The 451991-nt window shown below is 60.5% G+C and carries 437 protein-coding genes, 7 tRNA genes, 2 other RNA genes, 4 pseudogenes and 1 riboswitch (2 of these 451 cut by a window edge); of the genes and pseudogenes, 171 read left to right on the forward strand and 279 right to left on the reverse strand.

Features of this window, described 5'->3' with window-relative positions; genetic code table 11:
• The 10 genes from menD to WFM45_RS12830 all read right to left on the reverse strand — a co-directional run.
• Positions 1–1138 carry the 5' portion of a 2-succinyl-5-enolpyruvyl-6-hydroxy-3-cyclohexene-1-carboxylic-acid synthase gene (gene menD, locus WFM45_RS12785; protein ID WP_336955929.1) on the reverse strand. Its footprint begins 539 nt before the window's first position, so 1138 of the gene's 1677 nt are visible here — the first part of the coding sequence; it begins with the start codon at positions 1136–1138; the stop codon falls past the left edge of the window.
• 380 nt (positions 1139–1518) lie between these two features.
• Positions 1519–1830 carry a stress response protein ElaB gene (gene elaB / locus WFM45_RS12790; RefSeq protein ID WP_004935964.1) on the reverse strand — a complete coding sequence of 104 codons (312 nt, stop codon included), beginning with the start codon at positions 1828–1830 and terminating at the stop codon, positions 1519–1521.
• A gap of 81 nt (positions 1831–1911) precedes the next feature.
• Entirely contained in the window at positions 1912–2943 is a 1032-nt protein-coding gene (gene idnD / locus WFM45_RS12795) for an L-idonate 5-dehydrogenase (protein WP_033632516.1), read from the reverse strand.
• A gap of 22 nt (positions 2944–2965) precedes the next feature.
• Positions 2966–3730: a gluconate 5-dehydrogenase gene (gene idnO, locus WFM45_RS12800; RefSeq protein WP_033632515.1), complete on the reverse strand. Its 765-nt coding sequence runs from the start codon at positions 3728–3730 to the stop codon at positions 2966–2968.
• A gap of 363 nt (positions 3731–4093) precedes the next feature.
• On the reverse strand, positions 4094–4603 hold the full coding sequence (locus tag WFM45_RS12805; protein WP_004935976.1) for a DUF1097 domain-containing protein: 510 nt from the start codon (positions 4601–4603) through the stop codon (positions 4094–4096).
• Between the two features lie 234 nt (positions 4604–4837).
• Positions 4838–6082, reverse strand: a complete 1245-nt coding sequence (locus WFM45_RS12810) for an MFS transporter (RefSeq protein WP_033632513.1) — start codon at positions 6080–6082, stop codon at positions 4838–4840.
• A gap of 137 nt (positions 6083–6219) precedes the next feature.
• On the reverse strand, positions 6220–6756 hold the full coding sequence (locus tag WFM45_RS12815) for a DUF2938 family protein (RefSeq protein WP_336955932.1): 537 nt from the start codon (positions 6754–6756) through the stop codon (positions 6220–6222).
• A 19-nt stretch (positions 6757–6775) separates the two neighbouring features.
• The gene (locus WFM45_RS12820) at positions 6776–7639 is read right to left on the reverse strand and encodes a DMT family transporter (RefSeq protein ID WP_049241827.1); all 864 of its coding nucleotides are present in this window, start codon (positions 7637–7639) and stop codon (positions 6776–6778) included.
• Between the two features lie 43 nt (positions 7640–7682).
• The gene (locus WFM45_RS12825; protein WP_004935988.1) at positions 7683–8108 is read right to left on the reverse strand and encodes a cupin domain-containing protein; all 426 of its coding nucleotides are present in this window, start codon (positions 8106–8108) and stop codon (positions 7683–7685) included.
• 82 nt (positions 8109–8190) lie between these two features.
• Positions 8191–10020 carry a thiamine pyrophosphate-binding protein gene (locus WFM45_RS12830; protein ID WP_033632509.1) on the reverse strand — a complete coding sequence of 610 codons (1830 nt, stop codon included), beginning with the start codon at positions 10018–10020 and terminating at the stop codon, positions 8191–8193.
• A 347-nt stretch (positions 10021–10367) separates the two neighbouring features.
• Here WFM45_RS12830 and WFM45_RS12835 point away from each other — a divergent pair, with 347 nt between their 5' ends.
• From WFM45_RS12835 to WFM45_RS12845, 3 genes are all read left to right on the forward strand, one after another.
• Positions 10368–11240, forward strand: a complete 873-nt coding sequence (locus WFM45_RS12835) for a LysR family transcriptional regulator (protein WP_336955936.1) — start codon at positions 10368–10370, stop codon at positions 11238–11240.
• Between the two features lie 123 nt (positions 11241–11363).
• On the forward strand, positions 11364–11624 hold the full coding sequence (locus tag WFM45_RS12840; RefSeq protein WP_085337386.1) for a type II toxin-antitoxin system RelE family toxin: 261 nt from the start codon (positions 11364–11366) through the stop codon (positions 11622–11624).
• An 18-nt stretch (positions 11625–11642) separates the two neighbouring features.
• Positions 11643–12008, forward strand: a complete 366-nt coding sequence (locus WFM45_RS12845; protein WP_103085514.1) for a helix-turn-helix domain-containing protein — start codon at positions 11643–11645, stop codon at positions 12006–12008.
• 61 nt (positions 12009–12069) lie between these two features.
• Here the strand turns inward: WFM45_RS12845 and nuoN are convergent, their stop codons facing one another.
• The 14 genes from nuoN to lrhA all read right to left on the reverse strand — a co-directional run bounded on the left by nuoN (position 12070) and on the right by lrhA (position 28790).
• A complete protein-coding gene (nuoN, locus tag WFM45_RS12850) occupies positions 12070–13527 on the reverse strand; it encodes an NADH-quinone oxidoreductase subunit NuoN (protein WP_004936000.1) in 1458 nt (485 codons plus the stop codon).
• A gap of 6 nt (positions 13528–13533) precedes the next feature.
• Entirely contained in the window at positions 13534–15063 is a 1530-nt protein-coding gene (nuoM, locus tag WFM45_RS12855) for an NADH-quinone oxidoreductase subunit M (protein ID WP_004936002.1), read from the reverse strand.
• Between the two features lie 95 nt (positions 15064–15158).
• Complete coding sequence (nuoL, locus tag WFM45_RS12860) at positions 15159–17006, reverse strand: NADH-quinone oxidoreductase subunit L (protein WP_015378577.1); 1848 nt, start codon at positions 17004–17006, stop codon at positions 15159–15161.
• Positions 17003–17305, reverse strand: a complete 303-nt coding sequence (gene nuoK, locus WFM45_RS12865) for an NADH-quinone oxidoreductase subunit NuoK (protein ID WP_004936014.1) — start codon at positions 17303–17305, stop codon at positions 17003–17005. The genes nuoL and nuoK overlap by 4 nt, the downstream gene beginning before the upstream one ends.
• Positions 17302–17859, reverse strand: coding sequence for an NADH-quinone oxidoreductase subunit J (gene nuoJ, locus WFM45_RS12870; protein ID WP_336955940.1), 558 nt, complete (start codon positions 17857–17859; stop codon positions 17302–17304). Before nuoJ ends, nuoK begins: the two co-directional genes overlap by 4 nt.
• 13 nt (positions 17860–17872) lie before the next feature.
• The gene (gene nuoI, locus WFM45_RS12875) at positions 17873–18415 is read right to left on the reverse strand and encodes an NADH-quinone oxidoreductase subunit NuoI (protein ID WP_004936019.1); all 543 of its coding nucleotides are present in this window, start codon (positions 18413–18415) and stop codon (positions 17873–17875) included.
• 14 nt (positions 18416–18429) lie between these two features.
• The gene (nuoH, locus tag WFM45_RS12880) at positions 18430–19407 is read right to left on the reverse strand and encodes an NADH-quinone oxidoreductase subunit NuoH (RefSeq protein WP_004936022.1); all 978 of its coding nucleotides are present in this window, start codon (positions 19405–19407) and stop codon (positions 18430–18432) included.
• Positions 19404–22142, reverse strand: coding sequence for an NADH-quinone oxidoreductase subunit NuoG (gene nuoG / locus WFM45_RS12885; protein ID WP_336955943.1), 2739 nt, complete (start codon positions 22140–22142; stop codon positions 19404–19406). Before nuoG ends, nuoH begins: the two co-directional genes overlap by 4 nt.
• A gap of 77 nt (positions 22143–22219) precedes the next feature.
• Positions 22220–23566: an NADH-quinone oxidoreductase subunit NuoF gene (nuoF, locus tag WFM45_RS12890; protein WP_004936030.1), complete on the reverse strand. Its 1347-nt coding sequence runs from the start codon at positions 23564–23566 to the stop codon at positions 22220–22222.
• Positions 23563–24114 carry an NADH-quinone oxidoreductase subunit NuoE gene (gene nuoE, locus WFM45_RS12895; protein ID WP_004936034.1) on the reverse strand — a complete coding sequence of 184 codons (552 nt, stop codon included), beginning with the start codon at positions 24112–24114 and terminating at the stop codon, positions 23563–23565. Before nuoE ends, nuoF begins: the two co-directional genes overlap by 4 nt.
• A gap of 2 nt (positions 24115–24116) precedes the next feature.
• Entirely contained in the window at positions 24117–25913 is a 1797-nt protein-coding gene (gene nuoC, locus WFM45_RS12900) for an NADH-quinone oxidoreductase subunit C/D (protein ID WP_004936036.1), read from the reverse strand.
• Positions 25914–26009: 96 nt separating this feature from the next.
• Complete coding sequence (locus WFM45_RS12905) at positions 26010–26684, reverse strand: NuoB/complex I 20 kDa subunit family protein (RefSeq protein WP_004936039.1); 675 nt, start codon at positions 26682–26684, stop codon at positions 26010–26012.
• A 15-nt stretch (positions 26685–26699) separates the two neighbouring features.
• Entirely contained in the window at positions 26700–27137 is a 438-nt protein-coding gene (nuoA, locus tag WFM45_RS12910) for an NADH-quinone oxidoreductase subunit NuoA (protein WP_004936040.1), read from the reverse strand.
• Positions 27138–27845: 708 nt separating this feature from the next.
• A complete protein-coding gene (gene lrhA, locus WFM45_RS12915) occupies positions 27846–28790 on the reverse strand; it encodes a transcriptional regulator LrhA (protein ID WP_004936045.1) in 945 nt (314 codons plus the stop codon).
• A gap of 855 nt (positions 28791–29645) precedes the next feature.
• Between lrhA and WFM45_RS12920 the strand changes: the two genes are divergently transcribed.
• Positions 29646–30860 (forward strand): pyridoxal phosphate-dependent aminotransferase, encoded by a 1215-nt coding sequence (locus tag WFM45_RS12920; RefSeq protein ID WP_004936047.1) that lies wholly within the window; start codon positions 29646–29648, stop codon positions 30858–30860.
• Positions 30861–30967: 107 nt separating this feature from the next.
• Entirely contained in the window at positions 30968–31567 is a 600-nt protein-coding gene (gene yfbR / locus WFM45_RS12925) for a 5'-deoxynucleotidase (RefSeq protein WP_015378582.1), read from the forward strand.
• A 27-nt stretch (positions 31568–31594) separates the two neighbouring features.
• On the opposite strand, the gene WFM45_RS12930 is transcribed toward yfbR, so the two are convergent.
• The 4 genes from WFM45_RS12930 to yfbV all read right to left on the reverse strand — a co-directional run bounded on the left by WFM45_RS12930 (position 31595) and on the right by yfbV (position 35291).
• Positions 31595–33445: an SLC13 family permease gene (locus tag WFM45_RS12930; RefSeq protein ID WP_071796811.1), complete on the reverse strand. Its 1851-nt coding sequence runs from the start codon at positions 33443–33445 to the stop codon at positions 31595–31597.
• A gap of 79 nt (positions 33446–33524) precedes the next feature.
• Positions 33525–34181, reverse strand: a complete 657-nt coding sequence (locus tag WFM45_RS12935; RefSeq protein WP_033632505.1) for a sugar phosphatase — start codon at positions 34179–34181, stop codon at positions 33525–33527.
• A 17-nt stretch (positions 34182–34198) separates the two neighbouring features.
• Positions 34199–34693 carry a YfbU family protein gene (locus WFM45_RS12940; protein ID WP_004936059.1) on the reverse strand — a complete coding sequence of 165 codons (495 nt, stop codon included), beginning with the start codon at positions 34691–34693 and terminating at the stop codon, positions 34199–34201.
• Between the two features lie 142 nt (positions 34694–34835).
• Positions 34836–35291 carry a terminus macrodomain insulation protein YfbV gene (gene yfbV, locus WFM45_RS12945; protein WP_004936061.1) on the reverse strand — a complete coding sequence of 152 codons (456 nt, stop codon included), beginning with the start codon at positions 35289–35291 and terminating at the stop codon, positions 34836–34838.
• 358 nt (positions 35292–35649) lie between these two features.
• Here yfbV and ackA point away from each other — a divergent pair, with 358 nt between their 5' ends.
• Positions 35650–36852, forward strand: coding sequence for an acetate kinase (gene ackA / locus WFM45_RS12950; RefSeq protein WP_004936063.1), 1203 nt, complete (start codon positions 35650–35652; stop codon positions 36850–36852).
• Positions 36853–36926: 74 nt separating this feature from the next.
• On the forward strand, positions 36927–39086 hold the full coding sequence (gene pta / locus WFM45_RS12955; RefSeq protein ID WP_048324485.1) for a phosphate acetyltransferase: 2160 nt from the start codon (positions 36927–36929) through the stop codon (positions 39084–39086).
• A gap of 63 nt (positions 39087–39149) precedes the next feature.
• On the opposite strand, the gene WFM45_RS12960 is transcribed toward pta, so the two are convergent.
• From WFM45_RS12960 to WFM45_RS12980, 5 genes are all read right to left on the reverse strand, one after another.
• Positions 39150–40109, reverse strand: a complete 960-nt coding sequence (locus WFM45_RS12960; protein ID WP_033632504.1) for a transketolase family protein — start codon at positions 40107–40109, stop codon at positions 39150–39152.
• On the reverse strand, positions 40102–40953 hold the full coding sequence (locus WFM45_RS12965) for a transketolase (RefSeq protein WP_004936071.1): 852 nt from the start codon (positions 40951–40953) through the stop codon (positions 40102–40104). The genes WFM45_RS12960 and WFM45_RS12965 overlap by 8 nt, the downstream gene beginning before the upstream one ends.
• Before the next feature lie 13 nt (positions 40954–40966).
• Entirely contained in the window at positions 40967–42346 is a 1380-nt protein-coding gene (locus WFM45_RS12970) for a PTS ascorbate transporter subunit IIC (protein WP_004936074.1), read from the reverse strand.
• A gap of 23 nt (positions 42347–42369) precedes the next feature.
• Positions 42370–42651: a PTS sugar transporter subunit IIB gene (locus WFM45_RS12975; protein ID WP_015378585.1), complete on the reverse strand. Its 282-nt coding sequence runs from the start codon at positions 42649–42651 to the stop codon at positions 42370–42372.
• Between the two features lie 92 nt (positions 42652–42743).
• Positions 42744–43187 carry a PTS sugar transporter subunit IIA gene (locus WFM45_RS12980; protein ID WP_004936080.1) on the reverse strand — a complete coding sequence of 148 codons (444 nt, stop codon included), beginning with the start codon at positions 43185–43187 and terminating at the stop codon, positions 42744–42746.
• Between the two features lie 310 nt (positions 43188–43497).
• On the opposite strand from WFM45_RS12980, the gene WFM45_RS12985 reads away from it, so the two are divergent.
• Positions 43498–44517, forward strand: a complete 1020-nt coding sequence (locus WFM45_RS12985) for a LacI family DNA-binding transcriptional regulator (RefSeq protein ID WP_004936083.1) — start codon at positions 43498–43500, stop codon at positions 44515–44517.
• A gap of 54 nt (positions 44518–44571) precedes the next feature.
• Here WFM45_RS12985 and yfcD read toward each other — a convergent pair whose 3' ends face one another.
• Together yfcD and yfcE are read right to left on the reverse strand one after the other, a co-directional pair.
• Positions 44572–45117 carry an NUDIX hydrolase YfcD gene (yfcD, locus tag WFM45_RS12990; RefSeq protein WP_004936086.1) on the reverse strand — a complete coding sequence of 182 codons (546 nt, stop codon included), beginning with the start codon at positions 45115–45117 and terminating at the stop codon, positions 44572–44574.
• Positions 45118–45216: 99 nt separating this feature from the next.
• On the reverse strand, positions 45217–45768 hold the full coding sequence (yfcE, locus tag WFM45_RS12995; protein WP_021505564.1) for a phosphodiesterase: 552 nt from the start codon (positions 45766–45768) through the stop codon (positions 45217–45219).
• 233 nt (positions 45769–46001) lie between these two features.
• Between yfcE and yfcG the strand changes: the two genes are divergently transcribed.
• From yfcG to WFM45_RS13010, 3 genes are all read left to right on the forward strand, one after another.
• On the forward strand, positions 46002–46631 hold the full coding sequence (gene yfcG / locus WFM45_RS13000) for a GSH-dependent disulfide bond oxidoreductase (protein ID WP_004936091.1): 630 nt from the start codon (positions 46002–46004) through the stop codon (positions 46629–46631).
• A gap of 111 nt (positions 46632–46742) precedes the next feature.
• Positions 46743–47114, forward strand: coding sequence for a dihydroneopterin triphosphate 2'-epimerase (gene folX / locus WFM45_RS13005; protein ID WP_004936094.1), 372 nt, complete (start codon positions 46743–46745; stop codon positions 47112–47114).
• 16 nt (positions 47115–47130) lie between these two features.
• The gene (locus tag WFM45_RS13010; RefSeq protein ID WP_048324496.1) at positions 47131–48045 is read left to right on the forward strand and encodes a TIGR01777 family oxidoreductase; all 915 of its coding nucleotides are present in this window, start codon (positions 47131–47133) and stop codon (positions 48043–48045) included.
• Between the two features lie 7 nt (positions 48046–48052).
• Here the strand turns inward: WFM45_RS13010 and hisP are convergent, their stop codons facing one another.
• The 15 genes from hisP to WFM45_RS13085 form a co-directional block, all read right to left on the reverse strand.
• On the reverse strand, positions 48053–48826 hold the full coding sequence (gene hisP / locus WFM45_RS13015; protein WP_004936098.1) for a histidine ABC transporter ATP-binding protein HisP: 774 nt from the start codon (positions 48824–48826) through the stop codon (positions 48053–48055).
• Positions 48827–48846: 20 nt separating this feature from the next.
• Entirely contained in the window at positions 48847–49551 is a 705-nt protein-coding gene (locus WFM45_RS13020) for an ABC transporter permease (RefSeq protein WP_048324499.1), read from the reverse strand.
• The gene (locus WFM45_RS13025) at positions 49548–50234 is read right to left on the reverse strand and encodes a histidine ABC transporter permease HisQ (RefSeq protein ID WP_015378590.1); all 687 of its coding nucleotides are present in this window, start codon (positions 50232–50234) and stop codon (positions 49548–49550) included. Before WFM45_RS13025 ends, WFM45_RS13020 begins: the two co-directional genes overlap by 4 nt.
• Positions 50235–50316: 82 nt before the next feature.
• Positions 50317–51099, reverse strand: a complete 783-nt coding sequence (gene hisJ, locus WFM45_RS13030; protein ID WP_004936109.1) for a histidine ABC transporter substrate-binding protein HisJ — start codon at positions 51097–51099, stop codon at positions 50317–50319.
• 305 nt (positions 51100–51404) lie between these two features.
• Positions 51405–51977, reverse strand: a complete 573-nt coding sequence (locus WFM45_RS13035) for a UbiX family flavin prenyltransferase (RefSeq protein WP_004936112.1) — start codon at positions 51975–51977, stop codon at positions 51405–51407.
• Positions 51978–52109: 132 nt separating this feature from the next.
• On the reverse strand, positions 52110–53627 hold the full coding sequence (purF, locus tag WFM45_RS13040) for an amidophosphoribosyltransferase (protein ID WP_004936117.1): 1518 nt from the start codon (positions 53625–53627) through the stop codon (positions 52110–52112).
• Positions 53628–53648: 21 nt separating this feature from the next.
• The gene (gene cvpA / locus WFM45_RS13045; protein WP_004936119.1) at positions 53649–54149 is read right to left on the reverse strand and encodes a colicin V production protein; all 501 of its coding nucleotides are present in this window, start codon (positions 54147–54149) and stop codon (positions 53649–53651) included.
• 234 nt (positions 54150–54383) lie between these two features.
• Complete coding sequence (gene dedD, locus WFM45_RS13050; RefSeq protein ID WP_015378591.1) at positions 54384–55121, reverse strand: cell division protein DedD; 738 nt, start codon at positions 55119–55121, stop codon at positions 54384–54386.
• Positions 55122–56387 (reverse strand): bifunctional tetrahydrofolate synthase/dihydrofolate synthase, encoded by a 1266-nt coding sequence (gene folC / locus WFM45_RS13055; protein ID WP_033632498.1) that lies wholly within the window; start codon positions 56385–56387, stop codon positions 55122–55124.
• Positions 56388–56577: 190 nt separating this feature from the next.
• Positions 56578–57486 carry an acetyl-CoA carboxylase, carboxyltransferase subunit beta gene (gene accD / locus WFM45_RS13060; RefSeq protein ID WP_004936126.1) on the reverse strand — a complete coding sequence of 303 codons (909 nt, stop codon included), beginning with the start codon at positions 57484–57486 and terminating at the stop codon, positions 56578–56580.
• A 232-nt stretch (positions 57487–57718) separates the two neighbouring features.
• The gene (locus tag WFM45_RS13065) at positions 57719–58381 is read right to left on the reverse strand and encodes a DedA family protein (RefSeq protein WP_336955962.1); all 663 of its coding nucleotides are present in this window, start codon (positions 58379–58381) and stop codon (positions 57719–57721) included.
• Positions 58382–58458: 77 nt separating this feature from the next.
• The gene (gene truA, locus WFM45_RS13070; protein ID WP_004936132.1) at positions 58459–59280 is read right to left on the reverse strand and encodes a tRNA pseudouridine(38-40) synthase TruA; all 822 of its coding nucleotides are present in this window, start codon (positions 59278–59280) and stop codon (positions 58459–58461) included.
• Entirely contained in the window at positions 59280–60290 is a 1011-nt protein-coding gene (locus tag WFM45_RS13075; protein ID WP_015378594.1) for an aspartate-semialdehyde dehydrogenase, read from the reverse strand. The genes truA and WFM45_RS13075 overlap by 1 nt, the downstream gene beginning before the upstream one ends.
• Positions 60291–60400: 110 nt before the next feature.
• Positions 60401–61522: a 4-phosphoerythronate dehydrogenase PdxB gene (gene pdxB / locus WFM45_RS13080; RefSeq protein WP_166730209.1), complete on the reverse strand. Its 1122-nt coding sequence runs from the start codon at positions 61520–61522 to the stop codon at positions 60401–60403.
• Positions 61523–61575: 53 nt separating this feature from the next.
• Positions 61576–62349: an AraC family transcriptional regulator gene (locus tag WFM45_RS13085; protein WP_049189233.1), complete on the reverse strand. Its 774-nt coding sequence runs from the start codon at positions 62347–62349 to the stop codon at positions 61576–61578.
• A 117-nt stretch (positions 62350–62466) separates the two neighbouring features.
• Between WFM45_RS13085 and WFM45_RS13090 the strand changes: the two genes are divergently transcribed.
• Complete coding sequence (locus WFM45_RS13090; protein WP_004936141.1) at positions 62467–63387, forward strand: DMT family transporter; 921 nt, start codon at positions 62467–62469, stop codon at positions 63385–63387.
• Here the strand turns inward: WFM45_RS13090 and WFM45_RS13095 are convergent.
• From WFM45_RS13095 to WFM45_RS13105, 3 genes are all read right to left on the reverse strand, one after another.
• On the reverse strand, positions 63384–64802 hold the full coding sequence (locus WFM45_RS13095) for a sensor histidine kinase (RefSeq protein ID WP_004936144.1): 1419 nt from the start codon (positions 64800–64802) through the stop codon (positions 63384–63386). The genes WFM45_RS13090 and WFM45_RS13095 overlap by 4 nt on opposite strands.
• Complete coding sequence (gene tctD / locus WFM45_RS13100) at positions 64789–65463, reverse strand: transcriptional regulator TctD (RefSeq protein WP_004936146.1); 675 nt, start codon at positions 65461–65463, stop codon at positions 64789–64791. Before tctD ends, WFM45_RS13095 begins: the two co-directional genes overlap by 14 nt.
• Positions 65464–65630: 167 nt before the next feature.
• Positions 65631–65876, reverse strand: coding sequence for a hypothetical protein (locus tag WFM45_RS13105; RefSeq protein ID WP_229705507.1), 246 nt, complete (start codon positions 65874–65876; stop codon positions 65631–65633).
• 360 nt (positions 65877–66236) lie between these two features.
• On the opposite strand from WFM45_RS13105, the gene WFM45_RS13110 reads away from it, so the two are divergent.
• From WFM45_RS13110 to WFM45_RS13120, 3 genes are read left to right on the forward strand one after another with little or no spacing between them, the layout of a single operon-like run.
• Positions 66237–67217 (forward strand): Bug family tripartite tricarboxylate transporter substrate binding protein, encoded by a 981-nt coding sequence (locus WFM45_RS13110; protein ID WP_015378599.1) that lies wholly within the window; start codon positions 66237–66239, stop codon positions 67215–67217.
• A gap of 15 nt (positions 67218–67232) precedes the next feature.
• Positions 67233–67664, forward strand: a complete 432-nt coding sequence (locus WFM45_RS13115; RefSeq protein WP_048324522.1) for a tripartite tricarboxylate transporter TctB family protein — start codon at positions 67233–67235, stop codon at positions 67662–67664.
• A gap of 11 nt (positions 67665–67675) precedes the next feature.
• Positions 67676–69193, forward strand: coding sequence for a tripartite tricarboxylate transporter permease (locus tag WFM45_RS13120; protein ID WP_082996552.1), 1518 nt, complete (start codon positions 67676–67678; stop codon positions 69191–69193).
• Between the two features lie 34 nt (positions 69194–69227).
• Here WFM45_RS13120 and WFM45_RS13125 read toward each other — a convergent pair whose 3' ends face one another.
• Both WFM45_RS13125 and WFM45_RS13130 read right to left on the reverse strand, forming a co-directional pair.
• The gene (locus tag WFM45_RS13125) at positions 69228–69857 is read right to left on the reverse strand and encodes a CatB-related O-acetyltransferase (RefSeq protein ID WP_082996551.1); all 630 of its coding nucleotides are present in this window, start codon (positions 69855–69857) and stop codon (positions 69228–69230) included.
• 156 nt (positions 69858–70013) lie between these two features.
• On the reverse strand, positions 70014–71009 hold the full coding sequence (locus WFM45_RS13130) for a DMT family transporter (protein WP_336955973.1): 996 nt from the start codon (positions 71007–71009) through the stop codon (positions 70014–70016).
• A gap of 172 nt (positions 71010–71181) precedes the next feature.
• Here WFM45_RS13130 and pdxR (WFM45_RS13135) point away from each other — a divergent pair, with 172 nt between their 5' ends.
• The gene (pdxR, locus tag WFM45_RS13135; protein WP_004936165.1) at positions 71182–72648 is read left to right on the forward strand and encodes a MocR-like pyridoxine biosynthesis transcription factor PdxR; all 1467 of its coding nucleotides are present in this window, start codon (positions 71182–71184) and stop codon (positions 72646–72648) included.
• Here pdxR (WFM45_RS13135) and WFM45_RS13140 read toward each other — a convergent pair.
• Genes WFM45_RS13140 through WFM45_RS13155 form a run of 4 tightly spaced genes read right to left on the reverse strand, consistent with a single transcriptional unit; the run spans position 72645 to position 76299 of the window.
• A complete protein-coding gene (locus tag WFM45_RS13140) occupies positions 72645–73145 on the reverse strand; it encodes a protein disulfide oxidoreductase (protein WP_004936168.1) in 501 nt (166 codons plus the stop codon). The genes pdxR (WFM45_RS13135) and WFM45_RS13140 overlap by 4 nt on opposite strands.
• Positions 73138–73854 (reverse strand): DsbA family protein, encoded by a 717-nt coding sequence (locus WFM45_RS13145; RefSeq protein WP_004936169.1) that lies wholly within the window; start codon positions 73852–73854, stop codon positions 73138–73140. Before WFM45_RS13145 ends, WFM45_RS13140 begins: the two co-directional genes overlap by 8 nt.
• Entirely contained in the window at positions 73851–75887 is a 2037-nt protein-coding gene (locus WFM45_RS13150) for a protein-disulfide reductase DsbD family protein (protein WP_336955977.1), read from the reverse strand. The genes WFM45_RS13145 and WFM45_RS13150 overlap by 4 nt, the downstream gene beginning before the upstream one ends.
• Before the next feature lie 49 nt (positions 75888–75936).
• Positions 75937–76299 carry a hypothetical protein gene (locus WFM45_RS13155; protein WP_048324536.1) on the reverse strand — a complete coding sequence of 121 codons (363 nt, stop codon included), beginning with the start codon at positions 76297–76299 and terminating at the stop codon, positions 75937–75939.
• Positions 76300–76504: 205 nt separating this feature from the next.
• On the opposite strand from WFM45_RS13155, the gene flk reads away from it, so the two are divergent.
• The gene (gene flk, locus WFM45_RS13160) at positions 76505–77533 is read left to right on the forward strand and encodes a flagella biosynthesis regulator Flk (RefSeq protein ID WP_261239178.1); all 1029 of its coding nucleotides are present in this window, start codon (positions 76505–76507) and stop codon (positions 77531–77533) included.
• 4 nt (positions 77534–77537) lie between these two features.
• Here flk and WFM45_RS13165 read toward each other — a convergent pair whose 3' ends face one another.
• A complete protein-coding gene (locus WFM45_RS13165) occupies positions 77538–77993 on the reverse strand; it encodes a rhodanese-like domain-containing protein (RefSeq protein ID WP_099981927.1) in 456 nt (151 codons plus the stop codon).
• Between the two features lie 93 nt (positions 77994–78086).
• Here WFM45_RS13165 and pdxR (WFM45_RS13170) point away from each other — a divergent pair, with 93 nt between their 5' ends.
• Positions 78087–79520: a MocR-like pyridoxine biosynthesis transcription factor PdxR gene (gene pdxR, locus WFM45_RS13170; protein WP_336955982.1), complete on the forward strand. Its 1434-nt coding sequence runs from the start codon at positions 78087–78089 to the stop codon at positions 79518–79520.
• A 27-nt stretch (positions 79521–79547) separates the two neighbouring features.
• On the opposite strand, the gene WFM45_RS13175 is transcribed toward pdxR (WFM45_RS13170), so the two are convergent.
• Positions 79548–80444, reverse strand: coding sequence for an endonuclease/exonuclease/phosphatase family protein (locus WFM45_RS13175; RefSeq protein WP_336955984.1), 897 nt, complete (start codon positions 80442–80444; stop codon positions 79548–79550).
• A gap of 217 nt (positions 80445–80661) precedes the next feature.
• On the opposite strand from WFM45_RS13175, the gene pepT reads away from it, so the two are divergent.
• Positions 80662–81909, forward strand: coding sequence for a peptidase T (pepT, locus tag WFM45_RS13180; RefSeq protein WP_004936192.1), 1248 nt, complete (start codon positions 80662–80664; stop codon positions 81907–81909).
• On the opposite strand, the gene WFM45_RS13185 is transcribed toward pepT, so the two are convergent.
• Entirely contained in the window at positions 81906–83018 is a 1113-nt protein-coding gene (locus WFM45_RS13185; protein WP_336955986.1) for an SLC13 family permease, read from the reverse strand. The two genes, pepT and WFM45_RS13185, sit on opposite strands and share 4 nt — an antisense overlap.
• A gap of 152 nt (positions 83019–83170) precedes the next feature.
• Between WFM45_RS13185 and apbE the strand changes: the two genes are divergently transcribed.
• Positions 83171–84202, forward strand: coding sequence for an FAD:protein FMN transferase ApbE (gene apbE / locus WFM45_RS13190; RefSeq protein ID WP_085337373.1), 1032 nt, complete (start codon positions 83171–83173; stop codon positions 84200–84202).
• A 52-nt stretch (positions 84203–84254) separates the two neighbouring features.
• On the opposite strand, the gene WFM45_RS13195 is transcribed toward apbE, so the two are convergent.
• Together WFM45_RS13195 and fabB are read right to left on the reverse strand one after the other, a co-directional pair.
• Complete coding sequence (locus tag WFM45_RS13195) at positions 84255–84476, reverse strand: hypothetical protein (protein WP_004936201.1); 222 nt, start codon at positions 84474–84476, stop codon at positions 84255–84257.
• A gap of 212 nt (positions 84477–84688) precedes the next feature.
• On the reverse strand, positions 84689–85909 hold the full coding sequence (gene fabB / locus WFM45_RS13200; protein WP_004936203.1) for a beta-ketoacyl-ACP synthase I: 1221 nt from the start codon (positions 85907–85909) through the stop codon (positions 84689–84691).
• A gap of 170 nt (positions 85910–86079) precedes the next feature.
• Here fabB and mnmC point away from each other — a divergent pair, with 170 nt between their 5' ends.
• The gene (gene mnmC / locus WFM45_RS13205) at positions 86080–88101 is read left to right on the forward strand and encodes a bifunctional tRNA (5-methylaminomethyl-2-thiouridine)(34)-methyltransferase MnmD/FAD-dependent 5-carboxymethylaminomethyl-2-thiouridine(34) oxidoreductase MnmC (protein WP_336955991.1); all 2022 of its coding nucleotides are present in this window, start codon (positions 86080–86082) and stop codon (positions 88099–88101) included.
• Between the two features lie 40 nt (positions 88102–88141).
• Here the strand turns inward: mnmC and WFM45_RS13210 are convergent, their stop codons facing one another.
• From WFM45_RS13210 to prmB, 6 genes are all read right to left on the reverse strand, one after another.
• A complete protein-coding gene (locus WFM45_RS13210) occupies positions 88142–88423 on the reverse strand; it encodes a YfcL family protein (protein ID WP_004936209.1) in 282 nt (93 codons plus the stop codon).
• Positions 88424–88455: 32 nt separating this feature from the next.
• Positions 88456–89013 carry an elongation factor P hydroxylase gene (locus WFM45_RS13215; RefSeq protein WP_033632477.1) on the reverse strand — a complete coding sequence of 186 codons (558 nt, stop codon included), beginning with the start codon at positions 89011–89013 and terminating at the stop codon, positions 88456–88458.
• 80 nt (positions 89014–89093) lie between these two features.
• The gene (locus WFM45_RS13220; protein WP_048324550.1) at positions 89094–89900 is read right to left on the reverse strand and encodes a sulfite exporter TauE/SafE family protein; all 807 of its coding nucleotides are present in this window, start codon (positions 89898–89900) and stop codon (positions 89094–89096) included.
• A 3-nt stretch (positions 89901–89903) separates the two neighbouring features.
• Positions 89904–90731 (reverse strand): penicillin-insensitive murein endopeptidase, encoded by an 828-nt coding sequence (gene mepA, locus WFM45_RS13225; RefSeq protein WP_172574860.1) that lies wholly within the window; start codon positions 90729–90731, stop codon positions 89904–89906.
• Positions 90732–90736: 5 nt separating this feature from the next.
• Positions 90737–91822, reverse strand: a complete 1086-nt coding sequence (gene aroC / locus WFM45_RS13230; RefSeq protein ID WP_004936219.1) for a chorismate synthase — start codon at positions 91820–91822, stop codon at positions 90737–90739.
• Positions 91823–91887: 65 nt separating this feature from the next.
• A complete protein-coding gene (gene prmB, locus WFM45_RS13235; RefSeq protein WP_028127753.1) occupies positions 91888–92820 on the reverse strand; it encodes a 50S ribosomal protein L3 N(5)-glutamine methyltransferase in 933 nt (310 codons plus the stop codon).
• Between the two features lie 170 nt (positions 92821–92990).
• Between prmB and smrB the strand changes: the two genes are divergently transcribed.
• Entirely contained in the window at positions 92991–93521 is a 531-nt protein-coding gene (smrB, locus tag WFM45_RS13240) for an endonuclease SmrB (protein ID WP_004936226.1), read from the forward strand.
• Between the two features lie 68 nt (positions 93522–93589).
• Here smrB and sixA read toward each other — a convergent pair whose 3' ends face one another.
• The 4 genes from sixA to WFM45_RS13260 form a co-directional block, all read right to left on the reverse strand.
• The gene (gene sixA, locus WFM45_RS13245; RefSeq protein WP_004936230.1) at positions 93590–94072 is read right to left on the reverse strand and encodes a phosphohistidine phosphatase SixA; all 483 of its coding nucleotides are present in this window, start codon (positions 94070–94072) and stop codon (positions 93590–93592) included.
• 388 nt (positions 94073–94460) lie between these two features.
• On the reverse strand, positions 94461–96626 hold the full coding sequence (fadJ, locus tag WFM45_RS13250) for a fatty acid oxidation complex subunit alpha FadJ (RefSeq protein WP_336955996.1): 2166 nt from the start codon (positions 96624–96626) through the stop codon (positions 94461–94463).
• A complete protein-coding gene (fadI, locus tag WFM45_RS13255) occupies positions 96626–97936 on the reverse strand; it encodes an acetyl-CoA C-acyltransferase FadI (RefSeq protein WP_004936237.1) in 1311 nt (436 codons plus the stop codon). The genes fadJ and fadI overlap by 1 nt, the downstream gene beginning before the upstream one ends.
• A 197-nt stretch (positions 97937–98133) precedes the next feature.
• Positions 98134–98430: a YfcZ/YiiS family protein gene (locus tag WFM45_RS13260; RefSeq protein ID WP_004936240.1), complete on the reverse strand. Its 297-nt coding sequence runs from the start codon at positions 98428–98430 to the stop codon at positions 98134–98136.
• Between the two features lie 405 nt (positions 98431–98835).
• On the opposite strand from WFM45_RS13260, the gene fadL reads away from it, so the two are divergent.
• The gene (gene fadL, locus WFM45_RS13265; protein WP_075685896.1) at positions 98836–100158 is read left to right on the forward strand and encodes a long-chain fatty acid transporter FadL; all 1323 of its coding nucleotides are present in this window, start codon (positions 98836–98838) and stop codon (positions 100156–100158) included.
• 117 nt (positions 100159–100275) lie between these two features.
• Here the strand turns inward: fadL and mlaA are convergent, their stop codons facing one another.
• The 10 genes from mlaA to ccmA form a co-directional block, all read right to left on the reverse strand.
• Positions 100276–101034 carry a phospholipid-binding lipoprotein MlaA gene (gene mlaA / locus WFM45_RS13270; protein ID WP_044030769.1) on the reverse strand — a complete coding sequence of 253 codons (759 nt, stop codon included), beginning with the start codon at positions 101032–101034 and terminating at the stop codon, positions 100276–100278.
• A 28-nt stretch (positions 101035–101062) separates the two neighbouring features.
• Complete coding sequence (gene ccmI / locus WFM45_RS13275; protein ID WP_049189245.1) at positions 101063–102277, reverse strand: c-type cytochrome biogenesis protein CcmI; 1215 nt, start codon at positions 102275–102277, stop codon at positions 101063–101065.
• Positions 102277–102744, reverse strand: coding sequence for a cytochrome c-type biogenesis protein (locus tag WFM45_RS13280; protein WP_060559997.1), 468 nt, complete (start codon positions 102742–102744; stop codon positions 102277–102279). The genes ccmI and WFM45_RS13280 overlap by 1 nt, the downstream gene beginning before the upstream one ends.
• Positions 102741–103292 (reverse strand): DsbE family thiol:disulfide interchange protein, encoded by a 552-nt coding sequence (locus tag WFM45_RS13285; RefSeq protein ID WP_015378623.1) that lies wholly within the window; start codon positions 103290–103292, stop codon positions 102741–102743. The genes WFM45_RS13280 and WFM45_RS13285 overlap by 4 nt, the downstream gene beginning before the upstream one ends.
• A complete protein-coding gene (locus tag WFM45_RS13290; protein ID WP_033632468.1) occupies positions 103289–105259 on the reverse strand; it encodes a heme lyase CcmF/NrfE family subunit in 1971 nt (656 codons plus the stop codon). The genes WFM45_RS13285 and WFM45_RS13290 overlap by 4 nt, the downstream gene beginning before the upstream one ends.
• A complete protein-coding gene (ccmE, locus tag WFM45_RS13295) occupies positions 105256–105750 on the reverse strand; it encodes a cytochrome c maturation protein CcmE (protein WP_033632467.1) in 495 nt (164 codons plus the stop codon). The genes WFM45_RS13290 and ccmE overlap by 4 nt, the downstream gene beginning before the upstream one ends.
• Complete coding sequence (gene ccmD, locus WFM45_RS13300; RefSeq protein WP_004936267.1) at positions 105747–105983, reverse strand: heme exporter protein CcmD; 237 nt, start codon at positions 105981–105983, stop codon at positions 105747–105749. Before ccmD ends, ccmE begins: the two co-directional genes overlap by 4 nt.
• Complete coding sequence (locus tag WFM45_RS13305; protein WP_004936270.1) at positions 105980–106717, reverse strand: heme ABC transporter permease; 738 nt, start codon at positions 106715–106717, stop codon at positions 105980–105982. The genes ccmD and WFM45_RS13305 overlap by 4 nt, the downstream gene beginning before the upstream one ends.
• Before the next feature lie 120 nt (positions 106718–106837).
• The gene (gene ccmB / locus WFM45_RS13310; RefSeq protein WP_049277719.1) at positions 106838–107497 is read right to left on the reverse strand and encodes a heme exporter protein CcmB; all 660 of its coding nucleotides are present in this window, start codon (positions 107495–107497) and stop codon (positions 106838–106840) included.
• Positions 107497–108129 carry a cytochrome c biogenesis heme-transporting ATPase CcmA gene (gene ccmA, locus WFM45_RS13315; RefSeq protein WP_004936275.1) on the reverse strand — a complete coding sequence of 211 codons (633 nt, stop codon included), beginning with the start codon at positions 108127–108129 and terminating at the stop codon, positions 107497–107499. The genes ccmB and ccmA overlap by 1 nt, the downstream gene beginning before the upstream one ends.
• Before the next feature lie 228 nt (positions 108130–108357).
• On the opposite strand from ccmA, the gene WFM45_RS13320 reads away from it, so the two are divergent.
• From WFM45_RS13320 to WFM45_RS13335, 4 genes are all read left to right on the forward strand, one after another.
• Entirely contained in the window at positions 108358–109284 is a 927-nt protein-coding gene (locus tag WFM45_RS13320; RefSeq protein WP_076740573.1) for a formate/nitrite transporter family protein, read from the forward strand.
• 129 nt (positions 109285–109413) lie between these two features.
• Positions 109414–109488, forward strand: a tRNA-Arg gene (locus WFM45_RS13325).
• A 418-nt stretch (positions 109489–109906) separates the two neighbouring features.
• Positions 109907–110512, forward strand: a complete 606-nt coding sequence (locus tag WFM45_RS13330; protein WP_103085531.1) for a hypothetical protein — start codon at positions 109907–109909, stop codon at positions 110510–110512.
• A gap of 25 nt (positions 110513–110537) precedes the next feature.
• On the forward strand, positions 110538–111425 hold the full coding sequence (locus WFM45_RS13335; RefSeq protein WP_166730221.1) for an MBL fold metallo-hydrolase: 888 nt from the start codon (positions 110538–110540) through the stop codon (positions 111423–111425).
• A 214-nt stretch (positions 111426–111639) separates the two neighbouring features.
• Here WFM45_RS13335 and WFM45_RS13340 read toward each other — a convergent pair whose 3' ends face one another.
• The 5 genes from WFM45_RS13340 to WFM45_RS13360 form a co-directional block, all read right to left on the reverse strand.
• Positions 111640–112914, reverse strand: a complete 1275-nt coding sequence (locus WFM45_RS13340) for a lactonase family protein (RefSeq protein WP_336956010.1) — start codon at positions 112912–112914, stop codon at positions 111640–111642.
• Positions 112915–112934: 20 nt separating this feature from the next.
• On the reverse strand, positions 112935–113735 hold the full coding sequence (locus WFM45_RS13345) for a helix-turn-helix domain-containing protein (protein WP_021505596.1): 801 nt from the start codon (positions 113733–113735) through the stop codon (positions 112935–112937).
• A gap of 195 nt (positions 113736–113930) precedes the next feature.
• Complete coding sequence (locus tag WFM45_RS13350) at positions 113931–114407, reverse strand: hypothetical protein (protein ID WP_336956012.1); 477 nt, start codon at positions 114405–114407, stop codon at positions 113931–113933.
• Positions 114408–114437: 30 nt separating this feature from the next.
• A complete protein-coding gene (locus tag WFM45_RS13355) occupies positions 114438–114659 on the reverse strand; it encodes a hypothetical protein (protein WP_004936288.1) in 222 nt (73 codons plus the stop codon).
• A gap of 1 nt (position 114660) precedes the next feature.
• On the reverse strand, positions 114661–115632 hold the full coding sequence (locus WFM45_RS13360) for a hypothetical protein (protein WP_336956015.1): 972 nt from the start codon (positions 115630–115632) through the stop codon (positions 114661–114663).
• A gap of 227 nt (positions 115633–115859) precedes the next feature.
• Here WFM45_RS13360 and WFM45_RS13365 point away from each other — a divergent pair, with 227 nt between their 5' ends.
• The 3 genes from WFM45_RS13365 (at position 115860) to dsdC (ending at position 119138) form a co-directional block, all read left to right on the forward strand.
• Positions 115860–117356, forward strand: a complete 1497-nt coding sequence (locus tag WFM45_RS13365) for a helix-turn-helix transcriptional regulator (protein WP_336956016.1) — start codon at positions 115860–115862, stop codon at positions 117354–117356.
• A 134-nt stretch (positions 117357–117490) separates the two neighbouring features.
• Entirely contained in the window at positions 117491–117742 is a 252-nt protein-coding gene (locus WFM45_RS13370) for a CsbD family protein (RefSeq protein ID WP_004936297.1), read from the forward strand.
• Between the two features lie 466 nt (positions 117743–118208).
• A complete protein-coding gene (gene dsdC, locus WFM45_RS13375; RefSeq protein ID WP_004936301.1) occupies positions 118209–119138 on the forward strand; it encodes a DNA-binding transcriptional regulator DsdC in 930 nt (309 codons plus the stop codon).
• Positions 119139–119149: 11 nt separating this feature from the next.
• On the opposite strand, the gene WFM45_RS13380 is transcribed toward dsdC, so the two are convergent.
• From WFM45_RS13380 to WFM45_RS13390, 3 genes are read right to left on the reverse strand one after another with little or no spacing between them, the layout of a single operon-like run.
• Entirely contained in the window at positions 119150–119452 is a 303-nt protein-coding gene (locus WFM45_RS13380; RefSeq protein ID WP_015378633.1) for a hypothetical protein, read from the reverse strand.
• 3 nt (positions 119453–119455) lie between these two features.
• Positions 119456–120379 carry a DMT family transporter gene (locus WFM45_RS13385; protein ID WP_049277723.1) on the reverse strand — a complete coding sequence of 308 codons (924 nt, stop codon included), beginning with the start codon at positions 120377–120379 and terminating at the stop codon, positions 119456–119458.
• A gap of 46 nt (positions 120380–120425) precedes the next feature.
• Entirely contained in the window at positions 120426–120716 is a 291-nt protein-coding gene (locus tag WFM45_RS13390) for a hypothetical protein (RefSeq protein ID WP_135638435.1), read from the reverse strand.
• Positions 120717–121114: 398 nt separating this feature from the next.
• On the opposite strand from WFM45_RS13390, the gene WFM45_RS13395 reads away from it, so the two are divergent.
• Positions 121115–122266, forward strand: a complete 1152-nt coding sequence (locus WFM45_RS13395) for a porin (protein WP_015378636.1) — start codon at positions 121115–121117, stop codon at positions 122264–122266.
• Between the two features lie 56 nt (positions 122267–122322).
• On the opposite strand, the gene mltB is transcribed toward WFM45_RS13395, so the two are convergent.
• Entirely contained in the window at positions 122323–123411 is a 1089-nt protein-coding gene (mltB, locus tag WFM45_RS13400) for a lytic murein transglycosylase B (RefSeq protein WP_015378637.1), read from the reverse strand.
• Positions 123412–123696: 285 nt separating this feature from the next.
• Between mltB and WFM45_RS13405 the strand changes: the two genes are divergently transcribed.
• Positions 123697–124152 carry a DUF805 domain-containing protein gene (locus WFM45_RS13405; RefSeq protein ID WP_015378638.1) on the forward strand — a complete coding sequence of 152 codons (456 nt, stop codon included), beginning with the start codon at positions 123697–123699 and terminating at the stop codon, positions 124150–124152.
• Here WFM45_RS13405 and pgaD read toward each other — a convergent pair.
• The 4 genes from pgaD to pgaA are packed head-to-tail and all read right to left on the reverse strand — an operon-like array spanning position 124149 to position 130390.
• On the reverse strand, positions 124149–124589 hold the full coding sequence (pgaD, locus tag WFM45_RS13410) for a poly-beta-1,6-N-acetyl-D-glucosamine biosynthesis protein PgaD (protein WP_015378639.1): 441 nt from the start codon (positions 124587–124589) through the stop codon (positions 124149–124151). The genes WFM45_RS13405 and pgaD overlap by 4 nt on opposite strands.
• Entirely contained in the window at positions 124586–125920 is a 1335-nt protein-coding gene (pgaC, locus tag WFM45_RS13415; protein ID WP_015378640.1) for a poly-beta-1,6-N-acetyl-D-glucosamine synthase, read from the reverse strand. Before pgaC ends, pgaD begins: the two co-directional genes overlap by 4 nt.
• Positions 125917–127923: a poly-beta-1,6-N-acetyl-D-glucosamine N-deacetylase PgaB gene (gene pgaB / locus WFM45_RS13420; protein WP_166730227.1), complete on the reverse strand. Its 2007-nt coding sequence runs from the start codon at positions 127921–127923 to the stop codon at positions 125917–125919. The genes pgaC and pgaB overlap by 4 nt, the downstream gene beginning before the upstream one ends.
• A 10-nt stretch (positions 127924–127933) precedes the next feature.
• On the reverse strand, positions 127934–130390 hold the full coding sequence (gene pgaA, locus WFM45_RS13425) for a poly-beta-1,6 N-acetyl-D-glucosamine export porin PgaA (RefSeq protein ID WP_103687137.1): 2457 nt from the start codon (positions 130388–130390) through the stop codon (positions 127934–127936).
• 581 nt (positions 130391–130971) lie between these two features.
• Between pgaA and WFM45_RS13430 the strand changes: the two genes are divergently transcribed.
• Both WFM45_RS13430 and ypdK read left to right on the forward strand, forming a co-directional pair.
• The gene (locus WFM45_RS13430) at positions 130972–131409 is read left to right on the forward strand and encodes a hypothetical protein (RefSeq protein ID WP_004936322.1); all 438 of its coding nucleotides are present in this window, start codon (positions 130972–130974) and stop codon (positions 131407–131409) included.
• A gap of 558 nt (positions 131410–131967) precedes the next feature.
• Positions 131968–132042 carry a membrane protein YpdK gene (ypdK, locus tag WFM45_RS13435; protein WP_099782600.1) on the forward strand — a complete coding sequence of 25 codons (75 nt, stop codon included), beginning with the start codon at positions 131968–131970 and terminating at the stop codon, positions 132040–132042.
• A gap of 66 nt (positions 132043–132108) precedes the next feature.
• Here ypdK and WFM45_RS13440 read toward each other — a convergent pair whose 3' ends face one another.
• The 3 genes from WFM45_RS13440 to WFM45_RS13450 form a co-directional block, all read right to left on the reverse strand.
• Entirely contained in the window at positions 132109–132633 is a 525-nt protein-coding gene (locus tag WFM45_RS13440) for a cytochrome b (RefSeq protein WP_033632454.1), read from the reverse strand.
• Between the two features lie 110 nt (positions 132634–132743).
• A complete protein-coding gene (gene alaC, locus WFM45_RS13445; RefSeq protein WP_004936329.1) occupies positions 132744–133973 on the reverse strand; it encodes an alanine transaminase in 1230 nt (409 codons plus the stop codon).
• Positions 133974–134092: 119 nt separating this feature from the next.
• On the reverse strand, positions 134093–134632 hold the full coding sequence (locus WFM45_RS13450; protein ID WP_085337362.1) for a GNAT family N-acetyltransferase: 540 nt from the start codon (positions 134630–134632) through the stop codon (positions 134093–134095).
• 168 nt (positions 134633–134800) lie between these two features.
• Between WFM45_RS13450 and WFM45_RS13455 the strand changes: the two genes are divergently transcribed.
• The 3 genes from WFM45_RS13455 (at position 134801) to WFM45_RS13465 (ending at position 138560) form a co-directional block, all read left to right on the forward strand.
• The gene (locus WFM45_RS13455) at positions 134801–136045 is read left to right on the forward strand and encodes a DUF1479 domain-containing protein (protein ID WP_085337361.1); all 1245 of its coding nucleotides are present in this window, start codon (positions 134801–134803) and stop codon (positions 136043–136045) included.
• A 92-nt stretch (positions 136046–136137) separates the two neighbouring features.
• Positions 136138–137829, forward strand: coding sequence for a sensor histidine kinase (locus WFM45_RS13460; protein ID WP_033632451.1), 1692 nt, complete (start codon positions 136138–136140; stop codon positions 137827–137829).
• Positions 137826–138560 (forward strand): LytR/AlgR family response regulator transcription factor, encoded by a 735-nt coding sequence (locus WFM45_RS13465; protein WP_004936341.1) that lies wholly within the window; start codon positions 137826–137828, stop codon positions 138558–138560. The genes WFM45_RS13460 and WFM45_RS13465 overlap by 4 nt, the downstream gene beginning before the upstream one ends.
• A gap of 4 nt (positions 138561–138564) precedes the next feature.
• Here WFM45_RS13465 and WFM45_RS13470 read toward each other — a convergent pair whose 3' ends face one another.
• Positions 138565–138897, reverse strand: a complete 333-nt coding sequence (locus tag WFM45_RS13470) for a DUF2502 domain-containing protein (protein WP_033632450.1) — start codon at positions 138895–138897, stop codon at positions 138565–138567.
• Between the two features lie 397 nt (positions 138898–139294).
• Between WFM45_RS13470 and WFM45_RS13475 the strand changes: the two genes are divergently transcribed.
• Entirely contained in the window at positions 139295–140524 is a 1230-nt protein-coding gene (locus WFM45_RS13475; RefSeq protein ID WP_004936347.1) for an L-lactate MFS transporter, read from the forward strand.
• Positions 140525–140593: 69 nt separating this feature from the next.
• Here WFM45_RS13475 and glk read toward each other — a convergent pair whose 3' ends face one another.
• Positions 140594–141556, reverse strand: coding sequence for a glucokinase (gene glk, locus WFM45_RS13480; RefSeq protein WP_082996531.1), 963 nt, complete (start codon positions 141554–141556; stop codon positions 140594–140596).
• 310 nt (positions 141557–141866) lie between these two features.
• Between glk and WFM45_RS13485 the strand changes: the two genes are divergently transcribed.
• Positions 141867–143114: an ion channel protein gene (locus WFM45_RS13485; protein ID WP_021505606.1), complete on the forward strand. Its 1248-nt coding sequence runs from the start codon at positions 141867–141869 to the stop codon at positions 143112–143114.
• Here the strand turns inward: WFM45_RS13485 and WFM45_RS13490 are convergent.
• Together WFM45_RS13490 and WFM45_RS13495 are read right to left on the reverse strand one after the other, a co-directional pair.
• A complete protein-coding gene (locus WFM45_RS13490; protein ID WP_044030750.1) occupies positions 143111–143803 on the reverse strand; it encodes an aspartate/glutamate racemase family protein in 693 nt (230 codons plus the stop codon). The two genes, WFM45_RS13485 and WFM45_RS13490, sit on opposite strands and share 4 nt — an antisense overlap.
• A 66-nt stretch (positions 143804–143869) precedes the next feature.
• Positions 143870–144322, reverse strand: a complete 453-nt coding sequence (locus WFM45_RS13495; protein ID WP_004936357.1) for a multidrug/biocide efflux PACE transporter — start codon at positions 144320–144322, stop codon at positions 143870–143872.
• A gap of 99 nt (positions 144323–144421) precedes the next feature.
• Here WFM45_RS13495 and WFM45_RS13500 point away from each other — a divergent pair, with 99 nt between their 5' ends.
• Positions 144422–145291, forward strand: a complete 870-nt coding sequence (locus WFM45_RS13500; RefSeq protein ID WP_031300563.1) for a LysR family transcriptional regulator — start codon at positions 144422–144424, stop codon at positions 145289–145291.
• Here the strand turns inward: WFM45_RS13500 and WFM45_RS13505 are convergent.
• Positions 145288–146949: an alpha-keto acid decarboxylase family protein gene (locus WFM45_RS13505; RefSeq protein ID WP_031300565.1), complete on the reverse strand. Its 1662-nt coding sequence runs from the start codon at positions 146947–146949 to the stop codon at positions 145288–145290. The genes WFM45_RS13500 and WFM45_RS13505 overlap by 4 nt on opposite strands.
• Before the next feature lie 188 nt (positions 146950–147137).
• Here WFM45_RS13505 and mgrA point away from each other — a divergent pair, with 188 nt between their 5' ends.
• Together mgrA and WFM45_RS13515 are read left to right on the forward strand one after the other, a co-directional pair.
• Complete coding sequence (mgrA, locus tag WFM45_RS13510; RefSeq protein ID WP_021505609.1) at positions 147138–148127, forward strand: L-glyceraldehyde 3-phosphate reductase; 990 nt, start codon at positions 147138–147140, stop codon at positions 148125–148127.
• A 222-nt stretch (positions 148128–148349) separates the two neighbouring features.
• Entirely contained in the window at positions 148350–148760 is a 411-nt protein-coding gene (locus tag WFM45_RS13515) for a DUF2502 domain-containing protein (RefSeq protein WP_004936369.1), read from the forward strand.
• A 41-nt stretch (positions 148761–148801) separates the two neighbouring features.
• Here the strand turns inward: WFM45_RS13515 and WFM45_RS13520 are convergent, their stop codons facing one another.
• Entirely contained in the window at positions 148802–150037 is a 1236-nt protein-coding gene (locus WFM45_RS13520) for an Nramp family divalent metal transporter (RefSeq protein ID WP_336956037.1), read from the reverse strand.
• A gap of 377 nt (positions 150038–150414) precedes the next feature.
• Between WFM45_RS13520 and WFM45_RS13525 the strand changes: the two genes are divergently transcribed.
• Positions 150415–151602 carry a NupC/NupG family nucleoside CNT transporter gene (locus tag WFM45_RS13525; RefSeq protein WP_004936373.1) on the forward strand — a complete coding sequence of 396 codons (1188 nt, stop codon included), beginning with the start codon at positions 150415–150417 and terminating at the stop codon, positions 151600–151602.
• A 118-nt stretch (positions 151603–151720) separates the two neighbouring features.
• Here the strand turns inward: WFM45_RS13525 and WFM45_RS13530 are convergent.
• Positions 151721–151796 (reverse strand) — tRNA-Ala (locus WFM45_RS13530).
• A gap of 59 nt (positions 151797–151855) precedes the next feature.
• Positions 151856–151931: transfer RNA gene (locus WFM45_RS13535), tRNA-Ala, on the reverse strand.
• Positions 151932–152239: 308 nt separating this feature from the next.
• On the opposite strand from WFM45_RS13535, the gene WFM45_RS13540 reads away from it, so the two are divergent.
• Positions 152240–153025, forward strand: a complete 786-nt coding sequence (locus tag WFM45_RS13540; RefSeq protein WP_336956040.1) for a formate/nitrite transporter family protein — start codon at positions 152240–152242, stop codon at positions 153023–153025.
• 65 nt (positions 153026–153090) lie between these two features.
• Here the strand turns inward: WFM45_RS13540 and gltX are convergent, their stop codons facing one another.
• The gene (gene gltX, locus WFM45_RS13545) at positions 153091–154506 is read right to left on the reverse strand and encodes a glutamate--tRNA ligase (RefSeq protein WP_004936379.1); all 1416 of its coding nucleotides are present in this window, start codon (positions 154504–154506) and stop codon (positions 153091–153093) included.
• Between the two features lie 294 nt (positions 154507–154800).
• Here gltX and WFM45_RS13550 point away from each other — a divergent pair.
• The 9 genes from WFM45_RS13550 (at position 154801) to WFM45_RS13590 (ending at position 159709) form a co-directional block, all read left to right on the forward strand.
• Positions 154801–154876: transfer RNA gene (locus WFM45_RS13550), tRNA-Val, on the forward strand.
• Between the two features lie 29 nt (positions 154877–154905).
• Positions 154906–154981 (forward strand) — tRNA-Val (locus tag WFM45_RS13555).
• A 39-nt stretch (positions 154982–155020) separates the two neighbouring features.
• A tRNA-Val gene (locus WFM45_RS13560) sits at positions 155021–155096 on the forward strand.
• A gap of 7 nt (positions 155097–155103) precedes the next feature.
• Positions 155104–155179 (forward strand) — tRNA-Lys (locus tag WFM45_RS13565).
• 75 nt (positions 155180–155254) lie between these two features.
• Positions 155255–155378, forward strand: a non-coding RNA gene (locus WFM45_RS13570) — RtT sRNA.
• 193 nt (positions 155379–155571) lie between these two features.
• On the forward strand, positions 155572–156579 hold the full coding sequence (fepB, locus tag WFM45_RS13575) for a Fe2+-enterobactin ABC transporter substrate-binding protein (protein WP_049278047.1): 1008 nt from the start codon (positions 155572–155574) through the stop codon (positions 156577–156579).
• A 213-nt stretch (positions 156580–156792) separates the two neighbouring features.
• Positions 156793–157848 (forward strand): Fe(3+)-siderophore ABC transporter permease, encoded by a 1056-nt coding sequence (gene fepD, locus WFM45_RS13580; protein ID WP_015378660.1) that lies wholly within the window; start codon positions 156793–156795, stop codon positions 157846–157848.
• Positions 157848–158885: an iron-enterobactin ABC transporter permease gene (gene fepG, locus WFM45_RS13585; RefSeq protein WP_336956043.1), complete on the forward strand. Its 1038-nt coding sequence runs from the start codon at positions 157848–157850 to the stop codon at positions 158883–158885. The genes fepD and fepG overlap by 1 nt, the downstream gene beginning before the upstream one ends.
• A gap of 17 nt (positions 158886–158902) precedes the next feature.
• Positions 158903–159709, forward strand: a complete 807-nt coding sequence (locus WFM45_RS13590) for an ABC transporter ATP-binding protein (protein WP_336956288.1) — start codon at positions 158903–158905, stop codon at positions 159707–159709.
• A 28-nt stretch (positions 159710–159737) separates the two neighbouring features.
• Here WFM45_RS13590 and WFM45_RS13595 read toward each other — a convergent pair whose 3' ends face one another.
• From WFM45_RS13595 to budA, 3 genes are all read right to left on the reverse strand, one after another.
• Positions 159738–161324: an ABC transporter substrate-binding protein gene (locus tag WFM45_RS13595; RefSeq protein ID WP_336956044.1), complete on the reverse strand. Its 1587-nt coding sequence runs from the start codon at positions 161322–161324 to the stop codon at positions 159738–159740.
• A gap of 140 nt (positions 161325–161464) precedes the next feature.
• Complete coding sequence (gene alsS, locus WFM45_RS13600; protein ID WP_336956045.1) at positions 161465–163150, reverse strand: acetolactate synthase AlsS; 1686 nt, start codon at positions 163148–163150, stop codon at positions 161465–161467.
• Between the two features lie 32 nt (positions 163151–163182).
• Positions 163183–163962, reverse strand: coding sequence for an acetolactate decarboxylase (gene budA, locus WFM45_RS13605; RefSeq protein WP_004936416.1), 780 nt, complete (start codon positions 163960–163962; stop codon positions 163183–163185).
• 450 nt (positions 163963–164412) lie between these two features.
• Here budA and WFM45_RS13610 point away from each other — a divergent pair, with 450 nt between their 5' ends.
• Positions 164413–165315 (forward strand): LysR family transcriptional regulator, encoded by a 903-nt coding sequence (locus WFM45_RS13610; RefSeq protein WP_336956048.1) that lies wholly within the window; start codon positions 164413–164415, stop codon positions 165313–165315.
• On the opposite strand, the gene eutC is transcribed toward WFM45_RS13610, so the two are convergent.
• Both eutC and WFM45_RS13620 read right to left on the reverse strand, forming a co-directional pair.
• The gene (eutC, locus tag WFM45_RS13615) at positions 165294–166085 is read right to left on the reverse strand and encodes an ethanolamine ammonia-lyase subunit EutC (protein WP_336956049.1); all 792 of its coding nucleotides are present in this window, start codon (positions 166083–166085) and stop codon (positions 165294–165296) included. The genes WFM45_RS13610 and eutC overlap by 22 nt on opposite strands.
• Positions 166082–167467 carry an ethanolamine ammonia-lyase subunit EutB gene (locus WFM45_RS13620; protein WP_164095973.1) on the reverse strand — a complete coding sequence of 462 codons (1386 nt, stop codon included), beginning with the start codon at positions 167465–167467 and terminating at the stop codon, positions 166082–166084. The genes eutC and WFM45_RS13620 overlap by 4 nt, the downstream gene beginning before the upstream one ends.
• Positions 167468–167626: 159 nt before the next feature.
• Here WFM45_RS13620 and WFM45_RS13625 point away from each other — a divergent pair, with 159 nt between their 5' ends.
• Positions 167627–168175, forward strand: coding sequence for a nucleotidyltransferase family protein (locus WFM45_RS13625; RefSeq protein WP_242142057.1), 549 nt, complete (start codon positions 167627–167629; stop codon positions 168173–168175).
• A 52-nt stretch (positions 168176–168227) separates the two neighbouring features.
• Positions 168228–168695 carry a FlxA-like family protein gene (locus WFM45_RS13630; RefSeq protein WP_004936433.1) on the forward strand — a complete coding sequence of 156 codons (468 nt, stop codon included), beginning with the start codon at positions 168228–168230 and terminating at the stop codon, positions 168693–168695.
• 1 nt (position 168696) lies between these two features.
• On the opposite strand, the gene WFM45_RS13635 is transcribed toward WFM45_RS13630, so the two are convergent.
• Positions 168697–169617, reverse strand: a complete 921-nt coding sequence (locus WFM45_RS13635; RefSeq protein ID WP_336956053.1) for a LysR family transcriptional regulator — start codon at positions 169615–169617, stop codon at positions 168697–168699.
• Between the two features lie 97 nt (positions 169618–169714).
• Here WFM45_RS13635 and WFM45_RS13640 point away from each other — a divergent pair, with 97 nt between their 5' ends.
• Entirely contained in the window at positions 169715–170707 is a 993-nt protein-coding gene (locus WFM45_RS13640; RefSeq protein WP_336956054.1) for a bile acid:sodium symporter family protein, read from the forward strand.
• 28 nt (positions 170708–170735) lie between these two features.
• On the opposite strand, the gene WFM45_RS13645 is transcribed toward WFM45_RS13640, so the two are convergent.
• The 3 genes from WFM45_RS13645 to zipA form a co-directional block, all read right to left on the reverse strand.
• Positions 170736–170951, reverse strand: a complete 216-nt coding sequence (locus WFM45_RS13645; protein WP_004936441.1) for a DUF3820 family protein — start codon at positions 170949–170951, stop codon at positions 170736–170738.
• Positions 170951–172972 carry an NAD-dependent DNA ligase LigA gene (ligA, locus tag WFM45_RS13650; protein WP_280631333.1) on the reverse strand — a complete coding sequence of 674 codons (2022 nt, stop codon included), beginning with the start codon at positions 172970–172972 and terminating at the stop codon, positions 170951–170953. The genes WFM45_RS13645 and ligA overlap by 1 nt, the downstream gene beginning before the upstream one ends.
• A gap of 79 nt (positions 172973–173051) precedes the next feature.
• Positions 173052–174077 (reverse strand): cell division protein ZipA, encoded by a 1026-nt coding sequence (gene zipA / locus WFM45_RS13655; protein ID WP_336956058.1) that lies wholly within the window; start codon positions 174075–174077, stop codon positions 173052–173054.
• 221 nt (positions 174078–174298) lie between these two features.
• Here zipA and cysZ point away from each other — a divergent pair, with 221 nt between their 5' ends.
• The 5 genes from cysZ (at position 174299) to crr (ending at position 179201) form a co-directional block, all read left to right on the forward strand.
• Positions 174299–175057 (forward strand): sulfate transporter CysZ, encoded by a 759-nt coding sequence (gene cysZ / locus WFM45_RS13660; RefSeq protein WP_033632432.1) that lies wholly within the window; start codon positions 174299–174301, stop codon positions 175055–175057.
• A 185-nt stretch (positions 175058–175242) separates the two neighbouring features.
• Positions 175243–176211, forward strand: coding sequence for a cysteine synthase A (gene cysK, locus WFM45_RS13665; protein ID WP_004936453.1), 969 nt, complete (start codon positions 175243–175245; stop codon positions 176209–176211).
• A gap of 399 nt (positions 176212–176610) precedes the next feature.
• Positions 176611–176868: a phosphocarrier protein Hpr gene (gene ptsH, locus WFM45_RS13670; protein WP_004936458.1), complete on the forward strand. Its 258-nt coding sequence runs from the start codon at positions 176611–176613 to the stop codon at positions 176866–176868.
• 46 nt (positions 176869–176914) lie between these two features.
• Entirely contained in the window at positions 176915–178642 is a 1728-nt protein-coding gene (gene ptsI / locus WFM45_RS13675; RefSeq protein WP_004936461.1) for a phosphoenolpyruvate-protein phosphotransferase PtsI, read from the forward strand.
• A 49-nt stretch (positions 178643–178691) separates the two neighbouring features.
• Positions 178692–179201: a PTS glucose transporter subunit IIA gene (crr, locus tag WFM45_RS13680; protein ID WP_004936467.1), complete on the forward strand. Its 510-nt coding sequence runs from the start codon at positions 178692–178694 to the stop codon at positions 179199–179201.
• A 77-nt stretch (positions 179202–179278) separates the two neighbouring features.
• Here crr and WFM45_RS13685 read toward each other — a convergent pair whose 3' ends face one another.
• The 10 genes from WFM45_RS13685 to WFM45_RS13730 all read right to left on the reverse strand — a co-directional run bounded on the left by WFM45_RS13685 (position 179279) and on the right by WFM45_RS13730 (position 188806).
• Complete coding sequence (locus WFM45_RS13685; protein WP_242142053.1) at positions 179279–180601, reverse strand: ATP-binding protein; 1323 nt, start codon at positions 180599–180601, stop codon at positions 179279–179281.
• A gap of 6 nt (positions 180602–180607) precedes the next feature.
• Entirely contained in the window at positions 180608–181288 is a 681-nt protein-coding gene (locus WFM45_RS13690) for a response regulator transcription factor (RefSeq protein WP_025303784.1), read from the reverse strand.
• Positions 181289–181540: 252 nt separating this feature from the next.
• Positions 181541–182422, reverse strand: coding sequence for a cysteine synthase CysM (gene cysM, locus WFM45_RS13695; protein WP_004936477.1), 882 nt, complete (start codon positions 182420–182422; stop codon positions 181541–181543).
• 82 nt (positions 182423–182504) lie between these two features.
• Positions 182505–183593, reverse strand: coding sequence for a sulfate/thiosulfate ABC transporter ATP-binding protein CysA (gene cysA / locus WFM45_RS13700; RefSeq protein WP_033632430.1), 1089 nt, complete (start codon positions 183591–183593; stop codon positions 182505–182507).
• Positions 183583–184458: a sulfate/thiosulfate ABC transporter permease CysW gene (gene cysW / locus WFM45_RS13705; RefSeq protein WP_156865804.1), complete on the reverse strand. Its 876-nt coding sequence runs from the start codon at positions 184456–184458 to the stop codon at positions 183583–183585. Before cysW ends, cysA begins: the two co-directional genes overlap by 11 nt.
• Positions 184458–185297, reverse strand: coding sequence for a sulfate/thiosulfate ABC transporter permease CysT (gene cysT / locus WFM45_RS13710; protein WP_004936486.1), 840 nt, complete (start codon positions 185295–185297; stop codon positions 184458–184460). Before cysT ends, cysW begins: the two co-directional genes overlap by 1 nt.
• Complete coding sequence (locus WFM45_RS13715) at positions 185298–186320, reverse strand: sulfate ABC transporter substrate-binding protein (protein ID WP_274851446.1); 1023 nt, start codon at positions 186318–186320, stop codon at positions 185298–185300.
• Positions 186321–186520: 200 nt separating this feature from the next.
• Entirely contained in the window at positions 186521–187420 is a 900-nt protein-coding gene (locus tag WFM45_RS13720) for a Dyp-type peroxidase (protein ID WP_004936493.1), read from the reverse strand.
• Positions 187421–187597: 177 nt separating this feature from the next.
• The gene (locus tag WFM45_RS13725; RefSeq protein ID WP_004936494.1) at positions 187598–188185 is read right to left on the reverse strand and encodes an RpoE-regulated lipoprotein; all 588 of its coding nucleotides are present in this window, start codon (positions 188183–188185) and stop codon (positions 187598–187600) included.
• Between the two features lie 156 nt (positions 188186–188341).
• A complete protein-coding gene (locus tag WFM45_RS13730) occupies positions 188342–188806 on the reverse strand; it encodes a DUF2919 domain-containing protein (protein ID WP_048324662.1) in 465 nt (154 codons plus the stop codon).
• Positions 188807–188980: 174 nt separating this feature from the next.
• On the opposite strand from WFM45_RS13730, the gene WFM45_RS13735 reads away from it, so the two are divergent.
• Positions 188981–189379: a YgiW/YdeI family stress tolerance OB fold protein gene (locus WFM45_RS13735; RefSeq protein WP_004936500.1), complete on the forward strand. Its 399-nt coding sequence runs from the start codon at positions 188981–188983 to the stop codon at positions 189377–189379.
• Between the two features lie 41 nt (positions 189380–189420).
• Here WFM45_RS13735 and WFM45_RS13740 read toward each other — a convergent pair whose 3' ends face one another.
• Positions 189421–189846, reverse strand: coding sequence for a GNAT family acetyltransferase (locus WFM45_RS13740; protein ID WP_004936504.1), 426 nt, complete (start codon positions 189844–189846; stop codon positions 189421–189423).
• A gap of 204 nt (positions 189847–190050) precedes the next feature.
• Here WFM45_RS13740 and amiA point away from each other — a divergent pair, with 204 nt between their 5' ends.
• The 3 genes from amiA (at position 190051) to WFM45_RS13755 (ending at position 192373) form a co-directional block, all read left to right on the forward strand.
• Positions 190051–190932, forward strand: coding sequence for an N-acetylmuramoyl-L-alanine amidase AmiA (gene amiA / locus WFM45_RS13745; RefSeq protein WP_033632425.1), 882 nt, complete (start codon positions 190051–190053; stop codon positions 190930–190932).
• Between the two features lie 65 nt (positions 190933–190997).
• Positions 190998–191918 carry an oxygen-dependent coproporphyrinogen oxidase gene (gene hemF, locus WFM45_RS13750; protein WP_336956069.1) on the forward strand — a complete coding sequence of 307 codons (921 nt, stop codon included), beginning with the start codon at positions 190998–191000 and terminating at the stop codon, positions 191916–191918.
• Positions 191918–192373: a YaiI/YqxD family protein gene (locus WFM45_RS13755; protein ID WP_336956290.1), complete on the forward strand. Its 456-nt coding sequence runs from the start codon at positions 191918–191920 to the stop codon at positions 192371–192373. Before hemF ends, WFM45_RS13755 begins: the two co-directional genes overlap by 1 nt.
• 22 nt (positions 192374–192395) lie before the next feature.
• Here the strand turns inward: WFM45_RS13755 and WFM45_RS13760 are convergent, their stop codons facing one another.
• The 4 genes from WFM45_RS13760 to WFM45_RS13775 form a co-directional block, all read right to left on the reverse strand.
• A complete protein-coding gene (locus WFM45_RS13760) occupies positions 192396–194657 on the reverse strand; it encodes a TonB-dependent receptor domain-containing protein (protein ID WP_336956070.1) in 2262 nt (753 codons plus the stop codon).
• Positions 194658–194779: 122 nt separating this feature from the next.
• Positions 194780–196906 carry a S9 family peptidase gene (locus WFM45_RS13765; RefSeq protein ID WP_336956072.1) on the reverse strand — a complete coding sequence of 709 codons (2127 nt, stop codon included), beginning with the start codon at positions 196904–196906 and terminating at the stop codon, positions 194780–194782.
• 54 nt (positions 196907–196960) lie between these two features.
• Positions 196961–197758 carry an energy transducer TonB family protein gene (locus WFM45_RS13770; RefSeq protein ID WP_060560020.1) on the reverse strand — a complete coding sequence of 266 codons (798 nt, stop codon included), beginning with the start codon at positions 197756–197758 and terminating at the stop codon, positions 196961–196963.
• 102 nt (positions 197759–197860) lie between these two features.
• Complete coding sequence (locus tag WFM45_RS13775) at positions 197861–198700, reverse strand: ChaN family lipoprotein (protein WP_088382070.1); 840 nt, start codon at positions 198698–198700, stop codon at positions 197861–197863.
• Positions 198701–198877: 177 nt separating this feature from the next.
• On the opposite strand from WFM45_RS13775, the gene mmuP reads away from it, so the two are divergent.
• Positions 198878–200287 (forward strand): S-methylmethionine permease, encoded by a 1410-nt coding sequence (gene mmuP, locus WFM45_RS13780; RefSeq protein ID WP_336956074.1) that lies wholly within the window; start codon positions 198878–198880, stop codon positions 200285–200287.
• Complete coding sequence (mmuM, locus tag WFM45_RS13785; protein ID WP_048324670.1) at positions 200277–201215, forward strand: homocysteine S-methyltransferase; 939 nt, start codon at positions 200277–200279, stop codon at positions 201213–201215. Before mmuP ends, mmuM begins: the two co-directional genes overlap by 11 nt.
• A 9-nt stretch (positions 201216–201224) precedes the next feature.
• Here the strand turns inward: mmuM and WFM45_RS13790 are convergent, their stop codons facing one another.
• The 7 genes from WFM45_RS13790 to WFM45_RS13820 all read right to left on the reverse strand — a co-directional run bounded on the left by WFM45_RS13790 (position 201225) and on the right by WFM45_RS13820 (position 205627).
• Positions 201225–201569 carry a type II toxin-antitoxin system death-on-curing family toxin gene (locus tag WFM45_RS13790; protein WP_048324671.1) on the reverse strand — a complete coding sequence of 115 codons (345 nt, stop codon included), beginning with the start codon at positions 201567–201569 and terminating at the stop codon, positions 201225–201227.
• On the reverse strand, positions 201566–201775 hold the full coding sequence (locus WFM45_RS13795) for a type II toxin-antitoxin system Phd/YefM family antitoxin (protein WP_336956077.1): 210 nt from the start codon (positions 201773–201775) through the stop codon (positions 201566–201568). The genes WFM45_RS13790 and WFM45_RS13795 overlap by 4 nt, the downstream gene beginning before the upstream one ends.
• A gap of 109 nt (positions 201776–201884) precedes the next feature.
• A complete protein-coding gene (gene maeB / locus WFM45_RS13800) occupies positions 201885–204164 on the reverse strand; it encodes an NADP-dependent oxaloacetate-decarboxylating malate dehydrogenase (protein WP_004936542.1) in 2280 nt (759 codons plus the stop codon).
• 214 nt (positions 204165–204378) lie between these two features.
• Positions 204379–204552, reverse strand: a complete 174-nt coding sequence (gene lysC / locus WFM45_RS13805; protein ID WP_176222036.1) for an Rz1-like lysis system protein LysC — start codon at positions 204550–204552, stop codon at positions 204379–204381.
• Positions 204533–204913, reverse strand: a complete 381-nt coding sequence (locus WFM45_RS13810; protein WP_033632420.1) for a DUF2570 family protein — start codon at positions 204911–204913, stop codon at positions 204533–204535. The genes lysC and WFM45_RS13810 overlap by 20 nt, the downstream gene beginning before the upstream one ends.
• Positions 204910–205311, reverse strand: coding sequence for a M15 family metallopeptidase (locus WFM45_RS13815; protein WP_060560024.1), 402 nt, complete (start codon positions 205309–205311; stop codon positions 204910–204912). The genes WFM45_RS13810 and WFM45_RS13815 overlap by 4 nt, the downstream gene beginning before the upstream one ends.
• Positions 205301–205627 (reverse strand): phage holin, lambda family, encoded by a 327-nt coding sequence (locus tag WFM45_RS13820; protein WP_004936551.1) that lies wholly within the window; start codon positions 205625–205627, stop codon positions 205301–205303. The genes WFM45_RS13815 and WFM45_RS13820 overlap by 11 nt, the downstream gene beginning before the upstream one ends.
• Positions 205628–205920: 293 nt before the next feature.
• Between WFM45_RS13820 and WFM45_RS13825 the strand changes: the two genes are divergently transcribed.
• Entirely contained in the window at positions 205921–207420 is a 1500-nt protein-coding gene (locus WFM45_RS13825; RefSeq protein WP_060560025.1) for a glycosyl hydrolase family 18 protein, read from the forward strand.
• An 85-nt stretch (positions 207421–207505) separates the two neighbouring features.
• Here the strand turns inward: WFM45_RS13825 and WFM45_RS13830 are convergent, their stop codons facing one another.
• On the reverse strand, positions 207506–208447 hold the full coding sequence (locus WFM45_RS13830; RefSeq protein WP_031300578.1) for a LysR family transcriptional regulator: 942 nt from the start codon (positions 208445–208447) through the stop codon (positions 207506–207508).
• Positions 208448–208850: 403 nt separating this feature from the next.
• Here WFM45_RS13830 and WFM45_RS13835 point away from each other — a divergent pair, with 403 nt between their 5' ends.
• Positions 208851–209444: a lytic polysaccharide monooxygenase gene (locus WFM45_RS13835; RefSeq protein ID WP_004936574.1), complete on the forward strand. Its 594-nt coding sequence runs from the start codon at positions 208851–208853 to the stop codon at positions 209442–209444.
• Positions 209445–209507: 63 nt separating this feature from the next.
• On the opposite strand, the gene WFM45_RS13840 is transcribed toward WFM45_RS13835, so the two are convergent.
• The 6 genes from WFM45_RS13840 to WFM45_RS13865 all read right to left on the reverse strand — a co-directional run bounded on the left by WFM45_RS13840 (position 209508) and on the right by WFM45_RS13865 (position 215510).
• Positions 209508–210470: a sugar-binding transcriptional regulator gene (locus WFM45_RS13840; RefSeq protein WP_004936575.1), complete on the reverse strand. Its 963-nt coding sequence runs from the start codon at positions 210468–210470 to the stop codon at positions 209508–209510.
• Between the two features lie 95 nt (positions 210471–210565).
• On the reverse strand, positions 210566–211222 hold the full coding sequence (gene dhaL, locus WFM45_RS13845; RefSeq protein ID WP_004936578.1) for a dihydroxyacetone kinase subunit DhaL: 657 nt from the start codon (positions 211220–211222) through the stop codon (positions 210566–210568).
• A 3-nt stretch (positions 211223–211225) separates the two neighbouring features.
• Positions 211226–212227: a dihydroxyacetone kinase subunit DhaK gene (locus tag WFM45_RS13850; protein WP_004936581.1), complete on the reverse strand. Its 1002-nt coding sequence runs from the start codon at positions 212225–212227 to the stop codon at positions 211226–211228.
• A 29-nt stretch (positions 212228–212256) separates the two neighbouring features.
• The gene (locus WFM45_RS13855; protein ID WP_336956084.1) at positions 212257–213027 is read right to left on the reverse strand and encodes an SDR family oxidoreductase; all 771 of its coding nucleotides are present in this window, start codon (positions 213025–213027) and stop codon (positions 212257–212259) included.
• Between the two features lie 35 nt (positions 213028–213062).
• A complete protein-coding gene (locus WFM45_RS13860; protein WP_004936588.1) occupies positions 213063–214331 on the reverse strand; it encodes an MFS transporter in 1269 nt (422 codons plus the stop codon).
• Between the two features lie 66 nt (positions 214332–214397).
• Positions 214398–215510: an erythritol/L-threitol dehydrogenase gene (locus WFM45_RS13865; protein ID WP_004936590.1), complete on the reverse strand. Its 1113-nt coding sequence runs from the start codon at positions 215508–215510 to the stop codon at positions 214398–214400.
• A gap of 317 nt (positions 215511–215827) precedes the next feature.
• Here WFM45_RS13865 and rpiB point away from each other — a divergent pair, with 317 nt between their 5' ends.
• The 3 genes from rpiB (at position 215828) to tkt (ending at position 219443) form a co-directional block, all read left to right on the forward strand.
• Complete coding sequence (gene rpiB / locus WFM45_RS13870; protein WP_004936593.1) at positions 215828–216286, forward strand: ribose 5-phosphate isomerase B; 459 nt, start codon at positions 215828–215830, stop codon at positions 216284–216286.
• 193 nt (positions 216287–216479) lie between these two features.
• Entirely contained in the window at positions 216480–217430 is a 951-nt protein-coding gene (gene tal / locus WFM45_RS13875) for a transaldolase (RefSeq protein ID WP_033632416.1), read from the forward strand.
• 18 nt (positions 217431–217448) lie between these two features.
• Positions 217449–219443: a transketolase gene (gene tkt, locus WFM45_RS13880; RefSeq protein ID WP_033632127.1), complete on the forward strand. Its 1995-nt coding sequence runs from the start codon at positions 217449–217451 to the stop codon at positions 219441–219443.
• A gap of 50 nt (positions 219444–219493) precedes the next feature.
• Here tkt and nudK read toward each other — a convergent pair whose 3' ends face one another.
• Entirely contained in the window at positions 219494–220069 is a 576-nt protein-coding gene (gene nudK, locus WFM45_RS13885) for a GDP-mannose pyrophosphatase NudK (RefSeq protein ID WP_060560031.1), read from the reverse strand.
• 358 nt (positions 220070–220427) lie between these two features.
• Between nudK and narQ the strand changes: the two genes are divergently transcribed.
• Both narQ and WFM45_RS13895 read left to right on the forward strand, forming a co-directional pair.
• Positions 220428–222104, forward strand: a complete 1677-nt coding sequence (gene narQ / locus WFM45_RS13890; RefSeq protein WP_306403633.1) for a nitrate/nitrite two-component system sensor histidine kinase NarQ — start codon at positions 220428–220430, stop codon at positions 222102–222104.
• A gap of 161 nt (positions 222105–222265) precedes the next feature.
• Complete coding sequence (locus tag WFM45_RS13895) at positions 222266–222898, forward strand: response regulator (RefSeq protein ID WP_004941753.1); 633 nt, start codon at positions 222266–222268, stop codon at positions 222896–222898.
• A gap of 32 nt (positions 222899–222930) precedes the next feature.
• On the opposite strand, the gene WFM45_RS13900 is transcribed toward WFM45_RS13895, so the two are convergent.
• Positions 222931–223209, reverse strand: a complete 279-nt coding sequence (locus WFM45_RS13900; protein WP_004941750.1) for a winged helix-turn-helix domain-containing protein — start codon at positions 223207–223209, stop codon at positions 222931–222933.
• A gap of 293 nt (positions 223210–223502) precedes the next feature.
• Here WFM45_RS13900 and acrD point away from each other — a divergent pair, with 293 nt between their 5' ends.
• A complete protein-coding gene (gene acrD / locus WFM45_RS13905; protein WP_004941747.1) occupies positions 223503–226640 on the forward strand; it encodes a multidrug efflux RND transporter permease AcrD in 3138 nt (1045 codons plus the stop codon).
• 125 nt (positions 226641–226765) lie between these two features.
• On the opposite strand, the gene ypfM is transcribed toward acrD, so the two are convergent.
• The gene (gene ypfM, locus WFM45_RS13910) at positions 226766–226825 is read right to left on the reverse strand and encodes a protein YpfM (RefSeq protein ID WP_100396732.1); all 60 of its coding nucleotides are present in this window, start codon (positions 226823–226825) and stop codon (positions 226766–226768) included.
• A 216-nt stretch (positions 226826–227041) separates the two neighbouring features.
• On the opposite strand from ypfM, the gene WFM45_RS13915 reads away from it, so the two are divergent.
• From WFM45_RS13915 to WFM45_RS13945, 7 genes are all read left to right on the forward strand, one after another.
• Complete coding sequence (locus WFM45_RS13915) at positions 227042–227521, forward strand: tetratricopeptide repeat protein (protein WP_085337342.1); 480 nt, start codon at positions 227042–227044, stop codon at positions 227519–227521.
• A gap of 9 nt (positions 227522–227530) precedes the next feature.
• A complete protein-coding gene (locus WFM45_RS13920; protein WP_033632412.1) occupies positions 227531–227962 on the forward strand; it encodes a GNAT family N-acetyltransferase in 432 nt (143 codons plus the stop codon).
• A 537-nt stretch (positions 227963–228499) separates the two neighbouring features.
• The gene (locus tag WFM45_RS13925; protein WP_033632411.1) at positions 228500–229051 is read left to right on the forward strand and encodes a LuxR C-terminal-related transcriptional regulator; all 552 of its coding nucleotides are present in this window, start codon (positions 228500–228502) and stop codon (positions 229049–229051) included.
• A 253-nt stretch (positions 229052–229304) separates the two neighbouring features.
• A complete protein-coding gene (locus WFM45_RS13930; RefSeq protein WP_004941730.1) occupies positions 229305–229691 on the forward strand; it encodes an ArsC family reductase in 387 nt (128 codons plus the stop codon).
• Positions 229688–230815: a succinyl-diaminopimelate desuccinylase gene (gene dapE, locus WFM45_RS13935; protein ID WP_004941726.1), complete on the forward strand. Its 1128-nt coding sequence runs from the start codon at positions 229688–229690 to the stop codon at positions 230813–230815. Before WFM45_RS13930 ends, dapE begins: the two co-directional genes overlap by 4 nt.
• Positions 230812–231486 (forward strand): M15 family metallopeptidase, encoded by a 675-nt coding sequence (locus WFM45_RS13940; RefSeq protein ID WP_004941723.1) that lies wholly within the window; start codon positions 230812–230814, stop codon positions 231484–231486. Before dapE ends, WFM45_RS13940 begins: the two co-directional genes overlap by 4 nt.
• Before the next feature lie 2 nt (positions 231487–231488).
• Positions 231489–231674, forward strand: a complete 186-nt coding sequence (locus tag WFM45_RS13945) for a YpfN family protein (RefSeq protein ID WP_004941720.1) — start codon at positions 231489–231491, stop codon at positions 231672–231674.
• A gap of 30 nt (positions 231675–231704) precedes the next feature.
• Here the strand turns inward: WFM45_RS13945 and ypfH are convergent, their stop codons facing one another.
• The 6 genes from ypfH to dapA form a co-directional block, all read right to left on the reverse strand.
• A complete protein-coding gene (gene ypfH, locus WFM45_RS13950) occupies positions 231705–232394 on the reverse strand; it encodes an esterase (protein ID WP_033632409.1) in 690 nt (229 codons plus the stop codon).
• A 120-nt stretch (positions 232395–232514) separates the two neighbouring features.
• The gene (locus WFM45_RS13955; RefSeq protein WP_033632408.1) at positions 232515–234527 is read right to left on the reverse strand and encodes a tRNA(Met) cytidine acetyltransferase TmcA; all 2013 of its coding nucleotides are present in this window, start codon (positions 234525–234527) and stop codon (positions 232515–232517) included.
• Between the two features lie 56 nt (positions 234528–234583).
• The gene (gene ypfJ, locus WFM45_RS13960; RefSeq protein ID WP_031299899.1) at positions 234584–235453 is read right to left on the reverse strand and encodes a KPN_02809 family neutral zinc metallopeptidase; all 870 of its coding nucleotides are present in this window, start codon (positions 235451–235453) and stop codon (positions 234584–234586) included.
• Positions 235454–235662: 209 nt separating this feature from the next.
• Positions 235663–236376, reverse strand: a complete 714-nt coding sequence (gene purC, locus WFM45_RS13965) for a phosphoribosylaminoimidazolesuccinocarboxamide synthase (protein WP_004941708.1) — start codon at positions 236374–236376, stop codon at positions 235663–235665.
• A gap of 170 nt (positions 236377–236546) precedes the next feature.
• Positions 236547–237599: an outer membrane protein assembly factor BamC gene (gene bamC, locus WFM45_RS13970; protein WP_015378707.1), complete on the reverse strand. Its 1053-nt coding sequence runs from the start codon at positions 237597–237599 to the stop codon at positions 236547–236549.
• Between the two features lie 16 nt (positions 237600–237615).
• Entirely contained in the window at positions 237616–238497 is an 882-nt protein-coding gene (gene dapA / locus WFM45_RS13975) for a 4-hydroxy-tetrahydrodipicolinate synthase (protein WP_029988781.1), read from the reverse strand.
• A gap of 110 nt (positions 238498–238607) precedes the next feature.
• On the opposite strand from dapA, the gene WFM45_RS13980 reads away from it, so the two are divergent.
• The gene (locus WFM45_RS13980; protein WP_369783268.1) at positions 238608–239213 is read left to right on the forward strand and encodes a glycine cleavage system transcriptional repressor; all 606 of its coding nucleotides are present in this window, start codon (positions 238608–238610) and stop codon (positions 239211–239213) included.
• Between the two features lie 2 nt (positions 239214–239215).
• A complete protein-coding gene (gene bcp / locus WFM45_RS13985) occupies positions 239216–239680 on the forward strand; it encodes a thioredoxin-dependent thiol peroxidase (RefSeq protein WP_015378709.1) in 465 nt (154 codons plus the stop codon).
• 44 nt (positions 239681–239724) lie between these two features.
• Here the strand turns inward: bcp and WFM45_RS13990 are convergent, their stop codons facing one another.
• A complete protein-coding gene (locus tag WFM45_RS13990) occupies positions 239725–240801 on the reverse strand; it encodes an AI-2E family transporter (protein ID WP_015378710.1) in 1077 nt (358 codons plus the stop codon).
• Between the two features lie 852 nt (positions 240802–241653).
• Here WFM45_RS13990 and WFM45_RS13995 point away from each other — a divergent pair.
• Positions 241654–241869 carry a hypothetical protein gene (locus WFM45_RS13995; protein WP_004941687.1) on the forward strand — a complete coding sequence of 72 codons (216 nt, stop codon included), beginning with the start codon at positions 241654–241656 and terminating at the stop codon, positions 241867–241869.
• Positions 241870–241875: 6 nt separating this feature from the next.
• Here WFM45_RS13995 and WFM45_RS14000 read toward each other — a convergent pair.
• Positions 241876–242064, reverse strand: a pseudogene (locus WFM45_RS14000) (hypothetical protein); the annotation flags it as partial.
• Between WFM45_RS14000 and WFM45_RS14005 the strand changes: the two are divergent.
• Both WFM45_RS14005 and WFM45_RS14010 read left to right on the forward strand, forming a co-directional pair.
• A pseudogene (locus WFM45_RS14005) lies at positions 242055–242483 on the forward strand (cupin domain-containing protein); the annotation flags it as partial. The pseudogenes WFM45_RS14000 and WFM45_RS14005 sit on opposite strands and share 10 nt — an antisense overlap.
• 43 nt (positions 242484–242526) lie before the next feature.
• Positions 242527–242979, forward strand: a complete 453-nt coding sequence (locus tag WFM45_RS14010; RefSeq protein ID WP_156865793.1) for a GNAT family N-acetyltransferase — start codon at positions 242527–242529, stop codon at positions 242977–242979.
• A gap of 2 nt (positions 242980–242981) precedes the next feature.
• Here the strand turns inward: WFM45_RS14010 and WFM45_RS14015 are convergent, their stop codons facing one another.
• Complete coding sequence (locus tag WFM45_RS14015) at positions 242982–243599, reverse strand: LysE family translocator (protein WP_123892325.1); 618 nt, start codon at positions 243597–243599, stop codon at positions 242982–242984.
• 194 nt (positions 243600–243793) lie between these two features.
• On the opposite strand from WFM45_RS14015, the gene WFM45_RS14020 reads away from it, so the two are divergent.
• Complete coding sequence (locus WFM45_RS14020) at positions 243794–244255, forward strand: Lrp/AsnC family transcriptional regulator (protein WP_004941672.1); 462 nt, start codon at positions 243794–243796, stop codon at positions 244253–244255.
• Positions 244256–244289: 34 nt separating this feature from the next.
• Here the strand turns inward: WFM45_RS14020 and WFM45_RS14025 are convergent, their stop codons facing one another.
• Both WFM45_RS14025 and WFM45_RS14030 read right to left on the reverse strand, forming a co-directional pair.
• On the reverse strand, positions 244290–245498 hold the full coding sequence (locus WFM45_RS14025) for an NAD(P)/FAD-dependent oxidoreductase (protein WP_033632404.1): 1209 nt from the start codon (positions 245496–245498) through the stop codon (positions 244290–244292).
• A gap of 164 nt (positions 245499–245662) precedes the next feature.
• On the reverse strand, positions 245663–246202 hold the full coding sequence (locus tag WFM45_RS14030) for an RrF2 family transcriptional regulator (protein ID WP_004941666.1): 540 nt from the start codon (positions 246200–246202) through the stop codon (positions 245663–245665).
• Between the two features lie 339 nt (positions 246203–246541).
• On the opposite strand from WFM45_RS14030, the gene WFM45_RS14035 reads away from it, so the two are divergent.
• Both WFM45_RS14035 and arsC read left to right on the forward strand, forming a co-directional pair.
• The gene (locus WFM45_RS14035) at positions 246542–248011 is read left to right on the forward strand and encodes a beta-barrel assembly-enhancing protease (protein ID WP_033632402.1); all 1470 of its coding nucleotides are present in this window, start codon (positions 246542–246544) and stop codon (positions 248009–248011) included.
• Between the two features lie 20 nt (positions 248012–248031).
• A complete protein-coding gene (gene arsC / locus WFM45_RS14040; RefSeq protein ID WP_015378717.1) occupies positions 248032–248385 on the forward strand; it encodes an arsenate reductase (glutaredoxin) in 354 nt (117 codons plus the stop codon).
• A gap of 48 nt (positions 248386–248433) precedes the next feature.
• Here arsC and hda read toward each other — a convergent pair whose 3' ends face one another.
• Positions 248434–249135, reverse strand: a complete 702-nt coding sequence (gene hda, locus WFM45_RS14045; protein WP_025159568.1) for a DnaA inactivator Hda — start codon at positions 249133–249135, stop codon at positions 248434–248436.
• 272 nt (positions 249136–249407) lie between these two features.
• Between hda and WFM45_RS14050 the strand changes: the two genes are divergently transcribed.
• Together WFM45_RS14050 and WFM45_RS14055 are read left to right on the forward strand one after the other, a co-directional pair.
• Positions 249408–249923, forward strand: coding sequence for an E3 ubiquitin--protein ligase (locus WFM45_RS14050; RefSeq protein ID WP_336956108.1), 516 nt, complete (start codon positions 249408–249410; stop codon positions 249921–249923).
• A gap of 32 nt (positions 249924–249955) precedes the next feature.
• On the forward strand, positions 249956–250204 hold the full coding sequence (locus WFM45_RS14055) for a GlsB/YeaQ/YmgE family stress response membrane protein (protein WP_004941647.1): 249 nt from the start codon (positions 249956–249958) through the stop codon (positions 250202–250204).
• 47 nt (positions 250205–250251) lie between these two features.
• Here WFM45_RS14055 and uraA read toward each other — a convergent pair whose 3' ends face one another.
• Both uraA and upp read right to left on the reverse strand, forming a co-directional pair.
• Positions 250252–251541 (reverse strand): uracil permease, encoded by a 1290-nt coding sequence (uraA, locus tag WFM45_RS14060; RefSeq protein ID WP_021504398.1) that lies wholly within the window; start codon positions 251539–251541, stop codon positions 250252–250254.
• A gap of 76 nt (positions 251542–251617) precedes the next feature.
• Complete coding sequence (upp, locus tag WFM45_RS14065; RefSeq protein WP_004941642.1) at positions 251618–252244, reverse strand: uracil phosphoribosyltransferase; 627 nt, start codon at positions 252242–252244, stop codon at positions 251618–251620.
• A gap of 255 nt (positions 252245–252499) precedes the next feature.
• On the opposite strand from upp, the gene purM reads away from it, so the two are divergent.
• The 4 genes from purM to WFM45_RS14085 all read left to right on the forward strand — a co-directional run bounded on the left by purM (position 252500) and on the right by WFM45_RS14085 (position 255258).
• Entirely contained in the window at positions 252500–253537 is a 1038-nt protein-coding gene (gene purM, locus WFM45_RS14070; RefSeq protein WP_033632401.1) for a phosphoribosylformylglycinamidine cyclo-ligase, read from the forward strand.
• Complete coding sequence (gene purN / locus WFM45_RS14075) at positions 253537–254175, forward strand: phosphoribosylglycinamide formyltransferase (protein WP_021504400.1); 639 nt, start codon at positions 253537–253539, stop codon at positions 254173–254175. The genes purM and purN overlap by 1 nt, the downstream gene beginning before the upstream one ends.
• A 113-nt stretch (positions 254176–254288) precedes the next feature.
• On the forward strand, positions 254289–254840 hold the full coding sequence (speG, locus tag WFM45_RS14080; RefSeq protein WP_004941631.1) for a spermidine N1-acetyltransferase: 552 nt from the start codon (positions 254289–254291) through the stop codon (positions 254838–254840).
• Between the two features lie 202 nt (positions 254841–255042).
• Entirely contained in the window at positions 255043–255258 is a 216-nt protein-coding gene (locus WFM45_RS14085; RefSeq protein WP_242141731.1) for a hypothetical protein, read from the forward strand.
• A gap of 29 nt (positions 255259–255287) precedes the next feature.
• On the opposite strand, the gene WFM45_RS14090 is transcribed toward WFM45_RS14085, so the two are convergent.
• The 4 genes from WFM45_RS14090 to WFM45_RS14105 all read right to left on the reverse strand — a co-directional run bounded on the left by WFM45_RS14090 (position 255288) and on the right by WFM45_RS14105 (position 260993).
• Complete coding sequence (locus WFM45_RS14090) at positions 255288–256100, reverse strand: hypothetical protein (RefSeq protein ID WP_336956112.1); 813 nt, start codon at positions 256098–256100, stop codon at positions 255288–255290.
• A 234-nt stretch (positions 256101–256334) separates the two neighbouring features.
• Complete coding sequence (gene pstB / locus WFM45_RS14095; RefSeq protein ID WP_004941613.1) at positions 256335–257147, reverse strand: phosphate ABC transporter ATP-binding protein PstB; 813 nt, start codon at positions 257145–257147, stop codon at positions 256335–256337.
• Positions 257148–257175: 28 nt separating this feature from the next.
• The gene (gene pstA, locus WFM45_RS14100) at positions 257176–258825 is read right to left on the reverse strand and encodes a phosphate ABC transporter permease PstA (RefSeq protein ID WP_085337336.1); all 1650 of its coding nucleotides are present in this window, start codon (positions 258823–258825) and stop codon (positions 257176–257178) included.
• Positions 258822–260993: an ABC transporter permease subunit gene (locus WFM45_RS14105; RefSeq protein ID WP_085337335.1), complete on the reverse strand. Its 2172-nt coding sequence runs from the start codon at positions 260991–260993 to the stop codon at positions 258822–258824. The genes pstA and WFM45_RS14105 overlap by 4 nt, the downstream gene beginning before the upstream one ends.
• Before the next feature lie 396 nt (positions 260994–261389).
• Here WFM45_RS14105 and ppk1 point away from each other — a divergent pair, with 396 nt between their 5' ends.
• The 6 genes and pseudogenes from ppk1 to WFM45_RS14140 all read left to right on the forward strand — a co-directional run bounded on the left by ppk1 (position 261390) and on the right by WFM45_RS14140 (position 270978).
• Positions 261390–263453 (forward strand): polyphosphate kinase 1, encoded by a 2064-nt coding sequence (gene ppk1 / locus WFM45_RS14110; RefSeq protein WP_004941606.1) that lies wholly within the window; start codon positions 261390–261392, stop codon positions 263451–263453.
• 10 nt (positions 263454–263463) lie between these two features.
• Positions 263464–265014: an exopolyphosphatase gene (gene ppx, locus WFM45_RS14115; protein ID WP_033632396.1), complete on the forward strand. Its 1551-nt coding sequence runs from the start codon at positions 263464–263466 to the stop codon at positions 265012–265014.
• Positions 265015–265195: 181 nt separating this feature from the next.
• Positions 265196–265378 carry a YfgG family protein gene (locus WFM45_RS14120; RefSeq protein ID WP_004941600.1) on the forward strand — a complete coding sequence of 61 codons (183 nt, stop codon included), beginning with the start codon at positions 265196–265198 and terminating at the stop codon, positions 265376–265378.
• A gap of 103 nt (positions 265379–265481) precedes the next feature.
• Positions 265482–266915, forward strand: a complete 1434-nt coding sequence (gene mgtE, locus WFM45_RS14125) for a magnesium transporter (protein WP_004941597.1) — start codon at positions 265482–265484, stop codon at positions 266913–266915.
• Positions 266916–267100: 185 nt separating this feature from the next.
• Positions 267101–270430, forward strand: a pseudogene (locus WFM45_RS24665) (diguanylate cyclase).
• A 194-nt stretch (positions 270431–270624) separates the two neighbouring features.
• A complete protein-coding gene (locus tag WFM45_RS14140; RefSeq protein ID WP_004941591.1) occupies positions 270625–270978 on the forward strand; it encodes a DNA-binding protein in 354 nt (117 codons plus the stop codon).
• 8 nt (positions 270979–270986) lie between these two features.
• On the opposite strand, the gene alkA is transcribed toward WFM45_RS14140, so the two are convergent.
• The 3 genes from alkA to WFM45_RS14155 form a co-directional block, all read right to left on the reverse strand.
• Entirely contained in the window at positions 270987–272477 is a 1491-nt protein-coding gene (gene alkA, locus WFM45_RS14145; RefSeq protein WP_033632393.1) for a DNA-3-methyladenine glycosylase 2, read from the reverse strand.
• 161 nt (positions 272478–272638) lie between these two features.
• Positions 272639–273478, reverse strand: coding sequence for an oxidoreductase (locus WFM45_RS14150; protein ID WP_085337333.1), 840 nt, complete (start codon positions 273476–273478; stop codon positions 272639–272641).
• A gap of 147 nt (positions 273479–273625) precedes the next feature.
• The gene (locus WFM45_RS14155; RefSeq protein ID WP_336956121.1) at positions 273626–274636 is read right to left on the reverse strand and encodes an AraC family transcriptional regulator; all 1011 of its coding nucleotides are present in this window, start codon (positions 274634–274636) and stop codon (positions 273626–273628) included.
• A 271-nt stretch (positions 274637–274907) separates the two neighbouring features.
• Between WFM45_RS14155 and yegD the strand changes: the two genes are divergently transcribed.
• Positions 274908–276260: a molecular chaperone gene (gene yegD / locus WFM45_RS14160; RefSeq protein WP_082997728.1), complete on the forward strand. Its 1353-nt coding sequence runs from the start codon at positions 274908–274910 to the stop codon at positions 276258–276260.
• Between the two features lie 49 nt (positions 276261–276309).
• Positions 276310–276876, forward strand: a complete 567-nt coding sequence (locus WFM45_RS14165) for a GNAT family N-acetyltransferase (protein WP_336956124.1) — start codon at positions 276310–276312, stop codon at positions 276874–276876.
• Here WFM45_RS14165 and WFM45_RS14170 read toward each other — a convergent pair.
• Both WFM45_RS14170 and WFM45_RS14175 read right to left on the reverse strand, forming a co-directional pair.
• Entirely contained in the window at positions 276873–277490 is a 618-nt protein-coding gene (locus tag WFM45_RS14170) for a pyridoxamine 5'-phosphate oxidase family protein (protein WP_336956125.1), read from the reverse strand. The genes WFM45_RS14165 and WFM45_RS14170 overlap by 4 nt on opposite strands.
• 61 nt (positions 277491–277551) lie before the next feature.
• Positions 277552–278505, reverse strand: a complete 954-nt coding sequence (locus WFM45_RS14175; RefSeq protein WP_033632388.1) for an aldo/keto reductase — start codon at positions 278503–278505, stop codon at positions 277552–277554.
• Positions 278506–278777: 272 nt separating this feature from the next.
• Here WFM45_RS14175 and WFM45_RS14180 point away from each other — a divergent pair, with 272 nt between their 5' ends.
• Genes WFM45_RS14180 through baeR form a run of 6 tightly spaced genes read left to right on the forward strand, consistent with a single transcriptional unit; the run spans position 278778 to position 289763 of the window.
• Complete coding sequence (locus WFM45_RS14180) at positions 278778–280031, forward strand: MdtA/MuxA family multidrug efflux RND transporter periplasmic adaptor subunit (protein ID WP_033632387.1); 1254 nt, start codon at positions 278778–278780, stop codon at positions 280029–280031.
• Positions 280031–283150: an MdtB/MuxB family multidrug efflux RND transporter permease subunit gene (locus tag WFM45_RS14185; RefSeq protein WP_033632386.1), complete on the forward strand. Its 3120-nt coding sequence runs from the start codon at positions 280031–280033 to the stop codon at positions 283148–283150. The genes WFM45_RS14180 and WFM45_RS14185 overlap by 1 nt, the downstream gene beginning before the upstream one ends.
• A complete protein-coding gene (mdtC, locus tag WFM45_RS14190; RefSeq protein ID WP_033632385.1) occupies positions 283147–286227 on the forward strand; it encodes a multidrug efflux RND transporter permease subunit MdtC in 3081 nt (1026 codons plus the stop codon). The genes WFM45_RS14185 and mdtC overlap by 4 nt, the downstream gene beginning before the upstream one ends.
• Positions 286228–286237: 10 nt before the next feature.
• The gene (gene mdtD, locus WFM45_RS14195) at positions 286238–287668 is read left to right on the forward strand and encodes a multidrug transporter subunit MdtD (protein ID WP_250602073.1); all 1431 of its coding nucleotides are present in this window, start codon (positions 286238–286240) and stop codon (positions 287666–287668) included.
• On the forward strand, positions 287665–289047 hold the full coding sequence (gene baeS / locus WFM45_RS14200; protein ID WP_033632383.1) for a two-component system sensor histidine kinase BaeS: 1383 nt from the start codon (positions 287665–287667) through the stop codon (positions 289045–289047). The genes mdtD and baeS overlap by 4 nt, the downstream gene beginning before the upstream one ends.
• Positions 289047–289763, forward strand: a complete 717-nt coding sequence (gene baeR, locus WFM45_RS14205) for a two-component system response regulator BaeR (RefSeq protein WP_004941568.1) — start codon at positions 289047–289049, stop codon at positions 289761–289763. The genes baeS and baeR overlap by 1 nt, the downstream gene beginning before the upstream one ends.
• A 7-nt stretch (positions 289764–289770) precedes the next feature.
• Here baeR and WFM45_RS14210 read toward each other — a convergent pair whose 3' ends face one another.
• Positions 289771–290160 carry a type II toxin-antitoxin system VapC family toxin gene (locus WFM45_RS14210; protein WP_085337327.1) on the reverse strand — a complete coding sequence of 130 codons (390 nt, stop codon included), beginning with the start codon at positions 290158–290160 and terminating at the stop codon, positions 289771–289773.
• 3 nt (positions 290161–290163) lie between these two features.
• Positions 290164–290427: an antitoxin gene (locus WFM45_RS14215; protein ID WP_004941563.1), complete on the reverse strand. Its 264-nt coding sequence runs from the start codon at positions 290425–290427 to the stop codon at positions 290164–290166.
• Positions 290428–290764: 337 nt separating this feature from the next.
• Here WFM45_RS14215 and WFM45_RS14220 point away from each other — a divergent pair, with 337 nt between their 5' ends.
• Positions 290765–291103, forward strand: a complete 339-nt coding sequence (locus WFM45_RS14220) for a YegP family protein (protein ID WP_004941561.1) — start codon at positions 290765–290767, stop codon at positions 291101–291103.
• A 178-nt stretch (positions 291104–291281) separates the two neighbouring features.
• Entirely contained in the window at positions 291282–292634 is a 1353-nt protein-coding gene (gene trhP, locus WFM45_RS14225) for a prephenate-dependent tRNA uridine(34) hydroxylase TrhP (RefSeq protein WP_004941558.1), read from the forward strand.
• A 56-nt stretch (positions 292635–292690) separates the two neighbouring features.
• On the opposite strand, the gene WFM45_RS14230 is transcribed toward trhP, so the two are convergent.
• Positions 292691–292852 carry a hypothetical protein gene (locus WFM45_RS14230; RefSeq protein WP_021504435.1) on the reverse strand — a complete coding sequence of 54 codons (162 nt, stop codon included), beginning with the start codon at positions 292850–292852 and terminating at the stop codon, positions 292691–292693.
• A 249-nt stretch (positions 292853–293101) separates the two neighbouring features.
• Here WFM45_RS14230 and yegS point away from each other — a divergent pair, with 249 nt between their 5' ends.
• The 15 genes from yegS to gutQ all read left to right on the forward strand — a co-directional run bounded on the left by yegS (position 293102) and on the right by gutQ (position 307884).
• Positions 293102–294007: a lipid kinase YegS gene (gene yegS, locus WFM45_RS14235; protein WP_015378742.1), complete on the forward strand. Its 906-nt coding sequence runs from the start codon at positions 293102–293104 to the stop codon at positions 294005–294007.
• A gap of 168 nt (positions 294008–294175) precedes the next feature.
• Complete coding sequence (gene manD / locus WFM45_RS14240) at positions 294176–295390, forward strand: D-mannonate dehydratase ManD (protein ID WP_085337325.1); 1215 nt, start codon at positions 294176–294178, stop codon at positions 295388–295390.
• Positions 295391–295395: 5 nt separating this feature from the next.
• Positions 295396–296412 carry a Zn-dependent oxidoreductase gene (locus tag WFM45_RS14245; protein WP_161800768.1) on the forward strand — a complete coding sequence of 339 codons (1017 nt, stop codon included), beginning with the start codon at positions 295396–295398 and terminating at the stop codon, positions 296410–296412.
• A 91-nt stretch (positions 296413–296503) separates the two neighbouring features.
• Positions 296504–297793 (forward strand): MFS transporter, encoded by a 1290-nt coding sequence (locus tag WFM45_RS14250; protein WP_015378745.1) that lies wholly within the window; start codon positions 296504–296506, stop codon positions 297791–297793.
• A gap of 52 nt (positions 297794–297845) precedes the next feature.
• Positions 297846–299351, forward strand: a complete 1506-nt coding sequence (locus WFM45_RS14255; protein ID WP_103086181.1) for a mannitol dehydrogenase family protein — start codon at positions 297846–297848, stop codon at positions 299349–299351.
• Complete coding sequence (locus tag WFM45_RS14260) at positions 299332–300663, forward strand: MFS transporter (RefSeq protein WP_004941539.1); 1332 nt, start codon at positions 299332–299334, stop codon at positions 300661–300663. Before WFM45_RS14255 ends, WFM45_RS14260 begins: the two co-directional genes overlap by 20 nt.
• A 98-nt stretch (positions 300664–300761) precedes the next feature.
• Entirely contained in the window at positions 300762–301448 is a 687-nt protein-coding gene (locus WFM45_RS14265; RefSeq protein WP_004941533.1) for a GntR family transcriptional regulator, read from the forward strand.
• A gap of 205 nt (positions 301449–301653) precedes the next feature.
• On the forward strand, positions 301654–302703 hold the full coding sequence (gene fbaB, locus WFM45_RS14270) for a class I fructose-bisphosphate aldolase (protein ID WP_033632372.1): 1050 nt from the start codon (positions 301654–301656) through the stop codon (positions 302701–302703).
• A 236-nt stretch (positions 302704–302939) separates the two neighbouring features.
• Positions 302940–303488 (forward strand): PTS glucitol/sorbitol transporter subunit IIC, encoded by a 549-nt coding sequence (srlA, locus tag WFM45_RS14275; protein ID WP_033632371.1) that lies wholly within the window; start codon positions 302940–302942, stop codon positions 303486–303488.
• Between the two features lie 15 nt (positions 303489–303503).
• Positions 303504–304484, forward strand: a complete 981-nt coding sequence (gene srlE, locus WFM45_RS14280; RefSeq protein WP_033632370.1) for a PTS glucitol/sorbitol transporter subunit IIB — start codon at positions 303504–303506, stop codon at positions 304482–304484.
• 22 nt (positions 304485–304506) lie between these two features.
• Complete coding sequence (gene srlB, locus WFM45_RS14285; protein ID WP_004941520.1) at positions 304507–304869, forward strand: PTS glucitol/sorbitol transporter subunit IIA; 363 nt, start codon at positions 304507–304509, stop codon at positions 304867–304869.
• 10 nt (positions 304870–304879) lie between these two features.
• Positions 304880–305659 carry a sorbitol-6-phosphate dehydrogenase gene (srlD, locus tag WFM45_RS14290; RefSeq protein WP_015378751.1) on the forward strand — a complete coding sequence of 260 codons (780 nt, stop codon included), beginning with the start codon at positions 304880–304882 and terminating at the stop codon, positions 305657–305659.
• A gap of 47 nt (positions 305660–305706) precedes the next feature.
• Complete coding sequence (gene gutM / locus WFM45_RS14295; RefSeq protein ID WP_033632369.1) at positions 305707–306063, forward strand: transcriptional regulator GutM; 357 nt, start codon at positions 305707–305709, stop codon at positions 306061–306063.
• 83 nt (positions 306064–306146) lie between these two features.
• A complete protein-coding gene (gene srlR / locus WFM45_RS14300; protein ID WP_048325242.1) occupies positions 306147–306920 on the forward strand; it encodes a glucitol operon DNA-binding transcriptional repressor SrlR in 774 nt (257 codons plus the stop codon).
• The gene (gene gutQ, locus WFM45_RS14305; RefSeq protein ID WP_049278613.1) at positions 306913–307884 is read left to right on the forward strand and encodes an arabinose-5-phosphate isomerase GutQ; all 972 of its coding nucleotides are present in this window, start codon (positions 306913–306915) and stop codon (positions 307882–307884) included. The genes srlR and gutQ overlap by 8 nt, the downstream gene beginning before the upstream one ends.
• Before the next feature lie 39 nt (positions 307885–307923).
• Here gutQ and WFM45_RS14310 read toward each other — a convergent pair whose 3' ends face one another.
• From WFM45_RS14310 to thiM, 3 genes are all read right to left on the reverse strand, one after another.
• Positions 307924–308382 carry an Ivy family c-type lysozyme inhibitor gene (locus tag WFM45_RS14310; protein WP_197763910.1) on the reverse strand — a complete coding sequence of 153 codons (459 nt, stop codon included), beginning with the start codon at positions 308380–308382 and terminating at the stop codon, positions 307924–307926.
• Between the two features lie 84 nt (positions 308383–308466).
• Positions 308467–309267, reverse strand: a complete 801-nt coding sequence (gene thiD / locus WFM45_RS14315) for a bifunctional hydroxymethylpyrimidine kinase/phosphomethylpyrimidine kinase (RefSeq protein ID WP_033648851.1) — start codon at positions 309265–309267, stop codon at positions 308467–308469.
• Positions 309267–310058, reverse strand: a complete 792-nt coding sequence (thiM, locus tag WFM45_RS14320) for a hydroxyethylthiazole kinase (protein ID WP_048325237.1) — start codon at positions 310056–310058, stop codon at positions 309267–309269. Before thiM ends, thiD begins: the two co-directional genes overlap by 1 nt.
• A gap of 35 nt (positions 310059–310093) precedes the next feature.
• Positions 310094–310190: riboswitch (TPP riboswitch) on the reverse strand.
• A gap of 142 nt (positions 310191–310332) precedes the next feature.
• Between thiM and WFM45_RS14325 the strand changes: the two genes are divergently transcribed.
• A complete protein-coding gene (locus WFM45_RS14325; protein WP_336956146.1) occupies positions 310333–310758 on the forward strand; it encodes a GNAT family N-acetyltransferase in 426 nt (141 codons plus the stop codon).
• Here WFM45_RS14325 and WFM45_RS14330 read toward each other — a convergent pair.
• Complete coding sequence (locus WFM45_RS14330; RefSeq protein ID WP_336956148.1) at positions 310755–311978, reverse strand: MFS transporter; 1224 nt, start codon at positions 311976–311978, stop codon at positions 310755–310757. The two genes, WFM45_RS14325 and WFM45_RS14330, sit on opposite strands and share 4 nt — an antisense overlap.
• A gap of 95 nt (positions 311979–312073) precedes the next feature.
• Between WFM45_RS14330 and WFM45_RS14335 the strand changes: the two are divergent.
• The 3 genes and pseudogenes from WFM45_RS14335 to rluF all read left to right on the forward strand — a co-directional run.
• Positions 312074–312511 (forward strand): annotated as a pseudogene (locus tag WFM45_RS14335) (winged helix-turn-helix transcriptional regulator); the annotation flags it as partial.
• 42 nt (positions 312512–312553) lie between these two features.
• The gene (locus WFM45_RS14340; protein ID WP_060560462.1) at positions 312554–313357 is read left to right on the forward strand and encodes an aminoglycoside adenylyltransferase family protein; all 804 of its coding nucleotides are present in this window, start codon (positions 312554–312556) and stop codon (positions 313355–313357) included.
• 138 nt (positions 313358–313495) lie between these two features.
• Entirely contained in the window at positions 313496–314365 is an 870-nt protein-coding gene (gene rluF, locus WFM45_RS14345) for a 23S rRNA pseudouridine(2604) synthase RluF (RefSeq protein ID WP_336956150.1), read from the forward strand.
• 121 nt (positions 314366–314486) lie between these two features.
• On the opposite strand, the gene WFM45_RS14350 is transcribed toward rluF, so the two are convergent.
• Complete coding sequence (locus tag WFM45_RS14350; RefSeq protein ID WP_336956151.1) at positions 314487–317564, reverse strand: autotransporter outer membrane beta-barrel domain-containing protein; 3078 nt, start codon at positions 317562–317564, stop codon at positions 314487–314489.
• A 194-nt stretch (positions 317565–317758) separates the two neighbouring features.
• Positions 317759–318073: a hypothetical protein gene (locus WFM45_RS14355; RefSeq protein WP_015378764.1), complete on the reverse strand. Its 315-nt coding sequence runs from the start codon at positions 318071–318073 to the stop codon at positions 317759–317761.
• Between the two features lie 175 nt (positions 318074–318248).
• On the opposite strand from WFM45_RS14355, the gene WFM45_RS14360 reads away from it, so the two are divergent.
• Both WFM45_RS14360 and WFM45_RS14365 read left to right on the forward strand, forming a co-directional pair.
• Entirely contained in the window at positions 318249–318881 is a 633-nt protein-coding gene (locus WFM45_RS14360; protein ID WP_336956153.1) for a response regulator transcription factor, read from the forward strand.
• On the forward strand, positions 318878–320656 hold the full coding sequence (locus WFM45_RS14365; protein ID WP_336956155.1) for a hybrid sensor histidine kinase/response regulator: 1779 nt from the start codon (positions 318878–318880) through the stop codon (positions 320654–320656). Before WFM45_RS14360 ends, WFM45_RS14365 begins: the two co-directional genes overlap by 4 nt.
• A gap of 14 nt (positions 320657–320670) precedes the next feature.
• Here the strand turns inward: WFM45_RS14365 and WFM45_RS14370 are convergent, their stop codons facing one another.
• The gene (locus WFM45_RS14370; protein WP_031299942.1) at positions 320671–321504 is read right to left on the reverse strand and encodes an enoyl-CoA hydratase/isomerase family protein; all 834 of its coding nucleotides are present in this window, start codon (positions 321502–321504) and stop codon (positions 320671–320673) included.
• Positions 321505–321626: 122 nt separating this feature from the next.
• On the opposite strand from WFM45_RS14370, the gene WFM45_RS14375 reads away from it, so the two are divergent.
• A complete protein-coding gene (locus WFM45_RS14375; RefSeq protein ID WP_197759134.1) occupies positions 321627–322001 on the forward strand; it encodes a winged helix-turn-helix transcriptional regulator in 375 nt (124 codons plus the stop codon).
• Positions 322002–322337: 336 nt separating this feature from the next.
• Here the strand turns inward: WFM45_RS14375 and WFM45_RS14380 are convergent, their stop codons facing one another.
• The 4 genes from WFM45_RS14380 to guaB form a co-directional block, all read right to left on the reverse strand.
• A complete protein-coding gene (locus tag WFM45_RS14380; RefSeq protein WP_033632352.1) occupies positions 322338–323261 on the reverse strand; it encodes a hypothetical protein in 924 nt (307 codons plus the stop codon).
• A gap of 2 nt (positions 323262–323263) precedes the next feature.
• Positions 323264–324331 carry a hypothetical protein gene (locus tag WFM45_RS14385; protein ID WP_050501240.1) on the reverse strand — a complete coding sequence of 356 codons (1068 nt, stop codon included), beginning with the start codon at positions 324329–324331 and terminating at the stop codon, positions 323264–323266.
• Positions 324332–325043: 712 nt separating this feature from the next.
• On the reverse strand, positions 325044–326621 hold the full coding sequence (guaA, locus tag WFM45_RS14390) for a glutamine-hydrolyzing GMP synthase (protein WP_015378768.1): 1578 nt from the start codon (positions 326619–326621) through the stop codon (positions 325044–325046).
• 103 nt (positions 326622–326724) lie between these two features.
• A complete protein-coding gene (gene guaB / locus WFM45_RS14395; protein ID WP_004941460.1) occupies positions 326725–328188 on the reverse strand; it encodes an IMP dehydrogenase in 1464 nt (487 codons plus the stop codon).
• Positions 328189–328358: 170 nt separating this feature from the next.
• On the opposite strand from guaB, the gene xseA reads away from it, so the two are divergent.
• Positions 328359–329735 carry an exodeoxyribonuclease VII large subunit gene (gene xseA / locus WFM45_RS14400; protein ID WP_166445319.1) on the forward strand — a complete coding sequence of 459 codons (1377 nt, stop codon included), beginning with the start codon at positions 328359–328361 and terminating at the stop codon, positions 329733–329735.
• A 3-nt stretch (positions 329736–329738) separates the two neighbouring features.
• Here xseA and WFM45_RS14405 read toward each other — a convergent pair whose 3' ends face one another.
• Entirely contained in the window at positions 329739–332105 is a 2367-nt protein-coding gene (locus WFM45_RS14405) for a glycoside hydrolase family 31 protein (protein ID WP_336956164.1), read from the reverse strand.
• A gap of 11 nt (positions 332106–332116) precedes the next feature.
• Complete coding sequence (locus tag WFM45_RS14410) at positions 332117–333427, reverse strand: MFS transporter (protein WP_048325200.1); 1311 nt, start codon at positions 333425–333427, stop codon at positions 332117–332119.
• A 359-nt stretch (positions 333428–333786) separates the two neighbouring features.
• Here WFM45_RS14410 and WFM45_RS14415 point away from each other — a divergent pair, with 359 nt between their 5' ends.
• The 3 genes from WFM45_RS14415 to WFM45_RS14425 all read left to right on the forward strand — a co-directional run bounded on the left by WFM45_RS14415 (position 333787) and on the right by WFM45_RS14425 (position 336299).
• The gene (locus tag WFM45_RS14415) at positions 333787–334869 is read left to right on the forward strand and encodes a LacI family DNA-binding transcriptional regulator (protein ID WP_004941451.1); all 1083 of its coding nucleotides are present in this window, start codon (positions 333787–333789) and stop codon (positions 334867–334869) included.
• Positions 334870–334932: 63 nt separating this feature from the next.
• On the forward strand, positions 334933–335958 hold the full coding sequence (locus WFM45_RS14420) for a M4 family metallopeptidase (protein ID WP_049186741.1): 1026 nt from the start codon (positions 334933–334935) through the stop codon (positions 335956–335958).
• Positions 335958–336299, forward strand: a complete 342-nt coding sequence (locus tag WFM45_RS14425; protein ID WP_004941448.1) for a protealysin inhibitor emfourin — start codon at positions 335958–335960, stop codon at positions 336297–336299. Before WFM45_RS14420 ends, WFM45_RS14425 begins: the two co-directional genes overlap by 1 nt.
• Before the next feature lie 4 nt (positions 336300–336303).
• Here WFM45_RS14425 and WFM45_RS14430 read toward each other — a convergent pair whose 3' ends face one another.
• The 22 genes from WFM45_RS14430 to trmJ form a co-directional block, all read right to left on the reverse strand.
• On the reverse strand, positions 336304–336525 hold the full coding sequence (locus tag WFM45_RS14430; RefSeq protein WP_049186743.1) for a zinc ribbon domain-containing protein: 222 nt from the start codon (positions 336523–336525) through the stop codon (positions 336304–336306).
• Between the two features lie 13 nt (positions 336526–336538).
• A complete protein-coding gene (locus WFM45_RS14435; protein WP_044030671.1) occupies positions 336539–337495 on the reverse strand; it encodes an AEC family transporter in 957 nt (318 codons plus the stop codon).
• Positions 337496–337593: 98 nt separating this feature from the next.
• Entirely contained in the window at positions 337594–339084 is a 1491-nt protein-coding gene (der, locus tag WFM45_RS14440) for a ribosome biogenesis GTPase Der (protein ID WP_004941442.1), read from the reverse strand.
• Positions 339085–339215: 131 nt separating this feature from the next.
• Positions 339216–340397: an outer membrane protein assembly factor BamB gene (bamB, locus tag WFM45_RS14445; protein ID WP_004941440.1), complete on the reverse strand. Its 1182-nt coding sequence runs from the start codon at positions 340395–340397 to the stop codon at positions 339216–339218.
• 11 nt (positions 340398–340408) lie between these two features.
• Positions 340409–341029, reverse strand: a complete 621-nt coding sequence (locus tag WFM45_RS14450) for a YfgM family protein (RefSeq protein WP_015378775.1) — start codon at positions 341027–341029, stop codon at positions 340409–340411.
• 13 nt (positions 341030–341042) lie between these two features.
• Positions 341043–342317 carry a histidine--tRNA ligase gene (hisS, locus tag WFM45_RS14455; RefSeq protein ID WP_004941437.1) on the reverse strand — a complete coding sequence of 425 codons (1275 nt, stop codon included), beginning with the start codon at positions 342315–342317 and terminating at the stop codon, positions 341043–341045.
• 139 nt (positions 342318–342456) lie between these two features.
• Entirely contained in the window at positions 342457–343578 is a 1122-nt protein-coding gene (gene ispG, locus WFM45_RS14460; protein ID WP_004941434.1) for a flavodoxin-dependent (E)-4-hydroxy-3-methylbut-2-enyl-diphosphate synthase, read from the reverse strand.
• A gap of 47 nt (positions 343579–343625) precedes the next feature.
• The gene (gene rodZ / locus WFM45_RS14465) at positions 343626–344600 is read right to left on the reverse strand and encodes a cytoskeleton protein RodZ (protein ID WP_033632328.1); all 975 of its coding nucleotides are present in this window, start codon (positions 344598–344600) and stop codon (positions 343626–343628) included.
• Positions 344590–345339 (reverse strand): type IV pilus biogenesis/stability protein PilW, encoded by a 750-nt coding sequence (gene pilW, locus WFM45_RS14470; RefSeq protein WP_015378776.1) that lies wholly within the window; start codon positions 345337–345339, stop codon positions 344590–344592. Before pilW ends, rodZ begins: the two co-directional genes overlap by 11 nt.
• A 98-nt stretch (positions 345340–345437) precedes the next feature.
• Complete coding sequence (locus tag WFM45_RS14475; protein WP_004941426.1) at positions 345438–346634, reverse strand: bifunctional tRNA (adenosine(37)-C2)-methyltransferase TrmG/ribosomal RNA large subunit methyltransferase RlmN; 1197 nt, start codon at positions 346632–346634, stop codon at positions 345438–345440.
• A gap of 232 nt (positions 346635–346866) precedes the next feature.
• Positions 346867–347292: a nucleoside-diphosphate kinase gene (ndk, locus tag WFM45_RS14480; RefSeq protein ID WP_004941424.1), complete on the reverse strand. Its 426-nt coding sequence runs from the start codon at positions 347290–347292 to the stop codon at positions 346867–346869.
• A 162-nt stretch (positions 347293–347454) separates the two neighbouring features.
• Positions 347455–348285, reverse strand: a complete 831-nt coding sequence (gene sseB / locus WFM45_RS14485; RefSeq protein WP_004941422.1) for an enhanced serine sensitivity protein SseB — start codon at positions 348283–348285, stop codon at positions 347455–347457.
• Positions 348286–348374: 89 nt separating this feature from the next.
• The gene (gene pepB, locus WFM45_RS14490) at positions 348375–349670 is read right to left on the reverse strand and encodes an aminopeptidase PepB (RefSeq protein ID WP_033632327.1); all 1296 of its coding nucleotides are present in this window, start codon (positions 349668–349670) and stop codon (positions 348375–348377) included.
• An 83-nt stretch (positions 349671–349753) separates the two neighbouring features.
• Entirely contained in the window at positions 349754–349954 is a 201-nt protein-coding gene (gene iscX / locus WFM45_RS14495) for a Fe-S cluster assembly protein IscX (protein WP_006327336.1), read from the reverse strand.
• Between the two features lie 32 nt (positions 349955–349986).
• Positions 349987–350322 (reverse strand): ISC system 2Fe-2S type ferredoxin, encoded by a 336-nt coding sequence (gene fdx, locus WFM45_RS14500; RefSeq protein ID WP_004941417.1) that lies wholly within the window; start codon positions 350320–350322, stop codon positions 349987–349989.
• Between the two features lie 2 nt (positions 350323–350324).
• Positions 350325–352175 (reverse strand): Fe-S protein assembly chaperone HscA, encoded by a 1851-nt coding sequence (gene hscA, locus WFM45_RS14505; RefSeq protein ID WP_131165063.1) that lies wholly within the window; start codon positions 352173–352175, stop codon positions 350325–350327.
• Positions 352176–352207: 32 nt separating this feature from the next.
• Entirely contained in the window at positions 352208–352729 is a 522-nt protein-coding gene (gene hscB / locus WFM45_RS14510) for a co-chaperone HscB (protein ID WP_336956176.1), read from the reverse strand.
• A gap of 62 nt (positions 352730–352791) precedes the next feature.
• The gene (gene iscA, locus WFM45_RS14515) at positions 352792–353115 is read right to left on the reverse strand and encodes an iron-sulfur cluster assembly protein IscA (RefSeq protein ID WP_004941410.1); all 324 of its coding nucleotides are present in this window, start codon (positions 353113–353115) and stop codon (positions 352792–352794) included.
• A gap of 54 nt (positions 353116–353169) precedes the next feature.
• On the reverse strand, positions 353170–353556 hold the full coding sequence (iscU, locus tag WFM45_RS14520) for a Fe-S cluster assembly scaffold IscU (RefSeq protein WP_004941408.1): 387 nt from the start codon (positions 353554–353556) through the stop codon (positions 353170–353172).
• A 24-nt stretch (positions 353557–353580) separates the two neighbouring features.
• Positions 353581–354795, reverse strand: coding sequence for a cysteine desulfurase (iscS, locus tag WFM45_RS14525; protein ID WP_016929764.1), 1215 nt, complete (start codon positions 354793–354795; stop codon positions 353581–353583).
• A gap of 54 nt (positions 354796–354849) precedes the next feature.
• The gene (iscR, locus tag WFM45_RS14530; protein WP_004941404.1) at positions 354850–355344 is read right to left on the reverse strand and encodes a Fe-S cluster assembly transcriptional regulator IscR; all 495 of its coding nucleotides are present in this window, start codon (positions 355342–355344) and stop codon (positions 354850–354852) included.
• 193 nt (positions 355345–355537) lie between these two features.
• Positions 355538–356272 carry a tRNA (cytosine(32)/uridine(32)-2'-O)-methyltransferase TrmJ gene (gene trmJ / locus WFM45_RS14535; protein ID WP_015378781.1) on the reverse strand — a complete coding sequence of 245 codons (735 nt, stop codon included), beginning with the start codon at positions 356270–356272 and terminating at the stop codon, positions 355538–355540.
• A gap of 119 nt (positions 356273–356391) precedes the next feature.
• Here trmJ and suhB point away from each other — a divergent pair, with 119 nt between their 5' ends.
• Positions 356392–357195: an inositol-1-monophosphatase gene (gene suhB, locus WFM45_RS14540; RefSeq protein ID WP_004941400.1), complete on the forward strand. Its 804-nt coding sequence runs from the start codon at positions 356392–356394 to the stop codon at positions 357193–357195.
• A 56-nt stretch (positions 357196–357251) separates the two neighbouring features.
• Here suhB and WFM45_RS14545 read toward each other — a convergent pair whose 3' ends face one another.
• Positions 357252–358274, reverse strand: a complete 1023-nt coding sequence (locus WFM45_RS14545) for a nickel/cobalt transporter (protein ID WP_336956179.1) — start codon at positions 358272–358274, stop codon at positions 357252–357254.
• A complete protein-coding gene (locus WFM45_RS14550) occupies positions 358265–358900 on the reverse strand; it encodes a DUF1007 family protein (protein WP_048325183.1) in 636 nt (211 codons plus the stop codon). The genes WFM45_RS14545 and WFM45_RS14550 overlap by 10 nt, the downstream gene beginning before the upstream one ends.
• A 182-nt stretch (positions 358901–359082) precedes the next feature.
• Between WFM45_RS14550 and csiE the strand changes: the two genes are divergently transcribed.
• Entirely contained in the window at positions 359083–360348 is a 1266-nt protein-coding gene (gene csiE, locus WFM45_RS14555; RefSeq protein WP_336956182.1) for a stationary phase inducible protein CsiE, read from the forward strand.
• Here the strand turns inward: csiE and WFM45_RS14560 are convergent, their stop codons facing one another.
• Both WFM45_RS14560 and glyA read right to left on the reverse strand, forming a co-directional pair.
• Positions 360349–361494, reverse strand: a complete 1146-nt coding sequence (locus WFM45_RS14560) for a 3-phenylpropionate MFS transporter (protein ID WP_076741093.1) — start codon at positions 361492–361494, stop codon at positions 360349–360351.
• 156 nt (positions 361495–361650) lie between these two features.
• Positions 361651–362904 carry a serine hydroxymethyltransferase gene (glyA, locus tag WFM45_RS14565; protein WP_004941389.1) on the reverse strand — a complete coding sequence of 418 codons (1254 nt, stop codon included), beginning with the start codon at positions 362902–362904 and terminating at the stop codon, positions 361651–361653.
• A 357-nt stretch (positions 362905–363261) separates the two neighbouring features.
• Here glyA and hmpA point away from each other — a divergent pair, with 357 nt between their 5' ends.
• Entirely contained in the window at positions 363262–364452 is a 1191-nt protein-coding gene (hmpA, locus tag WFM45_RS14570; protein WP_033632321.1) for an NO-inducible flavohemoprotein, read from the forward strand.
• Between the two features lie 37 nt (positions 364453–364489).
• On the opposite strand, the gene WFM45_RS14575 is transcribed toward hmpA, so the two are convergent.
• From WFM45_RS14575 to purL, 15 genes are all read right to left on the reverse strand, one after another.
• Complete coding sequence (locus WFM45_RS14575; protein WP_336956188.1) at positions 364490–365674, reverse strand: c-type cytochrome; 1185 nt, start codon at positions 365672–365674, stop codon at positions 364490–364492.
• Positions 365671–367581, reverse strand: coding sequence for an NAD(P)-binding protein (locus tag WFM45_RS14580; protein WP_082997536.1), 1911 nt, complete (start codon positions 367579–367581; stop codon positions 365671–365673). The genes WFM45_RS14575 and WFM45_RS14580 overlap by 4 nt, the downstream gene beginning before the upstream one ends.
• 85 nt (positions 367582–367666) lie before the next feature.
• Complete coding sequence (gene patD / locus WFM45_RS14585; protein ID WP_049186757.1) at positions 367667–369091, reverse strand: aminobutyraldehyde dehydrogenase; 1425 nt, start codon at positions 369089–369091, stop codon at positions 367667–367669.
• A 35-nt stretch (positions 369092–369126) separates the two neighbouring features.
• Positions 369127–369933, reverse strand: coding sequence for an ABC transporter permease (locus WFM45_RS14590; protein ID WP_004941378.1), 807 nt, complete (start codon positions 369931–369933; stop codon positions 369127–369129).
• Positions 369923–370867, reverse strand: coding sequence for an ABC transporter permease (locus tag WFM45_RS14595; RefSeq protein WP_033632317.1), 945 nt, complete (start codon positions 370865–370867; stop codon positions 369923–369925). The genes WFM45_RS14590 and WFM45_RS14595 overlap by 11 nt, the downstream gene beginning before the upstream one ends.
• Position 370868: 1 nt before the next feature.
• Positions 370869–371897: an ABC transporter ATP-binding protein gene (locus tag WFM45_RS14600; protein WP_033632316.1), complete on the reverse strand. Its 1029-nt coding sequence runs from the start codon at positions 371895–371897 to the stop codon at positions 370869–370871.
• Positions 371898–371950: 53 nt separating this feature from the next.
• Positions 371951–373105, reverse strand: coding sequence for a putative ABC transporter substrate-binding protein YdcS (ydcS, locus tag WFM45_RS14605; RefSeq protein ID WP_019452335.1), 1155 nt, complete (start codon positions 373103–373105; stop codon positions 371951–371953).
• 73 nt (positions 373106–373178) lie between these two features.
• Entirely contained in the window at positions 373179–374642 is a 1464-nt protein-coding gene (locus WFM45_RS14610) for a gamma-aminobutyraldehyde dehydrogenase (protein ID WP_033632315.1), read from the reverse strand.
• A gap of 115 nt (positions 374643–374757) precedes the next feature.
• Entirely contained in the window at positions 374758–375681 is a 924-nt protein-coding gene (locus WFM45_RS14615; protein ID WP_015378793.1) for a LysR substrate-binding domain-containing protein, read from the reverse strand.
• Positions 375682–375898: 217 nt separating this feature from the next.
• Positions 375899–376237, reverse strand: a complete 339-nt coding sequence (gene glnB, locus WFM45_RS14620) for a nitrogen regulatory protein P-II (protein ID WP_004847623.1) — start codon at positions 376235–376237, stop codon at positions 375899–375901.
• Positions 376238–376248: 11 nt separating this feature from the next.
• Positions 376249–377871 (reverse strand): NAD+ synthase, encoded by a 1623-nt coding sequence (locus WFM45_RS14625; RefSeq protein ID WP_033632314.1) that lies wholly within the window; start codon positions 377869–377871, stop codon positions 376249–376251.
• 130 nt (positions 377872–378001) lie between these two features.
• Positions 378002–379342, reverse strand: a complete 1341-nt coding sequence (glrR, locus tag WFM45_RS14630; protein WP_004941361.1) for a two-component system response regulator GlrR — start codon at positions 379340–379342, stop codon at positions 378002–378004.
• Positions 379339–380211 (reverse strand): two-component system QseEF-associated lipoprotein QseG, encoded by an 873-nt coding sequence (gene qseG, locus WFM45_RS14635; RefSeq protein ID WP_277496970.1) that lies wholly within the window; start codon positions 380209–380211, stop codon positions 379339–379341. The genes glrR and qseG overlap by 4 nt, the downstream gene beginning before the upstream one ends.
• Positions 380212–380214: 3 nt before the next feature.
• A complete protein-coding gene (locus tag WFM45_RS14640; protein ID WP_085337304.1) occupies positions 380215–381651 on the reverse strand; it encodes a sensor histidine kinase in 1437 nt (478 codons plus the stop codon).
• Between the two features lie 887 nt (positions 381652–382538).
• Complete coding sequence (purL, locus tag WFM45_RS14645; protein ID WP_336956198.1) at positions 382539–386429, reverse strand: phosphoribosylformylglycinamidine synthase; 3891 nt, start codon at positions 386427–386429, stop codon at positions 382539–382541.
• A gap of 278 nt (positions 386430–386707) precedes the next feature.
• Here purL and mltF point away from each other — a divergent pair, with 278 nt between their 5' ends.
• Entirely contained in the window at positions 386708–388168 is a 1461-nt protein-coding gene (gene mltF, locus WFM45_RS14650; RefSeq protein WP_085337302.1) for a membrane-bound lytic murein transglycosylase MltF, read from the forward strand.
• Here the strand turns inward: mltF and tadA are convergent, their stop codons facing one another.
• Positions 388169–388675 (reverse strand): tRNA adenosine(34) deaminase TadA, encoded by a 507-nt coding sequence (gene tadA, locus WFM45_RS14655; protein ID WP_015378796.1) that lies wholly within the window; start codon positions 388673–388675, stop codon positions 388169–388171.
• 117 nt (positions 388676–388792) lie between these two features.
• On the opposite strand from tadA, the gene WFM45_RS14660 reads away from it, so the two are divergent.
• Positions 388793–389845 carry a DUF2157 domain-containing protein gene (locus WFM45_RS14660; RefSeq protein WP_135638523.1) on the forward strand — a complete coding sequence of 351 codons (1053 nt, stop codon included), beginning with the start codon at positions 388793–388795 and terminating at the stop codon, positions 389843–389845.
• A 48-nt stretch (positions 389846–389893) separates the two neighbouring features.
• Here the strand turns inward: WFM45_RS14660 and yfhb are convergent, their stop codons facing one another.
• The 3 genes from yfhb to murQ are packed head-to-tail and all read right to left on the reverse strand — an operon-like array spanning position 389894 to position 392833.
• A complete protein-coding gene (gene yfhb, locus WFM45_RS14665; RefSeq protein ID WP_274864891.1) occupies positions 389894–390550 on the reverse strand; it encodes a phosphatidylglycerophosphatase C in 657 nt (218 codons plus the stop codon).
• A gap of 3 nt (positions 390551–390553) precedes the next feature.
• The gene (locus WFM45_RS14670) at positions 390554–391921 is read right to left on the reverse strand and encodes a PTS transporter subunit EIIC (protein ID WP_049242195.1); all 1368 of its coding nucleotides are present in this window, start codon (positions 391919–391921) and stop codon (positions 390554–390556) included.
• An 18-nt stretch (positions 391922–391939) separates the two neighbouring features.
• A complete protein-coding gene (gene murQ, locus WFM45_RS14675) occupies positions 391940–392833 on the reverse strand; it encodes an N-acetylmuramic acid 6-phosphate etherase (protein ID WP_336956205.1) in 894 nt (297 codons plus the stop codon).
• A gap of 167 nt (positions 392834–393000) precedes the next feature.
• On the opposite strand from murQ, the gene WFM45_RS14680 reads away from it, so the two are divergent.
• Both WFM45_RS14680 and WFM45_RS14685 read left to right on the forward strand, forming a co-directional pair.
• Entirely contained in the window at positions 393001–393849 is an 849-nt protein-coding gene (locus WFM45_RS14680) for a MurR/RpiR family transcriptional regulator (RefSeq protein WP_060560071.1), read from the forward strand.
• 52 nt (positions 393850–393901) lie between these two features.
• Positions 393902–394162: a YfhL family 4Fe-4S dicluster ferredoxin gene (locus tag WFM45_RS14685; protein ID WP_033632309.1), complete on the forward strand. Its 261-nt coding sequence runs from the start codon at positions 393902–393904 to the stop codon at positions 394160–394162.
• Positions 394163–394208: 46 nt separating this feature from the next.
• Here WFM45_RS14685 and acpS read toward each other — a convergent pair whose 3' ends face one another.
• The 7 genes from acpS to lepA form a co-directional block, all read right to left on the reverse strand.
• Positions 394209–394589, reverse strand: coding sequence for a holo-ACP synthase (acpS, locus tag WFM45_RS14690; protein ID WP_004929169.1), 381 nt, complete (start codon positions 394587–394589; stop codon positions 394209–394211).
• Positions 394589–395320, reverse strand: coding sequence for a pyridoxine 5'-phosphate synthase (pdxJ, locus tag WFM45_RS14695; RefSeq protein WP_016929790.1), 732 nt, complete (start codon positions 395318–395320; stop codon positions 394589–394591). Before pdxJ ends, acpS begins: the two co-directional genes overlap by 1 nt.
• A 71-nt stretch (positions 395321–395391) precedes the next feature.
• Positions 395392–396123, reverse strand: a complete 732-nt coding sequence (gene recO, locus WFM45_RS14700; RefSeq protein WP_004929165.1) for a DNA repair protein RecO — start codon at positions 396121–396123, stop codon at positions 395392–395394.
• A gap of 6 nt (positions 396124–396129) precedes the next feature.
• Positions 396130–397038, reverse strand: coding sequence for a GTPase Era (gene era / locus WFM45_RS14705; RefSeq protein WP_004929162.1), 909 nt, complete (start codon positions 397036–397038; stop codon positions 396130–396132).
• Positions 397035–397715, reverse strand: a complete 681-nt coding sequence (rnc, locus tag WFM45_RS14710) for a ribonuclease III (RefSeq protein ID WP_004929158.1) — start codon at positions 397713–397715, stop codon at positions 397035–397037. The genes era and rnc overlap by 4 nt, the downstream gene beginning before the upstream one ends.
• A gap of 234 nt (positions 397716–397949) precedes the next feature.
• Positions 397950–398927, reverse strand: a complete 978-nt coding sequence (lepB, locus tag WFM45_RS14715; RefSeq protein WP_160125873.1) for a signal peptidase I — start codon at positions 398925–398927, stop codon at positions 397950–397952.
• Between the two features lie 32 nt (positions 398928–398959).
• On the reverse strand, positions 398960–400759 hold the full coding sequence (gene lepA / locus WFM45_RS14720; RefSeq protein WP_004929150.1) for a translation elongation factor 4: 1800 nt from the start codon (positions 400757–400759) through the stop codon (positions 398960–398962).
• 519 nt (positions 400760–401278) lie between these two features.
• Between lepA and WFM45_RS14725 the strand changes: the two genes are divergently transcribed.
• Entirely contained in the window at positions 401279–402115 is an 837-nt protein-coding gene (locus WFM45_RS14725; RefSeq protein ID WP_015378807.1) for a hypothetical protein, read from the forward strand.
• On the opposite strand, the gene rseC is transcribed toward WFM45_RS14725, so the two are convergent.
• Genes rseC through rpoE form a run of 4 tightly spaced genes read right to left on the reverse strand, consistent with a single transcriptional unit; the run spans position 402112 to position 404803 of the window.
• On the reverse strand, positions 402112–402588 hold the full coding sequence (rseC, locus tag WFM45_RS14730) for a SoxR-reducing system protein RseC (RefSeq protein WP_033632307.1): 477 nt from the start codon (positions 402586–402588) through the stop codon (positions 402112–402114). The two genes, WFM45_RS14725 and rseC, sit on opposite strands and share 4 nt — an antisense overlap.
• On the reverse strand, positions 402588–403544 hold the full coding sequence (rseB, locus tag WFM45_RS14735; RefSeq protein ID WP_004929141.1) for a sigma-E factor regulatory protein RseB: 957 nt from the start codon (positions 403542–403544) through the stop codon (positions 402588–402590). The genes rseC and rseB overlap by 1 nt, the downstream gene beginning before the upstream one ends.
• A complete protein-coding gene (rseA, locus tag WFM45_RS14740) occupies positions 403544–404197 on the reverse strand; it encodes an anti-sigma-E factor RseA (protein WP_015378809.1) in 654 nt (217 codons plus the stop codon). Before rseA ends, rseB begins: the two co-directional genes overlap by 1 nt.
• A gap of 30 nt (positions 404198–404227) precedes the next feature.
• Positions 404228–404803 carry an RNA polymerase sigma factor RpoE gene (gene rpoE / locus WFM45_RS14745; protein ID WP_004929136.1) on the reverse strand — a complete coding sequence of 192 codons (576 nt, stop codon included), beginning with the start codon at positions 404801–404803 and terminating at the stop codon, positions 404228–404230.
• A 214-nt stretch (positions 404804–405017) separates the two neighbouring features.
• On the opposite strand from rpoE, the gene nadB reads away from it, so the two are divergent.
• Positions 405018–406619: an L-aspartate oxidase gene (gene nadB / locus WFM45_RS14750; RefSeq protein ID WP_172402678.1), complete on the forward strand. Its 1602-nt coding sequence runs from the start codon at positions 405018–405020 to the stop codon at positions 406617–406619.
• 38 nt (positions 406620–406657) lie between these two features.
• On the opposite strand, the gene trmN is transcribed toward nadB, so the two are convergent.
• Entirely contained in the window at positions 406658–407404 is a 747-nt protein-coding gene (trmN, locus tag WFM45_RS14755) for a tRNA(1)(Val) (adenine(37)-N(6))-methyltransferase TrmN (RefSeq protein WP_176222029.1), read from the reverse strand.
• Between the two features lie 132 nt (positions 407405–407536).
• Between trmN and srmB the strand changes: the two genes are divergently transcribed.
• Positions 407537–408862 (forward strand): ATP-dependent RNA helicase SrmB, encoded by a 1326-nt coding sequence (gene srmB, locus WFM45_RS14760; protein ID WP_265261417.1) that lies wholly within the window; start codon positions 407537–407539, stop codon positions 408860–408862.
• Positions 408863–408914: 52 nt separating this feature from the next.
• Here srmB and WFM45_RS14765 read toward each other — a convergent pair whose 3' ends face one another.
• The 3 genes from WFM45_RS14765 to grcA all read right to left on the reverse strand — a co-directional run bounded on the left by WFM45_RS14765 (position 408915) and on the right by grcA (position 411196).
• Positions 408915–409670 carry an ankyrin repeat domain-containing protein gene (locus WFM45_RS14765; RefSeq protein ID WP_336956217.1) on the reverse strand — a complete coding sequence of 252 codons (756 nt, stop codon included), beginning with the start codon at positions 409668–409670 and terminating at the stop codon, positions 408915–408917.
• Positions 409663–410625, reverse strand: a complete 963-nt coding sequence (locus tag WFM45_RS14770; RefSeq protein WP_336956219.1) for a phospholipase — start codon at positions 410623–410625, stop codon at positions 409663–409665. Before WFM45_RS14770 ends, WFM45_RS14765 begins: the two co-directional genes overlap by 8 nt.
• Positions 410626–410812: 187 nt before the next feature.
• Positions 410813–411196 (reverse strand): autonomous glycyl radical cofactor GrcA, encoded by a 384-nt coding sequence (grcA, locus tag WFM45_RS14775; protein WP_004929114.1) that lies wholly within the window; start codon positions 411194–411196, stop codon positions 410813–410815.
• A gap of 346 nt (positions 411197–411542) precedes the next feature.
• Between grcA and ung the strand changes: the two genes are divergently transcribed.
• The gene (gene ung, locus WFM45_RS14780; protein ID WP_004929112.1) at positions 411543–412226 is read left to right on the forward strand and encodes a uracil-DNA glycosylase; all 684 of its coding nucleotides are present in this window, start codon (positions 411543–411545) and stop codon (positions 412224–412226) included.
• A 56-nt stretch (positions 412227–412282) separates the two neighbouring features.
• Here ung and grpE read toward each other — a convergent pair whose 3' ends face one another.
• On the reverse strand, positions 412283–412867 hold the full coding sequence (grpE, locus tag WFM45_RS14785) for a nucleotide exchange factor GrpE (RefSeq protein ID WP_016929801.1): 585 nt from the start codon (positions 412865–412867) through the stop codon (positions 412283–412285).
• Positions 412868–412992: 125 nt separating this feature from the next.
• On the opposite strand from grpE, the gene nadK reads away from it, so the two are divergent.
• The 3 genes from nadK to bamE all read left to right on the forward strand — a co-directional run bounded on the left by nadK (position 412993) and on the right by bamE (position 416198).
• Entirely contained in the window at positions 412993–413871 is an 879-nt protein-coding gene (gene nadK / locus WFM45_RS14790) for an NAD(+) kinase (RefSeq protein WP_004929107.1), read from the forward strand.
• Positions 413872–413957: 86 nt separating this feature from the next.
• Positions 413958–415619, forward strand: coding sequence for a DNA repair protein RecN (gene recN, locus WFM45_RS14795; protein ID WP_004929104.1), 1662 nt, complete (start codon positions 413958–413960; stop codon positions 415617–415619).
• Positions 415620–415859: 240 nt separating this feature from the next.
• Complete coding sequence (bamE, locus tag WFM45_RS14800; RefSeq protein WP_004929101.1) at positions 415860–416198, forward strand: outer membrane protein assembly factor BamE; 339 nt, start codon at positions 415860–415862, stop codon at positions 416196–416198.
• A gap of 118 nt (positions 416199–416316) precedes the next feature.
• Here the strand turns inward: bamE and WFM45_RS14805 are convergent, their stop codons facing one another.
• Positions 416317–416601, reverse strand: coding sequence for an RnfH family protein (locus WFM45_RS14805; protein WP_004929098.1), 285 nt, complete (start codon positions 416599–416601; stop codon positions 416317–416319).
• The gene (locus WFM45_RS14810) at positions 416594–417028 is read right to left on the reverse strand and encodes a type II toxin-antitoxin system RatA family toxin (protein WP_004929096.1); all 435 of its coding nucleotides are present in this window, start codon (positions 417026–417028) and stop codon (positions 416594–416596) included. The genes WFM45_RS14805 and WFM45_RS14810 overlap by 8 nt, the downstream gene beginning before the upstream one ends.
• A gap of 161 nt (positions 417029–417189) precedes the next feature.
• Between WFM45_RS14810 and smpB the strand changes: the two genes are divergently transcribed.
• Both smpB and ssrA read left to right on the forward strand, forming a co-directional pair.
• The gene (gene smpB / locus WFM45_RS14815) at positions 417190–417672 is read left to right on the forward strand and encodes an SsrA-binding protein SmpB (RefSeq protein WP_004929094.1); all 483 of its coding nucleotides are present in this window, start codon (positions 417190–417192) and stop codon (positions 417670–417672) included.
• A 49-nt stretch (positions 417673–417721) separates the two neighbouring features.
• Positions 417722–418085: a transfer-messenger RNA gene (gene ssrA, locus WFM45_RS14820) on the forward strand.
• Between the two features lie 133 nt (positions 418086–418218).
• On the opposite strand, the gene WFM45_RS14825 is transcribed toward ssrA, so the two are convergent.
• The 3 genes from WFM45_RS14825 to WFM45_RS14835 are packed head-to-tail and all read right to left on the reverse strand — an operon-like array spanning position 418219 to position 420401.
• Positions 418219–419355 (reverse strand): HlyD family secretion protein, encoded by a 1137-nt coding sequence (locus tag WFM45_RS14825; protein ID WP_336956225.1) that lies wholly within the window; start codon positions 419353–419355, stop codon positions 418219–418221.
• A 9-nt stretch (positions 419356–419364) separates the two neighbouring features.
• Positions 419365–419709 carry a DUF3302 domain-containing protein gene (locus tag WFM45_RS14830; protein ID WP_015378821.1) on the reverse strand — a complete coding sequence of 115 codons (345 nt, stop codon included), beginning with the start codon at positions 419707–419709 and terminating at the stop codon, positions 419365–419367.
• Positions 419710–419747: 38 nt separating this feature from the next.
• The gene (locus WFM45_RS14835; RefSeq protein WP_004929005.1) at positions 419748–420401 is read right to left on the reverse strand and encodes a DUF3313 domain-containing protein; all 654 of its coding nucleotides are present in this window, start codon (positions 420399–420401) and stop codon (positions 419748–419750) included.
• 135 nt (positions 420402–420536) lie between these two features.
• On the opposite strand from WFM45_RS14835, the gene WFM45_RS14840 reads away from it, so the two are divergent.
• Positions 420537–421472: a LysR family transcriptional regulator gene (locus WFM45_RS14840; RefSeq protein WP_336956228.1), complete on the forward strand. Its 936-nt coding sequence runs from the start codon at positions 420537–420539 to the stop codon at positions 421470–421472.
• A gap of 55 nt (positions 421473–421527) precedes the next feature.
• Here the strand turns inward: WFM45_RS14840 and WFM45_RS14845 are convergent, their stop codons facing one another.
• From WFM45_RS14845 to WFM45_RS14880, 8 genes are all read right to left on the reverse strand, one after another.
• Positions 421528–423141, reverse strand: a complete 1614-nt coding sequence (locus WFM45_RS14845; RefSeq protein ID WP_336956229.1) for a DUF2534 family protein — start codon at positions 423139–423141, stop codon at positions 421528–421530.
• Between the two features lie 119 nt (positions 423142–423260).
• A complete protein-coding gene (locus WFM45_RS14850; protein WP_166730284.1) occupies positions 423261–423671 on the reverse strand; it encodes a DUF2946 domain-containing protein in 411 nt (136 codons plus the stop codon).
• 159 nt (positions 423672–423830) lie between these two features.
• Positions 423831–424514, reverse strand: a complete 684-nt coding sequence (locus WFM45_RS14855; protein ID WP_021504963.1) for a fimbria/pilus chaperone family protein — start codon at positions 424512–424514, stop codon at positions 423831–423833.
• A 16-nt stretch (positions 424515–424530) separates the two neighbouring features.
• Complete coding sequence (locus WFM45_RS14860; RefSeq protein WP_336956231.1) at positions 424531–426849, reverse strand: fimbria/pilus outer membrane usher protein; 2319 nt, start codon at positions 426847–426849, stop codon at positions 424531–424533.
• Positions 426850–426981: 132 nt separating this feature from the next.
• A complete protein-coding gene (locus WFM45_RS14865; protein ID WP_021504965.1) occupies positions 426982–427620 on the reverse strand; it encodes a DUF1120 domain-containing protein in 639 nt (212 codons plus the stop codon).
• Between the two features lie 48 nt (positions 427621–427668).
• Positions 427669–428310, reverse strand: a complete 642-nt coding sequence (locus WFM45_RS14870) for a DUF1120 domain-containing protein (protein WP_021504966.1) — start codon at positions 428308–428310, stop codon at positions 427669–427671.
• Positions 428311–428467: 157 nt separating this feature from the next.
• Positions 428468–429097 (reverse strand): DUF1120 domain-containing protein, encoded by a 630-nt coding sequence (locus tag WFM45_RS14875; protein WP_021504967.1) that lies wholly within the window; start codon positions 429095–429097, stop codon positions 428468–428470.
• A 559-nt stretch (positions 429098–429656) separates the two neighbouring features.
• Positions 429657–430109, reverse strand: coding sequence for a GNAT family N-acetyltransferase (locus WFM45_RS14880; protein ID WP_079007667.1), 453 nt, complete (start codon positions 430107–430109; stop codon positions 429657–429659).
• A gap of 100 nt (positions 430110–430209) precedes the next feature.
• Between WFM45_RS14880 and WFM45_RS14885 the strand changes: the two genes are divergently transcribed.
• The gene (locus WFM45_RS14885) at positions 430210–430944 is read left to right on the forward strand and encodes a class I SAM-dependent methyltransferase (protein ID WP_336956235.1); all 735 of its coding nucleotides are present in this window, start codon (positions 430210–430212) and stop codon (positions 430942–430944) included.
• A gap of 70 nt (positions 430945–431014) precedes the next feature.
• Here WFM45_RS14885 and WFM45_RS14890 read toward each other — a convergent pair whose 3' ends face one another.
• The gene (locus WFM45_RS14890) at positions 431015–431515 is read right to left on the reverse strand and encodes a GNAT family N-acetyltransferase (protein WP_336956237.1); all 501 of its coding nucleotides are present in this window, start codon (positions 431513–431515) and stop codon (positions 431015–431017) included.
• Positions 431516–431600: 85 nt separating this feature from the next.
• Between WFM45_RS14890 and WFM45_RS14895 the strand changes: the two genes are divergently transcribed.
• On the forward strand, positions 431601–432527 hold the full coding sequence (locus WFM45_RS14895; protein ID WP_033632290.1) for a LysR substrate-binding domain-containing protein: 927 nt from the start codon (positions 431601–431603) through the stop codon (positions 432525–432527).
• On the opposite strand, the gene WFM45_RS14900 is transcribed toward WFM45_RS14895, so the two are convergent.
• Positions 432522–433037, reverse strand: a complete 516-nt coding sequence (locus WFM45_RS14900) for a DUF1543 domain-containing protein (protein ID WP_033632288.1) — start codon at positions 433035–433037, stop codon at positions 432522–432524. The two genes, WFM45_RS14895 and WFM45_RS14900, sit on opposite strands and share 6 nt — an antisense overlap.
• Before the next feature lie 120 nt (positions 433038–433157).
• On the opposite strand from WFM45_RS14900, the gene WFM45_RS14905 reads away from it, so the two are divergent.
• Positions 433158–433340, forward strand: a complete 183-nt coding sequence (locus WFM45_RS14905) for a YodC family protein (protein WP_015378856.1) — start codon at positions 433158–433160, stop codon at positions 433338–433340.
• A gap of 34 nt (positions 433341–433374) precedes the next feature.
• Here WFM45_RS14905 and WFM45_RS14910 read toward each other — a convergent pair whose 3' ends face one another.
• Together WFM45_RS14910 and WFM45_RS14915 are read right to left on the reverse strand one after the other, a co-directional pair.
• Positions 433375–433653, reverse strand: coding sequence for a GNAT family N-acetyltransferase (locus tag WFM45_RS14910; protein ID WP_004928983.1), 279 nt, complete (start codon positions 433651–433653; stop codon positions 433375–433377).
• The gene (locus WFM45_RS14915; RefSeq protein ID WP_004928981.1) at positions 433643–433885 is read right to left on the reverse strand and encodes a (4Fe-4S)-binding protein; all 243 of its coding nucleotides are present in this window, start codon (positions 433883–433885) and stop codon (positions 433643–433645) included. Before WFM45_RS14915 ends, WFM45_RS14910 begins: the two co-directional genes overlap by 11 nt.
• A gap of 192 nt (positions 433886–434077) precedes the next feature.
• On the opposite strand from WFM45_RS14915, the gene WFM45_RS14920 reads away from it, so the two are divergent.
• Complete coding sequence (locus tag WFM45_RS14920) at positions 434078–434491, forward strand: DoxX family protein (RefSeq protein ID WP_004928980.1); 414 nt, start codon at positions 434078–434080, stop codon at positions 434489–434491.
• A 50-nt stretch (positions 434492–434541) separates the two neighbouring features.
• Here the strand turns inward: WFM45_RS14920 and smrA are convergent, their stop codons facing one another.
• The gene (smrA, locus tag WFM45_RS14925) at positions 434542–435114 is read right to left on the reverse strand and encodes a DNA endonuclease SmrA (protein ID WP_015378857.1); all 573 of its coding nucleotides are present in this window, start codon (positions 435112–435114) and stop codon (positions 434542–434544) included.
• 184 nt (positions 435115–435298) lie between these two features.
• On the opposite strand from smrA, the gene WFM45_RS14930 reads away from it, so the two are divergent.
• Both WFM45_RS14930 and WFM45_RS14935 read left to right on the forward strand, forming a co-directional pair.
• A complete protein-coding gene (locus WFM45_RS14930; RefSeq protein WP_004928976.1) occupies positions 435299–435634 on the forward strand; it encodes an MbeD/MobD family mobilization/exclusion protein in 336 nt (111 codons plus the stop codon).
• 64 nt (positions 435635–435698) lie between these two features.
• On the forward strand, positions 435699–436145 hold the full coding sequence (locus tag WFM45_RS14935) for a DUF1198 family protein (RefSeq protein WP_025303978.1): 447 nt from the start codon (positions 435699–435701) through the stop codon (positions 436143–436145).
• 25 nt (positions 436146–436170) lie between these two features.
• On the opposite strand, the gene WFM45_RS14940 is transcribed toward WFM45_RS14935, so the two are convergent.
• From WFM45_RS14940 to WFM45_RS14950, 3 genes are all read right to left on the reverse strand, one after another.
• Complete coding sequence (locus tag WFM45_RS14940) at positions 436171–436509, reverse strand: DUF2002 family protein (RefSeq protein WP_004928971.1); 339 nt, start codon at positions 436507–436509, stop codon at positions 436171–436173.
• 102 nt (positions 436510–436611) lie between these two features.
• Positions 436612–437784 carry an MFS transporter gene (locus tag WFM45_RS14945; protein ID WP_336956245.1) on the reverse strand — a complete coding sequence of 391 codons (1173 nt, stop codon included), beginning with the start codon at positions 437782–437784 and terminating at the stop codon, positions 436612–436614.
• Between the two features lie 98 nt (positions 437785–437882).
• A complete protein-coding gene (locus tag WFM45_RS14950; protein ID WP_049242294.1) occupies positions 437883–438779 on the reverse strand; it encodes a LysR family transcriptional regulator in 897 nt (298 codons plus the stop codon).
• A 105-nt stretch (positions 438780–438884) separates the two neighbouring features.
• Here WFM45_RS14950 and WFM45_RS14955 point away from each other — a divergent pair, with 105 nt between their 5' ends.
• Positions 438885–440267 (forward strand): MFS transporter, encoded by a 1383-nt coding sequence (locus WFM45_RS14955; protein ID WP_336956249.1) that lies wholly within the window; start codon positions 438885–438887, stop codon positions 440265–440267.
• Positions 440264–440644, forward strand: coding sequence for a DUF4440 domain-containing protein (locus WFM45_RS14960; protein WP_336956251.1), 381 nt, complete (start codon positions 440264–440266; stop codon positions 440642–440644). The genes WFM45_RS14955 and WFM45_RS14960 overlap by 4 nt, the downstream gene beginning before the upstream one ends.
• Before the next feature lie 195 nt (positions 440645–440839).
• Here the strand turns inward: WFM45_RS14960 and asr are convergent, their stop codons facing one another.
• On the reverse strand, positions 440840–441196 hold the full coding sequence (gene asr / locus WFM45_RS14965) for an acid resistance repetitive basic protein Asr (RefSeq protein ID WP_033632280.1): 357 nt from the start codon (positions 441194–441196) through the stop codon (positions 440840–440842).
• A gap of 228 nt (positions 441197–441424) precedes the next feature.
• Here asr and WFM45_RS14970 point away from each other — a divergent pair, with 228 nt between their 5' ends.
• A complete protein-coding gene (locus WFM45_RS14970; RefSeq protein WP_004928950.1) occupies positions 441425–441733 on the forward strand; it encodes a DUF883 family protein in 309 nt (102 codons plus the stop codon).
• Positions 441734–441794: 61 nt separating this feature from the next.
• On the opposite strand, the gene pdxR (WFM45_RS14975) is transcribed toward WFM45_RS14970, so the two are convergent.
• A complete protein-coding gene (pdxR, locus tag WFM45_RS14975) occupies positions 441795–443225 on the reverse strand; it encodes a MocR-like pyridoxine biosynthesis transcription factor PdxR (protein WP_336956255.1) in 1431 nt (476 codons plus the stop codon).
• A 95-nt stretch (positions 443226–443320) separates the two neighbouring features.
• Here pdxR (WFM45_RS14975) and WFM45_RS14980 point away from each other — a divergent pair, with 95 nt between their 5' ends.
• The 5 genes from WFM45_RS14980 (at position 443321) to nrdF (ending at position 447776) form a co-directional block, all read left to right on the forward strand.
• Positions 443321–443752, forward strand: a complete 432-nt coding sequence (locus tag WFM45_RS14980) for a carboxymuconolactone decarboxylase family protein (protein WP_042785242.1) — start codon at positions 443321–443323, stop codon at positions 443750–443752.
• A 273-nt stretch (positions 443753–444025) separates the two neighbouring features.
• Positions 444026–444256 (forward strand): glutaredoxin-like protein NrdH, encoded by a 231-nt coding sequence (gene nrdH / locus WFM45_RS14985; protein ID WP_004928934.1) that lies wholly within the window; start codon positions 444026–444028, stop codon positions 444254–444256.
• 9 nt (positions 444257–444265) lie between these two features.
• Positions 444266–444670 carry a class Ib ribonucleoside-diphosphate reductase assembly flavoprotein NrdI gene (gene nrdI / locus WFM45_RS14990; RefSeq protein ID WP_015378865.1) on the forward strand — a complete coding sequence of 135 codons (405 nt, stop codon included), beginning with the start codon at positions 444266–444268 and terminating at the stop codon, positions 444668–444670.
• Positions 444652–446796 (forward strand): class 1b ribonucleoside-diphosphate reductase subunit alpha, encoded by a 2145-nt coding sequence (gene nrdE, locus WFM45_RS14995; protein WP_336956260.1) that lies wholly within the window; start codon positions 444652–444654, stop codon positions 446794–446796. Before nrdI ends, nrdE begins: the two co-directional genes overlap by 19 nt.
• Positions 446797–446804: 8 nt before the next feature.
• Positions 446805–447776, forward strand: a complete 972-nt coding sequence (nrdF, locus tag WFM45_RS15000; protein WP_004928917.1) for a class 1b ribonucleoside-diphosphate reductase subunit beta — start codon at positions 446805–446807, stop codon at positions 447774–447776.
• 43 nt (positions 447777–447819) lie between these two features.
• On the opposite strand, the gene WFM45_RS15005 is transcribed toward nrdF, so the two are convergent.
• The 5 genes from WFM45_RS15005 to WFM45_RS15025 form a co-directional block, all read right to left on the reverse strand.
• Positions 447820–448107: a type II toxin-antitoxin system RelE/ParE family toxin gene (locus WFM45_RS15005; protein ID WP_082997517.1), complete on the reverse strand. Its 288-nt coding sequence runs from the start codon at positions 448105–448107 to the stop codon at positions 447820–447822.
• The gene (locus WFM45_RS15010) at positions 448107–448394 is read right to left on the reverse strand and encodes a CopG family ribbon-helix-helix protein (RefSeq protein WP_033632276.1); all 288 of its coding nucleotides are present in this window, start codon (positions 448392–448394) and stop codon (positions 448107–448109) included. Before WFM45_RS15010 ends, WFM45_RS15005 begins: the two co-directional genes overlap by 1 nt.
• Before the next feature lie 77 nt (positions 448395–448471).
• On the reverse strand, positions 448472–448666 hold the full coding sequence (locus WFM45_RS15015; protein WP_072010089.1) for a DUF1289 domain-containing protein: 195 nt from the start codon (positions 448664–448666) through the stop codon (positions 448472–448474).
• A gap of 64 nt (positions 448667–448730) precedes the next feature.
• Positions 448731–449471, reverse strand: coding sequence for an SDR family oxidoreductase (locus WFM45_RS15020; protein WP_336956263.1), 741 nt, complete (start codon positions 449469–449471; stop codon positions 448731–448733).
• 153 nt (positions 449472–449624) lie between these two features.
• Positions 449625–450569: an MBL fold metallo-hydrolase gene (locus tag WFM45_RS15025; RefSeq protein ID WP_336956265.1), complete on the reverse strand. Its 945-nt coding sequence runs from the start codon at positions 450567–450569 to the stop codon at positions 449625–449627.
• Between the two features lie 206 nt (positions 450570–450775).
• Between WFM45_RS15025 and WFM45_RS15030 the strand changes: the two genes are divergently transcribed.
• On the forward strand, positions 450776–451747 hold the full coding sequence (locus tag WFM45_RS15030) for a patatin-like phospholipase family protein (RefSeq protein ID WP_021504982.1): 972 nt from the start codon (positions 450776–450778) through the stop codon (positions 451745–451747).
• A 97-nt stretch (positions 451748–451844) separates the two neighbouring features.
• Here WFM45_RS15030 and WFM45_RS15035 read toward each other — a convergent pair whose 3' ends face one another.
• Positions 451845–451991: the end of a 2-hydroxycarboxylate transporter family protein gene (locus tag WFM45_RS15035; RefSeq protein ID WP_004928909.1), read on the reverse strand. 1209 nt of this gene lie beyond the right edge of the window; 147 of the gene's 1356 nt are visible here — the last part of the coding sequence; the start codon falls outside the window, past its right edge; the stop codon is at positions 451845–451847.

The raw sequence follows: 451991 nt of genomic DNA on the forward strand, positions 1-451991 counted from the left end.
CCGGCAGGCGGTGCGCCAGCTGCGCTTCGCCAAAGTTATCGTGCAGATGCGTGGACGCCGCCGTCAGCGCTTTATCCGCCAGCGCCGCCAGCCCGGCGGCCCACGGCGCGCGCGGTTGCGCGGGATGCTGCGCCAACCACTGCGCCACGCCGGCGCGCAGGCGCCGCCCCCGGTGTTGGGCCGGATCGAGCCGCCCCGGCAGCTCGTCGATAATCCAATATTCTTCCGGCTGACACTGCGCCTGCCATTGCAGCAGGCGTTTGCCGGTCAGGCTGCCGCCGAACTGCACCACCAGCTGCGCATCTTGCAGTACGCGCTGCGCCTGCGGATGCGCGAGCCACAAATCGGCGCAGGGCAGCGGTTGCCCGGTCTGCGACAGCACATCGCCGATCAGCGGCCAGCCCAGCGTTTCGGCCCAGTCGGCCACCTGCGCGCCCTCTTCCGCGCTCATGCGCCCGGCCAGCACCACGCCGCGCTTTTGCCGCCAGGAGAACCAGTCCGGCTGCGGCGACGGCGCCGCACGCGTCTCGCTTTCCTGCAGCCACGGACGATCGCTCTGCCACCAGTCGCCCAGCGCGGCGGACCAATCGTCATAGTGACGCTCATCGCCGCCGTACAGCGGTTCGGCGAACGGGCAGTTGATATGCAAAGCGCCATGCTGCAGGCGCGCCATCGCGCTGTCGACGCTGGAGGCCAGCCACGCGGCCGGAATATCCGGCGTCGGACGCGGCAGATCGATCGCCAACGTCGGGTGGCTGCTGTAGAGACCGTTTTGACGGATCGCCTGATTGGCGCCGCAGTCGATCAGTTCCGGCGGCCGATCGGCGGTGAGAAACACCAGCCGTTCACCGGTCAGGCCGGCTTCGATCAACGCGGGATAAAGGTTCGCCGCCGCGGTGCCGGACGTAACGATCACCGCCACCGGCTCACGCGCCGCCTTCGCCAGCCCGAGCGCCAAATGGCCGAGCCCGCGCTCATCAAAATGGGTATGGCAGATAAACGATCGGTTGGCCGCGGCGGCCAGCGTCAGCGGCGTGGAGCGCGATCCCGGAGCGATACAAACATGCCGCACCCCATGGCGGACCAGCGCCTCGAGCAGCACAGCCGCCCACCGGCGATTAAAAACACTTGTCGACATAGTTCGCTCACAAGTCAGTTAGCAGAGATCGTCCCCGGCGCAGCCGACGGACGCCGCGCCTGTAGTTACGTTCTGTATTATATGAGGTGTTATTTTCACGGCTTTTGCGCCAGCGCAAGAACGCCGTATATCCCTGGGTGTTTACACCAGATAATTGTTTGATTTAGAACAAAAAACAAACAATTAAAACACAAACACTTTACACTTGCGGCGACGCCGGCTCAATCCGTCCATACAAAAACAAGGGAGATAAAGGCGCTCCAACGGCGGCCAGCGGGAAGTATAGGCGGGATAAGGGAAAGCGATCGGGGAAACGGCGGGATGAACGACACAGTCTGCAGAAAAGCACGAGGCGGCCTGCGCCGCCCCGATGACATGATTTATTTGCGGGCCAGCAGCAGCCCCAGCACCAGCCCGACGGTGGCACCGATGCCTACGCTGTGCCAGGGTTTATCCCGCACGTAGTCGTCGGTGCGGTGCACCGCTTCTTTGGCGCGCGCATAGTAGGATTCGCCGGTGTTCGCCCAGCGCGCCTTGACCTCACTCAGCGCCTGCTCGGCGTGCGACTTGATGTCAATGTAGGCCTGATCCGCACGATCGCCGGTGTATTGCAACACTTCTTCCAGCGTCTCGGTCAGCATTCTCAGATCGTCATCCAGCGTAGTTTGCTCAGCATCCGAATGTCTTGCCATAGTGAGGTCTCCGTGGTTGAAAAATTAAGCGTTCCTACACTATAGACAAGGATCGTCGCCTGCGGCCATCGGACTTTTACCCTAAAACACCAATTGCACCTTGGCGGCCTGGCGCTTGTCGCCGGCAAACTCCAGCGCCTGCGCCAGTTGGTCCCCGGCGAATTCCGCCGACAACAGCGGCAACGGATCGACCACATCGCCGGCCAGCCAGGCCACCGCCAGCGCAAATTCCGCCACGAAGCGAAACGATCCGAGCAGGTTCAACTCTTTGGCGATCAACAACATCAGCGGGAAATCAGGGAAGCTGCCGCCCATGCCTACCTGCACCACGGTGCCTTTGGCGCGGGTGATCTCCAGACAGCGCTGCAGCGACAGCGGATGTCCCGCCACTTCGAAGGCGACATCGAAATAGCCCTTGTCCTGCTGATAGTCGCTAAAATCGTCGTCCGCGGCATGCAGGCACCGATTGGCCCCCATTTGGCTGGCGATCGCCAGGCAGCGCGGACTGAGATCGGCGCAGACAATCTCGGCGGCGCCCAGCGCTTTCAGCGCCGCCACCAGCAGACAGCCGATCGGGCCGACGCCGGACACGAAGATCTTTTTCCCCGCCACATCGCCGGGCTGCTTCGCCGCGTGGACAGCCACCGCCAGCGGTTCGGCGAACACCATCACCCTGTCGTCACGATCGGCGGCGTAAGGAATGCACTGCGCGCTATCCACCACTTTGTATTGGGTAAAAGCGCCGTCGACGTGCGGAAAATACATCGCGCTGCCGAAAAAGCGCATCTCGACGCATTGATTGCTTTGCTGCTCCAGACAGTATTTGCACTGCCCGCAGGGTTTGCTGGGATTGAGCGCCACCTTCTGCCCGGCCGGCAACTGCGGCGAATCGCTGGCGACCACCTCACCGATCACCTCATGGCCCAGCACCATCGGCTGACGCACCTGAAAATTGCCGACCTTGCCTTCCTGGAAGTAATGCAAATCCGAGCCGCAGATGCCGCCGCGGCTGATTTTCACCAGCGTTCCCTGCCCTCGATAATCCACTTCTTGCGCGATCACCGCCACGTCTCGCTTGCCGTTGACCACGCAGGACTGAGTTTGAATTTTCATCGCAAGACTCCACGGAAAAAGATTACACCGCCGCCGACATGCCGCCATCGACAAACAGCAGTTGCCCGTTGACGAAGGCGGAGGCGTCGGCAGCCAGGAACACCGCCGCGCCGATCAGCTCCTGCGGATCGCCCCAGCGCGCGGCGGGCGTGCGTTGGGTCAGCCAGGCGGTGAAGGCCGGATCGTCGGCCAGCGCCTGCGTCATCTCGGTTTTGAAGTAGCCGGGGGCAATGCCGTTGACCTGAATGTTGTAGCGCGCCAGCTCCACGCACATGCCGCGCGTGAGCATTTTCACCGCCCCTTTGGACGCCGCATAAGGGGTGATGGTGTCGCGGCCCAGCTCACTTTGCATCGAGCCGATGTTGACTATCTTGCCGCGCCGGCGCGGCACCATGTAACGCGCCACGGTCTGCGACACGATGAAGACCGCCTTCTGGTTGACGGCAATGATGTCGTCCCAGTCTTGCTCCGGAAACTCGGTGAACGGGTGGCGGCGCTGGATGCCGGCGTTGTTGATCAAAACGTCTATCGCGCCGATGTCCGCTTCGATACGGTCGATGGCGGCATGCACCGCCTGGGAATCGGTGACATCGAACGCCGCCGCCTCGGCGCGCAGCCCCTCTTCGCGCAAACGTTCGGCGGCGTGCCGGGCATGTTCTTCGGTGGTGGCGTTGACCAGAATATGCGCGCCTTGCTGCGCCAGGCCGCGTGCCAGCAGAAAACCGATGCCGCGCGAGGCGCCGGTGATCAAGACGGTCTTGTTATCCAGTGAAAACAGATTGTTCATAGTGATTCCCGGCCATCAGGCCTCCAATCGGACAGGCTTCTATCTCAGCCGATTGTTACCGGTAAAAACGTGATGGAAATCACTGAAAATCATGTTACGAAACCCTGTTACCCTTAACGTGATCTCACGCAGGCAGCCAGCGGGTAAAACTTATCTATCCGATTGAAAAACGGCTATTTTCAATAGAATTACATTCATTGTTATCGCCAAATCGATGGGTTAACATGCCGCTATCCCCCTTGCCGCGCCGCCCGTGAAGGCCACCGAATGAAACACCTCCGCGTTACGCGACAGGACATCGCACAATGGGCCGGCGTAACCCAAACGCCGGGTAACCAAACGCTGGTGGTGAACTGCCGTCTCTCACTCGGCGGCACCGTTTGAGCCGGCATTCGGGCCAATCGGCGGCGTAGCGCGGGCTTTTTCGCTGCGAGCCGCCCACCACAGACCGCTGTTTTTCATCGCATAGCCGAATAGCAGGCCCACCAGCAGGGAAAGCGTCACCAGCGGCCAATCGCCACCGCCGGCGAAGGTCGCACAGGCGCCGATAAAGGTGCCGGGCACGAACCCCAGCCACTGCTGTTTGGCCTGAATGCACATCAGGAACGCCACGACGCCGGTCAGCAGATACCCCAGCAGATTCCACTGCGGCGCCAGTTCGCTGCCGTGGATGATCGCCATTGCCCAGAAGACGCCGCTGCAGCAGGTCAACGCGCCGATCAACAGCCCTTTCAGCCCGCCCTGCGGGCAGGCGAAATACGCCGTGCAGCCGAGAAAACCGGCCCAACCGATCAGCCCCAGACTGACGGCAACCCAGCCCCAAACGCCGGAGAGGATCCCGGTAGTAACGGCAATGGCGAAAAGAACGTTCATAAAGTGACCCGCGGCAAAAATAAAGCGCGCAGTTTACCCGAAGCGAGTGATTTTTTCGTGATTAAAATCACGAAAAAAATGCAAATAAGGAAATGTAAATATCAAAAAAGCAATGTGTATCACAAAAAAAGCCAGCGTGACGAGCACGCTGGAATAACACAACACCAGGGAAATCACGATCTCAAATGAAATGCCTACATGCGACGCCTGTCGCCCCCCTCCCGAACGCCGGTTTCAGCGTGGGAAGCCCGCACGCGTTACCATGACGCTCAACATCAAACAAATCACGGCGCTGCTCAGGAATAACAAGTGGGTCGCCAAATGCAAATCGGCGTGGTCGATCACAACGCCCAACAGGATCGGCACCCAGTTAGCGATATATGCGATCACGTAGAACAGGGAGATCAAACGCGCATGGCTGGCTTTCGGTGAAATCAGATTCACCAGCGTGGCGCTGCCGACGAAGATCGCGCCATAGGCGTAACCGGCGATCACCATGCCTGCGGCGGCCAGCGCCAGCGAATGGATCTGAATCGCCACGGCGAACACCCCGACCGACAAAGCCTGAGCCAGACAGCCGAACATCAGCGAATGGCGGGCGTTGATGCGACGACTCAAAATCTGGCTGATGCCGGCAATCACCAGATAGACGGCGACCACATAGCCAAAGACGCCACGGCTCTGCATATCCAACAGTTTTTCGGCGACGCTCGGCCCTATCGCCAGAATGCTGGCGGCAACCGCCCAACAAATGAACAACGCCCCGGCGCACAGGAAGAATTTACCGCCGGTCGCGCGCAGGCCATCCGCCAGAGAGCTTTTCGCCACCGGCGCGTTATCCGCCGCTGCGCTATCGGCCTGCGCCGCCACCGTCTCTCGCGGCCAGCGCAGCATCACGCCCAGTGCGGCGACGGCGGCAATGGCCATGATGATGATGAACGGCAATGACGTGGTATGAAAACCGGTTTGCAGTGCGACGCCGCTAAAGATCGGGCCCAGGGCCAATCCGGTGGTAAAGGACAGCGTCGCGATCAACGCCGCATTTTTTCCGCCGTCCTGCGGCCCGAAACGCACCAACGCGATATTCGCCGCACCGGTCAGGGCGCCGGTGCCGACGCCGGCCAGCAGCCGTGCCATAAACATCATGAAGAACGACGACGCCACCGAAAACAGCAGCGCGCCAAGCAACACCACCAACAGCGCCGGCACGATCATGCTGCGCAGGTCTTTTACTTTCCCCGCCATATTGCCTACGCCGAACAGCGAAATCAGCACGCCCGCGGCATAAGCGCCGTAAATGATCGTCAGGCTGACCGAGCTCAACGCCAGCTCATGTTGATAAAGCGGATAAAGCGGCGTCGGCGCGCTGCTGTTCAACAGCGCTGACATCAATGCCAACGCCAGAAACAGCAAGATAGCGAAATGCGATGTACCCGCCTTCGCTTTAGCCGTTTCTTCAACGGCGATACTTTCTGACATGTTCAACTCCCGAATCGATCAGGCATTCGCCCTAAATAAATGCGTCTTCCCGCATGCCACGCGGCTTCAGGAAGCGCGCTTATCATAGCGTTGGGCTATCACGCCCAAAATAGCCAAGAATGCATCATCGTGATTCATTAATGCAGCATCGCAGCGTCAGGCATGCATTTCTGCAGCATGCGACGCCGCCAAGCGATGGCGCAGCCGCCCAATGCCACGCCATACACTGCATGGTTGGCCAGGCTGGCGATCAGCAAAGCCGGATTTTTGCCGGCCATTCCCCAAAGCCCCAACCCCACCGAGGGATAAATGAAGCACAGCGAAATCAGCGAACAGGCCAGGCCATACGTCAGCGCCCCGACGAACAGGCCGCCCCCCGACTTAACGCGCGGGCAGATCAGGCAATAGAACGGGATCGCCAGGCTAATGCCGGCAAAATAGTGCGCGCCGTAGCCCATCATCAGAGCCTCTGGCACATCGGGAATGTCGCCAGGCCGCAAAAACCAAAATTGCCCCTGCAGCCATTGATTCATCAGTTTGCCGATGAAGGCCAGGTTGAGCTTGCCGATGAGACCGACGCTGGAGGCGACACTGTTCACCCCATCCATCGTCAGCGTCGCCACTATGCCAAACAAGACCGCCATCGCCATGGCGCCAACCGGACGCATGTTCATTGTTTCGTTCCTTATCACGTTATGCCACCGCCGCCTGCTCGGACTTGGCCGAAGCACGCTTGCGCACCGCCAACGCGCCGGACAACACGATCAGCGCCATACCGGCGGCGGCGATATAAGACAGCCGCTCGCCAAATATCAGATAGCCAAGCAGCGTAGAGAAAATAATGGTGCTGTAAGAGAGAATGCTGACAATCACCGCATTGCCACCCCCGTAGGCGCGAGTCATGGCGATCTGCCCCAGACTGCCGAAGACGCCAATGGCGCAGACGCACAGCAGCATTGCGCCGTCCAGCAAGGAAAAGCCCAGCAACGCAGTCATCAGGCCGCCAACCAGCGTTCCCACCAGCGAGAAATAGAACACCACGCGCAGTTCCGGCTCACCGCGTCGCACCAGCTTGCCGACGTTAAAGTAAGCCAGCGCGGTTAACAAACCGGCCGCCAGCCCGACCAGCGTGGCAACGTACTCCCCGTTGGGGGCGTCGGGGCGCAGCAAGACCAAAATGCCGGCAAAGCCCAACAGCACGGAAAACAACAGCCGACCGGTCAGCTGCCCTCGGGTCGTGATGAACGCGATCGCCGACTGAAAGAGGGGGTTGGTATAACCCAACGTGGTGGCGGTGGCGATCGGCAGATGTATCAGCGAATAAAAACCGCAGTACATCGCCGCATTGCCTATCGCCGCCCGCTTCATATGCAATCCGAGATGACGGGTGCGAAAACCGAGGCGCTGGATCTTGATCAGCGCCGCGACGATCAGCACATTGATGAGAGAACGATAAAAAATGATGTCGAAAAATCCGACCGTCGTCGACGCCAACTTGATGCAAGCACCCATCAGCGCAAAGAATCCGCTGGCGACGACCATCCACAAAGCTACCATGATCTTCTCTTATTAACGGCCTTTGGACAGGGCCGTATCAACACTACCCGGCGGCTTTCACCGTCAACGGTTTATCGTCCGCGCAAGCGAAGAACACCAGCATTTCGGCACCTTGCTCGCCGGAAACGCCCTGATGCACGATATCCACGGTATCGGTAAACGAATCCCCCTGCCGGAACGTGCGGCGTTCACCGGTTTTCCTCACGGTGAGCGAAACGCTGCCGCCGCTCATGTACACTGCGCTGATGCAAGGATGCGTATGCCAGGCCAGTACCTTGTTCGGCTCTACCGTCACCTTCAGCATGGTGATCTGCGGCGCGCCTGCGGGATACTGACGATATGCCGAGCCCTCCCATGCGCTGTCGGTCTTGAGCAACGTCGTTTTGACGATGCCTTCGCCATGCCCCTCGGCAGCCTGAACCGGCCCCTGAAATACTGCCAACAATGCCAAAATGCCCCACTTAACCATCTTATCGCTCCCTGACTGCCGCGAGTAAAAATGCCAGGCGCCGCGCGCGGTGAACCTGGCGAGTTGAAAAAACAGCGTTGTGCTACAGTCCTTTGATGCGCTGCTCGTATTCTGCGATGCTCTCGGCGTAGTAGCGGTTAGGCGCCGCAAAGTTGCCCACCATCACTTCGATGAGGTACGGCCCCGGATGTTTCGCTGCGGCGCCGAGGGCCTCGTCCAGATCCTCCAGCGTCTCCGCCTTCGCGGAGGCGACCCCCAGACTGTTGGCAAACGCTTTCCAGTCATGGTTGGGCAAGGCGGTATAGTCGGCGGAAATGCCGCGATTTTGCAGCGTGTCGATGTGCATGGCGCCGTGCGCGCTGTTGTTCATCACCACGAACACCACCTTCACGCCATAACGCGCGGCGGTCTGAATTTCGATGCCGTGCATCAGCATGCAACCGTCGCCGGTCACCACGAGGCAATCCCGCTGCGGTGCCGCCAGCTTGATGCCGATGCCCGCGCAAATGGCCCACCCCATCGGCGCCAGGGCGCTGGAGGTGTGATAATCCCCCCGCCCGGCCGCCAGCCAGTGATGCGCCATGAAAATGCGGTGTGCGCCCGAATCGACCACGACGTTGGTATCCGGATTCATGCGGCTGCGAATGTGTTTAATCGCATCGCCGGGATACAGCCGGCTTTCGCCCTGGGCGATGCGCGCCTGCAACGTCGGCTGTGGCTGTTCCAGCGGCAGTGCGCGAACCCCTTCCAACCAGGCGTCACGCAGGTGAGCCGCGTCGCCAAGCCGCGCGTCCTCATCGCCAACCGCGGCCAACAAACAGTGCAACGTACCGCTCAGGCTGGAAAATATCTGCAGATCCGGCTGGTAATGCGAGCTCACTTTGTCGAAGTCTTCGTCGATCGCCACCAGCGTTTTATTGCCGTGCAGTCTCGGGTTCCAGTTCAGACTGTCGCGCTGGCTGAGATCGCAGCCCAGCACCAGCAGCACGTCGACGCCTTCACCGTTGAGGGTTTCTACCGCGCGGGCATGGCCGGCAAAACCGTAGACCCCTAATGCCAGGGCGTGCCCTTCGGGAAACGCGCCCTTGCCGGACAACGTCGTGGCGACAGGCAAGCGGTATTTTTCCGCTACCCGCAACAACAGCGCGGCATCCTGCGGATTGTTCATCCGGTTGCCCACCAGGCAGGCGACGTTGAGACCGCGCAGCAGATAATCATGCAGCAGCTGTTCCACCGCTTGCACATCCACGGCCGCTTCACGGTGCTGCGGCACTCGCTCAGGCTGGTCGCGACGATCGCCGAACGCGGTTTTCTTCTGCATGTCGACCGGCACGCTCAGATAGGCGCGCCCTTTCCGCTGTGGGTTCAGGCTGGAGAGGCTGCGGCGCAGCTCATGCTGCAAGGTCAGGTTGTTTTTCGTTTCTATCGCGGCGCAAAGCAACGGTTTGACGATGGTCAGCTCATCGATGCCGCTGTTGCTGCCGTCCTGAAAAGCGCCCTGCGCCTCATGATAGGTGGCGATGCTGCCGGCCAGGTACAGCACGGGGATCTTATCGGCTTGCGCGGCGGCCATCGCCGGCAGGAAATTCATGGTGCCGGGGCCTGAAATGCCCAAACAGACGCCAAACTTTCGGCTGGCGCGGGCATAGCCATCGGCCATAAATCCGCATGCGGTTTCATGGGCACCGACGATGCCGACAATCTCGGAACGGTCAATAGAAGTGATTAACGGATAAACCAGTTTGCCAGGGACCAAAAAGATATGTTGAATGCCGCGCGCTGCAAGGCCTTGAATAATGACATCGGCGTTGTTGCGTTCCATCTTCTCGGCGCCTGGCGCCACGGTAACTCTGACTCCGTCCTCCGTCGCCAACGCAACGGGGGGGCACAGCATCTCTGCGTGAGACTCCATTTTTTTATATCCAGTCATATCATCGTGAGCTAACTTGATTCAGAGTCGATCCCACTTGGCGGTCGCCCAGAAATAACGGGAACCGGCTCTTATTCGTATTGCTTATGCATTAGGGTGGCCTTGGTGTAAAATGTGCGTCGGGTCGCAGCATAAGCGCCGATAAGAATAAGCATTACCAGACAAAAATAAAGGTGCAAAACCGCTTCACGGTGATGCATTTATACATATCCTGAAACATTATAAATAATGATGATACGAAGCATTTTTTTCGGTCTCCACACCAGAATAAACACCGCATCACACCGCTTCCTTCCCCCTCCCGCCAGTCTGTACAGAGGAGGTGCGCAATGAACTGGGACGACGCCCGATTTTTTCTCGCCGTTGCGCGCTGCGGCACGCTACGCAAAGCCGCCAGCCAGCTGAATGTCGATCAGGCGACCGTCGGCCGACGGCTCTCCGCTTTCGAAGATGCGCTCGGCTCCAAGCTGTTTATCCGCACGCCGAAATCCTTCGGCCTCAGCCCGCTGGGGGAGGAAATGCTGGCGGACGTGATGAAGATGGAAAATGCGGTGCAGGCGATCAACCGTAAAGCCGCCAGCGGTGACGAAAGCCTGTGCGGCAACGTGCGCATCGCCACCACCGATACCCTGGCCGAAGCCTTCGTGATGCCTGCGCTGCAAGATCTGCGGGAACGCTATCCGGCCATCACCGTCACGCTGCTGACGGCGGTCAACATCGCCGATATTTCTTACCACGGCGCAGATCTGGCGATCCGCGGCGCCCGTCCCGATGACGATGAGCTGATCATCAAACGGTTAGCCACCATCGAAATGGGCCTGTATGCCACTCAGCACTACTTGGCGCGGCGCGGCATGCCGGTCAAGGGCGAGCAGTTGCGCGGCCACGATCTGCTGATGTTCCCGCGCGAGCTGGTGCCGCGCCACTGGAACAATTTCTGCGGCGAGGCCCTGCACGAGCCCAACGTCGTGCTGCAATGCAATTCGCAGCTGCTGCTGCGTTCCGCCACCCGCAGCGGGCTGGGCATCGGCCTGCTCTCCGCTTTTTTGGCGGACAAAGACCCGGAACTGGTGCGTCTGTTCCCGGAGAACAAAGACTGGGTGGATATCTGGCTGGTGCTGCATCCCGATTTGCAACGCGCCGCCCGCGTGCGCGCGGTGGTGCAGGCGCTGGAAACGTCATTTAGCGCCCATTACGGCTGAGTGCCGGCGCATGAAAAGGTAGCGCTAAGCATCACGCCTCTTTCTTCGGCAAGGTTGAGATAATAAGATATAAAGCTTATTATCTAATCATCGCACAGGACGTGCGTTCGGCCCGAGGGAACCATGGCAAAGATTAGCTGGTCACGCAAAGCACTTAAACAATTGATGACGCTGCCTGCTCAGAACCGGTTGGCCATTGCGGCAAAGGTTGAAGAATTAGGCGCTTTCCCTGCGGTCCGACTGGACATTAAAAAACTGCACGATGCTGATAACCAGTACCGCCTGCGCGTAGGAAACTACCGCATCATTTTTGAGATCGTCGATGAAGAACCTATTGTGTGTCTGATTCAGCAGGTAAAACGCAGAACATCGACAACTTATTGAAAGTCAGAGGTATGCCGAATGGCGAAGCTGCAGTATATCCATGATGACTCAGGCAAACCGCTCTATGTGGTTTTACCGCTTGATGAATACAAAAAGCTGGTGAGCCAGCGAAATGACGACGAGTCTATTCCCTATCGCGCCGATGAGCATGATGATGAAACCGTACCTCATGAAGTCGTTTCCATCATGCTGAATCAAGACGTCAGCTTGATTGCCGCCTGGCGGATTTTCCGTGGCCTCTCACAATACGATGTGGCGGAGAAATTGGGCACAACACAATCTGCCGTTTCCCAATGGGAAGCGCCGCACTCAAAACCACAAAAGAAAACCCGGGAAAAGCTGGCTGCACTCTATCGCTGCCAACCCGCACAAATGATCTTGTAAGCCCTTTTCCCGCCGATAAAAAAAGGCCGCCGAAGCGACCTTTTTACTGTCTGAAGCGTTATCAGAACGTCGGCTGCGCCATCTGCACCAGCGAAATCAGCGGCTGCGGATAAACACCCAACAGCAGCACCAGCGCGGCGGAGATCAGCACCACGACGCCACCGGCGGTCAACGCCCAGTTGTTCGGGGTGTCGCGCTGCAGCGATTCCGGTGCGCTGAGGAACAGGCTGACGGTCACGCGCAGGTAGTAGTACAGACCGATGGCGCTGCCTACCACGACTGCGCCGGTCAGCCACCACAGGTGTGCGCTGACGCCCATCGCGATCACGAAGAACTTACCGATAAAGCCCAGCGTCATCGGAATACCGGCCAGCGACAGCATCATCACCGTCATCACCGCGGACAAGATTGGCTTATGCCAGAACAGACCGCGGTAAGAGAACAGCGAATCCGCATCCGGGCCGCGGTACGGGCTGGACATCAGGCTGACCACGCCGAAGGCGCCCAGGCTGCTGAACAGGTAACCGGCCAGGTAAACGCCGGCGGTTTCCAGCGACAGCTGATGCGTTTGCACCGCAATCAGCGCCACCAGCAGGTAGCCCAGGTGAGCGATCGACGAGTAGCCCAGCAGACGCTTGATGTTGGTCTGGCTGATGGCCATCAGGTTGCCGAACAAGATAGAGCAGAACGCGATGATCGACAGCACCATGCGCAGCGCTTCGTTGTCGGCGGCCGGGGCATACAGGAACAGACGCATCACGACCGCGAAGATTGCGATCTTGCTGGCGGTCGCCAGGAAGGTCGAGACCGGCGCAGGCGCGCCCTGATACACGTCCGGCGTCCACAGTTGGAACGGCACCAGCGACAGCTTGAAGCCCAGACCGACGATCATCATGCCCATACCGGCCAGGATCAGCGGCTGGTGCATCATGTTTTCCTGCAGGCTCTTGCCGAGGCCGGCCAGCGACAGATCGCCGGACTCGGCATACAGCAGCGCCATGCCGAACAGCAGGAACGACGACGCGGCGGCGGACAGCAGCATGTACTTGATGGCGGCTTCCAGCGGGCGCTTCTGGCGGTAGGCGTAGCCCACCAGGCCGAACAGCGGCAGCGAGATCAGCTCGATACCGATGAACAGCGAAGCCAGATGGTTGGCGCTCGCCAGCAGGATGCCGCCCAGGGCGGCGATCAGCACCAGCAGGTAGAACTCTTCGCGGTTATCCGGATAGCCGACCAGCCACGGATAGGCGAAGGTGCAGGTCGCCAGACTCGCCAGCAGCACCAGCCCGGTGTAGAACATCGAGTAGCCGTCAACCCGCAGCAGCGGGGTGACGTCCATTGGGCCTGCCTGGCCGACAAAGTACAGCGAAAGCAGCGCCAGGTTGAGACCGATCACGGTCAGGGTGGCGTTGATAAAGTGGTCGCGTCGCCACGCAATGCCTAGCATCACAACCACCACCGTCAATCCGACGATCAACAGCGGCAGCAGTGCGATCAGTTGTTGAGGAGTTATTGTCATGGCGAATTACGGCCTTGTTGTTGAAATTGCTGAAACTGACGAACCAAACCAGTGTTGCACGTTGCTCATCGCCGCGTTGGAAGTATCCAGAATCGGCTGCGGGTAAACCCCCAGCAGAACCAGCAACACCACCAGCAGCAGAATGATGAACAGTTCGCGCGCGGTCATGCCCTGCAGCGGCTGGTCTGACTTAGGCGCACCGTAGTAAGCGCGCTGCATCATGATCAGCGAGTAAACCGAAGCGAACACCAGACCGAAGGTGGAGATCACGGTGATCACCGGCACCACCTGGTAGCTGCCGAACAGAATCATGAATTCGCCGACGAAGTTACCGGTGCCCGGCATCCCCAGCGTAGCCACGGCGAAGAACAGCGACAGCGCGGGGATGAACTTGATACGCCCCCACAGGCCGCCCATCTGACGCATGTCGCGGGTGTGCAGACGTTCATACAGCTGGCCGCAGATGATAAACATACCGGCGGCGGACAGACCGTGCGCGATCATCTGGATCACGGCGCCCTGGTAAGCCAGCTGGCTGCCGGTGTAGATGGCGATCAGCACGAAGCCCATGTGCGAGACCGAGGTGTAAGCGATAAGACGCTTGATGTCGGTCTGCGCGAACGCCATCCAGGCGCCGTAGAAGATACCGACCACGCCCAGCCACATGGCGATTGGCGCGAACTCGTGTGAAGCCTCAGGGAACAGCGGCAGGCTGAAACGCAGCAGGCCGTAGGCCGCGGTTTTCAGCAAGATGCCCGCCAGGTCGACGGAACCTGCAGTCGGCGCCTGGCTGTGCGCGTCCGGCAACCAGCCGTGCAGCGGCACCACCGGCATTTTCACCGCGAAGGCGATGAAGAAGCCCAGCATCAGCAGATATTGCACGTTGTGGGACATCGGCGTTTGCAGCAGGTCTTCGTAATCGAAGGTCCACACGCCGGTGGCGTTGTAGTGCACGAACACCAGGCCCAGGATCGCAATCAGCATCACCAGACCGCTGGCCTGGGTGTAGATGAAGAACTTGGTCGCTGCGGTGATGCGGGTTTTACCGTCCGACGCCTTGTGGCCCCACAGCGCGATCAGGAAGTACATCGGCACCAACATCATTTCCCAGAAGAAGAAGAACAGGAACATGTCGATGGCGAGGAACACGCCGATAACGCCGCCCAGGATCCACAGCAGGTTAAGGTGGAAGAAGCCCTGATACTTCTGGATTTCACGCCAGGAACAGAGGATCGCCAGCACGCCCAGCAGACCGGTCAACACCACCATCAGCAGTGACAGACCGTCCAGCGCCAGGTGGATGGAGATGCCGAAGCGCGGGATCCACGGCAGCAGGAATTCGCTCTGCCACTGCGGAATGCCTTTCGGCGTGGTCAATGTATAGCCGCCCTGCATCCACAGCTGCAGAGAGAGCGCCAACGTCAGCCCCATTGCGATCAGCGCTATCCAGCGCGGCACCTTAGTACCGAAGCGCTCAAGCTGCCAACACAGCAGACCGCCGATAAAGGGGATAAGAATTAGCCAAGGTAATAGCATGGCGTTTTGTGTCCCTTATACGAATAATTTCAAACTTTGTACGTAGCGCCTGCCCGGCGCTACGCCCGAAAAATGCGTCTGTTTAAATTATTCAATTAAACCAGAATCAACAGAGCCAATACGACCACTGCACCCACACCCATAGACGCTATATACCAACGCACCTGGCCGTTCTCGCTCACCGTCAGACCGCGGTTCCCCCAGCGGGAGAAGACGGCCGGCAGGTTCATCAGCGAGTTCAGCGGATCGCGTTGCAGCAGCTTCGCAATGCCCAGGTACGGCTTGACGAACACTTTGTCATACAGCCAGTCGAAGCCCCAGGCATGGAACCACCAGGTCGAGAAGAAACGCCCCGGCGCGCTGTTGGCAATGCTGTTGACCAGGCTGCGTTTGCCCAGCCACAGCGCGGCCGCCAGCAGAATGCCGACGATAGCCACCACGCCGGAGGTGATTTCAAGCGTCAGCACGCTGCCGTGCGCCAGTTCGGTCGTCTCCGGCAGCACACCCTGCAACGGCGGCACGATCATCGCGCCGACGAAGGTGGACAGCACCAGCAGAACCAGCAGCGGCAGGTGGTGAGTGATGCCTTTACCGGCATGCGCTTTGATTTTCTCTTCGCCATGGAACACGATGAAAATCATACGGAAGGTGTACAGCGAGGTCATGAACGCACCGACCAGGCCGGCAACCATCAGGTTGATGTGGCCGTTGGCCATCGCGCCCGCCAGGATCTCGTCCTTACTGAAGAAGCCCGCCGTGACCAGCGGCAACGCAGACAGCGCCGCGCCACCTACCAGGAAGCAGACGTACACCAGCGGGATGCTCTTGCGCAGGCCGCCCATCTTGAAGATGTTTTGCTCGTGGTGGCAAGCCAGGATCACCGAACCGGACGACAGGAACAGCAGCGCCTTGAAGAACGCGTGAGTCATCAGGTGGAAGATCGCCGCGTCCCATGCCTGCACGCCCAGCGCCAGGAACATGTAACCGATCTGGCTCATGGTGGAGTAAGCGAGCACGCGCTTGATGTCGGTCTGCACCAGCGCGGCGAAGCCGGCCAGCAGCAGAGTGACCGCACCGACGATGCCCACCAGATGCAGCACTTCCGGCGCCATCAGGAACAGGCCGTGCGTGCGGGCGATCAGGTAGACGCCTGCGGTCACCATGGTCGCCGCGTGGATAAGTGCGGAAACCGGGGTTGGGCCCGCCATCGCGTCCGCCAGCCAGGTTTGCAACGGCAGCTGCGCCGATTTACCGACCGCGCCGCCCAGCAGCATCAGCGTCGCCCAGGTGATGGCCGTATCGCCCACCGCCAGTTTCTGCGGCGCCAGGATCATCAGCTCGCGGATGTTCAGCGTGCCCAGCTCGTTGTAGAGGATGAACAGCGCGAACGCCAGGAACACGTCGCCCACGCGGGTGACGATAAAGGCTTTCATCGCCGCCGCGCCGTTGGCCGGATCTTTGTAGTAGAAGCCGATCAACAGGTAGCTGCACAGGCCCACGCCTTCCCAACCCAGATACATCAGCAGCAGGTTGTCCGCCAGCACCAAGACCACCATGCTGGCGATAAACAGGTTGGTGTAGGCGAAGAAGCGCGAATAGCCCTCTTCACCGCGCATGTACCAGGAAGCGAACATGTGGATGAAGAAGCCGACGCCGGTGACCACCGACAGCATGGTCAGCGACAGGCCGTCCAGCACCAGTGTCACGCCGATATTGAAGTTGCCGACGGCCATCCAGGTCCACAGGCTTTGCTCGAACAGCTGCACGCCGGCGGCTTTCTGGGCGAAGAAATCCATCGCCACATACACCGTGACCAGCGCAGCCAGGCCGATAGAGCCCACGCCGACGGTGGCCGCCGTGTTCTCAGACCAGCGACCGCGGGAAAATGCCAACAGCAGGAACCCGATCAGCGGTAGCAGAATTGTTAAATATAATAGGTTCATCCGCGCATCTCACTGACAGTATCAATATTCAGGGTATGACGACGACGGTAGAGCTGCAGCAGCAGCGCCAGGCCGATACTGGCCTCGGCTGCCGCCAGGCTGATCGCCAGGATGTACATCACCTGCCCGTCCGCCTGGCCCCAGTAGCTTCCCGCCACGATAAACGCCAACGCCGCAGCGTTGATCATCACTTCCAGGCTGATCAGCATAAACAGCAGGTTGCGGCGCACCAGCAGCCCGGTCAACCCGAGCACAAACAGGATAGCCGCCAGGATCAGGCCGTGTTGAAGAGGGATCATGCTTGCTCCTCCGATTTTCTTCTCGCCATTTCGCCACCCACCGGCACGTTGCTCAGCACCTCGCCAGGCTTGTGCTCGCGGCCGATATGGAAGGCGACAACCAGACCCGCCAACAGCAGCATTGAAGCCAGCTCAACCGCCAATACGTAAGGCCCGAACAGGCTGATGCCCACCGCCTTCGCGTCAACCATCTCACCGCTGATGCCCTGATCGGATACGCTGCGGATCGCAACGATCAATACCACCAGCAGCGCCAGTGACAGCAGGCCAGGCCCGATCCACACCGTCGGCTTCATCCAGTCGCGCTCTTGCTGCTGCACGTTGCCGAGGTTCAGCATCATCACCACGAACACGAACAGCACCATGATGGCGCCCGCATAAACGATGATTTCCAATGCGGCGGCAAAGTAGGCGCCGAGAGAGAAGAAGACTGCCGAGATCGCCAATAACGAGACGATCAGATACAGCAGCGCATGCACAGGGTTGGTATGGGTGATCACGCGAATCGTCGCGGCCACCGCAATCAAACCTGCCAGATAAAATGCAATTTCCATGCTTGCTGGCTCCTTAGGGCAACAGACCTTTGACGTCGATCGGTTTGGCTTCGTTTTCGGCTTCGCCTTTGGCTTTGCCGTCAATCGCCATACCGGCCATCCGGTAGAAGTTATATTCCGGATATTTACCCGGCCCCGAGATCAACAGATCTTCTTTTTCGTACACCAGATCCTGACGCTTGTACTCGCCCAGTTCGAAATCCGGCGTCAGCTGGATAGCGGTAGTCGGGCAAGCCTCTTCGCACAGGCCGCAGAAGATGCAGCGCGAGAAGTTGATGCGGAAGAACTCCGGATACCAACGGCCGTCTTTCTGTTCTGCCTTTTGCAGCGAGATACAGCCGACCGGGCAGGCAACCGCACACAGGTTACAGGCGACGCAGCGCTCTTCGCCGTCCGGATCGCGCGTCAGCACGATGCGGCCGCGGTAGCGTGGCGGCAGGTACACCGGTTCTTCCGGATACATCTGGGTTTCGCGCTTGGCGAAGGCATGCATGCCAATCATCCAAATGCTGCGCATCTGGGTGCCGAAACCAACCACTAACTCTTTCAATGTCATGGTTTATTCACCCCTTATTGAGCGTTGTACAAAATGACCGCGGCGGTTGCCAGCAGGTTCAGCAGCGTCAGCGGCAGGCACACTTTCCAGCCGAAGGACATCACCTGGTCATAACGCGGACGCGGCAGCGCGGCGCGGATCAGGATGAACATCATCATGAAGAAGGCCGTTTTCAACGCGAACCAGATGAATGGCGGCAGGAACGGACCCTGCCAGCCGCCGAAGAACAACGTCACAATCAGGGCGGACACGGTGACGATACCGATGTATTCCCCCACGAAGAACAGACCGAACTTCATGCCGGAATATTCGATGTGGTAACCGTCGGCCAGTTCCTGCTCGGCTTCCGGCTGGTCAAATGGGTGACGGTGACACACCGCCACACCGGCGATCGCGAAGGTCACGAAGCCGAAGAACTGCGGAATGACGTTCCAGACGTGCGCCTGAGATTCAACGATAGCCTGCATGTTGAACGAATCCGCCTGCATCACCACGCCCATCAGCGACAGGCCGATGAACACTTCGTAGCTCAGGGTTTGCGCGGAGGCGCGCATCGCGCCCAACAGCGAGTATTTGTTGTTGCTCGACCATCCGGCGAACAGCACGGCGTACACCGCCAGGCCGGCCATCATCAGGAAGAACAGAATACCGATGTTGAGATCGGACACCGCCCAGGTCGGGCTGACCGGCACGATGGCAAATGCCAGCAACAGGGAAGTAAAGGCGATCATCGGCGCCAGGGTGAAGATCACCCGGTCGGAGAATCTCGGCACCCAGTCTTCCTTGAAGAACATTTTGATCATGTCGGCGACCAGCTGCAGCGAGCCGCCCCAGCCTACGCGGTTCGGTCCGTAGCGGTTCTGGAACAGGCCGAGCAGGCGGCGTTCGCCGAAGCTCATGAATGCCCCGCACGCCACGACCACCAACAGGATCACGACCGCTTTAAGAATGGCGATCAAGATGTCGATCACCTCAGGGGTAAACCAGCTCATCGTGCCGCCTCCTGCAGATTGTCTACCTTAGCACCCACCAAGATCGGCGGGATCCCTGGCAAGCCGAGCGGCAAACCAACCTGGCCCTGGGTCAGGGTTTCACTCAGACGCACCGGCAGACGCAGAGTCTGGCCCGCGCAGCTGAACTCCACCAGGCTGCCCGCATTAACGCCAAGCGTCGCCGCATCGGCCGGGTTGACCATCACGTAGGCTTCCGGCATACGCTGCTGGATCACGTGAGAGCGCTGCGACATTTCATCGCTGCCGAACAGGTGGTAGTAAGGCGCGACACGCCAGCCGTCGTTCGGATTGAACGCGGCAGGCACGCGGTCGAAGTAACCGAGGCTGCCCTCCCCCGCTTCGATCAGGCGCACGCCCGGATCGCCATGGCGCAGTTTGCCGCCCACTTCGGCCTGGAACTTGTTCCATGCCTGCGGTGAGTTCCAGCCTGGCGCCCAGGCGAACGGGATCTGCTGACGATCGGCCAGCGGGCTGTTGTTCCCTTCCATCGAGAAGGCGAACATGGTGTCTTTATCCTGCGGCTGACGCGGCTCGTGCACGCTGATGTTGGCGCGCATGGCGGTACGGCCGCTGGAACGGTGCGGCGAACGCGCCAGCTTCTGACCGCGAATGCGGAACGTCGCGTCCGGCGCGGCATCGACGATGCCCTGCAGCTGCGGCAACGCGGCGACGCAAGCGGCGATCACGTCATCGAGCTGGGTCCAGTCCACGTGGCGGCTGGTGTAGGTGGAGTGCAGCGAGTGCATCCAGCGCCAGCTTTCCAGCATCACGGTGAACTGATTCTTCTTGGCGTCGTCGTAGTAAGCCGGATCGTATACCTGGAAGAAGCGCTGCGCGCGGCCTTCCTGGTTGATCAGCGTACCGTCGCTCTCGGCGAAGCTGGCCGAGGAGAGGATCAGATTGGCTTTGTCCATGATCGCGGTGCGCTGGTGGTCGGCGACGATCAGGTTATTGACCTTGGCCAACGCCGCGTCCACCTGCGCCGCCGGCGCATGGCGATAGAGATCGTTTTCCATCACGATGGCGGTGTCGGCTGCGCCGCTCGCCAGCTGTTCCAGCGCCTGATCGAGCGAACCGCCGCCGATCATCGCCAGGCCCATGCTGTTGGCTGCGCCCGCCACGAAGGTGATGCCGACGTCGGAACCGCGGCCCTTCAACGCTTTGGCGATGTTGGCCGCCGCTTCGATGATGGCTTCGCTGCCGGCGTTGCTGCCGGTCACGATCAGCGGTTTGCGTGCGCCGGTCAGCGCCTGCACGATGATGTCGACTTTCTTGTTCAGGCCTTCAGCCAGATCGTTCACCGCCGGCGCTGCGCTATCCAGCGCGTGAGCGATGGCGAAGCCGAAGCGCGCCTGCTCGTCTACCGGCGCGCGGTAGTTCCAGGCGGCGATGTCATCCAGACGAGTGTTGTCGACGTTGGTGGTGAACAACGGATACTTGGCGTGTTGGCCGATATTCTGCACCGCCGCGATCTGCCAGTCGGCCACGCGTTGCGCCGCCGCCATCGCGCGGGCTTTGCCCTTGACGGCCTGACGCACGGACAGCGCGATGCGCGCGCCGGTTTGCGTCAGGTCTTCGCCCAGCACCAGCACCGCGTCGTAATCTTCGATCTCACGCAGCGCCGGCGTATGGACGCCGCCGTTTTTCAGCACGTTCAGCATCAGCGCCAGGCGTGATTGCTCCGCCTGAGCGATACCGGTGTAGTAGTTCTCGGCGCCGACCAGCTCGCGCAGTGCGAAGTTGCTTTCCAGGCTGGCGCGCGGGGAGCCGATGCCGATGGTTTTCTTCGCCTGACGCAGGATGTCCGCCGCGCCCTGCATCGCCTGCTCGGCGTTCAGGGTGATCCAGTCGTCGCCGCGCAGCTGCTGCGGTTGACGCGGACGATCTTTCTGGTTGACGTAGCCGTAACCGAAACGGCCGCGGTCGCACAGGAAGTAGTGGTTCACGCTGCCGTTGTAACGGTTTTCGATACGGCGCAGCTCACCATAGCGCTCGCCCGGGCTGGTGTTACAGCCGATGCTGCACTGCTGGCAAATGCTCGGCGCGAACTGCATGTCCCATTTACGGTTGTAACGCTCGGAGTGCGTTTTGTCGGTGAAGACGCCGGTCGGGCACACTTCCACCAGGTTGCCGGAGAACTCGCTTTCCAGCGTGCCGCTTTCCGGGCGACCGAAGTAGACGTTGTCGTGCGCGCCGTACACGCCGAAGTCGGTGCCGTCCGCATAGTCTTTGTAGTAACGCACGCAGCGATAGCAGGCGATGCAGCGGTTCATCTCGTGCGAAATAAACGGCCCCAGTTCCTGATTGTTGTGGGTGCGCTTGGTGAAGCGGTAGCGACGGAAGCTGTGGCCGGTCATTACCGTCATATCCTGCAGGTGACAGTTACCGCCTTCCTCACACACCGGGCAATCGTGCGGGTGGTTGGTCATCAACCACTCAACCACGCTTTCACGGAACTGCTTCGCTTCGCCGTCATCGATAGAGATAAAGGTGCCATCGGATGCCGGGGTCATACAGGACATCACCAAACGGCCGCGCGTATCTTCCGCGTTTTGGTATTGCTTTACCGCACATTGGCGGCAAGCGCCGACGCTTCCCAGCGCCGGATGCCAGCAAAAGTAAGGAATATCAAGGCCGAGGGAGAGACAAGCCTGCAGCAGGTTGTCCGCCCCGTCTACCTCATACTCTTTGCCGTCTACATGAATCGTAGCCATAGTCAGCATGCTTCCAAGTGGCCTGCCTTGCGGCAGGCGTTAATCAAAAATTCTGGCCGTGTTCGGGCGAATTCGGCTTACCAGCGCTGCTTCAGCAGATTGTTCGGCTGAATGCCGCCAATCGCATGGGCGTTGCCGAAGTGCTGCACGGCGATACCCGCCTCGAACTCTTCACGGAAATATTTAATCGCGCTTTGCAGTGGCTCTACGGCACCTGGCGCGTGGGCGCAGAAGGTTTTGCCCGGGCCGAGGGAACGGCACAGCTGTTCGAGGGTTTCAATATCCCCCGGCTGCCCTTCGCCGTTTTCCAACGCACGCAGGATCTTCACGCTCCACGGCAGGCCGTCGCGGCATGGCGTACACCAGCCGCAGGACTCGCGGGCGAAGAACTCTTCCAGGTTGCGCACCAGCGGCACCATGCCGATTTCGTGGTCTACCGCCATCGCCAGCGCGGTGCCGAGACGGCTGCCGGCTTTACCGATCGCGCCGTATTCCATCGGCAGGTCGAGGTGATCGGCGGTCAGGAAGTCGGTGCCCGCGCCGCCCGGCTGCCAGGCTTTGAAGCGCAGACCGTCGCGCATGCCGCCGGCGTAGTCTTCCAGGATTTCACGCGCGGTGGTGCCGAACGGCAGCTCCCAGACGCCCGGGTTTTTCACCCGGCCGGAGAAGCCCATCAGCTTGGTGCCTTTGTCTTCACTGCCGGAGATGCCGGTGTACCACTCCACGCCGTTCGCCAGAATGGCCGGCACGTTGCACAACGTTTCGACGTTGTTGACGCAGGTCGGCTTGCCCCACACGCCGGCGCTGGCCGGGAATGGCGGCTTGGAGCGCGGGTTGGCGCGGCGGCCTTCCAGCGAGTTGATCAGCGCGGTTTCTTCGCCGCAGATGTAACGGCCGGCGCCGGTGTGCACGATCAGCTCGAAATCAAACCCGGTGCCGAGAATGTTCTTGCCCAGATAGCCGGCTTCGGTGGCTTCCGCGATGGCGCGACGCAGATGCGCCGCCGCTTCGATGTACTCACCGCGCAGGAAGATGTAGCCACGGTAGGCTTTCAGCGCGAACGCGGAGATCAGCATGCCTTCCACCAACAGGTGCGGCAGCTGTTCCATCAGCAGGCGGTCTTTATAGGTGCCCGGTTCCATCTCATCGGCGTTACACAGCAGGTAACGGATGTTCATGGATTCGTCCTTCGGCATCAGGCTCCACTTCAAACCGGTGGAGAAGCCCGCGCCGCCGCGGCCCTTCAGCCCGGAATCTTTCACCAGGCTGACGATCTCGTCGGGCGCCAGGCCCTTCAGGGCCTTTTCCGCACCGGCATAGCCGTTTTTGCTGCGATATTCGTCCAGCCACAGCGGCTGCTTGTCATCGCGCAGACGCCAGGTCAGCGGATGCGTTTCGGGAGTGCGTACAATGTGCTTGGTCATTGATACTGCTCCAGTAGCGTCTCGATATCTTCAGGCTTCAGCTGACTGTGAGTGTCCTCATCAATCATCATGGTCGGCCCTTTATCGCAGTTACCCAGACAGCAGGTCGGCAACAGCGTGAAGCGGCCATCAAAGGTGGTTTGACCCGGCTTGATGTTCAGCTTCTTCTCGATAGCGGCCTGAATGCCCTGGTAACCGGTGATGTGACAAACAACGCTGTCACAATAACGGATCACGTGACGTCCTACTGGCTGACGGAAAATCTGGCTGTAGAACGTGGCCACGCCTTCTACGTCGCTGGCGGGGATGCCCAGCACTTCCGCGATGGCGTAAATCGCACCGTCCGGAACCCAACCGCGCTGCTTCTGCACAATTTTCAGTGCTTCGATGGAAGCGGCGCGCGGATCCTCGTAATGGTGCTTTTCGTGCTCGATCGCATCACGTTCTTCCGCGCTCAGTACAAATGCATCAACGCCGCTCTGAGGAGCGGCTGCGTTGATGGGCTCGAGCGCATCATTGACTGCGTGATTGTCTTTTTGATCATGCATAGTTAGCGGTCCACATCTGACATTACAAAATCGATACTACCCAGATAGACGATCAGGTCGGAAACCAGGCTGCCACGGATGACCGATGGGATCTGCTGCAGGTGCGCAAAGCTCGGCGTACGTACCCGGGTGCGGTAGCTCATGGTGCTGCCGTCGCTGGTCAGGTAGTAGCTGTTGATCCCTTTGGTGGCTTCAATCATCTGGAATGATTCGTTGGCTGGCATCACCGGGCCCCAGGAAACCTGCAGGAAGTGGGTGATCAGCGTTTCAATGTGCTGCAGCGTGCGCTCTTTCGGCGGCGGCGTAGTCAGCGGGTGATCGGCCTTGAACGGGCCTTCCGGCATGTTGTTCAGGCACTGTTCGAGGATGCGCAGGCTCTGGCGCAGCTCTTCCACCTTTAGCATCACGCGGGTGTAGCAGTCGCTGGTGCCGTCGCCGACCGGCACTTCGAAGTCGAAGTTCTCGTAGCCGGAGTACGGGCGCCATTTACGCACGTCGAACTCAACGCCGGTCGCGCGCAGGCCGGCGCCGGTCACGCCCCACTCCAGCGCTTCTTTGGCGTTATAAGACGCGACGCCGATGGAGCGGCCTTTCAGGATGCTGTTCTTCAGCGCCGCTTTCACGTAGGAGTCCAGACGCTTCGGCATCCAGTCGAGGAATTCACGCAGCAGGCGATCCCAACCGCGCGGCAGATCGTGCGCGACGCCGCCGATGCGGAACCAGGCCGGGTGCATACGGAAGCCGGTGATCGCTTCCACCAGATCGTAGATCTTCTGACGGTCGGTAAAGGCGAAGAACACCGGGGTCATCGCGCCGACGTCCTGAATGAAGGTGGAGATGTACAGCAGGTGGCTGTTGATGCGGAACAGTTCGGACAGCATCACGCGGATGGTGTCGACGCGCTCAGGCACCTTGATGCCGGCCAGCTTTTCAACCGCCAACACGTAAGGCATTTCGTTCACGCAGCCGCCGAGGTACTCGATGCGGTCGGTGTACGGGATGTAGCTGTGCCAGGATTGACGCTCGCCCATCTTCTCGGCGCCGCGGTGGTGATAGCCGATATCCGGCACGCAGTCGACGATCTCTTCGCCGTCCAGCTGCAGAATGATGCGGAACGCACCGTGCGCGGACGGGTGGTTCGGGCCGAGGTTGAGGAACATGAAGTCTTCGTTCTCGGTGCCGCGCTTCATGCCCCAGTCTTCCGGCTTGAAGGTCAGCGCTTCCATCTCCAGATCTTCTTTCTGCTTGGTCAGCACGAAAGGATCGAATTCGGTGGCGCGCGCCGGGTAGTCCTTACGCAGCGGGTGCCCTTCCCAGGTCTGCGGCATCATGATGCGCGACAGGTGCGGGTGGCCGTCGAAGGTGATGCCGAACATTTCCCAGGTTTCGCGCTCGTACCAGTTGGCGTTCGGGAACACCTTGGTCGCCGTCGGCACGTGCAGGTCTTTTTCAGACAGCGCCACCTTCAGCATGATGTCGCGGTTGCGCTCGATGGAGATCAGATGGTAGAAAACGGAGAAATCCGCAGCGGGCAGGCCGTCGCGGTGGGTGCGAAGACGTTCGTCCACGCCATGCAGATCGAACAGCATGACATACGGCTTCGGCTGTTTTCTCAGGAACGTCATTACTTCCAGTAACTGGTCAGGTTTAACCCATACCACGGGCATGCCGGTGCGGGTGGCCTGAACAGTAAAGGCTTCCGGCCCAAAACGGTTGCGCAGTTCGCCGATCACCGGGTCGTCAAGGTGATCTCGGGTCTGCCAGGCAGGCAAGGCGTCGTGCGTCGTCAAATCTGTCATAATTTTTTTTCACCACACTAAAGGGTTATTCGCCGCAAGTTTCACTTTTCGCTGTGTTAACCAATAGCGCACTAAGATGGACGTTAAATGAACGTCTTAAATCTCGTCAGGCGTCCGGAGGTTGGTCACCGCGATGCGCTCGCCGTGTTTACGCTCTCTTTCAGACTGCATATTGGCGCGGTAAACGCCCTGATCGCCGACAACCCACGACAGCGGGCGACGTTCTTTGCCGATGGATTCCTGCAACAGCATCAGCGCTTGCATGTAGGCTTCCGGACGCGGTGGGCAGCCGGGAATGTACACGTCGACCGGCAGGAACTTGTCCACGCCCTGCACCACGGAATAGATGTCGTACATGCCGCCGGAGTTGGCGCAGGCGCCCATCGAAATCACCCATTTCGGTTCCAGCATCTGCTCGTACAGGCGCTGGATGACCGGAGCCATCTTGGTGAAGCAGGTGCCGGCCACCACCATCAGGTCAGCCTGACGCGGGGAGGCGCGCAACACTTCCGCACCGAAACGCGCCACGTCGTGAACGGCGGTAAACGACGTCACCATCTCCACGTAACAGCACGAAAGGCCGAAGTTATACGGCCAAATAGAGTTTTTACGCCCCCAGTTCACCATGTCATGCAGCGCATGTTCGAGTTTACCCATGTAAACCGTGCGGTGAACCTGTTGTTCCAGGGGATCGGCGACGATCTCCTGTTTTTGCAGGGGATAACGGTCGTTCTCACCGTTCGGGTCTATGCGGGTGAGCGTATAGTCCATCTTAATGCCTCGCTGTTACTGCGGATGACTGTTGGTGTTAGTGATCGTGCTCGGTTTGCTGCGGCGTTGGGAACGCGCCGGAGTCCAATCCAACGCGCCGATGCGCACCAGATAAACCAGACCGGCCAATAGCACCAAAATGAAAATGGCGGCTTCGATAAAGCCCACCCAGCCGCTCTCGCGAATCGAGACCGACCAGGCATACAGGTATAAGGCTTCAACGTCGAAAATAACGAAGAACATGGCCACCAGGTAGAACTTGGCGGACAAGCGCATGCGCGCCGTGCCGACCGAGTCGATGCCTGATTCAAACGGGGTGTGTTTGGCGCGCGCCCGGGCTCTCCCGCCCAAGAAGAACGCACCCAGCAGCATTAAGCCGCAAAGCCCGATAGCCACGACGAGAAATACGGCGAGCGCCCAGTGATGAGCGATAACTTCAGTGGTTGTTGACATACTCTATGCTTACTCATCAAAAGTGGCGTCGATCGCACTGCTCTTGTCACCGGCAGTTAGTGCGCCACATCGATTTAAGGGAAGGATAAATAACCACACAAACAAACTGCTTTTACAGCGAGTTAGGCAGCGTTTTTCTGTGGGCTTTTTACTCCTTTCTATAACCTTTTGTCAACTTTGACAAAAGTATCTACACACTAGTTTACATACGTATCATTTGATTAACATTTGATGCGCCAGGGACAGGCTAAATCGTGTCAGTTAATTTTTGTGTAGAAACAGATAGATATAAACCAACATGCACATTTCAGTTTTACTATACCATTGTCTCAGGAATTCCCTGTTCTTCCACTCACTACCTAGGGGTATTTTTTTGATCCAGGACACGTTTTCAGCATAAATCCTCAAAAAAAGTGTGGCCCTTTAACAATTTTCCTCAAATTAAGCCGCAAAAACGGCCGCCATAAGCTAACAAAATAACCCTGCTATTACCATGCCTTTAACTCATTCAATCTTATTGTTCAAAAAATAAACCCAGCATCTTAAACCCGGTCAAATTCTCTTTTCAGCAACGCTTAAAAGTTAATAAAACAGGAAACTCATAACAAAATCACACTTAAACCTCTATAACAGTAGAAATCATTAAAAAACGGCCAAAAAAAACCTCCGCCGAAGCAGAGGTTTTTCATCAGATATCACGCCGCGGCGTTATTCTTCTTCGTCCACCAGGCTGGCATCATCCTGATCGCCCTGGAGACCGGCTTCCGCGCCGTTGAAGCCATAGCCGTCATTGCCGCCCTGCATCGCGCTGAAGATGGCCATTGCCAGTTCGTTGCTGCACTGCGCGTTTTTGCACAGCGCATACTGGGTATCCGGCAGCGGCGGCAAACCTTCCACCGCGCCCAGCACCCGCAGATCGGGGCTCATCATCTCGATCGGCCGCGCGGTCACGCCCAGGCCGGCCTTACAGGCCGCCCGCACCGCAGACAGCGTGGAGGCGACGTAGGCGATACGCCACGGGATACCGGCTTCGTCCAACTGTTTGATCGCCAGCGCGCGGAACGGGCTTGGTTCATCCATCACCACCAGCGGGATAGGTTCGCCGGCCTGATAGTGGTAATCGGCAGCGCAGTACCACAGCGTCGGCGACGTGCGCAGCACGATGTGCGGGTGCCCGGCCGGATCGGCCGTGGTCACCGCCAGATCGATCTCACCCTCTTCCAGCAGATCGACCATCGTCGTGCTGCGCTTTACGCGCACGTCAATGGCCAGCTTCGGATAGATGGCGGTCACACGGTTCAACAGGAAAGGCAGAATGGTATCGGCGGTGTCGTCGGAAGCGCCGATGGTCAGAACACCTTTAATATTGTTGTACATCAGCGAGGTACAGGCTTCGTCGTTAAAGCGCAGGATCTTCCTGGCATAACCGAGAAGCTGAATACCATGCTCAGTCAGGAGTTTGTTGCGCCCATGGCGGGCAAACAGTTCTTTGCCGACCAGTTGCTCTAATCGCTGCATTTGTTGGCTGACGGCTGATTGCGTACGGCAAACGGCAACAGCCGCCGCCGCGAAGGTATTCAAATCAGCAACCGCAACAAAGGTTCTTAGCAGATCGAGGTCGAGATTAAGTATCGGACGATTTGCAGTTGTCATAGTGTATTCTTCACTTTTTTAAATTCTAATTTACGAACTACTACCCTGGTGTGTTTCTCAGACGCCGTTGAAAAGGACGGAGCCTGTTATGACAGTACCCCACTCATAAGTGGAGGGCAAAAAAATTACTTATGATTCGTTACCTCTATCGCCTTTTAAAATGCGATCTATCGATGGTGCTTATAGAACGCGGGAGACTGAATACCGGTGGAAAGGGAAAACCCCCACCGAACCTGAGATTTTACTCATTGATACCGCCTAATTTCCACTCCATTCGTGCTACTGAGAATCCTTATCAACCGGCGTTCAGACTGCATTACAGAGTAAGAAAAATAAATAATTAACGGCACCAACTTCGTGTTATCACTCAATGAATTTAATAAATTCAATCAGTAAGATTTTTACTTTAAATAATAATCCTATAACCACATAAACAATGCTTAAGCTGAAATATAAAGTAAAGCTAATGTAAATATGCCATTTTCTTAGTGTGGTGCGCTAACCGGCAACCCGCTATCAGACAACTCCGGTATTATCGTTCCTTTACAGTTTATTGAAGCCCATTCTCACTTTCGGCTTATCATTTCACTGCTACCGGCCGCGATCGCCGGCACGTCTCGTTTATCGACACGCAATTTCACAGAACAAAACCCTAGTAAAATTATAGTTCATGAAATTATGAACCACAAAATAACTTTACCTTTGCTTATCATAACTAAAATCCCCCGTTACGACATGCATTTGCACCAAAGGCGTGCAAAACCCTTCAAAAGCAACTACGCCAGGAGTACATTGGGCGGGTTGCGGCGTCCCACGGTAGGAGCGCCCCTATCCCAGCAAAAGGCTCAACTTTTTATGTCCCCCATTGAGAAATCCAGCAAACTGGACAACGTCTGCTATGACATTCGCGGCCCGGTGCTTAAAGAAGCTAAACGTCTTGAAGAAGAAGGCAACAAAGTCCTGAAACTGAACATCGGCAACCCTGCCCCGTTCGGCTTCGACGCCCCGGACGAAATCCTGGTCGACGTGATCCGCAATCTGCCCACGGCGCAAGGTTACTCCGACTCCAAGGGCCTCTTCTCGGCGCGTAAAGCGATCATGCAGCACTATCAGGCGCGCAACATGCGTGACGTGACCGTTGAGGATATCTACATTGGCAACGGCGTCTCCGAGCTGATCGTTCAATCCATGCAGGCGCTGCTCAACAGCGGCGACGAAATGCTGGTGCCGGCGCCGGACTATCCGCTGTGGACCGCCGCGGTCTCGCTGTCCGGCGGCAAGGCCGTACATTACCTGTGCGATGAGCAGGCCGGCTGGTTCCCGGATCTGGACGACATCATCAGCAAGATCACCCCGCGCACCCGCGGCATCGTGATCATCAACCCGAACAACCCGACCGGCGCGGTGTACAGCAAAGCGCTGCTGGAGCAGATCGTCGAGATCGCCCGCCAACACAACCTGATCATCTTCGCCGACGAAATCTACGACAAGATCCTGTATGACGAAGCGGAGCATCATTCAATCGCTGCGCTGGCGCCGGATCTGTTGACCGTGACCTTCAACGGCCTGTCGAAAACCTACCGCGTGGCGGGCTTCCGTCAAGGCTGGATGGTGCTGAACGGGCCGAAGAAGCACGCCAAAGGCTATATCGAAGGGCTGGAGATGCTGGCTTCGATGCGCCTGTGCGCCAACGTGCCGATGCAGCACGCCATTCAGACCGCGCTGGGCGGTTATCAAAGTATCAGCGAATTCATTCAGCCCGGCGGCCGTCTGTACGAACAGCGCAACCGCACCTGGGAACTGCTCAACGACATTCCGGGCGTCTCATGCGTGAAGCCGCAGGGCGCGCTGTATATGTTCCCGCGCATCGATGCCAAACGCTTCAATATCCATGACGACCAGAAACTGGTGCTGGATCTGCTGCTGCAGGAAAAAGTGCTGCTGGTGCAGGGGACCGCATTCAACTGGCCCTACCCGGATCACGTGCGTATCGTCACCCTGCCGCGCGTAGACGAGCTGGAAATGGCGGTCGGCAAGCTGGGCCGTTTCCTTGAAGGCTACCATCAGTAATCGCCTGGGGCGCAGCGCCTTGCTGCGCCCTTCTCTCATTGCCCGGTTGCAAAATTCGCCGTCACTGCTTCACAATGGGGCCCTCACTTGCCGTTAAAGAGAGCACCATGAGCCAGAGCCATTTCTTCGCCCATCTGTCCCGCCTGAAACTGATCAACCGCTGGCCACTGATGCGCAACGTGCGTACCGAGAACGTCTCCGAACACAGTCTGCAGGTGGCCTTTGTCGCCCACGCGTTGGCGGTGATCAAGAACCGCAAATTCAACGGCAATCTCAACGCCGACCGCGTTGCCCTGCTGGCGATGTACCACGACGCCAGCGAAGTGATCACCGGCGACATGCCGACGCCGATCAAGTACTACAATCCGCAGATCGCCCACGAGTACAAGAAGATCGAGAAGATCGCCCAGCAAAAGCTGCTGGACATGATCCCCGCTGAGCTGCGCAACGATTTCCGCACCATTCTCGATGAGCACTACTACAGCGAAGATGAAAAGCAGGTGGTGAAGCAGGCGGACGCACTGTGCGCCTATCTGAAATGCCTGGAGGAGCTGTCCGCCGGCAACAACGAATTCACCCTGGCCAAGGCGCGGCTGGATAAAACCCTGGAGCAGCGCCGCAGCCCGGAAATGGACTACTTCATGGAGGTGTTCATTCCCAGCTTCAGCCTGTCGCTGGACGAAATCAGCCTCGACAGCTCGCTGTAACCCCGCCGGCGCAGCCTCGCTGCGCCGTTAAAAACCGTAGAGCCACGGCACCACAATCACGCTGACCGCCATCACCAACAGGGTGAACGGCACGCCGAGCCGCACGAAATCGCCGAACTTGTAATTGCCCGGCCCCAGCACCAGCGTATTGACCGGTGAAGAGACCGGCGTCATAAAGGCGGCGGACGCGGCGACGGCGATAATCATCGCGAACGGGTATGGCGATACCCCCATTTCGCGCGCGGCGGCAATGGCGATCGGCGCCATCAGCACCGCCGTCGCGGTGTTGGAAATAAACAGGCCGATGGTGGCGCACAAGACGAACAGGCACAGCAGCATCACGCGCGGCCCCGCGCCGCCGGCGACGTCCATCAGCCCGCTGACAATCAGATCCACCCCGCCGGTCTTTTGCAGCGCCTGCGCGAACGGCATCATGCCGACAATCAAAATAATGCTCGGCCAATGGATCGATTTATAGGCGCTCTCCATATCGATGCAGCGGAACTTGCCCATCAGCAAGCAGGCGATCAGCGCCGCGATTGGGTTGGGGATTTCGTCGGTCAGCATCATCGCCACCATCAGCGCCAGACAAAACAGCGCGTGCGGCGCCTGCGTGATGGCCGGCGCCACTTCGTCCACCTCGGCCGGCAGATTGAGCACGATAAAGTCGTGGGTTTTGGCCTGCAGCTGACGAATCGCCTTCCAGTCGCCGATCACCAGCAAGATGTCGCCCAGTTCCAGCGGCTCGTCCACCAACTTGCCGCCCAGCGTCTCGCCGTGGCGGCGGATGCCCACCACGTTCAGATCGTAGCGGCTGCGGAACGCCGCTTCGCGCAGGCTTTTGCCCAGCAGCGCCGAGTCCGGGATCAGCGAGACCTCCGCCATGCCGACGTTGCGCGACTGTTCAGAGAAGTAATCACCGCGCAGCACCATCGGCTCCAGCCGCTGTTCGCCGCAGAATTCGCGCAGATCGACCTGGCTGTCCGACATGTCGATCAAGAGGACGTCGCCCTCGCGCAGCTCGGTGCTGCCGGAGGCGCTGACCATCACCCGCCGGAAGCGTTTCCAGCGCTCGATGCCCACCACGTTGGCGCCATAGCGCGCGCGCAGGTGCAGCTCGTCCAGCGAACGCCCGATCAGCGGCGAAGCGCTGCGGACAGCCAACCGCCGCGCACGGCCGGTCAGCTTATAATCGCGGATCAGGTCACGGAAGGTGCGGCGCTGCCAGTCGTCGCCGGCTTTGCCCGTGTCACTGCTGCCCAGCCAACGGCGGGCGATCAGCATGTAGCCGACGCCCAGCGCCAGCACCGCCAGGCCGATCGGCGTCACGCTGAAGAAACCGAAACCATGGATGCCTTCGCGCACCAGTTCGCTGTTGACCACCATGTTGGGCGGCGTGGCCACCAGCGTCATCATGCCGCTGATAAGCCCGGCGAAACTGAGCGGCATCATCAGCCGCCCCGGCGCGATCTTCATTCTCGCCGTCACGCTGAGCACCACCGGGATAAAGATCGCCACCACGCCGGTCGAGCTCATAAATGCCCCCAGCCCGGCGACCGTCACCATCAGCAGCATCAACATTTTGGTTTCGCTGCTGCCGGCGACTTTGACCAGCCAATCGCCCACCTGATAAGCCACGCCGGTGCGCACCAGCCCTTCGCCGATCACGAACAGCGCGGCGATCAAAATCACGTTGGGATCGCTGAAACCGACCGTCGCCTCCTGCAGGCTGAGCGTGCCGCTCAGCACGAAAGCGATGATCACCAACAGCGCCACCACGTCCATACGCAGCTTGTTGGTGGTAAACAGCACGATGGCAATCAGCAGTAAACTCAGCACCCACAGTAATTCGCTGTTCAAAACGGCCTCATCCGGCAAATGTCCAAGGGCCTAAAAAATAGCATAAAAAAACCCCGCCGAGGCGGGGTCTAATCAATTAGGGTGAAGATAATGCCGCTCAGGCCAGCCGGCGAACGATCGCGCCCTGCGCCGTTTTATCGACGGCGATCTGCGCCAGCGAATCCAGCCGCAGGTCGACCTGCTCCAGCTTCGGCGCATCGGCCGGGGCGTTGACCGCAATCACCTGGCAACCCGCCGCCAGGCCGGAGAGAATGCCGGCCGGTGCGTCTTCGACCACCACGCACTCGTGCGGCGCCAACCCCAGGCGCTCGGCGCCCAGCAGATAGGCGTCGGGCTGCGGCTTGCCATGTTTAACCTGCTCAGCGGTGATGAACACCGCCGGCTGCGGCAAACCGCCGGCCCGGCGGCGAGCGCCGGCCACCGGCACCGAACCGGAGGTGACGATCGCCCAAGGGATGCCGAGCGAGTTCAGGCGCTCCAGCAACGCAATGGCGCCAGGCAGCGCGCGAACGCCGTCGGTATCCTGCGCTTCCACCTGCTCCAGCAATTGGAATTCACGCTGAATTTCCGCTTCGCTTTCACCCGGCATAAAGTGGCGCAGAGAAGTAATGGCCTGTTTACCGTGAATGAAGTCCAGCACCGCTTGCGGGTCGACGCCGCGGCGCTCGGCCCAGTGCGTCCAGGCGCGCTCTACCGCCGGCAGCGAATCCACCAGGGTGCCATCAAGATCGAACAGAAAACCCTTACACTCCACAGAAAACCTCTTCTTAATCAAGCATTGATGATTTGCGCTATCTCAACGGCGCTCAAATGATACTGGCGCGGGCAGGCCTGCCAAATCGCCAGCATACGCTGATATTTTTCCCACATTTTGGTCTGGGCGTTAAAACCGTGGCTGCCGGAATCAAAGTGAGTATAGCGCCCCTCGGTGCTAACCAGGAAACGCACGTAACTCAGGTAGCGCGCCTCGGTCGCGGCATCGAAACCGAGAAACGCCAGGCGGCGCTCGTCCAGATCCTGCTTCTCTTTCAGGTTGCCCCAGGAAACCTGCAGCGCATGATGCATCTCCATCACGTTGATGATGGTGCGGCACACCTCTTCGCTCAGTTCGCCGAAGTCGCGATCCAGCTCGCGCATTTGCAAACCGAAGCCGCGTTCGACGATGGTTTGCAACCGGCGATAACGATCGCCGTTGTCCGGATCGAGCAGGGTCATCATCTTGTACTGATTCGACAGGATCAGCCGCTGGGCGTTGGTCATTTCCATCAGGATTTCCTCATTTCTGTGTGATGGCGGGAGCATCGCACAGCGCAAGAACGCAGGAAATCACAACTCGACCGTTCTTTGATTTAAACCGGGGTTATTGGCGCTTAGACGAAAAAGGCCGCACAGCGCGGCCTTTTTTCATTTACAGATCGTCAAGGAAGGTTTTGTCCAGCTGCTTGAAGGCGCGCTTGAGCAAATCAGCCAACGTCTGATAGGTCGGCGTGCCTTCGAGCGGCGCCACCGCCTGTCCGGCTTCCGTCAGCTTGTTACGCACCTCATGGAACCATTGCAACAGCGTCGGCGGCAGCGGCGTGACCGAACGGCGCCCCAGCCACCACAAGCCCTGCATCGGCAGGCTGCAAGCGAACAGCGCGGTGGCGATCGCCGGGCCGAGCTGGCCGCCGAGCGCGATCTGCCAGGTCAGCGTGAAAATCGCCAACGGCGGCATGAAACGAATAGCGAAACGGGTGGCACGCGCAACGCGGTTCTCCGGAAAGACCGGTGCCAGACGTTTGTCTGACGGCCAGGTTTTCATATAATGCTGCCCGCGCTGGAAGACCTGAAACCAGCTTACGGAACCGGACGGTTTGCTCGTCATTGCGTACCTCAACGTCACGTAAAGAAACTAAAAGCGTGCTGCCAGAGACCATACTAAAAAATTTGAAGCTTTAAATTTATTTTGTGTTTGCACCGGGCTATCGGTATCCTAAGCCGGCCTTGTGGCCGGTAGAAGATGACGTAAATTTTGTCAACTTTTAGCCCTATAAAAATCAAGATTATTTAAACCGCAGAGAAATCATCGGTTTTTCCATCATCCTGTGATTTGTGCACTTCACATGATGTTAATCATAAATGTCATCGGCACTATGCGCTACGCTTGTTGTCTGATTGACGATTAATTCACCACGTGTGTTCGATTTTCTTTTAACAACACGACTATTTAAGTAGGTACTTCCATGTCGAGTAAGCTAGTACTGGTTCTTAACTGCGGCAGTTCTTCTCTGAAATTCGCCATCATCGATGCCGTTAACGGCGACGAATTCCTCTCCGGTTTGGCCGAGTGTTTCCACCTGCCTGAAGCTCGCATCAAGTGGAAAATGGACGGCGCCAAACACGAAGCTGCCCTGGGGGCCGGCGCTGCACACAGCGAAGCGCTGAACTTCATTGTTAATACTATTCTGGCACAAAAACCAGAGCTTTCCGCGCAGCTGACCGCTATCGGCCACCGCATCGTGCACGGCGGCGAGAAGTTCACCGCCTCCGCCGTGATCAACGACGAAGTTCTGCAGGGTATCAAAGATTCCGTGCCGTTTGCACCACTGCACAACCCAGCTCACCTGATCGGCATCGCGGAAGCGCTGAAATCCTTCCCTCACCTGGCTGACAAGAACGTTGCCGTGTTCGACACCGCGTTCCACCAAACCATGCCGGAAGAATCTTACCTGTACGCCCTGCCGTACAGCCTGTACCGCGACCACGGCGTTCGCCGCTACGGCGCACACGGCACCAGCCACTTCTACGTGACTCAGGAAGCCGCGAAGATGCTGAACAAGCCGGTGGAAGAAGTGAACGTGATCACTTGCCACCTGGGCAACGGCGGTTCCGTCACCGCAGTGCGCAACGGCCAGTGCGTTGACACCTCCATGGGTCTGACCCCTCTGGAAGGCCTGGTCATGGGCACCCGCAGCGGTGACATCGATCCGGCTATCATCTTCCACCTGCACGATTCTCTGGGCATGAGCGTTGACCAGATCAACAAGATGCTGACCAAAGAATCCGGCCTGCTGGGCCTGACCGAAGTCACCAGCGACTGCCGTTACGTTGAAGACAACTACGACAGCAAAGCCGACGCCAAACGCGCCATGGACGTGTTCTGCCACCGTCTGGCCAAATACGTCGGCGCCTACAGCGCGCTGATGGAAGGCCGTCTGGACGCGGTGATCTTCACCGGCGGCATCGGCGAGAACGCCGGTATGGTGCGTGAGCTGACCCTGAACAAACTGGGCCTGCTGGGCTTCGAAATCGACCACGACCGCAACATGGCCGCTCGCTTCGGCAAATCCGGCGCCATCACCAAAGACGGCAGCCGCCTGGCGCTGGTGATCCCGACCAACGAAGAGTTGGTCATCGCGCAGGACGCATCCCGCCTGACCGCGTAATGCTCTCAAAACACCGTCAGCCCAGGCTGACGGTGTTGTTTTAGCCTCATGTTAATCGTGAAGAGGACTATTCTGTGTCACGTACTATTATGTTGATCCCCACCGGCACCAGCGTCGGCTTGACCAGCGTCAGCCTGGGTGTCATCCGCTCCATGGAGCAAAAAGGCGTTCGTCTGAGCGTGTTCAAACCTATCGCTCAACCGCGCACCGGCGACAACGCGCTCGACCAGACCACCACCATCATCCGCAGCAACTCCACTATCCCGGCGGCCGAACCGCTGCGCATGGATTACGTTGAAGGCCTGCTGAGCTCCAACCAGCAAGACGTGCTGATGGAAGAGATCGTGGCGCGCTACCACGAGAACACCAAAGACGCGGAAGTGGTGCTGATCGAAGGCCTGGTGCCGACCCGCAAACACCAGTTCGCCAACGCGCTGAACTACGAGATCGCCAAAACCCTGAACGCCGAGATCGTCTTCGTGCTGGCGCTGGGCAACGACTCCCCGGCGCAGCTGAAAGAGCGCATCGAACTGGCGCGTACCAGCTTCGGCGGCAGCAAGAACAAAAACATCACCGGCGTGATCATCAACAAGCTGAACGCACCGGTCGACGATCAGGGCCGCACCCGTCCTGACCTGTCCGAAATCTTCGACGACTCCACCAAGGCCAGCATCGCCCACGTCGATCCTGCGCAGCTGTTCGCCAACAGCCCGCTGCCGGTTCTGGGCTGCGTGCCGTGGAGCTTCGATCTGATCGCCACCCGCGCCATCGACATGGCTCGCCACCTGAAGGCCCGCGTGGTCAACGAAGGTGACATCATGACCCGCCGCGTGAAGTCCGTGACCTTCTGTGCGCGCAGCATTCCGCACATGCTGGAACACTTCCGCCCAGGCTCCCTGCTGGTGACCTCCGCAGACCGCCCTGACGTGCTGGTCTCCGCCTGCCTGGCGGCGATGAACGGCGTGGAAATCGGCGCCATCCTGCTGACCGGCGGCTACGCCATCGACGAGCCGATCAAGAAGCTGTGCGAACGCGCCTTCCAGACCGGCCTGCCGGTGTTCATGGTCGACACCAACACCTGGCAGACCTCGCTGAGCCTGCAGAGCTTCAACCTCGAAGTGCCGGCGGACGACCACCAGCGCATCGAGAAAGTGCAGAACTACGTGGCCAGCCACATCAGCACCGAGTGGATCGATTCGCTGACCGCCACCTCCGAGCGTTCACGCCGCCTGTCTCCACCGGCGTTCCGTTACGAGCTGACCGAGCTGGCGCGTAAAGCCGGCAAGCGCATCGTGCTGCCGGAAGGCGACGAACCGCGCACCGTGAAAGCGGCGGCCATCTGTGCCGAACGCGGCATCGCGGAATGCGTGCTGCTCGGCGACCCGGACGAGATCCAGCGCGTCGCGGCGGCGCAAGGCGTTGAGCTGGGCAAAGGCATCGAAATCGTCGATCCGGTCGCCGTGCGTGAAAACTACGTGCCGCGTCTGGTTGAGCTGCGTAAGAGCAAGGGCATGACCGAAGTGGTCGCGCGCGAGCAGCTGGAAGACAACGTGGTGCTCGGCACCCTGATGCTGGAACAAGGCGAAGTCGACGGTCTGGTCTCCGGCGCGGTTCACACCACCGCCAACACCATCCGTCCGCCGTTGCAGCTGATCAAAACCGCGCCGGGCAGCTCGCTGGTGTCCTCCGTGTTCTTCATGCTGCTGCCTGACCAGGTACTGGTCTACGGCGACTGCGCGATCAACCCGGATCCGACCGCCGAGCAGCTGTCTGAAATCGCCATCCAGTCTGCGGATTCCGCCGCCGCCTTCGGCATCGAGCCGCGCGTGGCGATGATCTCCTACTCCACCGGCAACTCCGGTGCGGGCAGCGACGTAGAGAAAGTGCGCGAAGCGACCCGTCTGGCGCAGGAAAAACGCCCGGACCTGATCATCGACGGCCCGCTGCAGTACGACGCCGCCATCATGGCCGACGTTGCCAAGTCCAAGGCGCCGAACTCACCGGTGGCCGGCCAGGCGACCGTGTTCATCTTCCCGGATCTGAACACCGGCAACACCACCTACAAAGCGGTACAGCGTTCCGCTGACCTGGTCTCCATCGGGCCGATGCTGCAAGGCATGCGCAAGCCGGTGAACGACCTGTCGCGCGGCGCACTGGTTGACGATATCGTCTACACCGTTGCGCTGACGGCGATCCAGTCTTCCCAGGCTGACGCTGCCGCCGCCAAGGCCTGATATTCTTCAGGTTGAGCGATAAAAAAGCGCCGGTCACTGACCGGCGCTTTTCTTTTGCGTTCCCTAACGCGCCAGCAGCTGCCCGGCGGCCTCCAGAATATGTTCGGCGGTCAGACCATACTCCTGCTGTAAAAACGCCTGGGTGCCCACCTGGCCATAACGCTCCTTCACCCCCACGCGCCGCATCGGCGTCGGGCACTCCTCCGCTAGCACTTCCGCCACCGCCGATCCCAGCCCGTTATGAATGCTGTGGTTTTCACAGGTGACGATGCGTCCGGTCTTGGCCGCGTAGGTTTTGATCAGTTCACGGTCGATAGGCTTGAGGGTGAACATATCGATCACCGCCGCGCTGACACCCTGCCGCGCCAGCATCTCCGCCGCCTTCAGCGCCTCCGCCACCATGATGCCGTTGGCGATCAGCGTGATATCGTCACCGTCGCGCAGCAGGTTGCCCTTGCCGATGGTAAAGCGCGAGCCTTCCTGGTAGATGCGCGTCGCCTGCTTGCGGATGGTGCGCACCCAGTAGAAGCCGCGCAGATCCATCAGCTGGCGCAGAACGTCGGCGAACATGGTGGCGTCGGTCACCTCCAGCACCACCGAATGCGCCAGCCCGCGCACGATGCCCATGTCTTCGAACGACATGTGGGTGCCGCCGTTGTGGCAGGCGCTCACCCCGGCGTCGGAAGCGATCACCTTGACGTTGTTGCGCTGGTAATCCAGCGACATGAACAGCTGATCGAAACAGCGGCGGCTGGCGAAGGCGGTGAAAGTGTGCACGAACGGCACCCGGCCGGTGAGCGACAGTCCGGCGGCGACGCCGATCACGTTGGCCTCCATGATGCCGCAGTTGATCACGTGCTGCGGGTGATCCTGGTGCACGCCGTCCATCGCCATCGAGCTCATCAAATCCGCCTCCAGCGCGATGATCGGCGCGCCCGCCTCAATCTGCCGCCGCACCGCGCCGGCGTAGACTTTGCGCATTTCGACGGTGTCGTTTTCCAACTGCGTCACTACGTTAAACATGGGCGGCCTCCAGTTCGGCGATGGCTTTTTCGATCTCCAGCTGCACGTCCGGCGTCAGGCGCAGGTGGTGTGAGTTCGACAGGTTTTCCAGATAGGTCACGCCCTGTCCCTTGATGCTGTCGAGCACGATCGCCAGCGGCCGCTGTTCACCGCCGCGCGCCGGCGCTACCGCCGCCAGCAGCGCCGCGATGTCGTCGCCCTTGACAGTCTGCACCTCAAAGCCGAAGGCGCGGAACTTGGCGGCCAGATCGAACGGTTGGATCACCTCGTCCAGCGCGCCGTCCAGCTGTTGCTTGTTGTAATCGATGAACAGCGTCAGGTTGTTCAGGTTGTGGTGGGCGATAAACTGGAACGCCTCCCAGCACTGTCCTTCATTCAGCTCCCCGTCGCCGAGAATGCTGAACACCCGATTGCGCCGCCCCGCCAGCCGATGGGATAACGCCATGCCGGCGGCGATCGACACGCCCTGCCCCAGTGAGCCGGTGGTGGCGTCCACGCCGCGCGTGCGCAGCCGGTCCGGGTGGCTCGGCAGACGCGTGCCGTTCTGGTTGAGGGTCTTCAGTTCCGCCAGCGGGAAGTAGCCCTTGATCGCCAGCGTGCTGTACAGCGCCGGGCCGGCGTGCCCTTTCGACAGCACAAAGTCATCGCGCTCCGGCCAGTCCGGATCCGCCGGATCGATGCGCATCACGCCGCCGTACAGCACCGCCAGCGTCTCCACCACCGACATGCAGCCGCCATAGTGGCCGAAGCCCAGCCCGGTCAGCGCTTTCAGCGTTTCCAGGCGGATCGCGCGCGCCAGGGCACGCAGCTCTTCAATTTCCGTTTCGCTCGTTGTGTCGTTCATCAGTCTGCCCTCATTATTTCTCGACGCGGTCAGCGGCCGGCGCGCCTTTGCGTTTTCCCAGGAAGTTATGCGCCACCAGCAGCGCGAACACGGCGACAATCGCCAACATGATCATCTCCTTCGACATAAAGCGCGCCATATTGCCCAGCAGGATGCCGATCGCGCCGAAGTCGGCGTCGGAGAAGGTGGTGTTGGCAAAACCCAGCGCCCCCAACACCGGCAGCAGCAGCACCGGCAGGAAGGTGATCAGCAGCCCGTTGGCAAAGGCGCCCAGCATCGCGCCGCGCCGCCCGCCGGTCGCGTTGCCGAACACCCCGGCGGTAGCGCCGGTGAAGAAATGCGGCACCACGCCGGGCAGGATCAGCACCATCTTCAGTTGCCCCAGCAGGAACAGCCCGGCCAACCCGCCAAGGAAGCTGAACAGGAAGCCGATCAGCACCGCGTTGGGGGCATAGGGATAAACCACCGGACAATCCAACGCCGGCCGCGCGTTAGGCACCAGTTTTTCCGAGAAGCCGGTGAACGCCGGCACGATCTCCGCCAGAATCAAGCGCACGCCCTGCAGAATGATGAACACCCCGGCGGCGAAGGTGATGGCCTGGATAATCGAATACACCAGGTAGTTCTGGCCGCCGCTGAGCTCGCTTTCCACATAGGCCCGCCCGGCGCAGATCGCCAGGATCAGGTAGATGACGATCATGGTCATCGAGATCGAAATGGAACTGTCGCGCAGGAAGCTGAGGTTTTTCGGCAGGTTCATCTCCTCGGTTGAGCGCGAATTTTTGCCCACCTTCGAGCCGATCCAGCCGGACAACACATAGCCCAGGGTGCCGAAGTGGCCGAAAGCGATATCGTCGTTGCCGGTGATGCGGCGCATATAGCGCTGGGCAATCGCCGGGAAGAACGCCATCACCAACCCCAGGGTCAACGCGCCGGTAAACACCAGCTGCACACCCTCGAAGCCTGCCACCGTCAGGATGATGCCGATCATGCAGGCCATGTAGAAGGTGTGGTGGCCGGTGAGGAAGATGTATTTCAGCCGGGTGAAGCGCGCCACCACGATGTTCGCCACCATGCCAAACGCCATGATCAAGGCGGTGGAAGCGCCGTATTTCTCCAGCGCGATAGAGACGATCGCTTCGTTGTTCGGAATGATGCCCTGAATATTAAACGCGTGTTCGAACATGCCGCCCAACGGATTGAGCGACCCGACCAATACCGTGGCGCCGCCGCCCAAAACGATAAAGCCGAGAATGGTTTTTACCGTGCCTTTCACCACGTCGGAAAAGGATTTCTTTTGCGCCAGCAAACCGATCAGCGCAATAAGCCCGACCAGCACCGAAGGCACCTTTAATATATCCACCACAAACTTGAGCGTTTCCTGGATAAACATATCCACCTCGCCAATCGTTTTTTTCAGAGGATTGAGTGGGCTTCGAAGTAAGCGCGCAGCTTGGCTTCCAGCTCATTGATGTCGATGATGTTGCTGATCACCACCAGCTGCTCGGCCGGCACGCTGGCGCTGTCGGCAATGTCTTTCGCCATCACGAACACGTCGGCCGCGCCGGGAGTGGCGGACGACAGATCGGAGTGTTCAACCTCGGCCTCCACCCCCATCTTTTTCAGCACCTTTTTAATGTTCATTTCCACCATAAAGCTGCTGCCGAGACCTGAACCGCAAATCGCCATGATTTTCATGATATCCACCTGTTGAATTTAGCGTGTAGGGTAGCGCCGCCGGTCATATTCCCGGCGTTGTTAGCATTAATAATGTTCCTGGTGATTAAACGTTAATAGCGGGCGATAATATCCTCGATTTGCCGTTTATCTTTGGCGTGAAATAACGCCTCCATGGCCTGGTTATCGGAAAATAATTCCGCCAGTTGCGAAATCAATTCGATGTGGCTGTTGCCGTCGGGTGCGGAAAGCATCACCACCACCTGAACCGGATCGTTATCCGCGGAATGAAAGTTCACCCCCTGATGGATCTTCAACAGCGATAACCCCAGCGCGTTGGCGCCCTGCTCCGGTCGGGCGTGTGGCATGGCGATGCCCGGCGCCAGGACGAAGTAAGGGCCGAGCTTCTCCTGCTGATGAAAGATGGCCGTCAGGTAATTCGGCGTAATCACACCGTCTTGCAGCAGCGGCTGCGCGCTCAGCGTTACCGCCTGGCGCCAGTCCTCCACCCGTTCGCACAGCTGTATATGATCGGCGGTCAGCCACTCTTTCAGCACGTTATCCTCCCGAGAGTCGATGATTGCGGCCGGTGATTAATTCACCGGCGACGGTAAAACTTTAATCAACCCCTCCCGGGCACACAGTGATGGATATCACAAAGATAGCGCTACCAAAGCGCTATCATGCAGATCTGTGATAGCGCTATCAAAACGCCGTGCCGCGGTATGACGTTAACCACAATTTTTTCTCGCTCTTTCGGCTAACGGGGTAGAATGTGCCACATACGGGGATCGTCGAAGCCGCGCCGTCGGCTTCCCACCCTCACCATTTTTATGCGCCGCGCGCGCATTTCAGTCGGGATTTGGCATGTCGATCGGTAAAAAACGACGCAGCACGGGCAGGGTGACGTTGGCTGATGTAGCGCAGCTGGCGGGCGTCGGCACCATGACGGTGTCGCGCGCGCTGCGCACGCCGGAGCAGGTTTCAGACAAACTGCGCGAGAAGATTGAAGCCGCGGTGAGCGAGTTGGGGTATCTGCCCAACCTGGCCGCCAGTTCGCTGGCGTCGGCCTCCTCCTACACCATCGCCATGGTGGTGCCCAGCCTGTCCGAATCCGGCTGCGCCGAGATGTTCGCCGGCCTGCAGAAAGTGCTGCAGCCCGCTGGCTATCACATCATGCTGGCGGAGTCGCAGCACCACCTGGAACGCGAGGAGAAACTGCTGGAGACCCTGCTCTCTTACAACCTGGCGGCGGCGGTGCTGCTCAGCGTCGAGCATTCGCAAAATGCCCGCAACGCGTTGATCGCCGCCAACATTCCGGTGGTGGAGATCGGCGCCGTGCGCGCCGATCCGATCGACATGAGCATCGGCATCGATTACGTGGCGGCCATGTATCAGCTGACGCAAACGGTGATCGCCAGCGGTTACCAGAATATCGGGCTGCTGTGCGCCAATCAGGAACAGTGGATTTTCCAGCAGCACCTGCAGGGCTGGCACAAGGCGCTGCTGCGCAACCATATGTCGCCGCATCGGGTGATCAACGCCGCGCAGCCCGCCAGCTTCAGCACCGGCGCGCAGCAGCTGCCGGAATTCTTGCTGGCCTGGCCGGAGCTGGACGCGCTGGTGTGCGCCTCGGACGAACTGGCCGGCGGCGCGCTGTATGAATGCCAGCGGCGGCGCATCAAGGTGCCGGACAATCTGGCGGTGGTGGGATTCGGCAACAGCGAGTTCAGCCGGGTGTGCCAGCCGCCGCTGACCACCATGACCATTCCGCATCGCGATATCGGCATTCAGGCCGGCCAGGCGCTGCTGGCGAGGCTGAACGAGCAACCCTGGCAGCCGGCAGGTTCCCTGCCCGCCACGCTGTGCCGCCGCGACAGCTGCTGAATCCACAGCATAAAAAAAGCCGGTCGATGACCGGCTTTCTCACGCGTTGGCGTCTCAGTGGTTGTCGAGCGGTTTACCGTAATCCTGCTCGTTGTTGCGCGTCAGCCACAGCGACAGCGCCTTCAGCGAATCCGGGGTAAATTCGTCGCAGCGGGCGGTGATCTCTTCCGGCGTCAGCCAGCACACTTCAGCCACTTCTTCTTCCTGCAGCGCGAACGGGCCGTGCGATACGCAGCTGAACAGCGCGCCCCACACCCGGCACTGCTCTTCTTCGAAGTAGAACAGACCGTGTTCGGCGAAAGGCACGCCGGCGATGCCCAGCTCCTCTTCCGCCTCGCGGCGCGCCGAATCCAGCACGTTTTCACCGCTTTGCACTACGCCACCCGCCGTCGCGTCCAGCCAGCCCGGGTAGAAGTCCTTGATCTCGGTGCGACGCTGCACCAGAATTTTTCCCATCCCATCATGCACCACAATATAGGTAGCACGATGACGCAGCCGCTCCGCCCGCATCTGTTGACGACTGGATTGCGCAATCACCTCGTTTTGCTCGTCGACGATATCAACCCATTCGGTATCTGCAGCCTGACCCTGTTCCGCCATCCTCTAAAACCTTCTATTTTGGCGCGATGCATCCCGCGCGCTGGTTAATCAATGAGTGTTTTTCAAAGATTTTTATTGTGTGTGTATAAATTAGTGCGTTTAGCGTGTTAACGCCACCTCCGCGACGACCTTGCCGTCGTCGAGCGCCAGCACGCGCAAAGTGCCCCGATCCAACATGCCGTAGCTGGCCGGAAAACCCCCTTTCGGGATGCTGACCGAGCCCGGATTGAAGCAGTAGATCTCACCCTGCCGCTCCGCCTGCGGCAGATGCGTATGGCCGTAGGCCAGGACGTCACCGCGGGATAACGGCGGCAGTGCCGAGGGATGATAAAGGTGACCGTGGGTCAAAAACAATCGTCTTTTTTGCAGTAAAACCTGTTGCCAGGGCGCCTCGATGGGAAACGTCAGCAGCATCTGATCGACCTCGCTGTCGCAATTGCCGCGAACGGCGATGATCTTGTCGCTATAGCGATTCAATCGTTCGGCAACCTGAGCGGGCTGATACCCGGCCGGCAGCGCGTTGCGAGGGCCGTGATTCAGCAAATCGCCCAGAAGAATCAGCCAGTCAGCTCCCTGTTGTGCGAACAATTCCAGCACGCGTTCGGTAGCCGGCAGCGATCCGTGGATATCCGAGGCGAACATCAGCTTCATAACCTTGTCCTATAGAGGGAAATAAGCGCCATTTTACCGCGCCGGCGCCGTGCGGCAAACCGCCGCCCGCCCCGGTGTAGAATTGTGATCCAACTGCGCAGATAGCATCGGACGAATCCCACATAGCCTGCTATCCTTAGCTGCTATTGTTGGATCTCTGATATACCTTTGTGCGCGGCGAAGACCGCAGCAACGTGTAATGAATTACAGATCACCTTACCGCAGGAGGCAACATGATTGACCTGTATTACGCGCCTACTCCCAATGGTCACAAGATCACCTTGTTTCTGGAAGAGGTCGGCTTGCCCTACCGTATCCATCGCGTAAACATCAGCGCCGGCGAGCAGTTCAAACCGGACTTTCTGAGCATTTCTCCCAACAACAAAATCCCGGCGATTGTCGATCAGCAACCGGTGGACGGCGGCGCGCCAATCAGCCTGTTCGAGTCCGGGGAAATCCTGCTGTATCTGGCGGAGAAGACCGGCAAGCTGCTGAGCAAGGGCCTGCGCGAACGCGCCGCCACCCTGCAGTGGCTGTTCTGGCAGGTGGCCGGGTTCGGGCCGATGCTCGGGCAGAATCACCACTTTAACCACTACGCGCCGCAGCCGGTGCCTTACGCCATCGAGCGTTACCATCTGGAAACCAAACGGCTGTACGGCGTGCTGGACGCTGAACTGCAAAAACACCCGTACCTGGGCGGCGATAACTACAGCATCGCCGATATCGCCACCTACCCGTGGGTGGTGTCGCATCCGCGCCAGCGCATCGATCTGGCAGATTACCCGGCGGTGCGCAACTGGTTCGAGCGCATCAGCAACCGCCCGGCGACCGAGCGCGCCTACAAACTGGCCGAACAAGCCTAATCGCCTCCTCCGACTCCCCGTCGGCCGGGGAGTCACATCGTCCTCACGTTATCATTTCCTTACTTTCCGTGTATTCTGAACGCTAATAATCAGACCTATGGAGAATCTCTGATGTCTTTCAGTCAACCCGACGCCGTTATTCGCATTAAAAATCTGCGGCTGCGCACGTTCATCGGTATCAAGGAAGAGGAAATCAACAACCGGCAGGACGTTCTGATCAACGTGGTGATCCACTACCCGGCGGACAAGGCGCGCAACAGCGAAGACATCGCCGACGCGCTCAACTACCGCACCATCACCAAAGCGATCATCCGCCATGTGGAAGATAACCGTTTCGCGTTGCTGGAAAAATTAACGCAGGATGTGCTCGACATCGTAAAAGAACACGCCTGGGTAACCTATGCTGAAGTGGAGATAGATAAACTTCTGGCTCTGCGCTACGCCGATTCGGTCTCCATGACCATGAGCTACCGCCGGGGCTAACTCAGGGAGGTAGACCATGCGGATCCTGATCACCGGCGCAACGGGATTGATAGGCAGCAGCCTGACGGCAAGACTGCTGGCGCTTTCTCACCACATTACGGTACTGACCCGCGACGAGCGGCGCGCCCGAGCCAAACTGGGCGATCGGCCGAGCTATTGGCAAACGCTGGACGACCGGCAGTCGCTGGATGACTTCGACGCGGTGATCAACCTGGCCGGCGAACCTATCGCCGACAAGCGCTGGAGCGCGCAGCAGAAAGAGCGACTGTGCCGCAGCCGCTGGGATCTGACCGAACGCCTGGCGCAGCTGATCAAGGCCGGCAGCACGCCGCCCGGCGTGCTGATTTCCGGTTCCGCCGTCGGCTACTACGGCGATCAGGGGCAGGCGGTGGTCACCGAAGAGGAGCCGCCGCACGACGAATTCACCCACCAGCTGTGCCAGCACTGGGAAACGCTGGCGCTGCAGGCGCAGAGCGACGCCACCCGCGTCTGCCTGCTGCGCACCGGCGTGGTGCTGGCGCCACAGGGCGGCGCGCTGGCCAAAATGCTGCCGCCGTTCCGCTTCGGGCTCGGCGGCCCGATCGGCGACGGCCGCCAATACCTGCCGTGGATCCACCTCGAAGACATGGTCAACGGCATTATTTATCTGCTGGATCACGCCACTCTGAGCGGCCCGTTCAACATGGTCGCTCCCTACCCGGTGCACAACGAGCAATTCGCCGCCCAATTGGCCAACGTGCTCGATCGCCCGGCGTTTCTGCGGGTGCCGGCGTTCGTCATGCGTTTGTTGATGGGGGAAGCGGCGGTGCTGGTGCTCGGCGGCCAGCGGGCGGTGCCGAAACGGCTGGAAGAAGCCGGCTTCCACTTCCGCTATCTGGAGTTGGAACAGGCGTTGGATGACGTTGTCAATCAGCGGGCCGAAGCCCGCTGATCTGAGGTTACTTCAACGCGCCGGACAGGAACTGCTGCAGGCGCGGGCTTTTGGGGTTGCCGAACAGCTCGGCCGGCGGCCCCTGTTCTTCAATCAACCCTTTGTGCAGGAAGATCACGTGGTTGGAAACGTGGCGCGCAAACTCCATTTCGTGCGTCACCACCACCATGGTCTTCCCCTCCTCCGCCAGCTTCTGCATGATGCGCAGCACCTCGCCCACCAGTTCGGGATCCAGCGCCGACGTCGGTTCGTCAAACAGCAGCACCTCCGGCTCCATCGCCAATGCGCGGGCGATAGAGACGCGCTGCTGCTGGCCGCCCGACAGGTGCACCGGGTATTTGCCGCGCGCCCGCTCGTCGATGCCCACTTTGTCCAGGTAGCGCACCGCGCGCTCGTGCGCGTCAGCCTTGCTCAGCCCCAGCACCTGCACCGGCGCCTCCATCACGTTCTCCAGCACCGTCATATGGCTCCACAGGTTAAAGTGCTGGAATACCATGGTCAGGCGGGTGCGCAACAGCTGCAGCTGCTTCTTGTCGAATACCTTCAGCTGGCCGTCCTTGTCGCGCACCATGCGAATATCTTCGTTGTTCAGACTGATCGAACCTTCGCTCGGCTTCTCAAGGAAGTTGATGCAGCGCAGAAAGGTGCTTTTGCCGGAGCCGGAGGAGCCGATGATGCTGATCACATCCCCGGCGTTGGCCGCCAGCGAGACGCCCTTCAGCACTTCGTGGTCGCCATAGCGTTTGTGCAGTTCCGTGACGGCTAATTTATTCTCAGACATGGTTTTCTTCCCGTCATTTATCAGTGACTAACGTGTGCCATCCAGCGTCTTTCAGCCTTGCGGAACAGGCTGATTAACACGTAGGAGATGATCAGGTACAGCACCGCCGCGATGCCGAAGGCGTAGAACGGCTGATAGGTCGCGGCGTTGATGTCGCGCGCGATCTTCAGCAGATCCGGCACGGTGGCGGTAAACGCCAGCGCGGTGGAATGCAGCATCAGGATCACCTCGTTGCTGTAAGCCGGCAGCGCGGTGCGCAGCGCCGAAGGCAAAATGATGCAGCGATACATCTTGAAGCGCGAGAAACCGTAGGCGTTGGCGGCCTCGATTTCACCGTGCGGCACCGAGCGGATCGCCCCGGCGAAGATCTCGGTGGTATAAGCGCAGGTGTTGAGCGTCAGCGCCAGGATGGTGCAGTTGAGCCCGCTGCGGAAAAACGCATTGAGAAACTCGCTGCCGCGCACGATCTCAAGGCTGTACATGCCGGAGTAGAACACCAGCAGCTGCACGTACAGCGGCGTACCGCGAAACACATAGGTGTAGAGCCACACCGGGAAACGCACCCAGCGAAGGGAAGACACGCGCGCCACCGCCATCGGGATCGCCAGCAGCCCGCCCATCACCACTGAAGCGATCAGCAGCCACAGCGTGATCGCCACGCCGGTAAAGCGGTAGCCGTCGCTCCACAGCAGCGACTGCCAGTACTGTTGCAGGATCTCAATCATAGCTCGGCCCTCTTGACGCCCAGTGAGTAACGCCGTTCAAGCCACAGCAGCACGCCGTTGGAAACGGTAGTGAAAACCAGGTACACCACGCCGGCCACGATGGCGAAGAAGAACGGCTGATAGGTGCCTTTCCCCGCCAGCTGCGTGGCTTTCACCACGTCGTTCAGGCCAAGGATCGACACCAGCGCCGTCGCCTTCAGGATCACCTGCCAGTTGTTGCCGATGCCCGGCAGGGCGAAACGCATCATCGCCGGGAACAGAATGCGCCGGAAGATCTGCGCGCCGCTGAAGCCATAGGCCGTCGCCGCTTCGATCTGCCCTTTCGGCACCGCCAGATAAGCGCCGCGGAAGGTCTCGGTAAAATAAGCGCCGTAGATAAAGCCGAGGGTAATGATGCCAGCGCCGAGCGGATCGATATCGATCTGCGCGAAGCCCAGCAGCGTGGTGATATTGTTCAGCGCGATTTGCAGACCGTAAAAGATCAGCAGCATCAGCACCAGATCGGGCACGCCGCGGATCAGCGTGGTATAGGCGCCGAACAGGCCGGAGATAAAGGGGTTATGAGACAGTTTGCCACCGGCGCCGATCAGGCCGATCACCACCGCCAGCAGCACGGAACTGAGGGCCAGCTCCAGCGTCACCAGAGCCCCCTCGAAAATCAGTTGGGAATAGCCTTGCAGCATCTACTTCACCCTGTGGTCTAGGATCCGAACCATCGGGGCCGGCACGCCGGCCCCGCAGTCACAGCATGGAACGGTAAGCGGATTACCCGCCGTAGACGTCAAAGTCGAAGTACTTTTTCGCGTATTTGTCGTAGGTGCCGTCTTTGCGCATCTCGGCGAAGGCTTTGTCCAGCGCCGCTTTCAGCTCGGTATCGGTCTTGCGCAGCCCCATGCCGGTGCCGACGCCGAAGAACTTGTCATCCTTCACCGATTCGCCGGCGAACGCATAGTCTTTGCCCGGCGGCTGTTTCAGGAAGCCGTCGCTGCCCGCCACTTCATCCTGGAAGGCGGCGTCGATACGCCCGGAAGCCAAATCGGCGTAAACCAGATCCTGGTTCTGGTAAGGCACGACGGTGATGCCCTTCGGCTGCCACATGGCGTTGGCGTAGGCTTCCTGGGTCGTGCCCTGCAACACGCCCACGCTCTTGCCTTTCAGGGCGTCCACGGTAGGCAACAGCTTGGATCCTTTCGGCGCGATCAGACGCGCGTTGGCGGCATACAGCTTGTCGGTAAAGGCGATTTCCTGCTGGCGTTTTTCGGTGATGGACAGCGAAGAGATGATGGCGTCGATTTTCTTCGCCTTGAGGGATGGGATCAGCGCGTCGAAGTCGCTCTCCACGAAGGTGCATTGGGTATTGATGCGTTTGCACAGCTCTTTGGCCAAATCGATGTCAAAGCCAACCAATTCGCCTTTGGCGTTTTTGGATTCAAACGGTGCGTAAGTCGGATCGGTGCCAATCTTCAGCGTGGAAGGAATGGCGGCAAAGGCGCTGCTGGCGGCGCTCAAAGCCAGAACTAACGGCAAAATCAAAACCCGCTTTTTCATAAATTACCCTCAAATTGATTTTTTTTGATGCCACTACGGGCATTACTTTTCCCCACCAAATCAATTTGCAGTAATCGTGCCACATTAGGTGCTACGGGCGGAGGGAACGGCTCCGGCCTTCACAATACTGTTTCCTGGGACGATAACCGCAAAATTAAATCGGCCGCTCGGGGCCGCGCCACTGGCAGCCGCGATAAGGCGGCGCCATGAAACAGTGAACGTGATGAAGTGGGATCATTATGGTGCATGCGCCGCCCTAATTCAGTGCGGTGTTGCACAAATGTACCAATTTGGGGATGAAAATGTTAATCAGCACCCTGCCAGCGGGTGAACAGATCGGCCGGCAGTTCGATATCAAACTGATCGATCACCCGATTGACGGTCTGATCGATGATGTCTTCCACGCTTTTCGGCTGGTGGTAAAACGCCGGCACCGGCGGCATGATCACCGCGCCCATCTCCGCTGCCTGCGTCATCAGCCGCAGGTGCCCAAGGTGCAGCGGCGTTTCCCGCACGCACAGCACCAAACGGCGGCGCTCTTTGAGCACCACGTCGGCGGCGCGGGTCAGCAGCCCGTCGCTGTAGCTGTTGACGATGCCGGACAGGGTTTTGATCGAGCATGGCAGGATCGCCATACCCAGGGTTTTGAAAGAGCCGGAGGAGATGGCGGCGGCGATATCGCGCGCATCGTGCACCACGTCGGCCAGCGCCTGCACTTCACGCAGGCTGTACGGCGTTTCCAGCGCCAGCGTCTGTCGTGCAGCGTTGCTCATCACCAGATGGGTTTCCACCTCTGCGACGTCGCGCAAAACCTGTAACAGGCGCACGCCGTAGATCGCGCCGCTGGCGCCGGAAATGCCGATGATGAGTCGTTTCATGGAAAATGGCCTCTGCCGTAAAAAGTAAGATCAGGCAGACTTTGCCGCAATGGCGAGGGATAAGCAAGTTCACAGGAGCAAGGCGCACCGCCGCAGACGCGGCGATGCCCCCCGAGTAATCAACGCGGCCGGTTAGCCTTCGTTGTGCAGTTCCAGATTTTCCGCTTCGGTTTGCCCTCGCAGCGCCTTGGCGTCGTCGCTGCGCAGCGACTCCAGATATTCCAGATAGCTTTGATCGACGTCTTTGGTCACGTAGATGCCGTTGAACACCGAGCATTCGAACTGGGTGATGTCCGGGTTCTCTTCGCGCACCGCTTCAATCAGATCGTCCAGGTCCTGGAAGATCAGCCCGTCAGCGCCGATGATCTGGCGGATTTCATCCACTTCACGCCCGTGGGCGATCAGTTCGTTGGCGCTCGGCATGTCGATGCCGTAGACGTTAGGGAAACGCACTTCCGGCGCGGCGGAAGCCAGATAGACGCGCTTGGCGCCCGCTTCGCGCGCCATTTCGACGATCTGCTCCGAGGTGGTGCCGCGCACGATGGAGTCATCCACCAGCAGCACGTTCTTGTCGCGGAATTCGGCGCGGTTCGCGTTCAGCTTGCGGCGCACCGACTGACGACGCGCCTGCTGGCCCGGCATGATAAAGGTGCGGCCGACGTAGCGGTTCTTCACAAAGCCCTGGCGGTAGGGCTTCTCGAGAATACGCGCGATCTCCAGCGCGATGTCGCAGGAGGTTTCCGGGATCGGGATCACCACGTCGATGTCCAGATCTTCCCATTCGCGGGCGATCTTCTCACCCAGCTTCTGGCCCATGCGCACGCGGGCGCTGTAGACCGAGATCTTGTCCATAAAGGAGTCTGGGCGAGCGAAATAGACGTATTCGAACAGGCACGGGTTGGTTTTCGGGTTCTCTGCGCACTGGCGGGTGAACAGCTGGCCCTTGGTGGTGATGTACACCGCTTCGCCCGGCGCCACGTCGCGCAGGAACTCAAAGCCCAGGGTATCCAGCGCCACGCTCTCGGAAGCCACCATGTACTCGCTGCGGCCATCCTCCAGCGTGCGCTTGCCGATCACCAGCGGGCGAATGCCGTTCGGATCGCGGAACGCCAGCAGGCCATGGCCGATGATCATCGCCACGCAGGCGTAAGCGCCGCGCAGTTGCTGATGCATCGCGGCGACCGCGGTAAAAATGTTGTCGGCCTCCAGCGGGTAGTGCGGGAAGCGATCCAGCTCGCTGGCCAGCACGTTCAGCAGGATTTCCGAGTCGGAGGTGGTGTTGACATGGCGGCGGCCGCTTTCGAACAGCTTTTGGCGCAGCTCATGGGCGTTGGTCAGGTTGCCGTTGTGGGCCAGCGTAATGCCGAACGGCGAGTTGACGTAGAAAGGCTGGGCCTCAGAGGCGCTCGAGCTGCCGGCCGTCGGGTAACGCACATGGCCAATGCCCATGTTGCCCTGCAAGCGTTGCATATGGCGCGCCTCAAATACATCCTTCACCAGGCCGTTGGCTTTGCGCAAACGGAACCCATTGTGGGCGTCAATGGTGACGATGCCTGCGGCATCCTGGCCACGGTGCTGAAGCACCGTCAGCGCATCATAAATCGACTGGTTTACCGGCATGAAACCGGCGATACCGACAATACCGCACATGTTGTCTTTTCCTCATCAGCGCTACCGCCCCGGCAATTGGGTCGGCAAGAAACTCGACGTGCTCTGCAGGTAGTCAAAGAACCACCTGATGACGTAACTGAACTGGGGAATGAGCTGCGACTGTTTCCAGTCGGCACTCTGTGAAAAGCCGGTAAAGGTATCCAGGAAGAACAGGATCGCCGCGACGATCAATACTCCGCGCAGCGCGCCGAAGCAGATGCCCAACACCCGGTCGGTGCCCGACAACCCGGTTTTCTCTACCAGTGAGCTAATCACATAGTTAACAATAGCCCCTACGATCAAGGTCGCGATGAACAAAATCGCGATCGCGATGCCGTTTCGCACCAGTTCATCTTCAAAACGAGTGAAATAGACCGCAAGGTAAGAGTAGAAATGGCTGGCAACAAAAAACGCACATCCCCATGTCACAAGTGACAATGCTTCGCGAACAAACCCTCGGATCAGGCTCACCAGAGCCGAAAATCCAATCACCGCTATAATGACGTAATCAATCCAGACCATGAACTATTCCAATGATGAATCGCCCCTGCATCCAATTCGCGGCGAATTCTAACAGAAAAAGAAAACGTTTGCGTAGGGGATTTCCTACCACGTTACAAATAAAAAGCGGCGATCAAAAAATTCCCAATCGCCGCGCCTACATAGGTGATTTCGCCTATAAAAGGCGCGGTTTTTCTAGCGATCTCTCCACCACTCCTTAATTCAGGGGCGCATCGTGCTGCGCCCCTGCGGGGTTTAACGGCCGTATGGCTTCACCTGCCCGCTCAGCCCGCTGATCGAGTTCAGCGACGGCAGCGCCGCCTGCAGCTTCTGCTTGGAGGCATCCGGGCCGACGTAGATACGGGTGATCTGCCCCTGCACCGGCGTTGACGGCACGGTAAAGGCGCGATAGCCCGAGAGGCGCAACGAGGCGACAATCTCGTTCGCCTTGGCGGCATTTTTCAACGCCCCGAGCTGCACGACGTAGGCTTGCCCGGCCGGCGCTTTTTCTTCCGCCGGTTTCGGCTGCGGCGTCGGTTCAGGTTTCGGCGTCGGCTCCGGCTTCGGTACCGGCTTCACTTCCACCGGTTTCGGTTGCGGCGCCGGTTTCGGTTTCACTTCCACCGGTTTGGTTTCTACCGGTTTCGGCTTGGGCTGCGGCACCGGCTGAGGACGCGTTTCGACCGGCGGCGGCGCCACCTGCGCCGGCTGCTGAGCACCTTGCCGCACCGCCTGTTGCGCCGCCGCTTCATTGGCCGCCTGCTGTTCGACCAGCGCGCCCGCCCCTTCCGGCGGCTGCGCCGGCAACGGTTGCGTCACCGGTGGCAGCACGTCGTTCTCTTCGACGTCGCCCGCCTTCGGCACCAAAGGAATGGCCGCGAATTCATCCTCGTAATGCTTCTTTTTACCGTCCAGCAACCCTGGCAGGATGATCACCCCCAGCGCCACCAGAATCACGGTTCCGACCAGTCGGTTCTGAAATTTACTCGCCACTCACACTCCCCGCATCTCGTCTGACGCCGCCATCACCTGCGCCACGGTGTGGAACGATCCACAGACGATCACAATATCCTGTTTATCAGCATCCTGCATAGCCTGCCGCCAGGCAGTTTCGACATCATTAAAGCGGCGCGGTTCCGTCAGATGTTGCGCCAGCTGTTCGACGCTGGCGCCGCGCGGCCCGTCGAGCGGTGCGCAATACCATTCATCCACCTGCTCGCTGAGGCAGGCCAGCGTGCCGGCGATATCCTTGTCCGACAGCATGCCCACCACCGCGCGCACCTTGCCGCCGTTGCGCGGCAGTTTGGCCAGACGCCCGGCCAGATAGCCGGCGGCGTGCGGATTGTGCGCCACATCGAGGATCAGCGTCGGCTCACGCCGCACGATCTGGAAGCGCCCCGGCAGCGTCGCCTGCTGCAGCCCGGTGAAAATCGCGCGTTCGTCGATTTCCAGTGGAGAACAGTTGAGCGCCGCCAGCGCGGTAGCGGCGTTGGCCAGCGGTACGTTCGGCGTCGGCAGATCGGTCAGCAGCGTGTCGCCGCCCTGCCACTGCCAGCGATCGCCCTGCTCGCTGAAGCGCCAGGCTTCGCCGCGGCGAGACAGCGGTGCGCCCAGCGTTTCGGCAACCTGACGAATGCTGTCCGGCATGTCGGGTTCACCGACCACCGCCGGTTTGCCGCTGCGGAAAATGCCGGCCTTTTCACGGCCGATGCTTTCGCGATCGTTACCCAGCCAGTCGGTGTGATCGAGCGCAATGCTGGTGATCACCGCCACGCTCGGATCGACGATGTTGGTGGCGTCGAGGCGCCCGCCCAGGCCCACTTCCAGGATCACCACGTCGAGCCGCGCCTGTTTGAACAGCTGCAGCGCCGACAGGGTGCCGAATTCGAAATAGGTCAGCGACGTTTCGCCGCGGCCGGCTTCAATGGCGGCGAACGAGCGGCTGTGCTCCGCTTCGCTCAGCTCTTCCCCCTGAATGCGCACGCGTTCGGTATAGCGTACCAGATGCGGCGAACTGTAGACGCCGACGCGCAGGCCGGCGGCCAGCAGAATCGCTTCAAGGGTGCGACAGGTGGTGCCTTTGCCGTTGGTGCCGGCAACGGTGAACACCGTGGGTGCGGGGGTCAGTAAATCCAGATGCGCCGCGACGCGCTGTACGCGCTCAAGGCCGAGTTCGATCGCCTGGCTGTGCAGACGTTCCAGATAATAAAGCCACGAGCTCAATGGCGACGTGGCTTGGGGAATTTGGTGGTTTTGCATGAGTCCCATCACTGAACTTGGGTTCATTAATCCATCAGGGCACCACCCTCACCGCGGTAAAGGCGATGCGCTTCGTGACTGCCGCCAGCCTGCCAACCGCAGCGGATAGGCTACGGCCGGCGGAGAGCGGGCATCAGCCGTCACTTAGCCACAAAGTGGCGGCTGAACCCGGGCGGGATCTGTCTTTGCCTCAGGCGTCGGCCTGCTGCTCCGGCTCAATGACCGGCGCGGCCTCATCGAAATGCGGCTGCGGCTGGTTGGTCAGCTTGGACAGAATGCTCGCCAACGTTTGGCGCATTTCCGGACGGCGAACGATCATGTCGATCGCGCCTTTTTCGATCAGGAACTCGCTGCGCTGGAAGCCCGGTGGCAGTTTCTCGCGCACGGTTTGCTCGATAACGCGCGGGCCGGCAAAACCGATCAGCGCTTTCGGCTCGGCGATGTTGATATCGCCCAGCATCGCCAGGCTGGCGGAGACACCGCCCATGGTCGGGTCGGTCAGCACGGAGATATACGGCAAGCCGCGCTCCTGCATTTTGGCCAACGCCGCGCTGGTTTTCGCCATCTGCATCAGCGACATCAGCGCTTCCTGCATACGCGCGCCGCCGCTGGCGGAGAAGCACACCAGCGGACAGTTGTCCTCCAGCGCCTGCTCAACCGCACGCACGAAACGCGCGCCGACCACGGAAGACATCGAGCCGCCGATGAAGGCGAATTCGAAGGACGCGGCGACGATCGGCATACCGTACAGCGTGCCCTTCATCACCACCAGCGCGTCTTTCTCGCCGGTCGCTTTCTGTGCGGCGACCAGACGATCTTTATAGCGCTTGGAATCCTTGAATTTCAGAACGTCCTTCGGCTCCAGATCGCTGCCCAGCTCCACTTCGCTGCCTTCGTCCAGCAGGGTATGCAGACGCGCGCGCGCGCCCATACGCATGTGGTGGTCGCACTTCGGGCACACTTCCAGATTGCGCTCCAGCTCGGCGCGGTAGAGAACCTGGCCGCAGCTGTCGCATTTAGTCCAGACCCCTTCAGGAATGCTCGCCTTACGGGTTTGTGTGATATTGCTCTTGTTAAGAATTCGTTCAATCCAGCTCATCGATGACCTTTCTGTTTGAACCTGGCACACGCCAGTCCGCTGTTCATGCTTTAACAATCCCCCCGAAAACACCCCAATGAAAAAATGCCCGTTCGCGGCGCGGCAAGCGCGGCGACTGAGGCATCGGCTTCAGGGTTGTTCGCAGGAACAGACCATAATGTCGCTCATTAAACCATATCGGCCCGACGCTGTGGACAAAAAACTGGTCGAACCGACAGGTTAAGCGATGTTTTTACTGTTTTTGCTGGCGGGCGGCCGCGCGCTTGTGGCGCCAAATTTCAATCACGCCCGGCAGAATCGAAACGATGATGATCCCGACGATCAACAGTTTCAGGTTCTCCTGCACCACCGGCAGATCGCCGAACAGGTAGCCAGCATAAGTGAAGAGCAGCACCCAAACCAGTGCGCCAATCACGTTGTAGGCGGCGAAGTGGCGATAGGACATATGCCCCATGCCGGCGACGAACGGCGCAAAAGTACGCACGATCGGCACGAATCGCGCCAGAATAATCGTTTTCCCGCCGTGCTTCTCATAAAACTGATGTGTTTTATCCAGGTAGCTGCGGCGGAAAATTTTCGAATTCGGGTTGCTGAACAGCTTCTCGCCGAACAACCGCCCGATAGTGTAGTTCACCGCATCGCCGATGATCGCCGCCACGACCATCAACGCCACCATGGTGTGCACGTTCAGATCGTTGGTCGGCAACGCCGCCAGCGCGCCGGCGACGAACAGCAAAGAATCCCCCGGCAGGAACGGCGTCACCACCAGACCGGTTTCACAAAACAGGATCAGGAACAGAATAGCGTAGACCCACATGCCGTATTGTGCGACCAGTTCGGCCAAGTGCACATCAATATGCAGAATGAAATCAATAATAAACTTGATGATGTCCATAAATTCTCTCATTGATGCCGGGCGTTTCAATCACCCGGCAGAAGCACAGGGAGCGACGCTTTCAGGCGTGCCGGCGTTTAATCGTCGGGCAAAAACAGCGGCCCCATCGGCGGCCGCGGCAGACCAAAGTGGTCAGGGTAATCCACGGCAACCAGATACAACCCCTCGGCTCGCGCCGTCGCCGCCGCCAGATTGCGATCCTTCAGCGCCAGCAACTCGGCCATCCAGTTCTCACCCTGATTGCCACAGCCGATCTCCATCAGGCTGCCGACGATGTTGCGAACCATATGATGCACAAAGGCATTCGCCTTGATATCTACCACAATATATTCGCCGTAGCGCGTAACCTTAACGTGTTTTACGCAGCGCCACGGGGTGCGCGACTGGCATTGCACCGCGCGGAACGACGTGAAATCGTTCTCGCCCAGCAGCGCCTGCGCCGCCCGATGCATGCGATCGGCGTCCAGCGGGTGATAAAAATGCGTTACCCCCTGCTGCAGCACCGCCGGCCGGTAGCGATGGTTGAAAATGATATAGCGGTAGCGGCGCGCGGTGGCGCTGAAACGCGCGTGAAAATCGTCGGCAACGGGGCTCACCCAACGCACCGCAATATCCGGCGGCAAATGGGTATTCACCCCCATCGTCCAGGCGGCGTCCTTGCGGCGCGCAGTGGTTTCGAAGTGCACCACCTGCCCGGTGGCGTGCACCCCGGCGTCGGTACGCCCGGCGCACAGCACGGTAATCGGTGCATCCGCCACCTTGCTCAACGCCTGCTCCAGGCGTTCCTGCACGCTGGCCACTTCTTGCTGCCGCTGCCAGCCGTAATAACGGCTGCCGTCATATTCGATGCCCAGCGCTACCTTCAGCGTCGGCTGAGCGGGCGAGACCACCTCAGACATCAGTACATCTGCTCCTGCACCAGACGCTCGGCGGTTTCGACAGCCATCAACGCGCCGCCGAAGCGCACGTTGTCCGCCACCGTCCAGAACTGCAGCAGCTCGGGGATGCCGTAATCGTTACGCAGGCAGCCGATGCTGAGCGCATCGCTGCCGGAAGCGTCGGTGACCTGGGTCGGGTAATCGTCCTCTTCGCTCAGCTGAATATCTTCGACCTCTTCGAGCTCGCTGCGCGCCTCTTCGGCGGACAGCGGGCGCAGCGCTTCCAGGTGCACCACCTGCGCGTGGCCATAAAACACCGGCGACTGAACGCAGCTCACCGAAATCGGCAGCCCTTCATCCTGCAGCACCTTGCGCACCTGATCGACGATCAGGCGCTCTTCGCGCACGCTGCCCTGCTCGTCGGCGACAAGCGGCAGCAGGTTGAACGCCAGCTGTTTACCGAAGACGCCTTCCTCGGCCGGAATGCCGTTCAGCAGGCGCGCGCTCTGGCCGGCCAGGTCGTCCACCGCCACCTTGCCGCGCGACGATACCGACATCAGCGTGGTGACGTGCAGACGCGACAGCCCCGCCTGTTCGGTCAGCGGTTTGATCGCCGTCAGCAGTTGGCTGACCATGCTGTCGGCCACCGCCACGATATTGCGGTTACGGTAATCCGCCAGCACCTGCGGGTTCACGCCCGGCACCACCAGCGGCACATCCGGCTCCATGGCGAACAGGCCGCTGGTGTCGATCACCAGGCAGCCCATGTTGCCGGCTTCTTCGGCATAGCGCGCGGAAGCGTCGCTGCCGGCGACGAAGAAGGCCAGCTGCGCCTGCGACCAGTCGAACTCTTCGGCGTTTTGCACCAGAAGAGACTTGCCGTTGAAGCGCACATTGGCGCCCGCGCTGCGTTCGCTTGCCAGAGGATAGAGCTCACCCACCGGGAACTGGCGTTCCTGCAACAATTCCAGCAACGCTTCACCTACCGCGCCAGTGGCGCCGAGCAGCGCGATATTCCAGCCGTCAGACATCGGGTTTTCTCCAGAGTATTTCATTCATAAAAGCACACGGGCAGTGCAATCACCGCCCGATAATCTTTACCGCTCACTGTAGCGGCGTTGGCTTAAGACAACCTTACGCCCTACGCCACGCTGAAGCCCAGCTTGCCGAGCAGCTCGGCGCTGGCGCTGTCATCGCATTGCACGGCCAGCGAAGACCACTCGCGGCGCTCCTGGTAGTGCTTGCGCAGGCGATCGAATTCGCCCGGTTGCCCGGCGACTTTGCGCAATGGCGCATCATCGCGGCGCACATCATACACCAAGTGCATCAATCGTTTTAACCGCGCTTCATCCAGCGGCCCGTTGAGGCGGATCTGGCTGAACTCCGGCACCGGCAGCAGCGAGGCCAGCGCCACCTGCTGCGGCTGCCCCAGATGGCGGCTGAACGCTTCGAACACCTGGGTGGTGCCGCGCGCCTTGCCTTCCAGCGTATACCCGGCGATGTGCGCGGTGCCGATATCCACCCGCGCCAGCAGCGGCAAGGCGAGATCCGGCTCCGGTTCCCACACGTCCAGCACCGTGCTCAGCTTTTTGCCCTTTTCCAGCGCCTGCAGCAGCGCGGCGTTATCCACCACCGGCCCGCGACAGGCGTTGATCAGAATGCGGTTGTCCGGCAGCGCCGCCAACAGATCCGCATCCGCCAGATGCAGCGAATGGTAAGGGCCGGATTTATTCAGCGGCGTATGGAAGGTCAGCACATCGGCCTCGGCCACCAGCTTCTCCAACGGCCAGAACTCCCCGGCGTCGCCGCGATCGGCGCGCGGCGGATCGCACAGCAGCGTGCGCACGCCCAACGCTTTGAGGCGCGCGTCCAAGCGGGAACCGACGTTGCCCACGCCGACGATGCCGACGGTTTTATCCCGCAGGTGGAAGCCGTCGCGTTCGGCCAGCAGCATCAAGGCGGAGAACACATACTCGACCACCGCGATGGCGTTGCAGCCCGGCGCGGCGGAAAACCCGATGCCCTGCCGTTGCAGCCAGGCGTCATCGACGTGATCGGTGCCGGCGGTGGCGGTGCCGACAAAGCCAATGCGGCTGCCGGCCAACAGGGCTTCATTGACCTTGGTGACCGAACGCACCATCAGCGCATCGGCATCCGCCAGCGCGTCAAGCGGGATCGGACGCCCCGGCACCGCCTGCACGTCGCCCAAGCGGCTGAACAGCTCGGCCGCGTACGGCATATTTTCATCAACCAGAATTTTCACTGCGTTCTCCGACGGTTTACGGCTATTGGTCTGCGAAATAGTGTGCCACTGAATCAGGCACGGCGAAAGCGCTCAGGGGTGGTGCCGGCGATCTGCTGGAACATGACGATAAAGGCCGACGCGGAGCTGTAGCCGACGTCCAACGCCACGTCCTGCACGGTTTTGCCCTGCTCGAGCAACGACACGGCATGCAGAAAACGCAGGCGCTGGCGCCACTCGCTGAACGACATGCCCAGATCCTGCTGGCAGCGGCGCGACAGCGTGCGCTCGGTGGTGTAGACCCGCGCCGCCCACGTCGCCAGCGAGGTGTTGTCCGCCGGGCAATGCTCCAGCGCTTCCAGCACCGGCGCCAAAAATTTGTCGTCCGACGACGGCAGATAGGTTTGCTGACGCGGCGACAGGCGCAACTGGTCGATCAGCACCTGACAGAGGCGCAAATCCTCCTCCGCCTGTGGGATGTACTGCTTGCGCGCATAGAAATCCTCGGCGATGGCGCGGAAGATGGGCGTTACGCTCACCAGACAGGGGTCGGCCGGCATGCCGGCGCACAGCGCCGGCATGATGTCCACCATGCGGCACTGCGCCAGTCGCTGGTTGTAGCAGGAGTGTTCGATGCCCGCCGGCGCCCACAACACGAACTCCGGCGGCGCCAGAAAGCGCTGCCCGCCGATGCGCAGCACCATCACCCCGGCTTTGACCCACATCAACTGGCCCCAGGTGTGGCTGTGCGGCTGGAATTCGGTGCGCGCGTTGAACTCTTCACAGCGGAACTGCACCGGGTTGGGCGCCGGGATCAGCGACTCAGGGAAATGGCGGATTTCTGGCATGGTTTCGTCCCGTGATTTGTCTTGTTTACACCGATTTTTGTCTGGATATCGCTATATATGATAAACCGGACACGCGTAGACTAGCCAGCATGTTGGACGTTATTGAGAATAATTATCATGAATATGCTCTTCCCACTGTTGGCCGTGCTGATATGGTCGATTAACGCCGTCGTCAGCAAACTCTCCGCCACCGCCATCGATCCGGCGGCCATTTCACTTTACCGCTGGCTGCTGGCGCTGATCGCCCTGACGCCGTTCGTGCTGCCGGGCGTGCTGCGCAATTGGGCGCAGGTGCGCGCCAACTGGTGGAAACTGATGATCCTCGGCTTGCTGGGCATGGTGCTGTACCAAAGCCTGGCCTATTACGCGGCGCACAGCGTCAGCGCGCTGTTTATGGGCATCATCGTGTCGCTGATCCCGCTGCTGACCATCCTGATCAGCATCGTCCTGCTGCGCATTGCGCCGACCGTCGGCGTGCTGCTCGGCAGTATTCTCTCCTTCGGCGGTTTGATCTGGCTGGTCAGCGGCGGCCAGCCCGGCGTGCTGCTGCAGCACGGTATCGGCAAGGGGGAATTGATGATGCTGCTCGCCACCGCCTCTTACGCGCTGTATGGCGTGTTGACCAAACGCTGGGCCATCGCGCTGCCGAACTGGCAATCGCTGTACGTGCAAATCCTGTTCGGCGTGCTGCTGCTGCTGCCTAATTTCCTGATGGCGCAGGATGTCGGCTTGAACGGCCATAACCTGCCGCTGGTGCTGTTCGCCGGCATTCCGGCTTCGATCATCGCCCCGTTCCTGTGGATCCAGGGCGTGATGCGCCTGGGCGCCAACACCGCCTCGATCTTCATGAACCTGGCGCCGGTGTTTACCGCCGCTATCGCCGTGCTGTTCCTGCATGAGCAGTTGCACGGTTATCACCTGATCGGCGGCGGCATTACCCTGCTGGGCGTTATCCTGTCGCAGCGGCTGCGCACGCCGCTGACGCGTAAAGCCAAAGCCCCGGCGGCCGACGTCGAGTCCTGCAAAGAACAGGCTTAAGGCAACAGCCTGAAACGCACCCGCACCAACAGGCCGCCCAGCGCGGCGGAGCTCAACAGCTCCGGGCGGGTGCCGTGATACGCGGTGATATCCTTCACCAGCGCCAGCCCCAGGCCGGCGCCCGGCTGATCGCCCACGTTGTCCAGCCGGTGAAACGGCTGCAGCGCCAGCGCCTTGTCCTGCAAGGCGATGCCGGGGCCGCTGTCTTCAATCTCCAGCACGCCTTCCCCCGTCGCCTTCTCCTGCGTGAGGCGAGCGGTGACCACGCCCTGACGCGGTGTGTATTTCAACGCGTTGTCCAACAGGTTGGCGCACAGCTCGGCCAACAGCAGCGGTTCCCCCGCCACCTGACACGCCGCTTCACCTTCGAAGCCGAGATCGATCTGTTTGCTGCGCGCCTGCGGCAAGCGGGAAAAACAGGCGTCGCGCAGCACCTGCGCCAGGTTGACCGGCTGCAGCTTGCGCTCGGCCTGGTGCTCGCTGGCCTTCAGGCGTGAGAGATACAGCAGGCGGTCGGTCAGTGCCACGGTATTGTCCAGCGTCGCGCTCATCGCCTGCAGGCTTTCGCGCCACTGCTGCGGCCGATCGCTGGCCAGCGCCACCCCGACCTGAGTCTTCAACACCGCCAGCGGCGTGCGCAGCTGGTGGGAAGCGTCGGCGCTGAAACGTTCCTGACGCGCCACCATGAGCCGCAGCCGTTCGATATAGCGATTGAACGCCACCAGCAGCGGCTGCATCTCCGACCACGGCAATACCCGCGGCAAGGGCGTCAGTTCGCCCGGATCGCGCCGCAGCATGATGCCGGAGAGTTTACGCATCGGCTTCAACACCCGCTTGAGCAGCGCGAACGCCAGGATCAGGGTCAACACCACCACCGTGCCCTGGCTCAGCAGCGCCGCGATCATCATCTGCCGCGCCAGGTAACGGCGCGACTCCAGGGTTTCCGCCACCAAAATGGTCGCCATGCCGCTCACCCCCGACTCGTTGACCGGCTGAAACAGCGCCGCCACGCGGATCGGCCGGCCGAGGTATTCCGCATCGTAAAAATGCACCAGCGCCGGGTAGAGCGTGGAGCGCGGGATATGGGGCGGCAGCGACGGCAAATCGTCATAGCCCGAGATGCTTTTTCCCTGCGGCGAAATCACCTCGTAATACAGCTGATCGTTCATGTTGCGCTCGAAGCTGTCGAGCACCACATAGGGCACATCGACCGCCAGCTTGCCTTCGCGCACCACCAGTCGCTCCGCCACGGTGCGCGCCGACGCCAGCAGCGTGCGATCGTAAGCCAATGTGGCGGCGCTCATGGCGCTGAAATAGTGGGTGTAGATGGAGATACCGCCCAACGCCAGCAGCGGCAGGCCAAAAAACAGCAGCAGTTGATAGAACAGCGAACGCGGGGCGTTAAACCACCGCATTGCAGAGCTCCAGGCTGTAGCCCAGACCGCGCAGCGTGACGATCGCCACGTCGCTGCCCTGCAGCTTTTTCCGCAGGCGGTGTACGTAAAGCTCGATGCTCTCCGGATTGGCCTCGTCCGACAGCGTAAACACCTGCTCGAACAGCTGTTGTTTGGCCACCGGGCGGCCGCGCCGATGCATCAGCGCGGTCAACACCGCCAGTTCGCGCGGCGTCAGCGCCAGCGGCTTGCTCTCCAGCAGAAAATAACCTTCGTCATGGTAGGTCAACGCGCCGTACTGCAACGCCGGCTGCGGGGCGCCGACGCTGCGGCGCAGCAGCGCCCGAATGCGCGCTTCCAGCTCGTCCAATTCGAACGGCTTGGTGAGGTAATCGTCCGCCCCCAGATTCAGGCCCCTTACCCGATCGGCCACGTCGGTGCGCGCCGTCAGCAACAGCACCGGCAGATCCTGCCCGCGCTTGCGCAGGCGCGCCAGCAAATCCAGGCCGTTCAAACGCGGCAACGCCACATCCAACACCGCCAGCGCATAACGCTCGTTGAGCAACAGATGATCGGCCGCCACGCCGTCCGGGGCGACGTCGACGGCAAACCCGGCGCCGGTCAGCGCCTTTTGCAACCAGTGAGACAGCTCGGGGTGATCTTCAACCAATAACAGTCGCATGTTCCCATTCCATTGATTTACCTGAACAACCTGGCGCCGACACGGCGTCCGTTAACAGGCTGATAACAAAGGATGGCATGGAAAATAAGGGGATAAAAGAGCGCCGCGCCGCCAGTTTTGGGAGCTGGCACACAATTATGCGTATGGAGCGCGATCGCAGGGCGGCGTCAGATCAGCGGAATGGGGCTATCGGCAACGGCAATGTCCAGCACCGGGCGCAGCTTGTCGGCGGTAAACGGCGAAGAAACCAGCACGGAGCGGTTGTTGGCGGCAAACACCAGATCGATGCCGGTCACGCAGGCGGTCATCTGACAGGCATACTTTTCACCGTCAGCGTTGACGAAATGCAGCTCAAACACGCCAACCTCGGCGCGCAGGCGCTTCAAACGACACTGCCCGCTTTCTCCCGCCATCTCGGCGTAGACCTCAGGCAACCGTTTAATTGCGCATACTTTGGCGCTGTCCCTGCCACCAAACAATTTCCCTAACGAAAACATATTACTGCGTCTCTATTCATTTCACTGATCATGATTTTATCGCAAAAGCAGAACGGCAAACCTGATATTACGCAGGATTTTGGCCGGTTTAGCGCCCTGTTCTTGCCCTCGTTTCTATGGTAGCGCACCCGCCATTCGCTGGCGACAAGAGACCCTAATCACAGACTGGAAACTTTTCCGGCCACTGAAAGGTAAATGAAAGGTTGTTGTTTTAACAATCCCGCAACCGCACCCGGCGGGATTTCACAACCAGAACAATACCGAGGGCAAGTCACAATGAAAAAAATAATGACCCGAACCTTTACCGCCGCCGCCCTGTTGCTGGCGGCCTCTCAGTCCTTTGCCGCAGAAGCGCCCAAACGCACCGAATGCATTGCGCCGGCCAAACCCGGCGGCGGCTTCGATCTGACCTGCAAACTGATTCAGGTGTCGCTGCAGGATACCAAGGCCATCGATAAACCGATGCGCGTCACCTATATGCCCGGCGGCGTCGGCGCGGTGGCCTACAACGCCATCGTCGCGCAGCGCCCGGCGGAGTTCGGCACCGTGGTGGCCTTCTCCGGCGGCTCGCTGCTCAATCTGGCCCAGGGCAAGTTCGGCCGCTACAACGTGGACGACGTGAGATGGCTGGCGGCGGTCGGCACCGACTACGGCATGATCGCAGTGCGCGCCGACTCGCCTTACAAAACCCTGAAAGACCTGATGGACGCTTTCCAAAAAGATCCCAACAGCGTGGTGTTCGGCGCCGGCGCCTCCATCGGCAGCCAGGACTGGATGAAAACCGCGCTGCTGGCGCGTGAAGTCGGCGTGGATCCGCGCAAGATGCGCTACGTGGCGTTCGAAGGCGGCGGCGAGCCGGTCACCGCGCTGCTGGGCAACCATATTCAGGCGGTTTCCGGTGACCTGAGCGAGATGGTGCCTTACCTGCAGGGCGACAAGATCCGCGTGCTGGCGGTGTATGCCGAGCAACGTCTGCCGGGCCAGCTGGCCGACATTCCGACCGCCAAAGAGCAGGGATACAGCCTGGTGTGGCCGATCATTCGCGGCTTCTACGTCGGGCCGAAAGTCAGCGATGAAGAGTATCAGTGGTGGATCGACACCTTCCAGAAAATGATGGCGACCGACGAATTCAAACAGCAGCGCGATCTGCGCGGCCTGTTCGAATTCAACCTGACCGGCAAAGAGCTGGACGCCTACGTGAAGAACCAGGTTGCCCAATACCGTGAGCAGGCGAAAGTGTTCGGCCTGGCCAAATAACCGCAGGGGAAAACCATGAGCGATCGTATTTTTGCCGGTTTTTGGCTGCTGCTGTGTATCGGCGGGCTGTTCATCGGCTGGGGCATCCAGAGCGAATACAGCTATGAACCGCTGGGGCCGCGCCCGTTCCCACTGGCGATCCTCAGCCTGATGGCGCTGTGCGCGGCCCTGCTGTTGCTGCGCCGCCCGCAGGCGGTGGAGTGGCCGCACAGCAAGGTGTTGCAGCGGCTGCTGGTGCTGGTGATCACCCTGGTGCTGTATGCCTGGGGCTTTGAATGGCTCGGCTTCCCGCTGGCGACCGCGCTGCTGACGTTCAGCATCGGCCTGTTGTTTCAGGCCAGCCTGCCGGCGGCGGCCATCTCCGGCGTCATCATGGGCGCAGCGTTGTACTACGCCTTTGACCAACTTCTCGATGTCACACTGCCGCTCGGCGCCTGGCTGAGCTAACGGGAGCGATGATGGATACCTGGATGTATTTGACCCAAGGGTTTGAAGTGGCGCTGGTGCCGCAGAACCTGATTATCGCCCTGATCGGCTGCTTCGTCGGCACCATCGTCGGCCTGTTGCCGGGGCTGGGGCCGATCAACGGCGTGGCGATCCTGCTGCCGCTGGCGTTCGCCCTCAAACTGCCGGCCGAATCGGCGCTGATCCTGCTGGCGACGGTGTATATCGGCTGCGAATACGGCGGGCGCATCTCGTCGATTCTGCTCAACGTGCCGGGCGACGCGGCGGCGATCATGACCGCGCTGGACGGCTACCCGATGGCGCAGCAGGGGCGCGCCGGCGTGGCGCTGTCCATCTCGGCGGTCAGCTCGTTCGTCGGCTCGATGATCGCCATCGGCGGCATCATCCTGTTCGCGCCGCTGCTGGCACGCTGGTCGCTGGCCTTCGGCCCGGCGGAATATTTCGCCCTGATGGTGTTCGCCATCGCCTGCCTCGGCAGCATGATGAGCCAGAACCCGCTGAAATCGCTGCTGGCGGCGCTGATCGGCCTGGGGCTGGCGACGGTGGGCGTCGACGCCAACACCGGCGTTTACCGCTTTACCTTCGACAGCGTGCACCTCTCCGACGGCGTGCAGTTTATCGTGGTGGTGATCGGCCTGTTCTCGGTCAGCGAAATCCTGTTGATGCTGGAAAGCACCAGCGCCGGGCAAAAGCTGGTGCGTAAAACCGGCCGGTTGCTGTTCAACCGCAAAGAGGCGGCGCAGTGCGCGGGTCCGACCCTGCGTTCGTCGGTGATCGGTTTCTTCGTCGGCATTCTGCCGGGCGCCGGCGCCACTATCGCCAGCGCGCTGACCTACATGACCGAGAAGAAAATCAGCGGCAACAGCGATACCTTCGGCAAGGGCGATATCCGCGGCGTAGCAGCGCCGGAAGCGGCCAACAACGCCTCGGCCTGCGGTTCGTTCATTCCGATGCTGACGCTGGGGGTGCCGGGTTCCGGCACCACGGCGGTGATGATGGGCGCGCTGACGCTGTACAACATCACCCCCGGCCCGGCGATGTTCACCGAACAGCCGGATATCGTCTGGGGGCTGATCGCCGCGCTGCTGATCGCCAACGTCATTTTGTTGATCATGAACCTGCCGCTGGTCGGTCTGTTCACCCGCATGCTGACCATCCCGCTGTGGTTCCTGGTGCCGGCGATCGCCGCGGTTTCGGCGGTGGGGGTTTATGCGGTGCACAGCACCACCTTCGACCTGCTGTTGATGGTCGGGTTGGGCGTGTTCGGCTACATTCTGCGGAAAATGCATTTCCCGATGTCGCCGCTGATTCTGGGCTTTGTGCTGGGTGAGATGCTGGAACAAAACCTGCGCCGCGCGCTGTCGATCAGCAACGGCGAGTTCGGCATTCTGTGGAGCAGCAGCATCGCGCAAACGCTGCTGGTGCTGGCGGTGGCCGTGCTGGCGCTGCCGCCGCTGCTGCGCCTGATGCGCAAACGCCGCCAACCGGCGACCGAGGCCAAGGCCGAGTAACGCGAAACGGGCGGGGATCCCCCGCCCGTTATGTTTAACGGCCTAAGGCCGCCATTCTTCTTTCCAACGCCCCGATATCGTTATCGGCAAGCAACGGCTGGATCGCCGCAAACTCCGCCTCGGACAAGTCATAGAGGCGCAAGGCAAGCAACCGTGCAATGACTTCCGGCGCGAACCGCCAACGGATAAACCTCGCCGGGTTACCGCCGACGATGGCATAAGGCGCAACATCGCCGGCCACCACGCTGCCGGCGGCGACGATCGCCCCCTCGCCTATCGAGATCCCCGGCATCAGCATCGCCCGCATGCCGATCCAGCAGCCGTCACCCAGCCGGGTATCGCCTTTGGGACGGTATGCCTGCTTGATGGTTGCCATAAACGGGTATAGGCTCAGCCAGTCGATGCGATGGGTGTGATTACCGCCCATCAGGATCACCGCTTCGGCCGCGATGCACACATAATCGCCGATCAGCAGGCGATCTATTTCGCCCAGCGGCTGCCATTGGCGGCTGACCGCGTCGCCGTGCAGATAGCGCACCACCGAGCGTTCGAAGCCGCTATCCCAGCAGTCGCTGTAGTAGCTGTGGGTGCCTTTGACAATGATATTCGGGTTGGTCACCGTCTGATGCAACAGTTCGGTTTGGGACCAGTGTTTTTCGGACATGGCGTATTCTCTTGTTACCGGAATAAAAGCCACGGAACGGAGTGTCTGTGGCCGTGTTGTCGTTCACTCAACACGGCCATTCAAGCGATAAGCGCTCGTTTCAATCTCGGGTTATTCATCATTAGTGCCTCCCTTGCGAGGCACAAGGGTAACCGATCACGCCTCGGCGGTCTTGCTTTTCAACAGCAGCACCCCGCCCATCACCAATGCGCTGCCCAGCAGCTGCAGCTGATTCATGCTTTCCCCCAGCAGGAAATAGGCGATCACCGCGGTGAACACCAGCTCCAGCGACAGGATCAGGTTGGCCACCGCCAGCGGCAGCGTTTTCAGGCTGATGTTATACAACCCGAAGCCCAACAGCGTCGGCCCGGCGGCCAATGCCAGCAGCAACAACCAGCCGCTCCACTGGATGCCTTGCGCGCCGTGCGACAGGAACCACAAATCGCCGGCCATGCCGTGGAACGCCGCCAACGGGAACGCCGTCAGCGCCGCATTGAACGCCAGCTGATACAACGCCGAAAAACCGAACACGTACAGAATGGTGTTCCACACCGGATAGCCGCGTTCGCTGGCCACCCGCCCGCCGAGGGTATACAGGGTATAGCCGATGCCCGACAGCATCCCTACCAGCAGCCCCAGCAAATCGAAGTGGCTGTTCCCCATGCTGTCGCCGTTGCTGACCAGGAAGCAACCGCCCAGGCTGATGGCGATCACCAGCAGTTGGCGCAGCGTCAGACGCTCGCTGTACATCACCCAGCCGAGGAACACGGTAAAGCCCACCGAACAGTAGGTCAGTATGGTCGCCACCGACGCGCCATTCAGCGCTACCGACAGCGTCCACAGGCTGTTGAACAGCGCCAGCAGCAGCCCGTAAAGCGCGTAGAATACCACCTGCTCACGGCGCAGACGCGCCCACTGCGGTTTCACCAGCAACAGCAGCGGCAACAGCACCAGCGCCACCAGCGCCGCGCGCCAGAACGCCAGCACGAAGGTCGGCAGCTGATAGTACTCGGTCAGCGCGCGGATGATGATGGCGGTAAAGGCCAGCAGCATGGCGCTGATAATGGCGATGATGTAACCCTGGTGGCTGCCCTGCAAGAGGCGCGCGCCGGGCAACGCCGGCCGGGCGGAAACGCCTGACGGTAATGACATGAGATCCTCGGGAAAATGGCGACATAAATGCTCAGGCGCACAGTGTAACGCGGCCATTTTTTCCCACTATAGCCACTTTTCGGCGTTGTCATACAGGCCACTTTTCTGCGCTTGAAGCCCTGTTGACATGGGGTATAGTAAAAAACCATCTCCTTAACCGGGCCAATTTCGCATGCACATCCCGTTAGATCGCGAACAGGACGTTCCGCTGTATTTGCAGATCGAAGAAGCGCTGCGGCGCGCCATCCTCACCGGCGTGTTCGTGGATGGCGACAAGCTGCCCTCGACACGCACGCTGGCTGCCGAATTGGCGGTCAGCCGTTTGACGGTGGATAACGCCTATGCCGAACTGGCGGCCAAGGGCTTTTTGCACCAGCGGCGCGGCAGCGGCGCCTATGTCGCGCACCCGCAGGCGCAAACGCGCCCGGCCCGGCCGACCAGCAACGCCCCTTTCCCGCTGGAGAGCTTCACCACCCTCACCTCGCGGCTGGACGGCTACGCCGACGCCCCGCTGCCGGAGGGGCTGATCAACTTCGCCGCCGGCGTCGGCAGCCCCAAGATATTTCCGCTGGAGGCGTTTCGCAAAGTGCTGCTGTCGGTGCTCAGCCGCCACGCGGAAGAAGCCTTCAGCTACGGCGAATACTGCGGCTACTACCCGCTGCGCGATACGCTGAGCCGCATTCTCAGCGCCCAGGGCATCCCCACGCAGGCCGAACAGGTGCTGATCACCAACGGTTCACAGCATGCCATCAGTCTGGTGGTGCAAAGCCTGCTGGCGCCGGGTGATACGGTGATCGTCGAAGAGCCGACCTACGCCGAAGCGCTGGGCCTGCTGCGCCAGCACCGCATCAATATCGTCTCCGTGCCCGGCGATCGCCACGGCATGCTGGTCGATCGACTGCCCGAACTGCTGGAACGCCACCGCCCTAAACTGATCTACACCATCCCCAACTTCCACAACCCGACCGGCCGCTGCCTGAGCGAGGCCCGCCGGCGGCGCCTGCTGGCGATCGCCCAACAGGCCGGCGTGGTGATCCTGGAGGACGACTTCGTCGGCGATCTGCGTTATCAGGGCAAACAGCTGCCGTCGCTGCGAGCGCTGGCGCAGCCGGGCGCGGTGATCTACGTCAGCACCTTCTCCAAGATGCTGCTGCCCAGCATGCGCATCGGCTATCTGGTGGCGGACAGCGAACACTATCAGCGTTTCGCCAGGCTGAAACACGTCGACAGCTTCACCAGTTCCAGCCTGATCCAGCGGGCGCTGGACGCGTTCGTCACCGTCGGCCGTTACGACAAGCAGCTGCGGCGCGCCGGACGCGTCTACCGCCTGCATCTGGAAGTCATGATCGACGCGTTGCAACATCGGCTGCCGCCGGGGTGCCGCTTCGAAACGCCGCTGGGGGGATTGTTTATCTGGCTGACGCTGCCGGAGGCGGTGACCACCGCCGAGCTGATGCCGGTGGCCTGGCGGTACGGCGTCACCTTCGCGCGCGGTGAATGCTTCTATGCGCAGGAACAGCTGGGCGCACACGGCCTGCGGCTGAACTTTGCCGCCAACTCGCCGCCGCAGATTGAAGAAGGTATCGCCCGGCTGTGCCGGGCGATTGAGGAGGTAATAACGGAGAAAAACGCCGGTTAGACGGCGGCCCACCACAGCCGCAGCTTCATCCCCCAGTAGCTGGTCCAGCCGGTGGTGCTTTGCACCACCTTGCCCTGCGAGATCACCACGAAGGTCGGCGTGACGCCAATCCGCCACTGCGCCGACAGCACGCCGGCCGGATCGTTGACCACCGGCAGCGCCAGCCGTTTGCGCGCCAGCCACTGCTTCACCTGGGCATCGTCGCCCGAGCGCAGCGCGACGGTCAGCACGTTGCCGCCCGCCGCCTGCAAGCGGGCGACGTCCGGCGTGGTGAAGCGGCAAACGCCGCACCAGCTGGCCCAGAAATAAACCAGCAGCGGCCGATCGTGGCTGAGCTGCGCCAACGACACCTTCTCGCCGTCCAGCGTGGTCAGCGTCTGAGCATCGAAGGCTGGCGGCGCCTGCGGCGCGTTCAGCCAATCCATCACCGTCACCACCGCCAGCGCGATCAGCGCCAGCAGCAACAACTCGCGCCCCCAGCGCCTGAGCTTAGCCATTTTTGGCCTTCGCCAGCTGCTGTTTCACCATCGCTTCCAGCTCTTCATACGACACCGCCCCCGGCAACATCCGATCGCCGATCAGCGTCGCCGGCGTCCCCTGCACGCCCAATTGCTCCGCCAACGCCATATTGGTGCGCAGCGTGGTCATGCTCTGTTCGCTGGGCGCCACCGCCTTGACGCCGGTTTTCTCTTGCGCGGCGGCGATGCTGGCATTGTCGTGGAAGCCCTTTTTCGCCATCAGCCGCTGGTGCAGGGCCCAGAATTGATCCGGGTGCTGCTGCCAGGTGGTGAGCGCCACGCGCGCCGAACTGACCGAGCTTTCGCCCTTGAACGGCAGCAGCTTCACCACCAGCGCCACATCCGGGTATTGCTTGACGATCTTCTCCAGCATCGGATCAAAACGCTTGCAGTACGGGCAGTTATAGTCGGTAAAGGTCACCAGCGTCAGTTTGGGGTTAGCGGCGCCCAGACGTGGGCTGGCCGGATCCTGGTACAGCGTTTTGGCATTCTGCTTGATAGCCTGGCTGATTTGCTCGCCGGCGGTTTGCTGCTGCCAGGCGTCCACCGCCTGCGCCAGAATGTCCGGGTTGGACACCAGCGTTTCGCGGATCATCTCTTTGATACGCGCCTCTTGCGCCGGGGTGAAAGGCTCGGCGGCCCACGCCGGGGCGGCGATGATCATCAGTAAAATCAGTAGTTTTTTCATTGTTCGGTTCCTTTGGCATGGGAAAGCGTTTGCAGCACGGCGTCACGGGTCAACAGCGGGGATAACACCTCGCCGTCCGGGCTGCCGGGGCCATAGACTTGGTTGAAAGGCACGGCGACGCTGCCGCGCTTTTGCAGGAAGGCGCTGATGTCGGCCGACGGGCGGCTCCAGTCGCCGCGCAGCGCGACCACATCGCCGGCGCTCAGCGCGCGCTGTACGTCATCACGCAGCAGCACATTGAATTTGTTGGCTTTACAGGTCACGCACCAGTCGGCTGTCACGTCGACGAACACCCGCTTATGCTGCGCCAGCGCCTCGGCGATCGCTTGCTCGCTCAGCGGTTGCCACTGCACCCGATCCTGCAACGGTTGGCGCCACAGGCCGGCGGTCAGCGATCCGGCCAGCAGAACCACGCCCGCCAGCACCACAGTGCCTGCCGCCAGCTTGGCCGCCAAGCGTGCCCCCTGTTGGCGCCACACCGCCAGCAGCAACGCCAGCAGCGCCAACGCCCCCAGCCACAGCGTGGCCTGCGCGCCGATATGGTTGCTCAGCAGGCTCAGCAGCCACAGCGACGACGCCAGCATCAGCAGCCCCATCGCCAGCTTGACGGTATTCATCCAGCGGCCGGGGCGCGGCAATCGCAGCGCCAACGACGGCCAGGCGGCGATCAGCAGCCACGGCAGGCTCATGCCGATGCCAAGCGCGATGAACATGCCCCACAGCACCGGCAGCGACGCCGCCAGCGCGAAGGCCACCGCCGTGCCGAGAAACGGCGCCGAGCACGGCGTCGCCAGCAGCGTGGCGAACGCGCCCTGCCAGAAATGGCCGCTCAGACCGCGCCCGTTATGGGTCGCCAGCGAGGTATTCAGATCGGACGAGAGACGCAAATGGAACAGGCCGAACAGGTTGGCGCTGAACAGCAGCGTCACCAGCACCATAAAGCCGATAAACCACGGATTCTGGAACTGAATGCCCCAGCCGAGCGCGTGGTTGCCGAGCCGCAGCAGCGTCATCAGCAGAGCCAGCGCCATAAACGAGGCGACGATGCCCAGCGATGACGCCAGAAACTGCAAACGCACGCTGCGCCGATCGCGCCGCTCCACCTGCAGGATGGAGCCGAGCTTGATGCCCAGCACCGGCAGCACGCACGGCATCAGGTTGAGGATCACCCCACCCGCCAGCGCCATCAATACCGCCTGCCACAACGGGAACGCCGCACCGGCGGGCGCGGCCAACGGATCGCCAATCGGCAGCGTAATCTGCTGCGCCATGCCGCCGTCGTCGATCACCAGCGTCAGCGTTTTTCCGCGCAGGTCCGGCGCCGCATCGCCCCAGCCATCGCTGACCGGGACTCGCGCCAACAGCTGATCGCCGTCGGTTTCAACCTGCGGCTTGCCGAGATCGGCATCCGCCAGCGTATCGAAGAACAGCGCAGGCTGTTGCCAGCCGGCGGCGCGTTCGGCGGAAATCTGCAGCTCGCCGCTGCGATACCCGGCCTTGACGCTTTCCGCCAACCCGGCGGCGATCGGCACCTGCCCCATCGCCTGCGCGAAATCGTGATTAAACTGCGGATCGTTCGGCGCCGTCAGATCCAGACTGAACGGGTAGTCGGTCAGAATGCAAACGTTGCTGCAGGTAGACAGCGTCAGCGTACCCGCCAGCGGGCCGGATACCTGGCCTGACATAACGATCGGCAACGTGACCCGATCGTGATAGCCCTGGGTGGAAATGCCGGCCACCTCGAAACGCTGCGGCGTCGGCCAGTGCCAGGTCGCCGGCGGTGGGTTGCCTTGCCAGACGATAGCCGGCGCGATGCCGCCTTCGCCCGGAGAGCGCCAATAGGTTTTCCAGCCTTTTTGCAGCTCGACCGACAGCAGCAGGCGGGTCTCCCCCGGCTGTGACGTGTCGGCGCGCAGCCGCACCTTGGCATGATCGTTGGCCGGATTTTGCAGCCAGCCGCTGTCCGCCGCCTGCAAGGCAGGCAGCCACAGCATAAACAGGCAAGCGCAGGCCAGCCTGATGATTTTCAACATGTTAATTCTCCATAAATGATTAATTCACCACGAAAAACGGGCGATTAACTCATTCACGGAAGACGCATAATCGAAGGTGCACCCTGAGGGTGGGCGGAGAAATGGCGCGAGGAGGAGGAATGCGCAGACGCGCGGCAATGGTCGGCGCCAACAGCGCCAGCAGCAGACCCAGCCCGAACAGCATGGCTTCGAACATCACCGGCGGCGCGGCCAGCAATGACTTGGCGCTCAGCTCACAGGGCGTCGGCTGCGCTTCGGCGGCTTCATCGCCGGATTGAACGGCGGTGGCGGCCGGGATCCCCAGCGTTTGCTGCAGCGCATGCAGGCCCGCCATGCGCTGGGTCATGCACGTCAGCACCACCAGGCAAGCCAGGCATAAAAACCATTTTGCAATCCGCTGCCGTTTAACCATGCCATCCTCATGTTCAGATCTGGGGTTATCTTAGCGGCGCAGACGCGATTAGCAACGTTTTGTCGGTAAAGAAATGTCTGAGCGGCGGTATTGATGGCGGCGATTTACAGGTATCATAGTGGGTAAGCCTGCGCTTTTCGCCGGGTATGATGACGATTCTCTCCTCCAGGCATTCTGCGGGGATACACAGCGAAGGACTGGTGATATGCAACCTTTGAGTGGGCCGGGCACCCCAATCGCCGGCGAACGCCCCCCCTCCCCGGGCAAAACGGCGGCCACTGACGATCAACCCCTCTCTCCGGCGCAGCGCACGACGCTGGAAAAACTGATCGTGAAAATCATGACGCTCAGCCCGGTCAAATCGGCGGAGATCTGGGCGTCTCTGCGTCACGATCTCGGCGCCGACAAAGGCGGCGAACTGCTGGCGCGCCATTTTCAACCGGCGGAACAGCTGCTGCAAACGCGCCTGACGCAGGCGCAACAAAACCATGCCGGGCGCCAACTGCTGCAACAGCTGGCCGAATTGCTGCCGCAGGGCAATAACCGCCAGGCGGTCAGCGACTTTATTCGCCAGCAGTTCGGCCATACGGTGTTGAGCCAACTGAGCCCACCGCAATTGCAACAGGTACTTAATCTGTTGCAGACCGGCGGCCTGACCATTCCCCAGCCGCAGCAAACCGCCACCAGCGATCGCCCGCTGCTGCCCGCAGAGCATCAAAGCCTGCAGCAGCAGATCACCAAACTCAGCGCCGCCACCGGCGAAGCGCCGGCTAAAATCTGGCAAACGCTGTTCGATCTGGCGGGCGTGAAAACCAACGATCCGCTGCCGGCGCGCCACTTCCAGCTGCTGAACCAGTTTTTACAGGTGAAGGTGGCGCTCAGCCCGCAGAACGCGCCGACGCTGAACAACCTGCTGGCGGCGCTCAAGCAGCCGGCGGACGAGCGAGAACTGCAGCAGATGAACGACTATTGCCAGGCGCGCTTCAACTGCGGCGCCAATGCGCCGCTGACGCATCCGCAAATGAGCGACGCCATTCATCAGCTGTTTGCCCGCCGTCTGGATAAAGCCGGCCAGGCGCAGCCGATCGCCAGCCACCCTGTCGAACCGCAGCCGCTGCTCAACCCGCTGATCGCCGCCTTGCCTCTGCCGCTGCAAAAAGCGCTGAGCAAGCCGGCCGTAGCGCTGATCCTGCTGCTGTTGGCGTTGGCGGTCGTGCTGGCGCTGGTGTTTTAACGCCTCAGGCGCAGCCGCAGTCCTCAGCAGCCACCCGATCGCGCAGCGATCCCGGCTGTTCTCCGATGGCCAATGGATGGCCATCACGCAGCCAGAAGTCCAGCCCGCCGATCAGCTCCTTCACCCTGAATCCCAGTTTCGCCAGCTTGTAAGCACCTTTGGTGGATCCGTTGCAGCCAATGCCGTCGCAGTAGGTCACATACACTTTCCGGCGATCCAGCTGCGCCGTGCCGGCTTCATCCATCAGGCGATGCGGCAAACTGAGCGCACCGGGGATATGCCCGGCGGCGTACAGCGCCTCCGCGCGGGTGTCGATCACCACCATCCCGTCCACGCCATTGCGCAGATCTTCCGCCACATCCCAGGCATCCGCATAGCGGCTCAGTTTAGCCGCCAGATAGGCCAGGCTTTCTTCCGGCGCCGCCGGCGGAAAAACCAGCACCAATGATTCTTTCGACATATCACTTACTCCCGTGCATCAAGACAGATGACAATAGTGCCCCATTTTGGTCTTATGATTGATACCCATTATCCACAGATGATAAGACCCATTATGCGGCACACGCTGATCACGCTGTTTCAGCAATCGCCCCTGGCCGTCGGCACGCTGCGCGAACGTCTTTGTGCGGCATTGCGGCAGGCCATCCACCACGGCGCATTGAACATTGGGCAACGCCTGCCCTCCAGCCGAGTGCTGGCTGGGGATCTGAAACTCTCAAGGGTGACCGTCGAAGCAGCGTACGGCCAGTTGGAGGCAGAGGGGTATTTGCAGCGCCGCGTCGGCCAGGGCACATTTGTGGCTATCCGCATCGCCAAATCGCCGCCGCCGCCGCCCCGCACCGCCATGCCGCGCCTTTCGCAACGCGGCCAACAGATCGTGCAAACCGGCGGCTGCCGCGATCCGCAGCAGCCACAGGCGTTTGCCGCCGGCTCGCCGGATCTGCGCGCGTTTCCGCTAGCCTTGTGGAAGCAACTGACCGCACAGCGCCTGCGGCTACAGGGAGAAAGCCTGCTGCGCTACGGCGACCCGCAGGGCTATTTGCCGCTGCGTGAAGCGATTGCTGCCCACGTCAACCAAACGCGCGGCGTAATCTGCGATGCAAACCAGGTTATCGTGCTGACCAGTTCACAGCAGGCGCTGCAGCTGATCGCCACGTTGCTGCTGGACAGCGGCGACAGCGTCTGGATGGAAGAACCGGGTTACGCCGGGGCGAGAAACGCCTTTATCAGCGCCGGCGCCGCCCTGACGCCGGTGGCGGTAGACGGCGACGGCCTGCGTGCTGAGCCCTCCTTGCCCGAGCCGCGTTTGATTTATCTGACGCCCTCGCACCAATACCCGACCGGCGCAGCGCTCAGCCTGGCGCGCCGCTTGGCACTGCTGACGCTGGCGGAAAAGCAGCAGGCCTGGATCATTGAGGACGATTACGACAGCGAGTTTCATTACGACGGCCTGCCGATACCGGCGATGCAGGGTCTGGATCGCCGTGGCCGGGTGCTGTACCTCGGCACCTTCTCCAAATCGCTGTTCCCTTCGCTGCGGTTGGCGTACCTGATCGTACCGCCCACGCTGGTTGAAGCGTTCGTCACCGCACGCACGGTGTATGACGGCCACAGCGCGCAGCTGATGCAGGCGGTCACCGCCGAATTCATCCACCAGGGGCACTTCGCCGCGCATATCCGCTACATGCGCCAACTCTACCATAGCCGGCGCGATGTGTTGCTGGCGGCAGTACGCGAAAAACTCGACCACTTCGCCACCCCCGCTCCCGCCACCGGCGGCCTGCAGCTCAGCGTCTGGCTGCCGCCCGGCCAGGAGGCGGCCCTCAGCCGGCAGGCGCGGCGGCTCGGCATCCTTACGCCCGGGTTAACAACGCAATACCAAACGGTTCAGGCGCAGCGCGACGGGTGGCTGCTGGGCTTTTCGGCCCTGACGCCGGGCGAGATCCGCTGCGCCGTCGAGCGGCTGGCGCGGATCACCGTGGCTTAGCCTGGCTCCAATGGGACGCCGATCGGCTTATTGTTCGGTCAGGCGCATCTCCGCCACCAGCGGCAGGTGATCGCTCACCGCCGGCCAGTGAATACCATTCCAGTCGCCGCTGGCGTTCGGCACCGTCAGGCTGTCCAGATGCCAGCGCTGCGCGTTGCCGGTAAAGATGTAATCCACCTTGATCTCGGCGTTTTCCGCCGGCCAGCTGCGGCCGTCCTGCCCGTTGGGCATGATATCGTTCCAATAGCGGCTCAGCTCCAGCCAGGTGACGCTGCCCGGCACATCGTTCATATCGCCGAACAGCAGCTTGATGCCACGCACTTCGATGGTGCGATCGTTCAGCTCCCGCACCTGATCCAGACGCATCGTCGGATCTTCCTTGGTATCGAGGTGGGTGTTGAACAGGGTGATCGGCGTCGGGAACTCCGGCACATCGACCTTGGCGCTGAAGGCGATGCGCTGCTCGCGCTGGCCGGACGGCAGCGAATAGATCACGGCGTCGTGCAGCGGATACTTCGAGAGAAACGCCAGGCCGTATTCACCGCCGTCGAAATCGATCGCCCGGCCGAACACCGCCTGCATGCCGGTCAGTTTCGCCAGTTCCGCCGCCTGATCGACCCGCCCGCTGCGGGCGGTGAGTTTATCCACCTCCTGCAGCGCCACCACATCGACATTCATCGCGCGAATCGCCTTGGCGATGGCGGTCATGTCGCTGACCTTGCCGGCGGCGATATTGAAGCTGGCGACGCGGATCTTCGGCGCCTGCTCCAGTTCGTAGGTTTTGTTCTTCAGGCCGCCCAACGCGCTGGCCACTTCGCGGCTGTTGGCGTTGCTGTTGGCGTGCCCGGTATCGGCAGACGACCAGGCGCTGTGAGAGATGCCCAGGGACAGTAAGGTGATAAGCAGAGCGTGACCGGTGTGCATGAATTCTCCTTGGGGGACAGATAAGTGTTATGTGGGCGCTTCCTGGCCCACAGCTAACACCGATTTTGCCGCAGAAACCTGCGACTATTTCCTAGTTGCACCGCTATTTTTCGTTTCTGCGCGATGCTTCGCATTCTGGCGGTTTACGCATTGCACCGTTGGACAAACGGCTGATTTCGTTTTAAAACCGGTAGATTGCCAACCGCGAGGAGTTCCGATGACCAGCCCGATTGCCGAACAGCTTACCGAACGTTTCTTCCGCTATCTGGCGGTGACCAGCCAGAGCAACGCCGCCGCCGCCACCCTGCCCAGCACGCCGGGGCAGCATGAGATGGCGCAACTGTTGGCCGACGAGCTGCGCCGGCTCGGCCTGGCCGACGTGCAGATCGACGAGCACGCCACCGTCACCGCCCGCAAGCCCGGCACCCAACCCGGCGCGCCGCGCATCGGCTTCATCACGCATATCGACACCGTGGACGTCGGCCTGTCGCCCGAGATTCGTCCGCAGCGCCTGCGCTTCACCGGCGAAGATTTATGCCTGAACGCCGAGCAAGGCATCTGGCTGCGTACCGCCGAGCATCCGGAGATCCTGCCCTACCGAAACGAAGAGATCCTGTTCAGCGACGGCACCAGCGTGCTGGGCGCCGACAATAAGGCGGCGGTCACCGTGGTGATGACGCTGCTGGCCAACCTGACCGCGGCCGATCGCCACGGCGATATCGTGGTGGCGTTCGTGCCGGACGAAGAGATCGGCCTGCGCGGCGCCAAAGCGCTGGATCTGCAGCGTTTCCCCGTCGATTTCGCCTACACCATCGACTGCTGCGAACTGGGTGAAGTGGTGTACGAGAATTTCAACGCGGCGGCGGCGGAGATCCGCATCGAGGGGGTGACCGCCCACCCGATGTCGGCGAAAAACGTATTAATCAACCCGATACGCATCGCCAACGACATCATCAATCGATTCGACGTGCAGGATACCCCGGAGCACACCGAGGGGCGCGAGGGTTATTTCTGGTTCACCGATCTGGCCGCCAACGCCAATCAGGCAACGCTGAAGGTGTCGATTCGCGACTTCGATCGCGCGGCGTTCGAGGCGCGCAAGGCCCGCCTTGAGGAGACGGTGCGCCAGGTGGCGGCCAACTATCCGCGCGCCAACGTCAGCTGCAGCGTCAGCGACATCTACAGCAACATCAGCAACGCCATCGGCGAGGACCGGCGCGCTATCGATCTGATCTTCGGCGCCCTCGCCGCCCACGGCATCCCGCCGAAGGTGATCCCGATGCGCGGCGGCACCGACGGTGCGGCGCTTTCCAGCCGCGGCATCCTGACGCCCAATTACTTCACCGGCGCGCATAACTTCCACTCGCGCTTCGAGTTTTTACCCGTCAGCGCCTTCGTGAAATCCTATCAGGTGACCCGCAGCATTTGCCTGCTGGCCGCGCGGCAAAGCGGCCAACCGGCTTAGCTCATCACCCAGCCGAGCAACGCGGCCCATGCCAACAGCGGCAGCGAATAATAGTGGAAGCGCAACCAGATCTTGCGCTCCCCCGCCATGCGCAACGCAATCAGGTTGGCGAGCGATCCGATCGCCAACCCAAAGCCGCCGGCGTTGACCGCATAGGCCAGCTGAGCGCTGGAAGGCACATAGTTGAGCAACAGTATGGTGGCCGGCACGTTGCTGACGATCTGCGACAGCCCGACGCCCAACGCATACACGCTCCCCTCGCTCAGCCCGGCGATGGCGGCGAACGCCGGCTGAAGCGGCGGCAAACGGGTAAACAGACCGACATCGATGAACATGGCGGCGAACACGAAAATCAGGCTCCAGTCGATCTGCAACAGCACTCGGCGCGCCAGCAGCAAGAAACCGGCGAACACCGCCAGCAGCCCATACAACGGCAGATCGAAATCGAGACACAGCAGGAAAACCGCATACAGCCCTACACAGCTCAGCAACAGCGGCCGCTGGTAGGGATAGCCCTCGGTATTCGGCGTTTTCACGATGTCGCGCGCCGGGAAGCTGAGCCAGGTCAGCGCCAGCAGGCTCAACATCATTGCGGCGCCAAACGGCGCCATCTGGCCGACGAAACCGAGGAAAGAGAGGCCGGAGCGGCTCCACAGCAGAATATTTTGCGGGTTGCCGATCGGCGTCAGCAGCGAACCGGCATTCACCGCCAGCGCCTGGAAGATGATCAGGCGGCCGACCGGCAGCGCCGACAGCTTTTTCAGCGTGATGGTGAGCGGTATGACGATAAACAGCGCTACGTCGTTAGTCAGAAACGACGACAGCAGCGCGGCGGAGAACACCAGGAACAGCGCCAGCCGCCGTTCGCTGTGCAAACGGTTGATAATCTTGCGGCCGACAAAATCGAAGTAGCCGCTGACCTCCACCCCTTTGGTCAGCAGCATCAGCCCCAACAGGGTGATGAGGGTACGGCCGTCGATGAAACCACCCAGCGCTGCCAGCGGCTGCGGATGAAAGGCGAACATCGCCACGCCGGCCAGCAGCAATGCATGCAAGAAACGGTCTTTGGCAAAGGGATGGATGAGCCGGGAAATGGCGGTTGAACTCATAGCGGCAGTGTGAACCTCACCGAAAAGAATGGGCAGACGTTAGCTCAGACGCGGCTTCAGCGCCAGCAAAATGCTATTTTACCTTTATCCGCTTTCCATTTGCCGCACTTTACTTTATTTGTAGCGGCTTTCACGGTTTCAAAGGACATGTTATGGCTTCCCTGTTCGCCAAAGGAGCGCTGTTGAGCGCCTTATGCGCCCTGCTCGCCGCCTGCGACGACGCCTCCTCCCGCCCGCAAATCGATATTGACGGCAAGACCATGGGCACTTTCTACAGCGTAAAAGTCAGCGGTGACGTCGCGATCGGCAAACAAGAATTGCAGCGGCAGATCGACACGGTGCTCGAACGGGCCAACGACGACATTTCGACCTACCGCGCCGATTCGGTGCTGTCGAGGTTTAACCGCAATGTCAGCCTCGAACCGCAGCCTATCCCGCGCGGCATGGCGGACATCGTGCTGATGGCCCAACGCATCGGTCGCGATACCGGCGGCGCCATGGATATCACCGTCGGCCCGCTGGTGAACCTGTGGGGGTTCGGCCCAGACAAGCATCCGGTCAAGGTGCCGGAACAGGCGCAGATCGACGCGGCAAAGCTGCGCACCGGCCTGCAGCACCTGAAGCTGATCAGCGACAACCGCGGGGAGTGGCTGCAAAAAGATCTGCCGGGCATGTATGTCGATCTCTCGACGCTGGGCGAAGGCTATGGCGCCGATGAGTTGGTGCGCCTGATGAACCGTCACGGCATTACCAACTACCTGGTATCGGTCGGTGGTGCGGTCTCTTCGCGCGGCGTCAACGGCCAGGGCAAGCCCTGGCGGGTGGCGATCCAAAAGCCGACCGACCGTGAAAATGCGGTACAGGCGCTGGTGGATCTGCACGGTTACGGCATCAGCACCGCCGGCAGCTACCGCAACTACTTTGAACAAAACGGCCAGCGCTACTCCCATGTCATCGATCCGACCACCGGCAGGCCGATCAACCACCGGCTGGTTTCCGCCACGGTGATCGCCCCGACCGCGCTCGAGGCCGACGGCTGGGATACCGGTTTGATGGTGCTGGGCCCGGAGAAAGCGTTGCAGCTCGCGGAAGAGAAAGGGCTGGCGGTCTACCTGATCAGTAAAACCGACGACGGTTTCAGCGCCGTGATGACGCCGCAGTTCAAAGCGTTTTTGGTGCAGTGAGATAAAAAAAGCCCGGCACGCAATGGCCGGGCTTGGTCCTGTTCCGCGCCGATCACTTGGTCAGCGCGATGATGCCGAGGGTCAGACCGGCAACCGCCGCCGCGCCGCCGGCGATCGCGCCCGCGGTTTCCCAGTTATCCTGAGTGGTGCCCTTCATGCAGGTGTTGGTGTGCACCAGACGCCCCTGGTCATCATAGACCGGCACGCAGGGAGAATCGGTGGCGCATCCGGCCAACACGGCCGACAGTAACCCAACCGCAATTAACTTTTTCATACTTCTTGCCTCAATGTTCGATCACTTTAGAAAGCTACGCCGAGCGATAGTCATGCTACCAGGCTATTGTATGCCCAACGCATGTAATGGCGAGGTAATGATGTGTCAGGGGATGTGATTTGGGAAAACTCCGAGCGCCCGTCAAGTGGGCTTAGGGCAGTAAAAAGCCCGCGAAAACGCGGGCTTGATGGCGAGGTGAAGCTCAGGCGGAATTATTTCGCCAGTTTGCGCATCACCAGGGTGGCGTTGGTGCCGCCGAAGCCGAAGCTGTTGGACATCACGGTGGTCAGCTCGCGCTGAGTCGGCTGAGTCACGATGTTCATGCCAACCGCCTGTTCATCCAGGGTTTCGATGTTGATGCTCGGTGCGATAAAGCCGTGCTCCAGCATCAACAGGCTGTAGATCGCTTCCTGCACGCCCGCGGCGCCCAGCGAGTGACCGGTCATCGCCTTGGTGGAGGAGATGGCCGGGGTATTGTCGCCGAACACTTCGCGAATGGCGCCCAGCTCTTTCACGTCGCCCACCGGTGTGGAGGTGCCGTGCACGTTGATGTAATCGATCGGCGCGTCCAGATCCTGCATCGCCATCTTCATGCAGCGCACTGCGCCTTCGCCCGAAGGTGCAACCATGTCGGCGCCGTCAGACGTTGCGCCGTAACCGACGATTTCTGCGTAGATATGTGCGCCGCGCGCCAGCGCGTGCTCCAGTTCTTCAACCACCACCATGCCGCCGCCGCCGGCGATGACGAAACCGTCACGATCGGCGTCGTAGGTGCGGGAGGCTTTTTCCGGCGTGTCGTTGTACTTGGTGGACAGCGCGCCCATCGCATCGAACTCGCAGGCCATTTCCCAGCACAGCTCTTCGCCGCCGCCGGCGAACACGATGTCCTGTTTGCCCAGCTGGATTTGCTCAACCGCGTTGCCGATGCAGTGCGCGGAGGTCGCGCAAGCGGAGCTGATGGAGTAGTTCACGCCGTGGATTTTGAATGGCGTCGCCAGGCAGGCGGAAACGCCGGAAGCCATGGCTTTGGTGACCACATACGGGCCAACCGCTTTCAAGCCACGCGGGCTGCGCATCGCATCGGCGCCGAACACCTGGAAGCGCGGAGAACCGCCGCCGGAACCGGCGATCAGGCCCACGCGTGGGTTGTTTTGATACTCTTCTTCCTTCAAACCGGAAGACGCGATCGCTTCTTGCATCGCCAGGAAGGCATAAATGGAAGCATCGCTCATGAAACGCACCGCCTTGCGGTCGATCAGGCCGGTAGTGTCGAGCTTAACTTGCCCCCATACGTGACTACGCATGCCGGAATCTTTCAGCTCCTGGGAGAAAGTGATCCCAGAACGTCCTTCCTGCAGGCTTGCCAGGACCTCCTGCTGGTTATTACCAATGCTGGAGACAACTCCCAGGCCAGTAATCACTGCACGTTTCATTCAATACCTCTTCCACTATTTACCTACGGGATTTTGCATCGCACTTTAGCGTACAGATGTAAGCCGAACAAGTCCGATCAGCGTTTTTCAGCTTTATTGTCGTCCAGTTTGCGCCGGGGCGCCAGCGCCGTTAGAATTCGCGGCATCCCTTGAATTTCGAGCCATTGACCGTGAACCACGCCCCCATCCAAACCGCAACGCTAACCTGGAACGAACAGGGTACACCTGTTTCGAAACAGTTTGATGACGTCTATTTTTCCAATCAGGATGGGCTGGAAGAAACCCGCTACGTCTTCCTGCACGGCAATCGGCTGCCGCAGCGTTTCGCCGCCCACCCGCGCTCGCTGTTTGTCGTGGCGGAAACCGGGTTCGGCACCGGGCTCAATTTCCTCACGCTGTGGCAGGCCTTCGCCGGCTTCCGCCAGGCCGAGCCGGACGCGACGCTGCAGCGCCTGCACTTTATCAGCTTCGAAAAATTTCCCCTGCAGCAGGCTGACCTGGCGGCGGCGCATGCGCGCTGGCCGGAGCTGGCGCCTTACGCCGACGAACTGCGCGCCCAATGGCCGCTGCCGTTGCCGGGGTGCCATCGCCTGCTGTTGGCCGAAGGCCGCATTACGCTCGATCTGTGGTTCGGCGACGTCAACGATCTGCTGCCGCAGTTTGACGCCAGCATGAATAACCAGGTGGATGCCTGGTTCCTCGACGGTTTCGCGCCGGCAAAAAATCCCGACATGTGGACCGATCAACTGTTCGCCGCCATGGCGCGTTTCGCCCGGCCGGGAGGCAGCTTCGCCACCTTTACCGCCGCCGGCTTCGTGCGCCGCGGCTTGCAACAGGCCGGTTTTCAGGTCAACCGCTGCAAAGGCTTCGGCCAAAAGCGTGAGATGCTCGCCGGCGAGCTCCCGGCCGATACGCAGCCCGCCGCACATCCGGCGCCCTGGTATCGACGCCCGGCGGCGGACAACACCGCCGACATCGCCCTGATCGGCGGCGGTGTCGCCAGCGCGCTCACCGCGCTGGCCTTGCTGCGCCGCGGCGCCACCGTCACGCTGTACTGCGCCGATGAGCAGGCGGCCGAGGGCGCATCCGGCAACCGCCAGGGCGCGATTTATCCTTTGCTGAACGGCAGCGGCGACGCGCTGGAGAGCTTTTTCAGCGCCGCGTTTCCCTTCGCCCGCCGCCAGTACGATGCCCTGTTGCAACAAGGCGTCGCCTTTGATCACCAGTGGTGCGGCGTCAGCCAGTTGGCCTATGACGAAAAGAGCGGCGCCAAGATCGCCAATATGCTGAAAACCGACTGGCCGCAGGCCTTGGCGATGGCGGCCGACCGCGAGACGCTCAGCGAACGGTGCGGTGTTGATACCGGCTTTGGCGGCATCACCTACCCGCTAGGCGGCTGGCTCTGCCCGGCCGAGCTGACGCGCGGCGCTATCGCGCTGGCGCAGCGTCAGGGCTTGGTCTGCCACTACCGGCACGATGCACAGAGGCTGACGCAGGAAGAAAACGGCTGGCGCATCGATTTCGCCAACGTCGACAGCCGACGCCATGCGACAGTGATCCTGGCCAACGGCCATCGGTTGGCCGAACTGGCGCCGACGGAAGCCCTGCCGCTGTATTCGGTACGCGGGCAGGTGTCGCATATTCCGACCTCGCCGGCCCTCGGTCAATTGAAACAGGTATTGTGTTACGACGGCTACCTGACGCCGGTTAATGCCAACAACGGCCAGCACTGCATCGGCGCCAGCTATCAGCGCGGCGACACCGCCACCGACTACCGCGAGCAGGAACAGCAAGAGAACCGCGAGCGTCTGCTGCGCTGTCTGCCGGAGCAAGCCTGGGCGCAGCAGGTGGACGTCAGCGCTCATCAGGCGCGCTGCGGCGTGCGCAGCGCCACCCGCGATCATCTGCCGATGGTCGGCGCGCTGCCGGACTATCAGGCCACGCTGGCGCAGTATCAGGATTTGCAGCGCCAGAACCAGCACGGCGAAACCGTCGCCGATGCGCCGGTCTATCCCGGTCTGTTCGCTATCGGCGGGTTAGGCTCGCGCGGCTTGTGCTCGGCGCCCCTGGCGGCGGAAATTTTGGCGGCGCAGCTGTTCGGCGAGCCGTTGCCGGGCGATGCGCGCCTGCTGGCGGCGTTGAATCCGAATCGGATGTGGGTGCGGAAATTGCTGAAAGGACGTGCGGTTTAATCAACCTTGAGGGGCGCGGCGACGCGCCCCGGCATGACGATCAGGCGGCAGGGGTTGCAGCCTGATAGAGGTTTTCCCACATGCCGCGCACCAGGATCTGATCCGGCGGTGAGAGTTCCCCGGCGGCGATCGCTTTGTGCAGGCTCTCCTCCACCCGCGCTTTCAGCGCTGCGGCGGTGTGTTCGCCCTGCTCTTCCGCTTCGGCCACCGCCAGCGTCAGATGACCGCGCAGGTAGCCACCGGCAAACAGTTCATCATCGCTGGCGTGCTCTACCATGTCATCAATCAGCGCCAAAATGCGCGCTTCAAATTCTGCGATCATCAAATTTCCTCATTAAATAACGGGCTGTGGCGTCAGTTGAGATCTTCCGGATACGGAAAATGCTCGGCCGCCAACGGTGGCGTATTGTAGAACGATTGCAGCGCCTGAATAAAGCGCGCAGGCCTTGTGGGTATTCCCTGCTCCAGCAGCGCCAATACCCGGGCGCGCACCTTGCGTTGGAACGCGATGCGATCCGGCTCGCAGTCGCCGTTCAGGTTGTCGCAGCTGACGTTGAACGGGAAACCGGCCGCCACGCAGAACATCCATTCCAGTGCCTGCGGTTTGATCTCCACGGCTTCGAATTCGCTCTGGGTCTGCGCGTCGCGCCCGTCCGGGCAATACCAATAACCGAAGTCCACCAATTGACGACGCGCGTCACCGGCGATGCACCAGTGCGAGATTTCGTGCAGGCCGCTGGCGTAGAAACCGTGGGCGAACACGATGCGGTGATACGGCAGTTCATCATCGGCCGGCAGGTAAATGGGTTCGTCGTCGCCCTTCACCAGGCGGGTGTTGTAGTCATCGCTGAAGCACCGATTGAAGATCGCGATCAACTGCTCATAGTGATGACGGGTCTGCGTGTCTGACATAAAAACTCTATAACCACAAAAATAAAGAGGCCATTATACCCGATAAGACAGGGCGCGTAAGCAGCGCACCCTCTTCATCTTTAACCGTGCACGAAGGCGGCCAACCACTGCTGAATCTCTGCGCCGTGATTGTCGTACAGCAGCTTGAGGCTCATCACCAGTGAGACGATCACGATCATCGGCCGAATCAGTTTCTGCCCGCGGGTCAGCACCATGTGCGCGCCCAAACGTGCCCCCAGCACCTGCCCCACCAGCATCACCAGACCGATGCTCCACACCACCTTGCCGCCGATGATGAACAGCGCCAACCCGCCGACGTTGGAGGTAAAGTTCAGCACTTTGGCGTGCGCCGTAGACTTGGCGAGGTTGAAACCGCACAGCGTCACATAGGCCAGCGCGTAGAATGAGCCGGCGCCGGGGCCGAAGAAACCGTCGTAAAACCCGACGCAGCCGCCGGCCACCAGCCCGAACGGCAAGGCGCCGAGGCGGCGTTGACGATCTTCCTCACCCAGTCGCGGCATCAGCAGGAAGTAGAGACCGATGCCGATCACCAGCAGCGGCAACATCTGCCGCAGCACATCGGCGCGCATATGCTGCACCAGAATGGCGCCGGCGATCGAGCCGATCAGCGTCAGAAAAATCGTCAGCTTCTGGTCATTGAGGTTCACCGCTCGCCGACGAATGAAGTACAGACTGGCGGAGAAGGAGCCGCCGACCGACTGCAGCTTATTGGTCGCCAGCGCCTGCGCCGGAGGAACCCCCACTGCCAGCAAGGCCGGCACCGTCAGTAATCCGCCGCCGCCGGCGATGGAGTCGATAAACCCCGCCAGCAGCGCTACCGCAAACAACACCCCGAGCATCTCGGGGCCAATGACGAACCAGTCCATGAGTTATTCCGCTGAGAAATGGTGATCCAGCAATGCCTGACAGGTCGGCGGTAACGGCGGCGGCACGGATTTGCCCGGCTTCGCGTTAGGCTGATGCGGCACGAACCAGCTCGCCAGTTCGGCGCCGCAGCCGTCGCCCGGCGGCGGCGTATCCTGCTCCTGGCACTCCAGGCTGCCGGCCGGGCAACGCAGGCGCACGTGCATGTGCGCACGGTGACCGAACCACGGCCGCACCTTGTGCAACCAGGCGCGATCGGCGCCGGCGTCCAGACACAGACGCTGCTTGATCGCCGGGTTGACGAAGATGCGCGTCACCTCCGCATCCTGCGCCGCCAGCTTGATCAGCGACTCAATTTGCGGTTGCCATTGGCGCGCCACCACCTGCTTGCCGTCGCCCGACACCAGGTCGATCGGCTGCGGCTTGAGCAATTGCTGCGCGCTCCAGCGCTGGCGCGGCAGCTGCAGCCAGATGTCGACGTCGAGCCCCGACTGGTGGCTGGCGTGGCCGCTGCTGAAGCGCCCGCCGGCCGGCATCGCCATGTCGCCGATCAGCACCGTGCCCAGCGCTTTCTGGTTCGCTTTACTGCTGAGGCGCTGAATGAACGCCAGCAGATCCGGGTGGCCGAAATAGCGGCGCTGGTCGGTACGCATCACCTGGTAGTTCGGTGAATTCAGCGGCAACGGCTGCGCGCCGATGACGCAGCCGTTGGCGAAACCGCCCACCGCCTGCGGCGCGCCGGCCACCGGATGATCGATTTTCTGCCACGGCGTCAGCGCCATGGCGGAGGCGGAGGCCGTCAGGGCCACCAGGCCCAACATCCAGTTTTTCATGGCGATTACCAGCGCGGTACGTCGGAAACCACATCACCGTTTTGCGCGCGCTGGCGCAGCAGGTGATCCATCAACACGATCGCCATCATCGCTTCGGCGATCGGCACGGCGCGGATGCCCACGCACGGATCGTGGCGACCGCGGGTGACCATTTCCACCGCTTCGCCCTGGCGATTGATGGTGCGCCCCGGCACCATAATGCTGGAGGTCGGCTTCAGCGCCAGATGCGCGATCACCGGTTGGCCGCTGCTGATGCCGCCGAGAATGCCGCCGGCATGGTTGCTCTGGAAGCCTTCCGGGGTGATTTCATCGCGGTTTTCGCTGCCGCGTTTGGTCACCACGGCGAACCCGTCGCCGATCTCCACGCCTTTCACCGCGTTGATGCTCATCAGCGCGTGCGCCAGATCGGCATCGAGGCGGTCAAACACCGGCTCACCCAGGCCAACCGGCACGTTTTCAGCAATCACGCTGACCTTGGCGCCGATGGAGTCACCCTCTTTTTTCAGCGCGCGCATCAGTTCGTCCAGCGCTTCCAGCTTGTCCGGATCCGGGCAGAAGAACGGGTTCTGTTCGACCTGATCCCAATCTTTCAGCTCGCAGGTCACGTCGCCGATCTGCGCCAGATAGCCGCGCACCTGCACGCCGAACTTCTGCTGCAGGTATTTCTTGGCGATAGCGCCCGCCGCGACGCGCATGGCGGTTTCACGCGCCGAAGAGCGGCCGCCGCCGCGATAGTCGCGCAGACCGTATTTCTGTTCGTAGGTGTAGTCGGCATGCCCTGGACGGAACACGTCTTTGATGGCGCTGTAGTCTTGCGAGCGCTGATCGGTGTTTTCAATGATCAGACCGATGCTGGTGCCGGTGGTCACGCCTTCGAATACGCCGGAGAGAATGCGCACCTGATCCGGTTCACGGCGCTGGGTGGTGTAACGCGAGGTGCCCGGACGACGACGGTCCAGATCGTGTTGCAAATCGGCTTCGGTGAGCGGGATGCCGGGCGGCACGCCGTCGACGATACAACCCAGCGCCACCCCGTGAGATTCACCGAAGGTGGTGACGCGGAAAATCTGCCCAATACTGTTTCCTGCCATCACGGCTCCTTACCGTTAGTCTTTTATCGTTATGCGGCCCGCCATGCGGGCCTTGGAAATGCGGCTTAGCTGCGATAGAGGCTGAAGTGTTCCTTGCAATCCACCAGCTGCTGCTTGGTCAGCATGAACACGCCGTCGCCGCCGTTTTCGAATTCCAGCCAGGTGAACGGGATGTCCGGATATTGTTCCATCAGATGTACCATGCTGTTGCCCACTTCACAAATCAGCACGCCGTCGTCGGTCAGGTAGTCCGGCGCGCAGGCCAGAATGCGGCGCACCAGCTTCAGGCCATCGCTACCCGCCGCCAGGCCCAGTTCCGGCTCGAAGCGGAACTCCTGCGGCAGATCCGACATGTCTTCCGCATCGACGTACGGCGGGTTGGTGACGATCAGATCGTACTGGATCGCGGGAACGTCGCGGAACAGATCGGAACGGATCGGGATCACCTGATGTTCGACGCCGTGCGCCTGAATATTGCGCTCGGTTACCGCCAGCACTTCGCTGGAGATGTCCACCGCGTCCACTTCCGCTTCCGGGAAAGCGTAGCCGCAGGCGATGGCGATGCAGCCGCTGCCGGTGCACATGTCGAGGATATGGCGCGGCGGGTGCGGGATCAGCGCGCTGAAACGATCGTTGATCAGCTCGCCGATCGGTGAACGCGGCACCAGCACGCGCTCGTCGACGTAAAATTCCATGCCGCAGAACCAGGCCTTGTTGGTCAGATAGGCGACCGGGATGCGTTCGTTGACGCGGCGGATCACGCGCTCAACGATGCGATGGCGCTCGCTGGAAGTCAGACGGGCGGTGTGCATGTCCTCCGGAATGTCCAACGGCAGGAACAGGCTTGGCAGCACCAATTGCACCGCTTCGTCCCACGGATTATCGGTTCCGTGACCATAATAGATATTGGCGGCGTTGAAGCGGCTTACCGTCCAGCGCAGCATATCTTGAATGGTGTGCAGTTCGTTCACTGCTTCGTCGACGAAAATTTTGTCCAATTTGCCCTCCGGCAGGCGCTGTGTTTCATGATTTAGCCGCATAGTTTGCCATGAAGCCCGCGACAAATCACGCTTGCCCCTCGCGCTTTTCACTCTGGCCCGAGTTTTGCGTCGACAGCGCTCATTCACAAGGTAAACTAGCGAAATAAACGATTTCCGGTGAATGAAGCATGAAGAACAAGCCCCCTCTGAGCAAAGACGAACAACAGCTCTTCAGAGAGTCGGTGGCGGGCGCGAAAAAGCTGCGCCAGGACACCATCGTCCACCGCCCGCCGAAGCCCAAGGTCAAACAGATTGCGCCACAGAGGCTGCTGCAGGAGCAGGTCGATGCCAGCTATTATTTTTCAGATGAATACCAGCCGCAGCTGGAAGAGGAAGGCCCGACGCGCTACGTGCGCCCCGGCAGCAGCCCGTATGAGCTGAAGAAGCTGCGGCGCGGCGATTATTCGCCGGAGCTGTTTCTGGATTTGCACGGCCTGACCCAGCTGCAGGCCAAGCAGGAACTGGGGGCGCTGATCGCCGCCTGCAAACGCGAGCACGTGCACTGCGCCTGTGTGATGCACGGGCACGGCAAACACATCCTCAAACAGCAAACGCCGCTGTGGCTGGCGCAGCACCCCGACGTGCTGGCGTTCCACCAGGCGCCGAAGGAATGGGGTGGCAACGCCGCCATCCTGCTGTTGGTGGAGCTGGCCGAGTAGCCCCCACAGAAACGACTCAGGGCGATGTCAGACATCGCCCTGAGTTTATTCCGCACCGCATCCGCGGTTCACACTTTGGCCATCACCTGCGATGGGCTGACCTGCCATTCAAACTTGCCGTAGCTGCCGTCCGCCGGCAGATCGACGTTGGCAATCGCCGAGGTCGCGAACATCGGCGGGCACTCGCCCGGGCACAGTTCGGCCACCAGATACCCCACCAGCGGCAGGTGCGACACGATCAGCACCGAGCTCACCCCTTGCATCGCCAGCGCCTGCAGATAGCTGCCGACCTGTTCGGCGTTGCCGCCCGGCGTCAGCTCGGGCAACACTTCTTCGCCCTCCGGCAGCGTCAAGGCTTCACGCACCGTCGCCAGCGTCTGTTCGGCCCGCAGATAGGGGCTGACCAGCACGCGTTCAATATCCACAGACTTGGTGTTCAACCAGGCCGCCATCTGACGGGACTCGTCGCGGCCGCACAGGGTAAGGGGCCTTACCGCATCGCTGGCTGCCTCGAGCGCCGCCTCTCCGTGACGCATAATCAAAACTTGCATATTGCACCGCTGTTGTTGACAAAGTAACGCTATACAGAAACGCCGTGCGTGCTGTACCGCCGAGTTTTCCAACCCAAAGCCAAAGCTTTAAAACGATAACGCGCCGTCTCTTTATGGCGGCCGGGCATTTTGCCTGAAAGTTTGCCTAAAGAAAACGCTGTTTTTTACAGCAACCCTCCCCGGGCAAACCTCGATTGCTCACAGAACAATCAATTCAACGGGTTAAATTTTAACCTTGCCGCCATGAAATTTATTGATGGCGGTCAAGCTAACTTACCGCTGCCTCAGCCTTGCTGTACAGCCTCACCGGCTGACGCTGTCGCAAGGAGTGATGGCGATCACAACGCGGCCCTGTTGCAACTATAGTGCAAATCGGGCCGCCCTGCGTTCAGCTCCCCAACGGGTAAAAGCGCTCGCCCTGCTGCGCCATGCGCTGCAAGCGCTCGCACGGCGCGAAGTGCTCGCCGTGCTGCTGGCGCAGGTAGTCCAGCGTCTTCACCACTTTCTCGGCGCCGAGCTCGTCCATATAGCGGAACGGGCCGCCGAGGAACGGCGGGAAACCGATGCCGAACACCGCACCGATATCGCCGTCGCGCGCGCTGCGGATCACGCCTTCATCCAGGCAGCGCGCCGCTTCGTTCAGCATCATCATCACGCAGCGCTGGGCGACGGTCGCCGGCAGCATGTGCGCCTTCGGCGTGACGCCGAGCAACGTATACAATGAGGTATCCGCGCGCTTACGCCGCTGACGCTGCTGCCCCTCGCTCGGGTAAAGATAGAAGCCGCGGCCGTTCTTGCGCCCTTTGCGCCCGTCCTTCAGCACCGCATCGAACGCGGCAGGCGCGGCGAAGCGCGGCCCCAGCGCCTCAACCAGCACCGGAATGATCTTGGTGCCGACGTCGATGCCCACTTCGTCCAACAGGGTGATAGGGCCGACCGGGAAGCCGAAGTCCACCAGCGCTTTGTCCAGCGATTCAATGGGCTCGCCTTCCAGCAGGCAGCGCGCCGCTTCGTTGATGTACGGCGCCAGGATGCGGTTGACATAAAAACCGGCGCTGTCGCCCACCACGATGGCGATCTTGCCCTGCTTGTGCGCCAGCGCAACGGTGGTGGCGATGGTTTGTTCGCTGGTGCCGGCGTGCGGGATCACTTCCACCAGCGGCATTTTATCCACCGGGCTGAAGTAGTGCAGACCGATCACCTGCTGCGGCCGCTGGGCCTGTTCGGCGATGTGGCCGATAGGCAGCGAAGAGGTGTTGGAGGCGAACACGGTATGCGGCGCGCAGTTCGCTTCGACCTCGGCCACCATTTTCTGCTTCAGCGCCAGATCCTCAAACACCGCCTCGACCACGATATCCACCTGCTCGAAGCCGGTGTAATCGGTGGAGCCGGAGATCAGCATCATCTGCTTTTGCCGCTCCGCCGGGCGCATGCGCTTGCTGCGTACCCGTTTGCCGAGCACGTCCCAGCTGTATTTCAGCGCATGATTGATGCCGGTTTCATTGATGTCTTTGATGCGCACCGGCAAACCGCCGCGCGTGGCGGTGACACAGGCGATGCCGCCGCCCATCAGGCCGCCGCCGAGAATGCCGACGCGATGCAGGGCATGCGGCTGAGCATTGCCGCCCCGCTCTTTTTTCAGCGCGGTGGAGGCGAAGAACAAGCTGCGCAACGCCGCCGACTGCGGCGTCATCGCCAGCTCGCCAAAGGCGCGCGCTTCGGCCTCATAGCCGCTGGCGCTGCCGTGATCCAGCCCGGTGCGCACCACCTGAATAATGCGCTCCGCCGCCGGGTAGTTACCGTGGGTTTTCGCCAACGTTTTCTTGCGCACGATGCTGAACAGCAGATTTCTGCCCAACGGGCCATTGAGCAGGCGATCCTGCCACGGCAGCTCGCGCTGATGTTTCCAGCCCTGTTTCACCCGCTCGATGGCGGTCTGCAACAGGATCGATTGCGGCACGGCGTCGTCCACCAGCCCCATGCGCAGCGCCTGGCGGGCGCGAATGTGCTTGCCGGTCAGGATCATGTCCAGCGCCTTGGCGGCGCCTATCAGGCGCGGCAGGCGCTGAGTGCCGCCAGAGCCCGGCAGCAGGCCCAGCTGCACTTCCGGCAGACCGAGCGCGGTTTTGTCATCCAGCGAACAGACGCGGCCGTGGCAGGCCAGCGCCAATTCCAGCCCGCCGCCCAGGCAGGCGCCGTGGATGGCCGCGACCACCGGCACCGGGAAAGCGGCGATCTGCGCCAGCGTGCTCTGCCCTTTCTTGGCCAGCGTTTCCGCCTCTTTGGCGCTGGTGCAGGCGGCGATCATGGTGATGTCGGCGCCGGCGATAAACGAGTCCGGCTTGCCGGAAACGATCACCAGCCCTTCCAGTGCAGTGTGCTGCTGCGCCCGGATCAGCACGTCGTTCACCTGTTCGACGAACTCGGCCTTGAGCGTATTGACCTTGTCGCCCGGCACGTCGATGGTGATCACCCCGATGTTGTCGGGGCGGATCGTCAGTTGAAAGGCCGACGGTTTGGCGCGCTGTTCATGCAATGCGTTTTCGAAACTCATTATTCCACCTCCACGATCATCGCGGCCCCTAACCCGCCGGCGGCGCAGGCGGTGGTCAGGCCCAGCCCGCCGCCGCGGCGTTTCAGCTCACGCAGCGTCTGGGTGATCATGCGCGCGCCGGTGGCGGCGAACGGGTGGCCATAGGCGATGGAACCGCCCAGGACGTTGAATTTGTCCATGTCCACTTCGCCGATCGCCTGGCTGCGGCCAAGCTTCTCGCGGGCGAACGCTTCGCTGGCGAACATCTTCAGGTTAGCCAGCGTTTGCGCGGCGAAAGCTTCATGCATATCGATGAGCGTCAGATCGGCCAGACCGATGCCGGCGCGATCCAGCGCCAGCGGCGTGGCGTAGGAAGGCCCCAGCAGCATGTCTTCCCACACGTCGATGGCGGCGAAGGCGAAGCTGCGCAAATAGCCCAGCGGCTGCAGGCCCAGCTCTTTGGCGCGCGATTCGCTCATCATCAGTACCGCCGCCGCGCCGTCGGTCAGCGGCGTGCTGTTGGCCGCGGTGACGCTGCCATGCTTGCGATCGAACGCCGGTTTCAGCTTGGCGTAGGACGCCAGGCTGGAGTCTTTACGGATGTTGTTGTCTTCGGAAAGCTGCGCGCGGTATGGCGGCACGTAGGCGGTCATCACCTCATCGCGCAGCCACCCCTCCCGCCAGGCCTTGGCCGCCAGCTCGTGGGAACGGTGCGCCAGCGCATCCTGCGCCTCGCGGGTGATGCCGTGGCTTTTCGCCATCTGTTCGGCGGTATCGCCCATGCGCAGGCCGGTGGAATACTCCGCCACCGCCGGCGGCACCGGCATCAGATCGCGGAATTTCAGCCGGCTGAACAATTTGAGGCGCTGCGACAGCGTGCGCGCCTTGTTGACGTCCACCAACGTGCGCGCCAACGCCTTGCTGACGCCGATCGGCAAGACGGAAGAAGAGTCCGCCCCGCCGGCGATGCCGACGCTGATGCTGCCGGCCATGATGCTCTCCGCCACGTTGGCGATCGCCTGGAAGCTGGTGGCGCAGGCGCGCGACACGCTGTAGGCGTCGGTATGGACGCTCATGCCGGTGCCCAGCACGATTTCACGCGCGATGTTCGGCGCCTCGGGCATTTGCACCACCTGGCCGAACACCAGCTGCTCGATAAGCTGCGGATCGATACCGCTGCGCGCCAACAGCTCGCTCACCGCCGTTTTCCCTAAATCCACCGCCGGAATGCCGTGATAGGCGGTCGCCTGTTTGGCAAAGGGGGTACGCAGTCCATTCACAATCGCAATGCGGTCACCATGACGGGTCACCAACGGCAGTGCCTTACTCATAAATGCTCCTGAAGAAAATAACGTCAGCGCAATGGGCAGAAAGAGGTCTGACCTGATGAGGTCATTGTTAACCAAACGGTTACATTTGGCAAACCGGCAGAGATCAAAACTGCGAGCAGGCGCACTTTCTATCGGGAGGGGGTACGGGAAAGGAAATCCCCGGCGCACAACAGGCGGCACCGGGGGTAAAGCCGGGATTAACGCAGGCCGAGCTGGAAGATCAGAGTTTCCGCCTGGCAGGCGAAGGTGAAATCGGCCTCCAATTGCACGCCGCCGTCAACCGGTTTAATGCTACTGCTGATGTCACAAGGGTCGGATTCGACCGCGCGCGCCTTTTCGCTCAGGGCCGCCAACATCGCCTCCGCATCGTGTTGATTACTGAACACCTGGCTGTAGGATGCGGTGCAATCGGTGTTATCCATTACGGTGCCGACATCCACGCAGCAACACGCGGCGGTTTCCTGGGCGCTGCATTTATTAATTGCATCTGACATGATTGGTTCTCCTCAAGGGCCTCGGTTATCAGCCCAAATTGCCGTTTCACTCACCGGCACAAAGCCACAAAATTCTGCAGATATTTTACGCTTCCGCGCCGGCAATCACTAGCACTTACTTTTATTAGGTGTTTTAAGTGATGGAAATCACAAATAAAAATGAGCGACTGCTAAGGGATGGTAAGAATTTTGTTATTTACCGCTGGCTTTTTGTTAAGCAGATCTCTTTTTTGATATCAGGTTGGAAATATTTCAAAAACAAACTTGCAACATTTTCACAGGTCAGACCTATACTTCAGCCACTGGTCTGATTTGTCTGAACGATAACGGACCCTACAATCCCGCGCTCCTTGTTACTTCGTGTAACAATAGTTTAAATAATAAACACATAATGAGGTTTTGGTCATGAGCCAGAAAAACCTATTGACTAAATCAGCTCTCGCAGCTGCAGTGGCAATTATTTCTTCAAACGTGTCTGCCGCAGGATTCCAGCTGAATGAGTTCTCATCAGCTGGTTTAGGACGTTCGTATTCTGGCGAAGGCGCCATGGCGGATACGGCGGCCTCCGCAAGCCGCAACCCGGCGTTGCTGATGATGTATACCCGCCCGGAACTCTCTTTCGGCGCAGTCTTCATCGATCCGGACGTCGATATCAGTGGCCAATCCCCTTCCGGCGCCAGTCTGGATGCGAAAAACATCGCGCCGACCGCCTGGGTGCCGAACCTGCATTATGTTCACCCGATTAACGATCAATTCGCCGTAGGCGGCTCGGTCACCAGCAACTTCGGTTTGGCGACCGAATACAACGACGGTTACGCGGCGGGTTCCATGGGCGGCAAAACCGACCTGGAAACCTTGAACCTTAACCTGAGCGGCGCTTATCGCCTGAACAAGAACTTCAGCTTCGGTCTGGGCTTTGACGCCGTTTATGCCAAGGCCAAACTCGAGCGCTATGCCGGCGATCTGCCAAAACTGATCGCCGGATCGGGCAAGTTACCGCCACAGTTGGCCGGCCCTGTTTCGCAGATCCCGGCAGATACCCAGATTTCGCACCTGAAAGGCGACGAATGGGGCTTCGGTTGGAACGCCGGTATTCTGTACGAAGTGGATGAAAACAACCGTTACGGCTTCACCTATCGCTCAGAAGTGAAAATCGACTTTGACGGCGATTACAAAAGCAGCCTGCCTTCAGCCTTCAACCCGTTGCTGGCCTCTCAAGGTCTGCCGTGGGGCACCAACGGCACCACCATTCCGGGTTCTCTGAGCCTGCACCTGCCGGAAATGTGGGAACTGTCCGGCTACAACAAAGTGGCGCCGCAGTGGGCTATCCACTACAGCCTGGCCTACACCAGCTGGAGCCAGTTCCAGGAGCTGAAAGCCACCGGCAACAACGGCCAGACGCTGTTCCAGAAGCATGAAGGCTTCAAAGACGCTTACCGCATCGCGCTGGGCACCACCTACTTCTACGACGATAACTGGACCTTCCGTACCGGTATCGCCTTCGATGACAGCCCGGTGCCTGCCCAAAACCGTTCGATCTCCATTCCGGATCAGGACCGTTTCTGGCTGAGTGCCGGTACCACCTATGCGTTCAACAAAGACGCCTCGGTTGACGTCGGCGTGTCCTACATGCACGGCCAGAAAGTCACCATCAATGAAGGTCCTTACACCTTCACCTCCGAAGGCAAGGCCTGGCTGTACGGCGCCAACTTCAACTACCGCTTCTAATCTCGCCTGAGATGGATGCCAAAGCGCCCCGCGGGGCGCTTTTTCTTTGCCTGTCGCTCGCCGCGGGCGTAAAAAAACCCGCCAGACGGCGGGTTTTCATGGGCATAAGGCCGGTGGTTACTGCGAGTCGATCTCGTCCAGATCGCCCTGAATCGCCTTGGCGTTCGGGTTCTCTTCCGGCTTGAGCGAACCGCCGTTGGCGATGAAGTCGTGGCGCTGGAAGTAAGCTTCGCGCACCATGACATAAGGATCGGAGGAGTTGCGCAGCAGGCCGTCGGAATCCAGCAGTTGAGCGCGGGTTTCGATCCCCTCGACCACCCATTTGCCCGCCGACATCCAGAAGGTCAGGTAACTCAGCATCGGATACAGCGTATCCGCAAAGTCGCCGCCTTCGTCACGCAGCGTGAAGCTGCCGTAGCCCGGCAGCATCACGTACGGGCCGTAACCCACATCGTAATGGCCCAGCGTGCTGCCGAAGCGGTTCGGTTCTTCGCGCGCCAGTTTCGGGTTGGCCATGCCGGCCACGTCGATCAGGCCGCCCATCCCGAGCAGGGTGTTCAGGAAGAAACGGTTGAAGTGGATCATCCCGCGGTAGGGATCGCCCTTGAGGAAGGCGTTGACCATGCTGGCCGGCTCTTCCAGGTTGGAGGTGAAGTTGCTGATGCCGTTACGCGCCGGCATCGGCACGTAGTCGCGCCAGGCCACCGCGACCGGACGCAGGATATAAGGATCCAGGACGTTGTAGTTGAAGTCGAACATCGTCCGGTTAAATCCTTCCAGCGGATCGGAACGCCCTTGCGGATCGTTGTCTGGCGCGCTGGCACAGCCCACCAGTAATACCGTTGCGAATGCCACCCCAGTCAGGCGAAAGTTCATATTTTTCTCCATAAAAACACGTTCGGTCTTATTTTTCAGGGACCTGCTTGTTTATCTGAACGCTAACCTGCTCTTTACCGCTGAATGTCTGCAGCGAGCTTTCGCCGAACCAGTCCCCCGGCTGCGGCGTGGCCAATCCGTCCTGTGAGAGGCGCACACGCACCTGCACCTGATGCTGCGCCGAGAGCAGACGCTCGGGCATCATGGCGTTGCTGTCATCCAGTGAGAAAGACAGCGGAAAACGGCTCAGCGGCAATTGTTTTACCGCGACCGGCACCGGGCTGACGCCGTCGGTGACCGAAATGACCAGCGTCCCCTGCGGCGGCATGGCTTTCGCCGCCTGCGGTGACAGCGCAACGGTCACATTCAGTTTAACATTTTCTCCGCCTGCCTGGGCTTTTGCTTGTGCAATACTGCGCTTTATCACTTCCGCGCGCGGATCGTTGGCCGGCAGCAGTTGCAGCATCACCTGCCAGGCGCCGATCGCCTGCTTGAAATCGCCCTGTTCGAAGGCATTGAACGCCAGCAGGCTCAGCACCCGCGGATCGCCGTGGTTTTCCGCGATCATGCGCCGCAACAGCTGCGCCGCCTGCTTGTTATCCTCCGGATCGTTGGAGCGCGTCAAGACCTCGGCATAGCCGAGCCGCACTTCCAGACTATTCGGATCCAATTGATAAGCATGAGCAAACGCCTGCGTAGCGGTGGTGGCATTATTCAGCGCCATGCCGACGCGCCCCAGCATCATCCAGTCATTGATGTTGCGATCGTCCTGTTGCAGCGCGGTGCGCAGCCCCAGCCCGAGGCGAGCAATCTCTTCCATGCTCAGCGGTTTGGCGCGCTCATTGGCAACGCGCTCGCGCAATTCCGGCATTTGCGCCTGCACCAGACGCCAGTCCAGCACCTGCGCCAGCCCGCCGGTTTTCAGATAAAAGCCAACGGTCACCGCCAGCAGTAACAGCACGCCCGGCACCAGCGCCCAGCGGTTGATCGGCTTCGCCTGCGCCATCTGCTCGGCCGGGATGTCGTTCAACAGGTTCTGTTGCAGCTCTTTGACCAGTTCCGGGCGCTCGGCTACCACGCCCTGCTGCTCATCCTGCTCCAACTCGCTGAGGCGATCCTGATAAAACGCCTTGTTCAGCGCATCGCGCGTGGCAGCGCTCTGCTTGCCGCGGCGCATCGCCGGCACCACCAGCAACGCGGCAGCGCCGGCCAGCAACACGCAAATAATCAGCCAAAAAGCCATTAGGGTTTCTTCCTGTCAGTCTCTTGCAACAGCGCCGCCAGGCGCTGCCGTTCCCGTTCGGAGAATGCATCGTCCACCGCCGTGTCGGGCTTGCGACGGGTGCGCAGGATCACCACTGCCCCGCCGATCAATACGAACAGCAGCGGGCCGATCCACAAGATCAGCGTCGCCGGCGTTACCGGCGGCTCGTAGGTGACGAAGTTGCCATAACGCGCCACCATGTAATCGATGATCTGCTGCTTGCTTTGCCCTTGCATCATCAGCTCGTACACCTTGGTGCGCATGTCGGCGGCGATAATGGCGTTGGAATCGGCAATGCTGTTGTTTTGGCATTTCGGGCAGCGCAGCTGTTCGGTCAACTCGCGATACTGCTGCTCCTGCTCGACGGAGTTGAAGCGATAGGTATCGATCGCCGCTGCGGCGCTCCAGCTCAGCAGCGCGGCGCACAGCAGAACAATCAGCCTCATGCCTCACCCCCGTACTTTTTATACAGCGGCAGCACTTCCTGCTGCCAGACGCGCTCATTCATGTCGCCGGCGTGGCGATAGCGAATAATCCCCTGGCCGTCGATAAGGAAGGTCTCAGGCGCGCCGTACACCCCGAGATCCAACCCCAGCATGCCGTCGCCGTCGTACAGACTGAGGGCGTAGGGATTGCCGAGAGAGTTCAGCCAGGTCACCGCCTTGGCGCGATCGTCTTTATAGTTCAGGCCGACCACCCGCACGCCGCGCGCCGCCAGCGTATTGAGATACTGGTGCTCCGCGCGGCAGGTCGGGCACCAGGTCGCCCAGACGTTGAGCAATATCGGCTTGCCGTCACGCAGCACCGCCTGATCGTAGGTTTTGCCCGGCTGATCCAGTGATTCCAGCCTGAAGGTCGGCACCGGTTTGCCGATCAGCGCCGACTCCAGCATGGTCGGATCTTCGCCGCCGGCGTTGCGCGTGAGCTGCACCATCAGGGCCGCCACCAGCAGCAGGAAGAGCACCAACGGGATAAACAGCAGTTTACGCTTCATGATTGCGCCTCCAGTTTGCCTTCACGCTTGAGCTTTTTGCTCATGCGATAACGCGGGTCGAGAATGCACAGCAGGCCGCCGATCGCCATAAAGACACCGCCGAACCAGATCCAGCGCACGAAGGGTTTGTAATACAGGCGCACCGCCCAGGAACCGTCTTCCAGCTCCTCGCCCAGCGCCGCGTACAGATCGCGGCTGAACCCGCCGTCGATTGCCGCCTCGGTCATCATGCTGCGCGCCACGCTGTAGTAGCGTTTCTCCGCATGCAGCGTCGCCTCCGGCTTGCCGTTGCGCGTGACGTCGATGATGCCGACGCCGCCGCTGTAGTTCGGGCCGCGAATGTCGTGCACGTCGCGGAACACGAAGTGATAATTGTGGATGTCCACGCTGTCGCCGGCCTTCATCCGCACGTCGCGCTCCACGCTGTAGTTCTGGCTGAAGGCAATGCCGATCACCGTCACCGCCACGCCGAGGTGGCCGAGCACCATGCCCCAATGGCTGCGAGACAGCTGCCGCAGACCGCGCCAGAAACCGTGGCGGTGGGTGGCGCGCTCATGCAGCTCCATCAGCGTCAGGATGATCACCCACAGCGCCATGATCAGGCCCACCACCGTCATGCCGGCGATGCTGTCCTGCAGCAGCCACGGCAGCAGAATCGACAGCACCAGCGTCACCAGCAGCGCCACGCCGAGGCGGCGCCACAGCTTGCCCGGCTCATCGCGGCGCCAGCGCACCAGCGGCCCGATGCCCAACAGCAGCGCCAGCGGCGCCATCAGCCAGGTGAACATGGTGTTGAAGAACGGCTCGCCGATCGAGATGCTGCCCAGCCCCAACTGTTTGTGCACCAGCGGCAGCAGCGTGCCCAACAGCACCACCAGCATGGCGGCGATCAGCAACACGTTGTTGCCCAGCAGGAAGGTCTCGCGCGAGAAGGTCTCGTGCTGCACTCGGCTGCGCACCTGGCCGCCCTTGACCGCGTACAGCAGCAGCGAGCCGCCGATCACGATCACCAGATAGGCGAGAATAAACATGCCGCGCGCCGGATCGGAGGCGAAGGAGTGCACCGAGACCAGCACACCGGAGCGCACCAGGAAGGTGCCCAGCAGGCACAGCGAGAAGGCGGTGATCGCCAGCAACACCGTCCAGGCTTTGAACGTGCCGCGTTTCTCGGTCACCGCCAGCGAATGCATCAGCGCGGTGCCGGCCAGCCACGGCATAAAGGAGGCGTTCTCCACCGGATCCCAGAACCACCAACCGCCCCAGCCCAGCTCATAGTAGGCCCAGGCCGATCCGAGCACGATGCCGAGCGTGAGGAACACCCAGGCGGCGGTGGTCCACGGGCGTGACCAGCGCGCCCAGGCGGTGTCGAGCCGGCCGGCCATCAGCGAAGCGATGGCGAACGCGAAGGCGACCGAGAAGCCGACATAGCCCATGTACAGCAGCGGCGGGTGGAAAATAAGGCCGATATCCTGCAGCAGCGGGTTGAGATCGCTGCCGTCGATCGGGAAGTTCGGCAGCGTGCGGGTGAACGGATTGGAGGTCATGATGATGAACAGCAGGAAACCGGCGGTGATCATGCCCATCACCGACAGCACCCGCGCCACCGCATCCTGCGGCATCGCCCGGCTGCACAACGCCACCGCCAGCGACCAGCAGCTCAGCAGCAGCACCCACAGCAGCAGCGAACCTTCGTGCGCCCCCCAGGTGGCGGCGATGCGGTAATACACCGGCAGTTGGGTATTGGAGTTGGTGGCCACGTAAGCGACGGTAAAGTCATTGACCACGAAGGCGTGCACCAGGCACAGGAACGCCAGCGCAATCGCCGCGAACATGCCATAGGTCAGCGGCCGGGCCACCGCCATCATGCGGCTGTCCTGGCGCGCCGCGCCCCACTGCGGGTAAATGCTCAGCAACAGCGCGATCGCCAGCGCCAGGCACAGCAGAAAACTGCCCAGTTCCGGCATCATGACTTGGCGCCCTCCGCCTGCGGCGCGTTATACGCTTCCGCCGGCCCTTTGTGATTCTCTTTCATCGCGTCGGCCACTTCCGGCGGCGTGTATTTCTCGTCGTGTTTGGCCAGCACTTCGCGCGCGTTGACCACGTAGCCCTCGCCCAGCACCCCTTGCGCCACCACGCCCTGCCCTTCACGGAACAGATCCGGCAGAATGCCGGTGTAGGTTACGCCGATCGCACCGCGCGCGTCGTAAATCTTGAAGCTGACCTGCAGCGTATTGGGATCGCGTTTCACCGAGCCGGGCATCACCATGCCGCCGATGCGCAACCGTTGGCCGACCTCGGGCTTCTCGTGGTTTTCGCCTTTACCCTGCAGGATTTCACCCGGGGTATAGAACAGATCGATGTTGGAGCGCAGCGCGTACAGCATCAGGGTTGCGGTCAGCGCGATGCCGATCAGCACAACGATCGCCAGATAAAGGCGGCTTTTACGACGTGGATTCACAATGATTTCTCCCGCGGTGCGGCGGATTTTTGTTTTGACTGTTGCGCATGGCGAATGCGCCGTTCGCGCGCCTGACGGCGGCCGATCTCGGCGAGCAACTGCCGCCGCTGCCAGACGGTGTGCGCCACCAGCCCCAACAGCGAAATCAGCGTGGCGGCGACCGCCAGCCAGACATAAAAGGCATAACCGCCCATGGCGAAAAACGCCGACCAGGAATCAAACGCGGCATTCATGACTGACGCTCCTTATTCACCAGCCCGGCGACCCACGGGCGCTGGCGCTCCTGGAACAGGATCAGATTGCGCAGGCGCATCAGCGTCAGCGTGACGAACAACAGCAGGTAGCCGAGGATTGCCCAGCGCAGCGGGGTGCGCATGCTTGGCGCGATGGATTGCTGCATATTGGTCGAACCCTGATGCAACGTATTCCACCATTCGACGGAGAAATGGATGATCGGGATATTCACTACGCCCACCAGCACCAGAATGCCGGCGGCGCGGCCCGCCAGGCGGCGGTCTTCGAAGGCGTTATACAGCGCGATGACGCCCATATAGAGGAACAGCAGCACCAGCTCGGAGGTCAGCCGCGCGTCCCATACCCACCAGGTGCCCCACATCGGCTTGCCCCAGGCGGAGCCGGTCACCAGCGCGATAAAGGTGAACACCGCGCCGATCGGCGCCATCGCCGCCACCACGGTATCGGACATTTTCATCTGCCACACCAGGCCGATAAACGCCGCCACCGCCATCGAGGCGTAGATGCCCATCGACCACATGGCCGCCGGTACGTGAATATAAATGATGCGGAAGCTGTCGCCCTGCTGATAATCCTTCGGCGCGAAGCCAAAGCCCCATGCCCAGCCAAGCAGCAGGCAGGCCGCCGCCGCCAGCCCCAGCCAGGGGATAAAGCGGCCGCAGACGTGATACAGCCGTTCAGGCCGCGCCAGTTGATGTAACCATTTCCACATTGTCGTCAGTGCTCACGGTAATTTTTATGCGTCGGCCGCTCCGAGCGTTCGAAACGGCGAAAATCTTCTGCGGGGTACGCTCTTGTCGGCCTTGCCCCGTCTGTTCATTCAATTTGTTAGCTAGTGCACGCTCACTCGCAGCGCCGCTGCGGCGGCAAACGGCGCCAATGTCACGCTGCCCGCCAGCATCGCGCCGAGTATCGCCAGGTAACCATCAATCGGCATGCCCATCGCGGCGGCGTCGATCGCGCCGGTGGCGAAGATCAGCACCGGGATATACAGCGGCAGCACCAGCAGGCTGAGCAGCACGCCCCCTTTGCGCAGGCCGACGGTCAGACCCACGCCGATAGCGCCGATCAGGCTCAGCGTCGGCGTGCCGAGCAGCAGCGTCCCCGCCACCGCCAGCCAGGTTTGCATATTAAGCGACAGCAGCAGCGCCACCAGCGGCGACAGGATCAGCAGCGGCAATCCCGTCACAACCCAGTGAGCACACACTTTGCCCAGCACCGTCATCGGCAGCGGCGTCGGCAGCAGCAACAGCTGCTCCAGCGAACCGTCGAGAAAGTCGTCGCGAAACAGTCGCTCCAGCGACAGCAGCGAGGCCAGCAGCGCCGCCACCCATACGATGCCCGGCGCAATGCGCGCCAGCAGCTGCGGTTCAGGGCCAATCCCCAGCGGGAACAGCGTGATCACAATCAGGAAAAACCACAGCGGGTTGACGATCTCCGACCCTTTACGGCAGGCGATCTTCAATTCGCGACGCACCAGAGTCAAAAACATCACAAACTCCCCGCATCGTGTTCCGCCAAACGAATTTTGCCCACCGTTTGGCTGACGCCGGCCAAATCCTGATGCGTGGTCAACAATACCATGCCGCCCCGCTGCGCATGTTGTTCAAAAAGGCTAATCAACTCGGCCACGCCCTGTTTATCGATTGCCGTCAACGGTTCATCGAGGATCCACAGCGGCGCCGCGCTGAGCCACAATCGCGCCAGCGCCACCCGTCGCTGCTGCCCGGCGGAAAGCTGCGCCACCGGCAGATCTTCGTAGCCCACCAACCCCACCTGCTCCAGCGCGCGCCAGATGGCCTGCTGCTCGGCCGCGCCGCGCACCGCCTGATAAAACTGCAGATTTTCGAAGGGTGTCAATACGGCTTTGATGCCCGGTTGATGGCCGATAAACAGCAAATCTTGCTGATACGCCGCGCGATCGCGCAGCGTGTTGCGCCCGCGCCAGCACACCTCACCGCCGTCCGGCCGCGCCAGACCGGCGAGGATGCGCAGCAAACTGGTCTTGCCCGCGCCGTTCGGCCCTTCTACCTGAATGATATCGCCCGGCTGAACTGAAAAGCTTAGTTCGCTAAACAGGATGCGCTCATCGCGCACGCAACTCAGACTTTTGGCTTCCAGCATCGGGGAACTCATATTTTTCTTTGGGATAGCGAATCATAGCATAAGCCTTTCCCCACACGCAGCCTGCGGCGGGCGCGCCGGGGGCCAATATGGCGAGCAGGATCAAGAATGCGCGGAAAAAAGCGGCGGATTTTAACTCTTGTTACCTTTTTCTGTATTTCGCCGCATTTAGGCCGGGCAACTACGCTTAATGACGTGACCTCACCCTTATTGAGCAGGAGCGACAGCATGAACGAACAGCAACGCCAGGAGCACGAGCAGGATGAAACGATGCGGGTAGAGAGCGAAGAGCAGGAACAGGGCAAGCGCGAAATCGAAGTCAGGGAAGAGAATCTGCCGTCGCGCGCGGCGGCGGTGCATGAACAGATCCGGATGGAAGGCGAAAAAGAGCTGGAGCGCGACGGGCTGGCGCTGCTGTGGTCGGCGATCGCCGCCGGGCTGTCGATGGGCGCCTCGCTGGCGGCAAAAGGCATTTTCCACGCCCGCTTGCCGGACGATCCCAGCCGCTTTTTCATTGAGAACCTCGGCTACACCTTCGGTTTTATCATTGTCATTATGGCGCGCCAGCAGCTGTTTACCGAAAACACCGTCACGGCGGTGTTGCCAATCATGCATAAGCCCACGCCGCGCAACCTGCTGATCCTGCTGCGTCTGTGGGGCGTGGTGCTGCTCGGCAATCTGATCGGCACCGCGCTGGCGGCGCTGGCGTTTACCCATATGCCGCTGTTCGATGCCGAAACGCGCCGCGCCTTCATCAGCCTGGGTGAAGAGGTGATGCGCCATACGCCGGGAGAAATGTTCGCCAACGGCATCCTGGCCGGCTGGATCATCGCCACCATGGTATGGATGTTCCCGGCCGCCGGCGCGGCGAAAATCTGGGTGATCGTGTTGATGACCTACCTGGTGGCGATTTGCGATTTGACGCATATCGTGGTCGGCTCGGTGGAGATCCTCTATCTGGTGTTCAACGGCGCGATTGGGTGGCAGGAATTCGTCTATCCGTTCGCCCTGCCGACGCTGGCGGGCAACATCATCGGCGGCACCTTTATCTTTGCGCTGATAAGCCACGCGCAAATCCGCAACGATTTGAGCGCCAAAAATAAGGCGGCGCGCGTGCAAGAGGAAAAACGGCGCCACGGCGGGGAAAAACCGTGATCGCCGTCGGTTAGCCGAGGAAATTTCGGCGCGAACTGGCGAGGTATTGAGCAAACGCGCCGCTAAGCGCTTATTCTGCGGGTAAAAAAAGGTATAATGCCCCGGCAGCTTCGGTTGCCGGCCCGCAGCGTCCCCGTAGTTAAACGGATATAACAAGCCCCTCCTAAGGGCTAGTTACTGGTTCGATTCCAGTCGGGGACGCCATTTTTCCTTACCTCTTGCCGGGCTATCACCACTCTGCCACTCATCGTGCACCGTCCCCTAAAGCACTCCATAGGAAACTCATCGACCAAGACTAACGAAAGAACCATTAAAACCACATATAAACTCACGGTAAAAATCACTCCAAAGAATAAATTTAGCTAAAACATTAAAATTTTAAATTAATTAACTAATTAACCATAAAAAATATAAATTAAATAAAAGTTAAGTTTCATCCTCACGATAAAAACAGTCAAAAACACAAGAAAACATATAAAAAACAAATTAAATAGCAAGTAGAAATGCTCGCGATAAAATTAAAGACTTAATTTAGAAAAACCGAATTGTTTAATTGAAAAAAAACGCCCTGCTGATATATTCCCGATATACACATCTCCCATTAAAAATCATTGGTATTTAAATGTCGATAAAGAAAGGACTCATTGGCTGGCTTGGCGCATTCCTGGCCTTTGATATCAGCATATTGGTTTCAGTCATGATACAGCAAGTCTCGTTATCGGAAAGTATCGAAATAGCCAAAATAGCCAGTACATTCTTAGCTCCTCCCTTATTACTTCTGCTATCTACGGTTATCCCGCCGGACGCCAAGGCGTCACTCGCCTTCTGGCGGTTTAAGTATGCCTTGCCGGGTCACAGGGCATTCAGTAAATATATGTATAGTGACAATCGTATTGATGAGCGATGGCTACAAGAAAATATAATCCCCTTGCCTTCCACAGCCAGAGAACAAAACGTTGAGTGGTATAGAATTTATAGAAAACATCATAAAGAAGAAGCCATTCAGGATATCAATAAACGCTTTCTGCTTTTTCGCGATCTGGCGACAATATCGTTTTTATTTCTCATCATTCTCCCGTTAATCTTGCGCGCTACCCATGTGGATGTGACTATCTGGCCGATCATCATCGTCTTTCTGATTCAATACCTCATGAGCGCAATCGCCGCTCAGCAGATGGGCATCCGTTTAGTCTGCACGACACTGGCCATTGAGGCTTCGAAGAAATAATCACTCTCAGGAATAAGGAAAGTCCATGTCATTAATCAAGAGTTTCTCAGTCAATAATGGCGACATGTTCTACATTAGGCATAACACCGATAATTTTACGATCATTGATTGCCATATCAACCGCGATAATGCAGAGAACATCATCGCAGATATAAAGAAGCAGGCTGCCGACAAGGGAATAAGCCGTTTTATCAGCACGCATCCGGATGAAGACCACTTCGGCGGAATTGAGCTTCTTGATGCCGCATTCAAGATATACAACTTTTATGTAGTCAAGAATAAGACCATCAAAACAGATGAAACCGTTTCCTTTAAAAAATATTGTGAATTGCGAGATGGAGATAAAGCATTTTACATTTCAAAAAACTGTAAACGTAAGTGGATGAACCTCAGCGACGAAGCAAGAAAAAGCGCAGGGATATCGATCCTATGGCCAAACCTCGGCAATACGCATTTTATCTCAGCCTTGGCGTCTGCCGAAAATAACGGAACAGAAACCAATAACATATCAGCAATCATTAGATATGAAACCAGAGATGGCGCAAGCGTGATGTGGCTCGGCGACCTGGAAACGAAATTTATGGAAAACATCATCAATGATGTTGAGTTACAGGAAACCACCGTTGTTTTCGCCTCTCACCATGGCAGAGCATCAGGAAAAATACCCAACTCCTGGTTAGAAAAAATAAAACCTAAAGTGATCATTATCGGAGAGGCCCCCTCTCGTCACTTGAATTATTATACTGGTTACAAGACAATTACGCAGAATTGTGCCGGTGATGTCACTATGGAGTGTGTTGGCCGTAAAGTTCATTTCTACGTCTCCAGTGAAAATTATCAAAATGATAAGTTTGATAACGAAGATGCTGACAACGTAGAACGAGGACGCTATATCGGTTCAGTTAGCATATAATATTAATCATAGTCTCTCTTAAACCTTACATGGAGGGGGCTATCCCCCCCATACATTTCCGGCCATTAATGTACCGTCTTTCAAGGAGCCCTTGCGCCTAAATTATCAGGCAATGGCGCATAGTACGTTGGCGGCTTTAATCCAACGCGATGCAAATAACGCATTCCCTCTCTCTAATAAACACGCCGCCAGAGACTTAACCCCCCGATTGACACTAATTAAAAAACTTAATATCCGTCGGCGTAGCAATCGTCGCCGCCTCACCTCTGGCCTTCAACTCACCCGTCTCATCATCGAAATCGAACAGCGTAACGGTATTGGTGAACACATTCGTGACATAAAGATGGTTGCCGGTGGCATCGAAAGCGAGCGCACGCGGTTCAATGCCGCCAGCGTCATAGCGCGTCGTCTCCCCTGGCAGCCCATCCCCATCAATTTTTAATACCAGCAAATGGTTATCGGCACCGCGATTGGTGGCAATAAGATATCTGCCGCTCGGGCTGAGGATAATGGCTCCGCCGCTTTTCGCCTCCGCTGAATCCTGCCCGCCGTTCAGTTTCACTTTCCCTTGTTGCGTCAATCGATGGTCGCTGACGGTAAACACCTCGATTTCACCTGCCATTTCGGTGATGACATAGGCATACTCGCCTTTCGGCGAGAACACCATGTGCCTTGGGCCGGCGCCTGGCGCAAAGCTGACATCGCGCGATGCGTCCGCCTGCAGCGGCAGTGCGCTATCCGAGCGATAGCGATAGGCGTGCAGCTTGTCCCCACCGAGATCCGCCGCATACAGATATTTACCATCGCGGCTGAAGGTGGTTGAGTGCGCATGGCCCCCTTCCTGACGCCCCTGCACGGCGCCAGAACCTGATATAAACGGATAATGCTGCACCTGTTCACCCAGTTTGCCGTCACTGCCAATTGGCAATACCGTCATCCCCGCGCCGCCTTTGGCGACGGAGTAGTTGGCGACAAACAGAAACTTGCCATCCGGACTGAGGGTGGCATGCGTCGGCTGCTGGCCCGCACTGCTCACCGTATTCAGCACCCGCACGCTGCCAGCTTCGTCTATTGCCAAGGCGGTCACCGTTCCCGCGTTCTCCTCATTGGTGGCATAGGCGAAACGGCCATCGCGAGATTTTACGATCCACGATGGGCTGTTCATTTTAACCACGTCGAGCAGCGTTAACGTGCCGTCGCCATTAACCGCCAGGCGATAGAGCCCTTCACTGGGTCTTGCCGGTTTCTGCACCGCGGGCGCATTCGGAATATGGGTCCAGGTACCGACTAACGCTATTTGCTGATGTTCCCGATTATTGGCCATCGCATTTCCTGAAAACATGAGAGAAATTAACACCGCAGTTAATTGAATGGCTTGCCGGCCTGAGCCGGCAACGATTGTTCGACCAAGTTCAGACAATATAGAAGGTAGCATAAAGCGAGCTGGATGGCGCTTATTAATCGAGTCGAGAGTTTTTTCTCTATTCATGATGTCTTCTTGCCTCATCACTATGTCACAGGAATAAGTATATCGACATTGACAACCTTGCCATTTAGATCCTCTTGCCTATATAACTCTATAAAAAAGCTCTCCCTCATTTTGACATTGATGGCAGGCAGATAAGCGTCATACATTACATCGAAAAAGTCAATATATTCTGAAAACTCCCCCGTAAAGGGGATGACAATATATTTACCCATAGGGATATAGAAGTTAAAGATGGAATGAAAAACCTCTTGCCCTTTGCTGTTGGAATGCCATTTATTACTCCTGTTCTTTTCCACATTACATCCCCCCCGCTGCTTGCTTAACCATTTTTCATTGGTCCGTGCAATGTCGCCGGTATCTCTGAATTTTCTTATAGAATGAAAAATCAGTGATTTGTAATGCTTTAACATCTCAATGTCATCCGGCATGACCGTGTGGTAGAAGTAGGGTTTCTTATCGTTGCCATACGGCGGGATCTGCGTGGAAAAATCCCATCCCCGGCTGTTTCTAAAGCTGTTGGGCGTTTCGCCAAAGAAACGTTTGAATGCCCGCGTGTAACATTGCTGAGAGGCAAACCCGGATGCCAGGGCGACATCCAATATGTTCCCTTGGTGCTGTTTGAGCAAAATAGCAGAGCGACTCAGTTTTCTATTCCTTATATAAGTCCCTAGCGTTATACCAAAATAATGCTTAAACAGCCGTTGCAAATGCCATTTAGAGTAACCTGAGATAATGGAAACCTTTTCAACTGTCAGCCCCTCGACAATATTCTTTTCCATATACTCCAACACCTGCAAAAGAATATCTTTTCTGTAATCCATATGTGCTCCTTGCTTTTATAAGATTTGCGTCCTTTTTATTAAAATCGTTAACCAACCAAACCAAGTCATTAAGATTAATCCTAAAAAAAACCAGCCTGTCAATTCATTTTTTTCGGCATAGGAAAAACTATCGCATAAATAACTGAAAATGATCATGTTATATAAATATCTCCGCAAGAAACCCATAAAACAAAATCAACTCGCGTAAAGTGCACTCATCAAAGATGCACTTGACACACCAGGCAGAATCACACTTTTTGCTAATTGTTTTACCTTAAAGTGTTTTTTTACAGCCAGATTGCATGGCCGAATAGGAATTTCATCATCACAAATGAAAACGCATTTTATATGCTTGGCCCGCCGATAAAATGTACTGCGAAAGAGATATAAAGTATGACCGACAGTAAAGAAGACGGGAGGGATAAGCTCAAGGCTGAACATCGGTCTCAATAATCTCGCGTCGCAATAGTGCGTTTCTTTTTTATCGTTCCTGCGCAGAGAAAACGGATATTTTAACCAACCTTGCTCGATGCCCTGTTTTACAAACCACGCCCATTGGGAACCCTGCCTACTCCCATGAATCGCCCATCTCTCCCCCGGTAAAATGCCGAGCCGACTCGCCCGCGCCTTGTTGTCAGAACGGCCTGCGGCCGCAAACAAAAAGCCCAGCACGCGAGGCTGGGCTTTTCATTAACGGCCTGATTAATCAGCCAGGTTGTCGATCTCTGCGGACCTGTGCTTGCGCAACAGGTACAGCAGCAAAGATACCCGCCGCTCGGTGCGTTCCGGGGTATCCGGCGGCAGGTTGTAGCGCAGGGTATAACGCTCGTTGTTCTCGTTGCAGAAATCGATGACGAGCACGGGAGCAGAGGCCCCCGCTACTTTTCGATAATTCAGCGAGATGCACGACAGGTTTTTTTTCATCTCAACTTACCGCGACAGTGCGGCGGGTTGATTCGGCAATCCGCCCCACGCCGGCGCTCAACGCAGCGCCCAACAGCAGCACCAACAGTGAACCCCACGCGGCGCGAGACAGCTGTTTGGCCGCTTCATCGGCCGCTTCACGCGCTTTCTGCTCGGCCTCGGCCTTGAGTTTTTCCACCTTCTGCACCGCCTGCTGGTAAGCCTGGGCGTAGTTATCGACGATTTGGCTCGCTTCATCGCGGCTCTTGCCGGTGCGTGCCGCAACGATACTCACCAGCGCGTCCTTATCGGCGGCGCTCAACGCCGGCTCACCGGACTGCTTGACGCGCTCGAACCACTGCTTAAGCTCGGTGGCGGTCTGCGTCGGATCGGCCGCGGCATCCACGGCCGACTGTTTGCCGTCGGCGGCCGCCCGATTGGCGTTCTGCTCCAACCGAGCAGGATCCAGCTCCGGCTTACCGGTCTGCTTAAGCGTGGCGTTCAACTGATTTTCCAGGCTTCCCCAGTCAAGGCTGATGCCCTTTTTATCCAGCTGTTGCTTGAGGCCTTCGCCTACGTTTGGCGCTGCCGCCGCCAGGCCGCTGCCTGCCAGCGAAAGCCCTTTACCCACCGCGCTTCCCGCCAGCCCCACTACGCCGCTCGCCAATGAAACCATCAGCCAGGTGGTCAACAAGGTGGTGATCGCCCAGCTCAGCAAGCCATGCAAGCCGCCGCGATTCGGTGCGGAGCGGCCGGCGACGAACGCGCCTGCGGCCAGCGATGCCAACGTTGAAACCAGCAGCCAGATCCCGGTGCCGGTGCCAAAGCCGCTCAGCGGGTTGCCCTTTTGCATCATATCCACGGCCTGGGCACCAATAGCCGTGCCCAGCACGCTGAAGGTCAGATAAGTCACCAGCGCCACGGCACTCCCGGCCAATATCGAGCCCCATGACACCTGAAACGCTAAGCGATTTGATTCATAGACAGTGGTCATCGTTGTTCCTTATATTTTCTGGACAAGTGATTGCACGCACGGCGGGTAACCGCGCAGACAAATTCAGTCTGCCGCGCGGCATCGTCGGCCGTCCCGGTTCATTTGCATCAGAATGCCTGGTGCATTTACACCCTGCGAATACGCACGTTATGCACTAAGCTGCTCAGCGAGTAGCGTAACCCGCGGTCCCTTAAGAGGCCGCCCCCCTTCTGTCTAGCGGAGAACACATGAGCCAATCCGTTTTGGCCAGCGAAACCCACCGCGGCCACCTGCAGCAAATCATCTCCGGCTTGTCCGACGGCGTGATCCTGACGGATACCGATCAAACCTTGCTATGGGCCAACGAAGCCGCGTTGACCATGCATGGCGTGAGTCATCAGAAAGCTCTGGGGGCCAATGCCGGCGAGTACGCGGCGCGTTTTGCCCTGCGCTATCGCAACAATCATCCGCTGGTTTTGGAACAGTACCCGCTGAACCGGGTTGCCGAAGGCGAAACCTTCACCGATGTGGTGGTGGAGGTTCGGCAGGTCGACGATCCGGACAGCTTCTGGGTGCACCGCCTGCGGAGCCTGATTATCACCGATGCGCAGGGGCAACCGGAGCTGCTGGCACTGATCCTGAGCGACGCGACGGAGTGGGCCAGCGCCGAACAGCGCTTTGAAAAAACCTTCAACGCCAATCCGGCACCGGCAGTCATTTGTCGGCTAAGCGACCTGCGTTACGTCAAGGTCAACCAGGGGTTCCTTGATATGACCGGTTACCAACGTGAACAGGTCATGGGGCGTTCGGTTTATGAACTCGACGTTTTGGAACAGGCGGAGCACAAAGAACTGGCCGTTCAGCGCCTGGGGGAAGGCGCTACCATTCCGCAGATGGAGGCCGAGCTGAAGCTGCCCGGCGGCGGAAGCAAGCTGGTGGTGGTTGCCGGCCAACCCTTGGATATCAATGAAGACGACTGCATGCTATTCACGTTTACCGATCTCGAACCCCGGCGCCAGGCAGAATCGGCGCTGCGAGAAAGTGAAGAACGGTTTGCCAAGGCATTTCGCCTGAGCCCGGTGCCGACGTTGTTATGTACCGCGCACGAGCGGCGCGTGCTGGATGTCAACGAAGCCTTCACCCGCACCACCGAGTACGACGCCGAAGACTTGATCGGCAAGACGGTCGGAGAGATCCCGTTTATTGACGATCCGGAGGCGAACCGCCGTTTGTTTGCCGCCCTGGAAAAAAGCGGCAACGTCGAAGGGCTGGACATCCGGGTGCGCAAGAAAGGGAGCGAGTCGATTGACTGTGTGGCCTCGGCGGATGCCGTCAGCATCCACAATGCGCCCTGTTATCTGCTGGTGCTCATGGACATTACCGAACGCAAACGCTCGGAGCTGGAGCTGGTAAGCGCCATCGAAGAAGTGATGCAGGACGCCTCCTGGTTCAGCCAAACCCTGATCGAAAAACTGGCCAACGTGAAAAGCATCAACCGGCCCGACCAGGCTGGATTTACCGCCAGCGACCTCACGCCGCGCGAGCGCGATGTGCTGGAATTGATTTGCGAGGGGCTGCCGGACAAGAAAATCGCGGCGCGTCTCAATCTGGCGCTCAACACCATCCGCAACCATGTCGCGACGGTCTATTCCAAACTCGGCGTGCATAGCCGCAGCGAAGCCATCGTCTGGGCCAGAGAACGCGGGCTGTTTACCGGCGGGCTGGCCTTGAGGAATGGCAAGTAACCTGCAAATGCACTACCCAAACCGATACAAACGCCCCTTATAGGCCACAAGTGAAGTGCATAACATGGCGGTGCAAATGCAGGCTTCCGTCCTGTGCGGAAGCCAAACGGATCGAACCTTAGGAGCGCATCACAATGAACAGCGAAAAAGCCAATGGCATGATGGAAAAAGTGGCGGGCAAGGCGCAGGAAATCGCGGGCGACGTCACCGGCAACGAACGTTTGCAGGCCGAAGGCGCCGCGCGCCAGGCAGCGGGCGTGCTGCAAGAAAAATACGGCGATGCCCTGAGCTGCGCCGGCAACATGATGAAGAAAAACCCCCTCGCCGCATTGGCCCTCATTGCCGGCGCAGGCCTGTTGACCGGCCTGCTGCTGCGCCGCCGTTGATACGCGCCGACAAACAAACCGCTTTTCCCTGAATGCCGCGCCCGGTGGGTAACCACCGGGCGCGGTTCTATCGGCCTGAGGGACGCAGTATTATCGATTGATGCCTCCGCTCGTTTGCCGCTGGGATTAACGCGTATTCTGTGTCGCCATGCGACGAATTGTTGCGGCGAAACCGCTATATCCCGCAGGGAACATGAGCCTTTATCGTTCAGGCTGCCGCACACCGTCTTTACTCGCTGCTTATACGGCACATCTTTTTATTATATTCGCCCTATTGCAGATTATCATCACCCTCTCACTCAACGCGCCCACCGCCTGTTATTTCCGGTTGTTATGCAAGCCAGTTAATTCCCCTGCAACATAACGATATTTCTCAGCGTAAAAACTGAATATATCAATCAGCCTGGGTTTATCCTCCGCGCCATTAAATGTTAATATTGCCGGATTATGCGCATGGAGAAATAGCATGTTCCCCAGTAAAAAACATTCGCAGCGGGCGACCCCGCTGACCAGCTATCAATTTTCCCGGCTGCATACTTTCGAATGCGTCGCCCGTCATTTATCTTTTGCGCTGGCGGCGCAAGAATTGTCGATCACCCCCAGCGCCGTGAGCCACCGCATTAATTTGCTCGAAAAGGAATTGGGTTTTCTGCTATTCCAACGCTTTCATCGCCGGATTACGCTGACGCCGGAGGGCGAACGCATGCAATGGGCGCTGGACAGTTCCTTCAACACCTTGAATCAAGAAATTCTGGACATCAAAAATCGCGAGTTGACGGGGACCTTGACCCTCTACTCGCACCCGTCCCTGGTGCAATGTCTGCTGCTGCCGCGCATCGGCGACTTTATCGCCCAGCACCCCACCATTCACCTCAATATTCTGACCGGGCAGGAAATCATCAACCTGGCCAACCGCGGCGTGGATCTGGCGATGTACTTCGGCAAACTGCCCTCGGGGCGGCATCTGGACGAAGCCTTTATGCAGGAATCAATGGTGCCGATCTGCACGCCGCAGTACGCCGCCACGCATAACCTGTACGATGCGCCGGAAAACCTGGCCCACTGCACGCTGCTGCACGATCGCTACAACTCAGGCGAAGATGAGTGGCAAACCTGGTCGCAACACTTTGCGCTGGGGCTGGATACCGACAGTAAAAGCATGGAGTTCGACCGTTCCGATCTTGCCGTGCTGGCCGCGACGCGGCACCTTGGCGTCGCCATGGGGCGGCTCAATCTGGTGCAGGACTGGATCAAAAGCGGCGAACTGATCATTCCGTTCACCGACATGACCGTGCCCTGCGAGCACTGCTATTTTACCTCGACCATCTCCGAGCGGCAGTGGCCGAAGATCCTCGCGTTTAAGCAGTGGATCATGAAAATCTCCCCTCTGGTCTGATGGCCAGAGGATTATCGCCATACTTTGGGGGAATAAGAAAAATGCAGCGCGCAGGCGTAGAGCCGGCCAGCCTTTGAATAAGAGATATTTTTGCGGTTTTTATCCCAGGTCAGCAGAGAATTATTGGCAAAATAATAAACCTCCAATTGCATCCCATTAGCCAACCTCGACCAGCCTCGGCTTCTTATCACGGTAAAATCACCGTTATCGCTGAGCGTAATCAGCGGCACGCCCCAGGCATAGCGGGATATTTGCAGCTGAATAATGAATTGGCTTTCGCAGCTTATTTGGTAGTTCTGTACATCAACATCCATAATTTATATTTTTGGTGCCACCCTTCGGTCAACATAAATAAGATATGAACAACTCACTACGATTAACCCCAGTACGATCAACACAGCCCCCAATACAAATTCAATTTGCAACGGTTCGCCGAGAATGACGGCCCCCGCCAGGATGCCGAATACCGGCGTCATAAAGGTGAGAATGCCCAACGAGGAAGCCTGATAACGGCGCAACAGTGAAAACCAGATCAGGTAGCTGAAAAACGACACGATCACCGTTTGGAACAACAGGCTGCTCCAGGCCACGGGGCTCAGGACGACGTGCAAATTGTCCGTCGCCAGCGCCAGCAGCGACAGCAGCACACAGGCGCCCGTCAACTGGAACAGCAGCGTCTGTTTGGCCGGGCACTCCGCCAGGCGCGTGGTACGGATCACCAGGGTAGAACCGCCCCAGGCGATCCCCGCCAGCAGGCCATAGAAATCGCCTTTCAGCCGATCGGCCCCGCCGCTGCCCTCGGCCATGCCCGATATGGCCAGCACCACACCGCCAAAGGCGATGAGCATGCCCAGCCACTGCACCGGCGACAGACGCTCCTGACGATTCAGGAAATGCAGGCCAAGGGCAGAAAACAGCGGCGCGGTGTACAAAAACACCGCCATATGCGAGGCGCTGGTATAGCGCAGCCCTTCGGAGACAAAAAAGAACTCCAGCGCGAACAATGCTCCTACGCTCAGACCGGCGCCCAGCGTGGCGCGATCCCAGGTGAAACACTCGCCGCGGCAACGCGCCAACAGGTATACCCCCAGCGCGGCGAGCCCCGAACGAATGGCAATTTGCAGCACCGCCGACACATCCGCCTCGGCAGCCTTGATCGCCACCTGCTGCATTCCCCAGATGGCGCAAAGCATCACCATGGCGGCGGCAGCTCTGCCGTCAATACCGATTCTTGCATTCATAATAGGGTTCTCGTCGCCGTTGAAATAATAACAGGCTGCCGTCGCGTTATTCTTTATACACCACGATTTCCTGATAAAGTTTAATAACCTCGCCGTCGCTGTCGACAGAGTCGGTATATTCAGTTTGCTGCGCCAAATGAATCACCTTCCATCCTTTGCGCGCCAGTTCCGGGATCGTCAGGCGCCCCACGCCGCGGCAGGAAAACAGGGTGTCGTCAGACAACCTGAGCTTACTAACTTCTTCATAATCATAAGCTTGAGAATGACAAACGTGCGATTCCGCCGCCATCGCCGGTAATGAAAACAGCCCCACCAACAACATTAAAAGATTCCTCATGGCGACCTCCCAATCGCTTATTCCTGCCGACCGATTACGCAGAAAGCGGCTAACGTTAATACGGCGGTGACAGGCTTTAATTAATTATCTCTTGCACGGATAAAATTACAGGCTGACGCCGATGACTGACAAATGAAAAATATAAACCTTGGCGTTAGATGAATTCATCCGAATCGAAAGGCATGAAAAGCGGCCCTTTTCACCGCACGAAATGGTCAAAAACCGGCCAGTAATTAGCAAGAAAAGTAATTATTTATTTTACCGTTTATGTTACAACTGCCGCCCGCCGCTAAAACACCAAAAAAAACCGTCAAAATGCGTGAAAACGCAGCGTTCTGCGCAAAACATCGGCATGGCGGCGCTGATGGGGGCGGTCATACATAAAACAGGGATAACACATGGCAATGAAATTGCGCGTATTGACTCAAGCGGTGGCGCTGGGTCTGGCGATCGGCAGCGCGTCGTTCGCCGCTCAGGCGGAAATCACCCTGCTGAAGCAGGATCCGCAGGCCGGCGATCCGCTCAGCCGCCTGAACTTCACCGTTGGCGGCAGTATCCGTCCGCAGTTCAACAACATGACGGGCGACGGTGACAAGGGCTCCTACAAGCGTAACGGCTTCGACGGCGGCACCCGCTTCCGCTTCGCGGCGGACTACTACCTGTTCGACGATATCAGCTGGATCAGCTACTACGAGCTGGGCGTGAACATTCCGGCGCTGTTCGACTGGGATCACCACTATGCCGACGGCGCGAGAAACACCAGCCGCCGCATGCTGTACACCGGCCTGAAAAGCAACACCTGGGGCCAGATGACCTTCGGTCAACAGAACAGCGTTTATTATGACGTAGTGGGCGCCAAAACCGATATCTGGGACTACGACATGCTGGCCCAGGCACCGGGCAACGGCATCAACGGTGACTACGACGGCTCTTACCGCTCACGCAAAATGCTGAAGTACAAGAACCGCTTCGGCGATGCGGACGTTTACGCTTCGTACCTGTTCAGCGACAGCGACTATCTGCCGGGCAACGGCCTGCGCTACAAGCGCAAAGGCGGCGGCTCACTGGGCGTGGATTACCACATTACGCCGGATCTGACCTGGGGCACCGCCTGGAACTACACCCGCGCCGAAATGCGCAATCCGTCCACCAGCGGCAGCAAGAGCTATGACCAGAACATTTTCGGTACCGCCATCAGTTGGAAACCGGACAACTGGACCCTCACCTTCGGCGGCGGTTACTACAACGACTTCCTGACCACCAAGAAAGCCGACATCAATAATTACTTCGCCGGCGACGCATGGGGTATCGAATACCTGGCCGGTTATACCGTGCCGGTTGGCCAGTACGCGGTGAAATCGGTGATGCCGTACTTCATGGGCGACCGCCTGGAATACATCACCGGCCGCAACTACCAGCGCATCGACAACGGCCTCGGGGTTACCGTGCAGTTTGACTACGGTTTCCGCGTTGACGTGGAGCACGTGCTGACATCGAGCACCGACAACCTCGGCGATATGACCGTGGTGCGCCTGCGCTACGATTTCTGATTGCTCAGAACGCAAAAAAGGCCGCTCAAGCGGCCTTTTTCGTTATTGACGCAGCGTCAGAAGCCGCCGCGCGCCGAGCGCCCGACCGCCTCGCCCAGCTGCCATACCGCCATGGCGTAATGGGTGCTGTGGTTATAGCGGGTGATGACGTAGAAGTTCGGCAGGCCATACCAATACTGGTAGCCGGTGCCGATGTCCAGCCGCAGCAGGCTGGCTTCCTGATTATCGCCGAGCGAGCCCTGCGGGCTTAGGCCGGCTTCCGCCAGCGCGGCAACCGAGTAGCGCGTCTTGAAGCCGTTTTCCAGCCCCGGCGCCTGGCCGTTGGCCTGAATGGCGACCGGCTCGCCTTTGGACCAGCCGTGCGCCTTGAAGTAATTGGCCACGCTGCCGATGGCATCGACCGGATCCCACAGGTTGATATGCCCATCACCGTTGAAGTCGACCGCATAGCTTTTGAAGGAAGAAGGCATGAACTGCCCATAGCCCATCGCGCCGGCAAAGGAGCCGCGCAGTTCGAGCGGATCGTCGCCTTCGGTGCGCGACATCAGCAGGAAGGTTTCCAGCTCACCGGCGAAGTAATCGGCGCGGCGCGGGTAGTTGAAGGCCAGCGTCGCCAGCGCGTCGATAATGCGGGTTTTACCCATTACGCGGCCCCAGCGGGTCTCCACGCCGATAATCCCCACGATGATCTCCGGCGGCACGCCGTACACCTGCCAGGCGCGCTGCAGCGCATCCTGATATTGATTCCAGAACACCACGCCGTTTTGCACGTTATCCGGCGTGATGAACTTGTTGCGGTAGCGCAGCCAGGAACCGTTCGGCCCGGTTGGGCCCTGGGTAGACGGCGTCGGCGCCTGCCTGTCCATCAGCCGCAGCACCGAATCCAGGCGCCGTGCCTGCGCCAGCACGTCGTGCAGCTGCTGCCGATCAAAGCCGTGTTCCTGCACCATCTTATCGATAAAGCGCGCGGTATTCGGGTTATTGGCGAAATCCCCCCCCAGCGGCGCGCCGCTGTGCGCCGGGCTCAGCAAAAAGCCGCCCTTTACCGGGGTGCTCTGCGGCGTAGCGGTGGTACTGGGTTTCGGCGTGCTGCTACAGGCAGCAAGCAAGGTAATCAGCGGTAAAAGCGCAACCAGGTGACGCATCGGATATCCATATAGCCATGCAAGAGATAAGTGGGAGTTATGTTAATGCATTGTTCAACGCGAACAAACAGGATTATGCCGCCAATTACCGCGTCAGGTAGCCAAACGTGCCAAATTGTGACGTTTTGCACGGTGAAGGGACGCCCGATGCGGCCGCGTGGAATCTCAACCGCAACTAAATGAGAAAAATTATCACCTTGACGCCCGCATTTACCCCGATAAAATGCCCGGCTGCTTGCCATCCGGCCACCGCCGGGCGGTCAATGATTACGACAACGGATTGTGATGGACTCTCTCGGACAACTCGCCAAAGACCTTTATCGTGGGCGCATCTCGCGCAAACCCTTTGTTTTTTCGCTGGCGATCTTCGCCGTTGGCATCGTGCTACTGTCGTTTCTGTCGACCTATCTGGATAAAAACCATTTTCGCGCCCATGCGCACGGCGATACCGAGGAATTCGTCTCGGTGCTGCTGTATCTGCTGTGCATCATGGTGTGGGCTCTGTTCTGTTTTGGCCTGGTGGCGTGGTTTATGGCCAAAACCGCGTTTCGGCTCAACGATATCGGCCTGCCCGGTTGGGCGCTGGCCGTGGCGTGCTATGTGTGTTCGGTGCTGAACAATTACTCTCCCGGCCCGGTGGCGCGCTGGCTGCCGCTGTTCAGTCTGGCGGGGATGATCTGCGCCCTGCTGTTGCCGCCCGACGGGCTGCGCCGCAAGCCGGACGGCAACGCTGACGATTAACGCAGCTGCACCACCTTGTTCGCTGCCGGTTCGGCCGCCGTCAGCCTGCCGCTAACCTGGCTGATACCGCCGCCGCTGTTGTGGGACACCACGGCGATCGGCAAACGCCGCAACTGCCGGGTCAGCTCCGGCGTGATATAGCCGATGTGGGTGTTCTGTTGCTGTTTCCGCCAGCGGTCGGCCGCCCTGCGACGGGAGAAATACTGGTTGTATTTGGCCCAGGCGATCAGAGTGACGGCATTGAACAACGCCACAATGATATACAGCGAGATCACTTCCAGCAGCGACAGGGCGGAGCCCACCCCGTGCTGATCCATCACCGACATCAGGCCGCGGCTGAACAGATAAAGAAAGCCGCACCAGGCAAAAAGCGTCAGCAGGCTGTCTACCACGCGCGGCAGCAGGCCGCGTTCGGAATAAATCAGGACGTCCGTCATTCTTTGATCCTCCCAATGCCCCGGTCGGGGCTTATCCAGCGCGCACGCCCGCGCCGAGCTTTCAACATCACTTTGGAAAACGCCACCAGCGTGGTCAGCAAGCTGAGCAGCCAATACACCAGCGGATACCAGATGATCCAGAACAACGAGCGGCCAAAGCCCTTCTCATAGCGCTTCTCCAGCAGCAGACTGACGGTGAACTGCAGCAAGCACACCACGCCCAGCACCAGGCCGGTAAACGCCGGCGTCAGCAGCGAGTGAATGCGGATGCCCTCCGGCAGCGGTATCGCCAGTCCAACCAGAAAAATCAGCACGCTGACCAGGTAAGTGAACGCCCACAGCGTGGAGAGGCAATACTCGGCGAACAGCAGCCACATATGCCGGTGCTCCCAGGCCCACAGGTTGCGCAGATTCTTTAAAAACACCTCGGCGCCGCCCTGCGCCCAGCGCAGGCGCTGCTTCCATAGCCCGCGCAAGGTCTCCGGCATCAGGATCCAGCACAGCGCTCGCGGTTCGAAGAAGATAGCCCAGTGCTTCAGCTGCAGCTTCCAGCTGATGTCGATGTCTTCGGTGATCATGTCCTGACTCCAGTAACCGACATCGGTAAGCGCTTGCTTACGAAACGCCGCGACCACGCCGGAGATGGTGAACAGGCGGCCATAAACGCGCTGCGTGCGCTTGATAAGGCCGATGATCGACGAAAACTCACCGACCTGGATGCGGCCGATCAGCGTGGAGCGCGTGCGGATGCGCGGATTGCCGGTCACCGCGCCGACATGCGGATTGGCCAACAGCGGCGCCACCAAATAGGCTGCCGCATCGCGATCCAGCAGCGCATCGCCGTCGATGCACACCAGATACTCGCTGCGCGCCGCCGCGGCGCCCGCCTGCAGCGCGATCGCCTTGCCCTGATTTTGCGCCAGATGGATCACTCGCAGCCGGGGGAACTCCAGCGTCAACTGGTCCAACACCTCGGCGGTGTCATCGCTGGAGCCGTCGTTGATGGCGATCACTTCGATATTGTCATAGCGCTGCGCCATCGCCGCCGAAATGGTTTCACGCGCGTTCAACCCTTCGTTGAAACAGGGGATCAGCACGCTGATCGACGGGTTGCCCGGCAGCGCCGGCGCGGGCATGTCCGGGCTCCAGCGCCAATGCCGCTCGCGATGCAGCCAGAAATAGATGCCGCCGGCGATCCAGATGCCGGACATGAACAACGGCCAGAAGAACACGAAGTTGAGCAGCATTTCGCCGGTAAACAGCAGGACGATGCCGAAAGGCACGCTCAACACCAGACACAGGATAAATAAGGCAATTAAACGATCTGTCATGGCAGTGGGAACCAGGCTGAGGACAACACCGGGCGAACGGCATCCAGCTTAGGCCGATCGTCGAGGAAGTTGTCGGGGTAATAACCAAAGCTCTGAGCGCCATTGCGCTGCAGGCGACGCATCCATTCGGCCAGCAGTTGACCGTCATCCAGGCTGATCCGGCGCTCCTTGCGCCAGTCGACAGCCTGCAACTCAAACACCGTTTTATCGAGCGCGCCGGGGTAAGCGGCCACTTTGCCCACCAGTTGATCCAGCCAGCGGCCGCTGTCGGCGCGCGGCACGTTTTCCATCAGCGGCATCGCCATCGGCGCTACCCAGTCGTAGGCCTGCAGGAAATCCGCTAAATTCTGGCCGAACCAGGCTTCACTGGCGGGATCGAGCACCGGCATCGCATAAATATTGCGTGCGGTTTGCACCTGCGGACCGCGGATCGCCCGCACCCGTTCGGCCAGCGACTGGGTAAAGTCGATCAGCGCCCGACTCTTGAAGCGCGTCCAGCGCGCCATCGCCTGCGGATCCTGACGAATCGCCGCCACCGAATCGGCGAAGCCGGCCTGGCGATAGGCCGCAACGGCGTCGGGGCCGGCGTCTTCGAAGTCCGACAGCAGCGCATCGTCGTGGAACAGGATCCCTTTAAAAGTGGCGTGGGCCGCCAGATCCTCGTAGATCTCACCGATGCGCTGGCGCGCCACCGGACTGAACGGCGACAGGCGACGATACTGCTTGTCGTCTACCGACAGCTGCCCGCTTTGCGGATCGAGGCGCTGCACGCGCGGCACGTCAGACCCCAGCTCGAACGCCAGCACCGGCATCCAGGCATACACGGCCACGCCGGTGCGCGAAGAGAGCTGCCAGGAGACCCGGTTGAACAGGTCGGCCTTCATCGGCAGCCAGCGGTTGGGGAAATAGAGCTCGCGCACGTTGCCGTCGCCTTTTGGATCGGCGAACGCCTGCAGGAAAACGGTATTGATGCGCAGGTCATAGATGCGCTGGATCAGCTTGTCGAGGTTTTTGGCCTGCTGCTGCGGATCGGGATCGTAGAGGTAGTCGAGATCGACGTGCGCCACCCGCATGATCTGTCGGTTCTGTATCTGCGTCAGCTGCTGGGCGAAGCTCGTCAGCGACGGATTGCCGGCCACCAGCATGCGCGGCACGTTCTCAGGCGCGTTGACGTCTCCCAGCCCGTTCTCCAGCGTCAGCGCCATGCGGTAACCGTGCTTGCGCGCGATATCCAGCGCCACGCCGCCGGCCGCACCGTACGGCCAGACCCACACGCGCGGCGCCTTACCGGTGGCGGCGGTGATGCGCCGGGTGATCAACGCCACGTCCTTCTCGATGCGTTGGCGGTATTCCGTCTCGCTTTCGTAGCGGCCCTGCTTGGCGTCGTACAGCCGATTGGCGACCGCCGGTTCGGTATTGCCCTGCGGGTTGGCGATGCCGCCATAATGCGAGGCGTAGGTATGCGCGCCGATCTCCACCAGCCCGGAGTCCGACACTTCCCGCACCTGCTGCCAGGTGAGGAAGCGATCGCGCGGCGTCATCAGGCCGCCGAAATCGACCGGCTTGTCGGCCGGCGCATCCAGCCAAACGCCGACCGGCGCCAGCACCGCCGGCCAGTTGTAGGCCTTCAGCAACGGGAATACCCGGCTGTAGAAGCTGCGGTAGCCGTCGTCGAAAGTCAGCAGAACCGCCTTGTTCGGCAACGCCGGGCCGCCGTTCTGCGCCTGCAGGATCTGCTCGACCGACACCGGCTGATAGCCGTTTTGCTTCAGCCAGGCGAACTGTTCGTTAAGCGCGCTGGTGCGTACCGACATGTAGCGCTGGTCCGCCGCGCCGTCTTCCACGTCGTGATACGCCAGCACCGCGTAGCGGTTGGCCGGCCACGGGTGTTCCATTGGCCCCACGGTTCGCTCCGCCGGCGGCGTGAAGCGCGGTACGTCCGCCTGACTGCAGGCGGTGGTCAGCAACGCGGCCAGCACTAAAAGCGAGGATCGAATAAGCATGATGATTCCTTTAAAAACGATAATTCAGATCAAACGTCACGCCGATGTTCCGCTCGCGTTTGCCGTCGTAAGGATGCTTCTCAAACTGCAGCATCACGCCGGCGTCCAGCACTCCGTTCCAGCTGACGCGCTGGCCGTAACCCAGTTGGGTGATCGGCTTGCGCGCATAGTCCCGCTGCCAATAGCTGCCGGCGCCGGCCTGGAACTGCTGGCTCCACTCGGTCTGATAATGGCGATACAGGGTGTGATCGAGCGTTAACGACGGCAGCAGCGTGAAGTCGCGCTTCGGGTTGTAATACGGCACGTTCTCCTGGCTGTTGCGGCTGCCGGACAGCGTCAGGTTCATGTCCAGCCGATAACGGGCGCCGGCGAGCAGCCGTTGCCGCCCTTCCAGGCCGTATTCCAGCCGGTTGTTGCCGTCCGAGAAGTGCGAAGGCGCCACGCTGGCGCGCAGCTCGCGGCTTTCGCTCTGCTGCCAACGCAGCCACAGGTTGCCGCCGTTGGCGCTGATGCCGTTGGTCAACGCGCGCAGCGGCGTCTCGGCCGACAAGCGCGCCACCGAACCGCCTAGGCGCCATTGATCATTCAGGTCATACCAGGATGAGAGGCGCAGGCCGAGCTCATTACCGTGGCCGTAGTTGCGGTTGGCCACCTCGGCTTCCAGCCACAGATCGCGCGAGCGCCACTCGGCACCGGCACTGAGATCGCGGTTGATGCCCTTGCCCTCGTCGAACTGGCCGGTGTTGAATCCCCAGCCGGTGAACAGCCGCCAGTTGTCGTCGATCGGCGGTGAATAGAGCGCGGCGTGTATGCCGAAATCGTGGCTGCCGCTGACCGGCCCGTCGGAATCGATGCCCTGATTGCCGCTGATGCGCAGTTCAGACATATGGTGAATGCGGCGCGAACGTTCAAACTGCTGAGCGGCGACGCTTTCCGGCGCGCGCTGGATGACGTCGTCGGCCAGCAAATCCAGTTGGCGCCACTCCTGCAACCCCTGCGCGACATAGCCCTGCTGGATCTCCAACGGCAGGCTGCGCGGCTCCAGCCCTTCCACCTGTTTCAACTCCTCCTCGGCGCGACGCGGCCAGCCGCGCGCCAAATAAACGCTGGCCAAGGAGATGCGCAGACCCTGATTGCCCGGCGCCGTTCGCGCCAGATGGGTCAGCTGCCGTTCGGCCTCGGCCAGATCGCGTTGATAAACCCGCGACTGCGCCAGCAGCGATTGGCCGACCAGCCAATCATCGTTGTAGGCCAGCGTCGGCAGCTGGTACAGGTGGGTCGCGTAGGGATAGCGCTGGCTGACGCGCTGCGCCAGCAGCGCCGCCTGATCGATGCGTTCGTTCTCCGCCTGCGCGTAAAACAGATCGGTCTCATCTTCGGCGGTCACCGCCTGCGGCGCGGCGGCGTTCAGCCGGCCGAAAATGGCCTGCGCCTTGTCCGGCTGCTGCAGATAGAGGTAGGCGGACGCCGCCCAGCGCTGCGCATAATCCGGCACCGTGCGCCCTTCCGCCTGCAAGGTTTGATACTCGCTCACCACGTCGGCCATTCGATAGCGCGCCAGCAGCGCGCCCAGGCGATCGACACGCGCCTGTTGGTAGCTGTCCTGCGCCTCCGGCAGCGGCCGCCACTGCGTCAGCAATTGGTCATAGCGCGCCAGCGCGCGATCGGCGATGACGAAACGTTCTTGTTCGCCGCGAGCATCGATAAACGACAGCCGCACCAGTTCGGCGGCTTCATCCGCCTGCAGGCGCCGCTGCTGCGCGGGCGGCAATGCCAGCCCCTGGCTTTCACGCAGCGCCGGATCCGCGACCCGATTCGCCGCCAGCAGCGTCACGTAATAAGCCTGAATACCGGTGTCGGACGGCGCCAGCGCACGGGCATGAGTGACGTTTTCCAGCGCCGCCCAACTGCGGCCGGCGGCCTGGTCCACATAGGCGCGCGTCAGATACCACGTCGCCGGCTCCAGCAGCTTCTCCGCTTTGGCCGCCTCCGTTTGCGCCTGCGCATCCTGCCCGGCATCCGCCAGCGTCATCACATAGCCACGTTGCAGGCCGCCGTCGGCGGGAGCGAGCTGCAACGCCGCACGCCACAGGCGCAGCGATGGTTGCCACTGCTTCAGGTTGCGATAGGCGCGGGCCGCCGTCGCCAGACTGGCGCTATCCCGCTGCAGCGCGGCGCCGTCGGCACGCCAAAGCGCGACCACCTCTTCATCGTGGCCGGCCCACCCGGCCACCTGGATATAATCGGCTCGCTGCTGCAGGCTCAACCCCTCCTGAGCGCGCCGCTGCGATAAATACGCCAGCACCGGCGCGGTATCGCCCGATCTGGCCTGACGGATCAGCGCGTCATAGCGTTCATCCGCCAGCGCGGTGGCCGGCAGGGATAAACCGATAAACAGCAATGACGCCGCATATTTGGTGGCGTGGCGTTCGGTAAAGCGTAATGAACGCGAGTTAACTTTAGGCACGAGGTATTCCTTTAATCCGTGAGCTGCTGTCCTGGCAAAGTAGAAATGCGAGCAGGCACCCGAAAAGTCGGCTAGAGCCGCCGGGTAATAAGCATGGAGTAATGAATATTTCTGTCTGGCGCACGCTTAAATAGAATCGAATGCGCCTTTGCCTAAAAAGAGTATTTTATAAATCTGTCAATGAATACCGCAGCCAGGTGATATCTGCCTGAAACTGGAATTTCACAATTATCAATAAGTGAAATAACAAAAATTAAAATAATATAAATCAATAAGATAAAACACATTGATGGCCAATATTCTTAATTTCACTCTTTCGTGTGAAATTGTATAAAAAACGGTGTGATATTTGATTTTAATTCTCATTATCACCGGTCGACAGGAATATTAATCCAAACATCCAATTAAATAACCTGCCTTGTTGGAGAAAATAACAAGATTATTGTTAACACGAACATTAAATTTGCCTGCTAATAATTATTCAATTCAATTTAAATTCTCCCACGGATACATTCATGCTGGCTATCTCCCGAGCATGCCGTCACAATAGCGCCTCATTCTGGTTTCAATCAGGGATTGCCATGTACAGCCACTACCCCGCCCATTACACCTTCGATAGCGACAGCGACGCCTGGCAGATCGGTTTCCACGACTTCCCCGAGTGGCAATCTGCCTGCTATAAACGCGAAGATATCGAGCTGGAAGCGCAGGAAAGCCTGCTGGCCGCCATCGCCGCCGCGATGGATGAAGGGCTGCCCCTGCCCGCCCCTTCTCCTTCGCAAACCGATGATTTGAGGGTACATCTGCCGGCGCTGGTGGCGCTGAAGATCGAACTGCACAACGCGATGCTGCGCAAAAACACCGGTAAAGCGGCGCTGGCGCGCAAGCTGGGTTTCAACGGCGGGCAAATGGAGCGGTTACTGGATATCGGCTACGCCTCGAAGGTGGAAGCGCTGGAGCAGGCGTTGTATCTGCTGGGCTACGAAGTGCGCGTGACGATAAGCGAAGTTTGCCAATAAGTTAGCGGCAGGTAAGCGAAATATTATCCAAGGGGGCTAAATTTCCCCCGTTTTGCGCCGATATGATGGCTACCTAATCACTTGTCGCAACAACGAAGGCTAAAAATGGAGTGGAGTCGCCGTCATATTTGGGCCGTTATTCTGCTGTCTTGTCTCGTTTTTTGGGTCATTTTGGCGACCGGCATCAACGCCGTCGCCTGAGCGCCTGCCACCGTATTGCAATACCCGATTTTAAAGCCCGCCACACGGCGGGCTACTTCCTGTCGCTTGCTTATAAAAAGCGTTATAAAACAGCGCGCCCTGTTCAAAAAACAGCCTAAAATTGTGATCAAAAACACAGTATTGAAATCAGACCAGTATTGAGAGTACATTAGCGCCGATCCTGTCGCGGTTCGGATTTTACCTCACGGAGCATGAGGCGCGACAACCGGACAACCCGCGCTCGAGGACGTTGTTCTTTCGCTTGGAAGAATCCGCCCGACAAGCAGGTTGCCCATAAAATACTCAGCACAACAATCGGGATCATTGCTGGCGAGGACTCCAGACAGGAGTTGTTCAGTGAAATATTTTTTGATGGGCGTGTCATTCATGCTGGTTGCCTGGGTTGGCACCTTCATGTTGATGGTTGCCTGACAGCAGCCACACCAGGAACACAGACAAAGGGACGCGCAAGCGTCCCTTTGTCGTTTCGGCTAGCGCTCATTTTCCCGGCATCATGCGGCGCAGGGTGTCGTCCTTGCGCAGGTAGTGGTGATACAGCGCCGCCAGCGCATGCGCGCCAATGATAAAGTAGCCAACGTTTGCCAGCGTCTCATGCACCGTTTTGACCAGCCTGCGCATCACCGGATCCGGCGTCACCCACTGCGGCATCGGCCAGCCCAGCAAAGACCACGATTTCCCGCCGTAGGCCAGGGTTAACATGCCCAGCAGCGGCAACATCAGGAAGACCACGTACAGCAGCCAATGGAAAATCTTCGCGCCTACCTCCTGCCACTCCTCCAGCGGAGGCGTGGTTGGCGGCGCAGCGTGGAAAGAGCGCACCGCCAACCGAATCAGCATCAGGGCAAAGACCGATACCCCAAAGTTGAAATGCAGATTTTTGACCATCGGCGCCCACGCCTCCGGCACCGAATCCTTCAGCAACATCGCCGCATAGGTGAGGATCACCATCAGCAACGTCAGCCAATGTAAAACGATTTGCGATCGCGCGTAGCGGTTGCTCATACACTCTGTCCAAAAAATAAAATTCAGCGTAGTTGAGCATAATGGGGAAATAATGAAGAAAACCTTGGGACGGAAAAAATAAGGCCGGGCGAACGCCCGGCCTGACAGGGTTATTTGGCGCTGCCGGCTTTGCCCGGCTTCAGCAGCCCGTCCGCGCGGAACATCGCCTTGATGCCGCGCACCGCCTGGCGGATACGATCCTGATTCTCGATCAGCGCGAAGCGCACGTGAGTATCGCCGTAGTCGCCGAAGCCGATGCCCGGCGAGACGCAGACCTTGGCTTCCGCCAGCAGGCGCTTGGCGAACTCCAGCGAACCGAGGTGGGCATAAGGCTCGGGAATTTTCGCCCACACGTACATCGACGCCTTCGGGTTTTCCACCATCCAGCCGGCCTCGTGCAGCCCCTTCACCAGCACGTTGCGGCGCTGCCGATACTGCTCGGCGATATCACGCACGCACTGCTGATCGCCTTCCAGCGCGGCGATGGCCGCCACCTGCAGCGGCGTGAAGGTGCCGTAGTCGTGATAACTTTTGATGCGCGCCAGCGCGCTGACCAGCTCAGGGTTGCCGACCATGAAACCGATGCGCCAGCCGGCCATGTTGTAGCTTTTCGACAGGGTGAAGAACTCCACCGCAATGTCTTTCGCCCCCGGCACCTGCATGATCGACGGCGCTTTCCAGCCGTCATAAACAATATCGGCATAGGCCAGGTCGTGGATCACCAGCACGTTGTACTGTTTGGCCAGCGCCACCACCCGCTCGAAGAAATCCAGCTCCACGCACTGCGCGGTCGGGTTGGACGGGAAGCCGAGGATCATCATTTTCGGGCGCGGAATGGTTTCCCGAATGGCGCGCTCCAGTTCACTGAAGAAATCCACGCCGTCCACCAGCGGCACCGAACGCACCTGGGCGCCGGCGATCACCGCGCCGTAAATGTGGATCGGGTAACTGGGGTTCGGCACCAGCACGGTATCGCCGTGATCGAGGGTCGCCAGCATCAGGTGCGCCAGTCCCTCTTTCGAACCGATGGTGACGATGGCTTCGCTTTCCGGATCGATATCCACCTGATAACGATCGGCATACCAGCGCGAAATGGCGCGGCGCAGGCGCGGAATGCCGCGCGAGGTGGAATAACCGTGGGTGTCGTCGCGCTGGGCGACGGCGCACAGTTTTTCCACGATGTGCGGCGGCGTCGGGCCGTCGGGGTTACCCATGCTGAAGTCGATAATATCCTCACCGCGACGGCGTGCGGCCATTTTCAGTTCGGCGGTGATGTTGAATACGTAAGGGGGAAGACGTTCAATGCGCGTAAAACGGCGCTGTGGACTGTTATCAGCCATAGGGGGTTCCTCGATAGACGTTAGCGCCCGGACCGTCCGAGCGACGCTGGCCAGCGAACTGACCGAATATCGAACATAGCGCAGCGCCGACGAGCTTGTCGATACCCGGCGCGATATTTTTATTTAGCGCTCTGAAACTCCGCCGCCAGCAGCCCGAACAGCCAGTCGTCGCACCACTGCTCCGCCAGACGGTAGTTGTCGCGCAACGTGCCCTCCAGCTGAAAACCGCACGACTCCAGCAGGCCGCGCGAGGCGAGGTTGCCCGCGGTCACGGTAGCGGTCAGCTTGTGAAAACCGCAGGCGTTCACCGCAAAATCCAGCACTGCCCGCAGCGACTCCTTGCCATACCCCTTGCCCTGGCCGGCAGGCAAACTGCCGTATCCCACTTCCGCCTGCCGATACGGCGCCCAATGCGGGCGAAAACCGGTAATGCCCACCGCCTCTCCGCTGTGCTTCTCACGCATCACCAGGCACAGCCACTGTTCGCCGTGTTTGTCCCAGGCCGGCAGGCGCTCTTCGAACCGTGCGCGGATCTCCGCTTCGCTGCGCGGATCGGAGATGTAACGGATCACCTCGGGATCTTGGTACAGGCGCAGAAACAGCGGCCAATCCTCGGCGGTTATCGACTGTAAGTACAAGCGTTCAGTGACCAGCTTCATAAAATCTCCGAAAAACGAAAAAGAGGAACTTACGAATGAAAGATATCTCTTTATTTTCCCCGATTGGTTGCCGATAATCATTCACGTTAAAACCACAAAACCATAACGTCTTGCCCGATTCCCTACAACCGTCCGCCGCAGTGACTCACGCGGCACCAGGAGAACACCATGGCCTCTTTAGTCATCGATGATATTCCGCAGACGATCGTTAACGTCAAGCGCCAGCTGCGCCAGGCCTTGCCGAACTACCGCGAAGTTTTTCTGGCGCTGGAGGAGAACATCCGCGGCCAGGTCGACCAGATCCGCCGCGAACTGGCCGCCGGCCATAATCCGGTGCCGCAGATCGACGCGGAAGATATCCTGCAGCAGCGCGTCAGCGATCAACAGATAGCGCTGATCAAACAGCGCGGCGCCTGCGCCATTCGCGGCGTGTTTCCCCGCGCCAAGGCCGAAGGCTGGAACCGGGAAATCGGCGACTATCTCGAGCGCAACAACTTCGTCGAGCGGTTGAAAAACGCTGCCGAAGACAACTATTTCGGCAAGCTGGCCGCCAGCAAGCCACAGATTTATGGCATCTATTGGTCAAAGCCGCAGGTCGAAGCGCGGCAGGATGCGCGCATGCATGCGGTGCAGGTGTTCCTCAACAGCCTGTGGGCCACCGAAAGCAACGGCAAGCAGCATTTCGATCCGACCCGCGTCGCCACCTACGCCGATCGCACCCGCCGCCGCCCGCCGAACTCCTCGTCGCTGGGCCTGTCGCCGCACGTCGACAGCGGCACTATCGAGCGCTGGCTGGACGAGAACTTCCGCTATGTGTATCGCCACGTCTTCTCCGGCGACTGGCAACAGTACGACCCCTTCGCCGCCGACGGCCGCACCGAAGTGCGCGAAATAGCCTCCCCGGCGGTCTGCTCGATGTTCCGCACCTTCCAGGGCTGGACGGCGCTGACGCCGCAACGCACCAACGCCGGCACGTTGAACCTGGTGCCGATCGCCAACGCCATGGCCTATGTGTTGCTGCGCGCGCTGCAGGACGACGTCGCCGACGACGATCTGTGCGATGCGGCGCCGGGCCGCGCGCTGTCGATCTCGGAAAAATGGCATCCCCTTTTATTAAGTGGGATTTCCCCTATTCCCGATCTGGAGCCGGGCGACACGGTATTTTGGCATTGCGACGTGATCCACGCGGTGGAGAACGAGCATAACGGCGAGTTCGACAGCAACGTGATGTACATCGCCGCCGCGCCGGGCTGCGCAAAAAACGACGCCTACCTGCAGCGCCAGCTGCCGAGCTTTATCGATGGCAGAACACCGCCGGACTTCGCCCCCGACGATTTCGAAGTGGATTTCGCAGGCCGCGCCACCGTCGAGTTGCTGACGCCGCTGGGCAAAACGCAGCTCGGCATGCGCTGACCGCCAGCCTGAGCCACGGGCCTTTCTCGCTGTGGTATACTGCCGCCATCCGTAGGCCGCAGCGAGAACCCGTCGTGCACCCTTTTTTTGAAATGCTGTTGGCGGTGTTTGATCGCGCCGCGCTGATGTTGATCTGTCTGTTTTTTCTGACCCGCACCCGGCTGTTCCGCCAACTGCTGCAAAAAGAAGACCATACGCCGCTCGAGCTCGGCATCGTCACGGCGATCTTCTCGCTGTTCGCGCTGTTCAGCACCTACTCCGGCATCAACGTTGAGGGCTCGCTGGTCAACGTGCGCGTCATCGCCATCATGGCCGGCGGCATCCTGTTCGGCCCCTGGGTGGGGATCGTCACCGGCATCATCGCCGGGGTGCACCGCTATCTGATCGACATCGGCGGCATCACCTCGGTGCCCTGCCTCATCACCAGCATCATCGCCGGCATCAGCGCCGGCTACATCAACCTCAAGGTGAGAAAAGAGCAGCGCTGGCGCGCCGGCATCGTCGGCGGCATGCTGTGCGAATCCCTCACCATGCTGCTGATCGTGCTGTGGGCCAAGCCGACCGAGCTTGGGCTGGATATCGTGTCGCAGATCGCGCTGCCGATGATCCTCGGCACGGTGTGCATCGGCCTGATCGTGCTGCTGGTGCAGAGCGTCGAAGATGAAAAAGAGGTGATCGCCGCACGCCAGGCCAAGCTGGCGCTGGATATCGCCCACAAGACGCTGCCCTATTTCCGCAACATCAACAGCGAATCGCTGGCCACCATCTGCGATATCATCCGCCAGGACATCCGCGCCGACGCGGTGGCGATCACCGATACCCATCAGGTGCTGGCTTACGTCGGCGTGGGGCGCGAAGCCTACCCGATCGGCCGCGAAGGGCTGAGCCGCGTTACCCGCGAAAGCATTCGCCACGGCAAAATCATCATCAAAAACAACCTGGAAAACCCGGCCGCGCCGCAGATCCATTCGCAGCTGGTGGTGCCGCTGTGGGAAAAGGGCGAAGTGACCGGCGCGCTGAAAATTTACTACTGCCACGCTCACCAGATCACCAACACGCTGAAGGTGATGGCGGTCGGGCTGTCGCAGATCATCTCCACCCAGATGGAGGTTTCGCGCATCGAGCATCTGCGCCAGATGGCGGATAAAGCCGAAATGCGCGCGCTGCAGAGCAAGATTAACCCGCACTTCCTGTTCAACGCGCTGAACGCCATCTCTTCCTCTATCCGCCTGAATCCGGACACCGCGCGCCAGCTGATCATCAACCTGTCGCGCTACCTGCGCTACAACCTGGAGCTGAACGACGAACTGATCGATATCCGTAAGGAACTGCATCAGATTCAGGACTATATCGCCATCGAACAGGCGCGCTTCGGCGCCAAGCTGACGGTGATTTACGACATCGACGACGACGTCTCGGTGCGCATTCCGAGCCTGCTGATCCAGCCGCTGGTGGAGAACGCCATCGTGCACGGCATCCAGCCCTGCAAGGGTAAAGGGGTGGTGGTGATCGCGGTGAAAGATCAGGGCGATCGGGTGAAGATTTCGGTGAAGGATACCGGCCACGGCATCAACCAGGAAACCATCGACCGGGTGGCGCGCAACGAGATGCCGGGCCACAATATCGGCCTGCTCAACGTGCATCACCGCGTGTCGCTGCTGTACGGTGAAGGGTTGCATATCCGCCGCCTGGAGCCGGGCACCGAAATCGCGTTCTACATCAGCAAAAACGGCGGCAAGCTGCATCAGGAACCGAGCGCGCCGCCGGTCGGGGAGGCCTCATGAAAGCTATCATCGTGGAAGACGAATTCCTCGCGCAGGAAGAACTCAGCTACCTGATCAAGAAACACAGCAATATCGATATCGTCGCTACCTTCGAGGACGGCCTCGACGTTCTGAAATACCTGCAAACCCACCAGGTCGACGCCATTTTTCTCGACATCAACATCCCGTCGCTGGACGGCGTGCTGCTGGCGCAAAACATCAGCAAGTTCGCCCATCGGCCGTCTATCGTGTTCATCACCGCCTATAAAGAACACGCGGTGGAAGCCTTCGAGATCGAGGCGTTCGACTATATCCTCAAGCCCTATCACGAAGCGCGCATCGTCACCATGTTGCAAAAACTGGAGGCGCTGCATCATCGCCCCGCCGGCGCGGCGGAACCGACCAGCGCGCCGAGCCGCGGCAGCCACAGCATCAACCTGATCAAAGACGAGCGGATCATCGTTACCGACATCAACGACATCTATTACGCCGCCGCCGATGAAAAGGTGACGCGGGTCTATACTCGCCGGGAAGAATTCGTGATGCCGATGAATCTCACCGAGTTTTACGGCCGGCTGCCGGAAGAGCATTTCTTCCGCTGCCACCGCTCTTACTGCGTTAACCTGGCCAAGATCCGCGAGATCGTGCCCTGGTTCAACAATACCTACATTCTGCGGCTGAGCGATCTTGAGTTTGAAGTGCCGGTCAGCCGCAGCAAGGTGAAAGAATTTCGCAAGCTGATGCGCCTGTAAGCGCTTACCAGCGCGGGCCCGGACGGTAGTAATAGCCGGGCGGCGGCGGTGGCGGCATGCGGTAATGCGGCCGATCTCGCCAGTCGCGCCGCGGCGGCCCGTAGTAAATCACCCGTGGCGGCGGGCCGTAATAGTACCCGCGCGAACGTTCATACCGGTGATGATCGGCCCACCAGCGCGGATCGCGCCAGCGATAGCCGTCCCAGTAGTGGCCGCGATGATCGCGATCGCCGATATGCAACGACAGGCCCGGCACGTTCACGCCGATGGACACGTCGGCCTGGCTCGCCAGCGGCAGCGCCAGCAGCGCAGCCAGTAACAACAGCGTTTTTTTCATTTCATGGACTCCTGCAGAGCGGACCTTGTCCGATCGCAGATAACATAGTCCCGCGCTCGCCGCCGCTCTATAGGCGCAATGCCGATTTACGCCTTGCAGACGCATCCTTCACAATTTCACCACAATCATTCACCGGCGATTAACAATAAATCGTTGATATCTTTGATGTAGATCACGTGTTACTCCCGGAATTTCACGCGCTTTTCGGCGTAAAAACGGCAACTCACGCCGTATAAAATGCATTTCATTCCTTCCATCGTGCAACTCATTCCGGATCCGCCGCCCCCCGGGGGCGCCGGCCATATAATAAGCCCATACCGCGGGAACGCTGATTCACCCCGCAAATTTCAGCCAGCGGCTCACGCCCGGCAACGCACACACAGGAAGGAGACCGGCCATGAACACCAAACCGGCAAATCGCAGCTTAATCGTTCTCGGCACCATCATCTGTCAGATGGGTCTGGGCACCATCTACACCTGGAGCCTGTTCAACCAGCCGCTGGTCGACAAGTTCCACTGGGGGCTGGCGGACGTCGCCACCACCTTCTCCATCACCAGCTTCTTCCTGGCTTTCGCCACGCTGTTCGCCGGCAAGCTGCAAGAACGCTTCGGCATCCGCAACCTGACGCTGTGTTCCGGCATCCTGGTCGGCCTGGGCCTGATCGCCAGCGCCCATGTCAGCTCGCTCGACATGATCTACCTGCTGGCCGGCGTGGTGGTGGGCTTTGCGGTCGGTATCGCCTACATCTCCACCCTGTCCAACCTGATTAAATGGTTCCCGGCCAACAAAGGCCTGATTTCCGGCATCTCCGTCGGCGCCTTCGGCAGCGGCAGCCTGCTGTTCAAATACGTCAACGCCGCCCTGATCGCCGACGTCGGCGTTTCCGGCGCCTTCTTCTACTGGGGTGCCATCGTGATGGGCCTGATCGTCGTCGGCTCCCTGTTGCTGAAAGAGCCGGTGCTGGCAACCAGCGCCGCACAGCCAGGCGCCAACGGTCTGGGCAACGACTTCAGCGTGCGCCAGATGCTGGCCACCAAAGAAGCTTACCTGCTGTTCACCATCTTCTTCGCCGCCTGCATGAGCGGTCTGTACCTGATTGGCATCGTGAAAGACATGGGCGTTCAGCTGGCCGGGATGGATTTGGCCACCGCCGCCAACACCGTGTCCGCCGTCGCCATCTTCAACACCGCCGGCCGCATCATTCTGGGTACGCTGTCTGATAAAGTAGGCCGTATGCGCGTCATCAGCTTCACCATGCTGGTTACCGTGCTGGCGATTGTCGCGCTGAGTTTCATGACCCTGAACCACACGCTGTTCTTCATCTGCGTTGGCGCGGTGGCCTTCTGCTTCGGCGGCAATATCACCGTGTTCCCGGCGATTGTCGGCGACTTCTTCGGCCTGAAGAACCACAGCAAGAACTACGGCATCATCTATCAGGGCTTCGGCCTGGGCGCGCTGGCCGGTTCGTTCGTCGCCAAATACTTCGGCGGCTTCCACGCCACCTTCATGGTGATTGGCGTCCTGTCTGCCGCTTCTTTGCTGATTACACTGTTCATCAAAGCGCCGAAAGCGGTGGAAATGGAAAGCGAAGAAACCGCACAGGCGGCGGAGCTGGCCAAAGCCTGATACCCCGCGAAAACGACAAGGGGCGCAACCTGCGGGTTGCGCCCCTTTTTTATTGCCCCGCCGCGCGGCTTACAGCCGCATGCCCAGCGTCTGGCGCAGATGCGCGCCGGCCCCCAACAGGCCCGGCTGGCCATGGGTTATCATGAACACCGGAATGTCTCGCACATAGTCACGGAAACGCCCTTTGTCTTCGAAGGCGGCGCGGAAGCCCGAAGCCTTGAAGAATTCCATAAAGCGCGGCACGATGCCGCCGGCGATGTACACGCCGCCAAAGGTGCCCAGATTCAGCGCCAGGTTGCCGCCGAAGCGCCCCATGATCACGCAAAACAGCGACAGCGCACGGCGGCAGTCGATACAGCTGTCGGCCAGCGCCCGCTCGGTGATGTCCTTCGGCTCCAGTTTCTCCGGCAGGCGGTTGTCCGCCTTGACGATGGCGCGATACAGATTGACCAGGCCCGGCCCGGACAGCACGCGCTCGGCGGAAACGTGCCCCACTTCACCGCGCAGCACCTCCAGAATAATGTCTTCTTCTTCGCTGTTCGGCGCGAAATCAACATGGCCGCCCTCGCCCGGCAGGCTGACCCAGCGGCGATCGACGTGCACCAGGTGGGCGACGCCCAGCCCGGTGCCGGCGCCGTACACCGCGATCGGTTTGCCCGGCTGCGCATCGCCGCCGCCAAACTGCAGCACGTCGTCCGGCGAGAGCATCGGGATCGCCATCGAGACGGCGGTGAAATCGTTGATCACTTCCAGGTGACTCAGCCCCAGACTGGCCTTCATTTCTTTGATCGAGAACGCCCAGCTGTGATTGGTCATCGCGACCCAGTCTTCCGTCACCGGGCAGGCGATCGCGATGCAGGCGTCCTGCACCTCGATCTCGCACTCTTTCAGGTATTGGCGGATCACCGCCTCCAGGCTGTCGAACTCCAGGCCGGAATAGGTTTTCGCCTGGGTAATCTCACCCGTCGCAACAGTGCACAACGCCAGGCGGGCATTGGTGCCGCCAACATCACCCACGAGGGCATAGGTCATTGATTTCGTCTCCGCAAAATGAAAAATAAAACGCTGCCCACACTGTAAAATCCTGCTGCGAAAACAACAATCACCCGCCTCGGATCTGCACCTCAATAGCGATCCGGATCACAAAAAACGTTTCAGCTTGTCCGCTATGCCGCGATTTGAAACAAATTGCGGCAAAAAACGCCCCCCGGCGTCTGTTAACCGTCATCGCCGCCGGGCAATATCAATGCGTGCCTGCGCGCCGATAGTCTGGCAAGCTGTGGCCACTGCCCAACCACCCGCTCTCCCTGCCCTGCAGAGAGGCATCGACAAGGGATTATTCATGCTGCATCCGCGCGCCAATGCCATGTTGGCCTTTGCTTTGCCTGCGCTGATTATCGGTTCCGTTTCCAGTCTGGTGCTGCTGTTGGTGATGAAAATTGCCGCCGCATTGCAGCAATTACTGTGGGTGACGCTGCCCGATGCGCTGAGCCTGGACGCCCAGTCGCCCTGGTGGCCGGTTGCGATGCTGACGCTGACCGGCGTGGCAGTCGGCCTGATCGTGCGTTATATGCCGGGTCACGCCGGGCCGGATCCGGCGACGGAATCGCTGATCGGCATGCCGCTGCCGCTCTCCGCCTTGCCGGGGTTGGGGTTGGCGCTGATTGTCGGCCTGGCCGGCGGCGTCAGTCTGGGGCCGGAGAACCCGATCACCGCCATCAACATCGCACTGGTGGCGGCGGCCGGCGCGCGCCTGCTGCCGAAGGTGCCGCGCATGGACTGGATCATCCTGGCGGCGGCAGGCACCATCGGCGCAATGTTCGGCACACCGGTCGCCGCCGCGCTGATCTTTTCGCAAACCCTGGCCGGCAATAACGAAACGCCGCTGTGGGATCGGCTGTTCGCCCCTCTGGTGGCTGCCGCCGCCGGCGCGGTCACCACGCAGATGTTCTTCGTGCCCAATTTCGCCCTGCAGCTCGATGCCTACGACGTGACGCGGCTGCCGGACATTTTCAGCGGCGCCATCGTGGCGCTGATCGCCATCGCGCTCGGCATGGTGGCGCTGTGGTGTTTCCCGCACGTTCACCGCCTGTTCCATTCAATGAAGAATCCGGTGTTGATGTTAGGGCTGGGCGGCTTTGTGCTGGGCCTGCTGGCGCTGTTGGGCGGAGAGATTACCCTGTTCAAGGGGCTGGATGAGATGAAACGCCTGGCGGTGGACGACAGCTATTCGGTGCCGGCGCTGTTGACCATTACCCTGACCAAGCTGGCGGCGCTGGTGATCGCCGCCGCCTGCGGTTTTCGCGGCGGGCGCATCTTCCCGGCGGTGTTCGTCGGCGCGGCGCTGGGCCTGATGCTGCATCAGCATGTTCCGGCGGTGCCGGCGGCGATCACCGTCTCCTGCGCCATCATGGGGCTGGTGCTGGTGGTGACGCGCGACGGCTGGCTGAGCCTGTTTATGGCGGTGGCGGTGGTGCCGGATCTGCACCTGCTGCCGGTGTTGTGCATCGTGATGCTGCCCGCCTGGCTGGCGCTGGCGGGCAAACCGCTGATGCTGGTAAACCGCCGGCAACCGCCGCGCGACGATTAGGCCAGCGCGAACGCCGCGGCGGCGCGGGCGTGGATTGCAGTGGTGTCGAACACCGGCACCGACGCATCCCGCTCGCTCACCAGCAAGCCTATTTCGGTGCAGCCGAAAATAATCCCCTGCGCCCCCTGCTGTTCCAGATCGCTGATAATCCGGCGATACTCGTCGCGCGAGGCGTCGCGAATTTTACCGAGGCACAGCTCGTCATAGATGATGCGGTGTACGATGTCGCGATCGGCACTGACCGGCGTCACCACGTCGATGCCGTGCAATTCCTGCAGGCGGCCGCGGTAAAAGGTTTGCTCCATGGTAAAGCGCGTGCCCAGCAGCCCAACGCGGCGAATGTTTTTTTCCCGCACCTGCAGCGCCGTGGCGTCGGCGATGTGAATCAGCGGCAGACCGCTGGCCTGCTCGACCGCCTCCGCCACCTTATGCATGGTGTTAGTGCAGATCACAATAGCTTCGGCGCCGGCGGCGCGCAAAGCCACCGCGGCGGCGGCCAACAGCCGACCGGCGCCGTCCCAATCGCCCTGGTGCTGCAAGCGCTCAATCTCCTGGAAATCGACGCTGTAGAGCACGATTTTGGCCGAATGCAGCCCGCCGAGGCGCGCCTTTACCTGTTCGTTGATGGTGCGGTAATACGGAATGGTGGATTCCCAGCTCATGCCGCCCAGCAGACCCAACACTTTCATCCTTCGTTCCTCAGCATTTCCGACGATCCTCTGACCTTACCTGAGAATCGTCGGTCTGACGACGCCTTATTTGGCGCCGGAATTGATCGGCTGGCGCGCCTCGAACCAGCGCTGACGCAGCATGTCGTACAGCCAGTTATAGGCCATGGTGTACGGCAGGAAGAACAGGAAGAAACCGATTTCCAGCATAAACGCCTGCGTCCAGGAGATGCTCAGCATCCAGGCGGCGATCGGCACGCCGATCAGGATAAAACCGGCTTCAAAGCCGACGGCGTGCAGCGCACGCACCTTCAGGTTACGCACCACCCGGCTGACCGGCCACAGGCGGTCGAACACCGTGTTGTAAACCATGTTCCACAGCATCGCGACGGTGGAGAGCATTACCGCCAACGCACCGACCTGCACCATTGAACGGTTCAGCAGCCACGCGCCCAGCGGGGCGCAAACCATCACGGCGATGGCCTCGAAACCGACGGCGTGGACGATACGTTCAATGAGAGACTTGTTTTGCAGTTGCATACATCACCTTTTTTTCAACAGTTGTTGCGAAAGCCAAGTGATTATCATCGCTTTTTTGGGTAGATTAAAAATAGGTTCCATCGATAAAGTAGATAGATTATGCACTATTCCCCGGAAGCGCTGCACGCGTTTGTCGAAGCCGCCGCCCTCGGCTCGTTTTCCGCCGCCGCGCGCAAATTGCGCAAAAGCCAATCCACCATCAGCACCGCCATCGCCAATCTGGAGGCGGACCTGGCGCTGACCCTGTTCGATCGCGGCGCGCGCCAGCCGGTGCTCACCGCTGCCGGCCGCAAAGTGCTGGGACATGTGCAGGCGATCCTCGCCGCCAGCGAACGCCTCGACGCCCTGAGCATTCAGTTGGCGGGCGAGGTTGAACCGCGCCTGAGCATGGTGTTTTCCGATACCTACCAGCCCAAGCATCACGATCGGTTGATGCAACTGTTCGAACAGCGCTACCCGGAGATTGAGCTGGAATGGATGATCGCTGAGGAAGGCGACGTTATCGATCTGCTGCAAAGCGGCCGCGCGCATTTGGGCATGGTGGAAGTGCAAAAAAGTTATCCGCCGGATATCGCCTTCTCCCGGCTGCCTGAGCAGACCGAAATGGGGCTGTTCGTCGCCCATCAGCATCCGCTGGCGCAGGTCGCTGCGCCGACGCCGGAGCAATTGTCCAGCACCCGCCAGTTGATCCTGAACACCTACACCGGCGCCGAGGCGGCCAGACAGGGTGGCCTGGTCTGGTCGGCGCCCAGCTATCTGCTGCTGCTGGAGATGGCGGAACAGGGATTCGGTTGGGCGGTGTTGCCGCACTGGCTGGTGCAGCAATACGGCCACGACAGACTCACCCAACTGCGACCGCGCGGCTGGCCCAAACTGATTTCGGTGGATGCGGTCTGGTCCAAACTGACCCCGCCGGGCCCGGCGGGGTTCTGGATGCTGGAGCGCCTGCTGGGCGACACCCTGCCTTAAGCGGCGGCGTTGCGCGCCTGAATGGCGCGAGAGACGGTATCGAGGAGTTCCGGAATGTCCATCTTCGGCAGCATCACTTCGATGAAGGCCAGCCGCTCGTCGTCCGCTACCTCGCGCAGCGCCTGACGCAATCCGTCCGGATCGCTGACCCGCAACGCCTTCACCGGCCGATCACCGGCCAACGCCATCGGCAACTGCGTCCAGTTCCAACGCGCGATGTCGTTATAACGTTGCTCAGGCCCGTGGATCGCGCGCTCAACGGTATACCCCTGATTGTTCAACACGAAGATCACCGGTTTAAGCCCGTCGCGCAGCATCGATCCCAGTTCCTGCACGGTTAACTGCGCGGCGCCGTCGCCGATCAGCAATACTGCCCGGCGCTGCGGTTCGGCGGTCTGCACGCCGAACGTCGCCGGCAGGGTATAGCCGATCGATCCCCAGAGCGACTGCACGATCAGGCGGCAGCCACGCGGCAACGTCAGCGCCGCCGCGCCGAAACAGGCGGTGCCCTGATCGGCCAGCACGATATCCCCCGGCCGCAGGAAATCCTGTACTTGCCGCCAGAAGGCGTGCTGATCCAGCCCTTCCCCATCGCCTTCCGGCAGCGCCGGGCGGACGATCGGCGGCAACGGCCAACGCGACGCCAGCGACAGGCTCAGGCGGTGCAATGCCTGCACCGCCTCGCGCATCGGAATGCGGCTAAAGCGCTGCCGCCCGACCCAGGCTTCGAACGGTTGAATATCGATGCATTTTTCCACCGGCAGATGATGCGTGAATCCCGCGGTAATGGTGTCGGTCAAGCGTACGCCGACGTTGATCACCACATCAGCGTTTTCGATCAATTGTTTCACCGCCGGATCGCTGGCGCCGCCGCAGTAGGTACCAACGAAACCGGCGCGGTTCTCGTCCAGCAGCCCCTTGCCGAGCAACAGCGTCGCGTGCGGCATATCGACCTCCTGCAGCCACTCGTCCAGCGCCGCTTCGGCGCCGAAGCGATCGGCCAGGAAGTCCGCCAGCAACGACACCCGCCGTGCCGACAGCAGCTTTTCACGCGCTGCGGCGATAAACGCCTGCAATGCGCTCTGCGACAGTTTGGCCTGGCGCAGCATCAGCGGCGCCGGTTTACTCGGCAGCGGCGCCTGCGCGACGTCGCTGGGCAACATCAGGTAAACCGGGCGATGCTCCAGCAAGGCGGCGCCGATCAGGCGGTCTATCTCCAGCGCGGCGTTGTCGGCGGTCAGGTCGGCCTGCGCGACGGTCACCTCTTTGGCGATCCGGGCGAAATGAGTGAAGTCGCCATCCCCCAGCGAATGGTGTAGCAAATCACCGGCGCGCTGGGCGCGCTGCGCCGGCGTGCCAACCACGTGGATCACCGGCAGGTATTCGGCGTAGCTGCCGGCCACCCCGTTCAACGCGCTCAGCTCCCCCACGCCGAAGGTGGTGAGCAGCGCGGCCGCCGGTTTGCAGCGCGCATAGCCGTCAGCCGCATAGGCGGCGTTCAACTCGTTGGCGCAGCCTACCCAGGTGATTTGCGGATGCGCGAGGACGTGATCGAGAAATTGCAGGTTGTAATCCCCCGGCACGCCGAAGAAATGACGGATGCCGATTTGGGCCAGACGATCGAGCAGATAATCGGCCACCGTATAGGTCTGAGTCATGATCATCACCTGTCTGCAGCTGAAGCGATTATCTTAATTATCGAAGATGCCGTTCAAATTTCGAACAAACGCTCCCGCATCGAACGGCAACCTGGCGTTACATGCCGGCGCCGTGATCGCTCCCGCGGCAACGCGGTGTGGAAACGTATACACTCAAAGCACTTCACCTCTCGCCGACAAGGATAACTATGTCTTACCCAGCCTCCCCCTCGCGTTATCAAGATATGGAATACCGGCGCTGCGGCCGCAGCGGGCTGAAGCTGCCCGCCGTCTCACTCGGCCTGTGGCACAACTTCGGCGACGCCACTTTGTACGATAACGCCCGCGGCCTGATCCGCTGCGCCTTCGATCGCGGCATTACCCATTTCGATCTGGCCAACAACTACGGCCCGCCGCCCGGCGCCGCCGAGGAGAACTTTGGCCGCATTCTCAACGCCGATCTGCGGGCCTGGCGCGATGAGCTGATCGTCTCATCCAAAGCCGGTTACACCATGTGGCCCGGCCCCTACGGTGATTGGGGCTCGAAAAAGTACCTGGTCGCCAGCCTCGATCAGAGCCTGAAGCGCATGGGGTTGGAGTATGTGGATATCTTTTATCATCATCGGCCGGATCCGGACACGCCGCTGGAAGAAACCATGGCGGCGCTGGATCTGCTGGTGCGCCAGGGCAAAGCGCTGTATGTCGGCCTGTCCAACTACCCGGCCGAGCGCGCGCGACAGGCCTTCGCCATTCTGCAGCGGCTCGGCACGCCGTGCGTGATCCACCAGCCGAAGTATTCGATGTTGGAACGCGGGCCGGAGACGGCGTTGCTGGATACGCTGGAAGAACATGGCGTCGGATCTATCGCCTTCTCGCCGCTGGCGGGCGGCCTGCTGACCGATCGCTACCTGCACGGCATCCCGCAAGATTCCCGCGCCGCCAGCGGCAGCCGCTTCCTGCAGCCGGAGCAGTTGACCGCCGAGCGACTGGACAAGGTGCGCCGCCTCGATGCGCTGGCGCGGCAACGCGGGCAGAAGCTGTCGCAGATGGCGCTGGCCTGGGTGCTGCGCGGCGATCGCGTGACCTCAGTGCTGATCGGCGCCAGCAAGAATGCGCAGATAGAAGACGCGGTGGGCATGCTGGCCAATCGTCACTTCAGTGAAGAAGAGCTCGCGCAGATCGAGAACATCTTATTGTAATCGCTTACAAATTCCGCCGTTCAATCGAGCGGCGATACTCCAGAAAAATCTCAAATCTTAACTTCCTGCATCATTTTCAGAGTGGCTCTCAGATTCAACCCTATACGCCGGCGCTATGATGCCGATATTGCAGCAAAAATAACGATAAGGCCGCTTTTAAACTGATGAACGCGCTTCATAAAGTGACAAACGGCCAGGCCGCGCAAGCGGGAAGGAGAAGCCATGTTTAAACCTCTGCTCTTGGCCGCCATTTTGGCGGCGACGGTACTGCCCGCCGCACAGCAGGCGCATGCCGAAGGGATCAGCATCGATCTGATGCCGGGCGTTTCATTGCGCATCGGCGATCAGGATAACCGCGGCCGCTATTGGGATGGTTACGATTGGCGGGATCGCGACTGGTGGCAAGGCCATCAGGGCCGTTATCTCGGCGACCGCAGCCGTCGCGGTTACTACTGGGACGGTTATCGCTGGCGCGATGGCGACTACTGGCGTAAACACTATTACTATCATGAAGGACGCTATCGTAAATACGACAAACACTACGATAAGCACCACTGGAAGAAAGAGAAAAAGCACCATCACGATCATGACCGCGATCGCTGGCGCCGCCACGGCGATGACGACCGCGATTAACGACGACGGGCCGGCGTTGCGCCGGCCCGCACTGTTTTCGCTTACAGCACGCTGCCGATCAACAGGTAGCCGTTCAATCCCACCACCACCAGTACGATCAGCTTGCCCAGATTTTGCACCAGCGGGCCGTTGACCATTTCCCCCATCAGCGCCCGATTGCCGGTGAAAGCCAGCAGCGGCACCAGCGCCAGCGCAATGCCGAAGCTGAGCAGCACCTGGCTCAACACCAGAATGCGCGTCGCATCCATCCCCAACATGATGACGATAAACGACGGCAGCATGGTCACCGCGCGCCGCAGCCACAGCGGAATATGGAAACGCACGAACCCCTGCATCACCACCTGCCCCGCCAGCGTGCCCACCACGGTAGAAGAGAGGCCGGCGGCCACCAGGCTCAGGCCGAACACGGTGGCGGCGGCGTGCCCGAGCAGCGGTTGCAGCGTCAGGTAAGCCACGTCGAGATCGGCGATGCCGCTGTGGCCGCTGAAATGAAACGCGGCGGCGGCGGTGGCCATCATCGCCAGATTAACGAAACCGGCGATGGTCATAGCCACGGCGACGTCGACTTTGGTGGCGGCATAGCGTTCCACCTTGTCGTGCTCGCCGCCGATTTGGGTGAGCGACGAATGCAGATAGATCACGTGCGGCATGATGGTGGCGCCCAATACCCCGGCAGCCAGGAATACCGCATCGCCGTTAGGCAAATCGGGCAGCGCCATCCCCTTCAGCAGCGGCGCCAACTGCGGCTGGGAGAACGCCAGCTCGACGATGTAAGCGGCGGCGACGAACAACAACAGCCCACCGATCACCAGCTCCAGCGGCTTTTGCCCGCGTTTTTGCAGCATCAGAATTAAAAAGGTGGCGATGCCGGTCAGCACTGCGCCCTGCAACAGAGAGACACCGAGCAGCAGCTTGAAGCCGATCGCCGCGCCGATAAACTCAGCCAGATCGGTCGCCATGGCGATGATCTCCGCCTGTACCCAATAGGCCCACACCGCCGGCCGCGGAAAGCGATCGCGAATATGCTCGGCCAGATTTTTCCCGGTGGCGATGCCCAGCTTGGCGGACAACAGCTGGATCAGCATCGCCATCACGTTGGCCCAAACCACCACCCACAGCAGGCTGTAGCCGAATGAGGCGCCAGCCTGGATGTTGGTGGCGAAGTTGCCGGGATCGATATAGCCGATAGCGGCGATAAAGGCGGGCCCCATGAGCGAGAGTTTGATTTTTCTGGCGGAGCGACCGGAGGTGGTTTCAACCACGCGACTGTTCAGCATATGTTGAACCCTTACTGAAATTACGTTTATCTCCACTCTATATAAATGATAATAATTATCAAGCGCATTTAGAGCGGTAAAACTTATCTCTGTAATAGCCAACATTAACGGTTTTATCGAAGGGTTCAGCGCGGAGCTTGCCGATTTCCGTGCTTTTCTGATGGGATTTTGGCTGCAATCCCCCTGAAAGACAGGTTAGCACAAGAATACGAATTTCCTATTGCTGCTTTAACATCTTGATTTTTTATGCTTTTGCGCAACACTTTAGGAGAACTCCCACTATGATTTTCCATATTTGCAATAGAAGTCTCGTTTTTAAACGTAGCGTTACATAAAATGACAGCCGAAATTCAGCCTGCCTCAAATTTGGAGCAAACATGTCCCATATTGCGCACTTTGCGTTGGCGATAGTGGTGGTAGCGATCCTGGCCCTGTTGGTGTGCCGCGATCGTAAAAGCATCCGCATTCGCTATGTTATTCAACTACTGGTTATCGAAGTACTGCTGGCCTACTTTTTCCTGCATTCGGAAGCGGGTTTGGGCTTCGTAAAAGGATTCGCCGCGCTGTTTGACAAACTGCTCGGGTTTGCGGGACAAGGGACTGATTTCGTGTTCGGCGGCATGGGCGACAAAGGCCTGGCGTTCTTCTTCCTGAAGGTGCTGTGCCCGATCGTCTTCATTTCGGCGCTGATCGGTATTCTGCAGTACATCAAGGTGCTGCCGTTCATCATCCGCATTATCGGCACCGTGCTGTCGAAAGTGAACGGCATGGGCAAGCTGGAGTCGTTTAACGCCGTCAGCTCGCTGATCCTGGGCCAATCCGAAAACTTCATCGCCTACAAGGATATCCTGGGCAAGATGTCGGAAAAGCGCATGTACACCATGGCGGCGACCGCGATGTCTACGGTTTCCATGTCCATCGTCGGCGCCTATATGACCATGCTGGACGCCAAATTCGTGGTGGCGGCGCTGGTATTGAACATGTTCAGCACCTTTATCGTGCTGTCGCTGGTCAACCCGTACGACACCAATAAAGAAGAAGAGCTGCACCTCGGCAACCTGCACGAAGGCCAGAGCTTCTTTGAAATGCTGGGTGAATACATCCTGGCGGGCTTCAAAGTAGCGATTATCGTCGCCGCGATGCTGATTGGCTTCATCGCCCTGATCGCCGCGCTCAACGGTGTGTTCAGCGCCATTTTCGGCCTGAGCTTCCAGGAAATCCTCGGTTACTTCTTCTATCCGTTCGCCTGGATCATGGGCATTCCTAAGCACGAAGCCCTGCAGGTTGGCAGCATCATGGCCACCAAGCTGGTTTCCAACGAATTCGTGGCCATGATGGAACTGCAGAAAGTCTCTGCCGAGCTGTCGCCGCGCAGCCTGGGGATCCTGTCGGTGTTCCTGGTGTCCTTCGCCAACTTCTCTTCCATCGGCATCGTGGCCGGTGCGATCAAGGGCCTGAACGAACACCAGGGCAACGTGGTGTCACGCTTTGGCCTGAAGCTGGTGTACGGCTCTACGCTGGTCAGCATCCTGTCCGCTTCCATCGCGGGTCTGGTGCTGGGCTAAGCCTCGAACCGACTGCGATAACAAGGCGCCTGCGGGCGCCTTTTTTATTGGCCGGCATTCGGCGAAGGTTAAATGACGCAAAGCAAAAAGCCGACCCTAAGGTCGGCTTTTTAAATGGTGGTGGAGCTAGACGGGATCGAACCGTCGACCTCTTGCATGCCATGCAAGCGCTCTCCCAGCTGAGCTATAGCCCCACAAAAGTGGTACGCTTTGACCGGCGTTACGGTATCCTCAACCTTTCTGAGAAGAAGGTTGGTGGAGCTAGACGGGATCGAACCGTCGACCTCTTGCATGCCATGCAAGCGCTCTCCCAGCTGAGCTATAGCCCCGTTCCACAATCACTTTGTGCTGTGAACGGGGCGCATAATATGAAACCCGCTCAAAGCTGTCAACGGCTAAATTGAATTACTGAATCAAGCGTTGAAAAAGCCGCCAAATCAGCATCTTTGGCGCCAAAAAATCATCACTTTGCGCAGAGTTCATCCATTTTGCGCGCTACATCTCAAAATGGCGAAAGACCCTGCATATCACGTTGATTTTTAATTAACAGAATGTTAGCGAAATGCGCTTGAGTCGGACTCCCGAGCGGCATAGACTGCCCGCGCCATAAACTTCATTACTATAAACCGAGTCCGTCATGTCTTTGCATTCACCAAAAGAAATCGCCGCCCTCGCCGTTCAGGCCGGGGTAAACAAAAGCCGCGCCCCGCTCGCTAATCTGTTGATTCTGGGCTTTCTCGCCGGCGCCTTTATCGCCACCGGCTTTCTGCTGGATATTCACGTCATCGGCACCCTGCCGGCCGAATGGGGCTCTTTCGGCGCGCTGTTGGGCGCCGCGGTGTTCCCGATCGGCCTGATCCTGACCATTCTGGCCGGCGGCGAACTGCTGACCGGCAACATGATGACCTTGCCAATGGCCTGGTTCGCTCGTGAAATCCCCGCCATCGCCGTGCTGCGCAACTGGTTTTGGGTCACCCTGGCCAACCTGGCCGGCAGCGTGGCCGTCGCCTACTTTTTCGGCCACCTGCTGGGCCTGACCGAAGGCGCGTTTTTGCATAAGACGCTGGTGATCGCGCAGGCCAAAGTGGATGCGGACTTCCTGCACGCCTTCATCTCCGGCGTCGGCTGCAACTGGCTGGTGTGCCTGGCGGTGTGGTTAGCCTTCGCCAGCAAGGATGTGCCGGGCAAAGTGATCGGCATGTGGTTCCCGGTCATGGCTTTTGTCGCCATCGGTTTCCAGCACGTGGTGGCGAACATGTTCATCATCCCGGCGGCCATCTTCGCCGGCGGCATGGGCTGGGAGCAGTACCTGCCTAATTTCGTCGCGGTATTTCTCGGCAATGCGCTGGGCGGCGCCGGCTTTGTCGGGCTGATGTATTTCCTCGCCTATCGCCCCGGTTTGCCGGCCAGCGAACACGCCTGACAACCGCCATGAAAAAAGCCCCGGGATTGCTCCTCGGGGCTTTTGCTTTATGGCGTAGCTGCGAATCAGGCTTGCGCTTCACGCTCGGCGATATAAGCCAGCGCCATGTCGATGCGCTGCAGCGAACGCTTCTGGCCGATCGCATGCACGGTCACGTCCATGCCCGGCGACTGGCCGGCGCCGGTCACCGCGACGCGCAGCGGCATGCCGACTTTGCCCATGCCAACACCCAGCTCATCCGCCGTGCCCTGAATGGCGTCATGCACGTTTTCCGGCGTCCAGACGGTGATGGCGGCCAGCTTGGCGCGCACCGCTTCCAGCGGCTGACGCGCCACCGGGCGCAGGTGCTTCTTGGCCGCGTCGGCGTCGAACTCGCTGAAGTCTTCGTAGAAGTAACGGCAAGACTCCGCCATCTCTTTCAGCGTCTTGCAGCGCTCGCCCAGCAGCTTGACGATATCCTTCAGTTCCGGCCCGTTGCGGGTTTCAATGCCCAGTTGCTCAACGTGCCATGCCAGATGCACCGCCACTTCTTCCGCCGGCATATGGTTGATGTAGTGATGGTTCAGCCACTGCAGCTTCTCGGTGTTGAAGGCGCTGGCGGATTTGTTGATCGCTTCCAGCGTGAAGAACTCTTTCATCTCGTCGATGGAGAAGATCTCCTGATCGCCGTGGGACCAGCCCAGACGCACCAGGTAGTTCAGCAGCGCCTGCGGCAGATAGCCGTCGTCGCGGTACTGCATCACGCCCACGGCGCCGTGACGTTTGGACAGCTTTTTACCGTCGTCGCCGAGGATCATCGACACGTGCGCGTATTCCGGCACCGGCGCGCCCAGCGCTTTGAGAATGTTGATCTGGCGCGGGGTGTTGTTGATGTGGTCTTCACCGCGGATCACATGGGTGATTTCCATGTCCCAGTCATCGACGACGACGCAGAAGTTATAGGTTGGCGAACCGTCGGTGCGGCGGATGATCAGATCGTCCAGCTCCTGGTTGCTGAATTCGATCGGGCCGCGAATTTTATCGTCGAAGATCACCGACCCTTCCTGCGGGTTGCGGAAGCGCACCACGTGCGGTTCGTCGTCGGTGTGGCTGCACTGGCTGTCGCGGCAGTGGCCGTCGTAACGCGGCTTTTCGCCATTTTCCATCTGCTTCTCGCGCAGCGCTTCCAGACGTTCCCTGGAGCAATAGCATTTATAGGCCGTGCCCTGCTCCAGCATCTCATCGATGACCGCGTTGTAGCGATCGAAACGCTTGGTCTGGAAATACGGGCCTTCATCCCAATCCAGGTTCAACCAGTTCATGCCATCCATAATTGCGTCGATCGCGTCCTGGGTAGAACGTTCCAGATCGGTATCTTCGATACGCAGAACGAACTCACCGCCCGCATGGCGGCTGAACAACCAGGAATAAAGTGCGGTACGCGCGCCGCCGACGTGAAGATAGCCGGTCGGGCTCGGTGCAAAACGGGTTTTGATTTTCATTGGGTTCACTGCCTTATTACGCAACGCGTGTCGGCGGTTGCCGACGATTGCTCGGAATTGAAAAAAGAGTGGACGACATTGTATCACCACGCGCTAATTCCTCAACGCCGACACGATATTGCACCAGTCGATTTCGCGCGTTTTGCGGCGAGTTTCGCATAGCATCGCGCAAAGAATCGGCGCTGCTGGCGATTATTATCGCGCCCTGCCTAAATTTGCGGCGAACGATTGAAATCATTTTAAAAACCGTTGACTCACTTTGAACTATCCCTATAATGCGACTCCAACAAGACGGGGCGATTAGCTCAGTTGGTAGAGCATCTCCTTTACACGGAGGGGGTCGGCGGTTCGAGCCCGTCATCGCCCACCATCTTGTTGAGAAAAAATGAGAACGAATGAGGGTGATTAGCTCAGTTGGTAGAGCATCTCCTTTACACGGAGGGGGTCGGCGGTTCGAGCCCGTCATCACCCACCATCATTCTCTCGTTTAGCAGTAACCTGGAAGTCCTGAAGTGGGTGATTAGCTCAGTTGGTAGAGCATCTCCTTTACACGGAGGGGGTCGGCGGTTCGAGCCCGTCATCACCCACCACTTCTACGGGTCGTTAGCTCAGTTGGTAGAGCAGTTGACTTTTAATCAATTGGTCGCAGGTTCGAATCCTGCACGACCCACCAATTCAGAAAAAAGCGCCTTTTGGCGTTTTTTTCGTTTCTGCGCCACCTGCTCCCGACTTCATCTTCTCGCAGGCATAGTTTAGCGAGTCGTGCAGGATGAAGAACCGTAGAGGTTCGAGCATCGCGCAGCGATACGACAACGCGCAGCGTTGCCCGCAGGGTAAGGCCACAGGCCGAATCAATCCTGCACGACCCACCAATTCAGAAAAAAGCGCCTTTTGGCGCTTTTTTCGTTTCTGCCGTTCTCCTCCCTTTCTTCTTATTCACCACGCGCTGAGATACGAATGGTTATCATTTTGGCGGCTTGAATGGTAAATTAGCCGGCATCCACCACGCAGCCAATCCTCAGCCGGATTGATACGCCTTAGTTCAAGGAAAGAAAGAGCCCGCTCATGACCCTATCCTTACGCCAGCTGTTCATTGCATTTATCGCCACTTCCAGCCTGTTGCTCAGCGGCTGCGGCCCGGACGACAAAAGCGACGGACAGCAACCGTCCGCCCCCGCTGCCGACGGCAGTTGGCCACGCACCATCGACAGCGTCAAAGGGAAATTCACGCTGGAAAAACCGCCGCAGCGCATCGTGTCCACCAGCGTCACCATCACCGGCACGCTGTTGGCTATCGACGCCCCGGTGGTCGCCAGCGCTGCCACCAGCCCAAATCCCCTGGTGGCCGATAAACAAGGTTTCTTTACCCAGTGGAGCGAGGTGGCCAAACAGCGCCACGTCGAGCGGCTGTACCAGGTGGAGCCCAATGCCGAAGCCGTCGCCGCCGCCGCGCCGGATTTGATCGTCGTCGCCGCGACCGGCGGTGATTCGGCGTTGAAACTGTATGACCAGCTGTCCGCCATTGCGCCGACGCTGGTGCTCGACTATGGCGACAAAAGCTGGCAACAGCTGGCCAGCGAGCTCGGCGAGATCACCGGTCATGAAGCCGGCGCCAAACAGGCGGAAGATCGTTTCGAGCAGCGCGTGGAGCAAGTGAAACAGGCGATCGCGCTGCCGCCGCAGCCCACCACTCCGCTGGTGTATGCCGACAACGGCCGCGAGGCCATGCTGTGGACGCCGGGTTCCGCCCAGGGCAAACTGCTGACCCAGCTCGGCTTCCAACTGGCCACCCCGCCGGAAAGCGCCAAAGGCAACACCAGCATGGGTAAACGCCATGACATCATCCAGATCTCCGGCGAAAAAATGGCCGAAGGCCTGAATGGCAAAACCCTGATCCTGTTCGCCACCAATGAGCGCAAAGTGCAAGAGGTGCTGACCAACCCGTTCCTCAAACATCTGGAGCCGGTGGAACAGCGGCACGTCTACGCCGTCGGCAACGACACCTTCCGCCTCGATTACTACAGCGCCACCAACATGCTGAATCAAATCGAACGGTTGTTCAAAAAGCCCTGAATCACGCCGTCGGCAGGTCAGCCCCCTGCCGACACTTGCAGCAAGCGGGGCGAACGTTCACATTCAATCAATTGAAATATCAATAGTTATTAACATCGTCAACGCACCTTTGCCACCAACCGGCGGGTGCATGCGGGCGTAAACTCGTGCTACTATTGCCCCCGCATGAACGCAAATAACAATGAGAATAAAAATCATACAGGAGTTACCGGTGTGAACGTACCCACTCCGACTGAGCGGACGCTTTCGTCCGCACCGCACGCAGCTTACGCCAGTGGCTTCAAACGCATCGCCGGGTTCGGTATCGGTTTGGCGCTGTTGCTGCTGTGCATCATGGCCAGCCTGATGCTGGGTTCCAAAGCCATCCCCTTCCATACCGTCTGGCTCAGCCTGCAGGGCGCCGCGAGCGGTTCCGACAGCACCATCATTCTCAATGCCCGGGTGCCCCGTACGCTGGCGGGCATCCTGGCCGGCATGGCGCTCGGCGCCGCCGGCGCGCTGATTCAGGCGCTGACGCGCAACCCGCTGGCCGATCCCGGCGTGCTCGGCATCAACGCCGGCGCCAGCTTCGCCGTGGTCATCGGCATCATGTTTTTCGGCGCCGCCACCACCGAAAGCTACATGGCCTACGCCTTTGCCGGCGCAGCCCTCACCACCCTGCTGGTCTACCTGATCGGCACGCTGGCGGGCGGGCGCATCAACCCGGTGCGGCTGACGCTGGCCGGCGTGGCTATCGGCGCGGTGCTGCTCGGCATCACCACCGGGCTGTCGCTGATCGATCCGCAAACCTTCGACCAACTGCGCTTCTGGCAGGCCGGCACGCTGGATATCCGCACGCTGTCCACGCTGCCGGTGACCGCCCCCGCCATTTTGCTCGGCTGCCTGCTGACGCTGCTCATCGCCCGGCCGCTGAATACCATCGGTATGGGGGAAGATCTGGCTATCGCACTCGGCGCGCGCGTGGTGCTGACTCAGGTGATCGCGGTGATCGCCATCACGCTGCTGTGCGGCGCGGCAACCGCCACCGTCGGCCCAATCAGTTTCATCGGCCTGATGGTGCCGCATATCGCCCGTTGGTGGGTCGGCCCCGACCAGCGCTGGATCCTGCCCTACTCCATGCTGCTGGCGCCGATTTTACTGCTGTGCGCCGACGTGGTCGGCCGCTTGCTGGCGGCCGGTGAGCTGCGGGTTTCCATCGTGGCGGCCTTCATCGGCGCGCCGGTGCTGATCTGGCTGGTGCGCCGCAAGAAAACGCTGGGGGGTCTGTGATGAGTCTGCCGCATACGCTGCATATCGGCCGCCCGGACGGCGTCATCAACGGGCGCCTGCCGCTGCGCCTGCTGCTGGTCAACCTTTCACTGTTGGCGCTGTGTCTGGCGATGGCCGTCGCCGCCCTGTGCTACGGCACGCTGCAACTTTCGCTGGAGCAGGTTTTTGCCGCGCTGACCGGCGAGGCGCCGAAAAACCTGGTGACCGTAGTCACCCAATGGCGCTTGCCCCGCATCGCCATGGCGCTGTTGTTAGGCGCCGCGCTCGGCATGAGCGGCGCCATTTTCCAGTCAATTATCCGCAACCCGCTCGGCAGCCCGGACGTGATCGGCTTTAACATGGGGGCTTATACCGGCGCGCTGATCGCCATCACCCTGTTCAACGGCGGCTACTATTACATCGCCGGCGGCGCGCTGGCCGGCGGCATTCTCGCCGCGCTGGCCATCTATCTGCTGGCCTGGCGGCAAGGCATCGCCGGCTTCCGGTTGATCATCGTCGGCATCGCCATCAGCGCGGTGCTGGTCTCCACCAATACCTGGCTGATCATCACCGCCTCGCTCGAGCGCGCCATGGACGCCGCCATGTGGCAGGCCGGTTCGCTCAACGGCATGACCTGGCAAAAAACCCAGCCCGCCACGGCGTTCATCGTGCTGGCGGCCGCGGCCGCGCTGCTGATGGGCAAACGGCTGCAGCTGCTGGAAATGGGCGATGACACGGCGCGCGCGCTGGGCGTTAACGCCGAAGGCAGCCGGCTGTGGCTGATGCTGTTCGGCGTCACCCTCACCGCCGCCGTCACCGCCACCGCCGGGCCGATTTCCTTTATCGCGCTGGCGGCGCCGCAGATCGCCCGTCGCCTCGCCGGCCAATCCTCGGTCACCCTGACCTCCTCGGCGCTGATGGGCGCGGCGTTGCTGCTCGGCGCCGACGTGGTGTCCCAACATCTTTTCGCGCCGATCCAACTGCCGGTCGGGGTTGTGACCGTCTGCATCGGCGGCCTGTACCTGATTTGGCTGCTCATCCGAGAGGCCCGCAGATAATGAAGAGTGATAATGCCATGAGCCACCGCCTGCACGCCTCGCACCTGAAGCTGGGCTACGACAATAAAATCATCGCTGACGATCTGAGCGTGGCGATCCCCGACGGCGCTTTCACGGTGATTGTCGGGCCGAACGCCTGCGGCAAATCGACGCTGTTGCGCGCCCTGTGCCGCCTGCTGAAACCCAGCGCCGGCGAGGTGATGCTGGACGGCAAGAACATCAGCAGCTTCGCCACCAAGGCGCTGGCGCGCGAGCTTGGGCTGCTGCCGCAAACTTCGATCGCGCCGGACAGCATCACCGTGGCGGATCTGGTGTCGCGCGGCCGCTATCCGCACCAAAGCCTGCTGAAACAGTGGACGCAGGCCGACAAACAGGCGGTGGAAGCCGCCATGGCGGCCACCAACGTCAGCCAGCTGGCGGATCGCAGCGTCGACGAGCTGTCCGGCGGGCAGCGTCAGCGCGTCTGGGTGGCGATGGCGCTGGCGCAGAAAACCCCGCTGCTACTGCTGGATGAGCCGACCACCTATCTGGACATCGCGCACCAGATCGAACTGCTGGATCTGTTCCGCCAGCTCAACCGCGAGCGCGGTCAAACCCTGATCGCGGTGCTGCACGATCTCAACCACGCCTGCCGCTATGCCGATCACATCATCGCCATGCGCGACGGCAAGATCGTGGCGGAAGGGAAACCGGCGGAGATCATCACCGCCGAACTGGTGGAGCGGGTGTTCGGCATGCCGTGCATGATCATCGACGATCCGCTGTCCCACACGCCGCTGGTGATCCCGCGCGGCCGCTACCACTGCGACGCGCCGCAGGCATGAAAAAGGCCGGGTTAACCCGGCCTCTTGGTTATTTCTCCAGCGACACCTGTTTGAAGATGTGTTTGCCGAACGGGTCTATCTCGTAGCCTTTCACTTCCTTGCGCACCGGTTCGAAGATGGTCGAGTGCGCGATCATCAGCGCCGGCATCTGATCGTGCATCACCACCTGTGCCTGCTGATACATCGCCACCCGTTTGGCGTGATCGTTCTCCTCGCGCGCCTGCAGGATCAGCTGGTCGAACGGTTTGTAGCACCATTTCGCCGAGTTGGAGCCGCCGAGCGAAGCGCAGGTGAACAGCGGGCCGAAGAAGTTGTCCGGATCGCCGTTGGCGGTGGTCCAGCCCATCAGCGCGGTCTGGTGCTCGCCGTTTTTAATCCGCTGCAAATACTCGCCCCACTCGAAGGTGACGATTTTGGCGCGCACGCCGATCTTGGCCCAGTCGGCCTGGATCATCTCCGCCATGCGCTTGGCGTTGGGGTTATAGGGCCGCTGCACCGGCATCGCCCACAGATCGATATCGAACCCCTGCCCCAGCCCGGCCTCCTGCAGCAGCTGCTTCGCCCGCTCCGGCGAATACGGATAATCTTCAAGCTGCGCGTTGCTGCCCCATTGGGTCGGCGGCAGCAGATTCTTGGCCGGCTGGCCGGCACCGTGGAACACCGCGTCGATGATCGCCGGCTTGTTGACAGCCAGCGCCAACGCCTGGCGCACCTTGACGTTATCCAACGGCTTCTTCTGGGTGTTGAACGCCAGGAAGCCGATATTCAGGCCGGATTTTTCCATCACCTGCAGGTTGCCGTCCTGCCGCATGCGCGCCAGATCCGCCGGGTTGGGGAACGGCATCACCTGGCACTCGTTCTTTTGCAGTTTAGCGTAACGCACCGTCGCATCCGGCGTGATCGAGAACACCAGCCGATCGATCTTCGGTTTGCCTTCCCAGTAGCGGTCGAACGCCTTGTAGAGGATTTTTGCGTCCTTCTGGTACTGCACCAGTTGGAACGGCCCGGTGCCGATCGGATCGTTGTCCACCCGCTGCGGCGTGCCGGCCTTCAGCATCGCGTCGGCATATTCCGCCGATAAAATGGTGGCGAAGTACATGCCCAGATCGGCAACGAACGGCGCCTCGGCGCGGGAGAGCTCAAAGCGCACGGTGTGGTCATCCACCTTGACGATCCGGTCAATCAGCGTGCCGAACTCCATCGACTCGAAGTTGGTGTAGGCACCGTTGGAGACCTTGTGATACGGGTTGTTGGCGTCCTTCTGGCGCATAAACGAGAAGATGACGTCATCCGCGTTGAAATCGCGGGTGGGGGTAAAATATTTATTGCTCTGGAATGCCACGCCCTTGCGCAGGTGGAAGGTATAGCGCTTGCCGTCTTCGCTGACCTCCCAGCTTTCCGCCAGGCTGGGTTGCAGCTCGACGGTGCCGGGTTTGAAATCCACCAGCCGGTTGTAGATCGCCGCCGAGCTGGCATCCACCGTGGTGCCGGAGGTGAACAGCTGCGGGTTGAAGCCTTCCGGCGAGCCTTCAGAACAGTAGACCAGCGTATTGGCCCGCGCGCCGCCGGCAATCACCAACGCCAGCAGCCCGATCGTTATTGCTTTTCTTTTCATTGCGCTATCCCCAGTGGTGAAAAAACAACCCAACGGATAGCAGTAAATCATACAGTTAGCGATGTAAAGGACAAATTCCGCGCATAAAAACGGGCAGGCGCGCAAGCGGCCTGCCCCGGTGAAACCACGCGATGATGAAATTAAATCATCTGGCTGAAGTTCATCTGCGCCATCAGCTTATAGTTGTCGGCGTAGTCGACCGGAATGGCCACCACCACCGGCCCCTGGATCGCCATCGCCTTGCGCAGCATCGGCCGCAGATCGTCCACCGACTGCACGGCGAAACCGACCGCGCCGCAGGATTCCGCATAGGCCTTGAAGTCAATCGGCCCAAACTCCACGCCGGATTTGCGCTGGTATTTGTTCACTTCCTGCATCTCCACCATGTTGTAGGCGTTGTCGACCCAGATCACGTGCACGATGTTGTTTTTCAGCCGCACCGCGGTCTCCAGCTCCATGCTCGACTGCATGAATCCGCCGTCGCCGGAGATCGACACCACCTTGTCGCCGGGGCGCACCAATGCCGCGCCGATGGCCCACGGCAGCGCCACCCCCATGGTTTGCTGGCCGTTGGAGATCAACAGCTGGCGGGCGCGGAAGCTGTAAAGATAGCGGGCGATCCAGATGTGGAAACTGCCCATGTCCACGCACAGCGTCACGTCGTCGCTGACGATGTCCTGCAGCTCCTTGACGATGCGCAGCGGGTGGATCGGCATGCCGCCGCGGCGCGCGGCGCGCTCCGCCAGTTCTGTGCGCTGGCGGCCGAGATCGGTGAGGATCAGCTCCACCTCCGGCGGCACGCAGACCGCCTCATTGAACGTTTCGGTCATCATGTTCAGCGTGGCGCTGATGTTGCCCACCAGTTCGACGTCCGGCCGATAGCAGGTGTCGATATCCGCCGGCAGCACGTCGATGTGCACCAGTTTCAGCCGCCCATGACTGTTCCACATGCAGGGATCGTATTCGATCGGATCATAGCCGACGCTCACCACCAGATCGGCCTTCTGCAACAGCTGATCGGCCGGCTGGTTGTTGAACAGGCCGACGCGGCCGGCGAAGCGGGCGAAGTGGTTGACGTCAATCACCCCCGCCGCCTGATAGGTGCCGACCACCGGCATGTGGGTGCGGTACAGCAGATGGCGCACCGCCTCGCTGTTCTCCGGCCGGCTGGCCTGCAAACCGAGCAGCAATACCGGGCATTTGGCCTGGCGGATCAGCTTCACCGCCGCCTGGATGTCGTCCGCCGCCGCGGCCCCCATGCGCGGCAAGCGGCAGCCGGCCAACGCCGGCGCGCTGACCGGTTCATTGACGATATCCATCGGCAGGCTGATGAACGAGGCTCCTGGGCGGCCGAACTCGGCGCGGCGGAAGGCGTTGGCGATCACCTCGGAAATCGCCGAGCCGGCGTGCACTTCGGCGCAATACTTGGTCACCGGCCGGAACATGCTGACGGTATCCATGCTCTGGTGCGTCTGCTTCAGGCTGTCGGCGCGCTTCACCGCCCCGCCGAAGGCCACTACCGCGTCCCCCTCCGAGGTGGCGGTGGCCAGCCCGGTGATCAGGTTGGAGCTGCCCGGCCCGGAGGTGACCAGCGCCACCCCGGCCTTGCCGGTCAGGCGGCCGACCGCCGCCGCCATAAAGGCCGCGTTGGCCTCATGCCGCACCACCACCGTTTCAATCGATGGCGCGTCCTCCAGCGAGTCGAACACCCGGTCGATCTTGGCGCCCGGAATGCCGAAAACGTGTTTGACGCCCTGCGCTTCCAGGTTTTTCACCACCAAGTCGGCGCCGCATTGCCAGTCATTGCCTGTTTTTTCCTGTGCCATGGTTCCACCTCCTAAGAAAACGATCGCCGGGGTTAGCCCTCGGCGGAACGAATCGCACGATCCAAATCCTCTGGGCAGAGGTTGGCGCGCAAGAAATCCGCATCATGCGGCAACTGAAGATTGAGACGGGTGATGACGCCGAACTGCAGGCGGCCATGATCGAGCTGGTAATCCAGCACGTGGCCGCCGCCGCTGCGGTCGTCGGTAACGAAGTGTTCGTGATAGCCGGCCACGCCGATGCCCTGCATGTAATCCGGCGAGCGGAAGCCGACCAGCGTGCCGCGCCGTTGATGAAACGAGAAGGTCGGCTGCTCTTCTATCGCTTCCAGCATCGGGCGATAGGGCCGTTCCTGACGCGGCACGGTGCGGGTTTCCACGTGGCTGAACTCACCGTCGACCCGCACCGCGCAAAACAGGTTCGGCGAGGCGACCTGTTCATCGATGCATTGGTGCAGCTGCGCCTTGGTGATCGGCCGGTCGAACTGCTGGCTGATACTGGGCTGGAAAAAGGTGACGACGGCGAAAGGGGTTTTCTGTTGCAAACCGGCTGGGCGGGCGCTGCCGTCGGCGCGCAGCTGGTGTATTTCCTGGTCGAAAGCGATCAGTTCGCCATCCAGGTGATTGAAGGTGCCGAGGCCGAAATCACCGTGTTTGAGCAACTCGGCAATGGTGGTTTCACCCTCGTAGACCCCGTCGATGAGCGCGCTCATCAGCGAGATTTGATAGATTTCGCCCTCCCCGGCGTTGATCGACTGCCTGGCAAAACCCTGCGCCAAATGGCGCGCACAGGAACACCCGTGTTTTTCGTTCATGACTCACTCCTCCACCAGCGCGGGATCGCGATCCTGCGCGTTCAAAAGACCCACCGACGGTGGGCCAAGATGCCCCCCAAGGCGCGTTCATCAGTTGGAACGATTCAGCCTGAGGCGACAAAAAACCGGCACGGCTGGCCGGCCGATATCCAGAACCCACGGCATGACGTGTGAAAGTAAAGGCTCACTAATCATTAATGCCGAGTCGGATATCAAATTGAACGGTTAATCTGGTGTTGGAGCGACAATCAACTCCGCAGGCGGCTCATGCAACCTGGGAAAAACATCTGTTATTTAGTGCTAAGCGCCGCGAGGTTTATGCGTTTTCTCTCTATACGGCCGGGATGCAGCGGCGTTAAAGCCCGCCGTCAACCCGCAGCCAGAGTAGCCGCAGCGCCGCCGACAGAGAAGCGGGTATTCATAAGAAACGCTTTTGCATATAATGCAAAAATGAATGACGCCCGTTATGTTGAACATCTGCCGATCTTTCTCGACGTGGCCCGCCTGGGCAGCTTTTCCGCCGCCGCTCGCCGGCTGGGCATGGTGCCCTCCTCGCTGGTGCGCCATATCGACGCCTTGGAAAGCGCGCTCGGCGCCACGCTGTTCGTCCGCTCCACCCGTGGGCTGCTGCTGACCGACGCCGGCGAGCTGCTGCTGACGCGCGCCGCCGCGCTGATGACGGACATTACCGGCATTCACGCCGAGCTGAGCGCGTTAAACGAAACGCCGCAAGGCACGCTGCGCATCAGTTGCCTGCCAACCTTCGGCAAAACCTATGTGCTGCTGCTGCTGCCGACGCTGGCGGAACGCTATCCGCAGCTGTCTATCGATCTCGATCTGACCGAACGCCAGACCGATCCGACGCAGGAACGGCTGGATGCCGCCCTCCGCATCGGCGAGCAGAAGGACAGCGCGCTGTACGCCAGCCGTATCGCCACGCAACGCTGGGTGATGTGCGCCAGCCCCGCCTACGTCGCCCGCTATGGCCTGCCGAGCGATCTGGAAGCGTTGCCGCAGCATCGGCTGATCGCCCGCTACCACAAACAGCAGCCGGCCTGCTGGGCGCAGATCCTCGACGCGGCGCTGATGAGCCGCTGCACCATGGCGCTGCGCTGCGACGACTTCACCGCGCAGCGCCAGGCGGCGCTGCTCGGCCTCGGCATTGCCTTCCTGCCCAACTGGGTGGTGGGGCCGGACGTGCAGAATGGGCGGCTGGTGCAGATGCTCGAAGATCCGCGCCATGAGCAGCAAGGCATCTATCTGCTGCGCCCGATGGCGAAGGTATCCGCCCGGCTGGCGGCCTTCACCGCCCTGCTGCAGCAAACCCTCGGTCAGCCGCCCAGCTGGGGGTAAAGCGGTGTCACCCGGTTGTGCAGCGCCGGATTGTCGCTCTCGTCCTTCAGCTCGATGCCGCTCAGCCGCCGCCGGCACGCCTGCTCCAGCAGCCAGGCCAGACGGAACGCTGCCTGCGGGTAATCCAGCCCCTCCGGCCGCACGTTGGAGATGCAGTTACGCTCGGCGTCCGTTCTGCGCGCATTCGGCTCCCAGGTCAAATAAATGCCCAGGCTGTCCGGCGACGACAGCCCCGGTCGTTCGCCGATCAGCACCGCCACCGCCCGGGCCTGCAGGCATTCGCCAATCTCATCCCCCAGCGCCACCCGCGCCTGATGCGCCAACACCACCGGTGAGACGCTCAGCCCCAGCGTATCGAGATAGGGCCGAAGCGCCTGCAGCAACGGCAGCGCCTGGCGGTGCACCGCTTTGGAAGAGAGGCCGTCCGCCACCGCCAGCAGCAGATCGACACGGCGCGATGGTGAGCCGAGCAGCAGGCTGCGGCTGTCCGACGCCAATCGCCGCCCCAGATCCGGACGGCGCAGATAGGCGGCGCGGTCGGCGGCCTGGCTGTGCACCGCCAGCGAGGGCCAACCGGCCTGGTGCAAATCCGCCGCCAGCCGCTCGCTGTCGAAAGGCTGATGCACCGCGTCGCGCGCCTGGGCATGGGCCAGGCCGAAGCGCAGCAGCTCGTCGGTCGGCAGGCTGGCGCCGGTGCGCCCCAACGCGATGCGCGCGTCGGTAAAGGCGCGCAGCGAGTCCCAACTGTTGACGTGAACCGGTTTGCTCATGTCCGTTCTCCCTGCAGCGCCAACAACAGCGGGTGATTGGCGGCGGCGTCGCGCAGCCGCCCGCGCTCGTCGGTGATGTTCATCGCCGCCAGCCAGGCGGCGAACTCCGGCGCGTGCTTCAGCCCCAGCAGTTCGCGGATATAGAGCGCGTCGTGGAACGAGGTGCTTTGGTAGTTGAGCATGATGTCGTCCGCGCCCGGCACGCCGATCAGGAACGTCAACCCGGCGGCGGCCAACAGCGTCAGCAGCGTGTCCATGTCGTCCTGATCGGCTTCGGCATGGTTGGTGTAGCAGACGTCGCAGCCCAGCGGCAGGCCGAGCAGCTTGCCGCAGAAATGATCCTCCAGCCCGGCGCGGATAATTTGTTTGCCGTCATACAGGTATTCGGGGCCGATAAACCCCACCACGGTATTGATCAGCAGCGGCGAGAAATGGCGCGCCACCGCATAGGCGCGCGCCTCACAGGTCTGCTGATCGACGCCGTGATGCGCGTTGGCCGACAGGCAACTGCCCTGCCCGGTTTCGAAATACATCACGTTATCGCCCAGCGTGCCGCGCCTGAGGCTCAGTGCCGCCTGCTGCGCCTCCGCCAGCAGCGCCAGGCTGATGCCGAAACCGCGGTTGGCCGCCTCGGTGCCGGCGATCGACTGAAACACCAGATCCACCGGCGCGCCGCGCTCCATCAGCCGCAGCGTGTTGGTCACGTGGGTCAGCACGCAGGATTGGGTGGGTATGGCGAAGCGCTGGATCACGTCGTCCAGCATGTAGTTGAGCTTTTCCAGCAGCGGCAGGCTGTCGCTGGCCGGGTTGATGCCGACCACCGCGTCGCCGCTGCCGTACAGCAGACCATCCAGCATGCTGGCGGCGATGCCCTGCAGGCTGTCGGTCGGGTGATTGGGCTGCAGCCGCACGCTGAGGTGGCCCGGCAGGCCGATGGTATTGCGAAAGCGCGTCACCACCCGGCATTTCTTCGCCACCAGGATCAGATCCTGATTGCGCATGATCTTGCTTACCGCCGCCGCCATCTCCGGCGTAATGCCGGCGGCCACCTGCGCCAGCATGGCGCTGTCCGCCTGCTCGCTCAGCAGCCAGTCGCGAAAATCGCCGACCGTGAGGTGCGAGATGGGCGCAAAGGCGGCGGCGTCGTGGCTGTCGATAATCAGGCGCGTCACCTCGTCCTGTTCGTACGGCACCAGCACCTGCTGCAGGAACGCCTTGAGCGGCACATCCGCCAGCGCGATGCGCGCCGCCATGCGCTCTTCGGCGCTCTCCGCCGCCACCTCCGCCAGATAATCGCCGGAACGCGCCGGCGAAGCTTTCGCCATCAGCTGGCGCAGATCGCCAAAGCGATAGCCGCGTTGGCCCACCGTTGCCTGAAACATAGCCCCCTCCCTTGCCCTGCGTGACGAGATAACAGCCCTGCACCAAGTGTAGTCAGTGGGAAAAGAAAATTATTTTGCACGCGATCGCCGCCATCACGCTTTCCCCCATTTCACCCGTTGTCGCTTCGGGTTACAGTAGCCGCGAAAACAGGAGGGGTGATGGATCCGCAACGGCAAATTATCGACTGGCTGCAACAAGATAACGCGCGCATGGCCGCCCTGCGCACCGTGCGCCGGCTCGGCCTGAATGACTGGTGCCTCGGCGCCGGCTTTGTGCGCAATCTGGTGTGGGATCGGCGCCATGGCTATACGGAGCCCACGCCGCTCAACGATATCGACGTGATCCACTTCGATGCGGAGCGTGCGGACGCTGAGCGCGATCGTATGCTGGAGGTGCGTTTGCAACAGTGGCTGCCGCGGCCTTGGTCGGTCAAGAACCAGGCGCGCATGCACCTGCGCGGCGGCCGGGCGCCTTACCGCGGCAGCGAAGAGGCCATCAGCTTCTGGACCGAAGTGGAAACGGCGATCGGCGCGCGCCTGAACGCCGACGACAGCATTACGCTGGTGGCCCCCTTCGGGCTCGCGGCGCTATTCGACGACACCATTACCTTCAACGCGAAAAACGGCGATCGCGCGGCCTATGCCCAGCGCGTGCTCGACAAAGGCTGGCTGCAGCGTTGGCCGCGCCTGCGGCAGGTAAAGATTTAGCCGCCGCTGCCGATACCCTGAACAGCGAGATCCAGACTCAGGGAGAGCATTCATGTCGACCACCATCACCATGATCGTACCGATCAAAAATACCGTTCCCGGCGTCAGCAACGTGTTCAGCGCGCCGGGCCATCAGGGCGAACTGCTGATGGCCAAACCGGTCAACAACCAGCCGCAAGGCGGCAAGATGGAGAAAAACGAACGCGCCAACGGCAATGACGAACCGGTCAACCTCAACGAAAGCCGCGCCTCGGCCCGCATCAAGGCGCTGAACCGGCAGATTCAGTCGCTGCAGCAAAAGTTGGTGGAGCTAAAGGACTCCGACGCCGATCCTAAGGAAATAGAAAAACAGAAGCAGCTGATCGAAGCGCAGATCAAGATGTTGCAGGCCGAGATCGCGCGCATCCAGAAAGAAGAAATGGAAAAGCAACAGCAGGAGCAAATGGCAAAAGCCGCGGCGCAAGCCGGCGACGGCGTAAACCGCCCAACGCCGCTCAACGCGGTGGACGTCTATATCTGAGTCAATATGCCGCGGTTTCCTGCCGGCGCTGGTGCAGCAGCGCCGCCTGCTTGCGCGCCACCTGCCAGATGGCCTCCGCCGCCGGCGTCAGCGAGCGGTTCTTGCGCCGCACCAGCATCAACGCGCGGTTGATCTCCGGCACCAGCCGCCGCACCCGGAGCCGCCCCCCTTCCGGCAACGGCAACGCCAACGCCGGGAAGATGCTGATGCCAATCCCCTCCGCCACCATCGGGAACAGCGTGGCCGGATGGCCGATTTCCTGCACTACCTGCGCCTCCACGCCCTGCTGCCTCAGCGCGCCGTCGATCAACGGCCGGCTGCCCGACGCATAGTCCTGCAACACCAGGCGGCAGCCGTTCAATGCCGACCAACGCACCGCCTGCTGCGCCGCGAACGGATGATCGTCGCGGCACAGCAACAGGAACGGTTCATGCAGCACCGCTTCGCACTCCAGATCCACCGCCTGCACCGGATCAACCACGATGCCGAAATCCACCTCCGCGTTGCGCACACTGTTCAGCACCTGCTGCTGCGCCTGATCGCGCAGCATGATGCGGATCTCCGGGTATTGGCGCTCGCCGGCGGCGATGCACTGCGGCATCAGATGGGCGGAAATGGTCTGGCTCGTCGCCACCCGCACCGTACCGCTGCGCTGTACGCCAAAGCTGCGCACATCCAGCAGAGTGGTCTGCAGCTCGTCCAGCAGCCGTTCGACCCGGTTGGCCAGCCGCAGGCCGGCATCGGTCAACACCACTTCACGCGTGGTGCGATCCAGCAGGCGAACCCCGACTTCCGCCTCCAGTTCTTTCACGCTGTGGCTGACCGCCGATTGCGTCAGGCCAATCGCCTCACCGGCGCGGCTGAAACTGCCGTGGCGAGCGATGGCGACAAACACCCGCAGCTGTTTGAGTGAGTAATTCATGTGTTTTATTCATAGATGAATTAAATAAATCAATTTAATTATTATATGCCCACGCGGGAGAATAGCCCCATCGATTTTCTACCCTGAGCGCACCGCCATGAGATTTCTGCCCGATCGTTTTACCCTGACGCTGATCGCCACCGTACTGCTGGCGTCGTTCCTGCCGGCGCGCGGCGAGTTCGTCGGCTGGCTCAACGCCCTGACCATCGCCGCCATCGCCCTGCTGTTCTTCATGCACGGCGCCAAGCTGTCGCGCGAGGCCATCCTGGCCGGCAGCAATAACTGGCGGCTGCACCTGTGGGTGATGTTCAGCACCTTCATCATTTTTCCGGCTCTGGGCATGCTGTTCGCCTGGTGGGCGCCGATCGACGTCAGCCCCGAGCTGTATGCCGGTTTCATCTACCTGTGCATCCTGCCCGCCACCGTGCAGTCGGCCATCGCCTTCACCTCGCTGGCGGGCGGCAACGTGGCGGCGGCGGTGTGCAGCGCCTCCGCCTCCAGCCTGCTGGGGATCTTCGTGTCGCCGCTGTTGGTCGGCCTGCTGATGAATGTGCACGGCGATACCGGCAGCCTGCGGCAGGTGGGCTCGATCGTGCTGCAGCTGCTGGTGCCGTTCGTCGCCGGCCACCTGCTACGGCCGCTGATCGGCGGCTGGATCGAGCGCCATCGCCCGCTGATCGGCAAAACCGACCAGACCTCGATTTTGCTGGTGGTGTACGCCGCCTTCAGCGAAGCGGTCACGCACGGTATCTGGCATCAGGTAGGGCTTGGTTCGCTGGCGTTTATCGTCGGCGGCAGCATCGTGCTGCTGGCGATCGTGCTGGTGGTGAACACTTACATGGCACGTTGGCTGGGGTTCAGCAAGGCGGACGAGATCACCATCGTGTTCTGCGGCTCGAAGAAAAGCCTGGCGAACGGCATTCCGATGGCCAATATCCTGTTCCCGGCGGCGACGGTGGGGATCATGGTGCTGCCGCTGATGGTGTTTCATCAGGTGCAGTTGATGACCTGCGCAGTGCTGGCGAAAAGATACCAGCGCAAGCAGCGGGCGCAACAGGCGGTGCCCAACGCGCAGGCGTCTCGCGGGTAAAAAAAAAGACGGGCCGAGGCCCGTCAGATCAGCTTTTCTTCAGCGGCTTGACCAGGTGATCAAGCCCTTCGATTTTAATCGCCAGCGTCATCTCCATCAGCATACCGAGCTTGCCTTTGGGGAATTCTCCCTTACGGGCGAACCACAGCAGGTACTCTTCGGGCAGGTCGATCAGCACCCGCCCCTGGTACTTGCCGAACGGCATCACGGTATTGGCGATCTCCAGCAGGTTTTCTTTTTCCATCAGTCACCCAGCAGGCGGATCATCTCCGCTTCGTCGATCACGGCGATACCCAGTTCCTGCGCCTTCGCCAGCTTGGAGCCGGCCGCCTCGCCGGCGATCACCAGGTCAGTTTTCTTCGACACGCTGCCGCTGACCTTGGCGCCCAGCGCCGTCAGGCGATCTTTGGCCTCGTCGCGCGACAGCTGGCTCAGCGAGCCGGTCAGCACCACGGTTTTGCCGGCGAACGGGCTGTCTATCTCTTCCGCCACCACCACCACCGGCGCCGGCCAGCGGATGCCGATCTCGGCGCCCACCAGCTCGTTGATCACCTGCTGATTGAGCGCTTCATCGAGGAAATTGCGGGTGTGTTTGGCCACCACTTCGCCGACATCCGGCACTTCTTTCAACGCCTCGATATCGGCGGCGAACAGCTTCTCCAGCGAACCGAAATGCGCGGCCAGGTTGGCGGCGGTCGCTTCACCGACCTCGCGAATGCCGAGCGCATACAGGAAGCGAGCGAAGGTGGTCTGCTTGGATTTCTCCAGCGCGTTGACCAGATTCTGCGCCGATTTCGGCCCCATGCGATCCAGGCCGGTCAGAATGCCGGCGGACAGGCGGAACAGATCGGCCGGGTTCTTCACGTACTCCTTGTCCACCAGCTGCTCGATGATCTTGTCGCCCATACCTTCAACGTCCAGCGCGCGGCGGGAAACGAAATGCTTCAACGCCTCTTTGCGCTGCGCGCCGCAGATAAGACCGCCGGTGCAACGCGCCACGGCCTCGCCTTCCACGCGCTCAACGTCGGAGCCGCACACCGGACAGTGCAGCGGGAACACCACTTCGCGCGCATCCTGCGGCCGACGGTCTTCCAGCACCCCCACCACCTGCGGGATCACGTCGCCGGCGCGGCGCACGATCACCGTATCGCCGATGCGCAGCCCCAGGCGTTCAATTTCATCGGCGTTGTGCAAGGTAGCGTTGCTGACGGTCACCCCGGCCACCAGCACCGGCTCAAGGCGCGCCACCGGCGTAATCGCACCGGTGCGGCCAACCTGAAACTCTACTTCGCGCACCACGGTGATCTGCTCCTGCGCCGGGAATTTGAACGCCGTCGCCCAACGCGGCGCACGCGCCACAAAGCCCAGCGTTTCCTGCAGATCGATATCGTCAATCTTGATCACCACGCCGTCGATGTCGAACCCGAGCTGCGCGCGGTCCTGCTCAACCTGGCGATAAAACGCCAGCACTTCCTCGCTGCCGGTGCGGCGCTGGGCGCGATCGCTAACCGGCAGTCCCCAAGCCTTGAACTGCATCAGGCGCTCAAAGTGGCTGCGCGGCAGCTCGCCGCCTTCCAGCAGGCCAACGCCATAGCAGAAGAAGGTCAGCGGGCGTTTAGCGGTAATGCGCGGATCGAGCTGGCGCAGCGAGCCGGCGGCGGCGTTACGCGGGTTGGCGAATACCTTGCCGTCTTTGCGCCGGGCTTCTTCGTTCATCTGTTCGAAACCGGCCTGCGGCATGAACACTTCGCCGCGCACTTCCAGCCGGCGCGGGATGTTGTCGCCGGTCAGGCGCAGCGGGATGGCGCGAATGGTGCGCACGTTGGTAGTGATGTTCTCGCCGGTGGTGCCGTCGCCGCGCGTCGCCGCGCGCACCAGTTCGCCGTCTTCGTACAGCAGGCTGACCGCCAGGCCATCCAGCTTCAGCTCGCAGCAGAAGGTCAGCGGATCGCTGCTCTTGAGCCTGTCCTGCACGCGCTTGTAAAACGCCAGGAAGCTCTCTTCGTCAAACACGTTGTCCAGCGACAGCATCGGCACTTCGTGGCGCACCTGGTCGAACGCCGCCAGCGGCGCCGCGCCCACGCGCTGGGTCGGCGAATCGGCGGTGATCAGCTCCGGATGCTCGCTCTCCAGCTCGCGCAGCTCGCGCATCAGGCGGTCATATTCCGCATCCGGCACTTCCGGCGCATCCAGCACATGATACTGGTATTCATGATGGCGCAGTGTGGCTCGTAGTTGATTGATTTGTTGGATTATCGATTCCATGGCTCACCATCAAAGATAAAAAACCCCCGGCTAGCGGGGGCTTTGTTGTTACGGATGTTCAGTGCGCGCGGCAATCCGGTCAGGCGTTGTTTTCCAACACTTCACGGATACGCGCTTTGTAGGTTTCCAGCTTCTGCGGCGTCATCATGCGGCGCTCGTCGTCCAGCACCACGCCGCCCACGTCGTCGGCGATGCGCTGTGCCGACTGCAGCATCAGCTTGAAGTTCTGATTGGCGTCGCCGTAAGACGGCACCATCATGAACATCGACACGCCCGGCGTGGAGAAGTCGGACATCATGTCAGGATCGAACGACCCCGGCTTGACCATGTTCGCCAGGCTGAACAGCACCGGGCCACTGCCGGCCGGGCTGATATGGCGGTGGAAGATGCCCATCTCGCCAAACTGGAAGCCCGCCTGCAACACGCTCTGCAGCAGCACTTCGCCGCCGATTACGCCGCCCTGATGGGCCGCGACGTGCAGCACCAGCACGGTCTCTTTCAGCTTAGCCTGAATTGGCGCAGCCGCCGGCTGTTGTGGCTGTGGCGCAGGCTCCTGCGCCGGCTTCACTTCCGGCGCTGGCTGCACAGGGGCCGGCTCGGCGTGGAATGCCGGTTCAGCCCTCTGCGGCACCTCATGTTCATGCGGCAGATCGTCGACGCGCGGCTCACGGCGCGCGGCCGGTTGCGGTTGCTGCGGTTCGGCCGGTTCTTCGTCCGGCGCGTAGTTGTTCAGCAGGATGTCATCGTACTCCGGCCGCTGAGACAGCGGAGGCGGCGTCTGATGAGCGGCCGGCTGAACGGCGCGGGGCGCAGGCGCAGCCGCCGGAGCGGGCTTCGGCGCGGCCACGGGTTCTTCGCGTGCGGCATCGAAATGGCCGAATGACGGCTCGTCTTGCGGGTGAGCGGCGCGTACGCGCACCTCACCGACGCCTTCTTCGAGATCGTCGATCGGAGTTTGTTCACGTTCCTTTTGGGAACGTTTGGCTGGGCGATCGCGGAAGAGCGCTGACCGTTCTTTGCGACTGGTCCACAGACCGTGCAATAACAGCGCTATTATGGCGATCGCGCCAACAACGATTAATATCAGACGCAAATCCTGCATCATTGCTATCTCTGTTGTTCCAATACATTGCCACCGCGGCAAACATTCACTCTTTAACTCTATTTGCCCGCGCACACAAGTGCAAGTCCGTGCTGAACTTTATGCCAATAAAGATGATTATACTGCCTTTTTCTGCTGGTTTTTCAGCCAACCCTACCCTAGCCAGTGGAAAATCATCCCTATATGATAATGATGCCTGTTCAGACAACGAGATAACTTAAGATATGTCCTATACGCAGCCCTCTCCCCGATCGACCAGCGGCATTCACTATTTCGCCGAAGGCTGGCGTCTGATTTCGCGCCCGGGGATTAAACGCTATGTGGTTCTGCCGTTGCTGGTCAACGTGCTGCTGATGGGTTCCGCTTTCTGGTGGCTGTTCAGCCGCCTCGGCGACTGGATCCCGGCGATGATGAGCCACGTTCCCGACTGGCTGCAATGGTTGAGCTACCTGCTGTGGCCGCTGGCGGTCATTTCGGTGCTGCTGGTGTTCAGCTATCTGTTCAGCACCATCACCAATCTTATTGCCGCGCCGTTCTGCGGCCTGCTGGCCGAACAGCTCGAAGGCAGCCTGACCGGCAAACCGCTGCCGGACACCGGCCTGCTCGGCATCGCCAAAGATCTGCCGCGCATCATGGCGCGCGAATGGCGCAAGCTGATGTATTACCTGCCGCGCGCGCTGCTGTTGCTGGCGCTGTACTTCGTGCCCGGCATCGGTCAAACGGTGGCGCCGGTGCTGTGGTTCCTGTTCAGCGCCTGGATGCTGGCGATCCAGTATTGCGACTATCCGTTCGACAACCACAAGGTGAGCTTTGCCGATATGCGCCGCGCACTGCGCCAGCACAAAACCGACAACCTGCAGTTCGGCGCGCTGGTCAGCCTGTTCACCATGATCCCGATCCTCAATCTGGTGATCCTGCCGGTCGCCGTCTGCGGCGCCACCGCGATGTGGGTCGATCGCTACCGCTCGCAATTCGTCCGATAACCGCCGTTTTTTGCCGCCGATAGCGCGGAAATTTTCGACAGGGCGCGCATTTCGCGCCCTTATCATTGTGCTTAAAACTTATTTCCTAATAACATATAGATATACCAATTCTTTACTTCCCTGCCGGTACTGTTAGCGTATGCTTTCGATGTTCCCCACATTTTCATAGAGTTAAAGGACGGGCTATGAGCAAGATATATGAAGACAACTCATTAACAATCGGCCATACGCCGCTGGTTCGTCTGAACCGTATCGGCAACGGACGCATTCTGGCCAAGGTTGAATCACGCAACCCGAGCTTCAGCGTCAAATGCCGCATCGGTGCCAATATGATTTGGGATGCGGAACAACGCGGCGTGCTGACCGCCGGTAAAGAACTGGTGGAGCCGACCAGCGGCAACACCGGCATCGCGCTGGCCTTCGTGGCCGCCGCGCGCGGTTACAAGCTGACGCTGACCATGCCGGAAACCATGAGCATCGAGCGCCGCAAGCTGCTCAAGGCGCTGGGCGCCAACCTGGTGTTGACCGAAGGGGCGAAAGGCATGAAGGGCGCCATCGCCAAGGCGGAAGAGATCGTCGCCACCGATCCGAACCGTTACCTGATCCTGCAACAGTTCAGCAACCCGGCCAACCCGGCGATCCATGAAAAAACCACCGGCCCGGAAATCTGGGAAGACACCGACGGGGAAGTCGACGTGTTCATCTCCGGCGTCGGCACCGGCGGCACGCTGACCGGTGTTAGCCGCTACATCAAAAACACCAAAGGCAAAGCCATCACCACCGTGGCGGTAGAGCCGACCGACTCGCCGGTCATCAGCCAGGCGCTGGCCGGTGAAGAGCTGAAGCCGGGCCCGCACAAGATCCAGGGCATCGGCGCCGGCTTCATTCCGGGCAACCTCGATCTGGATCTGGTGGATCGCGTCGAGAAAGTCTCCAACGACGAAGCCATCAGCATGGCGCGCCGCCTGATGGACGAAGAAGGCATCCTGGCGGGCATCTCCTCCGGCGCAGCGGTCGCGGCGGCGGTGAAACTGGCCGAAGAACCGGCGTTCGCCGACAAGACTATCGTGGTCATCCTGCCCTCTTCCGGCGAACGTTATCTCAGCACCGCGCTGTTCGCCGATCTGTTCACCGAGCAGGAATTGCAGCAGTAATTCCGCCACTGCACAAATCGCTAAAAAAGCACCCTGTGGGGTGCTTTTTTGTGGACTGGATCAAACTTTATAGCAGTCCGAGATTGCTTTTGCCCGTCGCCTTTAGTATTTAACGGTGCATTATTTCGATGCGCAAAATTAATCACTCTCCGAGCCCGGTCGAGGCTGAATCGATTTACTCATCTGTCGCCGACGCGGCGAATCGGGCATAATGGGGAGCGGATTGGAACGACGTCTAAAGCCGAGTTTTTTGATCTGAAGTGCCTAACGCGTCGTTTTCTGTTGCATCAACGTTCGCCCCTGTCCATAGTCAGGCGCTATAACCAGACAAGTTAAAGTCAGCCCCCTGGGCTAAACTTTAACTCCACAACATTAATCCAATAAGTTGGGGAAACATCAATGTTCCAGCAAGAAGTTACTATTACCGCTCCGAATGGTCTGCATACTCGCCCTGCCGCTCAGTTCGTTAAAGAAGCCAAAGGCTTCACGTCTGACATCACCGTGACCTCCAACGGCAAAAGCGCCAGCGCTAAAAGCCTGTTCAAACTGCAAACTCTGGGGCTGACTCAAGGGACCGTAGTGACCATCTCCGCTGAAGGTGAAGACGAGCAGAAAGCCGTTGAGCACTTGGTAAAACTGATGGCAGAGCTTGAGTAATCGGCCCGTCTTTTTAGTTAACACCAGTCAAGAGTAAGGTAGGGTTATGATTTCAGGCATTTTAGTATCACCGGGCATCGCTTTTGGTAAGGCTCTCTTGCTGAAAGAAGACGACATCGTCATCAACCGGAAGAAAATCTCTGCTGATCAAGTAGAGCAGGAAGTCTCGCGTTTTCTGGCCGGCCGCGCGAAAGCGTCCGAACAGCTGGAAGCGATCAAGACCAAAGCTGGCGAAACCTTCGGCGAAGAGAAGGAAGCTATCTTCGAAGGCCACATCATGTTGCTGGAAGACGAAGAGCTTGAGCAGGAAATCATAGCCCTAATCAAAGACGATCTGGCCTCCGCAGACGCCGCCGCCTACACCGTGATCGAAGGTCAGGCGAAAGCGCTGGAAGAGCTGGACGACGAATACCTGAAAGAACGCGCCGCCGACGTGCGCGACATCGGCAAGCGCCTGCTGCAGAACATCTTGGGCATGCCGATCGTCGATCTGGGCTCCATTCAGGACGAAGTGATCCTGGTGGCCACCGATCTGACCCCGTCCGAGACCGCGCAGCTGAACCTGGACAAAGTGCTGGGCTTCATCACCGACCTCGGCGGCCGTACCTCCCACACCTCCATCATGGCGCGCTCCCTGGAGCTGCCGGCGATCGTCGGCACCAGCGACGTGACCAAGCAGGTGAAAAACGACGACTACCTGATTCTGGACGCGGTTAACAACCAGATTTACGTTAACCCGACCGCTGACGTTATCGATCAGCTGAAAGCCGCCCAGAACCAATACATCACCGAGAAAAACGATCTGGCCAAGCTGAAGGACCTGCCGGCGATTACGCTGGACGGCCATCAGGTTGAAGTCTGCGCCAACATCGGCACCGTGCGCGACGTCGCAGGTGCAGAGCGCAACGGCGCGGAAGGCGTCGGCCTGTATCGTACCGAATTCCTGTTCATGGACCGCGACTCGCTGCCGACCGAAGACGAGCAGTTCCAGGCTTATAAAGCCGTGGCGGAAGCCATGGGCTCGCAGGCGGTGATCGTCCGCACCATGGACATCGGCGGCGACAAAGACCTGCCGTACATGAACCTGCCGAAGGAAGAGAACCCGTTCCTCGGCTGGCGCGCCATCCGCATCGCGATGGACCGCCGTGAAATCCTGCACGCCCAGCTGCGCGCCATCCTGCGCGCCTCGGCGTTCGGCAAACTGCGCATCATGTTCCCGATGATCATCTCCGTGGAAGAAGTGCGCGATCTGAAAGGCGAAATCGAGACACTGAAGGCGCAGCTGCGCGAAGAAGGCAAGGCGTTTGACGAGAGCATCGAAGTGGGCGTGATGGTGGAAACACCGGCTGCGGCGGTCATTGCTCACCACCTGGCGAAAGAAGTCGACTTCTTTAGTATTGGGACAAACGATCTAACCCAGTATACTCTGGCGGTAGATCGCGGCAACGAGCTGATTTCTCATCTCTATAACCCGATGTCCCCATCAGTGCTTGGCCTGATTAAACAGGTTATTGATGCATCTCACGCGGAAGGCAAGTGGACCGGCATGTGCGGTGAACTGGCTGGCGATGAGCGTGCTACACTGTTGTTATTGGGCATGGGGCTGGATGAGTTCAGCATGAGTGCGATTTCAATCCCGCGCATCAAGAAAATTATTCGTAACACGAATTTCGAAGATGTGAAGGCGTTGGCAGCGCAGGCCTTGGCACAGCCAACGGCACAAGACCTGATGAATTGCGTCAATAAATTCATCGAAGAAAAAACGCTCTGCTAAACTTCCACGACACTGGAACGCCGCCCAATTTAATGCTTAGGAGAAGATCATGGGTTTGTTCGATAAACTGAAATCTCTGGTTTCTGATGACAAGAAAGACACGGGCACTATCGAGATCGTCGCTCCCCTTTCTGGCGAAATCGTCAATATCGAAGATGTGCCGGACGTAGTGTTCGCTGAAAAAATCGTTGGCGACGGTATCGCTATCAAACCGGCCGGCAACAAAATGGTTGCTCCGGTTGACGGCACCATCGGCAAGATTTTCGAAACCAACCATGCATTCTCTATCGAATCCGACAGCGGCATTGAGCTGTTCGTCCACTTCGGCATCGATACCGTAGAACTGAAAGGCGAAGGCTTCAAACGCATCGCCGAAGAAGGCCAGCGCGTCAAGAAAGGCGACGTCGTTATCGAGTTCAACCTGCCACTGCTGGAAGAAAAAGCCAAGTCTACCCTGACGCCGGTCGTTATCTCCAACATGGACGAAATCAAAGAGCTGATCAAACTGTCCGGCAGCGTGACCGTTGGCGAAACCCCGATCATCCGCATCAAGAAGTAATCGCGAATCAGCAAGATAAACGGCGCCCTCGGCGCCGTTTTTTTTTATCTCCTTCGTCGTATCCCCATCTCGCTGCGTCATGACGACCAGCGCGGCACGCGCAGAGTGATGATCAGCCCCTCTTTGTCGCCGTTACGCGCCTCAACCTGGCCGCCGTGCGCCAATACCACCTTGCGGGTAATCGCCAGCCCCAGGCCGTAGCCCTTGCCCGACAGCGCCGATTTCACGCGTACGAAAGGATCGAAGATGCTCGACAGCTTCGACTCCTCGACGCCCGGCCCCTGATCGCTGACGGCGATCTGAAACTGATTGTCGACGCGCGACAGCGCCACCGTCACCCGCTGCCCGTGGCTGGAAAAGCGCAGCGCATTGCGCACGACGTTATCCACCGCACGCCGCATCAGCTCTGCATTGCCCTTGACGGTATACTCCACATCCGACTCGGCCTGCAGCACGATATCCACGCCGGGCACCTGCGCCTCGTAGCGCGCATCGCTCACCACCGCGTCAACCAGGCCGTACAGATCGAAATACTCTTCGTCCGGCAGGCTGCTGTGTTCGGTACGCGACAGCGCCAGCAGTTCGCCGATCATTTTGTCCAACCGCCCCGACTCGTGTTCGATGCGCTTGAGCGAGGTTTCGACGTTGCCGGCATTCTGTCGCGCCAGGCCGATCGCCAGCTGCAGGCGCGCCAGCGGTGAACGCAGCTCGTGCGAGACGTCGTGCAACAGCTGCTCGCGGGCGCTGACCAGCAGTTCCAGCCGCTCGGCCATGGTGTCGAAATCGCGCGCCACGTCGGACAGCTCGTCATGGCGGCGCCGCATCGTCGGGTACAGCCGCACCGAGAGATCGCCCTGCGCCACCCGATCCAGGCCGCCGCGCAGCTGACGCATCGGCCGGGTCAGGTTCCAGGCCAGCACGGCGCTGAACAGCAAACCGCCCAGCCCGCCGACCCACAACATCGGTGCTGGAATGTTGAAGACGTGGGAACGCCGCTCCGGCCGATACTCTTCCCGCAGCCCGCGCACGTTATAACTCAGCCAGTAACCCTGCCCTTCTCCGGTCTGCACCCAGGCGGAAATCGCTTTCGGCATCCGTCGCCCTTCAAACAGCGGTTCTTCCGGCTCAGGCGGCGGTTGGATCATCGGCGTAACGGACAGCAGACGCCGATCGTCCTCCGGCCAGTCGCGCATCAGGGCTTCCAGCGCCGGCATGCCGCCGCTGCGCAACTGGGTGGCGGCGGAGGTCAGCTGCAGGCCGATCGCCCGCCGCGCCATGGCGTTCTCCGGCGGCACATAGCGATCGCCATAAAGAGAAAACGCCACCCACAAGGCCTGCGTCATAATGAGGAAGGTCAGCCAAAAGCCGAGCAAAATTTTCCAGAACAGTCTTCCGCGCATGTCTGGTTACCGTATGCGATAGCCGATGCTGCGCACCGTCTCGATGCTGAGCTTACTGCCGGCCAACGCGCTCAGCTTCTGGCGGATATTGCTGATATGCACGTCCACGCTGCGATCATAGGCCTCGCGCGGGCGCCCCAACCCCTTCTCGGACAGTTCGTCCTTCGATACCACGCGATCCGGCGCGCGCAGCAACAGCTCCAACAGATTGAATTCCGAAGCGGTCAGATCAAACGCCTTACCGCGCCATTCGCTGCTGCGGGTTGAAGGGTTCAGCGTCAGCTCGCCGAAGCTGATGGCGGCTTCGTCGTCCGCCTCTTGCGGCCGCTCTTCGAAACGGCGCAGCACCGCGCGCAGACGCGCCACCAATTCGCGCGGGTAGCACGGTTTGGGCATGTAATCGTCGGCGCCCATCTCCAGGCCAATCACCCGATCGATGTTGTCGCCTTTGGCGGTCAGCATAATGATCGGCAGCCGGCTCTTTTTACGCACGTCGCGCAGCACGTCGATGCCGCTCATGTCCGGCAGCATGATGTCGAGGATCATCGCGGTATAATCGCCCGACAGCGCGCCCTCTACCCCCGCCTTGCCGGTCAGCACCAGCGTGGCGTCGAAACCTTCGCCCGTCAGGTACTCGCTCAGCATGGTGCCAAGCTCCAGGTCATCGTCGACCAGTAAAATTTTCATGCCTTGCTCCTTCACCGATTTTCGTTATTTTCCCGCCAATTCCGCCGGCCCGCAGCCGGTTTTACTCAATCCTTACACATCGCTCTTGGCGTCTCGCCACCGTTAGTGTGGCCGCTGTCGCGCGATTTCTCTACTTCAGTCAGGGGATTGGCGCACGAGCAAGCGGCAGCTACCACGCAAGCGAGGCTGCCGTCTGTCGGAAGGAAAGGGGGAAAGATTCTCCCGACGGAACATACCGCCGGGAAGGAACGGTCAGTCGAACACGCCGGTGGAGAGGTAACGGTCGCCGCGATCGCAGACGATCGCCACCACCACGCTGCCGGGATTAGCCGCCGCGACGCGCAGGGCGCCGGCCACCGCACCGCCGGAGCTGACGCCGCAGAAAATGCCTTCACGCTGCGCCAGCTGGCGCATGGTCTGCTCGGCATCGCGCTGCTCGATATCCAACACCTGATCCACCAGCTCCGGGCGGAAAATACCCGGCAGGTAAGCGGGCGCCCAACGGCGAATGCCGGGGATGCTGCTGCCTTCCGCCGGCTGCAGGCCAATGATCTGCACCTGCGGATTCTGGCTCTTCAGGTAACCGCCCACGCCGGTAATGGTGCCGGTGGTGCCCATGCTGGAAACGAAGTGCGTGATGCGCCCTTCGGTCTGGCGCCAGATCTCCGGGCCGGTGGTGGTGAAGTGGGCATAGGGATTGTCGAAATTGTTAAACTGATCCAGCACTTTGCCCTGCCCCTGGCGCTGCATCTCCAGCGCCAGATCGCGCGCCCCTTCCATCCCCTGCTCACGGCTGACCAGGATCAGTTCCGCACCGTAGGCGCGCATCGCCGCCTGCCGCTCCAGGCTCATGTTCTCCGGCATCAGCAGCTTCAGCGCATAACCTTTCAATGCAGCGATCATCGCCAGTGCAATGCCGGTGTTGCCGCTGGTAGCCTCGATCAGCACGTCGCCGGGCTTGATCTCACCGCGCAGCTCCGCCTGCTGGATCATCGCCAACGCGGCGCGATCCTTCACCGATCCCGCCGGATTGTTGCCTTCCAGTTTGACCCATACCTCGCTGCCCGCCTGGGCGGCCAGCCGTTGCAGTTGTACCAGCGGGGTATTCCCGATGCATTGTTCGAGCGTTGTCACGATCTTTGCCTGTGTGTTGGTGTGCGTAAAGTAAAAAGGCAACCCCGGGGTTGCCTTAAAGAAAAGGACTGGCTAAAACCTATCAGGCGCTTTTGGCTAACGCAACAGGTTGCAGCAGTTGATCGCCGGCATACAGCCGCGCATTGAGGCTGCCGACGTAATAACGGCCGCCGCGCACCGGCGTAGCGTTGCCTTCCGGCAGCACCACGCCGATCGGTTCCTGGTGCCAGCCGATCGGCTGCACCGTCAGCTGCCAGAAATGGCCGCGCGGGCTGACTTCCAACACCTGAACCGGCAGTGGGCAGCGCTCGCTGCTCTCGGTCGCCACTTCCATTTCCCACGGGCGCAGGAACAGATCGACGCTGCCCTGGTGCATCGGCTGGAACGACAGCGGCCACTGGTGCGCGCCGACGAACAGCTGGGAGCCACGAATTTCGCCGTTCAGACGGTTCACTTCCCCCATAAACTCCAGCACGAAGCGGCTGGCCGGCTCGCGCATAATCTCCTCCGGCGAGCCAACCTGTTCGATATTGCCCTGGCTCATCACCACGATGCGGTCAGCCACTTCCATCGCCTCTTCCTGATCGTGGGTGACGAAAACGCTGGTGAATTTCAGCTCTTCATGCAGCTGACGCAGCCAGCGGCGCAGCTCTTTGCGCACCTGCGCATCCAGCGCGCCGAACGGTTCATCCAGCAGCAGAATCTGCGGTTCCACCGCCAGGGCGCGCGCCAGCGCCACGCGCTGTTTCTGACCGCCGGACAGCTGCGACGGGTAGCGGGTAGCCAGGTGGCCCAGCTGCACCATGTCCAGCAGCTGAGTGACTTTCTGTTTGATCGCCGCGGCGTTCGGCCGCTCGCGGCGCGGCAGCACGGTCAGGCCGAAGGCGATATTGTCGAACACCGTCATATGGCGGAACAGCGCATAGTGCTGAAATACGAAGCCCACACGCCTGTCGCGCGCGTGCATGTGGCTGACATCGGTGCCGTGGAAGCCCAGCTTGCCGCCGCTCTGGCTTTCCAGCCCGGCGATGATGCGCAGCAGCGTGGTCTTGCCGGAGCCGGATGGCCCGAGCAGCGCCACCATCTCGCCGGAAGCAATATCGAGCGAGATATCGTTCAATACCTTGGTGCGACCGAAGTACTTGTTGATGCCGTTAATCTCAATGCTCATGATTTTCCTCCCGCTCGAGACGCGCGTTTTGACGTTCCAGACGCCACTGCAGCGCGCTCTTCAAAAATAGGGTAACGATCGCCATCAGGGTCAACAGGGCGGCGGCGGTAAAGGCCCCGACGGTGTTGTAATCCTGCTGCAACAGCTCAACCTGCAGCGGCAGGCTGTAGGTTTCGCCGCGAATCGAACCGGACACCACCGACACCGCGCCGAACTCGCCGATGGCGCGCGCGTTGGTCAGCACCACGCCGTACAGCAGCGCCCAGCGAATGTTGGGCAGCGTCACGCGGCGGAACATCTGCCAACCGGACGCCCCCAGCAGAATGGCGGCCTCGTCTTCCTGGCTGCCCTGGCTGAGCATCATCGGCACCAGCTCGCGCACCACGAAAGGACAGGTGACGAAGATGGTCACCAGCACCATGCCCGGCCAGGAGAACATGATCTGGATGTTATGCGCATCCAGCCAGCCGCCCAGCAGACCGTTGCTGCCGTAAAACAGCAGATAAATCAGCCCCGCCACCACCGGTGAGACGGCGAACGGGATATCGATCAGCGTCAGCAGCAACTGGCGGCCGGGGAAGGTGAAACGCGTCACCAGCCACGCCAGCAACGTGCCGAACACCAGGTTGAACGGCACGGTGAGCAGCGCGATCAAGACCGTCAGCCAGATGGCGTGCAGCATGTCCGGATCGAGCAAGTTGCTCCACATCGCGCCAACCCCTTTGGAGAAGGCCTCGGCGAAAATCGACATCATCGGCACCACCAGCAGCAGCACCGAAAACAGCGCGCCGATGGCGATCAACGTCCACTTGCCCCAGTTGACGCGCGGGCGCTCGGCGCCGTTGAAGGCGGAAACATCAGCCATCAGTGCCCTCCTCCCAAACGTCTGCCGAAGCGGCTTTGCAAGACGTTAATGCTGAACAGCAGCAGCAGCGACGCAGCCAGGATCACCGAGGCGATGGCGCTGGCCGCCGGGTAATCGAACTCCTGCAAACGCACAAAAATCATCAGCGAGGTCACTTCCGTCTTCCAGGCGATATTGCCGGCGATGAAAATCACCGCGCCAAACTCGCCCAGGCTGCGGGTAAAGGAAATGGCGGTGCCGGCCAGCAGCGCCGGCGCCACCTCAGGCAACACCACGCGGCGAAAGCTCTGCCAACGCGTGGCGCCCAGCGTCTCGGCCGCCTCTTCGTATTCCGGCCCCAGCTCTTCCAAAACCGGCTGCACGGTGCGCACCACAAACGGCAGGCTGGTGAACGCCATCGCCACCGCAATCCCAAGCCAGGTGAAGGTGACCTTAATGTCAAAGTGCGCCAGCCACTGACCGTACCAGCCCGTGGTGGAAAACAGACCGGCCAGCGTCAGGCCGGCCACCGCCGTCGGCAGCGCGAACGGCAGATCGATCAGGCCGTCCAGCAGCGAACGGCCGGGAAAACGGTAGCGCGTCAGGATCCAGGCCATCAGCATGCCGAACACCGCGTTGAACAGGCTGGCGACGCCGGCGGCCAGCAGCGTCACTTTGTACGCCGCCACCACCTGCGGGTTGGAAATCACTTCCCAATATTGCGCCAGGCTCATCTGCGCCAGCTGCATCACCAGCGCACTGAGCGGCAGCAGCAGGATCAAACAGGTATAAAACAGGCTGCTGCCGAGGCTGAGGCCAAATCCGGGCAGCACCCGTTTACTGGACGACAACGCCAACATTTACTTGCGCCCTGCCGCTAGCAGCTGATCCAACTCGCCGCCGGTGGCGAAGTGAGTTTTCATCACCTGCGGCCAACCGCCGAACTGGTCTTCCACCCGGAACAGTTGGGTGTCCGGGAATTGCCCCTTCGCCGCCACCATCGCTTTCTGGTCATAGACGCGGTAGTAGAAGCTGGTGATCACCTGCTGCGCCGCCGGGCTGTAGAGGTAGTTCAGATAGGCTTTGGCCGCCTGCTCGGTGCCGTTGCGCTCTACGTTTTTGTCGACCCAGGCCACCGGGAACTCCGCCAGAATATCGACCGGCGGCACGATCACTTCGTACTTGTCTTCACCGTATTGCTTGCGGATGTTGTTCACTTCGGACTCGAAGCTGATCAGCACGTCGCCCAAACCGCGCTCGACGAAGGTGGTGGTCGCGCCGCGGCCACCGGTATCGAACACCAGCACGTTTTTCAGGAAGCGGGTCATGAAGGCGCGGGTCTTGGCCGCATCGTTGCCGTCAGCCTGGCTGGCGGCGCCCCAGGCGGCCAGATAGGTATAACGGCCGTTGCCGGAGGTTTTCGGGTTCGGGAACACCAGCTTCACGTCGTCACGCACCAAATCGTTCCAGGTGTGGATGCCCTTCGGGTTGTCCTTGCGCACCAAAAACGCCATGGTGGAATAGAACGGCGAGCTGTTGTTCGGCAGGCGCGCCTGCCAGTCTGCCGGGATCAGCTGCCCGCGATCGTGCAGGATCTGCACGTCTGTGACCTGGTTGTAGGTCACCACGTCGGCGCGCAGGCCCTGCAGGATCGCCAGCGCCTGCTTCGACGAGCCGGCGTGCGATTGTTTGATGGTCAGCTTGTCGTTCGGATGCTGTTGATTCCACTGCTGTTCAAAGCCGGGATTCAGCGCGACGAACAATTCACGGGAAACGTCATAAGAGCTGTTCAGCAATTCCGCCGCCGACGCGGCGCCGCTCGCCAACAGCGCAGCCGCCAGCCAACCTTTCAGCACGAGATTTTTAACCCGGTTTTGTTTCATTCTGCACCTTATCACTGAGTCATTCCTTCAGGCTTTCGCCTTATTGACGACCAGTGTATTTATAACTCGGTGCGGAGCTGTAACGCTTTTATATACCGTTTAGTGATTTACAAGCATCAAACGCTATAAGGCAGGGAATGCGAGGCGTTTTGGGAAGGGAAAACAGACCGAAGCCGGACGCGCCGGCTTCGGCGACGGCGTCAAAGTGACAGCAGGCGCGTCAGCGATGGCGCAAAGTAGTAGCTGCCGGTCACCGCACGGCTGAAGCGCAACATCGCGTCGCGTTTGCCGTCCAGATCGCCGAACATGCTCAGCAGCTGCTGCTCGATATTGTGCAGGCGCGCACAATAGGCGATGAAGAACAGGCCGTGCTTGCCGCTGGCGGTGCCGTAAGGCAGGCTCTGGCGCAAAATTTTCAGGCCCTTGCCGTTCTCTTTCAGATCGACGCGGCTGACGTGCGAGGTATCCGGGCGCTGATCGGCCGGCAGCTCTTCGCTGTCGTGCTTGGTGCGGCCGATGATCTGCTCCTGCTGTTCGGTGGTAAAGCGCTGCCACTGGCGCAGGTTGTGCTCGTAGCGTTGCACCAGCACATAGCTGCCGCCAGCGTCCTCTTCGCCTTCGGCGATCGTCGCCACTGCCGGGCGCTGGTCGCCCTGCGGGTTTTCGGTGCCGTCGATGAAGCCGCTCAGATCGCGCTCTTCCACCCAGCGGAAGCCGTGGGTTTCTTCTTCAATCTTGATGACATTGCCGAACGCCGCCAGCGCCGCCTGCGCCAGCGTGAAGTTGACGTCGTGGCGCAGCGACTGGATGTGGATCAGCATATCGCGCTGGGTGGCCGGCGCCAGCCCTTTGCCGAGCGGCGTGAACGGCTTCAACTCTTTCGCACCCTGGCCGCTGGAGAGATCGTGCCAAACGTCGTAACCGAAAGCGATCACCGCGCCGAGGCGCGCATCGGGGAACTGCTGCTGCAGCTCGCTCAGGGTCTGACAAAACTGCTTGCAGCCCTGGCGCAAGTCGGCGAATTCGCCCTGTACGCTGGCTTCCATAAAAATGGCGAAACGGCAGTGCTCCAGCAGAATGCCGCTCTGAACCTGTGTCATGTTGTTATCCTCAATACCAAAACCAGGCAACAGGTATGGCGGTTGACGCGCGGGTTCCCTGTCACAAACGCGCGCTATCATACCGCAAGCGCGGACGATTGCCTTGCAGCAGCGCAAAGAAAATAGGGGTAATGGCTTGAAAAGGCAGGCGCCGCGAACCGGCGCCCGTTGAACACGTTACTGCTGCGGCTTGGCGTGCCAGATGATTTTGCTGACCGTCCAGCTTTTCAGGGTGTCGTCCGGCGGAATGATATCCTGCGCCCCGGCCCACTTGCCGCTGAAGATGTAGGTGACGTACTTGCTCTGCTCCGCCACGCATTCCACTTTACCGGCGTCTTCGCCGCTGCCCGGCTTACAGGAGCCGAACGCCTTGCTGTACATATCGCCGAACGGCGTGCCGAGCTTGTTGCCCCACTCCGTCGCCACTTTCGGATCCAGCACGTCCACGCGCTGCAGGCGCCCTTTCGGTTCGCCGGTGATCACCAGTTTCACTTCGTCGCCGGACAACGCCTGGTAATAAGAGACGATCTGGCCGTTGTTGGTCGCCATGCCGCCGCGCAGGCGGTAGTTGCCGTCCAGCCCGTCATTGATGGCGCTTTCCGACATCGGCGTGCCGGCGTTGAGCTTGCCGACGCCCTTGGCGCCGACCTCCAGGCTGCTGCCGAACCAGTTGAACGGCGACAGGCTGGACCAGGAGAAATTGGACATGCTCGAACAGCCGGTCAGTAACAACGGAAGCCCTAACAACAGGGGGCGAATATTCATCTCTAGCTCCTTAGACATCAATGGCACGGCGCGGTAGCCCGCGCCTGCCGCACTCGGCGTTTTGCTGCATGCCAGCCTCTCACAACGGCCCGCACTACGCCAACGGTTGCCAGCTTGGAGTGCGGAAAATGCGAAAAGTGCCGCACTTCTCGGCAATTAGTCGGCCTGCTCCGCCGGCGCGAAACAGGCTTTCAAGCGCGCATTCAGCAGCAGATAGCTCAGCGCCAGCGCGTCGAGCAACACCAACGCCAGCTCCAGCCCCGGCGCATCGCCGTCCTGGCGCCACAGGCTGAACAGCGAGCCGCCGAGCGACGCCAGCAGCGAGACAGCCAGCCCCCAGCGCCAGCCGCGCCACAGCCGCGGCCATTGGTGGCGACGGCCGCTCAGCAAAAACGCCAGCGCCGCCGGCAGACCGAGCAGCATGCCGTACCAAAAACGTTGGGTATCCGGATAAAACAGCGCCAACAGGCTTTCGCCCTGCTCGCGCGAAGCGCCGGCCATCACGAACAACAGCCAGGTGCGCGCCTGCAAAATCAGCACGGCCCAAAATCCCAGCGGCAGCCGCAGCGCGCCGTGCTGATCGTAATCGTCCGGGGAAAACCGGGGGGAGAATGGCTTCAACGTTCGTTCCTTGCCAACAGAATAAAGACTATGGCTACAGATGGGCGCCGGCGATGGGAATTTCAATGCGTCGGCTTAAGAAGCTCTTAAGATCGGCGTGTTTTAATCCTTATCACTTAGCAAGCACCCGATATCAGCGGGATGTGATTTTCAATAACGATAAGGAAGCGCAACATGAAAAAACTGACTCTGGCCGCTCTGATCGCGCTGTGCAGCGCACCGGTACTGGCGCAACAAGGCGGGTTCCTCGATCCGGCCGCGCCGCAGGCGCAAACGCAACCCGCTCCGCAGGGCGGTTTCTCCGGCCCCAGCGCGGCGCTGACCACCGTGGACAAGGTGAAATCGCTGAGCGACGACACCTGGGTGATGTTGCAGGGCAACATCGAGCAGCGCATCGGCGACGATACCTACACCTTCCGCGACGCCACCGGCACCCTGACGGTCGAGATCGATCGCAAGCGCTGGAACGGCCAAACCGTCACGCCGAAAGACAAGGTGCAGTTGGAAGGGAAAGTGGATAAAGACTGGAGCAGCGTGGAAGTGGACGTAAAAACCGTCAAAAAGCTGCCGTAATGCGATGCGGCGGGCGGGCTATACCGCCGTCCGCCGCTCGATCAATATTCCTGATCTTCGATCAGCCGCTTGCCCAGGCTGGTGATGCCCTGGATTTCGTAGCCGAGCTTCTCGTACATCTCAACCACCGTGTCGTTGTCTTCGCGCACCATGATCTGGATTTTCGGGCAGCCGCGGGCGATCAGCTTCTTCTCCAGACGGTTGATCAACGCATTGGCGATGCCGCGCCCGCGATAGTCGGGATGCACCCCGAGGTAATACGCCGAGCCGCGGTGCCCATCATAGCCGCCCATCACCGAGCCGACCACTTCGCCGCCGACTTCCGCCACCAGAAACAGCTCCGGATCGTGGTTCAGCTTGCGCTCGATGTCCATCTCCGGATCGTTCCAGGGCCGCAGCAGATCGCAGCGCTCCCACAGGGTAATGACTTCTTCAAAGTCGTCTTGTCGAAATACGCGAATTTCCATCGATGTTGGCCGCTGTTAATTAAGGTGTTTATCTGATTATCGCGTGATTATTCACTTACGCAATATCAAACTGCGATTTAGCGCGCTATTTGCCCGGGAATCGCCGGTAACAAGCGTAATAAATGGAAATAGTTATCGGGTCGATTAATGATTATCAATACGATATAACGTCGCAAAATAGAAACGTCGACGGAGCGTTGCGTCATGAAAAAGCAGGGTAAACCCTTCCTCAATTTTAAACCGCTTACCGTTTCCCCGACGCGACGCCAACTTTTGCTTTCCGGCCTGGCGGTAGCGCTGTTCGGCGTGAAAAGCCAAAACGCCAAGGCGGAAGGCCTGCTGCGCAATCAGCACAGCAAACCGGCGGCGAAACCGGCCGGCGGCAAGAAGCGGGTGATGATCGATCCCGGCCACGGCGGCATCGACTCCGGCGCGGTCGGCCACGAAGGCTCGCAGGAAAAACACATCGTGCTGGAAATCGCCAACCATGTGCGCCGTTTCCTGCATGAGCACGATCACGTCGAGGCGCGCCTGACGCGCGAAGAAGACGAATTCATTCCGCTGTTCCAGCGGGTGGAGATCGCCCACCAGCACCAGGCCGATCTGTTCATTTCGATTCACGCCGACGGTTTCACCAGCCCGTCGGCCTCCGGCGCTTCGGTGTTCGCCCTCTCCAACCGCGGCGCCAGCAGCGCCATGGCGCGCTACCTGTCAAACCGTGAAAACGCCGCCGACGACGTGGCGGGCGGCAAGTACAAGGATCAGGACAACTACCTGCAGCAGGTGCTGTTCGATCTGGTGCAAACCGACACCATCAACAACAGCCTGACGCTCGGCCGCCACGTGCTCGGTCAAATTCGCCCAGTGCACCATCTGCACAGCGACAGCACCGAACAGGCGGCGTTCGCGGTGCTGAAATCCCCGTCCATCCCCTCGGTGCTGGTGGAAACCTCGTTCATCACCAACCCGAACGAAGAACGGCTGCTGGGCACCACCGCGTTTCGCGAGAAAATCGCCCGCGCCATCGCGGACGGCATCATCAACTTCTTCGACTATTTCGACGCACACCAACGCAAACCCCGCTGATGCCGCGGGCGGCGAATAAGAGTATACTCAGCGCCTTGTTCAGCCAGACGCTATAAAGACCCCGCATGAGTTTACCTAACATCGCTGAAGTAAAATCCTTCCTGCTGGCGCTGCAGGATCACATCTGCGCGCAGCTCGCCCAGGCCGACGGCGGCGCCGTGTTCACCGAAGACCAATGGACGCGTGAAGAAGGCGGCGGCGGCCGCAGCCGCGTGCTGACCAACGGCGCGGTGTTCGAACAGGCGGGGGTCAACTTCTCGCACGTCTCCGGCGCCACCCTGCCGGCCTCGGCCACTGCGCACCGTCCGGAACTGGCCGGGCGCAGCTTCCAGGCGATGGGCGTCTCGTTGGTTATCCACCCGCTCAGCCCCTATGTCCCCACCAGCCACGCCAACGTGCGCTTCTTCATCGCCGAAAAACCGGGCGAGGCGCCGGTGTGGTGGTTCGGCGGCGGTTTTGACCTGACGCCGTTCTACGGTTTCGCAGAGGATGCCGTGCACTGGCACCGCACCGCGGCCGAGCTGTGCGCGCCGTTCGGCGACGAGGTTTACCCGAAATACAAGCAATGGTGCGACGATTACTTCTTCATCAAGCACCGCAACGAAGCGCGCGGCATCGGCGGCCTGTTCTACGACGATCTGAACACCCCGGACTTCGACCACTGCTTCGCCTTCACCCGCGCGGTGGGCCAGGGCTTCCTCGACGCCTATCTGCCGATCGTCGAAAAACGCAAGGCCTTGACCTGGGGCGAGCGCGAGCGCCAGTTCCAGCTGTATCGCCGCGGCCGCTATGTGGAGTTCAACCTGGTGTGGGATCGCGGCACGCTGTTCGGGCTGCAAACAGGCGGGCGCACCGAGTCCATCCTGATGTCGATGCCGCCGTTGGTGCGTTGGGAATATAACTACCAGCCGGAGGCCGACAGCCAGGAAGCGGCGCTGACGCGCGATTTCCTGCCGGTGCGCGACTGGCTGCAGGAGCCGAAATGATGCAGATTTGGGTCGATGCGGACGCCTGTCCGAACGTGATCAAAGAGGTGCTGTTCCGCGCCGCCGATCGCACCGCCATCACCGTCACGCTGGTGGCGAACCAGCCATTACGCACGCCGCCGTCGAAGTACATCCGTTCGCTGCAGGTGGCGGCCGGTTTCGACGTGGCCGATAACGAGATCGTGCGCCGCTGCGAAGCGGGCGATCTGGTGATCACCGCCGATATCCCGCTGGCGGCGGAGGTGATAGAGAAAGGGGCGGTGGCGCTGAACCCGCGCGGCGAGCGCTATACGCCGGACACCATCCGCGAGCGCCTCAACATGCGCGATTTTATGAATACCCTGCGCGCCAGCGGCATTCAGACCGGCGGCCCGAACGCCCTGAACCAGCGCGACCGCCAGCAGTTCGCCAACGAGCTGGACAAATGGCTGCTGCAGGCGAAACGGGCGCAGTGACTGCGCCCTGCTCTGCTGCGGTTTAGAAGCGCACCTCCCCGCCGAAGATATAAGTCCGCCCACGGGCGGTGTTGGCGGCCGTCGCGTCATCCCCTTGGATCGGCAACATATTCAGTTTGTTCAACGCCTCGGAATAGCTCTTGTTCATCACGTTTTGCACGCTAAATTTCAGCATGACGTTGCGGTTGATCTGATAAGTGCTGTACAGGTCAATAATGGTAGGAATGTTCGGCATCTCTTGCTTCAGGATTTCACCGGTCACTTCGCTCTGTTCATAATCCGGCGACAAGCGACGCGTTTTGCCCGTGTATTTCACGATGCTGCCGACGGTTAGCGATTCATCAAGGAAACGCACCCCGGTATCCAACGTAAAATACATGTCCGGCAATTCATTGATATCCCCGGCGCCGAAATAGGTGCTGGCGATGGAGGTCGGCTGCTCGGTGTGTTGCTTGCTGAAAGAGACGCGGGCGAATGCTCGACCGGCGTCATAGTTGGCTTCAACCTCAACACCATGCATGCGCACTGGCGTCAGAGAGTTGACGTAGATATACATGTTGTCCGAGTAATCTTCGCTCGCATCGGCCCAATCGTTTTCCAGATTTTCGCGATAACTGCATTTCCGCCCATTGCGGCATACCATGTAGGACTCGCTGAAGATGTAATTACGTACCTTACTGGTATAGCCCACGACCTTAAGGCGCAATGAATCTTCCTTCACCAACAGATCGTGTCCGTTGGCATTGAAGCCGGCCTGCCAGGTTTCCGCCCGTTCCCCCTTGAGGAACGGGTTCATCGATGCGCCACCCGAGTTGGAATAGAACACTTCTTGAATGTTCGGCGCACGCATCGATTTGCTGTAGCTGACGAATGGCTGCAACCACGGCGTCACCTGCGCCGATAGCATTACCGAAGGATTGAACCCTTGCTCTTTCAAATTGATGTTCGCGGCCCCTTGCGGGAAGCATTCCACGCGATAATCGCATTCAGGCTTGTAGCCGGTCAGCTTGTTGCTGGTGTAGTTCAGGTTGAGATCGAGCTGATAAATATCCCGGTTAAGCTGCAGGCCGGTATATAAACTGCCGATTCGCTGCTCGCCGGATGGCGCGAAGGTGTTATTTTCTATCGCCTCCTGCGCCGTCTGCGCATTCTCTATCGCCGATTCAACATGTTTGCGGTATTGGTTGCGCATCAGCTTGCCGCCATAACTGAAGGCTACATCAGTATCCAGCAGGCTGAATCGGCTGGTGTTGTTGATATCCAGCGCATCGGAGCGGTTTTTTGCATTGGTGTTAAAGAAGGTGAATAGCGAACCGCCGTCGTATTTCTGATTGCCTTTACTGGTGCTGACGGTGAAGTTTAAATCCACCAGCTCCGAAAACGGCGCATAGTGATATTTGAGGTAGAGGTCATGACTATCGATATCGCGCCGAGAAAAGCGGTTTTGGTAGTTCCTGGCGGAAAACTCAATGCTATTGAACTCGTTAGGCTTGATATCCAGTTTGAACAGCTGTGACTTGGGATTTTGCTTCATAAATTCATCGTACCCAAAATCTTCGCTGCTGATACCGTCGCCATTGTTGAAGTTCGAATAAATAGAGCTCCCACTGACCGCGGCCATCGCGCCAATGCTGCCGGTATCGGTAAACGCCTGTCCCTTACCGGCGACGGCGATCATGCCGCTGCGGCCAATGCCGTTGCTGCCGACCGAGAATTTGGTTCTCACGCCGAAAGGATTACCGGAAAAGATCACATCATCGACACCAATAGTGCGGAAGTTGGCGCTGCCCGCCAACGCGTTTACGCCGCTGCCGCCGCTGTTCTCACCTCGCGCCACATCCACACCGACGATGAAGTTGGGGTCAATCAAAACGCCCGCCTGGTTATTGGTCGAACCGTGTGACATCACGCCAGACGTAGAAGTGCCGTAATAGTTCTGGGTAATGCCGTCGATCATGGTGTTGACCCGGCCGAAGCCGCTCAGGCCGCGAATATTGACGCTGACCGCCCCCTGACTAGGATCGATCTGAGTATAGGTGCCCGGCATGCTGCGCAGAATGCTGTCCACCGACTCCAGATTTTTGTTTTCGTCACGCGAGCTGAATGCGCCAGGCCTCGCCAACGCCTCTTTTTCACTGCTCTTGCCGCCGTCGGCGGCCGAGACGTTAAGCGGGCTGAACGCCACGCTGCCTTTATTATTTTCCGCCTGTTCCTGCGCGGCCGCAGCCGGCCCGTACAGCGCCAGTCCCGCGCCGATCAGGCTCGCTATCATATTGATTTTCATATATCCCCAGAAATAGCCAATAAGGTTTGATGGCCGACAATGCCCAGCAAAAAGCCCGCCGAAACGCGCGGTAAAAGATTGTTATTGTTTTATTGCGCCGCAGCGTGCCGCGGCGCTGAAGGTTATTCCTGCGTCTGCCGATCCGCCGCCAAAATAAAGGCGTACTCCAGCGCGCCGTTTTCCAGCCGCGCCAGGCGGCCCGATTTGCCGCCGTGGCCGGCGGTCATGTCGGTGGAGAGCAGCAGCAGCGAATCGCCCTGTTTGAAACGCCGCAGCTTCGCCACCCATTTGGCCGGCTCCCAATACTGCACCTGCGAGTCGTACAAACCGCTGGTGACCAGCAGGTTCGGATAATGCTGCTTGCGCACGTTGTCGTACGGGCTGTAGGACTTCATCAGCGCATAGGCGGCCGGCTGGTGCGGGTTGCCCCACTCCTCGTATTCCCCGGTGGTCAGCGGAATGCTGTCATCCAGCATGGTGGTCACCACGTCGACGAACGGCACCTGCGCCACCACCGCGTTGTACAGCTGCGGCGCCTGATTGATCACCGCCCCCATCAGCAATCCGCCGGCGCTGCCGCCCATGGCGTAAATGCGCCCCGGCTGGCCGTAGCCGCCGTTGACCAATGCCTGGGTGGCGTCGATGAAATCGTTGAAACTGTTCGGTTTGTGCGTCAGCTTGCCCTGTTTGTACCAGCTCTGCCCCAACTCGCCGCCGCCACGCACGTGGATCAGCGCATAGACGAAGCCGCGATCCAGCAGGCTGATACGGTTGGCGCTGAACGCCGGATCCATGCTCATGCCGTAAGCGCCATAGCCGTAGACCAGCAGCGGGTTATGCCCGTTTTTGAACAGCGATTTGCGATATACCAGCGAGACCGGCACCTTCACGCCGTCGCGCGCCGTGATCCAAATGCGTTCGCTGTGATACAGGCTGGGATCGACGCCTTTCACTTCCTGTTGCTTGAGCAGGGTGCGATCGCCCTTGTTCAGATCCCACTCATAGGTGCGGGTCGGCGTGGTCATCGCCGAATAGCCGTAGCGCAACCGATCGCTGTCCGGCTCCGGGTTATAGCCCAACCAGGCCATGTAGCTGGCGTCGTCGAACGGGATGGCGCGCTCGGTTTTACCGTCCCAGCTGATTTGCCGCAGCTGCACCAGCCCGTTGGCGCGTCCCTGCACCACCAGCCAGTCGCGGAACAGGCTGAAGCTCTCCACCTCGTGCTGCGCCTGCGGCGCAATCAGCGTCTGCCAGGGGTTGCCCGCCGCCGCCGTGCGGTACAGGCCGAAGTTCGGATCCTGATGGTTGGAACGCAGATAGAACTCGCCGCGGTAGTGATCGAGATAATACTCGCGGCCGTTTTGCCGGGCGGCGAACAGCTGAGGCTCGCGCTGCGGCTGGTTGGCGTCGATCAGGCGCACTTCGGAGGTGGTGTTGCCGCTGATGGTGAGTATCAGGTAATCGCGCGAAGAAGAACGGCCGAGGCTGAGGTAGAACGCCGGATCGTTCTCCTGGTACACCAGCTTATCTTCCGCCGTCGGCGTGCCGTACTGATGACGGTAGACCTGATACGGCAGCAGCGTTTGCGGGTGGTTGCGCACGTAGAACAGGGTTTGGTTGTCGTTGGCCCACACCATGTTGCCGGAGGTGTTTTCCAGCGTTTCCGGCGACCAGCGTTCGCTGCCTATCTCGCGCAGGGAGATGCGGTATTGGCGGCGGCCCTGCAGATCTTCGGCCACCGCCAGACGGCGGTTGTCCCGGCTGACGTCCATCGCCCCCAGGCGATAATAGGCATGGCCGGCCGCGCGCTGGTTGGCGTCCAGCAGGGTTTGCCACGTCGCGTCGGCGGTGAGCGCCTGGCGTTGATACAGCGCGAAATCTTTACCGGCGGCGTAGCTTTCCTGATAGCGATAGCCGTTGAGTTGATACGGCACCGAACGATCGTCTGGGTTCATGCGGCCCAGCATCTCCTGATACAGCGTGGCGCGCAGCTTTTGGTACGGCGCCATCATCTGCTCGGTGTAGCGGTTCTCCGCCTTCAGGTAGTCCAGCACCTTCGGCTCTTTTCGGCTGTCGTCGCGCAGCCAGTAGTAATCGTCGGTGCGCGTCTCGCCGTGCGCCGTCAGCACTTTCGGCGCCCGTTCCGCCAACGGCGGCTGCGGTTGCGCCAGCGCGGCGCCGGCGACGCCTAAAGAAAGCCAGAGCGCGGCCGCGATGCGACGGCGCGGGGTAAATAACAGCGGATTCATAATCCCTCACGAAGTTTGAAGAGCCGGACGGCGGCGCTGCCGCGTCTGCGGGCATTAACGGCGGGCGTTCAGCTCCGCCAGATTGAAATCGATCGGCATCCTTACCCTGACGGCCCCCTGCTGCAGCATCTCCGGCGGCGGCGGCGGCAACGGCTGCGCGCGCGACACCACCGCTACCGCTTCCCGATCCAGCGACGCGGTGCCGGAACGGATCTGCAGAGTCACGTTCGACACCCGCCCGTGCGCGTCGACGCTAAAACTGACCAGCGGCATGCCGCTACGCCGGCGGTTGCGGGCATCCGGGGGATACTCTTTGATGCGGTTCAGTTTGCCCTTCACCAGACTCTCCCACGACAGCTTGGCCTGCGCGCTGCTGTTGGCGTCGCTGTTGATCGGGGCGGCGGTTTGGTGAGAGAGCGTCTGCGCCTGCGGTGCGGCGGCGTTGGACGCGGCGGCGTTGCGCGTCTCTTTGGCCTGTTCCTGCGGCTTCGGCTGCGTTTTTTGCGGCGGACGGCGTTCGGCCCGCTTCTGCTGCGCCGTCACGATTTTCGCTTTATCGGCGCGCGCCAGCTTGGGCAGATCCGGCTGTTGCTGCTGCTCAGCGGGCTGCGCCGCGGCGGACTCCGCCTGCTGCATGCCCAGCGGCAGCGGTTTGCTTTCCGGCGCTTCAATCTGCGCCGCCCAGCTCATCATCACCGCCGGCGGCGGCAGCGCCACCGGCTCCAGCGCCGTCTGCGGCCAATAAAACAGCAGCACCAACGCCGCGTGCGCCGCCAGGGCGAGCAGCAGGCCGCGCGCCCAGCGCGGCTGCGGCAGCTCAAAGGCCGGAAGGGAATAAGACTGACTTAACATAGGGGCATTAGCTTGCTTAATTGCGAATGATTTCAGATCACATTTACTAATGATAATCATTTGCAACTATAATTAACACCCCTTTTCACTGCCTTAACGTATTCATTTCACTGATGGTGTGATCCACAGGTAGTCCGCCGTGTTCGCATCGACCTGTACGCCCGGCTCCGCCAGCATCAGCACCGTCGGCGCCGCCGCCGGTTGCAGATCCCGCACGTGCAGCGGCACGCCCACCGATTTGGCGGCGTGATAGCCGCCGGCGATCAACAGCGCGGGCGTGGGCGCCGCCAGCAAACGTTCCGCCATGCGCCGATCGCGCTGCTGCTGGATCGCCAACATCGCGTGCAGTTGGTCGGCCTCAATCTTGCCGCCGTGCGAAGTGCGGATGGTCTCTTCCAACGCCTTGCGCACCGCCGGCTGCGCCGATAGCTGCCCCGCCGGGAACTGCGGCTGCTGATAGAACGCCGTAATCTCGCTGCGATCCAGGTTGGCTGACCACAGCGGGAATGGCGCGCGCATCGCCGCCATCGTCACCCCGCCATACAGTTCCCACTTCCAGCCCGGCTGCCAGGCGATCAGCTCCGCCACGCGGCCGTCACGCACTGTGGGGTCGCTCTGCAGCCACTGCTTGACTTTGTCCACCTGCGCCTGCTGGTTCGGGTTGATCATCTCCATCAGCACGCTGCCCTGCGGCCGCCGCTGCGGCAGTTGCTGCACCAGCCATTGCTCAACCTGATGGTGGTAAGGATTGTCATGTTTTTCCCCGACGATCACCCGCGGCTGCTGCGCCAATCGCGTCAACAGCTGCTCCGGCGTCAGGCTCGCGCCGCTGTGCAGATCGGTGATGCTCCCCAAACTCGCGACGTCATTGGCCGGCGCCTTCACCGGCGTTTGGCTGCAGGCGCCGAGCGCCAAGGCCGCCAATAAAATCAGATATCTCATCATGTTGCCCCATTAGCGAAAATGGCGATATTATAGATAATAATTATCATTTGCATATAGATCCGACTTAACGATTTTTTTACGCGGCGATCGCCGGTGGCGCATTGCGTTAAAAAGGCATTACGGGTATAACCAATAGCCATTCAGATATTTAGACGTCTATACGGATAGATTATTATGCACGCATCGGCGCCCGCCGCAGGGCAGTTCAAACGCAGCATGAAGGCCCGGCACCTGGTGATGTTGTCGCTGGGCGGCGTGATCGGCACCGGGCTGTTTTTCAACACCGGTTATATCATCTCTACCACCGGGGCGCTCGGCACCCTGCTGGCCTACCTGATCGGCGCGCTGGTGGTGTACCTGGTGATGCTGTGCCTGGGTGAGCTGTCGGTGGCGATGCCGGAAACCGGCGCCTTTCACGTCTACGCTTCGCGCTATCTGGGGCCGGCCACCGGCTATGCCGTCGCCTGGCTGTATTGGCTCACCTGGACGGTGGCGCTGGGCTCCAGCCTGACCGCCGCCGGATTCTGCATGCAGTACTGGTTCCCGCAGTCGCCGGTGTGGCTGTGGTGCCTGATCTTCTGCGCGGCGATTTTCCTGCTCAACGTCGTGACCACCCGTTTTTTTGCCGAAAGCGAATTCTGGTTTTCGCTGATCAAAGTGGTGACCATTCTGGCGTTCATCATTCTGGGCGGCGCCGCCATGTTCGGCCTGCTGCCGATGAAAGACGGCACGCCGGCGCCGTTCCTGCATAACCTGACCGCTTCCGGCTGGCTGCCGCACGGCACGCTGCCGATCCTGATGACCATGGTGGCGGTGAACTTTGCCTTCTCCGGCACGGAGCTGATCGGCATCGCCGCCGGTGAAACCGAGAACCCGGAGAAAGTCGTGCCGCTGGCGATCCGCACCACGGTGATCCGCCTGATGCTGTTCTTTATCGGCACGGTCTTCGTGCTGGCGGCGTTGATCCCGATGGATCAGGCGGGGATCGTCAAAAGCCCGTTCGTGCTGGTGTTTGAACGCATCGGCGTGCCTTACGCCGCCGATATCTTCAACTTCGTGATCCTGACCGCCATCCTCTCGGCGGCCAACTCCGGCCTGTACGCTTCGGGGCGCATGCTGTGGTCGCTGGCCCACCAGCGCACCCTGCCGGCCTACTTTGCGCGCGTCAATACACGCGGCATTCCGATCAACGCCCTGACCTTCAGCATGCTCGGCGGCGTGCTGGCGCTGCTGACCAGCGTGATCGCACCGGACACGGTGTTCGTCGCCCTGTCGGCGATCTCAGGCTTTGCGGTGGTGGCGGTGTGGCTGAGCATCTGCACCGCCCACTATGCTTTCCGCCGCGCCTATCTGCGCAGCGGCCAGCCGATAAGCGGCCTGAAATACCGCGCCCCCGGCTATCCATTGACGCCGATCCTCGGCTTTGCGTTGTGCCTGCTGGCCTGTATCGGGCTGGCGTTCGATCCGGAGCAGCGCATTGCGCTCTACTGCGGGCTGCCGTTCGTCGCCCTGTGCTACCTCACCTATTTCCTGACCCGGCGCGCCGGGCAAAAAAATGCTTTGGGAGAACAACATGTCGGTTAACAACCCCGTCGCCCGCCTGCTGGCCGAACAGCCGACGCTGATCCTGGACGGCGCGCTGGCCACCGAACTGGAAGCGCGCGGCTGCGATCTGACCGATCCGCTGTGGTCGGCCAAGGTGCTGATTGAAAATCCCGAGCTTATCTATCAGGTGCATCTCGATTATTTCAACGCCGGCGCTCAATGCGCCATCACCGCCAGCTATCAGGCCACGCCGCAGGGCTTTTTGCGTCGCGGCCTGGATCAGGATCGGTCGCTGGCGCTGATCGCCAAAAGCGTGCAGCTGGCGCAACGCGCGCGCCGCGATTATCTGGCCGAACACCCGCAGGCCGCGCCGCTGCTGATCGCCGGTTCGGTAGGCCCGTACGGCGCCTATCTGGCCGACGGCTCGGAATACCGCGGCGACTATCGGCTGGCGCAGGATGACTTCATTGCCTTCCACCGCCCGCGCCTCGCCGCGCTGGCCGCCGCCGGCGTCGATCTGCTGGCCTGCGAAACGCTGCCGTCGTTCGCTGAACTGCAGGCGCTGCTGACGCTGCTGCAGGAGTTCCCGACGCTCGGCGCCTGGTTCGCCTTCACCCTGCGCGACAGCCAACACCTCAGTGACGGCACGCCGCTGACGGAGGTCATGTCCGCACTGCGCGGCAACCCGCAGGTGCTGGCGATCGGCATCAACTGCATCGCGTTGGACAAGGTCGCCCCGGCGCTGCGTCAGCTGAGCGCGCTGGCCGACAAACCGCTGCTGGTCTACCCGAACTCCGGCGAGCATTACGATGCGGTGAGCAAAACCTGGCACGCCTGCGGCGGCGAACACGGCAGCCTGGCCGATCGGGCGACAGAGTGGCGCGCGCTCGGCGCGCAATTGATCGGCGGCTGTTGCCGCACCACCCCGCAGGATATCCGCGCCATCGCCGCGCGCTACAAGAAATGAGAAAGGAGGTTATTCGGTTAGCCGGCGTAAATGTTCAACGTTGAGGCGGCCTTGGGCTGCTTCAACCGTAATTTCGACCAGTTCTGCGTCTTCCCGCAGTGCAATGCCATTAATACCGAGAAATAGCGCCATGCTTTGGAAGGCCGTGCGCTTATTGCCATCAAGAAAAATGTGACCGTGGCTGATGGCGATGAGATAGAACGCGGCCAAACGGTAAACGTCGGTGACGTTCTCATAGTGGTAAGCATTGAGCACGCGGTTGGCTACAGCCTCAACCTTGCTGCCTTCCTGGCGGCCGTGAGGCACAATTTCAGCATTGAATTCCGCAATATCCTCTGCGGTCAAAAAGATCAACTATTGGCCAGCGCCTTAATCGTATCCGCGTGTTTAGCCTGAATGCGCGCTTTCACTTTGGCTTTGACCAAAACCTCATAGTCGGCCTTACTGATGATGTAAACCTCATCGTGTCCGCGGCGCGTCACTTCCACCGGCTGTTTTTGCGCTTCCAAAAGCACCTCGGCCAAATTGTTTCTCGCCGCCGTGTAGCTAATCGTAGTCATTTTCTTTACCTGTACATGTACATATTTGACGATTATTTGTACCGCGTCCGCTGGAAATAAAAAAGCCCCCGGCGCCTACGGCGCAGGGGGCCAGTCATTCATCCCGGCCTTACAGCGGTTCGGTCTGGGCTTCCACCACCGCCAGCGCCACCATGTTGACGATGCGGCGCACCGAGGCGATCGGCGTCAGGATGTGCACCGGCTTGGCGACCCCCATCAGCACCGGCCCGACGGTCACCCCTTCCGAGCAGGAGACGCGCAGCAGGTTGTAACTGATGCGCGCCGCTTCCATGTTCGGCATGATCAGCAGGTTGGCCGAGCCTTTCAGCGGGCTGTCCGGCATCAGATCGTGACGGATGCTTTCCACCAGCGCGGCGTCGCCGTGCATTTCGCCGTCGATCTCCAGCTCCGGCGCCAGCTCGTTCACCAGCTCCAGCGTTTTGCGCATCTTGCGCGCCGCCGGGCAGTCAGACGAGCCGAAGCTGGAGTGAGACAGCAGCGCCACCTTCGGCTCAATGCCGAAGCGGCGCACGGTTTCCGCCGCCATCAGGGTGATCTCCGCCAGCTGTTCCGGCGTCGGATCGTCGTTGACGTAGGTGTCGGCGATGAAGGTGTTGCCGCTCGGCAGCAGCAGCGCGTTCATCGCGCCGGCGACGTGCGCGCCTTCACGGAAGCCGAACACGTTCTTCACCACGTCGTAATGCTCGTGGTAGCTGCCGATGGTGCCGCAGATCATCGCATCCGCTTCGCCGCGGTGCAGCATGATGGCGGCGATCAGCGTCGGGTTGCCGATCACCGCGCGGCGCGCCTGCTCTTGCGAAACACCGCGGCGTTTCATGATCTGGTAGTACTCGCCCCAGTATTCGTTGAAGCGCGGATCCGACTCGTTGTTCACCACTTCGAAATCTTTGCCCGGCGTCAGCTGCAGGCCCAGCTTTTTCAGGCGCATCTCGATCACGCTCGGCCGGCCGACCAGGATCGGGAAAGCCAGCCCCTGCGACACCAGCTCCTGCGTGGCGTGCAGCACGCGCTCTTCCTCGCCTTCCGCCAGCACCACCCGCTTCATCTCTTTGCGCGCCTGCGAGAAGATCGGTTTCATGAACAGGTTGGTTTTGTAGACGAACTCCGCCAGCTTCTCCACATAGGCGTCGAAGTCTTCGATCGGGCGCGTCGCCACGCCGGAATCCATCGCCGCCTTGGCCACCGCCGGCGCGATCTTGACGATCAGACGCGGATCGAACGGTTTCGGAATGATGTATTCCGGCCCGAAGGAGAGATCCTGATCGTCATACGCGGAAGCCACCACGTCGCTCTGCTCCGCCAGCGCCAGATCGGCGATGGCGTGCACGCAGGCCAGCTTCATCTCTTCGTTGATGGTGGTGGCGCCCACGTCCAGCGCGCCGCGGAAAATGAACGGGAAGCACAGGACGTTGTTCACCTGGTTCGGGTAGTCGGAACGGCCGGTACAGATGATGGCGTCCGGGCGCACCGCTTTGGCCAGCGGCGGCAGAATTTCCGGTTCCGGGTTGGCCAGCGCCATGATCAGCGGATCGCGCGCCATGGTTTTCACCATATCCTGCGTCAGGACGCCCGGGCCGGAGCAGCCGAGGAAGATGTCGGCGTTCGGGATGGCGTCGCCCAACGTGCGCTGGCCGTTATCCTCGATGGCGTAGGCGGCCTTGGTCTGCTCCATGTTGGCGTCGCGGCCTTTATAAATGACGCCCTTCGAGTCGCAGACGGTGATGTTCTGCTGACGCAGCCCCAGCGCCACCAGCAGGTTCAGGCAGGCGATGGACGCCGCGCCGGCGCCGGACACCACCAAACGCACGTCGGAGATGTTCTTCTTCACCACGCGCAGGCCGTTGAGCACCGCGGCGGTGGTAATGATCGCCGTGCCGTGCTGGTCGTCGTGGAACACCGGGATCTTCATGCGCTCACGCAGTTTCTGTTCGATGTAGAAACACTCCGGCGCCTTGATGTCTTCCAGGTTGATGCCGCCGAAGGTCGGTTCCAGCGCGGCGATAATGTCGATTAACTTGTCAGGGTTATGCTCATCCACTTCGATATCAAATACATCGATACCGGAAAACTTCTTGAACAAAACGCCCTTGCCTTCCATCACCGGCTTACCGGCCAACGCGCCGATATTGCCCAGACCCAGTACCGCCGTGCCGTTGGAAATCACCGCCACCAGGTTGCCGCGCGCGGTGTATTTGTAGGCCGCCAGCGGATCTTCGGCGATCTCGAGGCAAGGCGCGGCGACGCCCGGCGAATAGGCCAGCGCCAGATCGCGCTGAGTCGCCAACGGTTTGGTAGGGGAAACCTGGATCTTCCCTGGGACAGGAAACTGATGGAAATCAAGGGCACTCTGTTTGAGCTGTTCGTCCATTATGGATTCCTTTGTTTTTTGCTTTTATGTTGAGGTAAGGCTTTGAGGCTGCGCCCTGCCGTGGGCCATGGCGCCCAATTACAATGACAGGGCACAGCCTTGAAGTATAGTGAGAGAAACATCACAAACTTTGAAGCGCGCCATAACCTTGGTCGAAAGAGCGTTTTAAAAGTAAAAAAAGAAGGCCTGCGGGACGAGCAGAGAAACGCCGCCGTCAGCGCGGCGGCAGCGTGACGCGCCAGGCGTTGAGCGTCTCCACCTGGCCGGCGCAAATGTGTAACGAGGTTTGTAATGCCAGGGCATAGCTCACCGCATCGCCCCAGGTCTCCCCCTGCAACTGCGGCTGCTCACAGGGAGCGAACACCGACTCAGGGGGCAACAGCGGCATGGCCTGCGGCGCCGGTGGCCGGGCGCAGGAGCTCAAGCACAGTGCCAGGCAGAGGCCGAGCGGCGCAGGGATCGTTTTTAATCGCTTCACGGTATTTCCTCTGATAAGCCTCGTGTTGCTGGCGCAGCTGCTGTTCCTGCCGCTGCTGCGCCGCCATCAGCGCGCGGTTTTGCGCGTCCTGTGTCTGCAAGGTGGCGATAAGCCCCGCCTGCTGCGCCAGGCTTTTTTGCAATTCCGCCGCCTGTTGCCGCGCGGACGCCAACTGGTGCGACAACAGCGAGCTGTAGCCGCCGAGGCAGATGGCCGCCAGCAACAGCAGCAGCAACCCGCCCTGCATCAGTTTCTGCAGCCAGCCGCTCATGCCGGGTAGTCCCGAAACGCCAGCTGGAAGTGCGGGCCGTCCTTGAGAGTTTTCCATTCGCCGCCCCATTCGACGTTGATGCCGCATTCACGCGCCGCGCGCCGCACCGCCACCGCAATTTGCGCGTAGTAATCCCACTCCCAGGAGACCACGCCCGCCGGCATCGCCACCACGTCCACCGCGTGCCCGGTCAGGTGGCGACTGCGCAGCGTTTGGCTGCTGCCGGCGCGCACCATTTCCCGCTGGCGCGCCATGCTGCGCAGCCCCTCGCTGACGGAAAACGGCACCAGCGAATAACGCAGCGCCAGGCGAATAACGCGCACCAGATCCGGGTGCACGCCGCGCAGGTTCTCTTCGCTGCGGGCGGTAAAACGAATATCTTCAATGTCATTTAACATTTTTAAACCCCGTCTTTTTGCCGATGAATTTTTTAATTAAGGCGTTGATGTAATCCGCCCCCATAAAACCAATCAGTACGCTGGCCAAATTCGCCCACTTTAATTCCAGGCCCATCAACGCCAGCGCATCGCGCACCGTCCAGGCCAATAACGCGCACATCGCCGCATTCAATAAGCGTCGCCGAATGCCCACGTTGCGGTAGGCGCCATGTAATAGCGCCATCACGCCGGCCAGAATGGCGTTCAATACCGGCTGAAGATATTCACATACTCGCTGGACTATTAAGCCAACAGCGTCAGGCTCTATGCTGGACATAGCTCATCTCCTTTTTATTTTTAATTAAATGCCAATCACGGCCGGTGGGACATCGGATAATCAGAATCTAGTTAAGGATGCTATTACAAAGCAAATGAATAAATACAGGCCCTATGGTCGAATTCATTCACGCTGAACGTTGGCACAACACATAAACGCCAAGACAGGCGGCAGTGAATAAAAAATTCATTCTTATGGTGATTTATTTCGACTTTTGTTTTTACGAAAAATAAACATTAATGTCGGTGGGAAATACTTCCCCATCATAAAAACATCCACTCTGGAGAAATGCCATGTCCACACGCAAAGCCGTTATTGGGTATTATTTTATTCCAACCAACCAAATCAATAATTACACCGAGTCCGATACCTCTATCGTGCCGTTCCCGGTTTCCAACATCACGCCGGCCAAAGCCAAACAGCTGACGCACATTAACTTCTCGTTCCTGGATATCAACAGCAACCTGGAATGCGCCTGGGATCCGGCCACCAACGACGCCAAGGCGCGCGATGTGGTCAACCGTTTGACCGCGCTCAAAGCGCATAACCCCAGCCTGCGCATCATGTTCTCCATCGGCGGCTGGTACTACTCCAACGATCTGGGCGTGTCGCACGCCAACTACGTCAACGCGGTGAAAACCCCGGCGTCGCGCGCCAAGTTCGCCCAATCCTGCGTGCGCATCATGAAGGATTACGGCTTCGACGGCGTGGACATCGACTGGGAATACCCGCAAGCGGCGGAAGTGGACGGTTTCATCGCCGCGCTGCAGGAGATCCGCACCTTGCTGAACCAGCAAACCATCACGGACGGCCGCCAGGCGTTGCCGTATCAGTTGACCATCGCCGGCGCCGGCGGCGCCTTCTTCCTGTCGCGCTATTACAGCAAGCTGGCGCAGATCGTCGCGCCGCTCGATTACATCAACCTGATGACCTACGATCTGGCCGGCCCCTGGGAGAAGGTAACCAACCACCAGGCGGCGCTGTTCGGCGATGCGGCCGGGCCGACCTTCTACAACGCGCTGCGCGAAGCCAATCTGGGCTGGAGCTGGGAAGAGCTGACCCGCGCCTTCCCCAGCCCGTTCAGCCTGACGGTCGACGCCGCGGTGCAGCAGCACCTGATGATGGAAGGCGTGCCGAGCGCCAAAATCGTCATGGGCGTGCCCTTCTACGGCCGCGCCTTCAAGGGCGTCAGCGGCGGCAACGGCGGGCAATACAGCAGCCACAGCACGCCGGGCGAAGATCCGTATCCGAGCACCGACTACTGGCTGGTGGGCTGCGAAGAGTGCGTGCGCGACAAGGATCCGCGCATCGCCTCCTATCGCCAGCTGGAGCAGATGCTGCAGGGCAACTACGGCTATCAGCGGTTGTGGAACGACAAGACCAAAACCCCTTATCTGTATCATGCGCAGAACGGGCTGTTCGTCACCTATGACGATGCCGAGAGCTTCAAATACAAAGCGAAGTACATCAAGCAGCAGCAGCTGGGCGGCGTGATGTTCTGGCATCTGGGGCAAGACAACCGCAACGGCGATCTGCTGGCCGCGCTGGATCGCTATTTCAACGCCGCGGACTACGACGACAGCCAGCTGGATATGGGCACCGGGCTGCGCTACACCGGCGTCGGCCCCGGCAACCTGCCTATCATGACCGCGCCGGCCTATGTGCCGGGCACCACTTACGCGCAGGGCGCGCTGGTGTCCTACCAGGGCTACGTCTGGCAGACCAAGTGGGGTTACATCACCTCTGCGCCGGGTTCAGACAGCGCCTGGCTGAAGGTGGGCCGCGTAGCGTAAACCATAAAAAAACCCCGTAGCCGAATGCTGCGGGGTTTTCATTGAGTTAACCGTTTGATTTTCGCGTCCCTTCGTCTCTATTCCTTCAGTTGTGGCACCATGGATAACCGCCATCCCGCACCACTTCGCGGCCCATCAGGCTGTAGACATCGCTTTTGCGCGTCAGCCGCTCATGCCACCAGTTAAACCCGGCGCCCTTGCTAGCCGGGTGCCACGCCAGCCAAATCATTTCGTCGCCCTTTTGCATCTCCACCGGCACCGTCACCAGTTCGCCGCTGGCCAGTTCCTTTTCGATCAGCGCAGGCGGCAGAAAAGCATGGCCGATGCCGCGCTTGAGCAGCGCCAGGTTGCTTTCCACATCGCACACCACCAGTTGACGCTGCAAGGGCAGCGTACCGTGATTGCGTTTGGGCAGCTCATGGCTGCTGTCGGCGATCGCGACCACGATGTCGTTCAACCGCTGCTTCTTGCATACCGGCTTTCTCTGCGCCGCGAATGGGTGGGAAGGCGATACGCACAGCACGAAATTGAGCTTGCCGAGCATCAGGGTTTTGGCCTGCACGCTGTCGGGGATTTGGCCGATGGCGATGATCAGATCCGCCCGGTTGTTCTTCAGCGCATCCCAGGTGCCGTTCAACGCTTCCCGCTGCACCGAGATATTGGCGTTCGGGCAATGTTGAATATAGTCGCGGATATCCTGCGTCAGCGTTTCCAGCGGGAAGAAGGTATCTACCGCCAGGCGGATATTATTGTCCAGCTTGGGGATGTTGCGCACCCGGCTTTCCAGATCCTGCACCGCATTTAAAATCCAACTGCCTTCCTGCAGGAGAAATTCCCCTTCATCCGTCAGGGTAATCATGGGGCCATTGCGATGAAAAAGTTTCACGCAGAGTTTGCTTTCAATATTGGAAACCCGATAAGAGATCGCCGAAGGCGTTTTATGCAGCGCCTCCGCCGCCATAGAGAAAGATCCGGTGTTCTTGATGGTGCTGATTATTTTAATCGCGTCCAGGGATAATCTAGTCATACAAATTCCTCTTTAAAATAAAATAAGAAAATGACACTAAATTCCCAAGGTGGTGGCGCACAAAAATCGATCAAATCAAACAAGGGTACTCAACGCAACAAGCAATATACTTCATAAATGAGAGCGCTATCTTAAATACTATTCATCACTACTTGATATAAATTTCATCATAGCGCCGTGCTTTTACACTGTGACAGTTAAATAAATTCGGCCTAACGATCAAAGATTGTCATCATAATATTTTTCGTTAATAGCCGGTAAAACATTCCGATCTACGGCCAAACCAGAATGGTAAAAATAAAACAAGCCGACAGAAATGGTTATTTCCAATTGCGTTATTAGTCTCTCATTTTGTCGGTGAAATACGCTCAACTTACAACATAATTTCAGTCAGGAGTGACTTATGAACAAAACTTCCCGTACCCTGCTCTCTCTGGGCCTGCTGAGCGCGGCCATGTTCGGCGTTTCGCAACAGGCGAATGCTCACGGTTATGTCGAATCGCCGGCCAGCCGCGCCTATCAGTGCAAACTGCAGCTCAACACGCAGTGCGGCAGCGTGCAGTATGAACCGCAGAGCGTCGAAGGCCTGAAAGGCTTCCCGCAGGCCGGCCCGGCTGACGGCCATATCGCCAGCGCCGACAAGTCCACCTTCTTCGAACTGGATCAGCAAACGCCGACGCGCTGGAACAAGCTCAACCTGAAAACCGGCCCGAACTCCTTTACCTGGAAGCTGACCGCCCGTCACAGCACCACCAGCTGGCGCTATTTCATCACCAAGCCGAACTGGGACGCTTCGCAGCCGCTGACCCGCGCTTCCTTTGACCTGACGCCGTTCTGCCAGTTCAACGACGGCGGCGCCATCCCTGCCGCACAGGTCACCCACCAGTGCAACATACCGGCAGATCGCAGCGGTTCGCACGTGATCCTTGCCGTGTGGGACATAGCCGACACCGCTAACGCCTTCTATCAGGCGATCGACGTCAACCTGAGCAAATAATCGGTCAAATGAGGAGATCGTTGAGGGTTCAGCCTGGCGCTGAACCCTTTTTTGCGGGTGCCGCTATTGCGACATGTTGAGGATAGTGCGCACATTGAGCGCGCTGGTGGCGATAATGTCGATGGCGCCGGTGCGCAAAGCGCCCAAAATCGCCAGCGCCTTGGTATTCTCGGAAGCAATGGCGATCACGCAAGGGATTTTGCGCAGCTCATCAATGCTCAGCCCGATCACTCTGTCATTCATCACCGTGTCGACATGCTGCCCCTGAGCATTGAAAAAATCATAGCCGGCGATGTCGCCGATCACGCCCTGATTAAGGCTGGCGTCGATAATCTCGTGCGGCGTAAACCACCCCAATTTCACCATATAACTGTTTTCATTCATGTCGCCAATGCCGACTAACGCCACATCGGCCTTACGCGCACGATCCAGCGTTTCCTTGATCGTGCCGTTCTGCATGAAGGCGTCTTTCAGCGCGCGATTTTCGACGTAGGCCGGCGCATAGAGCGTCTCGCTGCTGCCGCCGAACTTCTTCGCCAGACGCCGGCTGATATGGTCGGCGTTGATCGCGTCGCCCGGACGGTGGGTGCCGCCGATGCCGCAGATGAACTTGCAGTTGCGTTCCGTCACGCTGCCGACATGATCGGCGATCGCCGCCACGTTGCGTCCCTGGCCGACCGCCAACACCATATCGTCTTTCAGCGACATCGCCAGATAATTGGACACCAGCGCCGCCACCTGCCGACGCTGTTCCTCTTCGTCCTGATGGTCGAGCGCGATCAACGCGCGGCTGATGGGAAAACGTTCCATCATCTGCTGTTCCAGCCGGGTGCTGAATACCGGGTGATAACGCACGTTGATCTCGACGATGCCTTCTTCCTTGGCGCGCTTGAGCAAACGACCGACTTTGATCCGTGAGATACCGAACTTTTTGGCGATCTCTTCCTGCGTGATCTCATCCTGATAATAAGCAACGGCGATTTCGGTCAGCAGTTCGTTATCCTGGGACACAGTTTGTTTTTCCATCCGTTAGACGTTTCCCCACGGCAGGCCGGTTGATGATGGCGGAGGGACGATACACGCCCCTCCGACAAGGCTGAATGCCCGCTAGTATAACGCGTTCAGGCGGCAACGGTATTCAGTCGTTGCTCCACCTCGTCCGCCAATCGGGTCAAGAGCAGGCAGCAAGATACCGCGCCGGCGTCCAGTACGCCGCGCGAACGCTCGCCCAGACGGCTGGCGCGGCCGATTTTCGCCACCAGCTCGCGGGTGGAGTCCCGCCCGCGCTCTGCGGCGATTTTCATTTGTTCCAGCGCAGCGGCGAAGTCGTCACCGCGCCCCACCGCCTGCTCAAATGCCGCCACCGCCGGTATCAGCGTATCCATCAGACACTTGTCGCCCACGCCCGCGCTGCTGATGTCCTGCAGTTCGCGCAACCCGCCGTGCAACATCGCCAAAAATGCCTGCTTGTCCAGCACGCTGCGCTCACGGACGCTCTCCGCCATGCCCATGAACAGGCTGCCGTACAGCGGCCCCATCGAACCGCCGATGCCCTCCATCAGCGCATCCGATACCGCATCGAACGCCTGCGCCAGCGTGAGCTCGCGGCCGCGAATGGCATCGCCGCACATCGCGAATCCCTTCGACATATTAATGCCGTGGTCACCGTCGCCGATGGCGCCGTCGATTTCGCTCAGATACTCGCGGTTGCTGACAATGGTTTCTATCAGCCCCGTAACGATCTCACTGCCGTACCGGGTTGAAATTTGTTCCGTCATGATTCACTCCACCTGGGTTAAGCCTAAAGATTGCGCCGGCATGTCCAGCAGCGTTTTCAGTTCGTCATCCAGCGTCATCAGCGTCAGCGTCACGCCCATCATTTCCAGCGAAGTGAAGTAATTGCCGACGTAGCGCCGATGCACCCGCACGCCTTTCGCCGTCAACCGACGCTCTATTTCGGCATAATAGATATACAGCTCCATCACCGGCGTGGCGCCAAGCCCGGAGATCAGCAACGCCACCTCCTGCCCCTGTTCCAGCGGCATGTCGTTGAGCACGAAATCGAGCATGGTGCCGGCCATCGCCGACGCCGATTGGATCGGCGATACCTCAATGCCCGGTTCGCCGTGATGGCCGATGCCGATCTCCATCTTGCCGTCTTCGATATGAAAATTGGGTTTGCCGACCGCGGGAATGGTGCAGGAACTGAGGCCGACGCCGATCGAACGACACCGGTCGATGGCCTTTTGCGCCGCGCCGATCACGCCGTCCAGATCGTATCCCTTGGCCGCCGCCGCCGCGCCGACCTTCCACATCAGAATTTCGCCGGCCACGCCGCGCCGTTTATCGATCTCACTGGCCGGCGCCGAGGCGACATCATCGTTGGCCACCACGGTTTTCACCCGTATGCCGGCCGCCGTGGCCTTCTTGATCGCCATCTTGACGTTCATGTTGTCGCCGGCGTAGTTGCCGTACAGGCAAGCGACGCCCGCACCGCTGTCCGCCGCCTTGAAAGCGTCGAGAAAAGCCCCCGCCGTAGGCGATGAAAAAATCTCGCCAATCGCGACGGCATCCAACATGTTTTTGCCGACATACCCCAGGAACGCCGGCTCGTGGCCGGAACCGCCGCCGGTGACGATGCCCACTTTGCCGGCGATCGGCGCAGGCGGATATTTCAACACCCGCGCATTGTCGGTGGCGGCATAATAGTTCGGGTGGGCCAGCCTGTAGCCCTGAATGGCGTCTTCCACTACGTGATCGGGATCGTTAATGATTCTGTTCATCGCGGCCTCTCTGTCGCCTGAATAAGAAATTATTGAATGGTGTAACCGCCGTCGACCACCAGGTTGGCGCCGGTGATCATCGCCGCCGCGTCGCCGGCCAAAAACAGGGCGCTGGCGGCGATATCTTGCGGCTCGGCGAAACGCCGCAGCGGGATTTTCTGCTTCATTTGTTCCGCCACCTCGCCTGACCAGGCCTTACGGCCCAGCTCCGTCAAAACCACGGTGGGCGAAATGGCGTTGACCCGCACGTTGTGCGGCCCCCACTCCAGCGCCAACACCTGGGTCAGACCGATTACGCCCGCCTTGCTGGCGCAATAGGCCAGGTGATTAGGCAAAGCCACCACCCCGGCCTGCGAGGCGAGATTGATGATGCTGCCGCCGCGCTGGCGAATGAAACGGCGCCCCACCGCCTGGCAGGTAAGAAACACGCCTTTCAGATTGACCGCCAGGGTTGCATCCCACGCCGTTTCCGGCAACTCCTCGGCCGGATGCAGCGCGACGATGCCGGCGCTGTTGACCAGCACGTCCAGCCGCCCGAAATGCGCCTCAATCTGCGCTATCGCCCGCTCCACCGACGCGGCATCGGTGACGTCGGCCACGACGCCCACCGCCGCCTCGGCGCCCAGCTGTCGCGCCACTTCCGCAACCTGCGGCGCCCGATCGAGCAGCGCCACGCGCGCGCCGTTTTGCAGATAGCGTTCGGCAATAGCGAGACCGATCCCCGCAGCGCCACCGGTAATCAACGCCACCTTGCCCTGCAGCGAGAGCTCGCGCGGCGCCGTAGTTTGATGATTAATCATAAATTTCCCCTTAAAACTGTGAACTTCACCCTCGGTCAGGATATTTTCGCCAAACTCGCGCCGCGTTCTTCCTGCGCCGTCGCGCTTTCTTTCGGCAGCGTGACAAATTTCATCAGCACGCCGCTGAACAGGTACAAACCGGTAAAGATCCAGATCACGCCAACGGTGCCGAGACTGCCGATAAACAGCCCCACCACCGCCGGGCCGACAAAGGTGCTCAGGCCGGCCCCCAGATTGAGAATCGACATCGCCGCACCCTTATTGTCCGGCGCCAGCGACGGCATGATGGCCGACAGCGGCACGAACGCCGCCAGGCAGGCGCCGAACAACCCGGCGGCGCAAACGGTCAGCAGGTAGTTGGCGCCGAAGAATTGCGGCACGTAGTAGAACATCAGCGTGGTCAAGGCACAGCCGACGCAGCCAAACCACATCACCACATTGCGCCAGCCGAGCCCGTCGCTGATCACGCCGAAAATCAGGTTGAAAATGATGTTGACCGTCCACAGCGCGGCGTACATCTGCAGCCAATGCGTGCGGGTGAACCCCATATCCATCATGTACATGGGCATGAATACGACGAAGCCGTAAGCCGCAGAGGTATTAATGGTGCGCACGATGCCGCCCAGGCCAATCTTCGGGTTTTCAAACGCGATGGTGATGCCCTTCAAGACATAACCCAGCGACGCTTTTTCCCGGTTGCCGCTCTGTGCCGCGCCGTCGTCGCGATTGAGCATCAGCGCAATCACCGCGCCCAGCACGACGAAAATCAGCGCGCTCCACAGCGTGTGGATCTCGCCGAGATAAGGCAGCATGATGCTGGAATACAGCACGCCCAGCACGCTGAGCCCGCCGCTGTAGACGAACCAGAAAATCCCCACCGCCGACCCCAGCCTTTCCGGCGGCGCCTCATACGCCACCCACACCAGAAAACCGTAGGCGAACAACGGATAACCCAAGCCGCGCAGCGCATAGGTCGGCACCATGATCGCCAGGTTGTTGCTCGGCAGGCCGAACGTCAAAAAACACACCGAACCGAACAGAAACAGCAGCAGGCCGGCCAACATCACCCGCCGGGCGGTAAAGATTTCCGCCAACACGCCGGAAAACCAGGCGGCGATGGCGGCCGCAAAGCCATAAACGCTGAACAGCAGCGCCGATTCCTGAATGCTCAGCCCTTTGCCAATCAAATACGGCGACAGCCAGCCCTGTTCCAGCCCTTCGCCCATCATGAACACCAACACGCCGGCATAGCCCAGCAGCAGTTTCGGTGACAGACCAATGCGATGAATCAGTCCATGCAACATAGAACACCCCAGCACATGTGATTATGGAGGCGCAGGCTCGCCCGCACCCGAGGAACGACGCAGGTTTCAGAGGTTTGGATTAAGCACCACTTTGATTGAACCGATACCGCGCTTCATCAGCTCGAAACCTTCGGCGAACTGTTCCAGCGGCAACGTATGCGTCACCACGCCTTCGGTCGGCAGATCGCCATTGGCGATGCCTTCGATCACCAGCGGATAGCAGTAAGGGCCGAGGTGCGAACCGAGCACGTCCAGTTCCTTGCGGTCGCTGATGATGCTCCAGTCGACGGTCACCGGATCCTTAAACACGGAAAATTCGACGAAGGTGCCGAGCTTGCGGATCAGCGTCAGGCCCTGTTCCACGGACTTCTGTGCGCCGGTCGCCTCGATGTAGATGTCGCAGCCGTAGCCCTCGGTCATCGCTTTAACCGCGGCGGGCACGTCGTCACGGGTGGGATTGAGCGTCACATCCGCGCCGAAGCGCTTCGCCAAGGCCAGACGTTCGTCGGACAGATCCAGCACCACCAGCTTCGAGGGCCCGGATTTCTTGATGGCCCCGATCATGCCCAGCCCCAGGGTGCCGGCGCCGGCCAATACCACCACATCGCCCAGTTTGATATTGGCGCGTTGCACCGCATGGAAGGAGCAAGCATAGGGTTCGATCAGAATGGCTTTTTCGATCGGCAGGTCGGCCGGCACATGATAGTTAATCGCCTCTTTGGTGAACTTCATGTACTCGGCCATGCCGCCGTTAACGTTTTTCTGGAAACCGTACAGGTCATGCTTTTCGCACATCCAATACTGACCGCGGTTGCAGAAGCGACATTGCCAGCAGGGAACGATTTGTTCTGATATCACGCGATCGCCGAGATTGAAGCCCTCGACGCCTTCACCGTACCCCACGACATGGCCGATAAATTCATGGCCGGGGATCATCGGCGCCTTGATGTACGCCGGTTGTTTTTCATCGCCCCAGAAGCTGGGCGCCCCTTCGAACGCTTTAACATCACCGGCGCAGATGCCGCAGGCCTCGATCTTCACCAGGATCTCTTTCGGGCCGATCTTCGGTACCGGCACCTGTTCCAGGCGGTAATCTTTCGGGGCGTACGCCACAACCGCCTTCATGATCTCGGGGATACCGGCCGCCATTTTCGCCTCTGTTATGCAGGTCTGACACATAGCACTCTCCTCTGGTAGGGAAACTTTTTTGATCATTAACACAAACAAAGAACAAATGAACACTAACGCCATGCATTCAATTTGCCCACAGTGAACTTATCAAAGTGTGATATCGCTCAAAAACCCGTCTTCACTAGAGTGATTAACGATTAAAAGCCCTTTTTTAGTGACTAAAATCACCTTTTACAGTGGCAAACTGAAAATCCAGGCAAAAAACAAAAGAACATAGATTGAACATTTGATTAAACAGGGATACGGTAATGAACGTGGCGCCACCGAGGATCGCCACCCTTTTCGTTACCAATCAGGAGACCGCTATGCTGCCTATCGCCATCGGCGCCGATGATGCCGCCATTGAACTGAAAGATCTGATCGTTGCCCACCTGCAACAACGGGACATCCCCGTCATTGACTACACGACGGATCGCGCCGCAGAAACGGGGATCTATCCCGATATCGCCTATCGCGTCGCGCAGGCGATACGGGAGGAAAAACATCGGCGGGGCATCCTGCTGTGCGGCACCGGCATCGGTATGAGCATCGTGGCCAATAAAGTGCCCGGCATTCGTGCGGCGCAATGTCACGATACCTACTCCGCCCAGCGGGCGCGCAAAAGCAATGATGCTCAGATCATCACGCTGGGCGCGCGGGTCATCGGTGCCGAACTGGCGAAAACCATCGTCGATGCCTGGCTGGAATCGGAGTTTGAAGGGGGAGGATCGGCGCCGAAAGTCGAGCGGATCGGCTATTACGAAAACGCGGCCGGACGGCGTTAAACCGCCTGCCGTCTCGATGGCGGTCGCGCGCAAGCCGCGTTCCGCCTGGGTTTATTCGGCATTCATTGTTATTATCCATCGCAACAATCAGAAAAAGCGCATTTTCATTCTCGATCCGATGATGCAGTGTGTTCCCCCTATGATGAAAAAGGTTCTCATTTCCCTACATTGAGCTTGGTCAAGGAGCTTATCAATGAATCAATTAGACGCACTCAAGCAGCTGACCACGGTGGTCGCCGACAGCGGCGATATCGAATCCATCCGCCAGTTCGAACCCCAGGACGCCACCACCAACCCTTCGCTGATCCTGAAAGCCGCCGCGCTGCCGCAGTACAAGGCGCTGATCACCGAAGCGTTGGAGTATGCCCGCCGCCAGGGCGGCAGCAAGGAAACCCAACTGATCAACGCCAGCGATAAGCTGGCGGTCAATATCGGCGTCGAGATCCTCAAAAGCGTGCCGGGCCGCATTTCCACCGAAGTGGACGCCCGCCTGTCGTTCGACCGCGGCATGTGCGTCGCCAAAGCGCGCAAGCTGATCGCCATGTACCAAGAACAAGGCATCGACAAATCGCGCATCCTGATCAAACTGGCTTCCACCTGGGAAGGCATCAAAGCCGCCGAAGAGCTGGAAAAAGAAGGCATCAACACCAACCTGACGCTGCTGTTCTCCTTCGCCCAGGCCCGCGCCTGCGCCGAAGCCGGCGTGTATCTGATCTCGCCGTTCGTCGGCCGCATCTATGACTGGTACCAGGCCAAACAGCCTGCCGCCGACTACGACGCCGATCGGGATCCGGGCGTGAAATCGGTGCGCACCATCTATGAATACTACAAGCGTCATCGTTACCAGACGGTGATCATGGGCGCCAGCTTCCGCAAGGTTGAGCAGATCCTGGCGCTGGCCGGCTGCGATCGCCTGACCATCGCGCCAAACCTGCTGGAACAGCTGAAAAACAGCGAGCAGCCGGTCGAACGCAAGCTGACCCCGTCTACCGAGGGCTTCCACCAACCGGCTCCGCTGGCCGAAGCGGAGTTCCGCTGGCTGCACAACCAGGACGCCATGGCGGTGGAAAAACTCGCCGAAGGCATTCGCCTGTTCGCCGTCGACCAGCAGAAGCTGGAAGACATGTTGGCCGCTCAACTGTAATCGCACTGGAGTTTCGTTATGTCTTCTCGTAAAGAGCTTGCCAACGCTATCCGCGCACTCAGCATGGACGCCGTACAAAAAGCAAATTCCGGCCACCCGGGGGCCCCTATGGGCATGGCGGACATCGCCGAAGTCCTGTGGCGTGACTACCTCAACCACAACCCGACTAACCCGCACTGGGCTGACCGCGACCGTTTCGTGCTCTCCAACGGCCACGGCTCCATGTTGATTTACAGCCTCCTGCACCTCACCGGCTATGACCTGCCGATGCGCGAGCTGGAAAACTTCCGTCAGCTGCATTCCAAAACCCCGGGCCACCCGGAGTACGGTTACACCCCGGGCGTTGAAACCACCACCGGCCCGCTGGGCCAGGGCATCGCCAACGCCGTCGGTTTCGCCATCGCCGAACGCACCCTGGCGGCGCAGTTCAACCGCCCCGGCCACGACATCGTCGACCACCACACCTACGCCTTCATGGGCGACGGCTGCATGATGGAAGGCATCTCGCACGAAGTCTGCTCCCTGGCCGGCACCCTCAAGCTCGGCAAGCTGACCGCCTTCTACGATGACAACGGCATCTCCATCGACGGCCACGTCGACGGCTGGTTCACCGACGACACCGCCCTGCGTTTCGAAGCCTACGGCTGGCACGTGGTGCGCAACGTCGACGGCCACAACCCGGACGCCATCAAGGCCGCGATTGAAGAAGCCCGCAAGGTGACCGACAAGCCGTCGTTGCTGATGTGCAAGACCGTTATCGGTTTCGGTTCGCCGAACAAGGCCGGCACCCATGACGTGCACGGCGCCGCGCTGGGCGCCGCCGAAGTGGCCGCCACCCGCGAAGCGCTGGGCTGGAAATACGCCGCCTTTGAAATCCCGCAGGACATCTACGCCCAGTGGGACGCCAAAGAAGCCGGTCAGGCCAAAGAAGCGGCCTGGAACGACAAGTTCGCCGCCTACGCCAGGGCCTTCCCGGAACTGGCCGCCGAGTTCAAGCGCCGCATGAACGGCGAGCTGCCGGCCGACTGGAAAGCCGACGCCAAAGCGTTCGTGGAAAAACTGCAGGCCAACCCGGCCAACATCGCCAGCCGCAAGGCGTCGCAGAACGCGCTGGAAGCGTTCGGCAAGGTGCTGCCGGAGTTCCTGGGCGGCTCCGCCGACCTGGCGCCGAGCAACCTGACCATGTGGTCCGGCTCGAAAGCGCTGAACGTTGACCCGGCGGGCAACTACATTCATTACGGCGTGCGCGAGTTCGGCATGACCGCCATCACCAACGGCATCGCGCTGCACGGCGGCTTCCTGCCGTACTCGGCGACCTTCCTGATGTTCGTGGAATACGCCCGCAACGCGGTGCGCATGGCGGCGCTGATGAAGCTGCGCAATGTGTTCGTCTACACCCACGACTCCATCGGTCTGGGCGAAGACGGCCCGACTCACCAGCCGGTGGAGCAGTTGGCGAGCCTGCGCGTGACCCCGAACATGAGCACCTGGCGCCCGTGCGACCAGGTGGAATCGGCGGTGGCGTGGCAGTACGGCATCGAGCGTAACGACGGCCCGACCACCCTGGTGTTCTCGCGCCAGAACCTGACCCAGCAGCCGCGCACCGCAGAGCAGCTGGCGAACGTGTACCGCGGCGGCTACGTGCTGAAAGACTGCGCGGGCACGCCGGACGTTATCCTGATCGCCACCGGCTCCGAAGTGGGCATCACGGTGGAAGCGGCGGACAAACTGACCGCGGCGGGCCGCAAGGTGCGCGTGGTGTCGATGCCGTCGACCGACGCGTTCGACAAGCAGGATGCGGCGTACCGCGAGTCGGTGCTGCCGGCGGCGGTGACGGCGCGTGTGGCGGTGGAAGCGGGTATCGCGGACTACTGGTACAAGTACGTGGGGCTGAACGGCGCCATCGTGGGCATGACCACCTTCGGTGAGTCGGCGCCGGCGGAGCAGCTGTTCGCCGAGTTCGGCTTCACCGTGGACAACGTGGTGGCGAAGGCGCAGGCGCTGCTGAAGTAAGCGGCCTGGCGCCAGCCGATAAAAAAGCCGGTCATCATGACCGGCTTTTTTTATTCCATCACCCGATGAATCTGCAAATACTGCAGCAGCATGATGGTCTTGCCGTCTTTAATGCGGCCATCGGCGATCATCGCCACCGCTTCGCTGAACGGCAGTTCGATCACTTCGATATCTTCATCTTCAATGCCGCCGCCGGCCGCGCGCCGCTCATCGTCATGGTATTCGGCGATAAAGAAGTGCACGATCTCGGTCACGCCGCCCGGCGACATGTAGGCTTCGAAGATTTTCTTGATCTCGCCCACCTGAAAACCTGTCTCTTCCACCGCTTCGCGGCGCGCGCACTGCTCCGGCGAATCGGCGTCCAGCAGGCCGGCGCAGGCCTCGAGCAGCATGCCGCTTTCGTTGCCGTTGACATAGGTCGGCATGCGAAACTGGTTGGTCAGCACCACCGTGCCCTTGGCGCGGTTGTACAGCAAAATGGTGGCGCCGTTGCCGCGATCGTAAACCTCGCGCATCTGTTGCACCGAACCGCCGTTTTTGCGTTTCAGATCGAACGTGTACTTGTGCAGCACATACCAGTTGTCCGACAACAGCTCTTTCTTCACATTCTCAATTTTCGACGACATGACCCTTTTTCCTTGAGTTGCAACGTGAAAATCATACCGCGATTACGCTGCGCCGCAGCAGACGATTTGCAACAAAAATCACAACGCCTCTCCGGGCAAACCAGGATTTAAAATACATCGTGGGCAGACGCATAATCTGACAGACGAATCGCATCCGCAAAGACAAATCCTCAGTGGAAACCGAGCTGCAGCTGAACATCGGCGGGCATTTCGCTATTCATTTGATTACACGACGACAATTGTTCCCGTTTTGTTGACAACTTGATACAAATCGCGGTGCAATTTAGTTGCAAAAGTTATAGTTTTGCTTTCGAATGAAACTGGCGCAGCCCTCACCTGAGAGAAAAGGATTCCGTGATTGCTTGTTAAACGTTCCGTGACCGGCAGCCTGGCCAGGGCGCTGTTCGGCATCGTAATACTGTCGGTGCTCGCCACCGGGTTGGCGTTGACGACCGTCGCCGGCAGCCAGAGCGATGCCGAGGCGATCAACATTGCCGGTTCGCTGCGCATGCAAAGCTACCGCCTGGCCTTTGATCTCGATCGACAGAGCCCGGAGCTGGAGCTGCACCTGCAGCAGTACCGACAATCTTTGCAGGCGCCGGCGCTGCAAAAGCTGGCGCGCTTTTACGTCCCGGCCGAGGTGCGCAACCACTATCTGGCGCTGCAACGAACATGGCAAGCGATGGAGCGGCAGATCCGTGACGGGCAAGCGGCCGCCTACCGGGCGGAGGTCGCCGGCTACGTCAACCGCGTCGATCATTTTGTTTCCGCTCTGCAGCGTTATTCCGAGTTGAAACTCACCCTGGTGGCCGCCGTCAGCGTGCTGGGCTACGCCGCCATCATCGGTCTGGTGCTGTTTTGCATTCGCTTTATGCGCCGCCAGGTGGTCATGCCGCTGCAGCATCTGGTCGACGCCAGCCAGCGCGTGCAACAGCGCGACTTTCGCCACCCGCAGCTGGACGTGGCGCTGCCGAACGAGCTCGGCGTGCTGTCGCAAACCTTCAGCGCCATGTCTGACGAGCTGGCCCGGCTCTATCAGTCGCTGGAACTGAAAGTGCAGGAAAAAACCCGGCGCCTGCAGCAGGCCAACGAAACGCTGGAGGTGCTGTATCGCTGTTCACAGGCGCTGAGCGTGCGCCAGATCGATCAGCAGGCATTCGAGAATGTGCTGCGCATCGTGCGCCAAAGCGAACGACTGCGCTGCATCCGGTTGAACGTGGCGGACGATCATGGCCAGTGGCAACTGAACGAAGGAGAGCCGGCGCCGGCGCAAACCTGGAGCGCGCTGCCGATCACCCAAGGCGATAAACTGCTGGGTGAATTGCGATGGCAGCCCGAAGCGCAGCCGCCGCATCCTCACCTGATGCAGAGCCTGGCCAACATGCTGGGGCGCGGCGTCTACTTCAACCGGGCGCAAAAGCAGCACCAATATCTGCTGTTGATGGAAGAACGTGGGACCATCGCCCGCGAGCTGCACGATTCGCTGGCGCAGACGCTGTCGTTCCTGCGCATCCAGCTGACGCTGCTCCGGCGCGCCGCCGACAATCCGGCGGCGCAAACGATTATCGACGATTTCGATCGCACGCTGGCCGATGCCTATCGCCAGCTGAGAGAATTACTGGCCACCTTCCGCCTCAACATTCAGGAGGCGGATCTGAATGCCGCGCTGGAGCAACTGCTGCAGCCATTAAAGGCGCTAACCACCGCCCGGATTCAGTTACACTGTCGGCTGCCCTCGCAGGCGCTCAACGCCCAGCAGCAGGTGCACGCGCTGCAGATCGTGCGCGAGGCGGTGCTCAATGCCGTCAAGCACGCAGGAGCGAGCGAGATCGCGGTGTGTTGCGAGGTCAACGCCGCAGGCGACAACGTATTCAGCATTACCGACGACGGTTGCGGCATCGCCAGTCTGGAAGAACCTGAAGGGCATTACGGCTTGACCATCATGAGCGAACGCGCGGCGCGACTGGGAGGAACGCTGCGCATCCGGCGCAGAAGCCGCGGCGGCACGGCGGTCTGCCTGACATTCTCGCCCTGACCTTGCGGCTGTTCACTCTGCGTTACGGTTGCCGCCGGGCAGAAGGCCGCCCGGAGAGGTTTGCGGTGCAGAATGCCGCTATTTTTGAAGAGACAGTCCCACTGTGAAGCACGCCTCCGGGCGCGTTTGAGTGGCTTTACTTGCTACAGGGAGCATATTTCATGGTGATGAAGCAATACCGAGTCATGATCGTTGACGATCATCCGTTGATGCGGCGCGGCATCAAACAACTGCTGGGACTGGATGCGCGATTTGGCGTGGTGGCAGAGGCCGGCAACGGCAGCGAGGCGGTTGCGCTGGCGCTGCAGCACGCGCCGGATGTGATCTTGTTGGATCTGAACATGAAGGGCATGTCCGGGCTGGATACGCTGCGGGCTCTGCGCGACGAAGGCGTGGACGCACGCATCATCGTGCTGACGGTCTCCGACGCGCGCAGCGATCTGTATGCGCTGATCGACGCCGGCGCCGACGGCTATCTGCTGAAAGACAGTGAACCGGAGCAGCTGCTGGAACACATCAGCGCCGCCGCCGAGGGGCAAAACGTGATCAGCGACGCCATGGCCGACTATTTGCTGGCGCGCAGCGAGCAGCGCGATCCCTTCACCGCCTTGACCGAACGCGAACTGGACGTCTTGCAAGAGGTGGCGCGCGGCCTGTCCAACAAACAGGTGGCGGCGCAATTGCATATCTCTGAAGAAACCGTGAAGGTGCACATCCGCAACATACTGCGCAAGCTGGACGTGCGTTCTCGCGTGGCGGCGACGGTGATGTACCTGGAGTACAAAAGCCACTGATCGCCCCGCCCCGGCCAATACGCCGGGGCCGCTTACTCGATGGCGCTGAGCAGCGCCTGATGGTGCTGATGCACCCAACTCTTGTTGAACGGCCCCCAGCTTTCCAACTGATAAAAACCGTCGTTGTTGCGCACGCCCTGCTGCACGAACTGCAGCTCGACGCCCATGCCGGGCAGCGCCTTCAGCACATCCTGCAACGTGCGGCGCGGCCAGCCGGTCAGCGCCATCAACCGCGGCACATTGGGCCGCTCACTGTGGCTGATCAGCCAGCATAAATAAAGCCGACGGGCAAATACCGGGTTAATTCCCATGCCAAGCTCCTGCTGTAAGGTGGATCCAGTTTTTATTTTTCGGCTCCCTGCGGCGAAGAAATGCGCAAGGCCTTTGATAGTAATAAAAATGTCTTAATAGCGTACAATTATCGACACCGGGGCACCCACGCCGTTTCCCGCTACCGTTATTTACACTATCTCCTTTTTTTCTCCACGCTTTCCTCGACTATCCCGAGTAAAGTGCAATAGCGCCGGAATCCTTCCCTGCCGCTGAAATGCATATTTCCGATGCGTTTTAAAGATAGAACAAGTCATAACGAGGTTCGCGCTGCATGGCCAATTTTTTTATTGATCGCCCGATTTTCGCCTGGGTGCTGGCAATTATTCTTTGCCTGACCGGGGCATTGGCGATTTTTTCTTTACCGGTAGAACAATACCCGAATTTGGCGCCGCCGAACGTGCGCATCAGCGCAACTTACCCAGGCGCCTCGGCGCAAACGCTGGAAAACACCGTCACCCAAATCATTGAGCAAAATATGACCGGCCTCGACAACATGATGTATATGTCGTCGCAGAGCACCAATACCGGCCAGGCGACCGTCACGCTGACGTTCGAAGCCGGCACCGATCCCAACGAAGCGATGCAGCAGGTGCAAAACCAGCTGCAGGCGGCGATCAAACGTTTGCCGCAGGCGGTGCAGAATCAGGGGGTCACGGTCTCGAAATCCGGCGACACCACGCTGATGATGGTGGCGTTCGTCTCCACCGACAACAGCATGGACAAGCAGGACATCGCCGATTACATCGTCTCCAACCTGCAGGATCCGCTCAGCCGCATCAACGGCGTCGGCAGCATGGACGTGTATGGCTCACAATACGCCATGCGCATCTGGCTCGATCCCAACAAGCTCAACAGCTATCAGCTCACGACCCAGGACGTGGTCAAGGCCATTCAGTCGCAGAACGCCCAGGTGGCGGTCGGCCAGTTGGGCGGCACGCCGTCGGTCGATAAACAGGCGCTGAACGCCACCATCAACGCCCAGTCGCAGCTCCAGACGCCAGAACAGTTCCGCCAGATCACCCTGCGGGTCAATCAGGACGGCTCGCTGGTGACGCTGGGCAACGTCGCCACCGTCGAACTGGGCGGCGAGAACTACAACTACCTCAGCCGCTACAACGGCATGCAGGCCGCCGGCATGAACATCAAGCTGGCCTCCGGCGCCAACGAACTGCAGACCGACCAGTTGGTGAAGGACAAGATCGCCGAGCTGTCGCAATACTTCCCGCACGGGCTGGAGGCCAAAGTGGCCTATGAAACCACCCCGTTCGTCAAAGCGTCGATCAAGGACGTGGTGAAAACGCTGCTGGAGGCCATCCTGCTGGTGTTCCTGGTGATGTATCTGTTCCTGCAGAACTTCCGCGCCACGCTGATCCCCACCATCGCCGTGCCGGTGGTGCTGATGGGCACCTTCGCCATCCTCTCCGCCTGCGGCTTCAGCATCAATACCCTCACCATGTTCGCCATGGTGCTGGCGATCGGCCTGCTGGTGGACGACGCCATCGTGGTGGTGGAGAACGTCGAGCGCGTGATGAGCGAGGAAGGCTTGCCGCCGCGAGAGGCCACGCGCAAATCCATGGGGCAGATCCAGAGCGCGCTGGTCGGCATCGCCCTGGTGCTGTCGGCGGTGTTCGTGCCGATGGCGTTCTTCGGCGGCACCACCGGCGCCATCTATCGCCAGTTCTCCATCACCATCGTCTCCGCCATGGTGCTGTCGGTGCTGGTGGCGATGATCCTGACCCCGGCCCTGTGCGCGACGCTGCTTAAACCGATCGCCAAAGGGCACCATCACGGCAAGCGCGGCTTCTTCGGCTGGTTCAACCGCATGTTCAACCGCAATGCCGATCGCTATGAGCGCGGCGTGGGGCGCATTCTGCACGCCAGCGGCCGCTACATGGTGATTTATCTGCTGTTGCTCGGCGGCATGGCGCTGCTGTTCATCAAGCTGCCGACCTCGTTCCTGCCGCAGGAAGACCGCGGCATCTTCACCGTGCAGGTGCAGTTGCCGGCGGGCTCGACCCTGCAGCAGACCTCCAAAGTGGTGGAAAAGGTCGAGCGCTACTTCCTCACCGAAGAGAAACAGGACGTTTTGTCGGTGTTCGCCATCATCGGCTCCGGGCCCGGCGGCAACGGCCAAAACGTAGCGCGCCTGTTCGTGCGGCTGAAAGACTGGGATCTGCGCACCTCGGGCGCCAACAGCTCGTTCGACATCATCGATCGCGCCACGCTGGCATTCAACAAGATTAACGAAGCCCGGGTGATCGCCAGCAGCCCGCCGGCGATCACCGGTCTCGGCAACTCCTCCGGCTTCGACATGGAGTTGGAAGACCACGCCGGGCTCGGCCATGCCAAACTGATGGCGGCGCGCGATCAGCTGCTGCAGCTGGCGGCGCAAAACCCGCTGCTGTCACGCGTGCGCCACAACGGCCTGGACGACAGCCCGCAGCTGCAAATCGATATCGATCAGCGCAAGGCTCAGGCGCTGGGCGTATCGATCGACGACATCAACAATACCCTCTCCACCGCCTGGGGCTCGACCTACGTCAACGACTTCGTCGACCGCGGCCGAGTGAAAAAAGTCTACGTGCAGGCCGCGGCGCCGTTCCGCATGCTGCCGGATGACATCAACAAATGGTATGTGCGCAACAGCGCGGGCGGCATGGTGCCGTTCTCGGCCTTCGCCAGCTCGCACTGGGAGTACGGTTCGCCACGGCTGGAGCGCTATAACGGCAGTTCGGCGCTGGAGATCGTCGGCGAGGCGGCCAACGGCGTCAGCACCGGCACCGCCATGGCGGAAATGGAAAAACTGGTCAGCCAACTGCCGACCGGTTTCGGGCTGGAATGGACGGCGATGTCCTATCAGGAACGGCTGTCCGGCTCGCAGGCGCCGGCGCTGTATGCCATCTCGCTGCTGGTGGTGTTCCTGTGCCTGGCGGCGCTGTACGAGAGCTGGTCGATACCGTTCTCGGTGATGCTGGTGGTGCCGCTGGGGGTGATCGGCGCGGTCGCCGCCACCTGGCTGCGCGGCCTGGAGAACGACGTCTATTTCCAGGTTGGCCTGTTGACCATCATTGGGCTGTCGGCGAAAAACGCCATTCTGATCGTCGAGTTCGCCAATGAGCTGAACCATAAAGGGCAGGATCTGATGTCGGCGACGCTCGACGCGTCCCGCATGCGCCTGCGGCCGATCCTGATGACCTCGCTGGCGTTCATCTTCGGCGTGCTGCCGATGGCTACCAGCAGCGGCGCCGGTTCCGGCAGCCAGCATGCGGTCGGCACCGGGGTAATGGGCGGCATGATTTCCGCCACCCTGCTGGCGATTTTCTTCGTGCCATTGTTCTTTGTGCTGGTTCGCCGCCGTTTCCCGGGTAAAGCGCATCCGGCAGGCAATACGCCGGCCACCGGGGACTGATCCGCGAGATATAAAAAAGCAGCGTCGGGTTACCGATGCTGCTTTATTTCGAACGAAAATCTCGTTCCCAAGGTGTTTCAGTGACTTTCCAATGACTCAACCTTGCCATCTGCTTCAACGCTGTGTCAGTTGCCCAACATCTCATCAATGAAGTCTTTCCAGTTTCCTAATTCACGATCAACCATAATGCTTTACAACCTCAATTATTTGACGAAGCGGATTCTACGCCTGTTTTTTGACCATGTGAAGGGAAACGGGAACGATGCCGGGCTCGGAAACCGGGCTTAGCGCACATTTTCGTATTTATCTGATCAATGTTCAGTGCAGCTATTCCCTTGTGATATCAATTTCTCCACGATAGCGTGTAAAAGGTATAAAAATACGCCAACGGAGTGTCGATCATGTCCAGCTCTTTGTCTCTCTCGCAGTTAAAAACGCAGGGCCGCTATCAGGAAGCCACTGCGCTGGCGTTACGGCAGCTGGCGGCGGAGCCGGAAGCGGCAACGCTGCACTTTCAGCTGGCCTGCCTGTATGACGTACAGGGCCTGGAGCAACAGGCCATTCCCTGTTACCTCGCGGCGTTGGCTCGCGATTTGCCGCCCGCCCAACGCCGCGAGGCCTGGCTGGGTCTCGGCAGCACCTACCGCGCCCTGGGAGAATATCCGGCGTCGCTACGGGCTTTCGACGACGGCCTGGCCGAGTTCCCGCAGGCCAACGAGCTGATGCTGTTTCGCGCCATGGCGCTGTACAACCTGGGTGAAAATAAACGGGCCGTGGCCGATCTGTTGCTGCTGCTGGCGGAAACCTCGTCAGACCCCGACATCCGCGGTTATCAACGCGCCATTCGGCACTATGCCGCCGATCTCAGTCTTATCGGTTAGAGGAAAACGATGGAAATTATCACCGACCCGAGCCGCCGCGCCATCGACTGGCAGCGGCTGTGTGAATTGCTGGAGGCCGCCGGGCTGGGCAAGCGCGATCCGCACACCTTGCGGCGCGTTTACCAACACAGCCAGTTTTGCTATTGGGGGTTTATCGGCGACGAGTTGATCGCCACTGCACATGCCATCAGCGATCTGACATCGGTCGCTTATCTGGCGGACGTGGCGATCGATCCGCGCTTTCAGGGACAAGGGCTGGGGCGCAGGTTGATGGATCGGGTGATGCAAGATCTGGCGCCGCTCGGCAAGATTTTCATCTATTCCGTGCCGGAAAAGCTCGCCTTCTATAAAAAGTACGGCTTTCACGATTTGACCACCGGCATGGTGTATGCGGACGGCGCTGCGCTGCAGCGATTGCAAAACGGTGGTTACATACGTTGATCGTTCTTCGAAAAATAATTTTTCATAAAGTCATAATTTATGTCGAAACCAATCAGAGGATTTCGCAAAGCATCAAGCTATGTCTTATCCCCTAACTTTCTTGTTTCGCCTATTATTCATGCATACCTTCATGAATAAGACTATTCTTGGGATTTTTGATGAGATATTTCCTAGGCTGTTTAATGAGATATTTCTTGGCAGTTAGACTTTTCACATAAAAAAATCGAAATAAAGATCGAAAAAAACGATCGATGATTAATTTACGATAGGGATAATCTATGTTAATTCCTTTTAATTACCTCCCATCAATAGATGAACTCTATTCAAAAACCTCGTCTTAACCTATAAGATATTTAATGATTTTAAAATACCCCTTACATATCAACAAAATAATTGGCCACAAAAAATTAAAAACCGCATAGACGAATTTTAAGAATTATCACGAAAAAAAATTCAACATTGAATTATTTCAATTGTTTTTATTTTTATACTTTAAGATATCCACCGACACCAGGAATAAAAAAGGATCATAATAAAATGGAAATTGATATTTTCAGCGACTGCGCTTATACCTCCGTCGGCATCCGGCAACTCATTAACCAAACCTGGGCGGAAAAACACGCACCGGCCGGCTTTAGCCGCAGAAGGGTCTGCTTTATCGATGTCACCATCGCCAACTTTGAAGCGCGTTACCGCGATGAATATGCCAACCCCAATACCTACAAAATAGTCATTATTACCGACTGCCTGCATGAGATGGTGATTGTCGACAATAAGACCATTATATTATCAAACCTTATATCATTGAGCCGCTTCAGCCACCTGATCGGCGACTTATATAAGCGTTACAGTCACTATACCGAGCCGCCGCAACTCTCTCAGCGCGAATCGCATTTTCTCTCGGAGTGGTCGACGGGAAAATCGCTGGCCGACATCAGCAATGCCATGAATATCAGAAATAAAACCGCCAATCATTACAAATCACGAATCATGAAAAAACTCGGCGCCAGCAGGATAAAACCGCTGTTGCATATTACCCGCGTACGGTGTTTGACCGAGCGTTTAAACATAAGAATCAATAAAGAGTAGTTCTCTCTCCCCCGCGCCGCATTGGCGGCAGAACGCGTTCGCCGGCGTCTTTTAACAGCCCCGCCGGCGAAGATAGCCGTTTCATCAATTTGCCAACCTCTCTCCCTGGCGCCCAATCGTCTCTCGCGCGCATCGTTGTCTGGATCTCGCCGCCGCTTTACTGGCATTATCTCTGCTATCGCCGGGCGGCGAGAAGGCCTAAGACCGCGCCCGCCGCTCAGTATCGACTCGACGAGACAGGTAGCTTTACGCCATGGCAAATAAACCGCAACAGACAACGCTGACGATGTACGGCATCAAAAACTGCGACACCATCAAAAAAGCCCGCCGCTGGCTGGAAGATCAAGGCATAGCCTATCATTTTCACGACTACCGCGCCGACGGCCTGACCGAACAGCAACTGCGCGGTTTCGTCGCGCAACTGGGTTGGGAGCCGCTGCTCAATACCCGCGGCACCACCTGGCGCAAGCTGGATGAAGCGCAGCGCAACGCCTGTGATAACGCCGACGCCGCCATCGCGCTGATGCTGGCGCAGCCGGCAATCATTAAACGTCCGCTGCTGGACGACGGCAACGGCCACGCTCTGCTCGGTTTCAACGCCGACGCTTACCAACAATTTATCGCCGAGGTTGCCGTATGACTTGCCCGGTTATCGAACTGGCCCAGCAGTTGATCAAACGCCCTTCCCTCAGCCCGAATGACGAAGGCTGCCAGCAACTGATGATCGAACGCCTGCAGGCGATCGGCTTCACCGTCGAAGCCATGGACTTCGAAGACACCCAAAACTTCTGGGCCTGGCGCGGCGAAGGGCAAACTCTGGCGTTTGCCGGGCACACCGACGTAGTGCCGACCGGCGATGAAAAACGCTGGGACAACCCGCCGTTTGAACCGGCAATCCGCGACGGCATGCTGTATGGCCGCGGCGCGGCGGACATGAAAGGCTCGTTGGCCGCGATGGTGGTGGCCGCGGAACGCTTTGTCGCCGCCAACCCGAATCACCGGGGCCGCCTGGCATTTCTGATCACTTCGGATGAAGAAGCCAGCGCCACCCACGGCACGGTTAAAGTGGTCGAAGCGCTGATGGCGCGCAACGAGCGGCTGGATTACTGCCTGGTCGGCGAGCCGTCCAGCACCGAACGCGTCGGCGACGTGGTGAAAAACGGCCGTCGCGGCTCCATCACCGCCAACCTGCATATCCACGGCGTACAGGGGCACGTCGCCTATCCGCATCTGGCGGACAACCCGGTGCACCGCGCCATGCCGGCGCTGAATGAACTGGTGGCGATCGAATGGGATCGCGGCAACGAGTTCTTCCCACCGACCAGCATGCAGATCGCCAACGTGCAGGCCGGCACCGGCAGCAACAACGTGATCCCGGGCGATCTCTACGTGCAGTTCAACTTCCGGTTCAGCACCGAACTCACCGACGCGATGATCAAGCAGCGCGTGGAAGAGCTGCTGGAACGCCACCAGTTGAATTACAGCATCGAATGGCGGCTGTCCGGTCAACCGTTCCTCACCTCGCGCGGCGCGCTGGTGGATGCGGTGGTCAACGCCGTCGAGCACTATTCTGAATTGACGCCGCAGCTGCTGACCACCGGCGGCACCTCCGACGGCCGCTTCATCGCGCAGATGGGCGCGCAGGTGGTGGAACTGGGGCCGGTCAACGCCACCATCCACAAGGTCAACGAATGTGTCAACGCCGCGGATCTGCAGCTGCTGAGCCGCATGTATCAACGCATCATGGAGCAATTGGTCGCATGATCACCGCAGAAATGCTCACCGGCCGTTCGACCGAACACCTGGCGCCGCTGAGCGGCAACCATCGGCTGCAGCCGCAGGCGGTCAATGCCTTCCTGGCGATGCAGCAGGCCGCGCGTGAAGCCGGATTCGATCTCCAGCCCGCCAGCACCTTCCGCGACTTCGACCGCCAGTTGGCGATTTGGAATGGCAAATTCTGCGGCCAGCGGCCAGTATTAGATAAGGACAGTCAACCGATCGACGTCGCGCCGCTGTCCGCCGCCGAGCGCTGTGAGGCGATCCTGCGCTGGTCAGCCCTGCCTGGCGCCAGCCGCCATCACTGGGGCAGCGATTTGGACGTGTACGATCCGTCGCTGTTGCCGGAAGGGCAAAAGCTGCAGCTGGAGCCGTGGGAATATGAAGAAGGCGGTTACTTTGCGCCGCTCAACCAGTGGCTGACGGCGCATATGGCCGAGTTCGGTTTCTATCGCCCCTTTACCGAAGACAGCGGCGGCGTGGCGGTGGAGCCGTGGCATCTGAGCTACCGGCCGCTGGCGCAAGAGGCTGAACATTTGCTGACCCCGGCGCTGTTGCTGGCGGCCTGGCAAGACAAGGAGGTCGCCGGTGTCGAATGGCTCGAACGCCATCTGCCCTCGATTTTTTCGCGTTTTATACGCAGTGAAGGAAAGGAGTAGCTATGCAATGGTTAGCTGATTACTGGTGGATTATTCTGCTGGTTCTGGTGGGGATGGTCGTCAGCGGCATCAAGGAACTGCGCCGCGTCGACGTGAAAAGCTATCTGGCCAACAAGCCGGAGATACCGCCGCACCGCGACAACAACGCCCAGTGGGATGACGAAGACGACTGGCCGAAAAAGAAATGACATCAGGGCGCTCATCGGCGCCCTGAGTTTTTAGCGAAAGGCGATCAGCTCGCCGCGCTTGCCGGACAATGCCTCGTCCCAGTAGCGCTGCGGCACGTAATAATGCAGCCTTTCCAGCGCGGCGTTCATCATGCCCTGGTTGATCGCATGCCCGACGTTCTCTTCCACGTCGAGCGTGAAATCCACGCCGCTGGCCCGTAACGCTTCTGCCGCTGCATGAGCATGTTGCACCGCGATCACCGCGTCCTCTTCACCGTGGATCAAATGCACCACGCTGTCGCCGAAAGCCTGCTCAGGCAGCTCGGCGAAACGCCCGCTGAACGCCACCACACGCCCGGCCAGCCGGGTTTCCGCTTTTAACGCCTCAAGCGCCATGATCGCCCCCTGCGAGAACCCCACCAGAGCAGTGCCGGCATAGCCCACGCCGCTCAGCTGCTGCCAATGACGCACCACGGCCACAAACTGCGGCATCACGTCTGAGATGCGGGCCGCGCGGTTCTCTTCGGTCACGTCCTGTACCGAAAACCACTGGCGCCCGGCGCCGTTGCCAAACGCTTCGGGGCCACCAATGCTCACCACCTGTGCCTGAGGAAAGTCTTTGGCGAAGTAACTGCCGATCTCCCCCATCGCCACCGGGTTGTCGCCGACACCGTGAAACAGCAAGATCAGCTGAGCCGCCGGGGTCGCCGGGCTTTGGACAACGAAATGCTCATGTTTCATCGATGACTCCTTAATAGTAACCAAACCTGGTGCGGCGACAGTCGCCGCCGCACCGCTGACAGTGACTATACGCCGTTGAGAAATCGGGAAAATCGGGTTTTATTGAGCGAGTTATTCAATTTATTGCAACGACTGCGCCCAGTCGCGCCAGTAGCGGCAGTGTTGCGCATTCAACTGTTCCAGCGCCTGCGCCGTTTCGTGCCGCCAGTGGCGCAGCAAGGCTTTCTGGCCGCTTACGCCCGCCTGCTCCACGCAGGCCGCCGGGGATTGCCGCCGTTGCAGATGGCCGCGCAGCGCGGGCAGCGGCAGACTGCTGGCCAACAGCAAACGCTGCAATGCCCCCAGGCTGGCCTCCAGTGGCCGATGGGCGAAAGCGAACCCGGCCAGTTCGCGCCAGTCCTCTTCGCCGAGCGACGTGTCGCCGTCATCGCCCGGGATCGCCAGCGTAAGCTCGATACGCTGCCGCAGCCAGGGCCAGTCGCGCGCCAGGTGCTTGTGCGCCGCGTGCCGCAGCGCCTCCCCTTGCTCGCTCAGGGGCAAGATAGCCATCGCGGTATAACAGCCGCTGCTGGCCTCCGGCTTGCTGCCGATGCGCACCAGCTCGAAACCGCAGGATTGCCAAAAGCGCCACAGCGGCTCGGTATAGCCGAAGCTGACCGACAGGAAATCCAGCCCCTGCGCCTGACGACGTTGCCGCTCGACCAGCTGACGCGCGATACCCCGCCGCCGCAACGTCGGCAGCGTCGCGATGCGGGTAATGCGCCGTGACCGCAGCGTCGGCGCCCACCACTGGCCGCCATGCGCCGCCAGCGACTGCGCCACCAGGTTGCCGCGCGGCCGGCGGCGGCCGGCCCACACGTCGTGCGCCAACTCGGCGCTCAACCCGCCTTCTTCCGCCAGCCACACGGCGCCGACCACCTCCTGTCCGGCCTGCGCCAGCCCGAAATGCATGCCGGGCGCGTCCATCAGCCGGCGTAAGTCCAGCGGCGAGGTGCGGTAATGCGCGCTGCTCAGCAGAGCATAGAAACGCGCCAGCCGCTGCGGATCGGCGCACAGTTCACGCTGCTCCGCCTGGCTGTAATCGATCGCCTGGCCATCCGCCGGCCAGGCGGGCAGCTCGTTGAACAACAGCGCATTGTCCGTGACCCGCTCCAACGCATCGCCCTGCGCCCAACGCATCGGCTGTTGCAGACTCAACGCCTGATAGGACGGCAGCCCGGCGCAAAACTTCAGCAGAAAACCGCGGCCGGTGCCTTCATAGCCCTGCACCGTGGTGGTCAGCAACACGCGCGGGAAATAGCCGATCAGCTGTTGCAACAGCGGCGCGGGGATCGCCGCCGCTTCATCCACCAGCAGCCAGCCCACGTCACTGACGTCCCCCTCCCGGCACTGCGCCAGCAAGGCATCGGGTGCCCAAAACTGTGCGCGCCCCTGCGCCCATTCCCCGGCCACCTCTGTGGCGGCGCGGCTCGGCCCGGTGATCCAGCAGGTCAGCGGCGACTGCGCCATCAGCATGCCGGCCAGCGTCGATTTGCCGCGGCCGCGGGCGGCGGTCAGCACCCACACGCCGGACTCGGCCTGCAACAACGCCGTCAAGATCGCCTGTTGTTCCTCGGTCGGCCCGCCATCCGGCGGCTGCCACCCCTCACGCGCCGGCAGCGCGGCCAACGTCAGGGGCTCATCCTGCCGCCAGACAGTCACTTCGCTGTCGTCGGCCAAATGATGCTGCAGATGATGAATGAAATGCGGCGTGGTGATCGGCTGCGGACAATCACTCCAGCGCAGGCTGTCGCCGTCCGGCAACTGAGGCCATTGCCGCCAGGGCGGCGTCAACAGCAGCAGCCAGCTGCCGGCGCGCAATGCGCCGCACAGCGCCGCCAACGCCTCCACGTCCAGCGAGTGACCGGCATCGAACACCGCGTGCAGCCGCTCCTGCCCCAGCAATTGGCGCACCGCGCGGCTCGGCAAAGCCGTCAGGCCGGGCGGCGGGTTTTCCCCCACCCACGGCCAGTCGCCCGGCAGCGCCGCCGCCAGCCGCTGCGCCTGTTCGCGGCACCACTCGGGTTCACCGCTGAGCACCAGCAGGCGCCGGATGCCCTGCCGCCGCATGAGTTGTTGCGCTGCCTGTAGCATAAGGCTGTATCTCAATCCGAAAAAAATGCCGGAGTCAGGCTCCGGCACTTGAGGCGTTAACGGGATGCAAAGGTGTTGCAGGTATTGGGATCGCCGCTGTCGAAGCCCTGTTTAAACCAGGTGTAGCGCTGCTGCGAAGTGCCGTGGGTGAAGCTGTCCGGCACAACGCGGCCTTGGCTCTGCTGCTGCAACCGATCGTCGCCAATCGCCTGCGCGGCATTCAGCGCCGCCTGCAGGTCGCCCTCTTCCAACATCTGCTGCTTCTCGGCGTATTTACCCCACACGCCGGCGAAGCAGTCCGCCTGCAGCTCCATTTTCACCGACAGGCGGTTCACTTCCGCCTGGCTGGCGCCTTGCTGCATCTGGCGCACCTTCGGCTCGATGCCCAGCAGGTTCTGCACGTGGTGGCCGACTTCGTGCGCCACCACATAGGCCTGAGCGAAATCACCGCCGGCGCCCAGCTTGGTCTTCATGTCCTGATAGAAAGACAGATCGATATACACCGTTCTGTCGCCCGGGCAGTAGAACGGCCCCATCGCCGACTGACCGGTGCCGCAGCTGGTGCGCGTTACGCCGCGATACATCACCAGCTTCGGCGGTTGGTAGGTTTTGCCCATGCGCTGGAAAATCTCTTTCCAGTTATCTTCGGTCGAGGCCAGCACCACCGAAGTGAATTTGGCCAGCTCATCGTCTTTCGGACTGATGTTGGCGCTCTGTTGTTGACCCTGCGGTGCGACGTTACCGCCATTCAACAGCGGCGACAGATCGATGCCGTAATAACCGGCCACCAGCACCACCACCAGAATGACGATGCCGCCCTTGCCACCCACCGGCACGCGGAAACCGCCGCCACCGCCGCCCAAACCTGAAGACTGCCCGCGACGATCCTCAACATTGTCACTTTCCCGACGCCCTTGCCAACGCATAAATACACTCCAGATATTTCCCCTGCTCGTTGAAGTTGCGCCGCGATCGTAAGCGCAAAGGCAGCTTCAAGCCTGAGTGGGATAGGTTTTAGTCATCTCACATCCATCATTATAAATGGTCTGCCGCGGAGGAAATGTAGAAATTTTCTGGAAAAACGCAGAATAGCGGGACGATCCGGCCGGATCGTCCCGAATGGCGGTGCCGACGCTTAGTCGAGTTTCACGCCGATACGGCGCGCCACTTCTTCGTAGGCTTCGATCAGGCCGCCCAGGCTTTGACGGAAACGGTCTTTGTCCATCTTGTCCAGGGTGTTTTTGTCCCACAGGCGGCTGCCGTCCGGCGAGAACTCATCGCCCAGCACCACTTCACCGTTGAACAGACCGAACTCCAGTTTGAAGTCGACCAGGATCAGGCCGGCGTCGTCGAACAGCTGGGTCAACACGTCGTTGGCGCGGTAGCTCAGCTCGCGCATGCGCGCCAGATGCTCTTTGCTCACCCAGCCAAAGGTTTCGCAGTAGGATTCGTTCACCATCGGATCGTGCATGGCGTCGTTTTTCAGGAACAGATCGAACAGCGGCGGGTTCAGCACCAGACCTTCTTCAATGCCCAGACGCTTCACCAACGAACCGGCGGCGCGGTTGCGGATCACGCACTCCACCGGCACCATGTCCAATTTCTTCACCAGCACTTCGTTGTCGGACAGCAGACGCTCCATCTGGGTCGGGATGCCGGCTTCTTCCAGTTTGCTCATGATGAAATGGTTAAACTTGTTGTTCACCATGCCTTTGCGATCGAACTGCTCAATGCGCTGACCATCCAGTGCTGACGTATCGTTGCGGAACTCCAACACCAACAGATCGGGATTCTCGGTGGTGTAAACGGTTTTTGCCTTTCCGCGATACAGCTCAGCTAGCTTTTGCATCTTACTTACTCCAGTGATGTATCCCCGTTGTCTCCCGAGCGCAGCCCGAAATTAGGGGGTATAGAATTGACCTAATGAATTCTTTGGCGTGCCGGACACTATTGTGCCAAACCTGCGACGCAAACGATACCGTATAGACAAAACAAAAAGGGGCCGAAGCCCCTTTTTGATTAGTTAACGCTGGTTTTGCTGAAGGCAGACTGGAATGCCGCCACCAGTGCGTCGTTTTTCGACTGGGTGAGCGGTTTGCCTTTCGGATCGATGAATTGCAGGCTGGTGCGGTTGTTGAGATCGCCGACCTGCAGTTTGTAATCGCCTTCCGTCAGTTCAGGATCCTTGACGCCCAACGCATCCCAATCGCTGCTGCTCAGGGACTTGTAGGTCACGGCGACGGTGCCCTGCGGACGGCTGCGGTCACCCACTTTCATCCCCAGTTTTTCGAGCGCCGGCGGCAGGCGATCCCACACCACGGTGTACGGGCCGCGCACCACCAGCATCGGCAGGCCGGTATCATCGGCGCCGCTCTGCACGTCCAGCGCGCCGAAGCGGCTGGCGGTCTGGCTGCTCGCCAGATTGTCCTGCTTGTCCAGACCTTCGATCAGGGTGTTGATCATCATGCCGTTGTAGCGCTGGATCTCAGACTGATCGGTCACCTGTTCGGTCTTGCCCTGCTGCTGCAGGCCAACGCTTTTCACCACCAGCGCCTGCTGATAGCCCTGCTGCTGCACGCTGATCTGATAACGGCCTTCGTACTGGTTGTCTTCGTCCAGACGGTTCCACTTCACCCAGTCGGTGGTCAGGGTCTGACCGGCGTCCTGACGGGAAGCGATCGCGATGTTCTTCGCCTGCAGCAGGCTGACCACGCGCGACCACAGGTTCTGGTTCTGCGGGCTGTTTTCCAGCAGCAGCGTGCCGCTGTCGCCGGCGTATTGCGCGCGTGAACCGCTCAGCAGCGCCAACGGCTGCACCGGCGGACGAATGTCCAGCTGCTTGCCGACGTTGCCTTGCACCGTTGTGGCCGGCACGTCATAGTTGCCGCTCTGCACCGGCAGGATCATGCCGGACGGCGCGTTCAGCGCCTTGAGCGGAGCCGCGTCGAGGTAGGCCTCGTCGCCGCTGACCTGGCGCTTGTAGCGCTGATCGCTGCTGCAGGCTGCCAGCATCATCACCAATGAGATGCCCACTACTTTTGCTACCGTCGACTTTTGCAATGAATAAGCCATCAAATTTCCCTTAGAGTTACAGCAAACCGACGCTTTTCAGCGCGCGCTCCACCACCGGGCGGGCGGCTTCGCTCAACGGCGTCATCGGCAGACGCAGCGTATCGGTTGCCATCAATCCCAACGCCTTACAGGCCCACTTCACCGGAATTGGGTTTGCTTCTACAAATAGATCCTGATGCAACGGCATCAAGCGCTGATTTAAGCGGCGCGCTTCGGCAAATTTGCCCTGCGCCGCCAGCGCGCAAAGTTGCGCCATCTCGCGCGCGGCCACGTTGGCCGTCACGGAGATCACCCCTTTGCCGCCCAGTTGCATGAAGTCCAGCCCGCTGGCGTCGTCGCCGCTCAGCAAAATGAAATCTTCATCGTCAACCAGCACTTGGATCTGACTAACGCGACTTAAGTTCCCCGTCGCTTCTTTTACAGCAACAATATTCTTGATTTTCGCCAGCCGAGCGATGGTCGGCGGCAGCATGTCGCAGCCGGTGCGCGAAGGCACGTTATACAGGATCTGCGGCAGTTCGGTGCTCTCGGCGATCGCCTTGAAGTGCTGATACAGCCCTTCCTGCGTCGGCTTATTGTAGTACGGCGTTACCGTCAGGCAGCCCACCACGCCGGTGTTGGCGAAGCGGGTGGTGAGCGCGATGGCTTCGGCGGTGGCGTTGGCGCCGGTGCCGGCGATCACCGGAATGCGGCCGTCGGCCAACTCCAGCGTCTGCAGCACCACGTCAACGTGCTCGTCATGGGCAAGCGTTGCGGACTCGCCGGTGGTCCCTACGGAAACGATCGCCGCGGTGCCACTGGCTACATGATAATCGATCAATTTTTTCAGGCTCGCGCGATCGACAGCACCTTTGTCGTCCATCGGCGTAACCAGTGCAACAATACTTCCCGTAAACATTGGCCGTCCCCTCCACAAACAAGTCACTCATGGTACTTTTGCTGCCTATCCAAAAGCAAGCGCACAACCGCGTTGTAAGCGCTTGGCAGGCGGTTTTTTTTATGTTTACCATGGTAACCCCATTAAGCACGACAGGAAGCGCTATTTTGCCTCAGTCAGACGAACACTATCTCGTGATTACCGCGCTCGGCGCCGACCGCCCCGGAATCGTCAATACCATCACCCGCCACGTCAGCAGTTGCGGATGCAATATCGAAGATAGCCGTCTGGCCATGCTGGGAGAGGAGTTCACGTTCATCATGCTGCTGTCCGGCAGTTGGAACGCCATCACCCTGATCGAATCCACCCTGCCGCAAAAAGGCGCGGAGCTGGATCTGCTGATCGTGATGAAGCGCACAAACTCGCACGAAAGGCCGCCGATGCCGGCCACGGTGTGGGTGCAGGTGGAAGTGAAGGACTCGCCGCACATCATCGAACGCTTTACCGATCTGTTCGACTCCAGCCAGATGAATATCGCCGAACTGGTCTCGCGCACGCAGCCGGCGGACGGCGACCTGCCGCCGCAGCTGTATATCCAAATTACCGCCCACAGCTCCGGCGATCGGGACGCCTCAAATATTGAGCAAGCCTTCCATCGCCTATGTACAGAATTGAACGCGCAAGGCAGTATTAGCGTGGTGAACTATCCACAGCATGACGAGAAAGATGGAGAGTAGTGATGAGCCCATTGAAAGCCGGTGACACAGCGCCGAAATTTAGTTTGCCTGACCAGGACGGTGAGGAAATTAATTTGGCCGACTTCCAGGGACAGCGAGTATTGGTCTATTTCTATCCGAAGGCGATGACGCCGGGCTGCACCGTGCAAGCCTGCGGCCTGCGGGACAACATGGACGAATTAAAAAAGGTCGGCGTCGAAGTGCTGGGCATCAGCACCGACAAACCGGAAAAACTGTCGCGCTTCGCCGAAAAGGAGCTGCTCAACTTCACGCTGTTGTCTGATGAAGATCATCAGGTGTCACAACAGTTTGGCGTGTGGGGCGAGAAAACCTTCATGGGCAAGACCTACGACGGCATTCACCGCATCAGCTTCCTGATCGATGCCAACGGCAAGATTGAAAAAGTGTTTGATGATTTCAAAACCACCAATCACCACGACATCGTTCTGAACTACCTGCAGCAGTAATTCTCACGAAGCGCAGCGGCCTGCTGCGCTTCGTTTCTTCCCTGTCAGTCGGCCTTGTCTTCCACCTCGACCCGCAGTTCATCCGGCCAGGCATGGATCACCGCCTTCACCAGCGTCGCCAGCGGTATGGCAAAAAACACGCCCCAAAAGCCCCACATCCCGCCGAACACGATCACCGACAGGATAATCACCAGCGGATGCAGGTTGACCGCTTCGGAGAACAAAATGGGCACCAACAGGTTGCCGTCCAGCCCCTGCACCACCAGGTAGGCGACGATCAGCGTCCAGAAATCGGCGCCGACGCCCCACTGGAACAGCGCCACCACCACCACCGGTATGGTGACCAGCACCGCGCCGATGTAGGGGATCAGCACCGAGAACCCCACCAGCACCGCCAGCAGCAGCGAGTAGCGCATATCCAGCACGGCGAACACCAGGTAAGTCGCCACGCCGACAATCACCATCTCCAGCACTTTGCCGCGAATGTAGTTGGTGATCTGCTGATTCATCTCGTTCCAGACTTGCCCCGCCAGGCCGCGATTGCGCGGCAGCACGCGGCGCACCGCGTTCAGCAGCTGTTCTTTGTCCTTCAGCAGGAAGAACATCATCATCGGCACCAGGATCAGGTAGATAGCCAACGTCAGCAGGCCGACCAGCGACGCCAGCGAGAATTTCACCACCGATTCGCCCATGCCGGACAACCGGCTGCGCAGGTTTTCCGCCATCATGTCGATGATGCCGGCATCCACCAGCGCCGGATAACGCTTCGGCAGCGTCGCGGCGAAGTTATAGAACTGATTGAGCATGCCCGGCAGATCGCTCATCAGATTGATGCCCTGCTGCCAGGCGGTCGGCGCGACGACGAACACCAGCAGCATGGCGACGCCCGAGAACACCAGCAGCATGATGCTCGCCGCCCAGGTGCGCGAACAGCCGATGCGCTGCAGGCGCGCGGTCGGCCACTCGAGCAGATACGCCAGCACGATGGCAACCAGCAACGGGGTCAGAATGCCGTGCAAAAAATAGAGAATAAGGAACCCGGCAACCAGGATCACCAACAGCGCGATGGCCTGAGGATCGGTGAAGCGGCGGCGGTACCACTGTAATAACATCTCCAGCATCAGAGCGGGCTCCTTGAGATTTGGCGGGCGGGCATGGCGATTCCTGTGATGGGCCTGATTAAAGCATAGATAGAACGGGCGCACGCGGGATGTGCAAAGCACTCAGAGTACTCAAAGTTCGCCATACATCAACAGCGATCTGGCTGATTTTATCGCCCGGGCAGGCGATCGACGCAAAAATCCGCAGACGCGGCGACTGGCTCGATGAGCGGCCCCGAACGGGGCCGCGGAAGATTACAGCGAAGTAGCGACAGATAGGGGCGAACCGACCGCCAATGCGAACAACAACACACAGCCAATCGCGATCGCCGCCGCCAGATCATTTTTCATTGTCCCGTCCCCTGATGCTTAAACTGGTTATCGTCACGAACTCTGTCGGTTCTACGTTCACGGCCTTTTCCGATGCACGTCATTAAAAACCCCCGCCTAAGCGGGGGAGAAAACGTTCTGGTGCATCAAGTGTTACAAGGAGGTCATGAGGGATTGCTAACCCTAAATGACTATTTCAAGCTAGGATTATTCCCAGAACATGGCAAGCGATCGCGTCGAGGTTATCCGCACTTTGAGATAAACCTCATAAAAAAATCCCGCACGGCAGCGGGATGAAGGGATGATAACGTCATGAATTTTTTATGCGGACAATGAGGCGGTATTGTCGTCATTTGGCGACAATACCGCGCCGGCACGGTGGTCACAAGGGAAATTTGGCCACGGTGAGGAAATCAGAATTTCGCCAATGCCCGCGATCGTGCGCCCGTCAGCATCAACGAAAAAATGGGATTTTCGTCAGACAGCCACCGGGAAAAAACCGGTAGCATGGCCGATATAATCCCAAATGCCGTAGGGGGAAAAATGAACAGCAAACCGTGTGAATTTGATGAAGCCATCTGTCTGGCGATCGGGCGTGGCGTTTGTGAAGTCGTCAAGATAGGAGATGAAATCAGCATCTTCTCCCTGCTGGAAGCCATCGAGAGCTTTATCGAACGGCAGGCGCTCAGCGAAAGCGAAATCGCGGCGGCGGACGACGCGCTGGATTTGATCACCGGTTTGGTACGCCGCCAGTGCTGACGCCTGTTACGAGGCGCAGCCGATGAGCCGTTGCTCTAGCGTGACGCCGGGCATCATTTGCCGTAAACCGGCAATCAATTCGTCGCCCGCCTCGTGCAGCGCCGCCAACGGCATCGCCGGCAGGCTCTCCAGGATGAACCACATCCGCTCGGCCTCGGCGCTCAACCGGGTTCTGCCCCCCTGGCGCCAATCCCTGCATCGCCATCCTGTGCAAGCTCGCGGCGGCGCTGGGCCTGTCGGTGGCGGACATCGTCAACGTCACCCGCGCGCCCGCCGCCTACCTGATTGAAAGCCAAGATATTCCCACGCTGTGGCATGGCGATCGCGGCGGCTCGGCACGTTTGCTCGCGGGCACCCAAGGCCCGAACATGATAGAACTGTGGCGGTGGGAAATGGCGCCGGGAGAAGCCTATGCATCGGGCGGCCACCCGACGGGCACCTTCGAGCTGCTGCACGTTGAGCGAGGCGTCTTGAGCCTTGCCGTCGAACAGACCGAGCTCAGGATTGCGCCGGGCTGTTCGGCGGTCGCCAAAACGGACGGCCCGCATCGGAACGCCAACGAAGGCGAAGACACGCTGATTTTCACCATGACGGTCGCCGAACTGCACGCCTGAACGGCGGCCCTGACCTGAACGCTTGCACAGGAGAAGAGCCATCATGACAACCCCTGCCCCACTGGAGTGGCGGCGTGCGGACTATCTCGTCAGCACCGATCCCGTTCTGCTGGATCTCGATGCTATTCATGCGTTTCTGACCCGTTCGTCATGGGCAGAGGGCATTGACAAGGAGACCGTCCGCCAGTCGCTCGCCCACAGTCTGTGCTTCGGTTTGTATCACGGCGCCAGGCAAATCGGTTTCGCCCGGCTGGTCACCGATTACGCCACTTTCGGCTATCTGTGCGACGTGTACGTGTTGGAGACGCATCAAAAAAGCGGGCTGGGCCTGTGGCTGGCGGAATGTTGCCAGGCCCATCCGCTGATGGCGACGCTGAGGCGAGTCATGCTGGTCACCAGCACCGCCCCCTGGCTCTATGAGAAAGTGGGCTATTCGGCCATCAACCGCCCCGACTTTGTCTGGCAGATCGCCCGGCCGGACATCTACCGACGGTAATGCTATTTCAGCGCCTGCTCGGCCAGCAGCCCGAGGGCGATGACGATCATCGCCGCGCCGGAGATGCGCCCCACCACCTTCGCGGCCTGCGGACGCGTGCGCAGCACCGACTGCGAACCAAACCCTACCAGCAGATACACCAGGCCGCAGCTGATCAAATGCACGACGCCCAACGCCAGCATCTGCACCGGCACCGACCATTCGGCTCGGGCGTCGGTAAATTGTGGCAGCAGCGCCAGAAACAGCAGAAACACCTTGGGGTTTAGCCCGCTGACGCACACGCCTTTGCCGGCCCAGCGCAGCCAGGAATCGGAACGCTGATCTTCACCGGCGCCGGGCACCGGCGGGTGCAACAGCATGTTGAAACCGATCCACAAGAGGTAAGCCGCCCCCAACAGGGTGAGCGCCGTCAGCGCCAGCGGGTTGCCGACCAGCAGCGCGCCGACACCCGCCACCACGATCGCAATCATCAACAAATGGCCAAACAGCAAACCGGCGACGGCGGGTACCACCACGCGGCCGCGAATACCCGCCGAGATCACATAGGCCCAATCCATACCCGGCGTGATCACCAACAAAATCGACACCGCCCAAAACGCGGCGAACAGAGCGAGCGTCATGCCGGCGCCCTCTCAAACGCACCGCGCCATACCGAACAGAGAACCATTGCGCTTTCCTCGTGGAAGAAGAACGGCCTCCGCCTGCCGCGGCGGCCGTCAAAACCGTTCAACAGATGGCAAGAATATCCTCATGACGTTAAAATGTGCTTTCAATTACTTGCCTGAAATCGGCATAAATGGGGAATTTTTTCCAAATGGATAAGATTGATCGCAAGATTCTTGCTGAACTGCAGGCCGACGGGCGGTTGTCGGTGACCGAGCTGGCCGAGCGGATCGGTTTGAGCGTGTCCCCCTGTCACCGCCGGGTGCGGGCATTAGAGGAGTCCGGGGTGATCAGGGGTTACCGCGCCCAACTCGATCCCGGCAGCCTGGGCTATAACTTTTCCGCCCTGGTGTTCGTCACCATGCGCGAAGGCGATCGCCGCGCCGTTGAAACCTTCGAAAACGCCATGGTGGACATTCCGCAGGTGGTGCAGGCACAGCGGTTGTTTGGCGATCCCGACTATCTGCTGCACGTTATCGCCCGCGATCTGCCCGCCTTCCAGCAGCTTTACGACGAGAAGCTCTCCGCCCTGCCGGGCGTGCAGCGCCTGAGCTCCACGCTGGTGATGAAAACCGTGGTGCCGGAGCGTTCGTTCCTGCCGTTGGGAAAATGACGACGGGAACGTTGCCGCTCCCGTTTTGACGACCTTAAGGCACAATCACGAAATCCGGATTGGCGATGGCGAACAGCGCCTCGCGATCCGCCGCCGGTGGATAAATCCACTGCGTGTTGATCTCCTGCTTAATCTTTTTGCCTTCCTGGCGGGTAAAGCGCACCTGGCGCTGCCAGCCTTCGGTATAGAGCGCGCCCCAGGGCCCCAGATCCAGGCAGGTCACATACTTCGGCTGGCTGTACGGATGCGTCGGCAACCCCGCCAGCTCCGCCGCCGCATTGTGGCCGGCCACGCGGCCAAGGCTCATCGCATGCTGGCAGGTCATCAGGTTGTGATTACCGAGATCGTCGGTCGCCGCCTTCACCGTATCGCCGGTCACGAAAATGCCCGCCGCCGCCGGCGCGCGCAGGAAGGCATCGCCGATCACCCGGCCGCTACCGTCGCGCTCGCCAGGGATCTGCTCGGTCAGCGGATGCGCCCGCACGCCCGCCGCCAGGATCACCGTGTTGGCAGCGATACGCTCACCGTTCGACAGCATCACTCCCTCAGCGTCGATGGCCGAGACGCGCAGGCCGGCCCGCGCTTCCACGCCGCACTCCGCCAACGCCTGGCGTATCACCGCCCCCGGCTCTGCCCCCATCCCCGCGCCTACTTCCGGCGCGGTATCGACGATCACCACGCGCACGTTCTCGTCTTTGCCCAGCGCATCCCGCAGTCGCTGCGGCATCTCCGCCGCGCTCTCCAGCCCGGTCAGCCCCGCGCCCACCACCACGGCGGTGTTGCGCGCAGGCGTCGAAGTTTTGGCCGCCAGCGCATTGATATGGGCGCCCAAACGCTGAGCGCTTTCCAGCGTATCGACGTTGAAACCGTATTCGGCAAAGCCCGGCACCGCAGGCACGGACAGCCGGCTGCCGGTGGCCCACACCAAACGATCGTAGGCCAACTCAAGGGGTTCCCCCGCCGTCGGCGCCACCGTGAGCGTTTTAGCAGCGGCATCGATACGCTCAACAACCCCGGCCAGGTGCCGCACGCCGACGGCGGCGAGCTGCGCGGAAATGTCCGGGTTCATGTTTTCCAACACCGCTTCATAAAGGCGCGGGCGGATGGTGACCGTTGGGGTCGGCGAGACCATGAGCACCTCGATATCGTCATGCTTACCGGCGAGGGTAATGGCGCGCATGGCGGACACGGCGGCCCAAAAACCGGCAAAACCGGAACCGGCGATCACTATTTTTTGCGTCATGAGATGACTCCTTCATACAGGGTTAACCGGGCGATAAGGCGTGCCCGCAGTGTTTTCGGATGAACGATGCCGTTCCGCTCCCGTAGCAGGGTGCAGAAGGCCCGCCCGCCCCTTCCGAGGAGGCGGGAATAAGTGTGTTTGCTTTCTTTAAGGAAAGGCGGAGCTTAGGTCTTGGCGCGCGCCGTTTTGCCGCTGCGCGCGGTGCGTTCCGTCATGCGTTCGTCGAGCCAGAGATTGACCTCACCGAAGAAGCCTTGCGGCGCTTTGCGGCCAAAGCGGGCCGCGACGGCGCCGAGGGTCTGCGCCGCCAGTGCGTCGCGCATCGCCTTCTCCGCCTGCAGCATCACCGCATGGATAGCGCATTTGCCGGAGACCGCCCAATCCGGCGGGGAATCATCGAACACCGCACAACGCCCGCGCACCTCCTGGCAATCGAACAGCGGCTTGTGCCCCTCGATGGCGTCGATAATTTCCAGAAAACTGATCTCGTCCGCCGGACGGGCCAACCGGTAACCGCCGCGCACCCCTTCACTGGCGGCGACGATCCCCGCCTTTTCCAGCTTGGGAAAAATCTTGGCCAGAAAGCTGGGGGAGATGCCCTGCAGCTCGGCGAGTTCGCGGCTGCTGAGTGCGCGCTGGTTATCGCCGACCAGCCACAGCAGGCAGTGGATGCCATATTCAACGCTGGTTGTGATGTACGCCATATGTCCGTTTTCGACCGTCAGTGAATCTTCAATAACGCAGACTATATGAGTCTGCGTTTATCCTGTCAATAAAACACAGATCAACTTTGTCTGCGTTTAATTCAAAATGCATGTCGCCAGCGACGAAAAAGCGCCCTTCAAAATGAAAAATAAAACTTTTTTGCTCGATTCGCGCTCGGCTAACGTTTCCTTGTCGCCTGCGGCTGACTATGATGTGATGGGTGCCGCCGCCGCGGTTTGTGAGCCGCCGCACTTTCGCGCGGATTGCGCCGCGGGAATAAAGAACTCTTGTCTGCTGCTGACGTCTTAGAAATGATTATTTAAGGGAAACGCCTGACTATGACCAACCGGTTGACCAAAACCGCGTTAGCGGTGCTGCTGCTCAGCACGCTGAACGCCACCGCCCTGGCGCCAGCACAGGCGGAAAGCCAGGACCAGTTGCCGGATATGGGCACCTCCGCCGGCGGCACCCTGAGCATCGGACAAGAGCTGGCGATGGGCGATTTCTATGTGCGCCAACTGCGCGCCAGCGCCCCGCTGATCAACGATCCGCTGCTGAGCCAGTACATCAATCAGTTGGGCAACCGGCTGGTGGCCAGCGCCTATTCGGTGCGCACGCCGTTCCATTTCTATCTGGTGCGCAACGACGAGATCAACGCCTTCGCCTTCTTCGGCGGCAACGTGGTGCTGCACTCCGCGCTGTTTCGCGTCAGCGACAACGAAAGCCAGCTGGCTTCGGTGCTGGCGCACGAAATCTCGCACGTTACCCAGCGCCACCTGGCGCGCGCCATGGAAGATCAGCAGCGCAACGCCCCGCTGACCTGGGTGGGCGCACTCGGTTCCATTTTGCTGGCGATGGCCAACCCGACCATGGGCATGGCGGCGCTGAGCGGCACCATGGCCGGCACCCAGCAAGGCATGATCAGCTTTACCCAATCGAACGAACAGGAAGCCGACCGCATCGGCATTCAGGTGCTGCAGCGCGCCGGTTTCGATCCGGAAGCGATGCCCGACTTCCTGCAGAAACTCTCGGATCAGTCTCGCTACGCCTCCAAGCCGCCGGAAATGCTGCTGACGCACCCGCTGCCGGACAGCCGCCTCTCCGACGCGCGCAACCGCGCCAACCAGATGCCGAAACACATCGTGCAGTCTTCGCAGGATTACCTGATGGCCAAGGTGCGCGCACTGGGCATGTACAGCTCGGAAGGCTACGGCCTGAACGAAGAGTTGCTCGGCTCACTCAGCAAGGGCAACGTGCGCGAACAGGCGGCCGCCAAATACGGCCGCGCCATTCTGTTCTATGAAGCGAAAAAATACGACGACGCGCGCAACATCATTCAGCCGATGCTGGCGCAGGATGCGAAAAACGTCTGGCTGATCGACCTGATGACCGACATCGATCTCGGTCAGAAACGCGCGCCGCAGGCCATCGCACGGCTGCAGGCGGCCAACGCCGCCCAGAGCAACAACCCGGTGCTGCAGCTCAATCTGGCCAACGCCTATGTCGAAGGCAACCAGCCGGCGCAGGCGTCGAAGATCCTGAACCGCTACACCTTTGCCCATCCGGACGATCCGAACGGCTGGGATCTGCTGGCGCAGGCCAGCGCCGCTCAGGGGCTGCGCGATGAAGAGCTGTCGGCCCGCGCCGAAAGCCTGGCGCTGACCGGCCGGCTCGATCAGGCCATCGGCCTGCTCAGCAATGCCAGCTCGCTGCAGAAACTCGGCAGCCTGAAACAGGCGCGCTACGATGCGCGCATCGACCAGCTGCGCCAACTGCAACAGCGCTTCCGCCAATACCAGCGCAGCTGATTCAACAAGGAATGAACGCCATGAAAAACGTCACGATTTACCATAACCCGCGCTGCTCCAAGAGCCGTGAAACCCTGGCGCTGCTGGAGCAGCACGGTGTCGATCCCAAGGTAGTGCTGTACCTCGATACGCCCCCTACGGTCGATGAGCTGAAAAAACTATTGAAAGAACTGGGCTTCACATCGGCGCGCGATCTGATGCGCAAAAAAGAAGATCTGTACAAGGAATTGAAGCTGGCGGACGACAGCCTGAGCGAAGAGCAACTGCTGGCGGCGATGACGGCGAACCCGAAACTGATCGAACGCCCGATCGTGGTGAAAGGCAGCAAGGCGCGCATCGGCCGGCCACCGGAGCAGGTGCTGGAGATTTTGTAAATTCGAATTCGGGCGCGGACTATTGCGCCCTTTCTTTTACGGTAGCGGCTACAGCCCCAGAATTTCTTTAACGAACGGAATGGTGAGCTTGCGTTGGGCAGTGATCGAGGCGCGATCGAGCTGATCGAGGGTCATAAACAGCGTGCGCATCTCGCGATCCAGCCGCTTCAGCAGGAAGCGGCCCACGTCTTCCGGCAGCTCGAAGCCGCGCAGTTTGCCGCGCAGCTGCAGCGCCAGCAGCTTCTCTTCGTCCGACAGCGGCTGCAGCTTGTAGATCTGCCCCCAGTCCAGACGTGAAGCCAAATCAGGTAAACGCAGGTTCAGCTGACGCGGCGGGCGATCCCCGGTGATGAACAAACGGGTGCGGCCGGTTTCCAGGATGCGGTTGTAAAGGTTGAAGATCGCCATCTCCCACTCTTCGTCGCCGGCGATGCATTCGATATTGTCGATGCAGACCAGCGCCAGCTGTTCCATGCCGTCCAATACTTCAGGCACGAAGTAAGCGCGCTTGTCGAGCGGCACATAGCCCACCGCTTCCCCCTTCTGCGAAAGCTCGGCGCAGGCCGCATGCAGCAAATGGCTGCGCCCGCCGCCTTCACGCGACCAGAAATAGATATAGCTGCCATGTTCCTGACGGACGGCGGATTGGATCGCGGCTAATAGGGATGGGTTCTCGCCCGGATAAAAACTGGCGAAAGTTTCATCATCGGGAAGATAAAGTGGCAGTGAAAGCTGTGCCGGCGTATTCAGAGAAGCACCTCAACCAAAACTGGCAGAAAAACGTGGGCAGTTTAACACAGAAAACGGGCGCTGTTGAACCGGCAGGATCTTATGCCGCAATAGTGAACAATGCCTAAGCGCCGCTTGATTGGCTGCGGCCCCCGCCAAGGCAAGAATTATCCGATATCATTCCCTAACCCCATGCCTGCGCAGGTTAAATTTGTCATTTAAGCCAAATCTGGCCTAGTATAGGTAGGCTAAACGCAATCACCATCAACAAGGTTTCTGCAAGGATATAGACGATGAAAGTATGGAATAAAGTGCTGTTGGCCTCCTTTATCGGGTTGTTGGTTGCCGGCTGTGATGACTCGTCCAAGGTTGACGCCAACCTGGATAAAGCCAAAGACAGCGCCGAGCAGATGAAAGACGCCGCCCAGAAAAAAGCGGACGATCTGACGGACAAGGCGAAAGCGACGGCGGATGAAATCAAAAAAGAGGCCGACACGCAGGCTGACCAGCTGAAGGACAAAGCTTCGGCGATTAAAGATGAAGCCGCCAAGCAGGCGGACGCCATCACCAACGACGCCAAGGCCAAGGCCGCCGCGATCAAAGATGACGCCGGCAAGCAGAGCCAGCAGTTGGTGGATCAGGCCAAGGCCATCAAGAACGACGCCATCAACGGCGCCAACGATCTGACCGAGCAGGCCAAGGCCAAGACCGAAGCCATCAAGAACAGCGCCGAAAACAAAGCGCAAGAGTTGAAACAAGAAACAGATGCGGCGGTGAACGGCAATACGCAACCGGCCGCCCAGCAATAAGCCATACTCAGCAATAAAGTAAGGAGCAGTAAATGGGGATTATTTCCTGGATTATCTTCGGCCTGATCGCCGGTATTTTAGCTAAGTGGATCATGCCCGGCAAAGACGGCGGCGGCTTTATCCTGACCGTTGTGCTGGGGATCGTCGGCGCCGTGGTCGGCGGCTATATCAGCACCTTCTTCGGCTACGGCAAGGTTGACGGCTTCAACTTCGGCAGCTTCGTGGTGGCGGTTATCGGCGCCATCGTGGTGCTGTTCGTGTACCGCAAAATTCGCAGCTGAGGCGAATGCCATCAGTCAAAAGGGCAGCCCCTGGGCTGCCCTTTTCGTTACTTCTGCTCTGCCGGTTCGTCCGGCGCGTCGAGCACCTCTTCTTCCTTGCGGAACAGGCTGATGACCTTGAACAGCAGGCTCAAGCCAATGCCGACGATGGTCGCCAGCGCCATGCCTTTCAGCTCCGCCGCGCCGATGTGCACCTTGGCGCCGCTCACGCCGATAATCAGGATCACCGAGGTTAAAATCAGGTTTTGCGCTTTGTTGTAGTCCACTTTGGACTCGATCAGCACGCGAATGCCCGAGGCGCCGATCACACCGTACAGCAGCAGCGAAACGCCACCCATCACCGGCACCGGCACCGCCTGGATCGCCGCCGCCAGCTTACCGATGCAGGACAACAGGATCGCCAGCACCGCCGCGCCGCCGATCACCCAGGTGCTGTAGACCTTGGTGATGGCCATCACGCCGATGTTCTCACCGTAAGTGGTGTTCGGCGTGGAGCCGAAGAAGCCGGAGAATACCGTCGAGATGCCGTTGGCGAACATCGAGCGGTGCAGGCCCGGATCGCGGATCAGGTCTTTTTTCACAATGTTGGCGGTCACCACCAGGTGGCCAACGTGCTCGGCGATCACCACCAGCGCCGCCGGCAGAATGGTGAAGATAGCGAACCACTCAAAGCGCGGAGTGTAGAAGGTCGGCAGCGCGAACCAGTGCGCCTCGCGGATCGGAGTCAAATCCACCACGCCCATGAAGAACGACAGCGCATAGCCCACCAGCACGCCGATCAGGATCGGGATAATCGCCAGGAAGCCACGGAACAGCACTGAACCGAGCACCGTGACCGCCAGCGTCACCAGCGAAATGGTGATGGTGGTCGAGTCGGCGCTGGTGCCTTCCGCCGGCAGCAGCCCCGCCATGTTGGCCGCCACGCCCGCCAGCTCCAGGCCGATGACGGCGACGATCGCCCCCATCGCCGCCGGCGGGAACATCACGTCCAGCCAGCCGGTGCCGGCCTTTTTCACGATCAGCGCCACCAGGCAGAACAGCACGCCACACATGATGAAACCGCCCAACGCCACTTCGTAACCGAGCGGCAACAGCAGCAGCACCGGCGAGATAAACGCGAAGCTGGAACCGAGGTAGGCCGGGATCTTGCCTTTACAGATGAACAGATACAGCAGCGTGCCGATGCCGTTGAACAGCAGCACGGTCGCCGGGTTGATCTTGAACAGGATAGGCACCAGCACGGTGGCGCCGAACATGGCGAACAGGTGCTGGAAGCTGAGCGGAATGGTCTGGAGCAGCGGCGGGCGCTCGCTGACGCCGATGGCGCGACGGGTCATGTGTGTTTTTCCTCGGTTTATTGGTTTTATAGGTTTTAGTCAAAAAAAAGCCGACTCGTTAAGTCGGCTCAAATGTTTACTTGGTACCAAATATCTTGTCGCCCGCATCGCCCAGGCCAGGCACGATGTAGCCCTTATCGTTCAGACACTGATCGATGGAGGCGGTGTACAGTTCAACGTCCGGGTGCGCTTTCTCCAGCGCGGCGATGCCTTCCGGCGCCGCCACCAGGACCAGCACCTTGATGCTGTGGCAGCCGGCTTTCTTCAGCAGATCGATAGTGGCGATCATCGAACCGCCGGTGGCCAGCATCGGGTCGACGACCAGCGCCATACGCTCTTCGATGTTGGAAACCAGCTTCTGGAAGTACGGCACCGGCTCCAGGGTTTCTTCATCGCGGTAAACGCCCACCACGCTGATGCGCGCGCTCGGCACGTGCTCCAGCACCCCTTCCATCATGCCCAGACCGGCGCGCAGGATTGGCACTACGGTAATCTTTTTCCCTTTGATCTGGTCCACTTCAACTGGCCCGCACCAGCCTTCGATGGTGACTTTTTCCGTCTCCAGATCGGCGGTCGCTTCATAGGTCAGTAAACTACCCACTTCTGAGGCCAGCTCACGGAAGCGTTTGGTGCTGATGTCATTTTCGCGCATCAGGCCAAGCTTGTGTTTTACCAGCGGGTGTTTCACCTCAACGATCTTCATCATTTTTCTCCTATTAAGGTGGTTGCGGCCAAAAAAATCGCGGGATTATACCTCCTTTTTTTCGCTGCGCCACCCACAATAGCCCGATCGGGATCAACAAAAGTTTGAATATCAGTATAGATGACGAAAAAGCGGAGCCGGTTCACAAGCCGCTCGCAAACGTTTGCCTGCGCTGTTAGAATTGCCGCGCCTTATTCCGGAATCAACATCGGAAGCACAGTTTTCAAACCGCAAACCGTCGTGGGGAATCGCGCAGTGACCGACAAAACCTCTCTCAGCTATAAAGACGCAGGTGTCGATATCGATGCAGGCAACGCATTGGTAGATCGCATCAAAGGTGTAGTTAAACAGACCCGTCGCCCGGAAGTGATGGGCGGTCTGGGCGGGTTTGGCGCCCTGTGTGCGTTGCCGCAGAAATACCGCGAGCCGGTGCTGGTTTCCGGTACCGACGGCGTGGGCACCAAGCTGCGTCTGGCGATGGATCTGAAACGCCACGACACCATCGGCATCGATCTGGTGGCGATGTGCGTCAACGATCTGGTGGTGCAGGGCGCCGAGCCGCTGTTCTTCCTCGACTACTACGCCACCGGCAAGCTGGATGTGGACACTGCGGCCAGCGTGATCACCGGCATCGCCGAAGGCTGCAAGCAGTCCGGCTGTGCGCTGGTGGGCGGCGAAACCGCTGAAATGCCGGGCATGTACCACGGCGAAGATTACGACGTGGCCGGTTTCTGCGTCGGCGTGGTCGAAAAATCCGAGATCATCGACGGCAGCAAAGTGCAGTCCGGCGATGCGCTGATCGCCCTGGGCGCTTCCGGCCCGCACTCCAACGGTTACTCGCTGGTGCGCAAGATCCTGGAAGTGAGCAACACCGATCCGACCGCCACCCAGCTGGAAGGCAAACCGCTGGCCGACCACCTGCTGGCGCCGACCAAGATTTACGTGAAGTCCGTGCTGGAACTGATCGAGAAGGCGGACGTCCACGCCATCGCTCACCTCACCGGCGGTGGCTTCTGGGAAAACATTCCGCGCGTGCTGCCGGAAGGCATGCAGGCGGTGATCGACGAAGCCAGCTGGCAGTGGCCGGCGGTGTTCACCTGGCTGCAGCAGGCCGGCAACGTCAGCCGTCATGAAATGTACCGCACCTTCAACTGCGGCGTAGGCATGGTCATCGCCCTGCCGGAAGCCGAAGTGGAAACGGCCATCGCGCTGCTGACCGCGGCAGGTGAAAAAGCGTGGAAAATCGGTAAACTGACCGCCTCTTCCGACGAACAACAAGTGGTCATCAACTGATGAAAAAGATCGTGGTGTTGGTCTCCGGCCAGGGGAGCAATCTCCAGGCGCTGATTGACGCCTGCCAGCAGGGCCGCATCGCCGCCGAGATCGTGGCGGTATTCAGCAACAAGGCGCAGGCTTACGGCCTGCAGCGCGCCGAAGCGGCGGGCATCGCCGCCCAGGCGCTGGATGCCAAGGCTTACGCCGATCGTACGGCGTTCGACGCCGCGCTGGCGGACGCCATCGACCAACATCAGCCCGATCTGGTGGTGCTGGCCGGCTACATGCGCATCCTCAGCCCGCAGTTCGTGCAGCGTTATGCCGGCCGCATGCTGAACATCCACCCTTCCCTGCTGCCGAAATACCCGGGGCTGCATACGCATCGTCAGGCCATCGACAACGGCGACAGCGAACACGGCACCTCGGTGCACTTCGTGACCGAACAGCTCGACGGCGGCCCGGTGATTTTGCAGGCCAAGGTGCCGATTTTCGCTGACGATGAAGAGGATGACGTGGTTGAACGGGTGCAAACCCAGGAACACACGATCTATCCGCTGGTGGTGAGCTGGTTCGTCGACGGCCGCCTGGCGATGCGCGATGGCGCCGCCTGGCTGGACGGCGAACGCCTGCCTGAGCAGGGTCACGCCGCCGACTGATGCGCGCAGCCTGAACCTTGCCTAAACGGCGCCCACGCGGCGCCGTTTTTTTTCGCCTTCATCCATTCTGTGAAGTTATACTTTGCACAATTTCACGGCACAGAGGAGCCCACATGTCCAGCACTGCCAGCGTCAGGTTACGCCCATTGGAACGGGACGATCTGTCGTTCGTCCACCAGATGGACAACAACGCCAGCGTTATGCGCTATTGGTTTGAAGAACCCTACGAAGCCTTTGTCGAGCTTTCCGATCTCTACGACAAACACATCCACGATCAGAGCGAGCGCCGCTTTATCATCGAGCACGAAGGCGCCAAGGTCGGCCTGGTGGAGCTGGTGGAGATCGATCACATCCACCGCCGCGCAGAATTCCAGATCATCATCGATCCCGCCCACCAGGGCAAAGGCTATGCCAGCACCGCCGCCCGGCTGGCGATGGACTACGGCTTCTCGGTGCTGAACCTGTACAAGCTGTACCTGATCGTCGATAAGGAGAACCCGAAGGCAATCCACATCTACAGCAAGCTGGGCTTTAACGTGGAAGGCGAGCTGATCGACGAGTTCTTCGTCAACGGCGAATACCGCACCGTGTTGCGCATGTGCATTTTCCAGCCGCAATATCTGGCGAAGTTCAAAACGCCCAATGATAAGCCGCTGGTGAAGTGACAATTCGCGAGAAAAAAGAGAAAACCCGCCCAGGCGGGTTTTTTATTGGGAAATAAGTGGCTAGTATTAAGGCATGCTATTTTATCGTCAGGAAATAATCTGATGAATACGAAAGCAAATAATATTCCTCAAGATAATTAATCGAAAAATAATTAATAGTGATAGTAAGAGTAACCCTCTGCCTCTACAAAGGAAAAATGCCATGACGACCGTCTCAAACCTGCTGCTTTTTATCGGCCTGGCGATGATCGCCATCGCCGCCGGCCTGAATGCCTATAGCGGCTACGCGCCTGCAGATCCCAATAGCACCCCGCTGTTTTCCCCGCTCTGGTGGACGCGCTGGTTCCCGCTCTATGCCTCGGGCGCTGCGTTGCTGCTGGTGGGGGTGGTGCTGCGGCTCGCCGATAAAACGCGTTAAGAGCCATGTTCTGATATGGCGCTTAGAAGTTAATTATCTTTCTTGCCCAGCCTACGCATCAGCCATCCACGTTGTGGCTTTTCGGCCGGTGGCAAATCAGCAGCGGTCTCCAAAGTGATATCAGGTACGTTTTCCTGCGCCGCAACATTGCACGCATGCTGACAATGCGCCTGATATTCCGCTTCGTTTTGATACAGGTGGGGCTGCCACTTCAGCCAGAAAGCCTTGGCGTGCTGCAGGGATCCCCATTCATTAATCGACCAAGCCACAACGAACAACGCCAAGAACAAATAGGCGAAAAAGAATAATGAAAACAAAAATATATTACTGGCAGTGGCTTCGCTGGCCCCCAACGGAAGCACGCTGGTATAGACACCGTAAGCGATAGCCAACGCACTGACGACAAAGAATATCAGCACAAAAAAGCGCTGCTTACACAGCTGGTTGACATCGAGGGCAAATGCTTTGTTGTCTTCATTTTTGCTAGCTGTAAGCGAAGTACGACGCAAGAAACTGTTCAACGCAAGGTCGTTCAATGCCACCGGTCCACGGCCCAAATAGTCCACTAGTTGATGCGCCACCCATACCGGCAGGCGGATCCCAATACTTTCATATAGCGCTTTAATTTGCAGCAACGTCATGCCACTCTGCGGCGCATCCCGCAATTTCTGAATACGCGACAGGACGGACACGCGTTTTACATCGCTGACGCTATCAAACTGGCAACGTCGTCGGGAATCATATCCCTTTAACCAACGTAAAAACCACCATGCCACTCCAGAGATCAGTAGGGGTAATAACTGGAGAGATAATTCTTTGATATAAACCTCATCAATATTCATGCTTATAATTTCCTTTTATAGACAGTTATTAATCCATCGATAAAACGCAGAAACAAATGAAATGATGAATTAAAAAATCACCAAGGGTCCGATTTTTATCGAGAACCCTCTATATAGCATGAATAATGTAGGAAAAATAATTATGAAAGGATTTTTATTGCGATACCGAACCATATCTGCTGGACTTTAAATTCAATGAGCGGCATAAACCCACCGGTTTGCGCCGCTCATCCCTCACCCATACCGCCCGGTAATATAGTCTTCGGTGCGGCGCTGGCGCGGCGAGGTAAAAATTGCGTCGGTGTCGTTGTATTCCACCAGCCGCCCCTGATGAATAAAGGCGGTGTAGTCGGAGACGCGCGCCGCCTGCTGCATGTTGTGCGTCACCAGCACCACGCTATAGCGCTGCTTGAGTGCGGAAATCAGCTCTTCGATGGTCAGCGTGGAGATCGGATCCAGCGCCGAGGTCGGCTCGTCGAGCAGCAACACCTCCGGCTCGATGGCGATGGCGCGCGCGATCACCAGGCGCTGCTGCTGGCCGCTGGACAAGCGGAACGCATTTTCACGCAGCCGGTCTTTTACCTCATGCCATAGCGCGGCGGCGCGCAGCGAACGCTCCACCGCCTCATCCAGCAAACGCCGGTCGCGCACGCCCTGCAGCCGCAGGCCGTACACCACGTTTTCATAGATCGATTTCGGGAACGGGTTCGGCCGCTGGAACACCATGCCCACCCGCCGCCGCAGCGCCGCCACGTCGATCTGCGCGCCGGAGATCGCCGCGCCGTTCAGCTGCAGTTCGCCCTCGATGCGGCAGTTATCCACCAGATCGTTCATGCGGTTGAAACAGCGCAGCAGCGTCGATTTACCGCAGCCCGAGGGGCCAATCAAAGCCGTCACCCGGTGCTTCGGGATACGCAGCGAAATATCGTGCAGCACCTGTTTATCGCCATAAAACAGGTTCAGGCCGTTGACCGCCAGCGCGGTCTGTTCATCGTCGAGATGCTGGACATCCAGCCGGGGCAAACTGCCTGGCGTCATCAAACCCATTACGCACTCCCCAAAAATAGCGTCATTGTTACTGCGACCATGCTCGGTACCGCTCCCTCAACGAATGGCGGATACCCATCGCCGCCAGATTCAAACTCACCACGATCGTCACCAGCAGGAAGGCGGTGGCGAACACCAGCGGCCGCGCCGCCTCTACGCTCGGGCTCTGGAATGCCATATCGTAGATCTGGAAGCTCAAATGCATGAACTTCCGCTCCAGGTGCAGATACGGGAAAATCTCGTCCACCGGCAGCACCGGCACCGATTTCACGACCCCCACCAACATCAGCGGCGCGGTCTCCCCGGCGGCGCGCGCCACCGCCAGGATCAGGCCGGTCATCATCGCCGGCGCCGCCATCGGCAGCACGATGCGCCACAGCGTCTCGGCCCGGCTGGCGCCCAGCGCCATCGAGCCCTGCCGCAGCGAGGCGGGAATGCGCGACAGCCCTTCCTCGGTGGCGACGATCACCACCGGCAACGTCAGCAGCGCCAGCGTCAGCGCCGCCCACAGCACGCCGGGCGTGCCGAAGGTCGGGTTGGGCAAGGATTCAGGATAGAACAGTTGATCGAGCGTGCCGCCAATCATGTAAACAAAGAAGCCGAGGCCAAAAACACCGTAGACGATCGAAGGCACCCCGGCCAGGTTGACCACCGCGATGCGGATCACCCGCGTCAGCAGATTGTTGCCGGCATACTCGTGCAGATATACCGCCGCGATCACGCCAAACGGCATCACCACGATCGACATCAGGATCACCATCAACACCGTGCCGAAAATGGCCGGGAACACCCCGCCTTCGGTATTCGCTTCGCGCGGGCTGTCGGTGAGGAACTTCTTCACCTGCTCGCCCCAGTGTGCCAGCTTCTCGGTGGTGCTCATGGCGTTCGGGTACCAGGCATCGCGCACCTGGCTGAGCGGAATGGTCAACGTCTGCCCGTGCATGTCGCGCAGCAGTAACGCATCGCGCTGGCGATCGCGGTTCAGCCCCGCCAGACGTTCGGACAACAGCTGATACTGCCGCTGCAGCTCCAGCCGCTCGGCCTTGATGGCGTCCTGTGCGCGGGCGTCCAGCTTATCGTCGCGCTGCAGGCGTTTTTCCCGCAGCCGCAGCGCGTCAAACTGCTGATTGATGCGCGCCATGTCGCGGAATTGAATGTCGTGCGCCTGGCGCGAGAGCGCGGCGATTTGCGGCAGCCTTTGCTGCAACGCCTGCCCCAGATGGCGGCCGGTCAGCGGTTGCCCGTCTTCCAGCAGCCCCGCCAGATAGCCGTAGGCGGTGCCGTGGCTGTCGCGTTCCAACACCAACAGGCTGTGCGGCGTGCTTTGGCTGCGGATATCGCTGGCCAGCAAGGTGCGGAAATCCTGCCCCTCGCGCTCGCGATTGCCGACCTTAATCAGATAGCGTTCGACGCTCTGCGCCTCGCCCGGCGGCGTAACGCCCGCCTCGGCCAGCTGGCGCCGGGAAATGCTTTGCTGCTGATACAACTCGCCAATCACCGTCACCGGTCCGGCGCCGTTCTGATTCAGTTCGAACTGATAAACCGGACTCGGCCAGAAATAGCGCATCCCCTGTCCGGCCAGCAGCAACAGAATGCCGATCAGCGCCAGCAGGCTGACGGCCACCGAACCGGCGGTCAGCCATATCCACGGCGACCCGCTCTTCACCCAGTTCTTCATGGCGCCTCCTGATTCGGCGTGTAGCGCTTGCGCAGCCGCAGGCGCACCGCCTCCGCCAGCGTGTTGAACACGAAGGTGAAGACAAACAGCACCAACGCGGTCAGGAACAGCACGCGGTAATGGCTGCTGCCGGAGACCGCCTCCGGCATTTCAATGGCGATGTTGGCCGCCAGCGCGCGCAGCCCCTGGAACAGGCTGCCGTCGATAATCGGCGTGTTGCCGGTGGCCATCAGCACGATCATGGTTTCCCCCACCGCGCGGCCAAAGCCGATCATCAGCGCGGAGAAAATGCCGGCGCTGGCGGATGGCAGCACCACCTTGATCACCGTCTGCCACTGGGTGGCGCCCAGCGCCAAAGAACCCTGGCTCAGGGTCGCCGGCACGCTGAACAGCGCGTCCTCCGCCAGCGAGAAGATGATCGGCACCAGCGCGAAACCCATCGCCACACCCACCACCAGCGCATTGCGCTGGTCATAATTATCCCCCAACCAGAAATGCAGCGGCTCACCGAACAACGCCACCTCCAGCCGCGGCCCCAGGTTGAGCGCCAGCCACACCGTCAACGCCAGCAGCGGCAGCAGCAACAGCAGATCGACGCCCGGCCGGCAGCGCGGCATAAAGCGATGGGTCAACGCGCCGCACAGCAGCACCGCCGCCGCCAGCAGCAGCGGCAACGCCAGCACCGCCAACAGATACTGCTCGATGATCGGCGCCAGCCAAATGCCGGCCACCAGCCCGATCACCACCGTCGGCAGCGCGCCCATCACTTCGATAGCCGGTTTGATCACCCGCCGCAGCCCCGGCGTCATAAAGTAAGCGGTATAGATGGCGCCGGCCAAGGCCAGCGGGATGGCGAACAGCATCGCGTAAGCCGCCGCCTTAAAGGTGCCGAAGATCACCGGCATCAGGCTGAATTTGGGTTGGTAACTGTCTTCGCCGGAGGTGGACTGCCAGACATAGGCCGGCTGCGGGTAGTTCTCATACCACACCTTGCCCCACAACGAACGCCAGGTGACGTCCGGATACGGGTTGTCGAGCGCATAGCGTTGCCAGCCCTGCGCGCTCTCCAGCAGCAGGCCATCGCCGCGCGGCGCGAACGCCATCTGCCGCACCTCGGCGCCCAAACGGGTATTCAGCAGCGGCTGCGGTTGAATGGCGGAGAACAGCGAGAAGCCGCCATCGGGCCGCAGGGTGGCGAACACCCGGCGGTAAGGCTCAGCCACCGTCAGCTCCTGCCCGTCGGCGCCGTGGTCGAAATGCTGCACCGGCGTCAGGCGCCAGCGCCGATCTTTTTCCACCTCGAACCACTCGCGCAGATTGCCGTCGGCGCCCTTGATCAGCAGCGCGCTGCCGCCGGGCAGCGCCGTCATCTGATACGGGGCGTGTTCGCCCAAGATGCGCGTTTCGCGCAGCTGCAGCTGTGCGCCGTCGATCTGGTAACGCGCCAGTCGGTTGCCGGTCAGCAGATAAAGCTGGCGGCCATCCGGCGTCAGCACCAGTTGCTCCCCGTCGTGCTCCAGCGGCCGCTCGCTGAACTGTGGCGGCCGGTCGGGGCTGAAGCGGCCGAACACCAGCCGCCGATCGTCGGTCACTCCGGCCAGCAGATACTGCCCGCGATGCGCATCCGCCAGCGACAGCAGTTTCAGCGGCTTGCGCTGTGGATCCAGCGCCAATGGCTGCTGCCCGAGCGGGAACTGCCACTGCGGCCGGCCGTTTTCCGCCGTGGCGAAATCCGCGCGCGCCACCACCAACCGGCCGTCGGCCTGCGCCAACGCGAACAGATCGCGCTCGCCGGCGGCCTGCGCGAGCAGCGTCGGTTTGGCCAACAGCGTCTGCTGCGCCAGCGGCGTCTGGGCCTGGCCGCTCGGCACCGGCGTCAGACGATAAAATTGCCCCGCGCCCTGCGCGTCGATGCGATAACCGACGCGCTGCTGCACGTCCATGCCCAGCGCCAGCGCCGGGGCCGATACCGTGAACGGCAGCGGCTGCGCCTGGCCGAGCGAGGCGGGTTTGAACAACGGCAGCACCGCGAACAGCAGATAAACGAAGATCAGCATCAACGTCATCAGCACCATCAGCCCGCTGGCGGTCACTGCCGCCTGCACGCCGCGGTCGATGCGCCCGCGCATGCGATCTCGGGGATGTTGATTGGCCGTCGTCTGTGTCATGTGTCTCGCTGTCGCTGATGTAATCGGGCTTGCGCCGTAAGATAACCGGGCATCTTATGTCAGTTTTATGACGTTTGCATGACAAAGTTACCCGCCATAACTCAGGTTTTTTACACTGCCATCAGACAATATGAATTTGATATATTGCTGAAAAATGACCATAAACACGCTTTATAACGCCAAGAATAAGCCTGCTAACCGTCATTTCATGCTGATCGTTTCACTGCCGGGCATCCCGCCGCGGGGAAAATTTATTGCCGCCGAGAAACGCCGCGCGCCAACGCAATGGATATGTTGGACTTTCCTGTCAATCTCTCGCAATAATGATGAAGGACACTAGAGCGGCATCCGGGCGCTGCGTCCCGGATCCTATTCTAAATTTGAACTGGAGTGGCAATGGGTCAGGAAAAGCTCTACATCGAAAAAGAACTAAGCTGGTTATCCTTTAATGAGCGCGTGTTGCAGGAAGCCGCAGATAAGAGCAATCCCCTGATTGAACGTATGCGTTTTCTGGGCATTTACTCCAACAACCTCGACGAGTTCTATAAAGTCCGCTTCGCCGATCTCAAACGGCGCATCCTGATCAGCGAAGAGCAAGGCTCCGCAGGTTCCTCACGCCATCTGCTGAAAAAGATCCAGGCCAAGGTGCTGAAGACCGATCAGGAGTTCGACGGTCTGTACAACGATCTGCTGCTGGAAATGGCGCGCAACCAGATCTTCCTGATCAACGAACGCCAGGTGTCCGAGAACCAGCAAATCTGGCTGCGGCAATATTTCAAACAGCACCTGCGCCAGCACATCACGCCGATCCTGATCAACCACGACACCAACCTGGTGCAGTTCCTGAAAGACGATTACACCTATCTGGCGGTGGAGATCATCCGCGGCGCGCGCATCGACTATGCGCTGCTGGAAATCCCGTCCGACAAGGTGCCGCGCTTCGTCAATCTGCCGCCGGAAGCGCCGCGCCGCCGTAAGCCGATGATCCTGCTCGACAACATCCTGCGCTATTGCCTGGACGATATCTTCAAGGGCTTCTTCGACTACGACGCGCTCAACGCCTATTCGATGAAGATGACCCGTGACGCCGAATACGATCTGGTCACCGAAATGGAATCCAGCCTGCTGGAGCTGATGTCCTCCAGCCTGAAACAGCGCCTCACCGCCGAGCCGGTGCGCTTCGTTTATCAGCGCGACATGCCGAACGAGATGGTGGAGCTGCTGCGCGGCAAGCTGGGCATCTCCAACTACGATTCGGTGATCGCCGGCGGCCGCTATCACAACTTTAAAGACTTCATCAGCTTCCCGAACGTCGGCAAGGCCAATCTGGTCAACAAGCCGCTGCCGCGCCTGCGCCACATCTGGTTCGACGGTTTCCGCAACGGCTTCGACGCCATTCGCGAAAAGGACGTGCTGCTCTACTACCCGTACCACACCTTTGAACACGTGCTGGAGCTGCTGCGCCAGGCGTCGTTCGATCCGAGCGTACTGGCGATCAAAATCAACATCTACCGCGTGGCGAAAGACTCGCGCATCATCGAATCGATGATCCACGCCGCGCACAACGGCAAAAAGGTCACGGTGGTGGTCGAGCTGCAGGCGCGCTTCGACGAAGAGGCCAACATTCATTGGGCGAAGCGCCTGACCGAAGCCGGCGTGCACGTGATCTTCTCGGCGCCGGGGCTGAAAATCCACGCCAAACTGTTCCTGATTTCGCGCCGTGAAGGCGATGAAATTGTGCGCTATGCTCATATCGGCACCGGCAACTTTAACGAAAAAACCGCGCGCATCTACACCGACTATTCGCTGTTGACCGCCGACTCGCGCATCACCAACGAAGTGCGCCGGGTATTCAACTTTATCGAGAACCCCTACCGCCCGGTCACCTTCGATAACCTGATGGTGTCGCCGCAGAACTCGCGCCTGAAGCTGTATGAGCTGATCGACAACGAAATCGCCAACGCCCAGGCCGGGGAACAGGCCGGCATTATGTTGAAAATAAATAATCTGGTGGATAAAGGGCTGGTAGATCGGTTATATACCGCGTCCGGCGCCGGCGTGAAGATCCGTCTGCTGGTGCGGGGCATGTGTTCCCTGATTCCCAACCTGCCGGGGATCAGCGACAATATTCAGGTGATCAGCATCGTCGATCGCTTTTTGGAACACGATCGGGTTTACGTTTTCGACAACAAAGGTGACAAACGGGTGTATCTGTCCTCCGCCGACTGGATGACCCGCAACATAGATTACCGTATCGAAGTGGCGGTATCGCTGCTGGATCCGGCGCTGAAACAGCGCGTTCTGGACATTCTGGAGATCCTGTTCAGCGATACGGTCAAGGCCCGTTATGTGGATAAAGAACTGAGCAACCAGTACGTGCCGCGCGGCAACCGCCGCAAAGTGCGCGCCCAGGTGGCTATTTACGAGTATTTAAAAGCTCTGGAACAACCAGGACAGTAGGCCAGCAACTATGCCGCTAAAAAACACTGCAACGAACAAACCGCAGGAAATCGCCGCCATCGACCTCGGGTCGAACAGTTTCCACATGGTGATCGCCCGCGTCGTCAACGGCGCCTTACAGGTATTGGGCCGTTTAAAACAGCGGGTGCATCTCGCCGACGGATTGGACAGCAACAACGTACTCAGTGAAGAGGCGATAGAACGCGGCCTGGCCTGCCTGGCGCTGTTTGCCGAACGGCTGCAGGGCTTCCCGGCGGATAACGTCACCATCGTCGGGACCCACACCCTGCGCCAGGCGGTGAACGCCGAAGTGTTCCTCAAGCGCGCCGCCAAAGTGATCCCCTACCCGATCGAAATCATCGCCGGCCAGGAAGAAGCGCGCCTGATCTTCATGGGCGTGGAGCACACTCAACCGGAGAAAGGCCGCAAGCTGGTGATCGACATCGGCGGCGGCTCCACCGAGCTGGTGATCGGCGAAGACTTCGAGCCGCTGCTGGCGGAAAGCCGCCGCATGGGCTGCGTCAGCTTCGCCCAGCTGTTCTTCCCGGGCGGCGAGATCAGCAAAAACAACTTCCGCCGCGCGCGGCTGGCGGCGGCGCAGAAGCTGGAAACGCTGGCCTGGCAGTACCGCATTCAGGGCTGGCAGTACGCGCTGGGCGCCTCGGGCACCATCAAGGCCGCCCACGAAGTGCTGGTAGCGATGGGTGAAAAAGACGGTCTGATCACCCTGGAACGCCTGGAAATGCTCGCCGAACAGGTGCTGCAGTTCAAAAGCTTCAGCTCGCTGAGCCTGCCGGGGCTGTCGGAAGATCGCCAATCGGTGTTCGTGCCGGGGCTGGCTATCCTGTGCGGCGTGTTCGATGCGCTGGCGATCCGCGATCTGCGCCTGTCTGACGGCGCGCTGCGTGAAGGCGTGCTGTATGAAATGGAAGGCCGTTTCCGCCACCAGGACATCCGCAGCCGCACCGCCAAAAGCCTGGCCGATCACTACAACATCGACCGCGAACAGGCCAAGCGGGTGCTGGAAACCACCGAGCTGCTCTATTCGCAGTGGATGGCGCAAAACACCAAGCTGGTGCATCCGCAATTGGAAGCCCTGCTGAAATGGGCCGCCATGCTGCACGAAGTGGGGCTGAGCATCAACCACAGCGGCATGCATCGCCATTCGGCCTACATTCTGCAAAACTCCAACCTGCCCGGCTTCAACCAGGAACAGCAGCTGCTGTTGGCGGCGCTGGTGCGTTTCCACCGCAAGGCGATCAAGCTGGAAGAGCTGCCGCGCCTCAACCTGTTCAAAAAGAAACACTACCTGCCGCTGATCCAGCTGCTGCGTCTGAGCACCCTGCTCAACAACCAGCGCCAGTCGACCACCACGCCGGAAACGCTGCGCCTGACCACCGACGACAACCACTGGACGCTGCGCTTCCCGGCCGGCTACCTGGCGCAAAACAACCTGGTGCAGTTGGACTTCGAGCGCGAGCAGGCCTACTGGAACGACGTCGTCGGCTGGAAGCTGCTGATCGACGAAGAAGGTTCGCAAGACGAACAGCGCTCCGCCTGATCCCCCGCCCCCTGCCAGCCAGGGGGTTTTTCTTTCCGCCCCCGCTCCGCCAACCTAAACGAAACCCTAATACGCCGCGCCGCTCGCCGGAAAAAAATGGACAACTTTTGTCATCAGCGCCTAAAATCCGGTTACAAATTCTCGAGCGAATAACACAGGACACCGGCATACCGGGTGATATATGCGCAAGAAAACCACCGGACAGATGACGAAGATAGTGTTGTTTATCAGCTTTATCATTTTAGTCGGCCGACTGCTGTACGCCGCCGTGGTGGCGGTGCCTCATCATCAGGAAAAAAAGCAGGCCGCTGCGCAAAACGCCGCCGAAGTCAGCGCGCCGCAACAGGACGCCTCCTCTGAATAACCGCCGCGCCCCGTCCGTTTCATAAAAATGACTCCGGCACTCGCTATGCTCTATCTTTTAATGAGCCTGCGTCAGGAACGCCGAGCGCCCGTTAAGGAACACCATGTCAGCCGCAACCCATAACGTCAAAAAAGTCGCTGAACACCGCCAGCGCATTCTCACTCTGTTGTTGAACAATAAGGAATTGGTCGACGGCATTCTCGGCCGGCCAGGGGATGAACACGCCCTCAGCCAAAGCGAACTGCTGAACCAGACGGCGGAAATCACCGGCCTGCTGGACGACATGCACGCCGCCGACCTGGCGGACCTGCTGGAGGCGCTGCCGCAGGACGAACGCATGGCGCTGTGGCGGCTGGTGGGCAACAGCAAGCGCGGCCAGACGCTGGTGGAAGTCGCCGAACCGGTCTGGGACAGCCTGATCGAGGAAATGAGCGATAAAGACCTGCTCAAAGCGATCAAAACGCTGGACGTGGACGAACAGGCCTATCTGGCGCAATACCTGCCGCGTAACCTGATGGGCCGGTTACTGACCTCGCTGGAGCCGGAGCAGCGCGCTCAGGTGCGCGAGATGAGCCAGTACGCCAAAGACAGCGTCGGCTGGATGATGGATTTCGAACTGGTGACGGTGCGGCCGGACGTCACGCTCGGCGCGGTGCACCGTTTTTTGCGCATGCGCAAAACCATTCCCGACGCCACCGATAAACTGTTCGTCACCGATCGCAAAAACACCCTGCTGGGCGAACTGCCGCTCACCGCGGTGCTGCTGAACGACCCGGAAATCCCGGTACGCGAGGTGATGGACAGCGATCCCGCCACCTTTCAGCCTGAGGACAAGGCCGATGAAGCGGCCGGCGCGTTCGAACGTTATGACCTGATCAGCGCCCCGGTGGTTGACGCCAAAGGTAAACTGATGGGCCGCCTGACCATCGAAGAGATCGTCGACGCCGTCAACGAAGAGAGCGACACCAACCTGCGCCGCATGGGCGGTTTAAGCCCGGAAGAAGACGTGTTCGCCCCGGTCAGCAAAGCGGTCAAAACCCGCTGGGCCTGGCTGGCGATCAACCTCTGTACCGCATTCATCGCCTCGCGGGTGATCGGCCTGTTCGAGCACACTATTTCCCAGCTGGTGGCGCTGGCGGCGCTGATGCCGATCGTCGCCGGCATCGGCGGCAACACCGGCAACCAGACCATCACCATGATCGTGCGCGCGCTGGCGCTGCACCAGATCGAAGTCGGCAACATCTCGCGCCTGATGCTCAGAGAGCTGGGCGTCGCCATCATCAACGGCGTGGTGTGGGGCGGCATCATGGGCGTGATCACCTGGCTGCTGTACGGCGACGCGGCGATGGGCGGCGTGATGACGTTGGCGATGCTGCTCAACCTGCTGCTGGCGGCGCTGATGGGCGTGGTGATCCCGATGACCATGCTCAAACTGGGCCGCGATCCGGCGGTCGGCTCGAGCGTGCTCATCACCGCGCTGACCGATACCGGCGGCTTTTTCATCTTCCTCGGTCTCGCCACCCTGTTCCTGCTGTAATACGCCAAAAGCCGGCCCCGCGCCGGCTTTTTCGTCATTCTGTCGCCGGGTTTGCGCTAACGCAGTAAAGTCGGCCCTCCCGGTAGGTTTTCCTCCCGCGCTGTACTACCCTTTTTCAATAAATCATCTTGATTCATCCACGTCATGAATCCAATCACAGGCAGAGGTCATCGGTAAGGATGTCTATGGATATCAGCGCGCCGAACACGTTCGGCACACACAAAGGCGTTATGCTGAAACATTCTCTGTTCGTGGCGCTGGCGACATTTTTGCTCGCCTTGCTGAGCCTGTCGTTATCCAGTGAGGCTCATCACTTCACGCCGCTGTGGTTCCCGACCGCCGCCGCGATCGCCGTGCTGTATCGCCATCCCCCGCGTCATTGGGGTTTGCCGCTGCTGGCCAGCGGCACAGGCATCGTACTCGCCAGCTTCCTGCTGTTCGGCCTCAGCGCCATTCCGGTCAAGCTGGCCGCCATCAACCTGCTGGAAGCGGCAGTGTGCGCTCTGCTGCTGCGCCGCACGCTGCCGGCGATCGATCCGCTGAGCGATCTGGGCTGTTGGCTGCGCTTCGTGGTCTGCGCGGTGATCTTTACCCCGTTGTTCAGCGCGCTGCTGGCCGCCGGACTGCCCCCCACGCCGAACCAGACGTTTTGGCAATCGTTCGGCACCTGGTTCATCTCTGAAGCGATAGGGGTGCTGTCGCTGGCGCCGCTCGGGCTCACCTATCACCGCCGTCTGTTGGCCGGGCTGAATCCGTATCCGCTGCTGTTGACCCTGATGGGCTCGCTGGCCTTCAGCTATCTGGCGCTGACGCATCTGCCCTTCCCCTTTACCTTCGTCATCCTGCCGCTGCTGTGGGCGGCTATCGCCCTGTCGCGCTTCGAAACCTTCACCGTCTGTTTCTGCACTCTCCTGCTGATCACCGTCCTGCTGTCGCTGGGCCTGCTGCGCCTTCAGTCTTCCCAGCACACTTTCCTGGGTGAACTCGGCCTCTATCTGCCGATGTTGCTGATCCTGATCCCGGCGCACGCCATGGCGATGGTGATGCACACCTTCCGGGTGGAAAAGCAACATATCGTCGAGAGCGAAAGCCGCTTTCGCAGCGCGCTGGAGTATTCCGCCATCGGTATGGCGCTGGTGTCGCCGGAGGGCAAATGGCTGCAGGTTAACCAGGCGCTGTGTAAGTTGCTCGGCTATCCGCCCGAAAGACTTTATCGCCTGACCTTTCAAGAGATCACCCACCCGGACGATCTGAACGCCGACCTGACCCAACTGCACGAACTGCTCGACGGCCATATCAGCAGCTACACCATGGAGAAGCGCTATATCCGCAGCGACGGCCAGACGGTCTGGGCGCTGCTGGCGGTCTCGCTGGTGCGCGACGGCGAAGGCCGGCCGTTGTACTTCATCTCTCAGGTGGAGGACATCAGCGACCTTAAACGCAGCGAGGCGGAGAACAACCGGTAGGTGGAGCGCATCACGCTGGCCAACCAGGTGGGCGGCGTCGGCATCTGGGAATGGGTGATGAGCCAGGAAAACTTCACCTGGGATCAGCGCATGTTCGAACTCTACGATCTCCCCCCCGACCAAACGCCGACGCTGGCGCTGTGGCGCACCCTGCTGGTGCCGGAAGATCGCGAGCGCACCGATCGCGAGCTGGCCGAGATCCTGGCGCAGCCGCGGCCATTCATCATGGAATTTCGCATCATCACGCGCAGCGGCAAACTGCGCCATATCCGCGGCCAGGGCAACGTGATCCTCGACGACCAAGGCCGCCCGCTGCGCCTGATCGGCACCAATATCGACATGACCGAACTCAAGAGCCTCGCCGAGGCGCTGCACGAAGAGAAAGAGCGCCTGCACATCACCCTCGACGCCATCGGCGAAGGGGTGATCTCCACCGACAGCCACCAGCGCATCACCTTTATGAATCCGGTGGCGGAACAGATGTGCGGCTGGCCGCTCGACCTGGCGATCGGCATGCCCGTCGCCGGCGTGGTGCGCCTGACCAACGGCAAAGACGGCCCGGAAATCGAAAACCTCACGCAATACCCACGGCAATGGCCGGCGGATTATGCGCTGGTGCTGCACAGCCGCGACGGGCGTTATTTCGACGTACAGCAGTCGGTCTCACCGCTGAAAACCCTCGACGGGGAAACCATGGGCGCGGTGATGGTGCTGCAGGACGTCACCGCCTCGCGCGAACTGATGAAAAAACTCAGCTACAGCGCCTCGCACGATGCGCTGACCGGATTGCCGAACCGCACCCGCTTCGAGAAACAGCTGAAAGCGGCGATCGTCGCCGGCGGGGAACCGTCGTCGCCGCATTCGCTGGTGTTCCTCGATCTGGATCGGTTCAAGGCGGTGAACGACACCGCCGGCCATGCGGCGGGCGATGCCCTGCTGCGGGACATCGCCCAGCTGATGCGGCATCAGCTGCGCCATAACGATTGCCTGGCCCGGCTGGGCGGCGACGAGTTCGGTCTGATCCTGTACGACTGCCGGCTGGAACAGGCCAAATCGCTGGTGCAGCAAGTGGTTAATCAAATCAGCCAGCACCCGTTCTACTGGGAAGGGAAGATTTACCGCGTCGGCGCCAGCGCCGGCATCACGCGCATCAGCGCCGACGCCAAAAGCAGCGAACTGCTGGCGCAGGCCGATATCGCCTGCTACACCGCCAAGCACCAGGGGCGCGGCCAGGTTTATCTGTACGAAACGCGGCAGAAACAGCTGCTGGAGCGGCAGCACGAGGTGCTGAGCCTGCAAGAAGTGCAGACGATCATCAGCGAGGGGCAACTGCGGCTGCTGACTCACGCGGTCGCGCCGCCGGCGACGCCGCTGTCGGCCGCGTTTCACCAGGTGAAGCTGCAGGTGATGGCACAGGACGAGCGCCCGCTGTCGCACGAGGCGTTCATCGCCGCCGCGCAGCTGTACGGCCTGATGCCGGACATCGACCGCTGGACGGCGGCGCAACTGCTGGTGAAATATGCCGACGACATCAAACGCAAAGGGCTGTCGCTCGCGCTGCCGCTGGCCATCGACAGCCTGCTGAGCGACGACTTCCAGCGCTACCTGACGGAAACGGTGCGCGCTTCCTCGCTGCCGCCGCAGGCGCTGCTGTTCAGCGTCGATGAGGCCGCGATACTGGAGCATGCCGCGCAGTGTCGGGCATTTCTCCGCGAACTGCAGCTGCAGGGCTGCCGGCTGCTCGTCAACGGCTTCGGACATAACATCAATGCATTCGATGAACTCAGCGATCAGAAGATCGACATCATTCGCATCGATGAGCGCTTTATCACCAACGTGCACTGCAACCAGATGGACGAGCTGATGGTCTCGATGCTCAACGGCGCGGCGCATCGCATTAAAGCGCAGACCTTCGCCGGGCCGGCTCACCAGCCGGTGACGCTGCAGGCGCTGCGCGACATCGGCGTCGATCTGGCGGACGGCGACCAGGTGGCGCTGGAGCAGCCGCTGGCGGTGTTGCTCAGCGACGGCTATTTCGGCATCCGTTAACCTTCTCCCCCTCTCAGGCGCCGTCTCCCGGGCGGCGCCTCGCATCTCGTTCGTTACATGATATTAACCAAGACAAGATTAGTGATATAAATAACACCTGAAGCTTAAACGATTAAGTAAGATGAAGCGCCCATGCGACTATCAGCGTATCCGTTGATTTTCCTCGGCAGGTGATGGCTCAGGGATAAGGGACTATGGAAAAGAAATGGTTTTCCGCCAGGGAACTGATGGGTAAGGCGGGGTTGCCTTCAACTCCGCAAGGGGTCAATTTGATGGCCCGGCGTGAAGGCTGGGTCAGCCGCCGCCGCAGCGGCGTACAGGGCAAAGCGCTGGAATACCATATCGACAGTCTGCCGTTCGGCGCGCGCAGCCTGTCGGCGTTGCGCGAAACCGACCATCCGGATTACGACGTCAAACGCCAGGATCCGATACGGGTCTGGATCGAGTATTACTACCACCTGACGCCGGCCGAGCGGGAAAAGCTGCTGGCGTTCCTGATGCGCGAGGGCATGAGCCGCCTGCTGCAGCTGATCGACACCCCTCGCTAGCTCTGCGTTCAACTCTCCCCTTCCGGCGCCCAGCCGCCGTTGTGCCACAGATGCAGCGTGGCGTAAGAACGCCACGGGCGCCAACGTTCAGCGTAGCGTTCTATCTGGCGCGGCGTCATGCCGGGAAAACGCTGTTTGATCAGGTAATCGCCGGCCAGGAACACGTCCGGCCACGACCAGGCGCGCATCGCGATATAGCTGGCGGTCCAGCTGCCGATGCCCGGCAGCGCGGTCAGCGCCTCGATGCCTTGTTCGATATCCAGCACGTTATCGAGCTGCAGCCGCCCTTCGCCCAGCGCGCGGGCGATCTCGATCAGCGCCGCCGCGCGCTTCAGCTGCACCCCGAGCGGGCGCAGTTCTTCGGGCTGCAGCTGCGCCACCCGTTCTGCGGTGGGGAAGACATGGGTGATGCCCTCATGCGGCGTCGCCAGGGCTTCCCCCCAGCGTTCAGCCATCCGCCCGGCGAAGGTCGCCGCCATTTTCACGCTGACCAACTGCCCCAGCACCGCCCGCGCCGCCTGCTCGAAACTGTTCACGCAGCCCGGCAGGCGCAGCCCCGGCGCATCGGCCGCCAGCGAGCCCAGCGCCTCATTGATGCGATCCGGCGCGGCATCCAGATCAAACAGCAGGCGCACCCGGCGCAACACCTCCGTCGTCACCAGACTGAGCGCAGGCGCGATCTCGACCCGAACCCGATTGCGCGCTTCTTCCGGCTGCACGCTGACCCAGCCGCGGTGTTCCGTGCCGCCCTGGCTGACGGCGATCGAGCGCAGATAGCGGCGTCCGTCGACCCGCTCCACGCCCTGCACGGCGCGCGCCTGCAAGAAATTCAGCATGCGCTCCCAGTCATAGGGCGGCCGATAGCCCAGGTGAAACACCAGCCCGCTGGCGGCGGCCCGTTCACCGCGCGCGCCGCCGCTGCGCAGCGCTGACGGGATCAGGCGATAGCGCGCCTTGAACAGCTCGTTGAAACGCCGCAGGCTGCCGAATCCGGCGGCGAACGCCACCTCGCTGAGCGGCAGATCGGTGTCCGCCAGCAGGCGCTTGGCCTGCAGCAACCGGTGCGACTGCGCGTAATCGATCGGTGAGGCGCCAAACTGTTCGGCGAAGATGCGCCGCAGATGGCGATCGGAAATGCCCAGCCGCGCCGCCAGCGCTTCGCAACTGTGTTCGGACAGATAGCCCTGCTCGATGAGCTGCACCGCCACCTGCGCATAACGGTTGCCCAGATCGATCAGCGCCAGACCGGGCGCCAGCTCCGGCCGGCATTTGAGGCAGGGGCGAAATCCCGCCAACTCTGCCGCCGCCGCGCTCGGATAGAAGGTGCAGTTTTCCAGCTTCGGCGTGCGGGCGCTGCACACCGGCCGGCAATAGATACCGGTGGAAGAGACGCCGACGAAAAAACGGCCGTCGAATTTGCGGTCACGCGCGCGCAGCGCGTCGTACAACGCTTGCTGTTGAGTATTCATGGCAACGCTCGGGGTCGGTTTTTTCTGCATTATGGGGCTCGGCTGGCGTGCTGACGTGCGGAATTCGGACATTAAGTTACGCACCTTCCCACCGTCCAGATTAGCGATTGTCTTTAATGATTATGGGTCTGAACAGCGTTCAGACGCACCATTTTCACCGCCACCGACATAAAGCCCCGCTGCCCGACGACTTATTGCCCCCGGCGCGGTACCCCCAATGCCCGGCGCATCAGCCCATCGAAGGCGCGATCGGACAACAAGCGCCGCAGAAAAATCAGCGGTTTCGCGCCAAACCCCACGGCATAGCGCGTTTTCGGACGATGGGCGGCGACGGCTTTGGCGATCGTATCGGCAATCACGCTCGGCGGCGATTGCCGTTTCTTGCTGGCGTCGCTGACCATGGCGTGGGCGACAGCGTGAGCCTGAGCGGCGTACTCGCTCTGGCCGGAAACGCCGATCAGTTTTTCCGCGGCGATATCCGCCCATTCACTCTGGATGCCGCCGGGTTCGATCACCACGACATCGATGCCGAAAGGTTGCACCTCCATGCGCAAACAGTCGCTGATGGCCTCCAAGGCGAATTTGGTGCCGTGATACCATCCGCCCAGCGGCGTATGTATTTTCCCGCCCATCGACGTAATATTGATGACGGTGCCGGAGCGCTGCGCTCGCATGTGCGGTAAAATCAGCTGCGTCAGCCGAACCGCACCGAACACATTCACATCAAATTGAGCGCGAGCCTCATCCGCAGAAACGTCTTCAATAGCGCCATAGGAGCCGTAACCGGCGTTATTGACCAACACATCGATACGCCCCGTTTCGGCGATGATGGTCTTTACCGCCTGCGCCATGGAAGCATCGTCGGTGACGTCCAACGGCAAAACGCGAATGCCGGCGGCAGCCAGAGCCTGCATGCGTTCAACCCGGCGGGCGGCCGCATAAACGGTGTGCCCGCGCTGCTTTAACGTGACGGCGGTGGCTTCGCCAATACCGGATGAGGCGCCGGTCACCAGGATCACTTTGGACTTCATACTGACTGCTCCTTATTAGGATGATTGCGTTGGCGACTGCCTGCGCAGTCTGTATGTTGTCCACTTTAAGCGACGGGCGCTGCCGCAACCATGTCGAACCGCGCCAATCAACTCGCAGAATGCGCCAACGTGAACAGCGCCTCTCGGCTAATTCAGCCGCATCGCCTGGCGAGCCGCTTCCGGTGTTTGCCCTGTCCATTCGTGAAAGGCGCGGAAGAAAGAGTTCGGTTCTTCAAAACCGAGCAAAAAGGCAATCTCTCCGCTGGTAAGGGTCGAATGCTTAAGATAGTGGCGCGCCAATTTTTCCCGGGTGCCGTTGCTCAGCGAACGAAAACTCTCGCCCTCATCTTCCAGACGCCGCTGCAGCGTCCGGCGGCTCATGCCCAATCTTGCCGCCACCGCGTCGATGCCGGCGGTATTGCTGGGAATCAACTCCAGCAGCACCGCACAAACGCGCTCTCCGGTGGTTGCCGTGGCGTCCAGTTCACTGAGGCGACGACGCAACTCGGGTTCGAAAACGCGCCACATGCCCTCATTCACTGTCAAAAAGGGACGCAAGGCATCTGCGGAGGAGAAAGTAATGCCCGGCCCTGCCCCAGGCGTTACCGCGCAGCCGAAGAAGGCTGCCAAGGGGCGTGAAAGGGCTGCAGGCGGCAGTTCACGCAAGGTGATACGGCGCGCTTTTACCGGTTCGCGCGTGGCAAGCTGCGCCAGCCGAACATAAAATGCCAGCTCAGCCACCAGCAAAGACGCCGGTACCGCCTCCTCCGCCAACAGCCAGCGGGGTGAAATCGTCATTTCGCCTTCAGGGCCGATGGCGAGCTCCAGGCTCATCGGCGCCGTAAGTTGCTTGTATTTCGCTAACCGCTGGACAGCTTGCGCCAGATTGGCGCTGCACAGGGCGGCGAATATCGGAGGGTCAAACGATTCCGTTGACATCAGCGCCACGATTTTCAACGGAAACAACGGGTCGCCCGTTCCTTCCTCCATCGCGCGCCAGAAGCGGAAATATTCTTCCGTAGTGATCCCTTCAGCGGTGCGTGACAACAGATCTTCAGGCAATGCAGCCCGGCGTAAAACATCCGTCGGCTGGAGCCCCAGATCTTTCAGCAGGGTTCTCCAGCCGATATTCATGAGAAAGGTAGAGTTGCGCGTCATGAAATCCTCATCACAGAGTCATAGGGAAAGGCATTCCCCGCTCGGAATACCTGTTGAGTATAAAGAAATGGCGTGCGTCTTGATGGGCGAAGCACGCCATTTTCATAGCCGACTGTGCCATTGCTGCGGCTTGAGCGTTATCCGCACTGAGAAAGTTCGCGCACGCCGCCGCGCCCGCTAAATTTTTCGACACTCGCGCATTGGCGCATTGCCCGCCGGCCTCGTCTCGGGTAAAGTCGCCCCCCTTCATTGGCATGGGGACAAAAAAGAGATGTTTATTGGATTCGATTACGGGACCGCCAACTGTTCCGTTGCAGTGATGCGCGACCACGGCCCCGAGCTGTTGACGCTGGAAAACAACGCGCCCTATCTGCCTTCGATGCTGTGCGCGCCGACCCGCGAAGCGGTGAGCGAATGCCTGCACCGCCATTGGCAGATCCCGACCGGCAGCGAAGAAAACCAGCAGCTGCTGCGCCGCGCCATCAGTTACAACCGCGAAGAAGACATTCCGGTCAACGGCGACAGCGTGCTGTTCGGCCTGCAGGCGCTGGCGCACTATATGGAAGATCCGGAAGAGGTGTACTTCGTGCGCTCGCCGAAGTCCTTCCTCGGCGCCAACGGCCTGAAGCCGCAGCAGATCGCGCTGTTCGAAGACCTGGTGTGCGCCATGATGTTCCACATCAAACGCCAGGCGGAAAAGGTGCTGCAGACCGGCATCGATCAGGCGGTGATCGGCCGGCCGATCAACTTCCAGGGCATCGGCGGCGACGAAGCCAACCGGCAGGCGCAGGGCATTTTGCAGCGCGCCGCCGAACGCGCCGGTTTCAAGGAGATTGAATTCCAGTTCGAGCCGGTGGCGGCGGGGCTGGACTTCGAGGCGACGCTGAGCGAAGAGCAAACCGTGCTGGTGGTGGACATCGGCGGCGGCACCACCGACTGCTCGGTGCTGCTGATGGGGCCGCAGTGGCGCGACCGCGCCGATCGCCAGCAGAGCCTGCTGGGCCACAGCGGCTGCCGGGTCGGCGGTAACGATCTGGACATCATGCTGGCCTTCAAACAGCTGATGCCGCTGTTCGGCCTCGGCGGCGAAACCGCGAAGGGCATCGCCCTGCCGGCGCTGCCTTACTGGAACGCGGTGGCGACCAACGACGTGCCGGCGCAAAACGATTTCTACAGCGCCGCCAACGGCCGCGTGCTGCGCGATCTGATCCTCGACGCGGCAGAGCCGGAAAAGGTGAAACGCCTGCTGAAAGTGTACCAGCAGCGCCTGAGCTACCGACTGGTGCGTGCGGCCGAAGAGAGTAAGATCGCCCTGTCCGGCCAAACGGCCATCAGCGCGCCGCTCAATTTCGTGCAGGCCGATCTGGCGGAGAGCATCAGCCAGGATCAGCTCGCCGACGCCATCTCGCAGCCATTGATGCGCATTCAGGAGCAGGTCAGCGCCGCGCTGGCCAGCAGCCAGACCGCGCCGCAGGTGATCTACCTGACCGGCGGCAGCGCGCGTTCGCCGCTGCTGCGCGCCGCGCTGCAACAGCAACTGCCGGGCATTCCGATCGTCGGCGGTAACGACTTCGGCTCGGTCACCGCCGGGCTGGCGCGCTGGGCGCAAACGCTGTTCCGTTGACAGCCCAAGGGCGCGGCTCGCCGCGCCTTTGTTTATTGGAGACCCTATCATGTCCACCTTGCTTACCCTCGACAGCGCCAGGCTGCGGCTGCGCCCCTGGCGCGACGACGATCTGCCGGCCTTCGCCGCGCTTAACGCCGATCCGCAGGTGATGCGCTATTTCCCGGCGACGATGACGGCCGAGGAAAGCCGCGCGCAGGCCGAACGCATCCGCGCCTTCATGCAACAACAGGGTTGGGGGCTATGGGCGGTGGAAGTGAAAGGCGGCGCGCCTTTTATCGGTTTTGTCGGGCTGGCGCGGCCGGGCGACGATCTGCCTTGCTCCCCCTGCGTGGAGATCGGCTGGCGGCTGGCGACGGCTCACTGGGGCAACGGCTACGCCGCTGAGGCGGCGCGCGCCGCGCTGGCGTGCGCCTTCGACACGCTGCACTTGCCGGAAGTGGTGTCCTTCACCGCCGAAGATAACCAGCCGTCGCGCCGGGTGATGACGCGCATCGGTATGCGCTTCGACGGTGAAACCTTCCTGCACCCGCGCCTGCCGGCGGGCCATCCGCTGCAAAAGCACGTCTTGTACCGGCTTAACCGGCAAACGTGGCGCGAACGCCACGGCGATTAATACAGCGTATCCTTCAGCCGCTGCGGCAGCGCGTTGTCGTACTCCTCACCGTCGAAGCGCGTTTGGCTCACCGCGGCCAAGATTTGGCCGGGGCTGGGCAGCGCCGAACGTTCGAGGCGGCGGCCCTCTTCCCACAACCCCGAACGCAAGATCGCCCGGCTGCACTGGAAGAACCCCGCCTCCACCCGAATGCGCAGCACCGAACGCGGCAGCTGGTTGCGGTGGGCGAAGCGCTGCAGCACCGCCGGCGTCACCACGATCTCCGCCCGCCCGTTAATCCGCAGCGTTTCGCCGATGCCGGGGATCAGCAACAGCAGCGCCACCCGGTTATCGTGCAGGATATTGCGCAGGCTATCGATGCGATTATTGCCGCGCCGGTCCGGCAACAGCAGGGTTTTCTCGTCTTCGATCTGGATAAAACCGGCCGGATCGCCGCGCGGGGAGACGTCCATGCCGTCCGGCCCGACGGTTGAGAGGGCGGCAAACGGCGCCGCCTCGATAAACGGACGGTACGCCGGGTGGATATAGCTGACTTCTTTAAAAACCGAGGGCGCGGCGGGCTTGCCGTAAAGCTGTTCCAGCGCCGCGAGGTCGTTGATGATATCGCCAGACATTGCAGTTTCCTGAATAAGTCATATTGACCCCTTCAGCATAGAGCAAAATCGCCGGCGGCTCTTACTCAGCGCTGGCGTGGTTCAGCGTCTGAATGTCGTCCGCATCCAGCGTCAGGCGGGTGGCGCTGACCAACTCATCCAGCTGCGGCAACGAGGTGGCGCTGACGATCGGCGCGGTGATGCTCGGACGCGCAATCAGCCAGGCCAACGAGACCTGCGCCGGAGAGCTGCCGTGTTTGCCCGCCACCTGATCCAGCGCTGCCAGAATGCGGAAACCGCGCGGGTTCAGGTAGCGTTCGACGATGCGATCGCCGCGCTGGCTTTTGCCCTCGTCCGCTTTGCTGCGGTATTTGCCGGTCAGAAAACCGCTGGCCAGCGCGAAGAAATTGATCACCCCGAGCCCGTGGCGCTGCGCCACGCCTTCCAGCTCGGCTTCATACCCTTCGCGCGCATACAGATTGTATTCCGGCTGCAGGGTTTCGTAGCGCGCCAATCCGTTGTTCTCGCTCACCCGCAGCGCTTCTTCCAGGCGATCCGCCTGATAGTTGGAGGCGCCGATCGCCCGCACCTTGCCGGCCTTGATCAGCGCATCGAACGCCGCCAGCGTCTCTTCCAGCGGCGTATCGCGGTCATCGTCGTGCGACTGGTAGAGATCGATATAATCGGTTTGCAGGCGCCGCAGCGAATCCTCCACCGCCTGCTGAATATAGCGCGGCGACAGCCCCTGTTTGCCTTCGCCCATCGGTTTGCCCACCTTGGTGGCGATGATCACCTGGTCGCGCTTGCCGCTCTTCTTCAGCCATTCGCCGATGACGGTTTCCGATTCGCCGCCCCGGTTGCCCGGCGCCCAGCTGGAATAAACGTCGGCGGTATCGATAAAGTTGAGCTGATTGTCCACCAGCGCATCCAGCAGGCTGAACGAGGTCGCTTGATCCGCCGTCCAGCCGAACACGTTGCCGCCAAAGGTCAACGCCGGCACCTGAATGCCCGAACGGCCCAGTTGTTTCTTGCTCATCACAAAGGCTCCATGGGTTAAATGATTTGCCTGTTAATTATTAGCGCCAAATGCAGGAAACCGTTAAAACGTATTGGCTATAAGCTGAAACAAATCACTTATAAACATAGCACGCTCAAATCCCCCACTTATTAAGACAATGCTGACGGTTCCTCCATATTTCCTTCATTTTTATGCCGTCCCCGCTGGCTAAACTAGTATCCTGTAAGGAGTGTCATTTTTGTGGCAATGAGTGCCCGCACCCCTGCCTTTTGGAGAGAATTTTCACCACCATGAATGCAAAACCCCAACGCCGTTCCCTGATGCCGCGCCTGCTGGTTGCGGCCATCTTGGTCATCGCCGCCGTCTTCGCCTGGCGTTATTTTAACGCCGCTCAACCGCCGGCCGGCACGGCCCCGGGCGCGCAGCAGGCCGGCGGCAAAGCGGGGGCCGGTCGCGCGGCGGGCGGGCGGCGCGGCGCGCCGATGTCGCCGGTGCAGGCGGCGACGGCCACGCAACAGACGGTGCCGCGCTATCTTTCCGGCTTGGGCACCGCCACCGCCGCCAATACCGTGACCGTCACCAGCCGGGTCGATGGCCAACTGATGGCGATCCACTTTACCGAAGGCCAGCAGGTCAAAGCCGGCGATCTGCTGGCGGAGATCGATCCCCGGCCGTTCCAGGTGCAGCTGACCCAGGCGCAGGGACAGTTGGCGAAAGATCAGGCCACGCTGGCCAACGCCCGGCGCGATCTGGCGCGCTATCAGCAATTGGTGAAAACCAATCTGGTCTCCCGTCAGGAGCTGGATACGCAGGCTTCGCTGGTGCAGCAAACCGAAGGCGCCATCAAGGCCGATCAGGGCGCGGTCGACAGCGCCAAACTGCAGATCACCTACAGCCGCATCACTGCGCCAATCGACGGCCGCGTCGGGTTGAAACTGGTCGACGTCGGCAACTACGTCACCAGCGGCAGCACCACCGGTCTGGTGGTGATCACGCAGACGCACCCGATCGACGTGGTGTTCACGCTGCCCGAAGGCAACATCGCCGATCTGCTCAAGGCGCAAAAAGCCGGGCCGGTGAGCGTCGAAGCCTGGGATCGCACCAACCAGAACAAGCTGACGACCGGTTCGCTGCTGAGCCTGGACAACCAAATTGATACCGCCACCGGCACCATCAAGCTGAAAGCGCGTTTCGCCAACGAAGATGACGCGCTGTTCCCCAACCAGTTTGTCAACGCGCGGCTGCAGGTGGATACCCTGCACGATGCGGTGGTGATCCCAACCGCCGCGCTGCAGATGGGCAACGAAGGCAACTTCGTCTGGACGCTCGGCGAAGACAATAAGGTCAGCAAACATCGGGTCACCGCCGGCGTGCAGGACAGCCGGCAGGTGGTGATCAGCGCCGGCCTCAACGCCGGCGATCGGGTGGTGACCGACGGCATCGATCGCCTGACCGAAGGCATGCAGGTGGAAGTGCTCGCGCCGAACGACGCGCCTGCGACGTCAAAAGCCAAGCGCGAACCTGACGTTCAGAGGAAGTCCTGATGCAGGTGATGCCTCCCAACGCCGGCGGCGGTCCGTCCCGCCTGTTTATTCTGCGCCCGGTCGCCACCACGCTGCTGATGGTGGCGATATTGCTGGCGGGGATTATCGGCTATCGCGCGCTGCCGGTATCCGCGTTGCCGGAAGTGGATTACCCCACCATTCAGGTGGTGACGCTATACCCCGGCGCCAGCCCGGACGTGGTCACCTCCGCCATTACCGCGCCGCTGGAACGCCAGTTCGGCCAGATGTCCGGCCTGAAGCAAATGGCGTCGCAAAGCGCCGGCGGCGCCTCGGTGGTGACGCTGCAATTCCAGCTGACGCTGCCGCTCGATGTCGCGGAGCAGGAGGTGCAGGCGGCGATCAACGCCGCCACCAACCTGCTGCCGAACGATCTGCCCTACCCGCCGATTTACAGCAAGGTTAACCCCGCCGATCCGCCGATCCTGACGCTGGCCGTAACCTCCACCGCCATGCCGATGACGCAGGTGGAAGACATGGTGGAAACCCGCGTGGCGCAAAAAATTTCTCAGGTGACCGGCGTCGGCCTGGTGACCCTGGCCGGCGGCCAACGCCCGGCGGTGCGCGTAAAATTAAACGCCGCGGCGGTCGCCGCCTATGGCCTGAACAGCGAAACCATCCGCGCCGCCATCAGCAACGCCAACGTCAACTCGGCGAAAGGCAGCCTTGACGGCCCGACCCGATCGGTCACCCTGTCCGCCAACGACCAAATGAAATCCGCCGACGACTATCGCCAGCTGATCGTCGCCTATCAAAACGGCGCGGCGATCCGCCTGCAGGATATCGCCACCATCGAACAAGGGGCGGAAAACACCCGGCTGGCGGCCTGGGCCAACCAGCAGCAGGCGATCGTGCTGAACATCCAACGCCAGCCCGGCGTCAACGTCATCACCACCGCCGACAGCATCCGCGAAATGCTGCCGACGCTGATTAAAAGCCTGCCCAAGTCGGTCGATGTCAAGGTGCTGACCGATCGCACCACCACCATCCGCGCCTCGGTCAGCGACGTGCAGTTCGAGCTGCTGCTGGCAGTCGCGCTGGTGGTGATGGTGATCTACGTGTTCCTGCGCAACGTGCCGGCGACCATTATCCCCAGCGTAGCGGTGCCGCTGTCGCTGGTCGGCACCTTCGCCGCCATGTACTTCCTCGGCTTCTCCATCAACAACCTGACGCTGATGGCGCTGACCATCGCCACCGGCTTCGTGGTGGACGACGCCATCGTGGTGATCGAGAACATCTCGCGCTACATCGAGAAAGGGGAAAAACCGCTCGACGCCGCGCTGAAAGGGGCCGGCGAGATCGGCTTCACCATCATCTCGCTGACCTTCTCGCTGGTGGCGGTGCTGATCCCGCTGCTGTTCATGGGCGACATCGTCGGCCGCCTGTTCCGCGAGTTCGCCGTCACGCTGGCGGTAGCGATTTTGATCTCCGCCGTGGTGTCGCTGACGCTGACGCCAATGATGTGCGCGCGCATGCTCAGCCACGAATCGCTGCGCAAGCAGAACCGTTTTTCCGCCGCCTCCGAACGCTTTTTCGAGCGGGTGATCGCGCGCTACGGCCAGTGGCTGAAAACGGTGCTTAACCATCCCTGGCTGACGCTCGGCGTGGCCGTGGGCACCCTGGCGCTGACGGTGCTGCTGTACCTGCTGATCCCGAAAGGTTTCTTCCCGGTGCAGGACAACGGCATCATTCAGGGCACGCTGGAAGCGCCGCAGAGCGTCTCGTTCAGCAACATGGCCGAGCGCCAGCAGCAGGTCGCGGCGCAGATCCTCAAGGATCCGGCGGTGGAAAGCCTGACCTCGTTCGTCGGCGTCGACGGCAGCAACGCCACGCTCAACAGCGGCCGGCTGCAGATCAACCTGAAACCGCTGAGCGAACGCAGCGACCGCATTCCGGCGATCATCAGCCGCCTGCAGCAGCAAACGGCGCAGTTCCCCGGCGTGAAGCTGTACCTGCAGCCGGTGCAGGATCTGACCATCGATACCCAGGTCAGCCGCACCCAGTACCAGTTCACCCTGCAGGCGATGTCGCTGGACGATCTCAGCCTGTGGGTGCCGCAGTTGATGGATGAGCTGAAACAAACCCCGCAGTTGGCGGACGTCACCAGCGACTGGCAGGATCAGGGGCTGGTGGCCTACGTCAACGTCGATCGCGATTCGGCCTCCCGCCTCGGCGTCACCATGAGCGACGTGGACAATGCGCTGTACAACGCGTTCGGCCAGCGCCTGATCTCCACCATCTACACCCAGGCCAACCAATACCGCGTGGTGCTGGAGCACGACGTCAGCGCGACACCGGGGCTGGCGGCGCTCAATGAGATCCGTCTGAGCGGCAACGACGGCGCCGTAGTGCCGCTGAGCGCCATCGCCAAAATCGAAGAGCGCTTCGGCCCGCTGTCGGTCAACCATCTCGATCAGTTCCCGTCGGCCACCGTTTCGTTCAACGTCGCCGACGGCTACTCGCTCGGCGAAGCGGTGGACGCGGTCACCCAGGCGGAAAAAAATCTCAACATGCCAAGGGACATCACCACCCAATTCCAGGGGGCGACCCTGGCCTTCCAGGCGGCGCTCGGCAACACGCTGTGGCTGATTTTGGCGGCGGTAGTGGCGATGTACATCGTGCTGGGCGTGCTGTATGAAAGCTTCATTCATCCGGTGACCATCCTCTCCACCCTGCCGACCGCCGGGGTCGGCGCACTGCTCGCGCTGATGATGGCCGGCAGCGAGCTGGACGTGATCGCCATCATCGGCATCATCCTGCTGATCGGCATCGTGAAGAAGAACGCCATCATGATGATCGACTTCGCGCTGGCGGCGGAACGCGAGCAGGGCTTATCGCCGCGCGACGCCATCTATCAGGCCTGTCTGCTGCGTTTTAGGCCGATCCTGATGACCACGCTGGCGGCCCTGCTCGGCGCGCTGCCGCTGATGCTGAGCACCGGCGTCGGCGCGGAGCTGCGGCATCCGCTCGGCGTCTGTATGGTCGGCGGTTTGATCATGAGCCAGATCCTGACGCTGTTCACCACGCCGGTGATCTACCTGCTGTTTGACAAACTGGCGCGCAACACGCATCGCCAGCCGGATACGCAGGAGCTGCCGTGAAATTCTTCGCCCTGTTCATTCACCGGCCGGTGGCCACCACCCTGCTGACGCTGGCCATCGCCATCAGCGGCGCGATCGGCTTTCGCCTGCTGCCGGTGTCGCCGCTGCCGCAGGTGGATTTTCCGGTGATTTCGATCAGCGCGTCGCTGCCGGGCGCCTCGCCGGAAACCATGGCGTCTTCGGTGGCGACGCCGCTGGAGCGCGCGCTGGGCCGCATCGCCGGGGTTAACGAAATGACCTCGATGAGCTCGCTCGGCAGTACCCGGGTCATTTTGCAGTTCGATCTCGATCGCGACATCAACGGCGCCGCGCGCGACGTGCAGGCGGCGATTAACGCCGCGCAAAGCCTGCTGCCGACCGGCATGCCGAGCCGCCCCAGCTACCGCAAGGTCAACCCTTCCGACGCGCCGATCATGATCCTGACGCTGACCTCGGACACCTACAGTCAGGGGCAGCTTTACGATTTCGCCTCCACCCAACTGGCGCAGAAGATCAGCCAGACAGAGGGCGTCGGCGACGTTTCCGTCGGCGGCAGCTCGCTGCCGGCGGTGCGGGTGGAGCTGAACCCTTCGGCGCTGTTCAATCAGGGCGTGTCGCTGGACACCGTACGGCAGGCCATCGCCAACGCCAACGTGCGCCGCCCGCAGGGCGCCGTGGAAAACCCGCAGCAGCGCTGGCAGATCCAGGCCAACGACGCGCTGAAAACCGCCGATGCTTATCGTCCGCTGATCATTCATTACAACAACGGCTCGGCGGTGCGTTTAGCCGACGTGGCCGAGGTCAAAGACTCGGTGCAAGACGTGCGCAACGCCGGGATGACCGACGCCAAACCGGCGATCATTCTGGCCATCAGCCGCGCGCCGGACGCCAACATCATCGAAACCGTCGATCGCATTCGCGCCGAGCTGCCCGCCCTGCAGGAGAATATCCCGGCTTCGATTCAACTCAACGTCGCGCAGGATCGTTCGCCGACCATCCGCGCGTCGCTGGCCGAGGTGGAGCAGTCGCTGGCGATCGCCATTGGGCTGGTGATCCTGGTGGTGTTCATCTTCCTGCGCTCCGGGCGCGCCACGCTGATCCCGGCGGTCGCCGTACCGGTGTCGCTGATCGGCTCGTTCGCCGCCATGTATCTGTGCGGGTTCAGCCTCAACAACCTGTCGCTGATGGCGTTGACCATCGCCACCGGCTTTGTGGTGGACGACGCCATCGTGGTGCTGGAAAACATTTCCCGCCACGTCGAGGCCGGCATGAAACCGATCAACGCCGCGCTGCTGGGCGCGCGGGAGGTCGGTTTCACCGTGCTGTCGATGAGCGTTTCGCTGGTGGCGGTGTTTATCCCGCTGCTGCTGATGGAAGGCCTGCCCGGCCGGCTATTCCGCGAGTTCGCCGTCACCCTGTCGGTGTCGATCGGGCTGTCGCTGATCGTCTCGCTGACGCTCACGCCGATGATGTGCGCCTACCTGCTGCGCCACCAGCCGCCGCGTTCGCAGCGGCGGGCGCGCGGCTTCGGTAAAATGCTGCTGGGGCTGCAGCAGGGCTACGGGCGCTCGCTGAACTGGGTGCTCGGCCACTCGCGCTGGGTGCTGGCGGTGTTCCTCGCCACCGTTGCGCTCAACGTTTGGCTGTATATCAGCATCCCGAAAACCTTCTTCCCGGAACAGGATACCGGGCGTCTGATGGGCTTTATCCAGGCCGACCAAAGCATTTCGTTCCAGGCGATGCGCGGCAAACTGGAAGACTTCATGAAAATCGTGCGCGAAGATCCGGACGTGGAAAACGTCACCGGTTTTACCGGCGGTTCGCGCACCAACAGCGGTTCGATGTTCATCTCACTGAAACCCCTGTCGGTACGCAGCGACGACGCGCAGAAAGTGATCGCCCGCCTGCGCGCCCGCCTGGCCAAAGAACCGGGCGCCAGCCTGTTTCTGATGGCGGTGCAGGATATCCGCGTCGGCGGCCGGCAGGCCAACGCCAGCTATCAATATACGTTGCTGGCGGACGATCTCGCCGCGCTGCGCGAATGGGAGCCGAAGATCCGCACCGCACTGGCCGCATTGCCCGAGCTGGCGGACGTCAACTCGGATCAGCAGGATAAAGGCTCGGAGATGGATCTGGTCTACGATCGCGAAACCATGGCGCGCCTCGGCATTTCGGTGTCCGACGCCAACAACCTGTTGAACAACGCCTTCGGCCAGCGACAGATTTCGACCATCTACCAACCGCTCAACCAATACAAAGTCGTGATGGAAGTGGCGCCACCCTACACCCAGGACGTGAGTTCGCTGGACAAAATGTTCATCATCAACAACGAAGGCAAAGCGATACCGCTCTCCTACTTCGCCAGTTGGCGGCCGGCCAACGCGCCGCTGTCGGTCAACCATCAGGGGCTGTCCGCCGCCTCGACCGTCTCCTTTAACCTGCCGGACGGCGGCAGCCTGTCGGACGCCACCGCCGCGGTCGAGCGCACCATGACTCAGCTCGGCGTGCCGTCTACGGTGCGCGGCGCGTTCGCCGGCACCGCCCAGGTGTTCCAGGACACCCTGAAGTCGCAGCTGATCCTGATCCTGGCGGCGATCGCCACGGTGTATATCGTGCTCGGCGTGCTGTACGAGAGCTATATCCATCCGCTGACCATCCTTTCCACGCTGCCTTCCGCCGGCGTGGGGGCGCTGCTGGCGCTCGAGCTGTTCGGCGCGCCGTTCAGCCTGATCGCGCTGATCGGCATCATGCTGTTGATCGGCATCGTGAAGAAAAACGCCATCATGATGGTCGACTTCGCGCTCGAATCGCAGCGCAACGGCGGCATCAGCGCCCGCGAGGCGATTTTCCAGGCCAGCCTGCTGCGTTTCCGGCCGATCATGATGACCACGCTGGCGGCGTTGTTCGGCGCGCTGCCGCTGGTGCTGACCCGCGGCGACGGCGCGGAGCTGCGCCAGCCGCTCGGCATCACCATCGCCGGCGGCCTGGTGATGAGCCAACTGCTGACGCTGTACACCACCCCGGTGGTCTACCTTTACTTCGACCGGCTGCAGGCGAAGTTCCGCCGCAACAAGCAACTGGCCCCGCTGCCCCATTAATGGCCGACCGATGCTGATGAAACACGCCGCCACCGTACGCTGGCAACTCTGGATAGTGGCATTCGGCTTCTTTATGCAGACGCTGGATACCACTATCGTCAACACCGCCCTGCCCTCGATGGCCGCCAGCCTGGGGGAGAACCCGCTGCGCATGCAGTCGGTGATCGTCTCCTATGTGCTGACGGTGGCGGTGACGCTGCCGGCCAGCGGCTGGCTGGCGGACAAGGTCGGCGTACAGCGGGTGTTTTTCAGCGCCATCGTGCTGTTTACCCTCGGCTCCCTCCTCTGCGCCCGCTCGGCAACCCTGAACGAGCTGATCGCCTCGCGCGTGCTTCAGGGCGTCGGCGGCGCGATGATGGTGCCGGTCGGGCGCCTGACGGTGATGAAGATCGTGCCGCGCGAGCAGTACATGGCGGCGATGACCTTCGTGACGCTGCCGGGCCAGATCGGCCCGCTGATGGGGCCGGCGCTCGGCGGTTTCCTGGTACAATACGCCAGTTGGCACTGGATTTTCCTGATCAATATTCCGGTGGGCATCGTGGGCGCCATCGCCACGCTGCTGCTGATGCCCAACTACCAAATGCAGACCCGCCGCTTCGATCTCAGTGGCTTTATCCTGCTGGCGATCGGCATGGCGTCGCTGACGCTGGCGCTCGACGGCCATAAAGGCATGGGGCTATCCGGCGGCGCCATCGCCGGCCTGGTGGCGCTGGGCGCAGCGGCGCTGTTAGGGTATGTTTGGCATGCCTACGGCAATAGCCGCGCCCTGTTCTCGCTGCGGCTGCTGCGCACCCCGACCTACAAAATCGGGCTGCTGGCCAGCCTGCTGGGGCGCATCGGCAGCGGCATGCTGCCGTTCATGACGCCGCTGTTCCTGCAGGTGGGCATGGGTTTCACGCCGTTCCACGCCGGGCTGATGATGATCCCGATGATCATCGGCAGCATGGGCATGAAGCGCATCGTGGTGCAGGTAGTCAACCGCTTCGGCTACCGCAACGTGCTGGTGGCCGCCACGCTGCTGCTGGCGCTGGTCAGCCTGAGCTTCCTGCTGGCGGCGATGCTCGGCTGGCTGTGGCTGCTGCCGGTGGTGCTGTTCTTCCAGGGGATGATCAACTCACTGCGCTTCTCGGCGATGAACACCCTGACGCTGAAAGATCTGCCGGACCGGCTGGCCAGCAGCGGCAACAGCCTGCTGTCGATGGTCATGCAGCTGTCGATGAGCCTCGGCGTCAGCGTCGCCGGCATCTTGATCGGCAGCTTCGCCCATCACCAGGTGGTGGCCGATAGCCCGGCCATCCACAGCGCATTTATTTACAGCTATTGCTGTATGGCGTTGATTATCGCTCTGCCCGCGCTCGCCTTCGCGCACGTGCCGGCCGATAGCGCGCCCAACCGCACGCTGACCAAAGAGCCGGGTACCGGCTCAACGAGGTTGCAATGAGGATAGGCATTACCGGAAAACTGTTCCTGGCCATTTTCGCTACCTGCATGCTGGTGTTGATCACCATGCATTGGGGGGTGCGCGTCAGCTTTGAGCGCGGCTTTATCGATTACATCAAGAGCAGCAACGAGCAGCGCATCAACATGCTGAGCGAAGCGCTGGAGGAACAGTACAGCCATCATGGCAACTGGATATTCCTGCGCAACAACGATCAGGTGGTCTACCAGATCATGCGTTCGTTCGAGCAGAATAGCGACAGCAGCCACAATCTGCCGCCCAAGGGGTGGCGCACCCAGTTTTGGGTGGTGGACAGCCAGTTCAACCGCTTGGTCGGGCATTCGGGCCCCTTGCCGAAGGAGGGGCCACGCCACCCGATCCGCTACAACAACGAGATCGTCGGCTGGGTGCTCACCACCCCGGTCGAGCGCCTGACGCGCAATACCGACATCAACTTCGATCGCCAGCAGCGGCGCACCAGCTGGATTATCGTCGCGCTCTCCACCCTGTTGGCGGCGGCGGTGACCTGGCTGCTGTCGCGCGGCATGCTGGCCCCGGTCAAGCGCCTGGTGGCGGGCACCCACCGCCTGGCGGCCGGCGATTTCACCACCCGCGTGGCGGTCAGCAGCCAGGATGAACTGGGCAGGCTGGCGCACGACTTCAATCAGTTGGCCACCTCGCTGGAAAAAAACGAGCAGATGCGTCGCGCCTTTATGGCCGACGTGTCGCACGAGCTGCGCACGCCGCTGGCAGTGCTGCGCGGCGAACTGGAGGCGCTGCAGGACGGCGTGCGCCAGCCGACGTCGGCGTCGCTCAGTTCGCTGCAGGCCGAGGTATCCACCCTGACCAAACTGGTCGACGACCTGCACCAGCTGTCGCTCTCCGATCTCGGCGCGCTGGCCTACCGCAAGGCGTCGGTGGACTGCGTGCACCTGGTGCAGATCGCCGTCGCCGCCTTTCGCGAACGCTTCCGCGCCAAAGGGCTGGAGATCGTCACCCATCTGCCGGCCCAGGCGCCGCTGTTCGGCGATCCCGATCGCCTGAACCAACTGTTCAATAACCTGCTGGAAAACAGCCTGCGTTACACCGACGCCGGCGGCCGGTTGGAGATCGGCGTCGAACTGCAGCCGGGGCGGCTGCTTCTTTACTGGCAGGACAGCGCGCCGGGCATCAGCGATCAGCAACTGACGCGCATTTTCGAACGTTTCTACCGGGCGGAAGGTTCACGCAACCGCGCCAGCGGCGGTTCCGGGCTGGGGTTGGCGATCTGCCACAACATCGTGGAAGCGCACGACGGGAAAATCCGCGCCGAGCATTCGCCTTTAGGCGGCGTGCGCATTACAGTAGAATTTGCTACCCCGATAAAAAATAAGGCGCCCTGATGGACATTCAGAATCAACCCGTGCAGATCATGATTGTTGAAGATGAGCCCAAGCTGGGCCAGCTGCTGGTGGATTATCTCCAGGCGGCGGGCTACGCCACCCGCTGGCTGACCAACGGCAATGAGGTGGTGCCGACCGTGCACCAGCATCCGCCGGCGCTGATCTTGCTCGATCTGATGTTGCCGGGGGCCGATGGGCTGACGGTGTGCCGCGAGCTGCGCCGCTTCAGCGACGTGCCCATCGTGATGGTGACGGCGAAAATTGAAGAGATTGACCGCCTGTTGGGGCTGGAGATCGGCGCCGACGATTACATCTGCAAACCCTACAGCCCGCGCGAAGTGGTGGCGCGGGTGAAAACCATCCTGCGCCGCAGCTATCGGCCGCAGGAGAACGCGCGGGAAGATGACCTGCTGCATATCGATGAACCGCGCTTCCAGGCCAGCTATCAGGGGCAGTTGCTGGATCTGACGCCGGCGGAGTTCCGCCTGCTGAAAACGCTGGCCAGCCAGCCGGGCAACGTGTTTTCACGCGAGCAGCTGCTGAACAACCTGTACGACGACTACCGGGTGGTCACCGACCGCACCATCGACAGCCACATCAAAAACCTGCGCCGCAAGCTGGAACTGATCGATGGGGAAAAATCCTTTATCCGCTCGGTATACGGCGTGGGCTACCGCTGGGAAGCCGAGCCCTGCCGGCTGATGAATGGGGTTTAGGGGGAAATCAGCGCGTCCAGTCTTCAACCGCCAACCCGGGCACCATGGCGAATGCGCGATCGTTGGTCACCAGCGTCGCGCCACGGCTCTGCGCGTGAGCGGCGATCAGTTGATCCATCGCGCCCATGATTTTGCCCTTTCTCTCCATGTTTGCCCGCATTTCACCGTAGCAACGGGCGGCCTCGCTATCCCATGCATAGACCGTCACCGCAGAAAGAAAGGCCTCGACCATGCTTTGCAACGCCTTGTTCCGCCGTTTAGCCACACCGTAACGCAGTTCCGCCTCCGTGACGCTGGAAATACATACGGCAGAAGGAGGGAGCTTTTCCATAACGTTAAGCACCTGCGGATGCTGCCGAAACAAGTGGCTGACGGTGTTGGTATCAAACATGTGCATCGCCTACTCTTCCTCTGAGAAGGGATCGCGGTCTGCAACCCCTTGCTGACGATCTTCCGCGCCAAGAAACTCTTGCGGCACCGGCGTTTGGGCGATAATGCTCAGCAGCGGTGCCCAGCTGTCCGGCTTTGCCGGATATTTGGATAAAATCACGTTGCCCTCCCGATCGCGACGGATATAGACACGATCCGTATCAAATTCAAATTCCACCGGTAACCTCACCGCCTGATTTCTGCCGTTTTTAAACAGCTTTGCGATCCTTTCCATCTCGACACCTCCACAGCAGGCATAGGTCAAAGCATATGCCTGTAGCGTGTCGATGCCAAGATGTATCGCTCATTTTTCATCCACATTGACGAAACGGCCAAACAGTACCGCACAATCTCACGGGGTGATACCCTGTTCCCCTCGTTATGCGGCGCACTGCGCAATCACGCCTTCTCACTTAGCTTCCCGTGCGGCGCTGTGCCTCTCGGGCGAAAACTCCGCGCCGGCGCAAAAAAACTGCGCATTTTTTCAACTAAGCTGCTGTGAGGTTTAGCCGCCGATTTTCAAGCGATTGGCTACACTTACATCACGAATCGGAACCTACAGGAGAAGAACCATGGCAATCGGTCATTACGAGCTGAAAAAAGCAAAGAACGGACAGTACCACTTCAACCTGAAAGCCAGTAACGGCGAGATCATTCTGGCCAGCGAGATGTATGCCAGCAAAGCCTCGGCGGAGAACGGCATCGCCTCGGTGCAGACCAATTCACCGCACGAAGCGCAGTACGAACTGAAGCACAGCGCCAGCAATCAGCCCTACTTTGTGCTGAAGGCCAAGAACCATCAGGTGATCGGCGTCAGCGAAATGTACAGCTCCGAAAGCGCGGCCAAAAACGGTATCCAGTCGGTGATAAAAAACGGCCCGACCACCGATATCCGCGATTTGAGCGCCTGATCCCCCGTTTCACCCGCGCGGTGGCGGCCACCGCGCGTTTTCCGTTTGACCGGGATCAATCTCCCTTGAATAAATCCGGTTAACTGCTGATTTCTTGCCGCGCTGCGGCTACAATCCCCCGCTTTTACTGCGCCATCAGGTGGCGTGGTGCTGACCTGAAATCAGACCGAGACACACTATGTTTACACCAGAACTTCTCTCCCCGGCCGGCACGCTGAAAAATATGCGTTACGCCTTCGCCTACGGCGCCGATGCGGTTTACGCCGGCCAGCCGCGCTACAGCCTGCGGGTGCGCAACAACGAGTTCAACCACGAGAATCTGGCGCAGGGTATCAACGAAGCGCATGCGCTGGGCAAAAAGTTCTACGTGGTGGTGAACATCGCCCCGCACAACGCCAAGTTGAAAACCTTCCTGCGCGATCTGAAGCCGGTTATCGATATGGGCCCGGATGCGCTGATCATGTCCGATCCCGGCCTTATCATGATGGTGCGCGAAGCCTTCCCGCAGATGGACATCCACCTGTCGGTGCAGGCCAACGCCGTTAACTGGGCGACGGTGAAATTCTGGAAACAAATGGGCCTGACCCGCGTGATCCTGTCGCGCGAACTGTCGCTGGAAGAGATCGCCGAGATCCGCGCCGAAGTGCCGGACATGGAGCTGGAGATCTTCGTCCACGGCGCGCTGTGCATGGCCTACTCCGGCCGCTGCCTGCTGTCCGGCTACATCAACAAGCGCGACCCCAATCAGGGCACCTGCACCAATGCCTGCCGCTGGCAGTACAAAGCGGAGGAAGGCAAAGAGGACGACACCGGCAATATCGTGCACCTGCACGAACCGATCCCGGTGCAAACCGTCGAGCCGACGCTGGGCATCGGCGCGCCGACCGACAAGGTGTTCATGCTGTCTGAAGCGCAAAAGCCAGGCGAATATATGAGCGCCTTCGAGGACGAACACGGCACCTATATCATGAACTCCAAGGATCTGCGCGCCATCCAGCACGTGGAGCGTCTGACGCAGCTCGGCGTGCATTCGCTGAAGATCGAAGGGCGCACCAAGTCGTTCTACTACTGCGCCCGCACCGCTCAGGTCTATCGCCGCGCCATCGACGACGCGGCCGCCGGCAAACCGTTCGATCCGACCCTGCTCACCACGCTGGAAGGCCTGGCGCACCGCGGCTATACCGAGGGCTTCCTGCGCCGCCACGTGCACGAAGCGCAGCAGAATTACGACTACGGCTCCTCGCTCTCCGAGCGCCAGCAGTTCGTCGGCGAATTCACCGGCGTGCGCCGTGATGGCTGGGCGGAAGTCGACGTGAAGAATAAGTTCGCGCTCGGCGACAGCGTCGAAATGATGACGCCGGGCGGCAACGTGGTGTTCACCCTCGAGAGCATGCAAAATAAGAAAGGCGAATCGATTGAGGTGGCGCCGGGCAACGGCCATATCGTTTATTTGCCGATCCCGCAGGATATCGATCTCAATTATGCGTTGCTGATCCGCAATTTGGCGGAAGAAAATAGCGCCGGGGCATAAAAATGAATCGCCGTCATTCGGCGGCGATTTTTAGCAAATATTAGAATTGGATCACATCAATGCGCGCGCAGCTTGGTTACTATCACGCTGCTTAAAACGAACAACGAAAATATTTGCATAGCAATACTAGGAACCACCTCCTTAGCCAGCCCAATCTCCCTTGGGCTGGCTTTTTCTTTATGGGTGCGCCTATTTTTTTCCACCATGCCTATTTCCATAACTTATTCCCGTTATCCGTTTTAATAATAATAATCACGCCGCTTCGATATATAAATAACGCTACAGCGATTAATCCTCGCTTCTTTAACACTTCGCTTATTTCTGCGTAAAATTCAGATAAATTCGCATTGCTTCATATTCACTGAGCGTCGGCAAATAACCGGAATTAGCTGAATATTCTGATGGCCTGGTGGCGGCAGCTGGTTTATCTTGAGGCATTCTTGGTTTTCCGCCGGAGGATATCGGCAATGCCTCAACACTCACATGCGTCCGCCCTGCTTATCATCAACGGCAAAGGCGCCGGTAACGAAGAGCTGCGTCAGGCGGTCAACCGGCTGCGCAAAGAACAGATAACGCTGCACGTGCGCGTCACCTGGGAGCACGGCGATGCCGCGCGCTATGTCGCGGAAGCCGCGCAGCTCGGCGTCGGCACCGTCGTCGCCGGCGGCGGTGACGGCACCATCAACGAAGTGGCCGCCGCGCTGGTGCAGCTGCCGGCGCACAACCGGCCGGCGCTGGGCATCCTGCCGCTCGGCACCGCCAACGACTTCGCCATGGCGTGCAATATCCCCCCATCCCCCGAACTGGCGCTGCAGCTGGCGATCAAGGGCCGCTCGGTGCCGATCGATCTGGCGAAGGTCAACGGCGAGCGCTACTTCATCAACATGGCCACCGGCGGCTTCGGCACCCGCATCACCACCGAAACGCCGGAGAAGCTGAAAGCGGCGCTGGGCGGCGTGTCCTACTTCGTGCACGGCCTGCTGCGCATGGATACGCTGCAGGCCGACCGCTGTGAAATCCGCGGGCCGGACTTCCGCTGGGCCGGCGAAGCATTGGTGATCGGCATCGGCAACGGCAAACAGGCCGGCGGCGGCCAGGAACTGTGCCCCAGCGCGCTGATCAACGACGGCCTGCTGCAGCTGCGCCTGCTGATCGCCGATGAACTGCTGCCGGCGCTGGTCGCCGCCCTGTTCAACGACGAAGAGAGCAACAGCATCCTCAGCGCGGCGCTGCCGTGGCTCGAGATCGACGCGCCGCATGAGATGACTTTCAACCTCGACGGCGAACCGCTCAAAGGCCGCCATTTCCGCATCGAAGTGTTGCCGCAGGCCATCGAATGCCGCCTGCCGCCTAACTGCGCCCTGCTGGGCTGACCTTGCCGGGCGCAGCCGCTGCGCCCCGCTTCTTCCCCTCTGTTCACCCGCTTCCGCGCACGATCAAATGTGATCCTCTCCGGCAAATTCATTAATTCATACTTGTATGGTAGTTAGTTCATGGCGTATTTTCGCGCTATCTCTCCGCAGCTACAGGATGTGAAGGTTATGAAAATCGTCAACGCCGAGGTGTTCGTCACCTGCCCGGGGCGCAACTTTGTCACGCTGAAAATCACCACCGATGACGGCATCATCGGCCTCGGTGACGCCACGCTGAACGGGCGCGAATTGCCGGTGGCCTCTTACCTGAAAGATCACCTCTGCCCGCAGTTGATCGGCCGCGACGCGCAGCGGATCGAAGACCTCTGGCAATTCTTCTACAAAGGCGCTTACTGGCGGCGCGGCCCGGTGACCATGTCCGCCATTTCCGCCGTCGACATGGCGCTGTGGGACATCAAGGCCAAGGCCGCCAACATGCCGCTGTATCAGCTGTTGGGCGGTGCCTCGCGCTCGGGAGTGATGGTGTATTGCCATACCACCGGCCACTCGATCGATGAGGTGCTCGACGACTACGCCAAACATAAAGAGCAAGGCTTCAAGGCGATCCGCGTTCAATGCGGCGTGCCGGGCATGAAAACCACCTACGGCATGGCCAAGGGCAAAGGCCAGGCCTATGAGCCGGCCACCAAGGGCGAGTGGCCGGAAGAGCAGCTGTGGTCGACGGAAAAATACCTCGATTTCACCCCCAAACTGTTCGACGCGGTGCGCAACAGGTTCGGCTTCAACGAGCACCTGCTGCACGACATGCACCACCGCCTGACGCCAATTGAAGCGGCGCGCTTTGGTAAAAGCGCCGAGCCGTATCGCCTGTTCTGGATGGAAGATCCGACGCCGGCGGAAAATCAGGCCTGTTTCCGCCTGATCCGCCAGCATACCGTCACACCGATCGCCGTCGGCGAGGTGTTCAACAGCATCTGGGACTGCAAACAGCTGATCGAAGAACAGCTGATCGACTACATCCGCACCACCCTGACGCACGCGGGCGGCATTACCGGCATGCGGCGCATCGCCGACTTCGCCTCGCTGTATCAGGTGCGCACCGGTTCACACGGCCCTTCCGATCTGTCGCCGATCTGCATGGCGGCGGCGCTGCACTTCGATCTGTGGGTGCCGAACTTCGGCGTGCAGGAATACATGGGCTATTCCGAGCAAATGCTCGAGGTGTTCCCGCACAGCTGGAAGTTCGACGACGGCTATATGCATCCGGGCGACAAGCCGGGCATCGGCATCGATTTCGATGAGAAGCTGGCGGCCCGTTACCCCTATGAACCGGCCTACCTGCCGGTCGCGCGTCTGGAGGATGGCACCTTATGGAACTGGTAAACACCATGCGCAGCGTCGTGATCGAACAGCCCGGGCGCCTGGCGCTGCAGACGCGCGCGCTGCCGCAGCCGGCGGCCGGCGAGGTGCGGGTCAAGGTGAAATTCGCCGGCATCTGCGGCTCCGACGTCCATATCTATCACGGCCATAACCCGTTCGCCCGCTATCCGCGGGTGATCGGCCACGAGTTCTTCGGCCTGATCGATGCGCTGGGCGAAGGCGTCGATCCGGCGCGCCTCGGCGAACGCGTCTCGGTAGACCCGGTGGTGAGCTGCGGCCACTGCTATCCCTGTTCGGTCGGCCGCCCCAACGTCTGCACCTCGCTGCAGGTGATCGGCGTGCACCGCGACGGCGGCTTCAGCGACTATGCCTGCGTGCCGGCGCGCAACGCCTATCCGGTTCCGCCGGCCATCAGCGATCGCCACGCCGCGATGATCGAGCCCTTCAGCATCGCCGCCAACATTACCGCCCATCTGCAACCGCGCCCCGACGACATCGCGCTGATCTACGGCGCCGGGCCGATGGGGCTCACGGTGATCCAGACGCTGAAAGGGGTGTACGGCGTCAGGCAGGTGTGGGTCGTCGATCGCATCGCCGAGCGGCTGGAGATGGCGCGCGCCAACGGCGCCGACCAAACATTCAACAACGCCGAGGCCGCATTGCCGCAGGCGCTGCAGCAGCGCGGCGTTCAGCCGACGCTGATCGTCGATGCCGCCTGCCACCCCGCCATTTTACCGGAGGCGATCGCGCTGGCTTCGCCGGCGGCGCGCATCGGTATCATGGGCTTTTCCGGCGACGCCTGCACCCTGACCCAGCAGAGCATCACCAGCAAGGAGCTGTCGATCTTCTCCTCGCGCCTGAACAGCGCGCGCTTTCCGCAGGTGATCGCCTGGATGGCGGACGGCAAGCTGGACCCGCAGCGGTTGCTCACCCACTGCGTGCCCGCCGACGACGTCGAACGGGCGATGCAGATGTTCGAGCGGGATCAGCGCACCTGCTGCAAGGTGCTGCTGCAGTTCGAGTAACGCCAAGGCGGCATCGGGGCATTGGGCGGCGCCCGCCGCCCGTGCAAACAATGAAGCATCACGATTAAAACGACACCCAGTGGAGCGCTTTATGTTTAAAAACCTGCGTTGGACCATCGTGTTCCTGCTGTTCATGGTCTACATGATCAACTACCTCGACCGCGTGGCGCTGTCGATCACCGTGCCAATGATCGAACAGGATCTGATGCTGAACGCCGAACAGTTCGGTCTGATCTTCGGCAGCTTCTTCTTCGGCTACGCCATTTTCAACTTCGTCGGCGGGCTGGCGGTCGACCGCTTCGGCCCGACGTTGGTGCTGGGCGTGGCGGTCGGCCTGTGGTCCATCTTCTGCGGCATGACGGCGATCGCCACCGGTTTTTACTCAATGCTGATCCTGCGCGTCCTGTTCGGCATGGCCGAAGGGCCGATCTGCGCCTCGGCCAACAAGATGATCAACGGCTGGTTCCCGAAGAAACAGGCGGCGACCGCCGTGGGCCTGCTCAGCGCCGGTTCGCCGTTGGGCGGCGCGGTGGCCGGGCCGATCGTCGGCTATCTGGCGCTGGCGTTCGGCTGGCGGCCGGCGTTTATGATCATCTGCGCCATCGGCATCGTCTGGATGCTGGTGTGGTTCTTCGTGGTGGCGGATAACCCGGCGAAAAGCCAACGCGTCAGCAACGAAGAACGGGCGCTGATCGCACGGTTGAAACAGGAAAATCTCGGTGAGGAAAGCGCCTTGAGCGACGCCCCGCACGGGCTGGGTTACTACCTGAAGCAGCCGATCATTCTGGTCACCGCCTTCGCCTTCTTCTGCTACAACTACATCCTGTTCTTCTTCCTGAGCTGGTTCCCCTCGTATCTGGTGCAGGCGCACAACCTGAACATCAAAGAGATGAGCCTGACCACGATGATCCCGTGGATCGTCGGCTTCGTCGGGCTGGCGCTCGGCGGCTATATTTCCGACAAGATCTTCAACATCACCGGTAAATTGCTGCTGTCGCGCAAGATCGTGCTGGTCACCAGCCTGCTGGCGGCGGCAGTGTGCGTGGCGTTGGCGGGCACCGTCAGCAGCGTGGTGCCGGCGGTGATGCTGATGTCGGTGTCGATCTTCTTCCTCTACATTACCGGCGCTCTCTACTGGGCGATCATCCAGGACGTGGTGCATAAATCCCGGGTCGGCGGCGCCAGCGGGTTCATTCATTTGATCGGCAGCGTCTCCGGCATCATCGGGCCGATCGCCACCGGCTACATCGTGCAGAACACCGGCAAATTCGACAGCGCCTTTATGCTGGCGGGCGGCGTCGCCGCGCTGGGCGCGCTGCTGGTGCTGCTGGTGATCAAGGCGCCGCGCGCAACGGCGGGCGTGCAAATCTTAAAACCCTAACGCCAGACGGGGCGGCTTCGCCCCTTTGCTTACCTCTCCAGGGACATTGAACATGAGACTTTCCGACCACAGCGCGCTGCCGGCCGCCGTTATCCGGCCCGGCTACGCACGTGAGCGCGTGAAACCGCGCATGGCGCATATCGGCTTCGGCGCGTTTCACCGCGCGCACCAGGCGATGTACGCCGACAGGCTGGCCAGCGAACACGGCAGTGACTGGGGCTACTGCGAAATCAGCATGCAGCACGGCCGGCAAAAGATCGCCGATCTACGGCAACAAGACCTGCTGTTCTCGGTGGCGGAGATGGACGACGACGGTTGGCGGGGCCGGGTCATCGGCGTGGTGCGCCAGGCGCTGCACCTGCAAACCGACGGGCTGGCGGCGGTGCTGGCGGCCCTGACGCAGCCCGAGATCGCCATCGTCTCGCTGACCATCAGCGAAAAGGGCTATTGCCACCACCCCGCCAGCGGCCGGCTGATGGCGGAACACCCGGCGATCGCGCATGATATCGCCCAGCCGGCACAGCCGCAGTCGGCGCCGGGGCTGCTGCTGGCGGCGCTGCGCCTGCGCCGTGAACGCGGGCTGCCGCCGTTCGCCGTGATGTCCTGCGATAACATGCCGGCCAACGGCCGGGTCACGCGCCAGGTGCTGGTCGAACTGGCGCAGCGGCAGGATCCGGCGCTGGCCGACTGGGTGCGTCAAGAGGTCGCCTTCCCTTCCACCATGGTGGATCGCATCGTGCCGGCGGTAACGCCGGAGACTCGCCGGCAACTGCGCACCTGGCTGGGCGGCGTCGAAGATGAGGTCGGCGTGGCCTGCGAGCCGTTCAGCCAGTGGGTCATTGAGGACCGATTTCCCCAGGGGCGCCCGGCCTGGGACAAGGTCGGCGCCGAACTGGTGAGCGACGTGCTGCCGTACGAGGAGATGAAGCTGCGCATGCTGAACGGCAGCCACTCGTTTCTCGCCTACCTCGGCTACCTGGCCGGTTATCAGCACATCGGCGACTGCATGCAGGATGCGGATTTTGTCCGCGCCGCCCGTCACCTGATGCTGGCGGAACAGGCGCCGACCCTGCAGGTGCCGAACGTCGATTTGGCGCAGTATGCCGACTCGCTGCTGCAGCGTTACCGCAACCGCGCGTTGAAACACCGCACCGCGCAGATCGCCATGGACGGCACGCAGAAGCTGCCGCAACGGCTGCTGGACGCGATCCGCTGGCATCTGGCGCGCGGCAGCCGCTTCGACTGCCTGGCACTGGGCGTCGCCGGCTGGATGCGCTACGTCGGCGGCCGTGATGAACAAAGCGAGCCGATCGCCATCAGCGATCCGCTGCGCGAGCGCCTCGCCGCGTTGGTCGCCGGCAGCGAGGAAGGCCGGCCCCGCGTCCTGGCGCTGCTGCAACTCGACAGCGTCTTCGGCCGCGATCTGCCCGATTCGCCTGACTTCGTCCACGCCGTCAGCCACGCTTATCACCAACTGCTGAGCCTGGGGGCCAAAGCCGCCGTCGCCGCTCTGCCGCTTACCGACCGGGAGGTTTCCGATGACCGTCACCACGCATAACGCCGTCAATACCGGCAATCAACCGCTGCTGCGGCGCGTCGCCAGCGCGTCGGCCATCGGCACCGCCGCCGAATACTATGATTTCTTCGCCTACGGCACCGCTGCGGTGCTGTTCTTCGGCCAGCTGTTTTTCCCCAGCGCCGATCCGCTGATCAGCACGCTGGCGGCCTTCGCCACCTACGCGGTCGGTTTCCTGGCGCGCCCGCTGGGCGGCATCGTGTTCGGCCATATCGGCGACAAAGTCGGCCGCAAGAAGGCGCTGGTGATCACCATCCTGATCGTCGGCCTCGGCACCTTTTGCATCGGCCTGCTGCCTACCTATGAGCAGATCGGCATCTGGGCGCCGATCGCGCTGATCTTTATCCGCGTGCTGCAGGGCTTCGGCGTCGGCGGCGAACAGGCCGGCGCGGTGCTGATGACCGCCGAATACGCGCCGCCGCCGCGGCGCGGTTTCTACGCCAGCTGGGTGCAGATCGGCGCGCCTGCCGGTTTCCTGCTGCCGTCCGGGCTGTTCGCGCTGCTGACCGCCCTGCTGTCGCCGGCGCAGATGCTGGACTGGGGCTGGCGCATTCCGTTCCTGCTCAGCCTGCTACTGGTGCTGGTCGGGCTGTTTATTCGCCTGAAGATCGACGAGTCGCCGGTGTTTACCCAGATCCGCGCCACCAAAGCAGTGGAGAGCCGGCCGGTGGTGGAAGTGGCTCGCCGCTATCCCGGCCTTATCGCCAAAGGGGTGTGCGCCAAGCTGATCGAAGCCTGCGCCTTCGCCATGTTCACCGTGATCGTGCTGGCCTACGGTAAGGCCAACCACCTCAACGAAAGCATTTTGCTGGAGGCGATGATCGTGGCGGTGCTGCTGGAGATTTTCGCCATTCCGCTGATGGGCCGCCTCTCCGATCGGCTGGGGCGCAAACCGGTTTACATCGCCGGCGCGCTGCTGCAGGTGGTGTGCATCGTGCCGTTCTTTATGGCGATCAACCTCGATAATTTCTGGGTGACGCAGATCGCCATGATCGTGGTGCTGACCTTCGGCCACAGCATGTGCTACGCGCCGCAGGCCTCCTACTTCCCGGAGCTGTTCCCCACCCGCGTGCGCTGCAGCGGCATCGCGCTGATCTGGCAGATCGGCTCGCTGATCGGCAGCGGCATTCTCGGGCTGCTGGCGGTGAAGATCCTGCAGGTGACCGGCGGCCATTACTACGGGCTGGCCGGTTACATGATGGTGCTGGGCGTGGTGTCGGCCCTCGGCCTGAGCCTGATGCCGGAAACCGCGCCAGAGCGGCGCAAACAGGAATATCAGGATTGGCATCACTGAGTTCCCCTGCCTGGCGGGTGGATTTATCCCCCCGCCCTCAACCAATAATCTGCTAGTATGGTGGCATTCGAATTCCAGCCAGATGCCTGATTGTCGCCATGTCTGAAACGTACAGTCTCACCAACAACGTCCCGGTCAACCAGCAGATCTATCGCTTCCTGCGCAAAGATATCGTCGACTGCACCATCCCCCCCGGCACCCTGCTGTCCGAGAAAGAGATCTCCACTCGCTTTTGCGTTTCGCGCCAGCCGGTGCGCGAAGCCTTCATCAAGCTGGCGGAGGCCGGCCTGGTGCAGATCCTGCCGCAGCGCGGCACCTTTGTGATGAAGATTTCCGCCAAGCGCGTGGCCGACGGGCGCTTTATCCGTCAGGCGGTGGAATGCGCCATCGTGCGCCGCGCGGCCGAGCGCGCCACTCCGGCGCAGCTGATGACGCTGGAGCATAACCTGCACCGTCAAGAGCTGGCGGCGCAGAACGGGCAAACGCGCGAATTTTTGGCGCTGGACGACGAGTTCCACCAGCTGCTGACCCAGTTTGCCGACTGCCCGCTGGCGTGGGAGACCATCGAAACCATCAAGGCCACCATGGATCGGGTGCGTTTCCTCAGCCTGAGCGAAGTCTCGCCGCCGGAGAGCCTGATCAAGCAGCACTACCGCATCTACGAAGCGCTGAAAGCGCGCGATGCCGAGGCGGCGGAGCGCGCCATCCACGATCATCTGCAGGAGATGATCTACTCCATCACCCCGATCGCCCAACAGAATACCGCGTGGTTCGAGATCGAATAATCAATCGCTTAGCGCGCCGGGGGCGATCGCCCCCGCGTATTTGGCCACGCAAATGGCATTTCCTCTCAATCGCATCTATTGTTTGTCCTTGCCGGAGCAAGTTCGGTAGCATCGCTTTACAGCTTCAATCACCGCTTTTTACTGCGCCGGTGGTCAAAAACCCTTGCATTGCCGGTGTATGAAGAAGCTTAATCGGGAGTGAATCATGACTGATATTGTGCAGTTGCTAGGAAAGGAAGCGGAAGATCTGCTGCAACACCGCTGTGCCACTATCCCCGCCGAGAATCTCTACCTGCCGGGCGCCGACTTCGTCGACCGCGTAATGATCGATAACAACCGCCCCAACAGCGTGCTGCGTTCGATGCAAACCCTGTTCAACCACGGCCGCCTGGGCGGCACCGGTTATCTGTCTATCCTGCCGGTCGACCAGGGCATCGAGCACTCCGCCGCCGCCTCGTTCGCCGCCAACCCGCTGTATTTCGATCCGAAGAACATCGTCGAGCTGGCGATTGAAGCCGGCTGTAACTGCGTCGCCTCCACCTACGGCGTGCTGGCGTCGGTATCGCGCCGCTATGCGCATAAAATTCCGTTCCTGGTCAAACTCAACCACAACGAAACGCTGAGCTACCCGACCCAGTACGACCAGACCCTGTACGCCAGCGTCGAGCAGGCGTTCAACATGGGGGCAGTGGCGGTCGGCGCCACTATTTACTTCGGCTCCGAGCAGTCGCGCCGCCAGATCGAAGAGATCTCGATCGCCTTCGAGCGCGCGCATGAGCTGGGGATGGTCACCGTGCTGTGGGCCTATCTGCGCAACCCGGCGTTCAACAAGGACGGCGTGGACTACCACTCCAGCGCCGATCTGACCGGCCAGGCCAACCACATCGCCGCCACCATCGGCGCCGACATCGTCAAACAGAAAATGGCGGAAAACAACGGCGGCTACCGCGCGGTGAAATTCGGCTATACCGACGACCGCGTCTACACCAAGCTGACCACCGATCACCCGATCGATCTGGTGCGCTACCAGCTGGCCAACTGCTACATGGGCCGCGCCGGGCTGATCAACTCCGGCGGCGCCGCCGGTGAGAACGATCTGCAGGAATCGGTGCGCACCGCGGTGATCAACAAACGCGCCGGCGGCATGGGCCTGATCCTGGGGCGTAAAGCCTTCAAGAAATCGATGAAAGACGGCGTGGCGCTGATCAACGCCGTGCAAGATGCCTATCTGGACAAGAAGGTCACCATCGCCTGATGTGACGGACCGCCTGTCCCAAAGCCCGGTTCGCCGGGCTTTTTTGTGCCCGCTCCCCTTAACCCGACGCTGCCAACCTTCTCTTTCTTTCACTTTAAACTTTCAAAATAAAATATTTATCTTTCAAATTGTGATCTATTTAAAACAAATAGCCCAACAAAGTGACTACTGTAAGGCCCATGGCGACAGAGCCGCCGTTCGCTCCAGGCCATAACAGTCCATTACAGGAGAACATAATGATTGAGCTAATCACCCACGGCGCCGAGTGGTTTATCGGCCTGTTTCAGAAAGGCGGTGAAGTGTTTGTCGGCATGGTGACCGGCATTTTGCCTTTGTTGATCAGCCTGTTGGTTATCATGAACGCGCTGATCAAATTTGTTGGCCAGGAACGTATCGAACGATTGGCGCAGCGCTGCGCGGGCAACCCCGTCTCGCGTTATCTGCTGCTGCCGCTGATCGGCACCTTTGTCTTCTGCAACCCGATGACCCTCAGCCTGGGGCGTTTCATGCCGGAGAAATACAAGCCGAGCTACTACGCGGCGGCCTCCTACAGCTGCCACTCGATGAACGGCCTGTTTCCACACATCAACCCCGGCGAGCTGTTCGTTTACCTCGGCATCGCCAGCGGCCTGACCACCCTCGGCCTGCCGCTCGGCCCGCTGGCGGTGAGCTATTTCCTGGTGGGGCTGTTCACCAACTTCTTCCGCGGCTGGGTCACCGATCTGACCACCAGCCTGTTCGAACGCAAGATGGACATCCGTCTGGATCGCCAGGTGCAACTTTAATTCGTGGAGTGCAGCATGAGTGCTTATATCCGTATTGAAAAAGGCGCCAGCGGCTGGGGCGGCCCTTTGGAACTGCCGATCGAACCCGGCAAAAAAGTGGTGTACATCACCGCCGGCACCCGGCCTTCCATCGTCGATCGCCTCAGCGAATTGACCGGCTGGCCGGCCGTCGACGGTTTCAAAGAGGGCGAGCCGCCGGCGGAAGAGATCGGCGTGGCGGTGATCGACTGCGGCGGCACCCTGCGCTGCGGCCTGTACCCGAAACGCCGCATTCCGACGGTCAACATCCATGCCACCGGCCAGTCCGGCCCGCTGGCGCAGTTTATCCTCGAAGACATCTATGTCTCCGGCGTGCGCGACCACAACATCAGCCGAATCGAAGCGGCAGATAGCCAACCCGCCGCCGCCGATGCAGCGCCGCCCAAGGCGCGCGACTACGACACCAGCAAAAAGATCACCGAGCAAAGCGACGGGCTGCTGGCGAAAGTCGGCATGGGCATGGGATCGGTGGTGGCGGTATTTTTCCAGGCCGGGCGCGACACCATCGACACCGTGCTGAAGACCATCCTGCCGTTTATGGCGTTCGTCTCGGCCTTGATCGGCATCATCATGGCCTCCGGCCTCGGGGACTTTATCGCTCACGGCCTGACGCCGCTGGCCAACAGCCCGATCGGCCTGGTGACGCTGGCGCTGATCTGTTCATTCCCGCTGCTGTCGCCGTTCCTCGGCCCCGGCGCGGTCATCGCCCAGGTGATCGGCGTGCTGGTCGGGGTGCAGATCGGCCTTGGCCATATTCCGCCGCAGCTGGCGCTGCCCGCGCTGTTCGCCATCAACGCGCAGGCCGCCTGCGACTTTATTCCGGTCGGCCTGTCGCTGGCGGAAGCCAAACAGGACACCGTGCGGGTCGGCGTGCCTTCAGTGCTGGTCGGCCGCTTCCTGACCGGCGCGCCGACGGTTCTGATCGCCTGGGCCGCCTCGGCCTTCATTTATCAATAATGTGATCCCCAGGGAGACGTTTATGCACACCATTTTTCACACCACCATCACGCAGATCGGCGGCTGCGCCCGCGACGCGTTGCTGGACAACATGCTGATCACCTTCCGTGAAGGCGCCCCGGCGGATATCGAAGAGTTCTGCTTCATCCACCGCCACGGCGCAACCGCCGGCGAGCTGCAGGTCGGCGGCGTGATGGAACTGGCGCAGCAGCGCTACGCCATCACCGCCGTCGGCAGCGTCGCCACGCAGAATCTGCGCGAGCTGGGCCATATCACCGTGCGCTTCGACGGCGAAGCCGAAGCCGAATTTCCCGGCTCCATCCACGTATCCGGCCCGACGCCGACCGATATCCCGTTGGGCAGCACGCTGTCATTTATCGCATAAGGAGTAGACCATGTCTGAAGTAGCTGTAGTGATTGGCGGCGGCCAAACGTTAGGCGCCTTTTTGAGCCACGGGCTGGCGCAGGCCGGCTATCGGGTGGCGGTGGCCGACCTGAACGCCGACAACGCCAGTCTGGTGGCACAGCAGATCAACGAAGAGTACGGCACAGGCAGCGCCTGCGGTTTTCAGGCCGACGCCACCGACGAGCAGAGCGTGATCGCGCTGGCGGCGGCGGTTGACCGGGCGTTCGGCCAGGCCAACCTGCTGGTGTACAGCGCCGGCATCGCCAAGGCGGCGCCAATTACCGATTTCCCGCTGGGCGACTTCGACCGCTCGCTGCAGGTGAACCTGGTGGGCTATTTCCTCTGCGCCCGCGAGTTCTCGCGCCTGATGATCCGCGACGGCATCGCCGGGCGCATCATCCAGATCAACTCCAAGTCAGGCAAGGTCGGCAGCAAGCACAACTCCGGCTACAGCGCCGCCAAGTTCGGCGGCGTGGGGCTGACGCAGTCGCTGGCGCTCGATCTGGCGGAGTACGGCATCACCGTGCATTCGCTGATGCTCGGCAACCTGCTGAAGTCGCCGATGTTCCAGTCGCTGCTGCCGCAGTACGCGCAAAAACTGGGCATCGCGCCGGATCAGGTGGAGCAGTACTACATCGACAAGGTGCCGCTGAAGCGCGGCTGCGACTACCAGGATGTGCTGAACACCCTGCTGTTCTACGCCAGCGATAAGGCCTCTTACTGCACCGGCCAATCGATCAACATCACCGGCGGCCAGGTAATGTTCTGACGCCACCGGCGCCCCCTTCCATGGAAGGGGGCGTAAGGAGAACCCCCATGACACAAGCTCTGATCGCCTTCGCGCTGCTGGCCTGGCTGCTGCAAATCGCCTTCGGCTGGTGGCAACTGCAGCGCTTCAACCGCGCCTTCGACGGTTTATGCCGGCTGGGCGCCGTCGGCGTCGGCCGTTCCGGCGGCCGTTTCCGCCCGCGGGTGGTGCTGGCGCTGGCCTTCGACGCCGATCGGCGGGTGTGCGGCAGCCTGTTGCTGCGCGGCCTGACCGTTTTCGCCCGGCCCCGCCCGCTGTCTCATTTACACGGATTGCATCAGCGGGATTTGCGCCCGGATGTGATCTTCCCCGAGGATCGCGCATGCCAGTCTGCACTATCGTTAGCGATTGAACCCAAATCGTGATATTTTCACATTAAAAGACATTACCTTTCATAGTGAATTATTCAGCGAGGGGAAATGCCCAACTCTTGTGAACGGGAATCGCGATGAAACCAAAGCAGCGGCAGGCCGCTATCCTTGAATATCTGCAGCGGCATGGCAAAACGGCAGTGGACGCCCTGGCCGAGCATTTCTCCACCACCGGCACCACCATCCGCAAGGATCTCACCCTGCTGGAAGAAGAAGGCGAGGTGATCCGCACCTACGGCGGCGTGGTGCTCAGCCGCGACGACGGCGATCAGCCGATCGACCGCAAAACCCATATCAACACCGAGAAAAAACGCCAGATCGCCAGCGCCGCCGTGGCGCTGATCGCCGACGGCGACTCGCTGATCTTCGACGCCGGCAGCACGGTGCTGCAGATGGTGCCGCACCTGGCGCAGTTCAATAACATCACGGTGATGACCAACAGCCTGACCATCGTCAACGCGCTGGTGGAGCTGGACAACGATCAGACCATCCTGATGCCCGGCGGCACCTACCGCAAAAAATCGGCCTCGTTCCACGGCAGCCTGGCGGAATCGGCGTTTCAGCAATTCAGCTTCGACAAGCTGTTTATCGGCGCGGACGGCGTCGATCTCAACGCCGGCGTCACCACCTTCAACGAAGTGCACAACGTCAGCAAGGCGATGTGCGAAGCCGCCGGCCGCATTATTCTGTTGGTGGACTCCTCGAAATTCGGCCGCAAGAGCCCGAACGTGGTGTGCGAACTCAGCGCTGTCGACACGCTGATCACCGACCGAGACATCAACCCCGATTACCTCGCCGCCCTGCAAGCGAAAGGCATCAATATCCTTCTGGTAGGAGACCCCAATGAGTAACGCCAACGCCCTGCTCGCCTTCGCCCGTGAAACGCTGGAGATCGAGCTGACCGAAGCGCAGCGCCTGCTGGCGCGCCTGGATGACAATTTCGTCTGCGCCTGCGAGCTGCTGCTGAACTGCCGCGGCAAAGCGGTGATTTCCGGCATCGGCAAGTCCGGCCATATCGGCAAGAAAATCGCCGCGTCGCTGGCCAGCACCGGCACGCCGTCGTTCTTCGTGCATCCGGCGGAGGCGCTGCACGGCGATCTCGGCATGATCGGCGCCGACGACGTGGTGGTGTTCATCTCCTACTCCGGCCGCGCCAAAGAGCTGGACTTGATCCTGCCGCTGCTGGCGGAGAACGGCATTCCGGTGATCGCCATCACCGGCGGCAAAGAGTCGCCGCTGGCGCAGGCTGCGGCCTGCGTGCTGGATATCGGCGTTGAGCGCGAAGCCTGCCCGATGGGGCTGGCCCCCACCTCCAGCGCGGTCAACACCCTGATGATGGGCGACGCTCTGGCGATGGCGCTGATGCGCCAGCGCGGTTTCAACGCGGAAGACTTCGCCCGCTCGCACCCGGGCGGCAGCCTGGGCGCGCGCCTGCTGAACCGCGTGCATCACCTGATGCGCACCGGCGATCGCCTGCCGCGCGTGAGCGAAAGCGCCAACGTGATGGAGGCGATGCTGGAACTGAGCCGCACCGGGCTGGGGTTGGTGGCGGTCTGCGACGCGCAGCAGCGTGTGGTGGGCGTATTTACCGACGGCGACCTGCGCCGCTGGCTGGTGAAGGGTAATAGCCTGCAGGATCCGCTCAGCCCGGCGATCACCCGCCCCGGCTATCGGCTGCCGGAGCAGTGGCGCGCCGGAGAGGCGCTGGAAGCGCTGCACGAACAGCACATCAGCGCGGCCCCGGTGGTCAACATGGACGGCGTGCTGGTGGGGGCGCTCAACCTGCACGATCTGCATCAGGCCGGCATCGGCTGATCAACGCCGGGGGCGCCGGCAGCGGCGCCCCCGGTCAGATTATTTCCAGTCGGGATTGTTCTCGAACTGCTGCTTCAGCAGCGCCTTCATGTCTTCATCCGGCTTGCCGAGCCACTGGTACCTGGCATATTTCTTCGGATGATCGACGGCTTCCGGCCGATCTTCCACCTCGACCCGCACGCCCCAGGCCTGGGATTTGTCCGCGCTGAACGCCACGATCAAAAAGTTGTTGCCGCAGTCGTGCGGTTTGCACAGATTGCCGACCAGATACTCTTTGCCTTTCCAGTTCAGATTCTGCGCCGGCGTAGAGGTGCCGACGCCCTTGCGCGCCCAGCCCGGCATCCGCGCCTGGCCTTTGACCATGTTTTGCCAACTGGCCTGATACCCCGGCTGCTGAATCAAATCCGACGTGGTGACGATCTGCTGGGCAAAGCTGCCCGCGCTGAAGCTGAGCAGTGCGCCGAAGAGGGCGCAACGCAGCGCCTGGTGTCCCGTCATAGTCCTTCTCCCTAGGTTAAATCAGGTTTCGCCCATAAAACCGGGCCTGAACCAGTCAGACCACGGTTGCGGCAAAAAGTTGACTCACCACCAGGCGTGAAAATGATGCACCGGCCCAATGCCGTGCCCCACTTCCAGCGTATCCGCCTGTTGCAGCGCTTGTTGCAGGTAGTCCTTGGCGGCGGCCACCGTGGCCGCCCAGTCGGCATGGCGCGGGCGCAGCGCCGCCAGCGCGGCCGAGAGCGTGCAGCCGGTGCCGTGGGTATGGCGGGTGGCGACGCGCGGCGCGGTAAAGCGCTGCTCGCCTTCGGCGGTAAACAGCCAGTCCGGGCTCTCGCTTTCGCTCAGGTGGCCGCCCTTCATCAGCACCGCCCGGCAGCCCATCGCGAGCAGCGCCCGCCCCTGCTCGCGCATCTGCGCTTCATCTTCCGCCGGCGCGCACGCCAGCAGCGCCGCCGCTTCCGGCAGGTTCGGCGTAATGATCGACACCAGCGGCAACAGCTCGCGCCGGATAGACGCCACCGCCTCCGGAGCCAGCAACGGATCGCCGCTTTTCGCCAGCATCACGGTATCCAGCACCACAAATTCCGGCCGATAATGGCGCAGGCGTTCGGCCACCGCCTGCACGATGTCGGCGTTGGCCAGCATGCCGATCTTGACGCTGTCGATGCGCACGTCGCTGAACACCGAGTCCAGCTGCGCGGCGACGAACGCCGGATCGATGTAATACACCGACTGCACGCCGCGGGTATTCTGCGCCACCAGCGCAGTGATCACCGAGGTGCCGTAAGCGCCGAGCGCCGAGAAGGCCTTCAAATCGGCCTGAATGCCAGCGCCGCCGCTGGGATCGGTGCCGGCGATGGTCAGCGCGTTAATGCGTTTCATCACAGATCCTCCCCGCGCAGCTGATACAGGGCATCGAGGAACGCCGGCGTAAAGCTGCCCGGCCCGGCGGCCTGCCTGGCCGCGAGGCCGCCGCAGTGGGACATCACCCGGCAGGCGGTCGCCACGTTGTCCAGGCGATCGCCCGGCAGGGCGCAAAACGCCGCCGCCACCGCCGACAGCGCGCAGCCGGTGCCCACCACCCGCGTCATCAGCGGGGAGCCGCCTTCGATCGCCCAGTCGCGTTGGCCGTCAGTGACATAATCCACCGCGCCGGTGACCGCCACCACCGCGCCGCTGCGCTGCGCCAGCTCACGCGCGGCGGGCAATGCCGCCAAGGAATCGTCGCCGCTGTCCACGCCGCGGCCGCTGGCCAGCAACCCGCTGAGCGCCATGATTTCCGAGGCATTGCCGCGTATCGCCGCCGGTTGCTCGTCCAGCAGCTGTTTAGCGAAGGCGGTGCGGTAGGAGAGCGCGCCGACCGCCACCGGATCCAGCGTCCAGGGCTTGCCGGCCTGATTGGCGGCGGCCACCGCCGCCCGCATCGATTCGGCGCGCAGCGCATTGAGGGTGCCGACGTTGATCAGCAGGCCGTCGGCCAGCGCGCTGAACTGCGCCGCCTCTTGCGGCTCCACCACCATCGCCGGGGAGGCGCCGAGCGCCAGCAGCACATTGGCGGTCAGCGACTGCACCACTTCGTTGGTCAGGCAGTGGATCAGCGGAGGCCGCTGTTGGAATTGGGTCAGGCAGGCCGCGGCGCGGGCGCCGGGTAGTGCATCAGGTCGAGCGATCATATTCCTCCCAACCGGCGTTCAAGAAGGCGGCGCCGGTTGAGCGGCCGTGACTTCCCTACGCTGGCATTATCCAGATCAGGTAATACGGGTATTTCTCAGCCTTCACGCGGAAGGGCACCCCGAGTCATGAAAATCAATAGGTTGTGATCAACGTTGCGTTAATCCCTGCAGGGGATCATGCCAGCGGCGGCGCGGACAAACAAGCGATTAAATTAGCCCTGCGGGCATGCGCTACACAATGCGCTATAGTGAGCAAAAACCACCGGGAGATGCCATGCAAATAAGACCTTACCAAGAGGCCGATCGCCCCTTCCTGCGCACGCTGTACCTGGCGTCGCGCAAGGCGGCGTTCGGTTGGCGCGATACCTCGAACTATCAGTTGGAAGATTTCGACCGCGCGACGCTGGGCGAAGCGATTTGGGTGGCGGAAGACGGCGGCGTGCTGCTGGGATTCGTCTCCATCTACCGCGAAGACAACTTCATTCATAACCTGTATGTCGATCCCCATCAGCCGCCGCGCGGCGTCGGCAGTGCGCTGCTGCAAGCGGCGCAAGCCACCTTCACCGCCACCGGCTCGCTGAAATGCCTGGTGAAAAATGAAAAAGCGCTGGCGTTCTACCGCAAACACGGCTGGCGCATCATCGCCACCGGCAACGACGGCGAAGAAGATTATTACCTGATGCATTCGCCGGCACGCTAGCTCTTACCCGCCGCATCCGGCATGCCGCGCAGCGTCAGCCGCCAAAACAGCAGTGCGCTCAGGCTGACGCCCGCCCCCAGCCAGCAGACGCCGCTCCAGCCCGCCCAGGCGTACATATGGGTGCCGGCAAAGGCGCCCAGCCCGCTGCCGACGGCGTAAAACAGCATGTAGCAGCCCACCAGCCGGCTATGCGACTGCGGGTGGGCGCTGAAGATCATGCTCTGGTTCAGCACGTGGATAGCCTGGCCCGCCAGATCCAGCAGCACGATGCCCGCCACCAGCCAAACCAGGCCGCTGCCGAGCAAACCGAGCGGCAGCCAGGCCAGCGTCAACAGCAGCAGACACGCGCCGCTGGCCGTCTGCCCCAGCCCGCGATCCGCCAGATGCCCGGCGCGCACTGCCGCCAGCGCGCCCACCGCGCCGACCAGGCCGAACGCTCCCACCGCGGCATGGGTGAAGTTGAACGGCGGCTGGCTCAGCGGCAACACCAGCGAACTCCAAAAGAGGCTGAAAGCGCCGAACATCAGCAGCGCCAGCATGCCGCGAATTTGCAGCGTGCGGTCACGCAGCAACAGGCTCAGCATTGAACGCAGCAGCGCGGGATAACTCAGCGTGCTGGGCGCGGTGCGCGGCGCAGGCAGCAGGCGCGACAGGATCGGCAGCAATACCAGCGTCACTCCGGCTGAGAAGAAGTACACCGTGCGCCAGCCGCCAACGTCCGCCAGCGCGCCGGACAAGGTGCGCGCCAGCAGCAACCCCAGCACCACCCCGCCCTGCGCCGCGCCGACCACCCGCCCGCGCTCCTGCGGCGCCGCCAGGGCCGCGGCGAATGCGATCAGCCCCTGCGTCATGGCGGTGCCCAGTAGCCCCACCAGCAACATCCCCGCCAGCAGCCAGGGCGCGCTGTGCGCCCAACCCACCAGCAGCAGCGCGCCGATCAGCCCCAGCTGTTGCCCCGCCAGCAATCGATGCCGGTTCAACCGATCCCCCAGCGGCACCACCAACAGCAACGCCAGCGCGCAGCCCAACTGAGTCACGGTGATCACCATGCCGACCGCCGCCAGGCTGATGGAAAAATCACGGGCAATGGCGTCCAGCAGCGGCTGCGCATAATAAACGTTGGCCACGCTAAAGGCGCTGGCACCGGCCAACAGCAGCACCAGGGCGGCCGGCAGACGCCCCAGCGCCGCACAGAGGGGATCCAGCAGTTTGTCGCTCATCGCACACCTCAATCTGGTTTCATAATTAAACCCAATGAACTTTAGATGCGGAGGTTTTATAATGCAACCAGAATATATAGCTGGAGATAAACGCCGTGAAACGTAAAAGCCTGGAAGACGCGCCGTGCCCGGTAGCGCGCACGCTGGATGTGATTGGCGACTGGTGGTCGCTGCTGATCGTGCGCGACGCCTTCGACGGCGTCACCCGTTTCAGCGAATTTCAAAAAGGGCTGGGGATGGCGAAGAACATTCTTGCCACCCGGCTGCGCGCCCTGGTGACGCACGGCGTGCTGGAGATCGTGCCCGCCGCGGACGGCAGCGCCTATCAGGAGTATGTGCTGACTGAGAAAGGCCGCGCGCTGTTTCCGGTGATCGTCGGCCTGCGCCAGTGGGGGGAAGATCATTTGTTCGCCGAGGGAGAGACGCACTCAACGCTGGTGGAAAGCGACAGCGGCCGCCCCGTGCCGCGCCTGACGCCGATCGGCAGCGCCGGGCAGACGCTCACCCCGCTGAATACCCGGGTGGTGAAGGTGGGGGAACGGTTTGAGCCGTCTTTTAACAATCCCCAATTAGCGATAAAAGAAACACTTCCAACCGAAATCGCCGCACAGATCGACGCCGCATGCAACGTGCTGACAGAGCAACTCGGCGAGACACTCTTGGGCATCCATCTGTATGGATCCGCGGTCGATGGCGGTCTTAAACCCAACAGCGATATCGACATCTTGGTCGTCATCAGCAAGCCGCTGATGTCAACCACTCGGGCCGCCCTCATGAAAGCTTTGCTGACCGTGTCGGCTCCGCCAGGTGCCGACAGTATTTTTCGCCCGCTGGAAGTCACCGTGCTGGTACAGACCGACATCAAACCCTGGCGTTATCCGCCAAGACGTGAGTTACAGTTTGGCGAATGGCTGCGTGAAGAGTTGCTGGTGGGAATTGTCTCCCCCGCCACCTTGGATCCTGATGTGGCGATCCTGCTTACCAAAGCCCGGCAGCATCATCGACATCTGTTCGGCGCCTCCTTTGAACTCCTGTATGACAGCGTCCCTCGCAGCGACTTCATCGCCGCGCTCACCGATACCCTGAGTCAATGGAACGAGCCTGATGACTGGCATGGCGACGAATGCAACATTGTGCTGGCGCTGGCGCGCATCTGGTTCAGCGCGGCGACCGGTCGGATCGCCCCCAAAGATGTGGCCGCCGAATGGCTGCTGGAACGCTTGCCATCTGAACACCAGCCGGTACTCAGCACCGCGCGGCGAGTTTATCTCGGACAAGCGATAGATGATCTGCCTCAGCATCAGCAGCCGTTGGCAGCATTCATCGGCTATGCCAAAACGACGATCGCAAGTCTATTGACGACAACAGCATCGCAATAAGACGCAAGCCTGTCGACACCACTTATCGTCTGCACTTATTGATGCAGGGACGGATTTTGTTCATGGCCGCCGCCCCCTGCATGATTCGCTTCGCAGCGTCATCCGGGTAATGTATAGTCCGCGTTTTACGGAGATCCCATGCTGACCAACTCATCCATTCGTCTGAACAAATACATTAGCGAGAGCGGCATCTGCTCACGCCGCGACGCCGATCGATACATCGAACAGGGCAACGTTTTCATCAACGGTAAACGCGCCACCGTTGGCGCCCAGGTATTTGCCGGCGATGTCGTGAAGGTTAACGGTCAGCTGATCGAACCGCGCAATGAAGAAGATCTGGTGCTGATCGCGCTGAATAAACCGGTCGGCATCGTCACCACCACCGAGGACGGCGAGCGCGACAACATCGCCGACTTCGTCAACCACAGCAAGCGCATCTTCCCGATCGGCCGCCTGGACAAGGATTCGCAGGGGCTGATCTTTCTGACCAACCACGGCGATCTGGTCAACAAGATCCTGCGCGCCGGCAACAATCACGAGAAAGAGTATCTGGTGACGGTCAACAAGCCGGTGACCGACGAGTTTATTCGCGGCATGGGCGCCGGCGTGCCGATGCTGGGCACCGTGACCAAAAAGTGCAAGGTGAAGAAAGAGGCGCCGTTCGTGTTCCGCATCACGCTGGTGCAGGGGCTGAACCGCCAGATCCGCCGCATGTGCGAACACTTCGGCTACGAGGTCACCAAGCTGGAACGCACGCGCATCATGAACGTCAGCCTGAAAGGGTTACCGCTGGGCGAGTGGCGCGATCTGACCGATGACGAGCTGATCGAACTGTTCAAGCTGATTGAAGGCTCTTCATCCGAGGCCAAACCGGCGAAAAAAGCCCCGGCCAAATCCGCCGCGGCGAGAAAGCCGAGCGCCGGCGGGCCGAAAAGCGCCGACAAAGCCGCTGCGCCGGCCGGCCGCAAGCGCTTTACCCAGCCGGGGCGCAAGAAAAAAAGGCGTTAAACGCCTTCTCCCGCTCAGCCCGCCGTTGCGCGGGCTTTTTTATCGTGAAAGTCAGCCACTCACCATAAAAAAGGCCCGCATCAAGCGGGCCTGCAAGTACCAGAGAAGTCTAGAGGAAAAATCAGAACGACCAGCGCAGGTTGGCGTTGACCGAATTAACGCGGGTATCGGCGCCGAATTGCCCCTGATAGCCGACATCCAGCGTCGCGGCGCGCGACAGTTTCACGCTCACGCCGATATCGCCCACCATCACGTTGTCATCCACGGCCTGGCCCTGCGTGACGAACGCGTCGCTGCCGGCAAACGCCATGCGCGATGAGGTGTTCTTATCGCCGTAGGCATGTTGCCAGCCGAGCGAGCCGTAAAGGCTGACGTTCTTCGGCAGTTCGGTCACGCCGCGCACCCCGAGCGTGGAGTAGAAGGTGTTCATCGTTTCATTGCGCACGCTCAGCGCTGCCGCGCCACCCGACTCCTGGAAGCTGTCGGTATGCAGTCGGATGTAGCTCAGGTTGATGAACGGTTCGACGTTCATCTCCGGCTGGCCGAAACGGTAACCCGCTTCGGTGAACGCCAGCAGCGAGTTGGCGTCGTAATCCGACTTCAGCCGATCCGAGAAGCCGCTGAAATCGACGTTGCGCTTGCCTTCAATCTTGTGCCAGGTGTAACCCAGCGCGCCGCGCAGCGAGAACGCATCCTGCTGCCCGGCCGCATACAGGCCGAGGTGGTAGTTGTCGGTATCGGCCTTGGAGCGGCGGCTGTCGACGTCATAGTCGCCGCGGCTGTAACCGAAGTAACCGCCGATGCGCACGTTATGGTCCGCCAGTTTGCGATCCGCGCCCAACAGGAAGCCGGTGGTGTTGCCATCCAGCTTGCCCACGTTGCCGTTGCCGCTGTTTCTGCCCCAGGAACTGAAGGTCTGCCCCCAGACGCCGCTGTTTTGCGCCTGCGCCGGTTGCACCAGCGACATCGCCAACGGCGGTACCGGCAGACTGTCGTTGTCGAACAGGCGCAGCATGCGCTGGTTCAGCACATTGAACAGCTGGGTGCTGCCGGCGATCAGGTTAGACTGCATCGACGGATAGACTTCGCCGGACAGCTGATTGAACGCCTCGCGCGCTTCCGGCGCGCTCAGCAGCAGCAGCGAGTTGTACAGCGCCAGCGAAGGACCGCGCTGCGCCAGCGTCGAGAGCGCACCGGCGGTATTCCACTGGTTGCCGCTCTCGGCCACCGTTTGGAAAATGCCCGGCTTGCCGCTGCCTGGATTCTCGCCCCCCGGATTTTCCCCGCCTGGGTTTTCTCCGCCCGGGTTCTCGCCCCCCGGATTTTCCCCGCCTGGGTTTTCTCCGCCCGGGTTCTCGCCCCCTGGATTCTCACCGCCTGGGTTTTCCCCGCCCGGATTCTCGCCTCCTGGATTCTCGCCGCCTGGGTTTTCCCCGCCCGTGTCTTTCTGCGCGATGGTCAGATCGACGGCGTTGGCGCTGTGGTTCAGCGCCACATCGAGGAAGGCGGACTTGGAGACCGCCGACGCGAACTGGCCGTCAATGCCGCCGTCCGAGGTCAGAATGCGGTAGCTTTGGCCGGTTTTATAGCTGGTTTGCGGATCCAGCGCCGTCACCTGCACTTTGGCCCGATCGCTGATGGTGGTTTTGCCCGCCACCAGCAGCTGGTCGCTGCGGCCGTCGCCGGCAATATCAACGTCGTAGAAGGATTCGCCGATAAAGTTCAGGTAGCGTTTCAGCGTCAGCGTGCCGATATTGCCATCGCCGGGCGAGATATGACCGCCGGACTGGATCTCGGTCTGGCCCAGCGTGCCGTTGCCGCCCAGCGTGCCGCCGGCCTTGATCGAGGCGGCGCTGCTGTAACCCTGCCCGTTATTGACGTCGGAACCCGCCGTCGCGTTCAGGATCAGCGTGCCGCCGTTCTCGGCGCCGAGGGTTTGGATCTCGAAGATGTCGTCTTCTTTCTGGGTATTGATGTCACTGGCGATGATGAGCTTGCCGCCGCGCGCGGTGACGTTCGCCTGCAGCCCAGTGAGATCGCCGTTCAGCGTCGTGTGCCCGGCGCTGTTGATCACCTCGCCTTCGCCGCTCATCTTGTTGCTGAAAACGTAATTGCCGTCGGTATGGTTAAAGTACACATAGCTGCGGAACAATCCGCCCCGCAGGGCGATCGCCGTCTGGGCATCGATGGTGCCTGCGGCGCCCGCCGCGCCGAGCGTCGGCTCGGTCAACCCGGTGCCGGTGTCCATATTGCCGCGGCTGCCGATAATCAGCGCGCCGCGGTTCGAGCCGGAACCGGTCTTGCCCAGCACCACTTCGTTGCCGCCGGCGGAGAATGTCCCGCCGTCCATGACCGCCAACACGCCGTTGCCGTAATCGCCGACGTTGACGCTGCTGCCGCTGGTAAAGCGCGAGCCGTTGCCGGCGATCACCAGCTCGGCGGTTTTACGCGCGCCGGAGACGCCCGCTACCTGGATGTTGCCGACATTGACCGCAGCGCCGTTCAACACGTCCAGATCGCCGTACAGCGTGAGCGCGCGGCCGACGTTCCACTGGGAATTAGCCCCCGTGACCGTGGCTTTCGGGCTCAGCGTATCGCTCTCACCCGGCCCGCTGCCATTGCCGATGCGCGCGTCAAAAGCGGTGCTCAGCACCGCGCCGTCTTCAATCGCCAGCGTGGATCGTGCCCCTAAATCGGTGCCGACACTGAGAAAATTGCTGGTGACGCGAGAACCGGCGCCGGTGGCGATCAGGTGGCTGTCGTAGCCACGGGTGGTGCCGACCACGATCTCTTTCGCGCTGGCCAGCGCGCCGTCTTCAACCCGCAGGGTGCCCCGCCCCAGATTCAGGCCGCCGCGCAGCACGAACTGATCGTTCACCGCGTTCAGCTCGGCGTTCGGCCCGCGAACCGTGACCACGCTGTCGTGAATTTGGCCGTTGAACATCCGGCCGATATTGATGTTATAGGCGCTGATCTTGCCATTCTCGATCAGCAGGTTGCCGCTTTGATTACGGCCGACGTAAACGTCCCCGGTGTAGGCCAATGATTCGGTAATTTTTGAGTCGCCGTCAAAAATGGCATCGTCTGCGCGAGCGAGATCGGCGGGCGCCAGCATCAGCAACGGCGCGGAAAATAGAGCGAGGTAAAGTTTGGAAAGCGGTGTTCTAACCGCTAAAGGGTGCGATGTTTTGTCATTCACGGGCTATCTCCGTACTCGTTAGCGTGATGTCGCGAAATTTATTGTTATAGGGAACTCAATACACTAGAGGAGAAGTGAGGCGTTATTTCGCGCACGCCGGTTTAGTGATCGTCGAAGCAAAAGCTTATTGCCCCCCGGCGCTGACGCTCCGACGATGAAAAACCAGGAAGCGGTAATACCGCCCCCAAAGCGAATTATTTATGCGTGACCACCGGCGTACAGGTCGGCGCGCTCAGCGACGGCGAGGAACCTAAAATTCCCGGCATCATCAGCGACGAGCAATCGAAAATGCGGCCTTTTTCCGTGGTGGCGCGATATGAAAGTTTTTGGCCGCCCAGCGCATCCGGCTGTGCGCCATTGACGTTGGTCACGGTAATTTCGTCCGACGATCCCAGCCCCAGCATTTTGGCGGTTTCCGCCTGCAGTAATGGAATGGCCTGATCGGTTTTCAAGGTGGAACAACCGGCTACCATCATCGTAACGGTTAAAGCGATAAGTGGTTTCTTCATAAATTATCCTTTATAACCAATCAGTTAAAATTACCGATTGGCTTTATGTTTTCTCTTATCCAAATCCTCGAATAATATATTTCCCTTTCCTAAACGAAAAAACCCTCCTAAAGTAGGGAGGGTTGATAATAATTCATCAGACCTATCTGATATTTGAAGGCGAAAGGAGAATCCTTTGGGGCAGGATTATGCGTTGGTCGTTGATGACCATCCATTGGTAGCAAGCGGCATCGCCAATTTTCTCAGCACGCATTGCCGATTCAAACAGGCGCATGTGGTGACCAATGAAGAGAATTGCTACCGCTATATTAGGGAAAATGGCCCACCGCGTTTACTGGTGATCGATTTTTGGCTTTCTTCCGGTACAGCGTTGAAATTACTCAAAGAAGTAAAGCAACTTTACCCTCAGGTGCGGATCTTGGTGGTTAGCGGCGACGAGAATAACGATATCTGGCAGAAAGTGCACACTGCCGGCGGGCATGGATTTGTATTAAAAAACGAACCGCCTGAATTATTCGCCAGGGCGGTTTTTGCGTTGAATAATAATCAGGATTGGTTCCCTGACGGTAATGAAACCTGCATTAAAAGCCATCATGAGCACTTAAATAAGTTCAATTTAACGCCGAGGCAAATCGACGTATTAACTATGATGCTGCGCGGCCTGCCAAATAAAAGAATTGCGACGCAACTGTCTATTTCCGAACCCACCGTCAAAGAACATATCAGCAATATATTGAAAAAGATCGGCGTCAACAGCCGGGTGGAAGCCATCACGCTGTTGCACGGCAAACGGGATCCGTCGTCATGAGGTTTTTCCAGCATTTACAAAATGATGGCATCTCCCCACGCGCGCAGATCCGCCTGCTGGACAACACCTTCATGCGGCTGGTGTTCAGCTTTACCGCCGTGCCTTTCGTCGGCATCCCTTTCGCCATCTGGATTTATTTGCTGGGTGATGAACTCGGCCCAACCATTGCCTGGATCATGGTTTACCTGCTATGCGCCGTGGCGATCCGAATATGGCATCGGCGCTACCTGCGCGAGGCTAAAGAAAATGATGAAGACACCGTGCTGCGCCGCTGGCTGCCGCGCATTAATAAGGTGGCCTTTATTCACGGCTTGGGGATCTCCTCACTCTATTTAATTACGCCGCAGACCCATAACTTTGACTTTTTTCTGCTGCTCAATATCAGCATCGCCGCGATCGTCGCCGCCAACGCAACGCATCTGACGCCGGTTATCAGCACCTTTACCCGCTTTTTCTTCGCCTCCTGGGGGCTGCTGAACCTCGGCATCATCTGGCGGCTGGAAGACGTGATGTTCATCGTGCTGATGCTGAACTTGCTGTACGGCTTCGCCATTTACCGCCACGCGTTAACCTCGCATGCGTTCTTTATTCAGCAGGCGCTGCTCGAAGAACAAAGCTCGCGCCTGGCGGAGCAGTTCCGTCAGGCCAAAGAAGAGGCGGAACAGGCGCTGCTGGATAAGAACCAATTCCTGACCACCGCCAGCCACGATCTGCGTCAGCCGGTGCACGCCATGGGTTTTCTGATCGAGGCCATCATCCACAAAAACCGCGACGACAGCCTGACGCCGCAGCTGCTGGATCTGCAGCAGAGCGTGCGTTCGGTGCATTTGATGTTCAATTCGCTGCTCGATCTCAGCAAGATCGAATCCGGCAACGTGCGCACCGCCGCCACCCATGTGGATATCGGCGCCCTGCTCGACTCGGTGGTCACCCTGTTCCGCGAAGAGGCCAACAGCCGCGCCCTGGCGCTGCGCACCTGGCGCCCCAGACGGCGTATCAGCGTGATGGGCGATCCGCTGCTGGTGCGGCAATCGCTGATCAACCTGATCCAGAACGCCCTGCGCTACACGCAACGGGGGGGCGTGCTGATCGCCATCCGCCCTCGCGGCGCCGAGTGCCTGGTGGAAGTGTGGGACACCGGCGTGGGCATCGCCGACGAAGAGAAAAGCAAAATCTTCTCCCCTTACTACCGCCCCGAGCTGGCGTGGAAAATCGACAGCGCCGGCCACGGGCTGGGGCTGGCGGTGGTGGCGCGCTGCGCCAAGCTGATGAAGGTGAAGTACGGCATGCACTCCGTCGAAGGCAAAGGCTCACGCTTCTGGATGCGCTTCACGCAATACATCGGCGAAGATAAAGCGCCGGAAACCGCCGCCTACGACAATACCGCCACGCCTACCCGCTATGCACCGCTGCGCGGCGCCTGCCTGGTGGTGGACGACGATCCCTTGGTGACCTCCGCCTGGGAGAGCCTGATGAGCACCTGGGGCATCACCGTGCGCTGCGCGGCCTCCGCCGAGGAAGCCTTCGCCATTGTCGACGGCGGCTTCACGCCGTTCGCCGTGCTGTGCGACCAGCGCCTGCGTTCCGGCGAGAGCGGCTTCGACATCCTGCAGGCATTGTTCGAACGCCTGCCGGACGTAAGCGGCGCCATGGTCAGTGGCGAGTTCAATTCACCGATCCTGCAGGAGGCCGAGCAGGAAGGCTATCTGGTGCTGCGCAAGCCGCTGGAGCCGGCCAGGCTGCATGCGCTGCTGACGCAGTGGGGGGCGGGCTAGCGCGATGCGGTACCTTAGCGGGCAAGATGGCGCAGCAGGCCTTCAAGGTTGCGCTCCCCCTCCGGGGTTTGCGCCCCGGCCTTCAGCCCGCCGCGAATCAACTGTTCCGCAGCCGGGCGGGCGAACAATCCCGCCCAGGCGTCGTGCTCACGATAAAAACCGGCCTGCAAATCCGGTGCGGGCATCGCCTGTTTGGCCGCCGCAATCACGCCCTCAGGCAGTGCCGCGATATTGCGCGCTAGCCGATCGACGAAATCATCCAGCTCGGCGGCGGGCAAGGCGCGGTTAATCCAGCCATACCGCTCTGCGGTAGCGGCATCGATAAGGTCGGCGCCCAGGATCACTTCCAGAGCGCGGCCGCGAGTCATTCGGCTCGTCAGATACTGCGTCGCGCCACCGCCGGGCGTAATGCCCATCAAGGCTTCGCACTGGGCCAGCCCCGCCAGCTCTTGTGCGGCGAAAGCCATATCGGCCGCCGCAACAAACTCGGCCCCGCCGCCGCGCGCCAGCCCGGCCAGCTTAACGAGAGTGACCTGCGGCTGGGTGCGTAGCAGTTCGCCAAACGCCTGGAACGGATTTAGCCCCTCCGGCGCGTTGCTCGCCAGTTCGTCGAAAGCGTGCGGCTCATCGATCAAGGTCATGTCGACGTGAGCGATGAAAAACGCTGGGTTCGCGCTCTGGAACACCAACACGCGCGTATCCGGATCGTCACGCACCGCCAGCAATAAACGGCTGATTTCCGACATCAGCGCTACATCAAGCACGTTTACCGGCGGGTTATCGATAGCGATGGTCATCACGCCGTGCGCATGAGACAGCCTGAGTTTGCTGAAATCTGTATCTGTCATCTCAATGTCCTTTTACCTGGGGTACAAGTGCGGGTTTTTCGCGCCGTGTGTCGAATGGTATACTTTGCATACCTGACGTCAATTACGCACCTTAAGCATCCCAGGGATGCAGGAGGATACCGATGGATAAGAGCGACCTTGTTTACCGCGCTGACTGCCCAAGCCGCATCGTGCTCGATCAGATCGCAGACAAATGGTCCATGATGGTGCTGGAAGTGCTGCGCGAGCCGCAGCGCTTCAACGCCATCAAGCGCCGTCTGGATGGCGTCACGCAACGCGTGCTGACCCAGACGCTACGCAAGCTGGAACGCAACGGTATGGTGCATCGCAAAGTCTTGGACGGGCGGGTACTTGGCGTCGAGTATTCGCTGACGCCGCTCGGCAAATCCCTGCAGGGGCCGTTCTCAATACTGTTCGACTGGACGTTAGGGAATATAGAGGCGATTCAGGAGTGCCAGCGCAAGTATGATGAGCAGGACGACCAGATTGAAAATTGAGGATGGCTACTGATAAGGCATCATGCGCTCCATTGCAGGCAAGGATCGTATTTTGGGGTGGGCTTTATCTTGTACATCAGCCTCTTTTCATCTCCCACACAATGATTACCGTATGGCCCCCATCGACTCCCCCGACATGCTGGTAAGATCCGTCGCACCGCCAGAAGCGGTATTTCGGGCCTGGTGGCTGAGGTCTGATGGCAAAAGTCTGCGGGAAATGCGGGCTGAATCTCTTCACACCCGCTCACAACGTCTTCCTGAAGTCAATATTAACCAAAATGATTCAACCTGCTCTATAACGGGGAAACAGCGGAATAGATCCAGCAATCTGCCTTACTAAGTTTCATCACGGCCATCATCTATGAGGCGCAGAACTTCCGTTACTAGTGCAGCCGCGAAACGCTGCTCCTGCAGCCTCTCATTTTCCAAATTTTCATCGGTACCATGCATGAACTGCCCGTAACGCACGGGGCCCGTCAGCAGGTAGCCTTCAACGTTGTTATTACCTTCAGCAAAGCATTTCTGCAGTGCATTCAGTCCCGTCTCGATCGCTGTCTGATGTTTTCCACTTTTTATGCGATTAAGGAATTTCTCTGCAATGTCTTCAGGTTCTCCGGCGTAACGCATCACATGGATCAAATCAGCTGCATCCTTGGGTTCGTTGCGGTTATGAAACGAAATCGCTTTCAGTAGGATGAACACAACTTCATCCGCAAACCGTATAGTTTCAAATACAATCCCCGCATCCCCCTGGCCCTTATCCCCAAAGAGCATCGCAGAGATCTCTTTCTCAGCGAACCATTCATATGACATTTCAGCATAGGGGATCACGAGAGCAGAAACCGCCTCGCCGTCTATCGGGACTTCTTTGCCGGGTTTTCCGTCAGCATTGCTTCCCTGTAAAAACTCTACCAATACGGGAGAACCATCGGGAATGGGGAACTCCCAGCGCCATGCGTTTGTATCAGAGTTTTTTCTGAAGCCTCTTTCAACCAGCTGATCGTGCAGAGAGGCATAATTCTCCCCTTCAGCGATCACTTGTAGGTTGAGCACGATATCCACATCAGATGTACCATAATGTTCAGGCACCTGAGGTGCCTGCGCGGGGGTCAAATAGCGCGGGACGAGTCCGCCTATCAGGCGGAGCGTGCCTTTCATGGTGCCGAAGGTGGTCAATAAAGTGACTAATACCCGTTCACACATTTCCGTGTTAATGGCTGAGTATCCGGATCTGTCTTTCGGTTTGGTGTGGATTACCATGGTTATATCTCCAGAATTTCCCGGCGAAACTGTTCAGCAAGTTCAGCATTTCTTCCTTTACCATCCAGCAGAGACAGGTACTGAATGAAGTCACTGGCGACGGGGATGTTGTTTTCATAATTTATAAATTGCAGGGCAGCGGGGGCGCATTCATGTACAACAACGTTGTAGCCCTTTTCCGCGCGTTTAATACCCGTCAGCTGGGTAAACAGCTCCGCACTTCCGAGGGGGACGATAATCTCTGCCACATTTACGCCCGTGAGTAATGGCGTGGCCTGATTTGCCGGCAAGGCACCCGTCAGCACCCAGTTGATGTCACCGTCTGCGTGACTAACCTTGCGTTCAATTTTTCTGACGCAATCCACTGCATCCGGTGCAAACAGATACCCGTAGAGTGCACGATTTTCCCGTTGCCTGGTGGCCTCCGACCAGGCATTAAGTAAAGCGCCGGGATTAACCAGTCTGCGGCGCTGTGAACGACCGCCCTCACTGGTTTTGTCCAGCCACTCTCTCATTTCCAGCTCTCTTAAAACACCAGAAACCGTGTATGCTGAAGTTCCAGAACGCTCACTGAGTTCTTCACCTGAGAACCATTTTCCCTTTGACTGAAGTAATGCATGAACGACCATTTCCCTCGCACCAGTGAACAGATCGCCACTCCCGCGTTTCGCTGCTCTTTTGCGGGGTTTTTGTATATCGATAATTGACTGTTTATGCTTGATAAAGAGAGTGCCACCCATCTCATAATATCCAACATCATGCTTTTTGAGCATTTCTCTTGCGCCCTCACTGATCAACTCAGCGACAAAAATCGGGACAATATCAGGCTCATTGGCATTTTTCTGACAGAACTCCTCAATTCTCCAGATTGCTTGCCTGATATCCCTTGGGTAAGCCTGTTTTTTTACCTCTACGGGCATGATCCAGACCCCCTGAATACCCCTGACCTCCAGCACACAATCAATACCGTCGTCGCCCGGTAGGCCGCTCCATTTTTTAATCCTAGCTTCAAGGATGCTTTCAAGGGTCGACACCACATCCTGTAGGAGCTTGTTTTCTGATTGAATCACTACTAACGCTCCTCATAAAAATGTATTTTTCTTAGCTTCGAATTATAGTTTATCTGTACAGATAAGAAAGAGGAAAAAGCTAATCCTTAGCTAAAAAACATTGTTTAGCTGTTCAGATAAGGAATGCGTTATGGATAATGAAAGCACTGGAAGCATGGCACTAAACAAAGTTTAAGAGAGAGGCATTCGCCATAAAGTACGTAGGCGTTACGGATGGTTATCAGAAGATATCTCTAACTTATTCATATGACAGGCCATTTTCTCCTATCCGGCAGGCTGTGAGTTTTTAGCGCATTGCAACAGGCCGAAGCCTGATGACCAATAGAGAAGATACCGTTTCATCGCGTTGGTCACATATGGCTTTCCGCCACGCCCGATTGTCAGCCTGACATCGCAAATCGATATCAGATGAAAGTTTAGGGACCTAATCTTCTATTGCCGTGATTATTAAGTTAAAGTCAGATAGGAATGGCAATGTCCACTTCTGGCACTGAACTGACATCCAAACCCAATGTTTCACAGGCCAACTAGGATGTCCGTTCAAATATAAAGCAACATAATCAAAGATAAATACTCATACAAATTTTAACAGCTAAAATTTTCGTCTATCGCAATAAGCGATGCAAAAACTTACCAATCATAAAAAACCCGCAATTACGCGGGCTTAGCTATGTTTATTGCCTGTCAGTGCCAGCTATTGCTAGAAGCAGGTTTATTCCCACTCAATCGTCGCCGGCGGCTTGCCGCTGATGTCGTACACCACGCGGGAGATGCCGTCCACTTCGTTGATGATGCGGTTGGAGACGCGGCCGAGGAAGTCATACGGCAGATGCGCCCAGTGCGCGGTCATGAAGTCGATGGTTTCTACCGCACGCAGGGAGACCACCCAGTCGTATTTGCGGCCGTCGCCCATCACGCCGACCGAACGCACCGGCAGGAACACGGTGAACGCCTGGCTGACTTTGTTGTACAGGTCGGCTTTGTGCAGCTCTTCGATGAAGATGGCGTCGGCGCGGCGCAGCAGATCGCAGTACTCTTTCTTCACTTCGCCCAGCACGCGCACGCCCAGACCCGGGCCCGGGAACGGGTGACGGTACAGCATGTCGTACGGCAGGCCCAGTTCCAGGCCAATTTTGCGCACTTCGTCTTTGAACAGCTCTTTCAGCGGCTCGACCAGGCCCAGCTTCATTTCTTTCGGCAGGCCGCCCACGTTGTGGTGCGATTTGATCACGTGCGCTTTGCCGGTGGCGGAAGCGGCGGATTCGATCACGTCCGGGTAGATGGTGCCCTGCGCCAGCCATTTCACCTGCTCTTGCTTGCAGGCTTCTTCGTCGAACACTTCAACGAACACGCGGCCGATGATTTTACGCTTGGCTTCCGGCTCGTCCACGCCCGCCAGTGCGGTCAGGAAGCGGTTTTCCGCCTCGACGTGCACGATATTCAGGCCGAAGTGGTCGCCGAACATTTCCATCACCTGCTTGGCTTCGTTCAGGCGCAGCAGGCCATTGTCGACAAACACGCAGGTCAGGCGCTTGCCGATGGCGCGGTGCAGCAACATCGCGGTGACGGAGGAGTCAACGCCGCCGGACAGACCGAGGATCACGTGGTCTTCACCCACCTGCTCGCGGATGCGCTCTACCGCATCTTCGATAATGGTGGCCGGCGTCCACAGGGCTTCACACTGGCAGATGTCCAGTACGAAGCGCTCCAGCATGCGCTGGCCCTGACGGGTGTGGGTCACTTCCGGGTGGAACTGCACGCCGTAGAAGCGTTTTTCTTCGTTGGCCATAATGGCGAACGGGCAGGTATCGGTGCTGGCGACGGTCACGAAGTCGGACGGGATCGCGGTCACTTTGTCGCCGTGGCTCATCCACACGTCCAGCAGCGGTTTGCCCGCCGGGCTGATGGCGTCTTCGATGTCGCGCAGCAGCGCGCTCTCGTTGACGATTTCCACCTGCGCATAGCCGAACTCGCGTTCGTTGGAGCCCTGCACATGGCCGCCCAGCTGCATCGCCATGGTCTGCATGCCGTAGCACACGCCCAGCACCGGCACGCCGGCGTTGAACACGTAGTCAGGGGCGCGCGGGCTGCCGGCTTCGGTGGTGCTTTCCGGGCCGCCGGACAGGATGATGCCGCTTGGGTTGAATTCGCGGATCTGCGCTTCGCTAACGTCCCAGGCCCACAGTTCGCAGTAAACGCCGATTTCGCGCACGCGGCGGGCGACCAGTTGGGTGTATTGCGAACCGAAGTCCAGTATCAGGATGCGATGCTTATGGATATTTTGTGTCATGTGAGGCGAATTCCAGCAACAAGAGAAAAAGAGCGAAAATGTATGTTTTCGGGATGGGGCTTGGCGCCCCACCCCGGCCTCTCACTCAGGAGAGGTTAAGGCATCAGCCCATGCGGTAGTTCGGCGACTCTTTGGTGATGGTCACGTCGTGCACGTGGCTTTCCTGAATGCCGGCGCCGCTGATGCGCACGAACTCCGCCTTGGTGCGCAGATCGTCGATGGTGGCGCAGCCGGTCAGGCCCATGCAGGAGCGCAGGCCGCCCATCTGCTGGTGCACGATGGCTTTCAGCATGCCTTTATAGGCCACGCGGCCTTCGATACCTTCCGGCACCAGTTTGTCGGCGGCGTTATCGGTCTGGAAGTAACGGTCGGAAGAGCCTTTGGACATCGCGCCCAGCGAGCCCATGCCGCGGTAAGATTTGAACGAACGGCCCTGATACAGCTCGATTTCGCCCGGAGATTCTTCGGTGCCCGCCAGCATGGAGCCGACCATCACGCAGGATGCGCCTGCGGCGATCGCTTTGGCGATGTCGCCGGAGAAGCGGATGCCGCCGTCGGCGATAACCGGAATGCCAGTGCCTTCCAGCGCTTCCACCGCGTCGGCGATGGCGGTGATCTGCGGCACGCCCACGCCGGTCACGATGCGGGTGGTGCAGATGGAGCCAGGGCCGATACCGACTTTCACCGCGCTCACGCCGGCCTCAGCCAGCGCTTTGGCGCCCGCTGCGGTCGCGACGTTGCCGCCGACGATCTGCAGATCCGGGTATTTGGCGCGGGTTTCGCGAATGCGCTGCAACACGCCTTCGGAGTGGCCGTGCGAGGAGTCGATCAGCAGAACGTCAACGCCCGCCGCCACCAGCGCGTCAACGCGCTCTTCGTTGCCGGCGCCGGCGCCGACCGCCGCGCCTACGCGCAGACGGCCGTGCTCGTCTTTACAGGCGTTCGGCTTACGTTCCGCTTTCTGGAAGTCTTTAACGGTGATCATGCCCAGCAGATGGAAGCTGTCGTCCACCACCAGCGCTTTTTCTACGCGCTTTTCGTGCATCTTCTGCAGCACCACGTCGCGCGCTTCACCTTCTTTCACGGTGACCAGGCGATCTTTCGGCGTCATGACTGCGGTGACCGGCTGGGTCAGATCGGTCACGAAGCGCACGTCGCGGCCGGTGATGATGCCGACCAGTTCGTTGTCTTCGGTAACGACCGGGTAACCGGCGAAGCCGTTGCGCGCGGTCAGCTCTTTCACTTCCTGCAGCGTGGTGGCCGGAGTAACGGTCTGCGGGTCAGTGACTACGCCGCTTTCATGTTTCTTCACGCGGCTGACTTCTTCAGCCTGGCGCTCGATGGACATGTTTTTGTGGATGAAGCCCAGGCCGCCTTCCTGCGCCAGCGCGATGGCCAGGCCGGATTCGGTAACGGTATCCATGGCTGCGGACAGCATAGGGATGTTCAGGCGGATGGTTTTGGTCAGTTGGGTGCCGAGCTCTGCGGTGTTAGGCAGAACCGTGGAGTGGGCTGGAACCAGGAGGACGTCGTCAAACGTCAGAGCTTCTTTAGCGATACGTAGCATGGGCAATATCTCACCAGGGTGGGCTGTGAAAAAGATAAAATATTGCCGCGGCATTATACAGAGCGGAATCGGTTGCCTCCAGCACTTTCTTACAAAAAGTCTTGATTACCTTTTTCAGCCATGTAGTATCGACCAATTAAGTGATTGTTTTGAAATTTGATCTGGGTCACATGTCGCTACCTGTTTCGCCTTCCATTTTTACCGTAAGCCGCCTGAATCAGACGGTTCGCCAACTGCTGGAAAGGGAAATGGGGCAGATTTGGCTCTCCGCCGAGATCTCCAACCTCTCCCAGCCCGCCTCCGGCCACTGGTATTTCACGCTGAAGGACGACCGCGCCCAGGTGCGCTGCGCGATGTTCCGCAACAGCAACCGCCGCGTCACCTTCCGGCCGCAAAACGGCCAGCAGGTCCTGGTGCGCGCCAGCATCACGCTGTATGAACCGCGCGGCGATTACCAGCTGATCGCCGAGAGCATGCAGCCCGCCGGCGACGGCCTGCTGCAGCAGCAGTTTGAGCAACTGAAACAGCGCCTGAGCGCCGAAGGGCTGTTCGATCAGCAGTTCAAGCAGCCGCTGCCCGCGCCGGCCAAACGCGTCGGGGTGATCACCTCAGCCAGCGGCGCGGCGCTGCACGATATCCTGCAGGTATTGCAGCGGCGCGATCCGTCGCTGCCGATCGTCATCTACCCCACCTCGGTGCAGGGCGCCGAAGCGCCGATGCAGATCGTGCGCGCCATCGAGACCGCCAACCGCCGCGACGAATGCGACGTGCTGATCGTCGGCCGCGGCGGCGGTTCGCTGGAAGATCTGTGGAGCTTCAACGACGAACGCGTGGCGCGGGCGATCTTCGCCAGCCGCATTCCGATCGTCAGCGCCGTCGGCCATGAAACCGATGTCACCATCGCCGACTTCGTCGCCGATCTGCGCGCGCCGACCCCTTCCGCCGCCGCCGAACTGGTCAGCCGCAATCAGCTTGAGCTGTTGCGCCAGCTGCAGTCGCAGCAGCAGCGGCTGGAGATGGCGATGGATTACTACCTGGCGCAGCGTCAGCAGCAGTTCACCCGCATTCATCACCGTTTACAGCAGCAGCATCCGCATCTGCGCCTGGCGCGCCAGCAGACGCTGCTGTTCAAGCTGCAGCGCCGAATGGAAGACGGCATGCAGCAGCAGCTGCGCCTGGCCGCCCGCCGCAGCGAACGCGTCCAGCAGCGGCTGGCGCAGGTGCAGCCGCAGGGCCGCATTCACCGCTACCAACAGCGCGTGCAGCAGCAGGAATACCGTCTGCAGCAGGCGATGGAGCGGCAGCTCAACGCCTACCGCCAGCGCTTCGGCGTGGCCTGCAGCCAGCTGGAGACCGTCAGCCCGCTGGCGACGCTGGCGCGCGGCTACAGCGTGACGCAAACTCCGCGCGGCGAGCTGCTGAAAACCACCAAGCAGGCGCAGGTCGGCGAACTGCTGAAAACCCGTCTGCAGGATGGCTGGGTGGAAAGCGAGGTGAAAGCCATCACCGTCGCCAAGAAGCCGCGCAAGAAACGCGCGGCCGAATAGCCCCTACCCCAGCGTAAAGCGCTCGCCCGGTTCGCCATTCACCCACAGCGCGCGCGTTTCGCCTTCCGGCAGGCTGAGCGTCAGCGTGCGCCAGGCCGGGCGGAAACGCCCTTCCGTCGCGATATCCAGCATGATGCGCTGATGGTCACAGCGCATTTCCCAGCGCAGCCACAGCGCATCGCCCTGCCGCCAACCTTCGCTTTCGCCGTCGTCCTCAAACAACAGCCCGCTGCTCACGCCGCAGCCCTTGAGCGGAAACAGCCGCAGCTCGCGCCGATCGTCGGCGGCCACGTCCACATGCGCCAGCCGCTGCGACAACGGCAGCGCCGCCCCGGCGCGCACCAGCAGCGGCAAACGCTCCAGCGGCGCCGCCAGCGTCACCGTCTGCCCGCCGCCGAACCACTGGCCGCTGTAGAAGCAGTACCAGCCTTCGCCGTTATCCGGCAGATACACCGAACGGCGACGCTGCCCCGGTTCCACCACGCTGGCCACCAGCAGATCGCGACCGATCAGAAAATCGTCGTTCTCGCCAAAGGTGCGCGCATCCTGTTCGTGGTCGAGGAAGGTCGGGCGCAGCATCGGCTCGTCGTCGGCGCAGGCCTGCCACAGCAAGGTGTAGAAATACGGCAGCAGCCGGTAACGCAGGTTGATCGCCTCGCGCACCGCCGGGGTGGCGCTCGGGTACATCCAGGGCTCGTTGACCGTGGCGTCGTCGTTCCAGGAGTGGATGGTGAAACGCGGATGCATCACGCCGTTTTGCACCCAGCGCACCAGCAGCTCCGCGTCCGGTTTGTCGCCGGAGAAGCCGCCGACGTCGTGGCCGAGGTTATACAAGCCGGACAGGCTCATGCCCAGCCCCATGCGGATGTTGTAGCGCAGCGTCTGCCAACTGGTGCGGTTGTCACCGCTCCAGGTCTGCACGTAGCGCTGCATGCCGGCGCAGCCGGAGCGCGAGATCAGGTACGGCCGCTTCTGCGGCGCGAAGCGCTGCTGGGCCTCCATCGAGGCGCGCATCATCAGCAGCGGCATCACCGGGCGGATGTGCTTGATGGCGATCGGCCGCCCGAAGCCGTGACAGCGCGCTTCGCCGTCCCAGACTTCGTACTCGTTGTTGTCGTTCCAGGTGGAATCGATGCCCATCTCCAGCAGCTGTTGCGTGACGCCCTGCTGCCACCAGCGCACCGCCGCCGGGTTGGTGAAGTCGAGGTGCGATCCTTCGTCGTCCCAGAAGCTGGAGCGCTCCGGCGCGTCGCTTTGCGAGTCGCGGATAAACAGCCCCTGCGCCGCCACCTCTTGATACTGCGGATGATCCTGCAGCAGGCACGGCTTGATGTTGGCCGCCAGCCTGAGGCCGGCGTCGTGAAACGCCTGGCTCAATTGCTTGGGCTGCGGCACCTTGTCGTAATTCCAGTTGAACACGTAGCGCTTGTGGTTAATCGAGGTGTAGCCCGACGACAGCTGGAAGGAGTCGCAGGGAATGGCGTGCTGGCGGCACAGCGCAATGAACTGCTGCAGCTGCTGCTGGGCGTCCGGCGCGTCGGTATAATGCATGGTCGAGCCGCTGTAGCCCAGGCTCCACTTCGGCCCGAAGTGGGTGCGGCCGGTCAGGCGCACGAAGGCCTTGGTGACGTCCAAAACCTTCGGCCCGAGGAACAGGTAGTAATCCAGATCGCCCGCTTCGGCCTGATAGCGGCGATAGGCCGCGTGGTAATTGTCGATCTCGTTGCCCAGATCCAGCCAGCAGCTGCTCAGGTTGTCGTAGAACAGACCGAAGCTCGCCTCCGGCCCGCGGGTAATGGTGAACGGAATGTGCTTGTACAGCGGATCGGTGCTGGCGGCGTTGTACCCCATGGCGTCCAGGTTGCGCATCTCGAAGCGGCGGCCGGTGCGCTCCAGATCGCCGGCCTTCTCCCCCAGGCCGTAATAGCGCTCATCGACGAAACGTCGCTGGTAGTGCGCCACGCCGTCGCCGTGCACATTGAGCAGGTAGGCGCTGGTCGGCCGATCCGCCGCCAGCGGCCGCCACTCGCCGGCGGCATTGCAATGCTCCCATTCCAACCACAGCGGCTGATGCACCGTCACGCGCAGCAGCAGCGTGCTGACCACCAGCCGATCGCTCTCCTGGCGCAGCTGATAGCCCGGCAGGCTGAAACCGGCGACGCTGAGCCGATCGCGCCCCTCCCAGGGCACATCGTCCTGCGGCGCGATGCTCCAGGTGCGATCCAGCGCCAGCTCGCCGTCGCGTTTGATCAGCACGCGGAACAGGCCGTCTTCCAGCACGTACAGGCAGAAACGGTGGCGTTCATCGACCAGCAGCTCGACATGGTCGGCATGCTGCGCCGCCAGCGTCCAATTTTTCAAGGTTTTCATAAATATTCCACTTAGCTGTGTGAAGGGGTTTTCTTACCGCCGCGCTCGGCGATCAGGGCAATCAGGAACACAGCGCCGATCAGATCGAAGAAGCCCATCGCGATGAACAGCGGGTTGAAGCCGATGGTGTCGGACACCGCGCCGATCAGGAGCGTGAACAGGAAGCTGGCGATCCAGGCACTGGAGCCGCGCATGCCGTTGACCGTCGCCATCTGGTTTTTATCGAACGACTCCACCACCAGCGCGCTGAGCATGCAGGAGATCACCTGATGGCCGAAACCGCCGATCGAGATCAGCGCGATCGCCACATAGGGATCTTGGGTGATCGCCACGAACGCCAACGACACCATCAGGAAAGCGCCGGTCACCGAGCTGGCGACCACTGAGTTGACGCGGCTGCAGCCGAACCATTTGCGGTACAGGGTGGTGAGATAGCCGCTGGCGACGCTGCCGATATCCGCCGCCAGGAACGGCAGCCAGGCGAACATCGCGATCTGTTTCAGATCCATGCCGCGTTCGGTGGCCAGGTACAGCGGCACCCAGAAACTGAAGACCGCCCAGGCCGGCTCGGCGAGAAAGGCCGGGATGGCGATGCCGTAAAACTTCTTGTTCTTGCACAGGCTGGCCAGCGAAGTGAAAAACGGCAGCTTCGGCAACACCGGCTCGTTGTCTTCGCGGATCAGATCCAGCTCTTGCTGGCTGAGGTTCGGGTGCTGCTGCGGCGAGTGGTAGAACAGCCACCACAGCACTACCCAGATCAGCGCCAGCCCGCCGGAGAACAGGAACGCCCCCTGCCAGCCAAAGGAGACGTGAGCGATGACGATGATCGGCGGCGCCAGCATGGCGCCGATGGAGAAACCGACGCCCGCCCAGCCGGCGGCGATCGGCCGCTCCTTTTTCGGGAACCAGTCGGAGATCGCCTTGGCGTTGGCCGGGGTAGCCGCCGCCTCCGCGCCCCCCATGAAGAAGCGCAGAATGGCCAGTTGCAGCCAGCTGCCGGCGCCGGCGTGCAGCATGCATACCACCGCCCAAATGCCGGCGCAGATCAGAAAGCCCATCTTCAGGCCGATAACGTCGATCAGCCAGCCGCAGATCGGCTGGAACACCGTGTAGGCCAGCTGGAACGACGCCACTACCCAGGCATATTGCTCGGTGCTCATGTTCAGGCTGGTTTTCAGCTCCGGCGCCAGAATGCCCAGCGAGTTGCGGGTAATGTAGTTGACCGTGACGCCCAGCAAGAACAGCGCCAGCATCCACCAGCGCAGCGATTTGAACTTGCGCCGGCCGCTCTGCGCGACCGTCTGATTGATCTCCACACTCATCGGTTATCTCCCCGCGGCCGCCTGTGACAGCGACGCGCGCATTGGTAAGGTACGTTGCGCTATCAAAAGGGGACGGTGAACACAGGCCAACGCTCGCATAACAGACCGGCAGTCCATCACAACCCCATGATTTATTTTTTGTTTTCTTTTTCGCACACCGTTAAAATTGGACTGACAGGTCGTTAAAATTGGTGTACCAATGCAGACTACTCAGCGATAGCGCACAGCGAAACGGAGTTTTTTGCAAAGATTTTCACAGGCGGGTGAAAAAATAGTCATAATGGCCGATAAATCCAGTCAAGACGCTGAAAATCCGCAGTGAAAATATTCTCATGGACGAATTTGAAGGAGATCACAAAATGAACGGAAAGCTGAAAATCCAGGAGATCGCCCGCCAAACAGGGCTGTCGATCAGCACCGTTTCCCGCGTGCTGGCCGGCAAGGCCAACACCAGCGCCGAGGCGCGCCGCAAGGTGCTGGACTGTGCGCAGCAAAACGGCATTCTGCAGGGCATTTCCAGCGGCCGGCTGATGCTGAACAACGTGATGGTGTTCGCGCCGCAGCGCGCGTTCGACGTGCGCACCGACATCTTCTACTACAAGGTCATTCAGGGCATTGCCGCCGCGCTGATGGAGCACGAGGTGCGCATCCGCTACTGCGGGCTGGAAGAGCAGCGCAGCGACGGCGCGCTGTTTCTGGAAAAGATGAGCGATCCGCACACCGAAGCGGCGCTGATCATCGGCATCGACGACGAGCATATCCACACCCTGGCGGCCGATCTGCACAAACCTTGCGTGCTGATCAACTGCAGCGATCGGCAGATGCGGCTGGACAGCGTCTCGCCGGATCATCAGTTGATCGGCGATTACTCCGCCAGCTACCTGTTCCAGCAGGGGCATAGCCATATTCTCAACCTGCAGTGTCTGCGCCGCCACACCATGGAGCTGCGGCTGGCGGGCATCCGGCAAGCCTACGCCCGGCATCATCTGCCGTTCGACGACGGCCGCCATCTGGTCACCACCTCCGGCTTCGGCAGCGAAGAGGCCGAGCAGGCGCTGACCACCTATCTCGATGGCATCCACGGCCACGCCCCGCTGCCGACGGCGATCCTGGCCGGTGGCGACTACATGGCGGTCGGGGCGGTCAAGGCGCTCAACAAGCGAGGGTTGAACGTGCCGGGCGACGTGTCGGTGATGAGCACCGACGGCTTCAACCTGGCGGAAATCCATGACGTGCCGCTGACCTCGGTGCAGGTGCCGCGCGACGAACTGGGTTACGAGGCGATCCAACTGCTGCAGCGGCGCATGCTGCGCGCCGACGCACCGCCGTGCAATCTGCTGCTGCACGGCCGGCTGGCGGTGCGCGCCTCGGTGCGGCGCATCAGCCCGCACAAGACTGCGCCGGCGGTGAGCACGCATGACCACAGGCTTTATGACGAGTAGGCTACACTTAGGCACAGTGCATTCATTCGATGAGGTAAAATTTTTTGCCTAAGGAGAGCCACTATGCCAGCCCAGCGCATGCGTTCCGTCATTCCTCCCTACATGCTGCGCCGCATCATTGAACACGGCAATGCCCCGCAGCGCGACTGCGCGCTGCACACCCTGAACCACGTGCAAAGCCTGCTCGGCAACAAGCCGCTGCGTTCACCGACCGAGAAAAACGCCCGAGCCGGCGAAGCGCTCCGCGATATCTACGACGCCCAGAACGGCACCCAACTGCCCGGCAAACAGGTACGTAAAGAGGGCCAGCCCAGCAACCACGATGTGGCGGTGGACGAAGCCTACGACTACCTCGGCGTCACCTACGATTTCTTCTGGCAGGCCTACCGCCGCAACTCACTGGATAACCAGGGGCTGCCGCTGGTCGGCAGTGTGCACTACGGCAAGGAGTACCAGAACGCTTTCTGGAACGGCCAGCAGATGGTGTTCGGCGACGGCGACGGCGAGATTTTCAACCGTTTCACCATCGCCATCGACGTGGTCGGCCACGAGCTGGCGCACGGCGTGACCGAGAGCGAAGCCGGGCTGATCTACTACCAGCAGTCCGGCGCGCTCAACGAATCGCTGTCCGACGTGTTCGGTTCGCTGGTCAAGCAGTTCCACCTGCAGCAAACCGCCGATAAAGCCGACTGGCTGATCGGCGCCGGGCTGCTTGCCGAGGGCATCAAAGGCAAAGGGCTGCGCTCGATGTCGGCCCCCGGCACCGCCTACGATGACCCGCTGCTGGGCAAAGACCCGCAGCCCGCCAGCATGAAGGATTATATCCAGACCAAGGAAGACAACGGCGGCGTGCACCTCAACTCCGGCATCCCCAATCGCGCCTTCTATCTGGCGGCGACGGCGCTGGGCGGCTTCGCCTGGGAGAAAGCCGGCTACGTCTGGTATGACACGGTATGCGACAAAGCGCTGCCGCAAAATGCCGATTTCGCCACCTTCGCCCGCGCCACGGTGAAACATGCGCAAGCGCGTTTCGACCAGAGCGTAGCGGACAAGGTGCAGCAAGCCTGGCATCAGGTGGGGGTGGAATAATGAAACCGCTGCCGACGCTCAATCAGGATACGGTCATTGAGCTGGCGCGCGAGGGAGGCTTCGCCTACATTCCCAAACTGGCGGGCCAGCGCCGCATCGCGCTGGCCGATATCACGCCGGAGCAGCGGCAGCGCCTGAATCAGCTGCTGAACCAGACGCTGCCCTATGCGCAGGAAGAAGGCCAGCCCAACTCCCCCGGCTGCGGCGACCAACGCTACTACCGCATACAGATCAACTACACCAGCCCCACCCTGAGCACCGAGATCGTGCTGTTAATCCCAGAAAGCAGCGCGCCGCAGGCGCTGGTGGATCTGTGGAAAACCGGCCAGGTGGATGAGTGAGGGCTTACAGCGGCTGATAGCTGAAATTCACCCGCTTTTTGGAGATCAGCCCGTGCCCGTACTGGCACAGATAATCCACCGCCCCGCAGGCTTTCAATTCTTGCAGCGGCTGCCCGCACTCCGGGCAGCTCGCCAGCTGCCGATAATCGCGCTGACAGGCGGCACAATGGTAGTGACCCGCTACCCAATTCATGGTCTGACGACAGTGCGGACAGTGCGCGTCCATAACGACTCCCAGGTTAAATCGCGCCCCATGAGCGCAAAAAATAGATCCCCAACGCGGTGGTGAAGAACGATCCGACGGTGGTGATGGCGATAATATTGGCCGCCAGCGTGGCGTTGCCGCCCATGGCGCGCGTCATCACATAGCTGCCCGAGGCAGTTGGCGTGGCGGAAAACAGGAAGATAATGCCCAGCGCCGCGCCCTGGAACCCGCACAGCCAGCCGGCCAGCGTCATCAGGCACGGCACCAGAAACAGCTTGGCCGCCGACGACAGCGCCGCCACGTTGGACGAACGGAACATGGCGCGAAAATCCAGGCTGGCGCCGGTGCACAGCAGCGCCAGCGGCAGCGACAGCGCGGAGATATAGCTGCCGGTCTGGCGGATCACGGTCGGGATGCCCAGCCCGGTTTGCGCATACAGCAACCCGCACACCAGGCCGATGATCAACGGATTGGTGACGATGCTGCGCAGCAGCGACAGGTGGCTGATTTTCTTGCCCTGCCCGCCCTGCAGGCTGCGCGTAAGGGTGATGACCGACAGTATGTTGAACAGGATCACCGTCACCGTCAGGTACAGCGAGGCGAGCGCAATGCCTTCGCTGCCGTAGGCGGTCATGGCGTAGGCCAGGCCGACGATGGCGGTATTGGCGCGGAAGCCGCCCTGCACGAATACCCCACGCTCACGCGGTTCTTTCACCAACCACCTGGCCGCCAGCTCCAAAAGCAGGAAGGTCGCCAGCGTGCCGACCGCGCCGAACAGCACCAGCGGCAGGTTGCCAAGCAGCTGCGGATGGTTGGTGGCGATGCTGAAAAACAGCAGGCACGGCAGCGCCAGATTGAACACCAGGCGGGTCGCACCGTCGACAAAGCGGTCATCCATCAGGCGCCAATGGCGCAGCAGGATCCCCAGCAGCATCATCAGCAGATTCGGCACGGTGACGTTAAACGCAAAACTCCAGGTTTCCCAGGACATGGTGTTCCTTCAGGCAGGCGAGGTAATCTTCAGATAATAAAACGATTTCGGGCCAATAAAAAAGGGCGCGGCATCACTGCCGCGCCCCTCATGAGCGATTACTTGCTCTTTTTCAGGTGGCTCATCAGGCGCTTGCGCTTACGCATCTGGGTCGGCGTCAGCAGGTTGCGTTTGCCGGCGAACGGGTTGTCACCCTCTTTGAACTGGATGCGGATCGGCGTCCCCATCACATTCAGCGAGCGGCGGAAGTAGTTCATCAAATAGCGTTTATACGAATCGGCCAGATCGCTGACCTGGTTGCCGTGGATCACCACGATCGGCGGGTTGTAACCGCCGGCATGGGCATATTTCAGCTTCACGCGGCGGCCGCGCACCAACGGCGGCTGGTGATCGTCAACCGCCATCTGCATGATTTTGGTCAGCATCGAGGTGTTTACGCGGCGGGTTGCGCACTCGTAGGCTTCCTGTACCGATTCGAACAGGTTGCCGACGCCGCTGCCGTGCAGGGCGGAAATGAAGTGCACGCGCGCGAAGTCGACGAAGCCCAGACGCAGATCGAGCATCTCTTTCACGTGCTCGCGATCTTCTTCGCTCATGCCGTCCCACTTGTTGACCGCAATCACCAGTGAGCGCCCACTATTGAGGATAAAGCCGAGCAGAGAGAGATCCTGATCGGAAATGCCTTCACGCGCGTCGATCACCAGCAGCACCACGTTGGCGTCTTCAATCGCCTGCAGGGTCTTGATCACCGAGAATTTCTCGACAGTTTCGGTCACCTTGCCGCGTTTGCGCACCCCGGCGGTGTCGATCAGCACGTATTCGCGTTCGTCGCGCACCATCGGAATGTAGATGCTGTCGCGGGTGGTGCCCGGCATGTCATACACCACCACGCGCTCCTCGCCGAGGATGCGGTTAGTGAGCGTAGACTTACCGACGTTCGGGCGGCCGACGATCGCCAGCTTGATCGGCAGATCCTGCGGATTGAACGCTTCTTCCGGCTCTTCGTCTTCTTCGCCTTCCAGCGTTTCACCGTTTTGCTCAGCCCAGTAAGCGGCGTTGGCCTCTTCCTCGGTCAGCTCGACGTCTTCCGGTTTTTCCGGCACGAACGGCACCAGCACGTGTTCGATCAGCTGGGTCACGCCGCGGCCGTGAGAAGCGGCGATAGCGAACACTTCACCCAGGCCGAGCGAATAGAAATCGGCGGTGGCGGTGTCCGGATCCAGGCCGTCGGTTTTGTTGGCCACCAGGAAGGTCGCCTTCTGGCGGCTGCGCAGGTGCTGGGCAATGCCCTGATCCGCCGGCATCAGGCCGGCGCGGGCGTCGACCATGAACAGCACGATGTCCGCTTCTTCGATCGCCAGCAGCGACTGACCGGCCATGCGCGTTTCGACGCCGTCTTCGGTGCCGTCAATGCCGCCGGTATCGACGATGATGAATTCATTGCCTTCGATTTCAGCACGACCATACTTGCGGTCACGCGTCAGCCCCGGGAAATCCGCCACCAGCGCATCACGCGTATGGGTTAAACGGTTGAACAAGGTGGATTTACCCACATTCGGGCGCCCGACCAGCGCGACGACAGGTATCATTGTTGAAGCCTCATTACTTAATAATCAATGCGTTACTGCACTGTGGATAGACACCAGCGGTGCAGCTTATAAAAATACGAAACGGCCCCTGAACACTCAGGAGCCGTTTTCAAGCCATGCGACGAGCGGCGTTAGCGGGTGAAAGCGTAAACTTTCCCGCCGCGAGCCTGGATGATCAGCTTGTCGCTGGCCACCATCGGCGCAGACAGGAAGCCGGAGCTGTCCACTTCCTGCTGGGCGACAAAACGGCCATCGGTGGTGTTGATCCAGTGCAGATAACCTTCGGCGTCACCGGTCACCAGATAACCATTATACATCACCGGCGGCGTCAGGTTACGGTGCAGCAGATCGCTCTGCGTCCACACGGTCACGCCGCCTTCGGTGCTGAGCGCCACTACGCGGTCGTTCTGATCGATCAGGTAGATGCGGCCCGCGTCGACGATGAAATCATTCACCGAACCCAGCTCGCGTTTCCAGATAATCTGGCCGGAACGCAGATCCAGCGCCGTCAGGTTGCCGTTGTAACCCAGCGCGTAGACCACGCCGTCAACGATCACCGGCGTGGTGTCCACGTCGTTCAGACGATCGATTTCGGTCGCGCCGCTCGGCTGAGAAATACGCTGTTGCCAGATAATCTGGCCCTGCTGCATCAGCACCGCACTGACGCGGCCGTTGTCACCGCCGACGATGGCGGCGCCAAAAGCGACGGCCGGCGCGGATTCACCACGCAGCGACAGCGAAGGCATGTCCAGGTTAACCGTCCACTTCACCGCGCCGTCGGCTTCGTTCAGCGCCTGCAACATGCCGTTGGAGGTGTGCACCAACACCATGCCGTCGCTGACAACCGGACGGGAGATCGCTTCGCCGGCCACTTTGGTCTGCCAGGCGATGGCGCCGTCGGCGGTGTTCAATGCGTAAACCACCGCTTTTTCGCTGCCGACGTAAACCTTGTCGCCCGCGACCGTCAGGCCGCCCGACAGCAGCGCAGACAGGTTGCTGGAGAAGAAACCGGTCTTCTCGGAGAGATTGACCTTCCACTTCTCGTTGCCGCTGTCGGCGTCCATCGCTTTCACGATGCCGAAGCGATCGGCGGCGTAAATGGTGCTGTCCTGATAGGCCGGACGCAGGTGGGAGTAATACTCACCGATACCGTCGCCCACCGAGGTGCTCCACGCCTTGCTCGGCGTAAACTGATTTTCAACTTTCGGCAACGGCGACATGGTAACCACGTCTTCTTCGCTGTTAAACAGCGAGCAACCACTCAGCAAGGCAGCGGAAACCAGTCCGACCAAGAGTGTTTTACGCAATTGCATGGGAATTCCCCTTAGCTGGACAAGTTATTCAATTTCATGCGCAGCAGAACCTGCAGCGCCTGAGAAGCATTGGACTCAATGCCTTTGCTGTAAGCTTCGCGCGCGCCCTTGGCGTCGCCCTTGGCCAGCAATACATCGCCGCGCACATCCTGCATCATCGCCACCCAGCCTTCGCCTTTCACGCCATCCAGCGTTTTCAGCGCTTCATCCAGCTTTTTCTCCTGCAGCTGGACGCGCGCCAGACGCAGGTCGATCATCGCCAACAGGTTGTCGTCTTTGGTCTGGCCCTGCGCCAGCACCAATTGTTGTTCCGCCTTGGCGAAATCATTCTGTTCGACAAAGTGCTTGGCCAACTGCAGCGCGGCCAGTACGCCGTAGCTGTTGCCGTTGGCCTGGACAAATTTCTCTGCGGCAGCCACGTCATCCGGCTTGCCGGCCGCCAGACGATCGCTGGCTTCCTGATAGGATTGCGATGCCGCCATCATGTTGGAGTTTTCATGGCTCTGCCAATAACGCCAGCCAACCAGGGCACCAATTCCGAGCACCACGCCCACCGCCAGCGCTTTGCCGTTCTCGGCAAAGAACCGACGCAGTGCGTCGACTTGTTCGTTTTCAGTGGTATAGACTTCCACGGTGTCCTTCTCCTTAACCTAACATCAAAGCCAGACGCGCAGCGACTTCGCTTTGCGCCAGCGTTTCTTGTTCACCACTGCGCAGGTCTTTCACCACCACCTGCTGCGCCGCCACTTCGCTCTCACCCAGGATCAGCGCGATGCGCGCGCCCCATTTGTCCGCACGGGTGATCTGCTTCTTGAAGTTGCCGCCGCCGTAATTGGTCATCAGCTTCAGCTGCGGCGCCGCGTCGCGCACCTGTTCAGCCAGCCGCATCGCCGCGCTCTGGGTGCCCGCGCCGGAAGAAATGACGTACACGTCGATAGCCGACGGCGCCTTGAATTCCGGGTTGACCGCCTGCACCAGCAGCACCAGACGCTCCAGGCCCATGGCGAAACCGACCGCCGGGGTGGCGCGGCCGCCCAGTTGCTCGACCAGGCCGTCGTAACGGCCACCCGCGCAGACGGTACCCTGCGCGCCCAGGCTGGTGGTCACCCACTCAAACACGGTGCGGTTGTAGTAATCCAGACCGCGCACCAGGCGCTCGTTAACGGTATATGGGATACCTGCCTGCGCCAAAAGTTCACACAGACCGGCGAAGTGAGCACGGGATTCTTCATCCAGATACTCAGACAGGCGCGGCGCGTCGTTCAGCAGCGCCTGCACCTCAGGATTCTTGGAGTCCAGCACGCGCAGCGGGTTGCTGTACATGCGGCGTTTGCAGTCTTCGTCCAGCACCTCGACGTGCTGCTCCAGGAACGCCACCAGCGCATCTCGGTAGTTGGCGCGCGCCTCCAGCGAACCGATGGAGTTCAGCTCCAGCGTGACGTGCTCGGCGATGCCCAGCGCTTTCCACCAGCGGGCGGTCAGCAGGATCAGCTCGGCGTCGATATCCGGGCCTTGCAGGCCGAACACTTCCGCGCCCAGCTGATGGAACTGACGGTAACGCCCCTTCTGCGGGCGCTCGTAGCGGAACATCGGGCCGATGTACCACAGACGCTGTTCCTGATTGTACAGCAGACCATGTTCGATGCCGGCGCGCACGCAGCCAGCCGTCCCTTCCGGACGCAGCGTCAGGCTTTCGCCGTTGCGGTCTTCGAAGGTATACATCTCTTTTTCCACGACGTCGGTCACTTCGCCGATCGCGCGTTTGAATAACGGGGTCTGCTCTACAATCGGCAACCGGATTTCGCTGTAACCGTAGCCGCCCAGCACCTGCTTGAGGGTGCCTTCAATACGCTGCCATAATGCCGTTTCTTCCGGCAGGTAGTCGTTCATGCCGCGAATGGCTTGAATGTTCTTTGCCACGTGAGTTCTCTGTCCGTTGTCTGTAAAAATGAACCCGATTATAGGGACTTTGCCGCCCGGTATTCAACGCGGATGCGGTTTTCTGCCCTTCAGGTTCATAAACAAGCGGGCCAACAGGCCCGCCGTGTAGCGATAACGCTTATTTTTCCAGCAGGTTGACCGTGATGCGTTTGCTTTCGTCCATCATCGCGGCCTTGGCGCGAATTTTCGCTTCCAACTGGTCGATCATCTGTTCGTTGTCGAAACGCTCTTTCTGGCGCACGCCGTCTTCATAGAAGCCGCTCTTCTTGTGGCCGCCGGTTACGCCCATGGTGGACACCAGCGCTTCGCCCGGGCCGTTCACCACGCAGCCGATGATCGAAACGTCCATCGGCGTGATGATGTCTTCCAGGCGCTGCTCCAGCGCGTTCACCGTGCCGATCACGTCGAACTCCTGACGCGAGCAGGTCGGGCAGGCGATGAAGTTGATGCCGCGCGCGCGAATGCGCAGCGACTTCAGGATGTCGAAACCGACCTTCACCTCTTCGACCGGATCCGCCGCCAGCGAGATGCGCAGGGTATCGCCGATGCCTTCAGACAGCAGCATGCCCAGGCCGATGGCCGATTTGACCGAACCGCTGCGCGCGCCGCCGGCTTCGGTGATGCCCAGGTGCAGCGGCTGATCGATGCGCGACGCCAGCAAGCGGTAGGATTGCACCGCCAGGAACACGTCCGACGCCTTGACGCTGACCTTAAACTGGTCGAAGTTGAGGCGATCGAGGATGTCCACGTGGCGCATGGCGGATTCCAGCAGCGCTTCCGGCGTAGGTTCGCCGTACTTTTCCTGCAGGTCTTTTTCCAGCGAGCCGCCGTTGACACCGATGCGAATCGGGATGTTCTTGTCACGGGCGCAGTCCACCACCGAGCGAATGCGCGATTCGTTGCCGATGTTGCCCGGGTTGATGCGCAGGCAGTCTACGCCATATTCGGCCACCTGCAGTGCGATGCGATAATCGAAGTGGATATCGGCGACCAGCGGCACGTTGACCTGCTGCTTGATCAGTTTGAACGCCTCGGCGGCGTCCATGGTTGGAACCGAAACGCGGACGATGTCGACGCCCACGCGCTCCAGCGCTTTGATCTGATTAACCGTTGCTTCAACATCGGTGGTACGGGTGTTGGTCATCGACTGCACGGCAATCGGCGCGCCATCACCAATAGGCACCTTGCCGACGTAAATGCGTGTAGATTTTCGACGGTTGATGGGCGCTTGGTTATGCATTACTTACTCTCCATTGCTGCTCTGACATCACGACCGGTGCCGCGCGATTACTGCGCGGCGACGGTCAGGCGAGCAACACGGTTTGACTTAACGAACCGGCTTAAATCAACCGGTTTACCCTGATACTGGATCTGAACTGCCGCCGGCGCACCGATGGTCAGTTTATACGGCGCAGTGCCGGTCAGGTTCAGCTTGCCGCCTTGCTTCTGGGTGCCGCTGAACAGCGTTTTACCGCTCGCGTCAGTCACCTGCAGCCAGCAGTCGGCGGAGAAATCCATCACCAGCGCGTTCGGATCGGCCGCCGGCGCAGCCACGCCCGCATCGGCGGTCGGCAACGGCGCTTGCGCCACCGGCGCGGTTTCCGGCAGGGTGGTCTGGCTTGGCGACACCACGGCAGGCTGCTGCTGAGCCGCGCTCGGCGCCTGGGCGGTCGCCGCCGGCGCCTGAGCCGCTGCGCCGGTATCGGCCGGCGCGGCGCTGTTGTCGGTCAACGGCACGTTGGTGCCGGCGTCGGCATTGCCGTCGGTCAGCGGCACGGACTGCCCTTCGTTATTCTGTGAAAGCTGCGCCGAGGATTGATCGGCCATGGTGGCGATCTCTTCCTGCTGCGCCTTGTGGTTTTGCCACCACCAGGCGCCGGTCAGGCCGATCACCACGAACACGATAAGCCAGGTGAAGCTCATCAGCCAGCCGTCGCGTTTCTTGCGACGCTTGCCCAGCGAGAAACTTTGCATCGGCGCCACTTTCGCCATCTTCAACGGCGCCTGCTTGGCCAACATCGGCAGCAGTTCGTCTTCCGGCAGATGCACCAGCTTGGCGTAGGAACGGATGTAGCCGCGCACGAAGGTGGACGCGAGGTCAGCGGACACGCTGTCTTCCTCGATATCGCGCACGGTGGACATTTTGAGACACAGGCGTTCTGCAACGGTCTGTTGGCTCAGCCCGAGTTGCTCACGGGCCTGACGCAGGCGCTGGCCCGTCGTCATGGATACGGTTTTATCTTGGGAGGCTTCAGTATTCATTAGCTAAGAACTGCTGGTACTGTTTGGATTGTGGAAAACTTCGCGCTAGCTGCTTGCCATAGCGTTGAACGCTATCCTGGCGGCCGGCTAACGCGGCGAAACGAATCTGTAACCATAAGCTGCTGGCGCTGGCCGGCAGAACATGCTGATAAACATCCAATAAAAGTTGCGACTGGGCGCGCTTCCCTTCTCCAAATTGCTTTTCGGCCTCCGCCAGCAGCGGAGCGCCTTTGTCCGGATCGACTTTTAGCGCGCGGCTCAACAGCGTGCGCGCTTCGTCGTTTTGTCCGGCCTTGAGAAAACAGTAACCTGCGTTTTCCAGGCTGTCGGCGACCTGGCCATAATCGGGCGCCAGCGCCGCAGCGCTAAACTGCTGTTGCGCCGGTACATACTGCCCTAAACCGCAAAGAAACGCACCGTAATTATTCAGTACGGTGCCATTGCCCGGCGCAAGTTTGAGCGCTTGCCGATAACGCTGTTCGGCCTCGGCGTTTTCACCGCTGCGCTGCGCGTAGAGCGCCATGCCCAACTGCGTGCGGTAATCCTGCGGGGCCGCGTCCAGCGCCTTCTCCAGGTTCTGGCGCGCCGCGTCCATGTCGCCTTGCTGCAGGTACTCCAGCCCCAGCTGCAGGCGCGTCTGGCCCGCCTCAGAGACCTGTGCTTCCTTTTCCGGCGCTGAACCGGAACACCCGGCCAACAACCCGGCCGCCAGCCACATACCCCACAGTTTCAGCTTCATGCCCGCATTCATTTCCTTATCGGCCGTCAGCTAACGCCCGCCAGCGACACGCTTGCGCATAACAGGCTGTTAGATAACAAAAAATGGTGCTATAGGATTCAGACCGCCCGTACGTTGATAGGTTCCCCGGCCATTTTCTTCTTCAGGGTACGCTTGGTACGGTCGATCACTTCACCCGCCAGTTGCCCGCAGGCGGCGTCGATATCGTCACCACGGGTTTTACGAACAATAGTCGTAAAGCCGTATTCCATCAACACCTTGGAGAAACGATCCACCCGGCTGTTGGAGCTGCGGCCGTACGGAGCGCCCGGGAACGGGTTCCATGGGATCAGGTTGATCTTGCACGGCGTGTCTTTCAGCACTTCCGCCAGCTGATGCGCGTCGTCGGTGCTGTCGTTGATATGATCCAGCATCACGTACTCGACGGTGACGCGGCCCTGGTTGGCGTTGGATTTCTCCAGGTAGCGACGCACCGCGGACAGGAAGGTCTCGATGTTGTACTTGCGGTTGATCGGCACGATCTCATCGCGGATGGTGTCGTTCGGTGCGTGCAGCGAAATGGCCAGCGCCACGTCGATCATGTCGCCCAGCTTGTCCAGCGCTGGCACCACGCCGGAGGTAGACAGGGTCACGCGGCGTTTGGACAGGCCAAAGCCGAAATCGTCCAGCATGATTTCCATCGCCGGCACCACGTTGTTCAGGTTGAGCAGCGGCTCGCCCATGCCCATCATCACCACGTTGGTGATCGGGCGTTGGCCGGTCACCTTCAGCGCGCCGATGATCTTCGCCGCGCGCCACACCTGGCCGATGATTTCCGACACGCGCAGGTTGCGGTTGAAGCCCTGCTGCGCCGTCGAACAGAATTTGCACTCCAGCGCGCAGCCTACCTGCGAGGAGACGCACAGCGTCGCGCGGTCGGCTTCCGGGATATACACGGTTTCGACCTGCTGATCGCCCACCTTGATCGCCCACTTGATGGTGCCGTCGGCCGAACGCTGTTCTTCCGCCACTTCCGGCGCGCGGATTTCCGCCACGCGCTGCAGCTTGCCGCGCAGGACTTTGTTGATGTCGGTCATCTGCTCGAAATCGTCGCAGCAGTAGTGATAAATCCACTTCATCACCTGATCGGCGCGGAACGGTTTTTCGCCCATTTCGGCGAAGAACTCGCGCATTTGCTGGCGGTTCAGGTCCAGCAAGTTGATTTTGGCCGCAGCCGGTTGCTCCACGTTAACGGAGGGGGTAGTCAGCGAATTATTTTCAGACACGGTGTGCTCGGACGTGATGGGTTCTAACATAATGATCTCTGGCCTCGTTATTACACGTTATGGCGCTAAAGAATGGAAAGTAAGTTGTGCATTTCAGCCCGCATGATTCGGGTGGCGGCACTAAAAACACGCCCCTGACAAGTCGTCTTATCAGGGGCGCGGCATTGTACAAATTTTAGTAGCGGGTTTCTATGGCTGAAAGGCATTCAGGGCATTTTTATTGTTTCAGCCGGTGAATGCCTGGTTATCAGCAACGGCACGATTAACGTGCGCAGATTTCGCTTTCGTTGAAGAAGTAAGCGATTTCACGCTGTGCGGATTCAACGGAGTCGGAACCGTGAACGGCGTTAGCGGTAAAGCTGTCCGCGTAGTCGGCGCGCAGGGTGCCGGCCAGTGCGTTGTCCGGGTTAGTTGCGCCCATGATGTCGCGGTTGCGCTGCACGGCGTTTTCAGATTCCAGAACCTGCACCATGATTGGGCCGGAGGTCATGAACTCGACCAGACCGTCGAAGAATGGGCGGCCTTTGTGCTCAGCGTAGAAGCCTTCAGCTTGCTCGCGAGTCAGACGCAGCATTTTAGCGGCGATGATTTTGAAACCGGCGCGCTCGAAACGCGCGTAGATAGCGCCGATGTCGTTGTTGGCTACAGCGTTTGGTTTAACGATGGAAAAGGTACGTTCTACGGTCATGATGGCCTCTGTATGACTTCCAAAACAGGCCGGTCTGCAATGTTGCCGGCCTTCTCAAGTGGCGCAGATTATATGTGCGCCGTTAACGCTTGCCTACGGGAAAATCAACATTTCATTAAAAAAATATGATCTTCATTCGCCACTTTCAGCGGCACGCCGACGTTATTGGGTCTTGTCGGTAGACGGGATCACATTGCGCAGCCAACTGCCCCAGCGGCGCTGATAAAACGGCTGCGTATGGGCGATCAGGTAGTGGCTGATGCCCCGCTCTTTCTCCGATACCAGGCAGAAATCCACCGGTTCGTCATTCGGCGCCGTTTCGCTGGCGACGCTGCCGGCCTCGTTGATCAACGCCTCGATCTCCGCCGGTTCTGCATCCACTTCCAGCCCGATCAGCAGATTCGGCTTCTCGTCCGCCGCCTGGTCGTGCATCAATGCCAGAAACGCGCGGCGCACCGGCTTGCGCTGGCTGAACAGCGTGGTCAGCGCATCCACCATCGCCGACGGGTACTCTTCGGGCTGCCCCAACAGGATTTGGGTCTCTTTATCGACGTAGTGCTCCACCGGTTTGACGACGCCACCGGTCGCCAGCAGCATCGCCACCTCTTCCGGATAGAACTCTTTGCCGTATTCCGCCTTCGGGTTGAGGAACAGATCCGCGCCCTGGGTGATTTCAAACAGCACCCGCGCCGGCATGGCGATGAACGGCTGTTCGTCCTCAACGGCCTTCTGCAACGCTTCCAGCGAAGTGAAGAACGGAATGATGCTGCCGCCGTCCTGCTTTTCCCAATGCTGGATATTGACCGGCGTATCCGCGTTCAGCGTGATGTCGCCATCCTGCTGCACCTGCTCGCTGTCGCCGAGGATCAGCACCGTGGCGTCGAGCAGTTCACGGAAGAACGCCGGACGGTGGGCCGGCTCCGTCACCGCCAGCTTCAGCAGGCGTTCAAGTTCGTTCTCGCTCGGGGCGGCATCGTGATGATGGGCACTCATGGCAAACTCCAGGGATCAAAGAGCGAGGCCCAGCATGCTGGGCCCCGAAGATAATGCGCATTCTAGCGCCCGACGCGGCGGGCGTTCAATTATTTGGCTTTGCTCAGCAACAGATTGGCCAGGGTGCGCACGCCCAGCCCGGTCGCGCCGGCCGACCACTGATCCACCGCGCCTTTGCGGTAGGTGGCGGAACAGTCGATGTGCAACCAGCCTTGCTGGTAGTTCTTAACGAAATGCGACAGGAAGGCCGCCGCGGTGCTGGCGCCGGCGGTGTAGGCCGGGCCGGCCACGTTGTTCAGCTCGGCGAAGTTGGACGGCAGCTGGCTGCGGTGGAACTCGGCCAGCGGCAGACGCCAGAACGGCTCATGCTCGGCGGCGGCGCTGCTCAGCAGCTCCTGCGCCAGCGCGTCGTCGAAGCTGAACAGCGCGTGATAGTCGTTGCCTACCGCCGTTTTCGCCGCGCCGGTCAGGGTGGCGCAGTCGATAATCAGCTGCGGGTTCTGCTCAGAAGCGTCGATCAGGCCGTCGGCCAGCACCAGGCGCCCTTCCGCATCGGTGTTCATCACCTCAACGGTTTTGCCGTTGCGGTAGCGAATGATGTCACCCAGTTTGAAGGCGTTGCCGCTGACCATGTTGTCGGCGCAGCACAGGTACAGCTTCACGCGCTGCTTCAGGCCGCGCGCCGCCGCCAGCGCCAGCGCGCCGGTGATAGTGGCCGCGCCGCCCATGTCGGATTTCATCGAATCCATAAAGGCGCTCTGCTTCAGGCTGTAGCCGCCGCTGTCGAAGGTGATGCCCTTGCCGACCAGGCATGCGAACACCGGCGCGTCCGGGTTGCCGGTCGGGTTGAAGTCGAGCGCCAGCAGCACCGGCGGGCGCTCGGAGCCGCGGCCGACGGTGTGGATGCCGGCATAGTTCTGCTCGCGCAGATCTTCGCCCTTGGTGATGCGGTAGCTGACGGCATCGCAGCCGACGTCGCACATCAGATCGACGGCGCGGGTCGCCAATTGCTCCGGCCCCAGCTCTTCCGCCGGCATGTTGATGGTGTCGCGCACCCAGTCGACGATCTTCAGGCGCTTATCCAGTTCCTGACGCGCGGCTTCCGGCAGCTCGGCCCATTCGACGTTGCGCTGCCCTTTCGGCCCGCGATAGCCTTGCCAGAACGCCCAGCTGTTTTCCAAATCCCAACCGTCGCCGGCCAGCTTGACGTTTTTGATGCCCTGGCCATCAATTTTGCGGCCCGCGCGCTGGATCGCGCCCAGCTTGTCGGCGCCGGTCAGGTGAATGGTCATCCCTTCACCGTTGGTGCTCAGCAGCGCTTTCTCGCCCCAGCGGGCGTCGGCAGGTTGTTGCGACAGCGTGACCTGCATGAATTCTGTTGTCATAGCCTTCTTACTCCGGATTATTCTTTTATTAATCTTGTCGGATACAAAATAAACGGGCCGCCCATGGCAGCCCGTTACGCTATTTACTCCGCTTCATCTAACCAGACCAGCAGGATCGCTTCCAGTATTTTTTCGTTGGAAGCCTGCGGATCGTCATCGAACTCTTCCAGATCGCAGATCCACTGATGCATGTCGGTAAAACGCACGGTTTTCGGATCGGTATCCGGGTATTGGTCGTACAGGGCTTCGCCGATTTCACGGCTGTCGGTCCACTTCAGTCCCATTATGATCTCCGGGTTGACGCTGCGGCTAACAATTAATGCTCACGCGCGTGGTTGACGGTGTAGCGCGGCATTTCGACCACCAGATCTTCGTCGGCGACCAGCGCCTGGCAGCTCAGACGGCTTTCCGGCTCCAGCCCCCAGGCTTTGTCCAGCATGTCGTCTTCCAGCTCGCTGCTCTCTTCCAGCGAATCGAAGCCTTCACGCACGATGCAGTGGCAGGTGGTGCAGGCGCAGGATTTCTCGCAGGCGTGCTCGATTTCAATGCCGTTGCGCAGCGCAACGTTGAGGATCGACTCCCCTTTTTCGGCTTCCAGAACCGCCCCTTCCGGGCAAAGATCTTGATGGGGCAGGAAAACAATTTTAGGCATGGTTAAACCTCATCCACAGAATGGCCAGCCAGCGCGCGGCGAATGGAAGCGTCCATGCGGCGCGCGGCAAAATCTTGCGTTTGTGCATCTAATGTTTTGATGGCGTCTTCGATAGCGGCGGGATCTTCACCCTGCGCCGCCTGCTGCAACGCCTGGGTCGCGGCGGCGATCGCCTGGCTTTCCGCCTCGCTCAGCAGCGCGGCGTCGGTGGCCAGCGCGCCCTGCAGGCTTTCCAGAACCCGCGCGGCTTCCACGCGTTGCTCCGCCAGCTTGCGCGCGCCTACGTCGCTTTGCGCATTGGCCATCGAATCCTTGATCATGCCGGCGATTTCGCTATCCGACAGGCCGTACGACGGCTTGACCTGGATCGAGGCTTCCACACCGGTGGATTTCTCCATCGCGGTGACGCTCAGCAGGCCGTCGGCATCCACCTGGAAGGTGACGCGAATGTGCGCGCCCCCGGCAGGCAGCGGCGGCAGGCCGCGCAGCGTAAAGCGCGCCAGCGAACGGCAATCCTGCACCAGCTCGCGCTCGCCCTGCAGCACGTGGATCATCATCGCGCTCTGGCCGTCTTTAAAGGTGGTGAACTCCTGCGCGCGCGCCACCGGGATAGTGGTGTTGCGCGGGATCACTTTCTCCACCAGGCCGCCCATGGTTTCGAGGCCCAGCGACAGCGGGATCACGTCCAGCAGCAGCATATCGCTGTCCGGCTTGTTGCCCACCAGGATGTCGGCCTGGATCGCGGCGCCGATGGCGACCACTTTATCCGGATCGATCGACGTCAGCGGCGTGCGACCGAAGAAGGCGCCCACCTGCTCACGCACCAACGGCACGCGGGTGGAACCGCCGACCATCACCACTTCCAGCACCTCGTCGGCGGCGACGCCGGCGTCTTTCAGCGCCCGGCGGCAGGCCATCAGCGTGCGTTTCACCAACGGGGCGATCAGCGCTTCAAACTGGGCGCGAGACACCTCGCCCTGCCAGCCGGCCACCTCGACGCGCACGCTGTCGGCATCGCTCAACGCGATTTTGGCGGCGATGGCGGCATCCAGCAGTTGACGCTGCACGCCGTGGTCGCTGCGATCGGCCACGCCGGCCTGCTCGCGCAGCCAGTCGGCCAACAGATGATCGAAGTCGTCGCCGCCCAGCGCGGAATCGCCGCCGGTCGCCAGCACTTCGAACACGCCGCGGCTGAGGCGCAGAATGGAGATATCAAAGGTGCCGCCGCCCAGATCGTAGACCGCGATCACCCCTTCCTGGCCGGAATCCAGCCCGTAGGCGATCGCCGCCGCGGTCGGTTCGTTCAACAAGCGCAGAACGTGCAAGCCGGCCAGACGCGCTGCGTCTTTGGTGCCCTGACGCTGCGCGTCGTCGAAGTAGGCGGGAACGGTGATCACCACGCCGTCCAGCTCGCCTTCCAGCGCCGCTTGCGCGCGCGCGGACAGGGCCCGCAGGATATCGGCGGAAACGCCGACCGGATTAACCGGGCCGGCGGCGGTGACGATCAGCGGCAGGCCGTTGTCGCTGGCCTGAAATTGATACGGCAGGTTCGGGTAACGCTGCTGCACGTCCGCCAACGAGCGGCCCATCATGCGTTTGATGGAGCTGACGGTATTGGCCGGATCCTGCGCCGCCTGTTGGCGCGCCTCCCAGCCGACGCGCTGCGCGTCCGCCTGATAATGCACCACCGAAGGCAGCAAATGGCGCCCCTGTTCGTCGGCCAGCGTTTCCGCCTGCCCGCTGCGCACCGTGGCGACCAACGAGTTGGTGGTGCCTAAGTCGATGCCGGCGGCCAAGCGTCGCTGGTGCGGCGCGGCGCTGAGGCCAGGCTCACTAATTTGTAATAAGGCCATGTTGAAGCTTCCACAATCAGAATCAGAAGGTGTTACTCAAAACCCAGCAGTTTTTCTTCGAGTTGTTCAACCTGTTGCTGGAGTTTGTCCAAAAAGCGCAGCTTGCGCACGGTGTCGGCGGCGTCCGCCCACTGCTCACTGTCCAACTGCTGCAGCATCAGCGCGCTGAGCTGTTTGATGGAGACGGCCAGCCGCGCGCCGAAATCGGCCAGCAGGCTTTCCGCCTCCGGCTTGCGCTCAATGGCGTCGAGCTCTTCGCGCAGTTCCAGCTGTTCCATCAGGAACGCGGTGTCGCGCATCGTATGCTGTTCGTTGCCCAGATCGAAGCCGTGCAAAGATAGCATATACTCCGCGCGTTTTAACGGGTGCTTCAGCGCCTGGTAGGCTTCGTTGATGGTCGCCGCCTGCTGCAACGCCATCAGGCGTTCGCGCTCCGGCTGGTTGGCGAAACGATCGGGGTGGAATTGGCGTTGCAGATCCTGGAAGCGGGACGCAAGCAGGCTGCCGTCCACGGTGTAGCGAACTGGCAGCCCGAATAAAGTAAAGTAATCCATAGCGTGCTCTGGGCGTTAGCGGATGAAGTTCCCCCGCCGAAACGGGGGAGCACGATGGACTGTCAGACGTTGAAACTCTCGCCGCAGCCGCACTCGCTTGAGACGTTCGGGTTGTTGAACTTGAAGCCTTCGTTCAGGCCTTCCTTAACGAAATCAAGCTCGGTGCCGTCAAGGTAGACCAGGCTCTTGCCGTCGATGATCACCTTGATGCCTTTGTCTTCAAATACGATGTCGTCATCGTTGGCTTCGTCAACAAATTCCAGCACGTACGCCATCCCGGAGCAGCCGGAAGTTCGCACTCCCAGACGCAGGCCGAGACCTTTGCCGCGGTTCGTCAAAAACGCCTGAACACGCTGCGCAGCGCTGTCGCTCATGGTAATAGACATCACAACCTCACACTTCACATCAAAGCCCGGCGCGGCCGGGCCGACTCAGACAAATTACTTGGCGCTATGCTTGCTCTTATAGTCGGCAATCGCTGCTTTGATGGCGTCTTCAGCCAGGATCGAGCAGTGAATTTTGACCGGCGGCAATTCCAGCTCTTCGGCGATCTGGGTATTTTTGATCGCTTCAGCCTGATCGAGCGACTTGCCTTTCATCCATTCGGTCACCAGCGAGCTGGAGGCGATGGCGGAACCGCAGCCGTAAGTTTTAAAGCGCGCGTCTTCGATGATGCCTTCATCGTTAACCTTGATTTGCAGCTTCATGACGTCGCCGCAAGCCGGCGCCCCTACCATGCCGCTGCCGACGGTAGGATCTTCGTTGTCGAAAGAACCCACGTTGCGCGGGTTTTCATAATGATCGATTACTTTTTCGCTGTAAGCCATGACCTTGCTCCTGAAACCTGAGAATTAATGATGCGCCCATTCGATGCTGTTGATGTCCACGCCCTGCTTGAACATTTCCCACAGCGGGGACAGATCGCGCAGACGGCCGATGGATTTACGCACCAGTTGAATGGTGTAGTCGATCTCTTCTTCCGTGGTGAAACGCCCCAGGGAGAAACGGATCGAGCTGTGCGCCAATTCATCGCTCATGCCCAGCGCGCGCAGCACGTAGGACGGCTCGAGGCTGGCGGAGGTACAGGCTGAACCGGAAGAAACGGCCAGGTCTTTCAGCGCCATGATCAGCGACTCGCCTTCAACGTAGTTGAAGCTGACGTTCAGGATGTTCGGTGCGCCGTGCTCCAGATCGCCGTTCAGATACACTTCTTCCATATCTTTCACGCCGTTCCACAGACGGTCACGCAGAGTGCGCAGACGCGCCATCTCTTCGGTCATCTCTTCTTTGGCGATGCGATAAGCTTCGCCCATGCCGACGATCTGGTGGACAGGCAGGGTGCCGGAACGCATGCCGCGCTCGTGACCGCCGCCGTGCACCTGCGCTTCGATGCGGATGCGCGGCTTGCGGCGCACGTACAGCGCGCCGATGCCTTTCGGGCCATAGATTTTGTGGCCGGAGAACGACATCAGGTCGACTTTCAGCTTGCTCAGATCGATAGGCAGTTTGCCCACGCTCTGGGTGGCGTCAACGTGGTAGATGATACCGCGCGCACGGCACATTTCGCCGATCGCTTCGATGTCCTGCACCACGCCGATTTCGTTGTTGACGTGCATGATGGAGACCAGAATGGTGTCATCGCGCAGCGCCGCTTCGAGATCCTGCAGGCTGATGATGCCGTTGCTCTGCGGCGCCAGGTAGGTCACTTCAAACCCTTCGCGCTCCAGCTGACGGCAGGTGTCGAGCACGGCTTTGTGTTCGGTTTTGCTGGTGATGATGTGCTTGCCTTTTTTCTGGTAGAAATTGGCAGCGCCTTTGATCGCCAGGTTGTCGGATTCGGTCGCCCCGGAGGTGAAGACGATTTCGCGCGGGTCAGCGCCCACCAGTTCGGCGATTTGGTTACGGGCGATGTCTACCGCCTCTTCCGCCTGCCAACCGAAACGGTGGGAACGGGAAGCCGGGTTGCCGAAAGTGCCGTCCAGGGTCAAAAACTGCATCATCTTCTCAGCAACGCGCGGGTCAACCGGCGTCGTTGCTGAGTAATCCAGATAAATCGGTAATTTCATTGCTCTTGTGCTCCGTACATCACTTCCAAAAACTAAAATAATTTCGCCAGCTGCTTATGCGCGCAGATTAACGTTGATAGTTTCTTGCGGACGGCCGTTGGCCGTGCGGCGCGTATCGTTGTTTTGACGATCCGCCACCACCAGCACTTCCTGGTTGTTGACCAGTTCTGCCAGCGTAATGTTGTTCAGGAACCCGCTGATGCGCTCGCTCAGATCGCGCCACAGGGCGTGGGTCAAGCAGCGATCGCCGCCCTGACAGCCTTCTTTGCCCTGGCAACGGGTTGCATCTACCGATTCATCGACAGCAGTGATGACAGCGCCAACGGCGATCTCACCCGCGTCTTTACCCAGCAGATAACCACCGCCCGGACCGCGCACGCTGGCCACCAGGCCATTCTTGCGCAGACGGGAGAATAATTGTTCCAGATAAGAGAGCGAAATACCCTGGCGTTCGGAAATGTCCGCCAGTGGCACCGGCCCTTCCTGAGAATGCAGCGCTACGTCGAGCATAGCGGTTACGGCATAACGGCCTTTGGATGTCAGTCTCATAGCTCAATGGTTACCTGTTGGTCAAATATGGCCGAAAGTCTGACATTCCCGAGTAAAACAGTCAACTATTTAACCCAGTAATTAACTCAAGTATTAGCACGTTTTGAACTTAGCAAGAACAAAGGTATATAAAATACATGTTATAACCTTTGGATAACTAATACTATTGTCGCCCACCGTGATGCCACATCAATTAATTACCTTGATGTTTATCCTGTTTCTCGATCGACGTCAGCATGCCGCGCAGGATATTCAGCTCCTGCCCTTCCGGGCGCGCGCGGGTGAACAGCCGACGCAGACGGTTCATCACCTGGCCCGGATGCGACGGGCGAATGAAACCGGTGCGCTGCAGCGTCTGCTCCAGATGCTGATAGAAACGCTCGAGGTCGTCCACCAGCGGATACGGCGTCTCTTCCAACTGTGGCGCGCCCGCCTGTTGGCGATCGAGGTAAGCCACGCGCACTTCGTACGCCAGGATCTGCACCGCCATCGCCAGGTTCAGCGAGCTGTAGTCCGGGTTGGCCGGAATGGCGACGTGGTAGTGGCACTTTTGCAATTCATCGTTGGTCAGCCCGACGCGTTCGCGGCCGAACACCAGCGCCACCGGCGCGTGCTCGCCTTCATGCACCGCGCGCACGCCGCATTCGCGCGGCTCCAGCATCGGCCACGGCAAGGTGCGAGAACGTGCGCTGGTGCCCACCACCAGGCTGCAGCCGGCGATGGCGTCATCGAGGGTATCGACGATGGTGGCGTTGCCGATCACGTCGCTGGCGCCGGCGGCCAGGGCGATGGCCTGAGAATCGGGTTTGATCAGCGGATTAACCAGATAAAGGTTGGTTAAACCCATGGTTTTCATGGCTCTGGCGGTCGAGCCCATGTTGCCGGTATGTGAAGTCTCTACCAGAACAATGCGGATATTGTGCAGCATACAAACTCTGAGCGTGGCGGAAAATCGCAGCATCTTAACACAGCCGTAGGCAATTTGCCGAACAGCTGCTATACTTCGCGCCGTTTCCTGTTCTTTAACATCCTAGTTGGAAGATACCCATGCATCCGATGCTGACTATCGCCGTGCGCGCTGCGCGCAAGGCCGGTAACCTGATTGCCAAAAACTACGAAACCCCGGACGCTGTAGAAGCGAGCCAGAAAGGGACCAATGACTTCGTCACCAACGTCGATCGCGATGCAGAGCATCTGATCATCGACGTCATCCGCAAGTCTTATCCGCAACACAGTATCGTGAGCGAAGAACGCGGTGAGCTGATCGGCGAAGATCGCGATGTGCAATGGGTGATCGATCCACTGGATGGCACTGCAAACTTCATCAAACGTTTCCCTCATTTCTCCGTTTCCATCGCCGTACGCATCAAAGGCCGTACCGAAGTGGCCGTGGTTTACGATCCAATGCGCAACGAACTGTTCACCGCCACGCGCGGCCAGGGCGCACAGCTCAACGGTTACCGTCTGCGCGGCACCAACGCCAAAGATCTGGATGGCACCATCCTGGCGACCGGCTTCCCGTTCAAAGTCAAACAGCACGCCACGCCTTACATCAACATCGTCGGCAAACTGTTCACCCAGTGCGCGGACTTCCGCCGCACCGGTTCCGCTGCGCTGGATCTGGCCTATGTCGCCGCCGGCCGCGTGGACGGTTTCTTCGAAATCGGCCTGAAGCCGTGGGACTTCGCCGCAGGCGAACTGCTGGTGCGTGAAGCCGGCGGCCTGGTCACCGACTTCGTCGGCGGCCACAACCACTTCAGCTCCGGCAACGTGGTCGCAGGCAACCCGCGCGTGGTGAAAGCCATGCTGGCCACCATGCGTGAAGAACTGAGCGAAGCGCTGAAGCGTTAATCGCCAGAAGCGAATCGCAAAAAAGCGCTGCCGATGCAGCGCTTTTTTTATGCCCGTTAGCGGGAGAAGGGGCGGATACCGCCGCCGAATTCCGGCTGCGCGCTGACGTACAATAGCAGCCCGGCGGCCAGCAGGATCAGGCCACCGGCCAGCGCCAGCGAACCCCAGGCCACCGCGCTCCAGGCGGCGGGCGCGCGCGAACGGCTGAGGCGCACCGCCAGCCGGCGGCTGTAATGCACCAGCAGCGCCAGCATGGAGATGGTCAACGAGGTGCCGAATGCCATCGCCAGCGCGGAGAGTACTCCCCAGCCAAACACGCCGATCACCTTGGAAAACAGCAACACCAAAATCGCCCCCGAACAGGGACGCATGCCCATCGCTAGCACGATGGCGGCCTGAGTGCGCCAATCGCTTCCCGCCTGCAGCTCGCTGTCGCTCGGCAGATGCCGGTGGCCGCAGCCGCAATTGGCGCTGTGGACATGATCCGCCGCCAGCGGCGTCAGGCTGTTGATGCGCAGCGCCGGCGCCGGGCGCATCGCTTTGATCGCCGCAAACAGACGTTTCAGCGCGCGCCAGCTCAGCAGCACGCCAAGCAGCATCACCAGAATAAAACTGCCCTTCTCCAGCCAAAAGCTGCTTTGGTGCAGCTGGCGCGAAGAGAGCTGCAACACCACCAGCATCAACGTCACCAGCGCGATCGCCACCAGCCCCTGCACCAGCGAAGCGGCGAAGGTCAGCTTCAGGCTGCTTTTCAGCCGCGCCGGGTGGGTGGCCAGATAGGTGGCGATCACCACTTTACCGTGGCCGGGCCCAAGCGCATGCAAAACGCCATAACCGAGGCTGAACAGCATCAGCGCCAGCCCGGCCTGCTGCGGCGCGGCCTTCACCTGCTGCAACAGCCCCGCCATCTGTTGATGCAGCGCTTTTTGCCATACCACGCTCTGCATCAGCAGCTGCGGCCAGTAGTGCCACGCCAGCAACGCGGCGGCCGCCAGCGCCAGCGTAAACGGCAGCAGCGGCCACAGGCCGAAGGCCCAGTGGCGCCGGCTCGTCGTCGGTTGCGAGAGATTCAGCGACATTGCAGCGTCACCCGCTGGGCGAACTGCTGCCCCAGCGCCAGGTCTTCGCCGGGCGAGTCGTTCTTGTCGAGCGACAGCGCATAGGCCTGCAGCGACGCATTCGGCTTCGGCGTCATCAGCTTGTAGCTGCATTGCTGCGCCATCTCCGGCGGCAAATGCAGCGCATTTTGGTCTTTATAGGTCATATCCACGAAATAAGTCGGATCGTAAGTAGAAAGCTCGAACGGCTTGCCCGCCAGCGGCTGCGGCTCGGCCAACGGCAGCACGAACTCCAGCACCGCCTGGTTGCCCTGGCGCGACAGGTGATATTCGCTGGGCAAGTTCAGGTATTTCACCGGCTTGCCGTCGCGGTAAAGATCGGTGAAATAGTGCTGCCCCAGCACGTTGGCCATCACTTCCGCCGCCAGCTTTTTCCACACTTCCGAATCGCTCTTGGCGTTTTTCGCATCGTAGAGCAGATCCGCCGAGGTGATTTCATCCATCACCCACACCATTTTCAGGCCGACCAGCCGCTGGTCCTTGGCGACGAAGGTGGTGTTCATGTCGATAAAGCTGTGCGGATGAGCGGCCGCTCCAGCGCTGAACACGGCGCCGAGGGCAGCCAAAAGACGACGTAACTTCATCATTATCCTGTCTTACCTGCATTTGTTATAACGTAACACAAATAACTGCCGAACGGCCCGCCTCTCCCGGCGATATTTGTGACGAAAGTTGTAAGCCGAAGTAAAAGCCGCACTGTCATCCTGACGTTACAAAGCCTTTTGCTATGCTTAGGCATAATCGCAACCTTTAATGCCGGAAGGTGATAATGAGCCTGGACACCTCTCCCGTGCCCGAGCTCTCCGGACAACAACGGCGCTGTCATCTGCTGCTGATGCTGTACACGCCGGAGCCCGAGTTACAGCTGGAGACCTTAAGCCGAATCAATGGCGTCGCCCCCCCGATAACCCGGCAAGATATAGCCGAGGTGGCCAGTGAAATCCAGCGTTTCCACCATCTGGAGATCGCCGTCGATCCCGACCATGGCTACCAACTGCGGGGCAGCGCGCTCGACCAACGCCTGTGCCTGATCCATTGGCTGCGGCGGGCCCTGCGCTGCAGCCCGCAGTTCGTCGAAAGCGACTTCGCCCCGCGCCTGCGGCTGGCGCTGGCGGCCGATGCCGGGTCGGCGTCGCAGCTGGCTCAAGTGATAGATGCCTGCGAGCCGCTGCTCAACCGCCACTTCGACGCGCGCGACCGCCAATTCCTGCAGCATTATCTGCTCTACTGCGCCTGGCAAAATCGCCTGCAGCAGCATCCGCGTTTCGACGCCGTTCAGCGCGACTGGCTGCGGCAAAAGCCGGAACAGCAAGCCGCCGCCTGGCTGCATCAGGCCTGCAACCGGCTGTTTAACCAGCCGCCGCAGGCGGACGAGCGCGATTTTTTGGCGCTGACCTTCACCCTGTTGAAAAATCACAGCTACCACAGCAATGACTCGGCGCAAGAGCAGCGGTTGATGGCGGCGATCGGCAGCATGGTCGAGCGTTTCCAGCAACTTTCCGGTATGGCCTTCAGCAGCAAGGCCGAGCTGGTCAGCCAGCTGTTCGCTCACCTGGCGCCGGCGCTGGAGCGCTGCCGTTTCGCCATCGGCATCGACAATATGCTGCTGGAAGACGTGGTGCGCAAATACCCGCGGCTGATGCGCACCACGCAGGAAGCGCTGAAACCGCTGGAGCAGGAGTACGGCGTGCATTTTTCCAACGAGGAGGCGGGCCTGGTGGCCATCAGCTTCGGCGCCTGGCTGATGCAGGACAACGCGCTGCAGGAAAAACAGGTGCTGCTGCTGACGCTGGACAATCCGCAGCTGGAAGAGGAAGTGGAATATCAGATCCGCGAGCTCACGCTGCTGCCGCTGAACATCAAGTATCTGCCGCTGAGCGACTATCTGCGCGGCGGCGCGCCGCAGGGCGTCACGCTGGTGATCACCCCTTATGCGGCGGTGCACAACGATCCGCACCCGCCGCTGATCTACACCGAGCTGCCGCTGGAAACCCGGCAGCGCCAGGCCATCCGCGCGCTGCTGGAAGCGCCTTAATCAACGGCTGACGCTGACCGCCGGCGGCCGGATGAACAAGGCCGGCACCGCGACCGCCGCCATCACCCAGAACACCCCGCCCTGCCAATGTTCGAACAGGAACCCGGCAATCACCGTCATGACGGCGATACCGCCGCCCATCGCCAACGCCGAATACACCGCCTGCAGCCGGATCACCTCTTGCCCCTGACGCGCGGCGATAAAGCGCATCGCCGCCAGATGGCAGACGGTGAAGGTGCCGCAGTGCAGGATCTGGATCAGCAGCAGCCAACCCAGCTCGGTGCTGTAGGCCATCAGGCTCCAGCGCAACACGCCGCAGCAGGCGGAGAGCAGCAGCAGGTTGCGCGCATTCCAGCGGCGGAACAGCACGTTGCTGCTGGCGAAAATAATCACCTCCGCCACCACGCCCAGCGACCACAGATAACCGATGGTCGAGGCCGAATAGCCCGCCTCCTGCCAGTAAATGGAGCCGAAGCTGTAGTAACCGGCGTGCGCCCCCTGCAGCAGCGTGACGCACAGCAGGAAGCGCCACACCGGCCCCTCTTTCAACAGCGCCCACAGCGAACGCTCGGCTCCGCCGTGCGTGCGCGCTTCGCCCTGCGGCATCACGCTCGGCTTCAGCAACATGCCCAGCAGCATCGCCAGCACGCTGAAGATCAGGCTGTAGAGAATGGCGTTATGGCCCCACACCGCCACCAGCTGCCCGGTCAGCGCCGAGCCGATGACGAACGCCAGCGAGCCCCACAGCCGCACCCGGCCGTAGTCCATGCGGATTTGCTTTTGCCAGGTGGCGGCCAGCGCGTCGGTCAATGGCACCAGCGGCGAGAAGAACAGGTTGAAGCCCGCTATCACCAGCATCAGCCAGCCCCAGCCGTTGCCGAAACAGAAGCCAACCGCGAAAGCCAGGGTCAGCAGCGCCAGCAGGCGCAGGGCGGCGACCAGATGAGAGGGATCTTTAACGCGCGGAGCAATCAGTAAACTGCCGAGGAAGCGGGCCACCAAACCGGCGCCTAGCAACATGCCGATGGTTTCGGGCGCGATGCCCTCGCCTTTCAGCCACACGCCCCAGAACGGTAAGAAGATGCCGTAGGAAAAGAAGTAGGTGAAATAACTGAGCGCGAGCCAACGCGTGGATTGCAGAACCATGATCCCTCCGGTGTGAGGGCAATACTTTGACAGAGCTCACACCGGCCCGCAATCTTCATTCCACTTCAATGCGTTAGAGTGCCAGACAGCTCACAGTTTGCCGCAAGCGGCCATAAAAAAACCCGCCGCAGCGGGTTTTGTCAGGCGAAAGCGGGATTAGGCGTAAACCGGCAGGCGGGCGCAGATATCCAGCACTTTCTTCTTGGTGCGTTCGATGGTGGCTTCATCGTTGATGTTGTCCAGCACATCACAGATCCAACCGGCCAGTTCGCGCACGTCGGCCTCTTTGAAGCCGCGACGGGTCACGGCCGGGGTGCCGATACGCACGCCGGAGGTGACGAACGGGCTCTTCGGATCGTTCGGCACGCTGTTTTTGTTGACGGTGATGTTGGCGCGGCCCAGGGCGGCGTCAGCTTCTTTACCGGTCAGGTTCTTGTCGACCAGATCCAGCAGGAACAGGTGGTTATGGGTGCCGCCGGAGACCACTTTATAGCCGCGCTGCAGGAACACTTCCACCATCGCCTTGGCGTTGACCGCCACTTGCTGCTGGTAAACCTTGAACTCAGGCTCCATCGCTTCTTTCAGCGCCACCGCCTTGCCGGCGATCACGTGCATCAGCGGGCCGCCCTGGCCGCCAGGGAACACGGCGGAGTTCAGCTTCTTGTACAGCTCTTCGTCGCCGCCCTTCGCCAGGATCAGGCCGCCGCGCGGGCCCGCCAGGGTTTTATGGGTGGTGGTGGTGACGATGTGCGCGTGCGGCACCGGGTTCGGGTACACGCCGGCGGCGATCAGACCGGCCACGTGCGCCATGTCGACGAACAGGTAAGCGCCGATGCTGTCGGCGATTTCGCGCATTTTGGCCCAGTCAACCACGCCGGAGTAGGCGGAGAAGCCGCCGATGATCATTTTCGGCTTGTGGGTTTGCGCCTGTTTGGCCAGATCGTCATAGTCGATTTGACCTTTGTCGTCGATGCCGTAAGGCACCACGTTATACAGTTTGCCGGACAGGTTAACCGGGGAACCGTGGGTCAGGTGGCCGCCGTGCGCCAGGTTCATGCCCAGAATGGTGTCGCCCGGCTGCAGCAGCGCGGTGTACACGGCGAAGTTAGCCTGGGAGCCGGAGTGCGGCTGCACGTTGGCGTAATCGGCGCCGAACAATTCTTTGGCGCGGTCGATAGCCAGCTGCTCAACGATATCCACGTATTCGCAGCCGCCGTAGTAACGCTTGCCCGGATAGCCTTCAGCGTATTTGTTGGTCAGCTGGGAACCCTGAGCCTGCATTACGCGCGGGCTGGTGTAGTTCTCAGACGCGATCAGCTCGATGTGCTCTTCCTGACGCACCACTTCCTGCTCCATGGCACGCCACAGTTCCGCATCGTAATCGGCAATGTTCATTTCACGCTTTAACATCCGGCATCTCCTGACTTAAATCAGCTAACTAAAAAATCACCAAATAACTACCCGTTTGGGGTCTGGGCCACAGTGTAAACCGTTTCGCCCTACCGAAGATAGGTCTTGACAGAGGTTTTTACGCAAACGATTGGCATAAGGCGGCGCAAGGCTTTGATCCTCTAGACGCCGCCGTTTATCAACGGACATTTCCTCATGCGAACAATGCGCTTTTTTCATGTTCTGTGAGCGCGATCGACGCCCGAAGAACACCGCAACGAAAACAAGGGTATTTACAAGCGGCGTGGAACCCAATAAGATGCATTTAAAATACATCATTAAAATTCTCGTCAAGATCCCAACCCAAGGAGCGCTCCCATGCTGGATAGCCAAACCATCGCCACCGTGAAATCCACCATCCCCCTGCTGGCAGCAACCGGGCCGAAGCTGACCGCCCACTTTTACGATCGCATGTTCGCCCACAACCCGGAATTGAAAGACATTTTCAATATGAGCAATCAGCGCAACGGCGATCAGCGTCAGGCGCTGTTCGACGCCATCTGCGCCTATGCCGCCAACATCGAGAACCTGGCGGCGCTGCTGCCGGCGGTGGAGCGCATCGCGCAGAAGCACACCAGCTTCAATATCCAGCCGGAGCAGTACAACATCGTCGGCGGCCACCTGCTGGCGACGCTGGACGAAATGTTCAGCCCGGGTCAGGAAGTGTTGGACGCCTGGGGCAAAGCCTACGGCGTGCTGGCCAACGTGTTTATTCAGCGTGAAGAGCAGATTTATCAGCAGAGCGAAACCGACAACGGCGGCTGGCGCGATCTGCGCGCATTCCGCATTCTGAAGAAGCAGCCGCAGAGCGACGTGATCTGCAGCTTCGTGCTGGCGCCGGTGGACGGCGGCCGGGTGGCGGACTTCAAACCGGGGCAATACCTGGCGGTCTACATCAAGCACGACAGCCTGGAGCATCAGGAAATTCGCCAGTACTCGCTGACCGCCTCGCCGAACGGCGAGTTTTACCGCATCGCGGTGAAGCGTGAAGATCAGGGTAAAGTGTCCAACTACCTGCACCAGCAGGCGCAGGAAGGCGACGTGATCGACATCGCCCCGCCGCACGGCGACTTCTTCCTCGACGTGACGCCGACCACGCCGGTGGCGCTGATCTCCGCCGGCGTCGGCCAAACCCCAATGCTCGGTATGCTCAACAGCCTGCACGACAGCCAACATCAGGCGCAGGTCCACTGGCTGCACGCGGCGGAAAACGGCAGCGTGCACGCCTTTGCCGAGGAAGTGGCGGATATTGCCGGGCGCATGCCGAATCTGAGCCGCCATGTGTGGTACCGCGAGCCGGGCGCCGATGACGTGGAAGGCCGCGACTACCACAGCCGCGGATTGATGGATTTGAGCGCGCTGCAAGGCAGCCTGGCCGATCCGCAAATGCACTATTACTTCTGCGGCCCGGTGGCCTTCATGCAGTTCGTGGGCAAACAGCTGCTGGAGATGGGCGTAGAGGCCGAACGCATCCACTACGAATGCTTCGGCCCGCATAAAGTGCTGTAATGCGTGCGGAGCGCGGCCGTCAGACCGCGCTCCCCCTTCATTTCTCCTGCAGTTGGCGCGCGTCCTGCACCTGCTGCACCGTCACCGGCGCCGCCTGGTTGCCCCAGCTTCCCCGCAGATAGCTCATCAGATCGGCCGCTTGACGATCGTTCAACGCCCAGCCATAAGCCGGCATGTCGAACGCCATCGCCTGTTGCGTGATCGGCGTATGCGCCCCTTCCAGCACCACCCGCAGCGCGGTCAGCGGATTATCCGCCGTTACCGTGGCATTGCCTGCCAGCGCCGGAATGGCGAAGTCGGTGCCCTCCCCCTTATTGCCGTGGCAGGTCGAGCAGTACATCGCATAGGTCGCCTTGCCGCCCGAATTATCCGCCTGCGCAGCAGATGAGGCAGATTTGGCGGCGGTGTCCGGCGCCAGGCTGCGCAGGTACACCGCGATGGCGTTCAGATCGCCGTCGCTGAGGTACTGCGTGCTGTGGGTCACCACCTCGCTCATTGGCCCGGCGACCGCCGCATGGCGGCTGCGGCCGGTTTTCAGCAGCGCCGTCACCTCTTCCGGCGGCAGGCCGCGCAGATTGGAGGCGTACCAGCCGTCCAGCTCGGCGCCGCTCAGGAACACCGGTTCCTTACCGTCCAGCCCCTTCTCCTGCATCGCCCAGCCGCGTGGCGTATGGCAGCTGCCGCAGTGGCCCGCGCCCTGCACCAGGTAGGCGCCGCGGTTCCACTCGGCGCTTTGCTGCGGATCGGCCTGATACGGCTGGTCGTCGTGGAACAGCTGATTCCACACCGCCAGCGGCCAGCGCATCGACAGCGGCCAACTGATATCGCTGTCGCGGTTGGCGACGTTCTGCGCCGGTACCTCGTTCATCAAATAGTCATACAGCGCGCGCATGTCTTCCGCGCTCATTTTGGCGTACGAGGTGTACGGCATCGCCGGATAAAGCCGGTGACCGTCTTTGGCGATCCCCTGACGCATGGCGCGATCGAACTCTTCGAACGAGTAAGCGCCGATGCCGTGCAGCTTGTCCGGCGTGATGTTGGTGGCGTAGATAGCCCCGAGCGGCGTCGGGAACTTCATGCCGCCCGCCAATTCGGCGCCGCCCGGCGCGGTATGGCAGGCGGTGCAGTCACCGGCTTTGGCGACGTATTCCCCGGCCGACATCGCCTGGGCCGAGCCGCCGGCGGCCAGCAGGCTCAACAGGTACAGCGAACGCAGACTCATGCTCCCTCCTTGGCGGCAACCTTGCCGTAGGCCAGTTCGTTAACCGCGCGCCACGCCTGATCGATCGCCGAGTTGGCGTACGGGCTCCAGTCGGCATCGGAGTTGGCGATGGCGATCTTGCCGATCGGCTGCCGCGCCGTTTCGATGATGTTCCTGGCTTCGTCTTCGTCGTCAAACAGCCCGTTGAGGAAGTAGGAGTAACCGTGCGACCAGCGGTTGACGGTGATCGCCTGAATGTCGCGCTGATGATCGAAACCGGCCTCGCCCAGCATGCCCTGCAGCTGTTCACGGATCATCTGTTCGTGCACTTCGAACGGCGTGCCCAGCAGCAGCGCGCGCCCTTTGCGCGACTGTTCGCGCGTGCTGAGGCCGCTGCCCGGCAGCGTCGGCACATACACCATATGCAGGCCGATCGGCCGATCCGGATCGCGCGGGTGCTGATAGCCGCCCATGCTCACCGGATAGTCCAGCTTCACGCGGCTGTACGGCGCGGCCGGCGAATAGACCTCGTGCACGCCCAGCTTGATGAACGGCTGCCAGTTGCGGATCACCACCTTGCTGTACACCAGAGGCGCCTTGACGTTCTGCTTCAGCGCCTCCTGCTGCTCGTGCGCCATCTCCGGCACCAGATACGGGATCATCATGTTGTAGCCGGCCATCACCACCTGCCCGGCGCGCACTTTGGTCATCTTCTCGCCGGTCATGTAGGTGACCTCCACCTTGTCGCCGACGTTGGCCGCGTGCAGTCCGGTGCTGTTCAAACGCAGCTTCACCGGCGATTCCGGCCGATCGAGCTGGCTGTAGTCGAATTTAGCCAGCACCACGTCGTTCATGTCCTTGCCGGCCGGCGCCACCGCCGGGATCAGCTGGCGCACCATCAGACGCGCCAGCGTGGCGTTGCCGTCCGGGAAGTGGAACACGTAAGGATCGTCGAGATCCGCCTGCGACTCTTCGTCCAGCGGCGGCAGATTCATGCCGTTCAGGCCCGGCAGATCGCAAATGCGCGCATCGCTGCACGAGGTGCCATCGATGCCCACCGCCTGGAAATCGTTGGTGGTCTGCTGGAAATAACGTATCGCCAGCTCGCTCAGGCCCACCTTCTCCCGCAGGAACTGGGTATAGCTGTGGGTATCGAGCCACTCGACCTTCTGCTCCAGCGTCATCTCCGGCAGATAATCCTTCTCCACCGTGTGCAGCGCGATCAGCGCCTGGCGATCGCTTTCCGGCAGCGGGAAATCGCCGATGAACGCGTCATAAGAGCGGCCGTTGAGGCGATCGCGCGGGATGTCGTCCGCCACCGTGCGGCCCGGATCGCCGCTCACCACCTTGTCGACGCCGAAGTTCTTGCGATCGAAGTAAACGCCGCGGCTCAAATTCAAATCCGGGTAGAAGGTGGTGTCGAAAGCCTGTTCCAGTTGGTCGATATCGACGCCGAGCTTGCGCAGCAGCCCCATCGCCACCGGGCTGAAGTTGGAGCGCGGCGACTGCAGCGATTCGCTGCCGCCGTAGCCGAGCAGCATGCCGTCGTCGCTGTTGAACTCGTTGCGCTTGGCGTGGCCGCCGAAGTCGTCGTGGTTGTCGATCAAAAGAATGCGCTGCTGCTCGCCCTTCAGCTGCTGCCAGAAACAGGCGGCCGCCAGCCCGCTGATGCCGGCGCCCACCACCACCAGATCGAACTCTTCAACGGCGGGCACGCTGCCGAAATCAAAGGTTTTGCCGTCGCGCCCCAGCTGATGCGCATGCTCGAACGAGCCCGGATGGTTACCCCGCAGCCCGGTCAGCGCCGGCGGGTAGTACAGGGTTTGATTGGCGGTTTGTGGTGACGCGCGCAGGATTTGCAGCGGCGTCAACCCGGCGGCGATGGTGATCGCCACCCCGTTGAGAAAATCGCGTCTGGTGATACCCATATAGGCTTCCTTTCAATTTTTATTATCATCGACCGGCCGGGGCCGGCCCAAAGGCCGCGCTATTGTGCGGATAATTATTGTAAAATCAATGTTTGAACATCACATGACGAATGGCCGTGTAATCCTCCAGCCCGTACATCGACATATCCTTGCCGTAGCCGGACAGTTTCTGGCCGCCGTGCGGCATCTCGCTCACCAGCATGAAGTGGGTGTTCACCCAGGTGCAGCCGTATTGCAGGCGGGCGCTCAAGCGATGCGCGCGGCCCACGTCGCGGGTCCACACGGACGAGGCCAACCCGTAGTTGGATTCGTTCGCCCAGGCCAGCACCTGCTCTTCATCGTCAAACGGCGTCACCGTCACCACCGGGCCGAACACTTCGCGCTGCACGATCTCATCGTCCTGGCGCGCGCCGGCCAGCAGCGTCGGCTGGAAATAGTAGCCCGGCCCCTTCACCTTCTCGCCGCCGGTCACTACCTGCACGTGCGGCAACGCTTTGGCTCGCTCGACGAAACCGGCCACCCGCTCCAGATGCTGGGCGGTAATCAACGGACCCAGCTCAGTGCTCTCGTCGTCCGGCGCGCCGATCTTCAGGCTGGCCACCGCCTCGCCCAGCCGCTTGACCAGCTCGGGATAAATGCTTTTCTGCGCGTAGATGCGGCAGGCGGCGGTGCAATCCTGGCCGGCGTTGTAAAAACCAAAGCCGCGAATGCCGTCCACCACCTGCTGCAGATCGGCGTCGTCGAACACCAGCACCGGTGCCTTGCCGCCCAGCTCCATATGGGTGCGCTTAATGCCGGCGGCAGTGTGGGCGATGATGTGCTCGCCGGTGGCGATCGACCCGGTCAGCGACACCATGCGCACCTTGTCATGCCCGGTCAGCCGATCGCCGACGCTGGCGCCGCGCCCGAACAGCACATTGAGCACGCCCGGCGGGAACAGCCCGGCGGCCAGTTCGGCCAATTTGAAGGTGGTCAGCGGCGTCTGCTCCGAAGGCTTGATCACCACGCAGTTGCCCGCCGCCAAAGCCGGCGCCAGTTTCCAGGCCGCCATCATCAGCGGGTAGTTCCACGGCGCGATCGAGGCCACCACGCCGAGCGGATCGCGGCGGATCATCGAGGTGTGCCCGGCCAGATACTCACCGGCCGCCATGCCGGTCAGGCAGCGGCTGGCGCCGGCGAAGAAGCGAAACACGTCGGCCACCGCCGGCAGCTCGTCGTTCAGCACGCAGTGATAAGGCTTGCCGCAGTTGAGCGACTCCAGCCTGGCGAAGGTCTCGGCATGCTCGTCGATCAGATCCGCCAGCTTGAGCAGATGCTCGGCGCGCTCCTTCGGCGTGGTTTGCCCCCAGGCGGCGAACGCGGCGTCCGCCGCCAGCACCGCGCGATCGACCTGCTCCGGGCTGGCCTCCGCCACCTGCGCGATCACTTCGCCGGTCGCCGGATTATACACCGGCTGGGTCGCGCCCTGGCCATTCACCAGTTGGCCGTCAATCAACAGTTGGCTTTGCATAGGGTTATCCTTTTGTCAGAGGTCGGGTAAGGAAATTATTTGCCGCTGCCGGCGACGCTTTCCCCACCTTTGGTCAGGTAGTAAGCGCCGAGGATCGGCAGCATGGTCAACAGCATCACCGACAGCGCCACCACGTTGGTGATCGGCACGTCGCGCGGGCGACCGAGCTGGTTCAGCAGCCACAGCGGCAGCGTGCGCTCGTGGCCGGCGGTAAAGGTGGTCACGATGATTTCATCGAACGACAGCGCAAACGCCAGCATGCCGCCGGCCAGCAGCGCCGAGCCGAGGTTCGGCAAGATCACGTAACGGAAGGTTTGCCAGCCGTCGGCGCCGAGATCCATCGAAGCCTCGATCAGGCTGTACGAGGTGCGGCGGAATCGGGCGATGACGTTGTTGAATACGATCACCACGCAGAACGTCGCATGGCCGACGACGATGGTCAGGATGCCCGGCTCGATGTTCAGCGCCTTGAACGCCGCCAGCAGCGCCAGGCCGGTGACGATCCCCGGCAGCGCGATCGGCAGCAGCAGCAGCAGCGAAATGCTGTCTTTGCCGAAAAAATCGCGCCGATACAGCGCCGCCGCCGCCAGGGTGCCGAGCACCAGCGCGATGGCGGTCGCCAGGCAGGCGATCTGCGCCGACAGCAGCACCGCATCGAGGATGTCCTGCCGCCCGGCGGCGACGTTGAACCAGTGCAGCGTAAAGCCCTTCGGCGGGAAGCTGAAGGCCGCGTCTTCGGTGTTGAAGGCATAGATGGCGATGATCGCCAACGGGAAATGCAGGAAGACAAGTCCGCCCCAGGCGGCCAGCTTCAGCCCTAAGGGCGCGCGTTCAGAGTGCATCGAAAGCCCCCAGACGTTTGACGATGGAAAGGTAGATGGCGATCAGAACGATCGGCACCAGCGTAAAGGCCGCGGCCATCGGCATATTGCCGATCGCGCCCTGCTGGGCGTAGACCATGCTGCCGATGAAATAGCCCGGCGGCCCCACCAGCTGCGGCACGATGAAATCGCCCAGCGTCAGCGAAAAGGTGAAGATCGATCCGGCGGCGATGCCCGGCACCGCCAGCGGCAAAATGACGTGGCGGAAGGTCTGCGCCGGCCGGGCGCCCAGATCCGCCGAGGCGTGCAGCAGCGAGGGCGGCAGGCGCTCCAGCGCCGCCTGGATCGGCAGGATCATGAACGGCAGCCAGATATAGACGAACACCAGAAAACGCCCCAGCCCCGAGGTCGACAGCGTATTGCCGCCGACGCCGGGCACCGTCAGCAGCGAAGCCAACAGCGGCTCCAGCCCCAGGTGCTGCAGGAACCACTGCGCCACGCCGTCTTTCGCCAGCAGCAAAGTCCAGGCATAGGCTTTAACGATATAGCTGGCCCACATCGGCATCATCACCGCGATGTAGAAGAACGCCTTGACGCGGCCGCTGGTGTAGCGCGCCATGTAATAGGCGATCGGGAACGCCAGTACCGCGCTGGCCAGCGACACCAGCACCGCCATGGTCAGCGTGCGCAGGATGATGTCGTAGTTGGCCGGGTTGAACAGCGCCGCCAGGTTGGCGAAGGTCAGATCCGGCGTCACCGCCATGGTGAAATCGTCGAAGGTGTAGAACCCCTGCCACAGCAGCGTCAGCAGCGAACCGAGGTACACCGCGCCGAACCACAGCAGCGGCGGCACCAGCAGTAACAGCAGATACAGCGTCGGCCGGCGATAAAGCCAGGTCGACAGCGCGCGCACGCTACCACCGCGCGCCGAGGGGGAATCGATGCTCATGTCCATCTCACCTCTCCTCCAGCAGCGGCACCATCGCCGCACGCGGCCAGCAGGCGACGATCGGCTGGCCGATCTGCCGCTGTAGCCCTTCGGCGATCCACTGCGGATTGGCCTGGCTGACCAGCAGCTTTTCGCCGCCGTTCAGAGCGATCTCATAGCGCGTGGCCGCGCCCTGGTAGTGGATTTCCTGCAGCGTGCCCTGCACCTGGATTTCGTCCTGCGCCGCGCCGCCTTGCTCCAGCAGGCGAATATGCTCCGGCCGGATCGAGAAGGTTCGGCTTTCGCCGAGCAGGCGCTGCGCCAGCTCGCTGCGCACCACGTTGGAGGTGCCGACGAACTCGGCGACGAACGGCGTCTTCGGCCGCATGTAAAGCTCGCGCGGCGTATCCACCTGCTCGATGCGGCCGTTATTGAATACCGCCACCCGATCGGACATCGACAGCGCTTCGCTTTGATCGTGGGTGACGAAGATAAAGGTGATGCCCAGCTGGCGCTGCAGCTTCTTCAGCTCGCCCTGCATCTGCTCGCGCAGCTTGAGATCCAGCGCGCCGAGCGGCTCGTCCAGCAGCAGCACCCGCGGCCGATTGACCAGCGCGCGCGCCAACGCCACGCGCTGACGCTGGCCGCCCGACAGGTGCGCCGGTTTGCGTTCGGCAACGAAACCGAGCGCCACGCTCTCCAGCGCCTCTTGCGCCCGCGCCAGTCGCTCGCGTTTGGCGACGCCCTTCACCATCAGGCCGTAGGCGACGTTTTCCAGCACCGACATGTGCGGAAACAGCGCGTAATCCTGAAACACGGTATTCACGTCGCGCTGATACGGCGGCAGGTTGGCGGCTTCCTGGCCGTGAATGCGAATCGAGCCGGAAGTGAGCTGTTCAAAGCCGGCGATCAGGCGCAGGCAGGTGGTTTTGCCCGAGCCGGACGGCCCGAGCATGGAGAAGAATTCCCCGTCCTGAATGTCGATGGATACCCGATCCACGGCGCGAACATCGCCGAAAGTCCGCGAAACATCGATGAATTGCACGGCAATGGTCATTTTCTGTGCTCCATTCTGATGTAATTCGGGCGCAGCGGGCTGCGCCCCGCGGCTTAGCGGCCGCCCATGATGGCGATGTAGTCCTGGGTCCAGCGGCTGTACGGCACGAACTTGCCGCCCTGCGCCTGCGGCGTTTTCCAGAAGGCGATTTTGTCGAACTGGTTGAAACCGTTGGTTTCACAACCCTTCTCACCCAGCAGCGCGCTGGCCTTGCAGCCCGCCGGTGAAGCCGGCACCGACCCGAACCAGGCCGCCACATCGCCCTGCACCTTCGGCTCCAGCGACCAGTTCATCCACTGGTAGGCGCAGCTCGGGTGTTTGGCGTCGGCATGCAGCATGGTGGTGTCCGCCCAGCCGGTCACGCCCTCTTTCGGGAACACGGTGGCGATCGGCTGCCCTTCGCCCTTCAGGGCGTTGGCCTGATACGGCCAGGCGCTGGAGGCCACCACGCCTTCGTTTTTAAAGTCGCTCATCTGCACCGAGGTATCGTGCCAGTAGCGGTGGATCAGCGCGTGCTGGCTGCGCAGCAGCTTCAGCGCCGCCTGATACTGCTCTTCGTTGAGCTGGTAAGGATCGCTGATGCCGAGCTGCGGCTGGGTGGCCTTCAGGAACAGCGCCGCGTCGGCGATGTAGATCGGGCCGTCGTAAGCCTGCACCCGGCCCTGGTTGCTCTTGCCGTCCGGCAGGTTCTGCTGCTGGAAGATCACCGCCCAGCTGTCCGGCGGCGTCGGGAAGGTTTTGGTGTTGTACATCAGCAGGTTCGGCCCCCACTGGTACGGCGTGCCGTAGGTTTTGCCGTCCACGGTGTACCAGGCGCCGTTCAGCAGGCGCGGATCGATGTTCTTCCAGTTAGGGATCAGCGCGGTATTGATCGGCTGCACCCGCTTGCCGAAGATCAGGCGCAGCGAGGCGTCGCCGGAGGCGGTCACCAGATCGTAGCCGCCCTTGGCCATCAGGCTGACCATTTCATCGGAGGTGGCGGCGGTCTTCACGTTCACCGCGCAGCCGGTTTGCTTCTCAAACTGGGTGACCCAGTCGTAGTTTTTGTCGGACTGGCCGCGTTCGATGTAGCCGGGCCAGGCGATGATGTCCAACCGGCCTTCGCCTTTGCCCAGCGACTGCGGCAGATCGGCCGCCTGGGCCAGGCCGCACAGCACGGTGAGGCAGAGCGCGGAGACGGTGGTGGTGACTGCGGTAGTTTTTCCCATCGTAATTACCCCTGTGTTGCTTATCGGTATGCGGCAGGGAACGGCTGCCGCCTGATTTTTCTTGATATAACCGTTAGAAGCCGGCTTTGAACTTCGCCATTACGTGCCTGACAACGCTGTAATCCTGCAGCGAATCGCTGGACAGATCCTTGCCGTAGCCGGAGCGTTTCAGGCCGCCGTGCGGCATTTCGCTCGCCAAGGTGAAATGAGTGTTGATCCAGGTGCTGCCGTACTGCAGATGGGCGGCAATGTGCAGCGCCCGATCGATATTTTGCGTCCACACCGACGAGGCCAGCCCGTATTCCGAGTCGTTGGCCCACGCGACCGCCTGCTCCAGGTGCTCGAAGCGCGTGACGCTGACCACCGGGCCGAACACCTCGCGCTGCACGATCTCGTCGCTTTGCAGGCAACCCGCCAGCAGGGTCGGCTGGTAGTAGAACCCCGGCCCGGAGTGCGCCGCGGCACCGGTGATCAATTCGATATGCGGTTGGCTGAGCGCCCGCTCGACAAAGCTGGCGACGCGATCGCGCTGACGGGCACTTATCAACGGGCCGATCTCGTTGTCCTGATCGCGCTTGCGGGCGAAGCGCAGGCTGGCGACCGCTTCGCCCAGCGCATCCACCAGTTTGGGATAGATGCCGGCCTGCGCGTAGATGCGGCAGGCGGCGGTGCAGTCCTGGCCGGCGTTGTAATAGCCATAGGTGCGAATGCCGTTGACCACCTCGTCGAGATCGGCGTCGTCGCAAACGATCACCGGCGCCTTGCCCCCCAGCTCCAGATGGGTGCGCTTGACGCTTTTGGCCGCCGCCTGGAGGATTTTTTGCCCGGTGACGATATCGCCGGTGACCGACACCAGCCGCACCTGCGGGTGCCCCACCAGCTGGCTGCCGACCCCTTCACCGCCGCCATAGACAATGTTCAGCACGCCCGGCGGCAGGATCTCTTGCAGCGCAGGCACCAACGCCAGAATGGTCAGCGGCGTATGTTCGGAGGGTTTAAACACCACGGTATTGCCCGCCGCCAACGCCGGCGCAATCTTCCACGCCGCCATCATCAGCGGATAGTTCCAGGGGGCGATCGAGGCCACCACGCCAATGGGATCGCGGCGGATCATCGAGGTGTGGCCCGGCACATACTCACCGGCCAGTTGCCCTTGCTGCGTACGCACCGCGCCGGCAAAGAAGCGGAACACGTCGACCGCCGCCGGCAGATCGTCATTGAGCGCCTGATGCAGCGGCTTGCCGCAGTTGAGGGCCTCCAGCTGCGCCAGCTGCGGCGCCTGCCGCTCGATGGCGTCGGCGATGCGCAGCAACAGCGTGGCGCGCTGGGCCGGCGTAGTGCGCGACCAATGGCCGAACGCCTGCTGCGCGGCTTTTACCGCGCTGCCGACCTGCGCCGAAGAGGCTTCAGTCAGGGCGATCAGCGTCTCGCCGTTGGCCGGATTGACGATGCATTCCTGCTGGCCTTCGCCGTCGATAAGCTGACCGTTAATGAACTGCTGACAGGACAAACCTGAGAGAACCTGCACATCCGCCATCGCCTGACGCCCCTAAGTGACAAAAACGTTAACCAAATGTGAATAAGTTAGTTTTAATCAGCCTAAGCGAGCCTCTGGCGGGCAACAAATTCTAAATACTGAACGACGCGTTCGATTAAATCGAATGCTTAAGCCCGGCGGCATGTTTGCTGCCGTTCTCGCGCGCGATGGTGAGGAACGGCGTCACCAGCTCCGGCCGCGCGCTGCCGCGCCGCCACGCCAACCCGATATCCAGCGGCTCCAGCAGATCGTCCAGCTTGCGCGCCTCGATCATGTTGCCCTCGAGCGACCAGGCGCGGTACGCCATATCCGGCTGGATGGAGACTCCCATCCCCGCCGCCACCAGGCTGCGCACCGCCTCGGTCGAGGCGGTCTTCATGGCGATCTCCGGCTTCAGCCCGGCGCGCGCCCAGATGCGCCGCGCGTGCACGTCCATTTCATCGGCGTTGAGCTGGATCAGCGGCTGTTTGGCCACGTCCGCCAGGCTGATGCTCTCGTGCTCCAGCAGCGGGTGCAGCGGCGGCAGCCACAGGCGATACGGCGAGTGCATCAGCACCTCGGTCTGCAGCGCGTCGCGGTCCTCGATATTCGACAAGATCAGCACGCCGATGTCGATCTCGCCGCTGACCAGCAGATGCTCGATGTACGGGCGTTCGTCTTCAACCACCTGCACGGTGACGTTGGGATAAGCCGATTTAAAGCGCGTGAGCAGTTCCACCAGGAAGTAGCCGGCCACCAGGCTGGTGACACCGATGGTCAGCTTGCCGGTCAGGCTCTCGGTGCCGATCTGCAGGCTGCGCTTGGCGTTATCCACCGTCGCCAGGATCAGATACGACTGGCGCAAAAACTGGTGCCCCTGATGGGTCAGCGTCATGCCCTTGGCGTGGCGATCGAACAGCCGCACGCCGATCTCGGTTTCCAGCTGCTGGATAGCGAGCGTCAGCGAAGACTGGGAGACAAACACCGCCTGGGCGCCGGCGGAGATCGACCCGGTTTCCGCCACGGCGATGAAGTGGCGGATTTGGCGTAACGTCATCATGGGGGTGATTCCTCAAGCAAAAACATTGCGTTGAGTGTAGACGCCGGCCGTGAAGCGATCGGGAAAAGTGTCAAAAACGCGATAGCGTTCGCTTTTTTAGAATGCCCGCAGGCAAAAATGGGGGGAAACGGCGAGGCGAAGAAGTGTGATGTACGGGGAGCAGAAATGACAAGGGCGCAGCATGCTGCGCCCTGATGGCCGATGATCCTGCGGAGGATCAGATCGCTTCTTCGTCCTGCTCGCCGGTACGGATACGCACCACGCGCGCCACGTCGAAGACGAAGATTTTGCCGTCGCCGATCTTGCCGGTCTGCGCGGTTTGCATAATGGTTTCCACGCAGGTGTCGACGATGTCGTCGGCAACCACGATCTCGATCTTCACCTTAGGCAGAAAATCGACCATGTATTCGGCGCCGCGGTACAGCTCAGTGTGGCCCTTCTGGCGGCCGAAGCCTTTGACTTCGGTGACCGTCATGCCGGTGATGCCCACTTCGGCCAGCGCTTCGCGGACGTCATCCAGTTTGAACGGCTTGATAATCGCGTCGATCTTTTTCATCTTCTTTCCTTTTACCAATTTTTGCGGCCAAAACCGGATGTGATGGGGTAGCGGCGGTCTTTGCCGAAGTTACGGGCGGTGATGCGCGGCCCGACGGCGGCCTGACGCCGCTTGTATTCGTTGATGTCCACCAGGCGGATCACCTTGCGCACGATCGCTTCATCGAAGCCTTCGGCCACCAGATCGGCGACCGACTTGTCGCGCTCGACGTAACCTTCCAGGATCGCATCCAGGATATCGTACGGCGGCAGGCTGTCCTGATCGACCTGATCCGGCGCCAGCTCGGCGGACGGCGGACGATCGATCACCCGCTGCGGGATCACGTAGGAGACGGTGTTACGGTATTCAGACAGCTTGAACACCAGCGTTTTCGGCACGTCCTTCAGCACGTCGAAACCGCCGGCCATATCGCCGTACAGCGTGGCGTAACCCACCGCCATTTCGCTCTTGTTGCCGGTGGTCAGCACGATGCTGCGGCGTTTGTTGGACAGCGCCATCAGCACCACCCCGCGGCAACGCGCCTGCAGGTTCTCTTCGGTGGTGTCGCGCTCGGTGCCGGCGAACATCGGCGACAGCTGGCCCATAAAGGCGTCGAACATCGGTTCGATGGAGACAATATCGAACTCCACGCCGAGGATTTCCGCCTCTTCCTTGGCGTCGGCGATGCTGATATCCGCGGTGTAGCGGAATGGCATCATCAGCGCCTGCACCTTGTCTTTGCCCAACGCATCCACGGCGATCGCCAGCGTCAGCGCCGAGTCGATGCCGCCGGACAGCCCCAGCACCGCGCCTTTAAAGCCGTTTTTGGTCACGTAGTCGCGCACCGCCAGCACCAGCGCCTGGTACACCTGCGCCAGCTGCGGCAGTTCGGCGGCCGGATCGGCCATCGGCACCACATCCAGCTCGTTGAATTCCAGGCGGGTCACCTGCTCGTCGAAGGCCGCCAGACGGTGAGTCATGGTGCCGGCGGCGTCGAAGACCTTGGAGCAGCCGTCGAAGATCAGCTCATCCTGGCCGCCGACCTGGTTGAGGTACACCAGCGGCAGCTGAGTGCGCTGGCAGTGGCCGGCCATCAGCGTTTTGCGGATGTACGGTTTTTCGCGATTATACGGCGAGGCGTTGATCGACAGGATAATCTCCGCGCCGGCCGCCTTGGCGGCGTCGATCGGCTCAGGGAACCACAGATCTTCGCAGATCAGCAGCCCCAGACGGTAGCCTTTCAATTGCACCACGCAGGTGTCGTTGCCGGCGTGGAAATAGCGCTTCTCATCGAACACGCCGTAGTTCGGCAGCTGCTGCTTGAAGTAGCGGGTCAGCAGGCGGCCTTCGGCGAACAGCGACAGCGCGTTGTACAGCTTGTCGCCTTCGCGCCACGGGTGGCCGACCAGGATCGCCGTCTCGGCGGAAGCCTGCTGCAGGCGCAGCAGCTGCGCATCACAGCGCTCATAGAAATCATTGCGATACAGCAGATCTTCCGGCGGGTAGCCGGACAGCGCCAGTTCGCTGAACATGACCAGATCGGCTCCCGCCTTCTGCTGCTCCTGCACGATTTGCAACATGCGTTCGGTGTTGCCTTCAATGTCGCCGACCAGCAGGTTCAACTGGGCCAGGGCGATGGAAAGTGATCTGCTCATTTGTGTACGATCCCGCTTAATACGTTCCATGGTGCTCTACGCCGGGGCGCGCCGCGGCAAAGAGAACGGAGTGTAAATCATTCCGCCGGATTTGTTGAGAACCTGCGTGGCAGGCGCCGGCGGGAAACTGTCATTCTTTAAAATCGTTGGCGTCCAGCTCGTGGCGCGACAGCAATTTGTAAAACTCGGTGCGGTTGCGGCCCGCCATGCGCGCGGCCTGGGTCACATTGCCCTTGGTGATCTGCAGCAGCTTGCGCAGGTAATGCAACTCGAACTGGTTACGCGCTTCGGCAAAGGTCGGCAGCGCGGTATTTTCCCCTTCCAGCGCCTGCTCCACCAACGCTTCGCTGATCACCGGCGCCGAGGTCAGCGCCACGCACTGCTCGATGACGTTGACCAGCTGACGCACGTTGCCCGGCCAGCTGGCGGTCATCAGCCGCTTCATGGCGTCGGTCGAGAAGCTGCGCACGAACGGCTTGTGCCGCTGAGCCGCTTCGCGCAACAGGTGATTGGCCAGCAGCGGGATATCTTCGGCGCGCTCGTTGAGCGCCGGGATCTTCAGGTTCACCACGTTGAGGCGGTAGTAGAGATCCTCGCGGAACTCGTTCTTCGCCATCGCCTTTTGCAGATCGCGGTGGGTGGCGGAGATGATGCGTACGTCAATGTCCAGATCGCGATTGCTGCCGAGCGGCCGCACCTTGCGTTCCTGCAGCACGCGCAGCAGCTTCACCTGCAGCGACAGCGGCATATCGCCGATCTCGTCGAGGAACAGCGTGCCGCCCGCCGCCGCCTGGAACAGCCCTTCGCGGCTGCTGACCGCGCCGGTAAAGGCGCCCTTGGCGTGGCCGAACAGTTCGGACTCCAGCAGCTGCTCCGGCAGCGCGCCGCAGTTGATGGCGATGAACGCCTTGCTGGCGCGCGGGCTGGCCGCGTGGATCGCCTGCGCCACCACCTCTTTACCGGTGCCGCTCTGGCCGTTGATCAATACGCTGACGTCCGACTGCGCCACCATTTTCACCTGCTCCAGCAGGCGCAGCATCAACGGGCTGCGGGTGACGATGTCTTCCCGCCAGGCATCGTCGCCGGCCGGGCTGGCCGACAGCGCGAGCGCCTCGTCGATGGCCTTGTACAGCGCATCGCGATCCACCGGTTTGGTGAGAAAGCTGAACACTCCCTGCTGGGTGGCGGCCACCGCATCGGGAATCGAACCGTGCGCGGTGAGAATGATCACCGGCATGCCCGGCTGATGTTTTTGGATCTCGGCGAACAGCGCCATGCCGTCCATCTCATCCATGCGCAGATCGCTGATCACCAGATCGATCTGTTCGCGCGCCAGCAGGCGCAGCGCTTCCTGGCCGCTTTCGGCGGTGGTGACGTGAAAACCTTCGCTGGTCAGGCGCATGCCCAGCAGCTTCAGCAGGCTGGGATCGTCGTCAACCAATAACAGGTTGGCCGGTTTGCGTGCGGTCATTGCGCGTGGGACTCCTTATTGGCAGGGTGCGGCGTATAGGTGTCTTCCGGTTCAACCGGCAGCGCAGTGCCCTTTTCCGGTTCGTCCTGCGGCTCAGCCCCTTTCGCGGCCGCGCCGTTTTTACCGGCGGCTTCGCCCTTTTGCGAGCCTGTGCCGTTGTCCGGTATTTCCCCTTGCAGCTGCTTGCGCGATGAGAGCTGGCGCTCGATGTCGGTCAGGTTTTCCAGCTTGCGCGAGGTGTCCTGCAGCTGCGATTGCAAGCGCGCCTGGCTCTGGCGCAGCGAATCGATCTGGCTGTCGCTGCTTTCCTGCAGATGCTGATAACGCGCTTTCTCATCGAACAGCGTGATCTGCAGCATCTGCTGCTGGCGCCACAGCTGCGTCAGTGGACGCAGCGAACCGGGAAACTCCATCCGGTAGCTGCTGATCCTGTCGATCATCTGGCGGCGTTCGCCGGAGGTCGGCTGTGCGCTCCCCAGCAGAATGCTCTGTTTGAAAACGCCGGACCAGCTGTCGCCAGGCACCGTTTTCGCCAGCGCGCGCGCCTGGGTTGAGCCGATGCGATCGGCGCAGTCCATCGCACGCAGCCAGTAGAGCGCGTTATCCAGCGCGTCCTTGTCGTCCAACTGCCACAGGGTATCGCAGGCCGCGGTGCGGTAATCGATCACCTTGGTATCCGGGATCGCCTCTTGCTGCTGAGCGCTCAGGCCGCCGCTGACCGCGCGATCGACGCAGCCCGCCAGCAACAGCGGCATAAAGAAAACGGCGCCCAACCAGCTGATCGGGCGTTTGCCGAGCGGCGCTCTGTGCGTGGCACGCGGTGAACGTTCGGTCTGTGAAAGACGAAGGCGTTTAGACCATGTGTACATTATTTATTCATTCTCGGCGGTTAACGGCAGTTCAATGCGGAAGCAGACGTCTGCACCGGCGACCGTCGCCAGTTGCAGCTCACCGCGCATGCGACGGATACAGTCCTGAGCGATGCTCAACCCCAGTCCGCTTCCTTTTACCGCCCCTTTTCGCTGGTGACTACCCTGGAAAAAAGGCTCGAAAATCATGGCTCTTTCAGCCTCGGGGATCGGCGTGCCGGTATTGGCGACGTCGATTTGCACCCGTTGTCCAACCTGACGGCTGCGGATCCAAATGTTACCGGATTCCTTGCCGTAGTGCACCGCATTGGAGTAGAGATTATCCAGCACGCGCATTAATAGCGTAGGCTCTGCCCAGCAGATTTCCGCCTCCAGCGCGATTTCGGTGGAAATCATCTTCGCCCGCGCCGGCAAACTGTGCGCGGCGACCACCAAATCGACCATCTCGCGCAGCTCGACGTTCTCGTGTTCCGCCGGGCCGTCGGCCAGTTTGCGGTTGTAATCCAGCAGTTGTTCAATCAGCTGCTGCAGGTGGCGGCTGCTGTTGTCGAGGATCGCCACCACCTCTTGTTGATCGGAGGTCAGCGGCCCCGCCACTTCGTCGGCCAGCAGTTCGGTGCCTTCACGCATGCTGGCCAGCGGCGTTTTCAACTCGTGCGAGATATGGCGCAAGAACTCGTGGCGCTGCGACTCCAGCCACGCCAACCGTTCGCTCAGCCAGATGATGCGCTGCGCCAGCGAACGCAGCTCGCGCGGCCCTTTGAACGACGCGGTGCTGCCCAGCGCGCGCCCTTCCCCCAGGCGATTGATCATCCGTTCCACGGCCTTGACCGGCCCGATGATCATGCGGGTGAACAGCACCACCAGCAGCACGCTGACCAGGAACAACAGCAGCGCCTGCCAGCCGAAGAACTGACCGCGCTCGGCGATGGCCTGCTGCAGCTGCTGGCCGCGTGAAAACACCACCGCGCGCGTGGCCTGTACCATTTCGGCATTGGATCGCGAGAACGACTCGAGCAGGGCCGAGGCCTCTTGGTCCGGCCCGCTGTTATGGCATTTGATCGCCGCCAACTGGGTCAGCAACTGACGCAGCGTTTGGTAATAACGTTCGTCCGGCAGGATCGGCGCGTGGGCGTCCAGCATCTGCGAATACTGTTTGCGCTGGTTCTGGTACAGCTTCTGCAGCGTAGGATCGACCAGCACGCAGTACTGACGATAGCTGCGCTCCATCTCCAGCGCCACGCTGGTCATCGCCTCGCTGCGCCGCGCGTCCACCAGCGTGGTGCGGTTGATGTCCGCCGCCTGCGCGCTGAGGTGATCCAGGCTCTGGTAGGCTTGATAGGCCAGCACCAACAGCGGCAGCAGCACCAACAGGAAGGCCAGCAGCACCAATTGCCGCAGCGAACGGGGGAATAAACGCCATTTTTTCAACGAAATCATCTCATTCTCTCAGCTCTGTCACGATGCTAACTGACTCGCCGGAAAGAGAAAAGCCCGGCAGGGGAGAATCCTGAACGCGCAAGGAAAAAGCCGCGGGATCGGCGAAGCGCGCCCATAGGCCTGGCCTGCCGACGGCATGCGGCCCCGGTAACATCAACCGGCGCGAAAACGAGCGTGTGGGGATAGCGTCTGCGTTCGAGGGCATAGGCAACGAAACGGGCATAAGCGCAGCGTTGAGAATTGACATCGGGGCAAGAAACTTGCCCCAACGCAAGGAAAGTGTGGATGCCCTTAAACCTCGTCCCCAGGGTGATGTAGCGCAGCGGCTGGCATCGAACAGGACGAATAGCATCCGTAAGTATCCAGGATTGATGAACCCTTCATCACAGTTGGATACAGGCGGTGCCTCACTCCACGTGTCGCCCGATGCTTGATAAAGCCGCTTGCGCGGTCTGTTATCGGTTTGGTTGGACGATAGGCACCATTTCTTTGGCATCATTCGGAGGCTTATGAGGCGATTTGCCGTCTAATTACGGCGCCGTCATAAAAAGGTGAATGAGCAGCCGCCGAGAATAATGCACGTAGCGTGCCAGCTTTGCAACAAAAATCATAACGCAATGATTTTATTTAAAAATAAAATTACATCAGCAAATTCCCCCACCCATTACGCACTGATGAGCGATGAAAAAAACGCCGTGCTGTCGCCAAATGCAGACAACTAAAGTCAAACCTGCTTACCTACAATAAAATCAACAAGTTAAACGTCTCCATTTGGCGACAGGGAAAATAGCGCTTGTCGCAAAATGCAGACACTGCCGCCAGACGGCGAACGCCGGCCATAAAAAAGGGCGCAATTGCTTGCGCCCTCTGTACGGTGGTGACCGTTTTTAGCCCAGCTGCTTACGGGCGTTGCGGAACATACGCATCCACGGGCTGTCCTCGCCCCACTCTTCCGGGTGCCAGGAGTTGCTGACGGTGCGGAACACGCGCTCCGGGTGCGGCATCATCACCGTGGCGCGCCCGTTGGCGCTGGTCACGGCGGTGATGCCATTCGGCGAACCGTTCGGGTTAGCCGGGTAAGCTTCCGTCACCTGACCGGCGTTGTTGACGAAACGCAGCGCCACCAGACCATGGCTTTCCAGCGCCGCCAGATGCGCCGCATCGCGCACTTCGACGTGCCCTTCACCGTGGGAAACGGCGATCGGCATGCGCGAACCGGTCATGCCCTGCAGGAACAGCGACGGGCTGGCCGCCACTTCCACCAGGCTGAAGCGCGCCTCGAAGCGATCCGACAGGTTGCGCACGAAGCGCGGCCAGTGTTCGGCCCCCGGGATCAGCTCACGCAGGTTGGACATCATCTGGCAGCCGTTGCATACGCCCAGCGCCAGCGTCTGCGGACGGTGGAAGAACGCTTCAAACTCGTCGCGCACCCGCTCATTGAACAGGATAGACTTCGCCCAGCCTTCACCGGCGCCCAGGACGTCGCCGTAAGAGAAGCCGCCGCAGGCCACCAGCGTGTGGAAGTCCTGCAGATCGCGGCGCCCGGCCAGCAGATCGCTCATGTGCACGTCCACGGCGTCAAAGCCGGCGCGGTGGAACGCCGCCGCCATTTCAACGTGGGAGTTCACCCCCTGCTCGCGCAACACCGCCACTTTCGGGCGAGCGCCCTTGGCGATGTACGGCGCGGCGATGTCTTCCTCGGGTGCGAAGGTCAGCTTCACGTTCAGGCCGGGATCTTGTTCATCCTGCTTGGCCTGATGTTCCTGATCGGCGCACGCCGGGTTGTCGCGCAGGCGCTGCATCTGCCAGGTGGTTTCCGCCCACCAGGTGCGCAGCGTATTGCGGCTTTCGCTGTACAACGCCTTGCCATGTTGGTTGATGACGAAACGATCGCCGGCCTGCGCGCTGCCGATCTGATGCACGTTGTCGGTCAAACCGTGCTGCGCGAACGCCTGCTTCACCTCGTCGAGACGTTCGGCGCTCACCTGGATCACCGCGCCCAGCTCTTCGTTGAACAGCACCGCCAGCGCATCGTCGCCGAGGCCATCGAGGTTAACCTCTACGCCGCAGTGACCGGCGAAGGCCATCTCCGCCAGCGTCACCAGCAGGCCGCCGTCGGCGCGGTCGTGATAAGCCAGCAGCGCGCGATCGGCCACCAGCTGCTGCATGGCGTTGAAGAAGCCCGCCAGCTGCGCGACATCGCGCACATCGGCAGGTTTGTCGCCCAGTTGGCGATAAACCTGCGCCAGCGCGGTGGCGCCCAGCGCGTTATGGCCGTTGCCCAGGTCGATCAACAGCAGCGCGCTGTCGCCCTTATCGGTGCGCAATTGCGGCGTCACGGTGTGGCGCACGTCTTCCACGCGGGCGAAGGCGGTGATGACCAGCGACAGCGGCGAGGTCATTTCGCGCTGTTCGTCGCCTTCCTGCCAGCGGGTTTTCATCGACATGGAGTCTTTGCCCACCGGAATGGTGATGCCCAGCGCCGGGCACAGCTCTTCGCCCACCGCTTTCACCGCTTCGTACAGGCCGGCGTCTTCACCCGGGTGGCCGGCGGCGGCCATCCAGTTGGCGGACAGCTTCACGCGCTTCAGGCTGCCGATTTCCGTGGCAGCCAGGTTGGTCAGCGCTTCCCCGACCGCCAGGCGGCCGGAGGCGGCGAAGTCCAGCAGCGCCACCGGCGCGCGTTCGCCGATCGACATCGCCTCGCCGTAATAGCTGTCCAGGCTGGCGGTGGTGACCGCGCAGTCGGCCACCGGGATCTGCCACGGGCCGACCATTTGGTCACGCGCCACCATGCCGGTGACGGTGCGGTCGCCGATGGTGATCAGGAAGGTTTTCTCCGCGACGGCCGGCAGATGCAGCACGCGCTTCACCGCGTCGGCCAGCGTGATGTCCCCACGCTGCACCGCCTGGCCCTGCGCCTGCAGACGGGTGACGTCGCGGGTCATCTTCGGCGTTTTGCCGAGCAGCACGTCCAGCGGCATGTCGATCGGTTGGTTGTCGAAGTGGCGGTCGTTCAGCGTCAGGTGCTGCTCTTCGGTCGCTTCACCGATCACCGCATAAGGCGCGCGCTCGCGGCGGCAGATCTCGTCGAACTGCGCCATCTGCGCCGGGGCGATCGCCATCACGTAACGTTCCTGCGATTCGTTGCACCACACTTCCAGCGGGCTCATGCCCGGCTCGTCGTTGAGGATGTCGCGCAGCTCGAAGCGGCCGCCGCGGCCGCCGTCGCTCACCAGCTCCGGCATGGCGTTGGACAGGCCGCCGGCGCCGACGTCATGGATAAACAGGATCGGGTTCTGGTCGCCCAGCTGCCAGCAGCGGTCGATCACTTCCTGACAGCGGCGTTCCATTTCCGGGTTGTCGCGCTGCACCGAAGCGAAGTCCAGATCGGCATCGGACTGGCCGGACGCCATCGAGGACGCCGCGCCGCCGCCCAGGCCGATATTCATCGCCGGGCCGCCCAGCACCACCAGCTTGGCGCCGACGGTGATTTCCCCTTTCTGCACGTGATCGGCGCGGATGTTGCCGATGCCGCCCGCCAGCATGATCGGTTTGTGGTAGCCGCGCAGCTCGACGCCGTTATGGCTGTTGACGCGCTCTTCATAGGTGCGGAAGTAGCCCAGCAGCGCCGGGCGACCGAATTCGTTGTTGAACGCCGCGCCGCCCAGCGGGCCTTCGGTCATGATGTCCAGTGCGGTGACGATGCGTTCCGGTTTGCCGAAGTCCTGCTCCCACGGCTGTTCAAAGCCGGGAATGCGCAGGTTGGACACCGAGAAGCCCACCAGGCCGGCCTTCGGCTTGGCGCCGCGGCCGGTGGCGCCCTCGTCGCGGATCTCGCCGCCGGAGCCGGTCGCGGCGCCCGGCCACGGCGAAATCGCCGTCGGGTGGTTGTGAGTTTCCACCTTCATCAGGATGTGCGCGTCTTCCTGATGGTAATCGTACGTGCCGTTCTCCGGCGCGGCGAAGAAGCGGCCGACCTGCGAACCTTCCATCACGGCGGCGTTGTCTTTATACGCCGACAGCACGTAGTCCGGCGTCTGCTCGTAGGTATTCTTGATCATTTTGAACAGCGACTTGGGCTGCTGCTCGCCGTCGATGATCCAGTCGGCGTTGAAAATCTTGTGGCGGCAGTGCTCGGAGTTAGCCTGCGCGAACATATAAAGTTCGATATCCGTCGGGTTGCGCCCCAAACCGGTAAAGGCATTCAGCAGGTAGTCGATCTCATCCTGCGCCAGCGCCAGGCCGAGCCGAACGTTGGCCTGCTCCAGCGCGGCGCGCCCTGCGCCCAGCACGTCGACCGACTGATACGGCGCCGGCTGATGGTGCGCGAACAGCTGTTCGGCCTGTTGCAGCTCGCTGAAGACGGTTTCCATCATGCGGTCGTGCAGCAGCGCAGCGAGCTGCCGCCACTGGGCTTCCGTCAGTTCAGGCGCCTTGACGTAGAACGCCAGACCGCGCTCCAGCCGCAGCACCTGTTGCAGACCGCAGTTGTGGGCGATGTCGGTGGCTTTGGAAGACCAGGGAGAAATGGTGCCCGGACGCGGCGTAACCAGCAGCAGCCGGCCTTCAGGGGCGTGTTCGGCGAGAGAAGGACCGTACTTGAGCAGACGCTGAAGCTTGGCGTGTTCTTCGGCACTTAGCGGTGCGCTGACATCGGCAAAGTGGACGTACTCGGCGTAGATATCACTGACGGGCAGGTGAGCGTCCTGGCAGCGGGACAGCAGTTTGGTAATGCGAAAAGCCGATAAAGCGGGCGAACCACGCAGAATTTCCATAATCAAAGTTCTCTCGTCTTCGAAGCGAAGGATAAGACGCTTCATTGGGCGCAACAGGGGAAAACGCGCGTCATTATAGAGAATCCTCGGCGCCGACGAAACCGTTTGCGTAGGGATTATTGATAAAAGCGTGCCGCACCGTCGAATTGTCATAACGTGTCAATAAAGTTGCACACTGGCGTTTTGTTGCGCAAAATGCCCCCCGCACTGGTGATTTAACCATGAGAAAAGTCGCGGTTGTCGTCGCCGGCGTACCTGTGCCACCACTGGATAACTATTTGAAACGTCTTAAAATAAACTACATCCTCATCGGCGTTGTCACTCTGCTTCTGGCTCTCGCGCTGTGGCCCAACATCACCTGGCGCAGCGGCCAGGGCGGGCAACTCCAGGAGATCATTTCCCGCGGCGAGTTGCGTATCAGCACGCTGAATTCACCGCTGACCTATTTCAACACCAAGCAAGGGCCGGGTGGGCTCGACTACGAACTGGCCAAGCGCTTCGCCAACTACCTCGGGGTGAAGCTGGTGGTGATCCCCCATCAGAACATCAATGACCTGTTCGACGATCTGGACGACGACGACGCCGACCTGCTGGCGGCGGGCCTGATCTACAACCAGGAGCGCCTCAGCCGCGCGCGCACCGGCCCGGCCTACTACTCCGTTTCCCAACAGCTGGTGTACCGGCTGGGCACCCCGCGGCCGAAAAGCTTCGCCGACATCAAAGGCAAGCTGGCGGTCGCCTCCGGTTCCGCGCACGTCAGCACGCTAAAACAGCTCAAGCAGGATAAATACCCGGATCTCGCCTGGGAGTCCTCCAGCGATCTCACCTCCAAAGAGCTGCTGGAACGGGTGGCCGACGGCAAGCTGGATTACACCCTCGGCGATTCGGTGACCATCGCGCTGCTGCAGCGCATCCATCCGCAGCTGGCGGTGGCGTTCGACGTCACCGACGAAGAACCGGTCACCTGGTACCTGAAACGCGACGGCGACGACAGCCTGTACGCGGCGGTGCTGGACTTCTACAGCCAGATGGTGGACGACGGCACCCTGGCGCGGCTGGAAGAGAAATACCTCGGCCACGTCGGCAGCTTCGACTATGTGGACACCAAAACCTTCCTGTCGGCCATCGATTCGGTGCTGCCCAACTTCCGCCCGCTGTTCGAGAAGCACGCCAACGAGATCGACTGGAAGCTGCTGGCGGCCATCGCCTATCAGGAATCGCACTGGAATCCGCAGGCCACCTCTCCCACCGGCGTGCGCGGCCTGATGATGCTGACCCGCGCCACCGCCGACGGCCTGGGGGTCAATGACCGCCTCGATCCGGAAGAGAGCATTCAGGGCGGCGCCCTTTACCTGCAGCGGCTGATGGCCAAGGTGCCGGACAGCGTGCCGGAAGACGAACGCATCTGGTTCTCGCTGGCGGCCTACAACATGGGTTGGGGCCATATGCTGGACGCGCGCAAGCTGACCAAGACGCAAAAAGGCAACCCGGACAGCTGGGTCGACGTCAAGCAGCGCCTGCCGATGCTCAGCCAAAAGCGCTACTACCCGCAGCTGACCTATGGCTATGCGCGCGGGCGTGAAGCCTACAACTATGTAGAAAACATCCGCCGCTACCAGGTCAGCCTGGTGGGCTATCTGCAGGAAAAAGAGAGAAAGGCGGCGCAGGCGGCCGCCGAGCAGGAAGCGTTGGGGAAAGGCTATCCGACGGTGATGCCGGAACTGGCGCTCAACTACTGATTATTCCGGTTTATCCGCCGCCCGTTGCGCCAGCCTGAGCGCTTTTTTCTGTTCGCGGCGCAGGCGGAAGAAATTGCTCAGGGTGGCGGCGCATTCGTCCGCCAGCACGCCCGAGACGATCTCCACCTGATGGTTCATGCCCGGATGGCGCAGAATGTCCACCAGCGAGCCGGCCGCGCCGGTTTTCTCGTCGGCGGCGCCGTACACCAACCGGCGGATGCGGCTGTGCACCATCGCGCCGGCGCACATCACGCAGGGCTCCAGCGTGACGTACAGCGTGGCGTTCAGCAGGCGATAGTTTTGCAGCACCGCGCCGCCCTGGCGCAGCGCCATGATCTCGGCGTGTGCGGTAGGATCGTGGCGGCCGATCGGCCGGTTCCAGCCCTCACCGATGACCTGATTGTCCAGCACCAGCAGCGCCCCCACCGGCACCTCGCCCTCTTCCTGCGCGCGCAGGGCCAGCTGCAATGCCTGACGCATCCAGTACTCATCGTTATATTCAGTCATCGCATAATTCCTCGTGCGCTTTTGCGGCGGGCATTATACACACTAGCCCTCCTTTGTCGTAGCCGCCCGCCAATGGCTATACTGGCCGAATCGGCAGGTGATTCAGGGACAAGAAGCATGAAACTCAGTAAAAAGAACGCCGTCGTGGTGCGCAAGGCGCTGGACGGCTGGGTTGGGGAAGGCGCCATGACGCCCGAACAACGGCAGCAACTGCTGCAGCATGTGGACGTGCAACCTTTCGACTGGCGGCGGCTGGCGCGCTATGCGTTTCTCGCCGCGCTGGCCTCGCTGCTGATCGCCGTCACCAGCCTGTTCGCCGACAGCGAACTGCTTGCATGGCTGAGCGGACTGTTCCGCTTCGACGCGCCGGTGCGCATGGCGATCGCCGGCGTACTCGCAGCGCTGGCCTATGTCTGGGCGCTGCGCCGCCGCCAACGGCACCCGGAAAAACGTTACGGCAACGAGGCGGCATTGTTTGTCGCCGTGTTGCTCACCGCCTGCGCCTTATGGCAACTGGGAGCCTGGCTGGATAACGGCAGCGGCCGGGTTTCCGTACTGCTGCTGGTCGCCGCGCTGCTGTACGGCGCGATCGGCTGGCTCAGCCGCTCCGGGCTGGTGTGGTGGTTCGCCCTACTGTCGCTCGGCAATGCCTTCGGCGCCGAGACCGGCTACCTGTCCGGCTGGGGCGCCTACTGGCTCGGCATGAGCTACCCGATTCGCTTTATCGCCTTTGGCGCGGTGCTGATCGCCGCCGCATTGCTGCTGCGGCCGCTATTGGCGCAGCGCGGCCTGCAGCGGGTGTCGCTGGCGATGGGGTTGCTGTACCTGTTCATCGCCCTGTGGCTGCTGTCTATCTTCGGCAACTACGGCGATCTCGACAGCTGGTACCGCGCGCGCCAGATCGAGCTGTTCCACTGGAGCCTGCTGTTCGGGCTGGCCGCCCTCGCCGCCATCTGGCTGGGGCTGAAGCATGACGACGCCATGCTGCGCGGTTTCGGGCTGACCTTCCTCGGCATCAACCTGTATACCCGTTTGTTCGAGTTTTTCTGGGACAGCATGCCGAAGACGATTTTCTTCGCGCTGCTCGGGCTGAGCCTGTGGGCGTTGGGGCACTATGCAGAAAAGATTTGGCAGCTGGGGCGCAAGCCGCACGACGTGAGCGACGACTGATCGCGGTACCGATAAAAGCAACCAAGGGCGGAATTCTCCGCCCTTGGTTTATTCCAGCTGCTGCAGCTCGCCCTGCTTGCTCACCCGCCAGCGGTGCTCGCAAAAGAACAGCAGCGGATTATCCTGCTTGCTGTCGCTGTAACCGCTGTACAACTGCAGCGGCGCGCCGAGCCGCTGTTCCAGCTGCACCACTTTCTGCGCCCCCAGGCAGCGCAGGGTCAAGACCCATCCGCCGCAGCGGCGCGTGATGCGGCTGCCGATCAACCGCACCCGCGGCAGAAACGCCGAATCCCGATACACCTGCGCCACCAGTTGCTCCGGCGAGCCGGTAATCAGCCACACCTCGGCATCGTGCTCATCCAGATACTGCCGCAGCCGCATTTGCACCACCGGAAACGCAGTCACCTTCTGGCGGAAAGCCTCGATAAACTGCCGCTCCAGCGCCTTCAGCGTCGCTTCGGAACGCCCGAAAGTGATAGCCCACAACAGCAGGCTCATCGGCCAGCGCGCGGCGCGCCCCAGCAGCAGCAGCGCCAGGCCAATCAATGGCAACAGCGGTATCACCAGCAGCAAATTCAGCGGTAAACGGCGCAGCAGGAAGCGCAAGAAACTGCCGAACATATCCTCCTGATGCAGGGTGCCGTCCAGATCGAAAAAGACCACGCGGCGCCCTGCTGCGGCCGACGGTTGCTGCTTGTCGTTCAAACGCTACTCCTCGGGATCGTTGAACCCCATCATCCAGGTGAAGAGAAAACCGGCGATAATCGTAATCAGCATCCCCGCCAGATACAACATCACCTTACCTGAGACGATGGTCAACGCCAAAGGCAGCCCCGAAATGCCGAAGGTAATCACCGTCGCCACTTTCCAGTAGCTGATCAGCGCGCCGCCTACCGCACCGCCGAGGCAGGCGCCGATAAACGGCCGGCCCAGCGGCAGCGTCACCCCGAAGATCAGCGGCTCGCCGATGCCGAGAATGCCGACCGGCAACGCCCCTTTGATCACCTTCTTCAGCCGCGCGTTGCGGGTTTTCAGCAGCACCGCCAGCGCAGCCCCCACCTGACCGACGCCGGCCATCGCCAGGATCGGCAACAGCGGATTGGAACCGTGCGCCTGCACCAGCTCGACGTGGATCGGCACCAGCCCCTGATGCAGGCCGGAGAGCACCAGCGGCAGGAACAGCCCCGAGAGCAACGCCCCCACCAGCAGCCCGCCCTTGTCGATCGCCAGATTGGCGCCGTGGGCGATGGCATCGGAAATAACCCCCCCGAGCGGCTGCAGGATCAGGATCGCCAACGAGGCGGTCACCAGCGTGGTCAGCAATGGGTTAAGGATCAGTTCGACCGACTCCGGCAACAGCGTGCGCAGGCGCTTCTCCACCCAGCACATCAACGCCACCACCAACAATACGGCGATCACCCCGCCGCGCCCCGGCTGCAGCGCCTCGCCGAACAGGGTGATCTGCGCCAGCGCCGGACTGGAGAGAATGCCGGCCATCACGCCGCCCATCGCCTGCGAACCGCCAAACACCCGCGCGGCGTTGACCCCGACCAGAATGTTCATAATGGCGAACACCGCGCTGCCGAAGATCGCCAGCAGCCCCAGCACGTTCGGGTAGTCCACCGCCAGCTGGCCGGCGATGTCGGGCCGTTTCAGCAGGTTGATGATGCCGGTGATCAGCCCCGAGGCGATAAACGCCGGGATCAGCGGAATAAAAACGTCGGCCAGCTTTTTCAGCGCGCCGCTCATCGGCGCAGCGTATTTTTGCTTGGCCTGCGCCTTGGTGCGGGCGGCGTCACCGACGGCGGCAACGGGCTGCGCATCACCGCTCAACAGCCCGCGCATGGCGTCCACCACCTTGGCGGCGGCGCCCGGACCGACGATAAACTGATGCTGTTCACCCTGTTTGATATAGCCCTTCACCCCCGGCAGCTGCTTGAGGGCGGCCAGATCCAGCCGCTGCTCATCGCTGACCTCGACGCGCACCCGCGTCATGCAGTTTTCCAGTTTGAGGATATTGCCCTCGCCCCCCACGCCCGCCAGGAGCTGTGTCGCCAATGCCGTTGTCTTGTCCATCGCCGCCCCCACCGTGAATTAACGCGCCAACGCCGCGCGCAGGTAGCCATCGTGCCGCTGCAGCCGCTGCTGCGCCTCATCGGCGCTGACGCCGGCTAAAATCATCAGGATCGCCGGTTTAACCTCAAAGCCGGTCTGCGCCAGCGCCGCCTCCGCCTGAGAGCGTTCGGCGCCGGTGGCCTCCATCACGATGCGGCAGGCGCGATCCACCAGTTTGACGTTGGTAGCCTTCACGTCCACCATCAGGTTCTGGTAGACCTTGCCCAGTTTGACCATCGCACCGGTCGACAGCATGTTGAGTACCAGTTTCTGCGCGGTGCCGGATTTCAGGCGCGTTGAGCCGGTCAGCGCCTCCGGCCCCACCACCGGCGAAATCGCCACCTGTGCTTCGTGCGCAATCGGCGAATCCGGGTTGCAGGAGATGGCCGCCGTCGGGCAGCCCAGCCCGCGCGCATAGCGCAGTGCGCCGATCACGTAGGGCGTACGCCCCGAGGCCGCCAACCCCACCACCATATCGACGGCGGTGAGGTTCAGCGCCCGGAGATCGGCTTCACCCAGGGCCTCGTCATCTTCCGCCCCCTCCACCGCTTTGAGCAGCGCGCCCGGCCCGCCGGCGATTAGCCCCACTACCACGCCGTGCGGCACGCCGAAGGTCGGCGGGCACTCGGAGGCGTCCAATACGCCCAGGCGGCCGCTGGTGCCGGCGCCCAAATAAATCAACCGGCCGCCGGCCTTCAACGCCGCCGCGGCCAAATCGACTGCCTGTGCAATCGCCGGCAACACCTTTTCGATCGCCTCCGGCACTTTGCGATCCTCCTGGTTAAAGCAACGAACCATGTCCAGCGTCGACATTTCATCCAGCCCCATGGTGGCTGGGTTGCGGGTTTCCGATACCAGTGCGCCTAAGTTCATCTGTTCACCTTTGAATTTTTAATTCACAAAATTAAATCAATATTTGAATATTTTATTCAACAAAGCGAGCGCTATTTGCTATTTTAACGGTGAGCTCACAAAAATTTTCACCGCGCGTTTTCGCCCTCTGCATGGCAAAATGGCCGCTGGTTTCCAGGGAAAGAACAATGAGTACCCTTCTGCGCATTCGCCAGATGTATCCGACACTGGCGCAAAACGACCGCAAGCTGGCGGACTTTCTGCTGAATAACGCCGAGCAGGCGCGCCATCTCAGCTCGCAAAAGCTGGCTCAGTTGGCCGGCATCAGCCAGTCGAGCGTGGTGAAGTTCGCCCAAAAACTGGGCTATAAAGGTTTCCCGGCGCTGAAGCTGGCGCTGAGCGAGACGCTGGCCCAACCGCAGGCCGAGCCGGTGGTGACCGTTCACAACCACATCCTCAGCAGCGATACGCTGAAAACCGTCGGTGAAAAGCTGCTGGCGGAAAAGCAGGCGGCGCTGCGCGCGACGCTCGACATCAACAGCGAAGAGCGGCTGCATCAGGCGCTGGAAATGCTGCGCCAGGCGCGCCGGGTGATGCTGATCGGCATCGGTGCCTCCGGGCTGGTGGCCAAGGATTTTTCCTTCAAGCTGCTGAAAATTGGCGTGATGGCGGTGGCCGAAGCGGATATGCACGTCCAACTGGCGGCGGTGCAGGCGCTGGACAAACGCGATCTGCTGCTGGCTATCTCCTTCAGCGGCGAGCGGCGTGAAATCAATCTGGCGGCGGAAGAAGCGCGCCAGGCCGGCGCCAGGGTGCTGGCGCTGACCAGCTTCTCGCCCAACGGCCTGCAGCAACGCGCGGACCACTGCCTCTATACCATCGCCGAAGAACCCCACACCCGCAGCGCGGCCATCTCCTCCAGCACGGCCCAGTTCGCCCTCACCGACCTGCTGTTTATGGCGCTGATCCAGCACGACCTCGATCATGCCCGCGACCGCATCAAACACAGCGAACAGTTAATGAAAAAGTTGGTTTAACCGGTATAATCGCCGCTGCGAAAATACCCCTGTTAATAATGAGAGATACGCCATGGCCCTGCTAATCACACGCAAATGCATCAACTGCGACATGTGCGAGCCGGAATGCCCGAACCAGGCGATTTCGATGGGCGATGAGATCTACCAAATCGATACCGACCGCTGCACCGAGTGCGTTGGCCATTACGATACGCCAACCTGTCAGCAGGTCTGCCCCATCGACAACACCATCATTACCGATCCGCAGCATCGCGAGACTAATGAGCAGCTGTGGGATAAGTTCGTGGTGTTGCACCACGCCGATCGCATTTAACCCGCCGCAGGACTGACAAGGGCGCCGCAGGGCGCCCTTTCTATTTTCAGCTTTCGACGATCACCGTCGCGCAGGCATAGCGCCTTTCATCGGCCAGCGAAACGTGGATCGCGGTGACCCCCATCTCCCCCGCCAGCTCGGCGGCGCGGCCGTGCAAACGAATATTCGGTTTGCCCAACGCATCGTTGAACACCTCGAACTGGTTGAACGCCAGGCCGTTGCGAATGCCGGTGCCGAACGCCTTGGCGGCGGCCTCTTTCACCGCGAAACGCTTGGCCAGAAAGCGAATCGGCTGCTGGTGCTGCTGGTACAGAGCCCATTCGGCGTCGCTCAGCACCCGGCGCGCCAGACGATCGCCGCTGCGCTCCACCACCGCTTCGATACGCGCCATCTCGACGATGTCGGTACCCAGCCCGAGCACCGCCATTACCGGCGCGCTTCCCGCATCAGCACTTTCATGTCGGCAACCGCGGCCGGCAGCCCGCTCATCACCGCCTGGCCGATAATCGCATGGCCGATGTTCAGCTCGTGCATTTCCGGCAGCGCGGCGATCGGCTGCACGTTATGGTAGGTCAGGCCGTGGCCGGCGTTGACCTTCAGCCCCTTCTCGGCCGCGTAGGCGGCGGCGACCGCGATGCGGCGCAGCTCGGCCTGTACCGCCAGCTCGCCCTGCGCTTCCGCGTAGGCGCCGGTGTGGATTTCGATATAGGGGGCGCCCACCGCCACCGCCGCGTCAATCTGGCGATGATCGGGATCGATGAACAGCGAAACCAGAATGCCCGCCTGCGCCAGGCGCTCGACCGCCACGCTCATTTTGTCCAGCTGGCCGGCGACGTCCAGGCCGCCTTCGGTGGTCACTTCCTCGCGTTTTTCCGGCACCAGGCAGCAGAAATGCGGCTGCAGCTCAATGGCGATGTCCAGCATCTCGTCGGTCACCGCCATCTCCAGGTTCATGCGCGTCTGGATGGTCTGGCGCAGCAAGCGCACGTCGCGGTCGGTGATGTGGCGGCGATCTTCGCGCAGATGCACGGTAATGCCGTCGGCCCCCGCCTGTTCGGCAATGAATGCCGCCTGAACCGGATCCGGGTATTGGGTTCCGCGCGCGTTACGTAACGTGGCGATGTGATCGATATTGACGCCCAGCAGCAAATCAGCCATGACAACCTCTAAATACGATTTTCAGTGCCAGCAGTTTACACGCGGGCGCAGGGCGGCAAAAGGGGAAAAGGTCAGGCGTCGTCAACCGGCGTATTCGGCTGTTTGCGCACGAACTGGCGGAACAGTTCGCGGCTCTTCAACGGTTTGCCGCCGAGGTAGGGTTTCAGCGCCATGCGGGTGAAACGCTTGGCGGCGCGCAGCGTCTCAGCATCGGGGAACTGCCGCTCCGCCAGCGCGCGCAGTTCACGCCCGGTGAAGCTGTAGTGATCCACCACCAGGCTGGCGATAAAGCCTTTCTCTTCGCGGTAACGGTAGGTCATGGCGTCATCCACCGGCAGGCCGCTGCCGGCGCAGTGCAGAAAATCGAGGCCGTAGCCGAGATGATGCAACAAGGCCAGCTCGAACTGGCGCAGCGCCTGTTCCGGTGAACTGTCTTCCGCCGCCAGCGCCTGCAGGCATTGCAAGTAGTCGAAGAACAGCACCGAGTAGTTGGTTTCCTGCTCCAGCACGCGCGCCAGCAGTTCGTTCACATACAGGCCGCTGTAAAGCATCATGCCGCTGAGGGGTAAACCGAGAGAGACCGCTTCGGCGTTGCGCAGCGTTTTCACTTCGCCGCGGCCGCCCCAGCGCACTAACAGGGGGGTAAAGGGTTGCAGGCAACCCTTCAGATTGGAGCGGCGGCTGCGCGCGCCTTTCGCCAGCAAGCGCACCCGCCCATGACCTTCGGTAAACAGATCCAGCATCAGACTGGTTTCACTGTACGGCCGCCCATGCAGGACGAAAGCGCGCTCCCAGCCGTCCACGGATCGTTACTTCAGATCGTCAACATAGCCCAGGCTGCGCAGCGCACGTTCGTCGTCCGCCCAACCGGATTTCACTTTCACCCACAGCTCGAGATGCACTTTGGCGTCGAACATCTGTTCCATGTCCTGACGCGCTTCGATGCCGATGGTTTTGATCTTGGCGCCCTTGTTGCCGATGACCATTTTCTTCTGGCCTTCGCGCTCAACCAGGATCAGGCCGTGCACATCGTAGCCGCCGCGATCGTTAGCCACGAACTGTTCGATTTCCACCGTCACCGAATACGGCAGCTCTTCGCCCAGGAAACGCATCAACTTCTCGCGAATGATCTCAGACGCCATAAAGCGCTGAGAGCGATCGGTGATGTAATCTTCCGGGAAGTGGTGTTCCGCTTCCGGCAGCAGCTTGCGCACGATGCCGGCGATGGTGTCGACGTTCATCCCTTTCTCGGCGGAAATAGGCACCACGTCGAGGAAGTTCATCTGCTGGCTGAGGAACGCGATGTGCGGCAACAGCTTGGATTTGTCGGTAACGTTATCGACCTTGTTGATCGCCAGCAATACCGGGCAGCGCAGGCTGCGCAGCTTGTTGACCACCATTTCGTCGTCGGCGGTCCAGTTGGTGCCTTCGACCACGAAGATCACCAGCTCAACGTCGCCGATCGAGCTGCTGGCCGCGCGGTTCATCAAACGGTTGATGGCGCGTTTTTCTTCGATGTGCAGCCCTGGGGTATCGACGTAGATCGCCTGATAGGCGCCATCGGTGTCGATGCCCATGATGCGGTGACGGGTCGTCTGCGGCTTACGCGACGTAATGGAAACCTTCTGCCCCAGCAGTTGGTTCAGCAACGTCGATTTGCCCACATTCGGGCGGCCGACGATGGCGATAAACCCGCAGTGTTGTTTTACTTCGCTCATTCAAGCTCCAGCTTTTTCAGCGCTTGTTCCGCTGCCGCCTGCTCGGCTTTACGGCGGCTCGAGCCGGTGCCCACCACGGGCTCGCTCAAACCACTCACCTGGCAGTGGATGGTAAACTCCTGGTCGTGCGCTTCACCGCGAACCTGCACCACCAAATAAGAAGGCAACGGCAGATGACGCCCCTGCAAAAATTCCTGCAAACGGGTTTTCGGGTCTTTCTGCTTATCGCCGGGGCTGATTTCGTCCAACCGGCTGCGATACCAGTCCAAAATCAGACGCTCGACGGTCTGGATGTCGCTGTCCAGGAACACGCCGCCGATCAATGCCTCCACCGTATCCGCCAGGATTGACTCGCGGCGGAACCCACCACTTTTCAATTCGCCCGGCCCGAGCCGCAGACATTCGCCCAGGTCAAACTCGCGCGCCATCTCCGCCAGCGTGTTGCCGCGCACCAGCGTGGCGCGCATGCGGCTCATGTCGCCCTCGTCTACGCGAGGAAAACGGTGATAGAGCGCATTGGCGATGACAAAGCTCAGAATCGAGTCACCCAGAAACTCAAGACGTTCATTGTGTTTACTGCTGGCGCTGCGGTGAGTCAAAGCCTGCAGTAAAAGCTCCTGCTGTTGAAAAGTGTAGCCCAGCTTCCGCTGCAGCCTGTTTATTACGATGGGGTTCATGAGTTACCAATAGATCAAGAATGCGTCAAAAACTTGCAGCACACGGAACAGGCCTGCTTCGCCGAAAGCCGATCCAAAGCTGTTTCGTTTGCAGTGGCTCCCAGCAGGAGCCAACTTTTATCGCTCGAGAAGGTATTCTACAACGAGTGGAAACATAATGCTGTGTTTATATCCTCTTAATCTTTCACGCCGCAGCAGGCTGCGGCGTGAAATTGACAGGGAATAAATCAGCGATTAATGAATGCCGCCGATCCGGCTGAAACGCACGCCGGTAGGCCACTCGCCTTCCTGTTTTTCAAAGCTCATCCAGATGGCCGTGGCTTTGCCCACCAGATTCTTCTCCGGCACAAAGCCCCAGTAACGGCTGTCCGCGCTGTTGTCACGGTTGTCGCCCATCATGAAGTAATGCCCGGCCGGCACCACCCACTCCGCCAACGGTTTGCCCGGCTGTTGGTAGTAAGCGCCCACCCGATCCTGCGCGTCCGGCACGGTCAGGATGCGGTGCGTGACGTTACCGAGGCTTTCCTGGCGCTCACGCATGCGAATGCCGCCCGACGGCACGCTATCGTTCAGCGGGATCTGGTAGAAGCCGTTGCTGGCCTCGCCCATGCCGCTGCGGCTGAACAGCTGCACGAAGTCGCTCGGCTGCGCATCGGCGTAGGTCACGGCCAGCGCGGTATCACAGGACTGCCCGCTGTTGCAGGACGGCTGCACCGTGACGCGCTTATTCACCGGATCGTAAGTAATACGGTCGCCCGGCAGGCCAATCACGCGCTTGATATAATCCAGTTTCGGATCCAGCGGATATTTAAATACCGCAATATCACCACGCTTCGGATGGCCGGTTTCAATGAGCGTCGTCTGGGTAATCGGATCTTTAATGCCGTAGGCATATTTCTCCACCAGAATGAAATCGCCAATCAACAGCGTCGGCATCATTGAGCCGGACGGGATCTGGAACGGTTCGTAAATAAACGAACGCACCACAAACACCAGCAGCAACACCGGGAAGACCGATGCGCCGGTCTCCACCCAGCCTGGCTGCTTCGCCACTTTCGCCAGCGTTTTATCGTCTACGGCGCCCGCGGTCTGCTCGTTGACCGCCGCAATCTTCGCGCGGCGGGCCGGCGCCCATTTAAAGCGCTCGAAGCACCAGATGATCCCGGTGACCAGGGTGGCCAACGCCAGGATCAGGGCAAACATATTCGCCATGCAAACTCCCTCGTTTCGCGAACTCGTCGCGGTTACTTGCCGTCTTTACCGACGTGCAGAATGGCCAGGAACGCTTCCTGCGGCAGCTCGACGTTGCCGACCTGCTTCATGCGCTTCTTACCGTCTTTCTGCTTCTGCAGCAGCTTTTTCTTACGGCTGACGTCACCGCCGTAGCATTTCGCCAGCACGTTTTTACGCAGCTGCTTCACGGTGGAGCGCGCGATGATGTGCGTGCCGATCGCCGCCTGAATCGCGATGTCGAACTGCTGACGCGGGATCAGATCTTTCATCTTCTCCACCAATTCACGGCCGCGGTACTGCGAGTTGTCGCGGTGAGTGATCAACGCCAGCGCATCCACGCGCTCGTTGTTGATCAGCACGTCCACGCGCACCATGTCGGAGGCCTGGAAGCGCTTGAAGTTGTAATCCAGCGACGCATAACCGCGCGACGTGGACTTCAGGCGGTCGAAGAAGTCGAGCACCACTTCCGCCATCGGGATTTCATAGGTCAGCGCCACCTGGTTGCCGTGGTAGACCATGTTGGTCTGCACGCCGCGCTTCTCAACGCACAGGGTGATGACGTTGCCCAGGTATTCCTGCGGCATCAGCATGTGACATTCGGCGATCGGCTCGCGCAGTTCCTGGATGTTGTTCAACGGCGGCAGCTTGGATGGGCTGTCGACGTAGATCACTTCCTTGCCGGTGGTTTCCACTTCATAGACTACCGTCGGCGCGGTGGTGATCAGATCCAGATCGTATTCACGCTCCAGACGCTCCTGAATGATCTCCATGTGCAGCAGACCGAGGAAGCCGCAGCGGAAGCCGAAGCCCAACGCGGTGGAGCTTTCCGGTTCGTAGAACAGGGAGGCGTCGTTAAGGCTCAGCTTGCCCAGCGCATCACGGAAAGATTCATAGTCGTCGGAGCTGATCGGGAACAGACCGGCGTACACCTGCGGCTTCACTTTCTTGAAGCCCGGCAACGCTTTATCCGCCGGCTGACGCGCCTGCGTCAGGGTATCGCCCACCGGCGCGCCGAGGATGTCTTTGATCGCACAGACCAGCCAGCCCACTTCGCCGCAGTTCAGCACGTCGCGATCGACCTGCTTCGGCGTGAAGATGCCCAAGCGATCGGCGTTATACACCTGGCCGGTGCTCATGACCTTGATCTTGTCGCCCTTGCGCAGCGTGCCGTTCTTGACGCGCACCAGCGACACGACGCCCAGGTAGTTATCGAACCAGGAGTCGATGATCAGCGCCTGCAGCGGCGCATCCGGATCGCCCTGCGGCGGCGGAATGTCGCGCACCAGGCGCTCCAGCACGTCGGGCACGCCGACGCCGGTTTTGGCCGAGCAGCGCACCGCATCGGTGGCGTCGATACCGACGATGTCTTCGATTTCCTGCGCGGCGCGATCCGGATCGGCGGCCGGCAGGTCGATTTTGTTCAACACCGGCACCACTTCCAGATCCATTTCGATCGCGGTGTAGCAGTTGGCCAGCGTCTGGGCTTCTACGCCCTGGCCGGCGTCCACCACCAGCAGCGCGCCTTCGCAGGCCGCCAGCGAGCGGGAAACTTCATAGGAGAAGTCGACGTGGCCGGGAGTGTCGATAAAGTTAAGCTGATAGGTCTGCCCATCCTGCGCTTTATAATCCAGCGTCACGCTCTGCGCCTTGATGGTGATGCCGCGCTCGCGCTCCAGATCCATGGAATCGAGCACCTGCGCAGCCATTTCACGGTCGGTCAAGCCACCGCAGATTTGGATAATGCGGTCAGACAGCGTCGACTTACCGTGGTCAATATGGGCAATAATGGAGAAATTTCGTATATGCTTCATTATAAAAGTTTTTCTGCCTTGGTATTTCTGAATTACTCGCCTATAGAAACCCGCATGGACCTAAAGCGACAGTGAATGGGTGAGGCCGTCTTGCACCTGAATCGCTGCATTCTACATGCCACACCACTGAAAACCTAGCGATCGGTGCAGTGAAGGCATTCTATTATGCGCCGCTAAATGTTACAGGGCGCCCCGGCGGGTGAAAACAGATGTTAACGCGGACGATGCGGCCTGAACCCAAGGCTTGCCGGTGCTTCGTGGCCGTCAAACTTCGGCGCTAATACATAACCGGCTACAGCGCAATAAACCCTCTCCGAAATTATAAAAAAAGAATATTTGGATCAACCTCTTAGAATTCCATTTTGCCCCACTTCCTTTAGGAAAAACCCCATATACGCCACCACCGTCCCTCGGATAGAAAGGGCATGAGCTCCGCGACAAAACATTATTCAGGGCACTACATCGGCAGCCCACCGGGGTTCACCAGCATATCTGCGTACGTTGATTGGAAGGTGCATTATGATCGATAAAGGGCAAATGCTGAGCCGGCACGATTTTTCAAAGGTCAACTGGGGCATACTGGCGGCGGCGGCGCTGCTGTTTAGCGTGGGGGCGGCGCTGTTGGTGCTGCCGCTGCTGAGCAGCATTGACGAGAGCCAGGTCATCACGCTGTTGCAAGCCGGCGCGGGCACGATTTTACTCGGCTGTACGCTGCTGGCGCTGCGGCATTATCTGCGTCCGACGCTGACCTATCGTCTGTACGAGCACGGCGTGCGGGTCTTTGACAGCCACCATCACAAAGAGCGTTTCATCCCGTTTGAGAAGATCGGCGACATCTATCGTTTTCGCGGCGGCCAGGCTTTTGGCGGGCTGTTTGACGTTACGGCGTTCCGCGCCGGTGCAGATCAGCCCTGGTGCACGGTTTTCAGCAACGTCGCCCACTCGTGGCGATTGGCGGACGTGATCGTCGACCAACAGCTGCAGCAGCGCGGGCCGCTGGCGCTGAATGCGCTCTATCAGGGGGGAACGGTGTCGTTTCACACCATAGAGGGCGACGCGCGCTGGCTGTGGCAGTTGCTGCTCGGCAAGCAGCAAGGCACGCCGACCGAAACGCTGCGGCTGAGCGCCACCCTGCTGACGACGGAACGGGGAAACGTGCCTATCGAACAGATCCGCGCGTTGGAAAATCATCCGCAGCGCGGCATCCGCTTATTCGACGGCCAGGGAAATGTGCTGTTCGCGATTAACTACGATTCGCTGCTCAGCGCCGATCTATTCATCGCGCTGTTGGAGCATATGATCCACAACCGCATCCCCGCCTATCACAACCCGGCGATGACGCGGCCATCGGTTTAAATCAGCGGGGAGTTTTCCGCCTGCATGCGCATCGCGGTAGGCGGCAACCCAATTTGCAGCACCACCGGCTGGTAATCCGCCTGCTCGCCCAGACGTCGGGCCAAGCGGCGAGCCAGCATAAAGGCCGCACCGCCGCCCAACACGGCGCCAACTGCCGCCGAGGCGTCGCTGCCGAAACAATATTGCAGCAACGCGCCGCCCAGCATCATACCCAGCAGCGGCGTCAGGTAAACCAGCATGGCGGAGCGCAGCAGGCTGCCTTCCGCGATGCCGACCTCGACGCGCTGCCCCGGTTCGAGCGGCTGATCGATATGTACCTGCAGCTGATGCTCGGTTTCCGGCACCAGCTCGTTCAGCGCACGCGCGCCACAGCCGGAGCGCGCAGTGCAACTGCCGCAGCCGGCCTTGGGTTCACAGCGCAGCAGCGCTACGCCCTGTTGCCACGAAACCACCGTGGCCCACTCTTTCATCATTACGGCGATACCTTGAAAGAAATGCTGTCGGCGATGCGCTTGGCCGTCGCCGGCGGCAATTCGCCCACAATCGTGATTTCGTTGCCCGCGCGCACTTCGGTCTGAATGGTGCGGCGCCCCTGACGGTAGTACTGCTGCCCGGCGCCGCTGCCCGCCGGGCTGACGTTGACCGAGAAGCTGAACAGGCCGTCGCTGTAGAGCCGGGATTCCACCGGCACGGCGACGTTCGGCAATTTGCGGCGATTGCGCGCCACCTCGTCCACGCCGGCCGGCAGCCAGCCGGTGCTCCAGCTGAGCTGGACATTTTCCACCGCCGGCAGCGACAGCAGCGGCGGCAGGTTGGCCTTGAGCAGCCCCTGCATCGCGCCCTGCACCTCGGCGCCGACCGCGAAGGAGATCACCCGGTATTGCTCCAACGTTTCACCGTCGCGATCGAGCAAATCCACCCGCAGCGGCAGCTTGGTGTCTTCGTCCATCCAGACGATGTAGCTGTAGCGGGAACCGTCGCGCGCCACCACGCGCAGCACTTCACACGGCCGATCGGCGATGCGGGTGCTGCCCACGGAGATGAAGTCGTAATACTTCGCCAGACGGGTGAAATCGGCATAAACGATCGCCGGCAGCGCATCGACGATGTGATCGCCGGTGAGCGTGAACGGCTCCAGACCGGGTTCGAAGTAGCTGATCCCGCCGCCGCGCTGCAACACTTCGCGGCGCGGGCCGTCCATATGCAGCAGCTGGCCGAGCGGCACGTTGCCGATCACCGCATGGCGATAGCGCAACGACTCGATTCCCTGCTTGCTGACGCTGATGTAGGCGAGCTCGTAATTGAGAGAACGGCTGGCGCTGCTCATCTGTTGCAATAACGCCCCGGACGCAGTTGGCTGCGCCGGGGCGATGCTGGAATAGAGCAGGCTGCCCGTCAATAAACAAACGGAGAACCAGATTTGCTTCATTACTGCTGTTGCATTCCTAAAGACTGAGTTCCGGGAACCTGAATGGCAGCCTGTTGCGGGTTGCCTTGCTCAAGCTGCAGCTGATCCGAATGCAGGCGACGTTGCAGTTCATAGTCCTGCAGCATGGCGTTGATACGCTTGCGCTGTTCCTGCACCTGCTGCTGTTGGCCGCTGCCGGTGGAGAAACTGTCGGCAGGAACGCCCAGGCTGACCGGCGAGGCCTGCCCCATGATCGGCAGCGTGGTGAAGGCCGGCGATTCGGACGCGTTCGATGTCGCAGAAGGCTGGTTGTAGTGCTGCACGCCGACGATCACCGCCAGCGACACGCAGGCCGCCATGCCGATTTGCGTAATCTGGCTCGCCCAAGGACGCACTTTGTCCCAGAACGGCATTTTCTGCCAGGTGTGAGGCTGCGGCTGAGATTCCTGAACGGCGGAAGGCACCAGCCGGGCGGGTTCTTTCTCAAGTGCAGCGGCGACGCGATCGGCGATGTCGAGATGCATCACTTGTCCGACATCACCTCGCAGTGTGTCACGTATCAGGTGATAGCTCTGCCAGCTTTGTTGAAGCGTTCGATCTTGCGACAGAGAACTCAACAGCTCGCTGTCGAACGATTCACCATCCATCAGAGCGGAAAGCTTTTCTTTCTGCATGCCTAAGTACCCTTCCTGTGCCCGCCATTGCTAACGCTGGATCAGCGGTTGAACTTTATTATCGATAGCTTCCCGGGCGCGGAAAATACGCGAACGTACGGTTCCGACCGGGCAATCCATGATGGCGGCTATTTCTTCGTAGCTTAGACCATCCAACTCCCGCAGGGTAATCGCCATGCGAAGATCCTCAGGGAGAGACTCAATGGTACGGAAAACTATCTGTCTCAGCTCTTCTGACAACATTAAGTTCTCAGGGTTCGAAATTTCTTTCAGTGCGCCCGCACTTTCGTAATTTTCCGCATCGTTGGCGTCCACATCACTGGATGGCGGACGGCGCCCCTGAGCAACCAGATAATTCTTTGCCGTGTTCACGGCGATTCGATACAACCAGGTATAAAAAGCGCTGTCGCCACGGAACGATTCCAGTGCGCGATAGGCCTTGATAAACGACTCCTGCACCACATCGGGCACATCGCCCTGCGGCACATAGCGGGAAACGAGACTCGCCACCTTATGCTGATAGCGCACTACCAGTAGGTTAAACGACTTCTGGTCGCCCTTTTGGACCCGCTCGACCAGAACTTGATCCGTTAACTGCTCGCTCATCCGAGGTAAACTCTCCCCAAATCCGTCTCCACGCGTAAAATTGTACTGCCAGCCATACATTATTTTCCTGAGCAAGCACTCGCTTGGAGTTCATATAGAACACGAAGTTCCATATCGCCATTGTTTTTTCTGTTGATGTCACCCTATCCGTGGCTTTTGCCCGGACAGTTAGGCTAACATGAAATTCACTCTTCTTCTGCACACATCATACGTTATGCAACCATCATCTGAACATGTTAGCGATGTACTGATCGTCGGCAGCGGCGCTGCGGGCCTGTCACTGGCGCTGCGCCTGGCGCAGCATTGCAAGGTTACCGTTCTCAGCAAGGGGCCGCTCAGCGAGGGAGCCACCTTTTACGCCCAGGGCGGGATCGCCGCGGTGTTCGATGAGACGGACAGCATTGCCTCACACGTTGATGACACTTTGATTGCCGGCGCCGGCCTGTGCGACAAAGAGGCCGTCGAATTCATCGCCGGCAACGCGCGCCACTGCGTGCAATGGCTGATCGATCAGGGCGTGCTGTTCGACACCGAGGTCAACGCGCAGGGCGAGGAGCATTATCACCTCACGCGCGAAGGCGGCCACAGCCATCGCCGCATCCTGCACGCCGCAGACGCAACCGGTAAGGAAGTAGAGACCACGCTGGTAGGGAAAGCAAGCGCTCACCCCAATATTTGCGTGATGGAACGCCGCAACGCGGTCGACCTTATTACCTCGAACAAAATCGGCCTGCCGGGCACCCGCCGAGTGGTGGGCGCTTACGTCTGGAACCGCGAGCTGGAGCGGGTGGAAACCTATCGCGCCAAAACGGTGGTGCTGGCCACCGGCGGCGCGGCCAAGGTGTACCAATACACCACCAACCCGGACATCTCCTCCGGCGACGGCATCGCCATGGCCTGGCGCGCCGGCTGCCGGGTCGCCAACCTGGAGTTCAACCAGTTCCACCCGACCTGCCTGTTCCACCCGCAGGCGCGCAACTTCCTGCTGACCGAAGCGCTGCGCGGCGAAGGGGCTTACCTGAAGCGCCCGGACGGTAGCCGCTTTATGCCGGATTTCGACCCGCGCGGCGAACTGGCCCCGCGCGATATCGTCGCCCGCGCCATCGACCATGAAATGAAGCGCCTGGGCGCCGACTGCATGTACCTGGACATCAGCCACAAGCCGGCGGCGTTCATCACCCAGCACTTCCCGATGATCCACGAAAAGCTGCTGACGCTGGGCTTCGATCTGACTCGGCAACCGATCCCTATCGTCCCGGCGGCGCACTACACCTGCGGCGGCGTGATGGTCGATCAGCACGGCCGCACCGATCTCGACGGGCTGTACGCCATCGGCGAGGTCAGCTACACCGGCCTGCACGGTGCCAATCGCATGGCGTCGAATTCACTGCTGGAGTGCCTGGTTTACGGTTGGTCGGCGGCGGAAGACATTCTGCAGCGCCTGCCGTTCATCCAGCAGGCCAAACAGGTGCCGCACTGGGATGAAAGCCGGGTGGACGATGCGGACGAACGGGTGGTGATCCAGCACAACTGGCACGAGCTGCGGCTGTTCATGTGGGATTACGTCGGCATCGTGCGCACCACCAAGCGCCTTGAGCGCGCCCTGCGCCGCATCAATACGCTGCAGGCGGAAATCGACGAGTACTACGCTCACTTCCGCATCTCCAATAACCTGCTGGAGCTGCGCAATCTGGTGCAGGTGGCCGAACTTATCGTGCGCAGCGCCATGGCGCGCAAAGAGAGCCGCGGCCTGCACTACACGCTGGACTACCCGGATTTGCTGCCGGAAGCGCAGCCGACCATTTTGCAGCCTTAAACCATGCGACAGGGCGCCTTATCGGCGCCCTTTTCCTTTCAGTAAAACAGATAGAAGTCGGCGATCAACCGGCGGAAATCGTCGGTATAGCCGCCGTCGGCCTGTTTGATCGCCAGCGCCTGCTCCCGCAGAGGCGTTTCCTTACGCGTCAGCGCCAGCAGCACCCGGTGCAGCGGCGTATCGGCCCGATCGCTGACGTTCACTTTCGCCGCCGTGTGCCAACCGCTTTGCTGCGCCAATCGTTCGAATTCGGCGCCGATGTCGTGCGGCAGCACCACGCAAAACGTTCCTTGCTCCACCAGCAGCTGCGCCGCGCAGGCCAACAGCGCGTCGTGCGTCAGGGTTTCGGTGTAGCGCGCGTTGTGGCGCGCCTGATCGCGGCAGGCCACCGCCGGCTCAAAATAAGGTGGATTGCTGACGATCAGATCATACTCAGCGGCATGCTGCTGCGCATAATGGTGAATATCCTGCGCATGCACGCGGATGCGCTGCGGCCACGGCGATTCCGCCGCGTTTTCGCGCGCCTGGCCAGCGGCGGCTTCGTCCAGTTCCACCGCGTCGACGGTCACCTCGTCGCCGCTGCGCTGCGCCAGCATCAGCGCGATCAGCCCGCTGCCGCTGCCGATGTCCAGCACCCGGCGCGCCTGTCCCACCGGCGCCCAGGCGCCGAGCAACACCCCGTCGGTGCCCACTTTCATGGCGCAACGATCGTGTGCGACAAAGAATTGTTTAAAGGTAAACCCCCCGCGACGCGGGGTAAAATCGGCTTTCGATCGCTTGCTCACACTCACCACCTGGCTATAAAACTGGCGTAGCATAAGGCAATCTGATCGGCGGGAAAAGAGCGGCTTTCCGCTTAAATAGGTGAAGATCGCGGCCAACCCGTCTATAATCGGCGCCCCAAGTAGAGGTAGACCATGACAGCAACCACTTTTTCCGAACTCGAACTCGATGATCGCCTGATCGACGCGCTGCGCGACAAAGGCTACGATCGCCCCACTGCCATTCAGGCCGCTGCGATCCCGCCAGCGATGGACGGGCGCGACGTCTTAGGTTCGGCTCCGACCGGCACCGGCAAAACCGCCGCCTTCCTGCTGCCCGTGTTGCAGCACCTGCTGGACTTTCCACGCAAGAAATCCGGCCCGCCGCGCGTGCTGATCCTGACGCCAACGCGCGAGCTGGCGATGCAGGTCGCCGACCAGGCGCGTGAATTGGCTGCTCATACCTCGCTGGATATCGCCACCATCACCGGCGGCGTCGCTTACATGAACCATGCGGAAGTGTTCAGCGAAAACCAGGACGTGGTGGTCGCCACCACCGGCCGCTTGCTGCAATACATTAAAGAAGAGAACTTCGACTGCCGCGCGGTGGAAACCCTGATCCTCGACGAAGCCGACCGCATGCTTGACATGGGCTTCGCGCAGGACATCGAAACCATCTCCGCCGAAACCCGCTGGCGCAACCAAACGCTGCTGTTCTCCGCCACGCTGGAAGGCGAAGCGATCCGCGAATTCGCCGAGCGCATCCTGAAAGAGCCGGTGGAAGTGGAAGCCGACCCGTCGCGCCGCGAACGCAAAAAGATCCTGCAGTGGTACTACCGCGCAGATGACGTGCAGCACAAAACCGCGCTGCTGATCCACCTGCTGAAACAGCCGGACGTGCAAAAATCGGTGATCTTCGTGCGCAAGCGCGAGCGCGTGCACGAACTGGCCACCTGGCTGCGCGAAGCGGGCATCAACACCTGCTATCTCGAAGGCGAAATGGTGCAGGCCAAACGCAACGAAGCGGTCAAACGCATGATGGATGGCCGGGTTAACGTGCTGGTGGCCACCGACGTTGCCGCGCGCGGCCTGGATATCCTCGATATCACCCACGTATTCAACTTCGACATGCCGCGCACTGCGGATACCTACCTGCACCGCATCGGCCGTACCGGCCGCGCCGGGCGCAAAGGCACCGCCATTTCGCTGGTGGAAGCGCACGATCATCTGCTGCTGGGCAAAGTGGGCCGTTACCTGAACGAACCGCTGAAAGCGCGCGTGATCGACGAACTGCGGCCGAAAACCAAGGTGCCGAACGAGAAGAGCAACGGTAAACCGTCGAAGAAAGTGTTGGCAAAACGCGCGGAAGAAAAAGCGAAAAGCAAAGAAAAAGCCAACAAGGTGAAAGTGCGCCATCGCGACGCCAAAAACGTCGGCAAACGCCGTCAGTCGAAGGCCAAACCGGCCGGCGACGCGCAATAACCGCCACTGTTCAAGAAAAAACCGCCTGTGCAGGCGGTTTTTTTATGGGCGTTTACTGCTGCGCGTAATGCGTGGCCAGGCGGTGCCCCTGCAGCCATTTATCCAGCTCGCGGAACTGCGCCTTCAGCTCGTCATTCTGCAAATGCGCCGGCGTTTGCGAGAAATAAAACTGGAACGCAAAACCCTGCTGATTGCGCGCCCGGGCATCGGCCCCGGCCTGCAACAGCAACAGCGCCAGATGCGGTGCATTAATCTTCGCCGCCAGATGCAGCGGGGTATCCCCCAGCCGATCGCTCAGGGTGGTGTCCGCCCCGGCCGCCAGCAGCAGCCGCAGTTGCTCCTCACGCCCGGCCAGCACCGCCGCCGCAAGCGGTGTGGCGCCGGTAACGGCATTGCGCACGTTCACCTGCTTAACCTTGGCCAGCAGCAACCGCAAGTACTGCGCATCGTGCAATATCGCTGCGGTGTGCAGCGCACTGTTGCCGTCCAGCCCCGCCGCCGCCGCATCGGCGCCGAGATCCAGCAACGTCTGCACGCTGGCCGGCTGTTGCGAAAGCACCGCCCACTGCAACAGCGTGACCTGCCGATCGCCCCGTTCGCGCAAACGATCCTGCGTAGCCTGCGCATGGATACCCTGCGTATCGCCGCGCGCCACCGCCAGAGCCAGCGCCAGATTGCTGCGGCCATCAAACGGTGAAATCTCCTGCCCCATCTGTTGCTCCTTAGCCATCATCAGTAAACCGGTCACCGCGACCAGCGCCAGTAAGGCTATCGCCAGCGCCCGCCGCAAGCGACGCCCTTCAGGCATTGGCCTTCGCCTCCCACGGCTTTTGTTCCGCCATCGAGCTTATCACCTTGTCGATGCCGTGCGCCGTCAGGCTGCGATCGAGATGTTTGCTCGGCCGCCAGTCATCGATACCGGTCAGGGTATCGCTGTTGGCCAAGGTGATGTTGTGGCCAATGGCGTCCGGGATCAGCGAAGTCGACTCCTGGGTGCTGGTCAGCATGTCATATTGCTCGCTGTAACGACGGATGCCGCCGGCTTCGGCATCTTTCTTCGCCGCCGCCGGATCGATACCCAGGCGATTCAGGGTGTAATCCGACACCCCGGCCGCATTGAAGGTGACCGCGACGGTGCCGGTCGCCAGCGCCGCCGTGGCCGCCAGACCGCCGCCGAGCGAATGGCCGGCGATCACCAGCGCATCGCCGAAGGCCGCCTTGGCGCTTTTGGCGGCGGCAACCGCCTGATTGTACTGCACATCATCATAACCCGTCGCCTGCCGCACGTTGCTCAGCCAGTCGCGCCAGTCGTTGGTGCCGGCGAACGCCAACACATACTGCTTGTCGTTGCTGTAAACCCCGGCCTGGAAACCGCTGCCCGCGTCGTGCAGGCTGGCGGGATCGATGCCGAAACCGAGCAGTGCGTTGTCGCTCAGACGGTTGAACCCGGCGGCGCCCTGGCCGTTCAGCGAGTAAACGTCCTTGGCCAACAGCGCCAACGCATAATCGCCCTCTTGCGATTGCTGCCCCCGGGTCACGCCCGGCACTGCCGCCGCCGTCGGCGCCGCTGCGGAGAGATCGCCGACCAACGTATTCAACAGATTCTGCGCATTGAGCGTGTTCTGAGAGGGGGTGGCCACCGGCGCGGGACTTGCCGGCGCGGCTGCGGGCTGCGCCGCCGGTGCCGTCTCGGCGATGGCGCGAGGTGTAGGGATCGCGGCCACCGGGGATACTGCAGAGGTAAAACTTAAAGGCATACTCATGCCGACTCCTTGTCGATAGACTTTTTATTGAGCACCTGAATAGGTACTGACTTAGCTATCGGCAGGTCGGATGAGTTCTGTATTAGGAATGCTTAACTTTGTGCAAATTGTGATCCACGTTTGGTTTTCGGCCGCCAAACGCAAAAAGGGAGCCGAAGCTCCCTCATTACTACGATTGCACCGCCGATTACAGGCTTTCGGTAAAGGTGCGAGCGATAACGTCGCGCTGCTGTTCCGGCGTCAGAGAGTTGAAACGCACCGCATAACCGGACACGCGGATGGTCAGCTGCGGGTATTTTTCCGGATGCTTGACCGCGTCTTCCAGCGTTTCACGGCGCAGCACGTTGACGTTCAGGTGCTGGCCGCCTTCCACGCGCACTGTCGGCTGCATTTCCAGCGGCACTTCACGGTATTCGATCTGGCCCAGGTCGCTGACCGCGACAACCTGATCTTCCGCGTAGTTGGCCTTGGCGCACACGCAGCGAGCTTCCGCTTTTTCATCGTCCAGCAGCCAGAAAGAGTTCACCAGCGCCTGGTCGTTCGCTTTGGTAATTTGAATACCGGTAATCATTATGTTGCCTCCGTACAAGGGCGTAAAAATTCACATCGTGAGAAAACCCAATTCTGGTTTCGGCCATTTGGTAAAACCATTGTTGTCTTGTTGTTCTGTATACCAGCCTGACCGGGCCAGTTCTTTGATTAAAGTCAATTTTTACCGGGTAGGCACAAGACATGAAGGGGCAAATTTATGTTTTATATCAATTTTCCCGTCGTGCTAAAAAACAATTATTTTTGTAAATTTTCAAAAATAATTGCATTACAAACGGCGGCGAGAAATGAAAAGCGGGTTTCGCTGCGCGGGCCGACACGGTAAGCTATAGCCCATGAATTGCTAAAGAAAACAAAGGAGAGCGTTTATGGCCACCTCCCTCACCTGGCATGACGTGATCGGCAAAGAGAAAGAGCAGCCCTATTTTGTTGAAACGCTCGCCTTTGTTGCCGCTGAGCGCCAGGCCGGTAAGACCATTTATCCACCGCAGAAAGACGTGTTCAACGCGTTCCGCTTTACCGAGCTGGCGGACGTCAAAGTCGTCATCCTCGGCCAGGATCCCTACCACGGCCCCAATCAGGCGCACGGTCTCTCTTTCTCGGTGCGCCCCGGCGTACCGGCGCCGCCGTCGCTGGTGAACATGTATAAAGAGCTGGCGACCGACATTCCCGGTTTCGAACGCCCGGATCATGGTTACCTGCAAAGCTGGGCCGAACAGGGGGTGCTGCTGCTCAACACCGTACTGACGGTGGAAGGCGGCCGCGCGCACTCGCACGCCAATTTGGGCTGGGAAACCTTTACCGATAAAGTGATCGCCGCCCTGAACGAGAACCGCGAAGGCGTGGTGTTCCTGCTGTGGGGCTCGCACGCGCAGAAGAAAGGCAACTTTATCGACCGCAACCGCCACCATGTGCTGAAAGCGCCACACCCATCGCCGCTTTCCGCCCACCGCGGTTTCCTCGGCTGCCGCCACTTCTCGCAGGCCAATCAGCTGCTGGAGCAGCAAGGGCTCACGCCGATCGACTGGATGCCGCGCCTGCCGCAGGCGTAGCCCAGAGACAAAAAAGGCACCCTTGGGTGCCTTTCTTTATATCGTTGCCGGGGCGATTACGCCTTGGCCTTGGAGACCGCGACCATCGCCGGGCGCAGCAGGCGGCCGTTCAGCGTATAGCCTTTCTGCATCACCATCATCACGTGGTTCGGCTGGTGATCGGCGGATTCCATCATGCTCATCGCCTGATGCACTTCCGGGTTGAACGGCACGTTGACGTCGCCGACGATTTCGATGCCGTACTTGCGCACCACGTCCAGCAGCGATTTCAGCGTCAGCTCGATGCCTTCAATCATCGCGGCCAGTTCCGGATTGTTTTTATCCGCCAGATCCAGCGCGCGCTCCAGGTTGTCGATCACCGGCAGCAGATCGCCAGAGAATTTCTCCAGGGCGAACTTGTGCGCTTTCTCAACGTCCAGTTCGGCGCGGCGACGGATGTTTTCCGCTTCCGCTTTGGCGCGCAGCAGGCTGTCGCGCTCTTGCTGCTGAGCTTCCGCCAGTTGGGCTTCCAGTTCGGCGATACGCGCATCGCGCAGATCGACGCCTTCCGCCGCTTCCGGCAGCGTATCCTCGTGATGAGCGTGTTGTTCCATTTCTTCCGAGACTTGCTCGTTTGGCGTCTTCTGTTCTTTACTACTCATGAATATCTCCGCGTTTTAGCATTAATCTCGCAACTTGGCTTATTATGGGGATCAAAACCGGGGTTTCAAGTCAACCGGTCACAATGTGGGGCATAAACGGATCCCGGTGAGGAAAATCACAGCAAATGAATAAAAAATTCGCCTGTATTGGCATTGTTGGCCACCCGCGTCACCCTTCAGCGCTGGCAACCCACGAGATGCTGTTCCACTGGCTGGTCGCCCGCGGCTATTCGGTGATGGTCGAACGCCAAATCGCCCATGATTTGGGGCTGAAAGACGCCGTGACCGGCAGCCTGGCGGATATCGGCCAGCGGGCCGACCTGGCGGTGGTGGTCGGCGGCGACGGTAACATGCTCGGCGCCGCGCGCGTGCTGGCGCGCTACGACATCAAGGTGATCGGAGTCAACCGCGGCAACCTCGGCTTCCTCACCGATCTCGATCCCGACAACGCCCTGCAGCAGCTGGCGGACGTGCTGGAAGGCGAGTACATTGACGAACAGCGTTTCCTGTTGGAAACCATCGTGCATAAAGAGCACCAGCAGTGCCGCATCAGCACCGCCATCAACGAAGTGGTGCTGCACCCCGGCAAAGTGGCGCACATGATCGAATTCGAGGTGTACATCGACGATCGCTTCGCCTTCTCGCAGCGCTCCGACGGCCTGATCATCGCCACCCCGACCGGCTCCACCGCCTACTCGCTCTCCGCCGGCGGGCCGATCCTCACCCCGTCGCTGGAGGCGATCGCGCTGGTGCCGATGTTCCCGCACACCCTCTCCGCCCGGCCGCTGGTGATCAACGGCGACAGCACCATCCGCCTGAAGTTTTCGCAGATCGGCAGCGATCTGGAGATCAGCTGCGACAGCCAGATCGCGCTGCCGATCCAGGAAGGCGAAGAAGTGCTGATCCGCCGCAGCAACTTCCATCTGAACCTGATTCACCCGAAGGACTACAGCTATTTCAACACGTTAAGCACCAAGTTGGGCTGGTCGAAAAAATTGTTCTAAAATCTGCGCCGGCCACTTTACTGTATATAAAACCAGTTTATACTGTATGAAACTACAGTTATGTGTTTATACACAGGAAGGTTCCCATGCTGGCGCAATTAACCATCAGCAACTTTGCTATCGTTCGTGAGTTGGAAATCGATTTTCAACCGGGCATGACGGCGATCACCGGTGAAACCGGCGCCGGCAAATCCATCGCTATCGATGCGCTGGGGCTGTGCCTCGGCAACCGCGCCGACGGCAACGTGGTGCGCCTGGGAGCCGCCCGCGCCGATATCTGCGCCCGCTTCTCGCTGGCGGACACCCCGTCCGCGCGCGAATGGCTGGAGCAGAACCAGCTGGACGACAGCAACGAATGCCTGCTGCGGCGGGTGATCAACGCCGACGGCCGTTCGCGCGGCTTTATCAACGGCACCGCCGTGCCGCTGTCGCAGCTGCGCGAGCTGGGGCAACGCCTGATTCAAATCCACGGTCAACACGCCCATCAGCTGCTGCTCAAGCCGGAGCACCAAAAAGCGCTGCTCGACGCCTACGCCGACGAGCCCGCCCTGCTGGCGGCGATGAGCCAGGCCTACCAGCGCTGGCACCAGAGCTGCCGCGAGCTGGCGCACCATCAACAGCAGTCCATCGAGCGCGAAGCGCGCAAGCAGCTGCTGCAATACCAATTGAAAGAGCTGAACGAATTCGCGCCGCAGGCCGGCGAGTTCGAGCAGACCGACGCCGAGTACAAGCGCCTGGCCAACAGCGGCCAGCTGCTGACCCTCAGCCAGCAAACGTTGCAGCTGCTGGCCGACAGCGACGAGAACAACATGCTCAGCCAGCTTTACAGCGCCAAACACCTGCTGCTTGAGCTGGCCGGGTTGGACGATAAGCTCAGCGGCCTGCTGGACATGCTGGAAGAGGCCTCTATCCAGATCAGCGAAGCCAGCGACGAGCTGCGCCATTACGCCGATCGCATGGATCTCGATCCCAACCGCCTGCACGAGCTGGAACAACGCCTGTCGCGCCAAATCAGCCTGGCGCGCAAACACCAGGTCGCGCCGGAGGAGCTGCCGCAGCTGCATCAGCAGTTACTGGATGAACAGCAGTTGCTGTCGCAGCAGGAAAGCGATCATGAACACCTGAACGAGGCGGTCACCCTGCATCACCAGCAGGCGCTGGCGCTGGCGGAAGAGCTACACCAGAAACGCCTGCACTACGCCGCCGAGCTGACCACGCTCATTACCGACAGCATGCAGGCCCTCTCCATGCCGCACGGCAAATTCAACATCGACGTGCGCTTCGAACCGCAGCATCTGAGCGCCGAAGGGGCCAGCCGCACCGAGTTCTGCGTCTCCACCAACCCGGGGCAGCCGCTGCAGCCGCTGGCGAAGGTTGCCTCCGGCGGCGAGCTGTCGCGCATCGCGCTGGCCATTCAGGTGATCACCGCCCGCAAGATGGAAACCCCGGCGCTGATCTTCGATGAGGTGGACGTGGGCATCAGCGGCCCAACCGCCGCCATCGTCGGCCGCCTGCTGCGCCAGCTCGGCGAATCCACCCAGGTGATGTGCGTCACCCACCTGCCGCAGGTGGCCGGATGCGGGCATCAGCACCTGTTCGTCAGCAAGCAGACCGACGGCACGGTGACCGAAACCCAGATGGCGCCGCTGGATAAACGCGCCCGGCTGCAGGAGCTGGCGCGCCTGCTCGGCGGCAGCGAAGTCACCCGCAATACGCTGGCGAACGCCAAAGAACTGCTGGCCGCATAAAAAAGCTCAACTTTTTCACTTTCCTGCGGTCTGACAGTGACGCTGTTGGCCCGAGAAATATCTAAAGTGCGGCGCGGCGGTGATCCAAAGCCATCTCAACGGCCTGAAAAAGGCCAAGCGCTTGAGGTGCTAAAGGAAAGCCAATGCGTCGCAACGTGAAAGATGAAGGGTATAAAGGTTTCCAACTGCCGCAAGGTCTATTATCATCGGCATCCTATGCCCTAAAGGAATGTGATTACTATGCGCTGTAAAACGCTGACTGCCGCCGCTGTAGTTCTTGTGATGCTGACTGCAGGCTGTTCTACTTTTGAAAAGGTGGTTTATCGTCCTGACATCAACCAGGGGAACTACCTGACGTCGACCGACGTGGCGAAAATTCAGAAAGGGATGACCCAACAACAGGTCGCTTACACATTGGGCACCCCAATGCTGCAAGACCCGTTCGGGACTCAGACGTGGTTCTATGTGTTCCGTCAGCAGCCTGGCCATGAAGACATCACCCAGCAGACGCTGACGCTGACCTTCGACAGCGCAGGCGTGTTGACCGATATCCAGAACAAACCGGCGCTGACCAAGTAATTGGTGCCGCCCGCTCTTCCGGCCCATGAGGGGGCATGATGTTCCTCATGACAGTCGCAGGCTGCAACGCGGAAGAAAAAGTCAGCTTCAGATAAAAAAATAAGGCGCTATAAGCGCCTTATTTTTTTGCCTTTTCTGCCCGTTGCCGGCGCAGCTCTTTCGGATCGGCTATCAAGGGCCGGTAGATCTCCACCCGGTCACCGTCGTTCAGCGTGTCGCCCAGCTTGGCCGGGCGGCTGTAGATGCCGATTTTGTTGCTCTTGAGATCGATATCCTGGCGCAGCTCCAGCAGGCCCGAAGCCTGGATCGCCTGCTCAACGCTGCTGCCCTCGGCCAGTTTCACCTTGCGCAGGTACTGACGCTCCGGCAAGGCGTACACCACCTCGACCTGAATGTCAGACACTGTAGACCTCTTTCGCCCGCTGGGTGAATGCCTGCACCATGCTGCCCGCCAGCTCTTTGAACACCTTGCCGAACGCCAGCTCAATCAGTTTGTTGGTGAACTCGAAGTCCAGGTGCAGCTCCACCTTGCAGGCCTCTTCGCTCAGCGGTGTGAACTGCCAGCCGCCCATCAGCTTGCGGAACGGGCCATCAACCAGCTGCATATTGATGCTCTGGTTATCCAGCAGCGTATTGCGGGTGGTGAAGGTCTTGCTGATACCGGCCTTGGCGACGTCCACCGCAGCGGTCATCTCGTTGGAGGTAGCGTTAAGCACCCGGCTGCCGGTGCAGCCTGGCAGAAAATCGGGGTAAGAATGAACATCGTTAACCAACTGATACATCTGCTCGGCGCTGAACGGCACTAATGCAGACCGACTGATCTGGGGCATATCATTTCCTGTAAGACATAAAACGTACAGATAATACCATTTATCTGGCGGCAAACAAAAAATCTGCTAAGGGATGAGGGCACCAAAAATGCGAAAAATTGCGCAGGTGCTGAACGGGAAAGGATTTCTTTCGCTGGAGCATCCAGTATAATGAACGCACTATGACAAAGAAAAAAGCACACAAACCCGGTTCCGCCACCATTGCCCAAAACAAGCGCGCGCGTTTCGAATACTTCATTGAAGAAGAGTTCGAGGCGGGCCTGTCGCTGCAAGGGTGGGAAGTTAAATCGCTGCGTGCAGGCAAAGCCAACCTCAGCGACAGCTACGTGACGTTCCGTGACGGTGAAGCCTATCTGTTTGGCGCCACCATCACCCCGCTCAACGTGGCTTCGTCGCATGTGGTGTGCGATCCGACGCGTACCCGTAAACTGCTGCTGAACCGGCGCGAGCTGGACACCCTGCTCGGCCGCGTCAACCGCGAAGGTTACACCGTGGTGGCCTTGTCCCTGTATTGGAAAAATGCCTGGAGCAAGATCAAGATCGGCGTAGCCAAAGGCAAGAAAGAGCACGACAAACGCGATGACATCAAAGATCGCGAATGGCAGACGGCGAAAGCCCGTATCATGAAGCACGCCAATCGTTAAGCCGCTGGCTTATCGAGGTAAACTTCTGGTATACTGCACAAAGTTACTTGGGGCTGATTCTGGATTCGACGGGATTTGCGAAGCCCTAGGAGCATGCCGAGGGGCGGTTGGCCTCGTAAAAAGCCGCAAAAAAATAGTCGCAAACGACGAAAACTACGCTTTAGCAGCTTAATACCCTGCTTAGAGCCCTCTCTCCCTAGCCTCCGCTCTTAGGACGGGGATCAAGAGAGGTCAAACCCAAAAGAGATCGCGTGGACGTCCTGCCTGGGGCCGAAGCGTTAAACTCAATCAGGCTAGTCTGTCAGTAGCGTGTCCATCCGCAGCTGGCCGGCGAATGTAAAGATTGGACTAAGCATGTAGTGCCGACGGTGTAGTAATTTCGGACGCGGGTTCAACTCCCGCCAGCTCCACCAAATACGTCGCCAGTGAACCAGATAGACCCGGCGATAATAGCGAAAAAGCCCACAACTTCGGTTGCGGGCTTTTTTGTTTTTGTCACATTCAGGGGGAAGCCCCTTGGCCCGGGTTCCCCCGGGCCAATGCGGGCTAGTGATCCAGATAGAGGTAATGCAGCCAGCTGGTCATGCGCAGCAGCACTTTGCGCATCACGGAGACGTGCTCGAAGTGCCCGGTATAGACCGCCGCCTGGGCGCTCACGCCGTCGGGCAGATGATCCAGATCCGGGTTGGCTGCCAGATCGATCATTACGTACACCCCTTCCCGGCCCGGCGTGGCGCTCAGGCCCTGCAGTGCGCCGCTGGCCTGGTAGCTGCCGTCCGGTATCGCCGGCAACACCCGGCTCACGGTGCCGCCATAAACCTGTCCCGGCAAGCCGTTAAACACCACCTCAGCCTGATCCCCCTGCGCCAAGCGCAAGATGGCGTTCTGGCGGAATACCGCCACCACCTGGCGCTTTTGCTGCGGGATAAAGATCATCACCGGTTTGAACGGCAAGCGCACCGCCGCCGTGCCCGGCCGCGCCAGCACCTGCGTGACATAGCCATCGCTCGGCGCACGCACCACCGTTTGTTCCAGGTTGTAACGCGCTTCGGCTATTTGCGATTTCAGGCTGGCTATCGTGGCGTCTTCGCCGTCATAGCGTCCGGACAACCGAGCCTGTTCCTGTTGGAACTGGGCTTTCGCCGCCTGCAGCGCGGCGGATTGTGCCTGATACTGCTGCTGCGCATGGCTGACGTCCTGCTCCGAGAATGGGTTGACCGGCATGGCCGCCCCTTTCGCGTAGCGCTGGTAATCCTTGCGGGCACGATCATACTCCGCGTTCGCCCGCTGCACGTTGGCGGCGGACTCGCTGAGCGCCGCCCGGCGCGTTCTGATCTCCGCCTCCGCCCCGGCCAGATCCGCTTCCAGCTTGCTGAGCCGCGCGCGGTAGCGGCTGTCGTCGAGCCGGAATAGCACCTCGCCTTTGCGCAGCAGCACGTTGGTTTTCTCCGTCACCTCAACGATCATGCCCGAGACCTGCGGCACCATCGGCACCGACACGGCAATTTTCTGCGCCCGATCGCTGTACGGATGGTTGTAGTTCATCGTCAGAATCAAAGCGCCGACGATAACGATCCCGCCGAGTACGGCGGTCGGCACGGTCCATTTGTTGACCGGAATGCGGAACAGCTTAAATACGCCGTAGCTCAGCGCCACATAGCTGAGAATAATAAGTAAATCCATAGGCTACGCTCAACTTACCGTGGGGCCGGGAACCGCCGTCGGCTTTTCCTGCAGGCGTTGTAATTCCGTTTCGAGCAGCGCGATGCGCGCCTGCAGATCCGTTGAGGATTCCGTTCTTTCACTCATGCCCCAGCCGCGTTCCGGCCGATAGAGCGTCGCCCAGATCCACAGCAGCGGCCAAATGGCGTGCAGCGTAAACAGGCTGACCCAACCGGCAACGTGAATCGCATCCTGATGCGGGTGCCGGCGCTTTTTCGCCAGCAAATAAGGAATGTCATGAATAATAATGACGCCGTAGAATAATATCAGGAATACCGCAATCAGTACGCCTAACGCAAAATAGTTAAGAAACATGTAAAGTCCTGGTTGAGAATAATGGAAATAAATAATCTCTATAGCGTGTTATATTGTCTGATGTCGTTGGCGATGGTATCGATGGCGTTCTTCACGTCGGTGACTTTCAGCTGTGCTTTCTCATTATTAAGATTTTCTCCCGAAGCCTTACGCACCACTTTAATCACCGGCTGGTTGGTCGCGGCATCGATAAACTCGCCTTCCATATAAACCGCGCTCTCCATGGTGCGGTGCCCGGTTACGCTTTGCGTGGCGGCGATCAGCAGCGTGATTGGCAAGACTTCATAGACCTGCAGCCCTTTCTTCTGCGTGTCGATCGCCGTGATGGCGCCGCGGAAGATCAGCGTATGCTCACGCGGCATGTCCACCAGCGTAAAGTGGGTGCCCATCGCCTGTTTAAACTGCTGGTTGGTGTAATTCAGGATATTGTCGAGCGCGCGTTGGCTGACCATTTCGCTCGGTTTCGGCCGCGGGAAATAGATCATCGGTTGATACACCAGATATTGATAACGGGAAAAATCGACGCTCTGATCTTTCCAATATAAAACGTCTTTACCGGACGCGGATTGGCCTTTGTTAATATCGTTATAATTGGTCAGAAAGGTCGAATATTTTTCTTTTTCGGTCACGGCGGACGAGCACGCGGCCAATAATAACAGCGCAGGTAAAATCACCGTTCTTGTTACTTTCATTGACGGATTTCTCTTTATTTATGTGGATAGCAAATAATCAAATCGAATGATACCCACCCGCCCGTGATAAGTCATATGACAATGCCGCCAAAGACGTATATCATTTTTGATATACATACTCATACGAGCCAGCCAGTGAAAGAGAAAGACTTCCGTATTGAAGAGCTCAGGATTGTAAGCGTCATCGCCGAAACGGCGAGCGTCAGCAAAGCGGCGCAGCTGTTGGATATGCCGCAGTCCAATGTGTCGCGCGCCCTCACCGCGCTGGAGCGGCGGCTCGGGCTGGAGCTATTCCTGCGCGGCCCGCGCACTCTGTCACTGACCGAGTTCGGCGAACAATTCTTGCGGTGCGCCTCGCAGTTGCTGAACGAGCATAGCGATCTGCTCGATATGGCCGGCACCTATAAGCGCAGTATGAGCGGCATGGTCACGCTCGGCGCGCCGATAGGCATCCACGCTTTCCTGGCCAGCTATTTGCTGCCGCCGCTGCTGCACGCTGCGCCGGCGCTGACTGTCGATCTGGTGACCCGCAACCCCGACGAACGTGAGAAAAAATATGGCGCAGTATTCGACAGCGACTGCGATTTGCTGATCAGCTTTTTCCAGCCGCAAAACGAAAGCCTGATCGCTAGGCCCTTTACCCGTTTTCGCGTTGGGCTGTTCGCCGCGCCGGATTACATCGCCCGCACGCCGCTGAAGGAGCTGGATGAACTGTCGCAGCATCGCTGCATTACCTTGCGCATGCTGGGCGGCATCCGCAATACCTGGAGCGGCTACAATGCGCAGGGGGAGTTGGTGCAGGTCGAGATCAACGGCGCCAGCGTCTGCGATAACATTCTGCCGGCGATCGAGCTGGCCAAACAGGGCCTGGGCATCGTCTACGCCCCGTATTATTCCGTGGCCGCCGAGCTGGATGCCGGCACACTGCAGCCTTGCCTGGCGCGCGAGCGCGGCATCGATATGCAGGCCTACCTGATCTACCGCCGGCGAGGCGTGTTGCCGCACCGCGTGCAGGTGACGATGGACAGCATCATGGAAAGCGTCAAACTGCACGCGCACCGGCTGATGTAACCAAGAAAAACCCCGCCGCAGCGGGGTTGAACGCCTCACATCGGCGCAAAATACCTCATCGCCCCTCTTTTTCCCCCAGGAAGAAATACCACAGCGGAATGGAAAGCAGCAGGGTGAACACCAGCGTATACAGCAACACCATCAGGCTCTGCATCACGATCATCTGGGCGCTCCAGACGCCAATCGGCAGCTGAAACTGCTCGACGGTACCGCCGAGGATCGCCCGGCCCATCACGCAACCGACCGCTACCGCCACCGTCGCCACCGCCGCGCGGAACTTGCGCACCTCGGCGCGGCGGGCGGCCGCTTCCGGCGTTTCGTCCCGAAGGCCTTGCCGCTGGCCGCGCCAGCGCCATACGTCCACCAGCAGCAACGCCGCGAGGCTCACGCCCATTACCGGCAGGCAATAACCCAGCGCCGCTGCTACCAGCAGCGTGACGGCGCGCGACGGCACGGAAAGCGCCAGCCAGGCGGTGACCAGCGTATGCACCGGATGCTGCGCACCCGCCGCCGGGCGGCGGATCCACCACATGCGGTAACCCAGCACGATCGTCAGGCACAGCCCGAGGCCGAACGCCGCCAGCAGCAGCTGATTCGGCAAGCCGAACAGAATGCCCATGTGGGCGTCGATGCCCCAGCGGGTCAGCTTGGCGATGAGCGGGAAGGTGCCGAACCGCACCTGGTCGACGACGGCGAAGCTTTGCGGCGCGATGGCGACCGCGTCCACCTGCGTTGGCCAACTGCGATCCACTTCGGTCACCGTCCAGGCTTTGCCCTCGCCCTTCGGCTGGCGCAGCTCTATCTTGGCGGCATCGATCCCGGCGGCGCGCGCGGCGTGCAGCGCCCGATCCCAATCGCCGTTCAGCGCATTGGCCTGTGCGGCAGGGTTCATCTTCATGCCCGGCATCATCCCGCGGTGCTCGGCGTGCGGATCGGCCGGCGTCTGCGGCGCATCGGCCTGCAGGCTGGCGTTGACCTGCGGCGTCAGCCAGCCCAGGTTGGCCCGCAGCGCGTCGATGTTGCCGCCGGCCCACTGCGACCAGGTCAACCCGGTAGCCGAGAAGAACAGCAGCCCGGCCAGCAGCGCTACGCCCAGCGTGATATGCCAATGGCGGTTAGCGGCGAAGCCCCCTTTCACCCTTTTCAGCTTGCGCTTCGGCCGCGTCGCCAGCCACAGCGCCACGCCGCCCAGCGCGGCCACCCACAGCCAGGATGCCGCCAGCTCACTGTAATTGCGGCCCATATCGCCGAGCAGCAGGCTGCTGTGCAGCTTATCCAGCCAGGTGCGCAGCGGCAGTACGCCGGAGGTGCCGTACACCGTCATATCGCCCTTGATCGCCAGCGTGTAAGGATCGACAAACAGCGCGCGCGACTCGGAAGCGCCCAGATCGCCTCCCACGAACTGTACGCGCGTGGTATCCGTCGCGCCGGGCGCCGGGCGCACGGCGTAAATGCGCGTCTCGGCACCCGCCACACGGCGGGCGGCGGCGATTTGGTCGGCCAGCGATCTCGCCTGTCCGTGCGGTTCGGTGAAAAGCGCATCGCGATACAGCGCCTCTTCAAGCTGCGGGGTTAGCACATACAGCGTGCCGGTCAGTGCGGCGACCAGAATAAAAGGGGCAACCAGCAGGCCGATATAAAAATGCAGCCGTCTGATCAGGTTCAGCATCGCGCCTCGCGGCGATGCGGCAGGTGGAGTTTTGGTTATTGAAGACATGGCCTTTCTCGTTTTTCAAACTGTGCACGCAGGCAAACCGTCCGCAGCGATACGGACGGCGTGACCCATGATCAAGCAATAGGGAAAAACGATTGGCCGGGCGGCCCGCGCGGGCTTGGCCGCAGAGCAAGGCGCCGAATGGGCGGGGGGACGATGCGCGGCGCGCAAGGCAGGCGCGCAATACGCGCCATCAGCCACAGCAGCGGGACGAATACCCACAACAGCAGCGGCACGTGGATCAGCAGCTCACAATAGCCGCAGAAAATCATCTCCGCCGGATCCATGCCATGGTGGCCGGCATGCTCGGCGGCGGGCATCGCCATCCCATGCATGTCATGCGGCATGGCGGCTGCCGGCTGCGCCATGCCGCCCATCATCTGATGGTGCATCAGCGATTTCGACACCACCGGCGCAACAAACAGCAACAGCACCGCCATAATGGCGATGCAGGCGGTAAAGCGTTGCGGTAGCTGGCGTGGCACTCTCATCGCGGCGGCGAATTAACCCGGTCGGTGGCGAACAAGCAGCCAGTGTAACCCGCTCTACCTCCGGGGTGAACGAAAAAACGTTTCATTTCTCGCGGCATTCACCATGCCTAACTACATCTCTTGCTTATGCAAGGCGTCTGATTTTCATCCAAATCACTTCACCGTCAGCGTCACCGCATCCTGCTTGAAGCCATAGCGGCTCAGCGGCGTGATGACAACCGACGTCGGCTGCCCTTCCACCGCCAGCGTCTGCGTCTCGCCCGCCATCAGGTAGTAGTTCTCCAGCGTCACCACCTTGCCCGACGGCTGCAACGTCAGCTGCGGCGCCAGCCGCACCACGTGCAACCCGCCGTTGGTGAGCGTCAGCCGACCGGCTCCTGCGCTCAACCGCAGGTCGTCCCACGGCGTCTTGCTCACCGCCACCGCTTTCGGCTGCAGAATCAGCCCGATGCTCTGCCGTACCGGCATCCGCGCGCTGTTGTCCACCGCCTGCCCTATCCCCTCGAACGACGCCTTCAGCATCACCTCGTGCGGCAGCGCCGTACCCGGCTTCAGCACAAAGTTCACCTGCTGGCTCTGCCCCGCCTCGATGCGCGCTATCGGCGGCGACAGCAGCACCGCCTTGCTGAACCCTTTGCCATCCAAATCCTCCACCTTCGTCGCCAGCAATATCGGCTCCGACGAGCTGTTCCTGATGCTGAAGCTCACCCGCCCCGGGTTCTCCTCCAGCACGATGCCCATGCTCTCCAGCTGAAACGACGCCCCGGCGGAATGCGCCAGCCCCAGCGTCAACCACAGCCCGCCCAGCAGTTGCGCCAGTCTCCGTTTTATCGTCATGATTGCTCCTCTCTTCTCATCCATTATCGGACGAGCCGCCCGCCGCACGGCAGACGCCATCGCCCTCTTCGTACAACACCGACGGGTCGAACGCCGCCGGCACCGCGTAACTCACCACGCATTCGTTCATGTTCAGACGCCGCACCCGCAGCGCCTTGCCGATATCGTCGTTCACCAGCATCAGGTTACCCTCGCCTATCAGCGTGCCCAGCAGCTGCCCCCGCTCGTCGTGCACCGACGCCCCGGTCGGCAGCAGCGCGCCGCTCTCATCCCGCAGGGTCAGCAGCAGCTGGCGCACTTCGGTCACCCGAAAACGCCGCTCCGCCACAGTGCCGCGTGCCAGCTCAAGCGCCGCATCCGTGCTGTCCAGCCGTAGGTTCAGCGGTAGCGACAACGTATCGACCTGAGCACGCAGCGGCATGTAGGGCATCAGCACCGGCAGCAGCACGTCACCGGCGAAATCCGTGACGCCATTGCCGCTGCCCGATATTTTCACACCGGACTGTCCTGGCACCTTCATCACCGCGAAGGTGTCGCCGATGCGCTGCGGCGACGTCACCCAGGTGCCGTTGGCCACCCCCAGCCCTCCCGACGACGACAGCGACAGCGATGTGCTACCTTGCCCGCTGCGCGAGGCGCCCAACCCAAGCCGGGTATAGGGCGTCTCGCCGTTCAGGTTGCCGGCGCTCTGATAGTCACCGTCCGCGTCCCGCGTCACGTCCAGATAGCCATTGAGCCGTTCGCTCAACGGCCCCTGCCAACTGCCGCCCAGCGTCATTTGCTTGTTACGCCGCGCCTGCAACCGGCTGCTAACGCTGCCCGCTCCCCAAGGCAGACTCAACCCGGCATAGACCGCAGCACGATCATAAGCGGAAGACTGTAGGTTAACGCTTAACGTCGCCCGCCCCAGGCTCGCACCATATGCCAGTGCATGCGTCCAGCTGCGCCGGCTGCCGCGGTAATAGCGTTCATGCGACAGTGAGTAAGCCAGCACGCCGGCGTTCAGGGCTCGCCAGGAAAGTGCCAGCCCGCCGCTGTAGCGCAACCGTGCCGTCTCTGCCTCTACTGAGGACGGGTTTAGCAGCCCTTCGTCCGCCTCCCGGAAGCCTTCCGTGCGGTACTGTGACGACAGAGACAGCGCCAGACTCCGCCCCATAGCCACCTGCCCTTGGGTCTCCAGCTGCGCGCCAGGCTGCCGGCCACGGGTGAAAATAGCACTGCCCGATAACCAGTTGCCGCCGTCGTCTCCCAAACTGCCCTGCCAGCCCAGTCGTTTATAGGTATGAGCCAACAAACCGCCCACCGTTATCTGCCCCTGGCCGAGACGGAACGCCTTCTCCCCCAGCAGCAGCGCTGGCGGCGATGTCCCATAATGGTCGCCCCCGTAGGGCTGATAACGCCCTGCCGCCAAACGATAGCCGCCCGAGCGATCCGCTGGATCGCCTGTATCGGGCGTGACCGTAAAGCGTTGCCGCCGCCCGTCGGTTTCGATAACGGTGACCTCTGCCTCCACCCCGGCCATCACCGGCCCCAACTCGCTCAGCGAAAACGGCCCGGCTGGTAGCAGGGTGCGAAATATCAGTTGTCCGTGCTGTTTGACCTCTAACGTCGCCGGGTTCACAACGCTGCCCTGCAGCGGCACTGTCAGTGCCGCGTTGTGTCCTCCGATATCCACGGACGCCAGTTGCCCACCGCTCAGCGGCACGTTACCACTTAGTACGCCGCCGGCACTGAATTCGCCGAGCTGCACAAACGCACCCCAGCCAGGAAAATCTTTGCTCGCCGAGGTTTCGTACACCTCGAGCCGGCTACCGTTCTCGTCGTTGCTGTAGCTCGAACGGTTGCGCAGTACCCAGTTGCTGAGGTTGATGCCCGGCTCCAGCATCGCCTGCAGCGTCTGCTGATTGCCGTAGCGCCCCTGGCGGCGGTTGGCGTAAAGATCGTAGTTCAGCAGCAGCGCATGGCCACCTGACTGCTCGGTACGCAATTTATCCGGGTCGAACGCCACCTCCGGCAGGGTTATTTCCACCCGAAAGGCGCCGGGAAATACCCTCACCACCGCCTGCGGCCAATACGTCTCAAGACGTTCGCAGCGGCCTAGAGGCGACGCAACCCGTAAACGCAGCGTCTGTGCTAGCCGTTCATCCAGGCATAACTCACCTTCAGAGTCGAAGCGCACCTCCTCCTGGTAGCGCTGCGCCGCGTTGACCTCCAGCATCACCCGGTGTACGCCCGGCAAAAACCGAGCGGTATTGAAAAAGGCAGCGATGTCCGCGTTATACCCCAGTTGCGCCAGGGTTTTGACATCGAATCCGGAGGCAGCAGTTTTCGTCATCGGCCAGACCAACAGAAACAGCAGTGCCGATGCGCTTTGCCTGATAGACACGTCATCTTCTCTGGGTTAATTCAGGGAGTGATAGATTCAGAAAAAGGGGGAGAGAGCTCCCCCTGCGCTATCTATCCGGTATTACAGCCCGAAGCCGAACTCCAGCGTGGTAGACCCATCCAGACTAACGTCTTCACTCACCCCGCCGTGCATATCGCCGCTTTTGGCCAGGAAGGCTTCAACCAACAGCTGAGCGGTGAAGTTTTTACCGATAGCTAGCGTATTGCCTGAAGCTGAGGCCCAACCCACACGCTTACCGTGCTCAAGATTAACCACGGTTTGAGGTGAAGTGATCGACGTGTCTGAAGTAACGAACAATCTGCCAGTCACCCCATCAATCTGAGGGAAATAGGCCTGAATCGAATAGAACCCCAGCTTACCGGTAGTATTGACGTTACCGAGGCCAAAGGTTTTTCCTGTCTCACTGGCGCTGCCCAGACGGTTGTCGATAACGTTAAAAGTCATCGGTGTTTCAGCATCGCATTTCACCTCCATGGTACTGCCGCCTTTAACTCCCAGGCTAACCGGCTTGTCCTTGCTGATTCTCGTATGGCTGATGCTGCCATAATCGAAAATGCCCTCGTTAGGGAGTTTGACCTCACAGGTCGGCGCTATCAGTTCACCCACTACTTTAATTTCCGCGCTCGGGCCGGCGGCCAAACTCCCCCCGGTAACAAGCAGCGTGGCAGCTACCATCATGCGCAACGCAATTTTATTCATTAGTCGACATCCTTATATCGCTACAATCCAAATAACTTTTTCAGGCACTCAGATGCCGTACGCAAAATTAAGGGTGGAAGATCCATCCAGTTTTACGCTATCGGTAATAGGACCGTTCATGTCTTTAGAAGAAGCCAAATAAGGTTCAACCTCCAGCATTACGGAGAAGAGTCTTCCGCTGTTTTGAACATTACCCGACTTTGCCCAACCCGTGACGTTGTTTTTATCGACATAGGCCGAACTGACGGTAGAGAATGTCGTGGCGCCTTTCTGAACGCTGTACAGTGCTGAAGAAACGCCGTTAACTGCGGCATTAAGGGCATTGACTTTATAATAACCGAGTTTGCCGGAGCCATTGACACCACCCAGGCCAAAGTTGGCGCTGCCCGTTACGCTGGCAGTGCCTTCGCGGTTATCGACCACGGTGAAATTCAGAAAGGTTTCGGCTTCACAGTCAACGACCAACTGTTTTTGCGATTTAGCCAGCGCGGTGGCTGTCGTGGAGCTCACCAACGCATTGGACAGCTTGCCAAGATCGAAAACGCCATCGTTAACAATGGATACCTGACAAGACGGTACCGCCATTTGCCCTTTGACCTTCAGCTCTGGTGACATAGATGCCGCAGAAACCTGATTCGCCATCATCAAGACTGCGGCGATGCTTGCAGAGATTACTGTTTTTTTCATCATGAATATCCATACTCATAGTTAATATTATCCTGTTCAAAAAAGATGGCAGGATGTTAAACGAGGATAAATCCCCTCTTGCTCAATCAAATTCGTTGTCTTCACCCGCACAGGCGTAAAAACCAGGTATGAATTTGACACTGCGCATTTATTGCTTTATTCAGAGCCCAAAAACAAAATTCAACGTTACCGAACCGTCCAGCTCCACTTTATCGGCAGTGGGAATGTCGGCAGCCAGAACCGGCGTCACCGAAATATCCATGGTATAAGTACGACCAAAGGCTCGCGTCGAATCCGCCAGCAACCAATCGGTACGCTCACCGGAAATCAACGCCACTTCGCTACCTGGTGAAGTCCCGGCCGCATTATGTGCGCGCAAAGCTGCCGGAACACTGTTCACCGTAGAGCGAGACAGGCCCAACATAAAATACCCAATGGAGTTCCCATCGGACGCATTCCCCAGCCCGAAACGACTCAGGTCCGACCCGTTGCGGCTGGCAGAGCGGTTATCCATCGGAATGAGCGCCAGGTAAGCATCGCCCTCACAGCGCACCTGCCAGGTTTGTTTCAAGGCCGGCAATCTCTGTACCTTCCCCCGGGGGCCTTCCCGCACGGTGCCAAAATCATAAACGCCATCGTTACCGGCAATAACGGTGCATCCTGAATGCTTTATTTTCCCGGACACTTTCAACTCAGCAGCAGGCGCGGCAATAAGTTGACCGGGAAAAAACATCAACAGGCTAAATACGCTTATTGGCCATAATTTATTTTGCAACAGTCTCTTTTTCATCACAGTGTGGTTTCCGTTCCCATTAGTCCATACCCTTTTAATCACACAAACCATTGACGAAATAAATACTTATTCATTCCAATGCGGAGGCGAAAAAAAACATTCTCTCATTAGAGAGTCATCAATTTATTTTTCGAGGTACAGCTCAGTCGCGTCGTTTTCGCCACCGATACAGTAAGCGCTAATCTAGCGCCCCAGAGCTGGGATTAAAATATAAACCTAAACACCATCAACAATTCAGAACATAAGGTAAAAAAAATAGGTAAAAATAGATAAAAAGACATGAGAGCAGAAAAAAAACAACAATACAGCAGACAAACACCCATGATAATTATGCATAATTACCCAGCACAGATGTCAGTTAATGACATAAACAAAGCATTAAACTCAAATGAAATAACCAAGATGAATCTTTTCATTAATTTCAATACAATAGCGAATAATATACCGTCAGTCAGACGCTCCCAATTCAGATTCAAAGAAAAAACGGCTCGCTTCTCCGCGTGCCGTTTTTTCCGTTGCAGATAATAAGCTGAATCTTGGTAAACAGCGGATCTGTTTACAGCACCCGCGAATAGACCCGCGAGGCCTCGCCCCAGGGGTGATAGCCGAGCCCGTTATAAACGAAACCGCTGCGCTCGTAGTAACCCTCCAGATCGGTGCACAGGTGCAGCTGCGGGAAGCCCAACCGGCGAGTTTCCGCCGCCACATGCTCAATCAGCTTGGCGCCGCAGCCCCGGCCGCGCTGCGTTTCCTCTACGTAGAGCGCACACAGCCAGGGATACAGCTCACCGCGGCTGATAAAGTCGTTGGTAATCAGCCCCGCACAGCCGAGGATCTGGTCATTTTCCATCAACAGGTACCACTGCGGCAGCGGGTTGGCGGCGCCGAGGCTGCGGTTGATAGCGTCTTCATACATCATCAGCGTCTCTGCCGTGGCCCAGTGCCGCTGAAAATATGCAATGGCGCGCGGCGCCAGCTCGGGCGCTTGCCGCACCGAAATCATGTCCATCGTCATTCCCGTTATTCATGTTGTCAGCGTAGAATTATGCAGCAATATGCAGAGTATGGCAGCGGCATTCCGCCGCCGTCATTCATCCCAAGGAGTCATCATGACGCAAAACATCTATGACAATCAGGCTTTCTTCGACGGCTACGCGCAGCTCAGCCGCTCGCAGCACGGCCTGGACGGCGCGCCGGAATGGCCCGCCATCCGCCGCATCCTGCCGGACTTGCAGGGAAAAAGCGTGGTCGATCTCGGCTGCGGCTACGGCTGGTTTTGCCGCAGCGCGCGCGAACAGGGCGCAGCCAGCGTGCTGGGGCTGGACGTCTCGGAAAAGATGCTGGCCAAGGCGCGGGAGATGACCGCCGACGCGGGCATCGAGTACCGCCGGCAAGATTTGGCGCAGCTGCAGCTGTCGCCGGAAAGTTACGATCTGGTCTACAGCTCGCTGACGCTGCACTACCTCGAGGATCTGGCCGCGCTGTTCGCCACGGTTTACGCCGCGCTGAAACCCGGCGGGCAGTTCATCTTCACCGCCGAGCACCCGATCTACACCGCCCCGGCGCAGCAGGGCTGGCTGACCGACGGCAACGGGCAGAAATCCTGGCCGGTCAACGGCTACCAGCGGGAAGGCCAGCGCGTCTCCAACTGGCTGGCGGAAGGCGTCATCAAGCAGCACCGCACGCTCGGCAGCTATATCAACCCGCTGGCGCAGCAAGGATTTATCATCCAGCATTTGAACGAATGGGGCCCCAGCGCGCAGCAAATCGCCGCTACCCCGGCGCTGGACGAAGAGCAGGAACGCCCGATGATCTTTATTCTCGCCGCCCGCAAACCCGCCTGATTCTGATCTGATTCACCCGCAGTAAACCGTTCACACCACCACAGTTGGGGAGGCCGCCTCCCCCCAACGGCTATTGCGCCGGCAGCGCCTCCCCGTGCGCCGCGAAGTGCGTCAGCGCCTCGCCCTCCATGCGATAGCGCACCCACTCGCCCTGCGGCTGCGCGCCGATGCTGAGGTAAAAATCGATGGCCGGCTGGTTCCAGTCCAGCACGCTCCACTCCAGGCGGCCGCACTGCCGCTCGCACGCCAACTGAGCGATGTGCCGCAGCAACTTTTTACCGGCGCCCGCGCCGCGATGCTTCGGCGCCACGTACAGGTCTTCCAGATAGATGCCGTTTTTACCCTGCCAGGTTGAGTAACTCATAAAGAACACCGCATAACCCGCCGGCTCGCCGTTCACCGTACAAATCAGCGCTTCGGAACAGGCGCCAGACCCAAACAGGCTGCGTTCGATATCTTCCACGCTGGCCAGCACCTGCTCGCGCGCCTTTTCGTACACCGCCAGCTCGATAATCATATCCAGAATCAGTTTGGCGTCGCTTTTTTGCGCCGGGTAAATCTCGATGGTCATGGCAAATCCTGAGTGTGTTGATGACTGTGCTTGCCAGCATATCGCGCCTCAAATACTGTATGAACTGCATTTTCATCAACAGGTAATGAATATCATGCATCTGGATTTGAAGCGCCTCGATCTCAACCTGCTGCTGGTGTTCGAAGCGATCTATCGCCTGCGATCGGTGACGCGCGCCGCGGCGGAGCTGGCCCTCAGCGCGTCGGCGCTGAGCCACGCGCTGATCCGGCTGCGTAAGGCGCTGGCGGACGAGCTGTTCTACCGGGTCGGCAACGACATGCACCCGACGGTGTATGCCGACAGCCTGGCCCCGACCGTCAGCGAAAGTCTGGCGCTGCTGGCCAAAGGGCTGCATCCGCGCCCGCGCTTCGTTCCCGCCGAAAGCCGGGAGAGCTTCACCTTCGCCATTACCGATTACACCGCCTTCGCGGTGTTTCCCGCGCTGATGGCGCAGATGCAGCGCCTGGCGCCGGGGCTGTCGTTCCAGCTGCGCTATTCCGAGCGCAAGGTGGCATTGAACGATCTGTTGGCGGGGCGCATCGACTTCGCGCTGGGCTTTACCGAAACCGACGGCGAAAGCTACCCGGAGATCGACGAGGTGAGCTGGCTGGAGGATGAGTATGTGGCGATTTGTTCACCCGCCTTCAGCGTAAAATACGGCGAACTGACGCTGGAAAACTATCTGCGGGCGCGCCATCTGGTGGTGACGCCGTGGAACGAACAGCGCGGCGTCATTGACTACCAGCTCGATAAGCTGGGGCTGCAGCGCGATATCGCCATCCGCACGCCTTCGCTGCTGGGAGCGCCGTTCATCGTCGCCGACAGCGAACTGGTGATGAGCATGCCGCGCTACGCCGCGCAAAAATTGCGGCAGGCGGCGGCGCTGGATATCCACCCCCTGCCGTTTCCGGTGCCGCCGTATCAGATTAAAATCTACCTGCACCGCAAGAACGGCCGGCCGGAGGCCTGCCGCTGGTTGCGGCAACAGCTGCAGGCGCTGGCGGCGTTATAACGCGGGTTCGCCAATCGGCAGATACCCCTGCCACAGCGGCCGGGCCGGTTTGCCGTGCGGGTTGGCCCGCAGATGAACGTGATAACCCTGCAGCGCCTGCAGCAGCAGGCAGTCGTCCACCTCGGCCAGGTCATCCTTGTGCTGCTTCGCGCTATCGGTCAGCAGCGCCCGTTTGGCTTTGTCTTTCGCCTCGTCGGCGGAGCGCGCCACGAACAGGCCGAACTGGTGCAGTTCCGCCAGCTCATCGCTGCGGTAACCGCCCACGTTAACGAAAAACAGCTTCTCTTCACCGGCGAACGGCGCAGGCTCCAGGCTCACGTCGTAACCGTCCGCCCAGTCGATGCGCGCATAACCGTCGACATGCACCTTGCGCTTATCGCCGAACCACTTTTCGCGCAGCAGCGGATACGCCTCATCCGGCCGATCCGCCGCCGCGAACTGCACGTCGTGCAACTCAATATTGGCGCCCGGCGCCGTACCGCCCACATAAAACATCAATAATCCCGGCATGTTAGTCTGCTCTCCCTGGTGATAATCGCTGTATAATTTAATGCATAACGAAACATCTGCCAACGGTAGCGCCATTCTGTGTTATCAATAGGTGAGGTTTAATCTGTTGTGGAGGAACGCATGGCATTCAATATCGGTGATTTTGTACAACGCACCACCGGCGGCCCAAAGATGACCGTGGTGGCGATCGACGGCGAAACCCTGGTTTGCAGCTGGAATGAACTGGGTAAAGAGCAGCGCACGGAGGTGCAGGCCAGCGAGGTGGCGCTGTACCACGAAGACGGCGATTTCGGCGTCTGCTGAACGTTCGGGGCGCGCGCCGCGCCCCGTTATCGCCTCAGGCGCGAATGTCCTGATAGGCTGGCGTGGTATCAAACTCATGCTTGGCGAACGGACACAGCGGAATGATTTTACGCTGCTCAGCGCGCATTTTCTCCACCACCAGCGCCACCAGCTTTTTGCCGACGCCCTGCCCCTTCAATGACTCATCCACCCAGGTGTGATCGATAATGGTCAGCTTGTCACCGCTCGGCACGAAAGAGATCTCGGCGATCAGCTTGCCTTGCTCATCATTGATATAAAAACGCTTGTCGTCTGCCAAGATTTTATGATCCATATGATTTCTCCCTATATTTAAGTGCGCCGCTGGGGCAGCTGTCGATAACGCGTTTCACCTCGGCCGGCTCGGCATTGTCCGGCATAATCCACGGGCGGCGATTCAGGGTAAAAATAGCCGCGTTGCCATGCACGCAGTTGGCGGAATGGCGGCAAACTGCACTGTTAAAATAAACGTCAATCTTATCACCGGAATAACGGCGGTAACCGGCGGCGGTCAATTCCTCATCCATCATGGCCTCACATTGCCTGTTTTATTGTTTTTGCTCCAGGGTCAAGTATAGGCAATACCGCCGGCTTCACCACGCGTCTCGCCCATCGAAAAAAGTGGCGCAACCGCCCGTCGCCGCTAGAAAAAAACGTAAATTGTTCTAATCTTTATACAGTAAGACAACATAATTCCGACAGTGGCTAAGGAGTTCGAAATGGGTGATAGCTCAAAAGACGGCGTAATTCTGCTGTCCCGCATATTGCTGATGATTCTGTTTATCATTTTCGGTTGGATGAAACTGGTCAACTTCGGTGCGACCGTCACGGCGATGGAAGGTTACGGCACGCCGATGCCTTATTTGGCGGCGATCGTTGCCGTGGTGGTGGAGTTTATTTTCGGCATCGCGCTTATTCTCGGCCTGTTTACTCGCCCTATCGCGGTCATTTTCGCCCTCTATGTTTTGGGCACCGCGTTTATCGGCCATCCATTCTGGAAAATGACCGGTATGGAAATGATGGGCAACGAAATCAACTTCTTTAAAAACATCAGCATCATTGGTGGTTTGCTGTTGCTGGCGGTGACCGGCGCCGGCCGTTATTCGCTGGACTATAAAATATTTAATAAATAATTCATCGATGGCCGGCGTCTATCGCCGGCCATTTTATTTCGGCAATCCTTTCAACGGCTACGCTTGGCGTGGCGCTCAAAGTTTTCCGCCCTGGCCTGCGCCGATTTACGCAGCGTGACGTAGCAGGCACCCTCGCCGCCGTCGCGCGGTAAGGCGCGGCAAAACGCCTGCACCTGTTCAAACTGCGCCAGCCATTTGGCGACGTAACTGCGCACGATATTCGGATGGCTGTCGTTCTGCCGCCCGCGGCCATGCACGATCAGCAGCGAACGCAGGTTTTGCGCCTCCGCCTGCACGATGAAGCGAAACAGCGCCTGCCGGCTGGCTTCAACCGGCTGACGCAGCAGGTTCAGCGACGCCTGCGGCGGGTAACGCCCGTTGCGCAGCTTGTCCAGCACGCCCTGCTGAATGCCTTCCCCTTTGAACTCCAGCGGCTGTTCGCAGGGGATCACCTCGAGAAAATCGGTGCTGAGGAAGTTTTCCTGCCGCAGCCGCTGTGCTTCGCGCCGCGCGCTTTTGTCCACCGTCTCCTGCGGCCGGAGGTGCAACGTCTGCCGCCCGTTCGCCAGCGGCACCACGTCCGCCATCGCCTGTTCAAAAAAGTCTTTTTCCTGCTCGCTCATGTTCCACCTCTCTTGAACGGCAGCCTTTATGGCCGGGAATGGGGTCGATTGTAAGACGCCTTGCCACGGTTGCAAGCCGGGAATTGTCAGCGGCATGTGTCTCATTTGTCGTCAACGGGTGAGCTTGCGAACAGTTTTCGCTATACTGCTAAGCCATCATTGAGTGCCGCAAAGGATCGAGCCCATGACAATGCGCGAGCTGGAAATCCAGTTTCAAAATGCGATGAATGAGTTGCAGAGCAGCTTCGAACGGCAACACCGCGAATGGCAGCAGAGCTACCAGGCGCTGCAGCAACTGCTGGAAGAAGCCAAACAGCGCGAAGCCGCGCTGCGGGCGCAGAATGAACAACTGGCGCGCAAACTGAGCACCGCCAGTTCGGTGCCGGAACAACATGCGCTGGTGAAGCAGATCAAAATGCTTGGCGCCCATCTCGACGCGTTGGCCAAAGACGCGGCCACCTTTAACCACCATCTGCGCCAGCAGAGCGCGGTCGGTAATTTCAGCGGCGAACAGCATTGATAGCGGGCGCTGTCGCACAGCGCCTCTCCCTCTTCTGGCGTATTGAGAGTGTAATAAAGCCTAAATGACCTGGATCATCCTCGCCGCCCTGATCGTCGTATTTATTATCGGTTACCGCATTCTGACGTCCGACACCCGCAAAGCCATCGATTCGCTGGCCCATCTGCTGAGGGTCAAACCGATGCTGATCGAATCGATGATCCAGGAAATGGGCGGCCGCCAAAGCCAGACCTTTATCCGCATGCTGAACAATGGCTACACCGAAGAGATGCACCAGGCCGCTTACCTGCTGTTCATCTATCTGACGTTCATCAAACAGGCAGACGACGAACAGATTGCCCTGTGGCGCGACGTGCTGCTGCGCGCCGGGCTGTCGCCGGAGCTGCACGCCGAGCACACCGAAGCGGCGCTGTTTTACTTCGCCGAGCTGGATATCGATGCATTTGAACTGGCGCAGTTCCGCCGCGCCTACAATGAGCGTTTCAACCGCGAAGCGTTGGCCCACGGCTGATCGCGTCCCCCGGGCGGGGGACCGATTATAGGAACATGCTGTAGAGGTAGCGCGACAGCGCTTCGCGCGAGCTGAAGCCGTGTGCGATGCCGTAACGCAGGTTCGGGGCGTCGCTGCTTAAATCCAGGGGAAACTCCAGATACTGCTCGCTGGTGCGCACCGGCGAGGTCGGCGTGGCGAAATGCACGCTTCTCTCTTTCAACGCCGGGTGGATCACCAATGCGGTTCTGCCCATCCGCGCTTCGCGATTCACATACACATAATGCGTACCCTTGCGGTAGCCATAGGCCTGATCGGTGACATAATCACGCTCAAAGCCGGTATTCTCCAACACTTTAGCCACTTCATCCGGCCGTAAATACATCGATTCCTCCTCTCATTCTGGACCGCTGAGCGACCTTACCGTAATCATTCACCGAAACAACGATTTTCTGGGGAGGAATCCGGGTTTCGGACTATTCCTGAATCAGCGCCGGCTGCGCTGCAGCAGGCGCAGGGTGAGCAGCACCCCGAGCGCCACCAGCAGTGCCGCCGCCAGATAGATCGACGGCACGCCCGCTTGCCCAATCAGCAGCCCGGCCAGCGGGCCGGTGATGCCCAACGCCAGGTCGAGGAACGCCGAATAAGTGCCGAGCGCTGTACCCTGGTTCTGCAGCGGCACCTGTTTCACCGCCTCAACGCCCAGCGCCGGGAACACCAGCGAAAAACCGGCGCCGGCCAGCAACGCGCCGGTTTGCACCATCCAGGGTTCGCCGGCCTGCCAGATCAACAGCAGCCCGAGGATCTCGACCAGAAACGATGCCAGCGTCACCTTCAACCCGCCGTGGCGGTTGATGACGTTGCTGAAAATCAGGCGGATGCCGACGAAGGCGCAGCTGAACAGCGTCAGCGAAAACGCCGCGCCGCTCCAGCCCTTGTCGGCGTAGTAAAGGGTAATGAACGTGGCGATGACGCCGAAGCCGACGGTGCCCATCGCCAGCCCGAGACCATAGGCCCAGATGCGGCCGAACACCGCGCTAAAGGCGATGCGTTGCCCGGCGGCGATCGAGACGTCCGGCTTGCCGCTCGCCAACAGCAGCGCCACCGCGACCGCCAGCACGATCAGCGCCGCCACCCCGGCCAAGCCCCACTGCTGATTCAGGTACACGCCGAGCGGCGCGCCGGCCGCCATCGCCCCGTAGGTGGCGACGCCGTTCCAGGAAATCACCCGTGCGGTGTGCATCGCCCCGACCCGGCCGATGCCCCACAGCGTGGAACCGGTGCTGGCGAAGCTTTCGCCGACGCCGAGAAACACCCGCCCCACGCACAGCAGCAGCAGGCTGAGCCATGGCCAGCCGTCAACGCCGAACGCCAGCGCGTAAAACAGCCCGCTGGCGCCGCAGCACGTCAGGCCGAACAGCACCACCTTCTTCGGCCCCAGCTGATCGGCGTAGCGCCCGGCATGCGGGCGGCTGAACAGCGTGGCGAAGTATTGCGCACTGATGATAAGGCCCGCCAACACCGAGTTGTAGCCCAGGTGGTCATGCACAAATCCCGGCAGCACCGCCAGCGGCAGGCCGATGGTCAGGTAGCAGACGAAGGTGAACATCACCACGGACAGAATGCGTCGGTTCAGCTGGAAGTTATTTTCTGCGGTCATCGAAGGTGGCTCGCATCGGACGGGGTAGACGAAGCCCTCCAGCATACCCCGATGAGATTTGATGATAAATGAGAGAGTGATAACGAATTATTATTTCGCTAACGGTTTGCCGCCACCCGCACGCGCAGAAAATCGATAAACGCCCGCACCTTCTCCGGCACGTGGCGGGTGTTCGGGTAGAGCGCATAGATGCTCTGCTCGGGGAAACGGTGATCCGGCAGCAACCGTTGCAGCCTGCCGGCGTCGATCTCGGGCTGCGCCAGCCACGCCGGCAGCAGCGCCACCCCGGCGCCATGCAGGGCGAACGCCAGCAATGCCGCGGCGCTGTCGCCGGTAAGCGTGGCGGCGTCCGCCACCTTGAAAAGCACCGCTTCGCGCTGCGGCGTGACCACCTGCCAGCTGAGGGGCGAACTGAGCCGGCTGTGGGCGATCCACTGCGCCTGCGCCAGATCCGTCAGCGAATGAATCGGCCGGTCGGCCAGATAATCCGGCGCCGCCACCGGAAAAATGGCGAAGCTGTCGATCAAGGCCGCGCGGTGGCTGGAATCCGCCAACTGGCCCAGGCGGATCGCCACGTCGAAGCGCTCCGAAATCAGATCGGCATGATAAGAAGAAGAGACATGCTGGATGCGCAGGCGCGGATGCTGCCGCGAAAACGCCGCCAGCGCCGGCGCCACCACCTGCGCGCCGTACTCCGGCGTGCTGGTGATGCGCAGCACGCCGCTCAGCCCGTGATGATCGCGACGCACGTCGTCGAGCACGTTCTCCGCCTCCTGCAACAGCTGCAGGCTGCGCTGGTAGAAGCGTTCGCCGGCATCGGTCAGCGATAATCGGCGGGTGCTGCGCGCCAGCAGTGACACCCCCAGTTCGTTCTCCAGCTGCTTGACGTTAAAGCTCACCACCGCCTTGGTTTGCCCCAGCGCCACCGCCGCTGCGGTAAAGCTGCCCGCCTCCACCACCGCCGCGAAGATCGCCAGGCGCTGCAAATTCAGCATTTCACCGCCCTTATTATCAAAAACATTTTGACAGTGTAATCGCCAGCCGCCGATTTATCCGCACTTTTCCCCCCGATACACTGCTCGCCTTCAACCGGAGGCACCATGTCTTATCGCAGCAAAGTGGCAATCGTCTATCTGCTCGGCTTTTTCGTCGATCTGATCAATATGTTTATCGCCAACGTCGCCTACCCCGCCATCGGCCAGGCGATGCGAGCGTCGGTCAGCCAGCTGGCGTGGGTCAGCAACGGCTATATTCTCGGCCTGACGCTGGTGATCCCGCTCAGCGCCTGGCTGGCGCAGCGCATCGGCGGGCGGCGGGTGTTTCTGCTCTCGCTGGCGCTGTTCATGCTGGCCACCCTCGGCGCGGGCAACGCCGACAGCATCGGGACGCTGATCGGCTGGCGCACCCTGCAGGGCATGGGCGGCGGCTTGCTGATCCCCATCGGCCAGACGCTGACCTATCAGCTGTATCGCAGCCATGAACGCGCCGGGCTGTCTGCGGCCATCATGTTAGTCGGGCTGCTGGCGCCGGCGCTGTCACCGGCGCTGGGCGGCTGGCTCGTCGATCGGTTGGACTGGCGCTGGGTGTTTTTCGCCAACCTGCCGCTGGCGGCTCTGGCCCTGGCGCTGGCGGCGCTGTGGCTGCGCGCGGAAGCGCCGACGGCGGCGCGTAAACCGCTCGACGCCACGGGGCTGCTGAGCGGCTGCGCGGCGCTGACGCTGCTGCTGCTCGGCCTGACCCGGCTGAGCGAGGCCGGCCATCAGGCTTCCGGCGCGGCGCTGCTGGCCGCCGGTCTGCTGGTGCTGGCCTATTATCTGCGCCATAGCCTACGCACCCCGCAGCCGCTGCTGAACCTGCGGCTGGTCGGCGATCCGCTGCTGCGCAACGCCATGACGGTTTATTTGTGCATTCCCGGCCTGTTCATCGGCGTCAGCCTGGTGGCAATGCTGTATCTGCAAAACCAGCTGGGGATGCCCGCCGCACAGGTTGGCGGCCTGATGCTGCCCTGGGCGCTGGCATCGTTCCTGGCCATCACGCTGACCGGCAAAACCTTTAACCGCCTCGGCCCGCGGCCGCTGCTGATCGCCGGCTGCCTGCTGCAAGGCGCCGGCATGCTGACGCTGGCGCAGATCGATCAGGCCGGGCAGCACGCGTTGCAGATCGCCGCCTTCGCCCTGATGGGGTTCGGCGGCAGCCTGTGCAGCAGCACCGCGCAGAGCAGCGCGTTTCTGCAGATCCCCGACGGCCAATTGGCGGACGCCAGCGCGCTGTGGAATATCAACCGCCAGCTCAGTTTTTGCCTCGGCGTGGCGCTGCTCAGCCTGCTGCTGAATCTACTGCTGGCCGTGTTGCCGCCCGCAGCGGCTTACCGCACCTGCTTCATTCTGGCGGGCGCCAGCGTACTTATCCCGCTGCTGCTGTGCCTGCGCCTCGCCAACCGCGCCATCGTGCGCCAACTCAACGCTCAACAGGATGCTTTATGAACCCGTATTTTACCGAAGTGATCGACGCCCACATCGCCATTGAACGCTGGCTGGGCAAAGGCGCCGGAGAGGAGCAGGCGCTGCTGGCGCGCTTTACGCCGGATTTCAGCATGATCGCGCTGAACGGCGCCCCGCTGGATTTCACCGCGCTGTGCGCTTTTTTCCGCGCGCATCGCGCCGCCAAACCGGGACTGGAAATCGAGATAGAAGAGATGAAGCTGGTGGCCGAATGGCCGACGGGCGCGGTAGTCAGCTACCGGGAAAAACAGAGTCTGCCGGGACAAAGCGCTACGCTGCGCTACTCCACGGTGGTGTTTGAACGCCAGCTCAACGCGCTCGGCTGGCGGCATTTGCATGAAACCGCCGCGGCGCAATGATCACAGGAAGCTGCCGGCCAAAAACAGTTCCCAACCGACGATCACCCCGCACAGGGTTACCGCGCTGAAAATGACTTCAAACAGATAGCGATTGATCATCGTGCGTCGCCTCAAAAGAAGACACCCGGAAGAACCGGGTGTCTGGAGTACGGACTGGAGCGTGCGGAACCTTTCGGTTCCGCAAACATCACTTAATTATGCTTTTTTACCGGCTTTTTTGTGGTGTTTTTTAGCGGCCTGAGCTTTCTGCACTGGCGCTTTTTTGTGGTGCTTTTTAGCGGCCTGGGCTTTCTGAGCCGGCGCTTTTTTGTGGTGCTTTTTAGCGGCCTGAGCTTTCTGGGCTGGCGCTTTTTTGTGGTGCTTGGCTTTCTTGTGGTGCGTCGCTTTAGCTGGCGCTTTTTCAGCAGCCGCCGCTGGCGCAGCGGTAGTGGTGGTGGTGGTCGCAGCTGGCGCGGTGGTGGTAGCCGGAGCAGTAGCTGCAGTATCAGCAGCGAAAGCAACAGAAGACAGACCCATAGTGGCAGCAACGATCAGCGCTAATACTTTTTTCATCTTTAAATCCTCAGAGTGTTGTTTCGGTAAGCTCCGGTGGAGCCGTTGAAACAGATACTAGTGGAATCAAACCGCCGCTTCCGTGAGTGATTGGTTTCGCCGAGTAACCAAATGTACAAAGCCCAGGCGCCGGCAAACACCTGCGTGACGGCGGTTTTTTCCGTGATCGGCCACGCAAATCTCGACATGGTCTACACTTAAAAGACATGTGTCGAAATGGAGAGCTGAATGTTTAAGAAAGCGGAAAGAACAGAACGCGACATCGATCAGGACGTCACTCTGTTGGCCGATACGCTGGATGAAGTGTTGCGCGAGTCCGGTGACAAGACCAAAGAGGAACTGAAAGAGCTGCACAGCAAGGCGAAAGGCGTGTTGCGCGACGCCCGGGCGCGGTTCAATGGCTCCACCAGTCTGACACAGCATGCGCGCGACGCGGTCGATCAAGCCGACAGCTATGTGCGTGACAAACCTTGGCAGGGCGTAGGGATCGGTGCCGCCGTCGGCATCGTGCTCGGCGTGCTGCTGGCCCGGCGTTAACACCCCTGCAGTCATAAAGATAAAACAGATGTGCGTCTGGCCCGCGGAAATCGCGGGCCGTTTAATTTGCGTGTTTAAACAGCTGCGCTAGCCCCTGCACCGCTCGCTCCGCCTCCTCTCGCCGGCTGAAATTGGCGAACCCCAACAGTAACCCCTGCCCCGCCGGACTGTCGATGCGCCAGTCTGAGAGCGCCTGCACCGCCAGCCCCTGTTGCCACGCCTGCGCCGCCAAGGGCGCATCCGCCATGTCGTCGCACAGCCGGGCCAACAGCTGAATGCCGCCCTGCTGCGGCACCACCGTCAGCCACGCCTCCAGTCGCCGTTCCAGCGCCTGCGTCAGCCACTCGCGCCGCTGGCGGTACAGCGGCCGCATGCGTTTCAGGTGGCGGTAGAAATGCCCTTGGCGGATGAAATCCGCCACGCTTGCCTGCAGCAGCGGTGGGCAGCCGCAGCCGCGCAGCCGGCTGCTGCGCGCGAATGCCGCCGTCAGACCGGCGGGCACCACCAAATAAGCCATGCGCAGCGCCGGGAACAGCGTTTTGCTGAAAGTGCCGGCGTACAGCACCCGCCCCTGAACGTCGAGGCTTTTCAGCGGCGGCAGCGGCCGCCCGTGATAGCGAAACTCGCTGTCGTAGTCATCCTCGAGGATCCAGGCCCCGCGCTGCTGCGCCCAGTCGAGCAGCGCCATCCGCCGCGCCAGGCTGAGCGAGACACCGAGCGGGCTCTGATGAGTCGGCGTGACCACCGCCAGCCGCGCCTCGGGCTCCGTCAGGATCCCGGCGGCGATGTCCATGCCCTGTTCATCCACCGGCACGGCGACCGGCCTCACGCCGGCGGCCCGCAGCAGCGGGCGCGTAACCGGATAACCGGGATCTTCAATCCATACCGCGTCACCGGCATGCAACAGCGTCTCCACCACCCAGTCCAACAGCGCCGGGTAGCCGGCGCAGAGGAAAATCTGCTCCGGCTGGCAGCTGATGCCGCGCGACAAATGCAGATAATGGGCGATCGCCTCACGCAGTTCAGGCAGGCCGCCGGCCGGCGGCAGCGCCAGGGAAGCCACCGTAGAACCGCGCAGCTGGCGGGCGACAATGCGCTGCCACAGCGCACGTGGAAACGCATCCAGCGCCGGCACGCCCAGTTGGAAAGGCTGCAGCATGCCCTGCGGCTGCAGCGGATCGGGCGCCACCGCCGGCAGCGGCGGTTCAGCGGACGCCGCCCCCTGCATGGGCGGCAACTGCGGCGAGACATAGGTGCCTGCCTGCCCCCGGCTCAGCAAGAAACCTTCGGCGATCAGTTGAGCATAGGCGCTTTCCACCGTGGCGCGCGCCACGCCAAGATCGCTCGCCAACCCGCGTACCGAAGGCAGCCGGCTGCCCGCCGCCAGGTTGCCCTGGGCGATGGCGTCTTTGATTCGCAGATAAATCTGCCGGTACAGCGGTTCGGCGAGCCGGCTGTCCAAACGCAGCGAGGTCAGGAAAGTTGGCATCATGGCCCGGTTAAATAATCATTTTATGGCCCTATAGCATAGACCATAAGGCCGCTAAAGTAGCGGCATGATTTCGTTACTATCGATTGAGGTTGACCATGATTAAGCCACGTTTGAATTACGCCGAGCTGGCGCCCGCCCCGTATAAAAATATGGTGAGCGCGCTGATGGCGCTGGAGAAAGGCGCTCTGGACAAAGCGACCATCGAGTTGATGTTTATGCGCGTTTCGCAGATCAACGGCTGCGCCTACTGCCTGGACATGCACGGTAAAGCGCTGCGCGAAAGCGGCTTCAGCCACGCCAAACTCGATACGCTGGCGGGCTGGCGCGTCAGCCATGAGTTCAGCGAGCGCGAACGCGCCGCGCTGGAATGGGCCGAGTCGGTGACGCTGATCGCCGCCACCGGCGCGCCGGACAGCGCTTTTGAGGCGCTGAAAGCGCACTTCAGCGATACCGAGATCGCCGATCTGACCTTCGCCATCAGCATCATGAACGCCTTCAACCGGCTGGCCGTCAGCATGCGCCAATAATGCGTTCGCCTCCCCCTCTTCTCTGAGAGGGGGGAATTTCCCACCCGCAAAAAAATTTTCCCCTCGTCTTCCCAGCTCCGACGCGGTCTGCGCACTCAACCCCACAAAACACCATATATAGCGTGGTTGATAAAACAAATATCAACATATAGTATTTTATAGGTCAGCCGCAGGGAATGTCGTTCGGTTGATAACGCCGTCAGAAACGCCAGGAACGATGCTCCGTTATCTGACTTGTCCGCCTTTCCTTCAGTCTAAAGGTAAATGCGAATCATGAGCATTATTATTTACAGTAAGCCGGACTGTGTCCAGTGCAACGCCACCTATCGCGCATTTGATAAGCAGGGGATTGATTATCAGGTGATCGATCTCACCCAGGATCAGCAGGCGCTGAACCACGTTAAATCATTAGGTTATCAGCAGGTTCCGGTGATTATCGCCGGTGACGATCACTGGTCCGGTTTCCGGCCGGACAAAATCGGCGCGCTGGCGCTCACCTGCTGAGGCTCGACGATGAATCCGCTGGTCTATTTCTCCAGCAGTTCGGAGAACACCCACCGATTCGTTGAGAAACTGGGCCTGCCGGCGATCCGCATTCCAATCGCCGGCGCCCGCAGCAAATTGCTGATGGAACAACCCTATATCTTGATCGTGCCCAGCTATGGCGGCGGCAGCGCCGTCGGCGCGGTGCCGATCCAGGTGATCCGCTTTCTCAACGTTCCGCAAAACCGTTCATACCTGCGCGGCGTCATCGCCGCCGGGAACACCAACTTCGGCGCAGCGTACGGCATCGCCGGCGACATCATCGCCAAAAAATGCCAGGTGCCTTTTTTGTACCGCTTCGAGCTGCTCGGCACCGCGCAAGACGTTGAAAACGTTCGACAGGGAGTAACCGCATTTTGGCAACGACAGAACTGACCAGGCCCGAGACGGGCGCGCTGGATTACCATTCGCTCAACGCGATGCTCAATCTTTACGATGCGGAAGGCCGGATCCAGTTCGACAAGGATCGGCTGGCGGCGCGGCACTACTTCCTGCAGCACGTCAACCAAAACACCGTGTTCTTCCATAACCTGGAGGAAAAGCTGCGCTATCTGGTGGAAGAAGGCTACTACGAGCCGCAGGTGCTGGCGCAGTACGAGTTCCCGTTTATCAAGCAGCTGTTCCAGCAGGCCTACGCCAAAAAATTCCGCTTCGAGACCTTCCTCGGCGCCTTCAAGTACTACACCAGCTATACGCTCAAAACCTTCGACGGCAAGCGCTATCTGGAACGCTACGAAGATCGGGTGTGCATGGTGGCGATGACGCTGGCGGCGGGCGATACCGCCCTGGCGCAGGATCTGGTGGAGGAGATGATTTCGGGCCGCTTCCAGCCGGCCACGCCGACCTTCCTCAACTGCGGCAAACGCCAGCGCGGCGAACTGGTCTCCTGCTTCCTGCTGCGCATCGAAGACAATATGGAATCGATCGGCCGGGCGGTGAACTCCGCGCTGCAGCTGTCGAAACGCGGCGGCGGCGTGGCCTTCCTGCTGAGCAATATTCGCGAAGTGGGCGCGCCGATCAAGCGCATCGAGAACCAGTCTTCCGGCATCATTCCGATCATGAAAATGCTCGAAGATGCCTTCTCCTACGCCAACCAGCTCGGCGCGCGCCAGGGAGCCGGCGCGGTGTATCTCAACGCCCATCACCCGGATATCCTGCGTTTTCTCGACACCAAGCGGGAAAACGCCGACGAGAAGATCCGCATCAAAACGCTGTCGCTGGGGGTAGTGATCCCGGATATCACCTTTGAGCTGGCGAAGAACAACGAGGAGATGTACCTGTTCTCGCCCTACGACGTCGAGCGGGTGTATGGCGTGCCGTTTTCGGAGATTGCCGTCAGCGAGAAGTACCGCGAGATGGTGGACGACAAGCGCATCCGCAAGTCGCGCATCAATGCGCGCGAATTCTTCCAGGTGCTGGCGGAGATCCAGTTCGAATCCGGCTACCCGTATGTCATGTTCGAGGACACGGTCAACCGGGAGAACCCGATCGCCGGTCGCATCAACATGAGCAACCTGTGTTCGGAGATCCTGCAAGTCAACCGCGCCAGTACGTATCATGAAGATCTGAGCTACGATCGCATCGGCAAGGACATCTCCTGCAACCTCGGCTCGCTGAACATCGCCAAAACCATGGACGCGCCGGACTTCGGCAAAGCGATCGAGACCGCGATCCGTGCGCTGACCGCGGTGGCCGACATGAGCGACATCCGCTCGGTGCCGTCGATCGCCGAAGGCAACCGCAGCGCCCGCGCCATCGGTCTCGGTCAGATGAACCTGCACGGTTACCTGGCGCGCGAGCGTATCTTCTACGGCTCGGAAGAAGGCATCGACTTCACCAATCTCTATTTCTATACCGTGGCCTATCACGCCATCCGCGCCTCTAACCGGCTGGCGATCGAGCGCGGCGGCGCCTTTGACGGCTTTGAGCACTCTCGCTATGCCAGCGGCGAGTACTTCGACAAATATACCGAACGCGACTGGCTGCCGCAGACCGAGCGGGTGCGCGAACTGTTCGCCGCCGCCGGTATCGCCATTCCGGGGCGCGACGAGTGGCGCGCGCTGCGCCAGTCGGTGATGATGCACGGGCTGTACAACCAGAACCTGCAGGCGGTGCCGCCGACCGGCTCCATCTCGTACATCAACAACGCCACCTCCAGCATTCATCCGATCGTTTCGCGCATCGAGATCCGCAAGGAAGGCAAGATCGGCCGCGTTTACTACCCGGCGCCTTACATGACCAACGACAACCTGGCGTATTACCAGGATGCCTACGAGATTGGCCCGGAGAAAATCATCGATACCTATGCCGCCGCCACGCAACACGTCGATCAGGGGCTGTCGCTGACGTTGTTCTTCCGCGATACCGCCACTACCCGCGACATCAACCGCGCGCAGATCTACGCCTGGCGCAAAGGCATCAAGACCATTTACTACATCCGCCTGCGCCAGATGGCGCTGGAAGGCACCGAGGTGCAGGGCTGCGTGTCCTGCTCGCTGTGAGGCAACTTATGACGACCGTAACATCGGCGCCGCTGGTGCGCGCCATCAACTGGAACATCATCGAAGACGACAAGGATCTGGAGGTGTGGAACCGTCTGACCTCCAACTTCTGGCTGCCGGAGAAGGTGCCGCTGTCCAACGATATCCCCTCCTGGGCCACGCTGACGCCGAAGGAGCAGCAGCTGACCATTCGGGTGTTCACCGGGCTGACGCTGCTGGACACCATCCAGAACACCGTCGGCGCGCCGGCCCTGATCGCCGATGCGCTGACGCCGCACGAAGAGGCGGTGTACTCCAACATCAGTTTTATGGAGGCGGTGCACGCCCGCTCTTACAGCTCAATCTTCTCCACCCTGTGCCAAACGCCGGACGTGGATGACGCCTATCGCTGGAGCGAGGAAAACCGCGCGCTGCAGAAGAAAGCCGGCATCATTCTGGCGCACTACCGCAGCGACGATCCGCTGTTGAAAAAAGTCGCCAGCGTGTTCCTCGAGTCGTTCCTGTTCTATTCGGGCTTTTACCTGCCGATGTACTGGTCCAGCCGCGCCAAGCTGACCAACACCGCCGATCTGATCCGCCTGATCATTCGCGACGAAGCGGTGCACGGCTACTATATCGGCTATAAGTTCCAGAAAGGGCTGGAGAAGGTGGACGCCGCGCGGCGCCAGCAGGTGAAAAACTTCGCCTTCGATCTGCTGCAGGATCTGTACGACAACGAGGTGCGTTACACCGAGGAGCTGTACGACGGCGTCGGCTGGACGGAAGACGTGAAGACCTTCCTGCACTACAACGCCAACAAGGCGCTGATGAACCTCGGGTATGAAGCGCTGTTCCCACCGGCGATGGCGGAGGTCAACCCGGCGATCCTGTCGGCGCTGTCGCCGAACGCCGACGAAAACCACGATTTCTTCTCCGGTTCAGGGTCGTCTTACGTCATCGGCAAGGCGGTCAACACCGAGGATGAGGACTGGGATTTCTGAGGACATGACAACGATACCGGTCTTTCAGGCCGGTATCGTGCATTCAATACCCTTGTTCTTTCTGACTGCGGATCGCCAGAACAAATGCCGTATCGATATCAGGGATATATTTGTAGAGCGCCAAATAACCGCGAGCTTGCTGCCCAATAATCAATTCACGCAGCCCTGCGCCAAGGGACCGTCCGATCAATGGATTATGTTCCAATACCGCAACCGCCTGGATGATTTCCTGAATGCGCCGCCCTGAATCCGCAGCGCCATACTGAGCCAAATGAGCGAGAATACGTTCGATATCATCCCTGACCTCTGGCGCCAACTCGACATTTGCCATCAGCGCCCCAGTTTTTTAACGGCAGGTTTAACCGCGGCGGTGTTACCCGCAGCGTAATTTTCCAAATAACCGCGCATCTCTTTCCAAGAAACCGTCTCTCCCGTCGCAATTATCTTGGCATAGCGTTTTTCCGCTTCATTCTCAAAGTCGCGGCGCAATTCTTCCTGCTGCGTTTTCTCCGTTATTGCCTGCAAAATAAAGCTGTGAGACGTCACGCCAGTCTGCTCGGCGACGGCGGCCACGCGGGCTTTAAGCTCATCTGGAATACGGATGGTCGTCGTAGACATAAGCGCTCCCAACGTCGGTCTGTTACATGTAGCTCAATTGTGCTACACGAAGTCTGACAGCGCAATAACACTGAGGATTATTTCACCCACTGACGCAACTCTAGCCGCCGCCAAATAGCGCGTTTCTCCGTATCGCTGGCGGTCGGCCAGGCGGCGATCTCCGCCCGCGTGCGCCGGCATCCGCGGCACTGCTGGGTTTCGTCGTCGATCCGGCACAGGCTGACGCAGGGCGATCTGACGCCAGGATAGGATTGCTGAGTGTGGCCCGCCATACGTTGCCCTTGATGTGATATGTTCCGCCACAGGATACCCGATCCGGCGGCGGCGCGTCGCCAATCAGATGATGCCGCCGTTGGCGCGTAAGGTTTGGCCATTGATCCAGCCGCCGTCGGCCCCGGCGAGAAAAGCCACCGCCGCGGCGATATCCTCCGGCGTGCCCAGGCGCTCCAGCGGCGCCATCTTCGCCAGCCGCTCGATAAGCTCCGGGGTTTTGCCGTCGAGGAACAAGCCGGTGGCGGTCGGCCCCGGCGCGACGGCGTTCACCGTGATATTGCGGCCGCGCAGCTCTTTCGCCAGCACGCTGGTCAGCGCTTCGATCGCCGCCTTACTGGCGGCATACATGCCGTAACCCGGCTGCAGCAACCCCACCACGCTGGAGGAGAAGTTGATGATGCGGCCGTTGTCGCGCAGGCGCTTCGCCGCCTCGCGCATCGCATTGAAGCTGCCTTTCAGGTTGATGTCGAGCAGGCGATCCACGTCTTCATCCTTCATGTCCGCTATCGGCGCCAGCGCGATCACTCCGGCGTTATTGACCAGCACGTCGACGCCGCCAAACGCCTGTTCAGCACTGTCGAACAGCCGGACGACCGCAGCCGCATCGCTGACGTCGGCCTTGACGCTCAAGGCGCGGCCGCCGCGCTGTTCTATCTTGCGCACCAGCTCATCGGCCGGCGCCGGGTTGCCTGAATAGTTGATGATGACGGTAAAGCCATCGGCGGCCAGACGCTCGGCGATGGCCGCGCCGATGCCACGGGATGCGCCGGTGACGATGGCGACAGGAGGCGTTTTCTGGTTCATCGGGAGATCCTTAAAGAAAGCAACGGGCAGAGCGTTAATCATGCACTGTTTATCACGGCGAATCAGCCCCGCTTTTCTGGCATCATAATCCCAAATTATCGAACAATGCCGCTGGGCTCTATTCGATGGCCGCCCAACGGGCGGCCATGTCCATTACAGCGCGCCGTAATTCAGCGGCACCCAGGTGTAACCGTCGCCCTGGCGGTTCAGATACCCCACCCCCGGGAACGACAGGTGTGCGCCGCCGACCAGCTCGTTCTGCCGCGCGCTGTTGCCAAATATCCGCAGCCGCTGAGCGACCGCCGCCTTGGCGTCGCTGTCAAAGCTGATAGCCACCTTAGGATGCGGCAACTGCACCGCCGCCACGTGGATCAGATCCCCCAACAGCAACAGCTTCTTGCCCTGGCTGGTCACCTGATACACGCTGTGCCCCGGCGTATGGCCGTGAGCGGCGAAGGCGGCAATGCCCGGCGACAGTTCGCCGTCGCCGCTGAACGGCTTAAAGTGGCCGGTCGCCTGGTACGGCTTGATCGCCGCCTGGGCCCGTTCGAAGTTGCTTTTACTCTCTGCTTTGGCCTGTTTCAGTTGGTCCGCGCTCAGCCAGAAGTCCGCGTCCTGGCTGGCGGCGCGCACCACCGCATTGGGGAATGCCGCCTTGCCGTCGTGCGTCAGGCCGCCGAGGTGATCCGGGTGCATGTGGGTCAGGTAGATTTCATCCACCTGCTCCGGCTGGTAGCCCGCCGCACGCAGGTTATCCACCAGCTTGCCCAGGCCGTCGCCCAGCAGCTGGCCAGCGCCGCTGTCGATCATCACCAGCTTGTCGCCGGTATTGATCAGATAAGCATTGACCGAGGTGACCACCGGCAGGCTTTGATGCCGCTCGGCCAACCCGGCGGCGATCTGCTGCGGCGTACTGTTCAGCAACAGCTTGTCCGCCGGCAGGCGAATAATGCCGTCGGACAACGCGGTCACTTCAAAGCTGCCCAGCATGATGCGGTAAAATCCCGGCGTCGGGGTTTTGGCCTGCGGCGCGGCGGCGCCGGCCTGTAACGACATAACGGCCAGCGCCGCGCCCAACAGACAACGTTTCCAGAACATGATGACTCCTTGCGAGAATTGAACAGCGCTAAGTATTGACGCAAAAAGCCCGATGCGCCTGTTTAATAAATGCCTTTGATAAATATATAAACAATATATTTATTATTAATAATTTTGTTTGCCGCCCCACACAACCCCAATCCATATTTTCTCGTTCGCCACTTGGTTATTTTCCTTACTCCCTAAACCAAGAGTGAGGAAATATCATGAACTATCAATTCGAAAACCTGGTCTTTGAAGGCGGCGGCGTAAAAGGCATCGCCTATGGCGGCGCGCTGGAATTGCTGGAGGCCAAAGGCATCATGCCGCAGATCAAGCAAACCTCCGGTGCCTCGGCGGGCGCCATCGCCGCACTGCTGGTCGGCCTGGGCTGCAGCTCGGCAGACGTAACCAAAATTCTGTCGGCGATGGATTTTAAAAAATTCCTCGATTATAACGGCGGCTTTTTCGGCACGATCCAGGACGCCTATCGCCTGTTCAATCAATACGGCATCGCGCCCGGCGATTATTTCTATCAATGGTCGCGCGATATTATCAAACAATATACCGGCAACCCGGATATTACCTTCGAGCAGTTCGAAGCGATGAAAACGGCGAAAGGGTTCAAGTCGATTTACTTTATCGGCGCCAACCTCAACAGCGGCCAACGCGAGGTCTATTCTCACCGCACCACGCCGCGCATGAAAGTGGCGGACGGCCTGCGCATTTCGATGTCGTTCCCGTTCGCCTTCGTAGCGAAGAACAATACCCTGGGCGACCTGTGCATCGACGGTGGCATGATCGACAACTATCCGGTGCGGCTATTCGATTATGACTTCTCCGCCACGCCGCCTTACATCGACAGCGCCAGCCAGCGCATCAACACCCGCACGCTGGGCATTCGCCTGGATTCCGCCAGCGAAATCGCCCAGGCCGCCGGCCAGGCCGGCCCGCGCACGCCGGTCAACAACCTGTTTGATTTCACCCTGGCGGTGGCCAACGTGATGCTGGACATCCAAACCAAGGTGCATCTGGACAGCGATGACTGGAAACGCACCGTGTATGTCGACACGCTCGACGTCGGCACGCTGGAGTTCGGCATCAGCGAGGAGAAGAAACGCGCGCTGATCGAATCCGGCCGTCGCGGCGTAGAGCGCTACTTCGCCTGGTATGACGCCGCCATGAAACAGGCGGCGTAACCGGTGTTTTCCCGCCTGCGCGTCAGGCCGGCGCGCGGGCAAAAAAAATCCCCGCGGGGGCGGGGAAAGGCAAAGTAACGCTAAGGATTTATAGGAGTTATACGAAGAACTTGGCCAACACCAGCAGCGACAGCGAGACGTTGATAGCGCCGCCGATACGGGTTGCGATCTGGGCGAACGGCATCAGCGACATGCGGTTGCCGGCGGTGAGGATCGCGACGTCGCCGGTGCCGCCCTGCCCGCT

The organism is Serratia sp. KG1D (genome assembly GCF_037150675.1).
Lineage (GTDB): Bacteria > Pseudomonadota > Gammaproteobacteria > Enterobacterales > Enterobacteriaceae > Serratia > Serratia nematodiphila.

What these genes read in the sequence shown, in the direction of transcription:
- elaB (WP_004935964.1), bottom strand. Translation starts at nt 1,830, where the DNA reads ATGGCAAGACATTCGGATGCTGAGCAAACTACGCTGGATGACGATCTG.
- idnD (WP_033632516.1), bottom strand. Translation starts at nt 2,943, where the DNA reads ATGAAAATTCAAACTCAGTCCTGCGTGGTCAACGGCAAGCGAGACGTG.
- idnO (WP_033632515.1), bottom strand. Translation starts at nt 3,730, where the DNA reads ATGAACAATCTGTTTTCACTGGATAACAAGACCGTCTTGATCACCGGC.
- WFM45_RS12805 (WP_004935976.1), bottom strand. Translation starts at nt 4,603, where the DNA reads ATGAACGTTCTTTTCGCCATTGCCGTTACTACCGGGATCCTCTCCGGC.
- WFM45_RS12810 (WP_033632513.1), bottom strand. Translation starts at nt 6,082, where the DNA reads ATGTCAGAAAGTATCGCCGTTGAAGAAACGGCTAAAGCGAAGGCGGGT.
- WFM45_RS12815 (WP_336955932.1), bottom strand. Translation starts at nt 6,756, where the DNA reads ATGAACATGCGTCCGGTTGGCGCCATGGCGATGGCGGTCTTGTTTGGC.
- WFM45_RS12820 (WP_049241827.1), bottom strand. Translation starts at nt 7,639, where the DNA reads ATGGTAGCTTTGTGGATGGTCGTCGCCAGCGGATTCTTTGCGCTGATG.
- WFM45_RS12825 (WP_004935988.1), bottom strand. Translation starts at nt 8,108, where the DNA reads ATGGTTAAGTGGGGCATTTTGGCATTGTTGGCAGTATTTCAGGGGCCG.
- WFM45_RS12830 (WP_033632509.1), bottom strand. Translation starts at nt 10,020, where the DNA reads ATGGAGTCTCACGCAGAGATGCTGTGCCCCCCCGTTGCGTTGGCGACG.
- WFM45_RS12835 (WP_336955936.1), top strand. Translation starts at nt 10,368, where the DNA reads ATGAACTGGGACGACGCCCGATTTTTTCTCGCCGTTGCGCGCTGCGGC.
- WFM45_RS12840 (WP_085337386.1), top strand. Translation starts at nt 11,364, where the DNA reads ATGGCAAAGATTAGCTGGTCACGCAAAGCACTTAAACAATTGATGACG.
- WFM45_RS12845 (WP_103085514.1), top strand. Translation starts at nt 11,643, where the DNA reads ATGGCGAAGCTGCAGTATATCCATGATGACTCAGGCAAACCGCTCTAT.
- nuoN (WP_004936000.1), bottom strand. Translation starts at nt 13,527, where the DNA reads ATGACAATAACTCCTCAACAACTGATCGCACTGCTGCCGCTGTTGATC.
- nuoM (WP_004936002.1), bottom strand. Translation starts at nt 15,063, where the DNA reads ATGCTATTACCTTGGCTAATTCTTATCCCCTTTATCGGCGGTCTGCTG.
- nuoL (WP_015378577.1), bottom strand. Translation starts at nt 17,006, where the DNA reads ATGAACCTATTATATTTAACAATTCTGCTACCGCTGATCGGGTTCCTG.
- nuoK (WP_004936014.1), bottom strand. Translation starts at nt 17,305, where the DNA reads ATGATCCCTCTTCAACACGGCCTGATCCTGGCGGCTATCCTGTTTGTG.
- nuoJ (WP_336955940.1), bottom strand. Translation starts at nt 17,859, where the DNA reads ATGGAAATTGCATTTTATCTGGCAGGTTTGATTGCGGTGGCCGCGACG.
- nuoI (WP_004936019.1), bottom strand. Translation starts at nt 18,415, where the DNA reads ATGACATTGAAAGAGTTAGTGGTTGGTTTCGGCACCCAGATGCGCAGC.
- nuoH (WP_004936022.1), bottom strand. Translation starts at nt 19,407, where the DNA reads ATGAGCTGGTTTACCCCTGAGGTGATCGACATCTTGATCGCCATTCTT.
- nuoG (WP_336955943.1), bottom strand. Translation starts at nt 22,142, where the DNA reads ATGGCTACGATTCATGTAGACGGCAAAGAGTATGAGGTAGACGGGGCG.
- nuoF (WP_004936030.1), bottom strand. Translation starts at nt 23,566, where the DNA reads ATGACCAAGCACATTGTACGCACTCCCGAAACGCATCCGCTGACCTGG.
- nuoE (WP_004936034.1), bottom strand. Translation starts at nt 24,114, where the DNA reads ATGCATGATCAAAAAGACAATCACGCAGTCAATGATGCGCTCGAGCCC.
- nuoC (WP_004936036.1), bottom strand. Translation starts at nt 25,913, where the DNA reads ATGACAGATTTGACGACGCACGACGCCTTGCCTGCCTGGCAGACCCGA.
- WFM45_RS12905 (WP_004936039.1), bottom strand. Translation starts at nt 26,684, where the DNA reads ATGGACTATACGCTCACCCGCATAGACCCGAACGGTGAGAACGACCGT.
- nuoA (WP_004936040.1), bottom strand. Translation starts at nt 27,137, where the DNA reads ATGTCAACAACCACTGAAGTTATCGCTCATCACTGGGCGCTCGCCGTA.
- lrhA (WP_004936045.1), bottom strand. Translation starts at nt 28,790, where the DNA reads ATGACAACTGCAAATCGTCCGATACTTAATCTCGACCTCGATCTGCTA.
- WFM45_RS12920 (WP_004936047.1), top strand. Translation starts at nt 29,646, where the DNA reads ATGTCCCCCATTGAGAAATCCAGCAAACTGGACAACGTCTGCTATGAC.
- yfbR (WP_015378582.1), top strand. Translation starts at nt 30,968, where the DNA reads ATGAGCCAGAGCCATTTCTTCGCCCATCTGTCCCGCCTGAAACTGATC.
- WFM45_RS12940 (WP_004936059.1), bottom strand. Translation starts at nt 34,693, where the DNA reads ATGGAAATGACCAACGCCCAGCGGCTGATCCTGTCGAATCAGTACAAG.
- yfbV (WP_004936061.1), bottom strand. Translation starts at nt 35,291, where the DNA reads ATGACGAGCAAACCGTCCGGTTCCGTAAGCTGGTTTCAGGTCTTCCAG.
- ackA (WP_004936063.1), top strand. Translation starts at nt 35,650, where the DNA reads ATGTCGAGTAAGCTAGTACTGGTTCTTAACTGCGGCAGTTCTTCTCTG.
- WFM45_RS12960 (WP_033632504.1), bottom strand. Translation starts at nt 40,109, where the DNA reads ATGTTTAACGTAGTGACGCAGTTGGAAAACGACACCGTCGAAATGCGC.
- WFM45_RS12965 (WP_004936071.1), bottom strand. Translation starts at nt 40,953, where the DNA reads ATGAACGACACAACGAGCGAAACGGAAATTGAAGAGCTGCGTGCCCTG.
- WFM45_RS12970 (WP_004936074.1), bottom strand. Translation starts at nt 42,346, where the DNA reads ATGTTTATCCAGGAAACGCTCAAGTTTGTGGTGGATATATTAAAGGTG.
- WFM45_RS12975 (WP_015378585.1), bottom strand. Translation starts at nt 42,651, where the DNA reads ATGAAAATCATGGCGATTTGCGGTTCAGGTCTCGGCAGCAGCTTTATG.
- WFM45_RS12985 (WP_004936083.1), top strand. Translation starts at nt 43,498, where the DNA reads ATGTCGATCGGTAAAAAACGACGCAGCACGGGCAGGGTGACGTTGGCT.
- yfcD (WP_004936086.1), bottom strand. Translation starts at nt 45,117, where the DNA reads ATGGCGGAACAGGGTCAGGCTGCAGATACCGAATGGGTTGATATCGTC.
- yfcE (WP_021505564.1), bottom strand. Translation starts at nt 45,768, where the DNA reads ATGAAGCTGATGTTCGCCTCGGATATCCACGGATCGCTGCCGGCTACC.
- yfcG (WP_004936091.1), top strand. Translation starts at nt 46,002, where the DNA reads ATGATTGACCTGTATTACGCGCCTACTCCCAATGGTCACAAGATCACC.
- folX (WP_004936094.1), top strand. Translation starts at nt 46,743, where the DNA reads ATGTCTTTCAGTCAACCCGACGCCGTTATTCGCATTAAAAATCTGCGG.
- WFM45_RS13010 (WP_048324496.1), top strand. Translation starts at nt 47,131, where the DNA reads ATGCGGATCCTGATCACCGGCGCAACGGGATTGATAGGCAGCAGCCTG.
- hisP (WP_004936098.1), bottom strand. Translation starts at nt 48,826, where the DNA reads ATGTCTGAGAATAAATTAGCCGTCACGGAACTGCACAAACGCTATGGC.
- WFM45_RS13020 (WP_048324499.1), bottom strand. Translation starts at nt 49,551, where the DNA reads ATGATTGAGATCCTGCAACAGTACTGGCAGTCGCTGCTGTGGAGCGAC.
- WFM45_RS13025 (WP_015378590.1), bottom strand. Translation starts at nt 50,234, where the DNA reads ATGCTGCAAGGCTATTCCCAACTGATTTTCGAGGGGGCTCTGGTGACG.
- hisJ (WP_004936109.1), bottom strand. Translation starts at nt 51,099, where the DNA reads ATGAAAAAGCGGGTTTTGATTTTGCCGTTAGTTCTGGCTTTGAGCGCC.
- WFM45_RS13035 (WP_004936112.1), bottom strand. Translation starts at nt 51,977, where the DNA reads ATGAAACGACTCATCATCGGCATTTCCGGCGCCAGCGGCGCGATCTAC.
- purF (WP_004936117.1), bottom strand. Translation starts at nt 53,627, where the DNA reads ATGTGCGGTATTGTCGGTATCGCCGGTTTCATGCCGGTAAACCAGTCG.
- cvpA (WP_004936119.1), bottom strand. Translation starts at nt 54,149, where the DNA reads ATGGTCTGGATTGATTACGTCATTATAGCGGTGATTGGATTTTCGGCT.
- folC (WP_033632498.1), bottom strand. Translation starts at nt 56,387, where the DNA reads ATGCAAAACCACCAAATTCCCCAAGCCACGTCGCCATTGAGCTCGTGG.
- accD (WP_004936126.1), bottom strand. Translation starts at nt 57,486, where the DNA reads ATGAGCTGGATTGAACGAATTCTTAACAAGAGCAATATCACACAAACC.
- WFM45_RS13065 (WP_336955962.1), bottom strand. Translation starts at nt 58,381, where the DNA reads ATGGACATCATCAAGTTTATTATTGATTTCATTCTGCATATTGATGTG.
- truA (WP_004936132.1), bottom strand. Translation starts at nt 59,280, where the DNA reads ATGTCTGAGGTGGTCTCGCCCGCTCAGCCGACGCTGAAGGTAGCGCTG.
- WFM45_RS13075 (WP_015378594.1), bottom strand. Translation starts at nt 60,290, where the DNA reads ATGTCTGACGGCTGGAATATCGCGCTGCTCGGCGCCACTGGCGCGGTA.
- WFM45_RS13085 (WP_049189233.1), bottom strand. Translation starts at nt 62,349, where the DNA reads ATGCCAGAAATCCGCCATTTCCCTGAGTCGCTGATCCCGGCGCCCAAC.
- WFM45_RS13090 (WP_004936141.1), top strand. Translation starts at nt 62,467, where the DNA reads ATGAATATGCTCTTCCCACTGTTGGCCGTGCTGATATGGTCGATTAAC.
- WFM45_RS13095 (WP_004936144.1), bottom strand. Translation starts at nt 64,802, where the DNA reads ATGCGGTGGTTTAACGCCCCGCGTTCGCTGTTCTATCAACTGCTGCTG.
- tctD (WP_004936146.1), bottom strand. Translation starts at nt 65,463, where the DNA reads ATGCGACTGTTATTGGTTGAAGATCACCCCGAGCTGTCTCACTGGTTG.
- WFM45_RS13105 (WP_229705507.1), bottom strand. Translation starts at nt 65,876, where the DNA reads ATGGCGGGAGAAAGCGGGCAGTGTCGTTTGAAGCGCCTGCGCGCCGAG.
- WFM45_RS13110 (WP_015378599.1), top strand. Translation starts at nt 66,237, where the DNA reads ATGAAAAAAATAATGACCCGAACCTTTACCGCCGCCGCCCTGTTGCTG.
- WFM45_RS13115 (WP_048324522.1), top strand. Translation starts at nt 67,233, where the DNA reads ATGAGCGATCGTATTTTTGCCGGTTTTTGGCTGCTGCTGTGTATCGGC.
- WFM45_RS13120 (WP_082996552.1), top strand. Translation starts at nt 67,676, where the DNA reads ATGGATACCTGGATGTATTTGACCCAAGGGTTTGAAGTGGCGCTGGTG.
- WFM45_RS13125 (WP_082996551.1), bottom strand. Translation starts at nt 69,857, where the DNA reads ATGTCCGAAAAACACTGGTCCCAAACCGAACTGTTGCATCAGACGGTG.
- WFM45_RS13130 (WP_336955973.1), bottom strand. Translation starts at nt 71,009, where the DNA reads ATGTCATTACCGTCAGGCGTTTCCGCCCGGCCGGCGTTGCCCGGCGCG.
- pdxR (WP_004936165.1), top strand. Translation starts at nt 71,182, where the DNA reads ATGCACATCCCGTTAGATCGCGAACAGGACGTTCCGCTGTATTTGCAG.
- WFM45_RS13140 (WP_004936168.1), bottom strand. Translation starts at nt 73,145, where the DNA reads ATGGCTAAGCTCAGGCGCTGGGGGCGCGAGTTGTTGCTGCTGGCGCTG.
- WFM45_RS13145 (WP_004936169.1), bottom strand. Translation starts at nt 73,854, where the DNA reads ATGAAAAAACTACTGATTTTACTGATGATCATCGCCGCCCCGGCGTGG.
- WFM45_RS13150 (WP_336955977.1), bottom strand. Translation starts at nt 75,887, where the DNA reads ATGTTGAAAATCATCAGGCTGGCCTGCGCTTGCCTGTTTATGCTGTGG.
- WFM45_RS13155 (WP_048324536.1), bottom strand. Translation starts at nt 76,299, where the DNA reads ATGGTTAAACGGCAGCGGATTGCAAAATGGTTTTTATGCCTGGCTTGC.
- flk (WP_261239178.1), top strand. Translation starts at nt 76,505, where the DNA reads ATGCAACCTTTGAGTGGGCCGGGCACCCCAATCGCCGGCGAACGCCCC.
- WFM45_RS13165 (WP_099981927.1), bottom strand. Translation starts at nt 77,993, where the DNA reads ATGTCGAAAGAATCATTGGTGCTGGTTTTTCCGCCGGCGGCGCCGGAA.
- pdxR (WP_336955982.1), top strand. Translation starts at nt 78,087, where the DNA reads ATGCGGCACACGCTGATCACGCTGTTTCAGCAATCGCCCCTGGCCGTC.
- WFM45_RS13175 (WP_336955984.1), bottom strand. Translation starts at nt 80,444, where the DNA reads ATGCACACCGGTCACGCTCTGCTTATCACCTTACTGTCCCTGGGCATC.
- pepT (WP_004936192.1), top strand. Translation starts at nt 80,662, where the DNA reads ATGACCAGCCCGATTGCCGAACAGCTTACCGAACGTTTCTTCCGCTAT.
- WFM45_RS13185 (WP_336955986.1), bottom strand. Translation starts at nt 83,018, where the DNA reads ATGAGTTCAACCGCCATTTCCCGGCTCATCCATCCCTTTGCCAAAGAC.
- apbE (WP_085337373.1), top strand. Translation starts at nt 83,171, where the DNA reads ATGGCTTCCCTGTTCGCCAAAGGAGCGCTGTTGAGCGCCTTATGCGCC.
- WFM45_RS13195 (WP_004936201.1), bottom strand. Translation starts at nt 84,476, where the DNA reads ATGAAAAAGTTAATTGCGGTTGGGTTACTGTCGGCCGTGTTGGCCGGA.
- fabB (WP_004936203.1), bottom strand. Translation starts at nt 85,909, where the DNA reads ATGAAACGTGCAGTGATTACTGGCCTGGGAGTTGTCTCCAGCATTGGT.
- WFM45_RS13210 (WP_004936209.1), bottom strand. Translation starts at nt 88,423, where the DNA reads ATGATCGCAGAATTTGAAGCGCGCATTTTGGCGCTGATTGATGACATG.
- WFM45_RS13215 (WP_033632477.1), bottom strand. Translation starts at nt 89,013, where the DNA reads ATGTCAGACACGCAGACCCGTCATCACTATGAGCAGTTGATCGCGATC.
- WFM45_RS13220 (WP_048324550.1), bottom strand. Translation starts at nt 89,900, where the DNA reads ATGGACTGGTTCGTCATTGGCCCCGAGATGCTCGGGGTGTTGTTTGCG.
- mepA (WP_172574860.1), bottom strand. Translation starts at nt 90,731, where the DNA reads ATGAAAAACTGGATGTTGGGCCTGGTGGCCCTGACGGCCTCCGCCTCC.
- aroC (WP_004936219.1), bottom strand. Translation starts at nt 91,822, where the DNA reads ATGGCAGGAAACAGTATTGGGCAGATTTTCCGCGTCACCACCTTCGGT.
- smrB (WP_004936226.1), top strand. Translation starts at nt 92,991, where the DNA reads ATGAAGAACAAGCCCCCTCTGAGCAAAGACGAACAACAGCTCTTCAGA.
- sixA (WP_004936230.1), bottom strand. Translation starts at nt 94,072, where the DNA reads ATGCAAGTTTTGATTATGCGTCACGGAGAGGCGGCGCTCGAGGCAGCC.
- fadJ (WP_336955996.1), bottom strand. Translation starts at nt 96,626, where the DNA reads ATGAGTTTCGAAAACGCATTGCATGAACAGCGCGCCAAACCGTCGGCC.
- fadI (WP_004936237.1), bottom strand. Translation starts at nt 97,936, where the DNA reads ATGAGTAAGGCACTGCCGTTGGTGACCCGTCATGGTGACCGCATTGCG.
- WFM45_RS13260 (WP_004936240.1), bottom strand. Translation starts at nt 98,430, where the DNA reads ATGTCAGATGCAATTAATAAATGCAGCGCCCAGGAAACCGCCGCGTGT.
- fadL (WP_075685896.1), top strand. Translation starts at nt 98,836, where the DNA reads ATGAGCCAGAAAAACCTATTGACTAAATCAGCTCTCGCAGCTGCAGTG.
- mlaA (WP_044030769.1), bottom strand. Translation starts at nt 101,034, where the DNA reads ATGAACTTTCGCCTGACTGGGGTGGCATTCGCAACGGTATTACTGGTG.
- ccmI (WP_049189245.1), bottom strand. Translation starts at nt 102,277, where the DNA reads ATGGCTTTTTGGCTGATTATTTGCGTGTTGCTGGCCGGCGCTGCCGCG.
- WFM45_RS13280 (WP_060559997.1), bottom strand. Translation starts at nt 102,744, where the DNA reads ATGAGGCTGATTGTTCTGCTGTGCGCCGCGCTGCTGAGCTGGAGCGCC.
- WFM45_RS13285 (WP_015378623.1), bottom strand. Translation starts at nt 103,292, where the DNA reads ATGAAGCGTAAACTGCTGTTTATCCCGTTGGTGCTCTTCCTGCTGCTG.
- WFM45_RS13290 (WP_033632468.1), bottom strand. Translation starts at nt 105,259, where the DNA reads ATGATGCCGGAACTGGGCAGTTTTCTGCTGTGCCTGGCGCTGGCGATC.
- ccmD (WP_004936267.1), bottom strand. Translation starts at nt 105,983, where the DNA reads ATGAATGCCGCGTTTGATTCCTGGTCGGCGTTTTTCGCCATGGGCGGT.
- WFM45_RS13305 (WP_004936270.1), bottom strand. Translation starts at nt 106,717, where the DNA reads ATGTGGAAATGGTTACATCAACTGGCGCGGCCTGAACGGCTGTATCAC.
- ccmB (WP_049277719.1), bottom strand. Translation starts at nt 107,497, where the DNA reads ATGTTTTTGACTCTGGTGCGTCGCGAATTGAAGATCGCCTGCCGTAAA.
- ccmA (WP_004936275.1), bottom strand. Translation starts at nt 108,129, where the DNA reads ATGCTGGAAGCCAAAAGTCTGAGTTGCGTGCGCGATGAGCGCATCCTG.
- WFM45_RS13320 (WP_076740573.1), top strand. Translation starts at nt 108,358, where the DNA reads ATGAACGAACAGCAACGCCAGGAGCACGAGCAGGATGAAACGATGCGG.
- WFM45_RS13330 (WP_103085531.1), top strand. Translation starts at nt 109,907, where the DNA reads ATGTCGATAAAGAAAGGACTCATTGGCTGGCTTGGCGCATTCCTGGCC.
- WFM45_RS13335 (WP_166730221.1), top strand. Translation starts at nt 110,538, where the DNA reads ATGTCATTAATCAAGAGTTTCTCAGTCAATAATGGCGACATGTTCTAC.
- WFM45_RS13340 (WP_336956010.1), bottom strand. Translation starts at nt 112,914, where the DNA reads ATGAATAGAGAAAAAACTCTCGACTCGATTAATAAGCGCCATCCAGCT.
- WFM45_RS13345 (WP_021505596.1), bottom strand. Translation starts at nt 113,735, where the DNA reads ATGGATTACAGAAAAGATATTCTTTTGCAGGTGTTGGAGTATATGGAA.
- WFM45_RS13355 (WP_004936288.1), bottom strand. Translation starts at nt 114,659, where the DNA reads ATGAAAAAAAACCTGTCGTGCATCTCGCTGAATTATCGAAAAGTAGCG.
- WFM45_RS13360 (WP_336956015.1), bottom strand. Translation starts at nt 115,632, where the DNA reads ATGACCACTGTCTATGAATCAAATCGCTTAGCGTTTCAGGTGTCATGG.
- WFM45_RS13365 (WP_336956016.1), top strand. Translation starts at nt 115,860, where the DNA reads ATGAGCCAATCCGTTTTGGCCAGCGAAACCCACCGCGGCCACCTGCAG.
- WFM45_RS13370 (WP_004936297.1), top strand. Translation starts at nt 117,491, where the DNA reads ATGAACAGCGAAAAAGCCAATGGCATGATGGAAAAAGTGGCGGGCAAG.
- dsdC (WP_004936301.1), top strand. Translation starts at nt 118,209, where the DNA reads ATGTTCCCCAGTAAAAAACATTCGCAGCGGGCGACCCCGCTGACCAGC.
- WFM45_RS13380 (WP_015378633.1), bottom strand. Translation starts at nt 119,452, where the DNA reads ATGGATGTTGATGTACAGAACTACCAAATAAGCTGCGAAAGCCAATTC.
- WFM45_RS13385 (WP_049277723.1), bottom strand. Translation starts at nt 120,379, where the DNA reads ATGAATGCAAGAATCGGTATTGACGGCAGAGCTGCCGCCGCCATGGTG.
- WFM45_RS13390 (WP_135638435.1), bottom strand. Translation starts at nt 120,716, where the DNA reads ATGAGGAATCTTTTAATGTTGTTGGTGGGGCTGTTTTCATTACCGGCG.
- WFM45_RS13395 (WP_015378636.1), top strand. Translation starts at nt 121,115, where the DNA reads ATGGCAATGAAATTGCGCGTATTGACTCAAGCGGTGGCGCTGGGTCTG.
- mltB (WP_015378637.1), bottom strand. Translation starts at nt 123,411, where the DNA reads ATGCGTCACCTGGTTGCGCTTTTACCGCTGATTACCTTGCTTGCTGCC.
- WFM45_RS13405 (WP_015378638.1), top strand. Translation starts at nt 123,697, where the DNA reads ATGGACTCTCTCGGACAACTCGCCAAAGACCTTTATCGTGGGCGCATC.
- pgaD (WP_015378639.1), bottom strand. Translation starts at nt 124,589, where the DNA reads ATGACGGACGTCCTGATTTATTCCGAACGCGGCCTGCTGCCGCGCGTG.
- pgaC (WP_015378640.1), bottom strand. Translation starts at nt 125,920, where the DNA reads ATGACAGATCGTTTAATTGCCTTATTTATCCTGTGTCTGGTGTTGAGC.
- pgaB (WP_166730227.1), bottom strand. Translation starts at nt 127,923, where the DNA reads ATGCTTATTCGATCCTCGCTTTTAGTGCTGGCCGCGTTGCTGACCACC.
- WFM45_RS13430 (WP_004936322.1), top strand. Translation starts at nt 130,972, where the DNA reads ATGTACAGCCACTACCCCGCCCATTACACCTTCGATAGCGACAGCGAC.
- WFM45_RS13440 (WP_033632454.1), bottom strand. Translation starts at nt 132,633, where the DNA reads ATGAGCAACCGCTACGCGCGATCGCAAATCGTTTTACATTGGCTGACG.
- alaC (WP_004936329.1), bottom strand. Translation starts at nt 133,973, where the DNA reads ATGGCTGATAACAGTCCACAGCGCCGTTTTACGCGCATTGAACGTCTT.
- WFM45_RS13450 (WP_085337362.1), bottom strand. Translation starts at nt 134,632, where the DNA reads ATGAAGCTGGTCACTGAACGCTTGTACTTACAGTCGATAACCGCCGAG.
- WFM45_RS13455 (WP_085337361.1), top strand. Translation starts at nt 134,801, where the DNA reads ATGGCCTCTTTAGTCATCGATGATATTCCGCAGACGATCGTTAACGTC.
- WFM45_RS13460 (WP_033632451.1), top strand. Translation starts at nt 136,138, where the DNA reads ATGCTGTTGGCGGTGTTTGATCGCGCCGCGCTGATGTTGATCTGTCTG.
- WFM45_RS13465 (WP_004936341.1), top strand. Translation starts at nt 137,826, where the DNA reads ATGAAAGCTATCATCGTGGAAGACGAATTCCTCGCGCAGGAAGAACTC.
- WFM45_RS13470 (WP_033632450.1), bottom strand. Translation starts at nt 138,897, where the DNA reads ATGAAAAAAACGCTGTTGTTACTGGCTGCGCTGCTGGCGCTGCCGCTG.
- WFM45_RS13475 (WP_004936347.1), top strand. Translation starts at nt 139,295, where the DNA reads ATGAACACCAAACCGGCAAATCGCAGCTTAATCGTTCTCGGCACCATC.
- glk (WP_082996531.1), bottom strand. Translation starts at nt 141,556, where the DNA reads ATGACCTATGCCCTCGTGGGTGATGTTGGCGGCACCAATGCCCGCCTG.
- WFM45_RS13485 (WP_021505606.1), top strand. Translation starts at nt 141,867, where the DNA reads ATGCTGCATCCGCGCGCCAATGCCATGTTGGCCTTTGCTTTGCCTGCG.
- WFM45_RS13490 (WP_044030750.1), bottom strand. Translation starts at nt 143,803, where the DNA reads ATGAAAGTGTTGGGTCTGCTGGGCGGCATGAGCTGGGAATCCACCATT.
- WFM45_RS13495 (WP_004936357.1), bottom strand. Translation starts at nt 144,322, where the DNA reads ATGCAACTGCAAAACAAGTCTCTCATTGAACGTATCGTCCACGCCGTC.
- WFM45_RS13500 (WP_031300563.1), top strand. Translation starts at nt 144,422, where the DNA reads ATGCACTATTCCCCGGAAGCGCTGCACGCGTTTGTCGAAGCCGCCGCC.
- WFM45_RS13505 (WP_031300565.1), bottom strand. Translation starts at nt 146,949, where the DNA reads ATGACTCAGACCTATACGGTGGCCGATTATCTGCTCGATCGTCTGGCC.
- mgrA (WP_021505609.1), top strand. Translation starts at nt 147,138, where the DNA reads ATGTCTTACCCAGCCTCCCCCTCGCGTTATCAAGATATGGAATACCGG.
- WFM45_RS13515 (WP_004936369.1), top strand. Translation starts at nt 148,350, where the DNA reads ATGTTTAAACCTCTGCTCTTGGCCGCCATTTTGGCGGCGACGGTACTG.
- WFM45_RS13520 (WP_336956037.1), bottom strand. Translation starts at nt 150,037, where the DNA reads ATGCTGAACAGTCGCGTGGTTGAAACCACCTCCGGTCGCTCCGCCAGA.
- WFM45_RS13525 (WP_004936373.1), top strand. Translation starts at nt 150,415, where the DNA reads ATGTCCCATATTGCGCACTTTGCGTTGGCGATAGTGGTGGTAGCGATC.
- WFM45_RS13540 (WP_336956040.1), top strand. Translation starts at nt 152,240, where the DNA reads ATGTCTTTGCATTCACCAAAAGAAATCGCCGCCCTCGCCGTTCAGGCC.
- gltX (WP_004936379.1), bottom strand. Translation starts at nt 154,506, where the DNA reads ATGAAAATCAAAACCCGTTTTGCACCGAGCCCGACCGGCTATCTTCAC.
- fepB (WP_049278047.1), top strand. Translation starts at nt 155,572, where the DNA reads ATGACCCTATCCTTACGCCAGCTGTTCATTGCATTTATCGCCACTTCC.
- fepG (WP_336956043.1), top strand. Translation starts at nt 157,848, where the DNA reads ATGAGTCTGCCGCATACGCTGCATATCGGCCGCCCGGACGGCGTCATC.
- WFM45_RS13590 (WP_336956288.1), top strand. Translation starts at nt 158,903, where the DNA reads ATGAGCCACCGCCTGCACGCCTCGCACCTGAAGCTGGGCTACGACAAT.
- WFM45_RS13595 (WP_336956044.1), bottom strand. Translation starts at nt 161,324, where the DNA reads ATGAAAAGAAAAGCAATAACGATCGGGCTGCTGGCGTTGGTGATTGCC.
- alsS (WP_336956045.1), bottom strand. Translation starts at nt 163,150, where the DNA reads ATGGCACAGGAAAAAACAGGCAATGACTGGCAATGCGGCGCCGACTTG.
- budA (WP_004936416.1), bottom strand. Translation starts at nt 163,962, where the DNA reads ATGAACGAAAAACACGGGTGTTCCTGTGCGCGCCATTTGGCGCAGGGT.
- WFM45_RS13610 (WP_336956048.1), top strand. Translation starts at nt 164,413, where the DNA reads ATGAATGACGCCCGTTATGTTGAACATCTGCCGATCTTTCTCGACGTG.
- eutC (WP_336956049.1), bottom strand. Translation starts at nt 166,085, where the DNA reads ATGAGCAAACCGGTTCACGTCAACAGTTGGGACTCGCTGCGCGCCTTT.
- WFM45_RS13620 (WP_164095973.1), bottom strand. Translation starts at nt 167,467, where the DNA reads ATGTTTCAGGCAACGGTGGGCCAACGCGGCTATCGCTTTGGCGATCTG.
- WFM45_RS13625 (WP_242142057.1), top strand. Translation starts at nt 167,627, where the DNA reads ATGGATCCGCAACGGCAAATTATCGACTGGCTGCAACAAGATAACGCG.
- WFM45_RS13630 (WP_004936433.1), top strand. Translation starts at nt 168,228, where the DNA reads ATGTCGACCACCATCACCATGATCGTACCGATCAAAAATACCGTTCCC.
- WFM45_RS13635 (WP_336956053.1), bottom strand. Translation starts at nt 169,617, where the DNA reads ATGAATTACTCACTCAAACAGCTGCGGGTGTTTGTCGCCATCGCTCGC.
- WFM45_RS13640 (WP_336956054.1), top strand. Translation starts at nt 169,715, where the DNA reads ATGAGATTTCTGCCCGATCGTTTTACCCTGACGCTGATCGCCACCGTA.
- WFM45_RS13645 (WP_004936441.1), bottom strand. Translation starts at nt 170,951, where the DNA reads ATGGAAAAAGAAAACCTGCTGGAGATCGCCAATACCGTGATGCCGTTC.
- ligA (WP_280631333.1), bottom strand. Translation starts at nt 172,972, where the DNA reads ATGGAATCGATAATCCAACAAATCAATCAACTACGAGCCACACTGCGC.
- zipA (WP_336956058.1), bottom strand. Translation starts at nt 174,077, where the DNA reads ATGATGCAGGATTTGCGTCTGATATTAATCGTTGTTGGCGCGATCGCC.
- cysZ (WP_033632432.1), top strand. Translation starts at nt 174,299, where the DNA reads ATGTCCTATACGCAGCCCTCTCCCCGATCGACCAGCGGCATTCACTAT.
- cysK (WP_004936453.1), top strand. Translation starts at nt 175,243, where the DNA reads ATGAGCAAGATATATGAAGACAACTCATTAACAATCGGCCATACGCCG.
- ptsH (WP_004936458.1), top strand. Translation starts at nt 176,611, where the DNA reads ATGTTCCAGCAAGAAGTTACTATTACCGCTCCGAATGGTCTGCATACT.
- ptsI (WP_004936461.1), top strand. Translation starts at nt 176,915, where the DNA reads ATGATTTCAGGCATTTTAGTATCACCGGGCATCGCTTTTGGTAAGGCT.
- crr (WP_004936467.1), top strand. Translation starts at nt 178,692, where the DNA reads ATGGGTTTGTTCGATAAACTGAAATCTCTGGTTTCTGATGACAAGAAA.
- WFM45_RS13685 (WP_242142053.1), bottom strand. Translation starts at nt 180,601, where the DNA reads ATGCGCGGAAGACTGTTCTGGAAAATTTTGCTCGGCTTTTGGCTGACC.
- WFM45_RS13690 (WP_025303784.1), bottom strand. Translation starts at nt 181,288, where the DNA reads ATGAAAATTTTACTGGTCGACGATGACCTGGAGCTTGGCACCATGCTG.
- cysA (WP_033632430.1), bottom strand. Translation starts at nt 183,593, where the DNA reads ATGAGCATTGAGATTAACGGCATCAACAAGTACTTCGGTCGCACCAAG.
- cysW (WP_156865804.1), bottom strand. Translation starts at nt 184,458, where the DNA reads ATGGCTGATGTTTCCGCCTTCAACGGCGCCGAGCGCCCGCGCGTCAAC.
- cysT (WP_004936486.1), bottom strand. Translation starts at nt 185,297, where the DNA reads ATGTTGGCGTTGTCGTCCAGTAAACGGGTGCTGCCCGGATTTGGCCTC.
- WFM45_RS13715 (WP_274851446.1), bottom strand. Translation starts at nt 186,320, where the DNA reads ATGAAACAAAACCGGGTTAAAAATCTCGTGCTGAAAGGTTGGCTGGCG.
- WFM45_RS13720 (WP_004936493.1), bottom strand. Translation starts at nt 187,420, where the DNA reads ATGACACAGGTTCAGAGCGGCATTCTGCTGGAGCACTGCCGTTTCGCC.
- WFM45_RS13725 (WP_004936494.1), bottom strand. Translation starts at nt 188,185, where the DNA reads ATGAATATTCGCCCCCTGTTGTTAGGGCTTCCGTTGTTACTGACCGGC.
- WFM45_RS13735 (WP_004936500.1), top strand. Translation starts at nt 188,981, where the DNA reads ATGAAAAAACTGACTCTGGCCGCTCTGATCGCGCTGTGCAGCGCACCG.
- WFM45_RS13740 (WP_004936504.1), bottom strand. Translation starts at nt 189,846, where the DNA reads ATGGAAATTCGCGTATTTCGACAAGACGACTTTGAAGAAGTCATTACC.
- amiA (WP_033632425.1), top strand. Translation starts at nt 190,051, where the DNA reads ATGAAAAAGCAGGGTAAACCCTTCCTCAATTTTAAACCGCTTACCGTT.
- hemF (WP_336956069.1), top strand. Translation starts at nt 190,998, where the DNA reads ATGAGTTTACCTAACATCGCTGAAGTAAAATCCTTCCTGCTGGCGCTG.
- WFM45_RS13755 (WP_336956290.1), top strand. Translation starts at nt 191,918, where the DNA reads ATGCAGATTTGGGTCGATGCGGACGCCTGTCCGAACGTGATCAAAGAG.
- WFM45_RS13760 (WP_336956070.1), bottom strand. Translation starts at nt 194,657, where the DNA reads ATGAAAATCAATATGATAGCGAGCCTGATCGGCGCGGGACTGGCGCTG.
- WFM45_RS13765 (WP_336956072.1), bottom strand. Translation starts at nt 196,906, where the DNA reads ATGAATCCGCTGTTATTTACCCCGCGCCGTCGCATCGCGGCCGCGCTC.
- WFM45_RS13770 (WP_060560020.1), bottom strand. Translation starts at nt 197,758, where the DNA reads ATGTTAAGTCAGTCTTATTCCCTTCCGGCCTTTGAGCTGCCGCAGCCG.
- WFM45_RS13775 (WP_088382070.1), bottom strand. Translation starts at nt 198,700, where the DNA reads ATGAGATATCTGATTTTATTGGCGGCCTTGGCGCTCGGCGCCTGCAGC.
- mmuP (WP_336956074.1), top strand. Translation starts at nt 198,878, where the DNA reads ATGCACGCATCGGCGCCCGCCGCAGGGCAGTTCAAACGCAGCATGAAG.
- mmuM (WP_048324670.1), top strand. Translation starts at nt 200,277, where the DNA reads ATGTCGGTTAACAACCCCGTCGCCCGCCTGCTGGCCGAACAGCCGACG.
- WFM45_RS13795 (WP_336956077.1), bottom strand. Translation starts at nt 201,775, where the DNA reads ATGACTACGATTAGCTACACGGCGGCGAGAAACAATTTGGCCGAGGTG.
- maeB (WP_004936542.1), bottom strand. Translation starts at nt 204,164, where the DNA reads ATGGACGAACAGCTCAAACAGAGTGCCCTTGATTTCCATCAGTTTCCT.
- lysC (WP_176222036.1), bottom strand. Translation starts at nt 204,552, where the DNA reads ATGCCGCTGTTGCCCCCTGAGTCGGTGTTCGCTCCCTGTGAGCAGCCG.
- WFM45_RS13810 (WP_033632420.1), bottom strand. Translation starts at nt 204,913, where the DNA reads ATGAGCGGCTGGCTGCAGAAACTGATGCAGGGCGGGTTGCTGCTGCTG.
- WFM45_RS13815 (WP_060560024.1), bottom strand. Translation starts at nt 205,311, where the DNA reads ATGTTAAATGACATTGAAGATATTCGTTTTACCGCCCGCAGCGAAGAG.
- WFM45_RS13820 (WP_004936551.1), bottom strand. Translation starts at nt 205,627, where the DNA reads ATGTCCAGCATAGAGCCTGACGCTGTTGGCTTAATAGTCCAGCGAGTA.
- WFM45_RS13825 (WP_060560025.1), top strand. Translation starts at nt 205,921, where the DNA reads ATGTCCACACGCAAAGCCGTTATTGGGTATTATTTTATTCCAACCAAC.
- WFM45_RS13830 (WP_031300578.1), bottom strand. Translation starts at nt 208,447, where the DNA reads ATGACTAGATTATCCCTGGACGCGATTAAAATAATCAGCACCATCAAG.
- WFM45_RS13835 (WP_004936574.1), top strand. Translation starts at nt 208,851, where the DNA reads ATGAACAAAACTTCCCGTACCCTGCTCTCTCTGGGCCTGCTGAGCGCG.
- WFM45_RS13840 (WP_004936575.1), bottom strand. Translation starts at nt 210,470, where the DNA reads ATGGAAAAACAAACTGTGTCCCAGGATAACGAACTGCTGACCGAAATC.
- dhaL (WP_004936578.1), bottom strand. Translation starts at nt 211,222, where the DNA reads ATGACGGAACAAATTTCAACCCGGTACGGCAGTGAGATCGTTACGGGG.
- WFM45_RS13850 (WP_004936581.1), bottom strand. Translation starts at nt 212,227, where the DNA reads ATGAACAGAATCATTAACGATCCCGATCACGTAGTGGAAGACGCCATT.
- WFM45_RS13855 (WP_336956084.1), bottom strand. Translation starts at nt 213,027, where the DNA reads ATGATTAATCATCAAACTACGGCGCCGCGCGAGCTCTCGCTGCAGGGC.
- WFM45_RS13860 (WP_004936588.1), bottom strand. Translation starts at nt 214,331, where the DNA reads ATGTTGCATGGACTGATTCATCGCATTGGTCTGTCACCGAAACTGCTG.
- WFM45_RS13865 (WP_004936590.1), bottom strand. Translation starts at nt 215,510, where the DNA reads ATGTGTCAGACCTGCATAACAGAGGCGAAAATGGCGGCCGGTATCCCC.
- rpiB (WP_004936593.1), top strand. Translation starts at nt 215,828, where the DNA reads ATGCTGCCTATCGCCATCGGCGCCGATGATGCCGCCATTGAACTGAAA.
- tal (WP_033632416.1), top strand. Translation starts at nt 216,480, where the DNA reads ATGAATCAATTAGACGCACTCAAGCAGCTGACCACGGTGGTCGCCGAC.
- tkt (WP_033632127.1), top strand. Translation starts at nt 217,449, where the DNA reads ATGTCTTCTCGTAAAGAGCTTGCCAACGCTATCCGCGCACTCAGCATG.
- nudK (WP_060560031.1), bottom strand. Translation starts at nt 220,069, where the DNA reads ATGTCGTCGAAAATTGAGAATGTGAAGAAAGAGCTGTTGTCGGACAAC.
- WFM45_RS13895 (WP_004941753.1), top strand. Translation starts at nt 222,266, where the DNA reads ATGGTGATGAAGCAATACCGAGTCATGATCGTTGACGATCATCCGTTG.
- WFM45_RS13900 (WP_004941750.1), bottom strand. Translation starts at nt 223,209, where the DNA reads ATGGGAATTAACCCGGTATTTGCCCGTCGGCTTTATTTATGCTGGCTG.
- acrD (WP_004941747.1), top strand. Translation starts at nt 223,503, where the DNA reads ATGGCCAATTTTTTTATTGATCGCCCGATTTTCGCCTGGGTGCTGGCA.
- WFM45_RS13915 (WP_085337342.1), top strand. Translation starts at nt 227,042, where the DNA reads ATGTCCAGCTCTTTGTCTCTCTCGCAGTTAAAAACGCAGGGCCGCTAT.
- WFM45_RS13920 (WP_033632412.1), top strand. Translation starts at nt 227,531, where the DNA reads ATGGAAATTATCACCGACCCGAGCCGCCGCGCCATCGACTGGCAGCGG.
- WFM45_RS13925 (WP_033632411.1), top strand. Translation starts at nt 228,500, where the DNA reads ATGGAAATTGATATTTTCAGCGACTGCGCTTATACCTCCGTCGGCATC.
- WFM45_RS13930 (WP_004941730.1), top strand. Translation starts at nt 229,305, where the DNA reads ATGGCAAATAAACCGCAACAGACAACGCTGACGATGTACGGCATCAAA.
- dapE (WP_004941726.1), top strand. Translation starts at nt 229,688, where the DNA reads ATGACTTGCCCGGTTATCGAACTGGCCCAGCAGTTGATCAAACGCCCT.
- WFM45_RS13940 (WP_004941723.1), top strand. Translation starts at nt 230,812, where the DNA reads ATGATCACCGCAGAAATGCTCACCGGCCGTTCGACCGAACACCTGGCG.
- WFM45_RS13945 (WP_004941720.1), top strand. Translation starts at nt 231,489, where the DNA reads ATGCAATGGTTAGCTGATTACTGGTGGATTATTCTGCTGGTTCTGGTG.
- ypfH (WP_033632409.1), bottom strand. Translation starts at nt 232,394, where the DNA reads ATGAAACATGAGCATTTCGTTGTCCAAAGCCCGGCGACCCCGGCGGCT.
- WFM45_RS13955 (WP_033632408.1), bottom strand. Translation starts at nt 234,527, where the DNA reads ATGCTACAGGCAGCGCAACAACTCATGCGGCGGCAGGGCATCCGGCGC.
- ypfJ (WP_031299899.1), bottom strand. Translation starts at nt 235,453, where the DNA reads ATGCGTTGGCAAGGGCGTCGGGAAAGTGACAATGTTGAGGATCGTCGC.
- purC (WP_004941708.1), bottom strand. Translation starts at nt 236,376, where the DNA reads ATGCAAAAGCTAGCTGAGCTGTATCGCGGAAAGGCAAAAACCGTTTAC.
- bamC (WP_015378707.1), bottom strand. Translation starts at nt 237,599, where the DNA reads ATGGCTTATTCATTGCAAAAGTCGACGGTAGCAAAAGTAGTGGGCATC.
- dapA (WP_029988781.1), bottom strand. Translation starts at nt 238,497, where the DNA reads ATGTTTACGGGAAGTATTGTTGCACTGGTTACGCCGATGGACGACAAA.
- WFM45_RS13980 (WP_369783268.1), top strand. Translation starts at nt 238,608, where the DNA reads ATGGTAACCCCATTAAGCACGACAGGAAGCGCTATTTTGCCTCAGTCA.
- bcp (WP_015378709.1), top strand. Translation starts at nt 239,216, where the DNA reads ATGAGCCCATTGAAAGCCGGTGACACAGCGCCGAAATTTAGTTTGCCT.
- WFM45_RS13990 (WP_015378710.1), bottom strand. Translation starts at nt 240,801, where the DNA reads ATGCTGGAGATGTTATTACAGTGGTACCGCCGCCGCTTCACCGATCCT.
- WFM45_RS13995 (WP_004941687.1), top strand. Translation starts at nt 241,654, where the DNA reads ATGAACAGCAAACCGTGTGAATTTGATGAAGCCATCTGTCTGGCGATC.
- WFM45_RS14010 (WP_156865793.1), top strand. Translation starts at nt 242,527, where the DNA reads ATGACAACCCCTGCCCCACTGGAGTGGCGGCGTGCGGACTATCTCGTC.
- WFM45_RS14015 (WP_123892325.1), bottom strand. Translation starts at nt 243,599, where the DNA reads ATGACGCTCGCTCTGTTCGCCGCGTTTTGGGCGGTGTCGATTTTGTTG.
- WFM45_RS14020 (WP_004941672.1), top strand. Translation starts at nt 243,794, where the DNA reads ATGGATAAGATTGATCGCAAGATTCTTGCTGAACTGCAGGCCGACGGG.
- WFM45_RS14025 (WP_033632404.1), bottom strand. Translation starts at nt 245,498, where the DNA reads ATGACGCAAAAAATAGTGATCGCCGGTTCCGGTTTTGCCGGTTTTTGG.
- WFM45_RS14030 (WP_004941666.1), bottom strand. Translation starts at nt 246,202, where the DNA reads ATGGCGTACATCACAACCAGCGTTGAATATGGCATCCACTGCCTGCTG.
- WFM45_RS14035 (WP_033632402.1), top strand. Translation starts at nt 246,542, where the DNA reads ATGACCAACCGGTTGACCAAAACCGCGTTAGCGGTGCTGCTGCTCAGC.
- arsC (WP_015378717.1), top strand. Translation starts at nt 248,032, where the DNA reads ATGAAAAACGTCACGATTTACCATAACCCGCGCTGCTCCAAGAGCCGT.
- WFM45_RS14050 (WP_336956108.1), top strand. Translation starts at nt 249,408, where the DNA reads ATGAAAGTATGGAATAAAGTGCTGTTGGCCTCCTTTATCGGGTTGTTG.
- WFM45_RS14055 (WP_004941647.1), top strand. Translation starts at nt 249,956, where the DNA reads ATGGGGATTATTTCCTGGATTATCTTCGGCCTGATCGCCGGTATTTTA.
- uraA (WP_021504398.1), bottom strand. Translation starts at nt 251,541, where the DNA reads ATGACCCGTCGCGCCATCGGCGTCAGCGAGCGCCCGCCGCTGCTCCAG.
- upp (WP_004941642.1), bottom strand. Translation starts at nt 252,244, where the DNA reads ATGAAGATCGTTGAGGTGAAACACCCGCTGGTAAAACACAAGCTTGGC.
- purN (WP_021504400.1), top strand. Translation starts at nt 253,537, where the DNA reads ATGAAAAAGATCGTGGTGTTGGTCTCCGGCCAGGGGAGCAATCTCCAG.
- speG (WP_004941631.1), top strand. Translation starts at nt 254,289, where the DNA reads ATGTCCAGCACTGCCAGCGTCAGGTTACGCCCATTGGAACGGGACGAT.
- WFM45_RS14085 (WP_242141731.1), top strand. Translation starts at nt 255,043, where the DNA reads ATGACGACCGTCTCAAACCTGCTGCTTTTTATCGGCCTGGCGATGATC.
- WFM45_RS14090 (WP_336956112.1), bottom strand. Translation starts at nt 256,100, where the DNA reads ATGAATATTGATGAGGTTTATATCAAAGAATTATCTCTCCAGTTATTA.
- pstB (WP_004941613.1), bottom strand. Translation starts at nt 257,147, where the DNA reads ATGGGTTTGATGACGCCAGGCAGTTTGCCCCGGCTGGATGTCCAGCAT.
- pstA (WP_085337336.1), bottom strand. Translation starts at nt 258,825, where the DNA reads ATGAAGAACTGGGTGAAGAGCGGGTCGCCGTGGATATGGCTGACCGCC.
- WFM45_RS14105 (WP_085337335.1), bottom strand. Translation starts at nt 260,993, where the DNA reads ATGACACAGACGACGGCCAATCAACATCCCCGAGATCGCATGCGCGGG.
- ppk1 (WP_004941606.1), top strand. Translation starts at nt 261,390, where the DNA reads ATGGGTCAGGAAAAGCTCTACATCGAAAAAGAACTAAGCTGGTTATCC.
- ppx (WP_033632396.1), top strand. Translation starts at nt 263,464, where the DNA reads ATGCCGCTAAAAAACACTGCAACGAACAAACCGCAGGAAATCGCCGCC.
- WFM45_RS14120 (WP_004941600.1), top strand. Translation starts at nt 265,196, where the DNA reads ATGCGCAAGAAAACCACCGGACAGATGACGAAGATAGTGTTGTTTATC.
- mgtE (WP_004941597.1), top strand. Translation starts at nt 265,482, where the DNA reads ATGTCAGCCGCAACCCATAACGTCAAAAAAGTCGCTGAACACCGCCAG.
- WFM45_RS14140 (WP_004941591.1), top strand. Translation starts at nt 270,625, where the DNA reads ATGGAAAAGAAATGGTTTTCCGCCAGGGAACTGATGGGTAAGGCGGGG.
- alkA (WP_033632393.1), bottom strand. Translation starts at nt 272,477, where the DNA reads ATGCAGAAAAAACCGACCCCGAGCGTTGCCATGAATACTCAACAGCAA.
- WFM45_RS14150 (WP_085337333.1), bottom strand. Translation starts at nt 273,478, where the DNA reads ATGAAGTCCAAAGTGATCCTGGTGACCGGCGCCTCATCCGGTATTGGC.
- WFM45_RS14155 (WP_336956121.1), bottom strand. Translation starts at nt 274,636, where the DNA reads ATGACGCGCAACTCTACCTTTCTCATGAATATCGGCTGGAGAACCCTG.
- yegD (WP_082997728.1), top strand. Translation starts at nt 274,908, where the DNA reads ATGTTTATTGGATTCGATTACGGGACCGCCAACTGTTCCGTTGCAGTG.
- WFM45_RS14165 (WP_336956124.1), top strand. Translation starts at nt 276,310, where the DNA reads ATGTCCACCTTGCTTACCCTCGACAGCGCCAGGCTGCGGCTGCGCCCC.
- WFM45_RS14170 (WP_336956125.1), bottom strand. Translation starts at nt 277,490, where the DNA reads ATGTCTGGCGATATCATCAACGACCTCGCGGCGCTGGAACAGCTTTAC.
- WFM45_RS14175 (WP_033632388.1), bottom strand. Translation starts at nt 278,505, where the DNA reads ATGAGCAAGAAACAACTGGGCCGTTCGGGCATTCAGGTGCCGGCGTTG.
- WFM45_RS14180 (WP_033632387.1), top strand. Translation starts at nt 278,778, where the DNA reads ATGAATGCAAAACCCCAACGCCGTTCCCTGATGCCGCGCCTGCTGGTT.
- WFM45_RS14185 (WP_033632386.1), top strand. Translation starts at nt 280,031, where the DNA reads ATGCAGGTGATGCCTCCCAACGCCGGCGGCGGTCCGTCCCGCCTGTTT.
- mdtD (WP_250602073.1), top strand. Translation starts at nt 286,238, where the DNA reads ATGCTGATGAAACACGCCGCCACCGTACGCTGGCAACTCTGGATAGTG.
- baeS (WP_033632383.1), top strand. Translation starts at nt 287,665, where the DNA reads ATGAGGATAGGCATTACCGGAAAACTGTTCCTGGCCATTTTCGCTACC.
- baeR (WP_004941568.1), top strand. Translation starts at nt 289,047, where the DNA reads ATGGACATTCAGAATCAACCCGTGCAGATCATGATTGTTGAAGATGAG.
- WFM45_RS14210 (WP_085337327.1), bottom strand. Translation starts at nt 290,160, where the DNA reads ATGCACATGTTTGATACCAACACCGTCAGCCACTTGTTTCGGCAGCAT.
- WFM45_RS14215 (WP_004941563.1), bottom strand. Translation starts at nt 290,427, where the DNA reads ATGGAAAGGATCGCAAAGCTGTTTAAAAACGGCAGAAATCAGGCGGTG.
- WFM45_RS14220 (WP_004941561.1), top strand. Translation starts at nt 290,765, where the DNA reads ATGGCAATCGGTCATTACGAGCTGAAAAAAGCAAAGAACGGACAGTAC.
- trhP (WP_004941558.1), top strand. Translation starts at nt 291,282, where the DNA reads ATGTTTACACCAGAACTTCTCTCCCCGGCCGGCACGCTGAAAAATATG.
- WFM45_RS14230 (WP_021504435.1), bottom strand. Translation starts at nt 292,852, where the DNA reads ATGGAAATAGGCATGGTGGAAAAAAATAGGCGCACCCATAAAGAAAAA.
- yegS (WP_015378742.1), top strand. Translation starts at nt 293,102, where the DNA reads ATGCCTCAACACTCACATGCGTCCGCCCTGCTTATCATCAACGGCAAA.
- manD (WP_085337325.1), top strand. Translation starts at nt 294,176, where the DNA reads ATGAAAATCGTCAACGCCGAGGTGTTCGTCACCTGCCCGGGGCGCAAC.
- WFM45_RS14245 (WP_161800768.1), top strand. Translation starts at nt 295,396, where the DNA reads ATGCGCAGCGTCGTGATCGAACAGCCCGGGCGCCTGGCGCTGCAGACG.
- WFM45_RS14250 (WP_015378745.1), top strand. Translation starts at nt 296,504, where the DNA reads ATGTTTAAAAACCTGCGTTGGACCATCGTGTTCCTGCTGTTCATGGTC.
- WFM45_RS14255 (WP_103086181.1), top strand. Translation starts at nt 297,846, where the DNA reads ATGAGACTTTCCGACCACAGCGCGCTGCCGGCCGCCGTTATCCGGCCC.
- WFM45_RS14260 (WP_004941539.1), top strand. Translation starts at nt 299,332, where the DNA reads ATGACCGTCACCACGCATAACGCCGTCAATACCGGCAATCAACCGCTG.
- WFM45_RS14265 (WP_004941533.1), top strand. Translation starts at nt 300,762, where the DNA reads ATGTCTGAAACGTACAGTCTCACCAACAACGTCCCGGTCAACCAGCAG.
- fbaB (WP_033632372.1), top strand. Translation starts at nt 301,654, where the DNA reads ATGACTGATATTGTGCAGTTGCTAGGAAAGGAAGCGGAAGATCTGCTG.
- srlA (WP_033632371.1), top strand. Translation starts at nt 302,940, where the DNA reads ATGATTGAGCTAATCACCCACGGCGCCGAGTGGTTTATCGGCCTGTTT.
- srlE (WP_033632370.1), top strand. Translation starts at nt 303,504, where the DNA reads ATGAGTGCTTATATCCGTATTGAAAAAGGCGCCAGCGGCTGGGGCGGC.
- srlB (WP_004941520.1), top strand. Translation starts at nt 304,507, where the DNA reads ATGCACACCATTTTTCACACCACCATCACGCAGATCGGCGGCTGCGCC.
- srlD (WP_015378751.1), top strand. Translation starts at nt 304,880, where the DNA reads ATGTCTGAAGTAGCTGTAGTGATTGGCGGCGGCCAAACGTTAGGCGCC.
- gutM (WP_033632369.1), top strand. Translation starts at nt 305,707, where the DNA reads ATGACACAAGCTCTGATCGCCTTCGCGCTGCTGGCCTGGCTGCTGCAA.
- srlR (WP_048325242.1), top strand. Translation starts at nt 306,147, where the DNA reads ATGAAACCAAAGCAGCGGCAGGCCGCTATCCTTGAATATCTGCAGCGG.
- gutQ (WP_049278613.1), top strand. Translation starts at nt 306,913, where the DNA reads ATGAGTAACGCCAACGCCCTGCTCGCCTTCGCCCGTGAAACGCTGGAG.
- WFM45_RS14310 (WP_197763910.1), bottom strand. Translation starts at nt 308,382, where the DNA reads ATGACGGGACACCAGGCGCTGCGTTGCGCCCTCTTCGGCGCACTGCTC.
- thiD (WP_033648851.1), bottom strand. Translation starts at nt 309,267, where the DNA reads ATGAAACGCATTAACGCGCTGACCATCGCCGGCACCGATCCCAGCGGC.
- thiM (WP_048325237.1), bottom strand. Translation starts at nt 310,058, where the DNA reads ATGATCGCTCGACCTGATGCACTACCCGGCGCCCGCGCCGCGGCCTGC.
- WFM45_RS14325 (WP_336956146.1), top strand. Translation starts at nt 310,333, where the DNA reads ATGCAAATAAGACCTTACCAAGAGGCCGATCGCCCCTTCCTGCGCACG.
- WFM45_RS14330 (WP_336956148.1), bottom strand. Translation starts at nt 311,978, where the DNA reads ATGAGCGACAAACTGCTGGATCCCCTCTGTGCGGCGCTGGGGCGTCTG.
- rluF (WP_336956150.1), top strand. Translation starts at nt 313,496, where the DNA reads ATGCTGACCAACTCATCCATTCGTCTGAACAAATACATTAGCGAGAGC.
- WFM45_RS14355 (WP_015378764.1), bottom strand. Translation starts at nt 318,073, where the DNA reads ATGAAGAAACCACTTATCGCTTTAACCGTTACGATGATGGTAGCCGGT.
- WFM45_RS14365 (WP_336956155.1), top strand. Translation starts at nt 318,878, where the DNA reads ATGAGGTTTTTCCAGCATTTACAAAATGATGGCATCTCCCCACGCGCG.
- WFM45_RS14370 (WP_031299942.1), bottom strand. Translation starts at nt 321,504, where the DNA reads ATGACAGATACAGATTTCAGCAAACTCAGGCTGTCTCATGCGCACGGC.
- WFM45_RS14375 (WP_197759134.1), top strand. Translation starts at nt 321,627, where the DNA reads ATGGATAAGAGCGACCTTGTTTACCGCGCTGACTGCCCAAGCCGCATC.
- WFM45_RS14380 (WP_033632352.1), bottom strand. Translation starts at nt 323,261, where the DNA reads ATGGTAATCCACACCAAACCGAAAGACAGATCCGGATACTCAGCCATT.
- guaA (WP_015378768.1), bottom strand. Translation starts at nt 326,621, where the DNA reads ATGACACAAAATATCCATAAGCATCGCATCCTGATACTGGACTTCGGT.
- guaB (WP_004941460.1), bottom strand. Translation starts at nt 328,188, where the DNA reads ATGCTACGTATCGCTAAAGAAGCTCTGACGTTTGACGACGTCCTCCTG.
- xseA (WP_166445319.1), top strand. Translation starts at nt 328,359, where the DNA reads ATGTCGCTACCTGTTTCGCCTTCCATTTTTACCGTAAGCCGCCTGAAT.
- WFM45_RS14405 (WP_336956164.1), bottom strand. Translation starts at nt 332,105, where the DNA reads ATGAAAACCTTGAAAAATTGGACGCTGGCGGCGCAGCATGCCGACCAT.
- WFM45_RS14410 (WP_048325200.1), bottom strand. Translation starts at nt 333,427, where the DNA reads ATGAGTGTGGAGATCAATCAGACGGTCGCGCAGAGCGGCCGGCGCAAG.
- WFM45_RS14415 (WP_004941451.1), top strand. Translation starts at nt 333,787, where the DNA reads ATGAACGGAAAGCTGAAAATCCAGGAGATCGCCCGCCAAACAGGGCTG.
- WFM45_RS14420 (WP_049186741.1), top strand. Translation starts at nt 334,933, where the DNA reads ATGCCAGCCCAGCGCATGCGTTCCGTCATTCCTCCCTACATGCTGCGC.
- WFM45_RS14425 (WP_004941448.1), top strand. Translation starts at nt 335,958, where the DNA reads ATGAAACCGCTGCCGACGCTCAATCAGGATACGGTCATTGAGCTGGCG.
- WFM45_RS14430 (WP_049186743.1), bottom strand. Translation starts at nt 336,525, where the DNA reads ATGGACGCGCACTGTCCGCACTGTCGTCAGACCATGAATTGGGTAGCG.
- WFM45_RS14435 (WP_044030671.1), bottom strand. Translation starts at nt 337,495, where the DNA reads ATGTCCTGGGAAACCTGGAGTTTTGCGTTTAACGTCACCGTGCCGAAT.
- der (WP_004941442.1), bottom strand. Translation starts at nt 339,084, where the DNA reads ATGATACCTGTCGTCGCGCTGGTCGGGCGCCCGAATGTGGGTAAATCC.
- bamB (WP_004941440.1), bottom strand. Translation starts at nt 340,397, where the DNA reads ATGCAATTGCGTAAAACACTCTTGGTCGGACTGGTTTCCGCTGCCTTG.
- ispG (WP_004941434.1), bottom strand. Translation starts at nt 343,578, where the DNA reads ATGCATAACCAAGCGCCCATCAACCGTCGAAAATCTACACGCATTTAC.
- rodZ (WP_033632328.1), bottom strand. Translation starts at nt 344,600, where the DNA reads ATGAATACTGAAGCCTCCCAAGATAAAACCGTATCCATGACGACGGGC.
- pilW (WP_015378776.1), bottom strand. Translation starts at nt 345,339, where the DNA reads ATGAAGCTGAAACTGTGGGGTATGTGGCTGGCGGCCGGGTTGTTGGCC.
- WFM45_RS14475 (WP_004941426.1), bottom strand. Translation starts at nt 346,634, where the DNA reads ATGTTAGAACCCATCACGTCCGAGCACACCGTGTCTGAAAATAATTCG.
- ndk (WP_004941424.1), bottom strand. Translation starts at nt 347,292, where the DNA reads ATGACCGTAGAACGTACCTTTTCCATCGTTAAACCAAACGCTGTAGCC.
- sseB (WP_004941422.1), bottom strand. Translation starts at nt 348,285, where the DNA reads ATGAGTGCCCATCATCACGATGCCGCCCCGAGCGAGAACGAACTTGAA.
- pepB (WP_033632327.1), bottom strand. Translation starts at nt 349,670, where the DNA reads ATGACAACAGAATTCATGCAGGTCACGCTGTCGCAACAACCTGCCGAC.
- iscX (WP_006327336.1), bottom strand. Translation starts at nt 349,954, where the DNA reads ATGGGACTGAAGTGGACCGACAGCCGTGAAATCGGCGAAGCCCTGTAC.
- fdx (WP_004941417.1), bottom strand. Translation starts at nt 350,322, where the DNA reads ATGCCTAAAATTGTTTTCCTGCCCCATCAAGATCTTTGCCCGGAAGGG.
- hscA (WP_131165063.1), bottom strand. Translation starts at nt 352,175, where the DNA reads ATGGCCTTATTACAAATTAGTGAGCCTGGCCTCAGCGCCGCGCCGCAC.
- hscB (WP_336956176.1), bottom strand. Translation starts at nt 352,729, where the DNA reads ATGGATTACTTTACTTTATTCGGGCTGCCAGTTCGCTACACCGTGGAC.
- iscA (WP_004941410.1), bottom strand. Translation starts at nt 353,115, where the DNA reads ATGTCTATTACCATGAGCGACAGCGCTGCGCAGCGTGTTCAGGCGTTT.
- iscU (WP_004941408.1), bottom strand. Translation starts at nt 353,556, where the DNA reads ATGGCTTACAGCGAAAAAGTAATCGATCATTATGAAAACCCGCGCAAC.
- iscS (WP_016929764.1), bottom strand. Translation starts at nt 354,795, where the DNA reads ATGAAATTACCGATTTATCTGGATTACTCAGCAACGACGCCGGTTGAC.
- iscR (WP_004941404.1), bottom strand. Translation starts at nt 355,344, where the DNA reads ATGAGACTGACATCCAAAGGCCGTTATGCCGTAACCGCTATGCTCGAC.
- trmJ (WP_015378781.1), bottom strand. Translation starts at nt 356,272, where the DNA reads ATGCTGCACAATATCCGCATTGTTCTGGTAGAGACTTCACATACCGGC.
- suhB (WP_004941400.1), top strand. Translation starts at nt 356,392, where the DNA reads ATGCATCCGATGCTGACTATCGCCGTGCGCGCTGCGCGCAAGGCCGGT.
- WFM45_RS14545 (WP_336956179.1), bottom strand. Translation starts at nt 358,274, where the DNA reads ATGTCGCTGAATCTCTCGCAACCGACGACGAGCCGGCGCCACTGGGCC.
- WFM45_RS14550 (WP_048325183.1), bottom strand. Translation starts at nt 358,900, where the DNA reads ATGATGAAGTTACGTCGTCTTTTGGCTGCCCTCGGCGCCGTGTTCAGC.
- csiE (WP_336956182.1), top strand. Translation starts at nt 359,083, where the DNA reads ATGAGCCTGGACACCTCTCCCGTGCCCGAGCTCTCCGGACAACAACGG.
- WFM45_RS14560 (WP_076741093.1), bottom strand. Translation starts at nt 361,494, where the DNA reads ATGGTTCTGCAATCCACGCGTTGGCTCGCGCTCAGTTATTTCACCTAC.
- glyA (WP_004941389.1), bottom strand. Translation starts at nt 362,904, where the DNA reads ATGTTAAAGCGTGAAATGAACATTGCCGATTACGATGCGGAACTGTGG.
- hmpA (WP_033632321.1), top strand. Translation starts at nt 363,262, where the DNA reads ATGCTGGATAGCCAAACCATCGCCACCGTGAAATCCACCATCCCCCTG.
- WFM45_RS14575 (WP_336956188.1), bottom strand. Translation starts at nt 365,674, where the DNA reads ATGAGTCTGCGTTCGCTGTACCTGTTGAGCCTGCTGGCCGCCGGCGGC.
- WFM45_RS14580 (WP_082997536.1), bottom strand. Translation starts at nt 367,581, where the DNA reads ATGGGTATCACCAGACGCGATTTTCTCAACGGGGTGGCGATCACCATC.
- patD (WP_049186757.1), bottom strand. Translation starts at nt 369,091, where the DNA reads ATGCAAAGCCAACTGTTGATTGACGGCCAACTGGTGAATGGCCAGGGC.
- WFM45_RS14590 (WP_004941378.1), bottom strand. Translation starts at nt 369,933, where the DNA reads ATGCACTCTGAACGCGCGCCCTTAGGGCTGAAGCTGGCCGCCTGGGGC.
- WFM45_RS14595 (WP_033632317.1), bottom strand. Translation starts at nt 370,867, where the DNA reads ATGGACATGAGCATCGATTCCCCCTCGGCGCGCGGTGGTAGCGTGCGC.
- WFM45_RS14600 (WP_033632316.1), bottom strand. Translation starts at nt 371,897, where the DNA reads ATGACCATTGCCGTGCAATTCATCGATGTTTCGCGGACTTTCGGCGAT.
- ydcS (WP_019452335.1), bottom strand. Translation starts at nt 373,105, where the DNA reads ATGGGAAAAACTACCGCAGTCACCACCACCGTCTCCGCGCTCTGCCTC.
- WFM45_RS14610 (WP_033632315.1), bottom strand. Translation starts at nt 374,642, where the DNA reads ATGGCGGATGTGCAGGTTCTCTCAGGTTTGTCCTGTCAGCAGTTCATT.
- WFM45_RS14615 (WP_015378793.1), bottom strand. Translation starts at nt 375,681, where the DNA reads ATGATGACGTTACGCCAAATCCGCCACTTCATCGCCGTGGCGGAAACC.
- glnB (WP_004847623.1), bottom strand. Translation starts at nt 376,237, where the DNA reads ATGAAAAAGATCGACGCGATTATCAAGCCGTTCAAACTGGATGACGTC.
- WFM45_RS14625 (WP_033632314.1), bottom strand. Translation starts at nt 377,871, where the DNA reads ATGAGCAGATCACTTTCCATCGCCCTGGCCCAGTTGAACCTGCTGGTC.
- glrR (WP_004941361.1), bottom strand. Translation starts at nt 379,342, where the DNA reads ATGACCGCACGCAAACCGGCCAACCTGTTATTGGTTGACGACGATCCC.
- qseG (WP_277496970.1), bottom strand. Translation starts at nt 380,211, where the DNA reads ATGTACACATGGTCTAAACGCCTTCGTCTTTCACAGACCGAACGTTCA.
- WFM45_RS14640 (WP_085337304.1), bottom strand. Translation starts at nt 381,651, where the DNA reads ATGATTTCGTTGAAAAAATGGCGTTTATTCCCCCGTTCGCTGCGGCAA.
- purL (WP_336956198.1), bottom strand. Translation starts at nt 386,429, where the DNA reads ATGGAAATTCTGCGTGGTTCGCCCGCTTTATCGGCTTTTCGCATTACC.
- tadA (WP_015378796.1), bottom strand. Translation starts at nt 388,675, where the DNA reads ATGACTGAATATAACGATGAGTACTGGATGCGTCAGGCATTGCAGCTG.
- WFM45_RS14660 (WP_135638523.1), top strand. Translation starts at nt 388,793, where the DNA reads ATGAAACTCAGTAAAAAGAACGCCGTCGTGGTGCGCAAGGCGCTGGAC.
- WFM45_RS14670 (WP_049242195.1), bottom strand. Translation starts at nt 391,921, where the DNA reads ATGGACAAGACAACGGCATTGGCGACACAGCTCCTGGCGGGCGTGGGG.
- murQ (WP_336956205.1), bottom strand. Translation starts at nt 392,833, where the DNA reads ATGAACTTAGGCGCACTGGTATCGGAAACCCGCAACCCAGCCACCATG.
- WFM45_RS14680 (WP_060560071.1), top strand. Translation starts at nt 393,001, where the DNA reads ATGAGTACCCTTCTGCGCATTCGCCAGATGTATCCGACACTGGCGCAA.
- WFM45_RS14685 (WP_033632309.1), top strand. Translation starts at nt 393,902, where the DNA reads ATGGCCCTGCTAATCACACGCAAATGCATCAACTGCGACATGTGCGAG.
- acpS (WP_004929169.1), bottom strand. Translation starts at nt 394,589, where the DNA reads ATGGCGGTGCTCGGGCTGGGTACCGACATCGTCGAGATGGCGCGTATC.
- pdxJ (WP_016929790.1), bottom strand. Translation starts at nt 395,320, where the DNA reads ATGGCTGATTTGCTGCTGGGCGTCAATATCGATCACATCGCCACGTTA.
- era (WP_004929162.1), bottom strand. Translation starts at nt 397,038, where the DNA reads ATGAGCGAAGTAAAACAACACTGCGGGTTTATCGCCATCGTCGGCCGC.
- rnc (WP_004929158.1), bottom strand. Translation starts at nt 397,715, where the DNA reads ATGAACCCCATCGTAATAAACAGGCTGCAGCGGAAGCTGGGCTACACT.
- lepB (WP_160125873.1), bottom strand. Translation starts at nt 398,927, where the DNA reads ATGGCGAATATGTTTGCCCTGATCCTGGCGTTGGCCACCCTGGTCACC.
- lepA (WP_004929150.1), bottom strand. Translation starts at nt 400,759, where the DNA reads ATGAAGCATATACGAAATTTCTCCATTATTGCCCATATTGACCACGGT.
- WFM45_RS14725 (WP_015378807.1), top strand. Translation starts at nt 401,279, where the DNA reads ATGATCGATAAAGGGCAAATGCTGAGCCGGCACGATTTTTCAAAGGTC.
- rseC (WP_033632307.1), bottom strand. Translation starts at nt 402,588, where the DNA reads ATGATGAAAGAGTGGGCCACGGTGGTTTCGTGGCAACAGGGCGTAGCG.
- rseB (WP_004929141.1), bottom strand. Translation starts at nt 403,544, where the DNA reads ATGAAGCAAATCTGGTTCTCCGTTTGTTTATTGACGGGCAGCCTGCTC.
- rseA (WP_015378809.1), bottom strand. Translation starts at nt 404,197, where the DNA reads ATGCAGAAAGAAAAGCTTTCCGCTCTGATGGATGGTGAATCGTTCGAC.
- rpoE (WP_004929136.1), bottom strand. Translation starts at nt 404,803, where the DNA reads ATGAGCGAGCAGTTAACGGATCAAGTTCTGGTCGAGCGGGTCCAAAAG.
- nadB (WP_172402678.1), top strand. Translation starts at nt 405,018, where the DNA reads ATGCAACCATCATCTGAACATGTTAGCGATGTACTGATCGTCGGCAGC.
- srmB (WP_265261417.1), top strand. Translation starts at nt 407,537, where the DNA reads ATGACAGCAACCACTTTTTCCGAACTCGAACTCGATGATCGCCTGATC.
- WFM45_RS14765 (WP_336956217.1), bottom strand. Translation starts at nt 409,670, where the DNA reads ATGCCTGAAGGGCGTCGCTTGCGGCGGGCGCTGGCGATAGCCTTACTG.
- WFM45_RS14770 (WP_336956219.1), bottom strand. Translation starts at nt 410,625, where the DNA reads ATGAGTATGCCTTTAAGTTTTACCTCTGCAGTATCCCCGGTGGCCGCG.
- grcA (WP_004929114.1), bottom strand. Translation starts at nt 411,196, where the DNA reads ATGATTACCGGTATTCAAATTACCAAAGCGAACGACCAGGCGCTGGTG.
- ung (WP_004929112.1), top strand. Translation starts at nt 411,543, where the DNA reads ATGGCCACCTCCCTCACCTGGCATGACGTGATCGGCAAAGAGAAAGAG.
- grpE (WP_016929801.1), bottom strand. Translation starts at nt 412,867, where the DNA reads ATGAGTAGTAAAGAACAGAAGACGCCAAACGAGCAAGTCTCGGAAGAA.
- nadK (WP_004929107.1), top strand. Translation starts at nt 412,993, where the DNA reads ATGAATAAAAAATTCGCCTGTATTGGCATTGTTGGCCACCCGCGTCAC.
- recN (WP_004929104.1), top strand. Translation starts at nt 413,958, where the DNA reads ATGCTGGCGCAATTAACCATCAGCAACTTTGCTATCGTTCGTGAGTTG.
- bamE (WP_004929101.1), top strand. Translation starts at nt 415,860, where the DNA reads ATGCGCTGTAAAACGCTGACTGCCGCCGCTGTAGTTCTTGTGATGCTG.
- WFM45_RS14810 (WP_004929096.1), bottom strand. Translation starts at nt 417,028, where the DNA reads ATGCCCCAGATCAGTCGGTCTGCATTAGTGCCGTTCAGCGCCGAGCAG.
- smpB (WP_004929094.1), top strand. Translation starts at nt 417,190, where the DNA reads ATGACAAAGAAAAAAGCACACAAACCCGGTTCCGCCACCATTGCCCAA.
- WFM45_RS14825 (WP_336956225.1), bottom strand. Translation starts at nt 419,355, where the DNA reads ATGGATTTACTTATTATTCTCAGCTATGTGGCGCTGAGCTACGGCGTA.
- WFM45_RS14830 (WP_015378821.1), bottom strand. Translation starts at nt 419,709, where the DNA reads ATGTTTCTTAACTATTTTGCGTTAGGCGTACTGATTGCGGTATTCCTG.
- WFM45_RS14835 (WP_004929005.1), bottom strand. Translation starts at nt 420,401, where the DNA reads ATGAAAGTAACAAGAACGGTGATTTTACCTGCGCTGTTATTATTGGCC.
- WFM45_RS14845 (WP_336956229.1), bottom strand. Translation starts at nt 423,141, where the DNA reads ATGCTGAACCTGATCAGACGGCTGCATTTTTATATCGGCCTGCTGGTT.
- WFM45_RS14855 (WP_021504963.1), bottom strand. Translation starts at nt 424,514, where the DNA reads ATGACGATAAAACGGAGACTGGCGCAACTGCTGGGCGGGCTGTGGTTG.
- WFM45_RS14860 (WP_336956231.1), bottom strand. Translation starts at nt 426,849, where the DNA reads ATGACGAAAACTGCTGCCTCCGGATTCGATGTCAAAACCCTGGCGCAA.
- WFM45_RS14865 (WP_021504965.1), bottom strand. Translation starts at nt 427,620, where the DNA reads ATGAATAAAATTGCGTTGCGCATGATGGTAGCTGCCACGCTGCTTGTT.
- WFM45_RS14870 (WP_021504966.1), bottom strand. Translation starts at nt 428,310, where the DNA reads ATGATGAAAAAAACAGTAATCTCTGCAAGCATCGCCGCAGTCTTGATG.
- WFM45_RS14875 (WP_021504967.1), bottom strand. Translation starts at nt 429,097, where the DNA reads ATGAAAAAGAGACTGTTGCAAAATAAATTATGGCCAATAAGCGTATTT.
- WFM45_RS14880 (WP_079007667.1), bottom strand. Translation starts at nt 430,109, where the DNA reads ATGGACATGATTTCGGTGCGGCAAGCGCCCGAGCTGGCGCCGCGCGCC.
- WFM45_RS14885 (WP_336956235.1), top strand. Translation starts at nt 430,210, where the DNA reads ATGACGCAAAACATCTATGACAATCAGGCTTTCTTCGACGGCTACGCG.
- WFM45_RS14890 (WP_336956237.1), bottom strand. Translation starts at nt 431,515, where the DNA reads ATGACCATCGAGATTTACCCGGCGCAAAAAAGCGACGCCAAACTGATT.
- WFM45_RS14895 (WP_033632290.1), top strand. Translation starts at nt 431,601, where the DNA reads ATGAATATCATGCATCTGGATTTGAAGCGCCTCGATCTCAACCTGCTG.
- WFM45_RS14900 (WP_033632288.1), bottom strand. Translation starts at nt 433,037, where the DNA reads ATGCCGGGATTATTGATGTTTTATGTGGGCGGTACGGCGCCGGGCGCC.
- WFM45_RS14905 (WP_015378856.1), top strand. Translation starts at nt 433,158, where the DNA reads ATGGCATTCAATATCGGTGATTTTGTACAACGCACCACCGGCGGCCCA.
- WFM45_RS14910 (WP_004928983.1), bottom strand. Translation starts at nt 433,653, where the DNA reads ATGGATCATAAAATCTTGGCAGACGACAAGCGTTTTTATATCAATGAT.
- WFM45_RS14915 (WP_004928981.1), bottom strand. Translation starts at nt 433,885, where the DNA reads ATGGATGAGGAATTGACCGCCGCCGGTTACCGCCGTTATTCCGGTGAT.
- WFM45_RS14920 (WP_004928980.1), top strand. Translation starts at nt 434,078, where the DNA reads ATGGGTGATAGCTCAAAAGACGGCGTAATTCTGCTGTCCCGCATATTG.
- smrA (WP_015378857.1), bottom strand. Translation starts at nt 435,114, where the DNA reads ATGAGCGAGCAGGAAAAAGACTTTTTTGAACAGGCGATGGCGGACGTG.
- WFM45_RS14930 (WP_004928976.1), top strand. Translation starts at nt 435,299, where the DNA reads ATGACAATGCGCGAGCTGGAAATCCAGTTTCAAAATGCGATGAATGAG.
- WFM45_RS14935 (WP_025303978.1), top strand. Translation starts at nt 435,699, where the DNA reads ATGACCTGGATCATCCTCGCCGCCCTGATCGTCGTATTTATTATCGGT.
- WFM45_RS14940 (WP_004928971.1), bottom strand. Translation starts at nt 436,509, where the DNA reads ATGTATTTACGGCCGGATGAAGTGGCTAAAGTGTTGGAGAATACCGGC.
- WFM45_RS14945 (WP_336956245.1), bottom strand. Translation starts at nt 437,784, where the DNA reads ATGACCGCAGAAAATAACTTCCAGCTGAACCGACGCATTCTGTCCGTG.
- WFM45_RS14950 (WP_049242294.1), bottom strand. Translation starts at nt 438,779, where the DNA reads ATGCTGAATTTGCAGCGCCTGGCGATCTTCGCGGCGGTGGTGGAGGCG.
- WFM45_RS14955 (WP_336956249.1), top strand. Translation starts at nt 438,885, where the DNA reads ATGTCTTATCGCAGCAAAGTGGCAATCGTCTATCTGCTCGGCTTTTTC.
- WFM45_RS14960 (WP_336956251.1), top strand. Translation starts at nt 440,264, where the DNA reads ATGAACCCGTATTTTACCGAAGTGATCGACGCCCACATCGCCATTGAA.
- asr (WP_033632280.1), bottom strand. Translation starts at nt 441,196, where the DNA reads ATGAAAAAAGTATTAGCGCTGATCGTTGCTGCCACTATGGGTCTGTCT.
- WFM45_RS14970 (WP_004928950.1), top strand. Translation starts at nt 441,425, where the DNA reads ATGTTTAAGAAAGCGGAAAGAACAGAACGCGACATCGATCAGGACGTC.
- pdxR (WP_336956255.1), bottom strand. Translation starts at nt 443,225, where the DNA reads ATGATGCCAACTTTCCTGACCTCGCTGCGTTTGGACAGCCGGCTCGCC.
- WFM45_RS14980 (WP_042785242.1), top strand. Translation starts at nt 443,321, where the DNA reads ATGATTAAGCCACGTTTGAATTACGCCGAGCTGGCGCCCGCCCCGTAT.
- nrdH (WP_004928934.1), top strand. Translation starts at nt 444,026, where the DNA reads ATGAGCATTATTATTTACAGTAAGCCGGACTGTGTCCAGTGCAACGCC.
- nrdI (WP_015378865.1), top strand. Translation starts at nt 444,266, where the DNA reads ATGAATCCGCTGGTCTATTTCTCCAGCAGTTCGGAGAACACCCACCGA.
- nrdF (WP_004928917.1), top strand. Translation starts at nt 446,805, where the DNA reads ATGACGACCGTAACATCGGCGCCGCTGGTGCGCGCCATCAACTGGAAC.
- WFM45_RS15005 (WP_082997517.1), bottom strand. Translation starts at nt 448,107, where the DNA reads ATGGCAAATGTCGAGTTGGCGCCAGAGGTCAGGGATGATATCGAACGT.
- WFM45_RS15010 (WP_033632276.1), bottom strand. Translation starts at nt 448,394, where the DNA reads ATGTCTACGACGACCATCCGTATTCCAGATGAGCTTAAAGCCCGCGTG.
- WFM45_RS15015 (WP_072010089.1), bottom strand. Translation starts at nt 448,666, where the DNA reads ATGGCGGGCCACACTCAGCAATCCTATCCTGGCGTCAGATCGCCCTGC.
- WFM45_RS15020 (WP_336956263.1), bottom strand. Translation starts at nt 449,471, where the DNA reads ATGAACCAGAAAACGCCTCCTGTCGCCATCGTCACCGGCGCATCCCGT.
- WFM45_RS15025 (WP_336956265.1), bottom strand. Translation starts at nt 450,569, where the DNA reads ATGTTCTGGAAACGTTGTCTGTTGGGCGCGGCGCTGGCCGTTATGTCG.
- WFM45_RS15030 (WP_021504982.1), top strand. Translation starts at nt 450,776, where the DNA reads ATGAACTATCAATTCGAAAACCTGGTCTTTGAAGGCGGCGGCGTAAAA.